384 protein-coding genes, 12 tRNA genes, 1 other RNA gene, 7 pseudogenes and 1 riboswitch (2 of these 405 cut by a window edge) are annotated in these 460,182 nt (G+C 73.4%); of the genes and pseudogenes, 189 read left to right on the top strand and 215 right to left on the bottom strand.

Features of this window, described 5'->3' with window-relative positions:
- A protein-coding gene (locus A6F73_RS16395; RefSeq protein WP_079135734.1) for an acyltransferase crosses the window boundary here: on the top strand, positions 1-1,303 show its 3' portion. 164 nt of this gene lie to the left of the window's left edge; 1,303 of the gene's 1,467 nt are visible here — the last part of the coding sequence; its start codon lies off the left edge, out of view; the stop codon is at positions 1,301-1,303.
- A gap of 74 nt (positions 1,304-1,377) precedes the next feature.
- On the opposite strand, the gene manA is transcribed toward A6F73_RS16395, so the two are convergent.
- A complete protein-coding gene (gene manA, locus A6F73_RS16400; RefSeq protein WP_063348491.1) occupies positions 1,378-2,568 on the bottom strand; it encodes a mannose-6-phosphate isomerase, class I in 1,191 nt (396 codons plus the stop codon).
- 329 nt (positions 2,569-2,897) lie between these two features.
- Here manA and A6F73_RS16405 point away from each other — a divergent pair, with 329 nt between their 5' ends.
- The 10 genes and pseudogenes from A6F73_RS16405 to A6F73_RS16455 all read left to right on the top strand — a co-directional run bounded on the left by A6F73_RS16405 (position 2,898) and on the right by A6F73_RS16455 (position 14,502).
- Complete coding sequence (locus A6F73_RS16405; protein ID WP_063351258.1) at positions 2,898-3,662, top strand: polyprenol monophosphomannose synthase; 765 nt, start codon at positions 2,898-2,900, stop codon at positions 3,660-3,662.
- Positions 3,663-3,908: 246 nt separating this feature from the next.
- A complete protein-coding gene (locus A6F73_RS16410) occupies positions 3,909-4,910 on the top strand; it encodes an MBL fold metallo-hydrolase (RefSeq protein ID WP_063348492.1) in 1,002 nt (333 codons plus the stop codon).
- A gap of 16 nt (positions 4,911-4,926) precedes the next feature.
- Positions 4,927-5,859: pseudogene (locus tag A6F73_RS43150) on the top strand (NTP transferase domain-containing protein); the annotation flags it as partial.
- Positions 5,860-5,882: 23 nt separating this feature from the next.
- Positions 5,883-7,136 carry a molybdopterin molybdotransferase MoeA gene (locus A6F73_RS16425; protein ID WP_244293411.1) on the top strand — a complete coding sequence of 418 codons (1,254 nt, stop codon included), beginning with the start codon at positions 5,883-5,885 and terminating at the stop codon, positions 7,134-7,136.
- A 49-nt stretch (positions 7,137-7,185) separates the two neighbouring features.
- Positions 7,186-8,232: a potassium channel family protein gene (locus tag A6F73_RS16430; RefSeq protein ID WP_079135735.1), complete on the top strand. Its 1,047-nt coding sequence runs from the start codon at positions 7,186-7,188 to the stop codon at positions 8,230-8,232.
- A 47-nt stretch (positions 8,233-8,279) separates the two neighbouring features.
- A complete protein-coding gene (locus A6F73_RS16435; RefSeq protein ID WP_063348495.1) occupies positions 8,280-9,257 on the top strand; it encodes an NAD(P)H-quinone oxidoreductase in 978 nt (325 codons plus the stop codon).
- A gap of 134 nt (positions 9,258-9,391) precedes the next feature.
- Positions 9,392-10,060: a hypothetical protein gene (locus A6F73_RS16440; RefSeq protein ID WP_063348496.1), complete on the top strand. Its 669-nt coding sequence runs from the start codon at positions 9,392-9,394 to the stop codon at positions 10,058-10,060.
- 198 nt (positions 10,061-10,258) lie between these two features.
- On the top strand, positions 10,259-10,870 hold the full coding sequence (locus A6F73_RS16445; RefSeq protein ID WP_208869088.1) for a bacterial proteasome activator family protein: 612 nt from the start codon (positions 10,259-10,261) through the stop codon (positions 10,868-10,870).
- Between the two features lie 257 nt (positions 10,871-11,127).
- On the top strand, positions 11,128-12,591 hold the full coding sequence (locus tag A6F73_RS16450) for a protein kinase (protein ID WP_063348498.1): 1,464 nt from the start codon (positions 11,128-11,130) through the stop codon (positions 12,589-12,591).
- 264 nt (positions 12,592-12,855) lie between these two features.
- The gene (locus tag A6F73_RS16455; protein ID WP_107453050.1) at positions 12,856-14,502 is read left to right on the top strand and encodes a protein kinase; all 1,647 of its coding nucleotides are present in this window, start codon (positions 12,856-12,858) and stop codon (positions 14,500-14,502) included.
- 20 nt (positions 14,503-14,522) lie between these two features.
- Here A6F73_RS16455 and A6F73_RS16460 read toward each other — a convergent pair whose 3' ends face one another.
- A complete protein-coding gene (locus A6F73_RS16460; protein WP_079135737.1) occupies positions 14,523-15,623 on the bottom strand; it encodes a phosphotransferase in 1,101 nt (366 codons plus the stop codon).
- A 67-nt stretch (positions 15,624-15,690) separates the two neighbouring features.
- The gene (locus tag A6F73_RS16465) at positions 15,691-16,350 is read right to left on the bottom strand and encodes a response regulator transcription factor (protein ID WP_063348500.1); all 660 of its coding nucleotides are present in this window, start codon (positions 16,348-16,350) and stop codon (positions 15,691-15,693) included.
- 420 nt (positions 16,351-16,770) lie between these two features.
- On the opposite strand from A6F73_RS16465, the gene pdhA reads away from it, so the two are divergent.
- The 6 genes from pdhA (at position 16,771) to A6F73_RS16495 (ending at position 24,746) form a co-directional block, all read left to right on the top strand.
- Entirely contained in the window at positions 16,771-17,931 is a 1,161-nt protein-coding gene (gene pdhA / locus A6F73_RS16470; RefSeq protein WP_244293412.1) for a pyruvate dehydrogenase (acetyl-transferring) E1 component subunit alpha, read from the top strand.
- Entirely contained in the window at positions 17,928-18,905 is a 978-nt protein-coding gene (locus A6F73_RS16475) for an alpha-ketoacid dehydrogenase subunit beta (RefSeq protein ID WP_107452899.1), read from the top strand. Before pdhA ends, A6F73_RS16475 begins: the two co-directional genes overlap by 4 nt.
- A gap of 15 nt (positions 18,906-18,920) precedes the next feature.
- The gene (locus A6F73_RS16480) at positions 18,921-20,384 is read left to right on the top strand and encodes a dihydrolipoamide acetyltransferase family protein (protein ID WP_063348503.1); all 1,464 of its coding nucleotides are present in this window, start codon (positions 18,921-18,923) and stop codon (positions 20,382-20,384) included.
- A 256-nt stretch (positions 20,385-20,640) separates the two neighbouring features.
- On the top strand, positions 20,641-21,864 hold the full coding sequence (locus A6F73_RS16485; RefSeq protein WP_063348504.1) for a benzoate/H(+) symporter BenE family transporter: 1,224 nt from the start codon (positions 20,641-20,643) through the stop codon (positions 21,862-21,864).
- Between the two features lie 230 nt (positions 21,865-22,094).
- On the top strand, positions 22,095-23,273 hold the full coding sequence (locus A6F73_RS16490) for a M64 family metallopeptidase (protein WP_159398470.1): 1,179 nt from the start codon (positions 22,095-22,097) through the stop codon (positions 23,271-23,273).
- A gap of 111 nt (positions 23,274-23,384) precedes the next feature.
- Positions 23,385-24,746, top strand: coding sequence for an MFS transporter (locus A6F73_RS16495; protein WP_079135739.1), 1,362 nt, complete (start codon positions 23,385-23,387; stop codon positions 24,744-24,746).
- 57 nt (positions 24,747-24,803) lie between these two features.
- Here the strand turns inward: A6F73_RS16495 and A6F73_RS16500 are convergent, their stop codons facing one another.
- Both A6F73_RS16500 and A6F73_RS16505 read right to left on the bottom strand, forming a co-directional pair.
- A complete protein-coding gene (locus tag A6F73_RS16500) occupies positions 24,804-25,652 on the bottom strand; it encodes a Bro-N domain-containing protein (RefSeq protein ID WP_079135740.1) in 849 nt (282 codons plus the stop codon).
- A 165-nt stretch (positions 25,653-25,817) separates the two neighbouring features.
- Positions 25,818-26,639 carry a maleylpyruvate isomerase family mycothiol-dependent enzyme gene (locus A6F73_RS16505; RefSeq protein WP_063348507.1) on the bottom strand — a complete coding sequence of 274 codons (822 nt, stop codon included), beginning with the start codon at positions 26,637-26,639 and terminating at the stop codon, positions 25,818-25,820.
- A gap of 173 nt (positions 26,640-26,812) precedes the next feature.
- Between A6F73_RS16505 and A6F73_RS16510 the strand changes: the two genes are divergently transcribed.
- The 3 genes from A6F73_RS16510 (at position 26,813) to A6F73_RS16520 (ending at position 29,704) form a co-directional block, all read left to right on the top strand.
- A complete protein-coding gene (locus A6F73_RS16510; RefSeq protein WP_063348508.1) occupies positions 26,813-27,610 on the top strand; it encodes a carbon-nitrogen family hydrolase in 798 nt (265 codons plus the stop codon).
- A gap of 197 nt (positions 27,611-27,807) precedes the next feature.
- Positions 27,808-28,941: a GntR family transcriptional regulator gene (locus A6F73_RS44375; RefSeq protein ID WP_063348509.1), complete on the top strand. Its 1,134-nt coding sequence runs from the start codon at positions 27,808-27,810 to the stop codon at positions 28,939-28,941.
- A gap of 115 nt (positions 28,942-29,056) precedes the next feature.
- Complete coding sequence (locus A6F73_RS16520; RefSeq protein ID WP_063348510.1) at positions 29,057-29,704, top strand: hypothetical protein; 648 nt, start codon at positions 29,057-29,059, stop codon at positions 29,702-29,704.
- A 77-nt stretch (positions 29,705-29,781) separates the two neighbouring features.
- On the opposite strand, the gene A6F73_RS16525 is transcribed toward A6F73_RS16520, so the two are convergent.
- The gene (locus A6F73_RS16525) at positions 29,782-30,567 is read right to left on the bottom strand and encodes an SLATT domain-containing protein (RefSeq protein WP_079135741.1); all 786 of its coding nucleotides are present in this window, start codon (positions 30,565-30,567) and stop codon (positions 29,782-29,784) included.
- A gap of 375 nt (positions 30,568-30,942) precedes the next feature.
- On the opposite strand from A6F73_RS16525, the gene purD reads away from it, so the two are divergent.
- The 4 genes from purD to A6F73_RS16545 all read left to right on the top strand — a co-directional run bounded on the left by purD (position 30,943) and on the right by A6F73_RS16545 (position 37,115).
- On the top strand, positions 30,943-32,190 hold the full coding sequence (purD, locus tag A6F73_RS16530) for a phosphoribosylamine--glycine ligase (protein WP_063348512.1): 1,248 nt from the start codon (positions 30,943-30,945) through the stop codon (positions 32,188-32,190).
- Positions 32,191-32,722: 532 nt separating this feature from the next.
- Positions 32,723-34,303: a hypothetical protein gene (locus A6F73_RS16535; protein ID WP_063348513.1), complete on the top strand. Its 1,581-nt coding sequence runs from the start codon at positions 32,723-32,725 to the stop codon at positions 34,301-34,303.
- 219 nt (positions 34,304-34,522) lie between these two features.
- Entirely contained in the window at positions 34,523-36,142 is a 1,620-nt protein-coding gene (locus A6F73_RS16540; RefSeq protein ID WP_244293413.1) for a N,N-dimethylformamidase beta subunit family domain-containing protein, read from the top strand.
- Positions 36,143-36,215: 73 nt separating this feature from the next.
- Positions 36,216-37,115 carry a phosphoribosylaminoimidazolesuccinocarboxamide synthase gene (locus A6F73_RS16545; protein WP_063348514.1) on the top strand — a complete coding sequence of 300 codons (900 nt, stop codon included), beginning with the start codon at positions 36,216-36,218 and terminating at the stop codon, positions 37,113-37,115.
- Between the two features lie 31 nt (positions 37,116-37,146).
- On the opposite strand, the gene A6F73_RS16550 is transcribed toward A6F73_RS16545, so the two are convergent.
- From A6F73_RS16550 to A6F73_RS16580, 7 genes are all read right to left on the bottom strand, one after another.
- Positions 37,147-37,767, bottom strand: coding sequence for a response regulator transcription factor (locus A6F73_RS16550; protein WP_063348515.1), 621 nt, complete (start codon positions 37,765-37,767; stop codon positions 37,147-37,149).
- A gap of 28 nt (positions 37,768-37,795) precedes the next feature.
- Complete coding sequence (locus A6F73_RS16555; protein ID WP_063348516.1) at positions 37,796-39,028, bottom strand: histidine kinase; 1,233 nt, start codon at positions 39,026-39,028, stop codon at positions 37,796-37,798.
- 103 nt (positions 39,029-39,131) lie between these two features.
- Entirely contained in the window at positions 39,132-39,965 is an 834-nt protein-coding gene (locus A6F73_RS16560; RefSeq protein ID WP_063348517.1) for an ABC transporter permease, read from the bottom strand.
- Positions 39,962-40,972 (bottom strand): ABC transporter ATP-binding protein, encoded by a 1,011-nt coding sequence (locus A6F73_RS16565; protein WP_063348518.1) that lies wholly within the window; start codon positions 40,970-40,972, stop codon positions 39,962-39,964. Before A6F73_RS16565 ends, A6F73_RS16560 begins: the two co-directional genes overlap by 4 nt.
- Positions 40,973-41,130: 158 nt before the next feature.
- Positions 41,131-41,206 (bottom strand) — tRNA-Gly (locus A6F73_RS16570).
- A 39-nt stretch (positions 41,207-41,245) separates the two neighbouring features.
- Positions 41,246-41,318, bottom strand: a tRNA-Gly gene (locus tag A6F73_RS16575).
- Between the two features lie 137 nt (positions 41,319-41,455).
- The gene (locus A6F73_RS16580; protein WP_063348519.1) at positions 41,456-41,773 is read right to left on the bottom strand and encodes an Lsr2 family protein; all 318 of its coding nucleotides are present in this window, start codon (positions 41,771-41,773) and stop codon (positions 41,456-41,458) included.
- Between the two features lie 467 nt (positions 41,774-42,240).
- On the opposite strand from A6F73_RS16580, the gene purS reads away from it, so the two are divergent.
- From purS to A6F73_RS16600, 4 genes are all read left to right on the top strand, one after another.
- Positions 42,241-42,495 (top strand): phosphoribosylformylglycinamidine synthase subunit PurS, encoded by a 255-nt coding sequence (purS, locus tag A6F73_RS16585; protein WP_045692676.1) that lies wholly within the window; start codon positions 42,241-42,243, stop codon positions 42,493-42,495.
- Positions 42,492-43,169 carry a phosphoribosylformylglycinamidine synthase subunit PurQ gene (gene purQ / locus A6F73_RS16590; protein ID WP_063348520.1) on the top strand — a complete coding sequence of 226 codons (678 nt, stop codon included), beginning with the start codon at positions 42,492-42,494 and terminating at the stop codon, positions 43,167-43,169. Before purS ends, purQ begins: the two co-directional genes overlap by 4 nt.
- Entirely contained in the window at positions 43,169-45,424 is a 2,256-nt protein-coding gene (gene purL / locus A6F73_RS16595; protein ID WP_063348521.1) for a phosphoribosylformylglycinamidine synthase subunit PurL, read from the top strand. The genes purQ and purL overlap by 1 nt, the downstream gene beginning before the upstream one ends.
- A gap of 65 nt (positions 45,425-45,489) precedes the next feature.
- A complete protein-coding gene (locus A6F73_RS16600) occupies positions 45,490-46,317 on the top strand; it encodes a maleylpyruvate isomerase family mycothiol-dependent enzyme (protein ID WP_063348522.1) in 828 nt (275 codons plus the stop codon).
- Between the two features lie 19 nt (positions 46,318-46,336).
- On the opposite strand, the gene A6F73_RS16605 is transcribed toward A6F73_RS16600, so the two are convergent.
- Complete coding sequence (locus A6F73_RS16605; RefSeq protein WP_063348523.1) at positions 46,337-47,215, bottom strand: DUF3152 domain-containing protein; 879 nt, start codon at positions 47,213-47,215, stop codon at positions 46,337-46,339.
- 122 nt (positions 47,216-47,337) lie between these two features.
- On the opposite strand from A6F73_RS16605, the gene A6F73_RS16610 reads away from it, so the two are divergent.
- On the top strand, positions 47,338-47,757 hold the full coding sequence (locus A6F73_RS16610) for a DUF3151 domain-containing protein (protein ID WP_063348524.1): 420 nt from the start codon (positions 47,338-47,340) through the stop codon (positions 47,755-47,757).
- A gap of 114 nt (positions 47,758-47,871) precedes the next feature.
- Here A6F73_RS16610 and fbaA read toward each other — a convergent pair whose 3' ends face one another.
- Positions 47,872-48,894: a class II fructose-bisphosphate aldolase gene (gene fbaA, locus A6F73_RS16615; protein ID WP_063348525.1), complete on the bottom strand. Its 1,023-nt coding sequence runs from the start codon at positions 48,892-48,894 to the stop codon at positions 47,872-47,874.
- A gap of 342 nt (positions 48,895-49,236) precedes the next feature.
- On the opposite strand from fbaA, the gene A6F73_RS16620 reads away from it, so the two are divergent.
- Positions 49,237-49,956 carry a VTT domain-containing protein gene (locus tag A6F73_RS16620; RefSeq protein WP_079135742.1) on the top strand — a complete coding sequence of 240 codons (720 nt, stop codon included), beginning with the start codon at positions 49,237-49,239 and terminating at the stop codon, positions 49,954-49,956.
- 101 nt (positions 49,957-50,057) lie between these two features.
- Here A6F73_RS16620 and pyrE read toward each other — a convergent pair whose 3' ends face one another.
- The 5 genes from pyrE to A6F73_RS16645 all read right to left on the bottom strand — a co-directional run bounded on the left by pyrE (position 50,058) and on the right by A6F73_RS16645 (position 55,943).
- Positions 50,058-50,594 carry an orotate phosphoribosyltransferase gene (gene pyrE / locus A6F73_RS16625; RefSeq protein ID WP_063348526.1) on the bottom strand — a complete coding sequence of 179 codons (537 nt, stop codon included), beginning with the start codon at positions 50,592-50,594 and terminating at the stop codon, positions 50,058-50,060.
- Positions 50,595-50,624: 30 nt separating this feature from the next.
- Positions 50,625-51,620 (bottom strand): SRPBCC family protein, encoded by a 996-nt coding sequence (locus tag A6F73_RS16630; RefSeq protein WP_107452900.1) that lies wholly within the window; start codon positions 51,618-51,620, stop codon positions 50,625-50,627.
- A gap of 93 nt (positions 51,621-51,713) precedes the next feature.
- Positions 51,714-53,348, bottom strand: a complete 1,635-nt coding sequence (locus A6F73_RS16635; RefSeq protein ID WP_244293414.1) for a polyamine aminopropyltransferase — start codon at positions 53,346-53,348, stop codon at positions 51,714-51,716.
- Between the two features lie 139 nt (positions 53,349-53,487).
- A complete protein-coding gene (locus A6F73_RS16640; RefSeq protein ID WP_063348528.1) occupies positions 53,488-54,018 on the bottom strand; it encodes a DUF2617 family protein in 531 nt (176 codons plus the stop codon).
- Positions 54,019-54,527: 509 nt separating this feature from the next.
- On the bottom strand, positions 54,528-55,943 hold the full coding sequence (locus A6F73_RS16645) for an amidase (RefSeq protein WP_063348529.1): 1,416 nt from the start codon (positions 55,941-55,943) through the stop codon (positions 54,528-54,530).
- Positions 55,944-56,035: 92 nt separating this feature from the next.
- Here A6F73_RS16645 and A6F73_RS16650 point away from each other — a divergent pair, with 92 nt between their 5' ends.
- Positions 56,036-56,650, top strand: a complete 615-nt coding sequence (locus tag A6F73_RS16650; protein WP_063348530.1) for a TetR family transcriptional regulator C-terminal domain-containing protein — start codon at positions 56,036-56,038, stop codon at positions 56,648-56,650.
- On the opposite strand, the gene A6F73_RS16655 is transcribed toward A6F73_RS16650, so the two are convergent.
- From A6F73_RS16655 to A6F73_RS16670, 4 genes are all read right to left on the bottom strand, one after another.
- Entirely contained in the window at positions 56,630-57,790 is a 1,161-nt protein-coding gene (locus tag A6F73_RS16655) for a pyridoxal phosphate-dependent aminotransferase (protein WP_063348531.1), read from the bottom strand. The two genes, A6F73_RS16650 and A6F73_RS16655, sit on opposite strands and share 21 nt — an antisense overlap.
- Before the next feature lie 119 nt (positions 57,791-57,909).
- Positions 57,910-58,467 (bottom strand): YbjN domain-containing protein, encoded by a 558-nt coding sequence (locus A6F73_RS16660; RefSeq protein WP_063348532.1) that lies wholly within the window; start codon positions 58,465-58,467, stop codon positions 57,910-57,912.
- Between the two features lie 312 nt (positions 58,468-58,779).
- A complete protein-coding gene (clpB, locus tag A6F73_RS16665; protein ID WP_063348533.1) occupies positions 58,780-61,386 on the bottom strand; it encodes an ATP-dependent chaperone ClpB in 2,607 nt (868 codons plus the stop codon).
- A gap of 80 nt (positions 61,387-61,466) precedes the next feature.
- Positions 61,467-62,417, bottom strand: a complete 951-nt coding sequence (locus A6F73_RS16670; protein ID WP_063348534.1) for a LysR family transcriptional regulator — start codon at positions 62,415-62,417, stop codon at positions 61,467-61,469.
- 70 nt (positions 62,418-62,487) lie between these two features.
- Here A6F73_RS16670 and A6F73_RS16675 point away from each other — a divergent pair, with 70 nt between their 5' ends.
- The 5 genes from A6F73_RS16675 (at position 62,488) to A6F73_RS16690 (ending at position 67,291) form a co-directional block, all read left to right on the top strand.
- On the top strand, positions 62,488-63,609 hold the full coding sequence (locus A6F73_RS16675; RefSeq protein ID WP_063348535.1) for a TDT family transporter: 1,122 nt from the start codon (positions 62,488-62,490) through the stop codon (positions 63,607-63,609).
- A gap of 578 nt (positions 63,610-64,187) precedes the next feature.
- Positions 64,188-65,177, top strand: a complete 990-nt coding sequence (locus A6F73_RS16680) for a LuxR C-terminal-related transcriptional regulator (protein ID WP_063348536.1) — start codon at positions 64,188-64,190, stop codon at positions 65,175-65,177.
- Complete coding sequence (locus tag A6F73_RS41500) at positions 65,167-65,313, top strand: hypothetical protein (RefSeq protein WP_159398471.1); 147 nt, start codon at positions 65,167-65,169, stop codon at positions 65,311-65,313. Before A6F73_RS16680 ends, A6F73_RS41500 begins: the two co-directional genes overlap by 11 nt.
- On the top strand, positions 65,310-66,314 hold the full coding sequence (locus tag A6F73_RS16685; RefSeq protein ID WP_063348537.1) for a hypothetical protein: 1,005 nt from the start codon (positions 65,310-65,312) through the stop codon (positions 66,312-66,314). The genes A6F73_RS41500 and A6F73_RS16685 overlap by 4 nt, the downstream gene beginning before the upstream one ends.
- Positions 66,314-67,291, top strand: a complete 978-nt coding sequence (locus A6F73_RS16690; RefSeq protein ID WP_063348538.1) for a helix-turn-helix domain-containing protein — start codon at positions 66,314-66,316, stop codon at positions 67,289-67,291. The genes A6F73_RS16685 and A6F73_RS16690 overlap by 1 nt, the downstream gene beginning before the upstream one ends.
- 7 nt (positions 67,292-67,298) lie before the next feature.
- Here A6F73_RS16690 and A6F73_RS16695 read toward each other — a convergent pair whose 3' ends face one another.
- From A6F73_RS16695 to dnaK, 6 genes are all read right to left on the bottom strand, one after another.
- Positions 67,299-67,925, bottom strand: coding sequence for a hypothetical protein (locus tag A6F73_RS16695; RefSeq protein WP_063348539.1), 627 nt, complete (start codon positions 67,923-67,925; stop codon positions 67,299-67,301).
- A gap of 547 nt (positions 67,926-68,472) precedes the next feature.
- Positions 68,473-69,480, bottom strand: a complete 1,008-nt coding sequence (locus A6F73_RS16700) for a helix-turn-helix domain-containing protein (protein WP_063348540.1) — start codon at positions 69,478-69,480, stop codon at positions 68,473-68,475.
- A 194-nt stretch (positions 69,481-69,674) separates the two neighbouring features.
- Positions 69,675-70,199 carry a helix-turn-helix domain-containing protein gene (locus tag A6F73_RS16705; RefSeq protein WP_079135744.1) on the bottom strand — a complete coding sequence of 175 codons (525 nt, stop codon included), beginning with the start codon at positions 70,197-70,199 and terminating at the stop codon, positions 69,675-69,677.
- Between the two features lie 7 nt (positions 70,200-70,206).
- The gene (dnaJ, locus tag A6F73_RS16710; RefSeq protein WP_063348541.1) at positions 70,207-71,364 is read right to left on the bottom strand and encodes a molecular chaperone DnaJ; all 1,158 of its coding nucleotides are present in this window, start codon (positions 71,362-71,364) and stop codon (positions 70,207-70,209) included.
- Positions 71,365-71,587: 223 nt separating this feature from the next.
- Positions 71,588-72,223: a nucleotide exchange factor GrpE gene (grpE, locus tag A6F73_RS16715; protein WP_063348542.1), complete on the bottom strand. Its 636-nt coding sequence runs from the start codon at positions 72,221-72,223 to the stop codon at positions 71,588-71,590.
- Positions 72,220-74,052 (bottom strand): molecular chaperone DnaK, encoded by a 1,833-nt coding sequence (gene dnaK / locus A6F73_RS16720; protein WP_063348543.1) that lies wholly within the window; start codon positions 74,050-74,052, stop codon positions 72,220-72,222. Before dnaK ends, grpE begins: the two co-directional genes overlap by 4 nt.
- Before the next feature lie 339 nt (positions 74,053-74,391).
- Between dnaK and A6F73_RS16725 the strand changes: the two genes are divergently transcribed.
- From A6F73_RS16725 to A6F73_RS16740, 4 genes and pseudogenes are all read left to right on the top strand, one after another.
- On the top strand, positions 74,392-76,614 hold the full coding sequence (locus tag A6F73_RS16725; RefSeq protein WP_063348544.1) for a (Fe-S)-binding protein: 2,223 nt from the start codon (positions 74,392-74,394) through the stop codon (positions 76,612-76,614).
- 308 nt (positions 76,615-76,922) lie between these two features.
- Positions 76,923-77,996 (top strand): annotated as a pseudogene (locus A6F73_RS16730) (NDP-sugar synthase); the annotation flags it as partial.
- 208 nt (positions 77,997-78,204) lie between these two features.
- Positions 78,205-79,242: a Yip1 family protein gene (locus A6F73_RS44030; RefSeq protein ID WP_159398472.1), complete on the top strand. Its 1,038-nt coding sequence runs from the start codon at positions 78,205-78,207 to the stop codon at positions 79,240-79,242.
- A gap of 125 nt (positions 79,243-79,367) precedes the next feature.
- Positions 79,368-80,258, top strand: a complete 891-nt coding sequence (locus A6F73_RS16740) for a hypothetical protein (protein WP_063348547.1) — start codon at positions 79,368-79,370, stop codon at positions 80,256-80,258.
- Positions 80,259-80,342: 84 nt separating this feature from the next.
- On the opposite strand, the gene dcd is transcribed toward A6F73_RS16740, so the two are convergent.
- A complete protein-coding gene (gene dcd, locus A6F73_RS16745) occupies positions 80,343-80,918 on the bottom strand; it encodes a dCTP deaminase (RefSeq protein WP_063348548.1) in 576 nt (191 codons plus the stop codon).
- Positions 80,919-80,990: 72 nt separating this feature from the next.
- Complete coding sequence (locus tag A6F73_RS16750; RefSeq protein ID WP_079135746.1) at positions 80,991-81,212, bottom strand: hypothetical protein; 222 nt, start codon at positions 81,210-81,212, stop codon at positions 80,991-80,993.
- A gap of 274 nt (positions 81,213-81,486) precedes the next feature.
- Between A6F73_RS16750 and A6F73_RS16755 the strand changes: the two genes are divergently transcribed.
- The 4 genes from A6F73_RS16755 (at position 81,487) to A6F73_RS16770 (ending at position 86,121) form a co-directional block, all read left to right on the top strand.
- Positions 81,487-81,560 (top strand) — tRNA-Gly (locus A6F73_RS16755).
- A gap of 232 nt (positions 81,561-81,792) precedes the next feature.
- The gene (locus A6F73_RS16760; RefSeq protein ID WP_063348550.1) at positions 81,793-82,419 is read left to right on the top strand and encodes a response regulator transcription factor; all 627 of its coding nucleotides are present in this window, start codon (positions 81,793-81,795) and stop codon (positions 82,417-82,419) included.
- Positions 82,420-82,855: 436 nt separating this feature from the next.
- Positions 82,856-83,578: an ABC transporter ATP-binding protein gene (locus tag A6F73_RS16765; RefSeq protein WP_063351265.1), complete on the top strand. Its 723-nt coding sequence runs from the start codon at positions 82,856-82,858 to the stop codon at positions 83,576-83,578.
- A gap of 5 nt (positions 83,579-83,583) precedes the next feature.
- Positions 83,584-86,121, top strand: coding sequence for an ABC transporter permease (locus A6F73_RS16770; RefSeq protein WP_063348551.1), 2,538 nt, complete (start codon positions 83,584-83,586; stop codon positions 86,119-86,121).
- Between the two features lie 60 nt (positions 86,122-86,181).
- Here the strand turns inward: A6F73_RS16770 and A6F73_RS16775 are convergent, their stop codons facing one another.
- Positions 86,182-87,267 carry a histidine kinase gene (locus tag A6F73_RS16775; RefSeq protein WP_159398473.1) on the bottom strand — a complete coding sequence of 362 codons (1,086 nt, stop codon included), beginning with the start codon at positions 87,265-87,267 and terminating at the stop codon, positions 86,182-86,184.
- Positions 87,268-87,753: 486 nt separating this feature from the next.
- On the opposite strand from A6F73_RS16775, the gene A6F73_RS16780 reads away from it, so the two are divergent.
- Both A6F73_RS16780 and A6F73_RS16785 read left to right on the top strand, forming a co-directional pair.
- The gene (locus tag A6F73_RS16780) at positions 87,754-88,125 is read left to right on the top strand and encodes a tail fiber domain-containing protein (protein WP_063348553.1); all 372 of its coding nucleotides are present in this window, start codon (positions 87,754-87,756) and stop codon (positions 88,123-88,125) included.
- A 275-nt stretch (positions 88,126-88,400) separates the two neighbouring features.
- Positions 88,401-88,883, top strand: a complete 483-nt coding sequence (locus A6F73_RS16785) for a hypothetical protein (RefSeq protein WP_063348554.1) — start codon at positions 88,401-88,403, stop codon at positions 88,881-88,883.
- A gap of 592 nt (positions 88,884-89,475) precedes the next feature.
- Here A6F73_RS16785 and A6F73_RS16790 read toward each other — a convergent pair.
- A complete protein-coding gene (locus tag A6F73_RS16790; protein ID WP_063348555.1) occupies positions 89,476-90,126 on the bottom strand; it encodes a response regulator transcription factor in 651 nt (216 codons plus the stop codon).
- Between the two features lie 100 nt (positions 90,127-90,226).
- Positions 90,227-91,486 (bottom strand): sensor histidine kinase, encoded by a 1,260-nt coding sequence (locus A6F73_RS16795; protein WP_063348556.1) that lies wholly within the window; start codon positions 91,484-91,486, stop codon positions 90,227-90,229.
- A gap of 305 nt (positions 91,487-91,791) precedes the next feature.
- Here A6F73_RS16795 and A6F73_RS16800 point away from each other — a divergent pair, with 305 nt between their 5' ends.
- From A6F73_RS16800 to A6F73_RS16835, 8 genes are all read left to right on the top strand, one after another.
- Positions 91,792-92,349, top strand: coding sequence for a heme-binding protein (locus tag A6F73_RS16800; protein ID WP_063348557.1), 558 nt, complete (start codon positions 91,792-91,794; stop codon positions 92,347-92,349).
- A 72-nt stretch (positions 92,350-92,421) separates the two neighbouring features.
- Entirely contained in the window at positions 92,422-92,838 is a 417-nt protein-coding gene (locus A6F73_RS16805; RefSeq protein WP_107453052.1) for a PPOX class F420-dependent oxidoreductase, read from the top strand.
- Between the two features lie 43 nt (positions 92,839-92,881).
- Positions 92,882-93,295: a hypothetical protein gene (locus A6F73_RS16810; protein WP_063348559.1), complete on the top strand. Its 414-nt coding sequence runs from the start codon at positions 92,882-92,884 to the stop codon at positions 93,293-93,295.
- A gap of 83 nt (positions 93,296-93,378) precedes the next feature.
- A complete protein-coding gene (locus A6F73_RS16815; protein WP_063348560.1) occupies positions 93,379-94,263 on the top strand; it encodes an NAD(P)-dependent oxidoreductase in 885 nt (294 codons plus the stop codon).
- Positions 94,264-94,349: 86 nt separating this feature from the next.
- On the top strand, positions 94,350-94,928 hold the full coding sequence (locus tag A6F73_RS16820) for an NAD(P)H-dependent oxidoreductase (protein WP_063348561.1): 579 nt from the start codon (positions 94,350-94,352) through the stop codon (positions 94,926-94,928).
- Between the two features lie 348 nt (positions 94,929-95,276).
- Complete coding sequence (locus tag A6F73_RS16825; RefSeq protein ID WP_159398474.1) at positions 95,277-96,485, top strand: LPXTG cell wall anchor domain-containing protein; 1,209 nt, start codon at positions 95,277-95,279, stop codon at positions 96,483-96,485.
- Positions 96,486-96,721: 236 nt separating this feature from the next.
- Positions 96,722-97,882, top strand: a complete 1,161-nt coding sequence (locus A6F73_RS16830) for a hypothetical protein (RefSeq protein WP_244293641.1) — start codon at positions 96,722-96,724, stop codon at positions 97,880-97,882.
- A 143-nt stretch (positions 97,883-98,025) separates the two neighbouring features.
- A complete protein-coding gene (locus A6F73_RS16835) occupies positions 98,026-98,799 on the top strand; it encodes a MerR family transcriptional regulator (protein WP_063348563.1) in 774 nt (257 codons plus the stop codon).
- 61 nt (positions 98,800-98,860) lie between these two features.
- Here the strand turns inward: A6F73_RS16835 and A6F73_RS16840 are convergent, their stop codons facing one another.
- Entirely contained in the window at positions 98,861-99,919 is a 1,059-nt protein-coding gene (locus tag A6F73_RS16840; RefSeq protein ID WP_107452901.1) for a helix-turn-helix domain-containing protein, read from the bottom strand.
- 233 nt (positions 99,920-100,152) lie between these two features.
- Between A6F73_RS16840 and A6F73_RS16845 the strand changes: the two genes are divergently transcribed.
- Positions 100,153-100,827 carry a SigE family RNA polymerase sigma factor gene (locus tag A6F73_RS16845; RefSeq protein WP_244293415.1) on the top strand — a complete coding sequence of 225 codons (675 nt, stop codon included), beginning with the start codon at positions 100,153-100,155 and terminating at the stop codon, positions 100,825-100,827.
- Positions 100,824-102,278 (top strand): hypothetical protein, encoded by a 1,455-nt coding sequence (locus A6F73_RS16850; RefSeq protein WP_063348564.1) that lies wholly within the window; start codon positions 100,824-100,826, stop codon positions 102,276-102,278. Before A6F73_RS16845 ends, A6F73_RS16850 begins: the two co-directional genes overlap by 4 nt.
- A gap of 52 nt (positions 102,279-102,330) precedes the next feature.
- Here A6F73_RS16850 and A6F73_RS16855 read toward each other — a convergent pair whose 3' ends face one another.
- Both A6F73_RS16855 and A6F73_RS16860 read right to left on the bottom strand, forming a co-directional pair.
- The gene (locus tag A6F73_RS16855; protein WP_063348565.1) at positions 102,331-103,830 is read right to left on the bottom strand and encodes an aminopeptidase P family protein; all 1,500 of its coding nucleotides are present in this window, start codon (positions 103,828-103,830) and stop codon (positions 102,331-102,333) included.
- 136 nt (positions 103,831-103,966) lie between these two features.
- On the bottom strand, positions 103,967-105,403 hold the full coding sequence (locus A6F73_RS16860) for a PP2C family protein-serine/threonine phosphatase (protein ID WP_079135750.1): 1,437 nt from the start codon (positions 105,401-105,403) through the stop codon (positions 103,967-103,969).
- Between the two features lie 613 nt (positions 105,404-106,016).
- Between A6F73_RS16860 and A6F73_RS16865 the strand changes: the two genes are divergently transcribed.
- A complete protein-coding gene (locus A6F73_RS16865; RefSeq protein ID WP_063348566.1) occupies positions 106,017-106,694 on the top strand; it encodes a bifunctional DNA primase/polymerase in 678 nt (225 codons plus the stop codon).
- Positions 106,695-106,900: 206 nt separating this feature from the next.
- Here the strand turns inward: A6F73_RS16865 and A6F73_RS16870 are convergent, their stop codons facing one another.
- From A6F73_RS16870 to A6F73_RS16885, 4 genes are all read right to left on the bottom strand, one after another.
- Positions 106,901-107,884: a DUF5926 family protein gene (locus A6F73_RS16870; protein ID WP_063348567.1), complete on the bottom strand. Its 984-nt coding sequence runs from the start codon at positions 107,882-107,884 to the stop codon at positions 106,901-106,903.
- Between the two features lie 106 nt (positions 107,885-107,990).
- Positions 107,991-108,662: an ATP-binding protein gene (locus A6F73_RS16875; protein ID WP_347878539.1), complete on the bottom strand. Its 672-nt coding sequence runs from the start codon at positions 108,660-108,662 to the stop codon at positions 107,991-107,993.
- Between the two features lie 176 nt (positions 108,663-108,838).
- A complete protein-coding gene (locus A6F73_RS16880) occupies positions 108,839-109,663 on the bottom strand; it encodes a glycerophosphodiester phosphodiesterase family protein (RefSeq protein WP_063348569.1) in 825 nt (274 codons plus the stop codon).
- A gap of 79 nt (positions 109,664-109,742) precedes the next feature.
- Positions 109,743-111,077: a cytosine permease gene (locus tag A6F73_RS16885; RefSeq protein WP_063348570.1), complete on the bottom strand. Its 1,335-nt coding sequence runs from the start codon at positions 111,075-111,077 to the stop codon at positions 109,743-109,745.
- Between the two features lie 124 nt (positions 111,078-111,201).
- A riboswitch (TPP riboswitch) is annotated at positions 111,202-111,349 on the bottom strand.
- A gap of 314 nt (positions 111,350-111,663) precedes the next feature.
- Here A6F73_RS16885 and A6F73_RS16890 point away from each other — a divergent pair.
- The 6 genes from A6F73_RS16890 (at position 111,664) to A6F73_RS16915 (ending at position 118,099) form a co-directional block, all read left to right on the top strand.
- Positions 111,664-113,496: a trypsin-like peptidase domain-containing protein gene (locus A6F73_RS16890; RefSeq protein ID WP_063348571.1), complete on the top strand. Its 1,833-nt coding sequence runs from the start codon at positions 111,664-111,666 to the stop codon at positions 113,494-113,496.
- Between the two features lie 62 nt (positions 113,497-113,558).
- Positions 113,559-113,646, top strand: a tRNA-Ser gene (locus A6F73_RS16895).
- A 118-nt stretch (positions 113,647-113,764) separates the two neighbouring features.
- On the top strand, positions 113,765-114,592 hold the full coding sequence (locus A6F73_RS16900) for a MerR family transcriptional regulator (protein WP_063348572.1): 828 nt from the start codon (positions 113,765-113,767) through the stop codon (positions 114,590-114,592).
- Positions 114,593-114,704: 112 nt separating this feature from the next.
- Positions 114,705-116,069, top strand: a complete 1,365-nt coding sequence (locus tag A6F73_RS16905) for an FAD-linked oxidase C-terminal domain-containing protein (protein ID WP_063348573.1) — start codon at positions 114,705-114,707, stop codon at positions 116,067-116,069.
- 424 nt (positions 116,070-116,493) lie between these two features.
- Complete coding sequence (locus A6F73_RS16910) at positions 116,494-116,823, top strand: hypothetical protein (RefSeq protein ID WP_063348574.1); 330 nt, start codon at positions 116,494-116,496, stop codon at positions 116,821-116,823.
- Positions 116,824-117,313: 490 nt separating this feature from the next.
- On the top strand, positions 117,314-118,099 hold the full coding sequence (locus tag A6F73_RS16915) for a pyridoxal 5'-phosphate synthase (protein ID WP_244293416.1): 786 nt from the start codon (positions 117,314-117,316) through the stop codon (positions 118,097-118,099).
- Between the two features lie 57 nt (positions 118,100-118,156).
- On the opposite strand, the gene A6F73_RS16920 is transcribed toward A6F73_RS16915, so the two are convergent.
- Positions 118,157-119,221, bottom strand: a complete 1,065-nt coding sequence (locus tag A6F73_RS16920) for an EamA family transporter (protein ID WP_208869089.1) — start codon at positions 119,219-119,221, stop codon at positions 118,157-118,159.
- A gap of 152 nt (positions 119,222-119,373) precedes the next feature.
- Between A6F73_RS16920 and A6F73_RS16925 the strand changes: the two genes are divergently transcribed.
- Both A6F73_RS16925 and A6F73_RS16930 read left to right on the top strand, forming a co-directional pair.
- The gene (locus A6F73_RS16925; protein ID WP_063348575.1) at positions 119,374-120,231 is read left to right on the top strand and encodes a glycoside hydrolase domain-containing protein; all 858 of its coding nucleotides are present in this window, start codon (positions 119,374-119,376) and stop codon (positions 120,229-120,231) included.
- A 147-nt stretch (positions 120,232-120,378) separates the two neighbouring features.
- Positions 120,379-120,600 (top strand): annotated as a pseudogene (locus tag A6F73_RS16930) (AMP-binding protein); the annotation flags it as partial.
- 412 nt (positions 120,601-121,012) lie between these two features.
- Here A6F73_RS16930 and A6F73_RS16935 read toward each other — a convergent pair.
- Positions 121,013-121,489, bottom strand: a complete 477-nt coding sequence (locus tag A6F73_RS16935; protein ID WP_063348577.1) for a hypothetical protein — start codon at positions 121,487-121,489, stop codon at positions 121,013-121,015.
- Positions 121,490-121,621: 132 nt separating this feature from the next.
- On the opposite strand from A6F73_RS16935, the gene A6F73_RS39375 reads away from it, so the two are divergent.
- Positions 121,622-121,882 (top strand): GntR family transcriptional regulator, encoded by a 261-nt coding sequence (locus A6F73_RS39375; protein WP_079135753.1) that lies wholly within the window; start codon positions 121,622-121,624, stop codon positions 121,880-121,882.
- 587 nt (positions 121,883-122,469) lie between these two features.
- Here A6F73_RS39375 and A6F73_RS41505 read toward each other — a convergent pair.
- The 4 genes from A6F73_RS41505 to A6F73_RS16960 all read right to left on the bottom strand — a co-directional run bounded on the left by A6F73_RS41505 (position 122,470) and on the right by A6F73_RS16960 (position 125,116).
- A complete protein-coding gene (locus A6F73_RS41505; RefSeq protein WP_159398475.1) occupies positions 122,470-122,757 on the bottom strand; it encodes a hypothetical protein in 288 nt (95 codons plus the stop codon).
- 135 nt (positions 122,758-122,892) lie between these two features.
- A complete protein-coding gene (locus tag A6F73_RS16940; protein ID WP_063348578.1) occupies positions 122,893-123,402 on the bottom strand; it encodes an NUDIX hydrolase in 510 nt (169 codons plus the stop codon).
- 377 nt (positions 123,403-123,779) lie between these two features.
- The gene (locus A6F73_RS16950; RefSeq protein ID WP_063348580.1) at positions 123,780-124,052 is read right to left on the bottom strand and encodes a hypothetical protein; all 273 of its coding nucleotides are present in this window, start codon (positions 124,050-124,052) and stop codon (positions 123,780-123,782) included.
- A gap of 815 nt (positions 124,053-124,867) precedes the next feature.
- Positions 124,868-125,116 (bottom strand): hypothetical protein, encoded by a 249-nt coding sequence (locus A6F73_RS16960; RefSeq protein ID WP_063348582.1) that lies wholly within the window; start codon positions 125,114-125,116, stop codon positions 124,868-124,870.
- A gap of 109 nt (positions 125,117-125,225) precedes the next feature.
- On the opposite strand from A6F73_RS16960, the gene A6F73_RS16965 reads away from it, so the two are divergent.
- Both A6F73_RS16965 and A6F73_RS16970 read left to right on the top strand, forming a co-directional pair.
- The gene (locus A6F73_RS16965) at positions 125,226-126,056 is read left to right on the top strand and encodes a helix-turn-helix transcriptional regulator (RefSeq protein ID WP_063348583.1); all 831 of its coding nucleotides are present in this window, start codon (positions 125,226-125,228) and stop codon (positions 126,054-126,056) included.
- Entirely contained in the window at positions 126,053-126,247 is a 195-nt protein-coding gene (locus tag A6F73_RS16970; protein WP_063348584.1) for a DUF397 domain-containing protein, read from the top strand. The genes A6F73_RS16965 and A6F73_RS16970 overlap by 4 nt, the downstream gene beginning before the upstream one ends.
- A 64-nt stretch (positions 126,248-126,311) precedes the next feature.
- On the opposite strand, the gene A6F73_RS16975 is transcribed toward A6F73_RS16970, so the two are convergent.
- The 33 genes from A6F73_RS16975 to A6F73_RS17135 all read right to left on the bottom strand — a co-directional run bounded on the left by A6F73_RS16975 (position 126,312) and on the right by A6F73_RS17135 (position 152,434).
- The gene (locus tag A6F73_RS16975; RefSeq protein ID WP_063348585.1) at positions 126,312-126,644 is read right to left on the bottom strand and encodes a hypothetical protein; all 333 of its coding nucleotides are present in this window, start codon (positions 126,642-126,644) and stop codon (positions 126,312-126,314) included.
- Positions 126,641-126,868: a hypothetical protein gene (locus tag A6F73_RS16980; protein ID WP_063348586.1), complete on the bottom strand. Its 228-nt coding sequence runs from the start codon at positions 126,866-126,868 to the stop codon at positions 126,641-126,643. Before A6F73_RS16980 ends, A6F73_RS16975 begins: the two co-directional genes overlap by 4 nt.
- Before the next feature lie 56 nt (positions 126,869-126,924).
- Entirely contained in the window at positions 126,925-128,058 is a 1,134-nt protein-coding gene (locus A6F73_RS39380) for a peptidoglycan-binding protein (RefSeq protein WP_079135755.1), read from the bottom strand.
- 73 nt (positions 128,059-128,131) lie between these two features.
- On the bottom strand, positions 128,132-128,863 hold the full coding sequence (locus A6F73_RS16990; RefSeq protein ID WP_063348587.1) for a hypothetical protein: 732 nt from the start codon (positions 128,861-128,863) through the stop codon (positions 128,132-128,134).
- A complete protein-coding gene (locus A6F73_RS16995) occupies positions 128,864-129,829 on the bottom strand; it encodes a hypothetical protein (RefSeq protein WP_347878540.1) in 966 nt (321 codons plus the stop codon).
- A 174-nt stretch (positions 129,830-130,003) separates the two neighbouring features.
- Entirely contained in the window at positions 130,004-131,155 is a 1,152-nt protein-coding gene (locus A6F73_RS17000) for a hypothetical protein (protein ID WP_063348589.1), read from the bottom strand.
- 10 nt (positions 131,156-131,165) lie between these two features.
- Positions 131,166-132,119: a hypothetical protein gene (locus tag A6F73_RS17005; protein ID WP_063348590.1), complete on the bottom strand. Its 954-nt coding sequence runs from the start codon at positions 132,117-132,119 to the stop codon at positions 131,166-131,168.
- Between the two features lie 4 nt (positions 132,120-132,123).
- The gene (locus tag A6F73_RS17010; RefSeq protein WP_063348591.1) at positions 132,124-134,565 is read right to left on the bottom strand and encodes a phage tail tape measure protein; all 2,442 of its coding nucleotides are present in this window, start codon (positions 134,563-134,565) and stop codon (positions 132,124-132,126) included.
- A gap of 293 nt (positions 134,566-134,858) precedes the next feature.
- Positions 134,859-135,332, bottom strand: coding sequence for a hypothetical protein (locus A6F73_RS17015; protein ID WP_244293417.1), 474 nt, complete (start codon positions 135,330-135,332; stop codon positions 134,859-134,861).
- On the bottom strand, positions 135,329-135,823 hold the full coding sequence (locus tag A6F73_RS17020) for a hypothetical protein (protein WP_063348592.1): 495 nt from the start codon (positions 135,821-135,823) through the stop codon (positions 135,329-135,331). The genes A6F73_RS17015 and A6F73_RS17020 overlap by 4 nt, the downstream gene beginning before the upstream one ends.
- 9 nt (positions 135,824-135,832) lie before the next feature.
- Positions 135,833-136,252 (bottom strand): minor capsid protein, encoded by a 420-nt coding sequence (locus A6F73_RS17025; protein ID WP_063348593.1) that lies wholly within the window; start codon positions 136,250-136,252, stop codon positions 135,833-135,835.
- Complete coding sequence (locus tag A6F73_RS17030; RefSeq protein WP_208869090.1) at positions 136,245-136,601, bottom strand: minor capsid protein; 357 nt, start codon at positions 136,599-136,601, stop codon at positions 136,245-136,247. Before A6F73_RS17030 ends, A6F73_RS17025 begins: the two co-directional genes overlap by 8 nt.
- A complete protein-coding gene (locus A6F73_RS17035) occupies positions 136,598-136,921 on the bottom strand; it encodes a hypothetical protein (protein WP_079135756.1) in 324 nt (107 codons plus the stop codon). The genes A6F73_RS17030 and A6F73_RS17035 overlap by 4 nt, the downstream gene beginning before the upstream one ends.
- Positions 136,915-137,304, bottom strand: coding sequence for a hypothetical protein (locus A6F73_RS17040; RefSeq protein WP_063351273.1), 390 nt, complete (start codon positions 137,302-137,304; stop codon positions 136,915-136,917). Before A6F73_RS17040 ends, A6F73_RS17035 begins: the two co-directional genes overlap by 7 nt.
- A gap of 44 nt (positions 137,305-137,348) precedes the next feature.
- Positions 137,349-137,576: a hypothetical protein gene (locus A6F73_RS17045; protein WP_063348595.1), complete on the bottom strand. Its 228-nt coding sequence runs from the start codon at positions 137,574-137,576 to the stop codon at positions 137,349-137,351.
- Positions 137,576-138,586: a major capsid protein gene (locus tag A6F73_RS17050; protein ID WP_063348596.1), complete on the bottom strand. Its 1,011-nt coding sequence runs from the start codon at positions 138,584-138,586 to the stop codon at positions 137,576-137,578. Before A6F73_RS17050 ends, A6F73_RS17045 begins: the two co-directional genes overlap by 1 nt.
- A 15-nt stretch (positions 138,587-138,601) precedes the next feature.
- The gene (locus A6F73_RS17055) at positions 138,602-139,231 is read right to left on the bottom strand and encodes a hypothetical protein (RefSeq protein WP_063348597.1); all 630 of its coding nucleotides are present in this window, start codon (positions 139,229-139,231) and stop codon (positions 138,602-138,604) included.
- A 77-nt stretch (positions 139,232-139,308) separates the two neighbouring features.
- Positions 139,309-139,527: a hypothetical protein gene (locus tag A6F73_RS17060; protein WP_063348598.1), complete on the bottom strand. Its 219-nt coding sequence runs from the start codon at positions 139,525-139,527 to the stop codon at positions 139,309-139,311.
- A gap of 22 nt (positions 139,528-139,549) precedes the next feature.
- Positions 139,550-139,726: an Rmf/CrpP fold protein gene (locus tag A6F73_RS42210; protein ID WP_167745862.1), complete on the bottom strand. Its 177-nt coding sequence runs from the start codon at positions 139,724-139,726 to the stop codon at positions 139,550-139,552.
- A gap of 11 nt (positions 139,727-139,737) precedes the next feature.
- Positions 139,738-141,966, bottom strand: a complete 2,229-nt coding sequence (locus A6F73_RS17065) for a phage minor capsid protein (RefSeq protein WP_079135757.1) — start codon at positions 141,964-141,966, stop codon at positions 139,738-139,740.
- Between the two features lie 20 nt (positions 141,967-141,986).
- On the bottom strand, positions 141,987-143,387 hold the full coding sequence (locus tag A6F73_RS17070) for a phage capsid protein (RefSeq protein ID WP_244293419.1): 1,401 nt from the start codon (positions 143,385-143,387) through the stop codon (positions 141,987-141,989).
- 49 nt (positions 143,388-143,436) lie between these two features.
- Complete coding sequence (locus A6F73_RS17075; protein WP_063348600.1) at positions 143,437-144,708, bottom strand: terminase family protein; 1,272 nt, start codon at positions 144,706-144,708, stop codon at positions 143,437-143,439.
- Positions 144,709-144,711: 3 nt separating this feature from the next.
- Complete coding sequence (locus A6F73_RS17080; RefSeq protein WP_063348601.1) at positions 144,712-145,227, bottom strand: helix-turn-helix domain-containing protein; 516 nt, start codon at positions 145,225-145,227, stop codon at positions 144,712-144,714.
- A 132-nt stretch (positions 145,228-145,359) separates the two neighbouring features.
- Positions 145,360-145,926, bottom strand: coding sequence for a hypothetical protein (locus A6F73_RS17085; protein WP_063348602.1), 567 nt, complete (start codon positions 145,924-145,926; stop codon positions 145,360-145,362).
- A gap of 148 nt (positions 145,927-146,074) precedes the next feature.
- Positions 146,075-146,350 carry a hypothetical protein gene (locus tag A6F73_RS17090; RefSeq protein ID WP_159398476.1) on the bottom strand — a complete coding sequence of 92 codons (276 nt, stop codon included), beginning with the start codon at positions 146,348-146,350 and terminating at the stop codon, positions 146,075-146,077.
- 63 nt (positions 146,351-146,413) lie between these two features.
- Positions 146,414-147,703 carry a hypothetical protein gene (locus A6F73_RS17095; protein ID WP_063348604.1) on the bottom strand — a complete coding sequence of 430 codons (1,290 nt, stop codon included), beginning with the start codon at positions 147,701-147,703 and terminating at the stop codon, positions 146,414-146,416.
- Between the two features lie 164 nt (positions 147,704-147,867).
- Positions 147,868-148,704, bottom strand: a complete 837-nt coding sequence (locus A6F73_RS41510) for a hypothetical protein (RefSeq protein WP_063348605.1) — start codon at positions 148,702-148,704, stop codon at positions 147,868-147,870.
- Positions 148,705-148,790: 86 nt separating this feature from the next.
- Positions 148,791-149,270, bottom strand: coding sequence for a hypothetical protein (locus A6F73_RS17105; protein WP_063348606.1), 480 nt, complete (start codon positions 149,268-149,270; stop codon positions 148,791-148,793).
- Entirely contained in the window at positions 149,267-149,482 is a 216-nt protein-coding gene (locus A6F73_RS17110; protein ID WP_063348607.1) for a hypothetical protein, read from the bottom strand. The genes A6F73_RS17105 and A6F73_RS17110 overlap by 4 nt, the downstream gene beginning before the upstream one ends.
- Positions 149,483-149,559: 77 nt before the next feature.
- Positions 149,560-149,985, bottom strand: coding sequence for a hypothetical protein (locus A6F73_RS17115; RefSeq protein WP_063348608.1), 426 nt, complete (start codon positions 149,983-149,985; stop codon positions 149,560-149,562).
- Positions 149,982-150,641 carry a hypothetical protein gene (locus A6F73_RS17120; protein ID WP_347878541.1) on the bottom strand — a complete coding sequence of 220 codons (660 nt, stop codon included), beginning with the start codon at positions 150,639-150,641 and terminating at the stop codon, positions 149,982-149,984. The genes A6F73_RS17115 and A6F73_RS17120 overlap by 4 nt, the downstream gene beginning before the upstream one ends.
- A gap of 984 nt (positions 150,642-151,625) precedes the next feature.
- A complete protein-coding gene (locus A6F73_RS17130) occupies positions 151,626-151,811 on the bottom strand; it encodes a hypothetical protein (RefSeq protein ID WP_063348611.1) in 186 nt (61 codons plus the stop codon).
- Positions 151,812-152,224: 413 nt separating this feature from the next.
- Entirely contained in the window at positions 152,225-152,434 is a 210-nt protein-coding gene (locus A6F73_RS17135) for a helix-turn-helix transcriptional regulator (RefSeq protein ID WP_159398477.1), read from the bottom strand.
- A 244-nt stretch (positions 152,435-152,678) separates the two neighbouring features.
- Here A6F73_RS17135 and A6F73_RS17140 point away from each other — a divergent pair, with 244 nt between their 5' ends.
- The 4 genes from A6F73_RS17140 to A6F73_RS17155 all read left to right on the top strand — a co-directional run bounded on the left by A6F73_RS17140 (position 152,679) and on the right by A6F73_RS17155 (position 156,946).
- Complete coding sequence (locus A6F73_RS17140; protein WP_063348613.1) at positions 152,679-153,128, top strand: helix-turn-helix transcriptional regulator; 450 nt, start codon at positions 152,679-152,681, stop codon at positions 153,126-153,128.
- Between the two features lie 37 nt (positions 153,129-153,165).
- Positions 153,166-153,561: a hypothetical protein gene (locus A6F73_RS17145; RefSeq protein WP_063348614.1), complete on the top strand. Its 396-nt coding sequence runs from the start codon at positions 153,166-153,168 to the stop codon at positions 153,559-153,561.
- Complete coding sequence (locus A6F73_RS17150; RefSeq protein ID WP_063348615.1) at positions 153,558-155,153, top strand: recombinase family protein; 1,596 nt, start codon at positions 153,558-153,560, stop codon at positions 155,151-155,153. Before A6F73_RS17145 ends, A6F73_RS17150 begins: the two co-directional genes overlap by 4 nt.
- Before the next feature lie 131 nt (positions 155,154-155,284).
- Positions 155,285-156,946, top strand: coding sequence for a long-chain fatty acid--CoA ligase (locus A6F73_RS17155; protein WP_063348616.1), 1,662 nt, complete (start codon positions 155,285-155,287; stop codon positions 156,944-156,946).
- 136 nt (positions 156,947-157,082) lie between these two features.
- Here A6F73_RS17155 and A6F73_RS17160 read toward each other — a convergent pair whose 3' ends face one another.
- Positions 157,083-160,574, bottom strand: coding sequence for a PAS domain-containing protein (locus A6F73_RS17160; protein WP_107452904.1), 3,492 nt, complete (start codon positions 160,572-160,574; stop codon positions 157,083-157,085).
- Positions 160,575-160,752: 178 nt separating this feature from the next.
- Here A6F73_RS17160 and A6F73_RS17165 point away from each other — a divergent pair.
- The 6 genes from A6F73_RS17165 to A6F73_RS17190 all read left to right on the top strand — a co-directional run bounded on the left by A6F73_RS17165 (position 160,753) and on the right by A6F73_RS17190 (position 167,093).
- A tRNA-Ser gene (locus A6F73_RS17165) sits at positions 160,753-160,843 on the top strand.
- A 223-nt stretch (positions 160,844-161,066) separates the two neighbouring features.
- Positions 161,067-161,142, top strand: a tRNA-Arg gene (locus A6F73_RS17170).
- Positions 161,143-161,173: 31 nt separating this feature from the next.
- A tRNA-Arg gene (locus A6F73_RS17175) sits at positions 161,174-161,249 on the top strand.
- Between the two features lie 278 nt (positions 161,250-161,527).
- Positions 161,528-164,614: an Ig-like domain-containing protein gene (locus tag A6F73_RS17180; protein WP_063348617.1), complete on the top strand. Its 3,087-nt coding sequence runs from the start codon at positions 161,528-161,530 to the stop codon at positions 164,612-164,614.
- A gap of 194 nt (positions 164,615-164,808) precedes the next feature.
- Positions 164,809-166,083: an SPFH domain-containing protein gene (locus A6F73_RS17185; protein ID WP_063348618.1), complete on the top strand. Its 1,275-nt coding sequence runs from the start codon at positions 164,809-164,811 to the stop codon at positions 166,081-166,083.
- Positions 166,080-167,093: a C40 family peptidase gene (locus A6F73_RS17190; protein ID WP_063348619.1), complete on the top strand. Its 1,014-nt coding sequence runs from the start codon at positions 166,080-166,082 to the stop codon at positions 167,091-167,093. The genes A6F73_RS17185 and A6F73_RS17190 overlap by 4 nt, the downstream gene beginning before the upstream one ends.
- Before the next feature lie 522 nt (positions 167,094-167,615).
- Here the strand turns inward: A6F73_RS17190 and A6F73_RS17195 are convergent.
- A complete protein-coding gene (locus tag A6F73_RS17195; protein WP_063348620.1) occupies positions 167,616-168,581 on the bottom strand; it encodes an aldo/keto reductase in 966 nt (321 codons plus the stop codon).
- Between the two features lie 154 nt (positions 168,582-168,735).
- Between A6F73_RS17195 and A6F73_RS17200 the strand changes: the two genes are divergently transcribed.
- Positions 168,736-168,945 (top strand): hypothetical protein, encoded by a 210-nt coding sequence (locus tag A6F73_RS17200; RefSeq protein WP_063348621.1) that lies wholly within the window; start codon positions 168,736-168,738, stop codon positions 168,943-168,945.
- A gap of 75 nt (positions 168,946-169,020) precedes the next feature.
- Here A6F73_RS17200 and A6F73_RS17205 read toward each other — a convergent pair whose 3' ends face one another.
- From A6F73_RS17205 to A6F73_RS17240, 8 genes and pseudogenes are all read right to left on the bottom strand, one after another.
- On the bottom strand, positions 169,021-170,064 hold the full coding sequence (locus tag A6F73_RS17205) for an endo alpha-1,4 polygalactosaminidase (protein ID WP_244293420.1): 1,044 nt from the start codon (positions 170,062-170,064) through the stop codon (positions 169,021-169,023).
- 22 nt (positions 170,065-170,086) lie between these two features.
- On the bottom strand, positions 170,087-170,782 hold the full coding sequence (locus tag A6F73_RS17210; RefSeq protein WP_063348622.1) for a spherulation-specific family 4 protein: 696 nt from the start codon (positions 170,780-170,782) through the stop codon (positions 170,087-170,089).
- Entirely contained in the window at positions 170,779-171,696 is a 918-nt protein-coding gene (locus tag A6F73_RS17215; RefSeq protein WP_063348623.1) for an NAD(P)-dependent oxidoreductase, read from the bottom strand. The genes A6F73_RS17210 and A6F73_RS17215 overlap by 4 nt, the downstream gene beginning before the upstream one ends.
- Before the next feature lie 125 nt (positions 171,697-171,821).
- Positions 171,822-172,523 (bottom strand): annotated as a pseudogene (locus A6F73_RS17220) (sugar phosphate nucleotidyltransferase); the annotation flags it as partial.
- Between the two features lie 74 nt (positions 172,524-172,597).
- Positions 172,598-173,590, bottom strand: a complete 993-nt coding sequence (locus A6F73_RS17225) for a GDP-mannose 4,6-dehydratase (protein ID WP_063348624.1) — start codon at positions 173,588-173,590, stop codon at positions 172,598-172,600.
- Positions 173,591-173,794: 204 nt separating this feature from the next.
- Positions 173,795-175,312 (bottom strand): hypothetical protein, encoded by a 1,518-nt coding sequence (locus tag A6F73_RS17230; RefSeq protein ID WP_063348625.1) that lies wholly within the window; start codon positions 175,310-175,312, stop codon positions 173,795-173,797.
- A gap of 73 nt (positions 175,313-175,385) precedes the next feature.
- Positions 175,386-176,900, bottom strand: coding sequence for a GT4 family glycosyltransferase PelF (gene pelF / locus A6F73_RS17235; protein WP_079135759.1), 1,515 nt, complete (start codon positions 176,898-176,900; stop codon positions 175,386-175,388).
- A 114-nt stretch (positions 176,901-177,014) separates the two neighbouring features.
- Entirely contained in the window at positions 177,015-179,366 is a 2,352-nt protein-coding gene (locus tag A6F73_RS17240; RefSeq protein WP_063348626.1) for a hypothetical protein, read from the bottom strand.
- A 581-nt stretch (positions 179,367-179,947) separates the two neighbouring features.
- Between A6F73_RS17240 and A6F73_RS17245 the strand changes: the two genes are divergently transcribed.
- Positions 179,948-180,142, top strand: coding sequence for a hypothetical protein (locus tag A6F73_RS17245; protein WP_063348627.1), 195 nt, complete (start codon positions 179,948-179,950; stop codon positions 180,140-180,142).
- Between the two features lie 45 nt (positions 180,143-180,187).
- Here A6F73_RS17245 and A6F73_RS17250 read toward each other — a convergent pair whose 3' ends face one another.
- The 8 genes from A6F73_RS17250 to A6F73_RS17280 form a co-directional block, all read right to left on the bottom strand.
- Complete coding sequence (locus A6F73_RS17250) at positions 180,188-181,081, bottom strand: RNA polymerase sigma factor SigF (protein WP_063348628.1); 894 nt, start codon at positions 181,079-181,081, stop codon at positions 180,188-180,190.
- A 144-nt stretch (positions 181,082-181,225) separates the two neighbouring features.
- The gene (locus A6F73_RS17255) at positions 181,226-182,008 is read right to left on the bottom strand and encodes an RNA polymerase sigma factor SigF (RefSeq protein WP_244293642.1); all 783 of its coding nucleotides are present in this window, start codon (positions 182,006-182,008) and stop codon (positions 181,226-181,228) included.
- Positions 182,009-182,346: 338 nt separating this feature from the next.
- Positions 182,347-182,640 (bottom strand): Dabb family protein, encoded by a 294-nt coding sequence (locus A6F73_RS17260; protein ID WP_063348630.1) that lies wholly within the window; start codon positions 182,638-182,640, stop codon positions 182,347-182,349.
- 92 nt (positions 182,641-182,732) lie between these two features.
- On the bottom strand, positions 182,733-182,897 hold the full coding sequence (locus A6F73_RS42215) for a hypothetical protein (RefSeq protein ID WP_167745863.1): 165 nt from the start codon (positions 182,895-182,897) through the stop codon (positions 182,733-182,735).
- Positions 182,898-183,349: 452 nt separating this feature from the next.
- Positions 183,350-183,436 (bottom strand) — tRNA-Ser (locus A6F73_RS17265).
- 92 nt (positions 183,437-183,528) lie between these two features.
- A complete protein-coding gene (gene tadA, locus A6F73_RS17270) occupies positions 183,529-184,056 on the bottom strand; it encodes a tRNA adenosine(34) deaminase TadA (protein WP_063348631.1) in 528 nt (175 codons plus the stop codon).
- Positions 184,057-184,119: 63 nt separating this feature from the next.
- The gene (locus A6F73_RS17275; RefSeq protein WP_063351275.1) at positions 184,120-184,656 is read right to left on the bottom strand and encodes a tRNA adenosine deaminase-associated protein; all 537 of its coding nucleotides are present in this window, start codon (positions 184,654-184,656) and stop codon (positions 184,120-184,122) included.
- A 315-nt stretch (positions 184,657-184,971) separates the two neighbouring features.
- Positions 184,972-185,208: a hypothetical protein gene (locus A6F73_RS17280; protein WP_063348632.1), complete on the bottom strand. Its 237-nt coding sequence runs from the start codon at positions 185,206-185,208 to the stop codon at positions 184,972-184,974.
- 164 nt (positions 185,209-185,372) lie between these two features.
- Here A6F73_RS17280 and upp point away from each other — a divergent pair, with 164 nt between their 5' ends.
- A complete protein-coding gene (gene upp / locus A6F73_RS17285; RefSeq protein WP_063348633.1) occupies positions 185,373-186,008 on the top strand; it encodes a uracil phosphoribosyltransferase in 636 nt (211 codons plus the stop codon).
- 74 nt (positions 186,009-186,082) lie between these two features.
- Here upp and A6F73_RS17290 read toward each other — a convergent pair whose 3' ends face one another.
- Positions 186,083-186,763: a LytR C-terminal domain-containing protein gene (locus A6F73_RS17290; protein ID WP_208869181.1), complete on the bottom strand. Its 681-nt coding sequence runs from the start codon at positions 186,761-186,763 to the stop codon at positions 186,083-186,085.
- 253 nt (positions 186,764-187,016) lie between these two features.
- Complete coding sequence (locus A6F73_RS17295; RefSeq protein ID WP_063348635.1) at positions 187,017-187,313, bottom strand: type II toxin-antitoxin system VapB family antitoxin; 297 nt, start codon at positions 187,311-187,313, stop codon at positions 187,017-187,019.
- Positions 187,314-187,515: 202 nt separating this feature from the next.
- Here A6F73_RS17295 and A6F73_RS17300 point away from each other — a divergent pair, with 202 nt between their 5' ends.
- Positions 187,516-189,081 (top strand): helicase HerA-like domain-containing protein, encoded by a 1,566-nt coding sequence (locus A6F73_RS17300; RefSeq protein ID WP_063348636.1) that lies wholly within the window; start codon positions 187,516-187,518, stop codon positions 189,079-189,081.
- Positions 189,082-189,100: 19 nt separating this feature from the next.
- Here the strand turns inward: A6F73_RS17300 and A6F73_RS17305 are convergent, their stop codons facing one another.
- Positions 189,101-190,267, bottom strand: a complete 1,167-nt coding sequence (locus tag A6F73_RS17305) for a hypothetical protein (RefSeq protein ID WP_063348637.1) — start codon at positions 190,265-190,267, stop codon at positions 189,101-189,103.
- A 255-nt stretch (positions 190,268-190,522) separates the two neighbouring features.
- Between A6F73_RS17305 and A6F73_RS17310 the strand changes: the two genes are divergently transcribed.
- Both A6F73_RS17310 and A6F73_RS17315 read left to right on the top strand, forming a co-directional pair.
- The gene (locus A6F73_RS17310; protein ID WP_063348638.1) at positions 190,523-191,041 is read left to right on the top strand and encodes a YbhB/YbcL family Raf kinase inhibitor-like protein; all 519 of its coding nucleotides are present in this window, start codon (positions 190,523-190,525) and stop codon (positions 191,039-191,041) included.
- A gap of 5 nt (positions 191,042-191,046) precedes the next feature.
- The gene (locus tag A6F73_RS17315) at positions 191,047-191,928 is read left to right on the top strand and encodes a hypothetical protein (RefSeq protein WP_079135761.1); all 882 of its coding nucleotides are present in this window, start codon (positions 191,047-191,049) and stop codon (positions 191,926-191,928) included.
- Between the two features lie 31 nt (positions 191,929-191,959).
- Here the strand turns inward: A6F73_RS17315 and A6F73_RS17320 are convergent, their stop codons facing one another.
- On the bottom strand, positions 191,960-192,925 hold the full coding sequence (locus A6F73_RS17320; RefSeq protein ID WP_063351277.1) for a YafY family protein: 966 nt from the start codon (positions 192,923-192,925) through the stop codon (positions 191,960-191,962).
- Positions 192,926-193,057: 132 nt separating this feature from the next.
- Here A6F73_RS17320 and A6F73_RS17325 point away from each other — a divergent pair, with 132 nt between their 5' ends.
- A complete protein-coding gene (locus A6F73_RS17325) occupies positions 193,058-194,578 on the top strand; it encodes an MFS transporter (protein WP_079135762.1) in 1,521 nt (506 codons plus the stop codon).
- A gap of 137 nt (positions 194,579-194,715) precedes the next feature.
- Here the strand turns inward: A6F73_RS17325 and A6F73_RS17330 are convergent, their stop codons facing one another.
- Complete coding sequence (locus tag A6F73_RS17330; RefSeq protein ID WP_063348640.1) at positions 194,716-195,351, bottom strand: HhH-GPD-type base excision DNA repair protein; 636 nt, start codon at positions 195,349-195,351, stop codon at positions 194,716-194,718.
- A gap of 344 nt (positions 195,352-195,695) precedes the next feature.
- Between A6F73_RS17330 and A6F73_RS17335 the strand changes: the two genes are divergently transcribed.
- Positions 195,696-198,089, top strand: a complete 2,394-nt coding sequence (locus A6F73_RS17335; protein ID WP_079135763.1) for a terpene synthase family protein — start codon at positions 195,696-195,698, stop codon at positions 198,087-198,089.
- A 140-nt stretch (positions 198,090-198,229) separates the two neighbouring features.
- Here A6F73_RS17335 and A6F73_RS17340 read toward each other — a convergent pair whose 3' ends face one another.
- Positions 198,230-198,982, bottom strand: coding sequence for a TetR/AcrR family transcriptional regulator C-terminal domain-containing protein (locus A6F73_RS17340; protein WP_063348641.1), 753 nt, complete (start codon positions 198,980-198,982; stop codon positions 198,230-198,232).
- Positions 198,983-199,215: 233 nt separating this feature from the next.
- On the opposite strand from A6F73_RS17340, the gene A6F73_RS17345 reads away from it, so the two are divergent.
- Positions 199,216-200,748 carry an MFS transporter gene (locus A6F73_RS17345; protein ID WP_063348642.1) on the top strand — a complete coding sequence of 511 codons (1,533 nt, stop codon included), beginning with the start codon at positions 199,216-199,218 and terminating at the stop codon, positions 200,746-200,748.
- 149 nt (positions 200,749-200,897) lie between these two features.
- On the top strand, positions 200,898-201,605 hold the full coding sequence (locus A6F73_RS17350; RefSeq protein WP_063348643.1) for a helix-turn-helix domain-containing protein: 708 nt from the start codon (positions 200,898-200,900) through the stop codon (positions 201,603-201,605).
- Between the two features lies 1 nt (position 201,606).
- Here the strand turns inward: A6F73_RS17350 and A6F73_RS17355 are convergent, their stop codons facing one another.
- A complete protein-coding gene (locus A6F73_RS17355; protein ID WP_063348644.1) occupies positions 201,607-202,023 on the bottom strand; it encodes a VOC family protein in 417 nt (138 codons plus the stop codon).
- 182 nt (positions 202,024-202,205) lie between these two features.
- Between A6F73_RS17355 and A6F73_RS17360 the strand changes: the two genes are divergently transcribed.
- Positions 202,206-203,165 carry an aldo/keto reductase gene (locus tag A6F73_RS17360; protein WP_063348645.1) on the top strand — a complete coding sequence of 320 codons (960 nt, stop codon included), beginning with the start codon at positions 202,206-202,208 and terminating at the stop codon, positions 203,163-203,165.
- Between the two features lie 79 nt (positions 203,166-203,244).
- Here A6F73_RS17360 and A6F73_RS17365 read toward each other — a convergent pair whose 3' ends face one another.
- The 3 genes from A6F73_RS17365 to A6F73_RS17375 all read right to left on the bottom strand — a co-directional run bounded on the left by A6F73_RS17365 (position 203,245) and on the right by A6F73_RS17375 (position 205,315).
- On the bottom strand, positions 203,245-203,736 hold the full coding sequence (locus tag A6F73_RS17365; protein WP_063348646.1) for a hypothetical protein: 492 nt from the start codon (positions 203,734-203,736) through the stop codon (positions 203,245-203,247).
- A 247-nt stretch (positions 203,737-203,983) separates the two neighbouring features.
- Positions 203,984-205,114: a hypothetical protein gene (locus tag A6F73_RS17370; protein ID WP_063348647.1), complete on the bottom strand. Its 1,131-nt coding sequence runs from the start codon at positions 205,112-205,114 to the stop codon at positions 203,984-203,986.
- Positions 205,115-205,230: 116 nt separating this feature from the next.
- Positions 205,231-205,315, bottom strand: a tRNA-Ser gene (locus A6F73_RS17375).
- 110 nt (positions 205,316-205,425) lie between these two features.
- Here A6F73_RS17375 and ffs point away from each other — a divergent pair.
- The 10 genes from ffs to A6F73_RS17425 all read left to right on the top strand — a co-directional run bounded on the left by ffs (position 205,426) and on the right by A6F73_RS17425 (position 215,574).
- An RNA gene (ffs, locus tag A6F73_RS17380) (signal recognition particle sRNA small type) lies at positions 205,426-205,516 on the top strand.
- Positions 205,517-205,606: 90 nt separating this feature from the next.
- Positions 205,607-207,817 (top strand): DNA polymerase III subunit gamma and tau, encoded by a 2,211-nt coding sequence (locus A6F73_RS17385; protein ID WP_063348648.1) that lies wholly within the window; start codon positions 205,607-205,609, stop codon positions 207,815-207,817.
- A gap of 121 nt (positions 207,818-207,938) precedes the next feature.
- Positions 207,939-208,277 (top strand): YbaB/EbfC family nucleoid-associated protein, encoded by a 339-nt coding sequence (locus A6F73_RS17390; protein WP_063348649.1) that lies wholly within the window; start codon positions 207,939-207,941, stop codon positions 208,275-208,277.
- 181 nt (positions 208,278-208,458) lie between these two features.
- Positions 208,459-209,058 (top strand): recombination mediator RecR, encoded by a 600-nt coding sequence (gene recR, locus A6F73_RS17395; protein WP_063348650.1) that lies wholly within the window; start codon positions 208,459-208,461, stop codon positions 209,056-209,058.
- The gene (locus tag A6F73_RS17400; protein ID WP_244293422.1) at positions 209,051-209,800 is read left to right on the top strand and encodes a DUF5063 domain-containing protein; all 750 of its coding nucleotides are present in this window, start codon (positions 209,051-209,053) and stop codon (positions 209,798-209,800) included. The genes recR and A6F73_RS17400 overlap by 8 nt, the downstream gene beginning before the upstream one ends.
- A gap of 390 nt (positions 209,801-210,190) precedes the next feature.
- Positions 210,191-211,471 (top strand): aspartate kinase, encoded by a 1,281-nt coding sequence (locus A6F73_RS17405; RefSeq protein ID WP_063348651.1) that lies wholly within the window; start codon positions 210,191-210,193, stop codon positions 211,469-211,471.
- On the top strand, positions 211,468-212,547 hold the full coding sequence (locus A6F73_RS17410) for an aspartate-semialdehyde dehydrogenase (RefSeq protein WP_063348652.1): 1,080 nt from the start codon (positions 211,468-211,470) through the stop codon (positions 212,545-212,547). The genes A6F73_RS17405 and A6F73_RS17410 overlap by 4 nt, the downstream gene beginning before the upstream one ends.
- A gap of 344 nt (positions 212,548-212,891) precedes the next feature.
- Complete coding sequence (locus tag A6F73_RS17415; RefSeq protein ID WP_063348653.1) at positions 212,892-213,437, top strand: SigE family RNA polymerase sigma factor; 546 nt, start codon at positions 212,892-212,894, stop codon at positions 213,435-213,437.
- Positions 213,430-214,617, top strand: a complete 1,188-nt coding sequence (locus A6F73_RS17420; RefSeq protein WP_063348654.1) for a hypothetical protein — start codon at positions 213,430-213,432, stop codon at positions 214,615-214,617. Before A6F73_RS17415 ends, A6F73_RS17420 begins: the two co-directional genes overlap by 8 nt.
- A gap of 165 nt (positions 214,618-214,782) precedes the next feature.
- Positions 214,783-215,574 carry an SURF1 family protein gene (locus tag A6F73_RS17425; RefSeq protein ID WP_063348655.1) on the top strand — a complete coding sequence of 264 codons (792 nt, stop codon included), beginning with the start codon at positions 214,783-214,785 and terminating at the stop codon, positions 215,572-215,574.
- Positions 215,575-215,626: 52 nt separating this feature from the next.
- Here A6F73_RS17425 and A6F73_RS17430 read toward each other — a convergent pair whose 3' ends face one another.
- From A6F73_RS17430 to A6F73_RS17445, 4 genes are all read right to left on the bottom strand, one after another.
- Entirely contained in the window at positions 215,627-216,220 is a 594-nt protein-coding gene (locus A6F73_RS17430; RefSeq protein ID WP_159398478.1) for a hypothetical protein, read from the bottom strand.
- Positions 216,217-218,226: a prolyl oligopeptidase family serine peptidase gene (locus A6F73_RS17435; protein WP_079135764.1), complete on the bottom strand. Its 2,010-nt coding sequence runs from the start codon at positions 218,224-218,226 to the stop codon at positions 216,217-216,219. The genes A6F73_RS17430 and A6F73_RS17435 overlap by 4 nt, the downstream gene beginning before the upstream one ends.
- 173 nt (positions 218,227-218,399) lie before the next feature.
- Positions 218,400-219,950, bottom strand: coding sequence for an MFS transporter (locus A6F73_RS17440; RefSeq protein WP_079135765.1), 1,551 nt, complete (start codon positions 219,948-219,950; stop codon positions 218,400-218,402).
- Between the two features lie 77 nt (positions 219,951-220,027).
- A complete protein-coding gene (locus A6F73_RS17445) occupies positions 220,028-220,405 on the bottom strand; it encodes a nuclear transport factor 2 family protein (protein ID WP_063348657.1) in 378 nt (125 codons plus the stop codon).
- Positions 220,406-220,597: 192 nt separating this feature from the next.
- Here A6F73_RS17445 and A6F73_RS44035 point away from each other — a divergent pair, with 192 nt between their 5' ends.
- On the top strand, positions 220,598-223,336 hold the full coding sequence (locus A6F73_RS44035) for a helix-turn-helix transcriptional regulator (protein ID WP_063348658.1): 2,739 nt from the start codon (positions 220,598-220,600) through the stop codon (positions 223,334-223,336).
- 238 nt (positions 223,337-223,574) lie between these two features.
- Here A6F73_RS44035 and A6F73_RS17455 read toward each other — a convergent pair.
- A tRNA-Pro gene (locus A6F73_RS17455) sits at positions 223,575-223,648 on the bottom strand.
- Positions 223,649-223,748: 100 nt separating this feature from the next.
- Entirely contained in the window at positions 223,749-224,693 is a 945-nt protein-coding gene (locus A6F73_RS17460; RefSeq protein ID WP_063348659.1) for a metallophosphoesterase, read from the bottom strand.
- 180 nt (positions 224,694-224,873) lie between these two features.
- On the opposite strand from A6F73_RS17460, the gene A6F73_RS17465 reads away from it, so the two are divergent.
- On the top strand, positions 224,874-225,329 hold the full coding sequence (locus tag A6F73_RS17465; RefSeq protein ID WP_063348660.1) for a GatB/YqeY domain-containing protein: 456 nt from the start codon (positions 224,874-224,876) through the stop codon (positions 225,327-225,329).
- A 157-nt stretch (positions 225,330-225,486) separates the two neighbouring features.
- Here the strand turns inward: A6F73_RS17465 and A6F73_RS17470 are convergent, their stop codons facing one another.
- On the bottom strand, positions 225,487-227,913 hold the full coding sequence (locus A6F73_RS17470; RefSeq protein WP_079135766.1) for a transglycosylase domain-containing protein: 2,427 nt from the start codon (positions 227,911-227,913) through the stop codon (positions 225,487-225,489).
- A 423-nt stretch (positions 227,914-228,336) separates the two neighbouring features.
- Here A6F73_RS17470 and A6F73_RS17475 point away from each other — a divergent pair, with 423 nt between their 5' ends.
- Entirely contained in the window at positions 228,337-228,660 is a 324-nt protein-coding gene (locus tag A6F73_RS17475) for a WhiB family transcriptional regulator (RefSeq protein ID WP_030240986.1), read from the top strand.
- Positions 228,661-228,878: 218 nt separating this feature from the next.
- Here A6F73_RS17475 and A6F73_RS17480 read toward each other — a convergent pair whose 3' ends face one another.
- Positions 228,879-229,997, bottom strand: a complete 1,119-nt coding sequence (locus tag A6F73_RS17480) for an ArsA family ATPase (RefSeq protein WP_063351282.1) — start codon at positions 229,995-229,997, stop codon at positions 228,879-228,881.
- A gap of 137 nt (positions 229,998-230,134) precedes the next feature.
- Complete coding sequence (locus A6F73_RS17485) at positions 230,135-231,217, bottom strand: ArsA-related P-loop ATPase (protein ID WP_063348661.1); 1,083 nt, start codon at positions 231,215-231,217, stop codon at positions 230,135-230,137.
- Between the two features lie 208 nt (positions 231,218-231,425).
- Between A6F73_RS17485 and A6F73_RS42220 the strand changes: the two genes are divergently transcribed.
- From A6F73_RS42220 to A6F73_RS17500, 5 genes are all read left to right on the top strand, one after another.
- Positions 231,426-231,584: a hypothetical protein gene (locus A6F73_RS42220; RefSeq protein WP_167745864.1), complete on the top strand. Its 159-nt coding sequence runs from the start codon at positions 231,426-231,428 to the stop codon at positions 231,582-231,584.
- On the top strand, positions 231,581-232,048 hold the full coding sequence (locus tag A6F73_RS17490) for a RidA family protein (protein ID WP_063348662.1): 468 nt from the start codon (positions 231,581-231,583) through the stop codon (positions 232,046-232,048). The genes A6F73_RS42220 and A6F73_RS17490 overlap by 4 nt, the downstream gene beginning before the upstream one ends.
- Positions 232,049-232,112: 64 nt before the next feature.
- On the top strand, positions 232,113-232,979 hold the full coding sequence (locus A6F73_RS17495; protein WP_107452907.1) for an NUDIX hydrolase: 867 nt from the start codon (positions 232,113-232,115) through the stop codon (positions 232,977-232,979).
- Between the two features lie 86 nt (positions 232,980-233,065).
- Entirely contained in the window at positions 233,066-233,239 is a 174-nt protein-coding gene (locus A6F73_RS41515; protein WP_159398479.1) for a hypothetical protein, read from the top strand.
- Positions 233,236-234,069, top strand: coding sequence for an MBL fold metallo-hydrolase (locus A6F73_RS17500; RefSeq protein WP_063348664.1), 834 nt, complete (start codon positions 233,236-233,238; stop codon positions 234,067-234,069). The genes A6F73_RS41515 and A6F73_RS17500 overlap by 4 nt, the downstream gene beginning before the upstream one ends.
- A gap of 116 nt (positions 234,070-234,185) precedes the next feature.
- Here the strand turns inward: A6F73_RS17500 and A6F73_RS17505 are convergent, their stop codons facing one another.
- The 5 genes and pseudogenes from A6F73_RS17505 to A6F73_RS17520 form a co-directional block, all read right to left on the bottom strand.
- Positions 234,186-234,860, bottom strand: coding sequence for a Crp/Fnr family transcriptional regulator (locus tag A6F73_RS17505; RefSeq protein ID WP_030240972.1), 675 nt, complete (start codon positions 234,858-234,860; stop codon positions 234,186-234,188).
- A gap of 152 nt (positions 234,861-235,012) precedes the next feature.
- Positions 235,013-235,201 (bottom strand): annotated as a pseudogene (locus A6F73_RS43180) (transcriptional regulator); the annotation flags it as partial.
- A gap of 65 nt (positions 235,202-235,266) precedes the next feature.
- The gene (locus tag A6F73_RS17510) at positions 235,267-235,884 is read right to left on the bottom strand and encodes an RraA family protein (protein ID WP_063348665.1); all 618 of its coding nucleotides are present in this window, start codon (positions 235,882-235,884) and stop codon (positions 235,267-235,269) included.
- 129 nt (positions 235,885-236,013) lie between these two features.
- Complete coding sequence (locus tag A6F73_RS17515; RefSeq protein WP_063348666.1) at positions 236,014-237,417, bottom strand: glutamate-cysteine ligase family protein; 1,404 nt, start codon at positions 237,415-237,417, stop codon at positions 236,014-236,016.
- Entirely contained in the window at positions 237,414-238,952 is a 1,539-nt protein-coding gene (locus A6F73_RS17520) for an FAD-dependent oxidoreductase (protein WP_063348667.1), read from the bottom strand. The genes A6F73_RS17515 and A6F73_RS17520 overlap by 4 nt, the downstream gene beginning before the upstream one ends.
- Before the next feature lie 147 nt (positions 238,953-239,099).
- On the opposite strand from A6F73_RS17520, the gene nth reads away from it, so the two are divergent.
- From nth to A6F73_RS17540, 4 genes are all read left to right on the top strand, one after another.
- Entirely contained in the window at positions 239,100-239,972 is an 873-nt protein-coding gene (gene nth, locus A6F73_RS17525) for an endonuclease III (protein WP_063348668.1), read from the top strand.
- On the top strand, positions 239,969-240,736 hold the full coding sequence (locus tag A6F73_RS17530) for a CoA pyrophosphatase (RefSeq protein ID WP_063348669.1): 768 nt from the start codon (positions 239,969-239,971) through the stop codon (positions 240,734-240,736). Before nth ends, A6F73_RS17530 begins: the two co-directional genes overlap by 4 nt.
- Before the next feature lie 46 nt (positions 240,737-240,782).
- Positions 240,783-241,967 carry a MarP family serine protease gene (locus tag A6F73_RS17535; protein ID WP_063348670.1) on the top strand — a complete coding sequence of 395 codons (1,185 nt, stop codon included), beginning with the start codon at positions 240,783-240,785 and terminating at the stop codon, positions 241,965-241,967.
- Between the two features lie 150 nt (positions 241,968-242,117).
- Positions 242,118-242,819, top strand: a complete 702-nt coding sequence (locus A6F73_RS17540) for a metal-dependent hydrolase (RefSeq protein WP_063348671.1) — start codon at positions 242,118-242,120, stop codon at positions 242,817-242,819.
- Positions 242,820-242,928: 109 nt separating this feature from the next.
- Here the strand turns inward: A6F73_RS17540 and A6F73_RS17545 are convergent, their stop codons facing one another.
- The 7 genes from A6F73_RS17545 to A6F73_RS17575 all read right to left on the bottom strand — a co-directional run bounded on the left by A6F73_RS17545 (position 242,929) and on the right by A6F73_RS17575 (position 252,897).
- Complete coding sequence (locus tag A6F73_RS17545; protein WP_063348672.1) at positions 242,929-243,138, bottom strand: hypothetical protein; 210 nt, start codon at positions 243,136-243,138, stop codon at positions 242,929-242,931.
- Between the two features lie 144 nt (positions 243,139-243,282).
- A complete protein-coding gene (locus A6F73_RS17550; RefSeq protein WP_079135770.1) occupies positions 243,283-244,302 on the bottom strand; it encodes an alpha/beta hydrolase in 1,020 nt (339 codons plus the stop codon).
- A 94-nt stretch (positions 244,303-244,396) separates the two neighbouring features.
- Positions 244,397-244,873, bottom strand: coding sequence for a phage holin family protein (locus A6F73_RS17555; RefSeq protein WP_063348673.1), 477 nt, complete (start codon positions 244,871-244,873; stop codon positions 244,397-244,399).
- A gap of 187 nt (positions 244,874-245,060) precedes the next feature.
- Positions 245,061-246,437, bottom strand: a complete 1,377-nt coding sequence (gene nhaA / locus A6F73_RS17560; RefSeq protein WP_079135771.1) for a Na+/H+ antiporter NhaA — start codon at positions 246,435-246,437, stop codon at positions 245,061-245,063.
- A 403-nt stretch (positions 246,438-246,840) separates the two neighbouring features.
- Positions 246,841-248,796 (bottom strand): acetate--CoA ligase, encoded by a 1,956-nt coding sequence (gene acs / locus A6F73_RS17565; protein ID WP_063348674.1) that lies wholly within the window; start codon positions 248,794-248,796, stop codon positions 246,841-246,843.
- Positions 248,797-249,038: 242 nt separating this feature from the next.
- Positions 249,039-251,360, bottom strand: coding sequence for a SulP family inorganic anion transporter (locus A6F73_RS17570; RefSeq protein ID WP_244293644.1), 2,322 nt, complete (start codon positions 251,358-251,360; stop codon positions 249,039-249,041).
- Between the two features lie 529 nt (positions 251,361-251,889).
- Positions 251,890-252,897, bottom strand: coding sequence for an ATP-binding protein (locus A6F73_RS17575; RefSeq protein WP_063348675.1), 1,008 nt, complete (start codon positions 252,895-252,897; stop codon positions 251,890-251,892).
- Positions 252,898-253,115: 218 nt separating this feature from the next.
- On the opposite strand from A6F73_RS17575, the gene A6F73_RS17580 reads away from it, so the two are divergent.
- On the top strand, positions 253,116-254,006 hold the full coding sequence (locus A6F73_RS17580) for a hypothetical protein (RefSeq protein ID WP_063348676.1): 891 nt from the start codon (positions 253,116-253,118) through the stop codon (positions 254,004-254,006).
- 416 nt (positions 254,007-254,422) lie between these two features.
- Here A6F73_RS17580 and A6F73_RS17585 read toward each other — a convergent pair whose 3' ends face one another.
- Positions 254,423-255,322: an HAD-IB family hydrolase gene (locus tag A6F73_RS17585; protein ID WP_079135773.1), complete on the bottom strand. Its 900-nt coding sequence runs from the start codon at positions 255,320-255,322 to the stop codon at positions 254,423-254,425.
- A gap of 727 nt (positions 255,323-256,049) precedes the next feature.
- On the opposite strand from A6F73_RS17585, the gene ssd reads away from it, so the two are divergent.
- Both ssd and A6F73_RS17595 read left to right on the top strand, forming a co-directional pair.
- Complete coding sequence (gene ssd, locus A6F73_RS17590) at positions 256,050-257,174, top strand: septum site-determining protein Ssd (RefSeq protein ID WP_063348677.1); 1,125 nt, start codon at positions 256,050-256,052, stop codon at positions 257,172-257,174.
- Positions 257,175-257,353: 179 nt separating this feature from the next.
- Positions 257,354-258,193 (top strand): annotated as a pseudogene (locus tag A6F73_RS17595) (TadA family conjugal transfer-associated ATPase); the annotation flags it as partial.
- A gap of 306 nt (positions 258,194-258,499) precedes the next feature.
- Here A6F73_RS17595 and A6F73_RS17600 read toward each other — a convergent pair.
- The 12 genes from A6F73_RS17600 to A6F73_RS17660 all read right to left on the bottom strand — a co-directional run bounded on the left by A6F73_RS17600 (position 258,500) and on the right by A6F73_RS17660 (position 267,325).
- Positions 258,500-258,709, bottom strand: a complete 210-nt coding sequence (locus tag A6F73_RS17600) for a DUF397 domain-containing protein (RefSeq protein WP_063348678.1) — start codon at positions 258,707-258,709, stop codon at positions 258,500-258,502.
- 477 nt (positions 258,710-259,186) lie between these two features.
- Entirely contained in the window at positions 259,187-259,381 is a 195-nt protein-coding gene (locus A6F73_RS17610) for a hypothetical protein (protein WP_063348680.1), read from the bottom strand.
- Positions 259,378-259,644, bottom strand: a complete 267-nt coding sequence (locus tag A6F73_RS17615) for a hypothetical protein (protein ID WP_063348681.1) — start codon at positions 259,642-259,644, stop codon at positions 259,378-259,380. The genes A6F73_RS17610 and A6F73_RS17615 overlap by 4 nt, the downstream gene beginning before the upstream one ends.
- A 76-nt stretch (positions 259,645-259,720) precedes the next feature.
- The gene (locus A6F73_RS17620) at positions 259,721-259,918 is read right to left on the bottom strand and encodes a hypothetical protein (RefSeq protein WP_063348682.1); all 198 of its coding nucleotides are present in this window, start codon (positions 259,916-259,918) and stop codon (positions 259,721-259,723) included.
- Positions 259,905-260,141, bottom strand: a complete 237-nt coding sequence (locus A6F73_RS17625) for a hypothetical protein (protein WP_063348683.1) — start codon at positions 260,139-260,141, stop codon at positions 259,905-259,907. Before A6F73_RS17625 ends, A6F73_RS17620 begins: the two co-directional genes overlap by 14 nt.
- Before the next feature lie 101 nt (positions 260,142-260,242).
- Positions 260,243-261,469 (bottom strand): helix-turn-helix transcriptional regulator, encoded by a 1,227-nt coding sequence (locus tag A6F73_RS17630; RefSeq protein ID WP_063348684.1) that lies wholly within the window; start codon positions 261,467-261,469, stop codon positions 260,243-260,245.
- A gap of 340 nt (positions 261,470-261,809) precedes the next feature.
- Complete coding sequence (locus A6F73_RS17635) at positions 261,810-262,076, bottom strand: hypothetical protein (RefSeq protein ID WP_063348685.1); 267 nt, start codon at positions 262,074-262,076, stop codon at positions 261,810-261,812.
- A gap of 2 nt (positions 262,077-262,078) precedes the next feature.
- Positions 262,079-262,423, bottom strand: a complete 345-nt coding sequence (locus A6F73_RS17640) for a hypothetical protein (RefSeq protein ID WP_079135774.1) — start codon at positions 262,421-262,423, stop codon at positions 262,079-262,081.
- A gap of 231 nt (positions 262,424-262,654) precedes the next feature.
- Positions 262,655-264,064: a phage major capsid protein gene (locus tag A6F73_RS17645; RefSeq protein WP_063348687.1), complete on the bottom strand. Its 1,410-nt coding sequence runs from the start codon at positions 264,062-264,064 to the stop codon at positions 262,655-262,657.
- A 35-nt stretch (positions 264,065-264,099) separates the two neighbouring features.
- Entirely contained in the window at positions 264,100-264,363 is a 264-nt protein-coding gene (locus A6F73_RS17650) for a hypothetical protein (protein WP_063348688.1), read from the bottom strand.
- 689 nt (positions 264,364-265,052) lie between these two features.
- The gene (locus A6F73_RS17655; protein ID WP_159398480.1) at positions 265,053-265,310 is read right to left on the bottom strand and encodes a hypothetical protein; all 258 of its coding nucleotides are present in this window, start codon (positions 265,308-265,310) and stop codon (positions 265,053-265,055) included.
- A 344-nt stretch (positions 265,311-265,654) separates the two neighbouring features.
- Positions 265,655-267,325, bottom strand: coding sequence for a recombinase family protein (locus A6F73_RS17660; RefSeq protein ID WP_079135775.1), 1,671 nt, complete (start codon positions 267,323-267,325; stop codon positions 265,655-265,657).
- A gap of 83 nt (positions 267,326-267,408) precedes the next feature.
- Between A6F73_RS17660 and A6F73_RS17665 the strand changes: the two genes are divergently transcribed.
- From A6F73_RS17665 to A6F73_RS17690, 6 genes are all read left to right on the top strand, one after another.
- A complete protein-coding gene (locus A6F73_RS17665) occupies positions 267,409-267,726 on the top strand; it encodes a hypothetical protein (RefSeq protein WP_063348691.1) in 318 nt (105 codons plus the stop codon).
- Between the two features lie 201 nt (positions 267,727-267,927).
- Positions 267,928-268,950: a type II secretion system F family protein gene (locus tag A6F73_RS17670; RefSeq protein ID WP_079135776.1), complete on the top strand. Its 1,023-nt coding sequence runs from the start codon at positions 267,928-267,930 to the stop codon at positions 268,948-268,950.
- Between the two features lie 167 nt (positions 268,951-269,117).
- Positions 269,118-269,717 carry a type II secretion system F family protein gene (locus tag A6F73_RS17675; RefSeq protein ID WP_159398481.1) on the top strand — a complete coding sequence of 200 codons (600 nt, stop codon included), beginning with the start codon at positions 269,118-269,120 and terminating at the stop codon, positions 269,715-269,717.
- A gap of 133 nt (positions 269,718-269,850) precedes the next feature.
- Positions 269,851-270,123 carry a DUF4244 domain-containing protein gene (locus A6F73_RS44380; protein WP_063348693.1) on the top strand — a complete coding sequence of 91 codons (273 nt, stop codon included), beginning with the start codon at positions 269,851-269,853 and terminating at the stop codon, positions 270,121-270,123.
- A gap of 277 nt (positions 270,124-270,400) precedes the next feature.
- Positions 270,401-270,760, top strand: a complete 360-nt coding sequence (locus A6F73_RS17685; protein ID WP_347878542.1) for a TadE family type IV pilus minor pilin — start codon at positions 270,401-270,403, stop codon at positions 270,758-270,760.
- Complete coding sequence (locus A6F73_RS17690; RefSeq protein ID WP_079135778.1) at positions 270,748-271,248, top strand: Rv3654c family TadE-like protein; 501 nt, start codon at positions 270,748-270,750, stop codon at positions 271,246-271,248. The genes A6F73_RS17685 and A6F73_RS17690 overlap by 13 nt, the downstream gene beginning before the upstream one ends.
- Here A6F73_RS17690 and A6F73_RS17695 read toward each other — a convergent pair.
- Positions 271,243-273,762: a DEAD/DEAH box helicase gene (locus A6F73_RS17695; protein WP_079135779.1), complete on the bottom strand. Its 2,520-nt coding sequence runs from the start codon at positions 273,760-273,762 to the stop codon at positions 271,243-271,245. The two genes, A6F73_RS17690 and A6F73_RS17695, sit on opposite strands and share 6 nt — an antisense overlap.
- 221 nt (positions 273,763-273,983) lie before the next feature.
- On the opposite strand from A6F73_RS17695, the gene bldG reads away from it, so the two are divergent.
- The 13 genes from bldG (at position 273,984) to A6F73_RS17755 (ending at position 291,157) form a co-directional block, all read left to right on the top strand.
- Entirely contained in the window at positions 273,984-274,325 is a 342-nt protein-coding gene (bldG, locus tag A6F73_RS17700; protein ID WP_049659132.1) for an anti-sigma factor antagonist BldG, read from the top strand.
- Positions 274,326-274,490: 165 nt separating this feature from the next.
- Complete coding sequence (locus tag A6F73_RS17705; protein WP_063348694.1) at positions 274,491-274,910, top strand: ATP-binding protein; 420 nt, start codon at positions 274,491-274,493, stop codon at positions 274,908-274,910.
- A 204-nt stretch (positions 274,911-275,114) separates the two neighbouring features.
- Positions 275,115-275,399 (top strand): cyclophilin-like family protein, encoded by a 285-nt coding sequence (locus A6F73_RS39400; RefSeq protein WP_208869091.1) that lies wholly within the window; start codon positions 275,115-275,117, stop codon positions 275,397-275,399.
- Positions 275,396-276,121, top strand: coding sequence for a hypothetical protein (locus A6F73_RS17710; protein ID WP_063348695.1), 726 nt, complete (start codon positions 275,396-275,398; stop codon positions 276,119-276,121). Before A6F73_RS39400 ends, A6F73_RS17710 begins: the two co-directional genes overlap by 4 nt.
- Before the next feature lie 194 nt (positions 276,122-276,315).
- On the top strand, positions 276,316-277,848 hold the full coding sequence (locus A6F73_RS17715; RefSeq protein ID WP_063348696.1) for a methyltransferase: 1,533 nt from the start codon (positions 276,316-276,318) through the stop codon (positions 277,846-277,848).
- Positions 277,849-278,088: 240 nt separating this feature from the next.
- On the top strand, positions 278,089-278,547 hold the full coding sequence (locus A6F73_RS17720) for a DUF3592 domain-containing protein (protein ID WP_063348697.1): 459 nt from the start codon (positions 278,089-278,091) through the stop codon (positions 278,545-278,547).
- A 390-nt stretch (positions 278,548-278,937) separates the two neighbouring features.
- Positions 278,938-281,805 carry a type I DNA topoisomerase gene (topA, locus tag A6F73_RS17725; RefSeq protein WP_063348698.1) on the top strand — a complete coding sequence of 956 codons (2,868 nt, stop codon included), beginning with the start codon at positions 278,938-278,940 and terminating at the stop codon, positions 281,803-281,805.
- Positions 281,806-282,033: 228 nt separating this feature from the next.
- On the top strand, positions 282,034-285,558 hold the full coding sequence (gene tmk / locus A6F73_RS44040; protein ID WP_063348699.1) for a dTMP kinase: 3,525 nt from the start codon (positions 282,034-282,036) through the stop codon (positions 285,556-285,558).
- 227 nt (positions 285,559-285,785) lie between these two features.
- Positions 285,786-286,997, top strand: a complete 1,212-nt coding sequence (locus tag A6F73_RS17735; protein WP_063348700.1) for a DNA polymerase III subunit delta' — start codon at positions 285,786-285,788, stop codon at positions 286,995-286,997.
- A gap of 312 nt (positions 286,998-287,309) precedes the next feature.
- A complete protein-coding gene (locus tag A6F73_RS17740; protein ID WP_063348701.1) occupies positions 287,310-288,443 on the top strand; it encodes a hypothetical protein in 1,134 nt (377 codons plus the stop codon).
- 137 nt (positions 288,444-288,580) lie between these two features.
- Positions 288,581-290,251 (top strand): alpha/beta hydrolase, encoded by a 1,671-nt coding sequence (locus A6F73_RS17745; protein WP_079135780.1) that lies wholly within the window; start codon positions 288,581-288,583, stop codon positions 290,249-290,251.
- A gap of 84 nt (positions 290,252-290,335) precedes the next feature.
- Positions 290,336-291,001 (top strand): leucine efflux protein LeuE, encoded by a 666-nt coding sequence (leuE, locus tag A6F73_RS17750; protein WP_063348703.1) that lies wholly within the window; start codon positions 290,336-290,338, stop codon positions 290,999-291,001.
- A gap of 82 nt (positions 291,002-291,083) precedes the next feature.
- Positions 291,084-291,157: transfer RNA gene (locus A6F73_RS17755), tRNA-Thr, on the top strand.
- Positions 291,158-291,218: 61 nt separating this feature from the next.
- Here A6F73_RS17755 and A6F73_RS17760 read toward each other — a convergent pair.
- The 9 genes from A6F73_RS17760 to A6F73_RS17800 form a co-directional block, all read right to left on the bottom strand.
- Positions 291,219-292,175 carry a TauD/TfdA family dioxygenase gene (locus A6F73_RS17760; RefSeq protein WP_244293423.1) on the bottom strand — a complete coding sequence of 319 codons (957 nt, stop codon included), beginning with the start codon at positions 292,173-292,175 and terminating at the stop codon, positions 291,219-291,221.
- Positions 292,176-292,366: 191 nt separating this feature from the next.
- Positions 292,367-293,362, bottom strand: a complete 996-nt coding sequence (locus A6F73_RS17765; RefSeq protein WP_159398482.1) for a winged helix-turn-helix domain-containing protein — start codon at positions 293,360-293,362, stop codon at positions 292,367-292,369.
- Positions 293,363-293,604: 242 nt separating this feature from the next.
- Complete coding sequence (locus tag A6F73_RS17770; RefSeq protein ID WP_063348706.1) at positions 293,605-294,282, bottom strand: response regulator transcription factor; 678 nt, start codon at positions 294,280-294,282, stop codon at positions 293,605-293,607.
- Positions 294,279-295,532: a histidine kinase gene (locus A6F73_RS17775; RefSeq protein WP_063348707.1), complete on the bottom strand. Its 1,254-nt coding sequence runs from the start codon at positions 295,530-295,532 to the stop codon at positions 294,279-294,281. Before A6F73_RS17775 ends, A6F73_RS17770 begins: the two co-directional genes overlap by 4 nt.
- 208 nt (positions 295,533-295,740) lie before the next feature.
- Positions 295,741-297,345: a hypothetical protein gene (locus tag A6F73_RS17780; protein WP_063348708.1), complete on the bottom strand. Its 1,605-nt coding sequence runs from the start codon at positions 297,343-297,345 to the stop codon at positions 295,741-295,743.
- Complete coding sequence (locus A6F73_RS17785) at positions 297,345-298,241, bottom strand: ABC transporter ATP-binding protein (RefSeq protein WP_063348709.1); 897 nt, start codon at positions 298,239-298,241, stop codon at positions 297,345-297,347. Before A6F73_RS17785 ends, A6F73_RS17780 begins: the two co-directional genes overlap by 1 nt.
- Positions 298,242-298,244: 3 nt before the next feature.
- Positions 298,245-299,009, bottom strand: a complete 765-nt coding sequence (locus A6F73_RS17790; RefSeq protein WP_159398483.1) for a DUF4097 family beta strand repeat-containing protein — start codon at positions 299,007-299,009, stop codon at positions 298,245-298,247.
- A gap of 264 nt (positions 299,010-299,273) precedes the next feature.
- Positions 299,274-300,236 carry a TauD/TfdA family dioxygenase gene (locus A6F73_RS17795; RefSeq protein WP_244293424.1) on the bottom strand — a complete coding sequence of 321 codons (963 nt, stop codon included), beginning with the start codon at positions 300,234-300,236 and terminating at the stop codon, positions 299,274-299,276.
- Positions 300,237-300,279: 43 nt separating this feature from the next.
- On the bottom strand, positions 300,280-300,477 hold the full coding sequence (locus tag A6F73_RS17800) for an MbtH family protein (RefSeq protein ID WP_063348711.1): 198 nt from the start codon (positions 300,475-300,477) through the stop codon (positions 300,280-300,282).
- A gap of 254 nt (positions 300,478-300,731) precedes the next feature.
- On the opposite strand from A6F73_RS17800, the gene A6F73_RS17805 reads away from it, so the two are divergent.
- From A6F73_RS17805 to A6F73_RS17825, 5 genes are all read left to right on the top strand, one after another.
- Positions 300,732-301,739, top strand: a complete 1,008-nt coding sequence (locus A6F73_RS17805; protein ID WP_063348712.1) for a class I SAM-dependent methyltransferase — start codon at positions 300,732-300,734, stop codon at positions 301,737-301,739.
- A gap of 10 nt (positions 301,740-301,749) precedes the next feature.
- Positions 301,750-303,123, top strand: coding sequence for a serine hydrolase domain-containing protein (locus A6F73_RS17810; RefSeq protein WP_063348713.1), 1,374 nt, complete (start codon positions 301,750-301,752; stop codon positions 303,121-303,123).
- A gap of 124 nt (positions 303,124-303,247) precedes the next feature.
- Entirely contained in the window at positions 303,248-312,916 is a 9,669-nt protein-coding gene (locus A6F73_RS17815) for a non-ribosomal peptide synthetase (protein ID WP_063348714.1), read from the top strand.
- A gap of 11 nt (positions 312,917-312,927) precedes the next feature.
- Positions 312,928-325,329 carry a non-ribosomal peptide synthetase gene (locus A6F73_RS17820; protein WP_063348715.1) on the top strand — a complete coding sequence of 4,134 codons (12,402 nt, stop codon included), beginning with the start codon at positions 312,928-312,930 and terminating at the stop codon, positions 325,327-325,329.
- Entirely contained in the window at positions 325,326-326,609 is a 1,284-nt protein-coding gene (locus A6F73_RS17825) for an MFS transporter (RefSeq protein WP_063348716.1), read from the top strand. Before A6F73_RS17820 ends, A6F73_RS17825 begins: the two co-directional genes overlap by 4 nt.
- Here A6F73_RS17825 and A6F73_RS17830 read toward each other — a convergent pair.
- The gene (locus A6F73_RS17830; protein WP_079135783.1) at positions 326,591-327,934 is read right to left on the bottom strand and encodes a histidine kinase; all 1,344 of its coding nucleotides are present in this window, start codon (positions 327,932-327,934) and stop codon (positions 326,591-326,593) included. The genes A6F73_RS17825 and A6F73_RS17830 overlap by 19 nt on opposite strands.
- 34 nt (positions 327,935-327,968) lie before the next feature.
- Between A6F73_RS17830 and A6F73_RS17835 the strand changes: the two genes are divergently transcribed.
- Complete coding sequence (locus A6F73_RS17835) at positions 327,969-328,613, top strand: response regulator transcription factor (protein WP_063348718.1); 645 nt, start codon at positions 327,969-327,971, stop codon at positions 328,611-328,613.
- Between the two features lie 24 nt (positions 328,614-328,637).
- Here A6F73_RS17835 and A6F73_RS17840 read toward each other — a convergent pair whose 3' ends face one another.
- The 13 genes from A6F73_RS17840 to sbnA all read right to left on the bottom strand — a co-directional run bounded on the left by A6F73_RS17840 (position 328,638) and on the right by sbnA (position 354,574).
- Positions 328,638-329,282: a response regulator transcription factor gene (locus A6F73_RS17840; RefSeq protein ID WP_063348719.1), complete on the bottom strand. Its 645-nt coding sequence runs from the start codon at positions 329,280-329,282 to the stop codon at positions 328,638-328,640.
- Positions 329,246-330,565 carry a histidine kinase gene (locus tag A6F73_RS17845; protein ID WP_063348720.1) on the bottom strand — a complete coding sequence of 440 codons (1,320 nt, stop codon included), beginning with the start codon at positions 330,563-330,565 and terminating at the stop codon, positions 329,246-329,248. The genes A6F73_RS17840 and A6F73_RS17845 overlap by 37 nt, the downstream gene beginning before the upstream one ends.
- A 163-nt stretch (positions 330,566-330,728) precedes the next feature.
- The gene (locus A6F73_RS17850; RefSeq protein ID WP_063348721.1) at positions 330,729-331,217 is read right to left on the bottom strand and encodes a MaoC family dehydratase; all 489 of its coding nucleotides are present in this window, start codon (positions 331,215-331,217) and stop codon (positions 330,729-330,731) included.
- Between the two features lie 175 nt (positions 331,218-331,392).
- Positions 331,393-332,424: a 2,3-diaminopropionate biosynthesis protein SbnB gene (sbnB, locus tag A6F73_RS17855; protein ID WP_063348722.1), complete on the bottom strand. Its 1,032-nt coding sequence runs from the start codon at positions 332,422-332,424 to the stop codon at positions 331,393-331,395.
- A 65-nt stretch (positions 332,425-332,489) separates the two neighbouring features.
- On the bottom strand, positions 332,490-334,190 hold the full coding sequence (locus A6F73_RS17860; RefSeq protein ID WP_244293425.1) for an NAD(P)/FAD-dependent oxidoreductase: 1,701 nt from the start codon (positions 334,188-334,190) through the stop codon (positions 332,490-332,492).
- 11 nt (positions 334,191-334,201) lie between these two features.
- Positions 334,202-334,930, bottom strand: coding sequence for a 3-oxoacyl-ACP reductase FabG (gene fabG / locus A6F73_RS17865; RefSeq protein ID WP_063348724.1), 729 nt, complete (start codon positions 334,928-334,930; stop codon positions 334,202-334,204).
- The gene (locus A6F73_RS17870; RefSeq protein ID WP_107452908.1) at positions 334,927-336,048 is read right to left on the bottom strand and encodes a beta-ketoacyl synthase N-terminal-like domain-containing protein; all 1,122 of its coding nucleotides are present in this window, start codon (positions 336,046-336,048) and stop codon (positions 334,927-334,929) included. The genes fabG and A6F73_RS17870 overlap by 4 nt, the downstream gene beginning before the upstream one ends.
- A gap of 2 nt (positions 336,049-336,050) precedes the next feature.
- The gene (locus A6F73_RS17875) at positions 336,051-337,319 is read right to left on the bottom strand and encodes a beta-ketoacyl-[acyl-carrier-protein] synthase family protein (RefSeq protein WP_063348725.1); all 1,269 of its coding nucleotides are present in this window, start codon (positions 337,317-337,319) and stop codon (positions 336,051-336,053) included.
- A gap of 61 nt (positions 337,320-337,380) precedes the next feature.
- Positions 337,381-337,629, bottom strand: a complete 249-nt coding sequence (locus tag A6F73_RS17880; RefSeq protein WP_063348726.1) for an acyl carrier protein — start codon at positions 337,627-337,629, stop codon at positions 337,381-337,383.
- Positions 337,630-337,916: 287 nt separating this feature from the next.
- Entirely contained in the window at positions 337,917-338,120 is a 204-nt protein-coding gene (locus A6F73_RS17885) for an MbtH family protein (RefSeq protein ID WP_063348727.1), read from the bottom strand.
- 50 nt (positions 338,121-338,170) lie between these two features.
- The gene (locus A6F73_RS17890) at positions 338,171-345,460 is read right to left on the bottom strand and encodes a non-ribosomal peptide synthetase (protein WP_063348728.1); all 7,290 of its coding nucleotides are present in this window, start codon (positions 345,458-345,460) and stop codon (positions 338,171-338,173) included.
- Positions 345,457-353,418 carry a non-ribosomal peptide synthetase gene (locus tag A6F73_RS17895; RefSeq protein WP_063348729.1) on the bottom strand — a complete coding sequence of 2,654 codons (7,962 nt, stop codon included), beginning with the start codon at positions 353,416-353,418 and terminating at the stop codon, positions 345,457-345,459. The genes A6F73_RS17890 and A6F73_RS17895 overlap by 4 nt, the downstream gene beginning before the upstream one ends.
- 118 nt (positions 353,419-353,536) lie before the next feature.
- Complete coding sequence (gene sbnA / locus A6F73_RS17900) at positions 353,537-354,574, bottom strand: 2,3-diaminopropionate biosynthesis protein SbnA (protein WP_063348730.1); 1,038 nt, start codon at positions 354,572-354,574, stop codon at positions 353,537-353,539.
- 221 nt (positions 354,575-354,795) lie between these two features.
- Between sbnA and A6F73_RS17905 the strand changes: the two genes are divergently transcribed.
- The gene (locus tag A6F73_RS17905) at positions 354,796-361,953 is read left to right on the top strand and encodes a non-ribosomal peptide synthetase (RefSeq protein ID WP_063348731.1); all 7,158 of its coding nucleotides are present in this window, start codon (positions 354,796-354,798) and stop codon (positions 361,951-361,953) included.
- A 114-nt stretch (positions 361,954-362,067) separates the two neighbouring features.
- On the opposite strand, the gene A6F73_RS17910 is transcribed toward A6F73_RS17905, so the two are convergent.
- From A6F73_RS17910 to A6F73_RS17970, 13 genes are all read right to left on the bottom strand, one after another.
- The gene (locus A6F73_RS17910; protein WP_279634911.1) at positions 362,068-362,826 is read right to left on the bottom strand and encodes an AfsR/SARP family transcriptional regulator; all 759 of its coding nucleotides are present in this window, start codon (positions 362,824-362,826) and stop codon (positions 362,068-362,070) included.
- 136 nt (positions 362,827-362,962) lie between these two features.
- The gene (locus tag A6F73_RS17915; protein WP_107453059.1) at positions 362,963-363,253 is read right to left on the bottom strand and encodes a helix-turn-helix transcriptional regulator; all 291 of its coding nucleotides are present in this window, start codon (positions 363,251-363,253) and stop codon (positions 362,963-362,965) included.
- Between the two features lie 258 nt (positions 363,254-363,511).
- Complete coding sequence (locus tag A6F73_RS17920; protein ID WP_244293426.1) at positions 363,512-365,737, bottom strand: MMPL family transporter; 2,226 nt, start codon at positions 365,735-365,737, stop codon at positions 363,512-363,514.
- Between the two features lie 153 nt (positions 365,738-365,890).
- Positions 365,891-366,466 carry a 4'-phosphopantetheinyl transferase superfamily protein gene (locus A6F73_RS17925; protein WP_244293427.1) on the bottom strand — a complete coding sequence of 192 codons (576 nt, stop codon included), beginning with the start codon at positions 366,464-366,466 and terminating at the stop codon, positions 365,891-365,893.
- A 203-nt stretch (positions 366,467-366,669) separates the two neighbouring features.
- A complete protein-coding gene (locus tag A6F73_RS17930; RefSeq protein WP_063348733.1) occupies positions 366,670-367,830 on the bottom strand; it encodes an acyl-CoA dehydrogenase family protein in 1,161 nt (386 codons plus the stop codon).
- Positions 367,827-368,558 (bottom strand): acyl-CoA/acyl-ACP dehydrogenase, encoded by a 732-nt coding sequence (locus A6F73_RS17935; RefSeq protein ID WP_063348734.1) that lies wholly within the window; start codon positions 368,556-368,558, stop codon positions 367,827-367,829. The genes A6F73_RS17930 and A6F73_RS17935 overlap by 4 nt, the downstream gene beginning before the upstream one ends.
- Positions 368,555-369,445, bottom strand: a complete 891-nt coding sequence (locus A6F73_RS17940; RefSeq protein WP_063348735.1) for a hypothetical protein — start codon at positions 369,443-369,445, stop codon at positions 368,555-368,557. Before A6F73_RS17940 ends, A6F73_RS17935 begins: the two co-directional genes overlap by 4 nt.
- 2 nt (positions 369,446-369,447) lie before the next feature.
- Entirely contained in the window at positions 369,448-369,720 is a 273-nt protein-coding gene (locus A6F73_RS17945) for an acyl carrier protein (protein ID WP_063348736.1), read from the bottom strand.
- A 47-nt stretch (positions 369,721-369,767) separates the two neighbouring features.
- Positions 369,768-371,054 carry a type III PLP-dependent enzyme gene (locus A6F73_RS17950; protein WP_063348737.1) on the bottom strand — a complete coding sequence of 429 codons (1,287 nt, stop codon included), beginning with the start codon at positions 371,052-371,054 and terminating at the stop codon, positions 369,768-369,770.
- A 2-nt stretch (positions 371,055-371,056) separates the two neighbouring features.
- Positions 371,057-372,469, bottom strand: coding sequence for an ATP-grasp domain-containing protein (locus A6F73_RS17955; RefSeq protein ID WP_063348738.1), 1,413 nt, complete (start codon positions 372,467-372,469; stop codon positions 371,057-371,059).
- Between the two features lie 113 nt (positions 372,470-372,582).
- Positions 372,583-373,515 (bottom strand): 3-oxoacyl-[acyl-carrier-protein] synthase III C-terminal domain-containing protein, encoded by a 933-nt coding sequence (locus A6F73_RS17960; RefSeq protein WP_063348739.1) that lies wholly within the window; start codon positions 373,513-373,515, stop codon positions 372,583-372,585.
- A 194-nt stretch (positions 373,516-373,709) separates the two neighbouring features.
- Positions 373,710-374,297, bottom strand: coding sequence for a TrmH family RNA methyltransferase (locus A6F73_RS17965; protein ID WP_063348740.1), 588 nt, complete (start codon positions 374,295-374,297; stop codon positions 373,710-373,712).
- The gene (locus A6F73_RS17970) at positions 374,294-374,938 is read right to left on the bottom strand and encodes a methyltransferase (protein ID WP_063348741.1); all 645 of its coding nucleotides are present in this window, start codon (positions 374,936-374,938) and stop codon (positions 374,294-374,296) included. Before A6F73_RS17970 ends, A6F73_RS17965 begins: the two co-directional genes overlap by 4 nt.
- A gap of 240 nt (positions 374,939-375,178) precedes the next feature.
- Between A6F73_RS17970 and A6F73_RS17975 the strand changes: the two genes are divergently transcribed.
- Positions 375,179-375,376 carry a hypothetical protein gene (locus tag A6F73_RS17975; protein WP_063348742.1) on the top strand — a complete coding sequence of 66 codons (198 nt, stop codon included), beginning with the start codon at positions 375,179-375,181 and terminating at the stop codon, positions 375,374-375,376.
- A 49-nt stretch (positions 375,377-375,425) separates the two neighbouring features.
- Here the strand turns inward: A6F73_RS17975 and A6F73_RS17980 are convergent, their stop codons facing one another.
- Positions 375,426-377,990, bottom strand: coding sequence for a lysylphosphatidylglycerol synthase domain-containing protein (locus tag A6F73_RS17980; RefSeq protein WP_063348743.1), 2,565 nt, complete (start codon positions 377,988-377,990; stop codon positions 375,426-375,428).
- Between the two features lie 83 nt (positions 377,991-378,073).
- Positions 378,074-378,835: an SDR family oxidoreductase gene (locus A6F73_RS17985; RefSeq protein WP_063348744.1), complete on the bottom strand. Its 762-nt coding sequence runs from the start codon at positions 378,833-378,835 to the stop codon at positions 378,074-378,076.
- Between the two features lie 229 nt (positions 378,836-379,064).
- Between A6F73_RS17985 and A6F73_RS17990 the strand changes: the two genes are divergently transcribed.
- The 3 genes from A6F73_RS17990 to A6F73_RS18000 all read left to right on the top strand — a co-directional run bounded on the left by A6F73_RS17990 (position 379,065) and on the right by A6F73_RS18000 (position 380,923).
- The gene (locus A6F73_RS17990; RefSeq protein WP_063348745.1) at positions 379,065-379,331 is read left to right on the top strand and encodes a UBP-type zinc finger domain-containing protein; all 267 of its coding nucleotides are present in this window, start codon (positions 379,065-379,067) and stop codon (positions 379,329-379,331) included.
- Positions 379,332-379,500: 169 nt separating this feature from the next.
- The gene (locus tag A6F73_RS17995; RefSeq protein WP_063348746.1) at positions 379,501-379,773 is read left to right on the top strand and encodes a hypothetical protein; all 273 of its coding nucleotides are present in this window, start codon (positions 379,501-379,503) and stop codon (positions 379,771-379,773) included.
- Between the two features lie 172 nt (positions 379,774-379,945).
- On the top strand, positions 379,946-380,923 hold the full coding sequence (locus A6F73_RS18000) for a sigma-70 family RNA polymerase sigma factor (RefSeq protein ID WP_208869092.1): 978 nt from the start codon (positions 379,946-379,948) through the stop codon (positions 380,921-380,923).
- Here the strand turns inward: A6F73_RS18000 and A6F73_RS18005 are convergent.
- On the bottom strand, positions 380,831-381,193 hold the full coding sequence (locus A6F73_RS18005) for an STAS domain-containing protein (RefSeq protein ID WP_063348747.1): 363 nt from the start codon (positions 381,191-381,193) through the stop codon (positions 380,831-380,833). The two genes, A6F73_RS18000 and A6F73_RS18005, sit on opposite strands and share 93 nt — an antisense overlap.
- 204 nt (positions 381,194-381,397) lie before the next feature.
- Here A6F73_RS18005 and A6F73_RS18010 point away from each other — a divergent pair, with 204 nt between their 5' ends.
- Positions 381,398-381,889, top strand: a complete 492-nt coding sequence (locus A6F73_RS18010) for an NUDIX hydrolase (protein ID WP_063348748.1) — start codon at positions 381,398-381,400, stop codon at positions 381,887-381,889.
- Between the two features lie 61 nt (positions 381,890-381,950).
- Here A6F73_RS18010 and A6F73_RS18015 read toward each other — a convergent pair whose 3' ends face one another.
- The 3 genes from A6F73_RS18015 to A6F73_RS18025 form a co-directional block, all read right to left on the bottom strand.
- A complete protein-coding gene (locus A6F73_RS18015) occupies positions 381,951-382,700 on the bottom strand; it encodes a Clp protease N-terminal domain-containing protein (RefSeq protein ID WP_063348749.1) in 750 nt (249 codons plus the stop codon).
- 358 nt (positions 382,701-383,058) lie between these two features.
- Complete coding sequence (locus A6F73_RS18020) at positions 383,059-383,799, bottom strand: tyrosine-protein phosphatase (protein ID WP_063348750.1); 741 nt, start codon at positions 383,797-383,799, stop codon at positions 383,059-383,061.
- 194 nt (positions 383,800-383,993) lie between these two features.
- A complete protein-coding gene (locus A6F73_RS18025; protein ID WP_244293428.1) occupies positions 383,994-384,704 on the bottom strand; it encodes a VC0807 family protein in 711 nt (236 codons plus the stop codon).
- Positions 384,705-384,900: 196 nt separating this feature from the next.
- Between A6F73_RS18025 and A6F73_RS18030 the strand changes: the two genes are divergently transcribed.
- The 3 genes from A6F73_RS18030 to A6F73_RS44045 all read left to right on the top strand — a co-directional run bounded on the left by A6F73_RS18030 (position 384,901) and on the right by A6F73_RS44045 (position 388,963).
- Complete coding sequence (locus A6F73_RS18030; RefSeq protein WP_244293645.1) at positions 384,901-385,782, top strand: RNA polymerase sigma factor; 882 nt, start codon at positions 384,901-384,903, stop codon at positions 385,780-385,782.
- Entirely contained in the window at positions 385,779-386,921 is a 1,143-nt protein-coding gene (locus A6F73_RS18035; protein ID WP_063348751.1) for a hypothetical protein, read from the top strand. The genes A6F73_RS18030 and A6F73_RS18035 overlap by 4 nt, the downstream gene beginning before the upstream one ends.
- 437 nt (positions 386,922-387,358) lie before the next feature.
- Complete coding sequence (locus A6F73_RS44045) at positions 387,359-388,963, top strand: protein kinase (RefSeq protein ID WP_063348752.1); 1,605 nt, start codon at positions 387,359-387,361, stop codon at positions 388,961-388,963.
- 33 nt (positions 388,964-388,996) lie between these two features.
- On the opposite strand, the gene A6F73_RS18045 is transcribed toward A6F73_RS44045, so the two are convergent.
- The 7 genes from A6F73_RS18045 to A6F73_RS18075 all read right to left on the bottom strand — a co-directional run bounded on the left by A6F73_RS18045 (position 388,997) and on the right by A6F73_RS18075 (position 394,041).
- Positions 388,997-389,623 (bottom strand): hypothetical protein, encoded by a 627-nt coding sequence (locus A6F73_RS18045; RefSeq protein WP_063351294.1) that lies wholly within the window; start codon positions 389,621-389,623, stop codon positions 388,997-388,999.
- Positions 389,620-390,057, bottom strand: a complete 438-nt coding sequence (locus A6F73_RS18050) for an AraC family transcriptional regulator (RefSeq protein WP_063348753.1) — start codon at positions 390,055-390,057, stop codon at positions 389,620-389,622. Before A6F73_RS18050 ends, A6F73_RS18045 begins: the two co-directional genes overlap by 4 nt.
- 97 nt (positions 390,058-390,154) lie before the next feature.
- Positions 390,155-390,565 carry a VOC family protein gene (locus A6F73_RS18055; protein ID WP_063348754.1) on the bottom strand — a complete coding sequence of 137 codons (411 nt, stop codon included), beginning with the start codon at positions 390,563-390,565 and terminating at the stop codon, positions 390,155-390,157.
- A gap of 85 nt (positions 390,566-390,650) precedes the next feature.
- Positions 390,651-391,184 (bottom strand): potassium channel family protein, encoded by a 534-nt coding sequence (locus A6F73_RS18060; RefSeq protein ID WP_079135787.1) that lies wholly within the window; start codon positions 391,182-391,184, stop codon positions 390,651-390,653.
- A 116-nt stretch (positions 391,185-391,300) separates the two neighbouring features.
- A complete protein-coding gene (locus A6F73_RS18065; protein ID WP_079135788.1) occupies positions 391,301-392,731 on the bottom strand; it encodes a hypothetical protein in 1,431 nt (476 codons plus the stop codon).
- A 151-nt stretch (positions 392,732-392,882) separates the two neighbouring features.
- On the bottom strand, positions 392,883-393,179 hold the full coding sequence (gene tatA / locus A6F73_RS18070) for a Sec-independent protein translocase subunit TatA (RefSeq protein WP_063348755.1): 297 nt from the start codon (positions 393,177-393,179) through the stop codon (positions 392,883-392,885).
- A 292-nt stretch (positions 393,180-393,471) separates the two neighbouring features.
- Entirely contained in the window at positions 393,472-394,041 is a 570-nt protein-coding gene (locus A6F73_RS18075) for an isoprenylcysteine carboxylmethyltransferase family protein (RefSeq protein ID WP_063348756.1), read from the bottom strand.
- Between the two features lie 175 nt (positions 394,042-394,216).
- Between A6F73_RS18075 and A6F73_RS18080 the strand changes: the two genes are divergently transcribed.
- Together A6F73_RS18080 and A6F73_RS18085 are read left to right on the top strand one after the other, a co-directional pair.
- Positions 394,217-394,498 carry a type II toxin-antitoxin system prevent-host-death family antitoxin gene (locus tag A6F73_RS18080; RefSeq protein ID WP_244293429.1) on the top strand — a complete coding sequence of 94 codons (282 nt, stop codon included), beginning with the start codon at positions 394,217-394,219 and terminating at the stop codon, positions 394,496-394,498.
- 5 nt (positions 394,499-394,503) lie between these two features.
- Complete coding sequence (locus A6F73_RS18085) at positions 394,504-394,782, top strand: type II toxin-antitoxin system RelE/ParE family toxin (RefSeq protein ID WP_063348757.1); 279 nt, start codon at positions 394,504-394,506, stop codon at positions 394,780-394,782.
- Between the two features lie 79 nt (positions 394,783-394,861).
- On the opposite strand, the gene A6F73_RS18090 is transcribed toward A6F73_RS18085, so the two are convergent.
- On the bottom strand, positions 394,862-396,418 hold the full coding sequence (locus tag A6F73_RS18090) for an MFS transporter (protein WP_063348758.1): 1,557 nt from the start codon (positions 396,416-396,418) through the stop codon (positions 394,862-394,864).
- A 135-nt stretch (positions 396,419-396,553) separates the two neighbouring features.
- On the opposite strand from A6F73_RS18090, the gene A6F73_RS18095 reads away from it, so the two are divergent.
- On the top strand, positions 396,554-397,165 hold the full coding sequence (locus tag A6F73_RS18095) for a TetR/AcrR family transcriptional regulator (protein ID WP_063348759.1): 612 nt from the start codon (positions 396,554-396,556) through the stop codon (positions 397,163-397,165).
- Between the two features lie 74 nt (positions 397,166-397,239).
- On the opposite strand, the gene A6F73_RS18100 is transcribed toward A6F73_RS18095, so the two are convergent.
- Positions 397,240-397,557 (bottom strand): hypothetical protein, encoded by a 318-nt coding sequence (locus tag A6F73_RS18100; protein WP_063348760.1) that lies wholly within the window; start codon positions 397,555-397,557, stop codon positions 397,240-397,242.
- Positions 397,558-397,700: 143 nt separating this feature from the next.
- Between A6F73_RS18100 and A6F73_RS18105 the strand changes: the two genes are divergently transcribed.
- Complete coding sequence (locus A6F73_RS18105) at positions 397,701-397,967, top strand: hypothetical protein (protein ID WP_063348761.1); 267 nt, start codon at positions 397,701-397,703, stop codon at positions 397,965-397,967.
- 161 nt (positions 397,968-398,128) lie between these two features.
- Here A6F73_RS18105 and A6F73_RS18110 read toward each other — a convergent pair whose 3' ends face one another.
- The gene (locus A6F73_RS18110) at positions 398,129-399,286 is read right to left on the bottom strand and encodes an acyl-CoA dehydrogenase family protein (RefSeq protein ID WP_063348762.1); all 1,158 of its coding nucleotides are present in this window, start codon (positions 399,284-399,286) and stop codon (positions 398,129-398,131) included.
- A 209-nt stretch (positions 399,287-399,495) separates the two neighbouring features.
- Here A6F73_RS18110 and A6F73_RS18115 point away from each other — a divergent pair, with 209 nt between their 5' ends.
- On the top strand, positions 399,496-400,731 hold the full coding sequence (locus A6F73_RS18115) for a TetR/AcrR family transcriptional regulator (protein ID WP_063348763.1): 1,236 nt from the start codon (positions 399,496-399,498) through the stop codon (positions 400,729-400,731).
- A gap of 52 nt (positions 400,732-400,783) precedes the next feature.
- Here the strand turns inward: A6F73_RS18115 and A6F73_RS18120 are convergent, their stop codons facing one another.
- Positions 400,784-401,101 (bottom strand): hypothetical protein, encoded by a 318-nt coding sequence (locus A6F73_RS18120; protein ID WP_063348764.1) that lies wholly within the window; start codon positions 401,099-401,101, stop codon positions 400,784-400,786.
- A gap of 343 nt (positions 401,102-401,444) precedes the next feature.
- Here A6F73_RS18120 and A6F73_RS18125 point away from each other — a divergent pair, with 343 nt between their 5' ends.
- From A6F73_RS18125 to A6F73_RS18160, 8 genes are all read left to right on the top strand, one after another.
- Entirely contained in the window at positions 401,445-403,382 is a 1,938-nt protein-coding gene (locus A6F73_RS18125) for an ATP-binding protein (protein ID WP_063348765.1), read from the top strand.
- Positions 403,383-403,457: 75 nt separating this feature from the next.
- Entirely contained in the window at positions 403,458-405,815 is a 2,358-nt protein-coding gene (locus tag A6F73_RS18130) for a hypothetical protein (protein WP_063348766.1), read from the top strand.
- Between the two features lie 164 nt (positions 405,816-405,979).
- Complete coding sequence (locus A6F73_RS18135) at positions 405,980-406,633, top strand: VTT domain-containing protein (RefSeq protein ID WP_063348767.1); 654 nt, start codon at positions 405,980-405,982, stop codon at positions 406,631-406,633.
- 209 nt (positions 406,634-406,842) lie between these two features.
- Entirely contained in the window at positions 406,843-408,618 is a 1,776-nt protein-coding gene (locus tag A6F73_RS18140) for a threonine/serine exporter family protein (protein WP_063348768.1), read from the top strand.
- 78 nt (positions 408,619-408,696) lie between these two features.
- Positions 408,697-409,770, top strand: a complete 1,074-nt coding sequence (locus A6F73_RS18145) for a hypothetical protein (protein ID WP_063348769.1) — start codon at positions 408,697-408,699, stop codon at positions 409,768-409,770.
- Between the two features lie 238 nt (positions 409,771-410,008).
- Complete coding sequence (locus A6F73_RS44050; protein WP_063348770.1) at positions 410,009-411,280, top strand: C40 family peptidase; 1,272 nt, start codon at positions 410,009-410,011, stop codon at positions 411,278-411,280.
- A gap of 108 nt (positions 411,281-411,388) precedes the next feature.
- Positions 411,389-411,910, top strand: coding sequence for a GNAT family N-acetyltransferase (locus tag A6F73_RS18155; RefSeq protein ID WP_063348771.1), 522 nt, complete (start codon positions 411,389-411,391; stop codon positions 411,908-411,910).
- 40 nt (positions 411,911-411,950) lie between these two features.
- Positions 411,951-413,231, top strand: a complete 1,281-nt coding sequence (locus tag A6F73_RS18160; protein ID WP_063348772.1) for a GNAT family N-acetyltransferase — start codon at positions 411,951-411,953, stop codon at positions 413,229-413,231.
- A gap of 77 nt (positions 413,232-413,308) precedes the next feature.
- Here A6F73_RS18160 and A6F73_RS18165 read toward each other — a convergent pair whose 3' ends face one another.
- Entirely contained in the window at positions 413,309-414,175 is an 867-nt protein-coding gene (locus A6F73_RS18165) for a TetR family transcriptional regulator (RefSeq protein ID WP_244293430.1), read from the bottom strand.
- A gap of 194 nt (positions 414,176-414,369) precedes the next feature.
- On the opposite strand from A6F73_RS18165, the gene A6F73_RS18170 reads away from it, so the two are divergent.
- The gene (locus tag A6F73_RS18170) at positions 414,370-414,942 is read left to right on the top strand and encodes an N-acetyltransferase (RefSeq protein WP_244293431.1); all 573 of its coding nucleotides are present in this window, start codon (positions 414,370-414,372) and stop codon (positions 414,940-414,942) included.
- 17 nt (positions 414,943-414,959) lie between these two features.
- On the opposite strand, the pseudogene A6F73_RS18175 reads toward A6F73_RS18170, so the two are convergent.
- Both A6F73_RS18175 and A6F73_RS18180 read right to left on the bottom strand, forming a co-directional pair.
- Positions 414,960-415,127, bottom strand: a pseudogene (locus A6F73_RS18175) (Appr-1-p processing protein); the annotation flags it as partial.
- A 10-nt stretch (positions 415,128-415,137) separates the two neighbouring features.
- Positions 415,138-416,394: an MFS transporter gene (locus tag A6F73_RS18180; protein WP_079135789.1), complete on the bottom strand. Its 1,257-nt coding sequence runs from the start codon at positions 416,392-416,394 to the stop codon at positions 415,138-415,140.
- Positions 416,395-416,506: 112 nt separating this feature from the next.
- Here A6F73_RS18180 and A6F73_RS18185 point away from each other — a divergent pair, with 112 nt between their 5' ends.
- Positions 416,507-417,469, top strand: a complete 963-nt coding sequence (locus tag A6F73_RS18185) for a LysR family transcriptional regulator (protein ID WP_063348775.1) — start codon at positions 416,507-416,509, stop codon at positions 417,467-417,469.
- 155 nt (positions 417,470-417,624) lie between these two features.
- On the opposite strand, the gene A6F73_RS18190 is transcribed toward A6F73_RS18185, so the two are convergent.
- On the bottom strand, positions 417,625-418,239 hold the full coding sequence (locus tag A6F73_RS18190; protein ID WP_063348776.1) for a YceI family protein: 615 nt from the start codon (positions 418,237-418,239) through the stop codon (positions 417,625-417,627).
- A 182-nt stretch (positions 418,240-418,421) separates the two neighbouring features.
- On the opposite strand from A6F73_RS18190, the gene A6F73_RS44055 reads away from it, so the two are divergent.
- The 7 genes from A6F73_RS44055 (at position 418,422) to A6F73_RS18225 (ending at position 425,600) form a co-directional block, all read left to right on the top strand.
- The gene (locus A6F73_RS44055) at positions 418,422-421,619 is read left to right on the top strand and encodes a DEAD/DEAH box helicase (protein ID WP_063348777.1); all 3,198 of its coding nucleotides are present in this window, start codon (positions 418,422-418,424) and stop codon (positions 421,617-421,619) included.
- Positions 421,616-421,882 (top strand): hypothetical protein, encoded by a 267-nt coding sequence (locus A6F73_RS18200; protein WP_063348778.1) that lies wholly within the window; start codon positions 421,616-421,618, stop codon positions 421,880-421,882. Before A6F73_RS44055 ends, A6F73_RS18200 begins: the two co-directional genes overlap by 4 nt.
- Positions 421,883-421,925: 43 nt before the next feature.
- Positions 421,926-422,819: an RNA polymerase sigma-70 factor gene (locus tag A6F73_RS18205; RefSeq protein ID WP_063348779.1), complete on the top strand. Its 894-nt coding sequence runs from the start codon at positions 421,926-421,928 to the stop codon at positions 422,817-422,819.
- A gap of 34 nt (positions 422,820-422,853) precedes the next feature.
- Entirely contained in the window at positions 422,854-423,981 is a 1,128-nt protein-coding gene (locus tag A6F73_RS18210; RefSeq protein WP_063348780.1) for a MerR family transcriptional regulator, read from the top strand.
- A gap of 69 nt (positions 423,982-424,050) precedes the next feature.
- Complete coding sequence (locus A6F73_RS18215; RefSeq protein WP_079135790.1) at positions 424,051-424,515, top strand: helix-turn-helix transcriptional regulator; 465 nt, start codon at positions 424,051-424,053, stop codon at positions 424,513-424,515.
- 2 nt (positions 424,516-424,517) lie between these two features.
- The gene (locus A6F73_RS18220; RefSeq protein WP_063348782.1) at positions 424,518-425,126 is read left to right on the top strand and encodes a hypothetical protein; all 609 of its coding nucleotides are present in this window, start codon (positions 424,518-424,520) and stop codon (positions 425,124-425,126) included.
- Positions 425,127-425,249: 123 nt separating this feature from the next.
- Positions 425,250-425,600 carry a DUF2516 family protein gene (locus A6F73_RS18225; RefSeq protein ID WP_063348783.1) on the top strand — a complete coding sequence of 117 codons (351 nt, stop codon included), beginning with the start codon at positions 425,250-425,252 and terminating at the stop codon, positions 425,598-425,600.
- A 110-nt stretch (positions 425,601-425,710) separates the two neighbouring features.
- On the opposite strand, the gene A6F73_RS18230 is transcribed toward A6F73_RS18225, so the two are convergent.
- A complete protein-coding gene (locus tag A6F73_RS18230; protein WP_063348784.1) occupies positions 425,711-427,201 on the bottom strand; it encodes a SpoIIE family protein phosphatase in 1,491 nt (496 codons plus the stop codon).
- A gap of 454 nt (positions 427,202-427,655) precedes the next feature.
- Positions 427,656-428,486, bottom strand: coding sequence for a hypothetical protein (locus A6F73_RS18235; RefSeq protein ID WP_063348785.1), 831 nt, complete (start codon positions 428,484-428,486; stop codon positions 427,656-427,658).
- Between the two features lie 215 nt (positions 428,487-428,701).
- Here A6F73_RS18235 and mshA point away from each other — a divergent pair, with 215 nt between their 5' ends.
- Both mshA and A6F73_RS18245 read left to right on the top strand, forming a co-directional pair.
- Positions 428,702-430,075: a D-inositol-3-phosphate glycosyltransferase gene (gene mshA / locus A6F73_RS18240; RefSeq protein WP_063348786.1), complete on the top strand. Its 1,374-nt coding sequence runs from the start codon at positions 428,702-428,704 to the stop codon at positions 430,073-430,075.
- Positions 430,076-430,183: 108 nt separating this feature from the next.
- Complete coding sequence (locus A6F73_RS18245; RefSeq protein WP_063348787.1) at positions 430,184-430,696, top strand: YbjN domain-containing protein; 513 nt, start codon at positions 430,184-430,186, stop codon at positions 430,694-430,696.
- A 22-nt stretch (positions 430,697-430,718) separates the two neighbouring features.
- Here the strand turns inward: A6F73_RS18245 and A6F73_RS18250 are convergent, their stop codons facing one another.
- Positions 430,719-432,077, bottom strand: coding sequence for an MFS transporter (locus tag A6F73_RS18250; RefSeq protein ID WP_063348788.1), 1,359 nt, complete (start codon positions 432,075-432,077; stop codon positions 430,719-430,721).
- 149 nt (positions 432,078-432,226) lie between these two features.
- On the opposite strand from A6F73_RS18250, the gene A6F73_RS18255 reads away from it, so the two are divergent.
- Together A6F73_RS18255 and A6F73_RS18260 are read left to right on the top strand one after the other, a co-directional pair.
- Positions 432,227-432,985 (top strand): phosphoglyceromutase, encoded by a 759-nt coding sequence (locus tag A6F73_RS18255; RefSeq protein WP_063348789.1) that lies wholly within the window; start codon positions 432,227-432,229, stop codon positions 432,983-432,985.
- Between the two features lie 282 nt (positions 432,986-433,267).
- On the top strand, positions 433,268-433,858 hold the full coding sequence (locus A6F73_RS18260) for a lytic polysaccharide monooxygenase (RefSeq protein WP_063348790.1): 591 nt from the start codon (positions 433,268-433,270) through the stop codon (positions 433,856-433,858).
- A gap of 115 nt (positions 433,859-433,973) precedes the next feature.
- Here A6F73_RS18260 and A6F73_RS18265 read toward each other — a convergent pair whose 3' ends face one another.
- Positions 433,974-434,153 carry a hypothetical protein gene (locus A6F73_RS18265; protein ID WP_063348791.1) on the bottom strand — a complete coding sequence of 60 codons (180 nt, stop codon included), beginning with the start codon at positions 434,151-434,153 and terminating at the stop codon, positions 433,974-433,976.
- 251 nt (positions 434,154-434,404) lie between these two features.
- Entirely contained in the window at positions 434,405-435,085 is a 681-nt protein-coding gene (phoU, locus tag A6F73_RS18270; RefSeq protein WP_063348792.1) for a phosphate signaling complex protein PhoU, read from the bottom strand.
- Between the two features lie 307 nt (positions 435,086-435,392).
- On the opposite strand from phoU, the gene A6F73_RS18275 reads away from it, so the two are divergent.
- Entirely contained in the window at positions 435,393-436,814 is a 1,422-nt protein-coding gene (locus tag A6F73_RS18275; RefSeq protein ID WP_079135791.1) for an ATP-binding protein, read from the top strand.
- A 2-nt stretch (positions 436,815-436,816) separates the two neighbouring features.
- Positions 436,817-437,512 carry a response regulator transcription factor gene (locus A6F73_RS18280; RefSeq protein ID WP_030061050.1) on the top strand — a complete coding sequence of 232 codons (696 nt, stop codon included), beginning with the start codon at positions 436,817-436,819 and terminating at the stop codon, positions 437,510-437,512.
- 109 nt (positions 437,513-437,621) lie between these two features.
- Here the strand turns inward: A6F73_RS18280 and A6F73_RS18285 are convergent, their stop codons facing one another.
- Positions 437,622-438,287 (bottom strand): hypothetical protein, encoded by a 666-nt coding sequence (locus tag A6F73_RS18285; protein ID WP_063348793.1) that lies wholly within the window; start codon positions 438,285-438,287, stop codon positions 437,622-437,624.
- 428 nt (positions 438,288-438,715) lie between these two features.
- On the opposite strand from A6F73_RS18285, the gene A6F73_RS18290 reads away from it, so the two are divergent.
- From A6F73_RS18290 to A6F73_RS18320, 7 genes are all read left to right on the top strand, one after another.
- The gene (locus tag A6F73_RS18290; RefSeq protein WP_030244332.1) at positions 438,716-439,198 is read left to right on the top strand and encodes a CarD family transcriptional regulator; all 483 of its coding nucleotides are present in this window, start codon (positions 438,716-438,718) and stop codon (positions 439,196-439,198) included.
- Between the two features lie 281 nt (positions 439,199-439,479).
- A complete protein-coding gene (gene ispD, locus A6F73_RS18295) occupies positions 439,480-440,235 on the top strand; it encodes a 2-C-methyl-D-erythritol 4-phosphate cytidylyltransferase (protein ID WP_063348794.1) in 756 nt (251 codons plus the stop codon).
- On the top strand, positions 440,225-440,746 hold the full coding sequence (ispF, locus tag A6F73_RS18300; RefSeq protein ID WP_063348795.1) for a 2-C-methyl-D-erythritol 2,4-cyclodiphosphate synthase: 522 nt from the start codon (positions 440,225-440,227) through the stop codon (positions 440,744-440,746). Before ispD ends, ispF begins: the two co-directional genes overlap by 11 nt.
- Before the next feature lie 146 nt (positions 440,747-440,892).
- Positions 440,893-441,285 (top strand): PPOX class F420-dependent oxidoreductase, encoded by a 393-nt coding sequence (locus A6F73_RS18305; protein WP_063348796.1) that lies wholly within the window; start codon positions 440,893-440,895, stop codon positions 441,283-441,285.
- A gap of 94 nt (positions 441,286-441,379) precedes the next feature.
- Positions 441,380-442,789 (top strand): cysteine--tRNA ligase, encoded by a 1,410-nt coding sequence (gene cysS / locus A6F73_RS18310; protein WP_063348797.1) that lies wholly within the window; start codon positions 441,380-441,382, stop codon positions 442,787-442,789.
- A 135-nt stretch (positions 442,790-442,924) separates the two neighbouring features.
- Complete coding sequence (rlmB, locus tag A6F73_RS18315) at positions 442,925-443,917, top strand: 23S rRNA (guanosine(2251)-2'-O)-methyltransferase RlmB (protein ID WP_063348798.1); 993 nt, start codon at positions 442,925-442,927, stop codon at positions 443,915-443,917.
- A 252-nt stretch (positions 443,918-444,169) separates the two neighbouring features.
- Complete coding sequence (locus A6F73_RS18320) at positions 444,170-445,768, top strand: DoxX family membrane protein (protein WP_063348799.1); 1,599 nt, start codon at positions 444,170-444,172, stop codon at positions 445,766-445,768.
- Between the two features lie 112 nt (positions 445,769-445,880).
- On the opposite strand, the gene A6F73_RS18325 is transcribed toward A6F73_RS18320, so the two are convergent.
- The 3 genes from A6F73_RS18325 to ugpC form a co-directional block, all read right to left on the bottom strand.
- On the bottom strand, positions 445,881-446,672 hold the full coding sequence (locus A6F73_RS18325; protein WP_063348800.1) for a nucleotidyltransferase family protein: 792 nt from the start codon (positions 446,670-446,672) through the stop codon (positions 445,881-445,883).
- Between the two features lie 96 nt (positions 446,673-446,768).
- The gene (locus tag A6F73_RS18330) at positions 446,769-447,212 is read right to left on the bottom strand and encodes a hypothetical protein (protein WP_063348801.1); all 444 of its coding nucleotides are present in this window, start codon (positions 447,210-447,212) and stop codon (positions 446,769-446,771) included.
- 195 nt (positions 447,213-447,407) lie between these two features.
- The gene (ugpC, locus tag A6F73_RS18335; protein WP_063348802.1) at positions 447,408-448,499 is read right to left on the bottom strand and encodes a sn-glycerol-3-phosphate ABC transporter ATP-binding protein UgpC; all 1,092 of its coding nucleotides are present in this window, start codon (positions 448,497-448,499) and stop codon (positions 447,408-447,410) included.
- Positions 448,500-448,783: 284 nt separating this feature from the next.
- Here ugpC and A6F73_RS18340 point away from each other — a divergent pair.
- Positions 448,784-448,857 (top strand) — tRNA-Thr (locus tag A6F73_RS18340).
- A gap of 120 nt (positions 448,858-448,977) precedes the next feature.
- Here A6F73_RS18340 and A6F73_RS18345 read toward each other — a convergent pair.
- Positions 448,978-449,418 (bottom strand): CU044_2847 family protein, encoded by a 441-nt coding sequence (locus tag A6F73_RS18345; protein WP_159398484.1) that lies wholly within the window; start codon positions 449,416-449,418, stop codon positions 448,978-448,980.
- Positions 449,419-449,542: 124 nt separating this feature from the next.
- On the opposite strand from A6F73_RS18345, the gene A6F73_RS18350 reads away from it, so the two are divergent.
- A complete protein-coding gene (locus A6F73_RS18350; RefSeq protein ID WP_159398485.1) occupies positions 449,543-450,766 on the top strand; it encodes a hypothetical protein in 1,224 nt (407 codons plus the stop codon).
- Here A6F73_RS18350 and A6F73_RS18355 read toward each other — a convergent pair.
- The 3 genes from A6F73_RS18355 to A6F73_RS41520 are packed head-to-tail and all read right to left on the bottom strand — an operon-like array spanning position 450,756 to position 455,390.
- Positions 450,756-451,349 carry an NUDIX hydrolase gene (locus tag A6F73_RS18355; protein ID WP_063348805.1) on the bottom strand — a complete coding sequence of 198 codons (594 nt, stop codon included), beginning with the start codon at positions 451,347-451,349 and terminating at the stop codon, positions 450,756-450,758. The genes A6F73_RS18350 and A6F73_RS18355 overlap by 11 nt on opposite strands.
- A gap of 43 nt (positions 451,350-451,392) precedes the next feature.
- Entirely contained in the window at positions 451,393-454,521 is a 3,129-nt protein-coding gene (locus A6F73_RS18360; RefSeq protein ID WP_063348806.1) for a trypsin-like peptidase domain-containing protein, read from the bottom strand.
- On the bottom strand, positions 454,518-455,390 hold the full coding sequence (locus A6F73_RS41520) for a hypothetical protein (protein WP_063348807.1): 873 nt from the start codon (positions 455,388-455,390) through the stop codon (positions 454,518-454,520). The genes A6F73_RS18360 and A6F73_RS41520 overlap by 4 nt, the downstream gene beginning before the upstream one ends.
- Positions 455,391-455,592: 202 nt before the next feature.
- Here A6F73_RS41520 and A6F73_RS18370 point away from each other — a divergent pair, with 202 nt between their 5' ends.
- The 3 genes from A6F73_RS18370 to A6F73_RS18380 all read left to right on the top strand — a co-directional run bounded on the left by A6F73_RS18370 (position 455,593) and on the right by A6F73_RS18380 (position 458,063).
- Positions 455,593-456,903, top strand: a complete 1,311-nt coding sequence (locus A6F73_RS18370; protein ID WP_063348808.1) for an MFS transporter — start codon at positions 455,593-455,595, stop codon at positions 456,901-456,903.
- A 218-nt stretch (positions 456,904-457,121) separates the two neighbouring features.
- A complete protein-coding gene (locus tag A6F73_RS18375; protein WP_063348809.1) occupies positions 457,122-457,355 on the top strand; it encodes a hypothetical protein in 234 nt (77 codons plus the stop codon).
- Between the two features lie 162 nt (positions 457,356-457,517).
- Positions 457,518-458,063, top strand: coding sequence for a methylated-DNA--[protein]-cysteine S-methyltransferase (locus tag A6F73_RS18380; RefSeq protein ID WP_244293433.1), 546 nt, complete (start codon positions 457,518-457,520; stop codon positions 458,061-458,063).
- Between the two features lie 98 nt (positions 458,064-458,161).
- On the opposite strand, the gene A6F73_RS18385 is transcribed toward A6F73_RS18380, so the two are convergent.
- A complete protein-coding gene (locus A6F73_RS18385; RefSeq protein ID WP_063348811.1) occupies positions 458,162-459,241 on the bottom strand; it encodes an ATP-grasp domain-containing protein in 1,080 nt (359 codons plus the stop codon).
- 378 nt (positions 459,242-459,619) lie between these two features.
- On the opposite strand from A6F73_RS18385, the gene A6F73_RS18390 reads away from it, so the two are divergent.
- On the top strand, positions 459,620-460,182 hold the start of the coding sequence (locus tag A6F73_RS18390; RefSeq protein ID WP_063348812.1) for a family 2B encapsulin nanocompartment shell protein. 859 nt of this gene lie beyond the right edge of the window; only the first 563 of its 1,422 coding nucleotides appear in the window; it begins with the start codon at positions 459,620-459,622; its stop codon lies beyond the right edge, outside the window.

A 460,182-nucleotide genomic window follows, 5' to 3' on the forward strand; every position in this document is an offset into this window, starting at 1 on the left:
GGTGGCGTCCTTCATCTGGTGGCACGCCGACCTGGGCCTCTACGGCGTCATGCTGTTCTTCCTGGTCAGCGGCTACATCATCCCGGCCTCGCTGGAGCGTCGCGGGGACGTGCGGGCGTTCTGGATCGGACGGATCTTCCGGCTCTGGCCGCCGGTGATCATCGGTATCACGGTGGCGCTGGCCATCATCCCGAAGGGCGACGGCTCGGTCGCGCTCTTCGCCACCGATCACGACCTGATCTACGTGGCCGCCAACTCGACCATGCTGCAGGACTTCATGGGCGTCTGGAACGGCCTGGGCGTCATGTGGACCCTCAGCTACGAGATGGTCTTCTACTACATGGTCACCGCGCTCTTCACGGTCGGCCAGCACCGCCGCAGCGGCCCGATCGCGGTCGGCTTCGCCGGCGTGGCGCTGCTCTTCGGCACCTCCATCGCCTCCCACACGCTGACCAGCGACATCACCTCGACCCGCAACCTGGTCTGGGGCTCCGTCCTGATCGTGCTGTTCGGCTTCGCCTGCGTGCTGAGCGGCCGGCCGAACCTGACCCGGGTCGGGGCGATCACGCTCGGTCTGCTGGGCTTCGTGCTGATGTACAACAACAGCCGGGCCCCGATGTTCGAGACCCTGATGATCTTCGCGACGATGTTCGCGGGCACCGCGATCTACCGGGCCGAGAACCGCCAGATCGACCGCCTCCAGGCGATCCTGTGCTGCGGCTTCGTGGTCGTCGCGGGGGTGGCCGTCGCCTGGATGTACAACCGTGACGGCATGGAGCAGAACACCTGGACGGCCGGCTGGATGGCCTGGGCCGGCTCCTACCTCGGGGCCTGGATCACGTTCGGCATCGGCATGGCGCTGCGCAAGCGCCGCTTCCCGAAGCCGCTCACCTGGCTCGGCGGGATCAGCTTCTCGCTCTACCTGCTGCACGTCCCGCTGGTCCACACCATCCAGCCGCTGCTGCACGTGCCCAAGGTGCCGCCGACGACCGGCGGCAAGCTGATCTGGACGGCCGAGTACCTCGTCGTGATCATGCTGGCGAGCTGGGTGATGTACCGGCTGGTGGAGCTGCCCGTGCAGAAGCTGGGCCGCAAGGTGGCCAAGGCGGTCGAGCGCCGCTGGCCGGGCAGCGCCCTGCAGCCGGCGGCCGCCGTGTCGATCGGGGCGCCCGCGACCGGCGAGGCCGCCGGGGCTGTTCCGGCCCAGTCCGGGGAGAAGGGCCAGGGCGGGGGCCAGGATCAGGAGAAGGATCAGGTGCCGGTCGAAGTCGGCGCCGGCGGCCCGGGGCAACGGGTCGGCTGACCGCCGCACGGACACACCGAGGGCTCGCCTCCTACCCGGGAGGCGAGCCCTCGGCGCGTGGTTCCTGGGTGCCGTCAGACGGTGACGGTGGCGCGGAAGAGGGTCGTGGCGGTGCCGGACAGCCGGGTGGGGGCGCCGGTGGCGGGGAGGAAGGCCGACCGGCCGCGGGCGAGGTCCAGGGTGGTGCCGTCGGCGGCGGTGAGCCGGGCGGTGCCCTCGGTGCAGAGCAGGATCTGCGGGGCGCGGCCGTCGATCTCGCGGTCCCGGCCGTCCAGGACGAAGCGGGAGAGCCGGAACTCGTCGATCGGGACGGGGTAGAGCTCCTCGCCGGCGGTGCCGTCGACCGGGCGGGGGTGCAGCAGCTCGGGGGCGCCCGCCTCGAAGACCAGGACCTTCAGCAGCTCGGGCAGGTCGATGTGCTTGGGGGTGAGGCCGGCCCGCAGCACGTTGTCGGAGTTGGCCTGGAGCTCGACGCAGGCACCCGCCAGGTAGGCGTGCGGCACGCCGGCGTCCAGGTAGAGCGCCTCGCCGGCCCGGAGCCGGAAGTGGTTGAGCAGCAGGGCGGCGATCAGACCGCGGTCCTCCGGGAAGTCCTCGGCGATCCGGGCGTACGGCCCGTAGTCGCCGGCCGGGTCGGTGCGGGCCAGGGCCGCGGCCGTCTCCCGGACGGTCTCCTCGGCGGCCTTCCCGTCCATGGTGAGGATGGCGGCCAGCGTGCCGCGCAGCGCCTCGGCCTCGTCCTCGACGGCCAGCAGGTCGATCAGCGGGCCGAGCCCGGGCACCGCGAGCCCGGCCATCAGCCCGGCCGCCTCGGCGGGCCGCCGGAAGCCGCAGAGCCCCTCGAAGGCGCCCAGCGCGCAGACCATTTCGGGCTTGTGGTTGGCGTCGCGGTAGCTCCGCTCGGGGGCGTCCAGCGGGATGCCGAGGGCGTTCTCGGCGGCGAACCCGGCGCGGGCCTGGGCGATCGTGGGGTGGGCCTGGATGGACAGCGGGATGCCCGCGGTCAGGATCTTGAACAGGAACGGCAGGGCCGGACCGAACCGGGCGACGGTCGCGGCGCCGAGTTCGCCCTCGGGGTCGGCCGCGATCAGCTCGTCCAACCGGCGGGGCCCCTCGCCCCGGTCGGCCCGCGACGGGTCGCCGGGGTGGGCGCCCATCCACAGCTCGGCCTGCGGTTCGCCGGTCGGCTCCTGCCCGAGCAGTTCGGGCAGGGCGGTCAGCGACCCCCAGGCGTACGGGCGGACGGTGTTGATGAGCCTGTCCATGCGCGCGGTCCTACTCCTTCGCTGGGTGGCGGGTGTGCCGGATCGTCGGGGCAACGGGCCCGGCGGTGCGGGGGTCCGGGCACGGGCAAGGTCATCGACCCTAGCCGACCGGTGTCGCCCGCGAGGAAACGGCGGGTACCGGAGGGGAGTGCCCTGGCCGGACCGGTGGTTCCCGGGCGCGGTAGTAGGATGCCAGGACGCAGTAGTCTCCGCCCTGCACAGCAGTTTCCACCGTGGTCACTCCGTCGGCGGGCTGCCGGCGGAGCCGCGTTCCAGAGTGCGGGCGATGGTGTTCTGACACTCCCCGCCATCGGCCGAGAGGTTTGTACGTGACCGTGAACCAGCAGAGTTTTGCTGATCTCGGCAGGGTCCTGGTGATCATTCCGACCTACAACGAGGCGGAGAACGTCGAGCGGATCGTCGGCCGGGTGCGGGCGGCGGTCCCCGAGGCCCACGTGCTGGTCGCCGACGACAACAGCCCCGACGGCACCGGCGAACTGGCCGACAAGCTGTCCGCCGAGGACCCGAACGTGCACGTCATGCACCGCAAGGGCAAGGAGGGCCTGGGCGCCGCCTACCTCGCGGGCTTCCGCTGGGGCATCGACCACGGCTACGACGTCCTGGTCGAGATGGACGCGGACGGCTCGCACCAGCCCGAGGAACTGGACCGGCTGCTGGGCGCGCTGCGCGGCGCCGACCTGGTGCTGGGCTCGCGCTGGGTGCCGGGCGGCCGGGTGGTGAACTGGCCGAAGTCGCGCCTGCTGCTCTCCCGCGGCGGCTCGACCTACTCGCGGCTGGCGCTCGGCGTGCCGATCCGGGACGTCACCGGCGGCTACCGGGCGTTCCGCAAGGAGACCCTGCTGGGCCTGGGCATGGACGAGGTGGCCTCGGCCGGGTACTGCTTCCAGGTCGACCTGGCCTGGCGCACGGTGAAGGCCGGGTTCAAGGTGGCCGAGGTGCCGATCACCTTCGTCGAGCGCGAGCTGGGCGCGTCCAAGATGAGCCGCAGCATCGTCGTCGAGGCGCTGTGGCGGGTGACCGCCTGGGGCGTCTCCGACCGGCTGGCCCGCCTGCGCGGCGCGATCAAGCGCTGAGCTCCACGACGTAACCTCCACGACGTAACCGCCCGGGGCCCGTCCGCTGTCACAACGGACGGGCCCCGGGCGTTTTCGTGCCCTGGGGTAGGCCGCCCACAACGCCAAGGCGCCGGCCGTCCGAACCGCGATGTGACCTGAGCCGGAAGGCGCGCCCCGCCGGGCGCGCCTTCCGCGCAATCCGACACCGGTACTCCCATGCTGTAGGGCGCAGGAAGTCCGACCGCCGACCAGAGGGAGCAGCCAGTGACGTCGTCCCCGCCCGAGGAGGGCGCCGGCGCGGAGCGCACGGCCGCCGAGGCCGCCGCCCCGGACCACGAGCGGCCCGCCCGCCCGCTGGAGGTCGCCGTCTTCACCGGCCCCGAATCGGCCTTCTTCGCCACCTCCACCCTGATCCTCGGCGAGCGGACCGCGATCCTGGTCGACGCCCAGCTCACCCGCAGCGCCGGCCGCGAACTCGCCGAATGGGTCGCCGGCAAGGGCCGCCGACTGCTCGCCATCGTCGTCACCCACCACCACCCCGACCACTACTTCGGCGCCGAGGAGGTGCTGAAGCTCTTCCCCGACGCCCGGCTGCTGGCCGCGCCCGCCGTGGTCGACGGCATCCGGCGCACCGCCGCCGCCAAGGTCGCCCAGTGGAAGCCGGTCTACGGCGACGACATCCCGGACCACCCGCTGATCCCCGCCCCGCTGCTGCCGCAGCCCCTCATGCTCGACCGCCAGGTCATCCCCGTGCTGCTGCTCGGCCAGGGCGACTGCGGCGACTCGACGGTCGTCCACGTGCCAAGTATCCGGACGGTGATCGCCGGGGACTTCGCCTACAACGGCACCCACGTCTGGACCGCCGACACCACCCCGGCCCAGCGCACCACCTGGGGCCACAACCTCGGCCGGATCGCCGACCTCGGCGTGGACCGGGTCATCGCCGGCCACCGCGCCCCCGACCAGGGCGACGACGTCGCCCGGGTGCTCGCCTTCACCGGCGAGTACCTCCAGGACTTCGACCGGCTGCTGGCCGTGCACCCGGACGACCCGGAGGCACTGGTCACCGCGATGAACGAGCGGTACGGGGAGCTGACGCTGCCGGCCATCCTGGAACTGGGCGCCGCCGTCAACACCGCCCGGGCGGCGCGAGGGGGCGAGATCGTCGAGGCGGAGATCGTCGAGGACGACATCATCGAGGCGGAGATCGTCGAGGACGAGATCACCGAGGAGCGCACGGAGCCCGGGAAGGGCGAAGCCGAGTAGGGCGGATACTGGCCGCATGACGCCCTACGACGTGATCGTCCCGGCCGGCGGGGCCGCCCGTCGCCTCGGCGGGGCCGACAAACCCGGGCTGACCGTGGGCGAGACCACCCTGCTCGACCGGGTGCTCGCCGCCTGCGCGGGCGCCCGCACCACCGTCGTGGTCGGCCCCGGCCGGCCGACCGCGCGCACCGGCGTCCGCTGGACCAGGGAGCAGCCGCCGGGCGGCGGGCCGGTCGCCGCCGTCGCCGCCGGACTCGACCTGGTCACCGCGCCGACCGTGCTGCTGCTCGCCGCCGACCTGCCGTTCCTGGACCGGCGGACCGTCGACCGGCTGGTCACCGCCCTCGCCGAGGCCGGCCCGGCCGTCGACGCCGCCGTCCTGGTCGACGCCGGCGGGCGCGACCAGCCGCTCGCCGCCGCCTACCGCACCGCCCCGCTGCGCACCGCGCTGGCCGCCCTCGGCGATCCGGCCGGCCTCCCGCTGCGCCGCCTCACCGGTGCTCTCGCCCGGCAGTTGGTGGCCGACACCGACAACGTCGCCTACGACTGCGACACCTGGGAGGACCTCGAACAGGCCCGGGAACGCGACCGGTCGTAGGGGCTCCCTCGGGGTCCGTGTGCACGGCCCGCGCGGGCGTCCGTGCGGGAAACGACGCGCGCCGCACACGGGGCGAACACTCCGGGGAAACCGCCGATCAGGCAGCATGGGCGCATGGAGCGCACGCTGGAAGACTGGATCGCCGAGGTCAGGGCCGACCTGGGCATCGACCTGGACGTCGACGTCCGGGGACTGCTCGACCTCACCCGGGTGGTCGCGCACGGGGTGGCCCGCCCGGCCGCGCCGCTGACCGCCTTTCTGATCGGCTACGCGGCCGCCCAGCAGGGCGGCGGGCCGGAGGCCGTGGCCGAGGCCGCCCGGCGGACCGCCGCGCTCGCCGAGCGCTGGAGCGCCGCCGCCGGGCCGGGCGAGGCGTGAGCGCCGTCGGGCAGACCACCGTGGCCGCCCCGTCGACCGGTCCCGGCGTGCTGAGCTGGGCGCAGGCCCGCGAGGCCGCCCGCCGGGCCGGGCTGAGCCCGCTGCCGGCGGTCGGGCTGCCGCTCGCCGAGGCGCTCGGTCGCACCCTCGCCGAGCCGCTCACCGCGCTGACCGACCTGCCCGCCTTCGACACCTCCGCGATGGACGGCTGGGCGGTCGCCGGGCCGGGCCCCTGGCGGGTCGCCGGGCGGGTGCTGGCCGGCCGGGCGGCGTCCGCGCCGCTGGCCGACGGCGCCGCCGTCGAGATCGCCACCGGCGCCCAACTGCCGCCGGGCGCCACCGCCGTCCTGCGCCGTGAGCACGGCCGCACGGACGGAACGTTGCTGCACGACTGCGGCCGCCACCCGCTGACCACCGGTCAGGACGTCCGCCCGCGCGGCCAGGAGTGCCGCCGCGGCGAGGCGTTGCTGCCCGGTGGCGTCCCGGTCGGCCCGGCCGTGCTCGGCCTGGCCGCCGCCTGCGGTCACGACCGGCTCGCCGTGCGTCGTCGCCCGGTGGTCGAACTGCTCGTCCTCGGCGATGAGTTGCTCGCCTCGGGCGTCCCCGGTCCGGGCCTGGTCCGGGACGCGCTCGGGCCGCTGCTGCCGCCCTGGCTGCGGGCAGCTGGTGCCGAGGTGGCCGAAGTGCGGGCCGTCCGGGACGACTTCGGGCTGCTCCGGGACGCGCTGCGGCACTCCACCGCCGACATCGTGGTCACCACCGGCGGAACGGCGGCCGGCCCGGTCGACTTCCTGCACCGGGCCCTCGCCGAGGCCGGCGCCCGGCTGCTGGTGGACGGCGTGGCCGTCCGCCCCGGACACCCGATGCTGCTGGCCGAACTCCCGTCGGCCGCATCCCCGTCGGCCGGCCCCGCAGGGGGCGGACTTCCGGGCGGGCGGCACCTGGTGGGGCTGCCCGGCAACCCGCTGGCCGCCGTCGCCGGGACGGTCACCCTCGCCCTGCCGCTGCTGCACGCCCGCAGCGGGCGGTCCGCCGTCACCCCGGCCCTCGCACCCGCCGCCGTCGGCCTGCCCGGGCACCCGGTGGACACCCGGCTGCTGCCCGTCCGGCACACCGCCGACGGCGTCGTCCCACTCGCCTTCGACGGGCCCGCGATGCTGCGCGGCCTCGCCCGGGCCGAGGCGCTGGCCGTGGTCCCGCCCGGCGGCGCGGCGGCCGGCACACCCGTCGAACTGCTGGAGGCACCGTGAACGGGCCCACCGGGGCGTGCGCGTCCCACGACAGCCGGGAGGCGACCGCATGAGCAGGCTGCGGGGCGCGCCCGCCCCGGGGACCGAGCCGTGGTCGGACGCCGGGATCGTGCTGCCCGCCCGGCGGAGCGCGCCGGCCGTCCGGCAGGTCGGCTCCCGGCTGCTGGTGGCGCTCGCCGTCCTGGTCGCCACGACGCTGATCGTCTACGTCGACCGGGACGGCTACAACGACAACGCGGGCGGCGGGGTCAGTTTCCTGGACGCGGCGTACTACGCGACCGTGACGCTGTCCACCACCGGGTACGGCGACATCACCCCGTACAGCGACGGCGCCCGGCTCACCAACATCTTCGTGATCACCCCGTTGCGCGTGGTGTTCCTGATCATCCTGGTCGGGACCACGCTGGAGGTGCTCACCGAACGAACCCGCCAGCAGTGGCGGTTGAACCGCTGGAGGTCCACCGTGCGCGAGCACACCGTCGTCATCGGGTACGGCACCAAGGGCCGCAGCGCCGTCGACACCCTGCTCGGGCAGGGCGTGAAGAAGGACGAGATCGTCGTCGTCGACCCGCAGCGCAAGGTGATCGACCAGGCCGCCCGGCACGGGCTGGTCGGCGTGGTCGGCGACGCCACCCGCACCGACACGCTGCTGCGGGCCGAGGTGCCCACCGCCGCCCGGGTGGTGATCGCGCCGGAACGGGACGACACCGCCGTCCTGGTCACGCTGACGGCGCGCCAGCTGAACAAGGGCGCCACCGTGGTCGCGGCCGTCCGGGAGGACGAGAACGCCCCGCTGCTGCGGCAGAGCGGCGCCGACGTCGTCGTCACCAGCTCCAGTTCGGCCGGGCGGCTGCTCGGCCTGTCGATGCTCAGCCCGCACGCCGGCGCGGTGATGGAGGACCTGCTCACCTACGGCAACGGCCTGGACGTGGTCGAGCGCCCCGTCACCCGGGCCGAGGCCGGGCACAGCCCGCGCGCGTGCGAGGACCTGGTGGTCGCGGTGGTCCGCGGCCGGCGGGTGCTCAACTACAGCGAGCCCGAGGCCGCCGTGCTCCAGCTCACCGACCGGGTGATCGTGATCAAGTCGACCGGCTGACGCGGGCCTTGCCCCCTCCTCGCCGTGACGCGCAGTAGGTTCGGGGCATGTATGCGATGACGATTCCCGTACCCGGCGGTCCCGAGGCACTCGTGTGGGCGGAGGTGCCCGACCCGGTGCCCGGCGAGGGCGAGGTCCTGGTCGAGGTGGCGGCCACCGCCGTCAACCGCGCCGACCTGCTCCAGCGGCAGGGCCACTACAACCCGCCGCCCGGCGCCTCGCCCTACCCCGGGCTGGAGTGCGCCGGGCGGATCGCCGCCCTCGGCCCGGGTGTGTCCGGCTGGGCGGTCGGCGACGAGGTGTGCGCGCTGCTGTCCGGCGGCGGGTACGCGCAGCTCGTCGCGGTGCCGACCGGACAGCTGCTGCCGCTGCCCAAAGGCCTGGGCTTCGAGGAGGCCGCCGCGCTGCCCGAGGTCGCCTGCACGGTGTGGTCCAACGTGTTCCTCACCGCCCACCTGCGGCCCGGCGAGACGGTGCTGCTGCACGGCGGCGCGAGCGGCATCGGGACCATGGCGATCCAGCTGGCCAAGGCGGTCGGCGCGCGGGTCGCGGTGACCGCGGGCAGCGCCGGGAAGCTGGCCCGGTGCGTCGAACTCGGTGCCGACATCGCGATCGACTACCGCGAGCAGGACTTCGTCGAGGCGGTCAAGGAGGCCACCGGCGGGGCCGGGGTGGACGTGATCCTGGACATCATGGGCGCCAAGTACCTGCAGCGGAACGTGGACACGCTGGCCGTCAACGGGCGGCTGGTGATCATCGGACTGCAGGGCGGCGTGAAGGGCGAGCTCGACCTCAACGCGCTGCTGCGCAAGCGCGCCGCGGTGATCGCCACCAATCTGCGCGGGCGCCCGCTGGCGGAGAAGGCGGCGATCGTGGCGGCGGTGCGCGAGCACGTGTGGCCGCTGGTGGAGTCCGGGGTGGTGAAGCCGGTGATCGACCGGGTGCTGCCGCTGACCGACGCCGGCGACGGGCACCGGGCGCTGGAGGCGGGGGAGCAGGTCGGCAAGGTCGTGCTGCGGGCCTGATCCGGGTCCGCGGGGCGGCGGCCCGAGGCGGAACATCCGAAATGCCCTGATCGTCGGATTGTGTGAGGCTGGTTCGGAGCTGTCCCGCCGCCGACCCCGCCGCGCGCGGTCGGCCGTCGGAAGGACCTCCGACCGTGGCCGCACCAACGCACCTCCTCGGGCCGCTGCCCGCCGCGCCGCACCACCGTCGTACCCGCCGTACCGGCCCGGGCCGGCCCCAGCGACTGATCGCGGCGGCCGTGCTCGGGCTCACGCTCCCGCTGGCCGCCGCTTCGGCCGCCGCCGCCGTCGGGCCGGCGTCGTCGTCGCCGCCCCCGTTCACCGCCGAGCCCGCCGTCGTGGGCGGGCCGGAGCCCGAGGCCGTTCCGGCGGTCGGGCCGCCGCAGCACCCGCGCCCCGGCCGGGGTGACGCCCGGGTGTACCGGCGCTGGGCGGTGTGGGCGCCCGAGCACGCCGACACCGCCCCGGACCGGGCTCCCGGGCAGGCTCCCGGGCAGGCCCCTGCGCAGGTTCCCGAGCAGAACCCCGACCAGGTTCCTGACCGGAGCACCGGGCAGGTCGGTGCGGGGGACCAGCCCGAGGCCGACCAGGGCGCCCCGGACACGGCGGACGCCGCCGCACCGAACGCCGCCGCCGCATCGGACGCCGCCGCCGCGACCGCCCAGGCCATCGCCGCCGCCGTCCCCGCCGTCCTGCCCGCCCGCTGGCGGGACGCCTCGACAGTCCAGTTCCCGCTGGGCGCGGGGCTGGGGTTGATCGGTTGCGGCCTGGGGTTGATCGGGTTGCGGCTGCGCCGGGGCTGAGTCGCGGGGCGGGTGCGGCGGGGGAGGTTCCGTGAGGGGTGTGTGCACGCCCCAGGGGGGCCGGGGCGGGCCGGGAGCTGAGTATCCGTACGGATTCCGGGGCGGCGCCCGGGGGCGTACCGTCGTCAGCGGTGGCTCAGGACGGCGGTTGTACGGGGGCTTCCGCCCGACCAACCCCAGTGAGAGAGAATGTTGTTCATGACGAATCCGATGAACGAGCGCTCGTTTCAGCAGCCATTCCAGGCCGCGGGCGGGCAGTCGCAGGACGGCCAGAAGGTGCTGATCGTCGGACCGGACGGGCTGCCCGTGGGCCAGGGGTTCGCCGGCTCGGCGGGGGACGAGGACGAGGGCGACCTGCCGCGTGAGCTCCCGGTGACCGAGATGGTCGAGCAGCCCGCGAAGGTCATGCGCATCGGCAGCATGATCAAGCAACTGCTGGAGGAGGTCCGGGCGGCGCCCCTCGACGAGGCCAGCCGGGCCCGGCTGAAGGACATCCACGCCAGCTCGATCAAGGAGCTGGAGCTCGGCCTGGCCCCCGAGCTGGTCGCCGAGCTGGAGCGGCTGTCGCTGCCCTTCAACGAGGACATCATTCCGACCGAGGCGGAGCTGCGGATCGCCCAGGCCCAGCTGGTCGGCTGGCTGGAGGGCCTGTTCCACGGGATCCAGACCGCGCTGTTCGCCCAGCAGATGGCGGCGCGGGCCCAGCTGGAGCAGATGCGGCGGGCGCTGCCGCCCGGTCTGCACGGCGGTGAACTGGACGAGGACGAGCCGGGCCAGGGCCGCGGCATCCGTTCCGGCCCGTACCTGTAACGGGCCGCCGACACCGGACGTACCACGACGGTCCGCCCCGGGCCGGGGCGCCGCCGGACGGCGCCGGCGGTCCGGGGGCAGGACCGGCCCTGGACCGATCACCGTCGGCGTCAGCCGATACCCTGACCCCTGTCGCAGGCCGGTCGTACCGCCGCGGCAGGGGTCCGCCAGGCCCGCGGGCCCGGCCCACCACGCACGGACGAGACCGAACGTCACGGTCGCGGCGCCACGGCCGCGCCGAGGGGGAGCAGAGGACCATGAGCGAGCACGGCAACGCGGCGGTCGGAGGCTCCTCCCTGGGCAACGGCCGCTATGTGCTGCAGCGGCTGCTGGGCGAGGGCGGCATGGCCTCGGTGCACCTCGCGTACGACAGCGTGCTGGACCGGCAGGTCGCGCTGAAGAGCATGCACAACGAGCTGGGCCGGGACGCCTCGTTCAAGGAGCGGTTCCGCCGCGAGGCGCAGGCGGTGGCCCGGCTGGAGCACCCGAACATCGTCACGGTGTACGACAGCGGCGAGGACGTCGCGCCGGACGGCTCCAGCACCCCGTACATCGTCATGCAGCTGGTGGACGGCAAGGGCCTGCGCGAGGCGATCAACGAGGCGGTCGCCCAGTACGGCGCGATGCCGACCGAGGAGGCCCTGCGGGTCATCGTCGGCGTGCTGAACGCGCTGGAGGCCTCGCACGACATGTCCCTGGTGCACCGCGACATCAAGCCCGGCAACGTCATGTTCGACCGCAAGGGCAACGTCAAGGTCATGGACTTCGGCATCGCCCGGGCGCTGGAACCGGGCGCCACGTCGATGACGCAGACCGGCATGGTGGTCGGCACCCCGCAGTACCTGTCGCCCGAGCAGGCGCTCGGCAAGCCGGTGGACGCCCGCTCCGACCTCTACTCGGTCGGCGTGATGCTCTTCGAGATGCTCACCGGGCAGCTGGTCTTCGACGGCGACTCGGCGTTCTCGATCGCCTACAAGCACGTCCAGGAGGAGCCGCCGGCGCCGTCCACCCTCAACCGGTCGGTCACCCCGGCGGTGGACGCCTTCGTCGCCCAGGCGCTGCGCAAGGACCCGGCGCACCGGTTCCAGAGCGCGGTGGCGATGCGGGACGAGGCGGAGCGGCTGATCGCGGCCGCGAAGGGCGGCGGCAGCGGGCACCCGTTGCAGGCCAGCACGCCGCTGGTGATCAACGAGGGGCCGCGCTCGGTGCACGCGGCGCCGCAGACCCCGCACCCCCAGTACCCGCAGCAGGCTCCGCCGCAGCAGCCGCAGTACCGGACGCCGCCGCCGGCCTTCCAGCCGCCGCGTCCGCAGGGACCGCAGACCCCGCATCCCCAGTACCTCCAGCAGCCTCCGCCGCCGCAGCAGCCGCAGTACCGGACGCCGCCGCCGGCCTTCCAGCCGCCGCGTCCGCAGGGACCGCACACGCCGCACCCCCAGTACCTCCAGCAGGCCCCGCCGCAGCGGGCGCACACCCCGCCGCCGCAGCCGATGCCGCCGTACCAGCAGCCGAAGGCGCCCAGCGGCGGCGGCTGCTCGACGGCCGTGGTCGTCATCGCGATCATCGTCGGCGTGCTCGTGCTGGCCGGCATCATCATCGCGATCGTGGTCAACAAGGCGCAGGACAACAAGACGAAGACCAAGACCGGGCACACCACCGGTGAGCGGCCCGCAGTGGTGCTGGTGGTTGACCTCCCGGTCGACCGGAATGGCCTGCTCTGACGCTTTCCGGCCGGTTCGGGCGTGCCACGGGCCCGCGCCGGAGGCGGTAGCGTTCGGGGATACGAAGCGACAGGGCACCGCGATCCGAGCGAACGCCCGGGGCGAGGAGCGATGGCACAGACGCAGCAGCCGGATGACGGAACGGGTGCCGGAGCTGACGGCCGGACCGGCGGGACGCCGAGGATGCCCGGACCCGGCAACGACGCCGCGACCAGCGCGTTTCCCCCGGTCGGGCCCGGCGGCCCGCAGACCCCCGGCCGCGGCATGGCCGCGCCGCTGGGCACGGTCGGCGACGGCCGCTACCGGCTGACCTACCGGCTCGGCCGCGGCGGCATGGCCGAGGTGTTCGCGGCCGAGGACGTACGGCTGGGCCGGACGGTCGCGGTCAAGCTGCTCCGCGGCGAGCTGGCCCAGGACGACATCGCCCGGCTGCGGTTCACCCGCGAGGCACACGCCGTCGCGGGGCTCAACCACCACTCGATCGTCGCGGTCTACGACACCGGCGAGGAGTACGCCGGGGACGAGTCCACGCCGTACATCGTGATGGAGCTGGTCGAGGGCCGGACCGTCCGCGAGCTGCTGGTGGACGAGGACGCGCCGCCGGTCGACCAGGCGCTGATCATCATCGCCGGGGTGCTGGAGGCGCTGGCCTACAGCCACCGCAACGGCATCGTCCACCGGGACATCAAGCCCGCCAACGTGATCATCACGACCGCGGGCGCCGTCAAGGTGATGGACTTCGGCATCGCCCGGGCGCTGACCGGCACGGCCAGCACCATGACCCAGACCGGCATGGTCATGGGCACCCCGCAGTACCTCTCGCCCGAGCAGGCGCTCGGCAAGCCCGTCGACCACCGCTCCGACCTGTACGCGGCCGGCTGCATGCTGTACGAACTGCTGGCGCTGCGCCCGCCGTTCACCGGCGACACCCCGCTCTCGGTGGTCTACCAGCACGTCCAGGACATGCCGGTGCCGCCCTCGCAGGCCAACGGCCGGGTGCCGGTCGGGCTGGACCAGCTGGTGCTGCGCTCGCTGGCCAAGAACCCGGACGACCGCTTCCAGGACGCCGACGAGTTCCGCGCGCACCTCCAGCACGCGCTGCGCGAGATGCACGGCGCGGGCGGCGCGGGCTGGGCCGGCGCGACGGCCGGGCTGGCCGCCGCGGGGCAGGGGAACACCGACGCCACCCAGGTGATCCGGCCCGACCAGACCGCGGCCACCGCGGCCTTCGGCGCGATCGGCCCCGGCGACCAGACCTCGGTGCTGCCCTACCAGGGGATGGGGGGCCCGGGCGGCCCGCACACCCCGTCGACGCCCTACCCGGGGGCCGGCGGCCCCTACGGTGGCGACGACGACGGCGACTCCGGCCGTCGGCGCGGGCCGTGGGCCTGGGTGGCCGGCGCCGTGGCCGTGCTGCTCGCGGCCGGGGTCGGCATGGCGTTCGCGTTCAGCGGCAACGAACCCGGGAACTCGCACATCGTGCCGCCGACGCCGCTCCCGGCGGTCAGCACGACCGAGCCCAGCACGCCGCCCCAGAGCGGCTCGCAGAGCCCGCCCGCGTCCAACACCGGCAGCCGGCGCCCGACGCAGCCGACCGAGAACGGCAGCAACGGCGGCAGCTACAACAACGGCGGCAACAACAACGGCAACAACAACGGCGGCAACAACAACGGCAACAACAACATGTCGCCGTCGCCGGGTTCGGGCAAGCACTCGACGACCCCGTCGCCCAGCCAGACCCCCAGCCACACCCCGCCCCCCACCACGGCGCCCGGCACGCCCAGCACGGCGCCGACCACCCCGAGCACGGGAAGCGGCGGCAGCACGGGGGCGGCCACGCAGCCGCCGGTGACCAAGTCGAACCCGCCGGCCACCCAGCCGCCGGCGACCCAGCCGCCGGCGACGCCCTGATCGGGCCGGGCTGACACCGGTCAGTTGGCGAAGGCGTCCAGGACCTGTTCGTACTCCTGGCACCACCACGTCAACTGGCCGGCCGAGGCGGGGTAGAGCGGGTCGGCCCGGTGGTCGGCCCGCTGGTAGCGCCACTGGAGCATCCAGAAGTCGTTCAGCCGCTCCCACCAGACCCGGTGGACGGCGGCGGCCAGGTGTTCGGCGGTGGCGGCCCCGGTGGCCCGGTAGGACTGCGAGTAGTGGCGGACCCGCACCAGGTCGAGGGTGCCGGACGCCCGGTCGTTGAAGAGCAGCGTGGCGGCGCGGACGGCCTCCTCGGCGCGCGGCTGCGGGCCGAGCTTGTCCCAGTCCAGGACGGCCGCGACCGGGCCGCCGTCGGGGCCGTCGCCGTACAGCAGGTTGAGTCCGTGGAAGTCGCCGTGGGTCCAGCCGGTGGGCGGGGCGGTCTGCGGGGCGGGGCGGCGGTGGGCGTGTTCGGCGAGCAGTTCCAGCCGTTCGGTGAGCCGCCGTTCGACCAGCGCGTCCAGGTCGCCGTACGGGCGGTGGTCGCGGGCGTGGCGCCGCAGGTCGCGGGCGAGGTCGGCGCTGTCGAGGGGGTCGGCGGTGCGGTAGCCGGGGGGCTGTTCGAAGGGGGCGCACACGTCGTCGAGCGCGCCGTGCAGTCGGCCGAGCAGCGCGCCGAGCGCGTCGCACTGCGGCGGGGAGAGGTCGGTACCGTGCCGGTGTCGGCCATCCACCCAGGGGAACAGCGCGAACAGCCGGCCGCCGTAGCCGGCCACCGTGCCGGCTCGTTCGGCGCAGGTCAGCGGGGGTGCGACGGGCAGTCCGAGGGCCTGGAGCCCGGCCATCGCCCGGTGGTGGGCGACGATCTTCGGGCGGCTGGCGGTGGCGGCGTCGACGTAGCACTTCAGGAAGTACGCGCCGGTCTCGGTGGTGACCCGGTAACCGCGGTTCAGCAGGCCTTCGGCGACCGGTTCGGCGGTCAGCAGCCCCCCCACCCGGTAGCGGCCCAGGACCTCGGCGAGTGCGGCGCGCGGGACGGGCGGACTGAGGGTCCCTATCGGCGGCGCGGAGAGGTCGGGGCGGGCCGGGGAACAGGAGAGGGTCTGGCTGAAAGTCACAGCCAGAGGTTAGGGCCCCCGTGCGGGGGCCCTTGACAAGTCGTCAGTTCTGTGATCGCTGTTCTGATCAGTGCTGCTGGTCCGCCTGGTGCCGTGCCACGAAGGCCGCTGCCTGGGTGCGTCGCTCCATGCCCATCTTGGCGAGCAGACTGGAGACGTAGTTCTTCACCGTCTTCTCGGCCAGGTGCAACTCGTTGCCGATCTGACGGTTGGTCATCCCCTCGCCGATCAGATCGAGGATCCGGCGCTCCTGCTTGGTGAGTTGCGCCAGCCGCTCGTCCTCCTTCTCGCCGCCGTCGCGCAGCCGGGCCAGCACCCGGCTGGTGGCGACCTGGTCGAGCAGCGACTTGCCGGCCGCGACGTCCCGGACGGCGGTGATCAGATCGGTGCCGCGGATCGCCTTCAGGACGTAGCCGGACGCGCCCGCCATGATCGAGTCGAACAGCGCCTCGTCGTCCGAGAACGAGGTCAGCATCAGGCACTTGATCTCCGGCATCCGGGACCGGATCTCCCGGCAGACCTCGACCCCGTTGCCGTCCGGCAGCCGGACGTCGAGCACCGCGACATCGGGGTGGACCGCCGGGATCCGGGTGAGCGCCTCGGCGGCGGTGCCGGCCTCGCCGACCACCTCGATGTCGTCCTCGACCGAGAGCAGATCGTGCACGCCCCGCCGGACAACCTCGTGATCGTCGAGCAGGAACACCCTGATTTGTCCGTTATCAGTCACGTCCAAAGCCTCCCATATCACCGTACGGAAGACCTATCGTCCCTGGTGCCGCAGCCAGGTGGTCCGGCCGGGGCGGTCCAAAACCGATACCGAGAACCCCCTTACGTACGGGCCCGCGCCCGGATAACGTGCGCTGGTGTCCTGAAGGCGCCCGAATTGAGAGCTGCGTCACGCGGTCCGTCACCCCCACCCTTCCGACGGCGCGCTGCCCGCGGCACCCTCGGGGTTGTAAGCCCTGAACAAGTAGGACGTCCTAGCGCAAGCGCGCCAAGGGCGGACGCTGGGTAACGTTCTCGTGAGGGACGCCGTCGGAACAGGATCACCACCTGCCCCGCAGTAGGAGCGCACACCCACGCGCGCCCCGCGAGGCGGTGACCGGACCGGTCACCGGCGACCCCGGGCGGCCGGACAGACCGAGGAGTGAACGTGACCGTCAAAAGCACGGCGAGGGCCCGCAAGAAGGCGGCCCCCGGCGTCCCTGACACCCTCCGCGCCACGGGGAAGGACGCCCAGCCGGAGCTCGTACAGCTGCTCACCCCGGAAGGCGAGCGGGTCGAGCACCCGGACTACCCGCTCACCACCACCCCGGAGGAGCTGCGCGCCCTCTACCGCGACCTGGTGCTGGTCCGCCGGTTCGACGGCGAGGCCACCGCACTCCAGCGCCAGGGCGAGCTGGGCCTGTGGGCCTCGCTGCTCGGCCAGGAGGCCGCCCAGGTCGGCTCCGGCCGCGCCATGCGCACCGGCGACTACGCCTTCCCCACCTACCGCGAGCACGGTGTCGCCTGGTGCCGCGACGTCGACCCGCTCAACCTGCTCGGCATGTTCCGCGGCGTGAACCACGGCGGCTGGGACCCGAACGAGAAGAACTTCCACCTGTACACCATCGTGATCGGCGCGCAGGCCCTGCACGCCACCGGCTACGCGATGGGCATCAGCAAGGACGGCGCCGACGACGCGGTCATCGCCTACTTCGGCGACGGCGCCTCCAGCCAGGGCGACGTCAACGAGGCCTTCACCTTCGCCTCGGTCTACAACGCGCCCGTCGTGTTCTTCTGCCAGAACAACCAGTGGGCGATCTCCGAGCCCACCACCACCCAGACCAAGATCCCGCTGTACCGCCGCGCCTCCGGCTTCGGCTTCCCCGGCGTCCGGGTCGACGGCAACGACGTGCTGGCCTGCCTGGCCGTCACCCGCTGGGCGCTCGACCACGCCCGCAGCGGCAACGGCCCGGTGCTGATCGAGGCGTTCACCTACCGGATGGGCGCGCACACCACCTCCGACGACCCCACCCGCTACCGGCCCACCGAGGAGACCGAGGCCTGGAAGGCCAAGGACCCGATCGCCCGGCTCCGCGCCCTCCTGGAGAAGGAGGGCCTGGCCGACGAGGAGTTCTTCACCGCGATCGACGCCGAGAGCGAGCGGCTGGGGCTGCGGGTGCGCGAGGGCGTGCGCGGCATGCCCGACCCGGACCCGACCCTGATCTTCGACCACGTGTACAGCGAGCCGCACGCGCTGGTCGATGAGGAACGGGCCGAGTACGTCCAGTACGCGGCCTCCTTCGAGGCGGGGGAGAACCACTGATGGCCGGTCAGCTCAGCATTGCCAAGGCGCTCAACGGCGCGCTGCGCAAGTCGCTGGAGAGCGACCCGAAGACCGTCCTGATGGGCGAGGACATCGGCAAGCTCGGCGGTGTCTTCCGGATCACCGACGGCCTGCAGAAGGACTTCGGCGAGGGACGGGTGATCGACACCCCGCTCGCCGAGTCCGGCATCGTCGGCACCGCGATCGGCCTGGCGCTGCGCGGCTACCGCCCGGTGGTGGAGATCCAGTTCGACGGCTTCGTCTACCCGGCCTTCGACCAGATCGTCTCCCAGCTGGCCAAGATGCACGCCCGCGCGCTCGGGAACATCAAGCTCCCGGTCACCATCCGCATCCCCTTCGCGGGCGGCATCGGCGCGGTCGAGCACCACAGCGAGTCGCACGAGGCGTACTTCGCGCACACCGCGGGCCTGCGCGTGGTCAGCCCGTCCAACGCGCACGACGCGCACTGGATGCTGCGGCAGGCCATCGCCTCGGACGACCCGGTGGTCTTCCTGGAGCCCAAGCGCCGGTACTGGGACAAGGGCGAGGTCGGCGACGCGGCCGACCTCGGACTGCACGACGCCCGGATCGTGCGCTCCGGCACCGACGCCACGCTGCTCGCCTACGGCCCGATGGTCAAGGTCTGCCTGGAGGCCGCCGCGGCCGCCGAGGAGGACGGCCGCCGCCTGGAGGTCGTCGACCTGCGCTCGCTCTCCCCGGTGGACTTCACCACCCTGGAGGAGTCGGTCAAGCGCACCGGTCGGGCCGTCGTGGTGCACGAGGCGCCGGTCTTCCTGGGCATGGGCGCCGAACTGGCCGCCCGGCTCACCGAACGGTGCTTCTACCACCTGGAGGCGCCCGTTCTGCGGGTCGGCGGCTACCACGCGCCGTATCCGCCGTCCCGCGTCGAGGAGGCCTTCCTCCCCGACCTGGACCGCGTGCTCGACGCCGTCGACCGCGCACTCGCGTACTGATCCGGGGGAGCGAAGATGACCACCGAAGTTCGCTCGCTCCGCGAGTTCAAGATGCCCGATGTGGGCGAGGGCCTGACCGAGGCCGAAATCCTCAGCTGGTACGTCAAGCCCGGTGACACCGTCACCGACGGGCAGGTCGTGTGCGAGGTGGAGACCGCCAAGGCGGCGGTGGAGCTGCCGATCCCGTTCAACGGGGTCGTCGAGCAGCTCTTCTTCCCCGCGGGCGCGACGGTCGACGTCGGCACCGTGATCATCTCGGTCGCGGTCGCCGGGGAGGCCGGGGCCGCGGCTCCTGCCGCTCCTGCTGCTGCTGTCGCGTCCGTCGCCGCCGCCGCGCCGGCCGAACCGGCCGAACCCGAGCGGCGCGAGGTGCTGGTGGGCTACGGCCCGCGCACCGGCACCGCCCAGCGCCGGGCCCGGCGCACGACCACGACGACCGTCACCGCGACGCCGGCTCCGGCCGCGCCCGTCGTGCCAGCCGCTTCCGTCGTGCCGGCCGCTCCGGCACCGGTCGCACCGGTCGCGCCCGCCTCGCCCGTCCTGGCCGAACAGCCCGCCGGGGAGCGGCCGTTGGCCAAGCCGCCGGTGCGCAAGCTGGCCAAGGACCTCGGCATCGACCTGCGCGCGGTCGTCCCGACCGGCCGGGACGGTGTGATCACCCGCGAGGACGTGCACGCCCACGCGTCGGCCCTGGCCACCGCGCAGGCCGCCCCGGCGGCGGCGCCGGTCGAGGCCGGGCCGGTCGGTGCCGCGGTGCCGGTGCCGGTCACCGTGACGGGCGACGTCCGGGTGCCGATCAAGGGCGTCCGCAAGGCGACCGCGCAGGCGATGGTGGCCTCGGCCTTCACCGCCCCGCACGTCACCGAGTTCGTCCAGGTCGACGTGACCCGCACGATGAAGTTCGTCCGCCGGCTCAAGGAGAGCGGCGAGTTGGGCCGGGACGTCCGGATCAGCCCGCTGCTGCTGGTCGCCAAGGCGCTGCTCACCGCGGTCAAGCGGCACCCCGAGATCAACGCGCAGTGGGACGAGGCGGCCCAGGAGATCGTCATCAAGGGCCAGGTGAACCTCGGCATCGCCGCGGCCACCCCGCGCGGCCTGATCGTCCCCAACATCAAGGACGCCGGCGGCAAGACCCTCACGGGCCTCGCCGTCTCGCTGGGCGAGCTGATCGACACCGCCCGCCAGGGCAAGACCTCGCCGGGCGACATGCAGGGCGGGACCATCACCATCACCAACGTCGGCGTCTTCGGCGTCGACACCGGCACCCCGATCCTCAACCCCGGCGAGGCCGCGATCCTCGCCGTCGGCACGATCCGGGACATGCCGTGGGTGCACAAGGGCAAGGTCGTCCCGCGTCAGGTGACCACGCTGGCGCTCTCCTTCGACCACCGCCTGGTGGACGGGGAGCTGGGCTCCAAGGTGCTGGCCGACGTGGCCGCGCTGCTGGAGCGCCCGAAGCGCCTGATCACCTGGGGCTGACGGCCCGGGACGTCACGAACGGGAAGCCACGAAGGGGCCTTCCCCCACACCGCCGTGTGGGGGAAGGCCCCTCCGCTTCCGCCCGCCCGTCGGTCGGCGCTGGGAGCGAGGCCGGCGGACGGCGATCAGGACCAACCGATGACGGACGCGCACATGACGTGACTTCATCCCTACAGACGTGCATCCTCGCCGGGGGTTGCAGGTGGTTTCAAAGACTTTTCCGGGGCCCCGGCGCGGCGTTCGGGATACTTCCGGAATGACTGAAGAGCTGACGGTCCGACCGGAGACGGTACCGGACAGGGGCGGGGAGCGCCGGTCACTGCGACGGGACGTGTCGGGGCCGGCGCTGCTGGCGGGGCTGGTCTGCATCGCGGTGTCGTTCTCGGGGCCGCTGGTGGTGGTGCTCGCGGCGGCGGCCGCCGGACGGCTGGACGCGGCGCACACGGCGTCCTGGATCTGGGCGATGGCCATCGGCAGCGGGCTGAGCGGCTTCGCGCTGAGCTGGTGGACCAGGACCCCGGTGATCACCGCCTGGTCCACCCCGGGCGCCGCGCTGCTGGTGACCAGCCTGGGCGCGTACCCGTACCGGGAGGCGGTGGGGGCGTTCCTGGTGAGCGCGGTGGTGGTGACGCTCTTCGGGGTGACCGGCTGGTTCGGCCGGCTGATCGCGGCGGTGCCGGCCGGGATCGTCAACGCGATGCTGGCGGGCATCCTGTTCTCCTTCGGTGCCGGGATCTTCGGCGCCGTGCACGGCGCGCCGGTGCTGGTGGTCGGCAGCCTCGCGGCCTTCCTGCTGGCCAAGCGGCTGGCCCCGCGGTACGCCGTCCCGGTGGCGCTGCTGGTGGGCGGGGTGCTGGCGGCGCTGACCGTCGGACTCCCGCTGCACCTGGGCGCGGGCGGGCCGACCCGGCCGGTGTTCACCGTGCCGGGGTTCTCCTGGGCGGCCACGGTGGGGCTGGCGCTGCCGCTCACGATCGTGGTGCTGGCCTCGCAGAACGCACCGGGCCTCGGGGTGATGCGGGCCTTCGGCTACCGGCCGGACGACCGGCTGCTGATCGGGTCGACCGGTGTGGTGTCGCTGCTGCTGGCGCCGTTCGGCTCGCCGGGGGTGAACCTGGCGGCGATCACGGCGGCGATCTGCTCCGGCCCGGAGAGCCACCCCGACCCGCGCCGCCGCTACGTCGCGGGGATGTCCTCGGGCGTGCTGTACGTGCTGGTGGGCAGCTTCGGCGGGGTGCTGGTGAGCCTGTTCACCGGCCTGCCGAAGGAACTGATCGCGGTGATCGCCGGGGTCGCCCTGCTGGCCTCGCTGCAGGGCAGCCTGGCGGCGGCGGTGGCGGACGAGCGGGGGCGGGACGCGGCGGTGGTGACCTTCCTGGCCAGCGCCTCGGGGATGAGCCTGTTCGGGATCGGCTCGGCCTTCTGGGGCCTGCTGTTCGGGCTCGGCACCCACCTGGTGCTGAGCCTCCGCAGGCGCTGACGAGGGGCCTGTCATCGGCCAGATTCCAGTCATTGGGATGACTGGTGAGGTGAGGGTCATTCGGCCAGGTCGGTGACATTTTCGGCGCGCGGTAGGGGTGACACACCCGTCCGGGTACGTCTTCGCTCCACCACCCGGGCTACGCCGGGTGACCGGAACCCCGAGGACGCACCCGTATGCCACCTGGCAACCCTGGCCGTCTCGTTCGGAGTCTGGCCGCGCTCGTGCTGGTGTCCACCGCCGTACTCCCCGCCGCCCTGGAACTGGTCGGCCCCTCGCCGTTCGGCGTGATCGGGCCGGGCGCCCCCGCCGACCGAGCGGTCCCGCCGCACAGCGCACAGCGTGCCGACCGCCGGACCGTCACGGCCGCCCCCACCGTCGACATACGCCGCACCGGGGACCCGGCCAACCGGATCACCCTGGTCCTGCTCGGCGACGGCTACACGGCCACCGAACAGGACCTGTTCCGACAGCAGGTCGACCGGGCCTGGCACGCGCTGATGGCCATCGAGCCGTTCCGCACCTACCAGGGGTTCTTCAACATACGGCGGGTCGAAGTGGTCTCCCCGGTCTCCGGGATAGCCGAGACCGAGAGCCGCGGCCGCAACCCCGCCACCCCGCTCGGCATGCACTTCTGGTGCGACGGAACCGCACGGCTGCTCTGCGCCGACGAATCCGCCACCGCCCGGTACGCGGGCGACAGCTCCGGGCCGCAGTACCTGATAGCCCTGGCCAACTCCACCGAGTACGGCGGCGCCGGCGGCACCGGGGTGACCACCCTGGCCGGCGGCAGCCCGGACGCCGGGCGGATCATCCAGCACGAGATCGGACACACCGTGGGGGACCTCGGCGACGAGTACGACAGCGCCCCGGACGACGCCGAGTACCCGAACCTCGCCACCCTCGACGCCGACGACATGCGCAAGAAGCAGACCAAGTGGTGGCGCTGGCTGGGCGCGCAGTCCCCGGACGGCGCCGGGACGGTCGGCGCCTACCGCAGCGCCAACGGCCTCTACCGGCCCACCCCCGACTCGGTGATGCGCACCCTGGGCAGCGCCTACAACCTGCCGTCGCGCGAAGCGATCATGGAGGAGCTGTACCGCAGGATCCGGCCCACCGACGCCCCGTCGCCGCCGCCCGGCGAGGTGAGCGGGCGCCCGCGGCTGAACGTCCGGCCGGTGCCGCTGACCGGCCCGCGACAGCTGAAGGTCGAGTGGAAGGTGGACGGCGTCGCGGTGACGCCGCAGGCCGCCGACGGCACCTGGCTCGACACCGACCAGCTGAACCTGGCACCGGGCCGGACGGCCACCGTCACGGCGACCGTCCGGGACACCACCGACTGGGTGCGGGACGAGGCCTTCCGGGACCGCTACATGACCCGGTCGGTGTCCTGGACGGTGACCGGCTGACGCCCGGCTGGCGCCCGGCCCGCGCCCGGCCCGCGGAATCCGTGGTCCGTGGACGATCGACCGCACCCCGCACTGGGCATCCCATCATGGGATGACTAGTCTGGTCGCACTATGACCGTGGAGCCCGCCCGTTCAGCCGCACCCCTGTCCGTCCCCGCTCCCCGAACCGCCGACTCGCCGCCGTCGGCCGCCCCCGCACCGTCGGCAGCCCCCGCGCCGTCCCCGCCCGGCGGGCGCGCGGCCTGGCTCGCCTGGTCCATCGGCGTCAGCGTCTACATCCTCGCGGTGATCCACCGCACCAGCCTCGGCGTGGCCGGACTGGACGCCGCCGACCGCTTCGGCATCGGCGCCTCCGCGCTCTCCACCTTCTCGATCCTCCAGGTGCTGGTCTACGCGGCCATGCAGATACCGGTCGGCCTGCTCGTCGACCGGATCGGGCCGCGCCGGGTGCTGCTGATCGGCGTCGTCCTGCTGAGCTTCGGCCAACTGGCCTTCGCGTTCAGCTCCTCCTTCGCCCCCGCGCTGGCCTCCCGGGCGGTGCTCGGCTGCGGCGACGCGATGACCTTCATCAGCGTGCTGCGGCTCGCCGCCCGATGGTTCCCCGCCGCCCGGAACCCGTTCGTGGCCCAGCTCACCGGCCTCGCAGGAATGGGCGGCAACCTGATCACCACCGTGGTGCTCGCACAGGCCCTGCACCGCGAGGGCTGGACACCCACCTTCACCGCGATCGCCCTGCTCGGCGTCGCGGTCTTCGCGCTGGTCGCGCTCTTCCTCAAGGAGGCCCCGGCCGCCGCCGTACGGCCGGTCGAACACCCGCCCGCGCCGCGGCCGAACGTCGGCCGACAGGTCCGCGCGTGCTGGCGCGAACCGGGCACCCGGCTCGGGCTCTGGGTGCACTTCACCACCCAGTTCCCCGGCAACGCCTTCGGCCTGCTCTGGGGCCTGCCCTACCTGGTGGAGGCGCAAGGCCTCTCCCGGGCCGCGGCCGGCGGAATGCTGACCCTGCTGGTGCTCAGCAACATGGCCTTCGGCTTCCTGTTCGGCCGGGTGCTCTCCGTCTCGGCGCGAGCCCGGATGCCGATCGTCCTCACCGTCATCACGGCCACCGCCCTCGGCTGGGCGCTCGTCCTGGCCTGGCCCGGCGGACACCCCCCGATCTGGCTGCTGTCCGCCATCATCGTGGTGATGGGCAGCAACGGCCCCGCCTCACTGGTCGGCCTCGACTACGCCCGCGCCCGCAACCCGGTGGAGCGCCTCGGCACCGCCTCCGGGATCGTCAACATGGGCGGCTTCATCGGCACGATGATCACCCTCTTCGGCATCGGCGTCCTCCTCGACGGCCTCTCCCCGGCCGGCACCGACTCCTACTCGGCCGACGCCTTCCGCTGGGCGTTCTGCTGGCAGTACGTCCCGCTGGCGGTCGGCACGGCGATGATCCTGCGCCTGCGCCGCAAGGTCGCGGCGGGGGCTTAGGGTCTCTGGCCTGCGAAGATGCGGGAGACCCTTGTTCAGAACAAGGGTCTCCCGCGATTACAGCCCGATACCCCGGAGCACCTCGGTGACCTCCGGCGGCCGTCCGTAGAGCTGGACCCGGTCGATCACACAGAGCACCGTGCCCTCCGGCGGCATCATCGGTGTGCGAGCCGGATGCGCCCCCGGTCGCACCGGCTGCTCGGCGGCTTCGCGCCGCATGCGGATCAGGTCCACCAGCTTCAGTTTGGGGCAGCCGGGGACGATCCGGCTGGCCCGGATTCCGACTCGTTCTTCGCCGGTGCAGGCGAAGTAGGCGCCGAACGGCGGCCCGCTGTCCTCTTCGCGGTTCGGTAGGTGGAGGACCATCTCGCCGTGGTGGCAGTGGACCGTCCCATCCGAGTGGACGGTCAGGCCGGGCCAGTCCTCGTGGTCGATCTCGGCGACGATCTCTACCTGCTGCCCGATCGCCTCGGTCAGGCTCTCCGCCATCCGTCGCTGCTGAGTGGGGATGTCGGTGTCCCCGCGGCGGACGGAGGGAAGGAGGTCGCGGGTGACCCATTCCTGGAACGGTCGGGCGTTGGGCTTCGTGGAGCGCATGATCAGCGCGTACAGGCCGCTCTCATTGACCACTCCGAGGACCGGATTCCCGCGCGTGTAGGGTTTTTGACCTGCGAAAACGTGATTACTCTCAGAATTTCTGAGAGTAATCGAGCGCAGGTTGACGGTACGTGCGTCCGCCGGATTCACGATCTTGAGGGCCTCGCTCGGATTGCCTCGGCCCAGGATTCGGCACACGTCCGCCGTGACGAACCACGGTTGTCCGTCGATCATCACGACTCTGATCGGTTGCCCCGTGATCGGGAAGCTGGACCGGACCAAGACCATCTGCTGCTGTTCGTCGTCCATGGGGACGCCCCTCCTTCTTCCGGGTGATGGCTGGGATGCCCGGAACAACGAGGTCGAACGGGTGAGGTGATGGTGCTGGATTGACGGATGGATGCACGAGTGGTGCCGACCCGGCGCGCACTTGTGCGTGTACGCCGGGTGGCGTGCGCTGTGGGGTGGCTGGGGTCAGATGGTGACCGCGAAGGCGGACAGGACGCGGTCGGCGAGTTCCTTGTCGCCGTCGATGGTGACCGGGCCGGGGCGGCCGCGGCCGCAGGCGAGCCGGAGGTAGGTCTCCCAGTCCATGGTGAGCTGGACGTCGGGGGCCAGGCTGATCGACTCGTCGACGGTGCCGCGGCCGGTCGAGTCGACCCGGATGGTGCGCAGGAACTCCACGCGGCCGGTGACGTCCAGGACCATGGCCGTTCCGGCCGGGGCGCCGGCCTGGTGGGCGACGGCCTTGGGCAGCAGTCCCAGCAGGACGTCCCGGGTGATCAGGGCGGCCGGGGAGTCGAGGTTGCCGGGGGTGCCCAGGGCGCGGCGCAGGTCCTGCTCGTGCACCCAGACGTCGAAGGCCCGCAGGCGCAGCAGCTCGTGGTACGGCACGTCGCGGCTGTTCGGGCCGCCCGGCCAGCGCACCGGCTCCAGGGGCATCTGCTTGGCGTTCCGCAGCGCCCGGGAGCGGCGGATGATCGTGTACTCCAGCTCGCTGGTCATCTCCAGCGCGGTGTGGCAGCGGCGCTTGTCGACCGGCAGTTCGATGTAGCGGGCGAAGTCGGTGGTGACGTGGCGAAGGTCACGTGGCAGGGAGTGGATCGGGCGGGGGTCGCCGAGGAGTTCGGACTCGACCGCGATGATGTGCGAGACGACGTCCCGGACCGACCAGCCGGGGCATTCGGTGGCCCGGTTCCAGGAGCCCTCGGGGAGGGGGGCGACCAGCTCCGATATGGACTCGATGCTCTGGGCCCACGCCTCCGTGTAAGCCTGCACGGTCTGGTTGTCCGTCACGGGAATCTCCGGCCCTCCGTCAGCTTCCTTGCCCTCTGCGCCCGGCCTCCCCGGTCGGCCGGGATGGTCCGGCTTCCGGGCGCACAAGCTAACCGCACGTTACGCTGCCGGGAGACAGCTGGGCAGCGCTTTCGGGTGACGATCGTAGGTCTCTTGCCGTGGACGGTGGTACTGTGCGCGCTTCATTGATCCAACTCGGGGTCTCCGACGCCGAGCCGCCCGCCGAACGGCGGGCCCGGGCCGCCGCGCTGGTCCGGGCGCAGCAGGGCGCGGACCTGGTGGTCCTGCCGGAGCTGTGGCCGCTCGGCGGCTTCGCCTACGACCTGTGGTCGGACGGCGCCGAGACGCTGGACGGGCCCACGTCGGACGCGATGGCGGCGGCCGCGCGGGCGGCCGGGGTCTGGCTGCACGCCGGTTCGATCGTCGAGCGCGATCCGGACGGGCCGATCTACAACACCTCGCTGCTGTTCGCCCCGGACGGCGAGCTGGTGCACACCTACCGCAAGATCCACCGCTTCGGTTTCGACAGCGGCGAGGCGGTGGTGATGGGCGCCGGGCAGGAGATCGTCACCGCGGCCACCGACTTCGCCACCCTGGGCCTGGCCACCTGCTACGACCTGCGCTTCCCGGAGCTGTTCCGGGCGCTGTTGGACGCCGGCGCGCAGCTGCTGGTGGTTCCGGCGGCCTGGCCGGCCCGGCGGCGCGAGCACTGGACGCTGCTGGCGCGGGCGCGCGCGGTGGAGGAGCAGGCGTTCGTGCTGGCCTGCAACACCGCCGGGACGCACGCCGGGGTCGAGCAGGCCGGGCACAGCATCGTGGTGGACCCGTGGGGCCGGGTGCTGGCCGAGGCCGGTACGGAGGAGCAGGTGCTGACCGTCGAGTTCGATCCGGCCGAGGTGGGCAAGGCTCGCGAGGAGTTCCCGGTGCTGCGGGACCGCCTGCTGGGGATCCCGGCGCCGGTCCAGCGCTGACCCGGGCCCGGCCCCGCTCGGCCCCGCCCGGCACGGCCCGGGCGGGGGGAGTCCGGGGGTGTCGGAGGCCTCCGGGGGGTTGGTTTGTACCTTCTCGGGGCGGGTTTGAGAAGATGAGCACTCGTCGTGTTCCCCGCCGCTCGTTGGCCGGTCCGCCGAGGGGCGGCCTGATCAGCCCGCCCCAGGAGGTTGCGCGCATGCCCGGCAACGGCGCAGGCGACACCCGTCCCGTCATCCAGCGCAACAGCCTGCGCGAGCAGATCGCCGGTGCGCTGCGCGAGGAGATGATGGCCGGCCGGCTGGCGGCCGGCCGCAACTTCACCGTCAAGGAGATCGCCGAGCTGTACGGAGTCTCGGCGACCCCGGCCCGCGAGGCGCTGGTCGACCTCGGTGCGCAGGGCCTGCTGCGGGCCGAGCACCACCGCGGGTTCACCGTGCCCGAGCTGGGCTGGGACGACTTCCTGGAGATCTTCGAGTCCCGGGTGCTGGTCACCGACAGCTACTACCGCCAGTTCTCCGCCCGCCGGGCGCTGCCGGACCTCGCCAGGCTGCCCTCGCTGCGCCGCCGCGCCGACGCGGCGGTCCGGGCCGCCCGGGCCGGGAACCTGGACGTGATGGTGGGCTGCGACCGCCGGTTCTGGCAGGAGGTCGCCGCGCTGATCGGCAACCGCCGGATCGGCGACTACCTGGACTGGCTGCGGGTGCAGTCGTGGATGTTCGCCGCGCCCTACCTGCGGGAGCTGCCCGTCCTGGCCGAGATCTGCTGGGACCGCCACCTCGACCTGGTCGACGCCATCGGCGCGCGGGACCTGGTCGGCGCGCACCGGATCATCTGCGAGTACAACCTGTACACCGCCCGGCTGCTGGCCGGGCTGGCCGGGCGGCCGCTGGAGTCGGTGACGGTGCTGGGGCTGCTCACCGAACCCCTCGACGGCGAACCCCTGGACGGCGAACCCCTGGACGGCGAGCCTCTGGACAGCGAACTCCTGAATAGCGAACCCCTGGACGGCGAGCCCGATGGCGGCGGGCCCGGCGGCGGGCTCCTGGGCGGCGAGCCCGTGCCGCCGGCCCCGTCCGCCGAAGTCCCGTCGGTGGCGGCGGAACCGGTTCCCGGCCAGGCGTTCGACCAGGTCGGGAGGGGCCGACGCCGGCCGGGCGAGGAGGTCGGCCGGGAGGTCGGCCGGGAGCTCGGCCGCGAACTCGGGCTGGGCCTCGGCCTGGTGCCGCAGCCGCGCTCGGTGCCGTACGGCCGGTTCGGCCGGCGGCTGCCCGAACCGCCCCCGGACGTACCGCAGGGACGGCCCGACCCGCGCCCCGCCCCGGGCCGGTAGGGTGGGCGGTCGTCGAACCGGGCGTCCCGCACAACGGCCGTCCGGGTACCGACCCCGCCCCCGTCGTCGTCCCGTCCTGCGGGCGACCCCGCCGCCCGGAGAGGAACTGCCGGCCATGGCCTGCGACCTCTGGCTCGTCCCGCTCGTGGACGTGCTGAGCCACAGCCCCGACAATCCCTTCAGGGACGATCTCGCCCTCTACAACTCGGTGTTGGCCTCCCGCGGGCTGCCCGAGGTGCCGGTCTACCAGTACGTGCCGGGGCTGAGCGGGGCGGTCGAGCCGATAGCCGCCTTCGACTACGACTCGCTGCACTTCCTGCGCCGCGCCTACCTGCTGGGCCTCACCGGGCTGGACATCACGCCGGTGGACTCGCTTGGCGGCGACTACGAGCAGCTGCTGGAGATGTTCGAGAGCAGCGCCGAACAGTCGCACCTGGTCTGGCACTTCGACCACGCGGGTGCCTACGTGCCGATAGAGTTCCCGGCGCCGCTGGTGGACGACGCACTGCTCGCCTCCGGTGGTCCGCTCGGCTCCAGCCACGGGCTGCTGCGCGAACTGCAGGCCGTCGCCCCGGCGCTGGGCCTCGACCCGCTCAACCCGCCGGGCCCGACCCGGCCGCTCGGCCCGACCGGCCTGGAGCAGCCGTTCGGGCCGCCGCTGGACGACCTGCACCCCTTCGCTCGCGAGCGGCACGCGTGGGCGGGCCTGTACGCGGCGGCGACCCGCAGCCTCGCCCAGGGCTCGATGGTGGTCTTCGCCTGAGGCGCCCGGCCGCCTTCCGCCCGAGGCGCCGCCCGCTGCATCCTCCCGCCCACCACGGCAGGCGGCCCTCCCGCCCGCTACCGCAGCGGCCCCTCCGGCGGCCGCTGGCGCGGCATGGTGGGTCGGGTGCCCGGCGGCGGCAGCACCCGCACCTGGGCGCCCACCCCGTTCTCGCTGCGCCCGCCCCAGGTGCCCGGGGCCTGGGTGGGCAGCTGGGTCATGGACGCGCGGAACTCCAGCATCCACTCCGAGGTCTCGGTGCGGACCATGTCCGAGACGTCCTCGCAGAACCGGCGCAGCACGCCGAGGCAGCGCTCGGCGGCTTCGCCCGCGGTGCCCTCGGTCGGGCCGAGCACCTCGCGCACGCACTCCGACGCCCAGTCGAACTGGAAGGCCTCCAGCCGGCGTTGCAGCGCCTGCGCGGTGCTGACGTCACGCATCCAGCCGGAGGTGAGGCCGAACACCCGGTCGGTGCCGTAGCAGGCGGCGGCGAGGGCCAGGCCGACGTAGCCCCAGCTGGTGCCGTGCGAGACCGCGCCGGTCAGGTCGACCAGCGGCGCGGTCACCCCGCCCACCGCGAAGCCGGCCGTGCCGAACCGCAGCAGGCGCGCCCAGCGGCGCTTCCAGATCCGGTCCTTGCGGTACCACTCGATCGCCTCGACCGCCCGCTCCTCGGACCAGCGGTACAGCTCCTCCAGGCGCTCGGCCGGCTCGCCCCAGTCCCCGAGGGGGAACTGTCGAGTGCTCAGATCGGTCCGTCGGCGGGTGGACGCCTGGCGGGCGATGGTCGCGGCGGGCGGGTCCTCCTCGCCGATCTCCTTGCCCCAGGCACTCTCCTCGGGCTGCATTTCCGGCTGGCTCACCTGTGGGGCTCCCTGTGGCGGGCGGACTGCTGGGTCTGGCGGTCTGGCGGTCCATCGGCTGACGCGGCGTCTGCCGTTGGTTGTCCAACAGCACTTCTTACCGCCAAATGGCTGACCATGGGGTCGCTTCCCCGGTGATCGTTACCGGATTCGGCCACCGGAGCCCGAGGTGGAAGGGATGCGGGGGGCGGCGAGATTTCACCCGTCCGAGGGAGGGTCCGGTGACCCGCCGTCCTGACTCGGGCACCCGGTGCGCACCGAGCCGGTCCGAGTTGGAGGTTTCTCCGACATCCTCGGCGTACGGACCTCCCCGACTGGAGGATCGGACGGGACCGGAGAGCGGCCGGAACTGGCCACCGACTACCCTTGCCAAGCGTGAAGGTCCTCGTCATCGGCGGCGGCGCCCGCGAACATGCCCTGTGCCGCTCTCTGTCCCAAGATCCCGCTGTCTCCGAGCTGCACTGTGCCCCGGGCAACGCCGGGATCGCGCAGGTGGCGACGGTCCACCCGGTCGACCAGCTGAACGGCGCGCAGGTCGCCGACCTGGCCGTGCGGCTCGGCGCCGCCCTGGTCGTCGTCGGCCCGGAGGCCCCGCTGGTCGCGGGCGTCTCCGACGCCGTGCGCGCGGTCGGCATCCCGGTGTTCGGCCCGTCCGCCGAAGCCGCCCAACTGGAAGGCTCCAAGGCCTTCGCGAAGGACGTGATGGCCGGGGCCGGCGTGCCCACCGCCCGCTCCTACGTCTGCACCACCCCTGCCGAGGCCGCCGAGGCGCTGGACGCCTTCGGCGCGCCGTACGTGGTCAAGGACGACGGCCTGGCCGCCGGCAAGGGCGTGGTGGTCACCTCCGACCGCGCGGCCGCGCTGGAGCACGCCGCCTCCTGCGAGCGCGTGGTCATCGAGGAGTACCTGGACGGCCCCGAGGTGTCGCTGTTCGCGATCACCGACGGCACCACCGTCGTCCCGCTCCAGCCCGCGCAGGACTTCAAGCGCGCGCTGGACGGCGACGAGGGCCCCAACACCGGCGGCATGGGGGCCTACTCGCCGCTGCCGTGGGCGCCCGCCGGGCTGGTCGAGGAGGTCCAGCAGAGCGTCCTGCAGCCGACCGTCGACGAGCTGCGCCGCCGGGGCACCGAGTTCTCCGGCCTGCTGTACGCGGGCCTCGCGCTCACCTCGCGCGGCACCCGGGTGATCGAGTTCAACGCCCGCTTCGGCGACCCGGAGACCCAGGTCGTGCTGGCCCGGCTGCGTACCCCGCTGGCCGCCGTGCTGCTGGCCGCCGCCACCGGCACCCTGGACCAGCTGGAGCCGCTGCGCTGGGACGAGGGCGCGGCCGTCACCGTGGTCGTCGCCTCCGAGGGCTACCCGGCCGCGCCGCGCACCGGTGACCCGATCGAGGGCCTGGCCGAGGCCGAGGCCGACGGCACCGCGTTCGTCCTGCACGCCGGTACCAGGGCCGACGAGGACGGCCGGGTGCTGAGCGCCGGCGGCCGCGTCCTGTCGGTCACCGCGACCGGCGCCGACCTGGTGGAGGCGCGCGACCGCGCGTACGCCGCCGTGGACCGGATCACCCTCAAGGGCGGCCAGCACCGCACCGACATCGCCCTGAAGGCAGCCACCGAGTAGGCCCTGCCCCGCCTCCGCCCGCAGGGCGCCGCGCACCGTGGGATTTCCCCCCATGGACGCAGCGCCCTGCGGCGTTTCCGGGGCGGGAGTGACTCCGGGGGCCGGCGCACCGTTCGGCGGTCGGATTCCAGCCCATCGGGTGACAGCACCCGCATCCGGCTGACGTAGCCGGGCGCCCGGCCTTATGGTGCGCTGGATCGCAGTGCGACGTGGCCGTGCGCCGGGGTCGCCGCCGGGTAGCGGTGTTCCCACGGGGGGATGCTGGACGGCGTCCGGCCGGGCGGGTGCCCGGGTGCTTCGCACCGGACCGGTCGTGACCGTCCGGAATCCGGGCGGTGTCACCGGGACGAGTGGAAACCGGGGCGATCCGGAACACCCACCCGGGCCGGTGCGTCGAACATGGCAGAAGCGCCACACAGCATGCACTACCGGGGATCGGACGCCTCCGCTTCCCGGTCGGAACTGATCGTTTCGAGTCGGCTCAGGGCCCGTCGCCGGGCGCCCGAGGGCTCCGAAGGGGGTGCCGCACCGTATGGCCGCAGTCGACACCGCGCGCGCTCACGCCCAGGCGGTCCTGCGGGTCCGAGGTCTCGCCCTGGCCGCCGCCGTCATGCCCGCCGCCGTCGCGGTGGTCCTGCTCGCGGGCCGGTTCACCGGGCGGATCGGCGCACCCGGCTCCTCCGACGCCGCCTGGTGGGACGCCGCCCGCTGGGCGGTCTGCGCAGTGGCCGCGCTGACCCTCCTGGTGGCCGGGCTGACCGCCCGCGCCTACCACCGGGCCGTCCCGCCCCGGACCCCGGCCGTCCCGCTGAAACGCGTCGAGGCGCCCGAGCTGTACCGGCTGATCGACGAACTCGCCGACCGGCTGGACGTGCCCGCGCCCTCCGCGGTGGCCCTCACCCCGGACTGCGACAGCTGGCTGGAGGACGTGCCGCAGGCTCGGCGGGCCCGCCCGCTGCGGCCGCACCCTGAGCCGCCCGGCCCGGTCCTGGTGATCGGCTCGCCCTTCCTGTGGTGGATGCGGGCCGGCGAACTGCGCGCCCTGCTCGCCCCCGTGGTGGCCGGCACCGCAGCCTCCGCCGACCCGGAGATCGCCGCCGCCCGCCGCTTCCTGCGCAGCCTGGACGCCAGCTTGGACTCCGGCCATGCCGCCCCCGGCCTCGGCGGCGGCACCCTGGCGGGCCCGCCCCGGCCGGAGCGCCGCGGTCCGGCCGCGCTCGCCGAGCGGATCACCCGCGGGATCACCTGTCGGCTGCTCGGTGCCTGCCGCGGCCACGCCGCCGAGCTGGAGCGCTCCGTCGCGAGCTGGGCCTCCGAGCAGGCCAGGACGGTCGACTACGGCCTGCGGATCGCCGCCCAGGAGCAGGTCGGCCTGGCCTACGCGGGCTGGGACCGGCTGCTCACCCGGGTCGCGCTGCCCGCCTGGCGGCTCGGCCGCCACCCCGCCCACCTCAACGCCGGCGTCGTCTCCGCCCTCACCGAGCTGTCCCGGCGCGACCGCCTGGCCGACGGCTACGGCACCCGGCTCGGCGACCGCCCCGCCTGCGACCTGCTGGAGGAGCCCGGCACCGTCGACCGGGCGGTCTCCCGGCTCGCCGCCGAGCTGTTCTTCGGCAGCCCGGCCGCTGGCGCCTGGCACGAGCTGGAGTGGACCGACTACCCGGCCGACGTGGTGGACGCCGGCTGGCGGGCCCGTGCTGCCGCCCTCCAGACCGCCCTGGACCGGCTCGCCCCGCAGGCCCGCCCCGGCTCCCCGACGCTCACCCGGCTGCTGGTCCGGCTCGCCGAGGGCGAGGGGGAGCAGCTGGCCGCCGCGCTGGCCGCCCAGCTGGCCCGCACCACCGCCCCGGCCCCGCTGCTCGAAACCGCCCGCAGCGGCCGTGACCTGCTGGTCGACCACGTCACCGCGATGGTCTGCTGCGCCGCCGTGGACACCGCGGGCGGCGCGCCCGGCCTGGACTGGCTGGACGGTCCGGTGCTGCTGCTGGGCGGGATCCGCCGTACCGACCTGGCCGGGCCGGTCGCCCAGGCCGTCGAGCAGGGCCAGGACGGCCCGCTGCGGGCCTGGCTGGACGCCGCCGACGTCCGTCTGGAGAAACCCGTCCGGTTGTGAGCCGGACAGGCGGCGCTCGGCGCTCCGGCGCGCGCCCCCAAACCGACCGGCGGGCGGCCGTCTTCGCAGGCCGGAGGCCCGGCCGGGGGAGGGCGTGAGATTCCCGGCACCAATTGCGACCACAGGGTGACGGAGCGCCAGCACTCTGTGGTGTATTAGACCGCACGCACATCCGGGGGGCACGTGCCAACCGGGCGGAAGTGCACCTGGGAGGGGCGCGTGGGCACGGAACTCAACCGCCGCTGGGAGTCCGGAACGCACGCTTACAGCGTCTCCGACCCCTTCGGCCAGGGCCCGCTGCCCTGGCTGCGCAGCCCGGACCAGTACCTGGCCGGCGCCGAGGGCGCCGTCCCCTGGTACGTCTCGGTGAACGCGCCCGGCCAGCGGCCGCTGGCGGTCGGTGCCCGGCCCAAGCCGCCGGTCGGCACCCCGCAGAGCGCCAACGACGTGGACCAGCAGATCAAGGGCTTCGCCTCGGCCGGGGTGATCCGCCCCGGTGGTTCGGTGGACTTCCGGGTCACCGTCAACCCGCCCCGCGAGTTCACCGTGGACGTCTGGCGGATCGGCCACTACGGCGGCGACGGCGCCCGCCACATGACGTCCAGCCCGCTGATCGCCGGGCTGGCCCAGCCCGCCCCGCTGGTGGTCGAGCGGACGGTCTCCTGCCACCACTGGTGGCACTCCTGGCGGTTGCAGATCCCGGTGCACTGGAAGCCCGGCGCGTACGTCGCCGTGCTGACCACCGCGGACATGCTGCACCGCAGCCATATCCCGTTCACCGTCCGGGACTTCGAGGACCGGGAGCACGCCGCCGAACTGCTCCTGGTGGTCCCGGACGTGACCTGGCAGGCCTACAACCTGTTCCCCGAGGACGGCCGCAGCGGCGCCAGCCTCTACCACGCCTGGGATGGTCTGGGCGGCCTGGTCGGCGAGCCGGAGGCGGCCGTCACGGTCTCCTTCGACCGCCCGCACGCCACCGCCGGGCTGCCGCTGCACGTCGGCCACGCGTACGACTTCATCCGCTGGGCCGAGCGCTACGGCTACGACCTCTCCTACGCCACCGCCACCGACCTGCACGCGGGCCTGGTCGACCCGGGGCGGCACCGGGCGCTGATCTTCCCGGGCCACGACGAGTACTGGTCCGAGCCGATGCGCCGGGCCGTCGAGCAGGCCAGGGACGACGGCACCTCGCTGGTGTTCCTGTCCGCCAACACCATGTACTGGCGGGTCGAGCTGACCGCCGCCGCCTCCGGCGAACCCAACCGGCTGCTCAACTGCCGCAAGCGGCAGAAGGTCCAGCCGGGCAGCCCGGCCGTCGGGGTGCCCGGTTCGGCCAGCGCGCTGTGGCGGGACGCCGGCGAGCCCGAGCAGCAGGTGCTCGGCCTGCAGTACTCGGGCCGGGTCGCCGCGCCCGTCCCGCTGATCGCCCGGCACACCGCGCACTGGCTCTGGGACGGTACGGGCCTGCAGGAGGGCGACGAACTGCCCGGCCTGGTCGCCGGCGAGGCCGACCGCTACTACCCCAAGGTGGCGCTGCCCGAGCACACCGAGCGGGTGCTGCTCGCGCACTCGCCGTACCAGGACCTCGGCGGCCGCACCCGCTACCAGGAGACCTCGCTGTACCGGGCGCCCAGCGGCGCGTACGTGTTCGCGGCCGGCACCTTCGCCTGGTCGCCCGCGCTGGGCCGCCCCGGCCTCACCGACGAGCGGATCCAGCGGGCCACCGCGAACCTGCTCGACCGCCTCGGCAAGAACGAGCCCGCCCCCGGCAAGAACGGTGCCGCCCTCGGCCGGAGCGGGGCCGCCCTCGGCCAGAAACGGGGCCTCGGGGGTTCGTGAAAGACTGCGGGGGCAGTGACCTCCCCTTTCGCGCGCCCCACGCCCGCGAACGACCCCTGAGGACTGAGACACCTTGAGCGGATTTGTCACCAAGCCCGAGCCGGTCCAGGTGCCCGGCCTGGTCCACCTGCACACCGGCAAGGTGCGCGACCTCTACCGGACCGAGTCGGGCGAGCTGGTCATGGTCGCCAGCGACCGGATGTCCGCCCACGACTGGGTGCTGCCGAACGAGATCCCCGACAAGGGTCGCGTCCTCACCCAGCTGTCCCTGTGGTGGTTCGAGCGGATCGCCGACATCGTCCCCAACCACGTGATCTCCACCGAGGTCCCGTCCGGCGCCCCCGCCGACTGGAAGGGCCGCACGCTGATCTGCCGCAGCCTGGACATGGTCCCGGTCGAGGCGGTCGCCCGCGGCTACCTGGCGGGCTCCGGCCTGGCCGAGTACCAGGAGAACCGCACGGTCTGCGGCATCGCCCTGCCGGAGGGCCTGGAGAACAGCTCCGAGCTGCCCGCCCCGATCTACACCCCGGCGCTCAAGGCCGAGGTCGGCGAGCACGACGAGAACGTCTCCTACGAGGAGACCGCCCGCCGGATCGGCGCCGACCTGGCCGCCCAGCTGCGCCGCACCACCCTGGACGTCTACGGCCGGGCCCGGGACATCGCCCGCGACCGCGGCATCATCCTGGCCGACACCAAGTTCGAGTTCGGCCTGCTGGACGGCGAGCTGCTGATCGGCGACGAGGTGCTCACCCCGGACTCCTCCCGGTACTGGCCGGCCGACGAGTGGCAGCCCGGCCGCTCGCAGCCGTCCTTCGACAAGCAGCTGATCCGAGACTGGCTGGTCTCCCCGGCCTCCGGCTGGGACCGCTACAGCGAGCAGCCGCCGCCGGAGCTGCCGGCAGAGCTGGTCGAGCAGACCCGCGCCAAGTACATCGAGGTGTACGAGCGGCTGACCGGCACCGCCTGGGCCTGACGCCCGGCCGCCCGCGAGCCCGTGCCCGGACCTAGATCCAGCCGTGCTCGCGGGCGATCCGCACCGCCGCGTGCCGGTTCTCGGCGCCCAGCTTCCCGGCCGCCGAGGACAGGTAGTTGCGGACGGTGCCGGGGGACAGTGCCGCCCGTTCGGCGATCTCGGTGATCGAGGTGCCGTCGGCGGCCAGTTCCAGGACGTCCGTCTCGCGCGGGGTGAGCGGGGTCTCGCCCGCGCTGATCGCGTCCGCGGCCAGCTCCGGGTCCACGTACCGGCCGCCGGCCCGGACGGTCCGGATGATGCCGACCAGGTCGGCCGCCGAGACGGTCTTCGGCAGGAAGCCGCGCACCCCGACCTCCAGCGCCCGCTTGAGGTAGCCGGGGCGGCCGTGGCCGGTGACGATCATGCAGCGGCAGTCCGGCAGCAGCCGGCGCAGTTCGGTGGCCACCTCGATGCCGTCCTTGCCGGGCATCTGGAGGTCCAGCACCGCGACGTCCGGGCGGTGGGCCTGCGCCATCGCCAGCGCCTCCGGCCCGGAGCCGGCCTCGGCGACCACGGTGATGTCCTCCTCCAGGGAGAGCAGCGCGGCCAGCGCGCCCCGGATCAGGTGCTCGTCGTCGGCGAGCAGGACGCGCACGGGTGCGGGGTCGGTCATCGGGCGGTCCTCCGTCGGTGGGTGCGGGTCAGAGCGGTACGGCGGCGAGCATCCGGAAGGTGCCCTGGGCGGTCTCGGGGATGGTCAGTTCGCCGTCGTGGGCGGCCAGCCGTTCGCGCAGGCCGCGCAGTCCGGTGCCGCCGCCCAGCGAGGGGAGCGGGACGGCGGGCACCCCGTCATTCTCCAGCTCCAGGACGGCGCGGCCGTCCTGGAGGTCCAGCCGGATCAGGCAGTGGGCGGCCTCGCTGTGCCGCAGCACGTTGGTGGTGGCCTCGCGGATCACCCAGCCGAGCACCGACTGGATCGGCGGCGGCAGTTGGTCGGCGTTCTCGCCGAGGTCGATCTCGCAGGCGACGTCGGCGCTGCGGAGCACCGCGCGGGCGCCGATCGCCTCGGCGTGCAGGTCGGCGGTGCGGTAGCCGCGGATGACGTCCCGGACCTCGCGCTGTGACTCCTGGGCGATCCGCTGCACCTCGGCCATCTGGTCGGCGGCCTCCGGGCGCCCGCGGCGGGCGAACTGGACGGCGAGTTCGCTCTTGAGCGCGATGGTGGTGAGGTTGCGGCCCATCACGTCGTGCAGGTCGCGGGAGAACCGCAGCCGCTCCTCGGCGACGGCCAGCCGGGACTGGGCCTCGCGGGCGGTCTCCAGTTCCCAGATGATCGCGGTCACCCAGGCGAAGCTGCGGCAGGTGCCGACGAGGGCGGTCAGGCTGATCGCCGCCCCGACCGCCAGTCCGGCCGTGGTGGCGGGGCTCACCCCGGTCAGCAGCATCGCCGGGGCGGTCAGCAGGATCAGGCCGAGTCCGGCGGGGAAGACCTGGCGCAGGGGCAGGCCCACGCTGATCGGACCGATGGCGGCGCACAGCATGGCGATGGCGATCGCCGCGGTGAACGGCGTTCCTCCGGGCTGCCCGGATTCGGCGGCGGACGGGCCCAGCAGCAGGACGGCCCAGGAACCGGCGACCGAGAGCGCGCTGTTGACGATCAGCCAGCGCAGGTGCTCGGCGGGGCGGTGCAGGTAGTGGTCGAGCGAGGTGCGGAACGCCCGGAGGCAGAGCAGGGTGGACGCGAGCGAGACGACCAGGGTGACCCGGACGGCGCCGACCGACCGGTCGAGGTTCGCGACGGAGGAGGCGCTGAGCACCAGGTTCACCGGAACGATGCACCAGGCCACCATGTAGAGCGACCAGCGGAAGTACAGCTCGGCGCGTTGGGGCTTGCCGAAGCCCTTCCATCTGCGAACCGGCCCCTGGACGGCCATCGAATCGCTCCCCGTATCGATCAAGATCGTGTCGCTACCTTCATATCAGAGGCGGAACGGGGGTCTGACCTTCGCACTTCCAGAGAGGGTGCCCGCCGGGGCGTCAGCGGCGCGACTCCCAGCGGAAGTAGCGCACCGCGCCCCAGACCGCCAGGCCGAGCCAGACGGCGCCGGTCACCAGGTGCGGGGCGGCGGTGGACCAGGTGCCGGCGAAACCGGTGGCGGCGGCCGAGCCGTCGCTGCCGGTCCAGCCGATCCGGATCAGCTGGAAGGCCGGGGTGGTGGGCAGCAGGCGGCAGAAGTCGGCCAGCCCGGGGGGCATGATCTCCAGCGGGATGAGCAGGCCGGAGCCGAACTGGGAGACCAGCAGCACCGGGAGGGTGGTGATGCCGGCGGTCTCGACGGTCTTGGTGAAGGCGCTGGAGATGGCGGCCAGTGCGATGAAGACGGCGATGCTCAGGACCAGCCCGACGGCCAGCAGCAGCGGGTTCACCGGCGTGCTGAGCTTGAGGAGGGCGGCTGCGCCGACGCCGACCACGGCGCACATCATCAGGGCGAGGCTCACCGAGGGCACCGCGGTGCCGGCCAGGATCTCGATGTCCCGGGCCTCGCCGGTGCGCAGCCGCTTGAGCACCAGCTCGTTGCGGCGGGCGACGTACGCGGCGGTCAGGTTGTAGTAGACGACGAAGGCGAGGATGCCGCCGATGGTGCCGGTGATCAGCAGCGTGTCGACGTCCAGCCCGGGGTGGGACTCGGCCTGCTGCTTGAGCATGTTGCGCCGGCCGGCGATCAGCAGCAGCGGCAGCAGCAGCGCGGTGAACAGGGCGGCCCGGTTGCGCAGCAGCAGGGTGGCCTCGGCGCGGCCGAGGGAGAGCAGCCGGCGGGCGGTGGTGCTCTGCGGGCCGGCGGCGGTCTTGGCGGCGGTGGCGGTGGTCATCGGGCGGATCCGATCAGGCGGCGGCGGGCGGTGCGGGCGGTGGGGGCGGGCGACTGGGGCGGGGCCTGGTGGGCGGCCTCGGAGGCGATGGCGAGGAAGGCCTCCTCCAGCGAGGCGCTGCGGGCGTCCAGGGAGCCGAGCGCGATCCCGTGCTGCTGGGCCCAGCCGAGTAGTTCGAAGAGGGTGCGCTGGAGGCCGCCGGTCTGCACGGTGACCTTGCGGCCGTCGACGGCGATCTCGGCCCCGGCGAGGACCGGCAGCGCGGTCCCGGTGAACTCGGGGAGGTCGAAGCTGATCCGGGAGGGCCGGCCAGCGATCACCTCGGCGACGGTGCCGGTGGTGACGACCCGGCCGCCGTGCATGATGGCCAGCCGGTCGGCGAGCTCCTCGGCCTCCTCCAGGTAGTGCGTGGTGAGCAGCACGGTGGTGCCCTGGGCGCGCAGTTCGCGGACCAGCCGCCAGACGGCGGCGCGCGCCTCGGGGTCGAGGCCGGTGCTGGGCTCGTCCAGGAAGAGCACCTCGGGGCGGCCGAGCAGGGCCATCGCGAGGTCGAGCCGGCGCCGCTCGCCGCCGGACAGCTGCTTGACGCGGACGTCACGGCGGTGGCCGAGGCCGACCAGCTCCAGGGCCTCGTCGACCGGGCGGGCGCCGCTGGTCATGCCGGCCCAGCTGCGGCCGGTCTCGGCGATGGTGAGGTCGCCGGGGAAGCCGCCCTCCTGGAGCATGATGCCGATCCGCGGGCGGACGGCGGCGCGCTCCCGGTGGGGGTCGTGGCCGAGCACCCGGACGGTGCCGCCGGACGGGGCGGCCAGGCCCTCGATGAGCTCCATGGCGGAGGTCTTGCCCGCCCCGTTGGTGCCGAGCAGGGCGAACAGCTCACCGCGGCCGACGGTCAGGTCGATGCCTCGGACGGCGTGGTAGCCGGTGGTGCCGGTGCCGTAGTGGCGGTGCAGGTCGGTGACCTCGATCACGCTGTCGCCGGGGCGCAGGGGCTGGCTCGTTTCCATGGCTCAAGCCTTCCGCCTCCCCGGCCGGGCGGGCAGTGCGCGCCGTCATGAGCCGGCGGTGGAGATCCACGGGTCGGCGATGACAAATGTCATGGGCCCGGGATCAAGGTGGCGCGGGAATGCCGAAAGGCCCCCTCGATCGAGGGGGCCTTTCGTTCTGGAGCGGACGACGAGATTCGAACTCGCGACCCTCACCTTGGCAAGGTGATGCTCTACCAACTGAGCCACGTCCGCAGGTCTAACTATGGAGTTGTGCTGTGCTCGCACACTGCGAGCGGACGACGAGATTCGAACTCGCGACCCTCACCTTGGCAAGGTGATGCTCTACCAACTGAGCCACGTCCGCACGGTGCCTGGTGGGGCACCCGCCGCCTCTTCGGATCTCTCCGTTGCGGCGACGAGGATTACTCTACAGCATCGTTCGGGGTGGTCGCCCCACCCTTTCGGTCCAGGCGGGCGGGGCGACCGGGGTGCCCGGGGCGGTCAGTTCGCCTCGGCGAACTGCTCGTACACGTGCTTGGGGATGCGTCCGCGGGCCGGCAGCTCCATGCCGCGCGACAGGGCCCAGGCGCGCACCGCGGCCGGGTCCGGGGTGAGCGCGGTGCGGCGGAAGGACTTTCCGGTGCGGCTCTGGCGGCGGCCGGCCGCGACGAACGGAGCGAGGGCCTCCCGCAGCTTTTCCGCGTTGTCCACGGACAGGTCGATCTCGTACGACTTCCCGTCGACGCCGAAGTGGACGGTTTCCGCCGCGGCGCCGCCGTCCAGGTCGTCGGAGAGCGTGACAACTACACGCTGAGCCATGGGTGTCAATCCTCTCGGGCAATTCGGCCGCCGGTCCGCGGGGTGCGTCCGGGGGCCTGATGTGCACCACTCGCGCAAGCGCATACGGGCAGGCCTGGTGGCCCGCCGGATACGCAGCACTTGCCGCGACAGGTGGCCCTATTCTGCACCCGAAGGGGGTCGAAATCGAAGAGTCCGGCATTCTTTTCCGGATATTCACGTGTCTTCGCCGGAGTGCTGGATACCGGAGTGCGGGACGGGTCGATCTGTCCCGGAGTGCCGTATTCGGGTGTTCTTCGGGTGTTCTCGTTCCGGGGGCCGAATCCGTGGAAACCGCGCGGCCCGGCCGGGGGTTCACGGGCGTGGATCCCTTGCCGCGTAAGGGTCTCGGGTCTACGCGCGTCGCCTGCCCCGGCCAGCAATCCCGCCCGAAACCCCCGGTAGTCTGGAGTTCCCCCGCCTCACCGAAGACACCACCGGGAGTGCCAGTGGCACGCGTCGTAGTCGACGTCATGCTCAAGCCGGAGATCCTCGACCCCCAGGGCCAGGCGGTGCAGCGTGCACTGCCCCGTCTCGGATTCACCGGGATCGCCGACGTCCGCCAGGGCAAGCGTTTCGAGCTGGAAGTGGAGGGCCCGGTCGACGACGCCGCGCTCGCCCGTATCCGCGAAGCCGCCGAGACCTTTCTCGCCAACACCGTGATCGAGGACTTCACCGTCCGCGTCGAGGAGGCGGCGAAGTGACCACCCGCGTTGGCGTCGTCACTTTCCCCGGCTCCCTCGACGACCGTGACGCCCAGCGCGCGGTCCGCCTGGCCGGCGCCGAGCCGGTCGCGCTCTGGCACCGTGACAAGGATCTCCACCAGGTCGACGCCGTCGTCCTGCCGGGCGGATTCAGTTACGGCGACTATCTGCGCTGCGGCGCGATCTCCCGCTTCTCGCCCGTGATGGACACCGTCATCGAGCAGGCGAAGCTGGGAATGCCGGTCCTCGGTATCTGCAACGGCTTCCAGGTGCTCTGCGAATCGCACCTGCTGCCCGGCGCGCTCACCCGCAACGACTCGCTGCACTTCGTCTGCCGCGACCAGAAGCTGCGCATCGAGAACACCGGTACCGCCTGGACCCGGGATTACTCGGCGGGCCAGGAAATCGTCGTTCCGCTGAAGAACGGCGAGGGCCGGTTCGTCGCCGAGGAGCGCGTCCTGGACCAACTGGAGGCGGAGGGCCGGGTGGTGGCCCGTTACGTGGACGTCAACCCGAACGGTTCGTACCGCGACATCGCCGGCATCACCAACGCCGCCGGCAATGTCGTCGGCCTGATGCCGCACCCGGAGCACGCCGTGGAGCCGCTCACCGGTCCGACCGTCGAGGGCCTGGGCTTCTTCACTTCCGTCCTGAAGCAGCTGGTGAACGCCTGATGAGCCTCGACACCGTCAAGAACGCCGAGCAGACCCCGGACGTCGCCCAGCCCTGGGCCGAACTCGGCCTCAAGGAGGACGAGTACACGCGCATCCGCGAGATTCTCGGCCGCCGCCCGACCGGCGCCGAACTCGCGATGTACTCGGTCATGTGGTCGGAGCACTGTTCGTACAAGAGCAGCAAGGTCCACCTGAAGCAGTTCGGCGACAAGAAGCCCGACTCGGACGCGATGCTCGTCGGCATCGGCGAGAACGCCGGTGTGGTCGACGTCGGCCAGGGCTACGCCGTGACCTTCAAGGTCGAGTCGCACAACCACCCGTCGTACATCGAGCCCTACCAGGGCGCGGCCACCGGCATCGGCGGCATCGTGCGCGACATCCTGGCGATGGGCGCCCGCCCGGTCGCCGTGATGGACCCGCTGCGGTTCGGTGCGGCCGACCACCCGGACACCCGGCGCGTGCTGCCCGGGATCGTCGCGGGCATCGGCGGCTACGGCAACTGCCTGGGCCTGCCGAACATCGGCGGCGAGGTCGTCTTCGACTCCTGCTACCAGGGCAACCCGCTGGTCAACGCGCTGTGCGTGGGCGTCATGAAGCACGAGGACATCCACCTCGCGCAGGCCTCCGGCGCCGGCAACAAGGTCATCCTGTACGGAGCCCGCACCGGCGGCGACGGCATCGGCGGCGTCTCCGTGCTCGCCTCCGAGACCTTCGACGACAGCAAGCCGACCAAGCGCCCGGCCGTCCAGGTCGGCGACCCGTTCCAGGAGAAGCTCCTGATCGAGTGCACCCTGGAGATCTTCCGGGAGAAGCTCGTCAAGGGCATCCAGGACCTGGGCGGCGCCGGCCTGTCCTGCGCGACCTCGGAGCTGGCGAGCGCCGGCTCCGGCGGCATGCGGGTCGAGCTGGACACCGTGCCGCTGCGCGACAACACGCTCTCGCCCGAGGAGATCCTCATGAGCGAGTCGCAGGAGCGCATGTGCGCCATCGTCGAGCCCGGCAAGGTCGACCGCTTCCTGGAGATCTGCGAGAAGTGGGACGTCATCGCCACCGTCATCGGTGAGGTGACCGACGGCGAGCGCCTGGAGATCTTCTGGCACGGCGAACTCGTCGTCGACGTGCCGCCGCGCACCGTCGCCCACGAGGGCCCGACCTACCAGCGCCCGTACGCCCGCCCGAGCTGGCAGGACGCGCTGCAGGCCGACGCCCCCACCGGCGAGCGGCTGGCCCGCCCGACCACCGGCGAGGGCCTCAAGGCCGACCTGCTGAAGGTCGCCGGCTCCCCGAACCAGGCCTCCAAGTCCTGGATCACCGACCAGTACGACCGCTACGTGCTCGGCAACACCGTGCTCTCGGTCGGCGAGGACTCGGGCATGATCCGGATCGACGAGGAGACCAACCTCGGCGTCTCGGTCGCCACCGACGGCAACGGCCGCTACACCAAGCTGGACCCGTACACCGGCGCCCAGCTGGCCCTCGCCGAGGCCTACCGCAACGTCGCGGCCGGCGGCGCCAAGCCGCTCGCGATCTCCGACTGCCTCAACTTCGGCTCCCCCGAGGACCCGGACGTGATGTGGCAGTTCGCCGAGGCCACCCGCGGCCTGGCCGACGCCTGCCTGGTGCTCGGCACCCCGGTCACCGGCGGCAACGTCTCGCTGTACAACCAGACCGGTGAGGTCGCCATCCACCCGACCCCGGTGGTCGCGGTGCTCGGCGTCATCGACGACGTCACCCGGCGCACCCCGGCGGCCTTCGCCGAGGAGGGGCAGCTGCTCTACCTGCTCGGCGACACCGCGGACGAGCTCGGCGGCTCGGCCTGGTCGCAGGTGGTCCACGACCACCTGGGCGGTCTGCCGCCCAAGGTCGACCTGGAGCGCGAGCGGCTGCTCGGCGACATCCTGATCGCCGCCTCGCGCGACGGCATGATCGACGCCGCGCACGACCTCTCCGACGGCGGCCTCGGCCAGGCGCTCGTGGAGAGCTGCCTCAAGGGCGGCCACGGCGCGCGGATCATCGTGCCCGAGGGCGCGGACCCGTTCGTGTTCCTGTTCTCCGAGTCGGCCGGCCGCGCCGTCGTGGCGGTGCCGCGCAGCGAGGAGCTCCGGTTCAACGACATGTGCACCGCGCGCGGCCTGCCGGCCACCCGCATCGGTGTCGTGGACGGCGAATCCCTGGACGTCCAGGGCCAGTTCACCGTCTCGCTGGCCGAGCTGAAGGACGCCCACACCGGCGTCATCGAGGCTCTGCTCGCCTGACCCGCGTGGTTCGAGGGGCGGACGGTCCGACGGGGCCGTCCGCCCTTCGGCGTATGTTGGGGGCCATGCCCCCCAAGCCCCGTACCTACCAGCCGCAGAAGGTGCGCACCGCGCTCGCGGCGCAGACCGGCGCGCTGCGCGACGCCGTCCGGCAGCTCTGTGAACGCCCGGACGCCGAGCAGTGGTTGGCCCGGCCGACCAGGCTGGGGGAGTGGACGGTCCGCGAGCTGATCGCGCACCTCGCCGTCCAGCTCGACTTCGTCCCCGAGCACCTCGACGATCCGCTGGAGGGGCGGGCGCCGTTGGACCTGCCGGGGTGGGTGGCCGCGGTCGGCACGGTCGCGCCGCTGCTCGACGAGCAGGCCCGGGCGAGGGCCGCCGGCGACTTCGGCGGGGACGCGGCCTCGGTGGCGCAGGCCTTCACCCGGGCGGCGGACGCGCTGACCGGCCTGCTGGACCGGTCCGAAGCCGCCGACCCGGTACGGCGGTTCGAGATCCGGCTCGGCTCGATGACCCTCGCCGACATGCTGGTGACCAGGCTGGTGGAGGCCGTCGTGCACGCCGACGACCTGGCCGCCGCGCTCGGCCTCGACGGCTTCCCGCACGACCGCCAGGCCGTCGCCGCCGTCACCCGGCTGCTGGCCGACGCCTTCGCCGACCGCACGCCGGGCGGCGCGGTCGAGCTGCGGATCCCGCCGTACGCCGTCGTGCAGGCCGTCGAGGGCCCCCGGCACACCCGGGGCACCCCGCCGAACGTGGTCGAGACCGACCCGCTGACCTGGATCCGGCTGGCCACCGGCCGGGCCGGCTGGGCGGCCGCGGTGGACGCGGCGGCGGTCTCCGCCTCCGGCGAGCGCAGCGACCTGCGGGAGTACCTGCCGGTGCTCGGGTAGCCGCGCTTCAGGGGGCGTCCTACGGCACCGACGGCCCGCTGAGGTAGGTGCCGTTCTCCGAGTACGGCCAGGCGTTCGGCTCGCAGCCCTTGAGCCCGTAGATCTGCTGCATCATCGCGGGCGCCGGCTTGCCCGGGCCGGGGCAGGTCTCGTGCCCGTGGCCTATCCGGTGGCCGACCTCGTGGTTGATGATCAGCGCCCGGTACTCGTCGAGCGGGCCGCTGAACTGCGGTGAACCGGTGTTCCAGCGCTTGGAGTTGACGAGTACCTGGTTGCCGACGTTGCAGTTCACCTCGCCGTGGGTGTCCAGGCCTGAGGCGCCGCAGATCCGGTCCACCGTGGCCGGCGAGGCGATCTTCACGGTGAAGTCGTACCCGCCGCCGGCGACCAGCTGGAAGCCGTTCTTGCGGTCGTTGGTCCAGCCGCGCTTGTCGCCGAGGAAGCCGTGGATCTGGGCGGCGGCGGAGGCGGCGTCGATGCCTATGCCGTCCTCGACCTCCACCCGGTAGCGGCGCACGGTGCCGCGTCCGACCGGCTGGGCGGTGGCGGCGGCGATGCTGAAGGTGCCCGCGCCCTTGGCCGGGCCGGGGTCGGGCGTGGTGGGGGCGGGCGGCGAGGGCGGGGCGGGGGGCTCGCTCGGGGTGTCGGTCGGCGTCGGGGTCGGTGTCGGGCCGGCGGGTGAGGGGGCCTGTTCGGTCGGCGGGGCGATCCGCGCCTGGGCGGTCGGCCCGCCGTCGGGCGCGTCCAAGGAGCGGGTCAGCACGGCCGCTGTACCGCCCAGCACCGCCACCGCCGTGACCAGCGCCGCGAGCATGCCGGGCCCGAGCCGGCGCGGCGGCCGGCGGCGTCGGCGGCCGCGGGCACTGCTGCTCCTGGCGGCGGATCTGGCTGCGGGCATGATCGACACCCTGACATGGCGAACGGGTGAATGTCCACATACCGGGTATGCAGACGCCCGGCGGCCGCCGCCGATCCCGGGACGGCGGTTGACCCTGGCGTCTCGGGTGGCAGACTGCCTGCATGGCGATTCACCGGAATCTTCTCGACGGCCCCGACCCGACCCTTCTCCCGGAGGACGAGCAGCCCTACCGCATGCTGGCGGAGGAATCGGCCTCACCCACCCAGGTGGCCGCCGACTTCCCGACCTTCTGCCTCGCCTGGGCGATGCTCGCCGACGACGCCTACGCGGCCGGCCGCTACGTCGAGTCCTACGCCTACGCCCGCACCGGCTACCACCGCGGCCTGGACGCACTGCGCCGCAACGGCTGGAAGGGCCACGGCCCCGTGCCGTGGGAGCACCGCGGCAACCGCGGCTTCCTGCGCTGCCTGGCCGGGCTCGCACGGGCGGCCGGCGCGATCAAGGACACCGAGGAGGAGGCCCGCTGCTGGCAGTTCCTGAAGGACAGCAGCGCGGAGGCGTACGCGGAGCTGAAGCAGTAGACCCGCACGGCTGCTGAGGCAGCGGACCCACAACACAGGTGCGCCCCCCGGTGAAGTCCACCGGGGGGCGCATCCGCGTTCACACGGTGGCCGGGCTCAGCCCGGCCACCGGGCTCACTTCAGGCGGTTGCCGGCCGAGCGCAGCTGCTGCGCGGCCTCCAGCACGCGGGCGGCCATGCCCGCCTCGGCGAGCTTGCCCCAGGTGCGCGGGTCGTAGGTGTTCTTCTTGCCGACCTCGCCGTCGACCTTCAGCACGCCGTCGTAGTTGCGGAACATGTGGTCCACGACCGGGCGGGTGAAGGCGTACTGGGTGTCGGTGTCCAGGTTCATCTTCACGACGCCGTTCTCCAGCGCGGTGGCGATCTCCGCCGCGGTCGAGCCCGAACCGCCGTGGAAGACGAAGTCGAACGGGTCGGTCTTGCCGTACTGCTTGCCGATCGCGTCCTGCAGCTCGCGCAGCAGCTCCGGCTTCAGCACGACGTTGCCCGGCTTGTAGACGCCGTGCACGTTGCCGAACGAGGCGGCCAGCAGGTAGCGGCCCTTCTCGCCCAGGCCCAGCGCCTCGGCGGTGCGCACGGCGTCGTTGACGGTGGTGTACAGCTCGTCGTTGATCTCGTGCGTGACGCCGTCCTCCTCGCCGCCGGTCGGGGTGATCTCGACCTCAAGGATGATCTTGGCGGCGGCGGCCTGGGCCAGCAGCTCCTGGGCGATCGCCAGGTTGTCGGCGAGGGTCTCGGCCGAGCCGTCCCACATGTGCGACTGGAACAGCGGGTTCTGGCCCTTGGCCACGCGCTCGGCGGAGACCGCCAGCAGCGGGCGGACGTAGCCGTCCAGCTTGTCCTTCGGGCAGTGGTCGGTGTGCAGCGCGACGGTGATGTCGTACTTGGCGGCGACGATGTGCGCGAACTCGGCCAGCGCCACGGCGCCGGTCACCATGTCCTTGTTGTGCTGGCCGCCCAGGAACTCCGCGCCACCGGTCGAGATCTGGATGATGCCGTCGCTCTCGGCCTCGGCGAAACCACGCAGTGCGGCGTGCAGGGTCTGCGACGAGGTGACGTTGATGGCCGGGTAGGCGAACTTGCCCGCCTTGGCCCGGTCCAGCATCTCGTTGTAGACCTCGGGAGTTGCGATGGGCATGCGATCCGCTCCTGTCGGGTTGCGGCGTACGGACGGTGCTGTCCGACGCTGTGTACGCCTTCGGTACGACTCCGTGCCGGCCGCCGACGCGCGGCGCTGCGGTGTGGCTCTCCGGCACCAAGGTTCGAGCGACCTCCGCGGTACGGCAATGAGGGTGGTGTGCCGCTGCGGACCGGACGCCCGTGCCATCCTCCCAGACTCGTGCCCGCAGGTCAGCAGGAGCCCGCCAGTCGGACCGTCGCCGGCGACGACGCGGACGGCCCGCTCCTACGACGTTCGGCGGACACCGGATACACCTGCCGGGCGAAGCCTCCGGACAGAACGGCCAGCTATCCTGCGGCCGTGGACTACAACCAGCTGGCCGTCAACCTTCTCGACGCCAAATCACTGATCTCGTCCGTCGGCGCCATCGGGCTGATCGCGATCATCTTCGCGGAGACCGGCCTGCTGGTCGGCTTCTTCTTCCCGGGTGACTCACTGCTGATCATCGCCGGCGTCGCGGCGTCGAACGCCGCCTCGTCGGTGCTCGGCGACGGCGCCAAGCTGCCGATCGCCGTCCTGCTCGTCGGCGCCCCGGTGGCCGCGGTCGCGGGGGCCCAGCTCGGGCACCTGATCGGGGTCAAGGTCGGGCCGAAGATGTTCGACAAGCCCGAGTCGAAGATCTTCCGCCGCGAGTACGTGATGAAGGCGGAGGAGTACTTCAACAAGTTCGGGCCCGGCAAGGCCGTGGTGCTGGCCCGCTTCATGCCGATCGTCCGGACCTTCCTCAACCCGGTCGCGGGCACCCTGGAGATGCCCGCCCGGACGTTCTTCCTGTGGAACGTCGTCGGCGGCGTGCTCTGGACCGAGTCCATGCTGCTGATCGGCTACTTCTTCGGCGACGCGCTCGCCCCGGTGATCGACAAGTACCTGATCCCGGCGGTGCTGCTGATCGTCCTGCTCTCGATCTCGCCGATCCTGATCGAGGTCCTGCGCGAGCGCAAGAAGCGGAAGGCCGGCGGCGCCGTGGAGAGCACCGAGGCCGACGCCGTGCAGAGCGGCGGCCGCCACCGGCGCGGCTGAGCACCGGGGCTTCGCGCAGTGCACGCGAAGGGGCCGGGTCCCGTCTCACGTTTCACGTGAAACAGGACCCGGCCCCTTCGTACTGTCAGGTCCGGCCGGGCTCAGAGGCCCAGGTCGTCCAGGTCGTAGGCGGTCACGTACGGCAGGCCCTGCGCCTCGACCGCGGCCGCGCCGCCGCGCTCCACGATCACCGCGACGCCGACCACCTCGGCACCCGCCTCGCGCAGCGCCTCGACGGCGGTCAGCACCGAGCCACCGGTGGTGGAGGTGTCCTCGACCGCCAGCACCCGGCGGCCCTTGACCTCCGGGCCCTCGATCCGGCGCTGCAGGCCGTGCGCCTTGCCCGCCTTGCGGACCACGAAGGCGTCCAGCTCACGCCCGCGCGCGGCGGCGGCGTGCAGCATCGCGGCGGCCACCGGGTCGGCGCCCAGGGTCAGACCGCCGACGGCGTCGTACTCCAGGTGCGAGGTCGCGTCCAGCATCACCCGACCGACCAGCGGGGCGGCCTGGCCGTCCAGCGTGATCCGGCGCAGGTCGACGTAGTAGTCGGCCTCCTTGCCGGAGGAAAGGGTGACCTTGCCGTGTACGACGGCCTTGTCCTTGATCTGTGCCAGCAGGGCGTCGCGGTCGTTGCTCATGAGCGTCCAGTCTAGGCCCTCTCCCGCCGGTCAGCGCCGACGCAAGGCCCTGACCAGCACCACGGCGCCACCCAGCAGCGCGACCCCGCCGCCGATCACCCACGGCACCGCGCTGCGGCCGCCCGAACCCGGCACCACGATCCCGCCGGCCTCGCCGCCCCACCGGGACGCCGCCCGGGCCCGGGCACTGCGGGCCGGCAGCGCCGGGGCGTACCGCCCGCGCGGCGGCGCGTGGTCCACCTCCTCGGCCGAGCGGCCGACGATGCTGCGGCGCACCGGGCCGCCGCCCGCCGGCTCCTCCTCGTACTCGAAGAGCGGCTCGGCGGGGAGCTCCTCGGCGACGCCCTCCTCGGGCCCGTCCTCGTCGCCGCCGCCGGTGGGCAGGCCGAAGCGCTCGGCGTCGGCGTCGGAGAAGGCGATCAGGTCGGACAGGTCGTCGTCGAGGTCGTCGCCGGGCTGGTCCTGGTGCTCCTCGATGAACACCACGCTGGCGTCGGTCCCGGCCTCGGCTTCGCTGCCGGTCTCGCTGCCGGTCTCCGGGTCGCCCTCGCCGTCGTTCTCGCTCTCCGGCTCGGGCCCGGCGTCCGGGGAGGCGAGCGCGGTGGCGAACCGGTCCAGCAGGCGGCGCCCGGCGGCGTCGAGGGTCTCCTCGTCGAACTCGGTGAGCCGGCCGGTGGCGCTCAGGTCGCCGGTGAAGCGGACCACCGCGGTGCCGTCCTCGGCGCCGTCCGCGACGCTGACCCGGACGGTGGCGGTCGCCTCGCCGCTGCCGCGGGCCTCCTGGCCCTCGGCGAACACGGTCAGCACGCCCTCGCGTCCCTCGATCAGGGACAGCACGCCCTTGTACGTGATGGTGGAGCCGCCGATGCGCAGCTTCAGCCGGCCGCCGATCTCCTCCGCCGGCCCTGTGCCGACCGCGGCCGGTTCGGTGCTCAGCCCCGGCACGCTACGGGCCAGCAGAGCCGGATCCTGCAAGGCCTGCCGCACCAACTCGGCGGGCATCGGGACGACAACCTCATGCTCCATGTCAGGGAGCCTACCGACCCGACCCCGCCCGGTCCCTACCCACCGCCACCCGACTTCCCCGGGACCACCGGCGTCCCGCCCCGCGCCCCCGGCTCAGCGGGGGCCGAGCAGGGTGAGGGCGGCCGGGGGGTGGGCGGGGCGGAGGGCGGCGAGGCGGGTGGCGGAGCCGCGGAGGGCGTCGGGGGTGAGGGCGCGGGGCGGTGGGGCGTCGGGGGCGAGGGTGAGCGGGGGCCGGGCGGCGGCCGCGAGGAGGAAGGTCTGGGCGGCGCCCGGCGGGTCGGGGCGGCAACTCGCGGTGGCGCTGCCCTGGACGGCGTACGGGACGGTCTGCAGCCCAGCCGTGCGCAGGCCGGACTCGATCGGCCAGAGGCCGCCCGGGTCGCCGCCGGCCCGGACGGCGACGCGGCCGCCGGGGGAGAGCAGCCGGGTGGCGAGGCCGTAGAACTCCTGGGAGTGGAAGGTGACCGGTCCGCCGTCGGCGGGCGCGGGCAGGTCGGCGAGCACCACGTCGTACGGTCCGCCGGTCGTGGCGCCGCGCAGCCAGGCCATCGGGTCGGCGGCGGTGGCGTGGACGCGGGGGTCGTCGAGGGAGTGGTCGGTGAGGGCGGCGAGCCCGGGGTCGGTGCGGGCGAGTCGGGGGAGTGCGGGGTCGGCGTCGACGAGCCGGACGGAGCGGACGCCGCGGTGCCGGAGCACCTCGCGCAGGGCGAGGCCGTCGCCGCCGCCGAGGAGCAGGACGCGGGCGTCCGGGCCGGCGGCCATCGCCGGGTGGACCAGGGCTTCGTTGCCGCGGTACTCGTCGGGTCCGCAGACGGTGAGACGGCCGTTCAGGTAGAGCCGGAGCGGGCCTTCGGCGGGGCCGGTGAGCACGATCTCCTGGGAGTGGCTGCGGGCGGCGAAGCGGACCTGGGCGCCGTAGAGGGCGTGCCGGGCGGCGCGTTCGATGGCGCCGGAGCCGGCGGCGGCCGCGGCGAGCAGGGCGAGGACGAGCGCGCAGCCGCCCCAGAGCAGGAGCCGTATCCGGGGGGCGGGTTCCTCGCGGAAGAGCCAGAGCACGACGGCGGCTCCGGCGACGGCGTTGACGGCGCCGGTGACGAGGGCGCCGTCGCCGGGCCCGAGGCCGGGGAGGATGAGGAAGGGGAAGGCGAGGCCGCCGATCAGCGCGCCCACGTAGTCGGCGGCGAAGAGGTCGGCGGCGGCGCGGCTGGCGTCCTCGCGCCGGATCCGCTGGATGAGGGTCATCAGGAGCGGGATCTCGGCGCCGATGAGGATGCCGATGAGGCAGGTGAGGCCGACCATGGCGGCCTGGTAGCGGCCGATCCAGGCCCAGCAGGAGTAGAGCGCGAGGACGGAGAGGCCGCCGGTGAGCGCGAGGGCGCATTCGACCAGGGCGAAGGCGGTGGCGGGCTGCCGGGTGAGGCGTTTGGCGAGGAGCGAGCCGAGGCCCATCGCGAACACCATGACGGAGAGCACGACGGAGGTTTGGGTGACCGCGTCCCCGAGCAGGTAGTCGCCGAGCGCCACGAGTTCGAGTTCGTAGACGAGTCCGCAGGCCGCACAGACGAACGCGGCGAGCAGGACGGTGAGGCGGGCCAGCCGGGGGTGGGAGCGCAGCCGGGACCGACGGCGGGCGGGCAGGGGGGCGAGGCTCCGCCCGGGCCGGGGTGGGGCGCCGTCGTCGAGGTCCACTCGCGAGCGGGCGGGTGGACCGGCCGGATGGTTGATCACGAACAAACGCTAGGGGACGTTCGGGACGGATAGCTGCGCCCATTCGACGGACAGTGCGGGACGCCGGATTGACGAATCGTTCCTGCGTGCGATTCATAGGCCATGGAGGGATCCGTGACCCTGGTCGGGCGGCCGGCGGTCATGCCCCGGACACCACCAGCGAGGAGCGGGTGCAGACCAGCCGGCCCTCCTGCGGGTAGGCGTGCCAGGTCCGCCAGAGCAGCCGGTCGGCGCCGCCCTGGGTGACCAGCGCGGTGAAGGCGCTCGGGTCGCCCGGGAACACCCCGGCCAGGCCGCGCGGGTGGCCCTCGACCAGGGCCAGCAGTTCCTGGGCGCGGGCCGCGAAGTCGTGCGGGGGCAGCGCCTCGATCCGGGCCGCGAACTCGTACTCCCAGCCGCCGACCTGCTTGGCCACCCGGGCCGGCAGCGGGGTGCGGCGGCCGGGCAGGCAGGCGACGGTCTCCAGGCACTCGCCGGGGCCGGCGGCGATCACCACCTGGTGCGAAGCGCCCAGCAGTCGCAGCTGGAGGGTGCCGGCCGTGGCGGGGTGGCCGCCTCCGTCGAGTCTCAGGTCGCGGACCGCGAGAGCGGGCAGCGGGTCGCCGCCCAGGCACCAGGCCAGGTCACCGGCGCGGGTGTCCGTGTAGGAGGTCTGCAGTGTGGTGAGCATGCTCGGCTCCGCGTTTCAGCTCCGTGCGCGCCCGCCGAGCAGCACCGAGTAGGCCTAGGCGATGGCGAGGCTGTTCGTGGCTGTGCGGCCCTGGGCGCGGCCGACCGTGGAAGGAGGGATTCCGGCTGGAGATTCAGCAGCAGAGAAGCATGAATACGCCGGGTCCGCCGGTGATTTACCCAACTTTGTCAAGCATTCACCGTTTCGAGCACACCTGCTTCCCGGCTCTGATCGACCCGGTGTGCGACTCTGCACAGCGCGCGCCCCTATGGCCGGGTCGTGCGCCGTGCACGCTGGTAGTGCGCCGGGCACGCGCCTCGTGCGCCACCGCCCTGCACGCACCGGGCGGGCAGGGCGGTCGGAGCGTTCCGCCGAGGTTGAGGGAATTGCCTCACAGGCATCATTCAATCGTCAACCAGACGTCAACCAACCATGACTGTCAGGTGAGTTGAGAAGAACTGGGCCCACTCGCCGGGCCATCATTGCTCCCCTCGCGGCCGGGGGTCGATTCACGGCCGGGGGTCGATCGGCGCGAGGACCCCGAGCCGGTCCTCGACCGCCTGCGCCGCCTCCAGGCAGAGGTCCTCCCGGAACGCCCGCCCGACGAGCTGCACCCCGGTCGGCAGTCCGTCGGCCAGGCCGGTGGGCACCGCCACCGCGGGCAGCCCCGCGAAGCTGGTCACCTTGCACAGCCGCATCGCCGTGCGGACCAGCTCCCACCCGGCCGCGTCCCGGGACTCGATGCCCGGCTCGACCGGCGGTTCGGTGAACACCGGTCCGAGCAGCAGCGGGTACTCGTCCAGGAATTCGGCCCAGGAGCGGCGGATGCCCAGCCAGCTCCCCATCAGCTCCATGAGTTCGGCGGCCGTCGCGGGCGGGGTGCGGGCCATCGTCAGCTCGATGTAGCGGTCGCCGCCCGGGCCGAGCAGGGAGCGTACGGCGGGCCACTTGGGCGCGAACTCGGTCATGGTGATCCGGTCGCACACCTCCAGGGCCTCGTCGAGCCGCGGGACGTCCGCCACCTCGCGCACGTCGTACCCGGCGTCCCGCAGCGCCGCCGCCGCGCGCTCGACCGCGGCCCGGACGGTCGGGTGGACGCCGTGGCCGCCCGGATCGGCCACCACCGCGACCTTCACCGGCCCGGGCAGCGGCTCGCCGTAGCGCGGCACGGGCAGGGCGCGCGGGTCGCGCGGATCGGGGCCGGCCAGCACCTCGTAGGCCAGCCGCAGGTCGGCGACGCTCCGGGCGAGCGGGCCGTCGGAGACCAGCCACTGGGAGGCCGGCCCCGGGTCCTGCGGCCCGAACGCGCGGTGGTCGGCGGGGAACCGGCCGCTGGACGGGTTCAGCCCGGCGACCCCGCAGAACGAGGCCGGGACGCGGATGGACGCGCCGGAGTCGTTGCCGAGCCCGAGCGCGGCCAGGCCGGTCGCGACGGCCGCGCCGTCGCCGCCGCTGCTCCCGCCCGGGGTGCGGCCGCGGTCCCACGGGTTGGCGGTGTCGCCGTAGAGCTCGCTGCGGGTGTGCATCCCGGCCAGGATCATGGTGGGCATGTTGCTGTGCCCGATCGGTACGGCCCCGGCCGCGCGCAGCCGGGCGACCGGGGGAGCGTCGGCCCGCGCCACCAGGTCGCGGAAGCGCGGCACCCCGAAGGTGGTGGCCACGCCCTCGATGGCGGTGGTCTCCTTCACGGTGAACGGCACGCCCGCCAGCGGGCCGGGGTCCTCGCCCGCGGCCAGGCGCCGGTCGAGCTCCTGGGCCTGTGCCCGGGCGCGCTCCGCCAGGACCTGGGTGACGGCGTTCACCTGCGGGTTCACCGCGCTGATCCGCTCCAGGTGGCTGTCGAGCAGTTCGACGGCCGAGACCTCCTTGCCGCGTACCGCCGCCGCCTGCGCGGTGGCCGTCAGTCGCCACAGGGCGTCCTGCATGACGTACTCCCCTCCTCGTTCCGATGCGCTCGTATCGGTACCGTAGCCTGGGAACCGATACGAGTGCATCGAATAAATCGGAGGGGGAGCCCGTGCCCAGACAGGTGGACCACGACGGCCGACGCCGACGGATCGCCGAGGCCGTCTGCCGGCTCGCCGACGAACGCGGCCTGGAAGGGGTGACCCTGCGCGACGTGGCCGACCGCGCGCAGGTGTCGACCGGCGCCGTCCAGCGCTGCTTCCGCACCAAGGACGAGATGCTCCGCTTCGCCCTCGGCCACGTCGGCGAGCAGATCACCGCCCGGGTCCAGGCGTACCCCGCCGACGACCCGGCGCCCTCGCCCGCCGCCGCCCTGGCACACGCGGCCGCCGAGGTGGCGCTGCTCGGCGACGGACAGCGCTCCCAGGCGCGGGTCTGGCTGGCCTTCGTCGCACAGGCCGCCGTCGACGAGCGGCTGGCGGGCCCGCTGAACGCCGACTACGCCGCCCTGGAGGGCCTGTTCGCCCGGCTGATCGCCGAGGCCTCGCCGGCGGCCGGGCCGGACGCCGCCCGGGAGGCGAAGACGCTGCTGGCCCTTGCCGACGGGCTCACCACGCACGTCCTCGTCGGCCGCCTCACCGCACCCGAGGCCCGGGCGATCCTGAACGCCCACCTGTCCGGCCTCGGGCGGCGGCCGGGCGATGGCTCAGAGGCGCTGGAGCCGTGACACCGCTTCCTCCAGCACGGAGTCCTGCTTGCAGAAGGTGAAGCGGACCAGGCTTCGGCCGGCCTCGGTGTTGTCGTAGAAGACGGCGTTCGGGATGGCGACGACGCCGCAGCGCTCCGGCAGGGCGCGGCAGAACTCGATGCCGTCCTTCTCGCCGAGCGGGGTGATGTCGGTGGTGATGAAGTACGTGCCCTCGGGGGTGAACACCCGGAAGCCGGCCGCGGTGAGCCCGTCGACCAGCAGGTCGCGCTTGCGGAGCAGGTCGGCGCGGAAGCCGTCGAAGTAGCTGTCGGGCAGCCGCAGCGCCTCGGCGACGGCGTACTGGAAGGGGCCGGCGCTGACGTAGGTGAGGTACTGCTTGGCCGTGCGGACGGCCGTGACCAGGGCCGGGTTCGCGGTGACCCAGCCGACCTTCCAGCCGGTGAAGGAGAAGGTCTTGCCGGCGGAGGAGATGGAGACGGTGCGCTCGCGCATGCCGGGCAGGGCGGCGATCGGGTGGTGGGTGGCGCCGAAGACGAGGTGCTCGTAGACCTCGTCGGTGACGACCAGCAGGTCGTGTTCGACGGCGAGGGCGGCGATGGCGGCCAGCTCGTCGGCGGTGAGCACGGTGCCGGTCGGGTTGTGCGGGGTGTTGATCAGCAGCAGGCGGGTGCGCGGGGTGATCAGGGTGCGCAGTTCGTCCAGGTCGGGGCGGAAGTCCGGGGCGCGCAGGGTGAGCGGGCGGCGGGTGGCGCCGGCCATGGCGATGCAGGCGGCGTAGGAGTCGTAGAAGGGTTCGAGGGCGATCACCTCGTCACCGGGCTCCAGCAGGGCGAGCAGGGTGGCGGCGATGGCCTCGGTGGCGCCGGCGGTGACCAGCACCTCGGTGTCCGGGTCGTAGGAGAGGCCGTGGAAGCGCTGCTGGTGCTCGGCGATCGCGGCGCGCAGCTCGGGGATGCCGGGGCCGGGCGGGTACTGGTTGCCGCGGCCGTTCAGCACGGCGTCGGCAGCGGCCCGGGCCACCGAAGCCGGGCCGTCGGTGTCGGGGAAGCCCTGGCCGAGGTTGATCGAGCCGGTGGCCGTGGCCAGGGCCGACATCTCGGCGAAGATGGTCGTCCCCATACCGGCCAGTCGGCGGTTCAGCAGCGGCCTGTTGCCCATCGGTGGCTCCTCACGCGTCGTCGTCGGCCCCATCCTGGGTCAGCCGGGGGCCGGGGACAAGGACGGCCCGACCACCTGGGGCCAAGTGGTCGGGCCGTGCGCTCGCGGGGCGGGCAGGGTCACGCCTCGTTGGTGCCCTCGGGGGTCTCGCCGTCCTCGCCCTCGATCTCGTTCTGCAGGCCGAGGCGCTCGACGATCCACTGCTCGAAGCCGACGGCGGCCTGGGTCCAGTTGGCGGTGGTGGTGACGAAGTAGTCCAGGTTGACGCCGGTGCCGACGATCATCTGGGCCTCGCCGATCAGGCGGACCACGCCGTCCTCGTGGGTGTGGGTGTAGACCTTGGGCCAGAGGGTCTCGCGGTTCCACTCGTCGATGAGGTCGAGGATCTCGCCCTTCTTCTCCAGCGGGTACGCGCGGTCGTAGAAGGCGCGCACCGCGAAGAGCTCCTTCTGCTCGCCGCGGAACATGTAGTAGACGCGGAAGCCCTCCCAGGGGGCGGTGAGGTCGCCCTCCTCGTCCACGACGTGCTTGAGCTGCATCTGGTCCAGCAGCTGGGTCACCAGGCCCTGGTCCGGGACGATGATCGGCGGCGGGCCGGCCGGCCGCCCCTGGTCGCCGGGCTGGCCGCCGCCCTGGGGCGCGCCGAACGACGGGATGGACGACGGGTCGATGCTCATGGGGTCCTCTTCCTCAGTGCACGTGGTGGCCGGCAATGAGAGGCCGCCCTTTCCACTTCCCATCCTGCCTCATCCGGGGCCTGCCTCACAGGGGCACCCGGCCACGCGTCGATCTTCGTCCGGGGCGCTCCGACGCCCGCCGCAAGCGGTGATGGTGACGGAGCGTGTCCGGCTGGAAGGGTGCCGTGGCCGGGGCGCCGGCGGGGCGCGGCGGGGTGCGACCGCGGCCGAGTGGGTCGTCAACTGTGCTGTGCCGCAAGGGTGTTGACCGGGCCGCCCGCATGACAGTGCGGGCGGCCCGGTCTGGTGGTGCTACTTCTCCAGCAGTCCGCGGCTGCGGACGGTGAGGCGGTCGCCCTCCTCGTCCCGCTCGACCAGGACGGTGTCCCCGTCGTGCACCTGGCCGGACAGGATGGCCCGGGCCAACTGGTCGCCGATCGCGGACTGGACCAGCCGGCGCAGCGGGCGGGCGCCGTACGCCGGGTCGTAGCCGGTGAGGGCCAGCCAGTCGCGGGCGGCCTCGGAGACGTCCAGGGTGAGCCGCCGCTCGCGCAGCCGGTCGCCGAGGCGGGCCACCTGGAGGTCGACGATCCGGCTCAGCTCGGCGGTGCCCAGCGGGTCGAAGACCACGATGTCGTCCAGCCGGTTGAGGAACTCGGGCTTGAACGCGGCCCGGACGGAGTCCAGCACCAGGGCCTTCTTCCGGTCCTCCGGGGTGGCCGGGTCGACCAGGTACTGACTGCCCAGGTTGGAGGTGAGGATCAGGATCGCGTTGCGGAAGTCCACCGTGCGGCCCTGGCCGTCGGTGAGCCGGCCGTCGTCCAGCACCTGGAGCAGGACGTCGAAGACCTCCGGGTGGGCCTTCTCCACCTCGTCCAGCAGCACCACGCTGTACGGGCGGCGGCGCACCGCCTCGGTGAGCTGGCCGCCCTCCTCGTAGCCGATGTACCCGGGCGGGGCGCCGACCAGGCGGGAGACGGAGTGCTTCTCGCCGTACTCGCTCATGTCGATCCGGACCATGGCCCGCTCGTCGTCGAAGAGGAAGTCGGCCAGGGCCTTGGCGAGTTCGGTCTTGCCGACGCCGGTCGGGCCGAGGAAGAGGAACGAGCCGGTCGGGCGGTCCGGGTCGGCGATGCCGGAACGGGTGCGGCGCACCGCGTCCGAGACCGCTCGCACGGCCTCCGCCTGGCCGATCAGGCGCTCGCCCAACTCCTCCTCCATGCGCAGGAGTTTGGCGCTCTCGCCCTCCAGCAGGCGGCCGGCCGGGATGCCCGTCCAGGAGGCGACCACGTCGGCCACGTCGTCCGGGCCGACCTCCTCCTTCACCATCGAGGCGGAGGCGTCCTGGTCCGCCGCCCGCTCCTGGGCTTCGGTGAGCTCCGTCTCGGCGGCCGGGATCTCCGCGTACATCAGCTTCGACGCCCGCTCGAAGTCCCCGTCGCGCTGGGCCCGTTCGAGCGCGCCGTGCAGGTCGTCCAGCCGCTCCTTGAGCTCGCCGACCCGGTTGAGGCTCTTCTTCTCCTGCTCCCAGCGCGCGGTCAGGGCGCTCAACTGCTCGTTCTTGTCGGCGAGATCGCGCCGCAGCCGGGCCAGCCGGTCGATCGAGGCGGCGTCCGACTCCTTCTCCAGGGCCAGCTCCTCCATCCTCAACCGGTCGACGGAGCGCTGGAGTTCGTCGATCTCGACCGGGGAGGAGTCGATCTCCATCCGCAGCCGGGAGGCCGCCTCGTCGACCAGGTCGATCGCCTTGTCGGGCAGGAAGCGGGAGGTGATGTAGCGGTTGGACAGGGTGGCCGCGGCGACCAGCGCGGCGTCCGCGATCTGCACCTTGTGGTGTGCCTCGTAGCGGCCCTTGAGACCGCGCAGGATGGCGATCGAGTCCTCCACGCTGGGCTCGCCGACCAGCACCTGCTGGAAGCGGCGCTCCAGGGCCGGGTCCTTCTCGATCCGCTCGCGGTACTCGTCCAGCGTGGTGGCGCCGACCATCCGCAGCTCGCCGCGGGCCAGCATCGGCTTGAGCATGTTGCCGGCGTCCATCGCGGAGTCGCCGCCGGCGCCCGCGCCGACCATGGTGTGCAGCTCGTCGATGAAGGTGACGACCTGGCCGTCGCTCTGCTTGATGTCGTTCAGGACGGCCTTCAGCCGCTCCTCGAACTCGCCGCGGTACTTGGCGCCCGCGACCATCGCGCTGAGGTCCAGCGAGACCAGCCGCTTGCCGCGCAGCGACTCCGGCACGTCGCCGGCGACGATGCGCTGGGCCAGGCCCTCGACCACCGCGGTCTTGCCGACGCCCGGCTCGCCGATCAGCACCGGGTTGTTCTTGGTCCGGCGGGAGAGCACCTGGACGACCCGGCGGATCTCCTGGTCCCGGCCGATCACCGGGTCGAGCTTGCCGTCCCGGGCGGCCTGGGTCAGGTCGGTGCCGTACTTCTCCAGTGCCTTGTAGGTGCCCTCAGGGTCCGGAGAGGTGACCCGGCCGCTGCCGCGCACGTCCTTGAACGCGGCGAGCAGGCCCTTCGCCGTCGCGCCCTGCTGCGCCAGCAGTTCGGCGACCGGCCCGCCCTCGGCGGCCAGGCCGACCATCAGGTGCTCGGTGGAGACGTACTGGTCGTCCAGGTCGTCGGCGCGCTTGCCGGCCTCGGTGAGCACCGCGAGGGTGTCCCGGGCGAGCTGCGGCGCGGCGACCGTCGAGCCCATCGCGCTGGGCAGGGCGGTCAGCTGGCGGCGGGCCTCGGCGTCGATCCGGGTGACGTCCGCCCCGACGGCCTCCAGCAGCGGCCGGGCGATGCCCTCGGGCTGCTCCAGCAGGGCGATCAGGATGTGCACCGGCTTGACGTCCGGGTTCCCGGCCGCGCCCGCCTGCCGGATCGCGGCGGACAGGGCGTCCTGCGTCTTGGTGGTGAACTTGCTGGCGTCCACTGCTGGGGGGTCCTCCCTCGTCGTCCTTCAATGCTGCTACTTACAGCATGCACTAAGTTGAGTCTATTCCGCTCAAGTTTTTACGCCCGTTCCGCGCGTTCCGTGCGTTCCACCCGCTGCGCGCGGGGCACCTGGCGGGTCAGCCCCAGCAGCTCCCGGGCCGGCCCGCTCGGCCGCTGCCCGGCCGGCCACACCGCGCGCAGCGGCCGCCGCAGGTCCAGCCCCTCGGCCAGCGGGACGGCCACCAGCCGCCGGACGGCCAACTCCTCCATCACCGCCAGCTCGCTCAGGCAGACCGGCCCGGCCCCGGTCATCGCCGCCGCCTTCAGCGCGGTGGACGAGGCCAGCTCCAGCCGGGGCCGCACCGCGCCCCCGTACGGCGCCAGCGCCATCTCCAGCACCTCCCGGGTGCCCGAGCCCGATTCGCGCAGCACCAGCGGGGTGGCGGCCAGCTCCGGCCCGGTCAGCGGCGTCCGGCGGCACGCCCACGGGTGGCCGGGCGCCACCACGACCACCAGCCGGTCCGCCGCCACCACGGCGCCGGCCAGCCCGGGCGGGGTGGACGGGCCCTCGACGAAGCCGAGGTCGGCGTCCCCGGCCAGCACGTGCCCGGCGACCTCCGCCGAGTTCGCCGTCCGCAGCGTCACCGCCGTGCCCGGACTGGCCTCGGCCAGGGCCAGCAGCCAGCCCGGCATCAGGTACTCGGCGACGGTCAGGCTGGCCACCACCCGCAGCTTGGCGTCCCGCCGCTCGCGCAGCGCGTCGATCCCGGCGTCCAGCGCCTGCGCCGCCTCCACCACGTGCCCGGCCCACTCGACCACCAGCCGCCCCGCCGCGGTCGGCCGACTGCCCCGGGGGGAGCGCTCCAGCAGCGGGACGCCGATCTGCCGCTCCATGCCCTTGATCCGGGCGCTGGCGGTCGGCTGGCTCACGCCCAGTTCGGCCGCGGCCCGCCCGACGCTGCCCAGCCGGGCCACCGCGAGCAGCAGTTCCAGGGCGCCGAGCTCGGGGACGCGGGGGGAGAGGGCCATAGGTCCAGGCTATGTCCTCATAGAGCCCGCGGCGCTACCGGAGCCCGGCCCGGGGCGGCACGGTGGAACCATGTCCACCTTGGCCGATGCCCGCCCGCTCACCCGCCCCTCCCGTTCCTCGCTGCGTGCCCGCCTCGACCTCGCCCAGCTCGGCCCCAACTGGTACGCCGCCGTCATGGGCACCGCGATCCTGGGCAACGGCGCGGCCGTCCTGCCGCTGCGGCTGCCCGGGCTGATCGGCTTCGGCGAGGTGATGTGGGCGCTCGGACTCGCCGCCCTGCTGGTGCTGGGCGCGGCCCGGCTGGTCCACCTCACCCGGCACCGCGAGGCCGCCCGCACCCAGCTGCTGGACAACCCGGCCACCGCCGTCTTCTACGGCTGCCCGCCGATGGCCCTGCTCTCGGTCGGCCTCGGCACCCTGCTGCTCGGCTCCCGGGTGATCGGCACCGGCCCCGCGGTCGCCGTCGACGCCGTGCTGTGGGGCGTCGGCACCCTGTACGCGCTGGCCGTCGCCGGCGGCATCCCGTACCTGATGATCACCCGGCACCCGGTCTCCGCCCTGGAGGCCAACCCGACCTGGCTGCTGCCGGTGGTCGCCCCGCTGGTCGCCTCCGCCACCGGCCCGGCCCTCATCCCGCACCTGCCGGCCGGGCTGGCGCAGCAGACCATGCTGTACGCCTGCTGGGCCCTCTTCGGGATCGGCCTGCTGGCCACCCTGGTGCTGCTGCCCGTGGTCTTCACCGGGCTGTTCCACAGCAAGCTGCCCACCCTGGTGCTCACCCCCTCGCTGTTCCTGGTGCTCGGCCCGCTCGGCCAGTCCGTCACCGCCGTCCACCAACTCGCCGACGCCGCCCGCCCGGTGCTGCCCGCGCTGGCCCCCGCCATGCTCCCCTTCGCCGAGCTGTACGGCGTCGCGGTGCTCGGCGTCGCGATGCTCTGGCTGGCCGTCGCGCTCACCGCCAACCTGCGCGCCCGCCGGGCCGGCATGCCGTTCGCGATGACCTGGTGGGCGTACACCTTCCCGATCGGCACCTGCGTCACCGGCGCCTCCGCGCTCGCCCGGCACACCGGGTTCGGCGGCTTCACCGCGATCGCCACCGGGCTCTACCTGCTGCTGGCCACCGCCTGGGTGCTCGCCGCCGGCGGGACCGCCGCCGGGCTCGCCCGCGGACGGCTGCTGGCGCGTGCCTGACGATTCCCGCCGCACGCCGCCGTTGCAGGAACCCGCACCCGCTGCCCGACCGCGCGCGGCCGACCGACCGTACGGGCGGGTGCCCCCCGCGAGCCCCGCTGGCCTCGGCCTTTACCGGAACCCGTCCCGCCGCTCGACCCCGCCCGCCCCACCCGCCGTGCAGATAGCTGCAATTGCGCGAACCTGCACTCGGGCGACACTTGTTCACCGGCCGTCACACTGTGAGGGTGGAGTCACGCCAGGCCGACCGGGCACCGCAGCCCGATGGTGGCGACTTGCTCTTCGAAACTGACCACGGGTGCAACGTCCCGCACGCGTGAAACGGGGGGGAAGAGCGCCGGTCGGGGCGCCATGTGTGGTGATGGCCCCCGGAACCGGAGCCGTCGAGGCGTTGCTGCTCCGCCTCGACGGAAGCGCCTGGGCATGGGCGTAGCGACGGTGGCCCCCGGGCCCCCCGGAGTGCGACGGCACCCGGACCCCGGAGGCCGCCGTCAGCCCGGTACCGTGACCGCCGAGCCCCGCGCCGGACGGCGCGACGGCGGCAACGAGGGAGAAGCGTCCGGCAGGGAGTGTGCGACGTGACGGTGGAACCGGCGGTCGCGCCGCAGCACGGACAGCCCCCGGGCGAGGAGCCCGACGAGGCCGCCCGGCAGTTCTACCTGGCGATCCTCGCCCGGGGCGGACGCATCCCGTTCGCCGACACCCCGGACGCCGACCAGGCCGCGCTCCAGCAGCTCGTCGACCTCGGCCTGCTCATCGCCAACCCGATGGACCACTGCTACACCGCCATCAGCCCACGCTCCGTCACCGACCGCCTGGGCGCCGAACTCCGCAGCGAGGCGACCAGGCTGCTGGTCCGCGCCGAGAACCTCCCCGGCGCCCTCGACGGCCTCACCCGCGCCTACGACGCGATGCCCCGGCCCTCCGGCCGGGCCGGCGGCGCCGTCCACGTCGAGGGCCACGTCCACATCCGCCAGCGGATCTCCCAGCTCGCCTCCGACTGCCGCTCCGAAGTCCTCGCCGCCCAACCCGGCCACCGCCCCGCCGGCACCCTGCAGGTCGCCCTCCTCCAGGACGTCCACCTGCTCCAGCGCGGCTGCTCCCTGCGCACCATCTACCAGCCCGTCGCCCTCGCCGACCCGCCCGCCCTCGCCTACGTCGAGGAGGTCACCCGGCACGGCTCCCTCATCCGCGTGCTCGACGAGCCGTTCCAGCGGCTGCTCGTCTTCGACCGCGCCGTCGCCGTGATCTCCGCCAACGACGACAACAGCACCGCCGCCTTCATCACCGATCCGGCCGCCATCACCTTCCTGGTCGGCGCCTTCGAACGCGACTGGGCCCGCGCCGAAACCGCCGACACCGCCGCCACCCTCGGCCCCACCCGCACCGTCCCCGACCGGATCGGCCGCCTCCTCGCCCGCGGCCTCACCCAGCGCGCCGTCGCCACCCGCCTCGGCCTCAGCGAACGCACCGTCGCCGCCCACATCTCCCGCCTCCGCGACCGCCACGGAGCCCAGACCCTCTTCCAACTCGGCTGGCTGATGAGAGGCGCCCGCGATGACCGATGAACCCGGCCCCGCCGAGCGGCCCGCCGTCCACCTCACCGCCGTCCACCTCACCGCCCTCCACCTCACCGCCGTCCGCAACGGCGGCCGCCCCGACCCTCTTCCACCTCGGCCGGCAGCTCCGGGGGGAGCCCCATGACCGACCCGTCGACCTGCCCCCTGCCCGACTCTCCGCTGCCCGACGACGCCGCTCGGGCGCTGTACCTCGCCGTCGTCGGCAACGGCGGCATCCTCCGGGCGGCCGACCTGCCTCCGGGTGACGAACCGGTCCTGGAGCGGTTGCTCGACCTCGGACTGGTCGTCCCGAGGGTCGAGGACGCGGCCTACGCCGCGGTGAACCCGCGTGTCGTCATCGGCCGAATCGGGTCCGAACTGCGGTCCACGGGTGGCGAATTGCTGGCCAGGGCGGACGAAACGCCCGAGCAGTTCGCCGAGTTGGCGCAGGCCTTCGACGTCACGCCGCGCCACCCCGAGTGCTCCGTCGAGGTCACGTACGTGCACGGCTTCGAACAGATCCGCCTGCGCCTGGCCCAACTCGACGCCGAGTGCTCGCAGGAGATGCTGGCCGCCCAGCCCGGCGGGGCCCGGCCCGTCGAGGGGCTCCCGGACGCCCTCGACCGGATGCGGCGACTCGCCGAGCGCGGCGGCACCGTCCGGGGCATCTACGAGCCGGCGGCGGCCGCCGACCCGGCGACCGCCGCCTTCGCCGCCGCGGCCGCCGAGGTCGGCTGCCGGTACCGGGTGCTGGGCGAGCCGTTCCGGCGGGTCCTGATCTACGACCGGAAGGTGGCCGTCATCCCCGCCGCGTCCGACAACAGCCGCGCGGCCTTCGTCGAGGACCCGGTGGTGGTCGACTTCATGGCCGACGCCTTCGAACGCGACTGGCAGCGCGCCGCCCGGGTCCGCTGGGCCCGTGGCCCGGAAGCCCCCGAGCCGGCCGACTCCCTGCCCGACCAGGTCGGCCGTTTCCTCGCCCAGGGCCTCACCCAGCGTGCCATCGCCACCCGCCTCGGCCTGAGCGAACGCACGGTGGCCGGCCACATCGCCCGGCTGCGCGAACTGTACGACGCCGAGACGCTCTTCCAACTCGGCTGGCAGCTCCGGTCGGCGGCCGACGCCGCCCGTCGGCGGGTGCCGTGATGCACGGGCGCGGCACCGGGCGGCCCGACCAGGCCGCACACGACCTGTACCTGCGCATCCTCCGGCACGGCGGCTGGATCGACCGGGCCGAGGTGGCCGACGCCGACCGGCCGGCCCTGGAACACCTGCTCGCGCTCGGGCTGCTGCTCGCCCGGCCCGAATCCGACGTCTGCACCGCCGTCAACCCGCGTACGGTCGGCGACCGGATCAGTGCCGAGCTCCGGGCCGAAGGCACCCGGCTACTGGTCCAGGCCGCGCAACTCCCGCAGGCCCTCGACGACCTGACCAAGGCCTACGACACGGCCCCGCGCCCGACCGACCGCGCCGGTACGGTGCATCACGTCCAGGGCCTCGGCGCGGTCATCCGGCGATTCGCCGAGGTGGAGGCGGACTGCCGCCAGGAGATCCTCGTCGCCCAGCCCGGCCGGCCCCGCCACGCCCACCAGTTGGAGGACGCCCTGGAACGGATCGGCCGGTTCTGCGGCCGGGGCGGCCGGATCCGGGTGATCTACGCACCCGGCGCCGTCCGGGACCAGGCGACCGCCGACCACACCGCCCGCGGCACCGAACTGGGCGCCCGCTTCCGGGTCCTGGCCGAGCCGTTCCGCCACCTGCACATCTTCGACCGCCGGATCGCCGTGCTCCAGTCCGCCGACGACCTCCGGAGCGCGACCTTCATCGAGGATCCGGCGACCGTCGACCATTTCCTGGCCGTGTTCGAACGGGACTGGGCCCGCTCCGGCCGCCTCCTCTGGAACCCCGACCAGGCGTCCGCTCCCGAGTCGACGGCCCACGAGCAGGTCGGCCGGCTCCTCGCCCAAGGCCTCACCCAGCGCGCCATCGCCGGCCGCCTCGGTCTCAGCGAGCGGACGGTGGCCGGCCACATCGCCCGGCTGCGCGAACTGCACGACGCGGAGACGCTGTTCCAGCTGGGCTGGCAGCTGCGGGGAGCCCGGACGGGGGAGCCCGATGGGTGAGCGCTGGTCAGCCGGTGGCGGCGCTGGTCGGCCAGTAGCCGGCCCGGCCGACGACGGGGGGCTGCTGCCGGGGGACGTTGAACTGCTCACCGGGGGCGGTCCAGAAGCCCTCGCGCAGGGACAGCGCCATGCCGGCCCAGTCGAGCGCGGTCTCCACGGTGTGGTTGAGGGCCTCCTGCGACCAGGTGTCGTCGAAGACCAGCGGCAGAACGGGGGCGACCTGCTCGATGGTGGCGATCAGCGGGTTGTGCGTGATGGCCTCGTCGACGAGGAGGACGATCGGCTTCCGCAGCGCCGACGCCCACCCCAGCTCCAGGCTCACCCCGGCCGACAGCGGCGCCCCGACGTAGGCGAACACGAGGTCCGCGGACTGCAGGGCCCGGAAGTCGGACGGCACCCGGGGCTCCGGCGCCTGCCCGGCGACGGTCCAGGCATCACTGTGGTGCGCGCTGTACACGGCGGCACCGCTGCGGAGCAGGGTGGTGCGGAGCGTCGTCAGCCGCGTCCGGCTGGCGAGCGTCACCACACTGTCCGCGGGCCCGGTCAGCCGCATCAGCGGCGCGGCCAGGAACACACGCGCACGCCGGCCCTCGGGGGTCTGTCCGGCGTGCTCTCGCAGGTAGGGCTCACTCATTGTCGACTCCGGGGATAGGTGCCAACCAGGCCGATCGCCCCGTTGGGTGGTGACTATCGGAATGCTGCTGTGCATTCGTTGTGGTCGAAACGAACTAGTCATGGACATGTTGTTTGTGGTGTCCCCGTCTTCCCCCTCCCGCGAGAGGGGTTGGGGAGTGCACTGATCGTCTCTGTCGACCGTCGCCACCGTCCACAGAGCCGTGGTGTCATCTCGATGCCTGGCAGAGAGATGACGCACTGGGGTAGCAGGCCCCCTGGCTTCCGGCATGGGCTTGCGGCATTATGTGGCAGGTTGTTCGAAACAATGGCTGGGTACCCGCGCCAAGTCTTAAACAAAGAGAGGGGGCACCATGTCTCGGATACGCCGGGTGGTGCGATTTGTCCTGGTTCCAGTCGTTGTGGGTCTGGCGCTTTTCATCGGGAGCGGTTCGAGCCCGGCTGACGACACGATCTGGAACATCGGGGTTTCCCACGATGCGGCAGCGCCTCAGACCATGGCGCTGGCCAATGACACGATCTGGAACTGAGACCGCCGCGACGCTTGGTCAGTGATAGCTGTCGGAGTCGGTCGGAATGCTGTTCCGGGCCAATGCGTACCCGAGTTGGAACAGCGACTCGACATTGTGCTCGTCGCGCATCTCGGCCAGGTGCCGCGCGAGCGTCCGTTCGCTGATGCCGAGTCTGCGGGCGATCACCCGGTGGTTCACGCCTTCGAGCATGAGGTCGATGATCGTCTGCCGCATCCCGGAGACCACCTGCTGCGGAACGGCGCGTGCGCCGTCGAAGTCCAGCGCCCGGCTCCAGTTCCGCTCGAAGATCTCGCTGATCAGGTAGCTGATGACGGCCCGATCGTGCACGAAGGCGGCCAGATTGAGGTCCTCGGCGATGGGGATGACCGCGATTCGGCGATCGATGACGATCAATCGCGTGTAGGGCTCCTCCAGCGTCCGGAACCGTCCGCCGGCCTTGGTTATCGTGGCCACGTACTCCCTGGTGGGAGCGTGGTACCGGGTGCTCGGGTGGTAGATCGTCCTGAGCGTGATGCCCAGGCGGAGGGCTTCGAGGTCGCGGGCGAGGATGCCGGTGAGCGCCTCGGACGGGCGCGGCCCGCCGGGTTGGGCGGCGAGGATCTCCTCCGAGGCGCTGGCGACGATCTGCTGCACCCGCTGGTTGATCAGCACCTTTCCCCGCACGTACTCGATCGCGCCGCCGGCCTGCTCCGGTGAGTGGTAGGCGGCCGTCAGGTCGTGGAGATCGGTGGCGAGGGCCGACGCGCGGGTGAGCAGGTCGAGTGCCTGGCGCTGCCAGGTCACGGAGAGGCTCTCGGACAGCTGCTGAGGGTCGACCGCGACGAGGACACCGGGTTCGTCGGTGTCGGCGACCAGAAGGCCTATCGCCACCAACTCCTCCTGGGCCCCGCCCGCCTTGGCGAGGTCGGAGTCCTTCGGAAACCGCCCGTTCTCGCGGATGACCGCCAGATACAGCTCCCGCGCTTCTTTCGAGAGGACGGAGGGCCCAATCGCGGCGGTACCGGGCTGTTCTCGTCCACTCATCTGCGGGCTCCTTGCCGTGGCCGTGTCTGCACTACCTGCCGGGCACCAATACCGGAATCGCAGTGCAGCATGCCAGATCGGGTGGCATCGGTGAGGGCGGCCAGATTTGTTCGACAGCACTCTCTCACCACGATCAAGCCGCCGGCACCCCCCGGGCGGAGGGGAGCCGACGGCCGGAGGTGTTCAGCCAAGTCTCAGCGCTTGGGGCGCCAGACGACCAGGGCGCTGGACTGGGTGGGCGGCTGGTAGGGGACGAGGTCGCGGCGGTAGGAGGCGTGGACGGCGGCCTCGCGCTGCTGGAGGGCGCTGGTGGCGCCGTCGAGGGAGTCGACCAGTTCGCCGATGCGGGACTGGAGCGCGGTGACCTGGTTCTCCAGCTCGATGATCCGCTTGATGCCGGCCAGGTTGATGCCCTCGTCCTGGGAGAGCCGCTGGACCTCGCGCAACTGCTGGATGTCGCGCGCGGAGTAGCGGCGGCCCCGGCCGGCGGTGCGGTCGGGGCTGACCAGACCGAGGCGGTCGTACTGGCGGAGGGTCTGCGGGTGCAGGCCGGAGAGCTCGGCGGCGACGGAGATGACGTACACCGGGGTGTCCTCGGTGAGGACGTACTGCGGCGGGGCGGTGGGCCGCCGGGTGCGGCGGCCGTCGCCCGGCAGGCCGTCGCCGATGCCGGGCAGGCCTTCACCGATGCCGGGGCCGATGGGACTGTTGGGGATCATCTGGTCGTCACGCTCCCTTCGCCGCCCGGAACAGGGCGGCTCGCGGGTCGTCGGAGGCGGTGGCCTCGCGGTACTGCTCCAGGGCGTTCAGCGCGTCCCCGGTGATGTGCCGCGGCACCACGACCTCGACGGTGACGAGGAGGTCGCCGCGGGTGCCGTCCTTGCGGGTGGCGCCCTTGCCGCGGGCGCGCATGGTGAGGCCGTTGGCGCTGCCGGGGGGCAGCTTCAGCTTCACGGCCGGCCCGTTCAGCGTGGGCACCTCGATGGTGGCGCCGAGGGTGGCTTCGGGGAAGGTGACGGGGACGGTGACGGTGAGGTTGTCCCCCTTGCGCCCGAAGACGGGGTGCGGGTCGACGTGCACGGTGACGTAGAGGTCGCCGGGCTGTCCGCCGCGTTCGCCCTGGGCGCCCTTGCCCTTGAGCCGGATGCGCTGGGCGTCCTGAACGCCGGCCGGGATGCGGACCTGCATGGTGTGGGCGGAGCTGGCCCGGCCGCTGCCGTGGCAGTCGATGCACGGGTCGTCGACGATCATGCCGCGCCCGCGGCAGTCCTTGCACGGCTCGGAGAGCGCGAACGCGCCCTGGCCGCGGCTGACGGTGCCGGCGCCGACGCAGGTCGGGCAGACCCGCGGGGTGGTGCCGGACTTGGCGCCGGTGCCGTTGCAGGTGCGGCAGGGGGCCTGGCTGGTCATCCGCAGCGGGACGGTCGCACCGTCGACGGCCTCGTCGAAGGCGAGGGTCACCTCGGTCTCGACGTCGGCGCCGCGCCGGGGCTGGGCCTGCCGGCCGCCGCTGCGGTTGAAGAGTCCGCCGAAGACGTCGCCGAGCCCGCCGCTGCCGGTGTTCTGGCTGCCGCTGAAGAGGTCGCCGAAGTCGAAGCTGTAGCTGCCGTTGCCCTGGCCGGGGCCGCCGGCCCGGAAGCCGCCGTTGGCGAAGAGGCTGCGGGCCTCGTCGTACTCCTTGCGGCGCTTCTCGTCGGACAGGACGTCGTAGGCCTCGGAGATGTCTTTGAAGCGGTCCTCGGCCTTGGCGTCGCCCTTGTTGGCGTCCGGGTGGAACTCGCGCGCGAGCTTGCGGTAGGTCTTCTTGATCTCGGCGGCGGTGGCGTCCTTGGGCACGCCGAGGACCTTGTAGTAGTCCTTCTCCACGTAGTCCTTGCCACTCATGCGTCCACCTCGCTCCGCTCGGCAGCCGCTCCGCGCAACACGCGCCTTTCAACGATTCGCTCGCTGCGCTTGCTCATAGCTGCCGCCACCTCCCGATGTCCATCCTCGCTGCGCTGTCAACAGCCGCTCCACCGGGCGCTGTTGACAGCACGCTGCGGAGTCGGCCGCCGTTCTGGCCGGCGTACGACTCCGCAGCGCACTGGTTGTCAGCTGTCACAGGTTGTCAGCTGTCCGAACCACCGTCGGACTTGTCCGCGTCCCCGGACTTCGCCTCGCCGTCGGGCGCGGCCGTGGTCTGGGTGCCCGGCTGGGGCTCCGCGACGGCGACCATGGCGGGGCGGATGATCCGCTCGCCGATGCGGTAGCCGGGCTGGAGGATCTGCACGCAGGTGTCCTCGGTGACGTCCGAGGAGTAGCTGTGCATCAGCGCCTCGTGCATGGTCGGGTCGAAGGGCTCGCCCTCCTTGCCGAACTGCTGGAGGCCCAGCTTGGCGACGACCGTCTCCAGGGACTCGGCGACGGACTTGAAGCCGCCGGTGACCTCGCCGTGCTCGCGGGCGCGGCCGATGTCGTCGAGCACCGGGATCAGGGACTCCAGGATGTTGGAGACCGCGATCTCGCGGACCGTCAGCCGGTCGCGCTCGACCCGCTTGCGGTAGTTCTGGTACTCGGCCTGCAGACGCTGCAGGTCGGCGGTGCGCTCGGCCGACTCCCGCTTGGCAGTGGCGAGTTCGTCGGAGCCAGCACCGGAGCCGGAGTCGGCGGCGCCGGCTGCGGCGGCCTCCTCGGCGGCCTTGATCACAGCCTCGTCGGCGGCGGAGTCGTCGCCGGGCTTGCCGCCCTGCGGCTTGTCCGTCATGCCGCACCGCCCTTGGGCTTCTCGTCGTCCACGATCTCGGCGTCGACGACGTCGTCATCCTTGGCCTGGGCGGACTCGCCGGCCGGGGCGGCGGCGTCGGCGTTGGCGTACAGCGCCTGGCCGAGCTTCTGCGCGGTGGTGGAGACCTTCTCCGAGGCTTCGCGGATCTTCGCGATGTCCTCGCCCTTCAGGGCCTCCTTGAGCTCGCCGATGGCGGTCTCGACCTCGGCCTTGACGTCGGCGGGGAGCTTGTCGGTGTTGTCCGCGATGAACTTCTCGGTCGAGTAGACGAGCTGCTCGGCGGAGTTGCGGGTCTCGACGGACTCGCGGCGCTTGTGGTCCTCCTCCGCGTACTGCTCGGCCTCGCGCATCATGCGCTCGATGTCGTCCTTCGGCAGCGCGGAGCCACCGGTGACGGTCATCTTCTGCTCCTTGCCGGTGCCGAGGTCCTTCGCGCCGACGTGCATGATGCCGTTGGCGTCGATGTCGAAGGTGACCTCGATCTGCGGCAGGCCGCGCGGCGCCGGCGGCAGGCCGGTCAGCTCGAACATGCCCAGCTTCTTGTTGTACGCCGCGATCTCGCGCTCGCCCTGGTAGACCTGGATCTGCACGGACGGCTGGTTGTCCTCGGCCGTGGTGAAGATCTCGGAGCGCTTGGTCGGGATCGTGGTGTTGCGCTCGATCAGCTTGGTCATGATGCCGCCCTTGGTCTCGATGCCGAGGGACAGCGGGGTGACGTCGAGCAGCAGGACGTCCTTGACCTCGCCCTTGAGGACACCGGCCTGGAGCGCGGCGCCGATGGCGACGACCTCGTCCGGGTTGACGCCCTTGTTGGCGTCCTTGCCACCGGTCAGCTCGCGGACGAGCTCGGCGACGGCGGGCATGCGGGTCGAGCCGCCGACCAGGACGACGTGGTCGATCTCGGAGAGCGAGATGCCGGCGTCCTTGATCACGTTGTGGAACGGGACCTTGCAGCGCTCCAGCAGGTCGGAGGTGAGCTGCTGGAACTGGGCGCGGGTGAGCTTCTCGTCCAGGTGCAGCGGGCCCTCGGCGGAGGCCGTGATGTAGGGCAGGTTGATCGAGGTCTCGGAGGACGAGGACAGCTCGATCTTGGCCTTCTCGGCGGCCTCGCGCAGACGCTGCAGGGCCATCTTGTCCTTGGACAGGTCGACGCCGTGGCCGGCCTGGAAGACCTTGACCAGGTGGTCGACGACCTTCTGGTCCCAGTCGTCACCACCGAGGTGGTTGTCACCGTTGGTGGCCTTCACCTCGACGACCCCGTCGCCGATCTCCAGCAGGGAGACGTCGAAGGTGCCGCCGCCGAGGTCGAAGACCAGAATGGTCTGGTCGTCCTTGTCGAGGCCGTAGGCCAGGGCGGCCGCGGTCGGCTCGTTGACGATGCGCAGGACGTTGAGGCCCGCGATCTCACCGGCCTCCTTGGTGGCCTGGCGCTCGGAGTCGGAGAAGTACGCCGGGACGGTGATGACGGCGTCGGTGACGGTCTCACCCAGGTAGGCCTCGGCGTCCCGCTTCAGCTTCTGCAGCACGAAGGCGCTGATCTGCTGCGGGTTGAAGTCCTTGCCGTCCAGGTTGATCTTCCACCCGGTGCCCATGTGGCGCTTGACCGAGCGGATGGTGCGGTCGACGTTGGTGACCGCCTGACGCTTGGCCACCTCGCCGACCAGGACCTCGCCGTTCTTCGCGAAAGCGACGACGGACGGCGTGGTCCGCGCGCCCTCGGCGTTCGTGATGACGGTGGGCTCGCCACCCTCCAGAACGCTGACGACCGAGTTCGTCGTACCGAGGTCGATGCCGACCGCGCGTGCCATCGTAAATACCTCCACGGAAGAGTTGAGCTTTACAGGCTCAAGGATGCACGACCGGGTGGGTGCCGTCAACAGGGATGAGTCGCTGCCACTCAACTTTGCTGAGCGGTCCACCCCCCGCGGCCGCGGCGACTGCCCGTGGCCTCGATCGTGGCCGTGGTCCTGGCCGTGGCGCGTGTGGTGCCACGTGACTGCCGCCATAGCTTGGGAACCTTCTGGAGGACTGGTGGCGGGCGGTAATGTCCGGGCCGTCGGCCCGGCAAGTTACCGACGAGTACAATTCGTTCCACGCAAGACCGTTCAAAGACCGCTCAACAGCAAGCCGCAGGAGACGGAGAGCCGATGCAGCTAGCAGCGATCGTCATCTCGCTGGTCACGTTCGTGATCGGCACCGCGCTCGCCGCCCGTGCGGCGCTGTACATCTACAAAGTGGTGCGGACCGGCCAGCCGGACCCCACCCGCTTCGGCCGGCCCGCCCAGCGGGTGAAGACCGTCGCGGTCGAGTTCATCGGCCACACCCGGATGAACCGCTGGGGGATCGTGGGCATCGCCCACTGGTTCGTCGCCGTCGGCTTCTTCAGCCTGGTGCTGACCATCGTCAACGCCTTCGGCCAGCTCTTCGACGCCGAGTTCGCGCTGCCCATCATCGGCCACTGGATGCTCTGGCAGCTCTTCGTCGAGCTCGTCGGCACCCTCACCACGCTGGGCATCGCGACGCTGATCGTGATCCGGCTGCTCAGCCTGCCGTCCCGGTCCGGCCGCAAGTCCCGCTTCGCCGGCTCGATCGCCTGGCAGGCCTTCTACGTCGAGTACACGATCCTCGGCATCGGCCTGTGCATCCTGATGCTGCGCGCCCTGGAGGGCGCCCTCAACGGCGTCGACTCGTACGGGCCCGAGCACCTGGTGTCGTACCCGCTGGTCTCCGCCCTCAGCGGCCTGTCGCACGGCACGCTGGAGAACCTGATCTACCTCTTCGCGATGCTGAAGATCTGCATCTCGTTCGCGTGGGCGACCACCATCGGCATCAACCCCTCGATGGGCGTGGCCTGGCACCGCTTCCTCGGCTTCTTCAACATCTACTTCAAGCGCGAGGAGGACGGCGGCACCGCGCTCGGCGCCCTGCGCCCGATGACCAGCGGCGGCCGGCCGATCGACTTCGAGGACCCGGCCGAGGACGCCGTCTTCGGCGTCTCCCAGGTCGAGCACTTCTCCTGGAAGGGCATCCTCGACTTCTCCACCTGCACCGAGTGCGGCCGCTGCCAGTCGCAGTGCCCGGCCTGGAACACCGGCAAGCCGCTCTCGCCGAAGCTGCTGATCATGAGCCTGCGCGAGCACGCCTTCGGCAAGGCGCCCTACCTGCTGGCCGGTGGCGGCAAGGACATGGAGGGCGAGGAGAAGGCCACCGCCGAGCAGCTCAAGGACGTCCCGGCGGCCGCCCTGGCCGAGGCCGAGCGCCCGCTGATCGGCACCGCGGAGGAGAACGGCGTCATCGACCCGGACGTCCTGTGGTCCTGCACCACCTGCGGCGCCTGCGTCGAGCAGTGCCCGGTGGACATCGAGCACATCGACCACATCGTCGACATGCGCCGCTACCAGGTGATGATCGAGTCCTCGTTCCCGACCGAGGCCGGGACGATGCTCAAGAACCTGGAGAACAAGGGCAACCCGTGGGGCATGGCCACCAAGGCCCGCCTGGACTGGGTCAAGGAGCTCAAGAAGGAGACCGGCATCGAGGTGCCGGTGATCGGCGAGGACATCGACCCCGCCGAGGTCGAGTACCTCTACTGGGTCGGCTGCGCCGGCGCCCTGGAGGACCGCGCCAAGAAGACCACCAAGGCCTTCGCCGAACTGCTGCACACCGCGGGCGTGAAGTTCGCCATCCTCGGCAAGGAGGAGTCCTGCACCGGTGACTCCGCCCGCCGGCTGGGCAACGAGTTCCTCTTCCAGATGCTCGGCGCGCAGAACGTCGAGACGCTGAACGCGGCCCTGGAGGACGCGCCGGTCAAGCGGATCGTCGCCACCTGCCCGCACTGCTTCAACACCATCGCCAACGAGTACCCGCAGCTGGGCGGCCACTTCGAGGTCATCCACCACACCCAGCTGCTGCAGCACCTGATCGACGAGGGCAAGCTCGTCCCGGTCAACCCGGTCGAGGGCCTGATCACCTACCACGACCCCTGCTACCTGGGCCGCCACAACAAGGTCTACAGCCCGCCGCGCGAGATCATGGACAAGGTCCCCGGTCTGCGCCAGCAGGAGATGCACCGGCACAAGGAGCGCGGCTTCTGCTGCGGCGCCGGCGGTGCCCGGATGTGGATGGAGGAGCGCATCGGCAAGCGGATCAACACCGAGCGCGTGGACGAGGCGCTGTCCCTCAACCCGGACATCGTCTCCACCGCCTGCCCGTTCTGCCTGGTGATGCTCTCCGACTCGGTCAACGGCAAGAAGAACGAGGGCGCCGCCAAGGAGCACCTGAAGGTGGTCGACGTCGCCCAGCTGCTGCTCGACTCGGTGAAGGCGACCCCGCCGGCCGGCGCCGAGGAGCCTGCGACGGTGGACGCGTAGCGTCCTCTGTTCGACAGTTCTGCTACAACTGCCCGGCCCGGTGGTCACCGCGAGAGCGCCCGCCGGGCCGGGCTTTTGGGGGGCCGGGACGGGCCGGACCGGGGGTGGATCCGGGGCGGGACCCGTAGGGGAGTGGTGCCAATCGCACGGCCGCCTGAGTGTCCGCCCGTTGGGAGGAAATACAGTAGGCGGCAGACCGGCCTCGCGCCGGTCGACCCGTTCCGGACGGCCGGACGGGTCCAGACCACCGACGGAGGTATCGGCCCGCCGGGCCGGGGCCGCAGAGCACAAGGGGAACAGCGCAGACCATGACCGAGGCGATCATGCTGGTCGGTGGTAAGGGCACGCGACTGCGTCCGCTGACCACCCACACCCCCAAGCCCATGCTGCCGGTGGCGGGCGTCCCCTTCATCGCCCACCAGCTGGCCCGCGCGGCCGCCGCCGGCGTCACCCGCGTCGTGCTGGCCACCTCGTACCTGGCCGAGGTCTTCGAGGACCACTTCCAGGACGGCACCCCGTACGGCATCGAGCTGGTCTACCTGACCGAACGCGAGCCGCTGGGCACCGGCGGCGCGATCCGCAACGCGGCGTCCGGGCTGACCTGCGGCCCCGACGAGCCCGTGCTGGTCTTCAACGGCGACATCCTCTCCGGCGTCGACATCGCCGCCCTGCGCGACGGCCACGTGGCCGCCGGGGCCGACGTCACCCTGCACCTCACCCGGGTCGAGGACCCGCGCGCCTTCGGCCTCGTCCCGACCGACGCGAACGGGCGGGTGCTGGAGTTCCTGGAGAAGCCGGAGACGCCCGAGCAGATCGTCACCGACCAGATCAACGCCGGCTGCTACGTCTTCACCCGGTCCGTCATCGACCGCATCCCGGCCGGCCGCGAGGTGTCCGTCGAACGCGAGACCTTCCCCGAGCTGCTGGCCACCGGCGCGCTGCTGCGCGGCGTCGTCGACACCTCGTACTGGCTCGACCTCGGCACCCCGGCCGCGTTCGTCCGCGGCTCGGCCGACCTGGTGCTCGGCAAGGTCGACTCCCCCGCCGTCCCCGGCCCGACCGGCGACGCCCTGCTGCTGCCCGGCGCCACCGTCCACCCCGGCGCGGTGCTCAGCGGCGGCACCGTGGTCTCCGCGAACGCGGTGGTCGAGGCCGGCGCGATCGTCGAGGGCAGCGTGATCCTGCCGGGCGCGGTGGTCGGCCCGGAGACCCTGGTCAAGGACTCCATCGTGGGCGCCTTCGCCACCGTCGGCGCCCGCTCGGCGCTGGACGGCGCGGTGATCGGCGACGGCGCGATCGTCGAATCCGACAACGAGCTGCCGAACGGCATCCGGATCGCCTGCGGCACCCTGCTGCCGGTCGGCGCGGTCCGCACCTCGGCCGGCCCTGGCGGCTGCCCGGCCGGCACCGCCGCGGCCGCCGCGGTGCACGGGCCCTCGGTCAGCGCGCAGCGGTAGGACCCGGGCCGGGCCGGGCCGCTGGCGCCGTCGGCGGCAGGATTTCGGCCGCGTTCGTCTCAGGCTCGCTGCAAACCGGCCCCGGCTCCGTCCAGGCCCCACGCGGATTGGGCCGGACGGGTACCGTCAGAGCGTGGCTGGTAATCGATACGACAGCGGGCAGGGCGCCGACCCCCACGGCGGGTGGGCGCCCCCTCCGCCGCCGGCGGGGCCCGGGGGGCACGGGCAGACGGACGGGCCGGAGTACTTCACGGCCCCGCACCGGGGCGTGGCCGACGGCCCCGACGGCACGCCCGGAGGCCCCGGCGCCCCGGGCCCGCAGGGCGGCTACGACCCGTACGCCGCCGACCGGCCCGGCGGCACCCGGGCCTTCCCGACCGGCGACCCGTACGCGCAGGAGCCGCCCCACCACGGGTACTACGACCAGGGCCAGTACGGCGGACACCCCGGGTACCCGCAGGCGGGGTACGGCGCCGAGGGCTACGACCAGGGCTACGACCAGGGCGGACACCCGCAGGGCGACGGCTACGGCCAGGACGGTTACGGGCCGCAGCAGCAGCCGCCGTACGGCCAGGACAACGTCACCGTCTACCGGGCCGGCGGCCAGTCCGCCCCGCACGTCGCCGGGCCCCGCCCGCACTGGCGCGAACTGCTCATCGGCATCTTCCGCGCCCCCACCGCGACCTTCGACCGCGCCCGCGACCACCAGGTCTGGCTGCCCGCCCTCACCGTCTCGATGCTGTACGGCGCGCTCGCGGTGCTCGGCATCGGCCTGACCCACGACGACATCGTCGACTCGACCTTCACCGTCGCGCTGACCGGCATCGCCGCCGCCGCGATCGGCTTCGCCGTGGCCGGAGCGCTGTTCGGCGGTGTCACCTACGCGCTGGCCCGCCAGCTCGGCGGGGACGGCCCGTGGAAGTCGACGGTCGGCCTGGCCGCGCTGATCGGCTGGCTGACGGACGCGCCCCGGCTGCTGCTCGACCTGGTGCTGCCCTCGGGCAGCGCGGTCGTCCAGGTCGCCGGCTGGGCCACCTGGGCGTTCTGCGCGTACCTGCTGACCAGCATGGTCCGGCGGGTGCACGACCTGCCCTGGGGCAAGGCGGCCGCCGCCTCGGCGGTGCAACTGCTCGCGCTGCTGGTGCTGATCAAGCTGCCGACCCTGGGCTGACGGCCGGAGGGCACAATGGTGGACGGATCCCGGTCAGGCCGGGGCCCGTCCACCCTCTTCACCCCCTCAGCCTTCACCCCCTCGCCCCTCACTCCCTCACCCGTTCCACGTCACCGGAGCCAGGAATGACCCTCCCCACCACGCACGTCAGCTTCCCGGCCGGGGCGGTGACCGGCGAGTCGACGGTGATCGCGGTGCACCCGCTGGGGGACGGCCGGCACGCCGTCGTGACCGGGGCCACCCCGTTCCACCCGCTCGACCACACCTGGCCCGACCAGCCCGCCGACCTCGGCACCCTCACCGTCGACGGCACCGAGCTGGCCGTCGTCGACTGCCTCACCGGCGCCGTCGGCCCGGACGGCGGAACGCCGCTGGCCGGCGCCGACATCCCGGTCCGGCGCGGTGACGAGGAGTGGTCCTGGCTGGTCCTGCACGTCGTCGACGCCGACCCCGGCGACCTCGTCGGGCGCACCGCCGTCCTCGCCGTCGACGCCGACCGCCGGGCCGCCCTCAGCGCCTCGCACAGCGGCTGCCACCTGCTCGCCCTCGCCCTCAACGAGGCCCTCGCGCCGCGCTGGCGCAAGGACCCGGGCCGCTCCGACGCCCTCGGCCACCCCGACTTCGACAGCCTCGCGATGGCCACCTCGGTGATGGACACCGAGGCCAGCACCGACACCTACCGGCTCGGCAAGTCGCTGAAGAAGAAGGGCTTCACGGCGGACGCCACCGACGAGCTCCCCGCCCTCGCCGACGCCCTGCCCGCCCTCACCGAGGCCGTCAACACCCGGCTCGCCGCCTGGGTCGCCGCCGACGCCCCGGTCCGCATCGAGGTCCCCGGCCCCGAGCTCACCGCCCGCCGCCAGTGGCACTGCGAGCTGCCCGAGGGCGGCGCGCAGATCTTCTGCGGCGGCACCCACCTGCACCACCTCGGCGAACTCGCCGAACTCCGCACCGAACTGCGGCTCTCCGAGGACGGCACCGAACTGGTCGCCGTCACCCGCCCCAAGCGGGCCTGAGCACGCGGGAAACGCGACGGGCGGCGGCCCCTCGTCCGTCATCGGCGAGGGGCGGCCGCCCGTGCTGCGTGCGCTCCGCCCGGATCAGACGTCGGTGCGGTGGAAGTTCATGAACGAACGGGACGGCGTCGGGCCGCGCTGGCCCTGGTAGCGCGAGCCGTACCGCTCCGAGCCGTACGGGTGCTCCGACGGCGAGGAGAGCCGGAACAGGCAGAGCTGCCCGATCTTCATCCCCGGGTACAGCTTGATCGGCAGCGTCGCGACGTTCGACAGCTCCAGCGTCACGTGACCGTTGAAACCGGGGTCGATGAAGCCGGCCGTCGAGTGCGTCAGCAGGCCCAGCCGGCCCAGGCTCGACTTGCCCTCCAGCCGGGACGCCACGTCGTCGGGCAGCGAGATGACCTCGTACGTCGAGGCCAGCACGAACTCGCCCGGGTGCAGGATGAACGCGTCGTCGCCCTCGGGCTCCACCAGCCGGGTCAGGTCCGGCTGCTCCTCGGAGGGGTCGATGTGCGGGTAGCGGTGGTTCTCGAACACGCGGAAGAAGCGGTCGAGGCGCACGTCGATGCTCGACGGCTGGATCATCGCCGGGTCGAACGGGTCGACGACGACCCGGCCCAGGTCGATTTCGGTCCGGATGTCCTTGTCAGAGAGCAGCACGCTTCGAGGTTACGTGCACGACAGGGCCCCGGACGAATCCGCCCGGGGCCCGTTCCGTCCTCGCGTCGACCGTCAGGCCAGGAACTCCGCGGCCTCCAGCCGCAGCGCCCGGTCCAGTTGCGGCGCCGACAGCTCCCGCACGTCGGCCAGCACCGAACTCCTCAGCCGCCCGCACTGCGGACAGCGGATCAGCCGCCCGGGCCCGAGCCGGCCCGGACCGAGGTTCTGCATCGGGAACGTGGTGGTGCTGAACAGGTGCCCCTCGGCACAACGAACGACGGCGCGCTGCTCCATCGATCCCCTTCCCATCCCTAACCCAGTACTCACCCGTACTCATCGCGCCCCGCGGGACCTCGCCCCGGGACAGCGTCACATTAGGGGATGCTCCGGACATTCCACACCGTGGCTCGCCGCCCCGAACCCACCCGCCGGAGCACTCGTACGCGGCCCACACAGTACGCCCCCACCCACCCCCACCCGCCCCACCACTCCCCGGGCGGGCCGTGCAACCACAGTCGCGAATGGGGTACAGTGACACTGGATTGAGCGGTCTCTGACGGCTCATCAGGCGGGCGTAGTTTAATGGTAGAACATGAGCTTCCCAAGCTTAGAGCGCGAGTTCGATTCTCGTCGCCCGCTCCATACCGAGAGCCGCAGGTCATCTGACCTGCGGCTCTCGTGTTGTCCGGACCACTTCGGGTCCGTTGTGCCGGATCCGTGTGCGTGGAGGGCCGGCCGTAGTTCGATCGGGTTCGCACCGTTGTTTCCGTCGCGCGCGGTAACGCATGGTGGATCAATCGGATACGGGCTGCCCGCGGCCCTGTTGTCTCATGGGGCTGCGCGGGCGGCGGTTGCCTGACAGGGGAGGACGCGGATGATCAGGGTTCTGTTAGCCGAGGACATGGCCATGGTGCGCAGCGCGCTGATGGCACTCCTCGCGTACGAGGACGACCTGGAGGTCGTCGCGGACGTCGAACGCGGTGACCTGGTGGTGCCGACGGCGCTGCGGGTCCGGCCGGACGTGGCGGTGCTCGACATCGACATGCCCGGTCTGGACGGGCTCCGGGCCGCGGCCGAGTTGCACGACAAGCTTCCGACGTGCGGGACGCTCATCCTGACCGGGCTGGCGAGACCCGCGCATCTGCGCAGTGCGATGTCCGTTCACGTGCTCGGGTTCCTCGGGAAGGACGCCCCGGCCGAGGAACTGGCCGCGGCGATCAGGAAGGTGGCCGCTGGCGAGCGCGCCATCGACCCGGAGCTGGCCCTCGCCGCCCTGGGGGCGCGCGAGAACCCGCTGACGCCGAGGGAGTTGGACACCCTGCGGCTGGCCGCGGAAGGTGCCTCCGTCGCGGAGATCGCCGCCCGGCTGTTCATTTCGGCGGGAACCGCCCGCAACCATCTGGCCGCCGCGGTGACCAAGGCCGGGGGGCGCAGCCGGGTGGACGCCATTCGGATCGCCGAGGAGATGGGCTGGCTCTCCGCCGGCCCTCGCCCCTCATAGGGCCCCGGACGCAGGGGTCGAACCATCGGAAGTTCGGAAAGCCGGACCGGAAGTTTTCTTCGTCAAATTCCGGAGGCCGACGTTCGGTTATTCCGCACAAGTGTGGTCCCGGTATTCGGGCGGCCTTTTGGCTGCGATGAATTCCATGGAACGCCCCATGCGATTCGCATGGATGTGTCCATGGGTTGTCCACGTCCAGACCCTCCCGGCCGGGCCGCCCAGCAGACTCGGTGGCCCGTTGACCTGGGGTGGAGCCTCCGGAGCCGCCGCCGGAGCGCTGTCCGGACGCCGCCGGAGGTCCGGGCGGGCAATGTGGATCTGGCTAGGCTCGCGGTAAATGAGGGCAGGGCGCCACATCGAGGAGGGGATTCCCGTTTTCTCTCGGACTGCGGATTCCAGCGATCCGGAACAGGCCCATTCCACTTCGGAGCCGGACCTGGCGGTGCGGCTCGACGGGGTGAGCAAGGTGTACGGGCGCGGAGCGGGGGCCGTGCATGCCCTGCGCGAGGTGTCGATGGAATTCCGCCGAGGCGGGTTCACCGCGGTGATGGGGCCCTCGGGGTCCGGGAAGAGCACGTTCCTGCACTGCGCCGCCGGGCTCGACCGCCCGACCTCCGGGCAGGTCCGGCTGGCCGGCCTGGAGCTGGGGGCGCTCGGCGACACCGAGCTGACCGTCCTGCGCCGGCAGCGGATCGGCTTCGTCTTCCAGTCCTTCAACCTCCTGCCCTCCCTGACGGTCGAGCAGAACGTCACGCTGCCGTTGCGACTGGCCCGGCGCCGGGCGGACCGGGCCTGGCTGGGGGAGATCCTCGACCGGACCGGCCTCGCCGACCGGGTGCGGCACCTGCCCACCCAGCTGTCGGGCGGTCAGCAGCAGCGGGTGGCGATCGCCCGGGCCCTGGTCACGCGACCCGAGGTCGTCTTCGCGGACGAGCCCACGGGCGCCCTGGACAGCACCACCGGTACGGAGGTCCTGCGGCTGCTGCGGCACGTCGTCGACGGACTGGGGCAGACCGTGATCATGGTGACGCACGACCCGGTCGCCGCCTCCTACGCGGACCAGGTGTTCTTCCTGGCGGACGGCTCCTTCGCCGAGGCACTCGCCAACCCCTCGCCCGAACAGGTCGCGGACCGGATGACCCACCTGGGAAGGCGCTGAACGGCATGCTCCTACTGGCCTGGCAGACGGTGCGCGCCCGCAAGGCGGGCTTCGCGGGTGCTTTCGCCGCACTGTCGTTCGCCCTCGTCCTGACCGCCGCGTGCGGCGTCCTGCTGGAGTCCGCCCTGCGTGCGGGCACCTCCACCGAACGCTACGCGGCGGCCCCGGTCGTGATCGGCGGCTCGACCCGGATGGCCGACGTCGATCCGCTGATCGGAAAGTTGGCCGCACTGCCCGGCGCCGGGACCGTCACCCCGGAGGTCTCCTTCCCCGCCGCCGTGATCACCGGATCGGGGCAGGTCCTCTCCGGCCCGCAGGGCGGGGCGTCCCTCGGGCACTCCTGGACCAGCGCCGTCCTCGCCCCCTTCCACCTGACCTCCGGTCACCCGCCGACCGGCCCCGACGAGGTGGTCCTCGACGAGGCGACGGCCGCACGCGGCGGGCTCCGGCCCGGCGACCCCGTGCGGCTGGCCACCACCACCGCCCCCCGTGCCTACACGGTGTCCGGACTGGCCTCATCCCCACGGGAGTTGGCCCGCCAGAGCGTCCTCTTCTTCAGCCCCGACCAGGCGGCCCGGCTCGCGGGCACCACCAAGGGCGCGGACGCGATCGGCATCACGGCACGGGACGGGGCCGACCCGCAGGCGCTGGCCGCGCAGGCCGATCAGGTCCTCGCCACGGCCTTCCCGGCCACCGGGGCGGAGCTCTGGTCCGGGCCCGAGGTGAGCACCGGCGACCAGCGGGGCGAGCGGGAGTTCTCGGGCGCACCCGGGCCCGGGGACGGCCTGGCCTCGCTCGCCGGGACCGTCGGCATCCTGTCCCTGTTCATCTCGGCGTTCGTGGTGGCGGGAGCGCTCGCGCTCACCGTCCGGCAACGCCTGCGGGAGATGGCCCTGTTGCGGGCGGTGGGCGCCACTTCGGGACAGGTGCGGCGGATGATCGCGATGGAGACGCTGGTCCTGAGCCTCGGCGCCGCGCTGGTCGGATGCCCGGTCGGGGTCGGCGTCGCCTCGCTGCTCCGCGGCGTACTCGTCGACCACGGTGTGGTCCGCTCCGACGTCCCGCTCCACGTCGGGCCCACCGCACTGCTGACCGTCGTCGGCGTGGTCGTCGGCACCGCGCAACTCGCCGTGTGGGCCTCCGCGCGCCGGGCGTCCCGGGTCGAACCGACCCAGGCTCTGCGCGAGTCCGCTGCGCCCGCGCCGCGGATCGGCTGGGTGCGTACGGTGCTCGGGGCCGGGACGCTCGCCGTGTGCGCCGTGGTGCTGTCGTCCTCCACGGGCAGCCGGAGCGGGGCGGGCACGGCCGAGAGCATGGTCCTGCTGCTCCTCCTGGGGGTGGCGCTGCTCGGACCGGTGATCGGGCGGGTCGCCAGTGTGGTGATCGGTGGACCGGTGGGCAGGCTCTTCCCCGTGGCGGGGTTCCTCGCGTCCGCGGCCCTGCGCGCCCAGCCCCGCCGCTTCGCCGCCGCCGTCACCCCGCTGGTGCTGGCGGTGGCCTTCACCAGCACGGTGCTGTTCGTCCCCGGCGTCAAGGCCCAGGCCGCCGCGGCCGAGGACGGTCGAAGGCTGCGGGCCGACCACGTGGTCCAGGCCGACGGTGTCGGGCTCCCCCCGGACTTCGTCGCCGCGGCCCGCCAACTGCCCGGCGTCACAGCGGTCAGCGGGGTCGTACCCGCCACGACCATGGTGTCCAACGCAACGCCCGGCACCGTCGGCTCACGGGGCGTCAGCGCCAAGGTGGTCGATTCCGCCGCGCTGTCCGAGCTGCTCGATCCCGGGGTCACCGCGGGCTCGCTGGCCCAACTGCGCGGGGACGGCGTCGCGCTGGGGCAGCGCTCGGCCTCCGGACTCGGCGCCGGCGTCGGCACCAAGCTCCGGATCGGCTGGATGGACGGCAGCGAGAGCACCGCCACGGTGGTCGCCGTCTACGACCGCGACCTGGGGTTCGCCGACGCCCTCCTCCCCACCGAGTTCGCCGCCGCGCACACACCGGACCCCCTCGCGCCGACGGTCCTGGTCCGCTCCGCCCCCGACGCCGACCCCCAGCAGGTCGGCCGGGAGCTCCAAAGCCTCACTGCCGCCTACCCCATGGCCCGTACGAGCGACCGGGCCGCGTACGACGAAGCCCGCAGGCACCGGCAGGAGTCGGCCACGGCCGTCGGCCGGCTGCTCCTCGGCATGATCAGCCTGTTCACCGCCATCGCCGTCGTCAACACCCTGGTGATGGCCACGACCGAGCGGTTGCGCGAGTTCGCCCTGCTGCGGCTGGTGGGCACCACCCGCCGTCAGATCCTGCGCATGATGGCCTGGGAGGGGGGCATCACGGTCGGCGTGGCCCTCGCCCTCGGCGCCGCGGTCACCGCCGCCGTCCTGGTGCCCGTCAGCCTCGCGCTCACCGGCTCGGCCTGGCCGTCCGTACCCGCGGCCTGGGCGGCCGCGGTGCTGGGCGGGGCGGCTCTGCTGGGTCTGGGCACCGTGCTGCTGACCACCCGGCTGGCGCTGCGCAGGGAGCCGGTCGAGGCCATGGGACTCCGGGAGTAGCGGGCGCCGTGCGGTCGTGGCCGTCGCCGCCGGGCTGACCGCGCGGCCACGACCGCACGGTCAGCCGGCCCTGGACGTCGTCTTGGTCGGCGGGGCCGCGATGACCGCCGAGAGGTGGAACCAGCCGGTCTCGCCCTCCTCCGCGGTCAGCCGTCCCCCGACGGCGAGCAACCGCTCCGTGAGGTTGCCGATGCCCCGGCCGCCGCCCGGCTCCGCCGGGACGCCCTCCGCCAGGACGCCGTCGTTGGACACCACCAGGCTCACGTCGCCGAGTTCGCCCCTGACGGCCCGGATCTCGCAGCGCCGTGCCGCGCTGTGCCGCAGCATGTTGGTGACGGCCTCGCGCGCCACCGTCGCCAGTACGGCGTCGTGCTCGGGCGGCAGGGTGCCGTAGGCCAGGTCGACCTCCACGCTGATGCCGGCCGCCCGCAACGCCGAGGCGGCGAAGCGGGTTTCCCGCGCCAACGACATCTGGAGGTCGCCGCTGGAGATCCACCGGGTGTCGGACATCGCCTGTCTCACCATCGCCAGCACCTCGGAGATCTCCGCCCGGGCGCGCCGCGGGTCCTCCAGGACGGTCCGCTCGGCGATCTGGCACTTCAGTGCTGCCACGGAGAGGCTGTAGCCGAGCAGGTCGTGCAGGTCCCGGGAGAAGCGCAGCCTCTCCTGGTCCACGGCGCGCTCCGCCAGCTCGGTGCGGGCCGCCCGCAACTCCGCGGTCATGTCGGCCAGTCGGGCCACGCCGTAGACGACGATTCCGCCCGCGGCCGTGGAGACGCTCGCGTTGAGGCACTGCCCGACGTCGTCGCCCAGCGCCGCGTAGATCGGGTACTGGCCCGCCACCAGCAGGGTGAAGAGGATCCAGGACCTGGGTGCGGCGACGGTCAGGAGCATCGATCCGGCGAACGACCCGGGGATGCCGACCCACGCCCCGTCGAAGACCAGGAACGGCAGGTAGGTGATCACTCCGTGAGCGAGAAGGCTCCACGGCCACCACGGCCGCCTGTGGCGCCACGGGCCGGCGTGCAGGAGCTGAAAGCCGAGCAGGACCAAAAGGACTGTGATGGCGGCCAGTTGGTACGAGAAGCCGTCGCGGTTGCGGATGGTGGCCACGACCGAGGCGGCGAAGAACCCGAGGGCCGCCATGACCACGATGCCCTTGGCGAGGCGGGACAGGGGATCTCTCGGGGTTGGCCGTTCGCCTGACGACTCCGAGTGGCGATCGTCGCCCAGTCGGTACGCACCGTGACCCAATGAGAGCTCCCGAAAAGCGACTTGACCCGCCATGGGCGCACAGAAGGCCCGTCGTTTACCTCAAGGACCCCCCGTGCTTCCGACCGTGAGCATAGTTCCCGTCGGAAACCCGCCGTTGACATTCGACCCCGGCCTTGAAATCTGAGGCTCAACGCCGGTTGCCCCTGCCAACTCCCCCTGGGCTTCGTGCCGATCGGCCCTCGACGGGTCGGCCGACGGCTCGGACAGGTGGTGCGGCGGTCGAATGCGGGTCCGGGCCGGGGCTTCACTCGATGGGGGGAAGCGTGGCGGCGGGATCCCCTATGTCCTGATTGTCGGACGCGGGCGGGTGGGGCGTTCGGGTGGGATGGGCGTCCCGATCGACTGGAGCCGCTGAGCATGGGCCTGTTCCGACGCTCCGGGAGGGCGGCCCGGACCGCCCCGGAGCACACCGAGACCGCCGACACGGCCGCCGTCGCCCCGGCCGGGGCGGTCAACGGCCATCAGGTACTGGAGACGGTCGCCGCCCTGCCCATCAGCACTTGGCGCTACCTGTGGGAGCCCGAACGGGTGCGGCACATCGGACCGATGGCCCAGGACTGGCACGCTTCCTTCGACTTCCACCACGAGAACACCCGCGTGATCCCCGTCGTCGACGCCAACGGCATCGCCCTGGTCTGCATCCAGGCCCTGAACCGGCGCATCGACGAACTCGCCACCGAGGTCCAGCGCCTGCGCGAACTCACCCAGGGCGCCGAGTCGAGCCGGTGAGCGGGGCGCGACCCCTGGCGGCTGCGGGTGGGATGCGGGGGGCGCGGGAGGGGCGTGCGGGAGGGGTGCGGAAGAGGGTGTGGGAACGGTAAGAGGCGGAACTGTCCGTCCACGCCCACCGTCCAAGCAGTGGACGGAATCCCGGCCCGGCCTGAACACCGGGAGGAGCGCGGAGGGGACCAGTGCAGCCAGGTGGTGCCGAACTGAACGTCGGATTCCCGGGTGGAAGCCGAGGCGGTGCGCCGGTCGTGCCACCCGCCCGGTGGCCCGGCCCAGTGCCGGCGGTCGATCAGCTCGAAGCCGCCGAGCGCTGCGAGACCCTGCTTCAGGACACCCTGGACGCCGTCCGGCCGGCGCCGGTCTGGCAGGGGGCGGCGCCCAGAGCGGGCGCGCGGCTGTCGCTGCCGGGGCGGGACCCGGACCTGCGCTGGTACGTCACCCGGGGGCGGGACATCCTCACCATCGTCTCGGCGGTCCGGCGGGCGGCACTGGTGGACGCGGTCGAGCGGCACTGGCGGCAGCGCGGCTGGACGATCACTTCGCTGAATGCCGGCCGGAGCCGCCCCGGGGTTGCCGCCGCCACCCTGGACGGTTATCAACTGGCGCTGGCATTCGGCGAGTTGGGTGAGGCCGGGCTGACCGCGAGCTCGCCCGGGGTGGCCCGCTCGGAGCGGCTGCCGTCACTGCAGGGCGCTGGCGGTCGCGGCCCGGCGCCGCTGCCGAACGTGTGCTGCCCGTACTGGAGCGCGATGGTCTAGCCGGCTGCGGAAGAGCCGGAAGAGCCGGAAGAGCCGGAAGAAATGGAAGGCGCTGGACGCGGCTGAGGGCCGCGCACGCAGGGGAGGCGCGGAGCGAGTCCCCCCGGACTCGCTCCGCACCGCCTCGTCGCGCGGCTTCGCGCTGCCGCTCCCCCCGACTCCCCGGCAGCCCCGCCGTTCCCCCCTGGCAGCACCCTCCGGCGAGAGCGGTCCGCACAGGCCCCGGCGAGCCCCCACCCCCGGGGACGTCGTTGGTATCACGTTAACAAACCGCGTGGTTGGTTTGTCAATAGCGGGATCCACGAAAAATCCACAAACGTGATGGTCGGTCCGGAAGGTCCCGCCAGGCGCCGGACCAGCGGATTGAGGCCCGACAGGGCGCCCGGCGGCCCTTCGGCGGGCGCGCGGCGGGCGCCGGTACGGGCGGCGGGCCCGGCGCGGGCCGTGCTGGAATCCGACATTCCGAGCATCATGGCAGCACGCAGTGACACCACGCGAGCGCTGAGCGCAGCGGATGCGTCCGGCGGTGCCCCGGCGGGCTGATGTGGAGTGAGTTCGCCGACGGGCCGGGCCCGGCGTACGTGAGCGCCCGTCAGCGCAGCAGTCGACGCTCCTTGGCCACGGCCACCGCGCCGGCCCGGGTGTCCACCCCCAACTTGTCGTAGATCCGGCCGAGATGGGTCTTCACGGTGGCCTCGCTGATGAACAGCGCCCGGGCGATCTCCCGGTTGCCCAGCCCCTGCCCCAGCTGCGCGAGGATGTCCTGCTCGCGCTCGGTGAGCTGCGGTGCGGGCGCCCGCATCTGTGCCATCACCCGGGAGGCGACCGGCGGCGAGAGCACCGTGCGGCCCCGGGCGGCGGCGTGCACGGCGGCGAACAACTCCTCCGGCCGCTCGGCCTTCAGCAGGTAGCCGGTGGCGCCCGCGGCGATCGCCCGGGTGATGTCGGCGTCGGTGTCGTAGGTGGTGAGCACGAGCACGTGCGGGCCGCCCGGGGTGGCGGTGATCCGGCGGGTGGCCTCCACCCCGTCGATGCCGTCGCCGAGTTGGAGGTCCATCAGCACCACCTGCGGCGCCAGCCTGGCGGCCAGCGCGACCGCCTCCTCCCCGGTGCTCGCCTCGCCGACCACTGCGATGTCGCCCGCGCTGGCGAGCAGTGCCAGCAGGCCGGCCCGGACCACCGCGTGGTCGTCGCAGACCAGCAGCCGGACGGGGGCGTCGGTGGGGGAGCCGGTGGTGCTCATGCGGCCACCCCGCCGAGCCCATCGCGGCAGGAGCACCAGGAGCACCAGGAGCGCCCGTCGCACCCCGCGCGCCGGTCGGGGGCGGGTCCGGTTCGTTCGCTCATCGGTGCTCCAGGGGGATCGCGGCGGAGACGACGGTGCCCTCGCCGGGGGTGCTCTCCACGGCCAGGGTGCCACCGAACTGCCGTAGCCGGGCGCGCATCGCGGGCAGCCCGTACCCGCGGCCGCCGGCCGCCCCGACCGCGCCAGGGTCGAAGCCCTGCCCGTCGTCGGCGACGTCCAGGACGGCCTGGTCGCCCAGGTAGGACAGGGTGATCGCCGCGGCCGACGCTCCGGCGTGCTCCCGGACGTTGGCCAGCGCGCCCTGGGCGATCCGCAGCAGCGCGGACTGCGCGGCGGCGGGCAGCGGGACGGGCGTGCCGTCCAGGTGGAAGCGGACCGGCAGACCGCTCTCGGCGGCCTCCCGCCCGGCGAGCGCGCGCAGCGCCTGGTCGAGCGGACGGCCGTCGGCGAGTTCGGCCGGCGCGAGGTCGTGGACGAAGCGGCGGGCCTCGGCCAGGTTGCGGGCCGCCACCTCGGCGGCGGTCCGGACGTGGGCGCGGGCGGTCGTCGGCTCGGTGTCCCAGGTGCGCTCGGCGGCCTGCAACAGCATCTGCTGGCTGGACAGCCCCTGGGCCAGGGTGTCGTGGATCTCCATGGCCAGCCGCTCGCGCTCCGCGTGGGTGCCCTGCCGCCGTTCGGTGGCGGCGAGTTCGCGCCGGGTGCGGACCAGGTCGGTGATCAGGGCGCGCTGCCGGGCGTCCTGCCGGTCCATGAACAGGAACACGCCGGTGGCGAGCGCGGCCACCGCGAACGGCAGCAGGACGAGGGTGGCGTCCGCCCCGCCGGCCAGCCGGAGTTCGGCGATCACCACCAGCAGCGTCAGGGCCGCCACCAGCGGGATCGCCGCCCGGGCGGGGAGCGTGCGCAGCGCGGTGTAGATCAGCGGGACGGCGCACCAGGCGAAGCTCGGCGCGAGCAGCACCAGCACCACCCAGAGCGCGACCACCAGCGCCAGCGGCCACCGGCGCCGACGCGGAACCCGTCTGTCGGGCGAAGCGTCAGCCCCGGGCGCGGGCACTGGTGACAGTGGAGGTGGCGGGTGGCGGTGCGCGAGCCAGGAGCCGGCCGGCTGGGCGAGGGCGAGGGCGATGCTCAGCCCGATCACCCAGGGGATCCGGGGGTTGCCGGGGTGGTGGGTGAGGTAGCGGCTGAGCGAGGCGGCGAGCAGCAGCAGGAAGGCGGAGTCGAGCAGTACCGCCAGGCGGCCCGCGTCCGGGTCGCCGGCGTCGTGGCCGGCGGCGGGGCGGGGCTGCTGCACGGGTGGCTCCTGGCTGGACGGGCGGTCGGCACCTGGCAAGCGATCGGCACCGGGGCGGGCACCGGCCGCCTCGACGGTGCGTCCGGCGCACCGACCTGCACCGATCCCTCGATGGTGGCCCGGCCGGCCCGGTCCCGCATCAGCCGATCGGTTGACGGGGTTGTCCTCCATCATGCCCGCGCGGTCGCGCCGGAGCGTCGATGTGGCGGGCCCCGCCCCGGCCGGAGGATCGAGGTGGAGCCGGGCGGACCCCCTGCCGCCCGGCGGCCCCGATCCCGTTCGCCGATCCGCTGAGGAGCTGGACCATGAAGAAGATCTCCGTGCGCACCCGGGTGCTGACCGGCACCCTCGCCGCTGCCGCGCTCGCCGCCACCGTGGGCGCGGTGTCGGCCAGCGCCGAGACCTCCGAGACCCCGGCCGCGCCGGCCGCGGTGAAGGTCGACACCCAGAACAAGAACCTCGCCCAGAGCACCGGTCTGACCCTCGACGCCGCGACCCGCGCCGCCCAGGCGACCCTGGACGCGGCGGCCAAGGCCGGCCAGCACGTCTCGGTCGCGGTCGTGGACCGGGACGGCGTCACCCGGGTGCTGCTCAAGGGCGACGGCGCCGGCCCGCAGTCCCCGGAGTCGGCGCAGCGCAAGGCGTTCACGGCGGTCTCCTGGAACGCGCCGACCTCGGAGCTGACCAAGCGGCTGACCCAGGCCCCGACCCTCAAGGACATCCCGGGCACGCTGTTCCTGGCCGGCGGCGCCCCGGTGCAGTCCAAGGGCGCCCCGGTCGCGGCGATCGGTGTCGCGGGCGCGCCGAGCGGCGACCTGGACGAGCAGTTCGCGCAGGCGGGTGTCGCCGCACTGGCGAAGTGACCCCCTGGCCGGTCGGCCCGTCCCCTGATGCGCGGGGCGGGCCGACCGGCCAGGATGGGCGGTATGCCGACGATGACCGATGACCAGTGGCGGGCTTTCCTCTCCGAGGGCACCCGCACCGCCAAGCTCGCCACCACCCGGGCCGACGGCCGCCCGCACGTCGCGCCGGTCTGGTTCCTGCTGGACGGCGACGAGCTCGTCTTCAACACCGGTGCGGGCACCGTCAAGGGCCGCACCCTGGCCCGCGACGGCCGGGTGATGATCTGCGTGGACGACGACCGGCCGCCCTTCGCGTACGTTCTCGTGCAGGGCACCGCCCGGCTGAGCGAGGACCTGGCCGAGGTGCGCGCCTGGGCCACCCGGATCGCTGCCCGGTACATGGGGGAGGACGTCGCGGAGCAGTACGGGGCCCGGAACGGCGTGCCGGGGGAACTGCTCGTTCGGGTGAAGATCGAGAAGGTCTCCGCAGAACACGGGGTGGCCCTCTGAAAAGCCGGTGCCACTGTCAGTGGTGCATGGCAGGCTTCCCGGTATGACGGCGTGGACCCTCAACGACATCGAACGTGCGATCCGCTCCTCCTGGGGTGTCGACACCTGTGCGCCCGAGGATCTGGCCCACTGGCGTCCCGACAATCCCGCCCGCGGCCAGTGCGGGGTGACGGCGATGGTGGTGCACGACCTGCTGGGCGGCGAGCTGATGATGGGCGAGGTGCACGTCGGCGGGATCCGGACGGATCTGCACTGGTGGAACCGCTTCGCCACCGGCATCGAGATCGACCTCACCCGCGAGCAGTTCGGGCCGGACGAACTGGTCAGCCCCGGCCGTCCGGTCGCCCGCCCGGCCCGCCCCGGCCGGCTCCAGGCCCAGTACGAGCTGCTGAGCCACCGGGTGGTCACCGAGCTGGAGCGCGGCCGCGTCCGGCTGCCGGAGCGCGCCTGCGCGTGAGTCCGTCCAGTACGCAGGGGCCACCGTCTCCTGACGTACAGTCATCCGCAATGCGGTGACGGTGACGGCGACGGGAGTGTGCGATGGCCGGGGCGACGATCGGCTTCGTGGGGCTGGGCGCGATGGGGCGGGGCATGGCCGGCAGCCTGCTGCGGGCCGGCCACGCCGTCCGGGTCTGGAACCGCTCGCCCGAGCCGGTGGCCGCCCTGGTGGCCGAGGGCGCCGAGGCGGCCGGCACGCTCGCCGAGGTGTACGCCGCCGACACCGTGGTCTCCATGCTCGCCAACGACGAGGCGGTCGAACGGCTGCTGCTCGATCCCGCCCTGCTCGCGGGAGCCGCGACGACCCTGCACGTCAACATGGCCAGCGTCTCCGTCGGGCTCGCCGAGTGTGCCGAGGTGCTGCACACCGAGCACGGCATCGGCTACCTGGCCGCCCCGGTCCTCGGCCGTCCGCCGGTCGCGGCGGCCGGCCGGTTGAACATCCTGACCGCTGGCGCGCCGGAGCTGCTGGCCCGCGCGGAACCGCTGTTCGCCGCGATGGGGGAGCGCACCTGGCACTTCGGTGCGAGCCCGCGACAGGCCAACACCGCCAAGATCAGCACCAACTTCCTGCTGGCCTGCGCGATCGAGTCGATGGCCGAGGCGTGCAGCCTGGCCGAGGCCCACGGCGTCCGGCCGACCGACCTGGTCGAGATGCTCACCGGCACGCTGTTCCCGGGGCCGGTCTACTCCGGCTACGGGGCGATGGTGGCCGAACGCCGCTACGAGCCGGCCGGGTTCAGACTGCCGCTGGGACTCAAGGACGTCGGCCTGGCCCTGGAGGCCGGGGCCGCGCGGAACGTCCCGCTCCCGTTCGGCGGCATCCTGCGGGACGCCTTCCTGGACGCGCTGGCCCACGGCGACGCGGACAAGGACTGGGCGGCCGTCGCGGCCGTCGCCCGGCGCCGGGCCGGCCTGCCCGCCTGAGTGAACTCCCGGGCCCCGGACGTGGAATAACCGGGGTGCGGGGGGTGCTCGCACCTCCATCCGCACCACCGACCGGGGGAGTTCCGATGGCCGACCAGCCGGCCGGCGCCGAGGCGCCGCGCACCTTTCTGTTCCTCGACGCCAGTTCGCGTGCCGGCGGCAACTCCGAGCAACTCGCCCGGCTGGCCGCCGAGGCGAGCCTGCCGGCCGGGTCGGAGCAGCGCTGGCTGCGGCTGAGCGAGCACCCGCTGCCGCCCTTCGAGGACCTGCGGCACGTCGGGGACGGCCGCTACCCCGAGCCGGTCGGTCATGAACGGACCTTGCTGGACGCCACGTCGGCGGCCACCGACCTGGTCTTCGTCGCACCGCTGTACTGGTACTCGCTGCCGACCAGCGCGAAGCTCTACCTCGACCACTGGTCGTCCTGGCTCCGGCAGCCCGGGGCGGACTTCCGTGCCCGGATGCGCGGCGGCACCATCTGGGGCGTCACCGCCCTCGCCACCGAGGACGACAAGGCCGAACCGCTGATCGGCACGCTCCGGCTGACGGCCGAGTACATGGGGATGCGCTGGGGCGGCGCGCTGCTCGGCAACGGCACCCGCCCCGGGGACGTGCTGCGCGACGAGCGGGCGCTGATCGCGGCCAAGTCCTTCTTCACGGGCTGAGCCCGCGCACGCGTTCCGGCGGGCGGTCACGCGGGCGCTCACCAGACGTTCACACAACCGATCGCTTCACGCCACGTGAGGCCGTGCGATACGGTCCTCCGGGCGTGTACCCGTCACTCTCCGGTCATCTTTCGGCAAAGAGCAAAAGCCTTACTGCAGGACGGAATTGGGCGATTCGGGCACTCCCGTCCCGTGAGCGGTCCCCAGCGTGACACCCGCCTTCCGGAGTGGCCGGATCCTTCGGTAATCTCCGTCGGACTTTCAAGCTTCGCGAGGGGTTCGAGGCGTCCACGGCCGCCCGCCCCGCCGCGCCCCGGGCCTCGCCCGGACTCTTCCGTGAGGTCTCCCTTGTCCATACGTCGCAGTCTTGCCCTTGCCGGCGTCGCCGCGCTCGCGTCCTCGCTCGTGCTGTCCGGCGCCCAGGGCGCCATGGCCGTCGGCACCACCGGTTCCCCGTCCGCCGCCGCCCAGGCGGCCGGCAAGGCCTCCCACCAGAGCCTCGACCTCTCGGTGAACGGCGTGCCCGGCACCTTCATCGCCGGCGGCGACGCCCGCGACTTCACCTTCAAGATCGACAACTCGACGAAGCACGACTTCCTCTTCCTCCCGCTGCTCAAGTTCAAGAACAAGGCGGGCTCGCTCAAGGCGAAGGACCTCAAGGTCCAGTACCAGCTGCCCGGCGGCCAGTGGCAGACCGGTTCGGTCGCCGCCGACGGCGGCGAGGACAAGGACAAGTCCGTCCTCACCCTGCTCGGCGCCCTCGGCCAGGACGGCAACCCCACCGACGACGACCTGCTCGTCGTGAACCGCGGCAAGAGCTTCTCGATCAAGGTCCGGGTCTCCTTCACCTCGGAGGCGCCGCTCGGCCGGGCCGGCGTCGTCCCGGTGGTGTTCTCCGCCGAGCTCGACGACGAGACCCACGCGCCGGTCGACGGGGGCCACCTCAGCTGCGACGGCGTCCGCGGCGCGGGCTTCGTGATCAAGGCGGGCGGCGGCGGAAAGCCGAGCCCGACCATCACCCCGACCCACACCGGCAAGCCCAGCCCGACCGCGAGCACCTCGCCGACGGCCTCCCACTCGCCGACCACCTCCACCTCGCCGACGCCCTCCCACTCGGCGACCGCGAGCACGTCGCCGACCGCCACGGCCACGGCCACGGCCACCACCTCCACTTCGGCCACCCCGAGCGCCGAACCGACCACGCCGTCGCCCTCGGTCCCGCCGACCACCCCGACCACCCCGACCACCCCGACCACGGGCGAGCCGTCCGGCTCCGCCTCCGCGTCGACCTCCGCCCCGGCCCCGGCCGACGGCAACGGCGACACCGCCGGCCCGATCGACTTCCCGGTGGCCGTCCCGACCCTCACCCCGCCGCCGCTCACCCCGGCCGCCGTCACCAAGGCCAAGGCCGCCGCCGACAACGGCGACAAGGCCCTGGCCCAGACCGGTGGCGGTGACGACACCACCGCCATCGCCGTGGCCGGCGGCGCCGTGCTGCTCGCCGGTGTCGGCACCCTCGTGGCGCTGCGCCGCCGCAAGTCGGCCCAGCAGGGCTGACCGCGGCCGCAAGGCGCGCTCCAGCCGTTACACCGAGGCGGTACCCGCCTGACAACCGCCCGCGCCGCCCGGCCGTCCGTTCGACGGACCTCCGGGCGGCGCGGGCGGGACGCCTCCGTCACATAGGATGTCCGGCCGGAGGGGGGCGGAACCGGCGGGGAGAGGGACAGGTGCGGGAATCACGCACGGCACGGACGGCCACCGACTACGAGTCGGCGACCGGGCGGATCGCGGGGCTGCCGCTGCGCAGGCACCACGTTCTGCTGGTGGCCTGGACGGTGCTCTGGTTCTTCCTGGTCGAGCCCAGCGGAGGCTTCTCCTGGCACTACCTGCGCCAGGGTGAGCAGCTGCTCTTCAGCGACCACCCGGACGGCGGGCTGGCGCTCTACGCCCACCACCCGGAGCTGCAGATCGGCCCGGTCAGCCTGGCCGTGGCCCGGCTCACGGCCCCGTTCTCGGCCCACACCGGCCAGCTGATCGCCGAGGCGGCGATGTCCGGGCTCGGCCTGGTGATGCTCGTCCTGATCGGTCGCACCGCCGCCCTGTACTACCTGGGCACCGGCACCAACCACCGCCGGCTCCAGCAGCGCCTGCTGATCGCCGGGCTGGCGTTCATCCCGATGTGGGTCGAGGTCTCGGTCCGCTTCGCGCACCTGGACGACGTCCTGGCGCTGTTCTTCACCACCCTCGCCGTGCACGCCCTGGCCCGCGGCAAACCCACCATGGTCGGCGTCTACCTGGCGCTGGCGGTGGACTCCAAGCCCTGGGCGATCGCCTTCGCCCCGCTGATCCTGGCGCTGCCCAGGCCCGCCTGGCTGCGCAGCGCGCTCTGGTTCGTCGGACTGGTGGCGATCGCCTGGCTGCCCTTCTACCTGGGCAATCTGGACACCCTGGCCGCCGCCAAGTTCACCATCCCCAACCAGCCGGCCTCCGCACTGCGCTGGTTCGGGGTGACCGACCCGGCCACCCCCTGGTGGGACCGCCCGACCCAGTTCGCCCTCGGCCTCGGCCTCGGCACCATCGCGGTCTGGCGCGGCCGCTGGCCGGCCGTGGTGCTGCTCGGTGCGGACGCCCGGATCCTGCTCGACCCGAGCGTCTACACCTACTACACGGCCTCGATCCTGCTCGGCACCCTGCTCTGGGACGCGGTCGGGCAGAAGCGGCTCGTCCCGTGGTGGAGCTGGATAGCGCTGGCCGCGCTGTACGGCGGGACGCTGTTCATCCCGTCCGACGCCGGCCGCGGCTTCGTCCGGCTGGCCTTCGTGGTGGTCTCCGCCGCGTACGTGCTGTTCTGGCCCACCCAGCAGACGCGCCGCCCGCGGACCCCGGCGGACGGCGAGGGGCGGCGCCGTTCCTCCCGGCGGCGCGAGCGCGTCCTGACCGGCACCGGAGCCTGACCGGCACAGGCACAGGCACAGGCACAGGCACCGGCCCCGGCACGGGCGCAGTCACGGCGCCGGTGCCCTCCCTCCCGAGGACGGCTTGACCCTCACGCGGCGTGAGAGCGGAGGCTGGTGGTCAGCACGAAGGGAGAACCCGGATGAGCAGCGAGGGCTACTCGGTCGGCGCCGTGGCCAAGATCGCCAAGGTGACCGTCCGCACCCTGCACCACTACGACGAGATCGGCCTGTTGTCCCCCGCGGGCCGCACCCGGACCGGCTACCGCCGCTACCAGGACGCCGACCTCGACCGGTTGCAGCAGATCCTCTTCTACCGCGAACTCGGGTTCCCCCTGGAAGAGATCGCGGCGATCCTGGACGACGACTCGGTCAGCCCGAGCGAGCACCTCCGGCGGCAGCACCGACTGCTGACCGACCGGATCAGGCACCTCCAGGACCTCGCCACAGCCGTCGAACACGCCATGGAGGCACGAAGAATGGGCATTCAGCTGAGCCCGGAGGAGAAGTTCGAGATCTTCGGCGAGGGCTACCAGGAGGAGTGGGAGCAGGAGGCCGAACAGCGCTGGGGCGACACCGCGGCCTGGGCCGAGTCACAGCGCCGGACCGGCGGCTACGACAAGGCCGACTGGCAGCGGATCCAGACGGAGATGGCTGACCTCAACACCCGCCTGGTCGAGGCGCTCGCCGCCGGCGAACCCGCCGACGGCGCCGCCGCCACGGACCTCGCCGAGGCGCACCGGCAGCACATCTACCAGAACTTCTACGACTGCACGTTCACCATCCACCGCGGCCTGGCCGGGCTGTACGTCTCCGACCCGCGGTGGACCACCACCTACGAGAACCTCGCCCCGGGCCTGGCGCAGTGGCTGCACGACGCCATCCTCGCCAACGCGGACCGGCACGAGAAGGCATAGTCGCCGCCGGACGCCGGACGCCGGACGCCGGACGCCGGACGCCGGATGCCGGGCCGCGTGGCTACGCGACCCCGCGCCCGAAGGAGCGCCGGTAGGCGGTCGGGGAGGTGCGCATCACCCGGCCGAAGTGGTGGCGGAAGGTCGCGGCGCTCTCGAAGCCGACCGCCGCCGCGATCTCCTCCACCGTCCCCTCCGGTGACTCCAGCAACGGCAGGCTGGCCGCGATGCGCTGGGTGACGACCCAGCGCATCGGGCTGGTGCCGTTGCGGGCCGTGAAGTGCCGCAGGTACGAGCGGTCCGACATCCGGGCGGCGCGGGCCAGCAGCGGGACGGTCAGCGGGGACGCCAGGTGGCCCATCGCCCACTGCATACTGCGGGCGACCCCGTCGTCGTCCTCCTCGACCGGGCGGACGGCGGCCTCGATGAACTGGGCCTGCCCGCCGTCCCGGTGCGGCGCCACCACGAAGCGGCGGGCCACGCTGTTGGCGACCTTGGCGCCGTGGTCGCGGCGGACCAGGTGCAGGCAGAGGTCGATCCCGGCGGCGCTGCCCGCGCTGGTGAGCACGTTCCCGTTGTCGACGTACAGCACGTCCGGGTTGACCCGCACGTCCGGGTGGCGCTGCTGGAGCAGGTCGGCGTACCGCCAGTGGGTGGTCGCCTCCTGCCCGTCGAGCAGTCCGGCGGCGGCCAGCGCGAAGGCGCCCGAGCAGATCGAGACGATCCGGGCGCCGCGCTCGTGCGCCGTCCGCAGCGCGGTGACCAGCCCGGGGGAGACCGCGCCGCTGAACGCGTTCGGCACCCCGGGGACCACCACGGTGTCGGCCGAGGCCAGTTCGTCCAGTCCGTGCCGGGCGGTCAGCGCGAACCCGCCCACCGCGTCCAGCGCCGTCCCGGGCCGGTCGGCGCACACCTTCAGCCCGTACCAGGGCGCTGCCAGCAGGCCGCCCAGTTCGGGCCGGGCCAGCCCGAACACCTCCACCACCACGCCGAGTTCGAAGGGCGCCATGCCCGCGAAGGCGTACACCGCGACGTGATGCACCGGCTCCGGGCGGGTGCCGATGGCGACGGGCACCGGGCCCGGCCCGGTGCCGACCGGGCCCTCGACGTGCTGCTCGGTCATGCGGACCCCCTGCTGACGGGTGGCGGGATGGCGGTGAGTGTAGCCGTTCCGGCTGGCCGGGAATCTGCTCGAATCCACCTGCAACCTCCACCCCGGTCACACGTCCATTGGTACGGGGGCGGAGAGGGGCGGGCCGAGGGCGGCTGTCAGGATCTCCCCGATCACGATCTTGATCAGGAGTCCTGACGGTCCGGCGAGAGCCGCCACCGTCCCGGGGGAAAGCGGAAACGCGCATGTCCATGGCCATCGGGCCGATCGCCGGGCCGACGAGGGGGCGCGGTTTCTCCGTTCGCGGAGTGGTCGCCGTGCTGTTCGGCGCGCAGGAGGCCGACGAGGTGCCCGCCGGTCCGGGTGACGAGCAGGCGGCGCAGCGCCGTTCCGGCTTCCGGCTGCTGCGCGGCGGGCGCAAGCCCGCGGAGGACCGGCCCACCCTGACCGACCTGTACCACGCCCACCGGCTGGGCCTGGTGCGGATGGCCGTCCTCCTGGTCGACCACCAGGACCTGGCCGAGGACGTCGTCCAGGAGGCCTTCACCCAGCTCTACCAGCGGTACGGCGAGCACCTGGACGACCTGGACAACGCGCTCGGGTACCTGCGCACCGCGGTGGTCAACGGCGCCCGGTCGGTGCTGCGCCGCCGGAAGACCGCCCGCGAGTACGTCCCGCCGCACGAGCCCGACGCCGCCTCCGCGGAGGACCACGCGGTGCTCAACGACGAGCACCGGCGGGTGCTCGCGGCCATGCAGGAGCTGACCCCCCGCCAGCGCGAGGTGCTGGTGCTGCGCTACTGGTCCGACCTGTCGGAGGCGCAGATCGCCGAGACCCTGGGGCTGTCCCGGGGCGCCGTGAAGTCCACCGCCAGCCGGGCCCTGGACGCCTTGGAAAAGCATCTGGAGAAGGTTCGATGACCGACAAGCTCCCCGGCCGCGAGAGCGGAGGCCGAGACGGTGACGGGCCGGCCGAGACGGCGACCGAACGGCTGCTGCGCGAGGCGATGAACGCCCGCACCTCGCTGATCACCGCGCACGACCTGCGCCCGGCGCAACCGCCGCGCGGCCGGGTGCGGCGCTTGCGCCCGGTGTACCTGACCGCCGTGCCGGTCTTCGCGCTGGCCGCCTCCCTGGCAATCGGCCTGCTCACCTTCCACGGCGACCCGCTGGCCAGGAAGGACGTCCCCCCGCCGGCCGCCACCACGACGACCTCGCCGAGCCCGGCCCCAGAACCGACGGCCGCCCCGACCCCCACGGCCCCCTCGCCGGACACCGGCAGTCCCGCCGCCGACCCGGAGACCGGGGCCCCGCTCTCCGACCCGACGTCGGCCGGCACCCGGACGACGGCGCCGCCCACCACCCCCGCCACCACCCCGGCCACCACCGCGCCGGCCGGGACGACGTACCCCTTCCGGGGCGTCAAGTTCAAGATCCCGCCGGGCTGGCGGGCCGTCAATCCGGATCCCGCCGCCAACAGCCTCTGCATCCTGAGCCCGAGTGCTCCGCAGGACGCGTCGGCCGGGGACTGCCTGCCGCACGGCGTGCTTCTGACGGTCCTGGACCAGGAGTCGGAGGCCTGGCCGAGGCTGCCCGACCTGGATTCCGGCAGCGGTTGGTCCACGCAGCCCTGGTGCCCGGCGTGGTCCTACTCCCCCACGCTCGCCAGGAGCGGACAGATCGACAGTGTCGGCCCGACCAGGAGCACACCCACCGTGGCAGGCCGTGCCGCACGCAAGTCGCAGTGGCAGATCAACTGCGGTGGCGACGCCTTCACGGCCCAGATGTGGGCCCTGCCGAAGGACTTCGTGTCCGTCGCGGCGATCGGCCTCAAGGCCGACTACCAGCCCGGACTGATGACGATCGTCAACACCCTCGACCTGAGCGGCCGCCAGGCGCCGCCCACGGAGGCCAACCGGAACGACATCGCGGTGAGCTTCGACGGCCTGGCGGCCGGTCAGCAGCTGACGGCGGGGAGTTCGGCCGTCACCTTCTCGGTGACCTTCCGGAACACCAGCCAGAACACCTACGGCCGGTTGCAGCCGCTGGTCGTCACGGAGCCCTACCCGGGTTCGCCGCCGGTGCAGGTCGTACAGGGGCCCAACGACGGCAAGCTGGAGCGTCAGGACGGTGACACCTGGCGGCCGGCGCCGATGGGGCCGGGCAGCGACATGGGCTACGCGGTGGCGGACCAGGCGTCGCTGTTCTCCCTGGCCCCGGGGCAGACCAGGAAGGTCATCTACCGGCTGACCTTGGGCGCCGGGAACGGCCCGGGGGACATGCCGGTCTCGGCGCAGGTGACGCTTCCGTACAACGGAAGCAAGCTGACCGTGCTCGGCGAGAAGAAGATCTCCGTCAAGGTCGCCAAGTGACACGAGGGCCCGGCCTCCCCACCGCGGGGAGGCCGGGCCCTCGGAGGGTGGATCAGGCCGGCGAGGCCATCCAGGCCTCGACCTCGTCGGCGCGGCGCGGCAGGCCGGCCGAGAGGTTCTCGTTGCCGTCGGCGGTGACCAGGATGTCGTCCTCGATCCGGACGCCGATGCCGCGGTACTCCTGCGGCACGGTCAGGTCGTCCTGCTGGAAGTACAGGCCGGGCTCGACGGTGAGGACCATGCCGGGCACCAGCAGCGCGTCGGCGTGCTCCTCGCGGCGGGAGTGGGCGCAGTCGTGGACGTCGAGGCCGAGCATGTGGCCGGTGCCGTGCAGGGTCCAGCGGCGCTGGAGGCCCAGCTCCAGGACCTTCTCGACGTCGTAGGCCGAGGCGTCCAGCAGGCCCCAGGCGAGCAGGCGCTCGGCGAGCACGCGCTGCGAGGCGTCGTGGAAGTCGCGGAAGCGGGCGCCGGGCTTCACCGCGGCGATGCCGGCCTCCTGGGCGTCGTACACGGCGTCGTAGATCTTGCGCTGGAGGTCGTTGAAGCGGCCGTCGATCGGCAGGGTGCGGGTGACGTCGGCGGTGTAGAGGGTGTGGGTCTCCACGCCGGCGTCCAGCAGCAGCAGCTCGCCGGGGCGGACGTCGCCGTCGTTGCGGACCCAGTGCAGCGTGGTGGCGTGCGGGCCGGCGGCGGCGATGGTGCCGTAGCCGACGTCGTTGCCATCGACCCGGGCGCGGCGCCAGAAGGTGCCCTCGATCCAGCGCTCGGAGGTGGCGACGGCCTGGCCGAGCTCGCGGACCACGTCGGTGAAGCCCTTGACGGTGGCGTCGCAGGCGGCGCGCAGCTCGCCGACCTCCCACTCGTCCTTGACCAGCCGTAGGCCGCTCAGGAACTCCTTGAATTCGGCGTCCCGGTCGGCGTCCAGCACGTCGGCCAGGGTGTCCTCCAGGCCGGCGTCGTAGCCGCGGACGATCCGGGTGGGCACCGCGGAGTCCTTGGTGCGCCCGGCCAGTTCCTCGGCGGCCTTGCGCACGTCGCGCGCCGGCAGGCCGAGCAGCTGCTCCTGCTCGCCCAGGCTGTTGCGGCGGCCGACCCACAGCTCGCCGTAGCCGTCCAGCCAGAACTCGCCGTTCTCGCGGTCGGAGCGGGGCAGCAGGTAGAGGGCGAACTCGTGGCCGGCGTCGCCGGTGGGCTCGGCGACGAGCACGGCGTCCTCGGTCTGGTCGCCGGTGAGGTGCACGTACTCGCTGGAGGCGCGGAAGCTGTAGTCGGTGTCGTTGGAGCGCACCCGCAGGTTGCCGGCCGGGACGACCAGCCGCTCGCCGGGGTAGGCGGCGGAGAGCCGGGCGCGACGCTCGGCCGCGTACGGGGCCTGGGCGACCGGGACGAGGCCGTGCAGGTCGGTGTCGGCCCAGCCGGTCTTCATCGAGGCGGCCAGCTCGTCGGAGACCTCGCCGTACAGGCCGTTCTTGCGGCCCTTGAACTGCTGCGGCTCGTCGCCGCCGTCGGCTTCGGGGTTCTCGGCCACTGCGGGCGTGCGGTCCTCGGTCACGTGTAACGCCTCCTTGGGGTGGTACCGCCGCCCCTCGGGGGAGTGTCGGATCGCGACACGCGCGGGCGGCCGTGCGTCCATGGTACGGACGCCCGGCCGCTCGCCCGTTCGGGGTCGGGACGACTGTTCGGGGCGGCTATTCGAAGCGGGCCGCGAGCAGCAGCAGGTCGTCGGTGGCCGGTCCGGGCTCGGGGTCGGGGCAGACGGCCAGCAGGTGGGCGCAGAGCCGGTCCGGGTCGATCCGCACGTCGCGCGGGGCGTCGGCGGCGGCCCGGCGCAGGTTGGCCTGGCCGGCGTGCAGGGTCGGGCCGCAGCGGCGGGCCAGCCCCTCGGTGTAGAGCAGCAGGGTGTCGCCGCGGTCGGCGGTGAGCTCGACGCCGGGGGCCTCCCAGCAGGCCAGCATGCCGAGCGGGGCGGAGAGCGAGGTCTCCACGAACTCGGCGCCGTGCCGGCCGACCAGGACGGGCGGGCAGTGGCCGGCGCCGGCCAGAGTGATCCGGCGCTCCTCGGGTTCCACCCAGGCGTAGACGGCGGTGGCGGTGCGGGCCGGCTCGGTGGTCTTGAGCAGCAGTTCCAGGTCGCCGAGGACGGACACCGGGTCCTCGCCCTCCAGGACGGCGTAGGCGCGCAGCGCGGCCCGGATCCTGCCCATCGCGGCGGCCGCGCCGGGGGCGGAGCCGGGGCCCGCGCCGGGGCCGTCGCCGGAGACGGAGCCGACGGTGAGGCCGACGGTGCCGTCCGGCAGCGGGATGGCGTCGTACCAGTCGCTGCCGCAGGAGCGGTCCAGGCCGGCCGGGAGGATCCGGGCGGCCAGCCGCAGGCCGGCGGGCTGGGGGAGCCGGTCGGGCAGCAGGCCGCGGCGCAGCGCCTCGGTGGTGCGCCGGACCTTGTCCGCCTCCAGCTGCTTGGCGAGCAGCGGGGCGGCGATCCCGGCGTAGCGGTGGGCGAGCTCGCGCTGGCGCTCGGTGGGTTCGGCGGGTTCGTCGTAGAACCAGAGGGCGGCGGCGAGCGGGCCGTCCTCCTCGGTGGCGAGCGGCAGGCCGTAGCAGCCGCCGAGGCCGAGCTGGGCGGCGAGTTCGCGCAGCCGGGCGCCGGTGGCCGGGTCCTCGGCGAGGTCGGGGGAGTGCAGCCGTTCGGGCCGGTCCTGTTCGCGCAGCAGCCTGGCGAGCAGGCTCTGCTCGGGCGGGACGGTCTCCAGCGCGCCGAGGCTGGCGCGGTCGAGGCCGAGGCCGACGGGCTGGCCGGGCCTGCCGCCGGGCATCCGGGTGACCAGGACGCCGCGGCGGGCGCCGAGCAGGGCGGCGCCGGAGGCGAGGACGGTGTCCAGGGTGGCGGCGAGGCCGCGGGCGCGGGCGAGCTGTTCGGTGTGCCGGTGCAGGCTGGTGAAATCGGACAGTCGTCCGGCCAAACGGTCCTGCACCCCGGCGGCCGGTGCCGTGCGGACGTCCGCCGCGCCGTCCTGCGCGTCGGCGGGGCCGGGGAAGCCCGGTGGGTCGAGGACGGTCAGCCCGCCGGCGCTGCCGGGCTCGCCCGGCTCGGAGGGTGTCGACGACGACGGGTGGGACTCGGTCATGCCGCCACTCCTGACGTGCTACGTGCCATGCGGAACCCCCAGGTACGGCCGGTGTGGAGCGATGACGGCCAAAGGGCGCGTTTCGCCTCGATTCGCTACTACTCGTCATTGATCGACAGCAATGCCACCACTTCTACACAGGCCATTTGGGGCATGTCCAGATCCAGGACGACGCGGTGGCCTGTTCCACATCCGCGAGACCCGGTCGGGGGGCGCGTACGGCCTGGCCGCGCGCCGGTCCGGTCGGGAGGCATGGAGGGGACCGGGAGCGGGCAGAACGGAGGGGACGGACCCGGCGGCCGTCCGGATCGTATGCCCGCGCCGCCCGGGACCCGGGCTGGCCGGAAGTCTCTCACTCGTACGGTGGAACCAAGCGCGCCCGGGCGGCGTCCATCCGGTCGCATACGGGATTCTCGTTCCAGGGGCTGTTTCAGTGCGCGGCCCTTCTCATGTCGTGCTCCACACCGTGATCCACGTCGTCGCCGCGCCGCCCGCCATGCCGCCCGCCCCCCTTCGCGCCGCCGGGGCCGTGCCACCGCGGGTCCGCGTGACGAGTCCCGGCGGTGCCGACGGGCCGGAGCGAACCGAGCGGTCAGGGAAAGGAACGAGCGCCATGCGTGAGAACCCGAAAGATCCGTGTCCGCCCGCCACTCCCCACCACCCCGTCCAGGACGACGTCGCACGTCAGCGCCCTGCCCGGCTCGCCGCGGCCCTGACGGCCGCCGTCGACCACCGCTGGCCCGTGGTGCCGGGGGCCGTTCTGCGCGGCGGCCAGTGCTCCTGCGGCGACCAGGACTGCACCGTGCCGGGCGCGCACCCGCACGACCCGTCGCTGCTGGCCGCCACCACGGACGCCCGGATGGTGCGCTGGTGGTGGGAGCGGCAGAGCCCGGACGCTCCGGTGCTGGCCGCCACCGGTTCGGTGGTCTCGGCGGTCAGCCTGCCGGCGGCGGCCGGCGCCCGGGCGCTGGTCTACCTGGGCGCGCTGCGGCTGCCGCTCGGTCCGGTGCTGGCGATGCCGGGCCGGTACGCGCTGCTGGTGGCCCCGTACTCGCTGGACGCGATCGGCGAGATGCTCGCTCAACTCCCTTGGGTGCCAGGCTCGTTGCGCTACCACGGGGTGGACGGCTTCCTGCCGCTGCCGCCCGGCGGGGCGGCCGGCCGGGTGCGCTGGGTGCTGGCCCCGCACCCGGACGCCGACGGCGGGGTGTGGCTGCCGCAGGTCGGGCCGCTGCTGGGCGAGTTGGTGGAGGCGACGGTCCGGTTGGACAGCGGTCGCTCGGCGTACTGATCCGCCGGTCCGTTCCCGGGCCGCTCGTCGGGGCCCTGCGGAAAACAAAAGATCCGGCCGCTGGCGACGGGGGATGCACCAGCGGCCGGACTCTTTAGACAGTAACAAGGATCCGCGCCCGCGCCAATTTCCAAGACCCCCTGCCCGCCCGGAAATTGCGGCTTCATGGCGACAATGTGACGCGTATCACCCGGATCCCGGGCGCTTTAGTTCAAGGTGACCTGACGGTTCACCAGGTTCGCGCGGGCGCGCCGCTCCTCGGCGGTCAACGGGGTCTCGTCGGCGAGCACCGAGGCCAGCCGCTCGGCGAACTCGGCGGCCGGCTTCTCGCAGTCGGCGGCGGTCATGGCGAGCGGGAGGTCCCAGACCGGGACGGTCAGGCCGTGCGCGCGGAACGAGCCGACCAGGCGGGTGTCCGGGCCGAGCGAGGACTGGTCGGCGGCGCTCAGCCGGGCCAGCGCGTCCAGCAGCCGCTCCTCGGGCACGGTCATCACCCAGCGCAGGTGGTTCTTGTCGGGGGTGCCGCACCAGTAGGCGGCGTCGGCGCTCGCCAGCTTCTCGGTCGGGATGGCCGAGGCGTTGGCGCGCTCCAGGGAGGCGGCGACCTCGCCGGTCGCGGTCTCGGCGTCCTCCAGCCAGAACTCGAAGCCGGTGTGCACGGCGGGCGTGAACGCGGCGTTGACGTCCAGCAGGTCCTGGAGCCGGCGTCCGCCCGCCTCGGTCCGGCGGGACGGCACCGGGTTGCCCGGCTCGGTGGCCAGCGCCAGCTCCAGGGCGTCCGCGAGGTCGCGGCTGAGGTCGCCGGAGGAGGACTGGGTCTGCAGGCCGAGCAGGATGGAGCCGTCCTGGCGGCGCAGGGCCGGCCAGGCCAGCGGCAGCACGGTGGCCAGGGTCACCGACGGGACGTCGCCGGTGGCGCCCTCGGCCACCCCGGCGGCCAGCGTCAGCGGCACCGTGGCGGCGGGCACCAGCTCGCGCAGCGCGACCCAGTCGGCCTCGCCCGCCAGGCCCTCGAACGGGCGGTGCACCAGCTCCTGCACCGCGTGCGAGGCCTCCCGGCCGTGACAGGCCTTGTACCGGCGGCCCGAACCGCAGGGGCAGTTCTCGCGGGCCCCCACCACGGGGACCTCGCCCGTGACGGCGGTGGTGGACTGACGCTGCGGCGCCTTCTTGGCGGCCTTCTTGCCCATGGTGCGGCTCTCCCGGGAACGGTGGTCCTTTGCTCCGGGCAGCCTACTGACGTTCCCCCGGCGCGCGGGCACGCGCCGGGCGGACGGGTGGGGGGCGCGCGTCGGTTCAGGCGCTGCGGGCGTCACCACCGGTGCGCCGGGCGTGCCGGGCCCGGGCGGGCAGCGCCGCCCAGACCGTCACCTCGCCGGGCGCGTCGCGCACGCCCCAGTCGCTGGCCAGCTGGCCGACGATGTTCAGGCCGCGACCGCCGCGCGAGGTCAGCGAGGGGCCGGCGGGCAGCGGCCGGGTGGTCGCGCCGCCGTCGGTGACCTCCAGGGTGAGCACGCCGTCGGCGTGCAGCTGCCAGCGGACCAGCACGCCGCCGTCCGTTCCGCTCCCGTGCTCCTCGCGCTCCCGGCCGCCCGGTGCGGGGTGCGTTCCGGAGGGGACACCGACCAGCAGCTGGTCCACCACCTCGGCCCGCGCGCCGCGCCCCAGGGCCCGCAGCGGGCCGAGCGGACGGGCGTACCGACAGGCGTTGCTCAGCAGTTCGGAAAGGATCAATACGGCATCATCAATGACCGGCTCCGGTATCTGCCGGTCGCCGAGATCTCGACGCAGTCGGCGCCGTGCGACCCCGACACTCGCCGGGCCGTGCGGCACTGCCATGGTCGATGAAGTCGGCACTTCACGCGCCACCATCAACGCCACCCCCGGACCTCCTTCAGCGTATGCCGAGGGAGAGATGCCCCTTGGTAATGCGTCGGAAACGACCGCCGGACGATCCCGCGAGGACATTTCAAGCGATTGCGACCGAGGGTGGACCTGAGGTCATTCCGTGCTCACCCTGCGTCGCCCCGGTGCATGAATTCCGGCAATAACGGGCCCGGAAGGTTTGACTGCCGACCAGAACGATCAGGTTGTGTCCGGGCTTTGCGGGTGGATTTGCGGGCGGCCCGCCGCCCGACGGCGGATCACCGCCCGAGCTGCGCCAGGACCTCGGCGGGCCGGTTGGTGATGATCGCGGACACCCCGAGCTCCAGGCACAGTTCCACGTCGGCCGGTTCGTCCACGGTCCACACGTGCACCTCGTGCCCCAGCTCGCGCAGCCGCGTCACCAGCTGCGGGCGGGCCCGCACCAGGTCGATGCCCGGCCCGGCGATCCGCGCCCCGCCCGGCAGCGGGGAGCCCGGGCGCAGCCGGCCGACCAGCGGCAGGGTCCGTTCGAACAGGAACACCCGCCGGTACTCCGGCGCCGAGGCCGCCACCCGGTCCAGCCCCACCGAGGAGAAGCTCATGATCCGGGCCGAGGGGCGCTCGCCCTCCCGGCTCGCGCCGATCTTGAAGCGTTCGAGCGTCCGCAGCAGCTCGGCCTCCACCCGGCCGCGGTAGCGCACCGGGTGCTTGGTCTCGATCGCCAGGTCCACCGGGCGGCCGCAGTCCACCACCAGCTCCAGCAGCCGCTCCAGCCGCAGCACGCCGCGCAGCTCGGGGTCGGTGCTGGGGCGGCCGGTCTTCCAGGCACCGAAGTCGTACGCCTCCAGTTCGGCCAGCGTCATCGCCGAGACGGTGCCCTGGCCGTTGGAGACCCGGCCGATCCGGCGGTCGTGCACGCAGACCAGCTCGCCGTCGGCGGTCAGCCGGACGTCGCACTCGACCGCGTCCGCGCCCTCGTCGAGCGCGCGCCGGTACGCCGCCAGGGTGTGCTCGGGCAGGGCGTGCGAGGAACCGCGGTGGGCGATCACCTGGACGGGCGGCGTGGTGCGCGCCGCCGTCGAGGACGGGTCTGTGCTGGTCACGGGCCCCACGATAGGCGGCGGAAGTGACGCGCAGGCGAAGACGGCCCCAATCCGCGGGGCCGTCTTCGGTGCCGGTCGGTCAGCTCCGCGCCGCCCTGCGGGTCAGCGGGGTGAGCGCCCAGGTGACCAGGGCCGGCACCAGGAAGGCGAACAGCGAGGCCGACGTCCACTCCTGCGGGGTGAAGTGCAGGGCGTCCTGGGCGGAGGTCCAGAAGTCCGTCCACCAGCCGGCCACCGCGGTCGGCGCGATGAACTGGTAGACCGCGAAGCCCAGCACCCATGGCAGCAGCATCAGACGGCGCGAGGGCGCGTCGGCGGAGAGGTTCCAGCCGTACCGGCCGGCGCCGAAGAAGTAGTCCACCGCCAGCACCGCCAGCAGCGGCACGAAGACCGAGCCGATCAGGCCCAGGAAGTTGGTGTAGGTGTCGGTGAACTTGTCGATCTGCAGCGCCAGCACGGTGATCAGCAGGCCGATCCCGCCGGTCAGCACCCGGCGGTCCACCTTCGGCAGCAGGTTCTGCACCGACATCGCGGTCGAGTACACGTTGGCGAAGGACTGGTCCGTCTCGCGCAGCACCAGCACCAGCAGGAACAGCCAGCCGGCCCAGACGCCGAGGAAGGAGTCGAAGATCCTGTTCGGGTCGCCGTCGGACTGCAGCAGGGCCATCAGGCCGAGCACGTAGCACCAGACCTGGGCGATCGTGTAGCCGGAGAAGCTGCCCCAGAACGCCGAGCGCGCGGTGCGCGAGTGCCGGGTGTAGTCGGCGGCCAACGGGACGAAGGAGATCGACACCGCGATCATCGCGTCGGTGGCGCCCAGGAAGCCGTGCCAGTTGCCGGCGCCCGGGTCGGGCACCCCCTGGCGGCCCAACTGGACGGTGAAGTACACCATCGCGACGGCGACCGCACCGGCCACGAAGCGGCGCAGCACCGCGATCGAGCCCAGCGGCCAGATGGTCAGCGCGGTGGTCAGCGCGCCCGCCAGGAGCACGAACAGCCAGCGGTAGCCGTCGGTGTGGGCGACGGTCTGCGCGCCCGCCGCGATCGTCAGCAGCTCGAACACGCCCCAGCCGACGCACTGGACGATGTTCAGCACCGTCGGGACGTACGACAGCCGGGTGCCGAACAGCCCGCGCAGGTTCGCCATCGCGGGCGCACCGGTACGGGCCCCGATCAGCGCGGCCACGCCGAGCATCGCGGTGCCGACCACGGTGCCGGCCACGATCGCGGTCACCGCGGCGGCCAGCGACAGCTCGCTGCCCTTGGCGCCGAGCACGGTCGCGGCGGTGGAGAAGCCGATCAGGCTGACGCCCAGGTTCATCCAGAGCGCGAAGTGGTCCCGGAAGCGCAGCGTGCGCGGCGGCTCGGTGTCCAGTACGAGCGGTGCCTCGGCACGCTCCGGGCGGTCCAGCACGGCGGTCGCCGTGTCGGTGGGGCCCGTGCGACCGCTGTCATCGCTGTCACCGTCGTGAGCGGTCGGGGACGGTTCGGGGAAACCCTTGGACGCGGGCGCGCCCGAAGAAGAGGATGGCGAAGCAGGCGACATGGCCGATACTCCCTACGCCGGCATTACCCGGACAGGTTCCGGCGGTCTGCGCCCCCTCGACGGTCCGCCCACGATCCCGTGGCGTACGGTCGACCAGCGCACTCTCAGCCTGGTCGGTCCAAGCTCCCGCGTGTCAGTTGTGAGCGACAGGCTAACCGGCCCGGGGGTGAACGCCAAGGCCACGGGTGTGCGGCCCGCATCGCGGGACGTCCGGCGGAGGTGGGGGAGCCTCCGGTCGTCGGCCTGGTTGTCGGCCTGGTCGTCGGTTCGGCCGTCGAGTTGCTCGTCGACTTGCTCGCCGGCTCGGTCGTCGGCGCATGACAGCCTGGTCGGCGGCCCGGCTGTCGGCGGCGGCTAAGGATTCTTATGAGTTATTCAGAGGGGTCCTTACGGCAATCGAATCGGCAGTACGAAAAACTATGGTCCTTGGTTCTGTCAGCTATGGAGGTCGTTCGTGAGCACCGAGCGCGAGGTTGGGCCCACCGGGCCGCAGGGGGAGCAGCCCTCGGGCGGCCAGTCGGCGGCTGTTCCCGCTTCCGACGGCCACGCCTCGGGCGGGCACCAGCCGACACTGGCCTTCGGCCGGGTCCCCGAGCCAGCGGCCGCGCCGGCCGCCGAGGCCGCACCGGCTGAGGCCGCGCCGACCGAAGGCGCGCCGACCGATGGTGTTCCGGCCGAGGGCGGGTACCAGTCCACCGTGGCCTTCACCAAGGTCCCCGCGCCGGAGACGGCCCCGCAGGCCCCGGCCGCGCCGGCCGCCGACGTGCCGGTCTCCCCGGTCGACGCCGCCACCGGCTACATCGACGCGCCGCCGCCGGTCCTGCCGCCCGCCCCGCCGGTCCCGGCCGCGCCGGCGGCACCCGTCGCACCTGTCGCACCTGTCGCACCCGTCGCCGAGAGCCCGGCCCTGCCGCCGGGTGCCAACCCGTACGCGACCCCGGCCCACGGCGTCCCCGCCGCCGGCCCGCACGACCCGTACGGCACCCCGGCCGCCCCCGGCGCGCCCGCCGCGCACCCCACGCCCGGCCACCACCCGTTCGGCGCCGGCCAGCCGCTCGGCGGCTGGGGCGTCGCCCACGACGCCGGCGGCGGCGCGGGCTACCCGGGCGGCCCGGCCGGACCGCTCGGCTACCCGGCCGACTACCCCGGCGGCCCCGGCGGCCCGCGCAAGAAGCGCGGCGGCCTGGTCGCCCTGATCGCCGCCGTCGCGCTGGTCGCCGGCGTGGCCGGCGGGGCGCTCGGCGTGACCGTCGCGGACCGCAACGACCGCACCAACAGCGCCGACGACCACCGCAGCACCACCGTCCAGGCCAGCAACACCCAGAAGAACGAGCCCGCCCCCGGCTCGATCGCCGGCATCGCGCAGAAGGCGCTGCCCAGCGTCGTCACCATCAAGGCGCAGGGCAACGGTGAGTCGGGCACCGGTACCGGCTTCGTCTTCGACACCGAGGGCCACATCCTCACCAACAACCACGTGGTCGCGCCGACCCTCAACGGCGGCAAACTGACCGTCAAGTTCGCCGACGGCACGTCCTACAACGCGTCCGTGCTGGGCCACGCCGAGGGCTACGACGTCGCCGTGATCAAGATCGACAACCCGCCGAAGAGCAAGCTGGCCCCGCTTCCGCTGGCCGACTCCGACAAGGTCAACGTCGGCGACGCCACCGTCGCGATCGGTGCGCCGTACGGCCTGGAGTCCACCGTCACCAGCGGCATCGTCAGCGCCAAGGACCGCCCGGTCGCCTCCGGCGACGAGACCGGCGGCCAGTCCTCCTACATGAACGCCCTGCAGACCGACGCCTCGATCAACCCCGGCAACTCCGGCGGCCCGCTGCTCGACTCCAGCGGCTCGGTGATCGGCATCAACTCGGCGATCCAGTCCAACGCCTCCGCCAACGGCCGGGCCGGCAGCATCGGCCTCGGCTTCGCCATCCCGATCAACCAGGCCAAGTGGGTCGCCGACACCCTGATCAAGACCGGCAAGCCGGTCTACGCCAAGCTCGACGTGCTGCGCAACGACGACTACAAGGGCGACGGCGCGCAGATCCAGACCCGCGACATCCAGGGCCAGCCGGCCGTCACCCCCGGCGGCGCCGCCGACAAGGCCGGTCTCAAGCCGGGCGACGTCATCACCAAGCTCGGCGGAGTCCCGATCGACAACGGCCCCGCCCTGGTCAGCCGGATCTGGACGCACAAGCCCGGCGAGACCGTCGACGTCGAGTACACCCGCAACGGCCAGCAGTTCAACACCAAGGTCACCCTCGGCCAGCGGGACGGCGACAGCTGACCCCACCCGCACGAAACGGTGTGCACCGAACCCCGCCGGACCCGTTAGGCTGACCTCCGCCTGGAGAGCTGCCCGAGCGGCCTAAGGGAACAGTCTTGAAAACTGTCGTGCGGTGACCCCGTACCGTGGGTTCGAATCCCACGCTCTCCGCTGGTTGGAGAACCACCTGCTCAGGGCGGGTGCCGAGATCACTCGGCACCCGCCTTTCGCGTTTGCGGCCGGCGGGGGTTGACCCTGACACGGTGGCAGGGGGTGGAGTGGGGGCACCATGTTGAACATCGGAGACTTCGCCAGCCACGGCCGGGTGTCGGTGCGGATGCTGCGCCACTACGACGCGATCGGGCTGCTGCGGCCCGCCAGGGTGGACCCGGTCAGCGGGTACCGGTCCTACGAGGCGTCCCAACTCGCCCGGCTCAACCGGGTGATCGCGCTCAAGGAGCTCGGCTTCACGCTGCAGCAGGTGCGGGCCGTCCTGGACGAGCAGGTGGACGCGGCCGAACTGCGCGGGATGCTGCGGCTGCGCCGGGCCCAACTCGCCGAGGCGATCGCCGCGGACGAGCAGCGGCTGACCAGGGTGGAGGCGAGGTTCCGGACGATCGAGAGCGAGGGGACCATGTCCGCACACGACGTCGTGCTGAAGCGGGTGCCGTCCGTCCGGGTGGCCGAACTGACCGCGGTGGCCGCGAGTTACGAGCCGGAGGACATCGGACCGGTGATCGGCCCGCTGTTCGCGGAGCTGTGCCGGCGGCTGGCCGAGGCCGGGATCGCCGAGGCGGGCCCGTCCGTCGCCCGGTACGAGGACGTGCCGGAGGGCGAGGGCACGGTGCTGATCCGGGTGGCCGTCCCGGTCGGGCCGGCGGTGGAGCCGGGCCGGTACGGCTTCGCGGTGCTCGACCTGCCGCCGATCGAGGAGGCGGCGACGGTCGTGCACCGCGGCTCGATGGACGAGGCGATGGGGAGCTTCCAGGAGCTGGCCCGCTTCATCGACGCGAACGGCTACCGCTCGGCCGGCTACGCCCGGGAGCTCTACCTGGAGTGCCCGGACGACCCGGCGCGGTGGGTCACGGAGTTCCAGGAGCCGGTGGTCCGCCGGTAGGCCCTGCCCGGCCGAGGTCCACGCCCCGCAGATCCCGCCGGGGCCCACTTGCCGGGCCTCCGGCGGGCGGGCAGAGTGCGGTGGAGGCGGCGGGCGGCGAGTGGAGGCGGCGATGGGTGACCTGACGGACCGACTGGCGCAGGGCCTTCCGGCCGGGGCGGTGGTGGTGGATCCGGACGTGACCGCCGCCTACCGCCATGACATGGCCGGCTTCTGCGCCGCCGGTGCGCCCGCCGTGGTGGTGTTCCCGGAGACGGTCGAGCAGGTGCAGCACGTGCTGCGCACCGCCACCGCGCTGCGGGTGCCGGTGGTGCCGCAGGGGGCGCGGACCGGGCTGTCGGGGGCGGCGAACGCCGTGGACGGCTGCATCGTGCTGTCGATGGTGAAGTTGAACCGGATCCTGGAGCTCGACCCGGTGAACCGGATCGCGGTGGTCGAGCCCGGCGTCGTGAACGCCGAACTGTCGCGAGCAGCCGGGGAGTTCGGCCTGTCGTACCCGCCGGACCCGTCCAGCTGGGAGTCCTGCACGATCGGCGGCAACATCGGCACCGGCGCGGGCGGGCTCTGCTGCGTGAAGTACGGCGTCACCAGCGAGTACGTGCTCGGCCTGGACGTGGTGCTGGCGGACGGGCGGCTGCTGTCCACCGGGCGCCGGACGGCCAAGGGTGTGGCCGGGTACGACCTGACCCGGCTGCTGGTCGGCTCGGAGGGCACGCTGGGCGTGGTGGTCCGGGCGGTGCTCGCGCTGCGGCCCGCGCCGGCGCCGCAGCTGGCGCTGGCGGCGGAGTTCCCGAGCGCGGACGCGGCGGGCGCGGCCGTCTGCGAGGTGATGGCGCGCGGCCTGACCCCGTCGCTGATGGAGCTGATGGACGCGGTCAGCGTGCGGGCGGTCAACGACCTGGGGCGGATGGGGCTGCCGGAGACGACCCGGGCGCTGCTGCTGGTGGCCTTCGACGGGCCGGACCGGGAGGCCGGGCTGGCGCGGGTGGCGGAGCTCTGCCGGGAGGCCGGGGCGACCGAGGTGGTGCCGGCCGAGGACGAGGCGGAGTCGCAGCTGCTGCTGGAGGCCCGGCGACTGGCGCTGCCCGCGCTGGACCGGTTGGGCACCACGATGATCGACGACGTGGCGGTGCCGCGCTCCCGGCTGGCCGAGATGCTGAACGGTGTGGCGGCGATCGCCGAGCGGCACGCGCTGACCATCGGGGTGGTCAGCCACGCCGGGGACGGCAACACCCACCCGATCGTGATCTTCGACGGCTCGGACGAGGAGCAGGCTGCGCGGGCGCAGCGCTCCTTCGACGAGATCATGGCGCTGGGGCTGGAGCTGGGCGGCACGATCACCGGGGAGCACGGGGTGGGGCTGCTCAAGCGGGACTGGCTGGCACGCGAGCTGGGGCCGGTCGCGCTGGACCTCCAGCGACAGCTGAAGGCGGTCTTCGATCCGTTGGGAATCATGAACCCGGGCAAGATGGTCTGATGGTATTTCCCCCTATTCCAGTACGACTTTCCGATGGCCTGAGAATGGCCGGAAAAGTCGACATGGGAGGGTAGTCGAACTTTTTGGGGGCGCGTTTCCTGATTTTCCTGCGCCGGGGTGGTGCGCCTGGTGGTTCGCGTGATGGCGAAGCGCCCTACCTGGAGGGTCCTCCGAGAGGTCGCCGTTCGGGCAAAGTGCCAGCTCAGAGAGGTGTGTCGGCGCACTGTCCGATTTTCGGTCCGTTATGCGCAGCCCGGGTGGATATCACGCTAACGGGCGAAAACTGCCCCGCCGACTAGTGCTTTGTCGATTTGTTGCGGAAGTCTGTCTCTCGGCGTCGCAGCCAGCAGGTGTTCGTCTGGCCGGCGAACTCCCGCACCCCTTGCTCGACAATTGCACGATTTACAGCTTCTTGGAGGCTCTCATGGCTCGCATCCACACCCGCCGGGTGGCCGGATTCCTGCTCGCCGCCCCGCTCGCGGCCGGCCTGCTGCTGGCCGGGGCCGGCGCTGCGGCCGCCGACAACGGTGCGGGCGCCGCCGCCGGTTCCAACGCCGGCGTGGTGTCCAACGTCGGCACGGGCAACGTCTTCGGCGGGGTCGACGGCAACTACATCTCCACCCAGCAGACCGCCACCGGCGCCGGCGCCTCGAACCAGAACAACACCCTCGCGGTGAAGGACAACGCGGGCACCATCCTGGCCGGGCAGTCCAACAAGAACATCAACGTCGTGTTCGCCCCGATCTTCCACTGATCCGATCGGGCACCACCGACGGCGGGGGCGCCGGAGGTGGGCGGCCGCGGGTGAGCTGAGCGCTCGCGGAGGGGCTCGAACCAGTCTCCGGGCGGAATTCCCGCCCGGGCGCGGATCAGAACAGCGCATGACCGGCCAGCGGAAAGGGTCGCCGTGAAGCCGGCCTCGTGGGCGGTGCCGCCATCGGCACCGCCCACGAGTGCGTCCGGAGCCGGGCGCGAACCGCACGGGCCCGCTCGTCGCCGGCTGCCCGGCACCGCCAGCTGTCCGGCACCGCCGACATCGCCGGCTGCCCGACACCGCCGACACCGCTCGGGACCGCCCGCCGAGGCCCGCCCGGACGCCCCGAACGCGTCCAGCGAGGGCCCGCGCCCGGAGCCGTCGGTGCTCGGCGGTACGGTTGCGCTCCGACAGCGCACCACGTGCCCGGGCCCGGGAACCACGGCCCGGCCGGGGCGGCGACCGCGGCAACCGGAAGAGAGGGCGCGCGATGGCGGCGGAGGAGGAGGGCCTGACCGGCCCGGGCGAGGCCTGGCCTGCACCGGAGCCGGATCCGCGACCCGGGCCGGACGCCCGCCGGGAGCCGGCCGAGCACCGGCCCGAGCCGAAGTCCGTGCCCGAGCTGCTGCTCGGCCGCCCGCCGATGGCCCGCCCGCTGCCGACCTTCGACGCCGAGGCCGCGCCCGCCGAGCCCGGCCCGCTGTTCGTGGACTGGCTCGCCACCGCGCTGGCCGCCGGCGTGCCGGACCCGCAGGTGGTCACCCTCTCCACGGTCGACGCGGACGGCCTGCCGGACGCCCGGGTGCTGGTGCTGCGCGACGTCGACGCGTCCGGCACCGGCTGGGTCTTCTCCGCCGCCGCCGACAGCCCCAAGGGCCGCCAGCTGGCCGACCACCCGGCCGCCGCGCTGACCGTCTACTGGCCCCAGCTGGGCCGCCAGGTGCGGGTTCGCGGCACCGTCGAGCGGGCCGCCGACCTGGTCGCCGCCGCCGAGTTCGCCACCCGCTCCCCGGATGCCCGGGTCGGCGCGCTGGTCGGGCGGCAGAGCGAGCCGATGGCCTCGCTCGCCGAGTACGACGAGGCCGTCGCCGTAGCCCGCCGCCGGCTGGAGGCCACTCCGGACGCGGTCGCGGCCGGGCACGCGGTCTACACCCTGTGGGCGCACGAGGTGGAGTACTGGCAGGGCGACGCGCAGCGCCGGCACGTCCGGCTGCGCTACACCCGCACCGGCCCGGTCCGGACCCCGGAGTGGTCGCGCACCCTGCTGTGGCCGTAACGGTCTGACGGCCCAAGGGCCCGGCCTGGCCTGGCCGGGCCCCGCCGTCGTGCGGTCCTACCGCCGCCCGGTCAGCGTGGCTCCCACGCTGGCCGCCACCACACAGCCGATCCCGGCCAGCTGCGGCACGCCCAGCAGCTGGCCGAGCACCACCAGGCCGACCAGCGCGCTGACCGCCGGCTCCAGACTGACCAGCACGCTGAACACCCGCTGCGGCATCCGCCGCAGCGCGGTCATCTCCAGCGCGTACGGGATCACCGGCAGCAGCAGCGACACCCCGGCCACCGCGGCCAGCAGCCCCAGCGGCGAGGCGCCGGGCGCGGTCAGCCCGTCCCAGGCCTGGCCGAGCCCGAACGGCGCCAGGGCGAGCGCGCCGACCGTCATCGACACCGCCAGGCCCTGGAAGCCCTGGAAGGCGGCGCCGACCTTGTCGGTGAACAGGATGTACGCGGCGTAGCAGGCGGCGGCCCCGAAGGCGTAGAGCAGGCCGACCGGGTCGAGCCCGCCCCCGTCGCCGCCCTCGCCGAGCAGGGTCAGCAGGACGACGCCGCCGGCGGCGAGCAGCGCCCAGAGCAGGTGGCTGGCGCGCCGGGCGAAGACCAGGGCGACCGCGAGCGGGCCGAGGAACTCGATGGTCGCGGCGGTGCCCATCGGCAGCCGGTCGATCGCCCCGGCGAACAGGAAGGTCATCCCGGCCGAGGCCACGCCCAGCAGGGCCGCCGCGGCGAGGTCGCGCGGGCGCTTGTCGCGCAGCCGGGGCCGGGTGACGGCGAGCAGGATGACCGCCGCGAAGCCCAGTCGCAGGAAGGTGGTACCGCTGACCCCGAGCGGGCCGAACAGCGGCTTGGACAGGGCGATCCCGGTCTGCACCAGGAACATCGCGGTCAGACAGAGAAGCGGCGCCGGGATCCTCTCCGGGCGCCGCAGGACCTTCGGGAGTCGGCCGGTGGGCCGGCCGGGGGGCGCGTCGGGCGGTGCCGTGGAGCCGGGTGTCCCGCCTCGTCGCCAGCTGCCCCGCTCGCCGGCGGGCTCGCCCTGGGGGGCGGGCGGCATGGCAAGCGCCTCGGCGACGGCGGCAGCCGGCATCGGGGCGGTGGTTTCGCTGGGATGGGAGCTGGGCATATGGGCGAGTTTGCCGTAAGGAGTGATGAACGGGCAAGCTCGTTACAACTATCGGGACGGATGTGGACGGGTGCGGCCGAAAGGGTGGGCTCGCCCGGTGCGCCCGGCGTGGTTGCCGCATTCGTCCGATGGTCCGTCAGTAGCAAGGGCGGGTGCGCTATCTCCGCCCCGCGGCCCTGCTCGCCGCCTCCCTCGTGCTCCTGCTGGCCACCGACGGGACGGGCGTGAGCGCCGGGGCCGCCGCCCTTCCCCGCATCCGGGCCCTCACCCTGCCCGACCGGTTCGGCCCGCCCAGGATCCACGACGACTTCACCGGCCCCGCCTTCGACGCCTGCACCGCGCCGCCCCTCGACACCCTGCGGGCCTGGCACGGGGTCTCCCCGTACGGCGCGCTCGGCATCTACGTCAGCGGCGCCCAGCGCGGCTGCGGCCAGCCCCGGCTCACCGCCGAGTGGGTGCGCCAGGCCCGCGCACTGGGCTGGCGCTTCCTGCCGGCCCACGTCGGGCTCCAGGCGCCGTGCAGCGAACTCGCCCGCAAGCCGCGCCGGATCGACCCCGCCCACGCGGTCGAGCAGGGCCGGGACGAGGCCACCGAAGCCGTCCACGCGATGGGCTCGCTCGGATTCGGCAAGGGCGGCCCGGTCTACCTCGACATCGAGGCCTACCCGATGCACGACCCCGCCTGCGGCCAGGCCGTGGTCGACTTCGCCGTCGGCTGGACCCAGGCCCTGCACGCCGCCGGCTACCGCTCCGGCTTCTACTCCAGCCTCGACTCCGGCATCGCCGACCTGGCCGCCGCAGCCCGGGCCGGCAGCTTCCCGCTGCCCGACGCCCTCTGGTACGCCCGCTGGGACGACCGGGCCGACACCGCCGATTCCGGCGCCCTCGGCTCCGGCCTCTGGGGCGACCACCAGCGCGTCCACCAGTACCGCGGCAACGTCGAGGAGACCTACGGCGGCGCCGCCCTCACGATCGACCGCAACCACGTCGACGGCCCGACCGCCGGCTGACGCGTCGCCGATCCGTGATCCGGGCAACGGGGCCGGGATACTGACAGCGGGTGGGGCGGGGCGGCACAATCGGGCACGTCCGCGCGCATTACCGCCCGGTAGGTGCCGCAGGCGCAGCCGCCAGTGCCGCCAGGTCAAGGAGGACCCGTGTTCAGCACGATGCAGGACGTCCCGCTCACCGTCGCCCGGATTCTGGAGCACGGGTCCACCATCCACGGCCGGTCCACCGTCACCACCTGGGACGGCACCGGGCCGGTCGTGCGGACGTACGCCGAGGTGGGGGCGCGGGCCGCGCAGCTCGCCCACGCGCTCCGCGACGAACTGGGGGTGACCGGGGACGACCGGGTCGCGACCCTGATGTGGAACAACGTCTCTAAAGCACTCGTGGCCTGACCTGGGGAAACGCGGCTGAGCGGTATCGGCCGCGGTGGCGGAACAGCAAGAAGCCCCCCTCCGGCCGGAGGGGGGCTTCTCGTGCGCAGAGGCTGGTTAACCGATCAGCGCAGAAGTGGTGTGCATGTCGGGCATCCCCAGACTGTGAAGCCGGGGCCGCTGATGGCCTCGATGTGGGTTGCGGTCACGGTGTCGCTGGTGTCGCCACAGTGGCGGCAAGGTCGAACGGGGGTGCCATTGATTCGGGGCCAGCACTCGCCGACGGCGTCCGCGTGGTCGTCTGCATGGAGCGGGTTGGCCACGCACGGGAGGCGGTGTCGTCCGATGGCCGGTCCGTGTTCCCAGCCGGGGCGTCGGGCGCCGCAGGTCTCAGTGATCGTCGTTGCCATCACGCACCGGCCCCGATGAGCGCCTGGGCGCCCAGGTAGGTGTAACCGGGGTCGGGCAGTCCTGCCGAAGCCGCTTCGAGTGCACGCCGCCGAACAGTTTGCCGCTGGTCTTCGAGCAGCACCGCCACCCACAGCGGGACCACCCGGACTGTGGCCGGTCGGGGGAGTTCAGGCGCGGGGTCTTCTGGGGCTGGCTCGGGGGCTTCCTGAGCCTCTGGGGTGTACGGGCGGACGGGCGCGTGATCTTCCGCGTTCAGCGGCTTCGAGCGCTCGATTACGTGCGGCGGGATGTCCCAGAGTGCGGGCATCTCCGGTTCCGGCGCGATGGGCGGCGCTGGGGGCTTGGGCTGGAACGGCTGTCCGGTGTTTACGGGTAGGTACAGCGCTATCAGGCCAGCCAGCAGGATGCCGGCCCAGGTGAAGAACACCCAGGCGATAAAGTTGCTCATGTCGCAGCCCTCCGAGGCTTCGGCCATGCCCCGGGACGGTTGCAGCCGTCGCCGGGGGTCTTTGTTGTTGTGGTGCGACCATATCGACACTCCTCTAGGTCGTCTACTCCTCTACTCATCTAAGTGGAGCGGAACGCGACGGCTCCGTACCCTTCTGGCATGTCTGACCAGCGCCCGCGCCGCATTCCGCCGTATCTGGTTCTCGCCGATGAACTCACGGCAGAGATTCACGCGGGCGTCTACGACGAGGGAACGACTTTCCCCTCTGAGTCGGCGCTCGTCCAGCGATCCGGGCGAGCGCTCATGACCGTCCGACGGTCGCTCGAAGTACTTCGCGACCGGGGGCTGATCACGACCGAATGGGGGCGCGGATCTTGGGTGGTTCCGTCCGACCAGCGTCCGGCCCCAAGCACGGAGTAGCCCCGTCCAGGCGAACCCGGACGGGGCCTGATCGCGCTGTTCCTTACCGCCGCATGCCCCGATCCTCAGCGGCCCGGCGTTGACGGTGTGCCCGCTCCTTCGCGGCTTCCTTGCGGACGGCCGACGCGCTCGGGGGCTCCACGACGTAGTTACAGTTGCCGCAGACGTATCCGCCCTCGGGACCGTAGTGAATCTCGGTGCCGCACTCGGCGCAGTGCATCCCGCTCACGCCCGCGTCCCGCGTGGTAACCACCCGCGATTTGGCGGATTCCGGCGGGGGCACCACGTGCCAGCAAGAGCCGCAGACGTACCCGCCCTCTGGCCCCAGTTCGACGAGCTTCCTGCACTTGCCGCAGCGCGGGGAGTTCATGCCTACCTCACGAGGATCGGAACGACGGGGATGGGCAGCACCGACGGTACCGTCACGCCCATGACGGTGCCGCACTGTCCGCAGACGTACGGGCGTCGGCTGGTGTCCATCGCGCTTCCACAGACGGGACAGGCCATGGCTGTTCTCCCTTGACTGGGTTGCTTCGGCCGCACGGGCGTACGGCCGCCGTGCACTTTCAGTGACCCGCTCGCACTACTTACCCACCGGGGTAGCCGGCTCGAACGGGAGTATCGGGGGACGACGGGCCCGCGCACGCGAGGTGCCAGAATTTCTCACGGCCGTTCTGGTCGAAAACCCGGAACTGGACGGCCGTCCGGGTGACGGCATCGGTGGTCGGGTGGTGTTTCGTCGCGCGCCGAGCGACTTCGCCTGCACGTCCGTCGTGGTGGATGTACCACTTGCCGAGGGGCGGGATGTCCAGGGCGGTGACGCACAGACCGGCCGCCCGATGGGGGCACCGGCAGGCGCCCTTGTTCAGTTTCACCTTCGTCTCCTAGCAGGCCTAGTGGTCCCGCCCGTCCGCGAGGGGGATACGCGTACGGACGGGACCGTTCCCGCGCCAGGAAGCCCACTTCACGGGTGCAGTCCCCCGGAGTGGCGGCGCGGGAGTCTTCGGGGCCTACGCGGCGTGGCGCTCGTCGGCCGGCGAGCCGATGTAGAGCAGCGGCAGCCTGATGCCGACCAGCGCGGCGGCGACGGCCTGGCGGATCCTGCGTTCCATGAACGGCAGGGTGTGCCGGTGCAGCTCATCGACCGGCACCCACCGAAATTCCGCGATCTCCTCGGCGGCCCTGACAGGCAGCGAGAGGGCGCCGGCCTGCGCGGTGGTCATCACCCCGCCGTCGAGCACGATGTTGAGCTCTTCGGCTGCGCCAGAGTCCGGATTGGCCGGGATCTGATCAATCGCCAGCGCGTGCGTGATCATCCGCTTCAGCCCGACCTCCTCGGCGATTTCGCGGGCGGCAGCGTCGACGAGCTGCTCGCCGGGGTGGACGCCCCCGCCGGGCAGGGTGTGGTCCTCCCGGTAGCGCGGCCTGACGAGCAGGGCGTGCCCGTCCTGGTTGCGGATCAAGACCAGGACGCCGATGCGGCGACGCGGCGGGCGCGGGGGGATGGTGCTGTCTGCCACGGGTGGTAACCCCTCGATAGCGGTAGTTAGATGGGCCCGCCCCGAGCGAAATGGACCTCAACCAAGGCCCGGGGCGGGGGTTGAGCCCGGTCCTGGCGGAAGGGTGATTCCCGACCGTCCGCCAGGACGGGAGTACATGGGGCGCGACTACGCGCGAGCGGTGCGGATCGGGACCGGCTGGCCGGGGCGCGTCCACCCGAGGGGGAAGAACTCGGCGTCACCGGGGAACAACTCGGCCCACTCGGGGGTGAGGACTCCGCCCCACCGGCCGCACGTCAGACACCTCCAGACCGGCCCACCGGGACCGCTCTGTACCGCCCCGGGCCCCACGTCCCGCTCGACCGTGTGTCCGGGGCCCTCGGGGCACTGTGCGTCGGTCACGCGACGGTCGGTCCCTCCTGCACCTGCGCCGCATGCGTCCGCGTCCAGCGGAGCCGGCCCGCCTCGCTGCGGTCGCGGATGTGGACTTCCCAGAGCCTGAACCTGGTCTTCAGCCAGGTGTCCGTGTGTCCGAGTTCAGCGGCGAGACTGCGCATCGACGCTCCGGCGTTGTATCGCTCGATCAGGTCGGCGCGGACTTCCGGCGCCAGTTCGGGCGTATTGGGGCGGCGGCGGGGCTTGTGCTTGCTCGGCACGGGAAGCAGGACCATGGGTTCCTCGTAGTCAAGGTGGGTGACGGAAGGGCCCGCCCCGGCTCGGCGAACTTGGACGGCCGGGGCGGGGGCTTGGGATGCCCGACGGTTCACAGGTTCCGCCGGGGGTTGAGAGGGGGTCGCCCTGGTCTGGTCCCGACAACCAGACCAGGGCGACCGGTGCGCCCCTGCGCACCCTTCCGCCGGGTGGGACCGGCGGGGGTCCCGGAGCGTCGGGGGGAGTAGAACGCTCCGGGAGATTAGGGGGTCGAGTGGGTTCGCTGACGGGACAGCGCCCTGTACCACGGGGCGAGTTGAAGCGTGCGGCGAAACCGGGCCGACCCAGTTGCGCGCCGTGGCGCCGAGCGGCCCGGACACGGGCGCGGGCGCGGGCCCGTCTTCGGCGCCACCACATTTCCCAGTCCGCGCCGTACACGATGCCGAGCATGGCGACCACCAGGGCGAGGACGACCCACACGCCACGACGGTCGCCGTACGGGTCGAGCCTGCCGAGGGCGAACACCATAATGGCCGGTCCGACACCGACCAGGACGGACAGAGCACCGGTCACGAGTCGCCGCCACACAGCGGTCCCCCCTTCGGCGCCATCACCATCTGAACGTCCGCCACCAGTCGGTACGTCTGGTGTCCGGGGTGGGTCAACAGGTGGCACCGGGCCCACTCGGCGAACGCGCTCGTGTCACCGACAGGCCCGGAGTCGAGCCCGCAGGCCGTGCCCTTCGACTCCGAGACGCAGACCAACACGTACTCGTCGTGCTGATCCGGGCTCGGCCGAATCGTCCACTCGCCGTGGCGCTCCGAGGTCTCGGAGTTCACGCGGCGTCCGCCGAACTGCGCGGCTTGCTGGGGACGATGTGGACCACGATCGCGCCGTCCAACGGGGCGACGTTGGCGGGGGTCGTCGTCCACTCGGTGCCGCCCTCGGGCGGTCGCAGGTAGGCCTCCCCGCCGCGCGTCTCCATGTAGGCGCCGAGCCGGCCGGTCCTCTGGTCCTGTACCAGCTCGCCCGACCTCGGGCGGTACGGCGTCGCGGGGGGCGTGGGGGTGCGTTTGCGCGTCACAGCAGCAGCTCCGTTCCGTAGTGCGGTGACTACCGGGGGCGCCAACTGTCCTCTAGGCTCCAAGGCAGTTCAACCTATCCGCATCGCTCGATTGGTAGGACGAATCGCCTTGAACAAACGGGAACTTGACCCTCAGAGCAGCGCCGCCGCCGAGTTCGGGGCGTTCCTTCGCACTTCACGTGAGCAACGGGGCTGGACCCAGGAACACCTTGCCGGGCTGGTTGGCTGCACGCCATCGCACATCTCGGCCCTGGAAAATGCTCGCAGGAAACCAACTCCACAGATCTCAGCAGCACTTGACAGAGCATTTGGAACATCCGATGAGGGGCTGTTCCGCCGCAAGGCCAGCGACGTCACGCACAGTGCCCTACTGGCGGGGTTCGCCGAGTTCCGCGCCCATGAGCGTCGCGCCATCGAACTGCGGCTGTTCGAACTCGGCATCGTGCCTGGTCTGCTCCAGACAACGGACTACGCAGCAGCCATCGCAGCGGGTGCGGTCCAGCGGGGCAGTATCACCCAGGAACAGGCGGACGCACGGGTCCGAGTTCTCATAGACCGTCAAGCCATCATGCACCGGGTGCCACCGCCGCTGGTCCACGTCGTCATGGATGAGAGTTGCATCCGTCGGCCCGTGGGTGGGGATGCTGTAATGGCGGCCCAGCTCGATCGTCTCGTTGCCTTCGCCAGCCAACCCACGGCGCGGCTCCAGCTCGCCCCGTACACGCTCGGGGAGGGCAGGGCGTTCGATCTTCCGGTGTCCATCTTGACCTTGCCGAACCGATCGCTTATGTCCTACGCGGAAAGTTCACACCAGGGGCACCTGGAACGAGATACCAACGCGGTGTATGCCGAGCTGACGTCGTACCATCAGCTCCAAACCCATGCCCATTCACAGGCGGACTCGGTGGCGATGATCCGCGAGCTACGGAGGCAACTATGACCCCCCTCGAATGGTTCAAGTCCAGCTACAGCAGCAACGGCGGACAGTGCATCGAGGTGTCGGACAGCGTGCCCGGTGCCGTTCCCGTCCGTGACTCCAAGGACCCCGAGGGCCCTGTGCTGGCCTTCCCGGCCGACGCCTGGTCATCCTTCGTTGCCGCCGTCCGTACTGGCGAGTTCGGCGCCGTTTAGTTCCTCTCAACGACAAGAACGCCCCCTGTACCGGCCGTGGCCGGTACAGGGGGCGCTGTGTTGTCTATGGGGGGTCGAGGTGGCGGGCGGTGCGCTGGTCGACGCGGTCGATGGCGTCGCGGAGTGAACTGCCGCTGTTGGGGTGGAGTTCGTGTTGCACGGTGGCGAGTTGCTGCTCGATGGTGCCGAGTCGGGTCATGACGCCGGGGCGGCCGGGGACGCCGGGGCGGTCGTCGGTGCCGGTCCAGTCGTCGACGAAGTCCTCGACGCGCTGCGCGAGGTGGCGGGCGCCGCGGGTGGCTCGCCAGAGTAGGCCGAGTGCGGCGGAGAGGGTGATTACCGCGCCGGCCCAGAGCAGGACGTCGTCGAGGTGGCCGGCGCCGGTGGGGGCGCTCACTCGGTGGGGTCCTCCTCCGTGGTCCGGAGCCAGGCGGGCAGGACCTGCTCGACGGCGGGCAGGGCCATCACGCGCGTGATCGCTCCGGCTACGGCGAGGGCCACGGCGATACCGGGCAGGGTCTCGGGGAGGCCGGCGGTGGAGACGAGTAGGGGGAGTGCGGCGAGCAGGCCGAGCACGGTCTGCAGGCCGGTGCGGATGGTGCGCCGGGTGGCGTCGGTCAAGGGAGTCTCCTGTTGGTGGTGCCCGGGGCCGGCCGGCCCCGGGCAGGACGAGTGGGTTAGCGGACGGTGAAGCCGTGCCGGCCGCCGAGCTGGTCGAGGGAGGCGCGGCCGGGGATGCCGTCGGCGGCGGTGCCGCGGTACCCGAGGGAGCGCTGCCACGCGGCGTAGGCCGCTACGGTGCGGGTGCCGAACGAGCCGTCGCCGGCCCACTGGCCGTCGAGCAGGCCTTCGGCGGCGAGCGCGGCCTCGACGGGGCGCACGGCGTCGGGGTAGGTGGTGGCGCCCTGGTCGAGGCCGGGATCGCGGCGGGCGGCGGCGATCACCTGGTCGAGGTCGACGAGGGTCTGCTCGCCGGGCAGGGCGCCGCCGAGCAGGCGCCGCAGCGACTGCTCGCCCGGGATGCCGTCGGCGTCGCCACCGCCGTATCCGAGGCTCTGCTGCCACGCGGCGTAGTTCTCGGTGTCGGCGTCCGTCCAGTCCTCGTTGGGGCCGACGGTGTAGTGCTGGCCGTAGCCGCTGGCGACGAGTGCCTCGCCCACCTGTCGCACCTGGGGGCCGTGGGCGCCGTAACCGTACTCCTGACCGCCGATGGTGACTCGGTAGCGGGCGGGGCCGGCCGGTTCCGGCGGCGGGGGCGGTGTGGGGGTGGTGGGGTCCGGGGCGCCGTTGGCGCGGGCGACGATCGACGGAATGACGACCGTACGGAACTGTTCGATCCGGGCGTCGCCGGGGCAGGCCGTGCCGGACGTCGACCACGACCGGAACAGCCCGTGATACCCGTACCCGGGGTCATCGGCGCTGCGGCAGATTCGGAGCGGGATGCCGTGCTCGCGGTGGAGCCAGACGCCCAGGGCGACGAGCTGCTCGATCTGCTGGTCGGTCCACGGGTCCGTGTGCTGGCTGTTCGACTCGGTCTCGATCGACACGGCACCGGTGCCGTCGCTGCGGCGGTTCGCCGCCGCGTTCGCGTCCGCCCTCGTCTGCGTGCCGATGAACTGCGCGATCGCTCCGTCGTACCCGAGCCCGAAATGGCTCTCCAAGTTCGTGCTGTCGCGCCAGAACTCGTAAATGCGGCGCGGCGACCACTCAGCCGCGATGCTGTGCAGGATGAACTGCGTGGGCACGATGGCGGGTTGGGCGTCGGATTCGGGCTGCAGCTCCATGCGTTCGGCGCCGGGGTACCAGGACATAGGGGGTGTCTCCAGACATGGGAAAGCCCCGGGGCCGGACGGCCACGGGGCGGGCGAAGTACGGGAGTTGGGGTCAGCGGGTCTGTGTGCCCAGGCATCCGGCCGCGAAGGCGTAGACGTTGCCGGTGCCGCCGGTGCGCCAGGCCTTGATTTCGATCTTGGTTAGGGCGGCGTACTCGCCGGGGCAGAGCTTCGGGCCGTCCGCGAAGTAGTACCAGTCACCGGAGTTGATGGTGTGCTGCTCGCCCCAGGGCTGGCCGTCGACGTAGACCTGCACGACGCCGGTGGTGCCGAAGTCCGCAGCGCCGTAGGCGGCCACGGTGAGCATGGGGTGGTAGCGGATGTGCGCCGCCGTCCACAGGGTTTCAGGGCTGCCTGACTGCGTCTTCGGGTACCTGTCGAGGTCCCCGTCGGCGTAGAACGGCGTGTGCAGGTAGGGCACGCCGAGACCGCCGTTGATCCGGTCTTCGGTGAAGATCGTTGATCCGCGGCTGTCGTAGATATCAATGCCCTGCGGCATCTTGCCCGATGACCACATGGCGAGGGCGAGTGAGCCGTCCTCGCGGCTGATCAGGACGCCGTACTGATCGCTGCCGTCCGGGTGGTCCGGGCTAATGCCTCCGATGTACACCATTTCTTGGCCGGTCTTGGCCTTCACTTGGAGGGTGCCGCCTTCGGCGATGACGACGGGACGGTGCTGGATCTGGTCGAGGGCGGGGCGGGTCTGCGCGCGGCCGGACAGCTCGCGCACCTGCCGCTCCAGGGTCCGGATGCGGTCGAGCAGATCCTGCGGGATCGCGGCCAACTAGTCTTCCTCCAAGGTGAGTTTGGCGGTCTCGGGACGCCCGCGCTCCGGGGGCGTGACCGCGATGCCGATGATCCGGAATCGGGCGGTGAGTCCTTCGGGCCACCACAGGTCGACGATCCGCACGCGGACCGTAGCGCCGAGCAGGGCGGGGGTGATCTGGCCGTCGAGTCGCACGATGAGCTCGGGCACGGTGTGCGGGTCGAGGTGGGCGTCGGCGTCGGCCCGGGCGTGCGCGTCGAGGGTGGGCTGCTGCTCAACCGTCGAGTAGTCGCTGCTGCCGTCGAGGCGCGGCCAACCGGCCTCGACGTCCGCGGCCGACGTGATCAGCGAGGAGAACAGCGGCACCGACTCGGCAGTCTGGTTACGGTTGATGCTTGCGCCGCGGCTCTGCCAGGCGTTGGCCTTGCGCGTGGCGTCGACCGGCCACGTGTACGAGATGATCGGTCCGGGGCGGGTGAGCACGATGTCGCTGCGGCCGGCCCGGATGATCGGGTGGCCGAGCTGCAGCCGCTTGATGCGCCGGCCGGTGTCGGGGTCACGAAGGGACGCGATCCGCCACTCGAAACCCCCCTCGACTCGCGAGAGTTGCTCGATCAGGTCCCGGACGAACGGCAAGTCGAACCGGCTGTAGGACCGATCTCGCGGGACGCCGGAGATCTCGGTGCCGGCCTCGATGCCGATGTCACCTCCGGGCTGTTCGGCGGTGTAGTTGATCAATTGCCGAACGATGTCGAACTGATCGACACCGCGGGAGACTTGGGAGTCATAGAGCATGCGGTGAGACAGGTAGCTGTCCCAGGTGGCGGCCTGCAGATCGAGCTGCAGGCGCCCGCGGTCGTCGCTCTGCAGGCTGGTAGTCCAGAGGATGCCGCCCCACCAGATCGCGCCGTCGCGCTCGACCCACAGCCCGGTGCGACCGGGGACTAGGGCGGCGCGGGCGCGGGCGGCGAGCTCGGCGGTCACGAGGTGCACCGTCGCCCGCAGTGAGCCCGACTTCCCGAGGTACTCGTCGAAGCTGACACCCCACAGAGGTAGGACGTCGAGGAGCTGATCGGAGCGGAGATCGCAGATCAGGACGCGGTACGGGGTGGGGGGCAGCGACGCGACCACCCCCCGGGGTGCCCGGGGCCGGTGGCCCTAGGCGGTGGTCTCGTAGGTGATCTGGATACGCATGGTGCTCAGCGAGTTGATCCAGGCGTACCCGGCGCTGCCGGGGGTGACCAAGCCGAGATCGCTCACCCGGTAGGCGAAGACGTAGGCGACGCTCGCGCCGCGCTCCACGAAGGGGATCAGGGATTTCCAGGCGTTGCCGGCGCCGTCGACGTAGCGGCCGGTGCCCTGCCAGCCGAGCGGGGCCGCACCGTCAACGGCGGGGAACGGCAGGCTCACGGTGACGTTGTTCGAGCCGAGCACACTGTCAGGGCCCCAGGCGAGCGACGCGACAACCTCGACGCGGCGCCCGATGCGGCAGTAGCGGCCGGAGGGTACCGAGGAACCGAGCGACTCCAGGCCGCCCCACGTGGGCGTGTACGACGTCCATCCGCCCATCGGCACCCACCCGGTACCGCTCCAGCGCTCCAGGCCGTTGGCGCTGTCGCGCCACTGGCCGACGTAAGTGCCGAACGTCAAGCCGGAGTTGGGCATGATGCCGCCGATGGCCTGTGGGTAGGCCACCCACGCGGCCCCGGACCAGCGTTCCACGCGGGTGCCGGTGTCACGCAGTTGCCCGGTGTAGGAGCCCGGGTCGGTAGAGCCGTCCGGTCGGACGCCGCCGGCCGCCACGGTGTAGGTGCGCAGGTCGGTCAGGGCTGTTGCCCAGGGGATTCCGCCGGTGCCCGCGGACGCACCGACCGGTACCCGCACTGACCACAGCGGCAGTGAGCAGGCCGGCGCCGCCGGCGCCACGGGCTTGGAAGCGGGCGCGCCCTGCACGATCTCGACCGACACCAGAGCTTTGCCGCTGGCGTCGAACAACCCGTCGTACACCCTGATGACGATCAGGTCGACGCGGTCGTACTGTGTGTGCCCGGCCGCGAAGACCAGAGCCTCGGGCACGGTCACCGTGACCGGGTAGCCGCCCTGCAAGCTGCTGCCCTGCACGACGGCGCGGCCGACGCCGAGCTGCGCCTGCATCGGCGCGGTGGACGTGAGTAGGAGCGGGGTGCCGCCGGGGATGACCCCGGGGGCGGTGGTGGTCGGCCCGGTGGGGGTCATGGTGCCGATGGGGGACAGACGGGTGTCGGTGCGGCTCTGCCCGGTGGGCGGGAGCCACGCGGCGCGCACGGTCATGCGGGGCCTCCTACCAGTAGGCGTGGCGCCAGCGCAGCAGCGCGCGGGCATCCGGGTGCGGGGGGACGTCGGGGGCGCCGCGGAACGCGAAGTCGTGCGTGCCGGGCGGGACGGCGAGTAGCTGCTCGGGCGCCGAGAGATCGGTCACGGTGTAGATCCGGGAGGCGCCGCCCAGGGTGACTGTGGCGGCCGCGGCGTCGACGACGAGCTGCTCGCCCGGGCCGAGCGTGATGTCGTACTCCCACCGCCGGCCGGTTCGGACGCAACGAAGGGAGGGGCTCGTTACGGGCCCAATGAAGGTCAGCACGGCCGGCGCGTCGGCGTTGCCGGCGTTGGTGGCGGTGAGGCTGCCGGACGCGCCGCCGGCCCCGAAGGCGAGCCCGGCCTCGACGGCCGGGCCACCGGCGGGCGGGGGCGAGGTGGTGAGGTGCCAGTCGAGGCCCTGCTCGACCGCACCGGCGACCTGCCAGTCGAGGCCGGCCTCGTCGACCGGCAGTCCAGCCTCGGCCTGCTGCTCCGCCAGCGAGTAGCGGCGCGGGTCGGTGGCCTCGAACTGCAACGCGCACCCGGTGATGGTGCCGACCCGGTAGCCGCGGCCGGTCGGCACCGACCACCGCAGGCACCGCGCCCACACCATCAGCGGCCCGCGCTCGTCGACCTGCACCACGAGCGGCACCTCGTCGACCAGCGACACCGCCCCCGCCTCGAAGGCGGCGACGGCCGCGCCGATCCGGGCGGCCGGCGCCCGGATCGTGATCTCATCCACCGTGATCGTGCGCGGCTGCGCCCAGAGGTCGCCGGGGTAGGCGCCGTGTCCGGCCGGCCTGTTGGTCGTGCCGGAGTCGAACGACGGGCTGTCGGACCAGCCGGTGATCTTGCGCCACCGGTAGGGGGTGCCGGGGCCGAGCAGTAGCTCGCCGAACTGGATGTGCCCGGGGGCGAGCACGCGGTCGCCCGCGGCCACGGCATCACCCCCTGCCCTTGAGTTGCCAGCCGAGCGCGGCCGCGATCTGGTCGGGGCTCTGCCCGCCGGCGTTGAACTGCTCGATGTGCAGCAGCGGCCCGCCGCCGAACTGCCCGGCCGGGGCGCCGGCGTAGGCCATGACCGGCGCCGGCCCGGTGGGCACAGGACCCCGCACCGCCGCAGTGAGCGCCGGAGTGTCCGGCACCTCGACCAACTCCCGCATGGTCGCGGCGAGTTGCGGCTGCGCCGCCTCGATGCCGGACACGATGCCGGCAGGAATCCACCGGCCAACTTCGCTCGCCATCACGCGACTTGGCGAGTGGATCCCGAGCGCCCTAGCGATCGGTCCCGGGATCAAATTTATCGCCCAGCCGGTCAGGGTGTCGCGCAACCAGCCGCCCATGGACTGAATGCCCGACCACAAGCCGCGGACTACATCCTTGCCCTTGTCGATCAGTAGCAGGCCCATATTCCCGAGGGAATCCGCGATGCGCCCGGGCAGGCCACGGACGTAGTCGACCAGGGCGCCGGCGCGATCGGCCACACCGGACCGGATCGAATCCCAATGACGGATGATCAACCCGACAAGAGTCCAATTGAGAAAAAAATCGACGATCCTGCCGGGCACTCCCCGGATGAAATCCGTGGTCGCATTCCACCCGGCGACCGCACCGCTCTTAATCGAATCCCAGTGACGGATCAGAATTCCGACGAGTGAGAACGTCATGAAAACATCAGTCATGAATTGCGCGGCGCCGCGAACTACGCCCACAATCCAATCCCAGGCCGCCGCCGTCGCGGACCTGATGGTGTCCCAGTTGGACACGATCAGCGCGACCAGCCCGACGACGGCAGCGATCACCAGCGCGACGGGGCCGATCGCGATCAGCCAGGCAGCGGCCACCCGGGCGGCCTGCAGCGAGCTCTGCGTGCCCATCAGGACCCACGTGCCGACCACCCGCGCACCGGCCGCCACCGCCGCGCCGCCCTGCGCCGCCCAACCCGCGACGAGCTGCGCGTTGGTGACCAAGTACGTCGCTCCGGTGGCGACCGCGGCGGCGCCCTGCGCCACCCACCCAGCCACCACGGTTGCGGTGGTGACCGTGCCCTGCACACCAAGGGCGATGAGGGTCGGCAGCATGATGGCGGTGATCACGCCAGCAGCGATCGAGAACGCGAGGCTGTGCTCGCTGACGAACCGCTTGCCCGTGTCGAACTTGCTGCCCAGGGTGCCGACCCAGTCCGCGGCCGACATGAGCGCCGGCACCACCTTGGAGCCGAGGACTTCGACGGCCCCCTGCTGCAGGCCCCGTGTGAACTGCGTCCACCGGGTCGATGCGTTGTCGCGCATCGTGTCGCCGGCCTTTTGGGCGGCGCCGTCGACCGCGCCGAGCCCAGCCACCGCGGCCGACGGATCGAGGGAGAAAAGCGCCTTGGAAAGGTCCTCGGCCTGCGTTCCTAGAAGCGCGACAGAAAGGCGTGAACGCTCCGCAGGATCCTTTACCTGTCGTAGCCGGTCCATGAGCTGATCGAGCGCGGAATTAGCCTGTGGCCCGCCCTTGGCGAAAGCGGTGGCCATTTTATCCGCGTTCAGGCCAAGGCTTTTCAGTCCGTCGGCCGCAGTGCCGTCCTTGACCCTGATATTTAGTTCTTTGAAAGCATCCGCGACCACATCGGCATCACGCGCACCGGCCTCCAAGCCCTGATGGATAAGGCCTAGTGCCTGCTTTCCGTCAATTCCCAGATCGCGAAATTGAGTCGGATATTCGTTGAAAGTGTCGAGCAGGTCCTCGCTCTTATTCGCGCCGAGCTGTGCGCCGCGCACGAGAACATCAAATGCCTCGTCAGCACTTTGTGCCATTCCCGTTTTGAGCATCTGCCCAACGGAGCGTGAGACGGGGCCGACTTCCTCGCCGAGGATGTCGGCGACCTGCTGCGCGCGGCCGCCAACCTGCTGTAGGTGCTCGGCAGTCGAGTCCGCCGGTACGAGGCCCTGCTGCCAGAGGTTCCGGAGTGCCTCGTTCGCGGTCTCGACACTGTCGGTGTACCCACCGGAGTACAACGCACCGGCGGCTTTGCCCAGTTGGGTGGCCTGCTCCGGCGTCGCGCCGAGCTGGGCCGACAGCAGGCTTGTGCCCTTCTGCTGGTCGACGGCCTCGGTCAGGCCGGCCATGACGGCGGCGCCGATCGCGCCACCGATCAAGACGCCCTTGATGGCGCTAAGCGACTTCGTGATGCCGGAGCTGGCACGCTCGGCGCCGCGCTCGGATTGGTCGGCGAGCCCGTCGCCCAGTTCCTTCCCAGCGGCTTGGCCGGCGCGGCCGGCCTCGTCCTCGATGACCTGCCCGGTACGCCGGATGCCCTGCTCGGTGCGGCGCAGGCCCTGCTCGGCGCCGGAGTCGTCGACGGTGATGGTGGCGAGCAACTCGCCGACGGTGAGCGCCACGTCGGCTCACCCCCTCGCCGAGCGAAACCATCACCAGATGATCCGCTGGTAGTTCGTGGTCTTCGGCCTGATGCAACCGGTGACCTACGCGTCGGCGGGCAGCCCGGTGATAGCCGCGATCTCTGAAGGCGATGAGATGGCGCGCGGGGTACGGGCCCACAGCTCACGGAACCGGCTGTGCTCGTCGAGGCCTCCGAGCAGGACGACGAACCGCCGCTCAGACAACGCGGCGACGTCGGCCGCGCTCAGACCGTAGGTGCGGGCGAGGTCGGCCTCGACCGCCGCCCAGTTGGCTAGGACCGCCGACCAGAGCCCGCCCGCCGCGCCCGCGGCGTCGCCTTCGCCCGGCGCTGCGCCCGGTTCGGGGCCGGCGCCCCCGGGGCTTTTCCCCCGGCCTGCTCGTCGTGCAGCTCGGCTGCCCGCGTCATCGACACCGATCCGGGGCTGCGGACGTTGGCCGCGGCGTAGATGAGCAGGATGCCGAGCTGGCGGTCGGTCATGCCTTGCTCTGCCCAGTGGTCGAGGGCGTCGACGCCGACCAGGGCCCGGAGCATGGTCCGGACGTCGGCGGGGTCGTTCGAGTGCTGCAGGCGGTCGAGCTGCAGGGAGAAGACCAGCGGCAGGGACTCGGGCAGGGTGTAGGTGCGGCCGTAGAGGCGAAACGTTTCTGCGCGACCGCGGGACTGCTCGGCGAAGAACGCATCGAAGTCCGCGAACCCGTCGCCGTGGTCCTGGTGGTCGAGGTCGAACTGCTCGTCGTCGATCACGAGCCACCCCCGGCCGGCGGGGTCACGACCGAGCTGGTCGGCTTCCCACACCGGGTGATCGTGGCGCTCCACGACGTCTTCTCGGTGGTTCCGCCGCCCTGCTCGCCGGGCGTCACCGTGGCGTCCCACACCACCCACGATGTCTGGCTGCGGTGTCGCCAGCGCACCGCGTTGCGGGAGTCGACGCCGAGCCGGTAGGTCCACACATCGTCGATGTAGGCCTGCCCCGGGTCGCGCTTGCCGGTCTTGTCGGCGGCGTACTTGGACTCGATCGAGAGGGACGCGCCGCGCTGCATGACGTCCTGCTCGAAGTAGCCGTCAGAGTCGAACGAGGTGGTGTCCTCCACTTCCTCGCTTTCCCCGGGGTTGTGGCTGAATGACGTCAACAGGCCGATGCGCAGCCAAGTTTCGGTGTTGGCGCTCACATCCTGGACTTCGAAGATCCAGCCGCGGGCATCAATCGGGCGTACGGGGGTGGTGGGGGCGGGCATGGTCACCTCCTAGGTGGGGCGGGGGTTGATGGCCTCGATGTCGAGGCGGTAGTTCGTGGTGTGTCCGTGCCGGCCGGCGGCGTCGACGCCGAGCGGGTAGGGGGTCTGCTGCGCGATGCACAGCACGAGCCATAGGCCGCCGGGGAGTTCGATACCGGCGAGCCCGTGAAGCGCCGCGTAGATCACTTCGGCACGGGCGCGGGAGACGCGAGGGTCGGCGGTGCCGCGCACGCGCACCTGCAGCGACCGCTCGTCCCACGGGTTGAGCGGGTCGGGGACACCGGCACCGTAGAGGGAGAGCTGCACCGCGCGATCGGGGGCCGGGGGCATCAGCTCGATGAAGGTGTCGCCCCGGGTACCGGTGGGGTCGTAGGTGAGCAGGCCGGCGGCCTGCAGATAGCGGGCGAGGGAGTCGAGGAGATCAGCCACCGAGCGCCCGCCGGACCGCGGCCGCGATGATCCGCTCGACCGCCGGCGCTTCCTGCGCGGCCGGGCGTTCGAGGTACTTGGCGCTGCGGCCTGCGTCGTGTCGGGCGTTGAGGTCCTCGTGAACCCTGGTCGCATATGGGGTGTCGTAGGACACTCCGGCGACGAGCTGCTGCTCGTCGACGGAGGCGACGCCGGAGCGGGCGAGTGTGCCCTCTTCGATCGGCACGACTTCGCGGGAGGCCTGCAGCACGTGCTCGGCGGCGGCGAGCAGGCCGCGCGCGGCCGCGGCCCGCTCGGCGCGCAGGACGGCCGTGCCGGTCCATTCAACGCGGCTGCGGGGTCGGCTCACTCGCACATCACCTCCTGATGGGCGGGCACGGGCAGGCCCGGGGCGTCGATGGTCGAGACCGTGATCGGGACGGTGGTGCGGCCGGTGGGCAGGGTGATCCGGGAACCGGCCGGCACGGTCGTGTCGAGGTCGAGCAGGACCTGCGCCGAGCTGACGACCTGTCGGCCGTCCGGCGCCCGGACGAGCCGCACGGACTCGGACACCAGGGCCGGCACGTCGACGACTGGCGGCCCGAACACCGGTCCGTATGCCGACTCCCCGAGGTACGGCTCGATGATGATCCGGTGGCGCAGCAGCCACCCGGGAACGCGGGTCACCATGGGTGCACCCCGTGCCCGGTCAGTCCTGCGCGCTGCAGGATGCGGCGGGCCCGGGGTGCGAGGTCGAGCGCGCCGGCCGGGGCCGGGCTGCTCGCTGAGAGGCTGATCGAGCCGGCGCTCACGGACGACCAGCGGGCCGCGGCGCCGGTGCCGTCCTCGCCCGCGGCGAGCTGGTACTCGACCTGGGCGCACGCGGCATCGGCGAGCGCGGCCGCGTGCACGGGGGCGGTGGGGGAACCGGTGGAGTCGACGGGGTAGCAGGCGGTGAGCAGCGCGGCGTCGACGTCGTCGGACGCCCGGGCGAGGAGTCGCTCGGCATCCGTCGGTGCGGGCCGGCCGAGCCAGGCGGCGAGCTGCTCGGGGGAGGCGTAGGTGAGAGCCACGACGCCCACCCCCGATCCGGGGCGGCGCAGGTGGTGCGCGGCCCCTACTCTTTGGCGCGGGCGCGCCCCTTGGCGGTGACGGGCGGGGCCGGTCCGTCCCCGGTCGCCTCGGCGGCCGGGTCCTGGTCGAGCTGCTCGACCTCGTAGCCGTGGCGGCGGAAGTACAGCAGTGCCCCATAGGACAGCTCGTCGGCAGCCGCCCGGCCGGCGGTGAAGTGGACTCCGGCGATCGTCTCGTCGTGGTCCCCGTCGGGGGACGTGATCGCGTACATCACTGCACCTTGAGGTTTCGCAGCACTGCCGCGGACCGGGTGGCCTTGAGCGCGACCGCGACCGGTCCGAGTTCGACCTCACCCGTCTTGACGGCGCCGCTCGTGTTGAAATCCGGCAGCCACTGCCGCACGATCTGCCCACCGGCGGTCGACACTCCATGGAACCCGTCGAGGCCGAGCCTCACCGCGTACAGATCGGACAGGCCGGTGATCTGCCCGCCGGGCCCGGCGCCGTCGACGTCGCGGGACTCCACCGGGATCACGGGGGAGGTGCTGCCGGCCTTGTCGCCCAGGTCGACCAGGGCGATGCCGTTGTACGTCTCGACCTTCTGCCCGAACGCGTTCGGGGACCGGTCGTAGTAGCCGGCGCGACGGGCGAGCGAGCGAATCCGGGCGATGGTCTTGCGGTTGCCTAGCAGTGCGGACGGAGTGCCGTCGAGCAGGGACAGGAACTCGTCGAGCATGTCGAGCGCATCGTTTGCCTTTCCGGTGTCGCTGCCGAGCGTGGTACCGGTCCAGTCGAGGGAGGTGCCGGCGCCCATCTCGGTCGTCGATCCGGCGAGGGCCTTGTCGAGGCCGTCGAAACCCTGTTCGCTGCCCGGCGTGGTGATGCGTTTGCCGTTGATTACCTGGTCGGCGAAGTAGGCCCGGGCGCTCTTGATGGTCTGGCCCATCTGGAAAGCCACCTCGTTCGACGCCGCGGCGCCGACGTTGGCGAGCACGCGGTCGATCTCGAACGCGCCGCCAAGCGGCGCCAGGTCGACCGTGAACCGCGCGCGCTTGGCCTGCGCCTTCGGGTACTCGGTGCCCAGGGCGCGGAACTGCGCGGGCCGCTCGACGACGAGCCGGGTGTAGCCGTAGGTCAGGGTCGCGCCGCCGCCGGCCGGGCTGACGGCGTCGTCGAAGGTGAGGTTGTCGAGCAGCCAACTGGACTTCCGGAACTCGTCGATCACCATCGTGTCGACGTCGTCCTGCGCGTTGATCCGCGCATCGGCGAGAGTGATAGCCATGGGGCAGAGCCCTCCTTACTTGGCGAGTCGCGCCGAGATCGCGTCGAGCAGCGAGGCCGGCGTCTGACGGGTGGTGGGGGCGCCGCGGAACTCTCCGCCGGACCGGGCCGGCGGGGCGCCGGCAGCGCGGTAGAGGTCGGGGTCGGCCTCGACCGCCGCGGTGATCGCGGCCGTGAGATGCTCGGCGAACTTCGGTTCGGTGGGGTCGAGTTCGGCAAGCGCGGTTGCGAACGCGCGGGAGTTGAGCAGGCGGTCGGGGCGCGCGCCGGCCGCCTCGGCGGCCTGGTGGGCGGCGAGCTCGACCCGCGCGGTACGGAGCTGCGCGCCGAGGTCAGCGAGCTGCCGATCGCGATCCGCGACGGCGGCGGCAAGCTGCGCCGGATCGGACTCTGCGCCGCCGGAGTCGGGGTTGATCGCCTTGTTGATCGCGTCGAGGGCGGCCTGCAGCGTGTCGCGCTGCTCGGCCGCCTCGGTCGCCTGGCGCTGCGCTTCGGCGAACTGCTCGACGGTCGGGCCGGCCGGGGCCGGCGGCGCGGACGGGGTCGGTGTGGCGGGCGGGTCGGTGGGGCCCGGGGCAGTGGGCGGGGCGGTCGGGTCGCCGGTCGGCGTGCCGGTGTCGGGGGCGCCGGCGGGTGCGGTGGTCATGGAGTGGTCCCTCCGGACAGGGAAAAGGGCCCGCCCCCCGGGGCGGGGGCGGGCCCTGCTGGATGTGGGGTGGTGGCCTACGCGGCGTCGACCGCGGCCCGGACAAACGAGTCCTTGGCCTGCAGCAGCAGGCGCAGACCGGCGGTCAGCTCGGGCCCGTCGGACAGCGCGGCAATCATGTGGGCGGCGAGTTCGTGACACGGTCGGCTGACGGCCTGCAGGTGCTCGGGCAGATGGTCGAACCGGAACTGCCGGCCCAGGTGGACAGTGTCGGAGTGACGGTTGGCGAGGTTCACGTCGGTTCCCTTCGGGATGAGGTCATGCGGACTGGACGGGAGACGGGGCGGTGATCGGGCGGGCGGCGGCGTAGCCGCGCACCCACGCCACGCGCAGGATGGACTCGCGTGGGTGGGGACAGGCGGTGACCGGCTGTCCGTCGCGGGCCGCGGCGCGGCCGGCTTCGACGGTGCGCACGACGTCGGCGCGGAATCCCAACTCGCCACCCCCTAGAACTTGTTGGAGACGTCGGCGCCGGTCTTGCGGGCGGTGTCGGCGGCGGCCGAACGAACCCCGGTGAGTTGCTCGGTGTACTCGGCGAGCGTGGTCCGTGGGCTCACCTCAGCCCAGTACCGTTTGAGCTCTTCGGACGCCCGGGCGTACGCGACGTGCGACGGCCCCGAGAACAGACTCATGGGGTCGATGCCGTCGAGCTCGGCCCGCTTGGTCAGCAGGTACCCGCGGCACCATTCCTCTGCGTCCAGCCACTGGGCATAGACGTACTCGTCGTACATCTGCCGGACTTGCCGGGCGCTGAACGCGGACCGGCGCCCGGACTCGGCCCACTCCCGTTCAGCGAGCCACCGCTCGGCCGCCGGAAGGCGGTCCCAGGGGTGTTCGTCGGGTGCCTGGTCGACCCACGACCAGTCGTCCATCCGGGAGCCCGGCCGCAGCGCGCCGTCGAGGGCGGCCCGGTCGGCGAGCTGCGCCTCGACACCGCGGCCGGCGGCGGCCGGCGGCGGGTCGACGGGGTATCGGCGGTCGAGCTCGGCGGCGATGCGCGCGGCCCCGTCGGGGTCGGTGTAGCGCAGCGCCCACCCGAGACGGTCGTCGGCGACCTGCGAGAGGTCCGCCAGCAGCCGGCCGCCGGGCAGCAACTCGGCGAGCAACTGCCGGCGGTCCGCCTCGGCGGCGAGCGCGGCGAGCTCGTCGCCGCTGGCGTGCCGGGACCGTTCCGCGAGCTGCCGCTCGGACATGGCGATCAGGTCGCGGCGGGCACCGGGCAGAGCGGCGTCGATGTCGCGCCGGTCCAGCTCGGCCGCCACCCGTAGCACGTCGGAGTCGCCGAGCATGGGCAGGGCGCGGGCGAGCTCGTCGTCGCTGAACTCGACCAGGTCGGCCATCCGGCCGCCGGGCCGCACGCGGTCGAGCAGCGCCTGCTCGTCCCGCCGGTTCGTCTCGGCCTCGATCTTGGCGCGGTCGCGCTTGTCGAGGGAGCCGTGCCGCAGGGCGGCGCCGAGCTGCTCGTCGCTCATCTCGGCCGGCGTCCGGTGGTCGCCCGCCCGGATCTTCGCGGCCTCGACCGCATCCGGTGGTACCGGCCGGCGCGGCTCGGGGAGGTTCCCCGCCCCGGGCTGCTCCCGGTAGCGGAGCCGCTTCAAGTCGGGGTTGGCCGCGAGGTGGTCGCGCATCCGGCCCTGCCAGTCGCGCACCCGCTGCTCGGCAACCTGCCGCGCCTCGGGCGTCGCGGCGGCGGCCGCGCGCTTCTTGTACTTGCGGATCTGGCGCTCGATCGCGCGCTGCTTCTGGCCGGCTTCGTACCCGGTGCCGTCGGACGGCTCGGGCGCCTCGACCGCGGTGACACCTGGGGTGAACGCGCTCAACGAGTGCCGGCAGTTGGGGTGTTGCAGGCCGGCGCGGCGGGCCTGCTCGACGCTTCCGGCCACCCGGACACGTACGGTGCGGGCGTCATCGAGGGCGTGCTCGGTCTCGATCTCGCGGGCCCCGTCCGGGCCGTCGAGGGACAAGATCCGGCCTTCCCACTTGCGGCAGAGCGGGCACTCGCGCGGTGCGGTGGAGACGCGGACGAGGTCGACGCCGGCGGCGCGCAACCGGTCGGACTGGCCCTCGACGGCAGCCCGGCCGACCGCGGTGCGCACGGCCATCTCGGCGTAGCTGGTCATCTGCCACGACCGGCCGGCCTTGTCGACGAAGCTGCGCAGGCCACGATCGGCGAACCTCTCCATGGCCCTCTGTGTCGCCTGGCGGCGGGTGTCGATGCCGAGCAGTGGCGTAGCGGCCACCTCGGAGACGACCTGTCGGTATCCGTCCTCGACGCCGCGCAGGATGCCGCGGTGCGTGGCGGTGACGAGCTCAATCGTCTCCATGGCGAGCCGGTCGACGGCGCGGCCGGCCGGCGTCGACTCCGCGATGCGCGCGGCGTCGACGTCGCCCAGGGCACCGAGCTCGGCCAACCCCGTCCGGGCGCCCCGGTTGAACGCCTCGGCGACGACGTCGTGCACCTCGGTCGACATGGCGGTGCCGAGCGCGTCGACGACGCCCTGCGCCGCCCGCCGTAGCGGCTGTACGTCGGCGAGTTTGGCGATGGCCCACCCGGGGGCTTCGAGGCCGTCGGCGATCTGCCGGGCCACGATGCCGAGCAGTCGCTGCTCGGCATCGGCGTACAGGTCCCGCACACGGTCGGCGAGATCCTCGGCCATCCACGGGGAGACCGGCACACGATCACCCCCTCGGGCCCCTACGCGGTGAAGCTCGCCACCGGGTCGGGCACGGCCTGCCCGGTCTCTGTGTGGATGCGGGCGACTTCGGCGGCGACCGCCTCGGCGTCCCACTCCGGGCGCAGTACCCGCACTTTGGTCTCGGTGCTGATGGCCTGGGCCTGCGCGAGCAGGGAGAGCGTCTGTGCCTGGGCCTGTGCATCCTGGGCAACGGCCGGCCCGAACTCGATGCTCGGCCGCTCGGGGGTGAGGCGGGAGAAGCCGAGCGCGCGGTCGAGGTGCAGCATGGCCTCGACGATGTCCCCGAGCGCCGGTGACGCATACCGGGCCTTGGTCTTGCGGGTCACCATGGAGTCGCGGGTCCGGGCCATGATTTCTGTGGCGGTGGCGGCCGGCCCGTCGTCGAGCCCGAACGTGCTCGGGCTGTAGCCGGTGCTCTGGACGATTTGCCGCACCACCGCGTCGGAAGAGGACCGGTGTTCCTCGACGCGGATAGCGAACTGGGCCAGCGTGATGCCGGCGGCGTCGGTCGGGGGGATGTCCAGCGCCTGCCAAATTTCGCGGTCCACGTCGAAGCTGGCGCCGTGGCCGGGGCCGCGGTCGCGCAGGTACGCGCCGGGGACAATCAGGCGGGCGCGGGCGAGTCGGATGTCGCGCATCCAGCTCGACCACACCTCGTCGAGCGCATCGCACATGTCGCGCGCCGGGCCCTGTAGGTCCGAGCGACCGAGCGGTGAACCGCGGTGGCTGCGGTTGGGGCCGATGTTGGGCCAGTAGGCCGCGGTGAGCTGCGGGATGCCGGTCTCGATCGCGCCGGACGGGCCGAGCGAGTCAACGACTGCGGCGGTCCTCGGGTGCTCGGTGAGCGGCACCGGGCGGCCGATGTTGTCGGTGGTGCCCTCGTAGAGGGCGTGTTCGATCAGGCCGCGTGAGTGCCGCTCCAACCGGCGAAGCACGGTCGTGCCGTGCCGGTCCAGCTCCTGCCAGAACGTCACGGCGATCATGTAGCCGTAGCGGAACTCTGGTACGGCGCTGTCGGCGTGCACGGTGGTGAGGAGCGGCCGGGGGCCGATCTCGGCATCCCACGCGGCGACCAGGTAGACCCCGCCGAGCGCGGCGGACACCTCCGCCGCTTCGAGCAGCACGCGCTCGGCGTGCTCGCCGAGCAACTGGTCGAGGCGGGCCTGCAGCGCGGTGTCGGACACGGTCAGCCGTGGGGGCTCGCTGAACAGCAGGCCGGCGGAGCGGCGGGCGACGTCGGCCGGCATGGGGATGTGCAGCCGGGTTTCGCGGCGGTCCGGTGCCGGTGCGCGGTCGCGCCCCCACAGCCGGCGCTGCCCGCCCCGCCGGTGGCTCTGCCCCTGGTAGACGGCGGCGAGCCGCTTCGGGTCGCCCGCGTACCACGCATCGTCGATGGCCATCTCGGCGAGCTCCGGCGCCCACTTCCGGGGCGGCCATGGCGAGTTAGCGTCAGGCAGGGGCATCCGTGCTCACCTCCTGTAGTAGATCGGGGATGAGGTGGCGCCACTCGGCGAGGGTGGAGTGCGCGACGTACCGCAGCGCGTCACAGCTGTGGTCGTCGCGCTTGATCGGGCGGTCTTCGCCGACGGCGGCCGCGGCCGGGTCCCAGGCGTACGCGGGGAGCTCGCCGAGCAGGCCCTCGCACGAGCGGTGCACCCGTAGCAGGCCGGGGGCGAGGGCGGTCGACACGGTCCGGATGCCGTCGAGCACGTCGTTCTTCGCGCGGGCGACGCCCGGGTGCCCGTCCTCCCAGAGCTGGGCAAGGAAGGACGCGGCCGACGGGTCGACGAACGTCCACTCGGGGTCGACACCGAGGCCGGACAGCCAGCCGCGTAGGGCCGCGCTGTACTGGGCATCGGTCATCTGCCGGCGCCGGGCCCGGGAGTCGTAACGCCACTCCGCGCACGCGTACAAACGGCCGTCCTCGCCGAGCCCCAACAAGATGGCGACGAACGGGTTCGTGGTGCCGTAGTCGATCCCCAGCCACGACCGGGTGATCGTGGGCAGCTCGTCGACGACGTGCTGCTGCTCGTCCCAGCAGTCGTAGATCGACCCCTCGGCGATCACCCACGCACCGTCGATCATCCGTCGGCGCCACAGGCCGCGGTACTCGGCGTGCAGGGACCGGACATAGGCCGGCGGCAACGAGGGGTTATCGCGAAGCCCGAAGTGCCAAGCGCGCAAGTCGAGTTCGGCGGCCCGGTCGAGGTAGTTGGCCTTGAGCCAGTGTCGCGGACCGTCGGGGTTGGTGGTGGCCAGCACCCGCGCGCCGTCGACGGACAGGCGGGCGAGCAACTGAACCCAAAAGGGCTCGGGGAGCAGCGTCGCCTCGTCGACGTACGCCAAGTAGGCCGTCAGGCCGCGCAGCCGGCCCTCGGCCCGGGAGTCCGCGGCGCCGATCAGGTGGACGGTGCGTCCGAGGATGACGGCGGTGGTGGCGCCGCGGGTGTGCCGGACCTGCCCGGCGGCGACCGGCCCGAACAGCGCCGGATCGCCGAGCGGCTCCAGCACGTTGCGCTCGATCGTCAGCAGGCTGCGGCCGCAGATGAGGATCAGCCCGGATGGCGGCGCCTCCGCGATGGCCAGCAGGAACGCCAGCAACGAGGCCACGGTCTTGCCGCTCCGGACGGCGCCGTGCCAGATGTTGATGCGGGCGGTGGCCCGGGCGACCGACCGAAGCTGTTTGCGGGAGAGGGGGAGTTCGGTGGCGGGGGCGAGCACGGCTCACCCCCCGTCGGCGGCCGCCTCGTCCTCGTCGGCGAAGGCGGCCCGCAGGCCCCGGGCAAGATCGGTGAGCATGCTGCGCACCTCGTGCCCGGAGCTACCGGCGTCGATCTCCGCCAGCCGTGCCGCACTGGTCAGATATCCGCCGATGGCCTGTGAGTGGTGGCGCTCGTCCTGCGCCGGCGGGTCCTCGGTGACCACGTCGACCGTGTCGCCGGTCGGCAGCAGTTCAACGCGGGTGTAGGTGTCGGCCTCGACCCGGTCCAAGTTCGCCGCGGCCCGCCGGTACAGCCGGCCCACCAGATCCCGCCGCACCGCGGCGAGGTCTTCCTGCCGGGCCGCGGTCGCCGCGGCCGTGCGGGCGCCGCCGGTGAAGGCGAGCCCCTCCTCGCCGGCGATCTTCGACACGGTCGAGCTGCTGCGCCCGATCGCGGCCGCGATGCCGTTTCGGGACAGGCCGTCGGCGTGCAGGCGACGCACCTGGTCGCGGTCCTGGTCGGTGATGGGCTCGCGCACGGGGCATCACCTCCCGGGCACGCAGAACGGCCCGCCACGGGGGGATGTGGCGGGCCGTTGGTCTGGAGTGCGTTCCGGGCACGCCGGAAGCGCCTCCAACTCTAGGTCACAGATCGATAACGGTGCAAGGGGTTAGCCGCGGGCTCGTTCGACGACCGCGGCGGCATCCTCGTCACGCCCGGGGCGGCCGGGCCAGACCAGCACCCGCGCGGCCGTCACCTCCTCGTCCGCGGCGTGGTCGGCGAGCACCTCCTCGACGGTTTCCTGCGCGAACCGCTCCGCGTTGCGCTTCGGGTCTGCGTCGACGATCTCGACGGGCGCCAGCTCGGCGTAGTCCTCGACTTCCCACCCGTCCCCGGTCTGCAGGTCGACCCGGTACGCGAACAGCATGTGCCCGTCGATCACCGCGCGCACCCGGTCCTCGGCCACGTCCAGCTCGGCCGCGATCACCGGGGCGGGCAGGCGGCCGTCGACGGCCGCCTCGATCACCAGGGCGGCGAGATGCCCCTCGATCGGGTGGCCTGCCGCGGCATGCTCCCGTGCCGTGCGCAGCCGGGCGAGCGCGGTCTCGGCGTCGAAGTCGTTGAGCAGCGCGCCGAGCTGCTCGGCGAAGGTGCGGGCGCCGGCCCGCTGCTCCTGCTCGGTCATCGGTTCCCCGGCCGGCCGCTTGACGTGGGTGGTGGTGGGCTTCTCGGTCATGGTGGGCGCCTCCCTAGCGCTCGGTGTGGGCGCCGGGCCCTACCGCCGTAGGGTAGGTGGCGCCCCTGACAGGTGCTCTCTGCCGGGTGCGTGGCCCCTTGGGGCCGCGGGGTCGGTCGGCGTTGTAGCGGCGCCGGCCGACCCGCGTTCACGCCTGCTCGGTCGCGGTGCGGAGATTGCGGAGAATCTGGTAGATCCGGCCCTCGGTGTAGTGGAGATCGCGCGCGATCTGCGCCGCAGACCGGCCCGCGTCCCGGGCCTCACCGATGATCCGGGCGAGCTGCTCGTCGAGCTGCTCCGACTCGCGCCGGATGCGCTTGGCGTCCTCGTAGCTGAACTGGGGCGCGGGCTGCTCGGGCATCGGCTCCGGCTTCCTTCCGTGGGGCCGGCCGAGCTGCTGCTCGACCGGCCGGTGTGCTGTCACTGCCTACTCTCGCCGATCCGCCGGCGCACTGTGGCGCCGGCGGTCGACCCTCGGCCCTCGGCCCTAGCTGAGCTGGTTCTCGCCGGTCCAGTAGCACCAGTGGCACCCGCGGCCGGAGCAGTCGCGGCACCGCGGTGCCTGCTCGATCTCGTCCGGCGCCTCGACAGCGGGCTGTTCGTCCGGCTGCCATGCCATGACGGCGTAGACGGTGCCCGCCTCGACGAGCCACCCGCCGGCCGCCATGCGGTCGCGGAGAATCTCCAGCGACACCCGCCACGGTTCGCCCTGGTCGTCCCGGTGCTGGCCGTCGATGTACCAGTAGAGCGCGACCCGGCCGCCCCCGCGCGGCTCGACCACGACACCGGCGGCGTGCGGGTTGTCCTCGACGTCGTCGCCCCGGAGCGTCGCCAGGCGCAGGGTCTGCCGCTTGCCGTGGCCGGTGAGGACGTCGAGCGCGGCCCGAACGTCCGGATGGTCGGCGTACTTGGGCAGGCTCCCACGGGCCTCTCCGTGGGCTTCCCCGCGGTGCACCACGACCGTGCCCTCGACGGGCGCCTGCTGTGCCGGCTTGGGGCCGTACTTCGCGCGCTCGGCGGCGCGTCGCGCGGTGGACTCGGCCTCGAACGTGGCGCGGTCGGCGTCCGCCTTGGCCTTGATCCTGTCGAGGTCTTCGCGCGAGATTCCCATCCGCATCCGGACGCGCATCGGGCCGTCGGGCAGATTCTCGACGGGCGCCTGCTCGGCCGCCGCGGGTACGGGCTGCTCGGTCAGCGGGATGCGCTCGCCGGACGGGCTGACGGCCCACGCGTGCCGGTACAGGGCGCTGGCGGCGCGCACCTCGTCGAGGGTGCCGGCGGCGCGGGTCGAGTGCAGGGTGCAGGCGCCGCGGTCGCAGACGTCGAGCGTCTCGTCGCAGACCTGCAAGGCGTACCGGCCCGGGCGCGGCTCGTGCACGCCGAGCACGGCCTGCTCGAACGCGTTGGTGGCCACCGACAGGGCGGCCGGCCGTGCAAGACGGCGGCGCGGCTTGGCGGGCGCCTGCGCGACAGCGGCCGGGGTCGGCGCGGTCGGGGTGTCGAAGAGGGTCGGCTCGACGGCGGCCGGGCGCTTGCGGGCGGGGGCGGCCGGGGGGGTGAGCAGCGGCTGATCGGCGAGGGACAGCTCGGCGCGGCGGCGGTCGCCGTGCGTGCGGTCGCAGTTCTTGCAGACGCGCAGGGCGCCGGTGGACAGGCCCTTGGCCGCGGTCTCGGGGTCGACGACGTGCAGCGCGAGCCGCTTGCAGTAGCCAACGGTGATGCCGTTGTCCTGCTTGTGCAGAACTGCGCTGCGGGCGCTGGTGGTTGCGTAACGCATGGGGTGCTCTCCCTGGGTCGATGGGGTGCCGGGTAGCGGCCGGCCCTGCAATTGCTGCAGTAATGATTACTGTAATGATTACAGTCCATGCGTGCAAGGGGGGAACCGGAAACGGGCCCGGGCAGCAGCAGCCCGGGCCCGCTGGCGGGGGTGTGCCCCTGGGGTCACGCGGCCCGGCCGGCGGCCGGCCGGTCGAGGGCGACGAGCAGCTCGACGAGCTCGGCGCCGACCCAGGTGCGCCGGCCGCGGCGGTCCGGCGCGGCGGGGGCGGTGCAAGCCGGCCCGGTGGAGCAGGTGACGCTCGGGGCGGTCTGCGGGTCGGTGTGCAGGGTGAGCTCGCCGGAGCACCACGGGCACGGCCGACCCTCGATCACGCTCTCGCGGCGGTCGAGTTCCAGCGCGCCGAGCACGAGCCGCTCGGCCTGCCCAGCGACGCGCACCGCCTCGTGCACGAGGTGTTCGGGCAGCAGCGCGAACAGGGCCGGACCGCGGGTGAGCGCGCCGGCGCGCTGCTCCGCCTCGGTGTCCTCGTCGAGCAGGCGGCCCTCGATGAACATTGCGGCCCAGTGCAGGCCGTGCCGGCGGCTTCCGGGGTCCGTCGCGCTGGCGTACAGCCAGCGGCGGGGGTCGGCGGCGTCCGCCTGGTCGACGGCCCACACGACCGGCCGGCCCGGGTGGGAGATCGGCCGGCGCTCGACCGGCCGCTGTACCGCGGCGGCGAGGATGTCGGCGGCCTCGAAGAGGAGCCGCTCGACGCGCACCGCGGCGTCGAGGGCGGACAGGTTGGCGGGGGCCGGATGTTCCCGGAGGGTGAGCGGGACACGGTCGGCGACGAGCAGCTCGACGTCGTCCGCGGCCTGCCGCGCAAGGTGAGTAGAGAGCTGGGCGGGCGGCCACGTGGGGGCCGGCGGGGTTTCGATGGCGACGAGCAGCGCACCCCACTGTGCGCGCACGGTGCGCAACTGCTCGACCGCTCGACGGACACGGGTGGACGGGTACACGGTTGCTCTCCCAATCAGGCTGTACAGGTGGCGAGTTGGTGGGTCCGGGCGCCCCTCTGTGGTGGAACGGGGGCGCCCGGACCGGTCTAGGGGGCCGGTCGATCGGCCGGCGCGGTCGGGGCGTTGGCCGCGCCCACGGTGGGGGCCGTCGGCTGTAGGCCGGCGGCGGCGAGCTCGACCCGCGCCCGGCCGCGGGCCAGCGCCCACCCGTCGAGCAACTCGGCGGCGAGCAGGCGCTCGTACTCGACCGCCTCGACGACGCCCTGCTGCGCCCCGGCGTCGAGTCGGGCCCGCACGTGGGCGAGCTCGACCTCGACGAGCCGGCCGCGCTGCACCCGGGGCAGTGCCCGCTGCAGGGCCCGCAGCCGCTGGTGTGCGGTCCGTCGCAGCCGCGCATGCCGGGTACTCCACTGCGCGCACCACTGCCGGTAGCGGGCGAGCTCGACGATCCCCTCGCGCAGCAGCAGGACCTCGTCGGGCAGCAGGACGCCGCGCTCGGCCCGGTCGACCAGGTGCAGCAGCAGCTCGACGTCGTCCGGCCGCCGGTCGGCCGCGGCCGCGCTCACGGGATGTCCCGCGGGTCGACGAGGTAGGCGACGACGAGCTGCTGCCCGACGGGGTCGAGGGTGAGCTCGGCGTCGACCGCGGGCCGACCGGCGGCACGCAGCTCGGCGCGCACGGTGTCGAGCAACTCGGCGACGACGGGCAGGGACACAGGGACGGACACCGCGCGTACGGCGCGGGTCTCGTGCACGAGGAAGCGGGAGGGCAGGGACACGGGCTGTGACCTTTCGGAAGGGACGGCGCGGACACCCGCGCGCATGGGAGGCGCATCGACCGGTCGCGACGGCGGAATCATCGAATTCCCCTACGCCGAGCGACAGTTCGGGCCCGCGGACTACCTCCGTCGCGCGGGATCGGAGGCTGAACCATCACGGCCTCGACGACCGCAAGCTCGACGGCCCGCCGCTCGTCTCGACGCTGCCGGGCGCGCTGCTCGACCGCGGCCCGGCGGGCGGCATGCTCGACGGCCCGCTGCTCCCGCAGCAGGGCCGGCCCGTCGAGCCGGTCGACCACGCGCCACCGGCCATACCCGAGGCTCTCCTCACAGAGCACGACAGCGCCGACCGCGGCGAGCTCGCGCGCCACCCGCCGGACCTGACGGCGGTCAGACGACTCGAACAGAGCCGGCCGATCGCAGCCCGGCCACGTGGCAGTGAGCCGGTAGGCAGACCCGGGGATCGGGTTGCGCGGGGCGTTGCGGCGGTGACGGGACTTCACGCGGCACTCTCCTGTCGACGAACGGCGGCCTTGTCGGTGCGGGTCGGGTGGACGGTCCGGCGCCGGGCCCAGGTACCGGCCTGCGCGCCGGGCGCGAGGGTGCGCCGTCGACACGGCTCACCAACCGGCGCGTGGCACCAGTCGCACGACACCGCGAGCGCATCCGGCCTGCCGGCCGCGGCGGCGGCCTCCCGCGCCGCCCGCACCGGCCGGAACTCGGCGAGCTGCTCCGCAACCGCCGCCGGAAGCGCCCGCCCGATCCGGACGGCCACCGAGGCGGCCGGCCCGCCGGAAAGCTCCCGCGAGCTACGCGGCTCGACCCGCCCGGCGGCGACGGCCTGGCGCTGCGCACGGATCGCGGCCCGGTACGCCTGGTCGTCGTCCGGATCGACCAGGGGACGGGGATCGGTGTGACGGGCAAGCAGGGCCCGACGGTGCGCGGCCCACGGCCGGGCCACGTCCGCGGCGATGATCGGCCACGGCGACGACGCGACGTGCCGCCGCACCGCGGCCGCGGCGTCCCACCCGTCGACCGCAACCGCCGGCACGTCCTGCAGCAGCTCACACCACCGCCGAAGCTGCGCCCCGGCTTCGTCCTGGTCGGTGTTGGCGGTGCGGGGATCGAGCTCGCCCGCGTACGCGAGCAGCGCCGCCACCTCGTCCGGGCTCATCGGGCACCCCCGCGGGCCTGCAGATCGGCGAGCGCGGCCTGCAACAGCGCGGCGTTCCGGTCAGCCGCTTGTGGGGCGCGGGAGGCGTCCCCGGCGACGGTCCGCAACGGCGGCCGGCCGGCAGGACGTTCCCGGCTGATCCACTGCTGCCAGTCAGCGCGCCACTGGCCCGCGGTCCGGGCCGGCGCAGTCGCCCGGTGGGTGTGCCACTTCTCGGTGGCGTGGTCGAGGCCGTCGGGCCCGAGGCGCTGCAGGTGGCCGGAGACAGCGGCCCACCCGATCAGCTCGTCGTCCGGGGTCCAGTCGGAAGGCAGAGAGACCGCAGCAGCGCCACCCACGGCGGCAGAGCCCACGCGCCCGCGCGCGCCCCTCTGCTTCCCTCCCGTTTCTTCTCGTTCCCTCTGGTTCTGGGGTGCAGAATCTGCCACCCCACCCCCGCAGGAACTGCAACCCTCCCCGGAAGAACCTGCACCCCCGAGGGTGCAGTTTTCGCACCCCCCGCCCGCCGGGGCTGCAGAATCTTCGCCCCCCTCGACGGCGGCGCCGGGCACCCACCCGACCGCGCCCGGGAGACGGTAGACACGGGCACCGTAGGGGCCGCGCCGGCCCTCGACGAGCTCAAGCTCGCCCAGCCGGATGGCGGCCTTGATCGCATCGCTCACGGCCCGCTCCGACGCGTTGACGCGCAGAGCCAGAGCCCTGGTCGACCCCCACGCGACGCAGGCGTCGCCGGCGCGCTCGGCCAGAGCGAGCAGGACCAGGCGGGCCGTGCCGCGGGTGGCGGAACTTTCCCACACCCATTCACGGGCTGCGTGGCTCAACGGTGTTCCCTCCCTTGGGTGTTGGGTGTAGACGGTGGTTCGGGATGGCCAGAGGCGGCGGAGGGGGAGTGGGCGGCGCATCGCGGGCCGCACGGGTAGGGGCGGGCCGGCCTGCCGCACGGGCCCGGGCCAGCGCCGCAGAACGGGCTCACGAGCCGAGCGCGTCGAGTTGCCCGGGCATCGGGTCGACGACGTCCTCGGCGGGCGGTCTCGGCGGGCGCCGGCGGCGCACCGGCGGCGGGGAAGTGGTCGGATACGGGTGCACCGTGCCGTCGAGGGCGAGCTGCACCGGCTGCTCGGCCCGGTCTTCGACGACCAGCCGCCGGCCGCTCACGAGCCGGCCCTCGACAGCGCGGCGCCGGCCTTGCGCCGGCCGATGCCCGCGATCAGGTCGAGGTACCACCGCGGCTCACCCGCGGCCCGCGCTGCCCGCCAGATCCCCCGTACCTGCTCGGCATCCGGCGCGCCACCGGCAGCGGCCAACCACCACCGACCAGATAGCCCGATCCTTTGCTCAGAGTGGATCATCGGGCCCTCACGCAGCGAGTCGCGTTGACTGTGCCGAACTACGGGGGCTGCTTGCGTGCAAGCGGCGCAGGATCAGCTCGACCTCGTCGGCGGAACGGTCGGACGTGGCTGCAGCCTGCGCGGCGTCGCGGATCGGCATCGAATCGCGACGAGCTCGGGCGGCGTCGAGAACGAGTCGTGCGGCGGCGTACGCCTGGGCTTGGGTGATCGAGGTCCCGGTCACGCCGCTTCACCGCCGAGCAGGTCGGCGGCGGTGAGCCCGTACGCAAGCTCGATCCGCGCGAGGGTCGAGGCGCTCGGCGCGGTCTTGCCGGTGCGCAGACGCCACGCAGTGACCCGGGCAACCTTCAGCCGGTCAGCGATGTCTGAGTCGGTGTGATCGCCTGCAGCTTGTGCCGCCGCGACGAGCTGCTCGTGCTGGTACACCATGACGAACCCCCTCATCTTTCACCCACGGCAGATCATCTGCCGTGGGTGAAAGTTAACAAGGATCTTGCTGCCATGGAAGGAAGTTTCAGCCGTGTCGTGACGCGCCGCACATAATCAGATGCATGTTCGATCACAGGGTCTAAGCTGCAGAGATGGATCGCATGCCCGTCCACCTGCAAGTTTTCATGAGTGAAAACACGCCATGGACTCGCCACATACCTGCCGAGCGCGGTAGATTTCACGCATGCAGCAACGCACCCCCGCCACCCCCGGGGCGGAAGACCCGTTCCCCCGGTGGCTAGATAGCCGCCTGCGCGAGCTCGGATACGACCTAGGCGCCCGGGGCGGCGGCCGCACCAGATTCGCGGCTGACGCAGGCATCTCCGCCTCATCCGTCACCCGACTACTGGCCGGCCGCGGAACACCCGACGCGCCGCTGCTCGCCAAGATCGCGCCCGTACTCGGCGTGGAGCTAAGCACCCTGCTGATCAAGGCCGGCGTCGTCACGGCCGACGAAGTCAGCAGGGCGGCTACCCCTCAACCCGAGGGCCGACCGATCACACCGCAAGAGGCAGCCGCACAACTGGGCATCGAGAGCGAGACCGCAGTCGCGCTGTTCGTCTCGATGGTCGAGACCATGCAGGACCAAGAGGCCATGCGCCGCGATCAGGAGGTGCGCCGCATGGAGCCGTAGGGGAGGAAGCAGCACGTTGAACGAGGGGGGAAGGCGCGTGTTCGAGCGCCAGCAGTGGACGATCGGCACCGTGGCGGTTCTCGCAGCCGAGACTGTCGGAGTGCTTACCGTGGCGGTGGCAATGTGCCTGTCGGGCGACGACCGCGATATCGCATGGGTCGGGCTCGCCATGATGCTGGCAGCCCTGCCCGCCGCAATCGCCATGCAGCAGAAGCGCGCCGCCGAACTGCGCCAGGACGAGCGCGCAGAGATCCACAGCGCCGGCTACCGCCTGGCGCTTCGACACGTGGCCGAAGGTCTCCTGACACCCCCTCAGCCATCTGATCCCCGGCCGGGCTCGCAAGAGCCCGCCGACAACGTCGTGTACCTGCCGCGGGTCACCGACGCACCACCGGCCCGCGGCACCCAACAGGGAGGGAGGGCGGCACAGTGACGCCGCTCGTCGCCGCAGAAACCTTTATCGAGAGCGACCTCGAACCGTACATCGGGTACATCCGGGTTTCGACCTGGAAAGAAGAGAAGATCAGCCCCGAGATCCAGCAGGCCGCGATCCTGGAGTGGGCCAGCCGGAACCGCAAGCGCATCGTCCGGTGGATCACTGACCTCGACATGACCGGCCGAAACTTCAAGCGCAAGATCATGCAAGGCATCGAGGCCATCGAACGTGCAGAGGCCAAGGGCATTGCAGTCTGGAAGTTCAGCCGCTTCGGGCGCTCCCGCGATGGTGTCGCCGTCAATCTCAAGCGAGTTGAGAACACGGGTGGAGAACTCGTCTCCGCCACCGAACCCATTGACGCCCGTACCGCGATCGGACGTCTCTACCGAGGAATCATCTTCGAGTTCTCGGCATACGAGAGCGACCGCGCCGGCGAGCAGTGGGCCGAAACCCATGACCTCCGACGTTCCATGGGGCTCCCGGCCACCGGGCGGGAACGATTCGGGTACACATGGCACCGGCGCTATGACCCGAAGACTGAGAAGGTTCAACAGGAGTTCTACGAGCCGAAGTTGGACATTGGCCCTATCGTCGTCGACCTGTACCTCATGTACGTTGCCGGCTCGAAGGGCTTCGCGAAGCTGTGCGGGTGGCTCAACGCGCAGGGCTTCCGCACAACCCGAGGAAGCCTATGGTCGACCCCAACTCTCACCCGGTACATGGATTCGGGGTTCGCCGCCGGCCTGCTGCGCGTACACAACCGTGACTGCAAATGCAACGGGAGTTGCCCCAACTATCAGTTCGTCGAAGGGGCACACGAGGAGCTCATAGGGCCCGATATCTGGCAGCAGTACGTCGAGCGGCGCAAGCTCATCAAGGACACGGCACCACGCTCCCGACAGGGCAGCTACATGCTCACCGGCACGATGAACTGTGGTGGATGCCGCCGCAGTGCGGGTGTCAACGCCGCCCAGCGGAAGGGGAAGAACATCCGCGGATATGCCTACCGATGTGGAACCCGAGCCCAGCGGGGACAGCTCGCATGTGCGGGTTGCTACATCCTCCGTTCAGAAGTAGAAGGAGAGGTGACCGCATTCCTTCGCCAGCACGCAGATGGAATTGACGAGTCGCCATCTGTCCAGGTGCGGCAAACAAGGGATTTTGAAGCGGCCCAGAAGCGAACATCCCTTGCCCGGAAGGAACTTGAGAAGCAGCACAAACGGCTTACGACTGCTCTCACCAACCTTGCCGTAGACAAGAGTCTGAACCCCGAGAACTACGAGGATGACGTCTACGAGAAGGCAAAGGCCAAGCTGACCGACGAACGCGCGAGGATCACCAAGCAGCTTGAAGCGGCGACCGTTGAAGCAGCCCAACCCACCTTCACAGAGCTCCGCCCCATAGTCGTAGGCCTCATGGCCGAGTGGGAAACCCTGCTCGTCTCGGAGCGTAACGCGATCATCCGGAAGTTGATCAGGCGTGTTGCGCTGACCAAGAATGAATCCGGAGAAGTTGTTGTCGAGATCCACCCGTTGTGGATGCCGGACCCGTGGGCGTCGAAGGCAGCGGGACACGAGCTCGCGGCCTAGGGCGAAGAGAAACAGGTCTCACCTCGGCCGGGCCTGCTGACAGCGCCACCGTGGCGCGCCAGAATGCAGGCGACGAGCCCGCTACTAGTCAGTAGTGATCTCGACGCTCGCCGGACGGTCAAGGAGGACCCGTGTACAGCACCATGCAGGACGTACCGCTCACCGTCGCCCGGATCTTGGAGCACGGGTCTACGATCCACGGCCGTTCGACGGTCACCACCTGGGACGGCACTGGCCCGGTCGTCCGGACGTACGCAGAGGTGGGTGCCCGCGCCGCACAGCTCGCCCACGCACTGCGCGACGAACTCGGCTGCACCGAGGAAAGTGTTATAGGCACGTTGATGTGGAACAACTCGGTCCACCTGGAGGCGTACCTCGCCGTCCCCGCCATGGGGTCCGTGCTGCACACGCTCAACCTGCGGCTGCCCGCCCACCAGCTGTCGTTCATCGTCAACCACGCCGCCGACCACGCGGTGATCGTGGACGGCAGCGTGCTCCCGCTGCTCGCCGCCGTCCTGCCGGACCTCGCCCCGACGCTCCGGCACATCGTGGTGAACGGCCCCGCCGACCGCTCGCTGCTGGCCGGCTTCCCGGGCACCGTGCACGACTACGAGGAGCTGATCGCCGACCGGCCCACCGCCTACCCGTGGCGCAGCGACCTCGACGAGCGCGAGGCCGCCGTGCTCTGCTACACCTCCGGCACCACCGGGGACCCGAAGGGCGTGCTCTACAGCCACCGCTCGGTGTACCTGCACTGCCTCCAGGTCAACACCGGCGACAACTTCGCCTTCACCCCGCGCGACACCGCGCTGCCGGTGGTCCCGATGTTCCACGTGAACGCCTGGGGCATCCCGCACGCCGCCTTCATGTCCGGCGCCAACCTGCTCATGCCGGATCGTTTCCTCCAGCCCAAGCCGATGGCCGAGATGATCGCCGCCGTCCGGCCCACCGTCGGCGCCGCCGTCCCGACCATCTGGAGCGGCCTGCTGGACGAGCTCGACGCGGGCGACTACGACACCTCCAGCCTGCGCATGGTGGTCATCGGCGGCAGCGCCTGCCCGCCCTCGCTGATGAAGGGCTTCGAGGAGCGCCACGGCATCCGCGTGCTGCACGCCTGGGGCATGACCGAGACCTCGCCGCTCGGCTCCTTCGCCCAGCCGCCCGGCGGCCTCACCCCGGAGGAGGAGTGGCCCTACCGGGTCACCCAGGGCATCTTCCCGGCCTCCGTCGAGGCCCGGCTGGTCGGCCCGTCCGGTGAGCGGATGCCGCACGACGGCGTCGCGGCGGGCGAGCTGGAGGTGCGCGGCCCGTGGATCGCCGGGGCCTACTACGGCGGTGCCGGGCAGGACCCGGTCCGGCCGGACGACAAGTTCTCCGAGGACGGCTGGCTGCGCACCGGCGACGTCGGCACCATCACCGCCGACGGCTATCTGACCCTCACCGACCGGGCCAAGGACGTGATCAAGTCCGGCGGCGAGTGGATCTCCTCGGTCGAACTGGAGAACCAGTTGATGGCCCACCCCGAGGTGGCCGAGGCCGCCGTGGTCGCCGTCCCGGACGAGAAGTGGGGCGAGCGCCCGCTGGCCACGGTCGTGCTGCGCCCGGGTGCCACGGCCGGGCTGAGCGAGCTGCGGGCCTTCCTGGCCGGGCGGATCGCCTCCTGGCAGCTGCCGGAGCGCTGGTCGATCGTCGAGTCGGTGCCGAAGACCTCGGTCGGCAAGTTCGACAAGAAGGTGATCCGCGCCAGCTACGCGGCGGACGAACTGGACGTGACGGTGCTCGGCAAGGAGTAGCCGCCCGCCCGACCGCCGAGGGCCGGCCACCCCCGTTCCAGCGGGGTGGCCGGCCCTCGGCGCGTGCCTGGTGGATCTCGCCGGCCCTCGGCGCGTGCCGGGTGGATCTCGCCGGACCTTCGGCGTCAGGGCGCGGTCAGCCCGCCGCGGCGACGCCCGCCTCGCCCATCGCGCCGATCCGCCCGAGCAGGTCGACGATCCGGGACTGGACGTCGGCGCTGGTCGAGCGCTCGGCGAGGAACAGCACCGTCTCGCCGGTGCGCAGCCGGGGCAGTTCGCGCGGGTCGAGGTCCACCGAGGTGTAGACCACCAGCGGGGTGCGGTGCAGCCGGTCGTTGGCGCGCAGCCAGTCCAGCAGGCCGACCCGGCGGCGGCGGATCTGGAGCAGGTCCATCACCACCAGGTTGGGCTGCACGCTGCTGGCCCGGGCGACGGCGTCGTTCTCGTCCACCGCGTGCTCGACGTGCATGCCGCGCCGCTCCAGGCTGCTGATCATGGCGGCGGCGATGTCCGGGTCGCCCTCGACCAGCAGGACGCGCGGGGCGTGGTGCTCGCCGTCGCGCGGCGCGAGGGCGCGCAGCAGCACGGCCGGGTCGGCGCCGTACGCGGCGTCCCGGGTGGCCTGGCCGAGACCGGCGGTGACCAGCACGGGGACGCGGCTGTTGAGCGCGGCGGTGCGCAGCGACTGCAGCGCGGTGCGGGTGATCGGGCTGGTCAGCGGGTCGACGAAGAGCGCCGCGGGGAAGCCGGCGACCTGGGCGTCCACCTCCTCGCGGGAGCGGACGATCACCGGGCGGTAGCCGCGTTCCTGGAGCGCCTGCCGGGTGGCCGGATCGGGCTCGGGCCAGACCAGCAGCCGACGGGCGCTGCCGCCCTCCCCGTTCGAGCCGTTCGAGCCGTTCGGGCTGGCCATGGTCGGCGGCTGCTCGTCGGTCCGGTCGCCGGCGGCGGCGGGCAGTTCGGCCATCGGGCGCGGGGCGGTCCTGGTCTCGGCCGGGACGGGCGGCTGCGGTCCGGCGGCGGGCGTCGGCGAACCGCCGAGCGGGCGCGGCGGCGCGAGTTCGGCGAGGCCGGTGCCGACCGGGCGCGGGCCGGACGGGTCCTCGGCGGCGGGCAGCGCCGGGCGGGCGGGCGGCAGCGCGGCGGGGCCGCCGGGCGCGGGCCGGTCCTCCTGCGGGGTCTGGTCGGACGGCGCGGCCGGGGCCTCCTGGCCGGGGCCGGGCGGCACGGCCAGCCGGCGACGGCGGCCGGTCGGTGCGGCGGCGGGCTCGGGCTGCGCGGGTGCCGGGCCGGCCGGCAGGGCGTGCTCCAGGCCGGGGTACACCGGGGTGTCGGGGGCGCCGGGGAGGGCGAAGCCGCCGGAGGAGTCCTCGGTGGGGGGCAGGGCGCGGCGCCGACGGGGCTTGGTCTCGGCGCCGTCGGCGGCCGGGGCGCCTTCTGCGGTGGGCGTGCCGCCCGCCGGGGTGCCGTCGGCGGGGGCGGCACCGGTGCCGGGGCCGAGCGCGAGCGGTTCACGCCCGCCGGTCCGGTGCTGCTGCGGGCGCTCGCCCTCGACGGGGACGGCGTAGGCCGGGCCGGAGCGGCCGTCGTCCTTGCCCCAGGGGTCGCGCTGCGCGCCGTCCGGACCGGCCAGTCCCTGGCGGCCGTACGCGGGGTCGTTGCCGGTGCCGTTCCACTGTTCGGGGACGGCCCGCTCGATCCGGGCGGGGGCGTTCGGCCACTGGTCGGCGGGGGCGTCGGGGGCGGTCCGGACCGGGGGCGCGGGTTCCTCGGCGGCGGGGCGGCCACGGCGGCCGCGCCGCTCGGCGGCGGGTTCCTCGGCGGGCTGCTCCGCCGCCGCGGCCGGGGTCTCGCGCTCGGGCTGCTCGCCGCCGTCGGCGACCGGCTCGGCGTCCTCGCCGGTGCTGGGCAGCTGCGGGATGCCCGGCAGGTCGGGCAGGACGGCGCTGTCGCCCTCCTTGGGCCGGTCGGAGCGGCGGCCCTCGGCGGCCGCGCGCTCGGCGGCGGCCTTCGCGGCGGCCGGGTCCAACGGCAGCTCGACGACGTACGTGGTGCCGGCCTTGCCGGGCAGCTCGTGCGGCTGGAGCACGCCACCGTGGCGCTCGACCACCGCGCGGGCTATCGGCAGGTGGACGGGGCTGCCGCCGAGGCCGGGCCCGCGGATCTCGACCCGGGCGACCTCGCCGCGCTGGGCGGCGGCCAGGACGACGGTCGGCGGCTCGCCGCCGGAGGGCAGCGCGGTGGGTGCGCCGGGGGCGGCCAGGCCGGGGGAGGGGGCGGTCGGGGCGTCCAGGGCGAGGCCGATGCCGCTGACGTCGGCGACCAGGTGGGCCAGCGCCTGGGCGAGCCGGCGTTCGTCGGCGATCACCTCGACGGCGGCGGCGTGCACCGAGAACCGCACCCGGCCCGGGCCGACCAGCTCGCCGGCCGCCTCGACGGCCCGGCGGACCACCTTGTCCAGGGCGACGGGCACCCGCCGCTCGGTCGGCTTGCGGCGGTCCTTGCCGTCCTTGTTGTCCTTGCCGTCCTTCGCGTCCGGGCCGTCCGCCGGGGCGGTCTCGCCGGTCTCGCCGGCCTCGGAGCGCTGGTGCGCGAGCACGCCGTCGATCAGCCGGCTGAACCGGCGGCACTCGTCGGCGAGCCGGCGCAGCGTCCAGTTGGCCTCCGGCCACAGCTGCCCGGCCGGGTCGGCGGCGAGCGCGTCCAGCCGCTCGTTCAGCGCGGACAGCGCGCCGCCGAGTTCGCTCTCCAGGACGGCGGTGAGGTGTTCGTTGCGGGCGACCAGGGCGAGTTCGCGGCTGCGGTCGGTGAAGGTCATCACCGCGCCGACCAGCTGGTCGCCGTCCCGCACCGGCGCGGTGGTGAGGTCGACGGTGACCGGGCGGCCGTCCTTGCGCCACAGCACGGTGCCGCGCACCCGGTGCTTGCGCCCGGAGGTCAGGGTGTCCAGCAGCGCGGACTCCTCCAGCGCCAGCGGGGTGCCGTCGGCCCGGGAGTGCTGGATCAGCGGGTGCAGTTCGCGCCCGCCCAGCTCGCTCGCCCGGTACTCCAGGATGTGCGCGGCGGCCGGGTTGACCAGCACGCAGCGGCCTTCGAGGTCGACGCCGAGCACGCCCTCGGCGGCAGCGCGCAGGATCATCTCGGTCTGCTTGTGCTGGCGGCGCAGCTCGGCCTCGACGCCGAGCCGGCTGGAGAGGTCGCGGACCAGCAGCAGGAGCAGGTCGCTCGCGGAGGACGGGCGGGACCGCTCGCGGTACGGGTCGTACGAGGTGAGCCCGTAGCCGCGGCCCTCGCCGGTGCCGTCGTCGGGGAAGTCGTTGCCGGAGACCTCGACCGGGAAGCTGGTGCCGTCGGTGCGCCGGGCGGTCATCCGGACCGGGCGGTCGGGCTCGTCGCCGTCGCGGGCGGCCGGGCGCATCGAGCCGGGGATCCGGCTGGGGTCGAACTCGGGCAGGAGGTCCAGCACGCCCATGCCGACCAGCGAGGTGCCGGGCGTCTGGAGCGCGTGGACTGCCGCGCTGTTGGCGTCCACGACGGTGCCGTTGCTGTTCACCAGCAACAACGCGTCGGGCAGGGCGTCGAGTATGGCGGCGAGGCGAGCAGCGCCTCGGATCGGCCTGCTGCTCACGTCGACAGGTCTCCTCGGCTCAGGGCAGCTCCTCCGGAGACGGCAGTATCTCATTCTTCTTTGCGGCGGGGTCGACCCGCCTAGTAACGTGGGCGGTGGTTGGTGCCGAACCCCACGGTTGTGGCATCATCTCAGGCACACGGAACGGGTCCGCTCACGCGGACGTGGTCCCTGTGGAGGAGGCTTCGCCTAGTCCGGTCTATGGCGCCGCACTGCTAATGCGGTTTCGGGGTTATTCCTGATCGAGGGTTCAAATCCCTCAGCCTCCGCAGCCGGAAAGCCCCGTCGACGATCTTGTCGGCGGGGCTTTCGGCATCTCCGGGGCGGTTCCGGACCCGCCCCGCCGACCTGTTCCGCAGGCCGGGGCCGCCGGGGGTCCGAGCGGCCTCCAGGGGGTCGGCCCGGGGGCAGGGAGCAATCGATTTCGTCCCGCGTCGCAGGTCATGTAATGTTGTCCCCGCAACGCCCCGCTGGCACTGTTCATCAGGGCGAGCGCTCATAGCTCAACGGATAGAGCACTTGACTACGGATCAAGAGGTTGCAGGTTCGAATCCTGCTGAGCGCACCAATCTCCGCAAGATCGGGTTCGCCCGTTCCTTGCGCTCATAGCTCAACGGATAGAGCACTTGACTACGGATCAAGAGGTTGCAGGTTCGAATCCTGCTGAGCGCACCAGCGAGAAGCCCCCGGCCACCGGCCGGGGGCTTCTCCCGTTTCCGGGCCCGGACGAGGGCGCCGGGTGCCGCGTCCGTTCTGGATTGCGGGCCTAATGGATGAAATGCATCTGTTTCGGGTATATCCCGTCCTGCCGCTCGGATGGCCGCCAAACGGGTGGGACCCGGCCATAAGCGCAGGTGTCGCAGTATGACCGGCTCAGGATCGTGATTCCTTTTTGTCAGATCTTGTGCCCAGACTGCCCGGCACCCCGGCAGCCGACCGTGAAGGAGAGCCGGATGGGCCGACAGTTTCCCCGCACGGCCGCCGCCCTGACCGTCCTCGTGGCCGGGCTGCTGACCGGCTGGAACGCCCCACTCTCGGTGGCCCAGCAGTCCCCTGACGCCTGGTCGGGGGAACGCCGGGCGGTCCTGCCCTCCGGCCTCTCCGTCCAACTCGAATTCGCCGCCACCCCGGGCACCGAGGTGGCCGCCGCGGCCGGCGAACTGGCCGACCGCCCCGGCGGGGGGCGTGCGGCCGGGCCGTACACGGACGGAATGCACCCCGGAAACCCCGCGCAGACCTTCAGCGTCACCGAGAACCGCCCGCAGGCGGACGGATCCTGGCGCACCGTCGGAACGCTCCGGCTCGCCTTCTCCCGACCGGTCCGCAATCCCCGGCTGCACCTCAGCGGACTGGTCGCGCTCGCCACCGGGAAGTCCGGCACCACCAGCACCGCGGCCCGGCTGACCCTCACCGGCGGCTCACCCTCCGCCCCCACCCTGGTCAACCGCACCGACTGGCCCGGCTGGACGGTCGACGCCAACGCCCTCGCACCCGTCGGCGCCGACGGCAGCTCCGACGGCGCGGCCGGCTCCGTCTCCGAGGGCACCCTGGAACTCGCCGGCACCCTGCGCACCGCGGTCTTCCGGGTCGAGCAGCGCTCCACCGCCCGGGCCGGCAGTACCACCACCCCGCCCGTCCTGCGCCAGGCGTACACCGTCACCGTCGACGAGGACCTCGGCACCGCCCCGCAGAACTACGGCAACGCCTCGCACGTGCTCTCCGACCTGTTCCTCGGCGCGGACGCCGCCAACCCGGCGCACCGCACCCGACCCCGGTCCGCCGACGACCCGGGCACGGCCGACCGGTCGACCGGCGAGCCGCTGGTCCAGCTCGACCACGGGGCCGGCCGGCGCAGCGTCTTCACCAGCCCGCCGCCGCCCAAGCTCCAGCCCGGCCGCGCCGAGTACCAGGGCGCCGACCCGTCGATCAGCTTCCCCACCGAGGCCGCGATCGGCCGCTACTACCGGCTCACCGTCCCGGTGGCGGTCGGCGACCAGCCCGCGACCCTGGCCGGCTGGATCGACTTCGACCACAGCGGGCGCTTCGACCCCGCCGAGCGGGTGCAGGCCGAGATCCCGGCCGGCGCCGACACTGCGACCCTGGAATGGACCGTCCCGACCGGCGCCGCCTCCGGCGACACCTGGGCCCGGCTGCGGATCGCCCGCGACGCCAGCCAACTCGTCCCCTCCGGCGGCTTCGCCGACTCCGGGCAGGTCGTCGACCAGCGGATCAAACTGACCGTCGGCGCCGCCCGGCCCGAGATCGCCGAACCCGTCGACGGCGCCGTCCTCGCCGAGGCCCGCCCACGGATCCACGGCGACGGAGCGGTCGCCGGCGCCTCGGTGGAGATCCGGGACGGCGACGCCACGGCCTGCCGGGCCCGGGTCGAGCGCGGCGGCGGCTGGTCCTGCCGGCCCGATGGAGCGCTCACCGCGGGCCCGCACGCCCTCACCCCGGTCGAGATCACCAGCGGTGGCGTGGTGCTGCGCGGCGACGCCGTCCGGGTCACCGTGAAGACGGCGCCGCCCGCACCGCCCGTCCTCACCCTCCCGGAGTACACCAACGACCCGGGGATCCAGCTCACCGGCACCGGCGAGGCGGGCAGCACCGTCGCGGTCACCGACCAGGCCGCCGAACTCTGCCGCAGCGCCGTCCGGGCGGACGGCCAGTGGTCCTGCCTGCCGGTCGAGAACCTGGTGGACGGGCGCCACCTGCTCACCCCCGTCGCGGTCGACGCGGCCGGGAACCGGACGGCCGGGCAGGCGGTCGCGCTGGTCGTCGACACCGTCCCGCCGGACAAGCCGGTGCTCGGCTCGCCGGCCGCCGGGGAGACCCTGCGGGTCAGCCGGCCGACGTTCACCGGGCGGGCCGAGCCGGGCTCGAAGGTGCTGGTCACGGCGCGGGCGGGCGGCTCGGCGGCCTCGGGGCCGGCTTCGGCTCCGGCTTCGGGTGCGGGTGCGGGCGAGCGGACGGTGCTGTGCGGGGTGACGGCGGCGCTCGACGGCAGCTGGACCTGCACCGCCAACCGGGACCTGACGGACGGGCAGCAGTGGCTGGTCGTCACGGCGACCGACCTGGCGGGGAACGGGGCGGCGGCGGACGCGGTGCCGGTGCGCGTCGCGGCGGCGCCGAGCCCGTCGGCTTCGGCATCGGCTTCGACTTCGGCATCGGCGTCGACTCCTGCGGTGCCGAGTGCGGTGGCGTCGACTCCTGCGGTGCCGAGCTCGGGGGCGTCGGTTCCCGTGCGGCCCAGCCCCGCAGTCTCGGTGCCGACCGTGCCGACCGTGCCGAGCCCGTCGGCGTCGGCATCGGTGCCGGTGCCGGTCGGGCCGAGCCCGAGCGTGGCGGTGCCGGTGTTGCCCTCGGCCGGTGCTTCCGCGCCGGTGGCCTCCTCTGTACCGTCCCGTCCCGCGACGTCGCCCACGTCCATGTCCACGTCCAAACCCACGTCCACGCCTTCGAGCCCGGTCACCTCGTCGCCGAGCCCGGTTGTGGGGGCGACGCCCGTTGCATCCGTGCTCGCGCCGGCGCCGGCGGGGCTGCTGCCGATCGCCGTTCCGGCGGTCGCCCGGCCGCCGGCGGCGGTGGCCGGGCCGTCCGTTGCTTCAGTCACCCCCACCGTCCCGACCGTCCGGATCGCCCCCACCACCACCTCCGCCGATTCCGTCCCTCCGACGCTCCGTACCGTTCCGTCCCTGGGCGCCAGCCCGTCCCGGGCGGCCGTCGGCGTCATGGCGTCGTCACCGTCACCGTCACTGACACCACCTCTGACACCGCCTCCGCCTCCGTCACCGCCACCGTCATCGACGCCGGTGGCGGCCGAACCGCTCGGGTCCGCCGGGGAGGATGCCGGGCCGCTGCCGGCGCCGCCGAGCGCGTCGCCCGTGGGGGCGGCCGCGGAGGCCTCGCAGGCGGCGGCCGCGCGGTCCACCGCGAGCGGCTGGCGCGGTGGGGTCGCCGGTGGCCTGCTGGTGCTCGCCGGGATCGGGCTGATCACCCGCCGGGTGTTCGCCCGTGGTGACGGTGTCCGGCGGCGCTGACCTGCGCTGAACCATCCCGACTACCCGTTCATGTGCCTGCGCGTCAGGTCGGCTTCGGACGATTCGTCAGCAAATGTCGACACACCTCATCATAAATGTCGCATTTGATGACGTATGAACTTAGCCTGATCTTGGCACTGCCCGTCAGATCCGGGCCGCCCGTTGCGCGACACACCGACCCCGAGGATCCGTGCATGGACGTCACCCGCGATTCTTCGCAGCGACCCGACCACCTGCCCCAGGTACTCCCACCGGCCTTGCCGGAACGTTCCGCCTCCGGCGCGAGCCCGCTGGCCAAGGCCACGGCCGTCAAGACGGCCAAGCCGCTCGGCCCGGTCGACGGCGGCCCCGCGACCACTCCGCTGGTCGTCGTCCCCGGCCCGGCCACCGGCGCCTCCGCCGACCTGCGCGATCCGCTGGAGGCGGCCGCCCCGGCGACCGTCGAGATCCCGGAAACCACCCAGGTCGGCGCCCCCACGGCCGCCACCTCCCGCCGCCCCCCGCGCGCCGACCAGGCGGTCCGCGAGCACGGCGCCACCGCCCTGCCCGGCTGGATCGCCCTGCTGGTGGTGCTGGTCGGCGTGGCAGGCGTGCTGCTGATGCTGCTGCGCGACGGCGTCATCCCGTACTGGGACGCGCTGCCCGACCTGCGCAGCGCCGCCGCGCAGGCGAGCGGCCAGGCCGAGGTGGACGCCAAGTCGGTCGCCGCGGTCAGCGCGGTCGGCCTGCTCGTGGTGTTCGCGCTGGCCGGGCTGCTGGCCAACGCGGGCGGCGAGACCCGGGTGCTGACCCGCTGGGGCCGCTACCGGGGCACCGTCCGCCGCACCGGCCTGGTCTGGGTCAACCCGCTGCTGCGCCGACGCCGGGTGGACGTGCGGCTGCGGCACTGGCGCAGCGAGCCGGTCAAGGCGGTCGACCGGACCGGCACGCCGATCGTCGTCCGGCTGCTGATCGTCTGGCGGGTCAAGGACACCGCGCGGGCGCTGCTGGCGATCGAGGACCACGAGAGCTACCTGCGCGAGCAGGTCCAGGCGGTGCTCACCCGCACCGCGTCCATCCTGCCGTGCGACAGCAACGCGGCGCCCGGGCCCGCGCTGCGGGACGGGCAGTGGTTCGCCGACGAGCTGACCAGAGCACTGGCCGCCGAGGTCGCCCCGGCGGGCCTGGAGGTCTACTCGGCGCAGCCGCTGGCGCTGGACTACGCGCCCGAGGTCGCCGAGTCGATGCGCCGCCGCCGGCTGGCCGACCTGGACGCGGGCCTGCGGACGGTGCTGGTGGACGACGCGGTCGAGGCGGCGGCGCTCGCCGTCCGGCGACTGGAGCGCGCCACCGCCCACGAACTGGACGAGGCCGCCCGCAGCGCGCTGATGGAGCAGCTGCTGGTCGCCTTCGTCGCCCCGGCCGGAGTGGCCGCCTCGGTACCGCCCCCGGCCGCACGGGCCGGGCGGAAGGAAGGACGACCCGCATGAGGATAGCCACCGGCGCGTACGCCGATCCCGGCCTCGACCTCGACGCCGATTTCGACGCCGCCCTCGACCGGGGCCTGATCGGTTTCGAGGAGAGCACCGGCAGCATCCCCGCGATCGCGGGCTGCGGCTGCCCGAACTGCGCGGCCCGGCCGCACACCGCCCGCCCCGCGACGGCGACCGGCGGCAGCCGAATACACCGCGCCGTGCGGAGTACCTGCCTGGCCACCACCGTGCTGGCGGGCGCCGGCGTGGTCGGTCTGACGGCCGGTGCCGGGTCCGCGCACGCGGCGGCCGGGAAGCAGGGCTGGGACGGGTCGAAGTACTGGTTCAAGAACGGCGCCGGAGAGTGGCGGTGGACCAGCCACTACGACGTCTACGCGAACCGCGCCGGCCAGTCCGGCGGCTCCGGCGGTGCCAGCGGCAAGGTGGCCGCCGTGTCCAACGGTTCGGCCTCCTCCGCTTCCTCCTCCGGACTGCGCCAGGGCTGGGACGGGTCGAAGTACTGGTTCAAGAACAGCGCCGGAGAGTGGCGGTGGACCAGCCACTACGACGTCTACGCGAACCGCACCGGCCAGTCCGGCGGCGGTGCGGATCCCGCTCCCGCCCGGCCCGCGGCCACGCCGTCGGCGGACCAGGCGCCGGCTTCCGGCAGCGTGGAGTCGGCCATCGACTACGCGCTCGCCCAGCTGGGCAAGCCGTACGTCTGGGGCGGCAACGGCCCGTCCGGCTACGACTGCTCGGGGCTCGTCCAGCAGGCCTACCGGCGCAGCGGGATCAGCCTGCCGCGGGTGGCCGACGACCAGTACGCGGCCACCACGCCGATCAGCGCGGGGCAACTGCGCCGCGGTGACCTGGTGTTCTGGTCGGACAGCGGCCGGGCCTCCGGGATCCACCACGTGGGGATCTACCTGGGCGGCGGCAAGTTCGTCGAGGCGCCCAGGCCCGGCAAGACGGTCCGGGTGTCCACCCTCAACTCGGGCTACTACCCGACCCACTTCGGGCGGCCGTAGCGCCGGGGCGCACCGGGCCCCCGACAGCGGCGTGCTGTCGGGGGCCCGAAGCGCGACCTGGTCGTCCCCGCGGAGGGAACGGGTGCGCAGTTCGGGCCCGATCTGCCAATCGGCCGGTGCGCCGTGCGCGTTGGCCGTCTTTTCCGGGGCGGATTCGCCGACCGCCCGGAAAGTCTCCTGGATTTCGTCGAGGGTGCCGGCGCGGGCCCTCGGATCGGCGGGGCCGACGGTCACTCTGCCGGTGTTACCGCCCGGGCCCGGATTGTTTGCGGAATCGAGGGCCGGGCGCGCGTACTTCTTCCGGTCCTCGTCGTCGAAGAGCCCGTCCCGGGCGGGATTTCCGGCGAGGCTGCCCCCGTGGCGGCTTCGGCGTTGAAGTCCTGTTCCGTGCCCGGTCGTTCGTGGGCCAAGGCTGATCACTGCGGCCGGTGTTCTCAGCCGGGTGGGGTTCGCCGGGCACGGGTGCAGGCTGCGAACGGGCCCGGGTGGGGGCGGGTTCGCAGCCTGCGGGGTGGGGCGGGGTCAGGCGGAGGCGGTGTCGAGGAGGGCGGTCTGTTCGGGGGTGAGGCGGAGCGTGGTGGCTGCCAGCAGGGGCGGGAGCTGCTCGACGGTGCGGGCGCTGGCGATGGGGGCGGCGACCGTCGGCCGCCCGGCCAGCCAGGCGAGGGCGACCGTGGCGAGTGCGACGCCGTGCTCCCCGGCGACGGTGTCCAGGGCCGCCAGCACCTTCGGGCCGCGCGGGTCGTCCAGGTAGCGGGCGGCGCCCTCGGAGCGGGCGCTGTCGACGCCGGGGCCGCCGGGGCGGTACTTGCCGGTGAGGAAGCCGGAGGCGAGCGCGTAGTACGGGACGGCGGCGAGGCCGTGCTCGGCGACCACGTCGGCCAGCGGGCCCTCGAAGGTGCCGCGCGAGACCAGGTTGTAGTGCGGCTGGACGGCGACGTACTTGGCCAGGCCCTCGCGGTCGGCGAAGGCCAGCGCCTCGGACAGCCGCTCGGCGCCGATGTTGGAGGCGCCGACCGCGGCGACCTTGCCCTCGCGGACCAGCTCGTCCAGCGCGGTGACGAACTCCTCGACCGGGGTGTCGTCGTCCCGGTGGGTGTAGTACAGGTCGATCCGCTCGACGCCCAGGCGGCGCAGCGAACCCTCGGCCGCGGCCTTGATGTTGGCCGCGCCCAGACCGCCGGCCTCGGGGTGCATGCCGACCTTGGTGGCGATCACGACGTCGTCGCGGTTGCCGCGGCTGCGCAGCCAGTTGCCGAGGACGGTCTCGGACTCGCCGCCGGTGTTGCCCGGGGCCCAGGCCGAGTAGACGTCGGCGGTGTCGACGAAGTTGCCGCCGGCCGCCGCGTAGGCGTCCAGGACGGCGAAGGACTGCTGCTCGTCGGCCGTCCAGCCGAAGACGTTGCCGCCGAGGGAGAGCGGGAAGACGGACAGGTCGGAGGCGCCGAGGCGGACCCGGCCCGGGGCGTCGCTGTGGTTTCCGGTCATGGTCGGATTCAACCGGATCGCACCGGGCGGCATTCCGCGTGTCGGGCGGACTTCACGAGGATGTCGTACCACCGTTGCACGACCGGGTGGTGGGGGTCGCGCAGGAGGGGTCCGGGGTGTCCGTGAGGTGGGCGGATTCGTTAGAGTCCGTGCCATGGCTGACAACGACTACGACCCCGCCGGCAGCACCCAGATGTTCCGGGCGTTCGTCGACGAGACCCCGGCGGCCCCGCAGGCGCCGGGCACCGTCTCCACCTACGGCCGCAGCAGCAGCGGTGGTGGTGGCCGTACCGGCGTGATCGCGCTGGTCGCCGTCATCGTGCTGGCCGTGTTGGGCGGCGTCATCTGGCTGGCGGTCAAGTGATCCTCGCGCGGGTGACCCGGACGAGGGTCACCCGCGCGACGGAAACCGGTGCACCGAGGACCGGTGCGCCAGCGCTCAGCAGGGCTTGCGCCAGGCGTCCAGGTCGAGCTTCTTCTGCATCGAACTGAAGCCGAGCGACTTGGCCTTGGCACAGAACTGGTCCGTGCCGAGCTTGTACTCGACGTGGAACACCGCCTTGCCCGCCTTGACGAACGGCGCGACCCGGTCGCACTCGTCGAACTGCGAGCACTCCTCGTTGACCGCGAAGTCGAAGTCCGGCAGCAGCGCCGGGATCTGGTCGAGGTCGTTCTTCAGACCGATGGCCAGGCCGCGTTCGTGGGCGAGCTGGGCCAGCATGCGGTTGTACTTGACCTGGTCGTCAGGGGTGAGCGGGAAACCGCTGTTCTGGTTGTAGGCCTCGATGGTGTCCGGCTCGATGGCGTCGAAGCCCTTGCTCTTGCACATGTCGAAGCGGGCCGCCATCAGCGGCTTGAGCTGGTCGAGCTTGCGGATGTCGAACCACTTCTCGCCCTTCCAGCCGGTGTCGGAGCCCTGCAAGGACTTGGCGAAGGCGGCGGAGTCGGGGCGGAAGTTCTCCCAGGAGCCGGCGTTGATGTAGCAGATCACCTTGCGGCCCTTGGCGTGCAGCGCGGCCACCACCGAGGCGTCGTTCTCGAAGCCGTCGATGTCGTAGACCGGGACGTCCACGGACTGGTCGACGGTGCCGCCGAGCTGCCACTGCCAGGCGAGGCCCGGGGTGGGCTGCCAGCGGGCGCCGGCCGGCGGCGGCGGGGGGGTGGTGCCGCCGGGAGTTCCGCCGGGGGCGCTGGGGGTGCCCGGGGTGGTGGTGGCGCCCGGGGGCGTGGTGGCGCCGGGCGCGGTGGGCGAGCCGGGGGTGCTGGGCGTGCCGGGGGCCGGGGGCGTGCTGGCGGCGTCCGACGGGGTGCCCGGGGCGGTGCTGCCGTCCGGGGTGGTCGGGGCGGTGGCCGCGGGCGGGCTGCTCGGGGAGCCGTCGGCCGAGGAGTTGTCGTCGTCCGAGCCTGAGCTGCTGCACGAGGTCGCCAGCAGGGCGGCGGCGATGGTGATGGCGACCGGCAGGAGCCGGGTACGGCGGTTCACGGTAGTCGAACTCCGGATCAGGTCAGGTCAGTTCAGCAGCGGTCAGGCCGTAGGGCAGGGTGCGCCAGGGGTTCTCCCCGGCGCCCGGTACGGCGCAGCCGACGCCGGCCCGGCGGGCGGCGATCAGCGCGGTGGCGTCCTCGGCGTGTTCGGCCGGGACGTCGTACACCAGGTGGCAGAAGCGGGAGGCCGCGTGGCGGCCGGTCCACAGCGGGAGCGTCATCGCGCGGTACGTGTCCCAGTCGCCCTCGAAGGTGACCAGCAGGTCGGCCAGGCCGACTTCGGCGTACCCCGGGTCGGGGTGCTCGCCGTGGCCGAAGACCACGGTGCCGCAGCCGGCCGCGCGCGCGGCCGTGGCCAGCCGCCGGTAGTGCGCGAGGGCGCCCGGGTGGGTGGCCACCTGGTCGAGGTATACGCCGGTGATGTCGTGGCGTTGACGGTAGGTCAGGATGTCGGCGACCACCGCCGCGTGCGGTCGGCGGCCGTAGTCGGTGTCGGTGTAGCCGACCAACGGCACTCCGGCCGCGCGGAGTTGGTCGGCGGCCTCGGCGAAGACGTTGTCCGGGTTCTCGCCCGGCCCGTCGGCGAGGTTGAGCACGACGGCGGCGATCCGGCCCGGGTCGGCGGCGGCGACCGCCTGCCAGGCCGCCGGGTCCACCGCGGGGTGGACGTACAGCGGCACCAGCAGGCGGCCGTCGGGGATGATCCCGCCGGTCATGCGACGACCGGTGGGTAGGCGGGCTCGGCGGTGCTGAGCCACAGGTCGCGCAGGGTGTCGGCGAGGTCCGTCTCCGGGTGCCAGCCGAGCTCCCGGGCGGCGGCCGACACGTCGGCCTGCTGCCAGGAGACCGCGGCCGAGCGCTCGGAGCCCGCCCCGCTCTCGTCGATCCGGCCGGCGAAGCCGGCCGCGGCGACCAGCCCGTCCGCGATCGCCCGGACCTGCCGGGCCTGCCCGGAGGCGAGGTTGAGCACCCGGGGGAGCGGACGGTCCGCGGCGGCGGCCAGGCCGACCGCGCGGGCGATGTCCCGGGCGTCGACGAAGTCGCGGTAGGCGGAGAGGTCGCCGACCGTGATCACGCCGTCGGCGCCCTCGGGCGCCACCCGGAGCAGCTCGGCGGCCAGCCGGCCGGGCAGCGAGCCCGCCGGTGCCCCCGGGCCGACCGGGTTGAACACCCGCAGGACCACGGCGTCCAGCGCCGAGCCGGCCACCGCGAGGGAGCCGGCCAGCTTGGTCGCGCCGTACACGCCGACCGGGCGGGCGTCGGAGTCCTCGGACAGCGAGCTGCCCGCCGGACAGACGCCGTACTCGCCGGCCGAACCGATGTGCACCAGCCGGGTCTTCGGGGCGCCGAGCTGCAGCGCCTCGCAGAGCACGGCCGGGCCGCGCGCGTTCACCTCGGCGAGCTTGACCGCGCTGCCGGCCACCGCGCCGGCGAAGTTGACCACCACGTCGGGTGCCAGCGCGGCCAGTTCCTCGCCGAGCGGGCCGGCCTGGGCGGTGGCCAGGTCCAGCCGGAGGTCGTGGGCGGGCCGCCGGCCCGCGGTCAGCACGGTGGCACCGGGCAGTGACCGCAGGACGGCGGTGGCGTGACGGCCGAGGAAGCCGTCGCCGCCGAGGAGCAGGATTCTCACGCGGCCCGTCCGTCACTCTGGGCGCCCGCGGTGGTGGGAGCCTCGGCCGTGTCGTCCGGGGCGGTGCGGGCGGCCGGGATCGGCAGCTCCGCCACGCCCTGGCCGGCGCCGGCCGACTCGAAGGGCATCAGCACCGGTCGGATGGACGAGAACTCGGCGTTCGCCCGGTCGTAGTCGTCCGGGCGGCCGATGTCCAGCCAGTAGCCGCCGAAGTCGTAGGCGGCGGGCGGGGTCTTGGCGGCGAGCAGGTCCAGCACCAGCTCGTCGAAGCCCAGCGGCAGGCCGGGGGTGTACTTGGCGAGTGCCGAACGGGACACGCCGTACACGCCCATCGAGACGCGGTAGTCGATGCTCGGCTTCTCCTGGAAGCCGGTGATGCTGCCGGACTCGGCGGTCAGCACGCCGAAGTCGATCTTCACCTGACGGGCGTAGGTGGCGATGGTGAGCGGCGCCCCGGACGCCTCGTGGTGCTTGAGCACCCCGGCGAAGTCCAGGTCGGTGAGGATGTCGCCGTTCATCACCAGGAAGTGCTCCGGCAGGCGGTCCTGCATGGTGAGCAGCGGGCCCATGGTGCCGAGCGGGCTGTCCTCGACGGCGTAGCCGACCCGCAGCCCCCACTGGGAGCCGTTGCCGACGTACGCGCGGATGATGTGGCCGAGATGGCCGATGGCCAGGGTGACGGTCTTGAAGCCCGCGGCGGCGAGCTGGCGCATCACGATCTCCAGGATCGCGTGCTGGTCGCCGATCGGGACGAGCGGCTTGGGAAGGGCGGTGGTGTACGGGCGGAGGCGGACGCCCTTACCGCCGGCCAGGATCACTGCATGCATGGTGTTTCCCCCACGGAAAGGATGTGCAGGACACGAACCTTGGTTACCAGGACGGGCATTGATCGGTACGGCGGTCAGACGTTGTAGATGTCGGTCTTGTAGCGGGCCAGGTTGGCCGGGTCGCGGAAGAACTCGATGGTCTGCTCCAGGCCCTGCTCCAGGGTGAACTGGGGGGCCCAGCCGGTGGCCTCGCGCAGCCGGGTGGCGTCCGCGACCAGGCGCATGACCTCGGAGTTGGCCGGGCGGATGCGCTGCTCGTCCTCCTTCACCAGGAGGTCGACGCCCATCAGCTTGCCGACCAGGGAGACCAGGTCGCCGACCGAGATCTCGCCACCGGTGCCGGCGTTGAAGGTCCTGCCGACCACGGTCTCGGCGGGAGCGGTGCCGACCGTGCGGAACGCGTGCGCGGTGTCCTTGACGAACATGAAGTCGCGGGTCGGGCGCAGGTCGCCGAGGGTGATCTCGGTCTCGCCGGCGGCGACCTGGGCGATCACGGTCGGGATGACGGCACGCATCGACTGGCGCGGGCCGAAGGTGTTGAACGGGCGCAGGGTGACGACCGGGGTCTCGAAGCTGGCGTGGTAGCTGTCGGCCAGCCGGTCCCCGCCGGCCTTGGAGGCGGCGTACGGGGACTGGGTGTTGATCGGGTGGTCCTCGGTGATCGGCACGGTCTGCGCGGTGCCGTACGTCTCGCTGGTGGAGGTGTGCACCAGGCGCGGGATCTCCTGGTGGCGCACCGCCTCCAGCACGTTCAGGGTGCCGGTGACGTTGGTGTCGACGTACGAGTGCGGGGCCAGGTAGGAGTACGGGATCGCTATCAGGGCGGCCAGGTGGTAGACCGCCTCGGTGCCCTTGACCAGGCCGTTGACCGAGCCCGGGTCCCGGACGTCGCCGAGGACGATCTCGACCGAGTCCAGCACCTCCTTGGACAGGGTCTCCAGCCAGCCGAAGGACGAGAAGGAGTTGTACTGGACCATCGCCCGGACCTGGTGCCCGTCGGCGACCAGGGACTCGACGAGGTGGGAGCCGATGAAGCCCTCGGCTCCGGTGACCGCGACGCTGCTCATGCGTGATTCGCTCTCTCGATTTTGGGAACGGCCGGACTCCCGGTGGCGACCGGCCGGTGGTGGTTCAGCTGTGCCGTGAAGCGTGTTGAGGTGAAGCGCGTTCGGGTGAAGCGTGTTCGGGTGAAGCGCGTTGTGGAGCGTGTTCGGTGAAGCGGGTCCAGCGGTGCACGCGAATTGGGCGTGCGTGATTTCGGTGTTCGGTGTTCAGCGGTGCTGGGTGGTGCGGCCGAGCGCAGGCCCGGCGATGGCGGTGAGGAGCAAGGCGGCCGCCCCGCAGCCGATCAGCTGCAGGACGATCGGATCCGCACCGGTCAGCAGCCCGGCGCTCTCGGCACCCGCGGCGGCCAGACAGATGAGGGCGGTGCTCCAGCTGAACCCGAAGGCGTTCAGCAGCAGCGCCAGCCAGAGCGAGCCGCCGAGGAGCAGCATCGCGCCGAGCTGCGGCACGCCGAGCGCGGGGGCGCCGGGCCACAGCACGGTCGTGGCGGCGTCCAGCGCGGCCACGGTGGTGAGGTAGATGAACAGGCAGCCGAGCAGGATCCCGCCGGTGCGGCGGGTGAACTGCCCGCTGGTGTGGCTGGTGCGCAGTGCGGCCACGGCCATCGCCCGGTAGCGGAAGAGCAGCCACTCGGCGAGGCCGAGACTGAGCGTCAGCGCGATCATGGCCGGTCCGGTCGGGGTGGCCTTCGCACCGTGCGCGGCACCGGTCTGCACCGCCTGGTGGATGGTCTCGCCGAGACCGGCGATCAGCGTGAGGGTGCCGCAGGCCAGGCCGAACAGCAGGTGCGGGACCTCCTGGCGGATCGGCAGTTTCAGCTCGACGGACTCCTTCTCGCCGCCCCGGATGCAGAACAGCAGCTCCCGGGCGGCCAGGCCGACCGCCAGCACCAGCGAGACGAGCAGCACGACCGTCCGCACGACCTGCGGGACGTCCGCGGCCAGCACCACGCCCGCGCCCACCGAGGCCGGAACCAGCGCCAGCAGCAGGAACTTCTCCCGCCCCAGCACCAGCAGGACGGTGGCCGCGCCCAGGTACAGCGACTGCCCGGCGGCGAAGAAGAGCGCGCCCAGCGGCCCGCCGACCACGTACGCCGCGGCGGACGCCACCAGCGCGCCCAGCGGCGCCCCGAGGGCCAGGCAGATCGCGGCCTCGCGGCGCCGCAGCCGGCCGAGCCAGCGGTACGAGCGGTGTGCCAGCGCCTGGTTGAAGCCCCAGCTGACCAGCGTCGCGACGGACAGCGCGAGCATGCCGGAGGGCAGACCGAACCGCATCCGGGTGGCCGCGAACAGGTTGGCGCCGAGCAGGTAGCCGAGCCCGGGCAGGGCGAACACCAGGCCGCGCACGACGCAGCGCCAGGGGTCGGCCCGCCACGGGTTGGCGAACTCGGAGCTCGGGCCGGGGTAGCGGCGCTCGACCTTCTCGAACAGCTCCTCGGCGAGGGTGAACGAGTCGGGGCGGCCGTACAGCAGGGCGGCCTGCTCGTCGGAGAGGCCGTCGGACTCCAGGAACGCGGCGATCTCGTACGGGTGGACGGCATCGGCGCAGATGTCGTGCAGCCGCTCGGCGAGCTCGTCCAGTGGGTCCGCGGAGAGGTCGAGCTGCTCCTCGGGCTCGGGCTGGGCCGACGGGGTGGGGCGGCGGCGCTTGAGCGGCAGGGTGCGCAGCTGCATCGTCCGCTCGGAGCCGCCCTCGTCCTCCACGAGCCGCAGGGGGCCACTCATGCTCCCACCTCGCTGCGCTCGGTGGCCGCTTCGCGGTACATGCACCCGTCGATGGTTCTCTCGCTCCGCTCGTTCACGCGCCCACCTCGCTGTGCTGGGGCTGGGCGGCGGCGAGCTGCTGGTCCCAGTCGGTGGTGGGGGTCTGGTCGGTGACGGCCACCACGCCGTCCGGCATCCAGCGGGCGGTGCCGAGGAGTTCGGTGTAGATGCCCCGGAAGCCGTCGATGTTCTGGCGGAGCGTGAACTGTTCGATGACCCGCAGCCGGGCCTGTTCGCCCAGGCGGGCGCGCCGCTCGGCGTCGCGCAGCAGCTCGATCGAGGCGGCCGCCATGGGTTCGGGTTCGCGGGGCGGGACGACGAGTCCGGTGTCGCCGACGGCTTCGCGGACGCCGCCGACGTCGGTCGAGACGGTCGCGCGGCCGCAGGACATCGCCTCGATCAGGGTGAACGGGAAGCCCTCGCTGATGCTGGAGAGCATGACCACGTTGCCCGCCGCGTACGCGTCGGTGATGTCGGCGACGCGGCCCTCGAAGGCCACCGAGTCGGCGATGCCGAGTTCGGCGGCCAGGGCTATGCAGCCGTCCCGGTAGGCCTCGCCGCCCTTGGGAGTTCCGCCGAAGAGCCGCAGCCGCGCCTCGGGGATCTCACGGTGGACGATGGCGAAGGCCCGGATCAGCGTCTCCAGGTCCTTGATCGGGTCGACCCGGCCGGCCCAGCTGAGGGTCGGCGTCTCGGGTTCGGGCCCGGCGGGCGGGAAGGCCGCCGGGTCCACGCCGTTGTAGACGGTGCGGATGTGGGCGGACGGCGTGCCGCCGCGCTCCTCCCAGCGCCGGTTGTACCGGTTGCCGGGGGTGACCAGCGCGGCCTGCCGGTAGCTCTCCTCGGCGAGCATCCGGTAGAAGCCGAGCAGCAGCGCCTTGACCGGCCAGCGGTACGGGCCGGTGCGGTAGCCGAGGTAGCGCTCGCGCAGGTAGATGCCGTGCTCGGTGAGCAGAAACGGTACGCCGTACTGCTGGGCGGCGATCAGCCCGGGCAGGGTGGCCAGCCCGCCGCTGGCGGCGTGCGCGACGCCGCCGGTGGGCGGTTCGACCGAGAGCGGCCGCAGGGCGTGCTCCAGCAGGTCGGTGGCGTTCAGGGCGTCGTGCATGGTGGGCCGGGAGACGGCCGTGGGCAGGTAGTCCCGGGTCCAGACGTGCTGGAGGGTGCGCAGGGCGCGCTCGCTGCGCAGCGCCGGGCTGAGCAGCCCACGCCGGGCGAGGTCGGCGAAGCCGTACAGCTCGGTGCCGAAGTGGGTGGTGTAGACCGGATCGAGGATGGAGTGGAGGAAGCGCTCGTACGCGTTGAGGAAGCGCCGCATCTCCTTGCCGCGGGGCGGTCCGGCCTCGGAGGCCGGGCCCCACAGCGGTGCGGTCGTGACCGACCGCACGTTGGCGGGCAGCTCCCAGGCCAGCGGCTCCTGGCCGGTACCAGTGACGGCGATGACGTCGAAGTCGACGTCCGGCATGCCTTGAACGAGCTGGTCGCACCAGACACTCACACCGCCGTGCTGGTGCGGATACGTCCCCTCGGTGAGCAGGGTGACGCGCATCTCCTGTCCCCCCTCCTGTTCCTTGCTTCGGTGTCCGGTCTGGGTGGCCGGAACGGGACCCGAGGCAGGGCCGGACCGGGCGACCGGCCCGGCCCTGCCATCGGGTGCTGCGGGCTACCGGTTGCCGGAGCGTCCGGTGGTACTGGTGCCGAGCGAGGCCGCCCCCCCGGTGGCCTTACCGCTCTTGGCGGCCGCGGCGGTGCCGCCGTTGCCGTTGGTGGCGACGTCCTTGCCGGGCACCGGGGTTCCGCTACCGGGGACCAGGGTCGGGGCGCTGGTACGACCGGTGTCGCTCGGGCCCACCGGGACGGGAGTGGCGACGCCCTGCGGGACGACCTTCTTGTCCGCCGGGGCCGGGGCCGGGACGGACTTGGCCGCGACGCCGGGGGCGACGGCGGCCGGGGCGGCCGGGGTGCCGGCCGAGGGGAGCTGCAGGGAGACGCTGCTCTGCAGGGTGCCCGGGGACACCCAACCGGAGATCGTACTGGCGTAGGACGAACCGAAGGCGGTCGATCCGATGACCAGCTTCTGAGAAGTTCCGGTCGGCATGGTGGCCTGGACCTGAACACCGGCCGGAGCGTTGACCGTGACGGTGTTGCCGACCCGGTAGCCGGTGACCTGGCCGGCCGAGACGGCCGAGTTCCAGGCTGCGCGGCGCTGGAACTCCTGGCCGATCTCGCGCTCGCCGAGGTTCACGATCGGGGTGTTGTCGGCGTGCAGCGACCGGTAGGTGCCGAGGATCTTCTCCAGCACCGGGTAGAGGATCCGGTCCTCGGACAGGTTCGACTGGTGGATGAAGTGCGGCCGCGGGTCGTTGCTCAGTACGTGCCCGAGGTCGATCCGGGCCTCCAGCGGCACGATGTACGACTGGAAGCCGGTGTTCGCGTCCAGCGGCTGCGTCAGGCAGGTGGAGTTGGCGTTGTTCTCACAGACGCCGCTGCCGCCGTTGGCCTTGCTGGTGTAGATCCAGTTGTACTCGTCGGCCTCCTCCTTCGCCGTGCCGGCGTTGTAGAAGACGTTCATCGGGTAGCGCGGCACGGTCAGCGTGGACGAGCCGACGGCCCGCTGGGCGGGCTCGCGGGAGGCGTCGCTGCCGGTGAACTTGATGCCGTTGGCGGCCAGCGCCGGCGCCAGGTTCGGGTTGTCGCTGGTCTCCTGCGGGGCGGTCAGCAGACCGGAGTGCTCGCCGGTGACCAGGGCCTGCGGGTCGACCTTCAGGCCGTTCTTGGCGGCCCAGTCGAAGTTGTCCTTGATCTGGCCCGAGATGGTGTTCTGGTCGGTCCAGACGGTCTTGCCCGCGGAGTCCTTGGTGCAGCGCCACGGCACCACGGTGACGTCCTGGACGCAGCCCAGGTACGGGTGGCTGTAGGTGTGGTTGACCCAGCGGTAGCTGTTCTGGTCGGCGATCATCTGGTTGACCGTGGGGTCCACCGTGGTCTGGTGGTCGGCCTTCCAGTCCTCGCTGCCGCCACCGTTGAACACCATGTCCAGGGTGAAGTTGTTGGCGGTCTGCCACTGCTTGAGGTGCTGGGCGTCGTCCGGCGTCATCCGGATCGGGTTGGCCGTGTCCGGGGTGCCGGGCGGGCAGGTGACGTCGCCGGGGGTGCACTTGAGCACGGTGTCCCAGCGGTCGTCGGCCAGGAAGACGTCGTCCACGTGGGCCGCGAAGTAGTTGCGGTCGTAGCCGAGGTGGACGCCCTGGGTGATCCAGTCGACCATGCCGCGGGCCAGCAGGCGGTACTGCTGCTGGTACTGGTTGTAGACGAACGTGACGACCAGTTCCTTGCGGCCGTCGTGCGTGTACTCGCCGACCAGCGAACCGCGCGAGGTGGTGCTCGGGATCGCGGCGTCGACCAGCGGGACGAACGAGGCACCGGCCGGCAGGTTGGCCAGTGGCGTGGCCAGGTAGCCGTAACTCTCGCTGACGGTCGGATCGTTGTCCTCGAACGGCACGCTGCCCTTGAGGTACCCGAACGGGCCCGAAGTGCCGGCCGTGGTGGTGGCGCCCTGGAATCCGTCCAGCGTGCCGTAGTAACCGGGATTCACCGCGTAGTTCAGCCCCACCGCAGGACTGGCGAACGTGTACGCGTCGATCTGCCGGATTCCGAATGCAGCTTCGTAGCCCGCGATGGCCGTCATCTCGGCCGCACTGTTGGGGAAGGGGTTTTCGTTGGGAAGGACGATGCCCTGGTACTTCCCGCGGGGCTGGCCGTTCACCGTGTCGCTGAGGAAAGCGGAGTTGATGATGGGACGGTTGGTGTCGTTGAGGTTGACGACCTTGTACGGGGTGCCCTGGTTCTTGAGTTCGGCGGTGATCGCCGCGACCGACGGGCCTCCGTCGTCGATGACCAGGATGGTGAGGTCGATCCTGGGCGGCGTGTCGCCGTGGGCCAGGGTGGTCTGCAGGCCGCTGGCCAGCAGAACTGCCGCCGCGCACGCGGCAACTCTTCGGGTCGCTCGACCCATGGTGATCCTCCCCTTGGGTAGGCGCCTCGCTGCTCAGCGCTCGCCTGCCCTGTAGCTGTTCGCGGGCAGCAGGCTGCCCGGCGCCCATCCTGGTCGAGGGGGGCCTCTGCGAGGGACCAATTGGGCGAGAGTGCAGCGAACCTGTTACCAACGTTCATGGCGAAGCCATGAAGGCGCCGATTGTGACCGGAACCGGACCGGCCATGCAAATAATGAATTGAGAATGAAAAAGCGGAAGCTGAGAGCTACACCTGGTTACCGCCCGTGCGGCTTGGGCGGACCACCGGACACCTACACTGTCGTCGTCGCGCATGACACTCTTGCACATCTTGCCGACGCCTTGGGCAGGTTCATGCAATATCGGGCACCGCTGTGCCATGTGACAGTCCGAATATGCAATGGAGGTGCACGCGCGGCCGATCGGCGGACCGAGTCCGGTGCAATCGGGGCCGGGCGGAAAGCGGCGCCGGAGCCGGTCGAACGGCGCTGGTCGGGCGCAGTCCCGGGCTGCCTCGGTAAGGCCAACGCCCGTGATCTCGGCGGCTATTGGACGGCCGGGCGGACGGACGCCGCGGTACGCTGTGGCCCTGTGCGGTGATGGCCTGAACCATGTCGTTGCCGACGACTTCGGCCCCCGCGCGCACGCCGTCGGCGCCGACCGCGGACCCGTCCTCGCCGACTACCTGCGCGCCGCCGAACGCGCCGCCGAACTCGCCGTCGAACTCGCCGCCGCAGTGGTCGGCCGGGCGATGGACGACGCCGTCCCGGCAGGCTGACGCGCAGCCTGCCGGGACGGCGACGGGTGGCCTCCCGGGGCAGGATCAGCCCTCGCTGATCAGGCCCTCACGAAGCTGGGTCAGCGTCCTGGTGAGCAGCCGGGAGACGTGCATCTGGGAGATGCCGATCTCGTCGCCGATCTGCGACTGGGTGAGGTTGCCGAAGAACCGCAGCATGATGATCCGGCGCTCGCGCGGCGGCAGCTTGGCCAGCAGCGGCTTCAGCGACTCCCGGTACTCGACGCCTTCCAACGCGAGGTCCTCGTAGCCGAGCCGCTCGGCCAGCGGTCCGTCGCCGTCCTCCTCGCTGGGGCTGGAGTCGAGCGAGCTGGCGGTGTAGGCGTTGCCCACCGCGAGGCCCTCGACCACGTCCTCCTCGCTGACCCCCAGGCAGGTGGCCAGTTCGGCGACGGTGGGGGAGCGGTCCAGCCGCTGGGACAGGTCGTCACCGGCCTTGGTGAGCGCCAGCCGCAGCTCCTGGAGCCGCCGGGGCACCCGGACCGACCAGCTGGTGTCCCGGAAGAAGCGTTTGATCTCGCCCACCACGGTGGGCATCGCGAAGGTGGGGAACTCCACCCCGCGCTCGGGGTCGAACCGGTCGATCGCCTTGATCAGGCCGATGGTGCCGACCTGGACGATGTCCTCCATCGGCTCGTTGCGGCTGCGGAAGCGCGCCGAGGCGTACCGGACCAGCGGCAGGTTGAGCTCGATCAGGGTGTCGCGGACGTACGTGTGCTCCGCGCTGCCCGGTTCCAGGGCGGCCAGCCGCAGGAACAGCGAGCGCGACAGCGTCCGGGTGTCCAGCCCGGAGCCGGGCGGCGCCTCGGGCCCGGGCGGCGCGGCGGCCGGGACCCGCTGGAGCGGGATCCGGTCCTCGGCGACAGCCGTACCGTTGGCCTGACCAGCGTGGATCTCCGCAGTGCCCAGCTCTCCGGACATGCGCCCACCCCCTTGTGACTGACAGTTGAACGGGGGCCGTCGCACGGAGGTTCCCGGCGGGGGCCCTCCCCCTCCATACCGGAACACGGTGCACGGCAAACCCGAACGTCGCAAGATGTCACGCGAGGGTAACGCGCTGCAATCTCAGTCTTCCCAGGAGTTGCCGGTCCGAAGCCTCGTCAGGATGCGGGAGAGCAGCCGCGAGACGTGCATCTGGGACATCCCCAGCTCGGTGCTGATCTGCGACTGGGTCAGGTTGGCGAAGAACCGCAGCATCACGATCCGCCGCTCCCGCTCGGGCAGCTGGACCAGCAGGTGGCGGACCATGTCCCGGTGCTCGACCTCGGCCAGCGCGGAGTCCTCGTAGCCGAGCCGGTCCAGCAGGGCGAGTCCGCCCTCGTGCTCCTGCGCCGCCTCCAGCGAGGCCGCGTTGTAGGCCCGCCCGGCGTCCAGGCAGGCCCGGACGTCCTCCTCGGGGATCCGCAGGCTGGCGGCGATCTCCGGCACCTTGGGGGCCCGGCCGTGCAGCACCGTCAGCTCCTCCATCGCGCCGCTGACCTGGACCCACAGCTCCTGGAGCCGGCGCGGGACGTGCATGGTGCGGACGTTGTCCCGGAAGTAGCGCTTGATCTCGCCGAGGATGGTGGGCAGTGCGTAGGTGGGGAACTGGACGCCGCGGGTGGGGTCGAACCGGTCGATCGCGTTGATCAGGCCGATGGTGCCGACCTGGACGACGTCCTCCATCGGTTCGCTGCGGCTGCGGAAGCGGGTGGCCGCGTAGCGGACCAGGGGGATGTTCACCTCGATCAGGGCGGCCCGGACCCGCTCCCGCTCGGGGGTGCCCGGGGGCAGCTCCGCGAGCCGTTCGAACAGCACCCGGGTCAGCGTCCGGACGTCCACCGCGGGGCGGCCGCCGGGGCCGCGCAGACCGTCCGGGCGGAGCTCGCCGGCCGGGCTGATGATCGACGCCAGTACCTCGTCGGACACGTCACCCCTCCCTCAGTCGATAACGAAGGGCCCTGCGGATCGGGTGTCGCGGCTGCTTCACCACCTCGCCATGTCCGGCAAAACCGGTCATAGCATCACAAGGCGGGCGCAGGTCGGGCAAGCACCCGGCGGAGGTGTGTTGGTGCGGCATCGGGGCTTCACCGGGCTTCCCGCCCAGGCGCCGCACGGATCGTTCCGGGGCGGAGCAAGGCGCCCCGTCCGGTGGCCGGACGGGGCGCGGCGGGCCGTCCGAGGGACGGACCCGGGTGCCTCGGGTGTCAGACCTCGATGTCGGCGATCACCCAGGTGGCGAATTCGCGCCACTGACCGGCCGCGGCCTGATGGGCCGGGTGGGTCAGGTACGCGTGCAGGGCGTCGCGGTCCTCGACCAGGCTGTTGATCGCGTAGTCGTGGGCGATGTCCCGCTCGGTGGTGTTCCAGCCGCACTCCCACTCGCGCAGCTCGGGGATCAGCGAACCCAGCTCGGCGAACGCCTTGGCGCCGGCGAGCGCGCGCTCGTCGTCCTTGCGGACGCCTTCGTTGAGCTTGAACAGGACCAGATGCCGGATCACGATTGCCGCTCCTCGCGGACGGGGACAGAGGGTCCCGCACACCGTAGCCGGTGCGCCGGGGCGGGACGACGGGCCCTATGCGAGCGGAGCGCTCACTTGATCAGTCCGGTCATGAAGGTGCCGACCGCCTTGGCCGCGTTCGAGATGCCCTCGAAGCCCAGTTGGACGAGCTGGGCGGAGCGGGCCGGCGAGCTGATGATCGAGTAGAGGACGAAGATGAGCAGGAGGGCCATGCCGATCTTCTTCGCCTGCGCCATCGGGTGTCGTCCTCTCCTGCTGTGGGCCGCCGCCATCCGGATCCCCGAGCGGCCCTGCGGAAGCAGCTTATCCATCGGACGGGCTATCAAGTGTGCGACGCGTTCGCCCGGCGGGACGAAGGTCCCCGTGAGTGGGGCCTTTCTCCGGATGCCCGGAAGCGGCCCGGGCGGCAGGATGGAAGACGTGCCGAGGATCTGGCAGGAATCCCCGGTGCGTGGATCCGGAGCTCCCCGCTGTGGGACCGGGCGCCGCGGCTTCCCCCCGACGCGGCGCCGGTTGTGGGACTCCGCCGGGGGAGCGGTCGTCCCCCCGAGCCGCTCCCCCTTTCCAGGCTCCGTACTCTCCGGGCGTTGGTGGTCATCAGCCCGGAGTACGGAGCCCTTTTCGCGTTCGAGGGTGCGCGGAAACGCCGAAGGCCCGTCCGGATCGGACGGGCCTTCGGGCTTTCCAGCGGTAGCGGTGGGATTCGAACCCACGGTGAAGTTGCCCCCACACACGCTTTCGAGGCGTGCTCCTTTGGCCGCTCGGACACGCTACCGAGGGGAACTCTACCGGACGGGTGCGCGGTGACGAAATCCATAGGGCCGGGCGGCCGGCGGGGGACCCGGCGGCGGAAGTCGGCGCCGGACGTCAGCGGTGGGACTCGAAGAACTCGCGCAGCTGCTCGCCGCACTCGTCGGCGAGGACGCCCCAGACCACCTCGGGGCGGTGGTTGAGCCGGCGGTCGCGCATCACGTCGAAGAGCGAGCCGGCCGCGCCGGCCTTCTCGTCGAGGGCGCCGTAGACCACCCGGTCGATCCGGGACAGCACGATGGCGCCGGCGCACATCGTGCAGGGCTCCAGGGTGACGACCAGGGTGCAGCCGCTGAGCCGCCACTCCCCGATCCGTTCGGCCGCCTGCCGGATCGCGACCACCTCGGCGTGCGCGGTCGGGTCGCCGACCGCCTCGCGCTCGTTGTGGCCGCGCCCGATCACCTCGCCGTCCGGGCCCAGGACGAGCGCCCCGACCGGGACGTCGCCGGTGGCCGGCGCCAGGGCGGCCTCGGCGATGGCGAGGCGCATCGGCGCCGCCCAGCGGTCGCGGACCGGGTCGGGGCGGACGGGGGCGGGCAGGGGGGCGATGCGGGGGACGGCCTGCGGGGCGGATGCGGACTGCATGGCATCCAGTGTCGGGTATCCGGCGGTGGGCACTGGCCTGGTCACCGGCCTGGTCACTGCCCGCTACCGGACCGCCTCCAGGACCTCGCCGCAGCCGAGGGCCTCGGCGATCTCCTCCAGGGCGTCGCCCGGGACGGCGCCCTCGCCGCTGAGGGCGAGCAGCTCCTCGGCGGCCAGGCCGAACTCGGTGAGCAGGTGGGCGTCGCCGAGCGGGCCGACCGGGACACCGCTGCGGGCGTCCTCGTCCTGTTCCTGCGCCTCCTCGTCCTCCTCCAGCTCGACGACCAGGTGGTCCAGGTCGCCGAACTCGCTCTCACCGGCCTGGTCGACCAGCTCGTCGGTGAGGACGGAGCCGTAGGAGCTGCGGGCGGCGGCGGCGCCGTCGGACACGAAGATCCGCGGGTCCTCCTCGCCGTCCACCCGGACGATGGCGAACCAGGCGTCCTCCTGTTCGATGAAGATCAGGACGCTGTCGTCGTCCTGCGTGGAGTCGCGGGCCAGTTCGGTCAGGTCGGCGAGGGTTTCGACGTCGTCGAGCTCCGTCTCGCTCACATCCCACCCGTCCTCGGTGCGAGCAAGCACTGCAGCGAAGTACGCCACCAGGGACACTCCCAAGATCTCGGTCTCGGCTGTCGGCGCGCTCGGGCAACGCGAAAATCTGGCCGCCCCCGCGCCAGAGGCGGTCCGCTCGTTCGGACCGTCCCATCGGAATCGTGACAGAAAGCCCGCCCTTGCGGGGGGTGTTCGGCAGCGCGTCTTTGCAGGTCGTGTCGGAAGGGCCGGCCGGCGGCCGGTGTGGCGCCGGCGCCACCGCCCGGGGCCCGCCGGATCCGGACCGGCCGGTCGGCGGAGCTGCGGGGGGAGCCGCGGGGGGAGCCGCGGGGGGAGCCGCGCCGGAACCGCTGCGGATCCTCGTCAGATCCGGAAGGTTCGCATCCGCATGGCTTCGCGCATCCGCCGTTCCTTGGTCCGCCGGGGCTGGACCCGCTCCCGGAGTTCGCGGGCCTCGGTGAGCTCGCGCAGGAAGACGGCCCGCCGCCTGCGGCGGTCCGCCTCGGTCTCCGGGGGGTCCTGTGGCGGGCCGGGGCGATTGCCCGACCGGCCTGCGGGCTCGTCCGCCGAGCCGTCCCCGGCGTTCGGGTTGCTCGTCATAAGACGTGACATTCCCAGATCAGCCCGGTTGATACCACAGGAGGCGCTTCCGTCCGGACATTCGCGGGGCGTCACGGCTCGATACGGCCGGGTGCACCCCGGCGACGGGGCGGTCGGCACGCGGCGAGTCGTACAGGCGTGCAGACCCGGGCTAACCTCGATACATGCGTCTCCACGTCGTCGACCACCCCCTGGTGGCCCACAAGCTCTCCACCCTGCGCGACGAGCGCACCGACTCGCCGACTTTCCGTCGCCTGACCGACGAGCTGGTGACCCTCCTCGCCTACGAGGCCACCCGGGACGTCCGCACCGACGAGGTGGAGATCACCACCCCCGTGGCGGTCACGCTCGGCACCCGCCTCAGCTACCCCCGCCCGCTGGTCGTGCCGATCCTGCGCGCCGGTCTCGGCATGCTGGACGGGATGACCCGACTGCTGCCGACCGCCGAGGTCGGCTTCCTCGGCATGGTGCGCAACGAGGAGACCCTGGAGGCCTCCACCTACGCCACCCGGATGCCGGACGACCTCTCCGGCCGCCAGGTCTACGTGCTCGACCCGATGCTGGCCACCGGCGGCACCCTCGTCGTGGCGATCAAGATGCTGATCGAGCGCGGCGCCACCGACGTCACCGCCGTGGTGCTGCTGGCCGCGCCCGAGGGCGTCGAGGTGATGAAGCGCGAGCTGGCCGGCCTGCCGGTCACCGTGGTCACCGCCGCCCTGGACGAGCGGCTCAACGAGAACGGCTACATCGTGCCCGGCCTCGGCGACGCGGGCGACCGCCTGTACGGCACCGCCGGCTGAGCGGATCCCCCGAACGGACGAGAGCCCCCCGGCGCGGTGCCGGGGGGCTCTCCTGTTGCGCGGGACGACCGGCCTCAGCAGCTGCCGGTGGCGGTCGGGGTGGGGGACGGCTTGGTCGCGAGGGCGAGGGCGGCGGCCGCCTGGGTCTCGTCCAGCAGGGCGTTGTAGCTGTCGCCGACCACGAAGTCCACGGTGCCGTCGGTGCGGGCGTCGGCGGTGGTGGTGGCCCCGGCGATCTGCGAGCCGAGCAGGGTGGCGGCGCCGGCGCCGGCCGGGCCGGCGATCACCTGGGCGGTGCCGGGCACCTTCTTGTCCAGTTCGGCCGGGGCGTTGCCGACCTTGCCGATGGTGAAGCCGCGCTTCTTGAGCTCCTCGGCGGTCCGGCCGGCCAGGCCGCCCTTGGTGGTGGCGTTGTAGACGTTCACCGTGACGCCGGCCGGCTGCGGGATCGCGTGCGGGTCGCCCGGGGCGGCGGGCGCGCCGGAGCCGGTGGGCGCACCGGGCGTGGCGCCCGGGGAGGGGGCGGCCAGCGGCTTGCCCGACGGGGTCACGCAGGCCTGGGCGGAGGAGTTCTTGTTCTTCCCGCTGAAGATGTCGTAGAGCTGGACGCCACCGAGGCCGATCAGGGCCAGGGCGAGCAGGCTCGCGAGCCCGGAGATCACCTTGCGGCTCTTCCTCGGGGGCCGGCCGAGTCGTGGATAGGCGTTGCCGGTGACGCGGTACTGCTTCCCCTTGAGGCCTTGGGGAGTCAACATGCTCACGGTTTGTCTCCCCCTCGTGCCAGGGCGGGGTCGGGATGACGGATCGGCTGGTGCGAGTGGATCCCGTGGTGCGGGCGGATCCCCTGGTCGCGGCCGTAGTCAGCAGCGTAGTGCCGTCCGGCTGCGAAGGTACTAAATGATCATCATCTGGAGTACGCCGGTACCCGAAAGGAGGTACCCGGGTACGCGCGGACCGCCCTCCGCCGGGTGGCGAGGGGGCGGTCCAGGAGCCCGTGCAGAGGGTCCGTCATTCCATTTCGAGGACCCGGGCGTGCAGCACCTGGCGCTGCTGCAGTGCGGCCCGCACCGCCCGGTGCAGTCCGTCCTCCAGGTACAGGTCGCCGCGCCACTTCACCACGTGCGCGAAGAGGTCCCCGTAGAAGGTCGAGTCCTCGGCGAGCAGGGTTTCGAGGTCGAGTTGCCCCTTGGTGGTCACCAGCTGGTCGAGCCGCACCGGGCGTGGGGCGACGTCAGCCCACTGTCGGGTGCTCGTCCGGCCGTGATCCGGGTACGGCCGCCCATTGCCGATGCGCTTGAAGATCACACGGAAAGCCTACCGTTTGGGCGGCGGATGGCGCAGCCGCCGCGACGCCGCCACGCGCTCGGGTGTGAGCTGCGGGAGGGCGATTGCGGCTGTTTGATGGGAAATGTCGCGAACATCGCCGGGTTCCGATCGGGACACGGCCCGCCCGGGACCGGGTTCCGGGCCCGCCCCGCCTCCCCGCACCGCCCAGGAGAGTGCCCCGATGTCCTCCGCCCTCACCCCGTCGGCCGTCCGGGAGATCGCCGACGGGTACGCCTTCACCGGGCCCGCCCTCGACCTCGGCGCGGTGCTGCTGGACGGCACCGCCTACCCGGACGCCCAGGTGCGCATCCCGCTCGGGGTGCTCAACCGGCACGGGCTGGTCGCCGGCGCCACCGGCACCGGCAAGACCAAGACCCTTCAGCTGATCGCCGAACAGCTCTCCGCCCAGGGCGTGCCGGTGTTCCTCGCCGACGTCAAGGGGGACGTCTCCGGCGTCGCCGCGCCCGGCGCGCCGAGCGAGCGCACCGCCGCCCGCGCGGCCGAGGTCGGACAGCAGTGGAGCCCGCAGGGCTGCCCGGTCGAGTTCTACTCGCTCGGCGGCCAGGGCGCCGGGATCCCGATCCGCGCCACCGTCACCAGCTTCGGGCCGCTGCTGCTCGCCAAGGTGCTCGACCTGAACGAGACCCAGGAGTCCTCGCTCAGCCTGGTGTTCCACTACGCCGACACCAAGGGCCTGGAGCTGTACGACCTCAAGGACCTCACCGCCGTCATCGCCTTCCTCGCCTCGCCCGAGGGCAAGGAGGAGCTGAGGACCATCGGCGGTCTCTCGTCGGCCACCGCCGGGGTGATCCTGCGCGCGCTCACCCTGCTGGAGAACGAGGGCGCCGGGGCGTTCTTCGGCGAGCCCGAGTTCGACACCGCCGAACTGCTGCGGACCGCCCCGGACGGCCGGGGCGTCGTCTCGGTGCTGGAACTGCCCGCCGTCCAGGACCGACCGCGGCTGTTCTCCACCTTCCTGATGTGGCTGCTCGCCGACCTCTACCAGGAACTGCCCGAGGTCGGCGACCTGGACAAGCCCAAGCTGGTGTTCTTCTTCGACGAGGCGCACCTGCTGTTCAAGGGCGCCTCCAAGGCCTTCCTGGAGGCCATCACCCAGACCGTCCGGCTGATCCGCTCGAAGGCCGTGGGCATCTTCTTCGTCACCCAATCCCCGCGCGACGTCCCCTCCGACGTGCTCGCGCAGCTGGGCAACCGGGTGCAGCACGCGCTGCGCGCCTTCACCCCGGACGACGCCAAGGCGCTCAAGGCCACCGTCTCGACCTTCCCGCGCTCCTCCTACGACCTCGGCGCGGTGCTCACCTCGCTCGGCACCGGCGAGGCCGTGGTGACGGTGCTCTCCGAGAAGGGCGCGCCGACGCCGGTCGCGGCCACCCGGCTGCGGGCGCCGCAGTCCCTGATGGGGCCGATCGAGGCGGGCGCGCTGCGGGCCGTCGTCGACGCCTCGCCGCTGACGGCGCGCTACCGGGACGCGATCGACCGGGAGTCGGCGTACGAGAAGCTGGCGGCGCGGGCAGCGCGGGCGCCCAGGCCGGAGGCCGCCGCACCGGCCAGGGTGCCGAAGGAGCGGGAGCCCGCCCCGCGGCGGGAGGAGCCGAAGGGGGCGGGCGGGCTGCTCGATTCGCTGCTCAGCAACCCGACGGTGAAGTCCCTGGCGCGTTCGGCCGGGAAGCAGCTCGGGCAGGAGATCTCGCGCAGCCTGTTCGGGACGTCCAAGCGGCGGCGGTAGCGGCCGGGCCCCGCGGTGCCTACCCGGCCAGGGCGGCGCCGATCCGGTCGAGCGAGGACAGCCGCATCAGGCCGTAGTTGTAGAACTCGACCTCGGGGACGCCCAGTTCGCGCAGGGTGGCGATCTTGGCGGCGAGGTTCGCCGGACCGTCGCAGTCCGAGGCCATCGGCCGCAGGATCACCGCCATGTCCTGCGGGCGGACGCCGTGCAGGGCGAACGCGGCGATCTTCTCCCGGACGGCCTCCGGGGTCTTCGCGTAGCCGAGCGTCTCGATCTGGTCGGTCGCCTTGGCGAGCGCGGGCAGGTCGATGCCGGACAGCCAGCCCTTGCCCGGGCCGGCGCCGTCCATGAAGCTCAGCCGCATGCCGTGGCGCCGGGCCTCCTCGGTCAGTTCGGCGGCCAGCGTGGTGACGGTGGTGGTGGCGGCGTCCAGGTAGGCGGCCAGGGCGCCGTCCGCGAGCGCGCTCAGGTCGGCGGGCTCGGCGGCGGCCGCCTCGTCGGCCAGCCGGCGGCGCAGCTCGGTGCGGACGGCCTCCGCGACCTCCTCCGCCGGGACGCCCGCGCGGGTGGCGGCGGCGCGGCAGTGCGGGCAGAAGCAGATGCCGAGCAGCGCCTCGGCGCCCGCGCCCAGTTCCTCGAAGTAGCGCTCGTGGTGGTAGCCGTGGCGCAGCCCGTGGAAGTGCAGGGACTCGGCCCGGACCGCGTCCACGCCGTACCGGGCCAGCTCGGCGACCAGGGTCCGCGCGTACTCCCGGACCTCCGGGGCGGCCGGGCAGAGCTCGGTGAGGTGGCGGTCGCCGAAGGCGTTGGCCGGGGCGCAGTCCGGGTGGGCGAAGCCGAGCCGGTCGTTGTGGCAGAACACCGTCCAGGCGTGCAGCTTCAGCCCCCGGCGGCGGGTCTCGGCGGCGGCCTCGGCGAAGGGGTCGCGGTCGCCGATCGCGGTGGACGGGGCGGGCGCGAGCCGGCGGCCCCGCCAGCGGGCCGGATCGGGGCGGAAGTAGGCCGCGCCGGGCTCCAGGTAGCGGATCACCCGGCGGGGGTTGTGCGGGAAGACGTCCCGGGCCTCGTGGTAGACCGAGGCGAGGGTGACGCCGCCGACCCCGGCGCGGTCGGTGAGGTTGCCGAAGAAGGTGTCGGCGCCCTCGTCGAGCAGGTCGGTGGCGAAGGCGAGGACGGACGACTCCACGGTGCGGCTCCGGAGCTGGGGGCGGGTGCGCTGTCCACGCTAGCCGCAGGGGCCGGATTGGTCTATACCTGGCGATTTGAGCGGACCGGGCCCGCATGAGGGGCGACCGGATTGGGGCGGCCGGACCGGACGGGCACCCCACTACAGTGAGCCGTGTCCGACAGACCGTGTCCGACAGGCCGTGCCCGTCGGACCGTGTTCTTCAGCGTCCTTCAGCCCGAGGCCGTCCACGGCCCGTTGAGAGGTGACCACCCCATGAGCGTTCGCCCGCCGCTGCCGTACGACTTCCTGCCGCAGGTGCCGTCCTTCCCCCTGACCAGCCAGGACATCGCCGACGGCGGCACACTGGACGGGGAGTTCAGCCACGCCGGAGGCAACCGGTCGCCGCAGCTGGCCTGGTCGGGGCTGCCCGAGGGCACCCGGAGCATCGCCGTCACCTGCTACGACCCGGACGCGCCCACCGGCTCCGGCTGGTGGCACTGGCTCGCCCTCAACCTGCCCGCCGACACGGTCGAACTGCCGCGCGGCGCCGGCTCCTCGGACGACGACCTGCCCGGCGCGGCCTCCTTCCACGGCCGCAACGACTTCCCCGGCCACCAGTACGACGGCGCCGCCCCGCCGCCCGGCGCCCCGCACCGGTACGTCTTCGCGGTGCACGCCCTGGACGTCGAGAAGCTGGACGTCTCCGCCGACACCCCGGCGGCCCAGATCGGCTTCCACCTGACCTTCCACACGCTGGGGCGGGCGCTGCTCACCGCCGAGTACGGGGTCTGAGCACGGTGGGCCACGATCCGGTCGAGGTCTGGCGGCTGCCCGAGGAGGACCGGTCGGCCGGTCGCAGGGCCGTGGCCTGGACGGTCGGGCCGGCCGGGGAACTGGCCCTCCTGGTGGTGCCGGAGCGGTACCTGGCGCCGGCCGGATCCTGGCCGCCGGTCCGGCTGCCGTTCGACGGCGAGGTGGTCGTGGTTTCCCCGCAAGGGGAGTGGCGGGTGCCGCTGTCCGGTGTCTCCTGCTCGCCCGACCACCTCGGGCTGCTGCCGGGCGGCCGGGTGCTGCTGGCCGGGTACCGGGCCGAGCAGGACGGGGAGGAGTGGCTGCCCAACGCGGCCGTTTACGGCGCGGACGGGGCGCTCGAACGGGAGCTCGCCCTCGGTGACGACGTCCGGGTGCTGGTGACCGACCGGGACGGCCGGATCTGGATGGCCTACGGGGACGAGGGCATCTACGGCGACCACCCGATGGCGGCCGCCGGGCTGCGGGCCGCCGACACCCGGGGCCGGGTGGTGTGGAGCCCGGACAAGCTGCCGTCCTACCCGCTGGAGGGCCTGGCCGGCGCGACCGACGGCCGGAGCGCCTGGCTGGCCTGGTACCCGAGCCCGTCGGTCAGCCACCTCACCCGGATCGACGCGGTCGACCGGCCGTCGACCACCGTGCCGTGCCCGGTCCGGCTGCCGGTCGGCTTCGCGGTCCACGGCGGGCAGGGCGTCTTCCTGTCCAGCGGCGGAGAGTTGACCTGGTACCAGTTGATCGGCAAGGAGTGGAAGCGGACCCGGCGCCGGCAGCTGAGCGTGCCCGGCGCGCTCGACCGGGTGCGGGCGCACGGCCGGGACGGCGCGCTGTGGTTCCGCGCGGGGGACTGCTGGTACCGGATCGAGGCTTAGGGCCTGCCGGGCGGATCCTGCCGGGCGGGCCCTAGCCGCCCGCGCGGGTGGCCCGGTCGGCGCGGGCGGCCAGGGTGCGCAGGTGGGTGATCAGCTCCGGCGGCTCGTGCACCTCGAACTCGCAGTCCAGCGTCAGCAGCCGTACCGCCGTCCACTCCAGGGAGTCCGTGCGGGAGCGCAGCCGGCAGCGGTGCTCGTCGATCGGCTCGATCTCGGAGTCGCCCCGGTCGAAGTGCCGCCGGACGTTCGCGGCCGGGGCGTGCATGGTGGCGACCACGGCGCGGGCCGGTGACTGGCGGCGCAGCTTGCCCGCCACGTACGCGGCGGCGTCCTCGGCCGGGAGCGGGCGCGGGGTGAAGTGGGCGCCGGTGGCGCGGGGTTCGCTGAGGCGGTCGACGCGGAAGAGCCGCCAGTCGTCCCGGTCCAGGTCGTAGCCGACCAGGTACCAGCGGCGGCCGGCCGAGACCAGCCGCTCGGGTTCGACGTTGCGTCTGGTCTCGGCGCCGTCGCCGGCCCGGTAGGCGAAGCGCAGCCGCTCCCGGTTGGTGACGGCACCGGCGAGCACGGTGAGGTCGTCCGGGTCGACGGTCGGGCCGTCGCCGGTGAGCAGTGGCATGGTGGCGGTGTTGAGCGCGCCCACCCGGTGCCGCAGGCGGCCCGGCAGCACCTGGAGCAGCTTGGCGAGGGCGCGGACCGAGGCCTCCTCTATGCCGACCACCGCGTGCCCGGCGGCCGCCCGCAGTCCGACCGCGATGGCGACGGCCTCCTCGTCGTCCAGCAGCAGTGGCGGCATCGCCGTCCCCGCGACCAGCCGGTAGCCGCCGACCGCGCCCATGGTGGCCTGCACCGGGTAGCCGAGGTCGCGCAGCCGGTCGATGTCGCGCCGGATCGTCCGGGGGCTGACGCCGAGCCGTTCGGCGAGTTCGCTGCCGGGCCACTCGCGCGGGGTCTGCAGCAGGGACAGCAGGTTCAGCAGCCGTGCGGGGGTGTCCGTCATGCCGTCCAGGATGCCGGACAACTGGGACAGGATCTGACCTACATGCCCCGTACCCTCGTGGACGTGCCGACGAGCAGTGCGAGCAGCGCGAGCAGGACGAGCAGGACGAGCAGGACGAATGAGGAGTACCGAATGAAGACCGCGGACGCGGACCGACGGAGGTGGATCGCGCTGGCGATCGTGATGGTCGCCTCCTTCATGGACCTGGTGGACGTCACCATCGTCAACATCGCCATCCCCAGCATCCAGGAGGACACCGGCGCCTCCTTCAGCGCCATCCAGTGGGTCACCGGCGGCTACGCGCTGGCCTTCGCGATCGGGCTGATCACCGGTGGCCGGCTGGGCGACATCTACGGCCGCAAGCGGCTGTTCCTGATCGGCATCGGCGGGTTCACCGTGGCGTCCGCGCTGTGCGGCCTGGCCTCCGGCCCCGAGATGCTGGTCGGGATGCGGGTGCTCCAGGGCGGCACGGCGGCCATGATGGTGCCGCAGGTGCTGTCGATCATCCACGCGACCTTCCCGGCGGAGGAGCGTGGCAAGGTGTTCGGCATGTTCGGCGCGGTGGTCGGGCTGGGCGCCGTCTCCGGGCCGCTGATCGGCGCGCTGCTCACCGAGTGGGACCTGTTCGGCCTGGCCTGGCGCCCGATCTTCCTGATCAACCTGCCGGTCGGCATCGCCGGGCTGCTGCTCGGGCGCCGCTTCATTGACGAGTCGAAGGCCGAGCGGACGCTCAAGCTGGACCTGGTCGGGGTGGCGCTGGCGAGCGTCGGCCTGCTGATGCTGATCTACCCGCTGACGCACGGGCGGGAGGCCGGCTGGCCGCTCTGGGGCTACCTGTCGATGGCCGGCAGCCTGGTGGTGTTCGCGCTGTTCGTGGCGTACGAGAAGGCCAAGACGCGGCGGGACGGCTCGCCGCTGGTCGAGCTGTCGCTGTTCCGGGTGAAGAGCTTCGCGGCCGGCATCGGCGTGCAGCTGGCCTTCGGCGTGGTCTGCGGGATCTTCTTCCTGGTCTGGACGCTGTACATGCAGCTGGGCCTCGGCTGGAGCCCGCTCAAGGCCGGCTCCACCGGCATCCCGTTCTCGCTCGCCGTCTCGGCCGCGGCCGGGCTGTCCGTGCAGAAGCTGGTGCCCCGGTTCGGACGCCGGGTGCTCCAGACCGGCGCGCTGGTGATGGCGGCGGGCGTGCTGACGTACATCTGGGAGGCGGACCGGTACGGGACGGCGATCGCGCCCTGGCAGATGGCGCTGCCGCTGGTGGTGATGGGCCTGGGGATGGGCCTGATCGTCGCGCCGATCACCGACGCGATCCTGGCGGAGGTGCCGCGCGCGCACGCCGGTTCGGCGTCGGGGCTGATCAACACCGTCCAGCAGATGGGGAACGCGCTGGGGCTCGCGCTGGTGTCGGTGGCCTTCTTCGGGGCGATGGACGACGTGGTCGCGCCGGAGGCGATGGGCACCGCGTTCGGCGGGGCGTTCGTCCACGCGATGTGGTGGGTCGCGGGGGCGCTGCTGGTGGTGTTCCTGCTGATGTTCGCGCTGCCGCGGCGCAAGGCGGTCGCGCCGGCCGGCGCGGATGCGGTGGGTGCGGTGGACGCGCCGGCGACGGCGGGTGCGGCGGATCCGACGGACGAGCGGGAGCCCGTCCTGGCCTGACGGGCACTGCTGAGGGCCCCGGTCGCGCGGCGCGACCGGGGCCCTCGACGCATCCTGGGAGGCCATGGACCGTACGGCGGTGGACTCCTCGGCGGCTCGGCAACGGCCCCCGGCGGGGCCGGCCGGGCGACCGGCTTTCAGCGCGCCCCGGCCGTGCTCACCGCCGTCGTCCGGGTCGTGGTCTTCGCCGCGGACTTGGCCTCCTTCGCGGCGCGCTTCATCTCCTGCTTGAACTCCCGTACCAGGTCGAGGGATTCGGGCCCGGTGATGTCGGCGACCGAGCGGTGCGCGCCCTCCTCGCCGTACGCTCCGGCCGCCTCGCGCCAGCCCTCCGGCCGCACGCCGTACTGCTTGCCGAGCAGGGCCAGGAAGATCTGCGACTTCTGTTTGCCGAAACCGGGCAGGGCGTTGAGGCGGCTGAGCAGTTCCTTGCCGGTGCGGGTGTCCTTCCAGAGCGCGGCGGCGTCGGCGTCGTACTGCGCCACCAGGAACTGGCAGAGCTGCTGGACCCGTTTGGCCATCGCGGCCGGGTAGCGGTGCACGGCGGGCTTCGCGGACAGGAGGGCGACGAACTCCTCCGGGTTGTACACGGCGATCTCCCGGGCGTCCAGGTCGTTGCGTCCGAGCCGCTGGGCGATGGTCAGCGGACCGGTGAACGCCCATTCCATCGGCACCTGTTGGTCAAGCAACATGCCGACGAGCGCGGCCAGCGCACTCCGTCCGAGCAGTTCGTCGGCCTCGGGCTGTTGTGCGAGCCGGACGGTGACGTTCATGGGCTTGCCCTCCTCGGAGTTGACGTCGGGTCGGCGCCCAGTCTGGTGGACGGGGCGGGGGCGGAGGCGGTCAACACGCCCGTAGCAGGGGAAGTCTTGGTGTTCCAGGGCCTTGGCGTAGCTGGCTTGTTCGTTGGCGGAGCGACCGCCTGAGACACCCGATCCGGCGGTCGGGAGAGCCGGCGGAGTACTTTTTGCCCGCGTCGGGCGGCGAAGAGGAGGGCGGCGCGGGCAGGTTGGAGGCGGCTGGTCATCTTGTATGACTGTTTCCGTTGCGCCGGTGCGGCGCCCTGCCGGCGGGCCATTCTTGGTGCAATCGACGCGTCCAGAAAGGCTCGCCCGCCGTGACCCAGCCGTTCGAACTGCCGTCCTTCTACCTGCCGCACCCGGCACGCCTCAACCCCCATCTGGACGAGGCCCGGGCCCATTCCTCCGTCTGGGCACGGGAGATGGGCATGCTGGAGGGCTCCGGCATCTGGGACCAGGCCGACCTGGACGCCCACGACTACGGCCTGCTCTGCGCCTACACCCACCCCGACGCCTCCGCCGAGGCGCTCTCGCTGGTCACCGACTGGTACGTGTGGGTCTTCTTCTTCGACGACCACTTCCTCGACATGTTCAAGCGCAGCAACGACCGCGAGGCCGGCAAGGCGCACCTCGACCGGCTGCCGCTGTTCATGCCGGCCGACCCGGCCACCCCGATGCCGGAGCCGGAGAACCCGGTCGAGGCGGGCCTGGCCGACCTGTGGCGGCGCACCGTGCCGGTGATGGGCGAGGACTGGCGGATCCGCTTCGCCGAGAGCACCCGCAACCTGCTCAACGAGTCGCTCTGGGAGCTCGCCAACATCAACGCCGGCCGGATCTCCAACCCGGTCGAGTACATCGAGATGCGCCGCAAGGTGGGCGGCGCGCCCTGGTCCGCCCAACTGGTCGAGTACGCGGCCGGCGCCGAGGTCCCGAAGGAGGTCTCCGGCTCGCGCGCGCTGCGGGTGCTGATGGACGCCTTCTCGGACGGCGTGCACCTGCGCAACGACATCTTCTCCTACCAGCGGGAGGTGGAGGACGAGGGCGAGCTGAGCAACGGCATCCTGGTGCTGGAGAAGTTCCTGGAGTGCTCCACCCAGGAGGCCGCCGAGGCGGTCAACGACCTGCTCACCTCGCGGCTCCAGCAGTTCGAGAACACCGTGTTCACCGAACTGCCCGTGCTGTTCGCCGAGACCGGGCTCGCCCCCGAGGGCCGCGCCCGGGTGCTGGCGTACGTCAAGGGCCTCCAGGACTGGCAGTCCGGCGGCCACGAGTGGCACATGCGCTCCAGCCGGTACATGAACGGCGGTGGTGCGGCGGCCGGTTCGGGCGGCCGCGTCGCGGCGGGAACGGGCGGCGCGCTGCCCGGCGCCGGCAACTGGTGGGACCCGTTCGCGATCGGCGGGGTGGGCACCTCGGCGCTGGACATCCTGCGCAGCGGGGCGATGGGCGGCGGTGGACCTGCGGCCAGTCCGGTCGGCCCGGGCGGCGTCGGACCGGCCGTCCGGCGGGCCCGGTCGCACGGCCACCTGCCGTACCAGCCCGTCGGACCGTCCCGACTGCCCGAGTTCAAGCTGCCGTTCGAGGCCACCCTGAACCCGCACCTGGGCGGCGCGCGGGAGCGGGTGATCGAGTGGGCCGAGCGGATGGGCCTGCTGGCGGAGCAGCCCGGCATCCCCGGATCCGGCATTTGGGACGCCGCGTCCATGCGGGACTACGACCTCCCGCTCTGCGCGGCCGGCATCCACCCGAACGCCACCGCAGACCAACTCGACGTCTCCTCAGCCTGGTTGGCCTGGGGGACCTGGGCCGACGACTACTACCCGGTGGTCTTCGGACGCACCCGCGACCTGGTCGGCGCCAAGCTCGCCAACGAGCGGCTCCCGCTGTTCATGCCGGTGGACGGCAGCCCCGCGCCCGAGCCCGCCAACGCCCTGGAACGCGGCCTCGCCGACATCTGGGAGCGTACCGCCGGCCCGATGACGGCGGACGCCCGGCGGAAGTTCCGCCAGACCGTCGAGGACATGACCGCGAGCTGGATCTGGGAGCTCAACAACCAGGTGCAGAACCGGATTCCGGACCCGGTGGACTACCTGGAGATGCGCCGCGCCACCTTCGGCTCCGACCTCACCATGAGCCTGAGCCGGCTCGCCCACGGGAAGGCCGTGCCGCCCGGGGTGCACGAGCACGGCTCGATGCGCTCGCTGGAGAACTCGGCCGCGGACTACGCGTGCATGATGAACGACCTGTTCTCGTACCAGAAGGAGGTCGAGTACGAGGGCGAGGTGCACAACGCCGTCCTGGTGGTGCAGAACTTCTTCAACTGCGACTACCCGTCGGCGGTCCGGATCGTCGACGACCTGATGCACTCCCGGTTGGACCAGTTCCAGCACGTCGCGGCGAAGGAACTCCCCGTCCTGTACGACGACTTCGCGCTGGAGCCGGAAGCGCGGGAGCTGCTGGACGGGTACGTGAAGGAGCTGGAGAACTGGCTCGCGGGCATCCTGGTCTGGCACCGGGACTGCCGCCGGTACCGCGAGGAGGACCTGCTGCGGCACTTCGGCGCGGAGCGGCAGCTCAGGGCGGGGGCGGCGGTCGAGGAACTGCCCGCGCCCGCCACGGTGCCGCTCGGCCCGACCGGCCTGGGCACGGCCTCGCTGCGCCCGCCGCTGGCCGGCGCGGCTCCGGCCGCCGGGGTGGCGGCCCTGGGCTGACCGGAGGGTGCTGTGGACCACCGCGCCGCCCGCACCACCGGCCAGCCGCCCCGGCGGCCCGGTCGGTGGTGCGGGCGGCGCGGTCGGTCCGGGGCCGGGCTACGTCGGGGCCCGGGCGCCGAGTCGGAAGTGACGCCCCATCAACTGGCAGGCCGGGCCTGCCGAGTGGCCTCGATGCCGTCCAGGATCAGCCGGATGCCGTTGGTGAAGCCGCTGTCGCGGGAGCCGTCGGTCACCCCGTTGGCGTCGGTGGTGTAGAGGCGGTGCAGGCGCGGGAAGTCCCGGGTGGCCTCGATGATGGCGGGCAGGAGTTCGTCCATCCAGCCCTGCTCCTCCCGGCCGTGCCGGGCCAGTGCGCTCAGCCAGGAGGCCTCCACGCTGGCCGTCCCGATGACGTAGCCGAGTAGGGCCCTCATCGCGTCGCTGGCCTCCATCGGGGTGAAGCCGGCTGCCTCCAGGAAGGTGAGCAGGGCCTCGGAGAGGCGCATCCAGTTCGGCCCGAAGTAGACGAGCCCCAGGTCGCCGATCACCGACACCATCCACGGGTGGCGCAGGATGACCTGGCGCACGCTGCCCGCGCACTCGGCGACGGTGGCGCGCCAGTCCGCCGGGTTCGTGTCGGTGACCGCCGGGATCCAGATCTTGCCGAACACCTCGTCGACGGCCAGGGCGAGCAGTTCGTCCTTGTTGGCGACGTGGGTGTACATCGAGGTGGCGCCGGCGTTGAGGCGGGCGCCGAGCTTGCGCATGCTCAGGGCTTCGATGCCGTCGCTGTCCAGGATGGCGAGTGCCTCCGCGACGATCTGGGCCCGGCTGAGCGCCGGTTGCTCGCGCCGGGGGCGCTCGGGGCGGCTCCACGGTGTCCCGGGCGCGTCCTTCGACCTGGCCGGCATCCGGCCCTCCTCTCGGTCTTCGCCCGCCTGTGCTCGGCTCGGCTGCTCCGTTCAGCATAAGCCGCGCCGCACACCGTACGGCTTTGCGAACACTGTGCGGTCTACGTACAGTGTGTGGCGTCCGCACAGTGTGCGGAGCGAGGTGCACCGCGGCCGTGGGGACGGACCGCGGTGCACCCGCGACGACTTCCGTCCGGCTACGGCCGGCGCGCTCACTTCGAAGGGGGACCGCGGTGGACCGACATCCGCGCCGCTGGCTCATCCTGGTCGTGCTCTGTCTCAGCAGCCTGGTGCTGGTGGTCGACAACATGGTGCTCACGGTGTCCATCCCGCAGATCGCGGCGGACCTCGGGGCCGGGGCCGAGGACATCCAGTGGATCATCGACTCGTACATCCTGGTCTTCGCCGGGCTGCTGCTCACCTCGGGCAGCCTCTCCGACCGGTTCGGCCGGCGGAAGATGATGATCATCGGGCTGGTGGTGTTCGGCGCCGCCTCCCTGGTCGCGGCCGTCGCCGACAGCCCCGGCCAGCTCATCGCCGGACGCGTGCTGATGGGCGTGGGCGGAGCCCTGGTCATGCCGAGCACGCTCTCCATCCTGATCACCGTCTTCGACGACGAGGAACGGCCCAAGGCGATCGCCGCGTGGAGCGCGGTGGCCATGATCGGCATGATCGGCGGGCCGGTGCTCGGCGGTGCGCTGATCGCGCACTTCTGGTGGGGCGCGGTCTTCCTGCTCAACGTGCCGGTCGCAGTGGTCGCCGTCATCGCGGCGGTCGTGCTGATGCCGGAGTCCAGAGGGCCGTGGCGCCGGCCCGACCTGCCCGGCATGGTGCTCTCGATGACCGGGATGACCGCGCTGGTCTGGTCGATCACCGTGCTGCCCCGGGACGGCATCACCAGCCCCGGCACGCTCGGCACGCTCCTCGTCGGGGTGCTCGCGCTGACCGGGTTCGCCGTCCGCCAGGTCCGGACCGACTCGCCGATGGTCCCGCTCAAGCTGTTCCGCAACCGGGTGTTCACCGGGGCCAGCTTCTCGCTCGTCCTGCTGACCTTCGCCACCGGCGGCCTGATGCTGGTCCTCACCCAGTACCTGCAGTTCGTGCTGAAGTTCTCGGCCACCGACACCGGCCTGGCGTTCCTCCCGCTGGCCGTCGCCTCGCTGGTGTTCAACGCCATCGGCGCCGTGCTCAGCAAGAAGGTCGCCCCGCGGGTGACGACCTCGGCCGGCATGCTGATCATCGCGGCCGGGTTCGGGCTGCTGGCCACGCTCTCGGTCGGCGACGGCTTCGCCAAGGTCGCCCTGGCCATGCTGGTGCTGGGCGCCGGCTCCGGCCTCGCGATGCCGGCCGCGTCCAACGCGCTGATGGGCGCGATCCCCGGCGAGCACGCCGGCGTCGGCTCCGCGCTCAACGACACCATCCAGCAGTCCGGTTCCGCGCTGGGCGTGGCCATCCTCGGCGCCGTCCTGTCCAGCACCTTCACCGGCTCGATGCCCACCGACACGCCCGCCGCCGGGAAGCACGCGATCACGGACGCGCTCGCCCTCGCCGCGAGCACCGGGGACGGCGGACTGGCCGCCGCCGCGCGCGACGCGTTCAACACCGCGGCCTCCGTCACCTTCACGGCGGGCGGGATCTCCGTCCTGGCGGCCGCGGGGCTGACCCTGGTGCTGATGCGGGACGGCCGGAAGACCGCTCCGGCGGCGGGCCCGGTCGAGGACGCGGCGGAGGTGGCGGAGGCGGAGGTCGTCCAGCGGGTGGGCTGAGCCTGTCCTGTCCTGCCTGGCCCTGTCCTGTTCGGCCCTTTCCTGTCCGTCTCGGCCCCGTCCGCCTCGCGCGGCCGGGGCCGTGGGCGTGCCGCCGGCGTGTCGCCGACCCCCGGCGGCGCCCGGTGGCGGCGCGTAGCCTGGGCCCCATGTCCCCCGAGTACGCGGAGCGGGCGTCGAGGCTGCCGGGAGCGGTCGTGTGGAGGCGCCGGGCCGTCGGGAGCACGGGCGACGGCGCGGCCGGGCTCGTCCTGCCCGACGGCTGCATGGACCTGCTCTGGACCGAGGGCCGGCTCCTCGTCGCCGGGCCGGACACCCGCGCCTTCCAGCTCGGACCGGGGCTGCGCGGCCCGTGGGCGGGCGTCCGCCTCCCGCCCGGCGCCGCCCCCGCCCTGCTGGGCGTGCCCGCACACGAACTGCGCGACCGGCGGGTCGACCTGGCCGACCTCCGGCCCGGAGCCGAGGTGCGCCGCCGCACCGGGCGCATCGACGCGGCGCCCGACCCGGCCGTGGCCCTGGAGGAGTTGGCGCTGCGCCTGGCGGCCGACGCGCGGCCGGTGGACCCGCTCGTCCGGGCGGTCGCCGATGCCCTGGCGGCCGGCCGTTCGGTCGCGGCGACCGCCGAGGCGGTCGGCCTCGGCGCGCGGCAACTGCACCGCCGCTCGCTGACCGCCTTCGGCTACGGTCCCAAGACCCTGGCCCGGATCCTCCGCTTGCAGCGCGCCCTCGCGCTGGCCCGCTCCGGCGTGCCCCTCGCCGAGACGGCGGCCCGGACGGGCTACGCCGACCAGGCCCATCTGGCGCGCGACGTACGGGAGTTGGCGGGAATGCCGGCGACCGCCCTGCTGCCCCGTTGACTCAGTCCGCGGCGCCCGGCAGCGGCGCGAACAGGTCGACGCCGTTGCCGTCCGGGTCGTGCACCACGGCGTACCGCTGGCCCCAGAAGGCGTCCCACGGCTTCAACTCGCCGTGGTACCCGGCGCCGACCAGGTCCTCGTAGACCGCGTCCACCTGGGCGGGGTCGGCGCACCGGAACGCCAGTGCCGTCCGGCCGCCGCCCGTCGGCGGACGCCAGTCCGGATGGAACGAGCGGATGGTGGACTCGGGGTCGAGGGCCAGGCGCAGCCCGCCCGGCAGCACGGCCTCGACGTGCGGCTCCTGCTCGGCCCCGTCGGGGAACGCGAGTCCGAGCCGCCGGTAGAAGGCGATCGAGGCGGCCAGGTCCGAGACTGCGAGGCCCACGACGGCGAACTGCGGTGCTGGTGTGCTGTTCATGCCCGTCACGGTAGGCGGCGCCCGGACACCCCGTCTTGAACGAATCGGACGGTCTCCCGGCTGGTCTGCGCATTGGCCGAGTCGGGCGCGGCCGGGGTGATGATTCTGGTGACCGGATCGCGGCGCGCCACGCCCCGATCGCGGCCCGCACCACCATTACCGACCCCTGGGAGGGATAACTGATGCTGTACCGCAGCCTCGGAGTTGACGGGCCGAAGGCCAGCGCGCTGTGCCTCGGCGCCATGACCTTCGGCACCACCGTGGACGAGCAGACCGCGACGGCGATCTTGGACCGGTTCACCGAGGCCGGCGGGACCTTCGTCGACACCTCGAACAACTACGCCTTCTGGGCCCCCGGCGGGACGGGGTACGAGAGCGAGGAACTGCTCGGCCGCTGGATCGCCCGCCGGCGCAACCGTGACGAACTGGTCCTCGCCACCAAGGCGGGAGCCCGCCCGGTGCCCGAACTCCCCTTCCCCGAACACATGGAGGGGCTGTCCGCCGCTGCGCTGCGCAACGCGGCCGAGGGCAGCCTGCGCCGGCTCGGCACCGACCGCGTGGACGTCTACTACGCCCACGTGACGGACCCGTCCACCCCGGTCGAGGAGACCCTCGGGGCCTTCGCCGAGCTGGTGGCCGACGGAAAGGTCGGCCGGCTCGGCTGCAGCAACCACAGCGCCGCGGACCTGGCTGCCGCCAACGAGCTTGCCGAGCAGCGGGGTTGGCCCGGCTACCGGTGCGTCCAGCAGCGCCACAGCTACCTCCGGCCACGGCCGGACGCGGACTTCGGCATCCAGAACCACGCCGACGAGGAACTGCTGTCGTACGTCATGCAGCGGCCGGAGCTGCTGCTGCTGGCCTACTCCCCGCTGCTCGGCGGCGCGTACTGCCGGCCCGACCGGCCGCTGTCCGAGAAGTACCAGTGGCCGGTGGTGCAGGCCCAGTTGGCCGCCCTGGCCGAGGTGGCGAAGGAGACCGGGGCCACCGTCAACCAGGTGGTGCTCGCCTGGCTGCTGGGCCACCCGGTGCCGACGATCCCGGTCGTGGGCGCCAGCTCCGTCGCCCAGCTGGACGAGAGCCTGGCCGCCCTGGACCTGGTGCTCGACGAGGACCAGCGCCGGCGGCTGGACACCGCGGCCTGACCGCGGCGTCCAGCCCCGTCGGGCGGCCAGGCCGCAACCAACCCCCCTTGGCCGCCCGCCTCGAACCGGCTGCGCGCCGTCAGCCCTGGGCGCGGACCGCCCGCCACCGGTTGGCGGTGGTCTCGCTCACCGTGTAGAAGAACTCCGACTTGAACTCGGCCCCGTCACTGAGCGCCTCCACCCAGCTCATCGGCCAGTTCCGCCGGCCGTAGTGCTTGTGCACGACCCGGGTGAACGCGGACAGCACGCCGCGCAGCCGCTTCCGGTCCACGTCGAGCAGCTCGACCAGGGACGTGTAGCTCACCCGCTCGCCGGGCTGCTTCGCCAGGATGTCGAGCACCCCGGTCACCGCCTGCACCGAGTCCAGCGGATCGGCCGTCAGCCGGCGCAGATCCTGCACGGTCCACTCGACGAACGGCCACTCGCCGTCCTCCTGCGGCCCCCCCTCGGCCGCCGCCGCCACCGCGGCCCCCGCAGCGGCCCCCGAGAGCTCCGCGAGGAACGCGTACACCTGCGTGACGTACTGAGCCGGCACCGGCACCGAGATGAACTGCTGGCTGTCCTGCGTCATGTTTCTTCCCCTCCGACGTGTCGCCCGTCTGGCGGCAGGACAGATACTTGCACGCCATGTGTCCGGGTGTCCAGGTACTAACCTGGACTAATTCCGAGACTAAGGGTCGATTAGTCCCTCTCGCGGCGCAGCTCGGGAGGGCGGAAGTCACTTCCGGTACCGGCCGGCCAGTCGGGGCCGTGGAGCCGACGAAGGCCCGGACCGCGTGAGGCGGTCCGGGTCTTCCGGCTGTCGCCGCCCGTTGCGGTCAGTGGAGGACGTTCAGGAAGTTGGCGGCGTCGTCGACGAAGTACACGGCGTCGTGGTCGAGGTCGACCGCGAGCCCGAACAGGGCGCCGGCGCCGGGCGGGGTGCCACTGCTGTCGAGCGTGCGGACGGCGACCTGGTCGCCGGCGGGGGTGGTCTCGACGAGGTTGCCGTCGCCGGAGTTCACCGTGAGGACGTCGCCGCCCGGGGCGACGGCCAGGCCGAGCGGCCCGTTGAGGTGGCCGCCGGTGCTGACGGTGGTGCCGGTGCCCGCGTCGGTGGTGCGGTGGACGGCGTCGGGGATCGCGGTGATCCGGTTGGCGAGGGTGTCCGCCACGTAGAGCGTGTCGTCGTGGCCCAGCCCGACGCCGGTCGGGCCGATCACCAGGGCGGCCTGGTCGGTCCGCTGGCCGAAGCCCGAGCCGATCCGGGTGGTCGCGAGCCGCTGCGGCGGCGCGTCGCCCTGCCGGCACAGGGTGATCCGCAGGACGGTGCCCTGGTCGACCTCGGCCCCGCCGCCCGCGACCGTGCCGTTCAGCACATTGGTCACGAACAGTTCGTCGCGGTCGTCGAAGCTGGCGGCCGTCATGTCCCACGGGCCGTTGATGCCGTCGCCGACGATCGTCTCGCGGACCGTCCCGTTGCTGTCCAGGACCAGCAGGCAGCCGGCCTGGACGGTGGCGGAGGTGCCGTCGGTGGTGGGCGTGCTGCCGACCACGACCCAGCCGCCCGGCAGAACGGTCAGCGCGGTCGAGAGCCCGACCCCGCCGGGGCAGGGCCCGGGCAGCTTCGCCGGGTCGATCCGGGCGAACTCGCCGACGGTGCCGTCCGGGCTGACCTGGACCAGGGTGGTCCCGGTGCCCTGCAGGTTCTGCCCGTTGTTGAAGTTGCTGATGAGGACGTTGCCGCGGCGCAGCTTGCCCACGCTGTGCTGGACCACGAACGTGCCGTACGGGTTCTGGTCCCCGTTCGCGGGCACGGTCGAGGCGACCGGTGACACGGTGTTCAGCGGCCCGAGGAACGGCGCCCGGCCGACGGCGCCACCCACCGCCGTGGCGCCGAACACCACCACGGCGGCGGCGACCACGCCGACCCGCCCCCAGAACCTCGTGCGCGAAGAGTGAAGTCTCATAACTCAAAGTTATGCCGCAGCCGAACCGCCCAGCACGCGGAGTTCACCCAGCGGTGTCCCCACACCGCGAAACGACGAAGGCCCGGACCGTCGGAACGGTCCGGGCCTTCTGCCGGCGGAGGATACGAGATTCGAACTCGTGAGGGGTTGCCCCCAACACGCTTTCCAAGCGTGCGCCCTAGGCCTCTAGGCGAATCCTCCGTGGGAGAGCTTAGTACATGTTCGGGGGTGGTCGCGACCAGCAATCCCGTAGGCGGGAGGGTGGGGTTGCCTGTGGATCGTGGGGGCTCGGATCCGGTAGTGTGGGGGTCAGCCCCTCGTGTGGCGTTATCTCTCTGAACCCCCCCAGGGCCGGAAGGCAGCAAGGGTAAGAGGGCTCTGGCGGGTGCACGGGGGGTCTTTGCGTTCCCGGGCGGTTGCTGGGGGCGCCGGGGGACGGTGGTGAGGCGAGGGGCGACGCGTTTGTCGGTGCGTCCCGATATCGTCGGGGGTGTGTCCCTAGCCCTGTACCGCCGCTACCGTCCCGAGACCTTCGCGGAGGTCATCGGGCAGGAGCACGTGACCGCTCCGCTCCAGCAGGCCCTGCGTAACAACAGGGTCAACCACGCGTACCTGTTCAGCGGGCCGCGCGGCTGCGGGAAGACGACGAGTGCGCGCATCCTGGCCCGCTGTCTGAACTGTGAGCAGGGGCCGACGCCGACGCCCTGCGGAGAGTGCCAGTCCTGTCGCGACCTCGCGACTGGCGGGCCCGGCTCGATCGACGTGATCGAGATCGACGCGGCCTCGCACGGTGGTGTGGACGACGCGCGCGAGCTGCGGGAGCGGGCGTTCTTCGCGCCGGTCCACAGCCGCTACAAGATCTTCATCCTGGACGAGGCGCACATGGTGACCTCGGCCGGGTTCAACGCGCTGCTCAAGGTGGTCGAGGAGCCTCCGGAGCACCTCAAGTTCATCTTCGCGACCACGGAGCCGGAGAAGGTGATCGGGACGATCCGGTCCCGGACGCACCACTACCCGTTCCGGCTGGTCCCGCCGGGCACGCTGCGCGACTACCTGGTGGAGGTCTGCGGCCGGGAGGGCATCCAGGTCGAGGACTCGGTGTTCCCGCTGGTGGTCCGGGCCGGGGCCGGGTCGGTGCGTGACTCGATGTCGGTCATGGACCAGCTGCTGGCCGGTGCCGCCGAGGGCGGCGTGACGTACCAGATGGCGACCTCGCTGCTCGGGTACACCGACTCGGCGCTGCTCGACGAGGTGGTGGACGCCTTCGGCGCGCACGACGGGGCGACGGTGTTCCAGGTGATTGACCGGGTGGTCGAGGGCGGGCACGATCCGCGCCGCTTCGTCGCCGACCTGCTGGAGCGGCTGCGTGACCTGGTGATCCTGGCCACCGTGCCGGAGGCGGGGGAGAAGGGGCTGATCGACGCCCCGGCGGACCGGGTCGCGATCATGCAGGCGCAGGCGGACGCGTTCGGTTCGGCGGAGCTGAGCCGGGCGGCGGACATCGTCAACACCGGGCTGACCGAGATGCGCGGCAACGCGGCGCCGAGGCTGCAGCTGGAGCTGATCTGCGCCCGGGTGATGCTGCCGGGTGCCTACAGCGACGAGCTGTCGTTGCAGGCGCGGCTGGACAAGCTGGAGCGCCGGGCGGCGGCGGGCGGGTTCGCCGCGCCGATGGCGGTGGGGGTGCCGGTGGCGGCGACCACGGCCGCGCCCGTTCCGGCGACGGCGACGGCGACGGCGCCGGTGGCGGTGCCGGTAGCGGAGACCGCCCCGGTGCAGGCCGCGCCGGTCGCGGCGGCCCCTGCGGCAGCCCCTGCACCGGCAGCACCGATCGCACCGGCAGCCCCCGCGGCGCCCGCCGGGCCCGCGCCGGGTGCCTGGCCGATCCCGCGCAGCTTCCCGCCGGCGGGCGGCGCCCCGGCCGCGGCCCCCGCGCCGCAGCCGCCGGCCCAGGCCGCCGAGGCCGTAGAGGCCACCCCGGCCCCGGTGTCCGCCCCCGCTCCCGCTCCTGCCCCCGCGGCGCCCGCGCCCGCCCCGGCCGGGCAGCCCGCCGGGCCGGCTTCGGCCGCCGCGCAGCAGGGCGCGGCGCAGGTCCGGCAGCTGTGGCCGCAGATTCTGGAGGCGGTGAAGAACCGCCGCCGCTTCACCTGGATCCTGCTCAGCCAGAACGGCCAGGTGGCCGGGTTCGACGGCAGCGTGCTCCAGGTGTCCTTCATCAACGCGGGCGCCCGGGACAGCTTCGTCGGCAGCAACAGCGACGACGTGCTGCGCCAGGCGCTGACGGACGCGCTGGGTGTGGACTGGCGGGTCGAGTGCATCGTCGACCCGTCCGGGGGCGGTTCCCTCGGTGGCGGTACGGCCGTCGGCGGCGGTGGTCTGGGCGGTGCCGCCCCGAGCGGTGGCGGCTGGGGGGCCCCGGCCCGTCCGGCGGCCGCCGCGCCGTCGGCTCCGGCTCCGGTGCCCGCGCCGGTCCGGTCGCAGCCGTCCCCGCAGGTGCAGGCCGCCCCGGCGCCCGCGCCGGTCCAGGCCCCGCCGCCGGTGGCCGCGCCGCCGGCCCGTCCGGTGCGCGCGGTGGCGCCGGAGGACGACGTCCCGGAGGAGGACGACCCGGACCTCAACGAGGAGGCGTTCTCCGGTCAGGAGCTGATCATCCGGGAGCTGGGCGCGACGGTTCTGGAGGAGATCCACCACCGCGGCAACTGAGCGACGGCCCGCCCCGGCAGCACGTAGGCTCGGCCGTGACGACGCGAGCGGGACTGCAAGCGGACGTGACCGCAGGCAGGACGGCGACGCAGGACAGCAAGCACGAAGCGAGGAGTGAGCCGTGTTCCCCGGTGGTGGCCAGCCCAACATGCAGCAGCTGCTGAAGCAGGCGCAGAAGATGCAGCAGGATCTCGCGCAGGCGCAGCAGGAGCTGGCGGAGACGAAGGTGAGCGGTTCGGCGGGCGGTGGCCTGGTCGAGGCCACGGTGACCGGTGCCGGTGAGCTGGTGGCGCTGACCATCGCCCCGGCGGCCGTCGACCCGGAGGACACCGAGACCCTGGCCGACCTGGTCCTGGCGGCCGTGCGGGACGCCAACCAGTCGGCGCAGAAGATGCAGGCCGAGCGCATGGGCCCGCTGACCCAGGGCCTGGGCGGGGGCATCCCCGGTCTGCCGTTCTGACCTGGGGGAGCCTCTGGACAGGGGTTTCGACCAGGCAGGTCTGAGGTCCTGAAGTTCTGAAGTTCAGACAACGGACCCATGTGATTTATGTGGGAGTCGGGCGTCGGGCGGTGTGTCCGACGCCCGATTCGTTGGATGATGGCACCGGAGCACCACCGACCATCCGAGGGAAGGCGCGACGTTGTACGAGGGCGTGGTTCAGGACCTGATCGACGAACTGGGCAGGCTGCCCGGCGTCGGGCCCAAGAGCGCCCAGCGGATCGCCTTCCACATCCTGCAGTCCGACCCGACCGACGTGCGCCGTCTCGCGCACGCGTTGCTGGAGGTCAAGGACAAGGTCCGCTTCTGCGCGGTCTGCGGCAACGTCGCAGAGGCCGAGCAGTGCCGGGTCTGCCTGGACCCGCGCCGCGACCTCGGCGTCATCTGCGTGGTCGAGGAGTCCAAGGACGTCGTCGCCATCGAGCGCACCCGCGAGTTCCGCGGCCGCTACCACGTGCTGGGCGGCGCGATCAGCCCCATCGAGGGCGTCGGCCCGGACGACCTGCGGATCCGCGAGCTGCTGGCGCGCCTCGCGGACGGCACGGTCACCGAGCTGATCCTGGCCACCGACCCCAACCTGGAGGGGGAGGCGACCGCCACCTATCTGGCCCGGCTCTGCAAGCCGATGGGCCTGAGGGTGACCCGGCTGGCGAGCGGCCTGCCCGTCGGCGGGGATCTGGAGTACGCGGACGAGGTCACCCTCGGTCGTGCCTTCGAAGGGAGACGACTGCTCGATGTCTGACCGGACGCTCAACCAGCAGCCCCACACGCCCCACCAGCCGTCCCACGGGCAGGCCCACCAGCCGGCCCCCGGACAGCCGCACGGGGAGCCGCAGAGCCACCCCCCGCACATCCATGCGCACGGTTCGGAGCCGGACGACTTCGCCGTGCAGATCGCCGACTCGGTGGAGAGCTTCGTGCTCGCCGTCACCGAGGTCGCCAAGGGCGACGAGCCGGGCAGCGCGGTCTCGCTGCTGCTCCTGGAGGTCTCGCAGCTGCTGCTGGCCGGTGGCCGACTGGGCGCCATCGAGGACGTCGTCCCGGAGGACCGCTTCGAGCCCGACGCCGGGCCGGAGCCGGACGGCGAGCAGCTGCGCGAGCGGCTGGCCGAGCTGCTCGCGCCGATCGACGTCTACCACGAGGTCTTCGACCCGTACGGTCCGCCGGAGAAGCCGAACGCCTTCCGGATCTCGGACGACCTGGCCGGCGTGGTCGGCGAGCTGCAGCACGGGCTGACCCACTACCGCGAGGGCCGGGTCAGCGAGGCGCTGTGGTGGTGGCAGTTCTCGTACCTCTCCAACTGGGGCACGACCTGCACGGCGGTGCTGCGGGCGCTGCAGTCGCTGATCGCGCACGTCCGGCTGGACAGTCCGATCGGCGCGGTGCCGGACGGCGCCGACACCGACGACGACGGGCTCACCGACGAGCAGCTGGAGCAGCAGGCCGGCGACCTGATGGCGGCCGAGCTGGGCCTCGGGCGGTAGCACCGCTCTCCGGTGCCCGTGCCCTTCCGGCACGTCCGTGCGATTCCGGCACGCCTGAACGTCGCCCCGGCGCGCGCCGGTTTTCGGTGCGCCCCCGGCGGTCATCGGCTGATTGTGACGAATGCCTCAGCATTCCGCGCGGAAAAGAAATCCCGACGGATCGCCGTCCGTTGATCCGCCGATTCTTCGGGGCGGTGGCGAATTGCCCGCAGACCTGCCGGTGGTGCCGCCCGTTTCGCCGACCACCTGCTGAAACGGGCGTCTCATCATATGGAAAGCGCCGGTTGTGGCACCCCTGCTCGGTAGACTGGCGCCGACCGCACAGCCCCTTTTCCCCGGGGGTGCGGGGGCCTGGTGCCCCCGGAAGACGACACAAGTCGAGGAGCGCACGTGGGCCTTGTCGTGCAGAAGTACGGCGGCTCATCCGTTGCGGATGCCGAAGGCATCAAGCGCGTTGCCCGCCGAATCGTTGACGCCAAGAAGGCCGGCCATGAGGTCGTCGTCGTGGTGTCCGCAATGGGCGACACGACGGACGAGCTCATCGAACTCGCGGAGCAGGTGTCACCGCTTCCTGCCGGCCGTGAGTTCGACATGCTGCTGACCGCTGGAGAGCGCATCTCCATGGCGCTGCTGGCCATGGCGATCAAATCGCTGGGGCACGAGGCGCAGTCCTTCACGGGCAGCCAGGCCGGCGTCATCACCGACTCCGTCCACAACAAGGCGCGCATCATCGACGTGACGCCTGGTCGCATCCGCACCGCCCTGGACGAGGGCAACATCGCGATCGTGGCCGGCTTCCAGGGCGTGTCGCAGACCAGCAAGGACATCACCACGCTGGGCCGCGGCGGCTCGGACACCACCGCCGTCGCCCTCGCCGCCGCGCTCAAGGCCGAGGTCTGCGAGATCTACACCGACGTGGACGGCGTGTTCACCGCCGACCCGCGCGTGGTGGCGAAGGCCCGCAAGATCGACTGGATCGCGTACGAGGACATGCTGGAGCTGGCGTCGTCCGGCTCCAAGGTGCTGCTCGACCGCTGCGTGGAGTACGCCCGGCGCTACAACATCCCGATTCACGTACGCTCGTCCTTCTCGGGTCTTCCCGGGACGATCGTCAGCAACGAGAACCCGCACAAGCCCGAAGGGGGCGAGATGGAGCAGGCCATCATCTCCGGAGTCGCCCACGACACGTCCGAGGCCAAGGTCACGGTCGTCGGCGTGCCCGACAAGCCGGGCGAGGCGGCCCGGATCTTCCGCGCCATCGCGGATGCCGAGGTCAACATCGACATGGTGGTGCAGAACGTCTCCGCCGCGTCGACCGGGCTGACCGACATCTCCTTCACCCTGCCCAAGGCGGAGGGCCAGAAGGCCATCGACGCGCTCGGCCGGGTCAAGGAGGGCATCGGCTACGAGTCGCTGCGCTACGACGACGCGATCGGCAAGATCTCCCTGGTCGGCGCGGGCATGCGCTCCAACCCGGGCGTCACCGCCGCCTTCTTCGAGGCGCTGTCCGCCGCGGGCGTCAACATCGAGCTGATCTCCACCTCGGAGATCCGCATCTCGGTCGTCACCCGCGCCGAGGACGTGCCGGAGGCCGTCCGCGCCGTGCACAGCGCCTTCGGACTGGACAGCGAGACGGACGAGGCCGTCGTCTACGGAGGCACCGGGCGATGACCCGGCGGCCGAACCTCGCCGTCGTCGGCGCCACCGGCGCGGTCGGCGAGGTGCTGCTCGGCCTGCTCTCCCTGCGCCAGGACGTCTGGGGCGAGATCCGACTCGTCGCCTCCCCGCGTTCGGCCGGCCGCAAGCCGGTCGTGCGCGGGGTGCCGGTCGAGGTCGTCCCGCTGGCCGAGGAGGCCTTCGAGGGGATCGACGTCGCCGTGTTCGCCGTCCCCGACGAGGTCTCCGCCCAGTGGGCGCCGATCGCGGCCGCCAAGGGCGTCGTGGTGGTCGACGACTCCGCCGCCTTCCGTACCGCCGAGGACGTGCCGCTGGTCGTCCCCGAGGTCAACGCGGCCGCGCTGCGGCTGCGCGCCCGCGGCATCGTCGCCAGCCCCGCCAGCACCACCCTCGCGATGATCGCGGCCCTCGGCGCCCTGCACGCCGAGTACGGGCTCGCCCAACTCGTCGTCGCCTCCTACCAGGCCGCCTCCGGCGAAGGCCGGATCGGCGAGGCGGCGCTGCGCGAGCAGACCGCCCTGGTGGCCGGCACCGAGGTCGGCCGACAGGCCGGCGACCTGCGCGCGGTGATCGCCGACCACGGGCCGTTCGCCGCCCCGCTCGCGCTCAACGCGGTGCCCTGGACCGGCTCCCTGGTGGACGGCGGCTGGTCCTCCGAGGAGGTCGGCATCCGCGCCGAGGCCCGCAAGATCCTCGGCCTGCCCGCCCTCAAGGTCTCCGCGACCTGCGTCCGCATCCCGGTCGTCCGCACCCACGCGCTGGCCGTGCACGCGCTCTTCGAACGCGAGGTCACCCAGGAGCACGCGCAGCAGATCCTCCGCGACGCCCCCGGGGTCGTGCTGTACGACGACCCGGCGGCCGGCGAGTTCCCCACGCCGAACGATGTGGTCGGGACGGACCCGGTCTGGGTCGGGCGGGTGCGCCGGGCCCTCGACGAGCCGGCCGCGCTCGACCTCTTCCTCTGCGGCGACAACCTGCGCAAGGGCGCGGCGCTCAACCTGCTGCAGATCGCGGAACTGGTGGCCGGTGAGCTGACGGTGACACAGGAAGGCGCGCCGGAAGAGGCGTAGGAGGAAGCGCAGGGGGAGGCCCGGGAAGAGGCCTGGCAGGAGGCCCGGGAGAGACCCTGGAAGGCCTGGAGCCGCCCGCTCCCGGGCCCGTCCGGCCCCCGATCCGGGGAGGGCGTGTCCGCTCCTCGACACAATCTGTCCGGAATCCCGATGGAATCCCCTGGAGGCCTCTTCCGCCGATGCGGAAGAATGGCCCCCGGGCTGGGCAACCATGACAGGGGATCGAGTGTCCAACGGGCGTGGCGAACGTGATGGTGGGAGCAGGGGCGGGCATCCCGGCGAGATCCGTGGTGGCCTTCCCCTCGCGCGCCCCGTGGCCGGCGAGTAGGCCGGAAGACGACCAGATGACCGCGGTCGCACCCGGTGCGGCGGGCTCCGGTGCCGGTACCGACGCGGGTACCAGCGAGGACCTGCTCACCGAGACCTACCAGGCCCACTACGGCTCCCTGCTGCGGCTCGCCGCGCTGCTCCTGGACGACCTCTCGACCTGCGAGGACGTCGTCCAGGAGGCGTTCATCCGGGTGCACGCCGCCCGGCGCCGGGTCCGCGAGCCCGAGAAGACCCTGGCCTACCTGCGGCAGACCGTCGTCAACCTGTCCCGCTCGACCCTGCGCCGACGGATCCTCGGCCTGCGCCTGCTACCCAAGCCCATGCCTGACATGGCCAGTGCAGAAGAAGGCGCTTACGATGCGCTGGAGCGCGACCAGTTGAAGGCCGCGCTGCGTGGTCTGCAACGCCGTCAGCGGGAGGTTCTGGTGCTGCGTTACTTCGTGGACATGACGGAGGCGCAAGTCGCCGAGACCCTCGGCATCTCGCTCGGATCGGTGAAGGCCTACGGCTCGCGCGGACTCGCCGCCCTGCGCACCCAGATGGAGGCCGGACATGGCTGACGGCGCCGGGCGGCGACCCTCGGGCGGTGAGGGCGACGGGCTCTCCGCCGAGGAACGCAGCGTCCGCGACCTGATGCGCGGCGCCGTCGCCGGCATCCAGCCCGAACCCGGCGGCCTGCCGCGGATCCGGTACGCCGTACCCCGCCGCCGGGCCGCCCGGCGCGGAGCCTGGACCGGCGCCGCCGCCCTCGCCGTCGCCGTCGCCGTCGCCCTGCCCGCCCTGCACGACGGGGAGCACCTCGGACTGTCCGGCGGCCCCGGCTCGGCCGCCGCCAGCAGCCCGGCCGCCGCCGCCCCGACCGGCACCAGGACCGGCAGCGCCCCCGGCACCGGCACACCTTCGCGGCCCGGCCCCAGCGGCACCGGCGACACCGCGTCGCCCTCCGGCACCCCCACCGCCTCACCCAGCCCCGGCGCCAGCACCACCCGCGCCGACGGCACCACCGCCCCGCCCGCCCCCGCCGCCAGCACCGGCGACAGCCCGATCACCCCGCTCTGCGCCCGGGCCGACCTCGGCCAGGGCGGCGCACAGGTCGGCCCGGCCGCCGCCGACGGCCGGATCCACGGCTCGTTCACCGTGTACAACGTCTCCGGCCGCAGCTGCCGGCTCGGCGGCCCCGGCGCCGTCGCCGTCACGGCGGTGAGCGGCACCGACCGCAGCCGCGTGCGCACCGCCGACCACGCCGCCGGCGACCCGGCCGGCGACCTGCCCGCGATGGACGCGGAGCCCCCCGTCCTCGCCCCGCAGGCCGGCTACCGGGTGCCGTTCGCCTGGGTCCCCGACCGGACCTGCCCCACCCCCGGCGCCAGCACCGCCAGCACCGGGCCCACCAGCCAGGGAGGCGCCAACCCGGCCGTCGGCGCCTCCCAGGCCCCCGCCGCCGCCACCGGTGCGGCCCCGGCGGCCTCGGACGCCTCGGCGGCCCCCAGCACCAACCCCCAGGCCAGCTCGTCCCCCAGCGCCGGGCCCACCAACGCCCCCAGCTCCACCCCCACCCCGACCGGCAGCCCCACCACCGCGCCGGCCACCGCGACCATCGCCCACACCCCCGCCCCCGGCAGCCCTGCCGTTGCCACCGCCACCTTCGCCGTGGCCTGCGGCGGCACCCTCTACCGCGGTGGCGTCCAGGCGGTGGGCGCACCGGCGCCGCAGCCGTCGGACACGCCCCCGGCGGGCTGACGGGCTTCGCGCTCCGGCGGTGGTCGGGGCGGGCTGTCGGCGGGCGGTCGGGGTCGGGCGGTCGGGGTCGGACGGGCGACCAGCCGGGCCGTCGGGGCCGATGGCGGACCCCTATGGCGGACCCCTGCGGCCGGGACGGGTGTGAGGAGTGGTTACCGTGGGGGTGTGTACCGGTTCCTCCTGACTCCGCGCTGGCTCGGCGGCACCGCGCTGGCCGTCGCGGCCGTGGCGGTGTGCGTCTGGCTGGGCTCCTGGCAGCTCGGCCGGTTCGAGGACCGGTTCTCGTCGCACCAGGAGACCAAGCAGACCGTCACCGCTTCGAGTGATGTGCGGCCGATCGACGACCTGCTCAACCAGGCCACCCCGCAGGTGACCACCGAGACCGTCGGCAAGCCCGTCACCGTGACCGGCAGCTACGACGCGGAGCACCAGCTCCTCGTCCCGAACCGGGTGGTCGACGGCAAGCAGGGCTACTACGTGCTCACCCCGCTGCGCACCGCCGACGGCCGGTTCGCCGCCGTGGTCCGCGGCTGGGCGCCCGGCGCGCCCGCCGAGGGCGCGTCCGTGGCCGCGCCGCCGCCTCCCGGCCAGGTGACCGTCACCGGGCGGTTGCAGGCCGGTGAGTCCAGTGGCAGCAACGGCGCCGTGGCGGGCGGTCTGCCGGCCGGTCAGCTCGGCACGGTCAACCGGGCGGCGCTGCTCAACGCGCTCGCGTACGACGGCTGGTACGACGGCTGGGTGGCCGCCGACGCGGTGTCGGCCGGGCTGACCCCGGTGCCGACGGTCCAGCCGCAGGGCGGCGACGGGCTCACCCTGCGGGCGTTCCAGAACCTCGGCTACACCCTGGAGTGGTTCGTCTTCGGGGGCTTCGTCATCTTCATGTGGTTCCGCCTGGTGCGCCGCGAGGGGGAGGCGGAGCAGGACCGGGCCCTCGGACTGGACCCGGTCCTCGACTGACCTCCGCGGTTCGGCGCCCCTGCTCGGCCCGCCCTTGCTCGGCCGGCCCGCCTCAGCGGGTTGGCTTGCCGGGAGCGGGTGGAGCGGGTGGAGCGGATGGGGCGGACGGCAGGGTCGGGACGACCGGTGCGGTCGTCGGCTTCCCGGGCGCCGTCGGGGAGGACGGCACCGGCGTCGGTGACCCGGTGAACGCCGGCTCGTCGTGGCACCGGCCGTGGCCGCCGCTCACGTCGTCGTTCGAGTCGTAATGGTCGATGTGGTGGTGCACGGTGCGCCCGGTCTTCGTCCCCTTGGAGCCGGAGCCCTTGGAGCCGGAACCCTTCGACCCGGACGAGCCCTTCGACCCGCTGGATCCCTTGGCGAGCTGGACCGCGTCCTCGCCCGCCGCAGGCGCGTACGCCGCTCGGGCGACGGCGGCCCCCGGCCCAGCCGCGTTCGGCCCCGCCGCGCTCGCGCGGGTCGCGGTGGCGGCCGGTGCGGTTGGTGCGGCTGCTGGGGTCGGTGCGGCCGTGGTCGGCGTGGGGCTGGGCACCGCGGGGCCGGCCGGGGGCGGGCAGGCGGCCTCGGCGCCGTGCCCGCCCGAGCAGCCGGTGAGCACCAGGGCCCCGGCCACCGCCACTCCCGCGAGCGTCAGCAGACGCCTCACACCGTCTCCCCGTCGCCAGCCCTGTCGTCAGCCCCGGTCCCGGTTCCGGCCTCGGTTCCGGTCCCGGCCTCCGACGCCGCGGCGAGGTGCCGTCGGACGAAGTCGATCTCCAGCCGCAGCTGCTTGATCCGCTCCTCCACCACCAGCGACCCGTGCCCGGCGTCGTACCGGTAGACCTCGTGCGGCTTGCCCGACTGCTCCAGCCGCTCGACGTAGTTCTCGATCTGCCGGATCGGGCAGCGCGGGTCGTTGACCCCGGCGCTGATGTAGACCGGCACCCGCACCTGCTCGACGTAGCTGAGCGGCGAGGAGGCGGTGAAGCGCTCCGGGACCTCCTCCGGGGTGCCGCCGAAGAGGGTGCGGTCCAGCGACTTGAGCGCCTCCATCTCGTCGGCGTACGCGGTGTGATAGTCCGCGACGGGTACGGCGGCGACGCCCAGCGTCCAGCTGTCCGGCTGGACGCCGATGCCCAGCAGGGTCAGGTAGCCGCCCCAGCTGCCGCCGGTGAGCACCAGCCGGCGCGGGTCGGCGAGGCCGCCGGCGACCGCCCACTCCCGGACGGCCGCGATGTCCTCCAGCTCGATCAGGCCGACCCGCTCGTGCAGGGCGTCGGTCCAGGCCTGGCCGTAGCCGGTGGAGCCGCGGTAGTTGACCCGGACCACCGCGAAGCCGTGGTCCAGCCAGGCGGCCGGGCCGGCGGCGAAGGAGTCGCTGTCGTGGTGGGTGGGGCCGCCGTGGATCTCGAACACGGTCGGGAAGGGGCCCTCGCCCGCCCCGGTCGGACGCTGCACCAGGGCGTGCACCCGCCCGCCGGGCCCGTCCACCCAGACGTCCTCGACCGGGACGGAGCCGGGCGGCACCGCGCCGGGCGCCCGCAGCACGACCGTCCCGGCGGTGGAGCGGACGGCGGAGGGCTCGGCGGCGGAGGACCACAGGTACTCGACGGTGCCGTCCGGACGGGCGGTGGCGCCGCCGACGGTGCCGCGCGGGGTGTCCAGCCGGGTCAGTCGACCGTCGGCGAGCGTGTACGAGAACAGTTCGCTGCGCGCCTCGTACTCGTGCTCGACGAGCAGCGCCTCGGCGCCGGGGCACCACTGCGCGGAGACGTCGCCGGGCAGCTCGCGCCCCTGCTCGTCGCGCAGCGGCAGTGCGGTCTCGGCGCCGGTGACGACGTCCCAGATCATCGGCTCCCAGCGGCCGGTGCGCTGGTGGGCCACCAGCAGCCGGGTGTCGCCGTCGACCGGGGCGAAGCCGAGGCAGGCGACGCCGCGCGGCTCGTCCCGGCCGGTCACCTCGTCGAGTTCGGCGACGGTTTCGACGGTTTCGGCGGGCTCTACGGGCTCTACGGGCTCTACGGGCGCTACGGGCTTGCTCGTCGTGCCGCTCGTGCCGCTCGTGCCGCTCGCGCCGTCGGAGAGGCGGACGATCCGGATCGCGGAGTGCATCGCGTCGCCGTGCTCGGTGTGGTCGATGGCGAGCAGTGTGCCGTCGTAGCTGAGGTCGCCGACGCCGCCGTACTCCGCGTGCCGGTAGATCTCGACGGCCTCGGCCGCGCCGGGGCGGCGCAGGTGCAGGGTGGTGCCGTCCTCGTCGGTGGAACGTCCGACGACCACCGTGCCGTCGCGGCCGAGCGCCAGGCCGGCCGAGTAGGAGGGGGCGAGGCCGGGCACGGCCTCCTCGTCGGTGGTGCCGGCGCTGCGGTCCGCGGGCCCGCCGGCGAAGGGCTGGCGGCGCCAGACGCCGAACTCGTCGCCGTCGTGGTCGTCGAACCACCACACCCAGGAGCCGTCGGGGGACAGCTCGGCGTCGGTGGTGCCGTTCGGCCGGTCGGTGACCTGCCGGTGGGTGCCGGTGACCCGGTCCCAGGCGTAGACCTCGTAGGTGCCGGTCGCGTTGGACACGTACAGCGCCCGGTCGGGGGCGTCCTCGGCCCAGTCGGGGAGTGACACCCGTGCTGCCCTGAACCGCTGCTCCCACGCCGGTACGGCGCTCTTCTCCTCGCTCATCCGACCATCCAACCCGATCGGGGGGACAGAACGGAACGGGCGGGGGACGGAACGGGGCGGGCGGGTGGCCGCAGCTCACCCGCCCGCCCCACTCGCCCCGTCCCTCCCGCCTGTTCCCGGGAGCCCGTCCGCTTCTGTGAGCCCGCCTGCTCCTGCGCGCCCGCTCGGTCCCGCTAGCCCTTCCGCGGCAGCAGTCGGACCAGGCCCACCAGCACCAGCTCCAGCACCGCCAGCGCCGTCACGCTGCGGCCGAACGCGGCCGCCGGGTCGCCTCCGCCGTAGTAGAGCAGGCCGATCAGCGCGATGCCCAGCGCCCCGCCGACCTGCTGCACGGTGGCCAGCACCCCGGCGGCCGAGCCGACCAGCTGGGGCTCGACCCCGGCCAGCACCACGGAGGTCACCGGGGCGATCACCAGGCCCATCCCCAGGCCGTCCACGAACAGCCCCGGCGTCAGCCACCACACGCTCCCGCCCGGCGCGCCGTACACCGCGAGGGCGAGCAGGCCCAGCCCGACGGCCATCAGCAGCCCGCCGACGCCGATCGTCCGGGCCCCGCCGAGCCGGGCGGCGACGCGGTGGGTGGCGTTGGAGGTGAGCAGGTAGCCGAGGCCGATCGCCGTGAACACCAGCCCGGCGCCGAGCGCGTCCAGGCCGCGGCCCAGCTGGAGGTACAGGGCGAGCACCAGGAAGAAGGACGCCTGGCCGAGCCAGAAGGCGAGCTGGGCGAGCAGACCGGCGCCGAAGGCCCTGGTCCGGAACAGCCGGGTGTCGACCAGCGGGGCGGCGGAGCCGGGGCCGGAGTCGCTGCCGGAACCGGTGGCGGTGGCGGTGGCGCGGGTCCGGGTGCGGTGCTGATGCACCACGAAGCCGGCCAGCAGGGCGACCGCGCCGCCCAGGCAGAGCCAGGTCCACAGCGGCCAGCCCTGTGCGGGGCCCTGGATCAGCGGCAGCACCAGGGCGGTCAGCGCGGTGGTGACCAGCAGCACGCCCACCGGGTCCAGGCCCGGCCGTTGCGGGGCGCGCGACTCCGGCAGGCAGCGGCGGACCAGGGCCAGGGCGGCCAGACCGATCGGGAGGTTGATCAGGAAGCAGCTGCGCCAGCCGAGTCCGAAGAGGTCCGCCCGGATCAGCAGCCCGCCGATCAACTGGCCGAACACCGCGCCGACGCCCATGGTCAGCCCGTACCGGGCGAAGGCCCGCGCCTGCGCCGCGCCGCTGAACGCCGTCCGCAGGATCGCCAGCACCTGCGGGCCCATCAGCGCCGCCGCCAGGCCCTGTACCACCCGGGCGCCGACCAGTGCGGCGGCGGTGGGGGCGAGGCCGCAGCCCGCGGAGGCGAGGGTGAACAGGGCCAGGCCGAGCCCGAACACCCGGCGCCGGCCGTACCGGTCGCCGAGCCGGCCGGCGGTGACCAGGCCGGCGGCGAGGGCCAGGCTGAATCCGGCGATCACCCACTGGACGGCGGCCGGTCCGGCGCCCAGGTCGGCCTGGACGGACGGGACGGCGACGTTGACGACGAAGAAGTCGAGGGCGGTCATGAAGGTGGCGGTCAGGACGACCGCCAGCAGGCCGCGCGGGGCGCCGGCCGCCGCCTCGACCTCCGGCGCGGTGGTGCTCGCGGTGGTGCTCGCAGTGTTGCTCGCGGCGCCGGGCGCACTGTCGGTTGCATTGCCGGTCGCGGTCGCGGTCGCGGTCGATGGGCGGGCGGTCAGGGCGGAGCTCATCTCGGCTTCTCCTCAGTGGGGTTGGGGGGAGTGGGTCGGGGGCGGTGGGGGTCGCCCCCGACCCGTCCGGCCTGCCGTCAGGCGCCCGGGACGCGGTCCAGGAAGCCGTACACCGAGCCGATCCGCCCGTCCGGCGAGGCCACCAGGACGTCGAAGCCGATCACCACCGGCTCGGCGCCGGCCGGCCCGAGGTTCCAGGTGAACCGGGCGATGTCGTGGTGCGCGTCCACCGGTCCGAGGGTGAACTCCAGTCCGGGGAACTGGGCCTGGGCCGCGCCGATCAGCGCGTCGATCGCGTCCCGGCCGGCGACGGCGGCCAGCGGGTCGGTGTACCGGCCGTCCGCGGCCCACACCTCGTCGATCAGCTTGCGGCGGGCGGCCGGGTCGGTCTCGTTCCAGACCGCGAGGTAGCGCTCGGCGAGCTGCTGGAGGGCGGTGGCGGTGATCTCGGTCATGGTCTTCTCCCGTGTCCCGGTGGGTGGTTGAGCGGCTCGTTCCCGCTGCTCACCAAGGTAGGGACGGGCCGGCGCGGGCGAATCGGTCACGTATCGGCATGGGGGTACGTAGCGTCCGGCGGGGGGTACGTAGGTGTGCTCGGCGGGCCCGCCCGTACCTGCGGCCGGGAGGGCCTCGGTAGGGTCGGGGGCATGCTGTACGGGAGGGAACACGAACAGTCCGTCGTGGCGGGACTGTTGGACGCGGCAAGCGAAGGCCGCAGCGGGGTGCTGCTGCTCCGGGGCGAGCCCGGGATCGGCAAGACCGCGCTGCTGGACCACGCCGTCGGGCGGGCGGGCGAGGCGTTCCGGGTGATCAGGGCGGCGGGCGTCGAGTACGAGGCGGAACTGCCCTTCGCCGGGCTGAGCCTGCTGCTCGCACCCGGCCTCGACCGGCTGCACGCCCTGCCCGGGCCGCAACGGCGGGCCCTGGAGGCGGCGTTCGGGCTCGCCGAGGAACGCGCCCCGGCCGACCGGCTGCTGGTCGGGCTCGCCACCCTCGGACTGCTCGCCGAACTCGCCACCGAACAGCCCCTGTTGTGCATCGTCGACGACGCACAGTGGCTGGACGACGCCTCCCTCGACGCCCTGCTGCTGGCCGCCCGCCGACTCCAGGCCGAAGGAGTCGCCCTGCTGCTCGCCGCCCGCACCGGCGGCGCCGCACCGGAACTCCCGACCACGGGCTTCCCCGAGCTCCGACTGACCGGCCTGCCCGAGCCCGACGCCGCCCGGCTCCTGGACCACCGGGCCGGCCCCGACCTGCCCGCCGCCGTCCGCGAGCGGCTGCTCGTCGAGGCGGCCGGCAACCCGCTCGCCCTCACCGAACTCCCCATCGCCACCGGGGCGCAGGCGAACACCCCCGGCTCGCCGGCACCCGCGACCGGCGGCCTGCCGCTCACCAGCCGGCTGCTGATCGCCTTCCACGGCCAGGTCACCGGCCTGCCCCCGGCCACCCAGACCCTCCTGCTGGTCGCCGCCGCCGAGGAGACCGGCGAACTCGACGTCGTCCTGCCCGCCGCGGCCGCCCTCGGCGTCCCCGCCGAACACCTCGGCCCCGCCGAGGAATCGGGCCTGGCGAGCGTCACCCCCGACCGCCGGATCGCCTTCCGCCACCCGCTCCTGCGCACCGCCATCCTGCAACGCGCCCCGCACCACCAGCGACTGACGATCCACCAGGCCATCGCCGGAGTGCTGCCGGACGGCGACCGCCGCACCTGGCACCAGGCCCACGCCGCCACCGCCCCCGACGCCGCCCTCGCCGACGCGCTGGAACGCACCGCCGTCCGCGCCGAGGCCCGCGGCGCCCACGGCGGCGCCGCCGCCGCGTACGAGCGGGCCGCCCGGCTCACCCCGGACCGCGACGCCGCCACCCGCCGCCTCGTCCTGGCCGCCGAAGCCGCCACCGAAGAAGGGAAGTTGGCGCAGGCCGAGACACTCGCCGACGAGGCCGGGGCCCGCACCGACAACCCCCTGGCACACGCCCTGCTCGACCAGGTCAGGGCCACCGCGCACTTCTGGCGCGGCTCCTACCCGACCGCCTACCGGCTGCTGCTCGACGCCGCCGGCACCGCCATCGAGGCGCCGCACGCCGCCCGGATGCTGTTCCAGGCCTTCCACACCGCCTGGTACGCGGGCGAGGAACCGGTGATCGCCGTCCTCGACCGGCTGGCCGCGCTACCGCTCGCCGACGACAACCCGCTCACCCCGCTCGCCCGCCACCTGCCCGCCGCCGTACTGCCCGCCCTCGGCCGGCCCGCACCGCAGCCCCCCGCCGCCCGCGACACCGCCGCGGCAGCCCGCAAGGCCGGCGCCGAAACCCCCGTCGACCTCGTCCAACTCTGCGGCGCCACCCTCATCCTCGGCCGCGACGACGAGACCGCCGAACTCGGCGGCGAACTCGTCGCCGAAGCCCGCGCCAAGGGCACCATCGGCGTGATGCCCACCCTCCAGTTCTTCCTCGCCGAGGCCGAACTCTTCCACGGCCGCCACCGCGACGCCGAAGTCACCGCCACCGAAGCCCTCGCCCTCGCCCGCGACACCGGCCAGCACCAGTGGACCAGCCAACTCACCGCGCTCCTCGCCTACCTGGCCGCCCTCGACGGTGACACCGACCGCTGCACCCGGCTCACCGCCGAATCCCTCGCCACCACCGGCCCGCAGACCGCCGCCCCCGCCGCCGGCCGACCCTGGGCCCACTGGGCACTGGCCCTGCTCGACCTCGGCCACGGCCGCGCCGGCGACGCCGCCGACCGGCTGCACACCCTCACCACCGGCCCCCACCGGCACCACGTCAGCGCCACCCGGGCCGTCCCCGACCTGGTCGAAGCCACCGTCCGGTTCGGCACCCCCGAACGCTCCGCCGAACCCTACGAACGCTTCGCCCGCTGGAGCGCCGCCGCCGACCGCCCCTGGACCGAAGCGCTCCGGCTCCGCTGCCAGGCCCTGCTCGGCCCCGACGAACTCGCCGAACCGGCCTACCGCGCCGCCCTCGACCTCCACGAAGGCACCCACCGCCCCTTCGAGCAGGCCCGCACCGCCCTCCTCTACGGCGAATGGCTGCGCCGCTCCCGCCGCCGCACCGACGCCCGCCCCCACCTGCGTGCCGCCCTCGAAACCTTCGAACGCCTCGCCGCCCACCCCTGGGCCGCCCGCGCCCGCACCGAACTCACCGCCACCGGCACCCCGGCCCCCACCAGCAGCCCCACCGGCACCCCCGACTCCCCCCTCACCCCCCAGGAACTCCAGATCACCCGCCTGGCCGCCCAAGGCCTCACCAACCGCGAGATCGCCGCCCAACTCTTCCTCAGCCCCCGCACCATCGCCCACCACCTCTACAAGGCGTACCCCAAACTCCACATCACCTCCCGCACCGACCTCCCCACCACCCTCTGACACCCCCACCCACACCAAAGGGCCCTCCCGAAACACCTCCGGCAGGGCCCTGATCTCCACTCGCGGGGGCTGCCCCCACCTTCGCCGTCGGCCCAGATCCCGGGAAACTCCGCACGGGCTGCGGCACAGGCGGGCGCTCCACACTGAGGCACGGTCACTCAGTCGGTCACGTACAACGTCGGTCACGCACAACGCCAGAGGGCCCACCGGATTTCTCCGATGGGCCCTCTGTGCTGGGTCGGGGTGGCGGGATTTGAACCCACGGCCTCTTCGTCCCGAACGAAGCGCGCTACCAAGCTGCGCCACACCCCGGTCCTGCGGTTTGTTGCTCCGTCTCCTTCGCAACGAGTAGAACTCTACCGGACGCTCGCCGAGACACGAAATCCGGTTCTTGGCGGGCGTCCGGTGCAGGTCAGCGGGGGGCCGGGGTGAGGGTGAGGAGGGTGGCCTCGGGGGGGCAGGCGAAGCGGACGGGGGTGTAGCGGTTGGTGCCGCAGCCGGCGGAGACGTGGAGGTAGGAGCGGCGGCCGCCGGCCTGGTGGGTGGAGAGGCCCTTGACCCGTCGGGCGTCGAGGTCGCAGTTGGTGACCAGGGCGCCGTAGAAGGGGATGCAGAGCTGGCCGCCGTGGGTGTGGCCGGCCAGGATCAGCGGGTAGCGGTCGGCGGTGAAGGCGTCGAGGACGCGCAGGTAGGGGGCGTGGACGACGGCGAGGGAGAGGTCGGCGTCGGGGGAGGGGCCGCCGGCGACCTCGCTGTAGCGGTCGCGGCGGATGTGCGGGTCGTCGAGGCCGGTGAATTCGAGGTCGAGGCCGTCGATGGTGAGCCGGCCGCGGGTGTTGGTGAGGTCGAGCCAGCCGGCCGCGTCGAAGCCGTCGCGGAGCTTCTCCCACGGGTTGTGGACGGCGTCGGTGATGCCGCGGCGGCCGGTGCCGTCGGCGTTGTTGAGGCCGTGGGCGCCGCTGCGCATCGCCTGGAGGTAGCGGGCCGGGTTCTTGCGGGCCGGGCCGTAGTAGTCGTTGGAGCCGAAGACGTAGACGCCGGGGAAGTCCATGAGGGGCCCGAGCGCGTCCAGGGCGGCGGGGACGCCGAGGGGGTCGGAGAGGTTGTCGCCGGTGTTGACGACGAGGTCGGGGCGCAGGCCGGCGAGGCTCTGCAGCCAGCGCTGCTTCTTGCCCTGCCCGCTCACCATGTGGATGTCGGAGACCTGCAGTACCCGGATGGGCCGGGCGCCGTGGGGCAGGACGGGGACCTCGACCCGGCGGAGCCGGAAGGAACGGACCTCGTACCCGACGGAGTAGGCGAGGCAGGCGGCGCCGGCGGCGGCGAAGCCGAGGGGAACGGAGTACAGCGGTCGCATCGCTCCATGCTCTCAGACGGTGGATCAGCCGGTGAACGTCCGGTGGCCGTGCGCGGATGCGGGGCCACCGGCGGGTCGGCCACGTGCCGGCGGGTCCGCTGCGTGCCGGTGGCCCCGGTGTCTGCCGACGGGCCGGTTAATGGCAAGCGACCGAACGCCGCAGGTGGGAGACTCGGGGCCATGACGACGCTCAAGGCGAAGCTGCACGAGGACCTCACGGCCGCGATCAGGGACCGGGACGAGCTGCGCTCGTCCACCATCCGGCTCACGCTGGCCGCCGTCACCAGCGAGGAGGTGGCGGGTAAGGCGAAGCGCGAGCTGTCCGATGACGAGGTGCTGAAGGTGATCGGCCGCGAGGCGAAGAAGCGCCGGGAGGCGGCGGAGGCGTTCGACACCGCGGGCCGGGTGGAGCAGGCGGCCCGGGAGCGTTTGGAGGGCGAGGTGCTGGCGGGGTACCTGCCCAAGCAGCTCTCCGACGAGGAGCTGACCGCGATCGTGGCGGCCGCCGTCGCCGAGAGCGGGGCGGCCGGTCCGCAGGCGATGGGCGCCGTGATGAAGCTGGTGAAGCCGAAGGTGGACGGCCTGGCGGAGGGCGGCCGGGTGGCCGCCGCGGTGAGGGCGGCGCTGACGGGCTGAGCCCCGCCGCCAGACCCGAAGGCCAGAAGGGTGCCGGTGGCCAGGGCCCGAAGGTCCAGGGCCCGGATGGCACCGTCGGCCAAGCCCGAAGGGGCGCCCTCCGAGAGTGATCTCGGAGGGCGCCCCTTCGTCGTGTCGTGCCTGGGCCGGGGGCCGGTCAGCCGTTGTTGCCGCCGTGCTTGCCGCCGTTGCCGTTGCCACCGTTGCCGCCGTTGTTCCCGCCGATGACGCCCGGCGGGAAGGTGAACCCGCCGCCGATCATCCCGCCGGCGTTGTTGCTGCCGCCGCCCGGGTTGCCGCCGCCGGGGTTCCCACCCGGGTTCCCGCCCGGGTTGCCACCGGGGCTCCCCGCGGGGTTCCCGCCCTGGGGCGGCGGGTTGCCGCCGGGCTGCTGCTGGGCGTTGGGGTCGGCCGGCGGCGTGGCCCCGCCGCTCTGGTTGGCGTTGGGGTCGGTCTTGGGCGCCGGGTCCGGGATGTTGATGGTCTGGATCTGCTCCGGCGACGAGCCCTTGAGGGCCTGGTTCATCGCCAGCTGCCAGATCGGACCGGGGCCGTCGGCGCCGAACACCTCGTCGAAGTGCTTGCCGCCGATGTTGATGTTCTTCATCTTGACGCCGCCGGCCGGGCCGCCGAGCCAGACGGAGGTGGCCAGCGACGGGGTGTAGCCGCTGAACCAGGCGGCCTTCTTCTCGTCGGTGGTACCGGTCTTACCGGCGATCTGCCGGCCGTCGTCGAGCTTGAGCGCGGCCGCGGTGCCCTTCTCGGTCACGTTGAGCAGGACGGTGTTGAGGGCGTCCGCGGTCTGCTCGGAGAAGGCCTGGCTGCAGGTGGTCTGCGGGACCTTGACCTCCTTGCCGTCGACCGTGCTGATCTTGTTGATCGCGACCGGGGTGCAGTACTTGCCGCGGGCCGCGAAGGTCGCGTAGACGTTCGACATGGTCAGCGGGCTGAGCTCCAGGGTGCCGAGGACCATCGAGGGGACCTCCTGGAAGGCGTCGCCCTTGGCGGACTGGGTGATGCCCAGCTTGTTGGCCATCTGCTTCATCGCGCAGAGGCCGACCTGCTGCTCCATCTGCACGAAGTAGGTGTTGACCGAGAGGGCCATGGCCTGCTTGAGCTCGTACGGGCCGACCTCGCCGGTCGACTCGTTCTTCACCGTGGCCTTGGGCTTGTCGGTGTTCCTCCAGGTACCCGTGCAGGTGGTCATCTGCGGGTAGTCGATCTTGTTCTCGGAGGGGAACGGCTGGGTGGGCGACAGGCCCGACTCCAGGGCCGCCGCGGCGAGGATCGGCTTGAACGTCGAGCCGGTCTGGAAGCCGTTGCCGCCGCCCATCGCGGAGTCGACGTTGAGGTTGACGACGGTCTGGTTCTTGTTCGGGTCCAGGCCGTACGGGCGGGTCTGGGCCATGGCCAGGATCTTGCCGGTGCCGGGCTCCATCATGGTCGCGGCGGCCGAGACCGTGTCCGTCACGTTGACCTTCTTGGTGACGGCGTTCTGGGCGGCGGCCTGCTTGTCCGGGTCCAGCGTGGTGTAGATGTTCAGGCCGCCGGTGTCCCACAGCTTCTTGCGGTCGGCGACGCTCTTGCCGAACGCCGGGTCCTGCTTGACCACGTGGCGCACGTAGTCGCAGAAGAAGCCCATGCCGGCCTGGGCGGTGATGCAGCCGTTCTGCGGGTCCTTGAACTTCAGGCCCAGCGGGGCGGCCTTGGCCTCCTTGGCCTGGTCCGCGGTGATGTGCTTGTTCTCGAGCATCTTGTCGATCACGACGTTGCGGCGCTTGACCGTGTTGTCGGGGTAGCGCACCGGGTCGTAGGACGACGGGTTCTGCACCATGCCGGCCAGGGTGGCGGCCTCGGCGACGGTCAGGTCCTTGTTGCTCTTGCTGAAGTAGCGCTGGGAGGCGGCTTCGATGCCGTAGGCCTGGTGGCCGTAGAAGGTGATGTTGAGGTAGTTGGTGAGGATCTGGTCCTTCGACAGGTCCTCTTCCAGCTTGATCGCGACCTTGAGCTCCTGGATCTTGCGACCCAGGGTCTTGCGCTGCGCCTCCAGCACCGCGGCCTGGTCGTCGCCGGCCTTCTCGACGTTGACGTTCTTCACGTACTGCTGGGTCAGCGTCGAGGCGCCCTGCGAGGTGGTGCCGCTCTCGGCGTTCTTGCCGATGGCGCGGAGCACGCCCTTGAGGTCGACGGCGCCGTGCTCGTAGAAGCGGGCGTCCTCGATGTCGACCTGGGCGTGCCGCATGAACGGTGACATCTGGTCGGCGGTGAGGACGGTGCGGTCGCGCTCGTACACCTTGGCGATCAGGCCGCCCTTGGCGTCGAAGATCTGCGTCGCCTGGGTGAGCGGCGGGGTCTTGAAGTCATCGGAGATGTTGGAGAAGCTCTCCGCCGTGTCCTTGGCGGTCAGCCCGATGGCGCCGACGGCGGGCAGGGCGAGGCCTGCCAGCAGGACTCCGGAGAGCACGCTGACGCCCAGGAACTTCACTCCGTGTCCCGCGATGTCGAGCGGCGACTCGCGGCGCTTATCGCGCGGAGCTCCGGTGTTGCCTGGGGGCTGGGATGCCTGGGGGCGCTTCGGTGCCATGAGGAGAACCCTACGTCCCGGAATCCCGCCCATAGGGGCAGGTGTTCCCCTACGCTTGTCACAAGCTTGCGACAGCTTCGGTGCGTCAACACCATTCACTCTTGTGAGTGCAGAGACTTGCCCGAATTGCCCGATATTAGAGGGTTTTTGAGGCGGCTGCGGCCTGCTGCACTCGTGTGAATGGTAGCGCTCTGTGATGACGCGCGTGGCGAGAGTTGCTGCGCCGCGATTGACAAGGCTTGCGACCTGCGATCACTCCAACGAGTGAGCTGACCGGTACCCATAGTCCAATCGGGTCATGCGAGATTGAGCCCGGAGGGGCTGTTGCTCGCTGTCGTTCTTCCGTAACGTCCTCAACTGGCAACGGTGAATATGCCGTTGCCGCCGTGGGGGAGCCTCGATACGGGAGAGGACGGCGCCGGGATGGGCTGGGTTGACGACTGGAGTGCGCAGGCCGCCTGCCGCACGAGTGATCCGGACGAGTTGTTCGTCCAGGGGGCGGCGCAGAATCGCGCCAAGGCGGTGTGCAGCGGTTGCCCCGTCCGCACGGAGTGCCTGGCGGACGCACTGGACAACCGGGTCGAGTTCGGAGTCTGGGGCGGGATGACGGAACGCGAGCGCCGGGCGCTGCTGCGCCGCCGCCCGACGGTCATCTCGTGGCGGAGGCTGCTGGAGACGGCCCGCACCGAGTACGAGGAGTCCCTCGCGACCGGCGTGATACTGACGGACTACGCCCAGGCGGGCTGAGCACGCCGGCGCGGTGCGGACCCGCGCCGTGGCAGACCGGTGCCGGGGGGCCATCGGGCTGAGGACATCGATGCCCAGCGCACTCGTGTCCGGCGCACCCGCGCCGAGGACGTTCACGCTGAGGACATCCGTGCTGAGGACATCCGCATCGAGGACATCCACATCGAGGGCGTTCGCGCCGGGCGCTCCGGTGCCGGGCGCCCGGGCCGGGCCGGTGCCTACGCGGTGCCGCTGAGCCGGTCCCCGATGGCGCGCAGCCCGTCCAGGTCGTGCACGTCGCCGGGCAGCGCGGCGACCTCCACGATCGGCACGTCCGGGTACACGGAGACGAAGCGGTCGCGGGTGCGGCGCTCCCGCCCCATGATCTGCATCCGTTCGGCGTGCAGCCTCAGCAGCCCGGCCGCGAGCAGTTCGGCCTCGGGCGAGGCGTGCTCCGAGCCGTTCTCCTCCAGTGCCTCTGCGGCCGCCAGCGCCCGTTCCGCGGTGAGCTGCGGCGCGCCCGAGCCGTGCACCCGGTTGAGCACCAGCCCGGCCAGCGGCATCCGGTCCGCGGCGAGCCGGTCGACGAAGTACGCCGCCTCGCGCAGCGCGTCCCGCTCCGGCGCGGCCACCACCAGGAACGCCGTGCCCGGCGCCTTGAGCAGCTGGTACGTGCGGTCGGCGCGCTCGCGGAAGCCGCCGAACATCGAGTCCATCGCGCTGACGAAGGTCTGCACGTCGGTGAGCAGCTGGGCGCCGAAGATCTTGCCCAGGGTGCCGGTGATCAGGCCCATGCCGGCGTTGAGGAACCTCATCGCGCTGCGGCCGCCGACCTTGGCCGGGGCGGTCAGGATCCGGATCACCCGGCCGTCGAGGAAGGAGCCGAGCCGGTTGGGCGCGTCCAGGAAGTCCAGCGCGGAGCGGGACGGCGGGGTGTCGACGACGATCAGGTCCCATTCCTCGGCGTCGCGCAGCTGCCCGAGCTTCTCCATCGCCATGTACTCCTGCGTGCCCGCGAAGCCGGCCGACAGGGACTGGTAGAACGGGTTCTCCATGATCGCCTTGGCCCGTTCGGGTTCGGCGTGGGCGAGCACGACCTCGTCGAAGGTCCGCTTCATGTCGAGCATCATGGCTTGCAGCTCGCCGTCGCCGGTGACCCCCTTGACGACCCGGGGGGTGTTGTCCAGCTCGGTGAGGCCCATCGACTGGGCGAGCCGGCGGGCCGGGTCGATGGTCAGAACGACGACCTTGCGGCCGCGTTCGGCGGCCCGCAGGCCGATCGCCGCGGCGGTGGTGGTCTTGCCGACGCCGCCGGAGCCGCAGCAGACGATGATCCTGGTCCTCGGGTCGTCGATCAGCCTGTCGACGGCGAGCCGGCTGCCGGCGGCCCGGACACCGTTGCCGCCGTTGCCGACCCCGCCGCTGCCGCTGCTACCGCCGCCGTGGGCCCGGCCGCCCCCGCCGTTCCCGCCGGCTCCGCTGGTTCCGTTGGTGGTCACGCCGCCCCCTGCCGCTTCAGTTCGCCCGCCAGCCGGTACAGCCCGCCGAGGTCCACGCCCTCGCCCAGCAGTGGCAGTTCGTACGTGGGGAGCCGCAGTTGCTGGAGGTCGGCGCGCTGCTCGCGCTCCAGCTCGACCCGCTCGGCGTGCTCCCTGGCCTGCTCCAGCAGCGGGTCGAGCAGCGGCTCCACCGCCGCCCGGACCGTCTCCGGCTTGCGCGAGCGCCCGCCGAGCCCGGCCTCGCCGAGGGCCAGGGCGACCTCCTCGCGGTGGTTCCCGTCCACCGCGGCCACCGCCGCGGCGTCCAGCACCGGCGGCCGGACCATGTTGACCATCACCCCGCCCACCGGGAGCCTGGCCTCGCGCAGCTCGGCGAAGCCGTCGACCGTCTCCTGCACCGGCATCTCCTCCAGCAGGGTGACCAGGTGCACCGCGGTCTCCGGCGATTTCAGCACCCGCATCACGGCCTGCGCCTGGGTGTGTATCGGCCCGATCCGGGCCAGCCCGGCGACCTCGGCGTTCACGTTCAGGAACCGGGTGAGCCGCCCGGTCGGCGGCGCGTCCATCACGACCGCGTCGTAGCGGCGGCGGCCGTCGGGGCCCTTGCGCCGGGCCGCCTCGCAGGCCTTGCCGGTGAGCAGGACGTCCCGGACGCCGGGCGCGATGGTGGTCGCGAAGTCGACGAAGCCGACCTTCTGCAGCGCCTTGCCGGCCCGGCCGAGCTTGTAGAACATCTCCAGGTACTCGAGCAGCGCCTGCTCGGGGTCGATGGCCAGCGCGAACACCTCGCCGCCGCCCCCGCCGCCCCCGTCGTCGGGGGGCAGGCCCAGTTGGGCGCGGGAGACCGCGGCGATCCGGCGCTCCTCGTACGGGAGGGCGGCGATGCCGAACAGTTCGGCGATGCCCTGGCGCCCCTCGACCTCGATCAGCAGCACCCGGCCGCCGTCGGCGGCGAGCGCCAGCGCCAGCGCGGCGGCCAGCGTGGTCTTCCCGGTGCCGCCCTTGCCGCTGACCACGTGCAGCCGGACGCCCTCCCAGTCGGGGTCGCGCCGGGCTGCCTGGCCGGGGGTGCGTGCCACGCTCCGTCTCCGTCCGTCTCGTGGGCCGGGGCCGCTCCGTCGGCCGGCCCGAACTACCGGTGCCCTCTCGCGAGGGTAACCAGGGAGCGCGCCGGATGCCCGGAGCACCAGGGGGGCCGGGCCTGAATCATGCCCCCTTTGTGGGCCACCTCACACGCCGGTCCGTGGGCGGCGCCGATCGCGGTGGCCGCTCGTCTAGAGTCTGGCCATGACCAAGTGGGAATACATGACGGCGCCTCTGCTCGTGCACGCCACCAAGCAGATCCTGGACAACTTCGGCTCGGACGGCTGGGAGCTCGTCCAGGTCGTGCCGGGCCCGAACCCGGAGCAGCTGGTGGCCTACTTCAAGCGGGAGAAGAACGCATGAGCAAGGTCGAGGCCAAGCTCGCCGACCTGGGGCTGACCCTGCCGCCGGTGGCCGCTCCGGTCGCCGCGTACGTGCCGGCCCTGCGCTCGGGCGAGTTCGTGTTCACCTCCGGCCAGCTGCCGGTCGTCGGCGGCAAGCTGCCGAGCACCGGCAAGGTCGGCGCCGAGGTCTCCCCGGAGGAGGCCAAGGAGCTCGCGCAGACCTGCGCGCTGAACGCGCTGGCCGCGATCAAGTCGGTGATCGGTGACCTGGACCAGATCGAGCGGGTCGTGAAGGTGGTCGGCTTCGTCGCCTCCGCCCCCGACTTCACCGGTCAGCCGGGCGTGATCAACGGTGCCAGCGAGCTGCTCGGCAAGGTGCTGGGCGAGGCCGGGGTGCACGCCCGCAGTGCGGTCGGCGTCGCGGTGCTGCCGCTGGACGCCCCGGTCGAGGTCGAGCTCCAGGTGCGCGTCAAGAACAGCTGAGTGTGATCGCGAAAGGCGGGGTTGGGCCTGTCCAACCCCGCCTTCGTACGCTTAGCATCCGGGCATGGACCATCGAGCGACGACGCTCCCGATGCCGCCCGGTTGGCCCGCCCGGATCCGGGCGGTCGACTCCGGCGTGCTGACCCCGCCGGTGCCCAGGCTCGCCGCGACGGTCGTGCTGCTGCGCGACGCGGCCGCCGGGCCGCAGGCGTACCTGCTGCGCCGGCGCACCTCGATGGCCTTCGCGGCCGGCATGTACGCCTACCCGGGCGGCGGGGTGGATCCGCGCGACGCCGAGGTGGAGACGGGCTGGGCCGGACCGGCGCCCGAGGAGTGGGCGCGGCGGCTCGGGGTGGACGCCCGGACGGCGCGGGCGGTGGTCTGCGCGGCCGTCCGCGAGACCTTCGAGGAGGCCGGCGTCCTGCTGGCCGGCCCGGACGCGGACAGCGTCGCCGCGCCGCGCGACTGGAGCGCCGAGCGGGCTGCGCTGGAGGCGCACGAGCTGTCCTTCGCCGAGTTCCTCCGCGACCACGCCCTGGTGCTGCGCAGCGACCTGCTGGGCGGCTGGGCCCGCTGGGTCACCCCGGAGTTCGAGGAGCGCCGCTACGACACCTGGTTCTTCGTCGCGGCGCTGCCGGCCGGGCAGAGCGCGGCCCTGGAGGTCGGCGAGGCCGACCGGGTGGCCTGGCTGACGCCCGCCGAGGCCGTTCTCGGCTACCAGGAGGGCCGGTTCGGGATGCTGCCGCCGACCGTGACGGTGCTGCGCGAGCTGGCGCCGGTGCGCACCGCCGCGGAGGCGCTGGACGCGGCCGCCGGGCGGTCGCTGGAGCCGGTGCTGGGCCGGGCCGAGGTCTGGGGCGACCGGATGACGGTCCGCTGGCCCGGGTACGACGAACTGACTATCGACGGGGACTTCCCCGAGGACGCCTGACCGCACCGGCCCCGCCCTCGTCGGCGCTGTCGCCGACGACGCCGCCGAACAGACTCGAAACAGAGAACAGAGAGGACCGACGCCCGATGACCCACAACGCCGTGGCTCGCCGGACGGCACCCGAGCTGCCCGCCCGCCGCCTGATCCCCCGTACCCCGGCCTGCGAGAGTCAGGTCCCGTTCGTCGAGACGGCCCAGCGGCCACTCGTCCGGGTCCTGCCGCTCAGGGCCCTGCACCGGCCCCGCGGGGACAACCGGTGAGCGGGCTCCTGCCGGGCGACCCGGCCGCCACCATCGACGGCGAGGCCACGCCCCGGGCGCTGTGCGTGCTGGCGCCGAACCCGTCGCCGATGACGCTGGACGGCACCAACACCTGGCTGCTCTCCGAGCCCGGCTCGGACCTCGCCGTGGTGGTCGACCCCGGCCCGCTGCACGAGGGCCACCTGCGCCGGGTGGTCGACCTCGCGGAACAGCGGGGCAAACGCATCGCGCTGACCCTGCTCACCCACGGCCACGCCGACCACTCCGAGGGCGCGGCCCGCTTCGCCGAACTCACCGGCACCGAGGTGCGCGCCCTGGACCCGGCGCACCGGCTGGGTTCCGAGGGCCTGGTCAACGGCCAGCGGCTGGACGTCGGCGGCCTCGACCTGCGGGTGGTCGCCACCCCCGGCCACACCTCGGACTCGCTGACCTTCCACCTGCCCGCCGACGGCGCGATCCTCACCGGCGACACCGTCCTCGGCCGCGGCACCACGATGGTCGCCCACCCCGACGGCCGGCTCGGCGACTACCTGGACTCGCTGCGCCACCTGCACACGATGGCCTCCGCGCACGGCGTGCGGACGGTGCTGCCCGGCCACGGTCCGGCGCTCGCGGACGCGCTCGGCGCCGTCGACTACTACCTCGCCCACCGGGCCAACCGGCTCGCCCAGGTGGAGACCGCGGTCGAGGCCGGCTGCCGGACCGCGGACGAGGTGGTGGCCCTGGTCTACGCCGACGTCGACCGGGCGCTCTGGCCGGCCGCCGAGCTCTCGGTCCGGGCGCAGCTGGAGTACCTGGAGGAGCACGGGCTGATCCCGGGCCTCGACTGATCCCGTCGCGCGCGGGGCGGGCAACGGAACGCCGAAGGGCCCGTCCGAGCGGACGGGCCCTTCGGCGTTTACGGCAGCTACGGCGCTTACGGCGTGAAGACGTGAGCGCGCCGAGGTCAGCGCGAGCGGCGGGACAGCCGCTCGACGTCCATCAGCACCACCGCGCGCGCCTCCAGCTTCAGCCAGCCGCGGCCGGCGAAGTCGGCGAGCGCCTTGTTGACCGTCTCGCGGGAGGCGCCGACCAGCTGGGCCAGCTCCTCCTGGGTGAGGTCGTGGGCGACGTGGATGCCCTCCTCGGACTGCACGCCGAAGCGGCGGGAGAGGTCCAGCAGGGCCTTGGCGACGCGGCCGGGCACGTCGGAGAAGACCAGGTCGGACATCACGTCGTTGGTCCGGCGCAGGCGGCGGGCGATGGCCCGCAGCAGCGCGATGGAGACCTCGGGGCGGGCGTGCAGCCAGGGCTGCAGGTCGCCGTGGCCCAGGCCGAGCAGCTTGACCTCGGTCAGCGCGCTGGCGGTCGCGGTGCGCGGGCCCGGGTCGAACAGCGACAGCTCGCCGATCATCTCGCTGGGGCCGAGGACGGCGAGCATGTTCTCGCGTCCGTCCGGCGAGGCGCGGTGCAGCTTGACCTTGCCCTCGGCGACGACGTACAGCCGGTCGCCCGGGTCGCCCTCGTGGAACAGCGACTCACCACGGGCGAGGGTCACCTCGGTCATGGAAGCGCGCAGCTCGCCGGCCTGTTCGTCGTCGAGTGCCGCGAAGAGTGCGGCGCGCCGCAGAACGTCGTCCACGTGCTTCCTCCTTCTCGGCCGTTCGGCGGGTGGGCCGTCCGGCGCAAGTTCCGTACCGTGCTCTGCATCACCAAGCATGGCGCATGTCGCTCCGATCATATGAGGAGGGGGTGTGCCGAGGTGTGCCGTGCGGGGCCATTCGTACCGGCGGGTCACCGGGTGGGGCGTCGCGGGGGCGGCGCCTGGTCGAACGCCTGCTCGTGCGGTTCGAACAACGAATCGCCCACCGCCGTACGGGCGTAGAGGACGCTGTGGCCGGCCCGGTGGGCGCTGGTCGGACCCGCCGCGCGCAGGGCGGTCAGGTGCTGCGATACGCCGGCGGCGGACAAACCGGTGCGGCGGGTCGGCCAGGGCCGAGGCCTCGCCGGGGCGGGCGCTCGGCCCGTTCAGCCGGACCGGGCCGGGTTCAGCCGGTGAAGCCCAGTTCGCCGAGGGTCTTCTCGATCCGGGTGCGGTGCGCCGCCTCCCAGTCGTCCAGCGTCTCGGCGGCCTCCTTGGCTAGCTTGGCGCGGGCCGCCTCCAAGGCCTCGGCGCGCCGGGCGGCGGGCACCACCACGACCCCCTCCTCGTCGGCCACCACGACGTCACCGGCCGCCACCGGCGCGCCGCCGCAGCGCACCTGCGCGCCGTGCGTGCCGAGCTCCCGCTTGGCCCCCGGGATCGGGATCACGCCGCGGGCGAAGACCGGGAAGCCCAGCTCCCGTACCTCGCCCAGATCCCGGATCAGGCCGTCGGCGACGAACGCCGCGACGCCCCGGCGCTGCGCGACGGCGCACACGTTGCCGCCGGCCAGCGCGTAGTCCAGGTCGCCGGACTCGACGACGATCACGGCGCCCGGCTCGGCCCGGTAGATCGCCGCGTGCAGCATCAGGTTGTCGCCGGGCGGGCACTGCACGGTGAACGCCGGGCCGGCCACCCGCGGCGCCCCCGCCCACAGCGGACGGATGCCGATGTCCATGACCTGGGCGCGCCCGAGCACGTCGGCCAGGGTGGTGGTGGGGATGTCCTTGAAGTCCTGGTCCATGCTTCCTCGTTCTCCGGTGGGCGGGCGGCGGCCGGCCGCCGCCGGTCACGCTAACCCGCGACGGTTCGGGCGAGGAAGGTCCTTCGGCCGGAGAACTCCACGGCTCGGGCGGGAGGGTCGGGCGGGGGTTCAGACGCGGAAGGCCGCGACGTAGCGGCGGGGGTCGCGGCGGAGGTCGGTGTCCCAGCGGGCCGTGGTCTGTTCGGCGAAGGTCTGCCCGGTGCGCAGCACTTCGTCGAGCGGGTCGAGGTAGTCGAGCACCTTCGGCTGTTCCAGGCCGGCGCGGACCCGGGCCCGCAGGCCTGCCCGGGCGAGCCGGACGAGTTCCGCCGCGAGTTCGCGGACCCGGTCGCCGCCGAGCATGGTGTCCAGGCCGTCGGCGGGGAGCCTGGCCTTCGCCGCGCGGTGCTCCGCCACGCCGTGGTGGCGCAGCAGTTCCCAGGCCGCCGTCCGCGAGGGCGGGTGGTAGGCGAGCCCCGCCCACAGCGCCGGTACGGCCGGGATGTGCCGGTACGGCGGGCCGTCCCCGGCCCGCAGTTCCAGGGTCCGGCGGACCCTGACGTCCGTCCAGATCTGCGACATGTGGGAGACCCAGTGGTCGAAGGTCGGCATGGTGCCGTCGTCGAAGCCCTGCCGCAGGATCTCGGCGAACGGCCGGTCGGGGGCGGGCCGGTACCGTCCGTCCGGGCCGCGGTAGTAGATCATCGGGATCCCCAGCGCCCAGTCGATGACGTCGTCGGCGTTCACGTCGGGCCGTAGCGCGGGCGGCAGGACGCCGCAGCGGCGCGGGTCCATCCGCAGCCAGTTCTGCGACCTGTGCGAGAGCAGCCCGTTCGACCGGCCGCCCTGCAGCGGCGAGTTGACGAGCAGTGCGGCGACCACCGGGGACGCGGCGGTCAGCATCCGCAGCTTCTGGGTGAAGTCCTCGTCGGACAGGTAGTCCAGGTGCACCTGGGTGGACAGCGACATCGACATGATCTTCGGGGCCCCGCTGCCGGCCTCGCCGATCCGGTCGAAGAAGTCGCGCATGACGGCACCGCGGAGCATCGGCACCCAGGAGACGGTGTCGAGCCGGTCGAAGGGGAGGTTGCCGCCGGGCAGGAGGGCCAGGCCGAAGCGCCCGACGAGTTCCGCGAGGCGTTCCATCGTGGCCCGCATGTCGTCCACGGCCGTGGCCAGGTCGGCGGCCGGGACGGAGGAGTACTCGACCTGGCCGCCGTGTTCGAGCGTGATCTGGGCGGTGTCCGCCAGGTCCACGCCGGTCAGCCGGCCGTTGTCGCGCCGGTCCGTGCCGCCCCATTCGGCGAGGACGGCCTCCAGGACGGCCCGGACGCCGTTCTTCCCCTCGTAGGGGGCGGCCCGCCCGGTCTCCGGGTCGACGATGCCGTTCTCGATCTCCAGCCCGATCCGCTCGGTCGCGGCCGCGGCCGGGGCGAGCAGCGGTCCGAGGTCGTCGCGGTGCAGCGCCGCTCCCGCCGCCGGGCCGCCGCTCTGCTCGCCGGTTCGGCGCCGGGGCGCCGGTGCCGCGCTCACCCGGCCCGCAGCCGCGCGGTGTCGTCGGCGTGCTGCCCCCGGTCGATCACCTGGCCCACTACGGCCAGGGCCGACTGGGCGGCGCCCTGCATCCAGGCGTGCGCTCCGGACAGGTGCTCTCCGGCGAAGAAGATCCTCGGGTCGTCGGTCGGGTGCGGGGCGCCGAGCCCGGTCAGGTACCGGGTGTGCTCGCCGGGCGCGAGGTGGGCGAAGGCGCCGCCGCCCATGCCGACCTGGTCGTCCCAGTTCCAGTGCACGATGTCGTCCGCGTCGCGGAGGATGCCGGGGTGCAGCCGTTCCAGGCACTTCAGGACCAGCAGGTCGCGGTCGGCCGGCGGCAGGGTGGTGAAGCGGCGGGCGTTGGCCCCCCACAGGTAGGCGCCGACGAGCACCGCGGGCTCGTGGGAGCGCTGCGGGTCCCGGGCGGCCCAGCGCCGCCTGCCGACGGTGCTTCCGTTGGTCCGGCCGTCGACGGGCCGGGCGTTGTCCGACGGGTACCAGCACTGCTGGATCGGCATGTCGGTGAAGCTGCCGCCGCCGAAGATCCGGTCGTCCAGTTCCCAGCCGCGCCGCTTGGTGTGCACGAGCGTCTTCGTGCTGCTGGCGTAGCTGATGCCGCGGATCGCGTGGCGCTGGTGGTGGGGCAGGCCGGGCCGGAAGCTGATCTGGTCGAGGGCGGGGACGGGGACGCAGCAGACGACGAAGTCGACGTCCTCGGTGATCGTGCCGCCGAGGCGCCGCCCGTGCACCCGGACGCCCTGGCGGGTCAGCGAGAGTTCGTCGATCTGGGTGGACAGCTGGAGGGTCCTCGGCCGCAGCCGGCGTACGAACGCGTGCACCAGGCGGTCGGTGCCGTCGACCAGTTCGACCTGGCCCGCGTGGAACAGGCCGAAGTAGTCGACGAGGACCTCCAGCAGGGAGGACTGCTCGTAGTGGACCAGGCCGCTGGCGTGGCCGAGGAGGTCCCAGGCGTCCTGCGACAGGTGCTCGTGGACGTACTGCCACAGCGACACCGAGACGAGCCGGTCGAGCGCCGGGTCGTCCCAGTGGCCGTCCAGCACCCGTCGGCGCTGGTCGGGGGTGAGCGTCTCCCAGGCGGCCGTCAGCAGTCGGTCCAGGATCCGCCGCGGGTCCTGCTTCTCGGCGGCGCGCAGCGCGAACGCCGGGTGCAGCGCGTGCACCTCCTGGACGCGGGCGCGGTGGCCGCGCAGGTGGTAGTAGGCGTCCGGGTTGAAGTTGACGAACGGCCTGGTCCGCAGGCCGAACTGGGACACGTAGTGGAGGACGCAGTGGTGGTTCCCGGGGATGCGCATGGCGCCCAGGTCGGCGTGCGTGCCGTCCCAGAAGCGGTGCGTGCGCACCCGTCCGCCGGGTTGGTTCGACCGCTCGTACAGGACGATGCCGAAACCCCGGCGCTGGAGCTCGTAGGCGGCGACGAGGCCCGCCACCCCGGCCCCGATCACCGCGACCCGCCCGGTGGCGCCGGTCACCGGGCGCAGCAGGCTGCTGGGAAAGGCGAAGCTCTCGTCGAACATGGGCACCTCGCGTCGTCGTAGCCCTCAGACTGGGGCAGCCCGTCGTCGCGAGCCACCAGACGGCGCCCATCCGAACGTCGGTCCGCGGCTGCCGCGGGCTCCGGTGATCCGCTGCCCGCCGTGGGCCGTTCGGCGTAGCCTTCGTGCATGGCAGAGAGCAAGGTCCGGGCGGCGGCACCGAAGGCGAAGGCCGTGCCGGGGGTGAAGCCGGGGAAGCCGGAGTCGCACCTGGCGATGGTGCGGCGGGCGCGGCGGATCAACCGCGAGTTGACGGAGCTGTACCCGTACGCGCATCCGGAGCTGGACTTCGAGAACCCGTTCCAGCTGCTGGTGGCGACCGTGCTGTCGGCGCAGACGACGGACCTGCGGGTGAACCAGACGACGCCGGCGCTGTTCGCGAAGTACCCGACGCCGGAGGACATGGCGGCGGCGAACCCGGAGGAGCTGGAGGAGGTCATCCGCCCGACCGGGTTCTTCCGGAACAAGGCGAAGTCGCTGATCGGCCTCTCGATCGCCCTGCGCGACGACTTCGGCGGCGAGGTCCCGGGCCGCCTGGACGACCTGGTGAAGCTGCCGGGCGTGGGCCGCAAGACCGCCAACGTGGTCCTCGGCAACGCCTTCGGGGTGCCCGGGATCACCGTGGACACGCATTTCGGGCGGCTGGCCCGGCGGTTCGGCTGGACCGCCGAGGAGGACCCGGTGAAGGTCGAGGCGGCCGTCGCCGAGATCTTCCCGAAGTCGGAGTGGACGATGCTGTCGCACCGGGTGGTCTTCCACGGCCGCCGGATCTGCCACTCCCGCAAGCCCGCCTGCGGCGCCTGCCCGGTCGCGCCGCTCTGCCCGTCGTACGGGGAGGGCGAGACCGACCCGGAGAAGGCGCGCAAGCTGCTCAAGTACGAGCTGGGCGGGCAGCCCGGGCAGCGGCTGAGGCCGCCGGGGGACTTCCCCGGGGAGGCCGCCGCCCGGGCCGACGCCGCCGGGCACCAGGGGCGGATCGCGGACCTGGCGGTGGGCGAGTGACCCGCGAGGCACGGCGGGCGCCGGAGCCGTCGGCGGTGCGGGTGGTCGAGGGGGACGGCCTGCCGGCCTGGCTGGAGCCGGTGCGGGAGGCGGCCGAGCGGGTGCTGCCGGAGCAGCTGAGCCGCTTCCTGCCGCCGGTGGAGGGCGGCCGGGCGGCGGCGGTGCTGATGCTGTTCGGCGAGGGCCCGGACGGGCCGGACCTGCTGCTGATCGAGCGGGCCCGCTCGCTGCGCTCGCACGCCGGGCAGCCGTCCTTCCCGGGCGGCGCGCTGGATCCGGAGGACGGTGACCCGGACGGCCCGGGCCCGGTCGCGGCGGCGCTGCGCGAGGCCTGGGAGGAGACCGGGCTGGACCCGGCCGGGGTGCAGGTGTTCGCGGTGCTGCCGGCGCTGTACATCCCGGTCAGCCGGTTCGTGGTGACCCCGGTGCTGGGTTGGTGGCGCGAGGAGTCGCCGGTGCGGCCGGTGGACCAGGGGGAGACCGGCGCGGTGTTCCGGGTGCCGGTCGCCGATCTGGCCGACCCGGCGAACCGGGTGCGGCTGCGCCACCCGTCCGGGCACGTGGGGCCGGCCTTCGCGGTGGCCGGGCGGCTGGTCTGGGGGTTCACGGCCGGGGTGATCGACCGGGTGCTGCACCACGGCGGGCTGGAGCTGCCCTGGGACCCGTCCCGGATCGTCGACCTCTCGGACGAGGCGCTGGCCCTGGTGCAGGGCGATCTCGACCACTCCCGGGCGCTGCCGGGCGGCGACGCCGGTCCCACGTGAGGGGCCGTCTGCGCGGCCGGGCCGCGGGCCGTGGGAGGGTGTCCGGGTGAACGTCCTGGATGTGCTGCTGATCGCCGCTGCCGTGGCATTCGCCGTGTCGGGCTACCGGCAGGGCTTCGTGGTGGGTGTCCTGTCCCTGGTCGGCTTCCTGGGCGGCGGCCTGCTGGCCGTCCAGCTGCTGCCGCTGCTGCTCGACCACCTCAGCCCGGGCACCACGGCCTCGGTGGTGGCCGTGGTGGTGGTGATCGTGTGCGCCGCGATCGGCCAGGCGGTGACCGCGCACTTCGGCTGGAAGCTCCGGGGCCACATCGGCCGCCGTCCGGCGCGGGTGCTGGACGCGACCGGCGGCGCGGCCGTGAACGTGGTCTCGATGCTGCTGGTGGCCTGGCTGATCGGCTCGGCGCTGGCCGGGGCGTCGCTGCCGACGGTGTCCAAGCAGGTCCGCTCCTCGGCGATCCTCGGCGGCGTGCAGAACGCGCTGCCCGACGACGCGCCGAACTGGTTCTCGGACTTCTCCAAGGTGCTGGCCCGCAACGGCTTCCCGCAGGTCTTCAACCCCTTCGAGCACGAGCCGATCACCCAGGTCGACACCCCCGACCCGGCGCTGGCCGGCAGCCCGGCGGTGGCGCGGGCCAAGCAGAGCCTGGTCAAGGTGGTCGGCACCGCCACCTCCTGCAGCAAGACCCTGGAGGGCAGCGGTTTCGTCTTCGCCCCGCACCGGGTGATGACCAACGCCCACGTGGTCGGCGGGGTCGACGAGCCGACCGTGCAGATCGGCGGGGTCGGCCAGCTGTACGACGCGACGGTGGTCCGCTACGACTGGCAGCGCGACATCGCCGTCCTGGACGTCCCCAAGCTGAACGCGCCCCCGCTGGCGTTCGCGGGCGAGGCGAAGACCAACGACAGCGCGATCGTGGCGGGTTTCCCGGAGAACGGCGCCTTCAACGTCCAGCCGGCCCGTATCCGCGGCCGGATCCAGGCCAACGGCCCGGACATCTACCACCGCGGCCAGGTGGTCCGCGACGTCTACTCGGTCCGCTCGCTGGTCCGCCAGGGCAACAGCGGCGGCCCGCTGCTCACCCCGGACGGCCAGGTCTACGGCGTGGTGTTCGCCAAGTCGCTGGACAGCGCCGACACCGGGTACGTGTTGACCGCGGCCGAGGTGCGGGAGGACGCGGAGAGGGGCAGCACCGCGAGCACCCCGGTGGACACCCAGGGCTGCGCGCTCTGACCGGGCCGCGGGGCGGTCCGACGCGCCGGGTCCGACGATCCGATATCCGTCACACCGTCAGTCCGCCCTGGTAGCCTCTGCCGCGCTCACCCGTTCGGCTCAACCGGGCGCCGTCCCGGAGTGAGTCTTACGGGAGGTCGTGGTAGTCCGATGATGGGTCACTCGCACGCGGTCAGTGGGGCGATGCTGTACGCCGCCTCCGCGCCGTTCCTGCCCCCGCTGCTGCTGCACACCACGCTGCAGCCGGCGGACATACTGATGGGCACGGTGCTGTGCGCGGGGGCGGCCCTGCTGCCGGACCTCGACCACCACGACGGCTCGATCGCCAACTTCCTGGGGCCGATCTCCAAGGCGCTCTGCCGCTTCGTGGCCTGGGCCTCCGGCGGGCACCGGCACGCCACCCACTCGCTGCTGTTCGTCGCGCTGATGGGCGCCGGCACCTGGGCGGGCGTCACCTACCTGGGCCGCAACTTCACCCTGGTGCTGACGTTCTTCCTGATCGCGCTCGCGATCCGGGCGCTGCGGCTCTGCCCGCCGGGGGACGGCCCGGAGAGCTGGATCACCGTCATCGGGCTGTCCGCGCTCGGCACCTTCGGGATGAACACCTGGATGCCGAACTCGCCGGGCTGGCTGCCGTACGCGGTGGCGCTGGGCACCCTGGCGCACCTGCTGGGCGACTGCCTGACCAAGAAGGGCGCGCCGCTGCTCTGGCCGCACAAGGAGCGCTACGAGGTGGTGCTGATCAAGCGCAGCGGCAACAACGTCGAGACCAAGGTGCTGGTGCCGATCATGTCGGTGGCGACCTTCGTCCTGCTCTGGTTCACCGCGGTGTCGCCGACGCTCGTGAACTGACCGGCGGGACTGGCCGGCCAGCCGACCCGACCGGCGGGACTGACCGGCCGAACCGATTGGTCGGCCGGAACCGGTCCGCCGGACCGGCCGGACGACGCGGCGCGAGGCCTCAGGTCTCGCGCCGCAGTCGTGCGCCGACCCAGCGGGCGCGCCGGCCGAGGATGCGGGGGATGCCGAGCTGCCGCTGCGCCGGGCGTGGACGGCGGTCGGGGCCGTCGTAGCCGAGGTCGTCCGCCCAGTCGGGGCGGTGGGCGGAGCGCTGGGAGCTGTTGTGGCGTCGGGCGCGCGGGGCGCCGCCGCGATCGGGCATCCAGGTCATACCGGAATGGATGCCCCTGGGCCGGTGGGGGTAACCGCCGGGCGCGCGTCGAAATTGGCCTATGCGGTTGTCATATGTGCGTCAGATCAAGGGAGTTGGGACCAAGGGCCCTTCCCTCCCGGCCCCTTCGCCGCTCCTGCACCATCACTCCTTGTGACGGCCGACCCAGTCCAGCAGCTCCGCGGTGAACTGCTCCGGGGCCTCCTCGTGCGGGAAGTGCCCGACCCCCGGCATCAGCCGCCAGCGGTACGGCGCCGCCACGTACTCGCCGCCGCCCAGCGCGGTGTGCGACAGCAGCACCGGGTCCGCCGCGCCCTGGACGTGCAGGGTCGGCGCCGTGATCGGCTTCTTCATCCGCCGGGCGAACTGGATGCCGTCCGGGCGCGCCATCGAGCGCAGCAGCCAGCGGTACGGCTCGATCGAGCAGTGCGCCGTGCTGGGGATCTGGATGGCCTGCCGGTACGCGTGCACCGCCTCCTCGTCCAGCCGGTTCGGACCGGCCCAGGCGTCCAGGTAGCGGCCGACCAGCGCGGCGTCGTCGGCCACCAGACGGCGTTCCGGTATCCACGGCCGCTGGAAGCCCAGCACGTGCTCGAAGGCGGCCGCCTGGCGGCGGTCGGTCAGCAGGGCCCGGCGCAGGTCCCGGGGGTGCGCGGCGGAGACCACGGTGAGGCTCTGGATCACCGACGGGCGCATCACCGCCGCCACCCAGGCCAGCGTGCCGCCGGCGGCGTGCCCGACCAGGTGCGCCCGGCGCTCGCCGAGCGAGCGGATCACCCCGGTGATGTCCAGGGCGAGGTTGCCCGGGTCGTACCCGCGCGGGGTGCGGTCGCTGCCGCCGACACCCCGCAGGTCGAGCGCCACCGCCCGGTAGCCGGCCTCGGCGAGCGCGGTCAGCTGGTGGCGCCAGGCCCACCAGTACTCGGGCCAGCCGTGCACCAGCAGCACCAGCGGGCCCGAGCCCAGCTCGGCGATGTGGAACCGGGCGCCGTTGGCCGCGAGGTCGCGGTGCGTCCACGGGCCGCTCTGCCGGACGCTCCAGGTCTCGGCGCCGCCGTCGGGGGTGGTGCCGGGGGCCTCCTCGGCGGGCTCCCCCCCGGGTGCCAGGTCGGGTCCGGAGTCGGCGGACGGCTGCGCGGATACGGGCTTCTGGTCAAGCGGCATACCGAGAGCGTGTCACATCCGTGCGCCGGACGGCGCCCGGCACTCGCTCCCGGCGGGTCCGGGCGGGCGGCGTGCACCGCCACCGGACGGACGGTTACGGGATGCGGCCCAGGGCCCGGTCGATCTCCTCCTTGGTGGCCGGACGCGGCCGGGCGTTCTTCAGCACGTCGGCGGTCTTCTGGGCGCCCTCGATGGTGCGGTGCGGCTTCTCGATCCGCTTGAACGAGCGCCAGGCCATCAGCCCGAGCAGCACCGCGAGCAGCAGGTAGGCGCCGGCCACGATGAGGAACGACCAGCCGAGCGACAGGCCCAGCGCGTGGATGCCGAAGGCCGCCGCGGCGCTCAGCATCGGGACGGCGGCCAGCGCCACCACGGCGGCGACGCCCAGCGAGACGCCCCCGGAGACGCCGCGCTTGACGTCCGCCCGGATCTCGGCCTTGGCGAGCGCGATCTCGTCGTGGACGAGTGCGGACAGGTCGGCGGTGGCCGCCGCGAACAGCTGCCCCACCGAACGCTCGCCCTCGTAGGGCGCCCGGCCGTTGCTGGACGGGTCTGCGGCTCCTGCGGGCATCAGCGGTTCTCCTCTGCGGCTGTGCGGCGTGACGCCGCCGCGTGGTGCGGTTCGGGGGGCCGGAGGGGCCCGGAGGCGTCAGTGGACTGTCGACAGCTCAGAATCATGCCCCTACCGGTCAGTCGCACACCACTCCGGGGCCCCGCCGGGGGGACGTGTCCGGGCTCTGCCGGGCCGCCGGCGGGCCTCAGCGGGGCTTCTCCGGCCCCTCGCCGTCGGGTCGCGGGGCGAGCCCGGCGGCCCGGGCCCGCCAGGCCGGGTCGTCCTCCTGGTAGACGTCCGGGACGCCGTCGCCGTCCACGTCCCGGTCCTCCTCCTCGCACAGCTCGCGGTAGTGCCGGTTGCGGAGCTTGAGCAGCACGGTGGCCACCGTCGCGCAGAGCAGCGAGCCGACCAGGACGGCCGTCTTGGAGAGGTCGGCGAGGGCCAGGTCGTCGCGGAACGCCAGTTCGCTGATCAGCAGCGAGACGGTGAAGCCGATGCCCGCGAGCACCGAGACCGCGAACATGTCGGCCCACCTGAGCTTCGGGTTCAGCTCGGCCCGGGTGAACCGGGCGGCCAGCCAGGTGCCGCCGAATATGCCCACCGTCTTGCCGACCAGCAGGCCGATGACGATGCCGAGCGGCGTGGCCTGGGTGAACACCTCGCGCAGCGACGGGCCGGAGATCGTCACCCCGGCGGCGAACAGTGCGAACACCGGGACGGCCAGGCCGGCCGAGAGCGGGCGGACCAGGTGCTCGATGTGCTCGCCGGGGGAGTGCTGCTCGTCGCCCTCCCGGTGGCAGCGCAGCATCAGGCCCATCGCGACGCCCGCGACCGTGGCGTGGATGCCGCTCTCGTGCATCAGCGCCCAGTTCACGACGGCCAGCGGCACGAACAGGTACCAGCCGTGCACCCCGCGCCGGTGCAGGAACCAGAACAGCACCAGGCCGGCGAAGGCCAGGCCGAGCGCCCAGAACCTGATGCCGGAGCTGTAGAAGACCGCGATGATCAGGATCGCGATCAGGTCGTCCACCACGGCGAGGGTGAGCAGGAAGGCGCGCAGGGCGGACGGCAGGTGGCTGCCGACCACGGCCAGCACGCCGAGCGCGAAGGCGATGTCGGTGGCGGTCGGGATGGCCCAACCGCTGGGGTGACCGCCGCTGCCCGAGTTGACGAGCGCGAAGAGGATCGCCGGCAGCGCGACGCCGCAGACGGCGGCCACCACCGGGAGCAGCGCGGCGCTCGGGGTGCGCAGCTCGCCCGCGACGAACTCGCGCTTGAGCTCGATCCCGGCCACGAAGAAGAAGATCGTCAGTAGGCCGTCCTTGGCCCAGTTGCCGAGGGTGAGGTCGAGGTGCAGCGGGGCGGAGGGCCCGACGGTGTAGTCGAGGACGCTCTCGTACGCGTGCGGCCAGACGTTGGCCCAGACCAGCGCGGCCACGGCGGCGAGCAGCAGCAGCACGCCGCCGACCGTCTCGGTGCGCAGGGCGTCGGTGATGAACGTCCGCTCGGGCAGGGACAGTCGGCCGAGCAGCTGCCGGCGGCGGGTCGTCGGCTCGTGGACGGGCGGCTGGTCGGTCACGAGGACCTCCTGAGGGGCTGGGAGCGGCAACGGATGCACGTGTGGTGCAGTTGCCGACCAGACTTCCCGGCGCGCCCTGTGACGCTCGGACTCCCGTTCAGGGATCTTGATGCGTCGTTAACAGTCTAGGGGATCGTTCGGGTGACATCCGGATTGTCCTATTCAAGGACTTAAGCCCTGCGGGTGGGTTCCGCACTCCGGAGGAGCAGTGGCACGGCACCCGAATGGCCCAGGCCGGGCGCAGACGGGTGAACGCGGCACCGTCGGTCGCGGGGTACCGCCCGCTCCCGGCCGCCCCGCTGTACACCCCGGCGGCCGACCGGAAGGGGGCTTCAGCCCTGCGGCATGGCTGTGCCCCGGGCGGTGACCACCGCCCGGGGCACGCTTCACCGTGTCGGCCGGCTCAGCCGTTGCCACCCGCCGGCGGCAGCTGGGCCTGGATCTGGCTCATCACCGTGCTGTCGGCGAGGGTGGTGGTGTCACCGACCTCGCGGCCCTCGGCGATGTCGCGCAGCAGACGGCGCATGATCTTGCCGGAGCGGGTCTTCGGCAGCTCGCCGACCACCTTGACCTGCTTCGGCTTGGCGATCGGGCCGAGCGTGCGGCCGACGTGCGCGCGCAGCTCCTCGACCAGCTCCGGGCTCTCGGTGGCGCCGCCGCGCAGGATCACGAAGGCGACGATGGCCTGGCCGGTGGTGGCGTCCGTGGCGCCGACCACGGCGGACTCGGCCACCGACGGGTGGCCGACCAGGGCCGACTCGACCTCGGTGGTGGAGATGTTGTGGCCCGAGACGAGCATGACGTCGTCGACCCGGCCGAGCAGCCAGATGTCGCCGTCCTCGTCCTTCTTGGCGCCGTCACCGGCGAAGTAACGGCCCGCGAAGCGCGACCAGTAGGTGTCGATGTAGCGCTGGTCGTCGCCCCAGATGGTGCGCAGCATGGACGGCCACGGCTCGGTGAGCACCAGGTAGCCGCCGGAGCCGTTCGGGACCTCGTTGGCCTCGTCGTCGACCACGGTGGCCGCGATGCCCGGCAGGGCGCGCTGGGCCGAGCCCGGCTTGGTCTCGGTGACGCCCGGCAGCGGGCTGATCATCATGGCGCCGGTCTCGGTCTGCCACCAGGTGTCCACGATCGGGGTCTTGCCGGCGCCGATGTGCTCGCGGTACCAGATCCAGGCCTCGGGGTTGATCGGCTCGCCGACGCTGCCCAGCACCCGCAGCGAGGACAGGTCGAACTTCGCGGGGATGTCGTCGCCCCACTTCATGAAGGTGCGGATCGCGGTCGGCGCGGTGTAGAGGATCGTCACGCCGTACTTCTGGACGATCTCCCAGAACCGGCCCTGGTGCGGGGTGTCCGGGGTGCCCTCGTAGATGACCTGGGTGGCGCCGTTGGAGAGCGGGCCGTAGACGATGTACGAGTGGCCGGTGACCCAGCCGATGTCGGCGGTGCACCAGTAGACGTCGGTCTCCGGCTTGAGGTCGAAGACCGCGTGGTGGGTGTAGCTGGCCTGGGTGAGGTAGCCGCCCGAGGTGTGCAGGATGCCCTTGGGCTTACCGGTGGTGCCCGAGGTGTAGAGGATGAACAGCGGGTGCTCGGCGTCGTGCGCCTCGGGGGCGTGCTCGGTGGACTGGCGCGCGGTGATCTCGTGCCACCAGACGTCGCGGCCCTCGGTCCAGGAGATCTCCTGCCCGGTGCGGCGGATCACCAGGACGTGCTCGACGCCGTCGACCTTGGTGAGCGCCTCGTCGATGGCCGGCTTGAGCGCGGACGGCTTGCCGCGACGGTAGCCGCCGTCGGCGGTGATGACGAGCTTGGCCTGGGCGTCCTCGATGCGGGAGGCGACGGCGTCGGCGGAGAAGCCGCCGAAGACCACCGAGTGGGTGGCGCCGATCCGGGCGCAGGCGAGCATCGCGACGACCGCCTCGGCGATCATCGGCAGGTAGACCGCGACCCGGTCGCCCTTGCGGACGCCGAGCTCCAGCAGCGCGTTGGCGGCCTGCGAGACCTCGTCCTTGAGCTGGGCGTAGGTGATCGAGCGGCTGTCGCCGGGCTCGCCCTCGAAGTGGATCGCGACCCGGTCGCCGAGACCGGCCTCGACGTGGCGGTCGACGCAGTTGTAGGCCACGTTGAGCTTGCCGTCGGCGAACCACTTGGCGAAGGGCGGGTTGGACCAGTCCAGTGTCTCGGTCGGCTCGACGGCCCAGCTGAGGCGGCGGGCCTGCTCGGCCCAGAAGCCCAGGCGGTCCTCGGAGGCCTGCGCGTACGCGGCCGCGGTGACGTTGGCGGCGGCGGCGAGCTCTGCCGGCGGGGCGAATCGCCGCTCCTCCTTGAGCAGGTTGGCCAGGCTCTCGTTGCTCAACGCGCACTCCTCATCGAGTCATGATCGGAGACGATCCCGTGCGTGGGGATTGTCCCGTGTGTCCCAGCGCACAGCTCACCAGGCGAATGGGGCACTTGACAAGAGCCTCCGGGTAATTGGTGTAGACCTTTGACCGACAGTCGAACGGACCATCATACGGCGCACCGCCTCGGGGCGGTGCGCCGTACGACGGCCGGAGGGCCCGTGCCCCGGCCCGCCCGGCGGGGACACGGGCCCGGCTCTCAGGCGGCCAGCCAGGGGCCGTCCTCGGTGCCGTCGGTGGGAACCCGGCCGTCCTCATTCACCCGTTCGGGCGTGTCGCCCGCCACCGGCCCGGCCGGCGGTGTCCTCGGCGCTGCCGGGCCGGCCGCGGTTGCGGCCGCTGCCGTCCCGATGCGCGCCTCGATCGGACTGAACGTCCCCTCGGCCCGGTCGAGCACGTAGGCCTGGGCGGTCGCGAAGTCGAAGTACATCCCGACCAGCCGCAGGGTGCCCTCCTCCACCCGGCGCTCCACGGCCGGGTTGGCCAGCAGCTGGTCCAGCTGCTGGACCACGTTGGTGATGCAGAGCTGCTCCACCAGGTCCACCACCGGCCGCGCGTCGAATCCGGCGGGGACCCGGCGGAGCCGGTCCAGCGAGCCGCGGCCGTTGCGCAGCCAGCGGGCCAGCGGGGTGGGCGGCCCGGGGCGCTCGTGCACGCCGTCCAGCAGGGCCTTCATCGCGCCGCAGCCGGAGTGGCCGCAGACCGTGATCGAGCCGACCTCCAGGACCTCGACCGCGTACTGCACCGCGGCCGCCACCGAGTCGTCGGCCGCGCCGGGCTCGTACGGGGCCGGCACCAGATTGCCGACGTTGCGGACGGTGAACAGGTCCCCCGGGCCGCTGTTGGTGATCATGCTGGTGACCATCCGGGAGTCCGCGCAGGTCAGGAACAGCTGGGAGGGTGTCTGCCCCTCCCGGGCCAGCCGGGCGAGTTCGGGCCGGATCAGCGGGGCGGTGTGCTGCTGGAACACCCGGACGCCGTCCAGCAGCCGGCCGTGCGGATCCTCCTGCTGCTCGATGCAGTGGTGGCCGACCCAGGGCGTCCAGGCCCGGCAGCGGTGCGGGCCGGGTGAACTGCCCGCCCGGACGGTGCCGTCGGGGTCGAGCACCTCGTCGTCCCTGCGGCGCGTCACCATCGAGACCCGTCCGCCCGCGGCCTGGTGGCCCGTCCGCCAGCTGTGCAGCGTCTCGTACGCGGCGTGGTCCAGGAAGGAGCCGTCGTGGACCACGGTGACCTCGGCGCCGGAGGGGATCCCGGCCAGCGCCCGGCTCAGCCGGGGCACGGCGGTGAAGGTGAGCGGCCCGTGCGTCTGGACGGTGACCGCGCCGGCCGGGCCGGCCAGCACGTCCACGTGGGCGCGGGTCAGCCGGTAGAGCGCGAGCAGCACGGCGGTGCCGGCGCCGAGCGCGACGCCCCACAGCACGCCGAGCGCCACCACGCCGAGCACGGTGGTCAGGTAGACCGGGAACTCGCGGTGCCGGTGCACGTTGCGGATGTGCGCGAAGCTCACCATCTGCAGCCCGACCACCAGCACCAGCGCGGCCAGCGCGGCCAGCGGGATCCGGCGCAGCCCGCCGGTCAGCGCCAGTGCGGCGGCGAGCACCCAGACGCCGTGCAGCACCGAGGACCACCTGGTCTGGCCGCCGGCCCGCACGTTGGCGGTGCTGCGGACGGCGCCGCCGGCGACGGGCAGCCCGCCGACCAGCCCGCTGACGATGTTGGCCAGGCCCTGGCCGCGCAGTTCGCGGTCGAGGTCGCCGGTACGGCGGGACATCCGGTCGACCGCGACGGCGGACAGCAGCGACTCCACGCCGGCGACGGCGGTGACGGTCAGGACGGCGGCCAGCACCCCGGCCAGCGGGCCGTGCGGCAGTGCGGGCACGAGGGTGTGCGGCTGCCAGGCGGGCAGCCCGATGTGGGCGAGCCGCAGGTCCAGGGCCAGGGCGAGCGCGGTCGCGGTGGCGACGGCGGCCAGCGGGCCCGGCACCTTGGCCAGCCTGGCGCCGAACTCGCCCGCGCGGCCGGGGAGCCGGCCGAGGCGGGGCCAGCCCAGCAGGACGGCCACGGTCACCGAGCCGGCCAGCAGCGCGGGCGGGTGCGGCCCGGCCAACTGGCCTGGCAGCGCGAGGAGGTTGGCGATCGCGGAGCTCTGCGGGGAGCCGCCGAGGACGACGTGCAGCTGCGCGATGGCGATGGTGAGCCCGGCCCCGGCCAGCATGCCGTGCACGATGGCGGGCGAGACGGCGAGCGCGGTCCGGGCCACCCGGCGCAGGCCGAGCAGGAGTTGGAGCAGCCCGGCGGCCAGGGTGATGGCGCAGGTGGCCCGCCACCCGTACTGGACGATCAGTCCGGCGGTGATCACGGTCAGCGCGGCCGAGGGGCCGCTGACCTGGAGCGGGGTGCCGCCGAACAGTCCGACGACGATGCCGCCGACGGCCGCGGCGGCGAGGCCGGCGGTGAGCGGGGCACCGGTGGCGAGCGCGATGCCGAGGGAGAACGGCACGGCGATCAGGAAGACCACCAGGGAGGCGGAGAGGTCCTGGGCCCAGCGGGCCTTGGTGCCGGGGCCCGGTGGTGCGTGGTCGGTGGTGTCGGAGGCGATGGGGGCGCTGGAGATGTCGAGGGTCACTGTCTTCCCGTCTGTCCGGGGGAACGAACGCAGTCAGGTCCGGCGGTGGGTGGGGCTCCGGGGCGGATCGGCTGTCGTGGGTCGCGACGGTGTGGCGGGATGGCGTGGGCGCGGCGGGGAGTGCGGGTGTCACCGGCCGGACCTTGACCATCAGGGCCCGCCAGGGGCCTGGGCGAGGTGCGGGACGTCTCGCCGAGGGCCGTCGGGACGGACCATCAAGACTCGGTAAACCGAGGGTAATGAAAGCTTTGCACAGCGTCATTCCGGGAGGGAAGGGGAAAACCCCCTTATTCACCCCATTGGGTGGTGTTCGAACCGCTGGGAATCTGCTGGCGGCGCCGGGCGGTCCGGACATGCGGAACGGGCCGTGGCCCTCCCCGGGGAAGGGGGGAGGGCCACGGCCCGTTCGGGCGGAGCGGCGTCAGACGTGCGCACCCGCCGGGGCGGGCCGCTCGCCGCCGACCCCGAGCCCGCCCAGCACGAAGGTCTCGTCCACCTGGGTCACGAGGTCGACGCCGACCTTGGCGTTGGCCCAACTCTCCGCGTTGCGCACGTGGAAGAGCACGGCCTGCTCGGTGTAGCGCCGCACGTCCCGCTGCCCGTACGCGGCCTCGGCCTCGGCCCGCAGTTCCTCCAGGACGGCCCGGTTGGCCGGCTCCAGCGACTTCAGCGGCGGCTCGGCGCCCTGCTCCAGACGGCGCACCCAGTCCGAGTGCCCGAAGGTGGTGAGCAGGTCGTCGCCGACCTCCCTGCGCAGGAACGCCAGGTCGTCCGGGCCCTGCACCTTGTTGCCGATCACCCGCAGCCGGACGCCGAAGTCGCGGGCGTAGTCCTTGTACTGGCGGTAGACGGAGACGCCCTTGCGGGTCGGCTCGGCCACCAGGAAGGTCAGGTCGAAGCGGGTGAACAGGCCGGAGGCGAAGGAGTCCGAGCCCGCCGTCATGTCGGTGACCAGGTACTCGTCGGGGCCGTCCAGCAGGTGGTTGAGCAGCAGTTCCACCGCGCCGACCTTGGAGTGGTAGCAGGCCACCCCCAGGTCCTCCTCGGTGAAGGCGCCGGTCGCCAGCAGCCGGACCGAGCCCTCGTCCAGGGCGATCGGGCGGGCGCAGGCGGCGTAGACCGGGTTCTCCTCGACGATCCGCAGCAGGCGCGAACCCCGGCCGGGCGGCGTGGTCTTGATCATCTCGTCGGCTGAGCGGATCAGCGGATTGCTGCCGCGCAGGTATTCCTTGATCTCCGGCAGGTGCGCGCCGAGCGAGGGCAGCTCCGCGGCCTGGGCATCCGTCAGACCCAGGGCCGGGCCCAGGTGCTGGTTGATGTCGGCGTCGACGGCGATGACCGGCCGGCCCACGGCGGCCAGATGGCGGATGAACAGTGCGGACAGCGTGGTCTTCCCGCTGCCGCCCTTGCCGACGAAGGCGATCTTCATCTGGGACTCCGGCTCTCGCTCTGGGCCCGCGCTCGGGGGCCACCTGCTCAGGGGTCGCACATGCCGAGGCCCCTAAGTGGAAATAGTTATCGTCTCCGATAGTGGCCATGCTAGCCGGGGTTTGGGCCTCCTCGGCGGAGGGAAGTGAGGATTGCCTCTAACGGGTGATCCGGGGTTGCTGTTCCGGGAGGGGCCGGCTGTTCATTACTCTCGGGTAGGTGAGCACTGGAACAGATCCCCTCGCCCCGCTGGCCCAGCTCCCCGGGGTGCCCGACGCCGTGGCCGAGGTGCGCAAGGCCGTCGACCGGCTCTACGGTCACCGGGTGATGCGCCGCCGCGCGGCCGAGGTCACCTCCGAGTCCGCGCTGCGCGGCGCCCGCGCGTCGGCGGCGCTGGCCGGGGCCGACTGGCCGCTGGAGGAGGTCCGGCGCCGCAGCGACTTCAGCGCGGACCCCGAGGCCCGGACGGTCGGCGCGGCCCTGCGGATCGCCGCCGAGGCCGGCCAGCTGCTCAGCATCTGGCGGCACTCGCCGCTCCAGGTGCTGGCCCGGCTGCACCTGCTCGCCGTCGGCGACGGCGAGCCGTCCGCCGGGCGGCCCCGCCGCGCGGGCGAGGGCGTCGAGGAGCTGTTCCCGCTGGGGCTCAAGCCGGTGGAGAGCGTCGAGGTCGCCCAGGTGGACGAGCCGCTGCCGGTGCTGCCGCCCGCCCCGGGTGCCGAGGAGGTCGCGGCCCGGCTCGACCAGCTCTCCCGGCTGCTGGTGGCGCGCGCCGAGGGCCAGGGCGTGGGGACGCCGGCCCTGGTGGTCGCCTCCGTGGTGCACGGCGAACTGCTCGCGCTGCGGCCGTTCGGCGCGTACAACGGCGTGATCGCGCGGGCCGCCCAGCGGATCGTGCTGCTCGCCGAGGGGCTCGACCCGAAGTCGATCTGCCCGGCCGAGGTCGGGCTGGCGGAACTCGGCACCGACGCCTACCGGCGGGCCCTGGCCGGCTACCTGGCGGGCACGCCCGAGGGGATGGCGGCCTGGATCGCGCACTGCGGGCGGGCGCTGCGGCTCGGGGTGCGGGAGAGCACGGCGGTCTGTGAGGCGATGCAGCGCGGGATGGTCTGAGCGGGCGCGGGAGGGGCGCGGGGCTCTTCCGGCGCTTCTGACACGAAGATGCGGCGGCACCTGATCCTGTCTGGTGCCGCCGCTGGTGCAGATACCGGGTGACCATGCATGCACCGGAAGTGCTGATCAGACGGGGATCCTGCCCGTTCGTCTGGTCCAGCGGCCCGACAGCGGGTCGGCTGCATGTGGGTGCTCGGTTATCTGTACACGCGGTCCGTGGGGCCTTAACTGCGTTGTCGGTTTGACCTCTTCGGGTCCTGACCGGGTCTCGCGGGCCGTGCTTCATTTGTATCGCGTTTCGGGCGAAAGGGGAACCCGAAAAGTGAACTCTGTGCTGATTGTCTGATTTGCCTGCGTTGCGAGGCCTGCGGTGGGTGGCCCGCGTTTGCCTGTGTTGCGGGCCCGCGGCGGGCGGCTCAGGCCTCCGGACGGCGCCGGTGGGCCAGGTACCAGATGACCCCGGCGGTCACGGCCGCCGTCCCGATCGCCACGGCCGTCAGCACCGAGCCGCTCGGCGCGGAGAACTCCGGGAGCCGCCGCCGCAGTTCCACCGGTCGGTCGAAGACCAGCACCGGCCACTCCCGGGCCTGGGCCTCCTTCCGCAGCGCGCGGTCGGGATTGACCGCCGACGGGTGGCCGACGGCCTCCAGCAGCGGCAGGTCGGTGGAGGAGTCGCTGTAGGCGTAGGAAGCGGCCAGGTCGTAGCCCTCGGACTCGGCCAACTCCCGGATGGCGGCGGCCTTGTTCTCGGCGTAGGCGTAGTACTCGATCTCGCCGGTGTAGCAGCCGTCCTCGACCTTGAGCCGGGTGGCGATCACGTGGTCCGCGCCGAGCAGCGCGCCGATCGGCTCGACCACCTCGGAGCCCGAACTGCTGACGATCACCACGTCCCGACCGGCCGCGTGGTGCTGCTCGATCAGTGAGGCGGCCTCGTCGTAGATGATCGGGTCGATCAGGTTGTGCAGCGTCTCCGCGACGATCTCGCGGACCTGCTGGACGTTCCAGCCCCGGGTGAGCGAGGAGAGGTACTCGCGCATCTTCTCCATCTGGTCGTGGTCCGCGCCACCGACCAGGAAGACGAACTGGGCGTACGCGCTGCGCAGTACGGCCCGACGGTTGATCAGACCGCCCTGGTAGAACGGGCGGCTGAAGGCCAGCGCGCTCGACTTGGCGATGATGGTCTTGTCCAGGTCGAAGAAGGCCGCCGTGCGCGGCCCGCCCGGCCTGGGGCGAACGGGTGAGCGGGTCTGCGCGGGCCCGGTGGCCTCGCCCGGGGACTCGTCGGCGTGGTCGTCGGCGTTCTCGGTGGTGTCCACGGGAACCGAGGATAGAGGGAGCCGCAAAACAGGCCGCCATTCGGTGTACTCGTGGGCGTGCGGGTTTGTGTTTCTGGCCGCTCGGGTACACCATGGAAGTCACGGATCGTTCGCGACCGTGCTAACCCGGTCCGGCTCCTCCCCCCCGAGTCGGGCTGTGGATAGACGACCCCCGCTCTCCCCCCCGGCGGGGGTCGTCGCACGTCCGGGGCCATTTTCAGGGCCTGAAGGCCCTTCGCGGCGAGCGCCGCGGCCGCCCCGCCGACGGTGTACAGGGGGTGTCGACACCCTGGTCCACTGACCACCTTTCGTCACTCTGTGTCGCCATTTGCTCATGGCTGCCCATGGCTCTTCGGCTGGTTCCGATCGGTGGGCCGGGCTGCTGCGGCGGGGTGTCCGAGCGGCCTTCGGGAGGGTCCGCCGGGTGGCCGGCGGGGGGCGCGACGGGCTTCCGGTTCGTCTCCGTGATCCCCGATCGTCAATTCTTTGACGATTAATCCCCCGCCCGGGTGAACGTTTTCCTCCACAGCCCACGAGTTATCCACAGGGATTCGCATCGTGGATGACGGAATCCCGATCTCCCCCCACCGTGATGGTCGGCGGCGGTCGCCGGGCGGATCTCACCTCCCTCTCTCCCACGAGGTCTGCCGGGCGGCCGTTCGCCGGAACCGTCCGACGTGCGCCCCGGACCGCCCCTGGCGGCCGTCGGCGCAGAGGGGAGCCCGCCATGTCGACGCCGATCGCCGACCACGCCACCACCGAAGGGCCCGGGGCCACCGGTCCGCTCGTCGTCACCGAGGACGAGGGCCTGGCCGAGCACCTGCTGCGGCTCTGCGCGGCCGCCGGCACCGAACCGAGGCTGATCCGGGGCGCACCACCGCCGCGCGAGCTCTGGGAGGGCGCCTCACTGGTGCTCATCGGGGACGACCAGGCCGCCCGGTGCGCCGGGCTCGGCCGGCGCGGCGGGGTGCTGCTGCTCGGGCTGGACCTCGACGACGCCGGGGTGTGGGTCAGAGCCGTCCAACTCGGCGCCGAGCACGTGCTGTTCCTCCCCGACGCCGAAGCCTGGCTGCTCGACCGGATCGCCGACGCGGCCGAGGGCGCCGGCTCCCCGGCGCTCACCGTCGCCGTGCTCGGCGGCCGGGGCGGGGCCGGGGCCTCGACCCTGGCCTGCGCCCTCGCGGTCACGGCCGCGCGGGCGGGGCGGCGGACGATGCTCATCGACGGAGATCCACTGGGCGGCGGCCTCGACATCCTGCTCGGCGGCGAGGCGGCCCGCGGGCTGCGCTGGCCCGATCTGGCCGGTTCGCGCGGGCGGGTCAGCGGGGTCGAACTGGCCAGGGCGCTACCGGTGCTCAAACGGATCTCCGCGCTCTCCTGCCTGTCCTGGGACCGCGGCGACACCCTGACCGTGCCGCCGGAGGCCATGCGCAGCGTGCTGGCCGCCTCCCGGCGGCGCGGCGGGCTGGTCGTCGTCGACGTGCCGCGCCATCTCGACGCGGCCGCCGGGCAGGCGCTGGAGCAGTCCGACCTGGCGCTGCTGGTGGTGCCGGCCGAACTGCGCGCGGTGGCCGCCGCCGACCGGGTCGCGGCGGCCGCCCGGATGCGGCTCGGGGACGTCCGGGCGGTGGTGCGGTCACCGCGCACCTTCGGACTCCCGGCCCACCGGATCGCCCGCGGGCTGCGGCTGGAACTCGCGGGGGAGTTGGAGCCGGAGCCCGGCCTGGCGGAGGACGTCGAGAAGGGCGTCCCGCCCGGCATCCGGGACGGCGGCCCGCTCGCGCGCTTCTGCGAGACCTTCCTGGACGAGGTGTTGCCGCCGGTGCCGGCGGTCGGAGGAGGTGTGTACTGATGGTCCGTCTGCGCAGAACAGGCCCCACCGTGCGGGCGGGGGGCGGTCCGAAGAGCCGGGGCGACGGTGCGCGGGAGCACCGGCCGCTCAGGAGCGTGCCGCCGCCCGGCGGGCCACCCGAGGCGCCGCGCCACCCCTGCCCGTACGGGCGCACCGCCCGGGAGGAGCGGACGGCGGAGCTGGTGGACGCGGTCCGGTTGCGGCTGGCCGAGTCGGGTGCCGCCCCGACGGCGGGGTCGGTCGCGGCCGTGCTGCGGGCCACCCGGCCGCCGCTCGGCGGGGACGAAGTCCTGGACACCGTGCGCTCGCTGCGCGCCGAACTGGTGGGTGCGGGCCCGCTGGAGCGGCTGCTGGCGGCGCCCGACGTCACGGACGTCCTGGTGAACGGTCCGGACGAGGTGTGGGTCGACCGTGGCGGCGGCCTGCACCGGGCCACCGGAATCCGGTTCGCCGACGCCGAGGCGGTACGGCGGCTGGCCCACCGGCTGGCCACCGCGGCCGGGCGGCGGCTGGACGACGCGCGGCCCTGGGTGGACGCCCGGCTGCCGGACGGCACCCGCCTGCACGCCGTGCTGCCGCCGATCGCGGCCGGCTGCACGCACATCTCGCTGCGGGTCTGCCGGCCCCAGCCGTTCACGCTCGACGAACTGGTGGCGGGCGGGGCGCTGCCGCCGGAGGGCGCCGGCCTGCTGGCCGGCATCCTGCGGGCCAGGCTGTCGCTACTGGTGTCCGGCGGGACGGGCACGGGCAAGACCACGCTGCTCGCGGCCTTGCTCGGCCTGGTCGGGCCGGAGGAGCGGATCGTCATCGCGGAGGACTCCGCCGAACTGCGGCCGGCCCATCCGCACGTCGTCCGGTTGCAGAGCAGACCGCCCAACCAGGAGGGGCTGGGTGAGCTCACGCTGCGGGACCTCGTCCGGCAGGCACTGCGGATGCGTCCGGACCGGCTGGTGATCGGAGAGGTCCGCGGGGCCGAGGTGTCGGACCTGCTGGCCGCGCTGAACACCGGGCACGAAGGCGCGTGACTACGTAAACCGTACACGTGCGCCCAACCACGGAGAAGCCCCGTCCGGGCGCCACGGGGCGACTCATGGACGGGGCCGTTTCGAGGTCATGCGGGTGTGGACTGCCCGCCGCTGCTACCCGGGTGGTCGTTCGGACCGTGCCTCCTCGGCCGGTAGGGCCGATTCTTGGACGTGTACCGGTACGGGTCCGGTTGATCCGGGTAGACGGTCGCCCACTGGTCGCACCGGAAGCAGAAGCCTTGGCCTGTCTCCGGGTCGAACGCGATGGGCTGATCACACAGCGGGCAGTCCACGGCTCTCCTACGCGCTTAGGTCGAACTCCCCGGCCTTGATGGCGCTGGTGAACTCGGCCCACGCCTCCGGGGTCATGGTGACCACCTCACCGGGCCGCTCGCTGTCGCGCAAGGCGACGATGCCGGGGATGTTGGTGGCCACCTGCGGGCACGCCTTGCGCACCGTGTTCTGGCACGCCGCGATGGTGACGAACTCGAATTCGGGACGCTTGCTCATTGCCGATCCCTTCTCTGAGTCGGCGCGAGGATCTTCCGCACGCCGCCTTGCACTTGCGACCCGTTCCAACCGGCTAGCTATCGGTTCGGCGGAACGGGAGTCTTGCGGCCACGGGGGGCCGACCATCGCGGGTGCGCTCGTAGTGGTTCTCCGTGCTGGGCGCCCCGGCGCAGTGAATCGTCTTGGTGAACTGGTGGCCGTCTTCGATCAGGCGGAGAAGCACCGTCGTACGCCAGATCTGGCCCGACACCGGGTCCCCGCTCTGCTCGCGCCCCAGGACGGTCCACATGCGGCCCAGGCGGTCCCTGTAGCGGCCTTGCAGCGGAGGCAGGCCCAGATCCTCCACGCACCCGCCCTCACGCCGCTGGGGGCACGCACAGGCCGTTCCGCGGATTGCCACGTCGTACACGGCGGCGGCTTCCACGCTCTCGTATGACGCTGCCGCGACCGCTGTCCCGTGCCGCCTTGTCTGGTGCATCACACGCCCCAGCGGGAGCGCCAGTTGGCTTTTGCCAGGGACTCGCGCAGCCGGGTGACGGTCGGCGAGTCGGGGACGGGTTCCAGGGGCGGCGGGGTGTCGACCTGGTCGTCGTCCTCCGGGTCCTCGGGGTATCGCACCGGGCCGCCCAGGAAGTTGGTCCAGTCGGGCAGCAGGAATTCGGGCCCGCTCACTGTCCGGGCTCCTTGTACGTGCCGTCCGTGGTCAGCTGGGGACGGCGGTACTCCCCTAGCACCTGGGCTGCCAGCACCGCTGCTGCGTCGTCCTTCACGAACCCCATGAGCCGGGCGTACATCGTGAGCGCCGCCACCAGCTGCCGCGTCTCGTCCATGCTCACGGTGCCCAGGTACAGACGGGCGCCGTACCCCTCCTGGATCACCTTGTAGGACGGGCTCAGGCCACCCGGGACCGGCAGCCGAGCGGCGCTCAGTGCCACTTCAAGGGCGTCTGCTGCCCGCTCTGCTTGCCGCTGGTGGTGGTGGACTTCCTCAGGCCACGTCGACGGTTCGCGATCACTCGGCGTCATCGGCCACCGCCAAGCACTCGCCGTCGTTCACGTGCTGCTCCCACCACGTGGCCAGCCTGCGCCGTATGGTCGGGTGCTCGGTGTGCTGCGCGGCCATGAGGTCGAACCACGCGCACGACGGGCACACGTCGGCGTCCGGGGCGGGCGTGTCCGGTACCCGAAGGGCGATCTCACGAAGCGACACGGGCCACCGCCTTGCACTTGAGTTCGTGGTCCAGGCGGCGAAACGCGATCGCACGCAACACCGACTCGTCCGGCAGCTGGGGCGACTTCGCGAACTCCTCGGCGATCTTGTCGAACGCCCGGCAGACCTGGCACTCAGGCGACGCCGAGGCGCGCTTGCTGGGGGGCCGGATGCATCGATCGGCTTCGTACTCGGCGGCCGTGCCCTGCCTGTCCGTCGTCATTGCCGCTGGCCCTCCAAACGCCGAATGCCCGTCACGTCCGTTGGACGGTACGGGCACCCAAGTGTTGCGATGGGGACAAACTGTCCCCCTACCTAAACGATCTACGCAGCAACTCCGATTGACTCAGCCAGCGCGACCGCCGACGCCTTGAGCGGACCTACTGCCGTGCGTTCGATCGCTGCTGCCAGGCTGCGCGCTCCGGGCACGTACCTGACTGCTTCCGGTGTGACCGCTACAGCCTCCCCGAGGTAGTGGACGGCAGCAGCCATTTCCTTCCGTTGGTGGTAGCCGTATGCGATGTCCAGCAGCAGACGTGAGCGCCGTTCAAGCGAAGGAATGGACGCCGGATCGATGCTTTCAGCGCGCATCAGCGCCTCGCCCGGTCGTTGCAGCCCTACTCCGATTGAGACGGCGTGCACATCCACGTTCGACATGGCGAACGCGCTCTGTGCGTGCCAATAGCCGGATGGAAGCTTCCGGGCGGTCCGTTCGGCCTCAGCGAGGAAGCGCTCAGCGGGGCCCGCCACGCCGTCGAGCCCATGAGTGCAGGCGGCTTGTAGGTTCAACTGCCCGTACGCTGCCAGGACTTCGGGTGCTCCGGACTCCAGCATGGGGCGCACTACATCCATCCCCATCTCGGTGGTCCGTACAGCCTCGTCCACGAACCCGGCAGCGCGTTGGCCGATGCTCACCGTCCACGCGCCGAGGGCCAGAGACACCGGGTCATCGGCGTTCTCCGACGCGTCCCGCGCTCGATCCAGCGCCATCCAGTACAGCTCTGGCTCACAGATGTGCGCGAGCAGCCGTTGCACCAGTCGGTAGAGGTCTGCCAACGCGGCATACGCCTGCCGCTTCTCGGTGCCCTCGTGGAGCCGGACCGATGCGTGAGCGTCCCGTAGGAGGTCGGGCAGGAGCGCGCCCACTTCGGTGCGCTGGTGAGCGGACGTGTGCCACAGCCGCCAGGCTTGCTCCACAAGGCCCTTGAGGACGTCCGGGGGTGTCACCACACCCGGAACCGGCTGGAAGCTCACGGAGTGCATGACGGACCGGATCTTGGGCACAGAGATGTGACTCACCTTGCCCGTGCCGGTGGCCGGGATGCTGATCTCGGTGCCGGTGAGAATCGACACGTCATCGACGTGCAGGACTTGAGCCAGCTTGATCAGCATTCCGACGCCACGGATGGGGCGCTCGTTGCTCTCGATCTTCTTGAGCCAGTCGGAGGAACGCCCAACCAGCCCAGCGACCACAGGGCGGGTCATTCCTCGGCGTTCCCGCACGATGCGGATTCGTTCGCCGGTCGTCAGTTCTGCGGGTAGCTCTGTCATGTGGTCTCCCGAGACACGCGCCTAGTTGAGTCAGCGTACGCTCGGCGGCGCACCCTTGACAGAAGGGGGATGCCCCGCCAGTTACCGGCCTCAACATCGCTGACGGCTTCCAAAGCAACGAAAAGCCCCCGCACCGACCACCCCAGCGCGGGGAGGAGGGTACGGGGGCTCTGTGTTGCGGGTATGGAAGGCTCGTCACGAGCTCAGCGGCTAATCCGAGTTGAGCAGCCGGGCCGATCGTCCTGCCTCGCAACTCGTGATGTTCTAGGGGCACTTGGTTCCCGCCGGCCTCGGGTGTCAGGTACCCAACTCGACTTAGCGCAACGGGCGCTGACGTTGGTCAGTCGGCGGGCATGTCCGCGAGGATGCGCGCGGCATGCTCGGCGGTCAGATGCTCATGGTCAGTCTGACCAGCGGCTACCGCGCGGATCATGTCGAGCTCTGCGGGTGTCGCCGCGCCCCGCTCAATCAGCGCCCCGATTCCCGCTGTGGGCAGGGCGGCAAAAAAGGCGGCGCCCCGGTCGTGACCTAGGATTTGTTCCCATTGGCTTTCTGTCCGCCGGAACAGAGCGGCGGTATTCTCGGCCTTTCGCTTGGCCTTAGCCATGCTTAGCCACCTTTCACGAGCTTGTATGGGCCCCGGGTGCCGAGGCGCTGGTACTTGGGCGGGGCGTCGTCGTCCTCGTCAAGGTCCGGCAGCGCAAGAGCGGCATTCAGACGGGCGAAAGCGATGCGAGTTTGCCGCAATTCGACCACAGCGGGATTGACCTTATTAGCCCGCATCACGCCGTCTCGCTGAACGTCGGCATCAAGCGCGTCGAGTGTGTCCGAGGTGCGACAGATCTCCAGCAAAAGGCGCTGTTCCTGCGGAGTCAGCTCGTAGTCAGAATTTACCGACTTCCACAGGTTGAGAGCAGTAACACTGAGCGACGAAAGCTGCTCTGAGAAGTCCACAGAAATCCTACTTTCCTCGTTTCGTGCGTTTCACGGAGTTAGTTTGGCGTCCTGAACAGGGGGGCCGGGTCCCCAAGGCGCATGCGGCTAGAGATTGACCCGCCCCCCGTACCCCCTACTGTCCGCGTTGGAAGTCACACTGAGTAAGCGTCGCGCCCAGAAAGAAGGCAATGAGAAAGCGCCCGCCACAGCGACCATGGGCAGCTGTGATGGGCGCTATCTACCGGCTTCCTAGAGCACCTGGTTAAGCCCAGTGCCGGAGATCACCGAAATGGAGCCGGGGTAACGGCCAGCCTGGAAAGACGCGTAATTGTAGAGCCTCACAAACACCGACATCTGGTTAGCGTAGGTCTGCTGGAAAGCCTCGGCCCGAATGTGCGACTCCCACAAGCGAATGTCATCCGACTTGAGGACTAGGATTCGGTCCTCATTCGTGCCGACGCCCAGGTTGGTGGGAATGTTCGCATCGAGGTACACGTCCAGGCCAGCAATTCGGCCCGCCGGACCCTGAGCGTTCAGCTTCGGGCCGAGAATACCAAGAGCATTATTCGGGCCGCTCTCAGCGGGAACAATTACGGGGCGGCCTAGCGTGTCCTGCTGAGCCAGCATCCACATAAACCGGCGCGGGTGCATAACCATGGCGTCCGGCGCCTCATAGCGGGAGGTATAAACCTTGCTAATCGCTGACGCAATCGCGTTGTACAGAGAATTGGCACCAGTCAGCGCGGTGCCGGACCACGTGACGGAGTTGGTGCCCGCAAGGGTCAGAATTCCGGTCGGCTGGCCACCGGTACCCGGCCCGGTAAGGCACAGCGTGTCGAGGCGCATCGCGTAATCTGCGGCCAAATCACCCAGGATCACGTCATCAATATTCAGCGGACTCTGCTCTATGAGCTGCAAAGAAACGGTTTGCCCACCCGCCACTGTGGTCACGCTGCTCGAGATGCTGGTGGTCGTCAGGTCCGTCTGCTGAATCTGGCTATTCTGCGTACCCTGGACAGCCGTAGCCGTACCAGTATTGACCTTCGGCAGGTTGAGCTGATCAGTGCCCGGAGGCAGCGGATCATTCGTCACGAGATCGACAAACACGCGCCTAGGTCGGGCAAGCTTGACAAACTCGACTTCGAGCCACATAGGCGGGACAAACTCGCCACCGCTGCCGTTCGTGGTGCTGATAGCGCGAAGTTCACCGTTCGCGCGGGCCCGTTCGGCAGCCATCCGGTTATTGCGATCCAGCCGCTCCAGGGCGTTACGGTCACCATGCTTGCGAACGTTGAGCATGTCCATAAAGAACGAGGTCTTCGCATCCTCGCGCTTATAGACCTCCGGCTCACGCGTAATGATTGCAGCGCCCGGCATGGACGGCTTGCGACTCTCAGTGGCCGTGGGGCTCGATCCTGTACCGAAGGCGTACTTCTGGTATCCGAGCGCGGCGGCGTTGGCTGCCCTTTCGTGCTCGTCCAGTTCCTCAATGCGATCATTTAGGGCGCGTATTCGTGTTTCGGTCGAATCGAAATCCCGAGCCTCGGACGGCGTGAGGCTTCTATTTCCTGCCTTCGCTCGCTCAAGGATCCTGTCCAGCGCATCCCGCTGGGTTTCGCGCTTGGATCGTAGATCGTCAATTATGGCACAGTTGTTCATTTGGTCCCCATCGCTTTCCAGGCTGTTCTAGATGATTACTGTCCGCGCCGTTCCAGAACCGCATTTGCAATACGGCGATCGACCGCCAGGCGGCGCATATCGGTGCCAACCTCAATCAGGGAGGTCAGAGCGAAAAGCATCGGATGGGGCCTTCCATCTACCGCCACCCCGTCCCACTCAACAGACTCAAGGGCAGCGAGGGAGAGCGCGTTTATGCGTACGCGCAGATCCTGAATGAAGGCGTCCGGCGCTACCTCGGGGGCAGGCCTCAGCTCTAGAGCCATCTCGTTCGGACTCATGGCGATTCCTTGGAATAAAAAAGGCCCCCGTGGGCTTGGAATGCCTATGGGCGGCATGCATTCCAAGCCCACGAGGGCCAAGATCAGTGGGCGCGCCGCCAAGCGCAGAGAGAGCGAAGCGCCGCAGTTAAGGGCGGGGGCTCTCAACCACACTAGGGAGCAAGGAATTCCCGCCGATCGACTCAGCGAAGCGGGCGCGGGACTTGAGGGTGACGAGGTGACGATCGGGACGCCGATCTGGGTTTCCCTATAGAGTTTCTTAAGGGGTATTGGATCTGGCCTTCAAATCGTCACCTCGTCACCCCTGGGGCTTGTTTGCTGCACTTCTCCGTGCTGAGGTGCGCGCTAGACGGCGCTCTGGACCCTCTCGGCTGTCGCCCCTGAGGAGCAGCGGGGAGACGCCCCTGCAAGCTGCCGGGCGCCCTCTGTGGATCTCTGGTGACCGCTTGCGCCCTTGTGCCAGCGGGCGCCGATGTAGGTATGCAAGTTTGACGCTGCTTCCCGGCTTCCCTATAGGTTTCTGTAGGGATACCTGGGATCACCGTCAAACCTACATACCTACATAGCCATGGAGATTTTCCAGGTCTCTGCGCTGGCCCGCCCGAAGTCCTGTACGGCCGTCTGCGGGCATGAAAGAGCCCCGGCAGGCTCGGAGCCGTACCGGGGCGTCTCAGGGGCTTACCGGGCCGCTACGCGGCTTCTTGCGCGTAGTCGAGGCCGTCAATCTCGTCGGCGTGGCCCTCGGCCTGCTCGGCATAGTGCAGCAGCATGGCGAGTCGATGCCGCTGGTAGTCGCTGTCGCCCTCGTCCATGCTGGCACGCAACACGCGGGTGAGTCGGCTACGGTGGCTGTCCTCGTTCTGCCACGCGTCTAGGTACGCGTCGAAGGTTTCTACGCTCAGGTGCTCGGTGAGCATCATGTCCTTTCCAGGTTCAGTCTGCTTCATCGATGAGCGGTGACGTGCTTCCCGAGGCATCGCCCTGACACGGCCGGGCAGGTGCATCCTGACCGGCTCTCACCTTCAAGAGGGAGCAAGACATTCCCCGATTTCAGCGGTCCGGATGACGAATGACGGTTCTGAGCGAGAGTCGTGTATCCCCTATAGAACCTCTTAGGGATTACCAGATCGGTGTTAGAACCGTCATTCGTCATCGCAGTAGGCCGTTTGGCCGCCTTCCTCGCTGACCCCACGAAGCCCCGTGGGGCTGCCTGAGGGCACGAAAAGGCCCCCGCCGGGCCGGTGGGCCAGACAGGGGCTGAAAGGGCGCCAGAGGGGCGCTCAGGGCCGTTCTAGATACGGTGGTGGCACTTGCCATGTTCGGCGGAACCGCAGTCAGCGCACGGGGCAACGTGGTTCACGGCGTCTCCCGGTCGCAACCCGATGAGGTGCGAGCACTCCGGACAGTAGGTCATGTGCACCGGACCACTGCTCTCCTCAATCGCGATGGCTCGCAAGTGGGCTTCTGCCGGGTCGACTTCGCGCCACCATGCCGGGCCGTCGAAGCTGATCGAAACCCGCGACGGGTCGAATCGCTTGGGCGCCTTCGGGGCCAGGGGCGAGATCTCCACTCGCGTGCCGAAGTCAGCGAGCAAGGCCCGCCGCCCTTCGTCATTTCGCCGCTTCCACTCGTCCGCCACGGTGCCTCCAGCGTCGACCCAGCGCCCTTCGGCTTGTTCGGCCTCTGCCCGAAGTTCTGCCTCCCGGCTCTCAAGAGCGCTTAGTTGCTTGATGACGATCCGGGCGGCGGCTCCGTCGGGGTCAAGCCGCACCAGGTTCCCAGCCAGGCGCTCAATCTGCGTCATCACCTCAGCGAGCTGGAGTACCGCGCTGCCGTCGGGCTCCGCCCAGCGCATCAGGTTGAACCGCCCGAAGCGCTTGAGGAAGTCAGCGGTCACCATGGCTTCGACCGGAGCAGCCACGATTACGTTCGGCCGGTGAGTGCCGCGCTTGCCGACACCGGCGCGGCACACAGACGTGCTGTAGTCCTTTCCCCGTACTTCGCGCCGTTGCCGGTACATAGGACCGTCACACTCGGAGCAGCGCGCCGCGTGCAACAGCAGCGCCTTCCCGTTCCGCTCCACGCCACGTCCCTTGGCCTTCTCATCAATGATCGCGCGGACCGCAGACCAGGTCTCGGCGTTCAGGATCTCCGGTCCAGCGGACAGCTGGCGGCCCTCAGCGTCGAGAACCGGCTGGTTCGTCAGTGCGCCTCGCTTGGAGCCCGGCGTAGCCTGCACGGCCCAGCCACGCATGGCAGGGGTGTACAGCACATCCCGCAGCGTCGTGGAGTGCCAGCGACTTCCCCGCACCTTGCGGCCGTCCCGGTGTCGTGCATGGTCCGCCGGGGACAGTACTCCTCGTTCGTTCAGCTCGTGGGCAAGGCCAGTCATCGAAGCCCCGTGGTTGATGAGCCGGTCGGCGCAGTCACGGACGATGGCAGCGGCGGTTTCATCGATGGCCCAACGCTTGTTGTTCACCGGCCCATCGACCGCGTACCCGTACGGTGCAAGGCCGCCCAAGTGGTTGCCACGGGAACGGAAATGATCCTTCGAGGCCTGGATGCGGGCCGTGATCATGTCCCTCTCGTACTCGGCAAACGCCGCAAGCACGTTGATGATGATCGAAGCGTTCTCCGGCGACACCACGCCGTCAGCTGTGATGACGGTGGTGTGGGTGGACTCAGCGGCCTTCAACAAGCGCTGAAACTCCAGGACGCTGCGGGCGTACCGGTCCAGCTTCGCGGCGATCACGTAGTCAGCACGCGGGAGCCAGGCCAACACCTCGCGCATGCCGGGGCGATCCTCCAGCTTGGTGGCGCCGGACACGTTGGTGTCGCTGGCGACAAGGATCACCTCCCATCCACGCTGCTCGGCGTACGCCTTGCACGAGGTGATGCGGTGGTCAGGGGCCTCGTCGGCAAAGAGCCGGGACAGGCGGTCATAGATGATCACAGTTGGCATGGGTGGCCTCTCTCTCGCCAACCCCCTAGGGCGCAAGGAATTCCGTGCACCGTTAGGGCGGCCACGCGGGCGGATGCGGCACGGTGCACGCCAACACGGCGGCGGACGTGCCGGTCCGGCTGGAGGCGCTGGGCTCGCTCGCCGGGCTCGACCGGCCCGCGCTGCACAGCCAACTCCGGGCCGCGCTCGACCTGGTGGTGCACCTGGTCAGGGAGCCGGGCTCGGGGCGCCGCCGGGTGGCGGAGATCCACACGTTGGCCGCCGGCCGTGACGGCCTGGCCGTCACCACCCCGGCGGTGGAGTTCCCGGTGGCGGGCGGTCTGGTCCCCGGGGCGGGTTGGGAGCGACTGGTCGGGCTGCTGGCGGTGCGCGGGGTGTCGCTCGCTGCGGGGCCGACGTGACGACGGCGGTGGCCGGGTTGGCAGGTGCAGCCGGGTTGGTGGGTGAGGCCGGGTTGGTGGGTGCGGCCGGGTTGGCGAGTGCGGCCGTGCGGGCTGCGGAACTCGCGTTCGTCCTGCTGCTGGGCGGGTGCGTGGCGGGCGCCCTGACGCTGCTCGGGGCGTGGAACAGGAAAGACCGACGACCGGGAGGGTCCTGACGTGATGAGTGATCAGAGTTCTTTCTGTTGGGCATTGGTGCTGTGCCTGCTGGCCGTCGCCGCATGGCGTGCGGTGCAGGAGCAGATGCCGGGCGGTCGGCGGTACAGGCTGGTGCTGGCCGGCAGCGGGCCCCCGTCCGTTCCGGTGCCGGGCCCGCCGGCGGTGACCGCGGGGCGCGCCCGGCCGCGGACGTCCGACTGGCTGGCGCCCGAACTGTTGCTCCTGCCGGTGGGGTTGGCGGCCGGGCAGGCGACCTCCTCGCCGTTGCCGGTGCTCGCCGCCGGGCTGGCCGTACTGCCGCTGCGGCGGTGGCGGCTGCGACGGCGCGTGACGGTGGAGGCCGGGCGGCGGGCGGCCGCCGTGGTGGAGCTCTGCGCAGGGCTGGCAGGGGAGTTGCGCGGCGGGGCGACGCCGGAGCAGGCGTTGCACCTGGTCACGGCCCGCCTCGCGGACGACCCGGACGGGCTGCGCCGGCTCGGCGAGGAGCCGGTGGCGCGGCTCGCGGCGGGCCGGTACGGCGGGGACGTGCCCGCCGCGCTGCACCTGCTCGCCGAACTGCCGGGCGGGAGCGGGGCGTCGGCGATCGCGGCCTGCTGGCGGGTCGCCTCCGACGGCGGGTCGGGGCTGGCCGTCGCGCTGGACCGGGTGGCGGAGGCGCTGCGCGGCGAGCGGGCCCTGGCGGAGGAGATCGCCGGGGAACTGGCGGGGCCGCGGACCACGATCGCCGTCCTGGCCGCCCTGCCGGCCGCCGGGCTGCTGCTGGGGGCGGCGCTCGGGGCCCGGCCGGTGGGCATCCTGCTGCACACGCCGGCCGGGCTGGGGTGCCTCGCGGCGGGGGCGGCACTGGAGGGCCTGGGCGTGCTCTGGACGGCGCGCATCGTCCGGGCGGCGGCTCAGGGCGCTCAGGGTGCCCTGGAGGCTCCCCGGCGGGTCGCCGGGGCGTGGGGCTCTGGTGGTGGCGGGAGCTGCGGGCTCTCACGGGTACGGGCTCGGGTACGGGCGCGGGCGGAGGTGGTGTCGGGGTGATCCGGGGAGTCGGGTGGGTGATCGCCGGGGGGCCGGTGATGGTGGCCGGTGTGGTGCTGGTGCGCGGGTGGGCGCGACAACGGCGTTTGTTCGGGCGGGTGTTGGTGCGGGTGCCGCCGGCATCTGGCGGTCGTGGTCGTGGTCGTGGTGGCGGGCGTTGGCGGCCTGTGGCCCTGGCCGTGGGTGCCGGGGCCGGCGCGACGGTGTTGCTCGGTGGCGCCGTCGGGGTGGTCGTCGGGGCGCTGCTGGCGGCGGGCGTGCACCGGTGGTCGGCCCGGGTACGGTCCCCGACGGAGCGGCGGGCGGTCCTGGAGGAGGAGCTGCTGACCAGGCAACTCCCGCTGAGTGCCGAGCTGTTGGCGGCCTGCCTCGGTTCGGCGGCCTCACCCTCGGCCGCGGTGTCGGCGGTCGGCCGGAGCGTGGGGGTACCGATGGGGCCCCGGCTGGTCGCGATCGGTGCCGAACTGGCCCTGGGCGCACCGCCGGAACTGTGCTGGAGCCGTCTGGGCGAGCAGCACCCGTCGCTGGCCCCGCTGGCCCGCTGCCTGGTCCGGACGAGCCTCGGCGGGGCTCCGGCGGCCGGGCCCTTGATCGGGCTCGCGCAGGGGCGGCGGACGGCGGCGGCCCGGGCGGCCCAAGCCCGGGTCCGCCGGGCGGGGGTGCTCGCCACCGCTCCGCTCGGGCTCTGCTTCCTCCCGGCCTTCGTCCTGATCGGCGTGGTGCCGGTCGTCATCGGCCTCACCACCCGCTTCGCCCAGGGCGGGTGAACGCGGGGCCGCGCCAAGCGGATCGGCGGCGGAGCCGTGGGCAGCGGCGTCGGCGGCAGCCGCGTAGGAGGCATCGGGGACATCGGTATGGCGGGACATCGGTATTTCGGAATTTCGGAGACAGGAGAGATTCATGACCGCAGTGATCGCAACGAGGCCCGGCAGCGGGCGCGCGCTCCGTCAGGCGCCCGGGGTGTGGCGGCGCAGGAGCCGCTGGGCGGCCCGCCGGATGCGCGGGATGGCCCGGAGCCGGGGCCGGTCGGACGCCGGGATGACCACGGCGGAATACGCCGTCGGCACCTTGGCCGCGTGTGCCCTCGCGGCCGGGCTGTACAAGGTGGTGACCAGCGCGACCATCATGGGGGCGTTGACCGATTCACTGGAACGGGCGCTTCATGCGACCTAGCGACCGTCCACGAACTCCCGCCTGCGCGGCGGCGTTGGGGAACGCGTCTCGTCGCGTTGCCGTCGGCCGGCAGGCGTCCCCCGGCCTTCGGCCGGGAGGTGCCCCCTCCGCTGCCGTTCGGTGCGCGCACCCCGACACCGCCGCGCACCGCCTCCGGGCGGATGGCAGGAGGCCGAAGGCTTGCCCTGGCCTGGCGGCGGCACGTGGTGGCGGGCGGGCGCGGTCGCTGCGGCCGGGCCGTCGCGGCGATGCGGGCTTCGTCACGGCGGAGACCGCGGTGGCCCTGCCGGCGCTCGTCCTGCTCGCGGCGATGCTGATCTGGGGCGTACTGGCGGCGGCCGCGCAGATCCGCTGTGTGGACGCGGCCCGGGTCGGGGCCAGGGCGGCTGCACGCGGGGAGACGGACGCCGCCGAACTCGCCCGCGCGGCCGCGCCGCCGGGAGCTCAGGTGCGGGTGGCGATGGCGGCGGAGGTGGTGCGGGTGGAGGTGGACGCGCCGTGCGGGGCGCCGGGCAGGCTCGGCGGGCTGCTCGCGGTACGGCTGGGCGCGACCGCGGTGGCGGCGCGGGAGGACACCCTCGTGGGGGTCACGGGAGGAGCGGGAATCGCGGGAGGTGGTGGTTCATGGCCGACCTGACCGGGGTGCGGTCGGGGGCGCGGCGGTGGGCGAGGACTCGTACCGCCCGGGCGGCCGCCGTCGGCGGGCGCGGGCCGGACGCCGGTTCGGCGACGGTCTGGCTGCTCGCCCTGGCGATGCTCGGCACGGCGGTCTTCGCCGGGACGATCGCGGTCGGAGCGGTGGTCGCCGCGCGGCACCGGGCCGAGTCGGCCGCCGACCTGGCGGCGCTCGCGGCCGCGGACCGGCTGCTGCTGGACCCGGACGGCGGGTGCGGGCGGGCCGAGGGGATCGCCGCCGCGCAGGGCGCCGGTCTGGTGTCCTGCACGGTGGACCGGACGGGGGACGCCGTCGAGGTGGTGGCCGAGGTGACGGTCGGTGGGCTGCCGGCGCGTCTGCCGGTCGGCCCGGCGCGGGCGAGGGCGCGGGCCGGGCCGGTGCGGGCCGCGGTCACCGCCGCCGAGGACGGCCTCGGCGGGCCGACCGGCGGATCGGCGGCGGGCTCATGAGCCGGTCGGCGGCCCACCGTCCGCGCTCGGCTCGGGCTTCGCCCCGGAGTCCTTCTCGGGGTCCGTCTCGTGGTCCGTTTCGGAGCTCGCTGAGGGGTCCGCTGAAGGGCCTGTTGAGGAGTCTGCTGAGGGAGCCGCCGCTCCAGGGTCCACTGAGGGGTCCGCCGTCGTGGAGCCTGCCGTCCTGGCGCCTGCCGTCGTGGGGGCGCCGGCCAGCAGGACGTCCAGCAGTTGGACGGCTGCGGCCTTGTCCAGCGGCTCGTTCCCGTTGCCGCACTTGGGTGACTGGACGCAGGACGGGCAGCCGCGCTCGCACTCGCAGGAGGCGATCGCCTCGCGCGTGGCCGTCAGCCACTCGACGGCCCGCTGGAAGCCGCGTTCGGCGAAGCCGGCCCCGCCCGGGTGGCCGTCGTAGACGAACACGGTGGGCAGTTCGGTGTCGGGGTGCAGCGGGACGGAGACGCCGCCGATGTCCCAGCGGTCGCAGGTGGCGAACAGCGGCAGCAGGCCGATCGAGGCGTGTTCGGCGGCGTGGGCGGCGCCGGGCAGCTGGTCGAGCGGAAGGTCCGCGTCCAGCAGCTGGTCCTCGGTGACGGACCACCAGACCGCGCGGGTGCGCAGCGTGCGGGGCGGCAGGTCGAGCTTGCTCTCGCCCATGATCTCCCCGGTGGAGATCCGCTTCCGGAGGTAGCCGACCACCTGGTTGACCACCTCCACCGAACCGAAGCTGAGCCGGCCCTCGCCCCAGGGAACGGTGGTGTCGGTGTCGAGCACGGAGATGGAGGTGATGTCGCGGGCGGCCGTGGTGTACGGCGGGTCGGCCGGCTCGACCAGGGCGACCGAGTTCTCCAGGTCGAGTTCCCGGACCAGGAAGGTGCGGCCCTGGTGCAGGTGGACGGCCCCGGTGTGGACGGTGGTGTGGGCGGCCGCGGCGTCCACCGTGCCGAGCAGGCGACCGGTGTCGGCCTCGACGATCTGTACCGGGCTGCCGCCGCTGCCCCGCAGGTCGACGGCGTCGGCCGCGCGTTCGCGGCGGGTCCAGTACCAGGAGCCGTCGCTGCGCCGGCGCAGCAGGCCGCGCCGTTCCAGGACGGGCAGCAGCGGTGCGGTGGAGGGGCCGAACAGCTCCAGGTCGGCGTCGGTGAGCGGGAGTTCGGCGGCTGCCGCGCACAGGTGCGGCGCGAGCACGTGGGGGTTGTCCGGATCGAGCACGGTGGCTTCGACGGGCGCCGCGAACAGCGCCTCCGGGTGGTGCACCAGGTAGGTGTCCAGCGGGTCGTCCCGGGCGATCAGGACGGCCAGTGCGCCCTGGGCCTCGCGGCCCGCCCGCCCGGCCTGCTGCCAGAGCGAGGCCCGGGTGCCGGGGTAGCCGGCCATCAGGACGGCGTCGAGGCCGGAGACGTCGACGCCGAGTTCGAGAGCGGAGGTGGAGGCGAGTCCGAGCAGCCGGCCGGTGTGCAGCGCGCGTTCCAGGGCCCGGCGTTCGTCGGCGAGGTAGCCGCCGCGGTAGGCGGCCACCCGGTCGGCGAGCGGTCGGCCGAGCTGGTCCTGGGTCTGGAGGGCGACGAGTTCGGCGGCCCGGCGGGAGCGGACGAAGACGACGGTGCGGGTCTGGCGCTCGACCAGGTCGGTCAGCAGGTGCGCGGCCTCGGCGGTGGCCGTGCGGCGGACGGGCGCGCCGTGTTCGCCGACGTTCTCGGTCAGCGGCGGCTCCCAGAGGCCGAAGACCATCGGTCCGCGCGGCGAGGCGTCCTCGGTGACCGCCTGGGCGGGCAGGCCGGTCAGGCGCTCGGCGGTGGCGGCCGGGTCGGCGGTGGTGGCGGAGGCGAGCAGGAAGGTGGGTGACGAACCGTATCGGGCGCAGATGCGGCGCAGCCGCCGGAGCACCTGGGCGACGTGCGAGCCGAACACGCCCCGGTAGCTGTGGCACTCGTCGACGACCACGTAGCGCAGCACCTTGAGGAAGGAGGCCCAGCGGGCGTGGGCGGGCAGGATGCCGCGGTGCAGCATGTCCGGGTTGGTGAGCACGTACGAGGCGTACTGGCGGACCCACTCGCGTTCCTCGGGCGGGGTGTCGCCGTCGTAGAGGGCGGGTCGGACCCGGGGCGGGGCGAGTTCGGCGGCCCGGCGGCGCTGGTCGGCGGCGAGCGCCTTGGTCGGGGCGAGGTAGAGCGCGGTGGCGCCGCGGCCGTTGCGGGCCTCGGTGCCGTCCAGCAGGTCGCTGAGGACCGGGGCCAGGTAGCCGAGCGACTTGCCCGAGGCGGTGCCTGTGGCGATCACCACAGTCTGACCGCTTTTGGCCAGATTCATCGCTTCTGCCTGGTGCGCCCAGGGCTGCTCCACGCCGACGGCGAGGGCGGCGGCCACGATCTCGGGCCGGATCGACTCGGGCCACGGCGCATAACGCGCAGGTCGGGCGGGAAGGTGCTCCGTATGGGTGAGCCGGTCGGACCGCCCCCGGCTGGTGGACAGGGTCGTGAGCAGTGCCTCGGGCAGGCTGTGTCGGGGCGGCATGAGGACCCAGTGTGTCACCGGCGTGACGGAGAATCGTCGTAAGCCATCGTGCGGGCATGGTCGCAGGTGGTTGAATGTGGCCGTGACGGCCGGATGGCCGTGGGTCGCAGCGCCGAGGCTTGCCACGTGTGGCTGGGCGCGCCCGGGCTCGCGACCATGCGGTGGCGGCCGGCCGGCCGAGGATCGCACATGACGTAGCAAGGCAAGGTGCTGGAGGTTCCGTGGACCTGTCCCTGTCGACCCGTTCAGTCGGCGATCGTACGGTCGTCGAGGTTGGCGGCGAGATCGATGTGTACACCGCCCCGAAGCTGCGGGAGCAGCTGGTCGAGCTCGTCAACGACGGCAAGTACCACCTCGTCGTCGACATGGAAGGCGTTGACTTCCTCGACTCGACCGGCCTCGGTGTGCTGGTGGGCGGTCTGAAGCGGGTGCGTGCCCACGAGGGCTCGCTGCGCCTGGTCTGCAACCAGGAGCGCATCCTGAAGATTTTCCGCATCACCGGCCTGACCAAGGTCTTCCCGATCCACACCTCGGTGGACGACGCGGTCAACGCGACCGACTGACGCGGCCGGGCCGGCCCGTGCCCGTGGAGGCCGGCCCGTTCGTTCCAAGCGTCCGGGATGCCGGGGCCTGCGGGCCCCGGTGCTTCCCGGCCGCCCCGGGGCCGGTTCCGCCGGCCCGCAGGGGCCGCATCGTCGGCCCTGGTCGGAGCACCCCGAAGGGGAGAGATGGCAACCGTCGAACTTCGATTCAGTGCGCTTCCGGAGCACGTGCGAACGGCCCGGCTGGTCGCCGCGGCTGTCGCGAGACGGGCCGGGGTCGACGAGTCGGTGCTCGACGAGGTACGGCTCGCGGTCGGTGAGGCCTGCTCCCGTGCGGTCGGCCTGCACCAGCGCGGCGGCATCGGTGGCACGGTCCGGGTCGCGTTGACCGACCAGGAGAAGCGTTTCCTCATCGAGGTCGAGGACGAGGCCGGCCCCGCCGCCGTCCCGGCCCCCGGCGCCGCCGAGGGGGCGGACCCGGACGAGGACACCCTCGGCCTCGCCGTGATCACCGGTCTGGTCGAGGACCTTGAGGTCACCAACGGCACGGACGGCGGCCTGATCCGGATGAGCTGGCCGGTCTCGGTCGAGTCCGTGGTGGTCTGAGGGCCCGGCCTTCGGCGTGCCTCGTGTGCCCGGGGTGGTCCGGGCGTCGGCCCGGTCCTCTGGGACGCGTTGAAACGTTGTTGAATCTGGCGGTTCGCTGCTTCCGGCACGATCGGGTCCGATCGGTGATCGGACCCGTCGCGACAAGGAAGCCCCTGCGGATTCGCATTCTGTGGCTGGGCGCAGGCAGGACAGGCCGCCGCCATGCTGGAGGCCGCACCCACCACCGAGGCGCTCCGGGTCGAGCTGCCGATCAGCTCCTCGGTGAGCACCTGGGGCGAAGAGGTCTACTTCGGCACGCCGGTCGGCGTGCCGCGTGCCGTCCGGCCCGGCGATCCGATCCGCCCGATCCGTGTCGAGCGCGCCCGAGCGGGGCCGGGCACTCGGTGGGGGCACCGGAGGTCCGGGAACCGGTCGGCAGGCGGCGGACATCGGCCGTGTAGGTTCGACGACCGAAGACGACCGAAACCGAAAGGCTCCTCCCGGTGAACAAGCGACTGCTGGCCGTACCCGTCCTCGGCGCGCTGCTCGCGTTCGGCGCCGTCGGCTGCGGCGGCGACGACAACGGCAAGCAGCTGGAGTCCTGGGCGTCGAACGTCTGTGGCTCGGCCAAGGACCCGATCGTCCAGGCGCAGGCCGCGCTCGCCGACACCGCCCAGGTGAAGACCGGCGAGACCCCGACCGAGCTGCAGAAGCGGCTCTCGACGGACATCGGGCGGCTGGCCAAGACCAACCAGGACATCGCGGCGGCCATCACCGCGGCCGGGGTGCCCAAGGTGAAGGACGGCGAGAACCTGCAGAAGGACGCCGTCGCCGAGTTGACCAAGGCGGCCGACGGCTATCAGGACATCCAGAAGAAGCTGGACGCCGTGACCAACACCGACCAGTCGAAGTTCGCGGACGGCCTGCGCAGCATCTCGGACCAGATCCAGCAGTTGGCCTCGCTGTCCACGCAGGCGCAGGGCAAGCTGCAGCGCGGCGACCTCGGCGCGGCCATGGCCAAGCAGGACGGCTGCAAGCCCGCCGCCGCGGCCCCGGGCGGCGCGTCCGCCACCCCGAGCGCCGGGGCGCCCGGCGGGACGCCCGCGCCCGGCGCGACGGACGGCGCGAGCCCGTCGACCACCCCCTCCGCGGGCACCGACACCACCCCGGCGAGCCCGCCCGCCGCCCCGCCGACCACCCCGACCACCCCCGTGCCCAGCGCGAGCTGAGCCCGCCCGCCGCCCCGCCGACCACCCCGACCACCCCCGTGCCCAGCGCGAGCTGAGCCCGGGGCCGTCGGGCCGGCCGCCCCGGCGCCGGTCCGGAGGGTGCCCGACCCTGCCCCCGACCCGCCCCCGAAGACGGCCCCCGACCCGCCCCGGACCCGGCGGCCGCCCGGTCCGGGGCGGGGGACAATGGCGGGGTGATCAGTAGCCCCGTTCTCGACCAGACCCGCCTCGCCAAGTTGCGTGAGGCGCTGCTCGCCGCCTCGTTCACCGCCGATGGCTGCCTCGACCTGCTCGGGCCCACCGGCTATGCGGCGTTGGCCCGTAGCGAGGCCGTGCCGGCGCTCCGGGCGACCAGGGGCGGCAGCCCGCTGGAGACGCTGGTCCGGCTGTTCCTGCTCCAGCAGCCGGTGCCGTACCGGGTGGCCGCGGCCGCGCTGCCGGTCGAGGACTGCCTGGCCGACGGCTGGCTGCGCTCCGACGGTGAGCTGGTGCGGGCGACGGTGGACGTCCGGCCGTACGCCAACGAGGTGGCCGGGATGGACAGTTCGGACGCCTGGGTGGTGTCCGACCTGGGCTGCGCGGTGGGTGGCGCGGGCGGTATCGGATCCGGCGAGACCGCGCACGGGGTGGCCCGCAAGGACCTGGTGCTCGGGGTCGGCGGCGCGTCGACGACGCTGGCCAACATCACCGTGCGCCGTCCGGTCCGGTCCGCGCTGGACCTCGGTTCGGGTTCCGGTGTGCAGGCGCTGCACGCGGCCCGGCACGCCGGGCAGGTGACCACCACCGACCTGAACCCCCGCGCGCTGCGCTTCTCCGAGCTGACCCTGGCGCTGTCCGGTTTCGAGCGGCGGGAGGCACTCACCGGCAGCCTCTTCGAGCCGGTCGGGGAGCGCCGGTTCGACCTGATCGTCTCCAACCCGCCGTTCGTGATCTCGCCGACCGGCCGGTTCACCTACCGCGACGGCGGCATGGCCGGCGACGACCTGTGCCGCAGCCTGGTCCGCTCGGCCGCCGACCACCTGGAGCCGGGCGGCTACTGCCAGTTGCTCGCCAACTGGCAGCACGTCAAGGGCGAGGACTGGCACGAGCGGCTGGCCGGCTGGGTGGCGGGCACCGGACTGGACGCCTGGATCGTCCAGCGGGAGGTCCAGGACGTCGCCCAGTACGCCGAGTTGTGGCTGCGGGACGGCGGCGATCACCGCGGTCCGGGCGGCGACTACCAGGCCCGGTACGGCGAGTGGCTGGACGCCTTCGAGGCGGGCCGGGTCGAGGGCATCGGCATGGGCTGGATCACCCTGCGGGCGAGCGGCGCGGAGCGCCCGACCGTCCGGGTGGAGGAGTGGCCGCACCCGGTGGAGCAGCCGCTGGGCCCGCACATCGAGGAGTGGTTCGACCGGCAGGACTTCCTGCGTTCGCACGACGACGCGGGCCTGCTCGCGACCCGTTACGTGCTGGCCGACGAGGTGGTCCAGGAGCAGGTCGGCGAGCCGGGCGCGGAGGACCCGGAGCACGTGATCCTGCGTCACAACCGGGGCATGCGGCGGGCCACCAAGGTGGACACGGTGGGTGCCGGTTTCGTCGGGGTCTGTGACGGTTCGCTGTCGGCGGGCGAGATCGTGGACGCCATCGCGCAGTTGCTCGGCGAGGACCGGGTGGTCCTGCGGGACCGGGTGCCCGAGTCGCTGCGGCTGCTGACCGAGCAGGGGTTCATCCGCCCGGCAGGCTGACCCGGTTCACCTGGCGCGGCGCGCCTGACCCGCGGGGCACCCGGCGCGGCGTCCTCGGGGTGATGCACCCGGGCGCGGCGCCCTCGGTGCGGCGCCCCTGGCGGGGGCGGTCGGCGCCGGTTCACCTTCCCGTACTCCCCGGTTCGTCCGGCGGTCTCCGGTCGGCCGCCGCGCGTTGGCCCCCTGCTGTGAGGCTCTGTCCACAGGCTGTGGACAGAGCTGGGGAGCCGGGGGCCAGGGGTGGACACGACGACGGCGACGGTGGGCGGGCTGGTGCTCGCCCTCTTCGGTGGCGTGCTGCTGCTCTGGTGCGCCGCCGAGGTGCGCCTGCGCCACCGGATGCGCCGCTCGGGGGCGTCGGCGGTGGCCACGGTCGTGGCCGAGGACGAGGCGCACGGCCAGCTCGACAGCGCCCCGCTGCTCTCCTTCTCCGTCCTGCCCCCGGCCGAAGGTGCCGGAGCTGGCCGGATCGCCGAGCTGGTGCTCACCCGTCCGCGCGGACACACCCCGCTGCGCCGTCCGGACCGCTTCACTCCGGGTGCCCCGGTGCGGATCTGCTACGACCCGCGCCGCCCGAGCCGGGTGGTGCTGGCGGCCGGGGAGGTCCGCCGGGCCGCCGTCGCCGACCTGCTGTGGAGCGTGCTCGGCATGGGTTGTCTGGCGGCGGGTGCCGGGCTGCTCGTGGCGGTCAACGGCTGAATCCTGGGCGTACGCCCGACCCCGGTCGGGCTCGCCGGGAACCGGTGGCCGGCGCTCTGCGGAGGCCCCGCTGCGGCCCTCCGTGGGGCCGTCGATATTCCGTTGACAGATTTTGAAATCCGTCATTCCATCCTCCGGAACCCGCCGAACCCCCCCTCCACGGGGCGCGAACCTCTGTCATCGGGTTACCGTTCGAGTGGCGTCGGTGAGCCCGGCAAAGTGAAAACGCGGGATCCTTCCGTTTGACAAGAGTGGCCGGGGTACGGTCACACTCCGCTGGTGGGGTCGTCGTACAGCGGCAGCCCCGGGGCGGTGGAGGGGTCGGGCGGAGCGCAGCCCGTGCTGCCGGCGCCGACCAGCCCAGATAAGGACCGGGAGAGAAGAGCGAAGGTGTCCCCGAGCAGCGAGACCGCGCACGGACAGCGACTCGTCATTGTCGAGTCGCCGGCCAAGGCGAAGACGATCAAGGGCTACCTGGGCCCCGGCTACATCGTCGAGGCGAGCGTCGGGCACATCCGCGACCTCCCCAGTACCGCGGCGGAGGTCCCGGACAAGTACACCGGCGAGGTGCGCCGCCTCGGGGTGGACGTCGACCACGACTTCGCCCCCATCTACGTGGTCAACGCGGACAAGAAGTCCCAGGTCAGCAAGTTGAAGTCGCTGCTCGCGGAGTCCGACGAGCTCTTCCTCGCCACCGATGAGGACCGCGAGGGCGAGGCCATCGCGTGGCACCTCCAGCAGGTGCTCAAGCCCAAGGTGCCGGTGCACCGGATGGTCTTCCACGAGATCACCAAGACGGCGATCCAGGAGGCGGTGGCCAACCCGCGCGAGCTCAACCAGCGCCTGGTCGACGCCCAGGAGACCCGCCGAATCCTCGACCGCCTCTACGGCTTCGAGGTCTCGCCGGTGCTGTGGAAGAAGGTCATGCCGAAGCTCTCGGCGGGCCGGGTGCAGTCCGTCGCGACCCGGCTGGTGGTCGAGCGCGAGCGCGAGCGGATCGCCTTCCGCACCGCCTCGTACTGGGACCTGGTCGGCACCTTCGGTACCGGCCGCACCCCGGCCGACGCGGCCAACCCGGAGACCCTCGGCGCCCGCCTGTCCTCGGTGGACGGCAAGCGGATCGCCACCGGCCGCGACTTCGGCTCGGACGGTCGGCTGAAGGCCGGCAGCGCCAACACGCTGCACCTGGACGAGCAGGCCGCCCGGCAGCTGGCCGCCGCCCTGGAGCAGACCGCGTTCAGCGTCCGCAGCGTCGAGTCCAAGCCCTACCGCCGCTCGCCGTACGCGCCGTTCCGCACCACCACGCTCCAGCAGGAGGCCAGCCGCAAGCTGGGCTTCGGCGCCAAGCGGACCATGCAGGTGGCCCAGAAGCTGTACGAGAACGGCTTCATCACCTATATGCGCACCGACTCCACCACGCTGTCGGAGACCGCGATCTCCGCCGCCCGCGCGCAGGTCACCCAGCTGTACGGGGCCGACTACCTGCCGGACGCCCCGCGCACCTACGCCAGCAAGGTCAAGAACGCGCAGGAGGCGCACGAGGCCGTCCGCCCCTCCGGCGACCGCTTCCGCACCCCCGCCGAGACCGGCCTGACCGGTGACGACTTCCGGCTCTACGAGCTGATCTGGATGCGCACCGTCGCCTCCCAGATGAAGGACGCGGTCGGCCAGTCGGTGACCGTCAAGGTCGGCGGCGCGTCCGCGGACGGCCGTGACGTCGAGTTCTCCGCCTCCGGCAAGATCATCACCTTCCACGGCTTCCTCAAGGCCTACGTCGAGGGCGCGGACGACCCGAACGCCGAGCTGGACGACCGTGAGCGCCGGCTGCCGCAGGTCGTCGAGGGCGACCCGCTGGCCGCCGAGCAGCTCACCCCCGAGGGCCACGCCACCAAGCCGCCGGCCCGCTACACCGAGGCCTCGCTGGTCAAGGAGCTGGAGGACCGGGAGATCGGTCGCCCCTCCACCTACGCGTCGATCATCGACACGATCATCCAGCGCCGGTACGTGTTCAAGAAGGGGACGGCGCTCGTCCCGTCCTTCCTCTCCTTCGCCGTGGTCAACCTCCTGGAGAAGCACTTCGGCCGGCTGGTCGACTACGACTTCACCGCCAAGATGGAGGACGACCTCGACCGGATCGCGGCCGGCGAGGCCAAGTCCGTGCCGTGGCTGAAGCGCTTCTACTTCGGCGAGGGCGACGGCCACGCGACCGGCGGCGCCGCCGAGGCCGGCAACGGCGACGGCGACCACCTGGGCGGCCTGAAGGAACTGGTCACCGACCTCGGCGCGATCGACGCCCGGGAGATCAGCTCGTTCCGGATCAGCGACGACATCACCCTGCGGGTCGGCCGCTACGGCCCGTACGTCGAGCGCGCCTCCGACGTCGAGGGCGAGCCCGGCCAGCGCGCCGACATCCCCGACGAGCTGCCGCCGGACGAGCTCACCGTCGAGCTGGCCGAGGAACTGCTGGCCAAGCCCAGCGGCGACTTCGAGCTCGGCCCGGACCCGGTCAGCGGCAACATGCTGGTCGCCAAGGACGGCCGCTACGGCCCCTACGTGACCGAGATCCTGCCCGAGGGCACGCCCAAGACCGGCAAGAACGCGGTCAAGCCGCGCACCGCCTCGCTGCTGAAGACGATGTCGTTGGACGCCGTCACCCTGGAGGACGCGCTGCGGCTGCTCTCGCTGCCGCGCGTGGTCGGCGCCGACGCCGAGGGCGTGGAGATCACCGCGCAGAACGGCCGCTACGGCCCGTACCTCAAGCGCGGCACCGACTCCCGCTCGCTCACCGACGAGGAGCAGATGTTCACGGTCACCCTGGAGGAGGCCCTGGCCATCTACGCCCAGCCCAAGCAGCGCGGCCGGGCCGCCGCCGCCCCGCCGCTCAAGGAGCTGGGCACCGACCCGGTCAGCGAGCGTCCCGTCGTGGTCAAGGACGGCCGCTTCGGACCGTACGTGACCGATGGTGAGACCAACGCCACGCTCCGCAAGGACGACGAGGTCGAGACCATCACGCCGGAGCGCGGCTACGAGCTGCTCGCCGAGAAGCGGGCGCGCGGGCCGGTGAAGAAGACGGCGAAGAAGGCCCCGGCGAAGAAGGCCCCGGCCAAGAAGGCGACGGCGACCAAGACCGCGGCCACCAAGACCGCGGCCGCGAAGAAGACCGCCGCCAAGAAGACCGCGACGAAGGCGACCGCGGCGAAGAAGACGGCGGCCAAGAAGACCGCCGTCGGGAAGGCCGCGGCCACCGACGAGGGCTGATCTCCTCCGGATCCTCCGGCAGGGGGCTCCGTCGGTGCCGCTGCCGGCGCCTTCGCCGGCGCCTCCGCCAGTGCCCCGCCAGTGCTTACGGGCCCGCGACCCCACCCCGGGGACGCGGGCCCGAGGCCGGTCGGACGGTGTGCGCGGAACGTCACAACCCGGTGATGAGCGGGATCCGGAACCCCGTTCATCTCATTCCGGTCAACCCCAGCCCGCTACGCTGACCGTATGACGAGCGAGGAGCAGCCCACCCCCAGCGCCGCCCCGGCCGCCCGCGACGCCACGTCCGGGCTGCCCGAGGTCGCGCCAGCCGGGACCCCGGTCGACCGGGCTCGCGCGCTGCTGCGGACGCGCCCCTACCGGCGCCTGTGGACCACCCAGCTGATCGGCGGCACCGCCGACCGGCTCGGCCTGCTGGTGCTGCTCGCGCTCACCGTGATCGCCGTCGCCCTCGGCGGCCAGTTCGGCGCCTTGCCGCGCAGCCTCGCCTTCGCCGTCACGGCGGTCCTCGCCGTCCGGCTGGCGGCCACCGGGCTGGTCGGCGTCGCGCTGCTCGGACCGGTGCACCGGCTGGTCGCCGGCCGGCTGGACCGGCGCTGGACGCTGTTCGGCGCCGACGCGCTGTGCGCCCTGTTGATCGGCCTCGCCCCCTGGTGGACCGTCTGGCTGGGCTCCGGCCCGAAGCCCTCCGGCGCCGCCGCCTACGTCCTGCTCGCCACCGTGTTCGTCACCGGTGCCGCCGAGCGGGTCCGGGGGATCGCCAAGGACGCCGCCGTCCCCGGCCTGCTGCCGCCCGCCGATCCGTACGCCCCCGCCGCCGAGCAGCGGCCCGCCGCCGCCCACCTGGACACCGTCCGGAGCATCGACCGCTTCACCGGCTGGGCCACCCTGCCGCTCGCGGCCGCCGGCCTGGTCGCCCTCACCCTGCTGAACAACATCGGCGCCGCTCTCGGCTCGGACTGGCTCCGGGCCCACCAGGTCACCTTCGCCGCGCTCGGCGCGGCCGGCCTGTTCGCCGCCTCGGCCGCCCGCGACTACCTCCAGCAGCTGCCCGTCGGCCCGGTGGCCGTCGCCCCGCACTCGCCGCTGCAGGGCCTGCGCGCCCCCACCGACGCCACGCCCGGCCCCGCGCTGAGCAAGGGCCGCACCGGCAGCGCCCCGTACTTCACCTTCGCCGTCGCCGCCGGGTACGCCTCGATGGCCGGCGTCGCCGCGCTCGCGCTGCTCACCGCCGCCGAGCACCGGGCCGGGCCGATCGGCTACGGCCTGCTGGTCCTCGCCGCCACCGCGGCGCCCGCCCTCGGCTCCCGGCTCACCCGGGCCACGCTGCCCGCGCTCTCCCGCCGCCGCCTGCTCGCGCTGGCGCTGCTCACCGAGGGTGTGGCGCTGATCCTGGCCGGGCTGGTGCTGGACTTCGTCCTCGTCCTGGCCCTCATCGTGCTGGCCGGCCTCACCGCCGGGATCGTCGTCTCCGCCGGGCGCACCCTGCTCGGCCAGGAGGTCGAGGAGGCCCGGCTGCCGAAGGTCACCGAGCACCTGTACGCGGTGCTGCGGGTCGTGGTCGGCGCCGCGCTGGTCGTCGTCCCGCTGATCGCCGCGGCGTACGGGGACGTCGAGTACGGCACGGTCGAGCCGGGCTCGTTCACCTTCATCCACGGCGGTGCGGCCCTGGCCGTCGCCACCTCGGGGCTGCTCACGCTGGTCCTCGCCGCCGTCGTCCTGCTGCGGACCGACGACCGGCGCGGCACCGCGCCCTTCGGCCGGGACCTGGTCGACGCGGTGCGCGGCGCCGTCGGCCCGGCCCCGCGCCAGGGCGCCGGTACCGGCTTCTTCATCGCCCTGGAGGGCGGCGACGGCGCCGGCAAGTCCACCCAGGCCCAGGCGCTCGCCGAGTGGATCCGCGGCAAGGGGCACGAGGTCGTGCTCACCCGCGAGCCCGGCGGCAGCCCGGTCGGCCAGCGGCTGCGCGGCCTCGTCCTGGACGTCGGCAACACCGGCCTGTCGCACCGCGCCGAGGCGCTGATCTACGCCGCCGACCGGGCCGAGCACGTCGAGAACGTCATCCGGCCGGCCCTCGCCCGCGGCGCCGTGGTGATCACCGACCGGTACATGGACTCCTCCATCGCCTACCAGGGCGCCGGACGCGACCTGGCCGCCACCGAGGTCGCCCGGATCTCCCGCTGGGCGACCGGCGGGCTGCTGCCCGACCTGACCGTCGTCCTGGACGTCGACCCGACCAGGGCCCGGGAGCGCTTCACCGAGGCGCTCGACCGGCTGGAGTCCGAGCCCACCGAGTTCCACCAGCGGGTCCGGGCCGGCTTCCTCGCCCTCGCGGCCGCCGACCCGGCGCGCTACCTGGTCGTCGACGGCAGCCAGGCCCCCGGCTTCGTCACCACCGCCATCCGGCACCGGCTCGACCGCGAGCTGCCGCTCTCCGAGCAGGAGAAGGACGCCCGCGCCGAGCAGGAGCGGCTCGCCCGCGAAGAGGCCGAGCGCCGCGCCGCCGAGGAGGCCCGCAAGAAGGCCGAGGCCGAGGCCGCCGAGCGCAAGCGGCAGGAAGTGCTGGCGCAGCTGCGCGCCGAACAGGCCGAGCAGGAGCGGCTGGCCAAGGAGGAGGCCGAACGGGCCGCCGCCGAGGCCCGGCGCAAGGCCGAGGAGGAGGCCCGCCGCCGGGCGGAGGAGGAAGCCCGCCGCCGCGCCGAGGAGGAGGCCAAGCGGAAGGCCGAGGAGGACGCCCGGCTGGCCGCAGAGGCCGCCGAGCGCAAGCGCCTCGCCGACGAGGCGGCCGCCCAGGCGGAGCTGCAGCGGCAGCGGGAGCTCCAGCGCGAGGAGCAGCGCCGCCGGGCGGAGGAGGCGCTGCAGCGGGCCGAGGAGGCCCGGCTGGCGCAGGCCGCCGCGCTCGCGGCCGCGGCTGCGGCGGCGCAGACGGCGGCGGATCGGGCGGCGGCGGGTACGGCCGGTCTGGCGGGCTCGGCTGGTTCGGCCTCGGGCTCGGCTGCTGGTCAGGCTGCCGGTCCGGCCGCTGGTTCGGTTCCCGGGGATGCCGTGACCACCGAGCTGCGGGCCGTCCGGGACGTCCCGGGGGCGGGGCCCGTGGGCACTCCCGGGCCCGGCGGCACCGACGAGGCGACGCGGGAGCTGTCGCTGCGGGACAGCCAGGCGGCCGTCCGGGCGGCGGAGGCCGCCGACGCGACCGCCCAGCTGCCGGTCGTCCCGCCGACCGCCGTGGACGAGACGGCCGTGCTGCCGAAGGTCACGGAGGAGGCGGACCGGACCGCGGTGCTGCCGCGGATCGAGCCGGGGCGTCCGGCGCCGGGGCGTTCTGTCCCAGAGCGTTCTGTGTCGGAGCGTCCGGCACCGGGCCGGGTGGAGCCGGGCCGTACCGAGGCGGGCCGTACCGAGGACCGGGTGCCGCCGGGGCTGTGGCGCGAGGAGCCGGTGGACAGCACCCGCGAACTGCCGGTGGTCGGCGACGAGCCGCAGCCCGCCGACGAGTCGCAGGCCACCGCCGAGCGACCCCGGCCGGAGTGGGCCGAGGAGACGCCGATGGACGACCTGCCGAGCCTCACCGACACCCTGCTCGGCTCGCGTGACGAGTGGGCGCGCTGGAATCACGGCGGCCCGGCCCCGCAGGACCCGCGTGGCGGCCAGGACCGGCCCGCCCCCGGGGGCGACCAGGGCGGGGTCGGCGAGGGCGGGGTCGGCGAGGGCGGCGGCAAGGGCAAGGGCCGTCGCTGGGGCCGTCGGGGCTGACCTCGGGCGTGCGGCGGTACGGACGACGGTAGGACAGCGGTACGGACGACGGGCGGCGTCGTCGGGGTGGAGAGCCCCGGCGGCGCCGCCCGTCGCCTTCGGCGGTGGGGCGCCTCCTTTCGGTGGTGGGCACTCCGGAGGGCGCCGTGGCTGTCGGAGCGGACACGTATGCTCGACGGCGGGGAAGAGGCGCCGGGAGCGCTGCCGTACTGAGCTTGGGAGCAGCAGTGGCCGTCTGGGACGACCTGGTGGGCCAGGAGCGGGTGGTCGAGCAGCTGACCGCCGCCGCCCGGTCGGCCGGGGCGACGATCGCGGCCGGCCGCGGAGCCGGCCCGCAGCCGGGCGGGAACGCCTCCCTGATGACGCACGCCTGGCTGTTCACCGGCCCGCCCGGGGCCGGGCAGGTCACCGCCGCGCGCGCGTTCGCCGCGGCCCTCCAGTGCACCAGCCCGGACCTCGCGCTCGGCGGTACGCCCGGCTGCGGGTTCTGCGACGGCTGCCACACCGTGCTGGCCGGCAGCCACGCCGACGTCAAGTACGTCCGGACCGACGGCCTGTCCATCGGCGTCGGCGACATGCGCGAGCTCGTGCTGCGCGCCTCCAGCTACCCGACCGGCGGCCGCTGGTCGGTCATCCTGGTCGACGCCGCCCACCGGCTCACCGAGGCCGCCGCGAACGCGCTGCTCAAGGGCGTGGAGGAGCCCTCCCCGCGCACCGTCTGGCTGCTCTGCGCCCCCTCCGTCCAGGACGTGCTGCCGACCATCCGCTCGCGCTGCCGCCTGCTCGTCCTGCGCACGCCCGCCGCCGAGGCCGTCGCCGACATGCTGGTCCGCCGCGACGGCGTCGACCCGGAGACGGCCCGGCTGGCCGCACTCGCCGGGCAGGGCGACGTCGAGCGCGCGCGCCGCCTCGCCGTCGACGACCAGGCCCGCACCCGCCGCGCCGAGGTGCTGCGGATCCCGCTGGAGGTCGGCGACATCGGCGGCTGCCTGGCCGCCGCCCAGCGTCTCGTCGACACCGCCAAGGCCGACGCCGAGGCGCTCGCCGAGACCCAGGACGCCAAGGAGACCGACGACCTGAAGGCCGCCTACGGCGCCGCCGAGGGCAGCAAGGCGCCGCGCGGCATGGCCGGGGCGGTCAAGGAGCTGGAGAAGCGGCAGAAGAGCCGGGCCACCCGCACCCGCCGGGAGACCCTCGGCGTCGCGCTGCTCGACCTGCTCGGCTTCTACCGGGACGTGCTCGCGCTCCAGCTCGGCTCCAGAGGCACCCTCGCCAACGAGGACCAGCGGCAGGCCCTGAACCGGGTCGCGCAGGACGGCCCGCCGGAGGGCACGCTGCGCCGGATCGAGGCGGTGCTCGCCTGCCGGCAGGCGCTGGACCGCAACGTGGACCCGCTGCTCGCCGTCGAGGCGATGACGGTGGCGCTGCGCGCGGGCTGAGCTGCGTTGCCGGGCCGTGGGCCGTCGGGCCGCTGGTCCGTCGGTCTGTCGGTCCGCCGGGCCCTTGGGCCGCTGGGCCGCTGGGCCGTTCGGGGTGGGACCGTCGGGCCGGGTGCCCGGCGTAGGCCTCCCGGAGCCGTCCCGTTGTCCCACCTTCGAGTGAACGATCGATACGCGCCGGGCACACCCGCGTGCGACCGTCCGCCCGTTGTGCACGCTGGGGGCCGACTGTGCCCCGGTGCCGGGGCCGTCGCCCCCGTACGGCACCGGGTCCCGTCCGGCGCCGGCCCTCCTCCCGAGGCGGTGCGTCCCATGGTTCGTTCGCTCCTCGTCATCCCCCTGCTGATGGCCGCGCTGGGCGGGATCTGGCTGGCCCGCGGCGCGCTCCAGCGCTGGCGCGACCTGCGCGCCGCCGCGACCTACGAACTGGCCGGTGAACGCTGGCCGATGCTGGTGCGGGCGGCCGGAGCGATGATCTGCGGGGTCTGCGTCACCGCGCTGACGCTGCTCACGGCGCTCGGGGCGTTCGGCGGCCTGACCCCCCGCGGCCAGGAATCGGACCGGGCCGAGTCGATGGTCGGCGCGGCGGGTGCGGGCCCGGGCGGGGGACCGGCGGTCCGGCAGCAGCCGGCGCCGCCCGTCGTGGCGGAGCCGGCCGCGGCCTCCGGCGCCCCGTCGGCCGCCGTGAGCCACTTCGACGGCGTCGGCCAGCCGGGCGGCGGCGAACTGCTGCAGTCCGCCGTGCCCGGCCCGGACGGGCAGCCGCGCACCGTCCGGGTCTGGCTGCCGCCGCAGTACGCCAAGGAGCCGAACGCGCGTTTCCCGGTGGTCGTGATGCAGGCGGCCACCCCGCGCAAGACCGCCGACGCCGAGGTCCCGGACGTCTTCGAGGGCCTCACCGCGGCCCTGCAGACCGGCCGTGCCCGCCCCTTCATCCTGGTCGCCCCCGAGGCGCCGAACGGCACCGCGCACCCCTGCGACCTGGTCGCCGCCGCGCCGGCCGCCGTCGCCGACGACGAGACGCTGCGCGCCGCCATCGCCGCCTCGTTCCGCATCCTGGCGCCCGGCCCGGCCTCCTGGGGCACCCTCGGTGTCGAGGGCGGTGCGCCGTGCGCGGCCGCCGCCGGGCTGTCCCGCCCCGATCTGTACGGCGCGGCCGCCGCGGTGTCCGGCCGCTACGACGCCGCCGCGCTCACCCAGGCCGGCGCCGAGGCCCCGGCCGGCAGCGCGGCGAAGCTCCTGCTGGCCGCCGCCAAGGCCGACACGGCCGGGCTGGACACGGCCCGCAAGCTCCAGGCCGCGCTCCAGGCCGGGGCCGGACCGGCGGCCAAGGCCGAGGTGAAGATCTCCGACAACGTGCAGGACTACACCCCCGACCGGGAGCGGATGCGGCTCGTCCGGCAGGCGGCGCAGTACCTGGCCGACGCGCTGGCCAAGGCGTCCTGACCCGGTGTGGACGGGGCGTCGCCGCCCGGTGCCCGTGGCGGGTGCCGGGCGGCGCGCTGTGGTGCAATGCGAGGCGGGTCGCCGGGCGACGACCCTGGGTGACGATCGAGAGGGCTCGGATGATCGCGAGGGGTCGGATGAGGGCCACCGGGCGGGTACTGGCCGCGGCGCTCGCCGTCGGGCTGCTGGCGGGCGGGTGCGGTGCGGGTTCGTCGGGTTCGTCGGGTTCGTCGAGCTCGTTGGGTTCAGAGGGTTCAGACGGCTCAGCGGGCTCAGCGGGTTCGTCCGGGGCGGGGGGCGCCGGGTCGTCCACCCCGGCCCCGCCCGGGGTCACGCCGCTGGAGCCGCTGCCCGCCGCCGTCCCGGCCGGGCTGGCCCCGTACTACGCGCAGCGGCTCGGCTGGCAGTCGTGCGACGGCGGGTTCGAGTGCACCGCCTTCCGGGTGCCGCTGGACTACGACCGCCCCGGCGACGGCGACCTCACCCTGGTGGCGGCCCGCGCCACCGCCGTCCCAGCGGGCTCGGGTTCGGGTTCGGGTTCCGCGGAGGGGGCCGGGGGCGGCCGGCTCGGCTCGCTGCTGCTCAACCCCGGCGGGCCCGGCGGCTCGGCGGTCGAGTACCTGGAGGCCGCCGCCCGGACGTACGACAGCGGCGTGCGCGCCCGGTACGACCTGGTCGGCCTCGACCCGCGCGGAGTCGGCCGCAGCAACCCGGTCACCTGCCTGAGCGGCGACCGGATGGACGCCTACACCGCCGTCGACCTCACCCCCGGCGACCAGCACGGAATCGACGCGCTGATCGCCGCCGACAAGGAGTTCGCCGAGGGCTGCCGGCAGCGCGCCGGGGCGGCGCTCGGCCACCTCGGCACCGTCGAGGCCGCCCGCGACATGGACGTGCTGCGCGCCCTGCTCGGCGACGAGCGGCTGAACTACGTCGGCAAGTCCTACGGCACCTTCCTCGGCGCCACCTACGCCGGGCTCTTCCCCGGCCGGGTCGGGCGGCTGGTGCTGGACGGCGCGGTGGACCCGTCGCTCGACTCGGTCACCGGCAACCGCACCCAGGCCGGCGGCTTCGAGACCGCCTGGGCCGCCTTCGCCAAGGACTGCGCCAAGCACGAGGACTGCCCGCTCGGCCGCACCGAACAGCAGATCGGCGATCAGCTCACCGCCCTGCTCGCCACCGTCCAGGCCCACCCGCTGACCAGCACCGACCGCGGCCGCCGACTCACCGCGGCCCAGGCGACCACCGGCGTCATCCAGGCCATGTACGCCGACTTCCTCTGGCCCAAGCTGCGCACCGCGCTCACCGACGCCAAGGCCGGCGACGGCACCAGCCTGCTGAGGCTCTCCGACTCCTACTACGGGCGCGAGGCGGACGGCTCGTACCCCAACCTGATGTTCGCCAACACGGCGGTGAACTGCCTCGACCTGCCCGCCCCGTTCGCCGGGCCGGAGGACGTCCAGCGGGCCGTGCCGGACTTCGAACAGGCCTCGCCGCACTTCGGCCGCGACATGGCGTGGATGGCGCTGGCCTGCACCTACTGGCCGGTCCGGGCCACCGGCACGGCGCACACCATCCGGGCCGCCGGCGCCGCCCCCATCGTCGTCGTCGGCACCACCCGCGACCCGGCCACCCCGTACGCGTGGGCCCAGGCGCTGGCCGGGCAACTGGAGTCCGGACGCCTGCTCACCTACGACGGGGACGGCCACACCGCGTACGGGCACCACGACGCCTGCGTGGACGGCGTGGTCAACCGCTACCTGCTGGCGGGCGAGGCACCGGAGCCGGGCAAGCGCTGCGCCCGGTAGGCGGGATGGTTTCCGCTTCAACCGACCGCCGGTGCGACGTTACGATGAGCGCCCCCCGCCCTCATCCCCTCCCCGGAGCGCACCGTGCTCGGAGTCAACGACCTGGCGACGTACGTCCTCGGCGCCCTCGTCATCGTCCTACTGCCCGGCCCCAACTCCCTGTACGTGCTGTCCGTCGCCGCCCGCAAGGGCATCCGGACCGGCTACCAGGCCGCCGCCGGCGTCTTCGTCGGCGACCTCACCCTGATCAGCCTCACCTCGCTGGGCGCCGCCTCCCTCCTCAAGGCCAACCCGGCCGTCTTCGCCGTGGTCAAGCTCGGCGGCGCCGCCTACCTGCTCTGGATCGGCTACGGCATGCTCCGCGCCGCCCGCCAGCTCTGGCGCGAACGCCGGACCGCCGACAACCCCGACAACCCCGCCGCCACCGCCGAACCGGCCGCCGAACCCGTCGAGCGCCCGTTCCGCCGCGCCCTGGTGATCAGCCTGCTGAACCCGAAGGCGATCCTCTTCCTGCTCTCCTTCTTCACCCAGTTCGTCGACCCGGCCTACGGTCAGCCGGCCCTCTCCTTCGGCCTGCTCGGCGGCATCCTCCAGACCTTCAGCGTGCTCTACCTCTCCCTGCTGATCTTCGCCGGCACCACCCTCGCCGCCACCTTCCGCCGCCGCAGGCGCCTCTCCGCCACCCTCACCAGCGGCGTCGCCGTCCTCTTCGCCGGCTTCGCCGCCAAACTCGCCGTCTCCTCCGCCTGACCCCCACCCCCGCCAACCGGGTGTGGATCACCCGCGAAACCTGTGTAGACTGGCCCGCGTTGCCACCACGCGTGACAACGGCGCCGCCTTAGCTCAGCTGGCCAGAGCAACGCACTCGTAATGCGTAGGTCGCGGGTTCGAATCCCGCAGGCGGCTCTGTAGAAGCCCCAGGACTCACTCGCCGTGACCTGGGGCTTTTGCGTGCGTGGGGTGGGGGTCAGGGGGTGGGCCAGTCGGCCCAGGCGGCGGAGGTCATGGTGACCAGGACGGTGCGGTCGCCCGTGTAGGGGGCTCGGCCGTGGCTGGCGAGGATGTTGTCGACGACCATGACGTCGCCCTGTGCCCAGTCGGGGGCGAGGGTGGTGCGGTCGAAGGCGGCGTGGATCTCGGCCAGGGTGTCGGCGTCGATGGGGCTGCCGTCGCCGAAGTAGGCGTTGCGCGGCAGGTTCTGTTCGGGGAAGACGGCGAGGAGCGCCTCGGTGGTCCTCGCGGGCAGCGAGCCGATGTGGAAGAGGTGGGCCTGGTTGAACCAGACGGTCTCGCCGGTCACCGGGTGCCGGGTGAGCGCCGGGCGGACCTGGCTGGTGCGCAGCAGGTCACCCTCCCACTCCCAGGCGATGCCGTTGTCGCGGCAGTAGGCCTCGATGTGCCTGCGGTCCTCGGTCTGGAAGGCTTCCTGCCAGGAGAGGCCGATGCCGTCGTGGTAGGCACGGGTGTAGCGCACGCCGAGGGCGGAGAACTTCTCGACCAGCTCGGCCGGGAGTCCGGTGAGGACGGTGCGGCTGTCCGCGACCGGGGTCTGGCCGCCGGTGCTCGGGGTGCGGGTGGCGAGGAAGAAGAGGTGGTCCGGCCAGCGCGAGGAGTAGGAGCTCTCGTTGTGCTGGGGGATGCGCTGGTCGGCCGGGTACTCGGTGGAGGTGTAGACGCTGCCGGCGACCCGCGAGCGCGGAGTGGAGCGCTCGGTGTACTCCAGGGCGCCGCCGCCGAGGACGGCGGCCACCCCGGCCAGCTCGTCGGTGGAGGCGACTGCGGCGCCGACGAGTCTCAGCGAGCCGTGGCGCAGGGTCAGTCGGCGTAGTTCGGGGCGGTGGGCGAGCAGCCACTCGCCGCGCTCCGCCCGGTCGGGAACGGTGGCGACGGGCTGCACCGTCCCGCTCTCTTCGAGGAAGGACACTTCAAGGTCCGTACGCGATCTCGTCACGGCGGCTTCACCTCGTCTGTGCGGTGGTGGCGGGGATCGGGAACGCCATCATCTTCGCGGCGTGGCCGCCGCCGGGGACAGGCGATTAAGAGAGGCCCGAAAACGTCTGGCGAACGCGGGGCCGGGGCCGCGCCGGGGCCGGGGCCCCGGCGGTGGGCCGAGGGCTACCGGCCGGCCAGGACGGACCTGCCGTGGGGCGCGTTCCGGTGCGGCGCCGTGCCCGGGGGGTGGGCCAGGAGGCGGGTGCCGCCGTTCAGCAGGGAACGGCCCAGGGGCGTCACGGTGTGCAGGACGAGGTTGCGGGTGCGACGGGTGGCGATCAGGCCAGCCGCCCGCAGGACCGAGGTGTGCTGGCTGACGGCGGCGTTGGACACGCCGACGCGGTCGGCGAGTTCGCCGTTGGTGCTGCCGTTGAGCAGGGCCTCCAGCAGAGCGGCCCGGGTCTTGCCGACGAGGCTGGCGAGGGCCTCGCCCTGGGCGGAGTCGAGCGGCCGCTCGGCCTCGCGGGCGCCGAGCACGGCGTCCCCGCGGGAGTCCGGGCGGATCGGGAAGACCAGGGCCGGGGCCGGTTCGGCCTTGACCACGGTGGCGTGCGGCGGGACCACGGCGGGCGCGGTCAGGAACAGCGACGGCGTGATGAGCAGGCCGCGGCCGCTGAGCTCGATGGTCTGGTCCCGGTCGTCCTCGACCTCCAGAACCGGTGCCCGCCAGTGGACGCGCGGGTGCAGGGCCTGGAGCAGCGTCTCCACCCCGGAGGCGCTCATGATCTGCCGGTAGGCGTCGGTGTCGCGGACCAGCCGGGCGTGGATGGCCTGCCAGTACGGGAGGACGGCGATCGTGCCGAACTCCTGGACCAGGCCGTCCGGTCCGGAGGAGAGGTCCTCACCGGCGGTTCGTGTCGGAAGTCGCGGTAACGGGTCGGACGGATCGTCCACCTGCGGCGGCGGAGCGCCGAGCAGATCCCAGATGGTCCGTCCGGAAAGGTCGAAGCGGTGTATCAGGCGTTGGAGCTCTTCTCGGCTCCGTACGCTGTTGGTGACTGTCTGATGCCATCTTCGGAAGTAACCACCCGAGTTCTTCGACCAGTTGTCCAAGGCGAACGCCGCCTCGGCCTCGGCTGTCGGTGGTCCGGCGACCCGGACGCGGACGAGATCCTCCATGGAAAAGACGATGCGGCTCACGAACGTGTTTTCCCTTCCCCCGAAGAGAACTTGGCCACGCGGACGTTCGGCCGAAGCTCCCCCTATTCGACTGGGGGCAATCATCGCCGTTCGCCGGCGCGCCGGGGTATCCCCCGTTCGGGAGATCCGCAGGGGCGGGCCGAGGAGTCGCACACGGTGACAGGAAGGGTGGGGGCGGTGGAGGTGCGGCGAACAGGGGGTGTTCCACCCGGGTTTCGTCCCTATTCCCCACCCCGCTGCATGGTGCCGCCCTCCCAGGCCCAGGCGGCGATCTCGACCCGGTTGCGCACCTTCAACTTCGTCTGGACACTGGCCAGATGGGATTTGACGGTGGAGAGGGAGATGGCCAGCGTCTCGCCGATCTCCTGGTTGGTGCGGCCGCGGGCGACCAGCCGTGCCACGTCGAGTTCCCGGTCGGTCAGGACGGTCGGGGAGAGCGTCGTCGCGGCGGCCTGGGCCGCTCCGGGCCCGGCGGCGGAGAGCCGCTTGAGCAGCCGCACGGTGACGGCGGGGGAGACCATCGCGTCGCCGGCGGCGACCGCGCGGACCGCCTCGATCAGCAGGGTCGATCCGCTGTCCTTGAGCAGGAAGCCCTGGGCGCCGCCGCGCAGCGCGCCGTAGACGTACTCGTCCAGGTCGAAGGTGGTGACCACGACCACCCGCAGCGGGTCGCTCACCCCGGGGCCGGCCAGCAGCCGGGTGACCTGCAGGCCGTTCAACCGGGGCATGCTGATGTCGACCAGGCAGACGTCGGGCCTCAGCCGGCGGGCGAGTTCGACGCAGGTGGCGCCGTCGGCGGCCTCGCCGAGCACCTCGATGTCGGGCTGGCTGTCGAGGATCAGCCGGAAGCCGGTGCGGACCATGTCCTGGTCGTCCGCGATGAGCACCTTGATGGTCATGCCGGCATCCTCCGAGTGCTGGGGTCCGTGTTCCTCACGGGGAGCAGGGCCGTCAGTTCCCATCCTCCCGTATCGTCCGGGCGCTCGGTGAGCGTTCCTCCGACCGCCCGGACGCGCTCCTGGAGCCCGAGGAGGCCGAGGTCCTGCTGTCCGAGGTGGGGGACACGCAGACCCTTGCGGGGCGTTCCCCCGCGTGGCGGTCCGTTGCGCACGGTGGCCTCCAGGGTGGACGGGCCGAGGCCTATCCGTACGGTGACCCCGGTGGCGTCCGGGGCGTGCCGGCGCACGTTGCTCAGGCCCTCGGTGATCACCCGGTGCGCGGTGGTGACGATCTCGGGCGCGAGCCGGGCGGTGAGCGCGGCCTCGTCCAGCTGCAGGTCCACCGGAGTGCCGCCCCGGCGGAAGGACTCCACCATGACGGGTATGTGCGCGATGCCCTGCCCCGAGAGCGGCGAGGCGGCGGCCAGGTCGGTTCCCTCGCGCAGCATGGCGACCAACTGCCGCATCGATTCCAGGGATTCGCTGCCGGCCTGCTCGATGTCGTCGAAGATCGGGACGACTTCCTGCGGCGCGGTCTGCCAGATCGCCCGGCCGGCTTGAGCCAGCACGATGATGCCGGTGACGTGGTGGGCGACGAAGTCGTTGAGGTCGTTGGCGAGGTCGATCAGTTCGTCGCGGCGAACCTGTTCCACGGCCTGGAGCCGGCGGGTGTCGGCCGCGCGCAGGTAGCAGCCGAGGGCGATCGCGGCGCCGGCGACGATGGCCAGCAGCATGACGGTCAGCACTGTCCCGGAGGCGCTGCGGGAGACCCGTGCGGCCAGCCCCAGTAGGGCGGTCACCAGGGCGGTGCAGGTGCCGAGGACGGCGGCGCGGGCGCGGATGTGCCGGGCGGTGGTGATCAGCAGGAGGCTCAGCGCGAGCAGCTCCATCAGCCCGGGGGAGTCCTGCTCGGTGCCGCGGACGAAGCCCACGGCGGACCAGATCAGCGACCAGAGCGCGGCCGCCCCGGCGCGCAGCTCGGGCCGGCCGCGTGGGCCGAACAGCACCAGGGCGGCCGGGACCAGCCCGGCGAGCGGCAGCAGCGGTCCGGCGGTGTCCAGACTCATGGCAAGGTCCAGCAGCCACAGCACGCCGAACCCGACCGCCAGGGCGGCCCGGGCGGCGCGCGGCAGGGTGGACACCGGCGTCGCCGGGGACGCCTCGTCCGGGGCCGGGTGGGCGAGGAGGTCTCGGAGGCTGGGGAGCCGCACGGGCCGGCCTTTCGGGTCGGTGGAGTCGGACGGTCGATCAGGGAACGGGAGGTCGGAAGGTCGCGGGGGAGCGGGGCGGGTGAGGCGGGTCGGGCGGTCGGCGCCGTCGGCTGGACGGGGATGGCCGGAGCGGCGCCCGGACGGGGGTGCCGGGCGCCGCTCGGGGCCTGGCGCCGGGGGGCCGGGGCCTGTCTCGGAGGGCGGTGGTTCAGCGGTTGGCGCGCCGTACGGAGTCCACGCCGAGGGCCAGGGCGGCCAGTAGCACCGCGGCGGCGGCCACCGCGGCCGTGCCCGGGCCCTTGCCCTCCGCCACGCCGAGGAAGTCGACCTCGGGGATGCGGTTGAACATCGCGTACCAGAGCAGCGGGTAGAGCGCCTGGAACAGCCGGGGACCGCGGCTGACGATCCCGCAGAGCATCGCCAGGGCGGGCACCACCAGAGCGCCGACCAGGGCGGCGACCGCCGCGCCGGTGTCGCCGGAGGCGATCAGCCGGACGATCGGCACCGCGGTGACGGCCAGCGCCACGGCGATCCCGGCGAGCAGTCCTGCCAGCAGCCGGCGGCCCGCGGCCGGGCAGGCGGCGAGCAGGTCGTCGATGCTCCCGGCGCCGGCGTGGTTGCCCATCCGGGACCAGATGAGCACCGGCCAGAGCACGGTGAGCGGCAGCACCGGGTGGAGGACGTTCCCGCTCGGGACGAACGCGGCGAGCACGGCCAGGGCCAGCGTGCCCAGCCACCACCAGCGCATGCCCTGGAGCAGGATGCGCACCTCGCCGACCAGTGTGGGCAGGAAGGACGAGCCCGTCCGGGGCGGCGTCAACAGGGACGGGTCGAGGCCGAAGGAGGTGCCCGCGCCGGCGGCCGGCTCCTCGGCGTGGTCCGCGTGCTCGGCACCGGTCCGGTCGGCCGCGCCCTTGGCGCCCGGGACCAGCGCGCCGACCGCGCCGATGGCGGCGGACGGGTCGAAGCGGCGGAACCAGAGCACCGACAGCAGCGCGGCCACCAGCGAACCGGCCACCAGCAGCGCGGCGTTGGCCAGCAGACCGCCGCCCAGGTTGCCGAGACCGAGGCCCTGCCAGTCGAAGGTGACCGGGGTCTTGTCGTCGGAGGTGAGGCCGACGCCGAAGCGCACCGCCTCGGCCGGGTGCCCGGCCGCCGAGATCGCCTGGCGCATCGACTCGCTGATCCGTTCCATGCTCAGCAGGTCGTACGCACCGGAGGCCTGGGAGGCCATGATGCCGACCAGCCAGACCACGAACCAGATCAGCGCGCCGATGCCGCCGCGCAGGCCCGGCAGGGTGTCGAAGAGCACCGCGCAGGCGGCGACGAGGGCCAGCAGCGGGAGCGTGATCAGGACGAAGGGCAGCAGCAGGCGCACGACGTCGACGTGGTACGACTCGCCCTTGACCAGCTGCACGCCGAACGCGGTCACCGCGAGGGCGAGCAGCATCGAGCCGAGCACCAGCAGGTTGCTGCAGAACTTGCCGAACAGGTACGAGGGCCGGGTCATCGGCGTGGCCGCGAGGATCTGGCCGACGCCGTTGCGCTCGTCCTTGGGGACGGTGCCGCGGGTGATGTTGAAGCCGGCCAGCGCCAGCCAGACGGCGCCGCCGAGCGCGGTGACGGTGCCGACGTAGCCACTGGTGTACAGGCCCCGGTAGCCGCTGATCTGGAAGACCTGCCAGGTCGAGGAGCCGACCGGGGCGGCCAGCAGGCCCAGGGCGAGCGTGCCGAGCAGGACCACCAGGTAGGCGGGGCGGCGTCGGCGCTCCCGGAAGTCGGCGAGGGCGAGCGCGGTGACGGTGCCCGCCATCAGCGCACCACCGCCTGCGGGGCGGCCGGAGCCGGGGCGGAGGTCAGCAGCAGGTAGGCGTCGTCGAGCCGCGGCGGGACCGGCTCGGCGTGCTGGGCGGGCGCGTGCGGGGAGATCACCCGGGCGCGGACGCCCTGCGGGGTGCGCGTGGTGCCGCCGAGGACGAACCGCGAGCGCAGGGCCGGGATCTGGTCGGAGGCCACGGTGAGCTCCCAGATCGAGCCCTCGGCGAGCCGCAGGAGCTCCTCCGGGGTGCCGTGGTGGATCAGCCGGCCCTTGCCCATGATGGCGATCCGGTCGGCGGTGGCCGCCACGTCGGAGACGATGTGGGTGGAGAGGATCACGATCCGCTCGGAGCCGAGGCCGGTGAGCAGGTTGCTGAACCGCATCCGCTCCTCCGGGTCGAGGCCGACGGTCGGCTCGTCGACGATCAGCAGCTGGGGGTCGTTGAGCAGCGCCTGGGCGATGCCGACCCGCTGGCGCATGCCGCCGGACATCGAGCCGAGCCGCTGCTTGGCGGCTCCGGAGAGGTTGACCAGGTCGAGCAGCTCGGTGATCCGGGCGTTCGCGGAACGGCCCTGCAGCCCCTTGGCCGAGGCCAGGTAGGAGAGGAACTCGCGGGCGGTCAGCTGCGGGTAGACGCCGAAGTCCTGTGGCAGGTAGCCGATGGTGCGGCGCAGCGGGCCGGGGTTCTCGGCGATGTCGGTGCCGTTCCAGAACACCTGGCCGGAGGTCGGCTTGGTGACGGTGGCCAGGATCCGCATCAGGCTGGACTTGCCGGCGCCGTTGGAGCCGAGCAGGCCGAGCACGCCGGGGCGCAGGGTCAACGAGAAGGAGTCCACCGCGCGCTTGCCGCCGCGGTACTCCTTGGTCAGGTCGGTGATCTGGAGTTCCATCGCTCAGTCTTTCGTGTTGACGCGGACGACGCCGACCTTGGAGGCGACGGTGATGGCGTGGGCGGAGTTCGGGTCCTCGCCGACCTCCACGTGGGGGTTGGACGAGCCGGCCTTGGCCTCGACGTGGTAGCGGGTGCCGTCCTCGGGGACCCGCACGGTGATGCTGCCGGTGTCGGACTCGGCCTTGACCCTGTCGGGCGCCTTGACGAAGGTCAGCTTCACGCTGCCGTTCTCGTTGGCGACGTCCACGTCGGTGGAGGAGAGGCCGCTCGCGTCGACCTTGCCCTTGTCGGTGCGGACGGTGAGCGGCGCGGCGAGGCCGTCGAGGTCCACCGAGCCCTGCTCGGTCTTCACGTCGAGCTTGCCGTCGACGCCCTTGGCGGTGACGCCGGCCGATCCGCTGCCCTGGACGGTCACGGCCACGCCCTTGGGGACGTGCACGGTGTACTGGGCCTTGCAGTTGAGGACGATGCCGCTGCACTTGCCGGACAGCTTGAGGGTCTCGCCCTCCAGCGTCCAGGCGGCGTTGCCGTCCTTCGCGGCCTGGCCGGCGAGCCTGCGGTCGGCCCTGAGGGTGGTGCCGTCGGCGGGCACCAGGGTCACATCCTTGTCGGTGTCCACGGTGAGGTGCGTGCCCTGGAAGCCGAAGTCCTTGGAATCGTTGCGGGGTTGGGCGTCCAGGTCGTCGCTCACACCGCAGCCCGTGAGTGCGATGGCCAGCGCGGAGATCGGGGCCACCCAGGCCAGCTTGGCGGTCGACATTTTCATACCCGTCATGCTCCCGGCGGGGCCGGGGCGGCAACATCCGCCTTTCGGGAGAGATCGGCGGGGCGCCTCGTCCCTTTGGCCGAGGACGTGCTCTCGTTCTTTCGGCCGGGGCGGCACGGGTGAACGGACTCGGGTGGACCGGGGGTTCACTATACGAATTCCTCGGGGAAAGAGCGCCCGCCCGGCACGGGCCGATGAAGGCCGTGCCGGGCGGGCGGGGAAGGGGTGTTCGGAAGCGGTTGTCGCGGGCCGCCGGCTCCGGCCTCAGATCAGCACGGTCCGCTTTCCGGTGACGGCGCTGATTCGCCGGGCGTCGCGGGTGAGATTGACCCGCTTGAGCCAGCGGTCGGTGCCGTCGAAGCGGCAGCGGAAGGACTCCCGGCCGTGCACCACCCGGAAGTTGTCGACGAAGACCAGGTCGCCGGGGGCGAGCGAGATCCGCTCCACGTGCTCGCCGAGGACGGCCTGGACGGTCTCCACGGCTTCGGCGGCCGCGTCGTCGCCGGGCAGCGGGCGCATGAAGTCGATGTCGAAGCGCAGGTAGGGGGTGTTCGGGGGGCCGAACAGCACGGCGCCGAGCTGCGAGCCGTCGCCGGCGCTGTCGGGCAGCGAGCCGAGGTTGTGGGAGTCGTCCGGGAGGAACAGGAAGCGCTCCTGGAACAGCACCTCGCGGACGTCCTGAGGCAGGTCGAGCGCCTCGGCGCGGACGTAGGTGGTGCCCACCTGGGTGGGGTTGCGCAGGCACAGCAGGGCCACGTAGTCGCTGCGGCAGGGGTGGAAGACGTCCTCGGTGTGGAAGTTGAGCTCCCTGGTGCTGCTGGCGCTGGTCAGCGAGTTGTCGTCCTCGGGGGTGGGGCAGACGTCGTGGACCAGCCGGCCGGCCTGTTGGCTGGTCCAGCCGAACGGCTCGGCGAGTCCGGCGCCGACCAGGGCCAGCACGCCCTCCTCGTGCCAGCCCGCGCCGAGCTTGGCGGCCGGCTCCCAGCCGAGCGGGGTGGGCTCCAGATCGGCCCGGACCGGCAGGTTGGAGACCACGGTGATGGCCTCCCCGCCGGTCCGCGTCGCGGCGAGGAAGGTCCGCAGCCGCTCGGGCAGCCGCTGGGCGGCGCCGGTGGCGGCCGCGGACATCCGCGAGGGGTCCTGGTCGCCGTTCAGCGACTCCAGGAATTCATCGGCGAGAACCGCGATCTCGTCGCGCTCTTCATCGTGCAACCGCAGCGTGGACACCGCTTTCCTTTCTTTCGCGTCGGTGCGCCCTGGGGATTTCCGGTCAGGACGCGATGGAGCGTGGGCGGAGGTCGTTCCAGTTGCTCTCGACGTAATTCAGACATTCCTCCCTGGAGTCGGGTCCGTACGTCGACGACCAACCGTCTGGAACGTCGAGGAAATCCGGCCAGAGGCTGTGCTGGTTCGCCTGGTTGACCAAAACCCGGAAGGTGCCGTCGGCGTTCTCGAACGGGTTGCCCATTCGTCTCTCCCTGAACTGGTGGGGCTGGCACTGGCACCGCTCATGCTGGGAATCGGTTCGGCGTGCTGACAAGCTCGTTAAGCCAGGCCTTAAATCAGAAAACGGACCCTTCGGCTTCGCTTCGCCGAATGCCTGTGGCGGGCCGGTATATCGCGCTGACCTGCGGTTATCGTGCCCTGCTTAAGGAGCTGGAGCCTGCTGTTGGTTCCGGTCGAAACTGATGGCACCTGCCGGAAACCGAACAGGAGGCATCCATGTCGATCACTGAAGTGGCGATACCCGGGGCAAAACTGACATCGGCCGACATCTACAACTCGGCGGTGGCATCCTGGGCAATTGCCGCAGCCTGGGAGGTGGGAGCGCTCGACGAACTGGACGGCGCCGCCTCTCTGGATGCGGAGGAACTGGCGGAAAAGCTCGGGCTGGACCCGGTCGCGTCCCGCGGGATGTTCCAGGCGCTCGCCTCGGTCGGGGTCGTCACCCGCGATGGCGGCACCGTCAGCCCCGGCCCGATCTTCGACGAGGTGAACACCTACCGGTCGTACTTCCACTGGCTCAGCCGGGGCTGCTCCGGTCTTTATACCGAAATGCCCTCGGTGCTCCGAAAAGAGAACCGGGTCGGTTCCTTCCACCACCGTGACGGCGCGGCCATCGGCTACGCCTGCCGCGAGCTGTCCTCGTTCTCGTTCGACCCGGCGTTCTGGGCCGCGATGGATCGGCTGCCGTTCGACTTCAAGGTCGCCGCCGACCTCGGCTGCGGCAGCGGCGAGCGGCTCATCCAGCTCGCCAACCGCTACCCCGGCACCCGCGGGCTCGGCCTCGACATCGGCCTCCCGGCCGTCGAGATGACCACCCGTGAGGTGGCCAGGGCCGGCCTGTCCGACCGCATCACCGCTCTCCAGGCGGACGCCCGCGACCTGGCCCCGCACCCCGTCTTCGCGGAGGTCGAGCTGCTCACCTGCTTCATGATGGGCCACGACTTCTGGCCCCGCGAGAACGCCGTCAAGTCGATGCGCACCCTGCGCGAGCGGTTCCCCAACGTGCGCCGCTTCCTGCTGGGCGACACCACCCGCACGGTCGGCTACCCGGACCGCGGGATCCCGCTGTTCAACCTCGGCTTCGAGTCCGCCCACGACCTGATGGGGGTGTACGTGCCCACCCTGGACGAGTGGTACGGGGTCTTCGAGGAGACCGGCTGGAAGCTGGCCGGCGAGCAGCGGATCGAGTCGCCCGCCGCCTCCGTCGTCTTCGAGTTGGAGTGACCCCGACACCATGACGACCACCTCGGCAACCCCCACCAGGAGCGTCGACCCGGCCAGCGCCGGCGGGCTCGGCCGGCTGCTGCATCGACTGATCCGCCGGCACACCGTCCCCGGAGCCCAACTCGCCATCCTGCACCGGGGCGTGACCTCGGTGGTGGTGGCCGGGGAGGAGCGCCACGACAGCGGCCGGCCGGTCGTCGCGGAGTCCCGGTTCCCGGTCGGCTCGCTCACCAAGCCGTTCACCGCCGCGCTGCTGACGACCCTGGCGGGTGAGGGCGAGGTGGACCCGGACGCCCCGCTCGGCGAGCAGTTCCGCGAGTTCGCGGCGCTGCCCGGGGCGCTCGGAAGCGAACTGACGCTGCGGCACCTGCTCACCCACACCGGCGGACTGCCCGGGAGTCACCCCGCCGAGCAACCGCCGGCCGACCGCGACCAGTACCTCAGGGAGGCCGCGGCGACCGTGGTCTGCCCGCCGGGCACGGCCTTCTCCTACTCCAACGTCGGGCTGGTGGCGGCCGGCCGAGTCGCCGAACTGGCCCTCGGCATGCCGTGGGAGGAGGCCGTCACCTCGGTCCTGCTGCGTCCGCTCGGCATCCGAGCGGCCTTCGTCACCGGTTCGGGCGCCGCCGCCGGGCACGTCCCCGGGCACGCCGCGCAGCCGGCGTACGGTACCGCCCGCCCGGTGGCCCAGCTGCTGCCGCCGGTGGAGGCGCCGGCCGGCGCGCTCGCGCTCGCCGCCGCGGACCTGCTGCGGTTCGGCACCCTGCTCGCGGACGAACCGGTGCGCCCGCGCGGGCCGCTGCTGCCGCCGCCCCGGGTCACCGAGGCGATGCGCCGGATCGAGCCGAACACCGACGCGTTCGGCCTGGCCGACGCCTGGGGCCTCGGCCTCGCGCACCACCTGGCCCCGGACGGCCGGACCTGGGTCGGTCACGACGGCACCGGCGACGGCACCTCCTGCCACCTGCGGGTCGACCCGCAGGAGGGCACGGTCGTCGCGCTGACCACCAACGCGGGCACCGGACTCGCGCTCTGGGACGACCTGCTGGCCGAACTGGGCGAGGCCGGGATCGAGGTCGGCAGTCACCCGTTCACCCGGCTGCGCGGCGACGCGCCGCCGGCCCCCGAGCACCTCCTCGCCGACTGCGCGGGGACCTACCGCAACGGCGCCACCGAGTACCGCCTGGTCCGTGACCCGGACGGCCTGCGGCTCGACCAGGGAGGCCGACCGTTCGCCCGGCTCGCCGTCCGGTCGGACCTGGCGTTCTCGGTCGTCGAGCTGACCACCGAGCGGACCGGCTACACCGGCCGCTTCCACCGGGACCCGGACACCGGGCGGATCGACCGCATGCAGGTCGGCGGGCGCCTGGCGGCCCGGTGGTGAGCGGCGGTACACGGCAGTAACCAGCGTGTTCCGGACTCCCGCGACCCGCGGGAGTCCGAAGCCGTCGTCGGACCGGACGGCCGGCTGAACGGGCAGAGCAGACCGAAGGGCAGGAGACACAACCATGTCGCACGAGGCGGCTTCCCCGGACGCACGGCTCATCACTGGCACCGACCCGGCGTCGGCGGAGGCGGCAGGGTGGCACGCGGGACCGCCGGCGCCCGCCGCCGGCACCCTGCCCGAGCTGCTGCGCCGGCAGGTCGAGCGGGCCCCGAGGGCGCCCGCCCTGGTGTCCGGGGCCGGCACCCTCTCGTACGCCGAGCTGGACAGCCGGACCAACCGGCTGGCGCACCTGCTGATCGACCGGGGCGTCGGCCCCGGCAGCATCGTGGCGCTCGGCATGGCCCGCGGCGCGGATCTCGTGCTGGCGGCCATCGCCACCACCAAGGCCGGTGCCGCCTACCTGCCGGTCGATCCGGCCTACCCGGCCGAACGGGTCGCCTACGTCCTCGCCGACGCCTCGCCGCGGCTGCTGCTCACCAACGGCGCCGGTTCGGTCCGGGCCGCCGACGGCCCGCCGACCGTGCTGGACCTCGCCGACCCGGCCGTTGCCGAGGCGCTGGCGGGCTGCCCGGACACCGACCCGGCCGCGGCCGGGAAGGTCGGGCCGGGACACCCACTGGACGCCGCGTACGTCATCTACACCTCCGGGTCCACCGGGCGCCCCAAGGGCGTGGCCGTGCCCCACCACGGCCTCGCCGCCCTCACCGCCCAGCACGTCGCCCAGCTGGCGGCCGGCCCCGGTTCCCGGGTGCTGCAGTTCGCCAGCCCCAGTTTCGACGCCTCGGTGTTCGAACTCTCCATGGCGCTGCTCACCGGCGGCACGCTGGTCCTGGCCGACGCCGCGCGGCTGGTACCCGGTCCGGCCTTCGGCGACCTGCTGGCCGAACTGCGGATCACCCACGTCACCCTGCCGCCGGCGGTGCTCGCCACCCTGCCGGACGGGGCGGTCCCGGCCGGCGTCACCGTCGTCACGGCCGGCGAGGCCTGCTCCGCCGCGGTCGCGGCCCGCTGGGCGCCCGGCCGGCTGATGGTCAACGGGTACGGGCCGACCGAGTCCACCGTCTGCGCCACCATGAGCGACCCGATCCCCGGGGACGGCACCGCCCCCGACATCGGACGCCCGGTGACCGGCACCCGGGTGCACGTTCTCGACGAGCGGCTGCGGCCGGTCGCCCCCGGCGCCGTCGGCGAGCTGTACGTGGCCGGAGACGGGCTGGCGCTCGGCTACCTGGGCCGCCCCGGTCTGACCGCCGAGCGCTTCGTCGCCGACCCGTACGGACCGGCCGGCGGCCGCCTCTACCGCACCGGCGACCTCGCCGAGTGGACCGCGGACGGCGTGCTGCGCTACCGCGGCCGGACCGACGACCAGGTCAAGATCCGGGGCTTCCGGGTCGAGCTGGGCGAGGTCGAGGCCGCCGTGCTGACCCACCCGGCCGTCGCCGAGGCCGCCGCCGGAGCACCCGAGGACGAGCGCGGCCACCGCCGACTGGTCGTCCACGTTCGCGCGGAGGCGGGCCTGGCCGCGCCCACCCGGGCCGAGCTCGCCGCACACCTGCGCCGCACCCTGCCCGAGCACCTGCTGCCCTCCGCGGTGGTCCCGGTCGGGCACTTCCCGCTCAACCCCTCCGGAAAGGTGGACCGCGCCAAGCTGCCCGCGCCGGACCGGACCGGCCGCGGGGTCGCCCACGTGCCGGCGGACGGCCCGGTCGAGGAGGCTGTGGTCCGGATCTGGGAGGAGGCCCTCGGCACCACCGGTGTCGGGACCACCGACGACTTCTTCGACCTCGGCGGCGACTCGCTGCTGGGCGCCCGCGTCCTGGCCCGGCTGAAGGCGGAGTTCGGCACCGCGCCGAGTCTGCGCGAGCTGTTCGCCGCGCCGACCGCGGGCGCGGTCGCCGCCCTGGTCGGACCGGCCGGGCACACCCCCGCCCCGGTCCGGGCCGTCGCGCGCGACGGCGCGCCGGGTGGTCACGGCGGCACCGTGCCGATGTCCTTCGCCCAGGAGAGCCTCTGGTTCCTCCACGATGCCGCCCCGGCCCTGGCCGGGTACGGCGCCGCGGCCGGCATCGAGCTGACCGGCGAACTGGACGACGAGGCGCTGCGCGCCGCCTTGGGCGCGGTGCTCGCCCGGCACGAGGTGCTCCGCACCACCTTCCGGGCCGGCGAGCACGGCGGCGTGCAGGTGGTGCACGAGCCCGGCGAGCCCGCGCTCGACGTGGTCGACCTCACCGCGCTGTCGGCCGGGAAGGCGGCGGACGAGCACGAGCGACTGCTCGCCGAGGCCACGGCCCGTCCGTTCGACCTGGTGGCCGGGCCGCTGCTGCGCACCCTGCTGATCCATCTGCCCGGGCAGCGGCACGTGCTGGTGCTGGACCAGCACCACATCGTCACCGACGGCTGGTCCACCCGCGCCCTGCTCCGGGAGCTCTTCGAGCTCTACGGCCGGGCCGTGCGCGGGCCGCTCGGCCCGGTGGCGCCGGCGCCCGACCAGTTCGCCCGCCACGCCGCCGACCAGCGCGACCGGGCCCGGGCCGGCGCCTGGGACGCCGACATCGCGTACTGGCGCGAGCGGCTCGCCGACCTGCCGCCGCTCGACCTGCCCGCTGACCGGCCGCGCTCGGCGGCCCGCACCGGCGCCGGCGCCCTGCACCGGTTCCGCGTCCCGGCCGAGCTGGCCGCCAGGCTGCGCGCCCTGTCCCGGGCCCGTCGGGCCACCGTCTTCATGACGCTGACCGCCGCCGTGCACGTCCTGCTGGCCCGGCACAGCGGCCAGCGCGACTTCGCCCTCGGCATCGCCACCGCCGGCCGCCGCGACGGCGTGGACGACGACACCCAGGGCTTCTTCGCCAACCTGGTGCCGCTGCGCACCGCGCTCGACCCCGCCCGGCCGTTCGGTGAACTCGTCGACGCCGTGAGGGAGTCCACCCTGGTTGCGGTCGAGCACGGCGAGGTGCCGTTCGACCGGCTGGTCGAGGCGCTGCGTCCGGTCCGCGAACCGGGCCGGATGCCGCTGGTGCAGACCGCCGTCACCTACCAGGAACCGCTGCTGCGCCCCGGGGCGGCGGCCGCCGGGCTCCACCTGGCCGAGGCCGAACTCCCGCGATCCTCCTCGCGGTTCGACCTGCTCTTCGAGTTCTGGAACCACGGCGACACGCTCGGCGCCGGCATCGAGTACAGCACCGACCTGTTCACCGCTGCCACGGTCGCCCGGCTGGCGGACCACCTGCTCGGCCTGCTCCGGTCGGCCGTCGCCGGCGCCGACACGCCCGCCGGGGAGCTCGCCCTGGTCGGCGCGCAGGACGCCGGGGCCCGGCGGGCCCGGGCCGACTGGCACGACACCGAGGTCACCTACCCGCGCGAGGCCCGGGTCCACGAGCTGTTCGAGCGCGTCGCCCGGCTCCGCCCGGAGGCCGTCGCCCTGGTGCACGAGGAGACCGTCGTCCGCTACGGCGAGCTCAACACCCAGGCCAACCGGCTGGCCCGCCGACTGGCAGCCGCCGGGGTCGGGCGCGGCACGCTCGTCCCGGTCTGCGCCCGGCGCTCGCCCGGGATGGTCGTCGGGCTGCTGGCGGTGCTCAAGGCCGGCGGCGCCTACGCGCTGCTCGACACCGGCCTGCCGGTCGAGCGGCTGCGGCTGATGATCGAGGACCTGGCCGCGCCGGTCGCGCTCGTCGGGGCCGACGCCGAGGCGACCGTCCGGGCGGCCTGGCCCGCCGCGGGCGACCCGGTCCTGCTGTCGCTCACCGACCCGGCCACCGACGCCGAGGACGGCTTTGACCCGGCCGTCCCGGGCAGCGCCGAGGACCCGGCGACGGTGATGTTCACCTCCGGCTCCACCGGTCGGCCCAAGGGCGTGCTGGCGGCCCACCGCGCCACCGTGCGCACCTTCGTCGGCACCGACTACGCCCGGTTCGGGCCGGACGAGGTGGTCCTGCAGACGGCGCCGATCTCCTGGGACGCGTTCTCCCTGGAGCTGTTCGGCGCGCTGCTGCACGGCGCCCGCTGCGTCCTCCAGCCGGCCCCCACGCCCGAGCCGGAGGCGATCGCCGAGCTCGTCGAGCGGCACGGCGTCACCACCCTGTGGCTGTCCTCCAGCCTGTTCAACGTGATGGTCGAGGAGTACCCGGGCATCTTCGGGACGCTCCGCCAGGTGCTGACCGGCGGCGAGGCGGTCTCGGTCGAGCACGTCGGCCGGGTGCTGCGCCGCCACCCCGGGCTGCGCCTGGTCAACGGCTACGGACCGGTGGAGTCCATGGTGTTCGCCACCACCCACCGGATCACCGAGCGGGACCTGGAGCGGGCCTCGGTGCCGATCGGCCGCCCGCTGGCCAACACCCGGGTCCACCTGCTGGACCAGGACGGACGGCCGGTGGCGGACGGCGTGCCCGGCGAGCTGTACCTGGCCGGCGACGGCCTGGCGATCGGCTACCTCGGCCGGCCCGAGCTGACCGCCGAGCGGTTCGGCCCCGCGGTCTTCGACCCGGCCGAGCGGCTCTACCGCACCGGCGACCTGGCCCGGATGCTGCCCGAGGGCGTGCTGGAGTTCCTCGGCCGGGCCGACGACCAGGTCAAGGTGCGCGGCTTCCGGATCGAGCCCGGCGAGATCGTCGCCGCCCTGCTGCGGCTGCCGGAGCTGGCCGACGCCGCCGTCCTGGCACTGCCGGACGGCGCGGGCTCCAAGCGCCTGGTCGGCTACCTGGTGCCCCGGGACGCCGAGCAGCGCCCGGACACCGCCGGGGTGCGCGCCGCACTGGCGGAGCACCTGCCCTCGTACATGGTGCCGTCCGCCTTCGTCACGCTGCCGGCGCTGCCGCTGAACGCCGCCGGGAAGCTCGACCGGGCCGCCCTGCCGGTGCCCGAGGCCGACGCCGGGCGGGCCTACCTGGCGCCGCGCGACGAGAAGGAGCGGCTGCTCGCGCAGACCTGGGCCCGGCTGCTCGGCGTGGAACAGGTCGGCGTCGAGGACAACTTCTTCGAGCTGGGCGGGGACTCCATCCTCACCATGCGGGTCGCCGCCCGGGCCCGCGCCGAGGGGCTCTCCCTGCGCTCCGGCGACGTGATGCGGCATCAGAGCGTCGCCGCGCTGGCCGCCGTGGCGGTCTGGGCCCGGGACGAGGCGCCCGCCGCCGAACAGGGCCCGGTCGAGGGCGAGCTGCCGCTCACCCCGATCCAGCGCTGGTTCCACGGCACCGACCCGGCCCGGCCCGGGCACTTCGACCAGACCGTCCGGGTCGAACTGGCCCCCGGAGTCGACCAGTCGGCCCTGGAGCGGGCGCTGCGCGCCCTGTTCGCGCAGCACGACGCGCTGCGGCTGCGCTTCACCGGGACCGTCGGCCACCACGCGCCCGGCCAGGTCGGCCCCCTGCTGCACGTCGTCGACCTGGCCGGCCTGCCGGTCGACGAGCAGGACCGCCGGATCGACGACGTGGCCGAGCGGGCCGAGGAGTTCGACCTCGCCGAGGGCCCGCTGTTCGGCGCCACCCTGCTGCGCGGCGACACCGAGCGGCCGGACGTGCTGGTGCTGGCGGCCCACCACCTGGTGGTCGACGGCGTCTCCTGGCGCATCCTGCTGGAGGACCTCGCCGACGCCTACCGGCAGGCCGCGGTCGGCCGGGAGGTGCGGCTCGGCGCCAAGACCACCTCGTTCCGGGCCTGGGCGCTCGACCTCGAAGCCCGCACCGCCGCCGGCGAGTTCGAGCCCGAGCGGGCGTACTGGGACGGCGTGCCGGACCGGGCGACGCCCCGGCTGCCGCGCGACCGGGCAGGTGCCAACACCGCGGCTTCGACCCGCACGCTGACCGTCCGGCTGACCGCCGCCGAGACGGACGCGGTGCTCCGGGAGCTCCCGGCCCGCTACCGGGGCGGCCCGGACGACGTCCTGCTGAGCGCGCTCGGCACCGCACTGGCCGCCTGGACCGGCCTGCCGAAGGTGCTGGTGGACCTGGAGGGCCACGGCCGGGCCGAGCGGGACGGCACCGACCTGTCCCGCACCGTCGGCTGGTTCACCGCCGTGTACCCCGTCGCCCTCGACCTGCCCGATCCGGCCGCCGGCTGGCCGGCCGTCCTCAAGTCCGTCAAGCAGCGGCTGCGGGATGTCCCCGGCGGCGGCCTCGGCCACGGCGCTCTGCGCGACGCGGCCGCCCACCGCACCGAGCGCGACCGCGCGCCCGAGGTGAGCTTCAACTACCTCGGCCGCTTCGAGGAACTGCCCGAGGGCGGCCCGTTCGAGGCGGGCACCCGGCCGCGGATGTGGCTGCGGCAGTCCCCGGAGTCGGTCCGTCCCCACCTGCTCGACGTCATCGCCGTCCTCGGCGACGGCGGCGCCCTGGAACTGCTCTGGCAGTACTCCGACCAGGTGCACGAGGAGGCCACCGTACGGCGCCTCGCCGAGGCCACCGCCGATGCGCTCCGCGCGCTGGCCGCGCACGCGGGCGAGCCCGGAGCCGGCGGCCGGACCCCCTCGGACTTCCCGCTGCTGCGGCTGGACCAGGCCGCGGTGGACCGGCTGGCCGGTGACGGCCGGGCGGTGGCGGACCTCTACCCGCTCACCGCGATGCAGGCCGGCATGCTCTTCCACTCGTTGGAGGCCGCCGCCGAGACCGGCGGTCAGGACGCCTACTTCGCCCAGTTCGCCTTCGTGCTGGACGGCGTGGACCGCGTCGACCTGCTGGAACGCGCCTGGCGCAGCACCGTCGACCGAACCCCGGTGCTGCGTACCACGGTCGCCGACGCCGGGGCCGGCGGGTTCGTCCAGCGGGTGCTGCGGACCGTCCCCACCCCGCTGACCGTGCTGGACTGGAGCGGACTGGACGAGGCCGGGCGGGCCGAGGCGTTGGAGCGGCTCTTCGCCGCCGACCGCGCGCTCGGCGTGGACCTGGCCGGCGGCCCGCTCACCCGGCTCACCGCGGCCCGGCTGGACAGCGGCTCGCTCCACCTGCTGTGGACCTTCCACCACGCGCTGCTGGACGGCTGGAGCCTCTACCAGGTGCTCTCCGACCTGTTCGCCGAGTACGCGGCGCTGCGCGCCGGCCGGCCGTCCGCCGCCGTCGAGCGGCCGCCGTTCCGCGACTACGTGGCCTGGCAGCTCGCTCGGGACACCGACGAGGCGCAGCGGTACTTCACCGAGCGGCTGGCGAGCCTGACCACCGCCACCCCGCTGCCCTTCGACCGCAGGCCGACCGGCGAGCACCGGGTCAGGTCCTCCGCGCGGCTGCGGGTGGAACTGCCGGCCGAGCTGTCCGCCCGGGTCTACCGGGCCGCGCGGGACCGGCAGGTCACCGTGAACACGGTGGTCCAGGGCGCCTGGGCGCTGCTGCTGTCCCGGCTGTCCGGGCAGGGCGACGTCTGCTTCGGCGCGACCGTCTCCGGCCGCCCCCACGACCTCGACGGCGCGCCGGACATGGTCGGGCTGTTCATCGGCACCCTGCCGGTCCGCGCCCTCGCGGACCCGCAGGCCGAGCTCGGGCCCTGGCTGCGCGAGCTCCAGCAGGAGCAGGTGCGGGCCCGCGTGCACGAGCACCTGCCGCTCACCGCGATCCAGGCCCGCAGCGGGATCGCCGCCCCGGCCAGGCTCTTCGACAGCGTGCTGGTCTTCGAGAACTACCCGGTGGACGACGCCGCGCTCACCGTCGGCGGCCTCGCCCTGCGCGACGTGAGCGCCGACGCCGAGACCACCAACTACCCGGTGACGGTGGGCGTCTACCCGACCGAGCGGCTGACCTTCTCGTTCGCCTACGACCCCGCCCTGTTCGACGAGCGGACGGTGCGGACCTTCGCCGACCGGCTCGGTCTGCTGCTGGGCGGCATGGCCGAGCCGGAGCGGGACGCGCCGACCCGGCTGGTGGACCTGCCCTGGCTGACCGAGGACGAGCTGCGGCGGCACCTGACCGGCCACGACGACACCGCGGTCGCCGTGGACCGCACCACCGTGCCGGAGCGGATCGCCGCCCAGGCCCGGCGCACTCCCGCGGCGCTCGCGCTGACCGGCCCCGACGGCCGCCTCGACTACGCCGACCTGGCCGCGCGCTCCGACGCGCTGGCCGCCCGGCTGCGCGCCGCCGGGGTCGGCACCGAGGACGTGGTGGCCGTCGCCATGCGGCCCTCCGCGCTGCTGGTGGTGACCCTGCTCGCGGTGTGGAAGGCCGGCGCCGGGTACGTGCCGCTGGACCTCCAGCACCCGGCCCGGCGGCTCGGCGCCCTGCTCGCCGAGTGCGGTCCGGTGCGGCTGCTGGCGGACGCCGAGGGCGCAGCGGCCTTGGACGGCGAGGCGCCGGCCGGCTGCCCGGTCGACCTGGTGGACCTGGCGGGCCTGGCCGGCCCGTACGACCACACCGGGGTCGTCCGACCCGCCCCGGCGGACACCGCGTACGTGCTCTACACCTCCGGTTCGACCGGCACCCCCAAGGGCGTGGTCGTCGAGCACGCCTCGCTGGCGCACTACCTGGCCCACGCCGCCGACGCGTACCCGGGCCTGCGCACCTCGGCGCTGCTGCACTCCTCGATCGCCTTCGACCTCACCGTCACCGCGCTGTGGACCCCGCTCACCCTGGGCGGCACGGTCGTGGTGTCCCCGCTGGAGCCGGACGCGCTCGCCGAACTGGCCGCCGCCGGCACCGCGGTGGGCTTCGTCAAGGCGACGCCCAGCCACCTCCCGCTGCTGGAGCGCCTGCCCGACGTGGCGGCCGGCTCGGCCGACCTGGTGGTCGGCGGCGAGCAATTGCTCGGCGAGACCCTCGTCGGCTGGCGGGCCCGGCACCCCGGCAGCGCGGTGATCAACGAGTACGGGCCGACCGAGGCGACCGTGGGCTGCATCGTGTACCGGGCCGAGCCCGGGCAGCCGCTCGCCCCGGGCGCCGTCCCGATCGGCCGGCCGATCCGCAACACCCAGGCCTACCTGCTCGACGGCACGCTGCGCCCGGTGCCCGACGGCGTCACCGGCGAGCTGTACCTCGGCGGTGACGGCCTGGCCCGCGGTTACCGGGGCCGTCCGGCGCTGACCGCCGAGCGGTTCGTCGCCGCCCCGTTCGGTGCGCCCGGCGGACGGCTCTACCGCACCGGCGACCTGGCCCGGCGCCGCGCCGACGGCGTGATCGAGTACCTGGGCAGGGTCGACGACCAGGTGAAGGTGCGTGGCTTCCGGATCGAACTCGGTGAGGTGGAGAGTGCGTTGACTCGCCACCTGGGCGTCGCCGCGGCCGCTGCCACGGTCGCCGACGGGGTGCTCGGCGGGCACGTGGTGACCACCGGCGGCCCGGACGCGCCGGACGCGGCCGAGCTGCGCCGCTTCCTGGCCGGGCTGTTGCCCGAGCACATGGTTCCGGCGGGCTTCGCCTTCGTCCCGGCGCTGCCCCTCACCCCCAACGGCAAGGTCGACCGGGCGGCGCTCGGCCGACCCGCGGAACGGTCCACCGAGCCCGCCGAGCCCGCAGCACCGGAGCCGCAGGAGCCGCTGACGCCCACCGAGCAGGCCCTGGCAGGCATCTGGTCGGACGTCCTGGGGGTGGCGCAGGTCGGCCCGCACGACGACTTCATCGGCCTGGGCGGGGACTCCATCCGGAGCCTGGGCGTGATGGCAAGCGTCCGCAGGGCGTTCGGGATCTCCCTGTCGCCGCGGGAGGTCATGACCGCCCGGACCGTCTCCGAGCTGGCGGCGCTCATCGAGGACAAGGTCCTGGCGGACATCCTGGCCGCCGAGGGACTGGCGGACACCGGCACGAGCAGCGAGGCATGAGGAGCATGAGCATGAACGGTCCCACGTCCCGGCCCGACCGACTGTCGGCGCTGCCGCCCGAGCTGCGCGAGAAGCTGCTGCGGCGGCTGGCCGGCCAGGGAGCGGCCCCGGACGCGCCCGGAGCGCCCGCCGCCGCGGCGGACGCCGCGATCGGCGCCGGCCCGCGCCCGGAGGAGGTCCCGCTCTCCTCCGGCCAGCAGCGGCTCTGGTTCCTCAGCAGCCTCGCCCCCGAGGGCAGCGAGTACACCAGCGCCTTCGGCCTGCGGCTGACCGGTCCGCTCGACCGGGACGCGCTGGCCCGGGCGGTGGACCTGGTGGTGGAGCGACACGAGGTGTTGCGCACCAGCTACCGGGTCGAGGGCGACCGGGTGCGCCAGGTCGTCCACCCGGCGGCGTCCGGGGTGCTGCGCCTCGCCGAGCCCGCCGCCGATGCCGGGGAGCCTGATGCCGGGGAGCCCGGTGTTGCGGCCGTCGTACGGGCCGAGCTCGCGACGCCCTTCGACCTCGCGCGGGGTCCGCTGCTGCGTGCCCTGCTGCTGAGGTCCGCGCCGGAGCGGCACGTGCTGCTGATCACCGCCCACCACAGCGTCATCGACGGCTGGTCCTCGGGTGTGCTCTTCGACGAACTCGGCTCGGCGTACGCGGAGTTCGCCGCCGGTCGCACGCCGCGCCCGGAGCCGGTCGCGGTCCAGTACGCGGACTACGCGCTCTGGCAACGCGAGTGGCTGACCGGGCCCGGGGTGAAGGCCGGGCTCGACTACTGGGAGAGCAGGCTGCGCGGCGCCGAGCCGCTCGGCCTGCCCACCGACCGCCCCCGTCCGCCGGTCCGCGGCACGGCCGGCGCCGTGCTGCGGCTGGCTGTGCCCGCCGCGTCGACCGCTCGGCTCAAGGACCTCGCCCGGCGTGAGGGCACCACGCTGTTCCCGGTGCTGCTGGCCGGCTACCAGCTGCTGCTCGCCCGGCTCTCCGGGCAGCCGGACGTCACCGTCGGCACCGTCACCACCGGCCGCGGCCGGCCCGAACTGGAGCGTGCCGTCGGCTTCTACGCCAACACCGTCGCGCTGCGCACCGCGGTGGACGAGGAGGAGCCGTTCGCGGCGCTGCTCGCCCGGGTGCGGGACGGCGTGCTGGACGGCTTCGAGCACGACCAGGTGCCGTTCGAGCGGCTGGTCGAACGGCTGGAGCCGGTCCGGGACCCGAGCCGCACCCCGGTGTTCCAGACCATGATGGTGCTGCAGAACGCGTTCGGAGCCCCGCTCGCTCTGCCCGGGGTGGCCGTCGAGCAGCTGGAGCTGCCGCGCTGGGAGGCCACCGTCGACCTCGGGCTGGAGTTCGAGGAGCGCGACGGCGAGCTGGACTTCGGCCTGTCGTACAGCACCGCGCTGTTCGACGAGCGGACCGTCCGGGCGCTCGGCGAGCGGCTGGTCGCCCTGTTCGAGGCGGTCGGCGAGCAGCCGGACACCCCGCTGCGCGCGTTGCCGCTGGTCTCCGCCGAGGAGGCGGCCGAGCTGCGCCGCGACTGGGATGCGGCGGCCGCCACCGCCGACGACGGCCCCGCCACCCTGGTCCAGGCCTTCGAGCGGCAGGCCGCCGCCACCCCCGGCGCGCCCGCCCTGGTGTTCCGGGACGAGCGGCTCGGCTTCGGCGAACTCAACGGCCGGGCCAACCGGTTGGCGCGCCACCTGCGGGCCCTGGGGATCGGCGCGGAGAGCCTGGTGGCACTGGTGCTGCCGCGCTCGACCGACTTCGTGGTCGCGCTCTGGGCGGTGCTCAAGGCCGGCGCGGTGTACGTGCCGATGAACTCCGAGGAGCCCGCCGAGCGGATCGCCGACCTGCTGCGCGGTATCCGGCCCGCGCTGGTGCTCGGCACCGGGGAGCTGGCCGGCGCGGTGCCCGCCGAACTGCCCCGGCTGCTGCTGGACGAGCCCGCCGTGGTCGCCGCCGTCGCCGCCCGGGACGGGCACGACGAACCCGTGGCCGCCCCGGCCCCCGGGGACGCCGCGTACGTCATCCACACCTCGGGCTCCACCGGCCGGCCCAAGGGCGTGGTGGTCGAACACCGCTCGCTGGCCAACCTGTTCGCCCGCCAGCGGGACGAGCTGTTCCGGCCCGCGGCGGCCCTGCTCGGCCGCCCGCTGCGGGTCGCGCTGACCACGGTGCCGACCTTCGACGCGTCCTGGAACCCACTGATGGCGGTGGCCGACGGCCACACCCTGCACCTGGTGGACAGCGAGACCCGGCTGAACGCCGACGACCTGGTGGCCTACGCGCGGCGCGAGCAGGTGGACCTGTTCCAGCTCACGCCGTCCTTCGCCCGCCCGGTGCTCGACGCCGGCCTGCTCGCCCCCGCCGCGCCGCACCGGCCCGCAGTGCTGGTGCTCGGCGGCGAGGCGGTCGGCGAGGAGCTGTGGCGCGAGCTGGCCGCGACCCCGGGGCTGACCGCCCACAACTTCTACGGGCCGGCCGAGTGCACCGTCGACACCCTCGCCGCCCGGGTGGACACCGCCCGCGCGCCGGAGCTCGGCCTGCCGGTGCGCGGCACCCGGGCCTATGTGCTGGACGCGCACCTGCGCCCCGTCCCGGCCGGCGTGCGCGGCGAGCTCTACCTGGCCGGTCCGCCGGTCGGGCGCGGCTACCTGCACCGGGCCGCACTGACCGCCGAGCGCTTCGTCGCCGACCCGTTCGGCCCCGCGGGCACCCGGATGTACCGCACCGGCGACCTGGTCCGCCGCACGCCGGACGGGCGGCTGGAGTTCGCCGGCCGCGGCGACGACCAGGTCAAGATCAACGGCGTCCGGGTGGAGCCGGGCGAGATCGAGGCGGCGCTGCGCTCCCACCCCGCGGTGGACGACTGCGCGGTGGTGCCCCGGGCCGGCCGGGCCGGCGTTCAGCGGCTGGTGGCCTTCGTGGTGCCGAGCGCCGCGGTGCCGGGCGCGGCCGCGCTCCGCGCCCACCTGCACGGCCTGCTGCCGGACTACCTCGTCCCCGCCGCCTTCGCCTTCCTGACGGCGCTGCCGCGCACCGCCGGCGGCAAGACCGACCGCCGGGCCCTGCCGGAGAGCGCCGTCGAGCCGGAGCCGGCCACCGGCTACGTGCCGCCGCGCACCGAGGTCGAACGGGCTCTGGCCGGGATCTGGGCCGAGCTGCTCGGTGCCGACCTGGTCGGCACCGAGGACAACTTCTTCTCCCTCGGCGGCGACTCCATCCTCAGCATCCAGGCCGTCTCCCGGGCCCGGGCCGCCGGGTTCCTGCTCCAGTCCAGGGACATCCTGGTCAAGCAGACCATCGCCCGGATCGCCCCCGGCGTCACCACCGTGGCCGACACCGCCCAGCAGTACGAGCACCAGGGGCCGGCGCCGCTGGCCCCGATGCAGCACCGGCTGCTGGCCGGTGCGGTCGACATCCCCCGGTTCACCATGTCGCTGCTGCTGGAGCTGGTTCCCGGCACCGACCCGGCCGCACTGGCGCGGGCGCTGGAGGGCCTGGTCGCCCACCACCCGGCGCTGCGCACCCGGTTGCGCCGCGCGGACGGCGGCTGGCTGCAGGAGGTCGCGGCGCACCAGGACGGCCCGCTGCTGAGCCGCCGGGACACCGCCGGCCTGGGCGGGCCGGAGCGCGCGGCGGCGCTGCGCGAGGAGGCGGAGTCGGCCCGTCGCGCCCTCGACCCGGAGCGCGGCCCGGTGCTGCGCGCCGTGCTGTTCGACGAGGGTGCCGGGGCGGGCCCCCGGCTGCTGCTGACGGCGCACCACCTGGTGGTCGACGGCGTCTCCTGGCGCATCCTGCTGGACGACCTCGCGACCGGCTACGAGCAGGCCCGGGCCGGCCGACCGGTCGACCTCGGCACCCCGACCACCCCGTTCGCGGCCTGGTCCGCCAGGCTCGCCGAGTACGTCCGCGACGGTGGCCTGGACGACGAACTCCCGTACTGGCGGCGGATCGCCGAGGAGTCCTTCGAGCTGCCCGCCGACGGTGCGGGGTCCAACACGGCGGCCTCGCTGGAGCGTGCGGACTTCGCCCTCACCGCCGAGGAGACCGAGGCGCTGCTGCGCGACGTCCCGCCGGTCTACCGGACCAGGGTGGACGACGTGCTGCTCACCGCCCTGGCCGGCGCGCTCGCCGAGTGGACCGGCCGCGAGCGGGTGCTGGTCGGCCTGGAGGGGCACGGGCGTGAGGACGTCCTGCCCGGTGCCGACCTCTCCCGCACGGTCGGCTGGTTCACCGCCGTCCACCCGGTCGCGCTGACGGTGGCGGCCGGCGACGGGGTCGCCGCGCGACTGAAGTCGGTGAAGGAGCAACTGCGTGCCGTCCCCGCCAAGGGTTTCGGCCACGGTGCGCTGGCCGCCCACCGGGCGGGCTTCACCCCGGCTGCCGCGCCGGCCGTGACCTTCAACTACCACGGGCAGCTGGACGGCGCGTTCGCCGCCCGCTCCCTCTACCGCGCCCACCTGGGCGACGGCGGGCCGCAGTGGGACGGCGACCACGAGCGGAGCGCGCAGATCGAGGTGGTCGGCGCCGTCTCCGACGGGGTGCTCACGCTGTCCTGGTTCACCTCCCGGGCGCTGCACCGGCCGCAGACCGTCCGGCGGCTCGGCGAGTCGCTGCTGGCGCACCTGCGGGCCGTCATCGCGCACTGCACCGAGCCCGGCGCCGGCGGCCGCACGCCGTCCGACCACCCGTTGGCCCGGCTCGACCAGGCGGCCCTCGACCGGCTGGTCGGCGACGGCCGGGGCGTGGACGACGTCCTGTCGCTCACCCCGTTGCAGGGCGGCATGCTCTTCCACACCCTGACCGACCCGGACGGCGGCGCCTACGTCGACCAGCTGGCCCTGCGGCTGGAGGGAGTGGTCGCCGCCGAGGCGCTGGCCGCGGCCTGGCGCGAGGTGTTCCGGCGCACCGACGTGCTGCGCGCCACCGTCCGCTGGGAGGGCGTGCCCGAGCCGGTCCAGCTGATCCGCTCGGACCTGGAACTGCCGGTCGAGCTGCTCGACTGGCGTGGGGACCCCGACCCCGGCCGGCGGCTGGACGAGCTGGTCCGGGCCGAGCGCGAGCGCGGCATCGACCTGACCGCCGGGCCGCTGATGCGGATCGTCCTGGCCCGGGTCGACGACCGGACCGTCCACCAGCTGTGGACGTTCAGCCACCTGCTGCTGGACGGCTGGAGCACCGCCCAGCTGTTCGAGGAGGTGCTGGAGCACTACGTCGCCGCCGTCGAGGGGCGGGCCGCCCTCCCGGTCAGCCGGCCGCCGTTCCGCGAGTACCTGGAGTGGCTGGCCGGGCAGGACCGCGAGGCCGCCCTGGCGCACTGGCGGCAGGTGCTGGCCGGCTTCGCCGAGCCCACCGCGCTGCCGGTGGACCGCCAGCCCGCCGCCGACCACCGCGCCCGGGCCGCCGGCTCGCACAAGCTCGCCCTGGATCCGGCGGTCACCGGGGTGCTGGCCGACTGGTGCCGGGAGAACCGGATCACCCTCAACACCCTGATGCAGGGCGCCTGGGCGATCCTGCTGTCGCGGCACGCCGGCGAGCCGGACGTGGTTTTCGGTGCCGTCGTCTCCGGGCGCACCCCCGAGGTGCCGGGGATCGAGAGCGGCATCGGCATGTTCGTCAACACCGTCCCGGTCCGGGCCCGGGTGGCCGGACCGGAGGCGGACGGTGACCTCGGGGCCTGGCTGCGCGCCCTGCAGGCGGCGCAGGCGGAGAGCACCGCGCACGACTACCTGGCCCTCTCCGACGTCCGGCGCTGCGCCGAACTGGCCTCCGGGGAGCGGCTGTTCGACAGCGTGGTGGTCTTCGAGAACTACCCGGTCGCCGAGGGCGCCACCGGCCGCGACGGGGTGGGCGTCCAGGTGCTGCGCTCCTCGGACAGCAGCACCGTGCCGCTCACCGTCAGCAGTCACGCCGACACCGCGCTGCGGATCGAACTCACCTACGATCCCGAGCTGTTCGACGCCGCCACCGTGGAGCGGATCGGCGGCCGGCTGCGCACCCTGCTGGAGGGCGTGGCCGCGGACCCGCACCGCGGGCCGACCGCGCTGCCCTGGCTCACGGAGGGGGAGCGGTACACCCTGCTCGCCGAGTGGAACGACACCGCGCGCCCGCGCCGCACCGAGGCGCTGGTCCAGGAGCTGTTCGACGCCCAGGTCGTCGCCCGCCCGGACGAGGTGGCCGTCCTGGAGGCGGACGGCGGCGCTCCGCTGACCTTCCGGGAGCTGGACCGCCGGGCCAACCGGCTCGCCCATCGCTTGGTCGCCGCCGGCGCCCGGCCGGGCGAGCGGGTGGCTCTGCACCTGGAGCGCTCCACCGACATGGTGCTCGCCGTGCTCGCCGTGCTGAAGTCCGGTGCCGCCTACGTGCCGCTGGATCCGGCGTACCCGCGCGAGCGGCTGGAGTTCATGTTGGAGGACGCCGAGCCGGCGGTGGTGCTGAGCCACGCCGCGATCGCCGACCGGCTGCCCGGCCACGGCGGTGCCCTGGTCACCGTCGAGTCCGTCGCCGACACCGGCCCGGACACTCCGCCGGAGGTCGCCGCCGGGCCGGACGACCCGGCGTACGTGGTGTACACCTCCGGCTCCACCGGCCGGCCCAAGGGCGTGGTGGTGACCCACCGGAACCTGCTCCACATCGCCGGCGCCTGGGACGAGCTGTACGACCTGACGGAACGCAGGTTGCGCTTCGTCTCCATCACCAGCCTCTCGGTGGACCTCTTCCTGGCCGACCTGCTCCGCTCGGTCTTCTTCGGCGGCTCGATGCTCGTCGTGCCGACCGACCTGGTCACCGACCCTGCCCGGCTGCTCGCGCTGGTCGAGCGGGTCGGCGGTACCGCGATCGAACTGGTCCCCTCACTTGCCAGGGCACTGGTCGAGGAGGTCGGGGGGCGCGGCGAGCGACTGCCGGCCTTCCAGGTGATGTCGGTCGGCTCGGAGGGCTGGCGCGTCGACGACTGCCGCGAGCTGCTGGAGCACGCCCACCCGGACACCATGGTGGTCAACGCCTACGGGGCGACCGAGGCCACCGTCGACTCCACGGTGTTCGTACCCACCCCCGAGCGGCTGGCCCGCCTCGCCGCCTACGTGCCGGTCGGCAGCCCGATCGGCAACACCCGGGTGTACGTCCTCGACGAGCGGGGCGAGCCGGCGCCGGTCGGCGTGCCCGGCCACATCCACATCGGCGGGGACGGCGTGAGTGCCGGCTACTGGCGGCGTCCCGAGCTGACCGCCGAGCACTTCCTGTCCGACCCGTTCACCCCGGGCGGCCGGCTGTACCGGCCGGGCGACCTGGGCCGCTGGACGGCCGACGGCGTCCTGGAGTTCCTCGGCCGGGCCGACCACCAGGTCAAGATCCGCGGCTTCCGGATCGAGCTCGCCGAGGTCGAGGCGGCGCTCACCGCGCTGGACGACGTGGCCGAGGCGGTCGTGGTGGCCCGCCGAGACCGCGGCCGGGACCGGCTGGTGGCGTACGTGGTGCCCGCCGTGCCCGGCGCCGGGATCGACCCGGCCGGGCTGCGGGCCCGACTGGCCGTCGGCCTCACCGAGGCGATGGTGCCCTCGGCCTTCGTCGGACTGGACCGCGTCCCCCTGCTGCCCAACGGCAAGACCGACCGCCGGGCGCTGCCCGAGCCGCCCGAGGACCTCGCCCTCGGCGGCGAGTACCTGGCCCCCGAGGGCGCGTCGGAAATCCTGCTGGCCGGGATCTGGGCGGAGGTGCTGGGCGTCGAGCGGATCGGGGCCGAGGACAACTTCTTCGAGCTGGGCGGCGATTCGCTGCTGAGCATCCGGGTGGTGTCCCGGCTGCGGCAGCACGTGGCCTCCGGGATCTCCCCGCGCGCCCTGTTCAGCGCGCCGACCGTCCGGTCGCTGGCCGCGCTGCTCGCCGCCGAGCGGGAGGCGCCCGCCGACGCGCTGGCGCCGGTCGGCCGGGAAAGTGCCCCGCCGCTCTCCTTCGGCCAGCAACGGCTCTGGTTCCTCGGGCAGTTCGGCGGGACCGGTGCCGAGTACAACTCACCGTTGGGCCTGCGGGTGCACGGCCCGTTGGACGCCGACGCACTGGAACTGGCGCTGGCCGACCTGGTGGACCGGCACGAGTCGTTGCGCACGCTCTTCGGCCAGGTCGACGGCGAGGGGCGGCAGTTGATCGCTCCGGCCGGGCGGCCCTTCGCGCTGGCCCGCACCGACCTGGCCGGCCACCCCGCGCACGAGCGCGAGGACCGGCTGCGGGAGGCCGTCGGCGCCGACGGCGCCACCCCCTTCGACCTGCGCACCGGTCCGCTGTTCCGGGCCCACCTGGTCCGGCTGGCCGAGGACGAGCACGTGCTGACCCTGGTCCTGCACCACATCGTCACCGATGGCCGCTCGGCCGGCGTGCTGGTCCGCGACCTCGCCGAGCTGTACCGCGTCCGGCGGCACGGCGGTACCGCCGACCTGCCGGAACTCCCCATCCAGTACGCCGACTTCGCGGCCTGGCAGCGTGCCCGTTGGGAGCGCGCGGGGAGCGGCCGGCTCGACTGGTGGCGGGAGCGGCTGGCCGGCCTGGAGCCGCTGGAGCTGCCCACCGACCGGCCCCGGCCGCCGGTGCGCGGCCGCGAGGGGGCGCAGCTGGAGTTCGCCGTGGACGCGGAGACCGCCAAGCGGCTCAAGCGGATCGCCCAGGACCGCGGCGCGACGCTGTTCACCGTGCTGGTCGCGGCGACCCAGCTGCTGCTCGCGCACTGGTCGGGCCAGGACGACATCGCGGTGGGCACCGTCTCGGCCGGTCGCGACCGGCCCGAACTGGAGCAGGTGGTCGGCTTCTTCGTGGACACCCTGGTGCTGCGTTCCGAGGTGGACTGGGAGGAGGGCTTCGACGGCTTCCTCGGCCGGGTGCGGGAGTCCGTCAACGGCGCCTTCGCCCACGCCGACGTGCCCTTCGACCGGCTGGTCGAGGCGCTGCGGCCGGAGCGCGACCCGAGCCGCACCCCGCTGTTCCAGGCCATGGTGGTCCTGCAGGACGCCCCGGGCGGCCCGGTGCGCCTCGACGGCGCCCACACCGAGGAGTTCGGCCTGCCCACCGGCGGCGCCGCGTTCGACCTCACCTTCCAGTTCCAGGAGACCGACCGCGGCCTGGACGCCGCCCTGCAGTACAGCGTCGGCCTGTTCGACCGGAGCACCGCCCGCCGGATGGCCGACGCCCTGGTCCTGCTGCTCGGCGGCATCTCCGAGCGCCCGGGCGACCCGCTGCGCGAACTCCCCTACGTCCCGGCCGAGGAGCTCGTGCCGGAGCCCCGGCGCTGGCACCGGGATCCGGACGGGGAAGCCGGCGTGCTCGCCCACGAGCTGGTGGGCCGGCGGGCCGAGGAGCGCCCGCACGCGGTGGCCGTGGTCGCCGACGACGGCACCGAGGTTTCGTACGGCGAACTCGACGCCCGGGCCGGGGGCCTGGCCCGCCGCCTGGTCGCCGGGGGCGTCACCCCGGACACCCTGGTCGGCGTGTTCGCCGACCGCGGGGTGGAGATGGTGGTGGCGGCGCTCGCGGTGCTCAAGGCCGGCGGCGGCTACGTGCCGTTGGACCCGCAGTACCCGGCCGACCGGATCGGCGCGATGATCAGCGGCACCGCGGTCCCGCTGCTGCTCACCCAGGCGCACCTGGCAGAGCGGCTCCCCGAGGGGCCGTTCACCGTCCTGCGGATGGACGGGTCGGACGGGTCGGACGGGTCGGACGGGTCGGACGGCGAGGTGGCCCCGGCCGGCCCCGCGCTGCCCGGCGAGCCGGGCTCCCCGTACCGGGTGGAGGCCGACCACGTCGCCTACGTGGTGCACACCTCCGGTTCCACCGGCCGCCCCAAGGCCGTGGTGATCAGCCACGGCGCGATCGCCCGGACCGCCCGGGTGCTGCGCGAGGCCTGGGACATCACCGCCGACAGCCGGGTGCTGCAGTACGCGCCGGCCAGCTTCGACGGCGGGGTGTGCGACCTGTTCTGCACCCTCACCGCAGGCGGCGCGCTCTGCCTCACCAGCCCGCGCCCCGCGCCCGACCCGGCCGGGGAGATCATCCGGACCGGCGCCACCGTGGCGGTGCTGCCCCCGGCGCTGCTGGCGGTGATGGACGCCGAGCGGCTGCGCGGCCGGCTGCCCACCGTCGCCGCCGCCGGCGACGTCTGCCCGCCCGACCTGGTGCGCACCTGGTCACAGGGCCGGGAGTTCTTCAACGTGTACGGGCCGAGCGAGGCCACGCTGGTCTCCACCCTGTGGAGTCCGGGCGAGCTGCCCGCGGGCGCCCCCGTGCCGGTCGGCACCGAGCTCAACGGCGTCGGCCTGCACATCCTCGACCGCCACCTGCGGCCGGTGCCGGACGGCGTGCCCGGCGAGCTCTACATCGACGGCCCCGGGCTCGGCCGCGGCTACGCCGGACAGCCCGGCCTGACCGCCGGGCGGTTCGTCGCCAACCCGTTCGGCGGGCCCGGGAGCCGGATGTACCGCACCGGCGACCTGGTCCGCCGGGTGGCCGGCGGCGAGCTGGAGTTCGTCAGCCGCACCGACACGCAGTTCAAGGTTCGTGGCCACCGGGTCGAGCCCTCCGAGATCGAGGCCGTGCTGCTGCGCGAGCCCGGCGTCGGGGACGCCGCCGTGGTGGTCTTCAAGCCGGAGGGCGGCCGCGAGCTGCTGGCCGCGTACGTGGCCCCGGGCGCCCGGTCGGGCGCCTCCGAGCTCTCGCCCGCGGTGCTCAGGGACGCGGTGGCCCGCGCCCTGCCCGGCTACATGGTGCCGGCCGCCGTCCAGGTGCTCGACCAGCTCCCGGTCGGCACCAACGGGAAGGTGGACCGGCGCAGGCTCCCGGCGCCGACCGGACCGGACACCGCCGTGGCGGCCCGGGTGGCGCCGCGCGACCGGAAGGAGGAACTGCTCGCCCGGATCTGGGCACAGACGCTCGGCATCGAGCGGGTCGGCGTCGAAGACAGCTTCTTCGACCTCGGCGGCGACTCCATCCTCAGCATCCAGGTGGTCGCCCGGGCCCGCCGGGCCGGGCTGCGGCTGGACGCCCAGGACGTCTTCCTGCACCAGACCGTGGCCGGACTCGCCGCCGTCGCCACCGAGATCGGCGAGGGCGCGGCCGAGGGCCGGCCGCCGGCCGTCGGGCCCGTCCCGCTGACCCCGGTGCAGCGCTGGTTCTTCGACACCCACGACCACCCGCACCACTTCAACCAGTCGGTGCTGCTGGAGCTCGGCGCGCCGGCCGACCGCGCGGCGCTCACCGCCGCGCTGGAGAGCCTGGTCGAGCACCACGACGCGCTGCGGATGCGTTACACCCGCACCGTCGACGGCTGGGCCCAGGAGAACCCGCCCTACCGGGCCGGCGAGCCGCTGCTGCGGGTGGTGGACACCTCCGCCACCCCCGACGGCGAACTGGGCGCGCTGCTGGACCGGGAGGCCCGCGCCACCCAGGCCGGATTCGACCTGGACCGCGGCCCGCTGCTCGCCGCCGTCCTCTTCGAGTCCGGTGGACGCCGCCGCGACCGACTGTTCCTGACGGTCCACCACCTGGTGGTCGACACCGTGTCCTGGAACATCCTGCTGGACGACCTGGACGCGGCCCACACCCAGGCGGCGGCCGGGCGGCCGGTCGACCTCGGCCCGCGGAGCACCACCTTCCAGGAGTGGTCCGCCCGCCTGGTCGAGCACGTGCGCTCCGGCGCGCTGGACCACGAGCTCGACCACTGGAACGGGGTCGGCGCCGCCCGGCCGGTGCCCCGCGACCTCGACGGCGTCGCCACCGTGGGCGGCGGCCGGGAGGTGCGGGTGCGGCTCGGCGCAGAAGACTCGGCCCAGCTGGCCGAGCACGCGCCGACCGTCTACCGCACCAGGGTCGAGGAGATCGCGCTCGCCGCGCTCGCCCGGGTGCTGGCCCGCTGGACCGGCGAGGACGAGGTCACCGTCGACCTGGAGGGCCACGGCCGCGAGCGGCTGCTCGACGACGTCGACCTGTCCCGGACGGTCGGCTGGTTCACCGCGGTGCACCCCGTCCGCCTCACCGTCCCCGAGGGCGACGACTGGCGGGCCCTCACCCGCATCGTGCGGCGGCAGCTGTGTGCTGTCCCCGGCAAGGGCCTGGGCCACGGCCCGCTGCGCCACCTGCACCCGGACACCGTGCTCACCGGGCCGGACCCGGACGTGGTGTTCAACTTCCTCGGCCGGCACCGCAGCGACGGCGGGCCCGGCAGCGGGCTCGTGCACACCGTGCACGGCGCGATCGGCCAGGACCTCGGCCCGGACGACCGGATGGAGCACGTGTTGGAGATCGTCGGCGGGATCCACGACGGACGGTTGGAGTTCACCTGGTACTACTCCCCGGCGGTCCACCACCACGGGACGGTGGAGCGGCTGGCCGCGGAGTTCGCCGACGTGCTGCGCGCGATCGCCGACGAGTGCCGGGAGGTGCGGGGATGAGTGAGCTCGCACCCGCCGCCGACCGCCCGGTGGCCGTCACGGAACCGGAGCTCCCGCTCCGCCGCAACCGGGTCTACCACCTGCTGTGGATCGGCACCACGGCCTCCGAGACCGGTCTCAACGTCTCCACCATCGCCTTCCCGCTGCTCGCCCTCGCCACGACCGGCTCCCCCGGGGTGGCCGGCGCGGTGAGCGCGGTCAACGCGGTGGCCCAGGTGGCCGTCGGGCTGCCGGCCGGTGCGCTGGTGGACCGCTGGGACCGCAAGAAGATCATGGTGGTCTGCGTGCTGGCCCGGGCGGTGATGCTCGGCCTGCTCGCGCTCGCCGCCGCCACCGGGCACGTCACCACCTGGCTGCTGCTGCTCACCGCGGCCGTCGCCGGGGCGGCCACCAGCCTGTTCGACCCGGCCGAGCGGGCCTCGCTGCCACTGGTGGTGACCCGCGAGCAACTGCCCACGGCGCTCTCGGTGAACACCGCGCGGATGCACCTCGGGCAGCTGGTCGGCACCTCGGGCGGCGGGTTCCTGTTCGGCCTGGGGCGGGCCGTTCCGTTCCTCGCCGACGCCGTCGCCCACCTGGTGGCCTTCGTGACGCTGCTGTTCGTCCGGCTGCCGAAGCAGGAGCGCAAGCCCTCCCCGATCTCGACCATCCCGCGTGACATCGTGGCCGGCTTCGCCTTCCTGGTGCGCCAGCCGTTCATGCGCTCGACCACCCTGCTGCTGCTCGGCCTCAACCTGCTGTTCCAGGCGCTCTACCTGGTCGTCATCGTGGCCGCCGAGCAGAACGGGGCCTCGCCGGGGAAGGTCGGCACGATGGCCGCGATGTTCGGTGTCGGCGGCCTGATCGGCGCGCTCGCGGCGCCGCGGATCTCCCGCTCGATCACGCCCTACCAGGCCGTGGTCGGGATCATCTGGCTGCTCGCGGTGCTCGTCCCGCTGATGTCCGTCACCAGCGGCGCGCTGGTCTGGGGCGGCTTCCTGGCCGCCATGGCCTTCCTCGCGCCGACCGCGTACACCGTCGTCGGTACGCAGCAGATCCTGCTCACCCCGGACGGCATGCGCGGCCGGCTGAGTTCGGCGACCAACCTGTTCAACGGCGGCGCGCAGGCCGGCGGCGCGGCCCTGGGAGGGCTGCTCTCGCAGTGGCTGAGCGGCACCCAGGCGATGCTCGGCTGCGCCGTCGGCCTGGCGATGCTCGGGCTGGCCGGCGCGGCGGCGGGTTCGCTGCGGCTGCCGTCCTCCGATCAGGTGAGGGACGTCGATCAATCCGGAGAGGACTGATCGCCCGGACGGGTGAGAGCGCCCCGAGCGTGCCCGGCCGGGGCGCCCGCCCCGTCGCCGATGTCGCGGGCGGCCGGGATGCCGTCCAGCGGCAGGACGACGGCGACCTGCCAGCCGCCGTTCGCGCAGGCCCCGGCGGTCAGCTCGCCGCCCAGCCCCGCGACCCGCCGACGCAGCTCCCGGATGCCGGTGCCGCCGCCCTCGCGGTCGACCGCCGCCGCGGCGTCCGCCCGGGCGCCGGCCGGAACCGGCTCGTTGTGGATCAGGACCCGCAGGGCGCCGCCGTCGGCCACCCGCTCGGCGGTGACCGTCACCCTGGGCGAGGCGGGGGCGTGTCGGCGGACGTTGGTGAGCGCCTCCATCACCACCCGGTAGCCGACGGCGTCGACCAGCTCCGGCAGGCCGTCCACGGCGCCGGGGGAGAGTTCGAGCCGGGCCGGGATCAGCCCGGTGTGCTCGAACCGGTTCATCAGGTCCGGCAGTTCGTCCAGCGAGTGGGGCCGGGCCGCCGTGCTTTCCTCGGGATCGTCCGCCGCCGTCCCGTCCCCGTCCCGGCCCGGCCGGCGGTCCTCTTCCAGCTCGCTGAGGATCCGGATCGTCCGGTCCATCGACTTCAGCGCCTGGATGCCGGCGTTCTCGATCTGCGGGAGCAGCGCCAGCGCCTTCTCCGGCGACACCTTGGCCAGCATCTGGGCCGCCTGCGCCAGCACCATCACCCCGGTCACGTCGTGCGCGGCGAAGTCGTGCAGATCCCGGGCGACGTGCAGCCGTTGGGCGCGCCGCTCCTCCGTGACCGCCAGCCTGCGCCGGCTGTCCAGTGAGCGCAGGTAGCAGGACGCCCCCACCGCGGCCACCGCGGCCAGGCCCCAGACCACGCAGAGCCCGATGGTCTCGCGCGGCCCGGCCGGCGGGTCGAGGGTCAGCGCGATCCGCAGCGGCAGCAGGGTCGCGGTCACCAGCAGGAGCAGCCCCAGCAGGGCGGCGACCGCCGGAGCGGACCCGCGCACCGCGGGCATGACGGTGACCAGCAGAGCGACCGACTCGACCAGGATCCAGAGCCCCGAGGTGTTGTCGGCGGGGCCCTCGTAGCGGAACGTCGCGTACAGCGAGATCGCGCAGGCCGCCGGGACGGTCACCAGGTTCCGGGTCCGTGGTCGCCCCGGCAGCCACACGATCAGGACCGCGGCGGCCAGCACCGCCACCGTCGTCGAGCCCCGGATCAGTACCGAAACCGGTGAACCCGCCCACACCGCAACCGAGATGGCGACCGCCGCGAGTAACGCCGTGCCAACTGGGCGTCCGATCCTGGCCAGTTGATTTGTCATGTGCTCGGATGCTACCCCGTGCGAGGATCAGCCTATGACGACACGCATCGTGATCGCTGACGACCAGGCAACCGTGCGGGAAGGCTTTCGACACATCCTCGACCTGCAACCGGACATGGAGGTGCTCGCGGTCGCGGGCGACGGTGACGAGGCGCTCGAGATCGCGCGGACGCTGCGGCCGGACGTCCTGCTCGCCGACATCCGGATGCCGCGGATGGACGGGCTGGAGCTGACCCGCCGGCTGGCCGAGGAGAGCCCGGGCGTACGGGTCGTCATCGTCACCACCTTCGACCTCGACGAGTACGTCCACTCGGCACTGAAGGCGGGCGCGTACGGCTTCCTGCTGAAGCGTTCCGGTGCGCCGCTGCTGATCGAGGCGGTGCGCGCCGCCGTCGAGGGCGACTCGCTGATCAGCCCGCAGATCACCACCCGGCTGCTGCGGAGCCTGGCCGGCCCGAAGCAGAAGAAGGCGCCCAAGGTCGAGCAGTTGACGCCGCGTGAGCTTGAGGTCGCGCGGCTGGTCGCGGACGGCCTGACCAACGCCGACATCGCGGAGGCGCTGTTCATCTCGGCCGGCACGGTGAAGACCCACATGGCCCACGTGCAGCGGAAGTTGAAGGTGAACAACCGGGTCGGCATCGCGGCCTGGGTCTGGGACTCGGGCGCCCGCCACGGCTGACGGCCTGCTCGCCGTGGACGGACGTCACTGGTCGAGGTAGGCGAGGACGGCGAGGACGCGGCGGTTGTCGCCGTCGGTGGGGAGGAGGCCGAGCTTGGTGAAGATGTTGCTGATGTGCTTGGCGACGGCCTTCTCGGTGATGAAGAGGCCCTGGGCGATGCCGGCGTTGGAGCGGCCCTGGGCGAGCCATTCGAGGACTTCGCGTTCGCGGTCGGTGAGGCTGCCGACGTTCTCGTCGCGTTCCTTGCGGACGAGGAGCTGGGAGATGACGTCGGGGTCCATCGCGGTGCCGCCGTCGGCGACGCGGCGGATCGAGTCGAGGAACTGGGAGCCGTTGGTGACGCGGTCCTTGAGCATGTAGCCGACGCCGCGGCCGCCGCTGGCGAGGAGTTCGCGGGCGTAGAGCGGTTCGACGTACTGGGAGAGGAGCAGGACCGGGAGGTCGGGCATGGTGCGGCGGGCGGTGAGGACGGCGCGCAGGCCCTCGTCGGTGAAGTTCGGCGGAAGCCGGACGTCGACGACCGCGACGTCCGGCTGCTGCTCGGTGAGGGCTGCGAGGAGGTCGGCACCGTTGTCGACGGCGGCCACCACCTCGTGTCCGTAGGCCTGGAGGAGGCGGATCAGGCCGTCCCTCAGGAGGAAGTGGTCTTCGGCGAGGACAATACGCACGGAAGCTCCATCGTCACCATGGTCGGGCCGTTGACGGGGCTGTTCACGGCCAGGACCCCGTCGAACGTGCTGAGTCGTCGCTCGATGCCGCGCAGGCCGGTGCCCCGGGTGGCGTCGGCGCCGCCGCGGCCGCTGTCGGTCACGGTGATGCGCAGCATGCCGTGATCGTAACGGATGTCGATCCAGGCCCGGTCGGCGCCGGAGTGCTTGGCGACGTTGGTGAGGATCTCCGAGATCGCGAAGTAGGCGGCGGACTCGACGGGCATCTCGGGGCGGCCGGGGAGGTCCACGACGACCTCGGTGGGGACCGGGCAGACCATGGCCAGCGCCCGCACCGCGTCGGCGAGTCCGCGGTCGGCGAGGACCGGCGGGTGGATGCCGCGGACCAGGTTGCGGATCTCCTCCAGGGCCTTGGAGGAGGACTGGCGGGCCTCGATGAGCAGCGCCCGGACGGCCTCGGGGTTGGTCTCCAGCAGGTGTTCGGCGGCGTCCAGGGTCATGCCCATCGCGACCAGGCGGGCCTGGGCGCCGTCGTGCAGGTCGCGTTCGATCCGTCGGATCTCGGCCATCTGGGTGTCGACGGCGGTGCTGCGGGTGGTGGTGAGGTGCTGGATCCGGCTGGCCATCAGTTCCTGCTCGCTGGGGGCGAGCATGGAGTGGGTGTACAGGGCGTGCTTGCGGACGGCGCGGGGGGCCATCCACAGGGCCAGCGGCAGTTGCAGGACGCCGAGGACGCCGGCCAGCACCGCGGTGGCCTGGCCGTCGATCGGGATGAACTGGTACCAGAGGCCGTCCCACTGGGTCGACAGCGGGACGCCGAAGAAGGCCAGGAAGATGCCCCAGAAGCCGCTGAGCAGGACGGCGATCGGCATGAAGGCGAGGAAGCCGCCGGCGATCGGGTCGGTGAGCACCCAGGTGAACTCCCGCTTGGTCTGCGGGTCGCTCATGATCCAGCGGTAGCGGGCGACGGCTCCCGAGGCGCCCTCGGGGGCGGCCGGCAGGCCGCTGGGCGGGCCGGGGATCTGCACGCCGGACCAGCGCTCGGACAGGCCGCGCTGGCGGGCGGCCAGCGCCCGGACGCGCTCCATGGCCCGCGGCACCAGGCCGAGGCCGGGGCCGACGAGGGAGATCGCGCCGGTGACCCCGAGCGAGCGCCCGAAGGCCGCGACGGACATCCAGCAGAGGGCCAGTGCCCGCCGCAGCCCGGTGAATCCGGCGGGGACGGAGAATCCCCTGATCTCGACCGCCGAGGGGCTTCCCCCGAGCTTCATCGTGCGGTCCATGACCCGCTCCTCTCTGTGCCGTTCGCTGTGCCGCGGCCGTGGTGGCCGTGTGACCATTCTGGCGGGGACGGCGTGCCGGAATCGGTAGTAATAACCCCCCTCTTGCACGACCGGAGGGGGAGGTTCTTCTACCTGGCGGCGGCGGTGACGTCGGCGGGTGGGCTCAGAAGCCGTCCGAGCCGCCCTCGGCGGTGTCGGGGGCGGCGACGAAGAGGGACAGGGTGTCCGCCACGCAGGCCGCGTGCTGCTGGCCCTCGACCTCCACCGTCATCCGGACCGCGGCCAGGTGGCCCATCGGGGTCTCGCGGACGCTGGTGACCTTGGCGCCGCCGCGGACCCGGGCGCCGACCGGGATCGGGCGGGGGAAGCGGACCTTGTCCAGGCCGAAGTTGACGCCCAGTTTGACGTTGTGGATCTCGAAGATCGCGCGCATCATCGCGGGCAGCAGGCCGAGCGTCATGTAGCCGTGGACGATGGTCCCGCCGAACGGGCCGGTGGCGGCGCGCTCCGGGTCCACGTGGATCCACTGGAGGTCGCCGGTGGCGTCGGCGAACTGGTCGACGCTGTGCTGGGTGACGTCGAGCCATTCGCTGTAGCCGAGGTGCTCCCCGGTCGCCCCGGTGAATTCGGCCAGGTTGGCAAAGGATCTCATGCGGGTGATTCTGGGCGGCCGTCCATGGCGCGGACAAGGCGTCGGGGGGCCGTGGGGCCGTTCGGTCAGCGTGCCGTCAGTTGGCCGTCAGCGGAGGGGGCGGGGCGGCGGGAAAGGCCGGAGGCCCGCCGGCGCCGGGAGCGCGGGCGGGCCTCTGGGGTAGGGCGGGGAGGGCTCAGCCGTAGCGCTTGAGCTCGTGGAAGAAGTCCGGGACGGTGTGCAGCTGCCCGGCCGCGAGGACGCGGTCGTAGACGTGCTTGGCGACGGCCATGTCGAGCACGCCGAGGCCGAACGGGGAGAAGACCACCGGCCGGTCGGACGGCGGGGTGATCGTGCCGGTGAGCACGTCGTAGAGCGTGCCGGCGACGAACTCGCGGTGGCCGACGCGCTGTTCGGCCAGGTGCGGCGAGGTGCCGGCCTTCATGCAGTGCTCGATGTCGTCGACGACGTTCCACGAGTCGAGGACGATCTCGGGGGAGAGGTCGCGCAGCGAGACGTGCAGCACCAGCGGGTTGTGCGAGAACCACTGCGGGTCCGTCACGTGCGGCTCGCCGGCGATGGTGGCGAAGACCACCAGGTCGCTGGAGCGGATCAGGTCCTCGGCCTTGTCGTGGACGGTGACCTCCACGCCCTCGCCCTCGGCCCGGCGCAGGTAGTCGGAGAAGCCCTCGGCGTGCTCGGCGGACAGGTCGTGGACGCCGGCCGCGGTGAAGTCGAAGCCGTTGGCGGCGAGGTAGGTGTGCACGTAGCGGGCGATCAGGCCGACGCCGAAGAAGCCGACCCGGGTCGGGCGCTCGCCGCGGGCGTCGGCGAGCCGGGCCGCCGCGAGGGCCGCGGAGGCGGCGGTGCGCGCCGCGCTGATGATCGAGCTCTCCAGGCAGGCGAACGGGTAGCCGGTCTCGGCGTCGTTGAGGATCAGGACGGCCGAGGCGCGCGGGAGGCCAGCCGCCACGTTGTCCGGGAAGCTGGAGATCCACTTGATGCCGTGCACGCCGACCTCGCCCTTGACCGAGGCCGGCAGCGCGATGATCCGGGAGGACGGGCGGTCGGGGAAGCGCAGGAAGTACGAGTCCGGGTTGACCGTCTGCCCCTCGCCGTGCAGCCGGTACGCGGCCTCGACCGTGGCGACGACCTCGTCCTCGTGCCCGTTGAGGGCCTCGTGCACCTGGGCGCCGGAGACCACGGCGAAGGGAGGTACCTGATTCATGGGAACAGTGCTCCTGGTCGGAGGGGTGCGGATCGGAGGGGTGAGGAAACGGAGGGGAGGAGGGGTCAGCCGATGCGGGCCAGGCCCTTGGCGCGCTGCCGCGCCCGCCCGCGCGAGACCACCAGCGGGTCCCAGTCCGGGCCGCGGTCGGGCAGCCGGGAGGGATCGCCGAGCACTGCGCCGCCGAACACCTCGCGCAGCAGCCCGCGGCCGATGATGTCGGAGGCGGCGGCCATGCCGCTGTTCGCGACCGCGGCGATGCCGCTGCCGTAGCGGACGCTCTGGCCGACCACGTACAGGCCCTCGACCTCGGTGCGCACGTCCGGCCGCTGGTTGGAGCCGCCCCAGCTGGCCATGCCGTACGGGGTGCCGCCGGTGGCCCGGATGTAGCGCTCGTGGGTGAGCGGGGTGGCCGTCTCCAGGTGGGTGATGCGCTCCCGGAACGGGCCGATGACCTTCTCGGCGGTGGCCAGCATGACCTCGGTGAGCTGCTGCTTGCGGGCGAGGTAGGCGGCGTTGCGGCGGTAGGGCTCGCCGTCGGCCGGGCCGCCCTCCAGGCCCCAGAACCCGTAGCCGGGCGGCAGGCCCGTCATGAGCTGGAAGTTGCTGTGGCCGGGCGGGCAGACGGCGGTGGCGCCCGGGTCCTTGAGGGAGGCGAAGGAGAAGGTGAGCGCCGGCACCGAGTCCATCGAGCCGTCCCGCGCGTACCGCTCCAGCATGGCGGCGTGCGCGCCCTCCATGTCGTCGCTGTCGTGCCACCAGAGGTTGGCGTTGGGCAGGCCCGGCAGTTCGGTGTCGAGCCCGATGTACACCGAGACGAAGGAGCCGCGCATGGTCGCCGCGCGGGTGCGGGCCACCACCTCGGCGGGGAAGGCGTCCTCGCCGCCGCACAGGTCGAGGACGGTGCGCCGGTAGTCCGCGTTGGAGATGACCAGCGGGGCCGAGACCCGCTGCCCGTCGGTGAGTTCGACGCCGGTGGCGCGCCCGTTCTCGACCAGGATGCGGCGGACGTCGCAGCGGGTGCGCAGTTCGCCGCCGTGCGCCTCCAGCGCCTCGACGAACGCGGCGACCATCGCCTGGCCGCCGCCCTCGGGGTAGTACGCGCCGCGCAGGTAGTGGTCCATCATCGAGGCGTGGTGGGCCAGGCTGATGCCGTCGGGCATGGTGCCGTAGTTGCCGGCCTGCGCCGCGAGCAGCGTGCGCGCCTTGGCGGAGAGGCCGAAGTGGCCCAGGGCGTCGGCGAAGGTGCGGCGGGACCAGCGCATGGTCTGCGGGGACTTGCGGAACAGGTCGACCAGGGACTCGCCGTTCAGGCCGGCGCGGGTCGAGCCGGCCACGTTCTCGGCGAGTTCGAGGAAGCCGGCGATCCGGTCGGCCTCCTCGGGCAGGGCCTGCCGCAGCCGGTCGCGGTAGGCGTCCCAGCCGGCCGGCACGTCGACGGTCGCGGTGGGCGTGATGATCCGGTCGAAGCCCTGCTCGTTGTCCATCGGCCGGAACCGCACCCGGTCCAGGACGCCGAGGCCGGCCAGGATCGCCGGGAAGTGCCCGTCGGGGCCGCAGTCGCCGAGGTAGTGCGTGCCGACGTCGAACTCGTACTTGCGCCGGCGGCGGAACACGTGCGCGTTGCCGCCGGCGATGTCGTGCTGTTCGAGGACGAGGACGCTGCGCCCGTCGGCCGCCAGGTAGCCGGCGGTGGTCAGGCCGCCGATGCCGCTGCCGACGACGATCGCGTCGTAGTGGTCGCGCAGTCCCTGGGCCCCCTGCATTCGTGCTCCCATCAGAACGTGCCGCCGCCGTGGATCTCGAAGACCGACCCGCTGATGTAGGCGGCGCGGTCGGAGACCAGGAAGGAGACCAGGTCGGCCACCTCCTCGGGCTTGCCGGCCCGGCCGAGGGCGACGTTCTTCAGCATCCGCTCCACCGCGGCATCGGACATGTCGCCGACCATGTCGGTGGCGATCAGGCCCGGCGCGACCACGTTGGCGCGCACGCCGCGCGGGCCGGTCTCCTTGGCGAGGGACTTGGTGAAGCCGATGATGCCGGCCTTGGACGCGGCGTAGTTGGCCTGGCCGAGGTTGCCGTAGATGCCGGACACCGAGGACAGGTTGACGATCGATCCGCTGCGGCGCTTGCTCATCGCGAAGGCGGCGGCGCGGCACACGTGGTACACGCCGTCCAGGTTGGTGCGCAGGACCTGGTTCCAGTCGTCCTCCGGCATCAGGATGACCGGGCGGTCCCGGGTGATGCCGGCCGAGGTGACGGCGGCGTCCACCGGGCCGACCTCGCGCTCGGTGCGGTTGTACCAGTCGCGGACCTGCTCCGGGTCGGCCACGTCGCACTGGGTGGCCGTGATCCGGGTGCCGAACTCGCCTGCCTGCTTGGCGAGTTGCTCGGCGGCCTCGGCGTTGGAGCGGTAGCAGAAGGCGACGTCGTAGCCGTCCTGGGCGAGGCGCAGCACGATGGCCTTGCCGATGCCCCGGGACCCGCCGCTGACCAGGGCGATCACGCGTGCTCCCCGAAGAGTCTCAGGACGGCGCAGCCCACCGCGCCGTCACGGTCGACGGCGGACACCAGGGCGATCCGGCCCCGGGCCGCCGGGTCGGCCTCGGCCACGCCGAGCACCGCCTGGATCTGGAAGGACGCGGAGGCCGCGCTGGTGTCGCCGAGCAGTTCCATGGACGGGACCCGGCCCAGTGCCTCGGCCGGCAGCAGCGCGGCGAGCGCGTCGTACTCGGCCCGGCCGGCCGCGGTCGGCGCGGCGCACGGGACGGCGGCCCAGACCTCGTCGGCGGTGACGCCGGCGCGGGCCAGGGCGCGCTGCACGCACGCGGTGACGGCGGCCTTCGGGTCGTCGTCGATGTCGACGCGGGTCTCCACCGCGAGCACCGCGGCGAGCGCCGGGCGCTGGGCGGTGCCGGCGTGCTCGACGACGAACAGGCCGCAGCCCTCGCCGAGCAGCGGCGTGGAGTCGCCGGCCGCGACGGCGGTGTGCTCGATCCAGGCGTGCGCGGCGGAGAACTCCTCGGCCGAGCCGACCAGGTACTTGGTCGCCCGGCCCTGGCCCATCAGGCGTCGCGCGTAGTTGAGGGCGAGCAGGCCGCTGACCCGGCCGCCGGCGACGGTGGTGTTGGGGCCCTTGAGGTCGTGCCGGATGGCGGTGGCGCCGGCGGCGTGGTTGAGGCTGCCGAAGGGGATGCGGCCGGCGTCGACGTGGAAGGGCAGCGCGTTGGTGTAGGACTGCTTGAGGAAGTTGGTGACGTTCTCCAGGCTGCCCATCGAGATGCCGAGGACCACACCGGTGCGGTCGTCGGTCTCCACCACCCGGTTGCCGTCAGCGTCCTTGAGCAGGCCGTCGGAGGCGACCAGGGCCAGCGCGGTGAGCCGGTCCATCTTGGCGGTGCCGGTGGGGCCGAGCAGGCCCTTGATGTCGAAGCCGGGCACCAGGCAGACGTCGGGCGACGGCAGCGTGCCGAGCGCGGCGTCCGCCTTGACGGCGGTCTTGGCGCCGGCGCGCACGCCGGACGCGAAGTCCTGGCGGGTCAGGCCGTACGGCGACACGGCCGACCAACCGGTGATGACGAGTGTCTCCGGCGGCAGGGCCGCCGGGGTGGCTGCGGTGGTCATCGTCAGACTCGCTCTCCGTACGTGCCCAGAATCAGGATGGCGTTGTTGCCGGCGAAGGCGCTGGAGTTGTTCTCCACGATCCGGACCTCCGCGTCGACGGCCTGGTTGGGCACGACGTCCAGCGGGCAGTCGGGGTCGGTCTCCACGTGGTTGATGGTCGGCGGGATGAACTGGTGCTCGATGGCGAGGCTGCAGGCGATCGCGCCGAGCGCGCTGGCCGCGCCCATCGAGTGGCCGAGCATCGACTTCACCGCGACGGTGCGCGGCGGTGCGTCGCCGTACACGTCGACGATGGCGGCCGACTCGGTCTTGTCGTTGGCCTTGGTGCCGGTGCCGTGCGCGGAGATGAAGTCGATCTCGTCCCGCTCGACCCCGGCGTCGTCCAGGGCGAGCCGGATGCCGCGCGCGATGCCGTCGCGGTTCGGCGCGGTCGGGTGGGCGGCGTCGCAGCTGAGGCCGTACCCGAGCACCTCGGCGTAGATGTGCGCGCCGCGGGCGAGGGCGGACTCCAGGCTCTCCAGGACGAGGATGCCCGCGCCCTCGCCGGTCAGGATGCCCTGGCGGTTCTTGTCGAACGGGCGGACCACGTCCGGGGTGAGCGCGCCGAAGCGCTTGAACAGCGCGAAGGCCTTGCGGCAGACGGCGTCGGCGCCGCCGCACAGGGCGATGTCGACCTCGCCGGAGCGGATCGCGTCCAGCCCGTAGCCGATCGAGTAGTTGCCCGCCGCGCAGGCGGTGGTGATGGTGGTCGGCTCCACGTTCGGCATCCGCAGCTCGCGGGCGATGACGGTGGTGAGCCGGCCGGCGTTGATCCGGCGGGACAGCACCGGGTCCATGCCCTCCGGGTCCCCGGCCGCGATCTCCTGCTCGACCAGCACGCCGATGTCGTGCCCCTCGCCGTCGGTGGTGCCGACGCTGATGACGGCCTGGCGCTCGCCGAGGTCGGCCTCGGTGAGCCCGGCGTCCTCCACGGCCATCCGGGCGGCGGCGACGGCGAACTGCCCGGCGCGGCCCATGTCGTCGAGGGGGACGTTGCGGATCCAGCGCTCCGGCTCGAAGTCGGGGACCTCGCAGGCGATGTTCTGGCCGAACCCCTCGGTGTCGAACCGGGTGATCGGCCGCGCACCGGAGCGGCCGGCCCGCAGCCCCGCGGTGTACTCCTCGACACCCGTGCCGATGCTGGAGATCGCCCCGAGGCCGGTGAGGACGACCCGGCGGCGGTCGGCGGGCACGCCGGCGCGGGGTGCCGCTGGTGACTGTGCGGTGGACATGGGACTCCTTAAGCAGTGGGATGCCTGCGGGCGGGGGTTCCGGTCCCGGAACCCGCCCCGATCACCAGCCGGCGGCCGTCGCGGTCACCTGGTACGTGGCCTCCACGTTCACCATCTTCGGCAGCTCGTTCATGTCGATGACGATGGAGTACTCCATCTCCAGGGCGCTGAGCACGTCGATGAGCTTCAGCGAGTCGGCGCCCAGCTCGTCGACGAACAGCGCGGTGTCGGCGAACTCGGTGTGCACGTCGATGTTCTCGGCGATGATTTCGCGGATCCGGGTGAGACGCTCCGGGGCTACCGTCGTCATGCTCGTTTTCCTCCGTTTTTGCGGGTGCCCTGTGCGGGCGCCCTGGGGTGCCCGGAAATCGGGCCTCTGAGCAGCAAATTAGTCAGGCCCGATGACGGGTCGATGACGTCCAACTGACCGCTCACTGACGGGTCCTGGCGGGGTGTCGCGTGCCTGGTGGGGAGGGGTGCGGGGGACAAAACGGCCGCCCGCCGCACCGGCGGGCGAAGGCCCTGGGGGTGCGGCGGGCGGCGGGGTCGGAGCCGTCCGGCGGCGTTCTTCCGGATTCCGGGCGCGGGCCCGGCCGGTCAGCCCTGCTGCTGGAGGCTGAGCGGGCGCATGTCCGTCCAGTTGCCCTCGATGTGGGCGACGGCGGTGGCCCGGTCGGTGGCCTCCAGGGTCACCGACCAGCCCTCCGGGACGGCGGCGAAGGACGGCCACAGGGAGTGCTGCCCCTCCGCGTTGACGAGGACGAGGAAGGTGCCGTCTTCGCGGTCAAAGGGGTTCGCCATGACTGTTCTCCAGATCTCGGGATCGCGGGACGTGCCGGGTTGACCGGGCGTCAGGTGGTCGGGGTGCCGGTCGGGCTCGCGGCCAGGGCGGCGAGGGCGTGTTCGACGACCGCGCCGATCGCCGCCGCCGGTGCGGGTTGCAGCAGCTGCTGGTGCCCGCTGTCCACGTCGTGTGCGAGGACGGCGGAACCGACGTGCGGCTCCCAGCTCTTGACCTTGAGGGCGCGCTCCTCCGGGGTGGGGCGGGTGTCGCCGCCGACCGCCACGAAGAGCGTCATCGGGCAGCCGTCGAAGCGGCCCGGGGTGAACCGCTGGAACAGCTCCAGGTTGTTCCGCATGACCCCCAGCAGCCGTTCCAGCGTACCCGGTTCGAGCGCGGCGAGGGGGCCTTCGGTGCGGGCCAGGTGTGCGGCGACGCCTTGCGGGGTGAGCCGTTCCGGCTCCGCCGCGTCGACCCCGGCCTCGGCCAGGAAGTCGGCGAGGAACTCGGCGTCGCTGGGCCGGGCCCCGAGGGCGTCGTCGGGGTAGGCGTCCAGGTTGGCCAGGAACGCCACCTGTTCGCCGGCTGCGTGCAGCCGGACGGCCATCTCGTGCGCCACGACGCCGCCGTAGGACCAGCCGAGCAGGTGGTACGGGCCGTGCGGCTGTACGGCGCGCACCCGGGCCAGGTACTCCTCGGCGACGTCGCCCAGGTCGGTCGGCAGCGGGCCGTCGTCGGATAGGCCGCGGGCCTGGAGGCCGTAGACCGGCTGCTCCGGGTCGAGGTGCTCGGCGAGCGCCGCGAACGGGATCGCGAAGCCGAGGCCGCCGTGCACGCAGAACAGCGGGGGCCGCCCGCCGGTGGGCCGGATCGGCAGGACGGGCCCGAGCAGGTCGACCGCGCCGCCCCCGGTGGCGGCGGCCGCGGCCAGCGCCTCCAGGGTGCGGTGCTCGAAGACCGCGCCGAGGCTGATCGGCAGCCCGGCCCGGCCGGCCGCGTTGACCAGCCGGATCGCCTTCAGGCTGTCCCCGCCGAGGGCGAAGAAGGAGTCGTCGGGGCCGACCGGGCCGGTGCCCAGGACCTCCTCGACGGCGGCGCAGAGCAGCCGTTCCGGCTCGGTGCGGGGCGCTCGCGGGGCGCGGGCCGAGGGGGTGGCCGCGGGGGCGGGCAGGGCCTTGACGTCCAGCTTGCCGTTGGCGTTCAGCGGCAGTTCCGGCAGCGCGGTGTAGCTCTCCGGCACCATGTGGCCGGGCAGCGAGCGGGCCAGGTGGCCCTGCAACTCGGCCGGTCCGGGGGCCGGCCGGCCGTCGGCGGGCACCAGGTAGGCGACCAGGCGGCGCTGGCCGGCGGCGTCGGCGGGGGCCAGGACGACGGCCCGGGCGACGGCCGGGTGCTCGGCCAGCAGCCGTTCGATCTCGCCGAGTTCGACCCGGTAGCCGCGGATCTTGACCTGCTGGTCGGCGCGGGCGACGTACTCGATCCGGCCGTGCCGGTCCCAGCGGACCAGGTCGCCGGTGCGGTACATGCGCTCCCCGGGCGCGCCGAACGGGCAGGCGGTGAAGCGGGCGGCGGTCAGCGCGGGTTGGCCGAGGTAGCCGCGGGCCAGGCCCTCGCCGGCCAGGTACAGCTCGCCGACCACGCCGCGCGGCACCGGCCGCAGCGCCTCGTCCAGGACGTACGCGCGGGTGTCGCCGATCGGCAGGCCGATCGGGACGGTGCCCTCGGCGCGGCCGAGGTCCTGGCCGGTGGCGAAGGTGGTGGTCTCGGTGGGGCCGTACACGTTGAACACCGTGGTGTCCGGCAGGGCGGCCCGCAGCCGGTCCAGGTGGTCGCGGGAGTGCGCCTCGCCGCCGGTGAGCAGCGCCCGCAGCGGGGCCAGGGCACGCGGCCGGGTGTCGGCGATGGTGTTGGACAACTGGGTGGTGAGGAAGGCGACGCTCACCCGGGCGCGGGCCAGGAAGGACTCCAGGGCCTGCGGGTCGGCCGGGCCGGGCGGGTGGACCGCCACCCGGGCGCCGTGGGCGAGCGCGCCCCAGATCTCGAAGGTGGAGGCGTCGAAGGCGACCGGCGCGAAGTAGAGGAAGGTGTCCGCGGCGGTCGGCGCCAGCTCCGGCAGGCCCAGGACCAGGCGGACGGCGGCGCGGTGCGGGACCGCGACGCCCTTGGGCTTGCCGGTGGAGCCGGAGGTGTAGATGACGTACAGCAGGTCGTCGGGGTCGATCGGGGCGGCGGGCACCGGGGCGGTGACGGGCCGGTCGGCCAGGTCGGCCAGGGTTTCGGGGGCGTCCAGGAGCAGCTTGACGACCCCGGCGGGAAGCTCCCGTTCGGCCAGGGAGCGTTCGGTGACGAGCAGCCGGGCGCCGCTGTCGGCCAGCATGTCGCGGACCCGCTCGTCGGGGTAGGACGGGTCGATCGGCAGGTAGGCCGCGCCGGTGCGGGCGATCGCCAGCAGGGTGCTCACCACGGCCGGGCCGCGCTCCAGGCGCAGCGCCACCAGGTCGCCCCGGCGGGCGCCGCGCGCGGTCAGCAGGTGGGCCAGGCGGTTGGCCTCGGCGTCCAGTTCGGCGTAGCTGGTGTGCCGCAGCCGCTCGGGGTGGCCGGGCTCGGTGTGGACCAGCGCGACCGCGTCCGGGGTGGCCGCGATCCGGCGGTCCACCAGGGCGGTGAGGGTGCTGCGCGGGGTGCCGGCCCGGTGGGTGCCGAGGGCGAGCAGTTCGGCCTCCTCCTCGGGCCCGAGCAGGTCCAGCCGGGACAGCGGCCGGGCGGGTTCGGCGAGGGCGGCGGCGAGCAGCCGCAGGTAGGCGTCGGTGATCCGGTGGGCCGTGGCGGGTTCGAACAGGTCGGTGCGGTACTCGACGGCGAGCGCGAGCGCGCCGCCGGCCTGCTCGGTGAGCTGGAAGAACAGGTCCCACTTGGCGGTCCGGACCGGCACCGGCTGCTCGGTCACGGCGAGCTCCGGGTCGTCCTCGGGCGCCGGGGCCGGGCCGGCCTGCTGGAAGCCGAGCATCACCTGGAACAGCGGGTGCCGGGCCATCGAGCGCTCGGGGTTGAGCACCTCGACGAGCTTCTCGAAGGGCACGTCCTGGTGCTGGTGGGCGGCCAGGTCGTAGGCCCGGACCCGTTCGGCGAGCTCGCGCAGGCCAGGGTCGCCGGAGGTGTCGGTGCGCAGCACCAGGGTGTTGACGAACATGCCGACCAGCTCGTCGAGCCGCTCGTCGGTGCGGCCGGCGATCGGGCTGCCGAGCGGGATGTCGGTGCCCGCGCCGAGCCGGGTGAGCAGGGCGGCGAGCCCGGCCCGCAGCAGCATGAAGACGCTGACGCCCCAGGCGGCGGCGAGCCGGTGCAGCTCGGCGCTGAGCGGCTGCGGCACGGTGGTGCGCACGACGTCGCCGCGGTGCTCGGCCCGGGTGCCGCGCGGGTGGTCGAAGGGCAGCGCCAGTTCCTCCGGCAGGCCCTTCAGGGTCTCGCTCCAGTAGCCGAGTTGGCGGGTGAGCTCGCTCTGCGGGTCGTCCTCCGCGCCGAGCAGTCCGCGCTGCCACAGGGCGTAGTCGGCGTACTGGACGGGCAGCGGCGGCAGTTGGGCCGGGCGGCCGGCCACCCGGGCCCGGTAGTACGCGGTGAGGTCGCGGGTGAGCGGGGCGAGCGACCAGCCGTCGCCGGCGATGTGGTGCAGGACGATCGTCAGCACGTGCTCGTCCGGGCCGAGCCGGAACAGGCGGGCGCGGAGCGGAAGGCTGCGTTCCAGGTCGAAGCCGCGCGCGGCCTCGGCGGCGAGGGCGGCGGGCAGGCCCGCCTCGGTGGTCTCGCTCACCGGGAGCGGGACGGCGGCCTCGGCCGGGGTGAGCACCCGCTGTTCGGCCGGTCCGCTGCCGGTGGTCTCGGGGGCCTCAGCGGGGGCGTGTTGCGGGAAGACGGTGCGCAGCGCCTCGTGCCGGGTGACCACGTCGTGCAGGGCGCCCGTCAGGGCGGCGGTGTCGAGCCGCCCGGAGAGGCGGATCGCCAGCGGGATGGCGTACAGCCCGCCGGGTGCGCCCAGGTGCTCGACGAACCAGAGCCGCTGCTGCGCGTACGACAGCGGCAGCACGGCCGGGCGCGGCCCGGCGGCGAGCGGGGCGCGGCCGGGTGCGGCGGCGGCCAGCCGTTCGGCGAGGCGGGCGGGGGAGGGGGCCTCGAAGAGGTCCCGCACCTGGAGTTCGGCGCCGAGTTCGGCGCGGACCCGGTTGACGATCCGGGTGGCGAGCAGCGAGTGGCCGCCGAGGGCGAAGAAGTCGTCGTCGACGCCGACCCGGTCGAGTCCGAGCACCTCGGCGAAGACGCCGCAGAGCTGCTCCTCCTCGGCGGTGCGCGGGCTGCGGGCCGAGGTGGTGTACGCGGGGGCGGGCAGGGCGCGGCGGTCGAGCTTGCCGTTGGCGGTCAGCGGCAGCGCGGCGAGCGGGACCACGGCCGCCGGGACCATGTACTCGGGCAGCCGCTCGGCGGCGAACTCCCGCAGCCCGGCCGGGTCGGCGCCGTCGCGGGGCACCACGTAGGCGACCAGGCGCTGGTCGCCGGGCCGGTCCTCGCGGGCGATCACGGCCGCCTCGGCGACCGCGGGGTGCTGGCCGAGGACGGTCGCGATCTCGCCCAACTCGATCCGGAAGCCGCGCAGTTGGACTTGCTCGTCGGCGCGGCCCAGGTACTCCAGGGTGCCGTCGGCCCGCCAGCGGCCGAGGTCGCCGGTGCGGTACATCCGGGTGCCGCCGGGCTCGAACGGGCAGGCGACGAAGCGGGCCGCGGTGAGGTCGGGGCGGCGCAGGTAGCCGCGGGCCAGGCCGGGGCCGGTGATGTACAGCTCGCCGGGCACGCCGGCCGGGACGGGCTGCAGGGCGCCGTCGAGCAGGTAGACCCGCAGGTCCGGGATGCCGCGCCCGATCACACTGCCGCCGCCGGCGGCGGCCGTCGGGGCGTCCAGCTCCTGGTAGGAGACGTGCACCGTGGTCTCGGTGATGCCGTACATGTTGACCAGGCGCGGAGCGTCGTCGGCGTGCCGGGTGTACCAGTCGGTGAGCTTGCCGATGTCCAGCGCCTCGCCGCCGAACACCACGGTCCGCAGGGCGAGCGGGCGCGGGCGGTCGGCGTCGGCGCGCATCAGCTGGTAGAAGGCGGACGGCGTCTGGTTGAGGACGGTCACCCGCTCCTCGGCGAGCAGGTCCAGGAAGGCGTCGGGGGAGCGCGACACGTCGTACGGCACCACGACCAGCCGGCCGCCGCGCAGCAGCGCGCCCCACAGCTCCCAGACGGTGAAGTCGAAGGCGATGGAGTGGAACAGCGTCCACACGTCGCCGGGGCCGAAGTCGAACCAGTCGTCGGTGGCCTCCAGCAGCCGCGCCACGTTCTGGTGCGGCACCACGACGCCCTTGGGGCGGCCGGTGGAGCCGGAGGTGTAGATGACGTAGGCCGGGTGCTCGGGGGAGGCCGCGGTGTCCGGGGCGGTGGCCGGGTGGGCGGCCAGCGCGGCGGCCGTCTCCGGGGCGTCCAGGTCCAGGCGCGGCAGGTCCAGGCGTGGCAGGTCCGGGGCGTCGGGCGGCTCGGGCAGCACGCCGCCGGCGGTCAGCAGCAGTGCCGGACGGGCGTCGCGCAGGGTGTAGCCGATCCGGTCGGCCGGGTGGCCGGGCTCCAGCGGCAGGTAGGCCGCGCCCGCCTTGAGGACGGCCAGGACGGCGACGATCAGCTGGACGCCGCGCGGCAGCGCGACGGCCACCAGGCTCTCCGGGTCGGCGCCGCGGGCGGCGAGCAGGTGGGCGAGCCGGTTGGCCCGCTCGTCCAGCTCGCGGTAGCTGAGGGCGGCCTCGCCGGGGGCGGTGACCGCGACGGCGTCCGGGGTGCGGGCGGCCTGCTCGGCGAACAGCTCCGCGACGGTGGCGCGCCGCGCGGGCTCCCGGGGGGCGGCCGAGGCGCCGCTCCACTCGCCGAGGATGCGGGCCAGTTCGGCGGGCTCGGGCGCGCCGAGCCGGGCGAGCGGGGCCTGCGGGTCGTCGGCGACCTGCTCCAGGACGCGGACCAGCCGGTCCAGGACGCGCTGTGCGGACGACTGCGGGTCCTCGGCGGCGTCAGTGTGCTCGGCGGCCTCGGCGAAGGCCGAGGGCCGGTAGGCGAGGTGCAGGTCCAGCCGCTCGCCGGGGAAGACGGTGAGGCTCAGCGGGTAGTGGGTGGCCGAGAGCACCTGGGCGGAGCTGACGGTGCCGCCCGACTCGCGGAACAGCGCGGCCTCGTCCAGCGGGTAGCTCTGGAAGGCGAGGACGGTGTCGAACAGCTCGCCCTGGACGCCGGAGGCGGCCTGCGCCTCGGCGAGCGGCAGGTGTTCGTGCGGCATCATCGCGAGCTGCTGGCGGGCCAGCGCCTCGAACAGCTCGCTCGCCCGCTGGTCCGGGCGCAGATCGGCGCGGACCGGCAGGGTGTTGGCGAACAGGCCGATCATCGACTCGACGTCCGGGACCTCGGCCGGGCGGCCGGAGGTGACCGACCCGAACACCACGTCCTCGCGGCCGGTGAGCCGGCCGAGCAGCAGCGCCCAGCAGCCCTGCACCACGGTGTTGAGGGTCAGGCCCCGGCCGCGCGCCCAGCCGGCGAGCGCCGCGGTGCGCTCCGGTGACAGGAACCCCCGGACGAGCGACGGCAGTTCGTGGGAGTCGCCGTCGCCGGCCCCGGGCAGCGCCCGGACCGGCCCGTCCAGGCCGTCCAGCAGCTGCGCCCAGGCCGCCCGCGCGGCGGCCCGGTCGCGGCCGTTCAGCCAGGTCAGGAACGAGCGGTACGGCGCGGGCGCGGGCAGCGCCGCCGCCCCCGCCTCGTCGCCGAGCAGCACCAGCTCGCGGACGGCCAGCGGGAACGACCAGCCGTCCATGACGATGTGGTGCACCGACCAGAGGAACCGGTGGTGCCCCGCGCCGAGCCGGATCAGGGTGAACCGCATCAGCGGCGGCCGCGCCAGGTCGAACCGGCGCAGCCGGTCCTCACGCGTCAGCCGCTGCGCCTCCGCCTCCCGGTCGGCCTCGGGCAGGTGGGTGAGGTCGTGCAGCTGCCACTGCGGCTCGACCTCGGTCTCCTTGAGGACGACCTGGACGGGCTCGCCGGTCTTGCGGTTGCGGAAGCAGGCCCGCAGGTTGGGGTGCCGGCGCAGCAGCGCGGCCGAGGCCGCGCGCAGCCGGGCGGCGAGCTGCTCGCCGTCACCCGCGCCCGGCCCGTCGATCTCCGCGACGAACTGGAGGGTGTACAGGTCGGGCGAGGCCTGGTCGTACGAGGACAGGAACAGCAGCCCCTGCTGGAGGGGGGAGAGCGGAAGTACTTCGCTGATCTTCGACCCGGTTCTGGGGACGGTCGTCACGAAAGTTCCTCATTCAACTCGAATTCCAGATCGGCCAGTTCCTCGTCGGACAGGGCGATCAGACTGCTTTCGGGCTCCGTCGGGGCGGGCTCGGCGGGGTTCTGCTCCTGCTCCTCGGCGACCTGGGCCAGGGCGGCGGCGGTCTTGTGGGTGAAGATGTCGCGGGTGGTGAGGGTGAGTCCGGCCTTGCGGGCGCGGCTGACGACCTGGATGGAGCGGATGCTGTCGCCGCCGAGGGCGAAGAAGTCCTCGTCGATGCCGACCCGGCCGGTGCCGAGGACCTCGGCCAGGATCTCGGTCAGCACCTGCTCGCGCTCGGTGCGCGGCGCGCGGGCCTCCTCCTGGTCCCCCAGGTCGGGCCTGGGCAGGGCCTTGCGGTCGAGCTTGCCGTTGGCCGTGAGCGGCATGGCGGGCAGCACCAGCCAGGATGCCGGGATCATGTACCCGGGCAGCAGCTCGGCCAGTTGACGGCGGATCCGGTCCGGGTCGACGCCGGGGCCGGTGAGGTAGCCGATGAGGCGGGGGTTGCCGGAGGCGTCGGGGAGGACGGCGACGGCGGCGTCGGCGACGGTGTCGAGGGAGCGGATGACGGCTTCGATTTCGCCGGTTTCGACGCGGCGGCCGCGGATCTTGACCTGGTGGTCGCGGCGTTCGATGAATTCGAGCTGGCCGTCGGGTCGTTGGATGACGCGGTCGCCGGTGCGGTACATCCGGGTGCCGGGTCCGGCGTAGGGGTCGGCCATGAACGTACCCGCGGTGCGGGCGGGGTCGTGGAGGTAGCCGCGGCCGACTCCGGCGCCGCCGATGTAGAGCTCGCCGGGCACGCCGACGGGGACGGGCTGGAGTTCGTCGCTGAGCACGTACAGCCGGGTGTTGCGCACGGCGGTGCCGATGGGGACGCGGGCGGTGAGGGTGTCGCCGGCGCGGATGACGGCGTGGGTGACGTCGTCGGAGCACTCGGTGGGGCCGTAGGCGTTCATCATCGGGATGTGCGGGTGGCGGGCGTGCCAGCGGTGGCACAGGTCGGCGGGGAGGGCCTCGCCGGTGACCATCAGCCAGCGCAGGTCCGGGAGTTCGGGTGCGTCGCCCTCGGTGTCCCAGGCGTCCAGGGCGGCGCGCAGCAGGGAGGGCACGACCTCCAGGACGGCGATCTTCTCGTCCCGCGCCATGCCGAACAGGGCGGCCGGGTCGGCGGCCATCTCCGTCCCCGAGACCCGGACGGTGCCGCCGACGACCAGCGGGGCGAGCATCTGCCACACCGACACGTCGAAGGTGAGGGGCGCGTTCTGGACGACGCCCTCCCCGGCTACCAGGTCGAGATCGCCGACCTTGGCCCAGAGGTGGTTCATCATCCCGGAGCGCTGGACCATCGCGCCCTTGGGCTTGCCGGTGGAGCCGGAGGTGAACATCACGTACGCCAGGTCCAGCCCGGTGCCCACGCAGTCGGGCAGGGCCCGCGCGCCGGCGGCCTGCTCCAGGCCGATGACGGTGACCGGCCCGCCCTGGACAGCGGCGGTGAGCTCGGCGGCCTGCGCCTCGTACCCGGCGCCGACCAGCAGGTGGCGGGCGCCGCCGTCCTCCAGCAGCCCGGTGTTGCGGGCGGCGGGGGCGGCCGGGTCGAGCGGCAGGTAGGCGCCGCCGGCGCCGATCACGCCCAGCACGCCGGTGATGAACGGGACGCCGGGCTCGGCGAGCATCGCGACCACCGAGCCGGTGGTGACCCCGGCCTCGGCGAGGCCCGCGGACAGGCCGCCGGCCGCCTCGACCAGCTCCTGGTAGGTCAGCGAGCCGGCGCCGTCGGTGACGGCGGTGGCCTCGGGGGTGCGGGCGGCGACGGCGCGCACCCGCTCGACGACGCCGAGGCTCTCCTCGGGGATCGACGGGTCCCAGGCGCCGAGCAGTCCGCCCAGCTCGCCGGGGGTGCCGGTGCCGGTGAGGTCCGCCGGGCCGGTCACGTCGACCTGGGCGAGCGGCAGTCCGGGCCGCTCGGCGACGGTCCGCAGCAGGTGCTGGAAGATCGCCGCGACCCGCTCGACCTCGGCCCGGCCGAACAGGCCGGGGTTGTAGTCCAGCCGCAGGTGCAGGCTGTCGCCGGGGTGGACCACCAGGCTCAGCGGGTGGTGCCGGGCGTCCAGGGCCTCGGTGCGGACGATGCGCGGGCCGTCGGCGACGCCGGTGTCGAGGCCGTTCTCGTCCAGCGGGAAGTTCTCGAACAGCACCACGGTGTCGAAGACCTCGCCGGACAGGCCGGCGGCCTGGTGGATCGCGGCGAGCCCGAGGTGCTCGTGCGGGAGCAGCGCGGTCTGCTGGTCCTGGAGGGCGTGCAGCAGTTCGGCGAGGGTGTCGCCGGGGTGCAGCCGGGCCCGGACCGGCACGGTGGTGAGGAACATGCCGATCATCGACTCGACGTCCGGGACCTCGGCCGGGCGGCCGGAGGTGACGGCGCCGAACACCACGTCCTGGCGGCCGGTGAGCCGGCCGAGCAGCAGCGCCCAGCAGCCCTGCACCACGGTGTTGACGGTCAGGCCCTGGGTGCGGGCCCAGCCGGCGAGCGCGGCGGTCAGCTCGCGCGGCACCTCGGCGAGCACCGCGTCGGGCAGCGCCGGGAGGCGGCTCGGGTCGGCGGGGACGAGCAGGGTGGGCTCGTCGATGTCGGCCAGCACCCCGTGCCAGGCGGCCCGGGCGGCCGTGCGGTCCTGCGCGGTCAGCCAGGCCAGGTACGAGCGGTACGGGGCCGGGTCGGGCAGCAGCGCGACGTCCGCGCCGGGCGCGCAGAGCGCGAACAGCTCGCGGACGAGCAGCGGCATCGACCAGCCGTCGACCAGGATGTGGTGGCTGGTCCAGATGAACCGGTGCCGGCCCTCGCCGTGGGTGACGAGCGCGAAGCGCAGCAGCGGCGGCGCGGCGAGGTTGAAGCGGCGGGTGCGCTCGGCCTCGGTGATGCGGTTCAGCTCGGCGGCCCGGGCGGGCTCCGGCAGGTCGGTCAGGTCGGCGTCCAGCCAGGGCAGTTCGGCGTGCTGGGCGATGACCTGGACGGGCTCGCCGGTGGCCCGGGCGCGGAAGGCGGCGCGCAGGTTGGGGTGCCGGTCGAGCAGGGTCTGCCCGGCGGCGCGCAGGGCGTCGGCGTCGAGGTCGCCCTCGATGTCGGCGACGATCTGCAGGGTGTAGACGTCGACCGCGTCCGCGGCGCTGCCGGCGGCGGTGTCGTAGTCGGCGTGGAAGAGCATGCCCTGCTGGAGCGGGGTGAGCGGCAGGACGTCGGCGAGGGCGGTGCCGGCCTCGGCGAGTTCGGCCTCGTACTCCTCGATCTCGTCCTGGGCCAGGGCGACCAGCGGCAGGTCGGAGGGGGTGCGGCCGCCCGCGCCGGGGGCGGTGGCGTGCCGGGCGAGCAGTTCGAGGGCGCGGAACCAGGTGGCTGCGACGTCCTGGGCGTCCTCCTCGGCGACGGTCCGGCCGGCCCAGGACCAGTTGGCGATCAGGTGCGGGCCGTCGTGCCGGTCCTCGGTGGCCGGGGTGACGTCGAGCAGGTGCGGCAGCGGCATGCCGGGGTGGGCGCCGGTGCCGACCACGCCGTCGCCGCCGGCCGGCTCCCAGAGGCGGGCCTCGCGGGCGTCGAAGCGGCCCATGTAGTTGAAGCCGATCTGCGGCTTGTGGTGGCCGGCCAGGGCGCGGGCGGCGTGCGGGTTGAGGTAGCGCAGCAGGCCGTATCCGACGCCGCGGTCGGGCAGCGCGCGCAGCTGCTCCTTGATCCGCTTGAGGGCGGCGGCGAGGGCGGGGCCGCCGGCCCAGAGCTCGTCCCAGTCGAGCGTGCCGGGGTCGAGGCGCATCGGGAAGGCGCTGGTGAACCAGCCGACGGTGCGGGACAGGTCGAGGCCGTCGCTGAGCTGCTCGCGGCCGTGGCCCTCCAGCTCGATCAGGGTCTGGGCGTAGTCGGCGCGGCCGTGCCGGCGGCGCCAGTCGGCGACGGCGAGGGCGAGGCCGGTCAGCAGGACGTCGTTGACCTCGGCGTGGAAGGCCGCCGGGACGTCGGTGAGCAGCGGGCCGGTGACCTCGGGGCCGAGCTCCAGGCGCAGGGTGCGCTGGGTGCCGTAGACGTCCGTCTCGGGGTCGAGCCGGTGGGTGCCGACCAGCGGGTCGGGGCCGGTCAGGATCGACTGCCAGAGGGCGAGTTCGGGGCCGCGGACCTGGGTGCGGGCCTGCGCGGCGAGCAGCTGGGACCAGGCGCGGTAGGAGGTGCCGACCGGGTCGAGGGCGGGGGTGCGGCCGGCCGCCAGCGCCTCGCAGGCGGCGGCGAGGTCGGGCAGCAGGATCCGCCAGGACACGCCGTCGATGACCAGGTGGTGGGCGGAGAGCACCAGCAGGGCGGTGTCGGCGCCGGGGGCCGCGCCGATCAGCACGGCCTGGATCATCACGGCGGCGGCGGGGTCGAGCCGGGCGCGGGCGGCGGAGGCCTGCCGCTCGGCGAAGCCGAGGGCGTCCTGGTCGTCGGCGCCGCTGCCGGCGCCGTTCTCGGCCGTGGCGACCAGGCGGACGCCGGCGAGCGCGCCGGGGGCCAGTGCCTCCAGGTGCCACAGGCCGGGGGCGGGTTCGGTGGCCCGGGTGCGCAGCGCGTCGTGGTGGTCGACCAGGGTGTGCAGGGCCGCGTCGAGCAGTTCGGCGTCCAGGGCGGCGGGGACCCGGACGACCACGTGCTGGCTGTACTTGACGACCGGGCCGGTGAGGCTGGTGGTGTCGTCGTGCAACTGGCCCATGATCGGGGTGAGTTCGTACGGGCCGGTGCCGCCCGCGTCCTCGGCGGGCGCGGTCGCCGCCGTGGGGTCGGCGCCGCCCGCGACCCGGGCGAGGGCGGCGGCGGTCTTGTGGGTGAAGATGTCGCGGGTGGTGAGGGTGAGCCCGGCCTTGTGGGCCCGGCTGACGACCTGGATGGAGCGGATGCTGTCGCCGCCGAGGGCGAAGAAGTCCTCGTCGATGCCGACCCGGCCGGTGCCGAGGACCTCGGCGAGGATGTCGCAGAGGACCCGCTCGCGCTCGGTGCGGGGGCTGCGGAGGGTGTCCTGCTCGCCGAGGGCGGGCTTGGGCAGGGCCTTGCGGTCGAGCTTGCCGTTGGGGGTGAGCGGCATGGTGTCGAGGACGAGCCAGGACGCCGGGATCATGTAGCCGGGCAGCAGTTGGGAGAGTTCGGCCCGGACCTGTGCGGGGTCGACGCCGGGGCCGGTGAGGTAGCCGATGAGGCGGGGGTTGCCGGAGGCGTCGGGGAGGACGGCGACGGCGGCGTCGGCGACGGTGTCGAGGGAGCGGATGACGGCTTCGATTTCGCCGGTTTCGACGCGGCGGCCGCGGATCTTGACCTGGTGGTCGCGGCGTTCGATGAATTCGAGCTGGCCGTCGGGTCGTTGGATGACGCGGTCGCCGGTGCGGTACATCCGGGTGCCGGGTCCGGCGTAGGGGTCGGCCATGAACGTACCCGCGGTGCGGGCGGGGTCGTGGAGGTAGCCGCGGCCGACTCCGGCGCCGCCGATGTAGAGCTCGCCGGGGACGCCGACGGGGACGGGCTGGAGTTCGTCGCTGAGGACGTAGAGGCGGGTGTTGCGGACGGCGGTGCCGATGGGGACGCGGGCGGTGAGGGTGTCGCCGGCGCGGATGACGGCGTGGGTGACGTCGTCGGAGCACTCGGTGGGGCCGTAGGCGTTCATCATCGGGATGTGCGGGTGGCGGGCGTGCCAGCGGTGGCACAGGTCCGCCGGGAGGGCCTCGCCGGTGACCATCAGCCAGCGCAGGTCCGGGAGTTCGGGGGCGGTGCCGTCGAGGTCCCAGGCGTCCAGGGCGGCGCGCAGCAGGGAGGGCACGACCTCCAGGACGGCGATCTTCTCGTCCCGGGCCATGCCGAACAGGGCGGCCGGGTCGGCGGCCATGTCGGTGCCGGAGACCCGGACGGTGCCGCCGACGATGAGCGGGGCGAGCATCTGCCAGACGGAGACGTCGAAGGTGAGCGGCGCGTTCTGGACGACGCCCTCCCCGGCTGCCAGGTCGAGGTCCCCGACCTTGGCCCAGAGGTGGTTCATCATGCCGGAGCGCTGGACCATCGCGCCCTTGGGCTTGCCGGTGGAGCCCGAGGTGAACATCACGTACGCCAGGTCCAACTCGCCTCCGACAGAGGCGAGTTCGGCGCCGCTGGTGGAGTCGGACGGGTCGGTCAGCGGCAGGGCGGTGGTCGCCCCGGCGGTGAGCTCGGCGGCCTGCGCCTCGTACCCGGCGCCGACCAGCAGGTGGCGGGCGCCGCCGTCCTCCAGCAGCCCGGTGTTGCGGGCGGCCGGGGCGGTCGGGTCGAGCGGCAGGTAGGCGCCGCCGGCGGCCTGGACGGCCAGCACGCCGGTGACGAAGGGGACGCCGGGCTCGGCGAACATCGCGACCACCGAACCGGTGGTGACCCCGGCGGCGGTCAGCCGGGCGGCCAGGCCCGCCGCGCGGGCGACCAGTTCGCGGTAGTCGATCCGCTCGGCGCCGTCGGCCACGGCCACCGCGTCGGGCGTACCGGCCGCGACGGCGCGGACCCGCTCGACCAGGCCCTGGTCGGCGGCGGTGGCCGGATCCCAGGCGCCGAGCAGCCCGAGCGGTTCGCCGGTCGCGCCCAGGCCCACCTGGCCGAGCGGACGGTCCGCGGGCATGGTGGCGAGGGTGCCGAGGAAGGTCTCGAACCGGGCGAGGTGGGTGGCGAGTTCGGCCGGCTCGTACAGCTCGGGGTTGCCGTCGAGGTGGATCTCGACGGTGCCGTCGTCCGCGTTCAGGACCGTCATGATGAGGTCCTTGACGATGCCGGTGGACAGGTTGACCACGACCCCGCGGCAGTCGCCGAAGGCCAGCTCCGGGTCCTGGTTGAGCACGTTGATGAACGGGCCGAAGGCGCGCTGGTCGTCGATCCGCAGGCCGATGTCGCGGCGGACCTTGTCCCCGCGGTAGCGCTGGTGCTTCAGCGTGCCGGCGACCTCGACCCAGGCCGCGCGCAGCAGTTCGGTGCGGGTCATCTCCGGGCGCACCCGGACGGCCAGCGGCAGGTAGTTGGCGAGCATGCCGGGGATCTCGCGGCTGACCGCGCCGACCCGGCCGGTGACCGGCAGGGTGAGCAGCGGCGCCGCGACCCCGGTGACGCGCTGGGTGTAGGCGGCCATCGCGGCGACCATCAGGACCGGCATGGTGACCTTGCCGTCCTGGGCGAGGGCGTGCAGCGCGGCCGTGGTCGCGGGGGAGAGCCGGGCGGTCTCGCGCAGCGCGACCCGGCCGGGGGCCGGCTCCTGCTCGGAGAGCGAGACCAGCTCGGGCACCGCGCCGTGCCGGTCGGAGGTGAGGCGGTCCGTCCAGTACGCGCGGTCCTTCTCGACCATCGACGAGTCGAGGTACTTGCGCTCGGCGTCCAGCAGCCGGTGGAAGGCCGGCATGGCGTCGGCGTCCAGCTCGGCCGGGCCCTCGCCGGCGGCCAGCCGGGTGTAGGCGCTGGACAGCTTGGGGTAGAGCAGCGAGCGGCTGAAGCCGTCCGCGAGGATGTGGTGCATGCACAGGTAGAGCAGGTGGTGCTCCGGGGCGAGCCTGATTAGCGCGCCGCGGAACAGCGGGAAGTCGGTGACCTTCATCGGGTCGGCGTGGTCGGCCCGCATCCACCGCTCGGCCGCCGCCGAGGGCTCCGCCTCGCCGCTGAAGTCCAGCGTCTTGAGCGGGAGCTGGGCGAGCGGGCGGATGATCTGGCCGGGGGCGCCGTCCTCCTCGACGAACTGCACCCGCAGCCCCTCGGCCTCGTGGCCGAGGCGTTGCAGCGCCCGTCCGAGCAGCTCGGCGTCGAGCGGTCCGCGCAGATCGATGTAGTCCGCCATGTTGTAGGCCAGCGGCCCGGCGGCGAACTGCTCGTCGAACCAGATCTCGGCCTGTGCCGCGGTGAGCGGAAGGACAGCGTTCCGGTTTGTCGTCACTGCTTTGCTCTCCGTCATTCTCAGCCTCAGCCCCGCCTTGAAAACTCTCGACCCTCTGACCCCGCCGGCCCCGACCCCGCCGGCTCCGACCCCGCAGGCCCCGCCCCCGGCGGACCGGTCAGCCGGACACGGTCTGGAGCCCGGCGGCGACGCCCGCCCCGAGGCCCCGGTGCTCGACCCCGGGCAGCAGGCCCTCCGGGCCGACCGAACCGCGCACCCACTCGTCGTGGTAGACGGTGTCCATGTAGCGCTCGCCCAGGTCCGGCGAGATGGTCACGGCGGTCACCCGCTCGCGCACGCCGCCCGCGCCGTCGCCGTAGTGCTCGTTCAGCCAGCGCAGCGCGCCGCTGACGGCCGTCCCGGTGGAGCCGCCGAACAGGAAGCCGCCGCGCATCAGTTCGCGGCAGGTGCGGACGGTGTCGGTCTCCTCGACGTGGACCGCCCGCTCCACCAGCGACTCGTCCAGCAGCGCGGGCCGCACGCTGGTGCCCAGGCCCGGGATGTGCCGGGTGGCCGGCGGGGCGCCGAAGGTGACCGAGCCGACGCTGTCGACCGGGACGACCCGCACCGAGGGGCGCCGCTCGCGGAAGTACCGGGCGCAGCCCATCAGCGTCCCGGTCGTGCCCGCGCCGATGAACAGCACGTTCAGGTCCGGGAACTGGCGGGCGATGGCCGGCGCGGTGGTCCGGTAGTGCGCCATCCAGTTGCCCGGACTCAGGTACTGGTTGAGCCAGACCCGCTTCTCGTCGGCGGCGAGCAGCGCCTTGACGTGGCGGATCCGCGCACCGAGGAAGCCCTCGGTCTCGTGCGGCTCGGTGATCAGGTGCACCTCGGCGCCGTACGACTCCATGGTGCGGCGGGTGACCTCGTTGCAGCGAGAGTCGGTGACACAGATGAACTTGTAGCCGCGGCTGGCGGCGAGCACGCTCAGGGCGACGCCCATGTTCCCGGACGAGGATTCCACCAGGGTCGAGCCGGGGCCGAGGACGCCCGCCGCCTCGGCCTGCGCGACCATTTCCCGGGCCGCTTTCAGCTTGATGGACCCGGCGAAGTTGAACCCTTCGACTTTCAGGAAGAGACGGTGCCCGAAGAACGGCTGCAGATTCACGAAGAGGTCGCTGACCTCGAATTCGTGCGACGCGGAAATGACCGGCACTGGAGACTCCTGGCCTTCGGTAACGAATTAGCCTCGGCGGCAAGCCTCCCGCCGGGCGCTGACGAGGGGCTGACGGACTGCTGACGGGGTCCGCGACCAGGGTTTCGGACCCGTCCGGAGGCACGCGTCAGCCGTCCGTCAGTTGCCGGTCAGTTGCTCGTCAGCGCCATCGGAAAGCGTTTGTTATTCCGCACTTGCAGGCCTTCCACGAGGAGCCCGGTTTGAATCGGCCGTCCGCCATCAGTGAAGTCCTTCCGCTCTCGCCGCTGCAACAGGGACTGCTCTTTCTCTCGGAGTACGACCGTGAGGGGACGGACGTCTACACCATTCAGCTGGTCCTCGACCTGGACGAGCTGACCGACGCCGATGCCGCCGCGCTGCGCACCGCGGCGGGCCTGCTCCTGGAGCGGCACCCCAACCTGAAGGCCTGCTTCCGGCACCGCAAGAACGGCGAGGCGATCCAGGTGATCCCCACGTCGGTCGAACTGCCGTGGCGCGAGGTCGCGGTGGCGGCCTCCGCCGAGGGGCCGGAGGCGGAGTTCGACCGGCTCGCCGAGGAGGACCGGCTGCGCCGCTTCGACCTCGCCCGCCCGCCGCTCCAGCGGCTCACCCTGGCCCGCGCCGAGGGCGGGCGCTGCCGGCTGGTCTGGACCGTCCACCACATCCTGGTGGACGGCTGGTCGATGGTCTCGCTGATCGGCGAACTCGCCGCGCTCGCCGAGGAGCTGAAGGCCGGCGGCACCCCCGCCAAGCAGCCGCGGGCCGGCGCGGCCCGCTACCAGGCGCACCTGGCCTGGCTCGGCACGCAGGACAAGGAGGCCGCCCGGCAGGCCTGGACCGCCGCCCTGGCCGGGGTCGTCGACCCGACCCGGCTGGTGCCGGCCGGCCGCGACCGGGCCGCCGGCGCGGCCGCGCTGCCGCAGGCCGTCCCGCTGGAGCTGACCCCCGAGGTCTCCACCGCGCTGACCGGCTTCGCCCGCTCGCGCGGCCTGACCGTCAACGCGGTGGTGCAGGGCTGCTGGGCGCTGCTGCTGTCCCGGCTGACCGGCCAGGACACCGTGCTGTTCGGCGCGGTCACCTCCGGCCGGCCGGCCGAGGTCCCGGACGTCGAGCGGATGGTAGGCCTGTTCGCCAACACGCTCCCGGTCCGGGTGGACGTCGACCCGGCCCGCACCCCGGCCGAGCTCTTCGCCGACGTGCAGCGGTCGCAGACCGCGCTGCTGGCGCACGAGCACCTGACCCTGGCGGAGGTCCAGCAGCTCACCGCCGTGCGCGGCGAACTCTTCGACACCGCGCTGATGTTCCAGAACTACCCGATGGGCGGCCTGCCGCTGGCCACCGGCACCGGCCCCCGGGTGACCGGCGCCGACGTCCGCTCCGCCACCCACTTCCCGGTCACCCTCACGGTCTTCCCCGGCACCCCGTTCGGCCTGGCCGTCAACCACGTGCCCGCGCTGGTCACCCGGGCGGAGGCCGAACTGGTCGGGCGGCGCTTCGCCCGGCTGCTGGCCGCCGCCGTCGCCCGGCCCGACGAGCCGTGCGGCCGGCTGGACGTCCTGGACGAGGCCGAGCGCGCCGGGATCACCGAGACCCGCAACGCCACCGGGACGCCGCTGCCCGGCGACTGGCTGGCCCCGCTGCTGGCCGCCCGGGCCGCCCGCACCCCGGACGCGCCCGCCGTGCGCTGCGGCGGGGAGCGCCTGACCTACCGCGAACTGCACGCCCGCGCCGACGCGCTGGCGCACGCCCTGCACGCCGCCGGGGCCGGCCCGGAGCAGGTGGTGGCGATCGCGCTGGACCGCTCCTGCGACCTGGTGGTGGCCGCCCTGGCCGTCCTCAAGTCCGGCGCGGCCTACCTGCCGCTGGACCCGGACTACCCGGCCGACCGGCTGCGCTACATGCTCGCCGACGCCGCCCCGGTGGTCACCCTCACCCACCGCCGGGTGCGCGAACTCCTCGCCGCCGAAGCCTCCGAAGGCGAGATGAGCACCGGCGAGCTGTGGGTCCTGGACGGCCCGGACGCCGTGACCGGTGCGCCCGGGCATCGCGTACCGGGCACGGCCCCGCGCGCCGACCACCCCGCGTACGTGATCTACACCTCGGGCTCCACCGGCCGCCCCAAGGGCGTCGTGGTGCCGCACCGGGCGCTGGTCAACCTGGTCGAGGACATGGTCGCCCGCTTCGAAGTGACCACCGAGGACCGCTTCCTCGCCGTCACCACCTTCGGCTTCGACATCGCCAACCTGGAGCTGTTCGTCCCGCTCGCCGCCGGCGCCGAACTGCTGGTCGCCGACCGCGAGACGGTCCGCGACCCGGCCGCCCTGGCGGACGCCGTCACCGGCCAGGGCACCACCCTGCTGCAGGCCACCCCCAGCCTCTGGCAGTCGCTCGCCGCCGACCACGCCCCCCGGCTGGCCGGCCTGCGTGCCCTGGTCGGCGGCGAGGCGCTGCCCGAGCCGCTGGCCCGCACCCTCACCGCGCACTGCGCGTCCGTGACCAACGTGTACGGCCCGACCGAGACCACCATCTGGTCCACCGCCGCGCCGCTGACCACCACCGCGGCCGGGCCGCCGCCGATCGGCGGCCCGATCGCCAACACCCGGGTGTACGTCCTGGACGGCGCGCTGCGCCCCGTCCCCGACGGCACCTTCGGCGACCTCTACCTCGCCGGCACCGGCCTGGCCCGCGGCTACCTGGGCCGCCCCGGCCTGAGCGCCGAGCGCTTCGTCGCCGACCCGTACGGCCCGAGCGGCGCGCGGATGTACCGCACCGGCGACATCGTCCGCTGGGACGCCGCCGGCACCGCCCTGGAGTACGCGGGGCGCAGCGACCACCAGGTGAAGATCCGTGGCTACCGCATCGAACTCGGCGAGATCGAGTCCGTGCTCGCGGCGCAGCCCGGAGTGACGCGGGCCGTCGTCACGGCCCGCACCGACCAGGCGGGGGACGCCCGCCTGGTCGCCTATGTCGTACCGGCAGGGATCGACCGCGACCGCTTGCGGGAGCGGGCGTCATCGGTGCTGCCCACGCACATGATCCCTGCCGTGTACGTTCCCTTGGACGACCTGCCGCTGACCCCCAACGGCAAGGTCGACCGCAAGGCCCTGCCCGCCCCGCCGGACGAGCGGGCGGGCACCGGACGCGAGCCCGTGGGGGAGCGCGAGGAACTGCTCTGCGCGGTCTTCGCGGAGGCCCTCGGGCTCGACCGGGTCGGCGCCGACGACGACTTCTTCGAACTCGGCGGCCACTCGCTGTCCGCGACCAGGGTCGCCAACCGGCTGCGTGCCGCGCTCGGCGCGGACGTCCCGGTGCGGGCCCTGTTCGATGCCCGGACGGCCGAGGCGCTGGCCCGCGTCCTCGACCCGGAGTCGGCGGCCGCCGACGCGGCGGAGCCGGCCCCCCGGCGCCCCGCGCTGCGCGCCGTCCCGAACCGGCCGTCCTCGGTGCCGCTCTCGCACGCCCAGGAGCGGCTCTGGTTCCTGGACAAGATGGACGGCCCCACCGGCAGCTACAACATCCCGCTGGCGGTCCGCCTCACCGGCCCGCTGGACGCCGCCGCGCTGGCCGCCGCCGTCCGGGACGTGGTGGCCCGGCACGAGAGCCTGCGCACCGTCTTCGCCGAGGCCGACGGGCTGCCCTCGCAGCTGGTGCTCTCCGCCGAGGAGGCCGAGCAGGCCGGCGCCCCGCTGGTCGTGGTGGACCTCTCCGGGGCGGCGCCGGGCGCGCTGGAGGCGGCGCTGGCCGCCGAGGCCGCCCACCCCTTCGAGCTGTCCGCCCAGGTGCCGCTGCGGGCCCGGCTGTTCGCCCTCGGCCGGGACAGCCACGCGCTGGCCCTGACGGTGCACCACATCGCCGCCGACGGCTGGTCGCTCGGCCCGCTCGCCCGCGACCTCTCCGACGCCTACCGGGCCCGGCTGGACGGCGCCGGGCCGCGCTGGGAGCCGCTGCCGGTGCAGTACGCCGACCACGCGCTCTGGCAGCGCGAACTGCTCGGCTCCAAGGGCGACCCGGACAGCCTGGCCAGCGCCGAACTCGCGCACTGGCGCGAGGCGCTGGCGGGCATCCCGGAGGAGCTGGACCTGCCCACCGACTTCCCCCGCCCGGCCCGGGCCGGGCACCGCGGCGCCGAGGTCGAGTGCACGGTGCCCGCCGAGACCCACGCCCGGCTCGCCGAACTGGCCCGGCGCGGCGGCGCCAGCCTGTTCATGGCCGTCCAGGCGGGCCTGGCCGCGCTCCTCACCCGGCTGGGCGCGGGCACCGACATCCCGCTCGGCAGCCCGGTGGCCGGGCGCACCGACGACGCCGTCCGGGACCTGGTCGGCTTCTTCGTCAACACCGTGGTGCTGCGCACCGACACCTCGGGCGACCCGGCGTTCACCGCCCTGCTCGGGCGGGTCCGGGAGACCGACCTGACCGCCTACGGGCACGCCGAACTGCCCTTCGAGCACCTGGTGGAGGAGCTCAACCCGGTCCGCTCGATGGGCCGGCAGCCGCTCTTCCAGGTGATCCTGGCCTTCGAGAACAGTGCCGACCCGCTGCCCGCGATGCCCGGCCTGAGCGCCGAGGTGCTGCCGATCGGCAGCACGACGGCCAAGTTCGACCTGTCCTTCCAGGTACTGGAGCGGACCGGCCCGGACGGCGCCCCGGCCGGACTGGACATCCGCCTGGAGTACCGCGAGGACCTGTTCACCGGGGCGACGGCGGCCCGCCTCGCCCGGGCCCTGGCCACCCTGCTCGACTCCGCCGCCCGCACCCCCGACGCACCGCTCAGCGCCCTCGACCTGCTCACCGCCGAGGAGCGCCGCGTCCTGCTGGAGGAGTGGGCCGGCCCGACCGCCCCGTTCACCCCGGTCACCCTGACCGCCCTGTTCGAGGGCCTGGCGGCCGCCGACCCGGACCACCCCGCGCTGATCGGCCCGGACGGCGTACCGGCCGGCCCGGCGACGATGCGGCTGTCCTACGCGGCGCTCAACGAGCGGGCCAACCGGCTCGCCCACCTGCTGCTGGAGCGCGGGGTCGGCCCCGGCGACGTGGTCGCGCTGGCGATGCCGCGCTCCGCGCCGCTGGTGATCGCGCTGCTGGCGGTGCTCAAGACCGGCGCCGCCTACCTGCCGGTCGACCCGCAGTACCCGGCCGAGCGGATCGCCTACATGCTCGACGACGCGGCGCCCGCCCAGGTGCTGACCGTCGAGGCGGTCGCCGACCGGATCCCGGGGCTGCCCGAGGGCGTCGTCCCGCTGGTCCTGGACTCCCTGCGCACCCGGTCCGACCTGACCGGCCGGCCCGACCGCAACCCCGTCGACGCCGACCGCACCCGGCCGCTCGTCCCGCAGGACGTCGCCTACGTGATCTACACCTCGGGCTCCACCGGCCGCCCCAAGGGCGTCGCGGTGCCGCACCTGGGGGCGGCCAACCTGGCCGCCAACCACCAGGCGCGGATGGGCGCGGGGCCGGACACCCGGGTGCTGCAGTTCGCCTCGTTCAGCTTCGACGCCACCGTCTGGGAGCTCGGCGTCTCGCTGTACTCGGGCGGCACCCTGGTGGTCGCCACCGACGAGAGCCGGGTCTCCGGCGAGGTGCTGGGCGCGCTGCTCGCCGAGCACCAGGTCAACCACGTGGTGCTGCCGCCCACCGTGGTGGCCGGCCTGCCCGAGGACGTGGTGCTGCCCGAGGGCCTGCACCTGCTGGTCGGCGGCGAGGCCTGCCCGGCCGCGCTGGTCGACCGGTTCGCCCCGCTGACCGAGTTCCGCAACGCCTACGGCCCGACCGAGGCCTCGGTCTGCGCCACCTGGAGCGACCCGCTGCGCCCCGGCAGCGGCCGCCCGCCGATCGGCCGCCCGCTGGACAACCACCGGCTGTACGTCCTGGACGACGCCCTCGCGCCCGCGCCGGTCGGCGTCACCGGCGAGCTGTACATCGCCGGCACCGGCCTGGCACACGGCTACCTGCGCCGCCCCGTCACCACCGCCGAGCGCTTCGTCGCCGACCCGTACGGGCCGGCCGGCACCCGGATGTACCGCACCGGCGACCTGGTCCGCTGGCGGGCCGACGGCACGCTCGACTACGTCGGCCGGGTGGACCACCAGGTGAAGCTGCGCGGCTTCCGGATCGAGCTCGGCGAGATCGAGGCCGCGCTGGTGCGCCACCCGGTGGTCGTGCAGGCCGCGGTGCAGGTCGCGCCCTCGCCCACCGGCGTGCCCCAGCTGACCGGGTACGTGGTGCCGCTGCCCGGCGTCGCCGCCGTCGACGTGCCGGTGCTGCGCGCGTTCGTCGCCGAGTCGCTCCCCGCGCACATGGTGCCCGCGACGCTGGTGACGCTGCCCGCGCTGCCGCTGACCGCGAACGGCAAGCTCGACACCCGCGCCCTGCCGGCGCCCGGTGCCGCGCCCGCCGCCGCGCAGGCCCCGGTGCGGCGCCCGGGCACGCCGGCCGAGGAGGTCATCGCCGGGGTCTTCGGCGAGATCCTCGGCCTCGACCAGGTCGGCGCCGACGGGGACTTCTTCGACCTCGGCGGCGACAGCCTGCGCTCGGTGCAGATCGTCAGCCGGGCCGCGAAGGCCGGGCTCACGCTCTCGCTGGCCGACGTCTTCACCCACAAGACGGTGGCGGCCCTCGCCGCCGCCGCCCGGCCCGCCACCGAGCAGCGGCTCCCCGCGACGGTGCTGGAGCCGGTGCTGCCGATCCGGCCGGGCGGCACCGCCGAGCCGCTGTTCTGCGTGCACGGCGGGGTCGGCTTCGGCCTGCCGTACGCGGAGCTGGCCCCGCACCTCGACCCGGCCCGGCCGGTGTACGCGCTGCAGTCCGACGGCGTCGCCGCGCCCGAGGGGGAGTGGGAACGGCCGCACGGCGTACGGGAACTGGCGGCCACGTACCTGGCGAGGATCCGCCGGGTGCAGCCGCACGGCCCGTACCACCTGCTGGGCTGGTCCTTCGGCGGGCTGGTCGCGCACGAGATGGCGGTGCAGCTCCAGGCGGCGGGCGAGCGGGTGGCCTTCCTGGCGGCGCTGGACGTCTTCCCGGTGCTGCCGGGCGACCACAACCCGACCGACGAGGAGATTCGCGGGGCCTTCCTCGCCCACCACGCGGCCGGGGCGGGCATCGACGACGGGGAGCTGCGCCGGCTGATGGCGGTGATGCGCCACCACACGGACATCGCCCGGGAGTTCACCCCCGGCCGGTTCGACGGCTCGCTGCTGCTGTTCACCGCCGCCGACGAGGTGCAGGGCGCCCCCGCCGCCGAGCTCGCCGACCGCTGGCGCGCGCACCTGACCGGCGCGCTGACGGTGCACGACGTCGCCTGCGGCCACGAGGAGATGCTCGGCCGGGAGGCGGCCGGCCGGATCGGCGCGGTGGCCGACGCCGCGCTGCGCCGGTCCTGAACGACCGGACGGCCGGGCCCGGAATCCGGGCCCGGCCGTCACGGGGCCGTCGGCGGCTCCCCAGCCGGGGAGCCGCCGACGTGCCGGGGCGAACTGCCCTCGCCCCGACGGGACTTACAGCGAGGGATCCTGCATCAGGATCGCCTGGTAGAGGTGGTGGAGACGACGACTCGGCTTGAGCCCCAACTCGTCGTCGAGCCACTTCCGGGTGCGGTGGAAGATGTCGACGGCCTCCGACTGCCGGCCGCACCGGTAGAGGGCGATCATCAACTGCTCGCTGAACCGCTCGCGTTCCGGGTACTGGGCGAGCAACTGCTTCAGCTCGGCCACCACCGTCCCCGCCTCGCCCGCTTGCAGCTGGGCCGAGATCAGGTCCTCCCGCGCGGTCTTGCGCTGCTCGTCCAGACGCAGCGCTACGGCACGGCACCAGGGCCCGTCGCTCGTGTCGAGCAGGGCCGGTCCGCGCCACATCCCGAGCGACTTGCGGAGCGTGTCCATCGCTTCGTACGGCCGGTCGCTGACCAGCCCCGCGCCTTTCTCCGCCGTCCGCAGGAACCGGTACGCGTCGACCGCGTCCTCCGAGACGTTGAGCATGTAACCGTTGTCAACCGTGCGGATGAGTTCCTGGTCCGGCCCCTCCAGACCAAGTTCCGCCAACGATTTGCGCATGCGTTTGACATTGGCCTGCAAGGCGTTGCGCGCGTTCTTGAGCGGCGCTTCCCCCCACAGCTCGTCGATCAGTTCGTCGAACGCGACCACCTGGCCGGCGTTGAGCGCCAGCATGGTGAGCATCACGCGATTCTTCTTCGCCCGTAGACCTACGGTGCGCTGACCGTCGCCGATCAATAGTGGGCCTAATATGGAGATGTACACCAAATTCCCCGTCCCTAGCGGTGAACTCCAGCCACAAGCTTTTCTCCTGTGACCTCGGCCCGGCCACCGTCAACAGTGGTCGACGTGTTTGGGGTGGCCTGACAAAGGGGAAAAGCCTGGGTATCATTCGCGCTGGTCAAGTATCGGACACGCCTGGGTCGTCCGGCCATGTACCTTCGTACATGAGTTGATGAACCTGCGCCACCAACCCCACCTGAAGCCGCGACTCCACTCCCAGTTTCGCCAGGATGTTGGCGACATGCGCCTTCACCGTGCGCTCTGTGACGTGCAGTCGGGCGGCGATGCCGCGGTTGGAGTGTCCGGCACCGATCAGGTCGAAGACCTGCCGTTCCCGTCCGGACAACGTCCCGACCCGGGTGAGTTCGTTGCGCCAGCGCGCCGAGGCGAGGCTGCCGTCACTGTGCATGGCCACCCCCCTGACCGCCCCCTGCTTCCCCGTGGCGCGTCCACCGGCAGTTGCGCCCCCCCGTCACCGGGAAGGTCGTTCACGTGCCGACGAACGCGCATGCGATTCTACAACTCCCGTAACAAACCACCACGGGACAGTCGGCGTCAAACCCCTTGTCACGACTGGTTGTGGCCAGGTGCCTGCACGAAACGCACACGAAAAGGACCGGGGAGGGGCTAAGCCCTTCCCCGGCCGTCGAGTTGGACGGGTCCCGTGTTACGGGAGGGTCGTGCGTGCCGCCGAGGCCGCCGCCGCGGCGGCCACGATGGCCGGCATCCGCGGGGTCCGGGTCGTGGTCTGGCGCGCGAGCCGCGAGGGCCAGAAGGTCTTCCAGCCGAGCAGGGTGACCACGGCCGGCAGGACGACGATCCGGATCACCGTCGCGTCGAGCAGCACCGCGCAGGCCATGCCCACCCCCATCTGCTTCATCTCGATGAAGTTCAGCGAGGCCAGCAGGGCGAACACACAGACCATCACCACCGCGGCGCTGGTCACCACGCCGGCCGTGCGGGTGATGCCCTGCTCGACCGCCTCCTTGACGGAGAGCCCGCCGCGCGCCGCCTCCCGGATCCGGCTGACCACGAAGACGTGGTAGTCCATCGACAGTCCGAGCAGGATCACGAAGAGCATCAGCGGCAGCCAGGCCACCACCCGGCCGGTGGACTCGAAGTGCAGCAGGTCCTCCGCCCAGGTGTGCTGGAAGATCAGCGCGAGCAGGCCGAAGGAGGCTGCTGCGGACAGCACGTTGAGCAGCACGGTGATCAGTGCGAGCACCACCGAGCGGAACGCGGCGGTCATCACCAGGAAGGTCAGCACCAGGGCCACGCCGAGCACCCAGGGCATCTTGTGCATGACGTTCGCCCGGTAGTCGACGTCGAACGCGACGTCGCTGCCGCCGACCGCGAACTCGGCGCCCGCGACCGTGCCGAGGGTCTGCGGGGCGAGGTCCTGGCGCAGCCGGGCCAGCGAGGCGCGGGCCTGCGGGGAGCCGCTGTCGAAGTGGGTGCCGATCGCGACGGTGGCGACCGTGCCGTCGGGAGAGGTGCGGACGACCGGCGCCGGGTTGTGCACGAAGAGGTCGTCCTGCGAGGCGCGTTCGACCAGCGACTCCACCGCGGTGCCCAACTGCGCCGTCCGGTCGGCCGGGACCTTCACCGCGACGGTGTGGGTGTCGGCCTGGCTCGGGAAGGAGTGGGTCAGCCGCTCGTTGGCCTGCATCGCCGGGATCGACCGGGGCAGGTCGTCGATCCCGGTGGCCTTGAGCTTCAGGCCGAGGGCGGGCAGCGCGAGGACGAGCAGCGCGCCGACCGAGACCACCAGCGCGATCACCGGGTGGCGCAGCGCGGGCTTGAGCATGGTCGACCACAGCTGCGGCTTGACCCCGCCCTTCTGGGTGAGCCGCCACACCAGCGGGACCCGCGGCGCGTCCAGGTAGCGGCCGAACCGGGACAGCATGGCCGGCAGCACGGTCAGCGAGGAGGTGATCGCGATGGCGACCACCAGCACCGCGCCGGTGGCCATCGACTCGAAGGCGATGTGCCCGGCGAGGTAGAGCGCCCCCATCGAGATCATGACGACCACGCCGGACACCAGCACCGAGTGCCCGGAGGTGGCGGCCGCGATCTCGATGGCGTCGATGTTGTTGGCGCCCAACGCCCGCTCCTCGCGCTGGCGCTTGAGGTAGAACAGCGAGTAGTCGACCCCGATGGCCATGCCCATCAGCACGATGACGTGCGTCACCGGCCCCGGATCGGGCACCAGTTGGGAGGCCACCCCCCACAGGCCGAGCCCGGCGAGCACCGAGGACAGGCCGAGGACGACCGGGACGCTCGCGGCGACGATCGCGCCGAACACGAAGACCATCACGAGCAGCGTCACCGGCAGGCTCAGCACGGTCGCCTTGCCGAGGTCCTTGCTCAGCATCTCGTTGAGCCCGGCCTTGATCGAGCCGGCGCCGACGAGTTCCATCCGCAGCTCGGTGTGCGACGCGTGGGTCCTCGCCACGGTGTCGATGAGCGGCTGCACCCGGTCGGCGGAGGTCTCCGGATCGCCGTCGAGGGTCACCGGGACGAGCAGGGCCGAGCCGTCCGGCGCGGGCACCGGGGCGTCGATCGAGTTGATGCCGGGGAGGGCCTTCAGGTCGCGGGTGGCGTCCGAGGCCGCGGACTGCGCCTGGACGGGGTCGAGCCGGCCGCCGCCCCACGGGGTGATGAGGACGTTCTCCACCGCGCGTTCCTGGAGGCCGCCGCTGCGGGCGATCGCGGCCGCCCGGCCGGACTGGCCGATGGCGAGGTCGGAGGTGGTGGCCTGCCGGGTGCCCGTGACGCCGCCGACCACGAGGGCCGCCACGACGAATGCCACCCAGAGCGCGATCGCCCACCAGGGGTGGACGGCGCTCCACCGAGCGGCCCTGGTGATCACGTTCCTGCCTTCCACGATCACGTTCCCCTCCTCAAAAGAAATGCCCGGATCAAGACACGGGCCTGACTTATGAGTCCGGCCGTGCGGTGCGGCGTTCGCCTGCATCACTGAATCTAGTGACGCTTCGACGCATGATCACGGGTACAACTTCGACGATTGGAGGGGGAGTTTCTTCTACTTGACAGCCGACCCGAGAGGGCTGCCGCCGGATTCCCCGGGCGGAATTTGATACCACATCCGCCGGGACACGTTAAAGGGCCCGTCGCCGATCAGTGCGACGGACCCCGCGTATTCCTCGGGCAGCGGCAGGTCGGTGACTCTCCACGGACCGGGCAACGGACCGGAGCGTGCGTACACGGTGGCTTCCGGTCCTTCGTGGGCGACCGGGATCCCCATGCCCTGGGTGAGTCTGGCGCCCGAGGCCTTCACGCACGCCTCCTTCCTGGTCCACAGCCGGGTGAAGGCGCCGGGCCCGCCCCGGGCGACCAGCTCCCGTTCGTCCGGGGGGAAGAAGCGACCGGCCAGCCGGGTGGTGTCCAGCTCGGCGCGGGCCAGCTCGACATCCACGCCGACCGGCCGTGATGCCAGGGCGAGCAGGGCGATCTCGCCCGAGTGGGACAGGTTGAAGTGCAGGCCCGGCGCGTCCTCGACGGCCGGCTTCCCCCACGGGCCGCGGCTGAAGCGCAGCCCGGCCGGGGGGCGGCCGAGGCGCTCGCCGAGGACGATCCGGGTGGCGGCGTGCGCGAGCACGAAGCGGCGCCGCAGCCCGGGCAGCTGTCCGCTCCGGGCGCGCGCCCGCTCCTGCTCGTCGAGCAGTTCCTCCAGGTGCGGCGGGTACCCGTCCGGGGCGTCCTGGGCGGCTTCGCCGTCCGGGCGGTCCGGGTGCTCGCCACCGGTCAGCGGAATCTGCCAGATCTCGACCGTATCCCGACCGACCGGTTGTTCTGTCCCGTTCAGAACCGGCCCACCTTTCCGGTGTGCAGCCCCTGGAACAGATTCAGCTTCTGGATGTTCCGTGTCCCCTCCATGAACTCCACGCCCCGGGCGTCCCGGGCGAGTTTGTCGAGGAGCGGGTGGTCCAGCCGGGCGCCGGGCCCGAAGAAACCCAGCGCGCGCATCGTGACGTCCTCGGCGAGTTCGCAGGCGCGGGCCTTCGCCGCCGAGGAGAGGTGCCCGGCGGCCGGCTTGCGGTCCACCGCGAGGGCCGCCCGGTAGGTCAACTGGCGGGCCGCGTCGATCCGCTGGCCGAGCGACTCGAACAGCTCGCGCTCCGCGCCGCGCAGTTCCCGGCGGTTCTCGGCGACGTAGTCGTGGGCGGCCCGGGCGATGCCGAGGGCGATCGCGGCCACACTCGGGCGGAGCTGGTTGAAGACCGAGACGATGCTCCACATGCCCCGCCGGGTCGGCGGCAGGTGGGCGCCGAGCACCCGTTCGGCCGGCACGTGCACCCCGTCGAGGGTGATCCGGGTCAGCTGGACGCCGCGCAGGCCGAGGGTGGGCAGCGGCTCCGCCCGGAAGCCGGGGTCGGAGGTGTCCACCAGGACGGCCAGCACGCCGAGCCGCTCGGTGCCCGCGACCCGCGCGAACACGGCGCCCAGGTCGGCCCGGGCGGCGTTGCCGACGTAGCGCTTCTCGCCGTCCAGGACGTACGAGCCGTCGCCCACCGGGGTCAGCGTGGTGGTCATCTCGCCGATGGCCGAGCCGCGGTCGGGCTCGGTGAGGCCGAAGCAGGTCCAGCGGGGGCGTTCGGCGAGCCGGCCGTACACCCAGTCCTTCTGGGCCTGGCTGCCGAGCACGCTCAGCAGCACCCCGCACATCGAGGCGCCGGGCGCGCCCAGCATCATCCCGGCGTCGCCGCGCGCCAGTTCCTCGCTCACCAGGACCCGTTCCAGGGTGGCCAGGCCGTGCGCGGGGCCGGCACCGGCCTCGGCGGACGCCCGGTCCCACTCCGGCGGCACCTGGTGGCCGGCCAGGAAGCGCACGGCGGGCAGGTCCAGGAAGCGGTGGACGGCCTCCGGGTCCCGGTCGAGGTCGAGCGCGCCCGCCCGCAGGTCTTCGGCCCACCGCCGCACGTACCGGTGCGTGGTTTCCAGCGGGCCGGGCAGGCTGATCACACGTTCCCCTTCCGGGAGTCGACGTTCTGTGCCGTGTCCCCGGCCGGCCCCGGCCAGCCGCAGTACACGTCGGCGAGGAGCTCGGAGGCGTACGCCGCCCGGCCCGGCCCCTCGGCGGTGAAACCGTACGCCCCGAGCAGCCGCAGCAGTGCGCGGTCGGCCTGGGTGATCTGGGCCTGGAGGCGGGCGAGGGCCTGGCCGTCCAGGGGGCGGGCGGGGGCCAGGGGGGAGTCGTCCGGACCCTCGGCGAGGTCGTCGAGGACGCCCTCGATCTCCAGGTGGTCGATCAGCACGTCGGCGAGCGCGCCCTTGACCAGCTGTTGCAGCAGCAGCGAGGAACCCTCGACCTGGCGGCCCGCGAGGTAGGCCAGACAGGCCTCCCGCAGCCGCTCGGACGCGCCGAGCCGCAGCCAGGCGAGGCCGGTGCCCCAGTCGTGGGCGTCGGGGCCGGCGGGCGCCCGGGTGGCGTCGGCGGGGCTCAGGACGGCCAGACCGGGAACCGGGTCCAGGCCCCCATTCCCGTCCTCGTCCCCGTCCTCGTCGTCGCCGAACTCGGCGTACTCGCCGAGGAGTTCGCGCGGGACCACGGCGTGCCCGCGCGGGCCGCGCGGTGCCACCCCGGGGGACAGCGCGCGGGAGAGCAGGGTCAGTGCGGGGACGAGGCCGTCGTTGCGCGCGCTCGTCCGGGCCTCCTGCCAGTGCTCGCGCACCTCGACCGGAACCGTCATCGGACCCCCAACTCCCCCGTGTCGAGTGTGCAGTAGGCCAGGAAGCCGCGCTCCCGGTCGTAGTCGGCCACCACCACCGGGCGGTCCCGGTCGGCGGCGGCGAGCAGGGCGGCCCAGCCGCCGGTGGCAGGCTGTCCGGCCGCCACCTTGGTCCACGGACCGCCGTGTGTCGGAAGTTCAGCACAGCCGTCGGACAGGCCGGAGCCGGTGACCAGCGCGGCCGAGGCGTCCCAGTCGGCGAACAGCCCCGGCTCCGGGAGGCCCTGGGCCGCGCCGCCCAGCGGCGCGTCGCCGCCGTCCCAGTGGATCAGCAGCGCGACCGCGGCGTCCGTGTGGACGGCGCTCTGCCCCGTCGCGGGCAGCGGGAACGGCTGGGTGCCCTGGTCCACGACCAGCAGCAGCAGCCGCGACCAGCCGCACCGCCGGGCGTACTCCACGGCGACCCGCAGCGCGCTGAACGGCGCCAGGACGCCCTGGTCGGACAGGGCGAAGGAGAGCGGCTCGCCCGGCAGCCGCCCCTTCACGCAGGAGGCGACCAGCTCGGCGTGGTCGAAGTCCGGCGCGGAGTAGGCGACCACCACCACCTCGGGGCACTCCTCGGCGGTCAGCGGGCCCAGCGCGTCGAGCGCGCCGTGGGCCAGCTCCACCGAGGTGCGCCGCCCCGAGGCGGCGAACTGCTCGCGGTCGAAGTCCGCGCCGTAGAGCGCCCCGAGCTCGCGGTAGAAGTCCTCCCGCGCGGCCTCCGGCCGGTACGGCGCGCCAGGCCCCGGTGGGGTGTGGGCGCCGGCCCGGATCAGCCGCGGCAGGACCGCCGCCGGGGCCGGGCCGGGCGTGCCGTCCGCGCCGGCCGGGGCCGGACGCCGTACGGGCGCAGTCGCGCGGAACATGCTTAGGCGCTCGCTTCCGCGGCGACGAAGCCGGCCAGCGAGCCCACGGTCTCGAAGTGGGTCATGTCCAGCTCGTCGGCGTCGAACTGCACGTCGAGGATCTCCTCGATGGTGATGAGCAGTTCGAGCGCGCTGCTGGAGTCCAGGCCCAGCTCGTCGAAGAGGCGGACGCCCGGGTCGGCGCCGGAGACGTCCTTGTTGAGGACCTCCGACAGGCCCTTGCGGACGGCGTCGACGTACTTCACGTCGGCCACGGTGTTGGCAGTGTCGCTCATGGTGTTCTCCTCGGACTGGTCCCGGCCGTGGGTCGGCCGGTCGGTGGTCAGTTCTGGTCGTCGCCGGGGGCCGCGTACAGCCGCTGGCGGCCGAGCATGGCCTCGACGTCGTCGCGCTCCCGGATCAGGTGCGCCCGCCCGTCCAGGACGAGCACCTCCGCCGGGTAGCCGTGGCTGAGGAAGTGCACCGGCGAGGCCGTCGGCCCGTACGCGCCGGAGCGCTGCACCCCGATCAGCTCGCCGGCCCGCAGCGCAGGCATCGGCACCTTCTTGCCGATGACGTCGTTGGGCGTGCAGAGCGGGCCGGTGATGTGCCAGGGCTCGGTGGCCGGCTCGTCCAGCCGCTCCAGCGCGGCCATCGGGAAGTTGCGCTTCACGTACGAGCCGATGCCGACGGCCGCCATGTGGTGGTTGGTGCCGCCGTCGGTGACCGCGAAGTTCTCGCCCATCGAGGTCTTGGTGTAGCGCACCCGGGTCACGTAGGTGCCGGACGCGGCGACCAGGAAGCGTCCCAGCTCCATGATCATCCGGGTCTCCGGGTGCCGGGCGCGGAAGTCCGCGATCAGCGGGTTGAGCCCGGCGGTCAGCTCGGCGACGTCGAGGTCCTTCTCGTTGTCGAAGTAGGCGATGCCGAGGCCGCCGCCGACGTCGACCGTCTCCAGCGGGAAGCCCAGCTCGGTGGAGAGGCGCTCGGCCAGCTCCAGGATCCGCCGGGTGTTCTCGACGACGGACTCCTCGATCAGGATGCGGGTGCCCAGGTACACCTGGACGCCCATCAGCCGGATGTTGGGGTAGCGGCCGGCGAGGTCCTTGCCCTCGGCCAGCAGCAGCTCCTCGTCGGTGCCGAACTGGCGCGGCTTGCCGCCCATGGTCAGGCCCGAACCCTTCACCGAGAAGCGCGGGTTGACCCGCAGCGCGACCCGGGCGGTGATCCCGCGCTCGCGGGCCACCTCGTCGATCAGGTCCAGCTCGCCGATCGACTCGCAGACGATCGCGTGGATGTCCTCGTCCAGGCAGGCCGCCACCTCGCCGCGGCTCTTGCCCGGGCCGAGGAAGATGATGTCGCGCGGCTCGACCCCGGCCCGGCGGGCGGTGACCAGCTCCGTCAGCGAGGACACCTCGGCGCGCGAGCCCAGGCTGTGCAGCAGCGCGCAGACGGAGATGTTGGGGTTCGCCTTGAGCGAGTAGAAGACCTCCAGCGCCGGGTGCAGCGCCTCGCGCAGCCCCTGGAAGCGGGTGGTGATCTCCTCGCCGTCGTACAGGTAGAGCGGGGTGCCGAACTCCTCGGCGAGCTCGGTGATCCCGAGGCCCTGCACCTCGAATGCGACGCTCACGGTCAGCTCCGTTCCGGGTAGGCCGCGAGGCGGCGGGTGATGTCGGTGTCGAGCGCCTCGATCTCCTCGTCGGAGGCACCGACGAGCACGCCGTACAGCCGGCCCTCGAAGCCGTCCGCTTCGGTGTCGGCGGCGGTGCCCGCGGCGGCGTTCACCGTGGCGTAGTTGTTCACGAACAGGCCGCGCGGGCGCGGGCCCCGCTCGGTCAGCAGCAGCCCGTCCAGCACCTCGGCCAGTTCGGCGAAGGGCAGCGGGCGGGTCAGCCGCAGCGGGAAGTGCCGGGCGACGGCGACGTCGTCGGCCCCGGCCAGGCCGCCCTCGTGCACCACGTTCTGGTACGTGGACATGTTGTTGCGGGCGTTGATCTCGATGACCGGGTACAGGCCCTCGTCCGGGTCGACCATCGCGTCGACGCCGACCACGCCGTAGTAGCCGTCGGCGGCGAGCCGCTCGCCGAGCCGCAGCGCCGTCGCCTCGATCTCGGCGACCTGCCCGTCGGTCAGCCGGGCCGGGATCCGGTGGCCCTTGTGGACGCCGCCCTCGGTCAGCAGCTCCTTGACGAAGTCGAAGTGCGTGGAGCCGTCCCGGCCCACCGTGAACTGGTAGTTGAGGTCGCAGCGCTTGGCGACCCACTCCTCGATCACCAGCGCGGTGCGCGGGGCCCCGCCCGCGGCCTTGGCGGCGCGCTCGGCCTGCTGGACCGCCATCCGGTGCAGCCGGCCCAGCCGGGCCTCGGAGTCCAGCACGACGATGCCCTTGCCGGACACGCCGAACGCGTCCTTCAGCACCACCTTGCGGCCCGCCGCCAGCAGTTCACCGGCCGCGGCCACCGCCTCGGCCAGCTCCTCCAGCGTCTCGCAGGCCCAGCCGCGGGCCTGGCGGATGCCCAGCTCGTCGGAGAGCCGGCGGCTGTACACCTTGCTGTTGACCCGCTTGCAGACCGCGGCGGTCGGCGCGCCCAGCTGCAGCCCGGTGCGCTCGGCCAGCTCCTCCTCGACGGTGGAGATGCCGTGCGCGGTCAGCCGGGCGCCCTCGGCGGCGACGGCGGACAGCGCGCGCAGCAGCTCGGGGTCGGCGAGGGCGTCCTCGCTGACGGTGCGCTGCGGGTCCTGGCCGGCCACCACGTGCACGGTGGGCAGCTCCAGGCCGAGGCCCTCCAGGTAGCCGCGGTAGCCCTCGTCCAGGGCGGTCTTCAGCACGACGTGGTCGTCCTTGCCGCCGAGCAGCAGCGCGAACTCGTCCATGCGGTTCACCACCGCACTGCCCGCGTGCGAGGCGACCCGGGGCAGCGCGGGCTCGCCGAGCGCCCAGTGGTTCTCCACCTCGAAGTTGCCCAGGAACACCAGCGGGGTGTCCGCGGACCCGGTCACGGCGCGCTTGAGGCGCGCGCTGAAGCCGGAGGACGGTAGATGCATGTCGACCTCGTCATTTCTCGTGTGCGCTCGGGCGCGGTGCGGCGGGTGCGCAGGTGCTGCGGTGGTGCGGGTGCGCCGGTACTGCGGGGGACGGCCGGTCCCGTGGACGGCCGTCAGTGCTCCAGGACCATCGCGGCGAAGGTCGCCCCGAGCCCCACGCTGGTCATCAGGTAGCGGTCGCCGGGGCGCAGCCGCCCCAGCTCGGTGGCCTTCTGCAGGTTGATGAAGGGGTCGGCGCAGAAGCAGTGCCCGGTCTCGCCGACCAGGTCGAGGAAGACCTTGTCGAGCGGCAGCCCGAGCGTCTTGCAGACGCCGATCCACGACAGCCGGTTGACGTTGTGCGGCAGCACGAGCGCCAGCTCGTCGAGGCCGCAGCCGGCCTCCTCCAGGGCGGCGCCGATCACTTCGCACAGGCCGGGCCCGTACAGGTCCTGGAACTCCTTGGCGGCGGCGTCGCCCATGATGAACTCGTCGCCGAACTGGGTGTGGGTGCGCGTTGCGTACCCGAGCATCCGGTCGGAGCCGGTGCGGTCCGCGCTCACCAGGAAGGCGACGGTGCCCTCGCCCATGACGGTGACGTCCGGGATGGACTGCGTCTGGGTGGTGCACGCCTTCTCCCCGGCCAGGACCAGGGCGAGCGCGTTCGGGTCCGGGTCGGCGGCCAGCAGGGTGCCCGCCAGGTCCAGCGCGAGCAGCCCGGAGGCGCAGGCGTGGTGCGAGACGACGAAGCCGGCGGCGTGCTCCAGGCCGAGCTCGACCTGGAGCGGTCGGAGCGAGGTCATCGGGTACGGCAGCGGCGACGGCATCGTGCGGGCCTGGAGGACGTATTTGACGCGCTGTTCCTGCCCGCGCAGTTCCACCAGCTTGGTCGCGGCGCGCAGCAGCAGCTCGGTCTCGGTGGCCGCGGGGTCGCGGCACACCTCGGAGAGCCCGTAGAAGCGCTGGTAGCGCCGGAGCTGCACATCCGTCAGCTGGAGTTCCTGTTGGAAGCGCGCGATCGGGATGGTGTCGGGAAGACAGCTGGAGACTGCCGTGATCGACGTCATGCCAACTACAGTCGCCTGGAGCGCTGACGCTTAGCTGACGCTGCGCTGACCGCCGCCGCGCGGTGGCGGGGTGCGCTCCCCGCAGACGCCGGGGAGGTCCGGTCCGGAGGCGTGGTCGACCGTCCCGTACCGCCGGACGGAAACGACCGGAGGGGTGGGCCTTTCGGCACACCCCTCCGGAATCCGATCAGGTCCTACTCGTCGTCGGCCCCGCCGAGGTCACCGAGGTCGCCGAGATCGGTGCCGTCCGGGGTGCCGCTGATCGCGTACCCCTGGCGGCGCGCCTCGTAGCAGGCCACCGTCGCGGCCGCCGACACGTTCAGCGAGCCGACCCGGCCCAGCTGCGGCACGAACACCACCTGGTCGCAGAGCGCCAGCGCGTCGGAGGTGATCCCGCGGTCCTCGTGCCCCAGCACGAAGGCCACCGCCGGGGTCAGCTCGGCGGCGAACATCGGCACCGCCTCGTCCGCCAGCTCCAGGCCGACCACCTTGAAGCCGTCCGCCTTCGCCGCCGCGACCGCCTCCGCGATCGTCGGGAAGTGCTCCACCTTCAGGTACTTGTCGGTGCCCATCGCGGCCTTCTGCGCGCCCGAGGAGCGCACCGACGGGGTCTCCCCGGCCAGGTACAGCTTCTCGGCGCCCATCGCGGCCCCGGTCCGGACCACCGAGCCGACGTTGAACGGCGACTGCAGGTTCTCCAGGATCATCGCGAGCCGGAACTCGTTGCTGCGCCGCCACGAGCGGTGCAGTCGCTTCAGTTCGGTCCCGCGCAACTGCTTCACGACGACGTTCCCCGTCCACTCTCCGTACCCTCGCCCGGCTCCGGGCGGGGTCGTGCTTCCAGAATCCGGAACCCGTTGACCGACGCGACCCGGGTGGTCGGGTAGCCCTGCTCGTTCAGCCACTTCTGCAGCGAGTCCGAGCCCAGGTGCTTCTGCACCACCAGGAACGCCGAGCCGTCCGGGGTCAGCCGGCCGAGCCAGTGCGTGAGCAGCCGGCGCAGCGCGGCCTTGCCGATCCGGATCGGCGGGTTGGAGTAGATGGTGGCGAACCGCACGTCCTGCGGGACGTCCTCGGGCAGCGCGGCCTGGACGTTGCCCAGCCGCAGTGCCTCGGCGTTCAGCCGCACCAGTTCCAGCGCGCGCTCGTTCACGTCCACCGCCCAGACCGGCAGCCGCCTGCGCCGGCTCGCCCAGGTCAGCGCGATCGGGCCGTAGCCGCAGCCGACGTCCAGGATCGGGCCGCGCACCCGCGGCTGCGGGGCGTGCTCCAGCAGGATCCGGGTGCCCGGGTCGAGCCGGCCGCGCGAGAACACTCCGGTGTCGGTGGTCAGTTCGAGGGTGAGGTCCGGCAGGGAGACCGTGATCGGCCGGCGCTCGCTGGCGACCTCGGGTGCACCGGTGAAGTAGTGCGAGCCGGACATGATTTCCCCGTCGTTCGTAAGGGCCTCGGGGCCACCGGGTGGGTGTGGGTAAGCCCTTGGTACGGCACCGATCGTACCCCCGGTGGCCTGCGGCGCGTTCCGTGCCGGCCGGCGGCCCGGGTGCCGCGGGGCCGCCCCGGCGCGATCGCGCCCGGCCGCCCGGCGACGGATACTGCCAGTACCGCCCCCGCGCCCGTGGGAGCCTCCGGACAGCGCCTCCGAACAGTGAGGACGGATGCCATGCCGCAGAATCACGAGGACTACCTGATCGACGAGGCCGTCGAGACCGTCGAATCCGACGACGAGGCACCCGAGGGCGACGAGTACGACGAGGTGGCCGAACGCCGGGCCGTCGGAGCCGACCCGGCCACCGATGTCGCCGACGCCGCCGAGCAGAGCCGCGTCGTCCAGCTCGACGAGGACGAGTACCGCGAGTAGCCGCCGCCGGGCCCGGTCCGGGGCGCCGTCCGGTGCGCTGTCCGGTGCGCTACAGCGCCCGGCGGCGCTGCAGCCAGGTCATCGCCGCCCAGCCCGGCAGCACCGGCAGGATCAGCGTCAGCAGGCGGTACATCGCCACCGCCGCCAGCGCGCCGCCCTTCTCCATCGACGCGGTCTGCTGCAGCAGCGCGATCAGCGCCCCGTCCACCGCGCCGGCCCCGCCCGGGGTCGGCGCCACGTTGCCCGCCGCGTTGCCCACCAGGAACACCACCGCCACCGAGGCGAAGGACGGCTCCCGGCCGATCGCCCGGGTGCAGCAGTACAGGCAGCCGATCAGGCAGATCGACACCAGCAGCTGCCCGGTCAGCCCCACCGCCAGGCGGGCCGGGCTGCGCAGCAGGTCCAGCAGCCGCGGCAGCACCTCGGTGGTCAGCGGCCGCAGCCGCGCCGCCAGCCAGCGCCGGGCCGGCGGCACCGCCGAGACCACCGCCAGCAGCGCCGCCGCCCCCGCCAGCCCGCCCACCACGGCGGGCAGCGCGTCCAGCTCCGAACCGCCCGGTTGCAGGTCCAGCAGGTAGACGAAGGCGCCCAGCTGGAGCAGGTGCAGCACCAGGCCGATCAACTGCCCCACCCCGACGCTGGACAGCGCCTGCGCGGTCGGGATCCCGGCCCGCTGCAACAGCCGGGTGTTCAACGCGATCCCGCCGACGCCCCCGGGCGACACCAGCTTCACGAACGCCCCGGCCAGCTGCGCCAGCACCGCGTTGCGGAAGTCCAGCCGCTCCGGCACGAACCCGACGAACCCCATCGCCGCCGTCACGTGGCTCAGCGCCGCCGCCAGCAGTGCCAGCGCCAGCCACGCCGGATCGGCGTCGGCCACCGCCGAGATCGGGTTGTCCTCGGCCGCGAACAGTTGCGGGATCAGCAGCCACCCGGCCACCACCCCGCCCACCACCGCGAGCAGGGTCCGCGGCCGCAGCCGCTCCAACCGCACCGGCCGCACCTCCGCCTGCGGCCTGGTCCGCAGCACCTCCGCCCGGATCTCCTCCAGCAGCCCGCCCCCGCCGCCGGTGGCCTCGTCGGGCCCGGGGCCTGCCGGGCCGCCCGTGCGGGCGGCGGCGGTCGGGTGGGCGGCGGTCGGGCGGGCGGTGTGCTTGAGGGCGTGGCGGGTGGTGCGGGCGAGGGCGATGGGCTGGAGGAGGGGGAGGGCGGCCTCGACGGTGTCGGCGCCGAGGACGGTGACGGCGGTGTGGACGGAGCGGGCGGCGCCGGCCCGCAGGGCGAGGGTGGTGAGCAGCTGGGCGATGTCGCAGCGCAGCACGAGTTCGCTGGCCGCGATGTCGCCGTCGGCGAAGTCGACCAGGTGCACCGCACCGGTCGCGTCCACCAGCAGGGAGGACGGGACGAGCGCCCGGTGGGCGATCTCCCGGCGCTGGAGGCGGGCGAGCTGCCGCCAGGCGTCGGCCAGCAGGTCGTCGGTGACCTCCTCGTCGGGGAGCCGGTCGAGGGCGCGTCCGGGGAGGTGCTCGTAGGCGATGAGGGCGGTGTCCTGGCCGAGGCCGGCGGTGGCGGCGATGCGGCGGGTGCGGACCCCGGCGGCGAGGGCCGCGTAGGTGACGAGCGCCTCGTGTTCGAGGCCGGCGCGGGGGGAGCGCAGGGCCCGGGGGTGGGGGGCGGTGCGCAGCCGCAGGCGACGCCAGGCGCGCTGGACGGCGGCGGCGGTGACGGCTTGCCGGTCGAGGAGCTGGACGTCGAGGTCGGGCCGGTCGTCGGCTTGCCGGACCAGGTAGCGGTCGGGCCCGGCGGGGTGGGCCTCGGCCGGGCGCAGGCCGCTCTCGCGCAAGGCCCGGAGGATCTCGCCGGGCCTGGGCAGCGGGTCGGGGGTGCCGACGGCGTAGAGGGTGCCGTGGGCGCCGGTCCAGCCGATGAGCAGGCCGAGCAGCAGGGCGGTGGGGGTGGCGTACCCGCCGGCGAGTCCGGCGAGGCCGGAGAGGGCGAGGACGGCCCAGGGGGCCCGGTGTTCGCGGTTGCCGGAGGCGGTCATGAAGGCGAGGACGGGCGCGAGGTAGCCGTAGACGGGCTCGGTGTGGCCGAGGGCGCCGCCCGGCAGCGCCTGGGTGAGGGCGGCGAGCAGGGAGGCGGGGGCGACGCCGTCGGCCCACAGGTCGAGGAGCAGGGTGGCGCCGTAGGCGAGGACGGCGGCGAGCAGGCCGTCGGAGACCTGCTGGAGGGCGCGTCGCCGGTCGGGGCCGAGGAGGCGGCGGGCGGCGAGGACGACGGGAACCAGCAGCACGGCGGCGGTGGTGAGGCCGCCGGCGAGGCCGGCGAGCGGCCGGGGCACCAGTTCGGCGGCTTCGGCGACGTCGGCGGCGATGCCGCCGGTGGTGGCCCGGGCGTAGTCGGCGAGCAGCAGGGTGAGGGCGATGGCGATGAGCCCGGTGAGCAGCCGGATCAGGGCGACGGGCTGCCGGATCCGGCCGGGTTCGGACACCGCCCGGGCCGGGCCCCGGCGGGCTCCGGCGCTCGCCGGTATGCCGGTGTCCGCCGGTGCGGGCGTGCCGGCGGTGTCGCCACCGCCGGTGTCGCCGTTCGTTCTCCCCGTCACGATCGCCACGGGTGGCATGCTCCCATGCCTCCCCTGATGGTGGAGCCGGAGCCCGGAAGCCGGCCCGGATCGGGGGAGTTCGGGGACCGGCCCTACGCCTGCCGGGTCGGCACGACGACCGTGTGGCTCAGGTTGACGTGCCGGGGGCGGCTGACGGTGTAGGCGATCAGGTCGGCGAGGTCGTCCGCGGTGAGTGCGGGGATGGCCGCGAACATGCCGCCGAGCTGTTCGCGCAGGGCGGGGTTGTCGATGTGGCCGCCGAGTTCGGTGTCGGTCAGGCCGGGCTCGATGGAGCTGACCCGGACGTCGCGGGGGCTGAGTTCGGAGCGCAGGGCGGCGGACAGCTGGGTGAGCGCGGCCTTGGTGGCGCTGTACACGGCGTAGTTGGGGAAGACGACGCGCGAGGCGATGGAGGAGACGTTGACCAGGTCGGCGGCCCGGCCGTCGGCGGCGGCCGCGGTGAGGTCGTCGGCGAAGGCGCGGATGATCCGCAGGGCGCCGGTGAGGTTGGTGTCGACCATGCGGGTCCACTCGTCGGTCCGGCCGTCGGCGAGGGGGTTGGGCAGCATCACGCCGGCGCTGTTGACCACCAGGTCGACCCGGCCGTAGGCGTCGTGGACGGCCTTGGCGGCGGCGTCGACGGAGGCCTGGTCGGTGATGTCGGCGGTGACGGCGAGGGCCTGGCCGCCGGCGGCGGTGAGCTCGGCCGCGAGGGTGTCGAGCCGGTCGGTGCGGCGGGCGAGCAGGGCGACCCGGGCGCCGTGGGCGGCGAGCAGGCGGGCGGTGGCCGCGCCCATGCCGCTGGCGGCTCCGGTGACGACGGCGGTGCGGGCGGCGAGGGCGGGGTAGCTCATCGGTGGCTCCTGGGCCTGGGAGGGTGGTGGGGCTGACGACGACAACTGTGCGCGGGCGGCGGAGGTTCGCCCAGGGCCGTGTGCGTCCCGGGTGCGGCCTTCCTGGGATGCGCTTTCCCGGGATCCGCGGTCCTGGGTGCGGCAGGACCACCCTGGCGCCGGGAAGGCCGACCGGGCGCGCGGCGTGTCTTGAGGCCGGGGCCGGCCGGGCCGTCACTACCCTGCGGGCATGAGTGCCTGCGAAGACCTCGCCGCGGCCCCCCAGGGCATCGAGCCCCTCCCGCCGGTCGACGGCTGCGCCGACTGCCTGGCCCAGGGGCGCCGGGACTGGGTGCACCTGCGGATCTGCCTGGACTGCGGCCACATCGGCTGCTGCGACTTCTCGCCGCAGCGGCACGCCACCGCGCACTTCCACAACACCTCGCATCCGGTGATCCGCTCGTACGAGCGGGGCGAGGACTGGCGCTGGTGCTTCGTCCACGAGGTCATGGGCTGAGGCCCGGGCCAGCCCGGCCCGGCCCGGGGAAGCCGGGGCCCGTTCCCGGTGGCATCTCCCGGTGGCATCCGGGCGCAACCCCGATAAAATCCGGACATAACGACCGTGCGGCCCCCGGCCCCTCCGGTCGACATCCGTCCGGCCGGTGACCGCCGAAGGGAGGCCGACGATGACCAAGCGAACACCGGGCAGCACCGCCCAGCTCCGCCGGGGCACCCAGGAACTGCTGGAGCGCCGCGGCATGGCGACCGCGCCCACCCGGCTGGTGCCGATGCTGCGCGCCGACGCCATGTCCTCCGCCACCGCCGGGTACGCCGTGCCCGACGCCTTCCGGCACGGTGGCCGCGACCGGGCGGCCTCGGCGGGGCACGCCGCCCCGTCGATGCACGCCGAGCTGAAGGGCCACCGGCACCGCGGCGCGGAGAAGCACTCCGCCCACTGAGCGGATCCGGGTCCGGGGGCGGGCGCCGCGTTCCGGCGCCCGCCCCCGACGCGTGCTCGGAGGGTGTCCGGGGTGGTTCGCGGCCGGTGCTGGGGGGCGCCGGGCGGTTGTCAGTGGGCTGGAGTACCTTCGTGCCGTTCACCAGCACGGGGCGGGACGACGGGGGCGCACCATGGCCGACCTGATCACGGAGGAGCCGGTCGAGCTCCAGTTGGAGCGGTACCGGACGGAGCTGACGGGCTACTGCTACCGGATGCTCGGCTCGGTCTTCGAGGCCGAGGACGCGGTGCAGGAGACGATGGTCCGCGCCTGGCGGGGCCACCGCGGCTTCGAGGGCCGCGCCGCGCTGCGCTCCTGGCTGTACCGGATCGCCACCAACGTGTGCCTGGACGCGCTGAACGGCCGCAACAACCGGGCCCGCCCGATGGACCTGGCCGGCCCGGTGACGGTGGCCACCGCGAGCGACACCCAGCTGCCCGAGGTGACGTGGATCGGCCCCGCGCCGGACGGCCGGGTGCTGCCCGAGACGGGCGACCCGGCCGAGGTGGCGGCCCAGCGCGAGTCGGTGAAGCTGGCCTTCGTCGCCGTGCTGCAGCGCCTCGCGCCCCGGCAGCGGGCCGTGCTGATCCTGCGCGAGGTGCTCGGCTGGAAGGCCGCCGAGGTGGCCGAACTGCTCGGCGTCACGGTGGCCTCGGTGAACAGCGCGCTGCAGCGGGCGCGCGCGGTGCTCGCCGGGGACGGCGCCGCCGCCCGCCCGGCCCCCGCCCTGGACGACGACCACCGCGCGCTGCTCGACCGCTACGTCCGCGCCTTCGAGGCGTACGACATGGACGGCCTCGCCGCGCTGCTGCACGAGGACGTCACGCTCAACATGCCGCCGTACGCGATGTGGCTGCGGGGGCAGGGCGAGATCCGGGCCTGGATGCTCGGCCCGGGCCACGGCTGCCGCGGCTCCCGGCTGGTCCCGGTGACGGCCAACGGCGCTCCGGCCTTCGCCCAGTACCGGCCGAGCCCGGCGGGCGGGCACGAGCCGTGGGCGCTGATCGTGCTGGAGGTGTCAGCGGGCCGGATCACCGGGTTCACCAACTTCCTGGACACCGACGTGCTCTTCCCGCTGTTCGGCCTCCCGCCCCGGCTGGCCGCCGAGTAGGTCCTGTTCGGGCCGCCGGAGGTCGAGGGGGTCCACGCCCCCCGGCAGCAGGGCCGCGAGCCCGCTGAACGCGAGCAGTTCCCGCAGCGGGCCGCTCGCGTTCAGCAGCACCACGCCCACCCCGTGCCGAGCGGCGGCGAGCCGCAGCCGGGCGAGGGCGTCGACGACGGCCAGGTCGGGCGCGGTCAGCGCGCCCAGGTCGCAGGTCAGGTTGCAGGTCAGGGCGGGGGTCAGGGCGGGGGCGGTCGGGGGCTTCGGCGTGGTGTCCATGCTGCTTGGACCGGCCCGGTGGCCCGGGCTCATCGGCTCCGGCGGAACTTCTCGCAGCCTCCCGGAGCTCTACCCTGGCCGAGGAGAGCGTGGGCCTGCGCTCCGCCCAGCGTTGAACCGACGGCCCCGCGCTGAACCGACGGCCCCGGGCGGGTCGGTGGCAGAGTGGGCGGTGCAGAACCACCGTGCCCCAGGAGGATCGCAGTGACGGCTGAGCCCTTGAAGTCCCGTGAGGAATGGTTGGCGTCCCTGCCCAGGATCTACGCGGCGGCGGGCTGCCTGCTGCGGGACGAGTCCGGCCGGATCCTGATCGTGAAGGCCGGGTACCGCGAGTACTGGCAGTTCCCGGGCGGCACGATCGACCTCGGCGAGGGCCCGGTGGAGTGCGCCTCGCGGGAGTTGCTGGAGGAGACCGGCATCGTCAAGGCGACCGGGGACCTACTGGCCATCTCCTGGACCCACCCCTCGTCCGAACTCGACCACCCGGCGCAGCACTTGATGTTCGACTTCGGCACCGTCCCGGACGGCACCCCCGTGACCGTCCCGGCCGGTGAACTGGACCGGCACCAGTGGGCCACCGTCGAGGAGGCGCTGGAACTCCTCGGCCCGGCCCGCTCGGTCCGGTTGCGGGCGGCGCTGGAGGCGGCCGCCGACGGCCGGGTGCGGATCGTCAGCACGCCCATCTCCGGCTTCTGAGTCCCGCCCCGGCCCAACCGACCGGCCCCGGGCGGGAGTTCCGCCCGGGGCCGGCCCCGTCTCAGGCCTGCTCGGCGTTCCGGGCGGCGATGATGGCCTTGATGGCCTCGGAGGTGAAGGTCTCCGCCTCGGACTTCTCGACGCCGAGGCCGGCGAGCACGCCCGAGCCGTTCTCCAGCTCCAGCAGGGCGAGCAGGATGTGCTCGGTGCCGACGTAGTTGTGCCCGAGCTTCAGCGCCTCGCGGAAGGTCAGTTCCAGCACCTTCTTGCCCTGCGCGTCGTACGGGATCAGCGCGGGCACCTGCTCGGCGGCGGCCGGCAGGGCGGCGGCGGCCGCCTCCCGGACGGCCTGCGGGGTGATGCCCTGGGCGGCGAGCGCCTTGAGCCCGATGCCCTCCGGTTCGGCGAGCAGGCCGAGCAGGAGGTGTTCGGCGGTGATCTCGGCGTTGCCGGCCGCCCTGGCCTCCTCCTGCGAGGCCATCACGACGCTCCGGGCCCGGTCGGTGAACCGGGCGAAGCCCTGGCTGGGGTCGAGGTCGGTGGGGGTGCCCGGGTCCTTGGGGACGAACCGCTTCTGGGCGGCCTGCTTGCTGACGCCCATGCTGCGGCCGATGTCGGTCCAGGACGCGCCGGAGCGGCGGGCCTGGTCGACGAAGTGGCCGATCAGGTGGTCGGCGAGGTCGTCGAGGTGGTCGGCGGCGATGACCGCGTCGGACAACTGGTCGAGCGCGTCGGGGTGGACCTTCTTGATCGCGGCGATCAGGTCGTCGAGGCGCAGCGGAGTGGTGTTGGGAACGACGGGATTCTCCATGCGTCAACCGTAGGTTGTCGATCCCGGGTCGTCAACCATCGGTTGACGCTGCGCGTGAGTAGTCTTCGGCGACCCCTGCGGAACGAAGGCGTCCGGTGGGCGGGCCGCGGATTCCGGCCCTGCCCGAGGCCGAGCCGCCTCGCGAACCCAAGCTCCAGGTGGCCGAGTTGCGGGAGCTGGTCTGGCCTAGGGGCTCTCTTTCGGATCACGCCGGGCGCGCGACGCCGGAGCACGCACCTCGCCGCGTTGTCGTCGGTCGCCGATACTCCGCATGGACTCCCTCCTCCGCCTTGCGATGCACGCACTCCGACGCCGCGCGCTGATCCGACGTGATCCGAAAGAGAGCCCCTAGTGGCCGCTACGCGGCGGGCAGCAGCCGGGCCCGGACGGCGGCGACCTCGGCAGGGGTGGCCCCGGCGGCGAGCAGGTAGCCCGCCGGGTCGAGGCCCTCCAACGCGCCCGCCAGGGCGGCTTCGGCGGTGGTGCCGGCCTCGGCGAGCACCGCGTCGATCCGGTGGTACTGGTCCGGCAGGCCCAGCATCCCGTACAGCGGGCGGACGTTGGGGCCGCTGAGCTGGTAGTCCTCGACGATCGCGGCCCGTTCGACGCCGGCCAGGGCGAGCAGCAGCAGGGCCGCCAGGCCGGTGCGGTCGCGGCCGGCGCCGCAGTGCACGACCAGGCCGCCGGGGCGGGCGCCGGCGATGGCGGCGATCAGCGCGGCGGCGGCGTGCGGGCAGTGGTCCAGGTAGGGGCGGAGCGCGAGCGGGGTGCCGTCCAGTCGGCCGTAGGCCTCCCACCAGGCGGGGCCGGCGAGTTCGTCCAGCGGGACGCGGATCAGCTCGACGCCCTCGGGGAGCGGGAGGAGCGGCTTGTACTCCTCGGCGTTGCGCAGGTCGACCACGGTGCGGACACCGTGGTCGAGGAGGGCGTCCCAGCCCTCGGCGGTGAGGCGGTCCAGGTTGTCCGCCCGGACTATCGCCCCGCGGGTGGTCGGCCGGCCGGAGACGGTGGGCAGTCCGCCCAGGTCGCGGACGTTCAGGCAGCCGTCCCACACGAGGGTGCGGTCCTCGGTGGTGGTCAGCGCGTGCGTCCGGCTCATGGGGCCCCGTTTCCTCGACCGGGGGTCCCGTTACCCCCTCGTTATGAAGGACTCCCGGGAGATCCGGATGGTTCCGTGCTGTTCGGATCGCCGACACCCGGCGTTGGGGCCGGTTCGTGCGCCGTCCGGGGGCGGTGATGCTCCCCCGGGCGGCAGGTAGCTGGCAGGTAGATGGCAGACGAGCTCGGGCGGTGTCAGGCGGCGGTCGGGGCTTCGGTCTCGGCGGCGACCAGCTTCTCCATCGGATCGGCCGCGATCCGACCGAGCATCGCGCCGGCCGCGATCGCGCCGATCATGAACACGGTGGACAGCCAGGCCATGGTCGCCACCGGCAGGGTGAAGGCGCCGACCACCCGGGCGACGCAGTCGGCCAGCAGCGCGGTGCCCCAGACACCCGCGAACACCCGCTCGTGGCGCCGGAAGGCCCGGGAGCCGGCCGCCCGGCCCTCGACCAGCCGCTGCCAGGCGGCGGCTCGGTCGCGCTTGCCCTTGGTGAGGAAGGGCATCAGCACCGGGGTCATCACCGACCGGCCGATCAGCGCCGAGATCAGGACGGCCAGCGCCACGGTGCCGCTCAGCCCGCCGTCCTTGGCGATCATCAGCCGGGCGTCGCCGGTGACGAAGGTGAGGGCCAGGCCCGCCAGGTTCACGGCCAGCATCAGCGCGGCCCACAGGTTGAGCCTGCGCTCGCGCAGCAGGCCGAGCACGGTCCGGGCGGCCGGGATGGCGCTGCTCCACGCCAGCGCGGCGAACACGCTCAGGTCGCAGACCGAGTGCAGCAGGTAGTAGCCGGCCAGCGGGGCGACCACGTCGATGGCGAGTGGGCGGAGCCCGGAGGCCGACGGGTTCGGGGTCGCGCCGGCCTCGGCGGTGGTCGCGGCGGTGATGGTGACGGTCCGGTTCACGGCGGGTTCCTTCCCTGCTGGTGGCCGCGGGCCGCTGCCCGCGTCGTGCCTCCAGTGTTTCCGTCCGACCCTCCGTCAGAGCAGTGCCGTCCGTTGCGGGATCCGCGTGACAGCTGTCATGGTGCGGGCCGTGACAGCCGCTCCGACCTGCGACTTCTCCCGGCTCGCGGGGTCGCGTTCGCCCGGATGGCCCATGATGTGGCGGGTGCAGAGTGCAGAGCGCCCCGGAGCGGGCACCGGCAGCCCCGTCGGCCGGTCCGGACCAGTCCCTTCCGTCGGCCCGCCAGCGGGCCGGGCCCCCGCTCCCGCCGATCTGACCGAGGCCGTCCGGGCCGCCCAGGCCGGCGACGAGGAGGCGTTCCGGCTGCTGTTCCGGACCGTCCAGCCGGGCCTGCTGCGCTACCTGCGGGTCCTGGTCGGCGGCCGCCCCGAGGACGCCCAGGACGCCGAGGACATCGCCTCCGAGACCTGGCTGCAGATCGCCCGCGACCTGGGCGGCTTCTCCGGTGACGGGGACGGCTTCCGCGGCTGGGCCGCCACCGTCGCGCGCCACCGCGCGCTCGACCACCTGCGCGCCCGGCGCCGCCGCCCGGTCGCCGACCTGCCCTTCGAGTACCTGGCCGGGCTGGCCGCCGGGGACGACACCGCGGGCGCCGCGCTGGCCACTGTCGGCACCGCCGACGCGCTGGCGCTGATCTCCCGGCTGCCGCGCGACCAGGCCGAGGCCGTCCTGCTGCGGGTGGTCATGGAGCTGGACGCCGAGAGCGCCGCCCGGGTGCTCGGCAAGCGAGCCGGCAGCGTCCGGATGGCCGCCCACCGGGGGCTGCGGAAACTGGCCACGCTGCTGGAGCAGTCCTTCGCGGCCGGGGTCGGGATCCCCGCCGCGCGCGAGGCCGAACCGGCCGTGCGGCGGCCCGGCCGGCGCCGTACCGAGGGACCTGTCGAGGAACCCGCCGAGGAAACCGCGGGGAAGGCCGCCGGGAAGCCCACGGGGAAACCCGCGGGAAAGCCTGCGGGAAAAAGTTCTCCGCAAGGTGTGACAGAACGCCGGGCCGCGACGCTGAAGGACATGAGATGAGCACCAACCGATCCCGTCGGATCGACCGTGACGCTGCCGAGCATCTGCTCGGCGGTGCCGTGGGCGGCCCGCCGGCCGGGCAGGACGCCTCGCTCACCGGACCGGACGGCGGTCCCGGGCCGCTCGCCCGGATCCTCGCCGCGGCCGCCGCCCCGGCGACGGCCGACGAACTGGCCGGGGAGCAGGCCGCCCTGACCGCGTTCCGGGAAGCGCGTCTCACGCCCGACCCCGTAGTGACCACACCCGTCCGGAGACGATCGATGGCAACCGCCGCGCTGGCCAGGGCCTTCAGCACGAAGGCCACTGCCGCCGTGCTCGGCGCCACCGCGCTGTGCGGGGTCGCGGTCGCCGCCGGCACCGGCAACCTGCCGTCCCCGCTGGGCGGCGGGTCCGGCGCACCCGAGCACGCGCTCGCCGCCGCGGGCGGGCCCTCCGGCAGTGCGCCCGGCACCGCGTCCGCCGATGGGTCGGCCGATGCGTCGGCCGGTTCGTCCGCCACCTCGCCCGGCAGTGCCGCGCCCGGCACCTCGTCCGTCCGCCCGTCCGGCGGCTCCGCCTCGGGCGGCCCGCAGCTGGTCGGACCGTCCACCGCCGCGAAGCCCGGCACCCCCTCCACCGATACCGACGGCGACGGCGACGCCGAGGGGCACGGCGCCCGGCCGCTCGCACCCGGACTGGTCGCCCTCTGCCACGGCTTCGCCGACTGGTCGGGCCGGGGCGAGCGGTCACCGGCCACCGAGCCGCGGTTCGGCCCGCTGGTCGCGGCGGCCGGCGGGGCGGAGAAGGTGGCGGACTACTGCGCGCAGGAGCTCGGCGACGAGGACGACGACCGTCCGGGCGCCACCGCACAGCCCCACGAACCCGGCCGGCCCACCCCCGGCCCTGGCGTGGGCAAGGGGAACACCGAGGACGGCCGGGGCAACGGGCAGGACAAGAACAAGGGCAACGGCCAGGACAACGGTCAGGACAAGGGCCAAGAGAAGGGCCAGGACAAGGGCAACGGCGGCAACGGGGCCAAGCCCGGCCGGTCCGGCGTGACCGTCCCGGCGCCGCCGAGCGCGCCGCCCCTGCCCGACGTCCGCCCGAGCAGGCCCGACCGGCCCGACCGGCCCGACGACAGCCAGTCGGGCCGGAGGTAACCCAGGAACTCCGGGTGGGCGGCGAGCGACTCCCCCCGGGCTCGCCGCCCACCCGGACCGCACCACCCGCAGGACCGAACCACCCGCAGGACCGCACCACCCGCAGTACCGCACCACCCGCAGTACCGCTCGTCAGTACCACCCGAAGACCCCGGGTGGCCGGTCGGCTCCCCGTGCCGCCCGGCCGCCCGGCCGGCCCCGGCCGGATCGGCAGGCGCCCACCCCGGACGCGCCGCCGGCCCGGTCGGCCTGGAACGTGCGGCCCGCCCTCCCGCAGTCAGGGCGGGCCGCACCCCCGCGCCGGCGGTCGGGGGACCGCTGCCCGGTCCCCCGACCGCCTCCCCGCCCCCGGCGGTGCGGTCCGGCGGTGCGGCTATCGTGCACAGGTGCACGAGGCGGCCCGGAACACCGGGCACGGCACGTGAGGGGAGTTCCAGGTGATCGGACGGGCGCTGAACGGGCGTTACGAACTCGTCGAGATACTCGGCGTCGGCGGCATGGCCACCGTCTGGCGCGGGCTGGACCACGTGCTGGGCCGTCAGGTGGCCGTCAAGGTCCTCAACGGGGGACTCGCCGACGACCCCCGCTTCGCCGAGCGGTTCAGCCGCGAGGCGCAGCACGCGGCCATGCTGGTGCACCCGAGGATCGTCATGGTCTTCGACTCGGGCGTCGACCAGGGCACGCCGTTCATCGTCATGGAGCTCGTCCACGGCCGTTCGCTCGCCGCCGTGCTGGCGCAGCAGCCGGGTCTGCCGGTGGAACGCGCCGTCGGCATCGCGGCGGCGGTCTGCGAGGCGCTGGCGGTCGCGCACGCGGCCGGGCTGGTCCACCGGGACATCAAACCCGGCAACATCATGATCACCGACGACGGCGGGGTGAAGGTCGTCGACTTCGGCATCGCCCGGGCCGGTTCGTCCAGCAACCTGACCCAGACGGCGAGCGTGCTCGGTACGGCCGCCTACCTGTCGCCCGAGCAGGCCACCGCCTCGCCCCTGGACGGCCGCACCGACCTCTACGCGGTCGGCTGCGTGCTCACCGAAATGCTCACCGGCGAGACGCCGTTCACCGCCGAGACGCCGGTGGCGATCGCCTTCAAGCACGTCAGCGAGCAGCCCCTGCCGCCGTCCTACCGCCGCCCCGGCCTGCCGCCCGCGCTGGACGCGGCCGTGCTGCGCCTGCTCGCCAAGAACCCCGCCGACCGGCCGGCGGACGCCGTCGCGGCGCGGGCCGAACTCCTCTCCACCATCCCCGGGTTGGCGGTCGGCGACCCGACGGCGGAACTCCTCGCCGCCGCCACCCAGCTGCTGCCGCCCGTACGGCCGGTGAACCCCAACCAGCAGCACACCACGCTGCTCCCGCCGCAGGCCCCGGCCGTCACCTCGCTGATGGCGCCCGTCCCGCAGGGCCCGCCGGCCACTTCGCTGATGGCGCCCGTCCGGCAGGCCCCGCCCGGGGCCGCCGGCCGCAACCGCAACCGCCGCCGCAGGCCCCTCGTCCTCGGCGCACTGGGCGTGGCCGGACTCGCCGGCGTCACCGCCCTGGCCGTCGCCGCCCTGGACGAGCCCGCCGGCAACGCCGCCGCTCCCGCCAAGCCGCCGGCGGCCACCGCCCCCAGCACCCCGGCTGCCGCGCCCAGCACCCCGGCCCGCGCGTCCACCCCCGCGGCGACCCCGACGCCCACCACCGCGGCCCCCACCACCCCGGCCGGTCTCCCCACGGCCCCCAACCCGGGCATTCCCCGCAACCAGGGGGCGGCCCTCCAGCTCAACGCCTTCCGCCAGGCCGTCGTCCAGACCCCGGTCGGGGGCAAGGAGCACGACCGCCAGGCGGAGCTGCTGCGGATCCTCGACGACGCCTCCGCCCGCCTCAACGAGGGCAATCCGGACGACGCGGCCCAGGAGCTCAAGGACGCCCAGAAGGTGATCCGCGACCTGGCCAAGAAGCACGCCATCGACGGCCCCACCAGCGCCAACTGGAACGCCCGCCTCGGCGCCCTGCTGATCACCCTGCACGCCACGGCCGCCGACAACCAGGACTGGTGACCGCAGGGCCCAAGTTCTGTCCGACGGGGCGCTTCAGCGCGCGGCCGCGGGCTGTTCGGCGGCCCAGACGAACCCGTCCGGGTCGGTGAAGGTTCCGGCGGTGCCGCCGATCACGAGCCGGTGCGATCCGCTGCCGTCGGGGGAGACTCCGGCGTCCTTGGCGAGGGCCCGGCGCTTGTACAGCGCGAGCTTGACCGGGCTGGACCCGGTGGCGAACTCGACGTACACCGGGCCGAAGCTCTTCGCCACGGCGAGGCCGCGGTCGACGTAGAACCGCTTGCTCGCGGAGACGTCCGCGACTCCCAGCAGGAGCACGAGCTGGTCGATCCGCCGGGTGGCCGGGCCGGTGTCCTTCTTCGCGGAGGTCGCGATCTTCCAGATCGTCCCGTCCGGGGCCTGGACGACGCCGCCGTAGCCCCAGAGCGACTTCGCGGCGGGCTTGAGGGCGGTGGCGCCGGCGTCGAGGGCGGCGTCGACGAAGCCGTCGACGGTGGCGGGCTGGGACACCGTGAGCGACAGTGTGAACCCGCGGAAGCCGGTGGTCGGCTCCTGCGAGGCCCGCAGGCGCAGCTGCGTGTCCAGGCCGAAGGCGGTGGTGTAGAAACTGCGGGCGGCCGTGGGGTCGGCGACGTCGAGGATGAGGGAGTCGATGGAAGTCATGTCCTCCACGCTAGGCGCGGCCCGGTGGCCGGGGCTTCTCGAATCCTGACCGGTCCGGGGGCCCGTCGTGCGCGGCGCCGGTAGTCGTCGGGCGGCATGCCGACCAGTTCGGCGAAGCGGGTGCGGAAGGCGTCCGGCGAGGTGCAGCCGACCGCGCGGCGGACCGCGGTGACGCCGAGGCCGCCGCCGCGCAGGAACGCGGCCGCGCGCTCGACGCGACGCGCCGTCAGGTAGCCGTACGGCGAGTCGCCGTAGGCCAGCCGGAACTCGCGGCTGAGCTGCCCGGCCGCCAGGCCGGCGTCGCGCGCGAGCGCCAGGACGTCGAGTGGCCGCGCGTACTCGCGGTCGATCCGGTCCCGGACGCGGCGCAGCCGTGCGAGGTCTTTCAGGCGCTGCGCCGCCGCGCGGGCGCGGGCCCACGAGGGGTGACACACGGGAGGACTCCTCTCACCGGGCCCGACTCCGGCCGTCGCGGCCGTCGCGGTCGTCAGGGACTGCACGGCCCGTACGGCCGGCGCGCGGCCGGACGGCTCAGCGCAGCTCCTGGATGCGGATCAGGTTGCCGGCGGGGTCGCGGAAGGCGCAGTCGCGGATGCCGTACGGCTGCTCGGTCGGTTCCTGGACGACCTCGGCGCCGCCGGCCTGCACCGCCCGGAAGGTGCCGTCGAGGTCCCGGGTGGCCAGCAGGATCCAGCCGTAGGTGCCCTTGGCCATCATCTCGGCGATGGTGCGGCGCTCGTCCTCGGTGACCCCGGGGTCGACGGCCGGCGGCGCCAGGAGGATGGAGGTGTCGGGCCGCCCGGCGGGGCCGACGGTGATCCAGCGCATCTTGCCCTGCCCGACGTCGCCGCGGACCTCGAAGCCGAGGACGTCGCGGTAGAAGACCAGGGACGCGTCCGGGTCGTCGTGCGGGAGGACGCTGGTGTGAATGGTGATGTCCATGGCGCCGATGCTAGGTGTGGCCGCGCGGGCGTGCTTCTCGAATCCTGACCGATCGGGCGCGGCCGTCCACAGCCTGTGGACAACGTCACGGCTTGCGGTGGCTCCGGGTCTCGACGTTCGCCCGGATCGCCCGCGACAGCGTCCCCGCCGCCGTGGCGAGGAAGACGAAGGTGTACCCGATCTGCAGGATCACCACGAGGCGGGGCGCCTGTGCGGCCGGGGTGATGTCGCCGTAGCCGACGGTGGCCAGGGTGACGACGGTGAAGTACAGGGCGTCGAGCCGGGTGACCAGCCCATCGAAATCGCCCGGACGGGCGGCCATGACGTAGTAGGTCGCGGCGAAGATGGTCATCGCGAGGAAGATCAGGAAGGACAGCCAGGCCACCGGGCGCTTCGCGTCGCCCCGCAGCACGGCGGTGGTCTTCGCCAGCAGCAGGCCGCTCAGGCCGACCAGCGCGGCGGTGAACACGAGCCAGCTGAGGACGGGGTGGTGGTAGCCGAGCCGGCGCAGGGGGAGAATCCAGTACGCGAGGATCAGCGCGGTGCAGGCGCCCAGCAGCCAGAGCGCGGACCTCGGGTCGACCCGGCCTTGCGGTGGTGGTGGCTGGCTTCCGGACATCGCGTCCAGCCTGCGGCTGCGCCGGGTCGGGCGCGTCCCGGGCTGGGCCGTTCGGGCCGGACCGTCCGGGGGCGGGTCGGCGGCGGCCGCGGTACCGGCCCCCGCCGACCCGCCCCTCAGGCGGAGGCCGGGGCTCCTCCGTCCGGTCGGCCGGGCTCGTCCAGCAGCTCCAGCACCGCCAGGACGGCGACCAGCGCGAGCGCCAGACAGAGCGTCACCAGCACCGTCGGATAGCTCCACAGCACGAACGCCAGCGCCGCGCCCGCGACCGCCGCCCAGCCCAGCCAGGCCTTCCAGCGGTGGACGAACCGCCCGACCGGGCCGAGCCGCAGCCCGGCCCGTTCGGCGGTGGTCCGCGCCGCGCCGAGCCCCGCGTGCCAGCCGCCGCGCGCGGTGCGGGCCCAGCGCCCGCCGCCGCTGATCCAGGCGCCGAGCGCGACGACCAGGCCGAGCGCGATCACCACCCGGACGGCGGAGCGCAGGTAGCGCACCAGCGCGTCGTACACCGCCTGGGCGGCCGACTGGTCCACCCCGGCGGGGAGCCCGTCCAGGTAGACGGCCCGGAACACGCTCAGCCCGATGCCCAGCAGCAGCGCCCCGCCGGCCATCCCCAGCGCCGCCGTGACCGCCGCCCGGCGCCGCCGGACCGCGAGCAGCACCCCGCCGACCGCGCAGGCCAGCGTGAGCACCGGCATCCAGAAGCCGGCCAGGTCCAGCAGCCGCAGGCCGGTGCGGACCTTGGGGATGGCGGAGGACTGCACCAGCGTGAACGAGGTGTGGATCTCCGGGATCCTCGCGGCCGGCGTGAGCCCGTTGTCGACCAGCGCGGTCTTCACCCGGGCGATCACCGGGGCGAGGTCGAGCACCACGGTGTCGTTCCTGACCTCGACGGCGCCGCCGCCCTGCCCGGTCAGCATCCGGTCGATCGCGGTGTGCGCCTGCCGGTTGACGTCCGTCCAGAGGGTGGCGAAGGCGTTGCTGTCCACCACCCGCTGGACCTGGTTGCGGACGAAGCCGGTGAGCCCGTCGGTGAGGGCCTGGCCGATGCCGTTCAGCAGCGCGCCGAGCTTGGGCCGGTCGTCGGGGGCGATGGTGTCGAGCAGCGAGTCGACCGGGATCCGCGTCACGATCTCGTCGGTGACCCGGTTGGTGACGGCCGCTCTGACCGCCGGGTCCCTGGCCAGCGGCGCCATCGTTGCGACGTACCGGTCGGTGTCGCCGATCTCCGACCTCGCCCACACCGCGACGGCGCTCAGCGGGGTCAGCACGCAGGCCAGCAGGATCAGCAGGACGGCGAAGAGGGAGCGCACCCGGTGGCGGTCCGGGCGGGTCTCCAACTGCCGGGTGAGCCGCGCCTGGTGGGCCTCGGCGGCGTTCAGGCGGGCCCGCAGGTCGGCCAGCTCGTCGGGCGACCCGGCGGGCGGTTCACCGGGGGGTTCACCGGGGGGTCCGCCCGGCGGTCCGGCAGACGGTCCGCCCGGGGGTCCACCCGGGGGTCCGACGGGCGGTCTGACGGGCGGCTCGTCGCCCGGTTCGTCGGTGGGCATGCCGCGACTCCGTTCCTCCGGTAGGTGCATACCAGGAGATAACGGATCAGATCGGACGGCCAGTCGGGAGCGCCGTGAGCAGCCCGGATGCAGCAGAAACCCCCGGCACCGTCATCGGACGGTACCGGGGGCTTCCGGAAAAGAGCGGGACTCAGACGGCCGTCTCGGGCCGCTTCGTCTCGGTGGCCTTGGTCACGTTGGTCGGCGTGACGGCCGGCGGGGTCGTGGCGGCCGGCTGCGGCGCGGCGGTGCTCTGCGCGGTGCCGGCGCTCTGCGCCGCGTCCGCCGGGGCTTCGTCCTCGCGCAGCGCCTTCGTCTCCGCCTTCAGGATGCGCATCGACTTGCCGAGGCCGCGGGCCATCTCCGGCAGCTTCTTCGACCCGAACAGCAGGATGACGATCGCCAGCACCACCAGGAGGTGCCAGGGCTCAAGACCGTTCCGCAGCATCCCTGGCCACCGGTCCCTTCTTGTCTAGAGTCAAGGGTGGGCGAGCGCCCGTGCTGGCCAGTATGCCTGGCGACGACGGCGAACGGATACACCGGCCGGGAAACGCTGGCCAAAAAGCAGGTGCCGTTCGAGCGGAACGCGAGCGCCCGCGGCAGCGGCCGGAACCGGCCCGGTCCGGCCCGCGCACCCGTGACCAGCCCGCACGGCACCGCGCCGCGCAACACCCGCCCCTCGGGCCCCTTCGCTCCCGTCGCCGGGGGCCGCAGCCGACAACCGCCCGATCGGTGGCGGTTCAGTACACGAAGGGCACGAGTCGCTTCGACATCCGCCGGTATTGCGCGTACTCCGGCCCGAAGGCGGCCAGCAGCAGCCGCTCCTCGGCGGCGATCCGCCAGCCGTACGCGCCGAGCAGCAGCGCCGGCACCAGCAGGGCCGCCGGCCAGCTGCCCAGGCCGAGCGCGTAGCCCGTCCAGACCAGCAGGCTGCCGGCGTAGCCGGGGTGGCGGATCTGCCGGTACGGGCCGCTGCGGACGACGCGCTGGGTGTCCACGGTGCGCAGGGTGCGGGTGTAGTAGCGGCCCAGGGTGCGCATGCCCCAGGCCCGCAGCGCCAGCCCGGCGGCGATCAGTGCGATCCCGAACCAGCGGGCCCAGGGCGGCAGTTCGCCGATCCCGGCGCGGCCGAACAGCACCACGACCAGCACCGCGGCGACGTAGCAGGCGAGCAGCAGCCGGGTCGAGCCGCGGTCGCGGCCGTCCGCGCGCCAGGTGCCGGCGGCGGAGTCCTCGCGGCGGCGCAGCAGCAGCTCGTAGCCGACCCAGCAGAGCATGCCGAGGAGGGAGAGCAGGGTCGTCAGGGACATACGGCGGCTCCCGGCGGAGAGGAGGGACGGGCCACGTACCCCTTCACGGTCCTCCCCGGGGCCCGCCGACACACGCCCCCGGGGGTGGACGCCCCGCCCTCCACCCCCAGGTGGACCGTCCGGCCCGCCCGTCGGGCTCGATAAGCAACAGATGTACAACTGCTACATTGACGTCATGAGCGAGCCAGTGATCGAGTCGATGGCCGAGGTCCGGAGTCATCTCGCGGATGTGATCGACCGGGCGCGACGTGACGAGACTCCGACGATCATCACGAGGCGCGGTCGGCAGGAGGCGGTGGTGATCGACATCGCCGAGTACCAGCGCCTGCGGGAAGTCGCCGAGCAGGCCGAAGACGAGTGGCTGAACCGCCTTGCGGACGAGGCAGAGGCCGAGGGCCTCGAAGGCTCCGTGTCGCTGGAGGAAATGGCCGCCATGCTCCGCGAACACCACGGCTGAGCGCGATGGGGTATGTCACGCGGTTCAGTCCTGGCGCGCAACGGGATCTTCTCAAGGTGCCCAGGCCGGACGCTGTCCGCATCCTGCACCGCCTCGCCGAGTTGCAGAAGGCGCTGGACGTCGGCGACACCTCGGGTTTCGACATCAAGTCGCTCCAGGGGCACCAAGCCCGGTGGCGGCTGAGGGTGGGGGACTACCGGGTGCTGTACACGGTCGAAGACGGAGTGCTGATCGTCTGGGTCATGGCGGTCGGCAACCGTCGTGAGGTCTACCGGCACCGGTAGGGGCCGGCGGGAACGGCGGAGAGCCCCCGCCCGAGGGGGCGGGGGCTCTCGATGACTCGCGTGGATCGGTCCTGGTGGGTCAGACGGTGACGGCCTCGGGTGCGGTCTCCGGGGCCGGGGCGGCGGCGGGGAGGTGGCGCATCAGGCGGTAGGCCAGCAGGGCGGCGCCGAGGGCGAAGACCAGGCCGACCACTGCGGCGACGTGCAGGCCGTCGGTGAAGGCGGCCCGGGCGGTCTCCAGCAGGTCCGTGCCGATCCGGCCGGGCAGGTGGCCGGCGACGGTGACCGCGCCGCCGAGGGTGTCCTGGGCGGTCCGGGCGGCCTCGCCGTCGACGCCCGCGGGGAGGGCGCCGTCCAGCTGGTGGCGGTAGACGGCGGCGCCGGCCGCGCCGAGCAGGGCGATGCCGAGTGAGCTGCCGAGTTCGACGGCGGTCTCGGAGGTGGCGGAGGCGGCGCCGGCCTGCTCGACGGGGGCGGCGGAGACGACCATTTCGGCGGTCATGGTCATGGTGCCGACGGTGCCGGCGGCGAGGACGCCCGCCGCGACGAGGATGAGCGCCAGCGGGGAGTGCGCGCCGACCTGGGTCATCAGCGCGAAGCCCGCCGCGCCGACCAGGAATCCGCCGCCCATCAGGGCCGCCGGGCGGACCTTGCCGGCCAGCGCCGAGCTGGTGCCGACGGCCGCGCCGACGCCGACGCTGGGCACCAGCGACCAGAGCGAGGCGGTGAGCGGGCTCATGCCCTTGACCAGTTGCAGGTACTGCGAGGTGAAGAGGGCGAAGCCCATCATCGCGAACATCGCGATGGTGTTGACGCTGATCGCGCCGCTGAAGGTGCGGATCCGGAACAGGCCGAGGTCGATCAGCGGGTCGGCGGCGGTGCGCTGGCGCCGGACGAATGCGGCGGCCAGCAGCAGGCCGGCCGGGACGGCGAGGGCGGGCAGCGGGCTCCAGCCGTCCACGGCGAGGGTCTTGACGCCGTAGACCAGCGGCAGGATCGCGGCCATCGAGAGCGCGGCGCCGGGCAGGTCGAAGCGGCCGGTGCGTGCGGTGGAGCGGTACTCGGGGAGCAGGGCGGGCGCGGTGAGCAGCACCAGGGCCATCACCGGGACGGCGACCAGGAACGTGGAGCCCCACCAGAAGTGGTCGAGCAGCAGGCCGCCGGCGACCGGGCCGAGGGTGGCGCCGGCGGTGAGGACGCCGCCCCAGGCGCCGAGGGCGATCTGCCGCTGCTTGGGGTCGTGGAACATGTTGCGGATCAGCGCGAGCGTCGAGGGCATCACGGTGGCCCCGGCGACGCCGAGCAGGGCGCGGGCGGCGATCAGCTGGCCGGCGGTGTCGGCCCGGGCGGCGAGCAGCGAGGCGCCGATGAAGCCGGCGGCGCCGATCATCAGCAGCCGGCGGCGGCCGATCCGGTCGCCGAGCGAGCCCATGGTGATGAGCAGCCCGGCGAGCAGGAACGAGTACATGTCCATGATCCACAGCTGCTGGGTGCCGCTGGGCGCAAGCGTGGTGGAGATGAAGGGGACGGCGAAGAAGAGCACGCCCATGTCCATGGCCAGGACGAGGGTCGGGAGCAGGAGGACGGCCAGGCCGATCCATTCGCGACGGCCTGCGCGGCCGGTGGTTGCGGTCATGGGGAAGACGGTACGGGCGTGTCAGACGTCTGTCTAGTACATATGTGTAAATCGATCGTGCGAGACGAATGTACGAGACGGTCGTGCGAGACATTCGTGCAAGACATTTGTGCAGTCCTTCCGTAGGATCGGGTCATGGGAAACCGCGAAGACCTGATGGCCGGCGCCAAGCGCTGCCTGTACGAGAAGGGGTACGGGCGCACCACCGCCCGTGACGTCGCGACCGCCTCGGGCGTCAGCCTGGCCGCGATCGGCTACCACTTCGGTTCGAAGGACGCGCTGCTCAACGCGGCGATGATCGAGGCGATCGGGGAGATGGGGGCGGCCCTGGGCGCGGTGGTGGACGCCGCCAACCGGGTGTCGGACGACCCGGAGGAGCGCTTCGCCGCGGTCTGGGACGGCCTCAGGACCGTCTTCACCGAGCACCGCGGGCTCTGGGCGGCCCAGTTCGAGGCGCTCGCCCAGGCCGCGCACGCGCCCGAGCTGGCGCACGCGTTCGCGGAGGCGCAGAAGGAGGGCCGGCTCGGTCTCGCCGCGCTGTTCCAGGGGCTGCCCGAAGTGCCGGACACCGAGGAGGAGATCGCCCGCGGCTCCTTCTATCAGACCCTGCTGGCCGGGTACGCCGCCCAGTGGCTGGCCGCCCCCGAACTGGCGCCGAGCGGGCGGGACTTCCTGCGCGGGCTGCGGCTGGTCAGCGCAAGCGTGCTCAGCCCCGCGGTGCCGTCACCGCCCGCTGTCGCCCGCTGACGGCTGCCGCCCGTCGCCCGCTGTCGCCCGTCGCCCGCTGACAGTTGCCGCCCGCTGTCGACGGCGCCGCCCCGCTAGGCGGTGACCACCGTCAGCAGCACCACCGAGTCGACGTGGGCCAGCAGCCCGTGCCGCTCCTGGGGCACCGGCTCCAGCCGTCCGACCGGCAGCTCCTGGTGCCGGCCGGCGATGGTCAGCGAGACCCGGCCGCGCAGCACCTGGACGCTGCCGGCGGTCGGCGGGGTGTGTTCGTCCAGCGAGGTGCCCGCGGTCAGCGCGATCACGGTCTGCCGCAGGACGCCGTCGTGGAGCACCAGGTGGGCGCTGCGCCCGTGTGGGCTCTCGGCCGCCCGGGTGAGGTGTTCCACGGCGAGCTGTTCGAGATCGGGCATCGCGCGTCCTCCTGACCCGGCGGGCCGGGCCGACCCCGGGCGCCCGGACCGGCGCCGTGTGCCCAGGTTCGCGGACGCGCCCGGCTCGCGCACCCGGAGCCGTTCGACGTGCAGCCCCCGGCGAGTGCCCGCATCGTGGAGGCATGGCGATCAACGAGACAGTCTCCGGCGGGTTCCAGGTCAATCGCTCGCTGCTGGCGGGCGGCGCGCTGCTCACCGGTATCGGCGCCGTGCTCGGCGTGGCCGGGGCGGCGATGGTGTGCGCGGCGCTGGCCACGGCGGGCCGCAGCTGGGTGCGCAGCCTGGAGACCGCGCCGGCCGCGTTCGCCCAGCGGGCGCTGCGCGAGGCGAAGGTGGCGTCCAGTGCGGGCTGGGAGGCCTGGCGCGCGGAGCACGGTTCGCCCAACTGAGCGCACCCGTCCGCCTGAGCCGCACCCGTCCGCCTGAGCCGCACCCGTCCGCCTGGGCCGCACCCGCCGGCCCCGGCCGAGTGCGCCCGTCCGGGTGCGGCGGGCCGCCATGGGGGTGCGGCCCGCCGCGGCTGTGGACCCGTCTGCCCCGCCTACCCCGTCTACAGGCCGAGCGACTTGGCGATGATGCTGCGCATGACCTCGCTGGTGCCGCCGTAGATCCGGAACACCCGGTTGTCGGTGTAGAGCCGGGCGATCGGGTACTCCAGGATGTAGCCGTAACCACCGTGCAGCTGAAGGCACTTGTCGATGACGGTGGACGCCGACTCGGTGCAGAACAGCTTCGTGGCGGCCGCGTCGGCGACGGTCAGCTCCCCCTGCTGGTACAGCTCCAGCGCGCGGTCCACCATCGACTGCTGTGCCACCACCTGGGCCTCGCAGTCGGCCAGGGTGAACTTGGTGTTCTGGAACTCGGCCACCGCCTTGCCGAACACCTTGCGGTCCTTGACGTACTGGAGCGCGAACCGCACCGCCGCGGCCGCCGACGCGTACGCGCTGACGGCGATCGCCAGCCGCTCCTGCACCAGGTTGTGGGTCAGGTAGGAGAAGGCCCGGCCCTCCTCGCCGAGCAGGTTCTCCACCGGCACCTTGACGTCGCTGAAGGCCAGTTCGGCGGTGTCCGAGGTGCGCAGGCCGATCTTCTGCAGCTTGCGGCCGACCGTGTAGCCGGGGGACGTGGTGTCCACGCAGAGGATGGCCAGGCCGGCCCGGCGGTTGTCCGGGTCGTACGGGGCGGTGCGGCAGACCACCAGGACGAGGTCGGCCAGCACGCCGCCGGTGATGAAGGTCTTGGCGCCGTTCAGGACGTAGTGGGTGCCGTCCTCGGAGAGCCGCGCGGTGGTGGTGATGCCCGCGAGGTCGGAGCCGGCGCCCGGCTCGGTCATCGCGATGGCGGTCATGATGTCGCCGGAGACGAAGCCGGGCAGCCAGCGCCGCTTCTGCTCCTCGGTGGCGTACTCCAGCAGGTAGGGCAGGACCAGCGCGGTGTGCACGCCCGAGGAGCCGAAGCTCACGCCCGCCCGGGCGGTCTCCTCGGTGATCACCGTCTGGTACTTGAAGCCGCTCTCGCCCGCGCCGCCGTACTCCTCCGGCACCTCGATGCCGTAGACGCCGAGCGCGCCGAGCTGTCGGTAGAAGTCGCGCGGCGGGTGGCCGTCGGCCTCCCAGTTCTCGTAGACCGGGACGACCTCGTTGGCGATGAAGTCCCGGATGGTCTCCCGGAAGGCCTCGTGGTCCTCGTTGAACACGGTGCGGCGCACGGCGGCGCTCCCTTCGGTGGTGACCGGCTGCGGGTGCCGGCGGGGGCTGAACGTGCCAGGTGATGGCCTCACAAGTTAATCCCGGGTAGCTTCGGCTGTCCAGGGTCGACGGCCCCGGAAAAGGCCGGTGGCCACCGGCGGTCGGCGCCCTCAAGTGAATCCTTGCTAGCCTTCGGTCGGCAGTCCGGAGCGCGGGAGGGAGGCTCGCCATGGTGGTCCGACGACCGCCCGGGCGGCGCGCCCAGATCCTCGCCGTGGCGGCCGACCGGTTCCACCGCAGCGGCTACCACCAGGTCTCCATGACCGAGGTCGCCGCCGGGGTCGGCATCACCGCGCCCGCCCTCTACCGGCACTTCCGCGGCAAGCCCGAACTGCTCGACCGCGCCGTCCGGCTGGGGCTGGACGCGCTGGCCTGCGGGCTGCGCGGGGCCCGCACCACCGGCGACCTCGGCGCCGCGCTGGCCGCCGTCGCGGTCGGACACCGCCCGCTCGGCACCCTGGTGCAGCGCGACGCCAGGCTGCTGCCGCCGGCCCGGCGGGCGGCGCTGCGCCGCGAACTGCGCGCCGACGTCGCGCTGATGACCGCCGTGCTGCGCGCCGGCCGGCCGGAACTTGCGTCGCCGGACGCCGAGTTGCTCTGCTGGTCGGCGCTCTCGGCCTGCACCGGGCTCTCCTACCAGTCGGCCGCGCCGCAGCCGCGCCGCGCCGAGGCGGTGCTGCGCGAGCTCGTGGCCGCCGTCCTCGCGGCCTCCCTGCGCGGCGCCGCCGCCCACCCGGATCCCGCTGTCCACCCAGGTCCCGCCCTCATCCCCGTCTCCGCCGCCGACCCCGTCGCCCCCGGGCCGCCGGAGCCCAGGCCGCAGGCGCGCCGCGAGGAGCTGCTCGCGGCGGCCGTCCGGCTCTTCCACCAGCGCGGCTTCGACAACGTCAGCACCGACCAACTCGGCGCCGCCGTCGGCATCTCCGGCCCCAGCGTCTACCGGCACTTCGACAGCAAGGCCCAGTTGCTCGCCGCCTCGCTGGTGCGCAGCCGCGAACGGCTCTGGCAGGAGGTGGACGGCGCGTTCGCGGCCGCCGCCGGGCCGGAGACGGCGCTGGCGGCCGGCCTGGGCGCGTACGTCGGCTTCGCGCTGCGCAACGGCGACTACCTGGGCGCGATGCTGAGCGAGACGGAGCGGCTGGCCCCGCCGGATCGCCGGGTCGCGGTGGACTTCCGGCGCGACTTCCTGCGCACCTGGGTCGGCCTGCTGCGGCAGGTCCGGCCCGAGTACGACGCGGTCGAGGCCCGGATCCGGGTCCACGCCCTGTTCGCGCTGGTCAACGACGGGGTGCGGAACCGCCCGCACAGCGCCCGCCCGGACCTCGGGGACTGCCTGCTGCACCTCGGCCGGGCGGTCCTCGGACTGCCCGGAACGGACGGCGGCCGGGTGCCCGCCCCGCGTTGAGGGGGCGGGCACCCGGCCCGTGGGGTGTGGCTGCGCCCGGGGCGGGGTGGCTCTAGCCGACCGGGAAGAAGGCCCGGGCGTCGAGGTTGCCGTTGCCCTGCAGGGCGCCGATGTTGCCGCCGTTGCCGGTCGCGGCGAGGCCGTTGTTCTGGTTGCTCGCGCCCGAGCCGGTGGCCGTCTGCTGGGTGACGACCACGTTGCCGTGGACGTTGCCGATGACGTTGGCGGAGCCGGTGTTGCTCACGACGCTGCTGTTGGAGTGGTCGAGGGCGCCGGCGCCGTTGTCGGCGTGGGCGCTGGCGGCGCCGAAGCCGACGAGGAGGAACGCCCCGAGGGCGGTGACGGCGGCGGCTGCGCGGATACGGGACACAGTGGTCTCCCTGAGCTGGGGGTGCGAAATGTGGCGCGATCCGGAGTGGCCGCTCCGTGGCGCCGTTGCCTGACGTCGCACGTTCAGCATTCACCAGCAGCGCGGACGAACTCCACCAAACGGGTGGCAATTCCCCCGATGGTGTCATGGTGACGCCGTATCCGGAGATTGCCCGATGGCCGCGACGAAGGCATCTCAACCCATCAAAACTGCTGGTGGATAGGGAAGTTGATGCACAAGCGGCGGAGTTGGACAACCCTGTGCAGTCAACACAGAGTTGACTGAGTTTTCTCAGAGAGAAAGAAATGGTGGCCAGATAGTCGCACTGGCACACTGGGGACCCATGTCTGAAGGTGCCCCGCCCGAGCCCGCTCCCGCCGAGGATCTGCGTACGACCGAGGTCGATCTCGGCGGACTGGTGAACGTCCTCGCCACCCACCTCTACTCCACCCCGCTGGTCGCTCTGCGCGAACTCGTCCAGAACGCCCACGACTCGCACACCCGCCGACTCCTGGAGGACCCGGACGGCGACCACCGCCCGCTGATCCGGGTGCGCGGCGACGCCACCCGGCGGACCGTCTCCATCGAGGACACCGGCGCCGGCCTCACCGAGCCGGAGATCCACTCCTACCTCGCCACCGTCGGCACCGGCTACACCCGGATGCTGCGCGACCTCACCGGCAACCAGGAGCTGATCGGCGCCTTCGGCCTCGGCTTCCTCTCCGCCTTCTCGGTGGCCGACGAGGTCGCCGTCACCACCACCTCGCACCGCGAACCGCACCTCGGCCACCGCTACCGCAGCCGGGGCGGCGAGCAGTACCAGGTCGACCCGGTGGCCGCCCGGCCCCGCCCCGGCACGGTCGTCGAGCTGACCCTCAAGGCCGAACACGCCCACCTCGCCGACGAGGACGCGCTGCGCGACGTGCTCGGCCGGTACTGCGTGCTGCTGCCGATCCCGGTCTACGTCGGCGACGACGAGCAGCCCGTCAACAACGTCGAGGTGCCCTGGCGCCACAGCGTGCCGGGTGACCAGCACACCGCCCGGATGCGCTTCGCCACCGCCTTCGGCCGCCGCTTCGAGCCGCTCACCGCCTTCCCCGTCCACCCGGCCGAGAGCGGCACCGGGGGAGGGGCCGAGGGAGGCACCGACGCGATCGGCCTGCTCTGGGTCCAGGACGGTGGCACCTACGGCAGCAGCGACAACCGCGACCTCGCCGTCTACCTGCGCGGCATGCTGCTCGCCGAGGACGCCCGCGACCTGCTGCCCAGCTGGGCCGGGTTCATCGGCGGCGTGGTCGAGTCCAGCCGGCTCACCCCCACCGCCAGCCGCGAGGACCTCCAGCGCGACGACCACTACCGCGCGCTCCAGCGCGCCCTCACCGACGCCATCGTCGACGGCCTGTACGAGACCGCCCGGCTGCGGCCCGCCGCCTGGCGCCGAATCCTCACCCGGCACGGCCAGGACCTGCTCGGCGCCGCGCTCTGCGACGAGCGGCTGTTCACCCTGCTCGCCGACGACGTCCCCGTCCCCACCTCCCAGGGCGACCTCACGGCCGGCGCGCTGCGGGCCGCGGGCGGGGGCGCGGTGCACGTCGCGCTCGGCAGCGGCGGCGGCTTCGAGGAGATGCTGTACCGGGCGATGCGGGTGCCGATCGCCCGCGGCGACCGCTACGCCGTCCTGCCCTTCCTGCGTCGCTACGCCCAGCTGCGCGGCTGCCGCCTGGTCGAGCTGGGCAGCGAGCACGGCGACCGCGAGCTGTTCCGCGACCCGGAGCGGCCGCTGCCGGCCGGCGAGGCGGCCTGGCTGGCCGGCGCCCTCGCCGACGAGGGCGAGCAACTCGTCCCGGCCCGGTTCGACCCGCCCGGCCTGCCGCTGGTCCTGGTGCCGGACCGCGAGGCCGAGCTGAAGGCCCGGATCGAGGACGACCAGGCCGACGCCCGGATCCCGTCCGCGGCGCTGCGGCTGGCCCGGGCGTTCACCGCCCGCACCGACGGCGAGGTCAGGGCCCGCCTCTACCTCAACCTGTCCTGCCCGGCCGTGCTGGACCTGCTCGCCGCCTACCGTGCCGGGCACACCGGCAGTGCCACGGCGGCCGGGCTGCTCCGCTCGCTCAAGGTGATCATGGCCGCCGCCTCGGCGGGCTCGACCGGCGCGTCCGGCGGCGACCTCACCGCCGCGCTGTCCGGCGTCGGCACCGCGGTCTCGGCGCTGACCGCCGCCGTCCCGGCCGGCCTGCCGGGCGTCCCGGACACCCTCGACGCCCTCCCGGACGAGGCGTGACGGACGAGGCGTGACGGACGGATTGTCAGTGGTCCGCGGTAGACATCACATCAGCACCACGCAGGGGGACACCACATGAGTACCGACATCTGGGCCTGGGTCCACGACGCCCACCGCCAGCTGGCCGAGGCCGGCCACCGGCGGCTGGCCGACGCCATCTACGAGCTGCCCGGCCACGCCAACGAGGGCCGCAACGACCAGGTGGACGCCGTCTACCCGGAGGCGCTGGCCGCCTCCAGGGCGCTCGGCCTGCCCTGGGTCGAGGTCTACCTGCGGCACTGGCGGATGCAGAACCTGCTGAACAAGCGCCACCAGGGCGAGCAGGCCCTGCCCGAGGCGGTCGACCTGCTGGAGTTCGCCCACCGCGAGGAGACGGCGGGCTGCCCGCAGTCCGTCTGCGTGGTGCAGGACTTCGCGATCTGCCACGCCCGGGTCGACGGCCCCGGCTACGTGCCGGAGCGGCTGGCGGTGCTTGGCGAGACGCTGGAGCGGATCGAGCCCGGCCGCGCCTGCTTCGACTGCCTCTCCCGCGAGTACTCCGACGCGCTGGAGGACGACGGCCGCCACACCGAGGCGCTCGCCCACCTGGACACCGCCGCCACCCGGATCCAGGCGGCCGGCGAGCGGCTCTCGCTGCACTTCCACCACGCCCGGGCCGGCACCCTGCACCGGCTCGGCCGGCACCCGGAGGTGCTCGCGCTGCTCGACACCGCCGAGCAGGCCGAGCGCTCCCGCGGCCACGAGATCGACGAGAGCGACCGGCTCTGGGGCGGCCTGCTGCGGGCCCGTGCGCTGGCCTCGCTCGGCCGGACGGAGGAGGCGCTGGCGCTGCTGCCCGACCGGGAGGCCGCCGAGCGCCACGCCGACCTGCGGGACGGCTGGACGCACACGGTCGAGCTGCTGGTCGCGGCCGGCGCCTGGGAGAACGACGCCGAACTGGGCGCCGCCGTGGCCGGCTGGGTCGGCTACCTGGACGGCACCGGCTCGCACCGCCCGTGCGTGGACCTGCTGCTGGCGGCGGGTCGGCTCGCCCTCGCCCGCGGCGCCCGGACGGTGGCGCTGACCCTCGCCGCGACCGGGGAGCGCAAGCTCGCCCAGCTGCGCCGCACCGACGGCGTGGCCGCGGAGGTCGCCGCGCTGCGGGCGGCCGCCGAGGCGCTGCCGGAGCCCGGGCTGCCCGTCCCGCCCGGCGAGCTGACGGCGCACCTGGCCGAGGTCGGAGTGCCCTACGAGACCGGCGCCGACCTGCTCTCCGTCGCCCTGGACCGGTACCGGGGTGAGCAGGCCGGCGCCACCGAACTGGCCGTCAACCTGGCCGCGGTGCTCGGCGGCCTCGGCCACGCCCGGGCCGCCGCCGACCTGCTCTGGCACTGGCTCGACACCGCCCCGGCCGACGAGGTGCTGATCGGCATGCTCGGCTCCGCCCTGATCGACGCGGGGGACGGGGAGGGTGTCCGCCGCCTCGCCGACCGGCTGGCCGACGACAGCCCGGAGGACGGGCACTGGATACGCGCCCGCTGGGCCGCCGCCGAGGGCCGCTGGGCCGAGGTGCTGGAGCAGTGCGAGGCGATCCTCGCCCTGGACGCCGGCCGGATCAACACCCGCCGGCTGGCCGCCGGCGCCGCCACCGAGCTGGGCGACCACGCCACCGCGCAGCGGCTGTACCAGGAGCTCCTGGAGCACGCGCTGCCCGCCGAGGCCGCCCCGGAGGAGGAGCGCCACCGCACCGTCCAGGAGCCCGACCTTTGGCACCTGATCACGGCGGCCACCGCCAACCGGGACTGGGCCGCGGTCCGTTCCGCGGGCGCGCTGCTCGGCATCGAGTTCGACGAGCCCGAGGGGCCGGTGGACGAGGAGTGGCAGCTGGTCACCGTCCGGGCCACCCGCACCAACGGCGCCACCGCCGACCTGCCCGCCGTCCGCACCGGTCCGGCCACCGCCCGGATCCTGCCGGTGCTCGGCGAAGACCTGACGCTCAACCACGGCGACGTGGTGGTCTTCGCCCCGGCGCTGCTGGAGCCGCCGCCGGCCGAGGACGCCCCCGAGGAGGAGCGGCGCGGCTGGCACCCGGTGTTCGAACTGCTCACCCTGCTCGACCCGGCGGGGTACACCACCTACTGGATCGACGGCGGCTGGCCCGGCGACGAGCCGTGGGCGGCGCTGCGCGAGAGCCTCCAGCAGGCCGGCTTCGCGGTCTGGGCGTACAGCGGGGAGCAGTACCGCATCACCGACCCGGCCGACGAGGACGGCACGCTGCCTGGCGTCTACGCCGCCCTCGGGGTGCCGCCGACGGCCTCCGCCGCCGAGGCCGACGCGCTGCTGCACCGGCTCACCGGCGACTGGCCGCACCCGCTCGCCTGGCTCGACCTGGCCAAGGCGGCGGGCGCGGACGCCGCCCGGCACGAGGAGATCGTCGAGCGCTACGGCCTCTGATCCGTTCCCGCTCCAGCCCGGTCCGGCTCTAACCCGCTCCGGGCACGCGCGCCGCGGGGGCGGGGCGCGCGTGCCCGGAGCGGGAACCATCCCGGGATCTGTCGAGTCTTGGTAAATGCTTTACCATTTCATTGCCAAGACTCGACCCCCAGGAGTGTCCGCCCGTGACCAGCCTCGCCCTCGGCCCGTCCTGGCTCGATCCGACCAACCTGATCTCCGCCTTCGGCCTGATCGGCATCCTGGCCATCGTCTTCGCCGAGTCCGGTCTGCTGATCGGCTTCTTCCTGCCGGGGGACTCGCTGCTGTTCACCACCGGCCTGCTGGTGGCCGACGGCACCTACCTGCACCAGCCGCTCTGGCTGGTCTGCGCGCTGATCGTGGCCGCCGCGGTGGCGGGGGACCAAGTCGGCTACCTGTTCGGCCGCAAGGTCGGGCCGAGCCTGTTCCGCCGCGCCGACTCCCGGCTCTTCAAGCAGGAGAACGTGGAGAAGGCCGCCGCCTTCTTCGACCGGCACGGGCCCAAGGCGATCGTGCTGGCCCGCTTCGTGCCGATCGTGCGCACCTTCACCCCGATCGTCGCCGGGGTGAGCAGGATGAACTACCGCACCTTCGTGGTCTTCAACCTCGTCGGCGGCGTGCTGTGGGGCGCCGGCGTCACCGTGCTCGGCTACTTCCTGGGCCAGATCCCGTTCGTCCGGGAGAACATCGAGGCGATCCTGGTCGGCATCGTGCTGGTCTCGGTGGTCCCGGTGGCGGTCGAACTGCTGCGGGCCCGCCGTTCCGGCGCGGCGTCCGCCGACCGCCACCGCGCCGGGTAGGAGTCCGCGGCCCCCGTCGGGGTACGCCGCGTACATGTGCGTCCGGCAGTTCGATCAGGCAAGGTGTAACCCGAGATCGAACGGTGGCCGACGGCCGCCAGGGGTGGCAAGGAGCGGAAGTGCCTAAGCGGGGCCGACCGGGCGCAGGCAAGCGGGCGAGGGGAGGCCGGGCGGTCCGTCAGACCCGGCGGACGCCGCCGGTACGGCCGGTGGACCCCGCCGAGGCGCCGCCCACCGAGGGCCTGCTGGGCCATCCGGCTCCGACCGTCGAGCCCGCCACCGTCGTCCCCTTCGTCCCGCCGATCACGGAGACCAGGGGCCTGCTGTCCCCGGAGCCGGAGCGGGAGCCGCCCGCCGAGTCCGGGGCGACCCCCGGGTCTGGGCCGCACCCTGCGCTCGGGCCGCACCCCGCGCCCGGACAGGCACCCGGCCCGGAGGACGCGCGCCCCGCCCGCCGCCGATCGGTCGCCGAGGACACCCTCACCCCCGAGGAGTGGCGGGCCGCCGGCTACACCCCGCCGATGGGCATCCCGGTCCCGGAGCTGACCGCCGGCGCCCCCGGCGAGGCGCCCTGGCCGGACCGGATGCGCACCCTGCTGCGCATGCCGATGTCCGAGCGCCCCGCCTTCGAGCGGACCGCCCGCGAGCTGCACCCCTCCGCGGGCGCGACCCGCAACGTCCCCCGCATCCTCGACCTGACGCTGCGCATCGGCGAGCTGCTGCTCGCCAGCGGCGAGGCCGCCGAGGACGTCGAGGCGGCGATGCTCGGCATCGCGCACGCCTACCGGCTGGACCGCTGCGAGCCGCAGGTGACCTTCACCCTGATCGGCATCTCGCACCAGCCCTCGCTGGTCGAGCCGCCGATCACCGCCGACCGGGTGGTGCGCCGCCGCACCTCCGACTACACCCGGCTGAACGCGGTCTACGAGCTGGTCGCGGACATCACCGCGGAGAAGGTCACGGTCAACGACGCCTACCGCCGGCTCGCCCTGATCCGCCGCAACCGGCACCCGTACCCGGGCTGGATGCTCGCGCTGACCACCGGTCTGCTGGCCGGCGCGGCCACCTTCCTGGTCGGCGGGCGGATCGACGACAAGGCCTGGCTGGTCTTCGCCAGCGCCTTCGTCGCGGCCGTCCTCGGCGACCGGCTGGCCTCCACGCTGGCCCGGCGCCGGCTGCCGGAGTTCTACCAGTTCGTGGCGGCCGCGATGCCGGCCGCCGCCTCCGGGATCATCCTGTCCTTCAACGACTGGGGCCTGCGCGGCTCGGTGGTGATCACCGGTGGCCTGTTCGCGCTGCTGCCCGGCCGGGCGCTGGTCGCCGCCGTCCAGGACGGCCTGACCGGCTTCTACATCACCGCCGCGGCCCGCCTGCTGGAAGTGATCTACCTGGTCGCGGGCATCGTGATCGGCGTGATGCTGATCCTCTACCTGGGGGTCGGCTTCGAGGCGAAGCTGCGGCCGGACGAGAGCCTGGCGGGCGTCACCTACCCGCCGGTCCAGATGATCGCCGCGATGCTGCTGACCCTGGCCTTCGCCACGCTGCTGCAGACCGACCGCCGCTCGCTCGCGCTGGTCACCCTGAACAGCGGCATCGGCTGGGCCAGCTACGGCGTGCTGGCGTACAACGCGGGCATCTCCCCGATCGTGGCGACGGGGGTGGCGGCCGGCCTGGTCGGCCTGTTCGGCCAGCTGATGGCGCGCTACCGCAACGGCTCCGCGCTGCCGTACGTGACGGCCGCGATCGGCCCGTTGATGCCCGGTTCGGCGCTCTACCTGGGGATGCTGTCCTTCGCCCAGGGCCACGCCAGTGCGGGCCTGGTGTCCGTCTCCCGGGCGGCGGCGATCGCGATGGCACTGGCGATCGGGGTGAACCTGGGCGGTGAGATCGCCCGGATGTTCATGAAGCTGCCGGTCGGCGGCGAGCGCCCGTCGCTGTACCCGGTCGTGCCGCGCCGGGCGGCCAAACGCACCCGCGGGTTCTGACCGCACGTTGGACCGGTGTTGGGCTCCGGGCCATGTCACGGCAGGCCGCACGCAGGACCAGGAACGAAGGTAAGACGCATGACCACACTGCTGGACGGCTACCGCGAGCACATCGTCGCCGCGCACAAGCAGCCGTTGTTCCTGCTGCTGGTCGGCTTCATCACCTCCTTCGTGTTCATCCGGTTCAGCGTCCGGATGATCCGTGCCGAGGTGCGGTGGTGGTTCGGCAACGTCACCCCCGGCGGCCTGCACATCCATCACATGGTGTTCGGCCTGGGCTTCCTGCTGGTCGGCGGCGTCGGGGTGTTCGCCACGTACGGCGGGCACCCGTGGATCGACTGGTTCGGGCTGGTCTTCGGCATCGGCTGCGGCCTGGTGCTGGACGAGTTCGCGCTGATCCTGCACCTGGACGACGTGTACTGGAGCGAGCAGGGCCGCAAGTCGGTGGACGCGGTGATCTTCGGGATCCTGTTCACCGCCCTGCTGCTGGTCGGGTACGTGCCGCTCGGCGTGGTGCCCAGCCAGGAGACCAGGTGGGGCCTGATCACGGTGATCTCGGTGAACGCCCTGGCCTCGGTGATCACCCTGATCAAGGGCAAGATGTGGACCGGCCTGCTCGGCATCATGGTCCCCGGCCTGTCCTGGATCGGGGCGATCCGGCTGGCCCGCCCGAGCAGCCCGTGGGCCCGCTGGCGGTACGCCACGCGCCCGCGCCGCCGGGCGCGTGCGCTCCGGCGCGAGCGCCTGCTGCACCGGCGTGCGGACCGGGCCCGCACCTGGCTTTTCGACCTGATCGCCGGCGCCCCCGACAAGGTGCCCGCGAACCATCCCGCCGCCCATCGGGTGGCCGAGCGGATGTCCGCCCGGGCCACCGCCCACCTCGACGCGCACGCCGCCCGGGCCCTGGCCCGGCGTCAGGCGCGGCTGGCGGACCGCCGCTCGGCGGCCGCCGCCGGGGCCGCCCCGGCGGCGGTGGGCGGGGCGTACGGCGCGGGCGACAGCGGTGGGGGCCCGTCCCTCGGGGCGCAGCAGCGCCGTCGTGCGATCCGGGCGGGGCGCAACCGGACGTACGCGGTTCGTCCGACCGGGGTGGAGCACCGGTCCGGGCGACACCCCCACCTGCGTCCGCACACCCGCCGGATCCACCGGTAGTTCGTATGCCCTGTGCGCCTGGCTGAAGGTGACTAGCGGTCAGATCATCTGATGGTCACCCGCCCGGCGGAGCGCGTTCGAGGTGTGAAAACCGCCGGAGTTGAGAACATGATCGACGAGTGACCGTTCTGTCATGTGATGGGATGATTCGTCGGACCTGCTCCGCCCGGCCGCCCCGCCCGAGCGCCGCGGACCGTCCGCCGCCGTCCCCTCCGGACCCGTGAGAAGGGGATGTCTCGTGGCGCGCAGGCTCCTGCCGACCCTCCTGTTGTCCCTCACCGCCCTGCTCGGGCTGCTCCCCGCAGCCCAGGCCGCCCCGGCGGACCCCGAACCGGCCGCCGGCCCCGCCCGGACGGAGGACCCGTACCCCACCACCGGGGAGATCGACCGGGCCCGCGCCGAGGCCGACCGCACCGCCGCCTCCGTCACCGCCATCGAAGCCGGCCTCGCCGCCGCCCGGACCGAACTCGACCAGGCCGGCCGCAGCGCCGAACAGGCCGTCGAGGCCTACAACGGCGCCCAGCTCGCCCTCGTCCGGGCCCGCGCCGACGAGACCGCCGCCGCCCGGCGCGCCACCGCCGCCGAGGCCGACCGCACCGCGGCCGCCGAGGACGCCGCCCAGCTCGCCGCCGAAACGTACCGCCAGGGCGCGGGCGCCGCCCTCTCCGCCCTCAACGCCCTGCTCGGCGCCCACGGCCCGCGCGAAGCCGGCGACCGCGCCGCCGTGATCGGCGTCGCCAGCGACCGCACCCGGCAGATCCTCGACGCCGCCACCTCCACCGCCGCCGCCGCGACCCGTGCCTCCGCCGCCGCCCGCGCCGCCACCGAGACCGCCGAGAAGGCCGCCACCGAGGTCGGTGCCGCCAAGGCCAGGGCCGAGGCCCGGCTCGCGGCCCAGCAGGAGGCGGTCGTCGCTGCCGACCGCCGCCGCGAACAACTCCTCACCGACCTGGCCGCCGCCCGGCACACCACCGTCGACCTGGAACGCCGGCGCAGCGAGGCCCTGGAGGCGATCGCCGCCCGTGAGGCCGAGGCCGCCGCCCGCGCCGCCGCCGAGAAGGCCGCCGCCGAAGCGGCCGCCGCGGCCGAGGCCGCCGCCAAGGCCACCCCGGCCGCACCCCCCGCCGCCGACCGCCTGTGGTCCGCCGAGGGCGCCGCCGCCGCCATCGCCTTCGCCCGCTCCAAGATCGGCCTGCCCTACATCTGGGGCGGGGAGGGCCCGGCCGGCTACGACTGCTCCGGGCTCACCATGATGGCCTGGCGCGAGGGCGGCAAACAGCTCAACCACTTCGCCGCCGACCAGTACGCCGAGAGCACCCCGGTCAGCTACCGCCAGCTGCGCCCCGGCGACCTCGTGTTCTGGACGGACACCGGCCGCGCCGTCGACATCCACCACGTCGGCCTCTACATCGGCGACGACCAGATGATCGAGGCCCCCCGCGTCGGCATGCCGGTCAAACAGGCCAGCCTCTGGATCATGGGCACCCCCGACTTCTACGCCCGCCCGTAGGTCCTGTCCGGCAAGATCGGCCGGACAGGGCCTAGCGCCCCGGCTCGCGCCGGGGCTGTCGGCGGCAGGCGCTAGCGTGGCCGCGTCGATCACTCGGGAGGAGACGCGATGAGGCTGCGGGACGTCGAGGCGGGGGACGTCGGGGCGTACGTCCGGATGCGGTGCGACGCGGTGATGATGGCCGAGCTGGGCGGGCCGCTGCCGGAGGAGCGGGTGCGGGAGCGGCTGCGCAAGGACGTCGTGGAGGTCGCCGAGGACCGTTCGTGGATCAAGGTGATCGTCCCGGACGGCGCCGGGCCGGAGGTGGTGGCCGGCTCCGTCACGCTCTGGTCGCACGAGGAGGACGGCGCCGCCGTGGCCGAGATCGGCTGGATGGTGCTGCCCGAGTTCCAGGGGCGCGGCCTCGCCAAGGCGGCCGTCCGGGAACTGCTGGACGCGGCCGCCCGGGACGGCCGGTGGGGCCCGGTGCACGCCTTCCCGGCGACGGCCAACGGCCCGTCCAACGGGATCTGCCGGTCGCTCGGCTTCCGGCTGCTCGGCGAGCTCGACGTCGACTTCGCCAACCGCGTCCTGCACTGCAACCACTGGGTGGTGGTGCCGGGGGAGCACCGCGCATCGGGCACGGAATAAATGGGATGCCGCCCGAAAGCGACGCCCGTACGGTGGCCCGATGGGCAACACAACCGATGACGGGGCCGTCGACATCGTGAACGGCCTCCAGACCCGCGCGATCGCCGAGAGCGAGGTGGCCGCGTGGGACCGGGCACTCGCTCTGGGCTTCCTGCGCTCGCACGCGGAGAGCACGGCCGACTTCCGCCGCCTGCAGTGGGAGCCGGGCCGGATGCTGGCCGGCTTCGACGGTGACCGCTGCATCGCCACCTTCCGCAGCTTCGACGTCGAGCTGACCGTCCCGGGCGGGGCCACCGTCCGGGCCGACGCCGTCACCGCCGTGGCGGTCAGCGCCACCCACCGCCGCCGCGGCCTGCTCGGCACGTTGATGCGCCGCGACCTCGCGGCCGCCGCCGAGCGGGGTTCGGCGGTCGCCATCCTGATCGCCGCCGAGTACAACATCTACGGCCGCTACGGCTTCGGCCCGGCCACCCGCGGCCACGGCTGGAACATCGACCTGCACCGCACCCGCGGCCTGCGCGACGGCCTGCCCACCGTGCCCGGCGGGCGGATCGACTTCGTGACCATGGAGCAGGCCCGCGAGCTGGGCCCCGACCTGCACGAGCGCTGGCGGCGCACCCAGCCGGGCGCGATCGCCCGCGACGAGCTGTGGTGGAAGCGGAACACCGGCGAACTCCAGTTGCCGGGCCACGAGTTCAAGGAGCCGTTCGTGGCCGTCCACCGGGACGCCGACGGCACGGTCACCGGCCTGGTGGCCTACCGGGTCGACGACGCCTGGGACGGCAGCTACCCGAACTGCACCCTGACCGTGGCCGACTTCCTCGCCCTCGACCGGGCGACCGCCGCCGAGCTGTGGCGCTTCGTCCTCTCCGTCGACTGGGTGCGCAAGGTCGTCGCGGAGAACATCGGCCCGGACGACCCGCTGCCGCTGCTGCTCCAGGAGCCGCGCGCCGCCACCCCGTACGTGGACAACGCCGACTTCACCTGGCTGCGGGTGCTGGACGTGGCGGCCGCGTTCGACGCCCGGACGTACGGCGCGCCCGGCCGGGTGGTCCTGGAGGTCGAGGACCGGCTCGGCTACGCCTCCGGCCGCTGGGCGATCGAGGTCGCCGCGGACGGCACCGGCCGCTGCGCCCGGACCACGGACGACGCCGACCTCGCCCTGGACGCCTCCGAGCTGGCTTCGCTCTACCTGGGCGGCGAGACGGCGCCCCGGCTGCTCGCGGCCGGCCTGCTCACCGAACTGCGCCCCGGCGCGGCGGTCGCCGCCGACCTGCTGCTGCGCACGCCGCTGCAACCCTGGAACCCGGACGGCTTCTGAGCGGCGCCGTCACGCCGAGGGCCGGACCGCATTACTGCGGTCCGGCCCTCGGCGCGTCCGAGCTGCCCGCGGGCGGGTTACTTGACGGCGGTTTTCCCAATGGTCGGCAGGATGAAGTCCTGAATGAGCCCCTTGGCATCGCGGACAATCGGGCGGAATACCCGATAACGCGAGAGGTTGATCACCCGGGCCGCCATGGGGGTGGACCGGCGGACGAATTCCCGTGTCCGCTCGGTGTCCTCGGTCCGGTCGAAAACCCAGTAGAGCACCACGACCATCAGGTGCAGCCAGAGCACGTCGGGCAGCAGCTCTCCCAGCTCGGCATCCAGCTTGGGCGCCAGCTCCGAGCCCTGCAACACGTCGCGGAACAGTTCCACGGCGGTTGCCCGGGCCGGGTGGGACTCGTTGGAGAACGGGCTCAGCGAGCTGGTCGGGTCGGCAGCGGTGCGGAAGAACTGGGCGGCGAACTCGTGGTACGGCGCGGCCGTGTCGAGCCAGGAGGTCAGCGCGATTTCCAGGCGCTCGGCAAAGTTCCGCGTATTGGCCATGCGATTCCTGGCCTCCGCCGCATGGTCGTACGTCATTCGGTCATAGAATCCCTGGATTAGGAATTCCTTCGCCGAAAAATAATAATAAGCATTGCCGACCGAGACGCCCGCCTCGGTGGCGATCGCGCGCATGGTGGTCTTCTCGTAGCCGCGCTCCTGGAAGAGCCGCATCGCGGTCTCCAGGATCAGCGCCCGGGTCTGCTCGCTCTTGTCGGTCTTCGGCTGCGCCCGACCGCCGGGCATGGGCCCGCTGTCGGTACCGGGCCCGCTGTCGGCACCGGGTGCGGCCGCAGGGTCGGTCGCGGTGTCGGCTGCAGGTTCGGTCGGGGTGTCGGCCGGGGTCGCGGCCGCACCGCTCGTGCCGTCCGTTCGGTTCGTCGCTGCCAGGTCGTCCACGGGCACGAGCCTAACCGGAGACGAAGCTCCAACCCGTGTCGGTGGACGCGGCACCGGGCGTCCCCTCCGTGCTCGGTGCCACATCCACCACCCCCACCATTTCGAACGCGTTCAAAATGATGTGAGCGCTGTAGAGGTTTCGCTTGAACATGTTCAACTCCAATCTGTGGGAGGCTCGTCACATGATCAGTCCCGTGCAGACCACCATCCGGCGCGGCGGAGCGCAGGACGCCGCGGCCGTCGCCGACCTGCACGCCCGCAGCTGGAGCACCGCCTACCGCGGGATCGTCCCCGCGGAGGCACTCGGCGACGGACTGCCCGTCCAGCGGCGCGAGCTGTGGGAGCTGCGGCTGACCGTCGACTACGGCGATCCGGCCGCCGAGCCGGAACTGCTGATCGCCGACCAGGCCGGGGAGACGGTCGGGTTCATCTACCTCGTCCCGCAGCCGGACGGCCGGGTACTGGTCGACAATCTGCACGTCCGCCCCGGCCGGACCGGCGGCGGCATCGGCCGCGCACTGTTCGCCGCGGCCCGCGCCCACGTCGTCGAGCGGCACCCCGGGGCCGAGCTGTACCTGGAGGTGCTGCGCGACAACATCCGCGCGATCGCCTTCTACGAGCGCGAGGGCGGTGTGCGGACGCGGGTACAGGAGGGCGTGTTCCCGGGCGGGTACGTGCTGCCCGAGTACGTGTACAGCTGGCCCGCCGAGAGCCTCGCGGCGCAGGCGGTGCCTACGCAGGCGGTGCAGGCTCAGCCGACGTCGTAGACCGTCACCGGCACCCCTCGGTGCCGGCGCCGGAACGCGGCCTCGGGCTCGGGCCAGCGTCTGGACAGCGCGAGCACGAAGCCCTTGCCCCAGCCGCCGAGGTCGTTGCAGACGTGCGCGATCACCTTCACGCCCTTGCCCTGCGGCGCGGTGGCATCGCCTCGGACATAGGTGATTTCCGCCATGCCCCGAACGCTAGACCGAGGTACTGACAGTCCGCTCGGCACTTTCCGCCGGGGCCCCGGCGGCGTGCAGGTGCCGTCGCCCGGTCAGGGCGATCAGCAGGGCGAGCGCGGCGGCGCAGGCCGGCAGGGCGTAGCCGGTGCCGGGGGCGGCGTGCTCGGCGACCGCGCCGGCGAGCGCCGCGCCGCCCGAGATGCCGACCACGATGCCGGACACCGCGATTGCCATCCCCTCGTTGAACTGCTGCCCCGGCAGCAGTTCCTGGACCAGCGTCATCCCGGTCACCATGGTCGGCGCGGTGGCCGTGCCGGCCGCGAACAGCGCGACCCCGAGCAGGCCGAGTCCGGCCCCGCCGAGTCCGGCGGCGAGCGGCAGCAGCAGCCCCCCGGTCATCGCCGCGGCCCCGGACAGGAAGCGCACTCCGGGTGACCGACGCGGCGTCAGCAGCCCGAACACCAGCCCGGCCAGGCAGGATCCGCCCGCGACCAGGGCCAGCAGCGCGCCCGCCGCCGCCTTGTGCCCGAGCGCGTCGGCGTACGCCACGGTGGTGATCTCGGTCGAGCCGAAGACGACGCCGGTGGCGAGGAAGGCGAGCAGCAGCACCCGCAGCCCGGGCACCCGCAGCGGCGAGCCGTGGCGGTCGCCCTCCGCGCGGGCGGGCAACGGTGGTTCGGTGCGCCGCTGGGCCGCGAACAGCAGGGCGCCGGTGGTGCCGAGCGCCCCGGCGGCGAGCAGCCCGGCCTCCGGGGCGACCGCCGTGCAGAGCGTCATCGCGAGGACGGGCCCGGCCATGAAGCAGAGCTCGTCCAGGGCCTGTTCGAGGGAGTTGGCCAGGTGCCGGGCGGCCGGGTCGGCCCGGTACAGGTGTGCCCAGCGGGCCCGGGCCATGCCGCCGAGGTTGGGCGCGGCCGCGCAGGCCGCCCAGCAGGCGTAGAGCGTCCAGTCGGGTGCGCCGAGCCGGAGGCAGAGCAGCAGGGCGGCGAGCGGGGCGGCGTTGTAGAGCGCGGCCGGTACGGTCACCCGCGCCTGCCCGTACCGGTCCACCAGCCGCCCGAGCAGCGGCATCCCGATCGCGCCGGTGATCAGCCCGACGGCCGAGACGGTGCCGGCCAGCGCGTACGAGCCGCGCCGTTCGGCGAGCAGCACGACCAGCGAGACGCCGTTCATCGACAGCGCGAGCCGGCCGAGCAGCCCGGCGAGGGTGAAGGCGGCGGCGCCGGGGGCCGCGAACAGCCGCCGGTAGGAGGTGAGGAGGGCGCGCGAGGGCATCAGGCTCCTGGGGAGAGTGAGGGGGGCGCCCATCAGCCTCCCGTCGGTGCCGGGCGGCGGTCCAACACCTGTTCCGCCGCATTCACAGCAGGCTGTTGTTAATCTGCCGCCCATGCCCCGTGACCTGCACCCCCGTCTGCTCCGCGGCTTCGTCGCGGCCGCCGAGAGCCTGCACTTCGGCCGGGCCGCCGGGCGGCTGCACGTCGCCCAGCAGGCGCTCAGCCGGGACATCCGGACCTTGGAAGGGCTGCTCGGCGACGCGCTGTTCACCCGCACCACCCGCAGCGTCGAACTCACCCCGGCCGGGCTGCGGTTGCTGCCCCGGGCGCGCCGGCTCCTCGCCCTGCACGACGAGATCCTGGCGGGCGCCGCGGCCCGGCCGCTGCTGGTGGACCTCAACAGCGACGTGACCGGCCCGGACCTCACCGCCGACCGGGTGCTCGAACGCGCCCGCGCCGCCTGGCCGGAGGGCGAACTGCTGGCCCGCTTCCACGGCGGCCTCGCCGCGGCCGCCGCCGAACTGCTGGCCCACCGGCTGGACGTGTCCTTCGGCCGGTTCGCCGGACTGCCCGCCCCGCTGCGCGGCCAACTCACCCAGCGGCCGGTCCGGTTGGATCAGATCTCGGTGATGATGGCGGACACCCACCCGCTGGCCGGCCGTCCGGTGCTGCGCGTCGCCGAGCTGACCGGGCACCCCGTCGACGTCTGCGCCGGCAACCCGGCCACCACCGAGTGGGCCGACCTCGGCGTCCGCCTGCTGCGCGAGCACGGCCTGACGCCGGCCGCGCCGTACGTGCCGCCGGTGGGTTTGGACGAGACGGCCCGTTACCTGGCCCGGCACGGCGATCCGATGCTGACCACCGTCGGCGGGCCGAGGATTCCGGGGGCGGTGACCGTGCCGCTGGTGGAGCCGGTGCCGCTGAGCCTGGTCAGCCTGGTGCACCGGCCCGGTGAGCGCCACCCGGGGCTGGCTGCACTGGGCGCCGCGGCCGCCGGGCTCGGTGCGGCCGAGGGCTGGCTGCGGCGGCCGGCGGGCAGCTGGCTGCCGGCGGCGGACGCGGCGCTGCTCGGGTGACCGGGCCAAGTGCCGCGGCCGGGTGAGGGCCGGGTGACGGGGGCCGCCGGGACGCGACACCGCCCCTGCCGTCGGGGGTCGGCAGGGGCGGCGGGTGGGCGGACCGGGCCGCGCGGCGGGTCCGGTGGCCCGGGTGGCAGTCGTGGACGGCCGGGTCAGGCCGCCTTGACGGCGGAGATGTCGAAGCTGAGCTTGACCTTCTCGCTGATCAGCACGCCGCCGGTCTCCAGGGCCGCGTTGTAGGTCAGGCCGAACTCGGTGCGGTCGAGGACGGTGCTGCCCTCGAAGCCGACCCGCTCGGCGCCGTAGGCGTCGGTGGCGCTGCCGGTGTACTCCAGGTCCAGGACCACCGGGCGGGTGGTGTCCTTGATGGTCAGCTCGCCGCTCATCCGGTACGTGTCGCCGCGCAGCCGCTCGGCCGAGGTGCTGCGGAAGCGGATCTCCGGGTAGGTGTCGGCGGCGAAGAAGTCGCCGGTGCGCAGGTGCTCGTCGCGCTGGGCCTGGTTGGTGTCGATGCTGGCGACCTTGATCACCAGGTCGGCGGAGGAGTTGCCCGGGGTGCTGCCGTCCAGGTGCAGCTTGCCGTCGTACTCGGTGAAGCGGCCCTTGACGTTCGTCACCATGGCGTGGCGCACCGAGAAGGCGACCTCGCTGTGCGTGGTGTCGATGGTCCAGTCGCCGGTCAGGTGGGCGAGGTCCGGGCCGGTCGGGGTCTCGGCGACGGCGACGGCGGTGGGGGTGGCGGTCTTGGTGCGGTTGAACAGGCCCATGGCTCCTCCTCGGGTCCGAAGCCATTTGTTTAGGCTTCAACTTGTTGGCTCCAGCGTAGGCCGCTTTCGTTCAAATTTCAACCACAGCCGTCGGCGTTTCGCGAAAGACTTGGCGGAGCGGCACTGTCGGACCGCCCGGTTAGGCTGCGAAGGACGGTTCCGCCGACCGGAAGGCCTCCCGCATGTTCGTCCTGCACGCGCTCTGGCGGGCGGGCGGACGGCTGGCCCTGTGGGCCGAGGACGCCCGCGCCCACCCGGGCACCGTGGAACCCCGCCCCGACCGGGCGGCCCCGCGCGCCCACCCCTACGCCTGCCCGGCCGGCGAACTCGCCGCCGTCCTCGGCGGCATCGGGCCCGGCCTCGGCTGGCTCGCCGGCCAGGCCCCCGAGCGCTGGGCCACCCTGCTGCTGCCCACCGCCGGCGCCCTGCCCGCGCCCTCGCCCGACCTGCCGGTCACCCCGGTCCGGGGCGCGGCCGTCCTGGCGCCCTGGCGCGTCCCCGCGCTGCTCTTCGACACCGGGGCGGCCGCCCAACTGCTCGGCGAGGTCTTCGACCCGCACTGGGCCGTCACCAGCACCGATCTGCCCGGCACCGGGCGCGTCGAGGTCGTCCAGGGCCCCTCGCTGCGCTGGCTGACCGGCGTGCACGACCTCGCCTGGCGAACGGTCGGCCGGGGCCGGGTGCTGCCGCTGCCCGTCCTGGCGGACGGCTGCCCGCAGGCCCGCTGGCGGCCCGACCCCACCCCGGCGGGCCGCCGGGAGGCCGCCGCACTGGCGGACGGCTGCCCGCCCGTCCTGCTGGGGGAGTGGCCGGCGGCCGGCGCCGGCACCGGCGAGGCCCTGCTGGACGCCGCGCTGGGCGCACTGGTGGACGCCGAGGCCCGGGCCGCCCTGGCCGGCACGCCCCCGCTGGGCCCGGGCGACACCCGGACCGGCGACGCCCGAACCGGTGGCGCTCCAGCCGACGCCACGACGGCCGCCGCGGTGGGGACCGCCGCCGAACGCTGGCTGCACGCCCTGACCACCCCGGACGGCGGCCTCACGGACGTCCGGTCCGAGGGCTTCGCCGAACTGCGCCGCCGACTCGCCGCCTGGTACGCCGCCGCCGAGCCCACCGCGCCCGCGCTCCGGCTCTGCTTCCGCCTGCTGGAGCCGCTCGGGCCCGACCCGGACGACCCCGAGGGCCGGCCCTCCGACGACGCCTGGCAGCTGGAGTTCCTGCTCCAGGCCGTCGACGAGCCCTCCCTGCTGGTCCGCGCCGCCGACCTGCACGAAGGCGGCGCCGCCCACGCCGCGCTGGCCCGCAAGGCGCCGGACCCGGCCGACGTCCTGGTCACCGAGCTGGCCCGCGCCGCCCACCGCTGGCCGGCCCTGGACGGCCTGCGGCACCGCTCCCGCCCGGCCGCCCTGCCGCTCGACCGGGCCGGCGCGCTGGACTTCCTGCGCACCGCCGCGCCCGCCCTCGCCGAGGGCGGCTTCGGCGTGCTGCTGCCCGCCTGGTGGCGCCGCCGGCCCAGGCTCGGGCTCGCCCTGCGGGCCACCACCCCGCCCGCGCCGGGCACGCTCGCCGTCGCCTCCCAGGTGGACCGGGACGCCGTGGTCGCCTTCCGCTGGCAGGCCGCGCTCGGCCCGGAGGGGGCGCCACTCACCGAGCAGGAACTGGCCGAACTCGCCGCCGCCAAGCAGGGGTTGGTCCGGGTGCGCGGCACCTGGCTGGAGGCCGACCCGGAGCAGATCGCCGCCGCGCTCGCCTTCCTCGCCGACCGGCGCGACGGCGTGCTGGCCACCGCCGACCTGCTGCGGCTGGCCCTCGACCCGGAGGCGACCGTCGCCGGGCTGCCCGTCACCGCCGTCCGCGCGGACGGCCCGCTCGGCGACCTGCTGGCCGGGCGCGCCGCTCCGGCCCCCGCCCCCGCGCTGCCGCCCGACTTCCGGGCCACCCTGCGCCCCTACCAGGAGCGCGGCCTGGCCTGGCTGCGGGCGATGGCCGGGCTCGGCCTCGGGGCCGTGCTGGCCGACGACATGGGCCTCGGCAAGACCGTCCAGACGCTCGCCCTGCTGGCCGCCGAGCAGGCCGAGGGCGCGGCCGGCCCCACCCTGCTGGTCTGCCCGATGTCCCTGGTCGGCAACTGGCAGCGCGAGGCCGAGCGCTTCGCCCCCGCCCTGCGGCGCCACGTCCACCACGGCTCCGGCCGCCTCGGCGCCGACCAACTCGCCGACGCCGTACGGGGCGTGGACCTCGTCATCACCACCTACGGGCTGGTCCAGCGCGACCTCGCCGCGCTGCGGGCGATCCGCTGGCGCCGGGTGGTCGCCGACGAGGCGCAGTACGTCAAGAACGCCGGTACCGCCCAGTCCCGGGCCGTCCGCGCGCTGCCCGTCACCCGCCACCGGATCGCCCTGACCGGCACCCCGGTGGAGAACCGGCTCGCCGAACTGCACGCCGTCCTGGACTTCGCCAACCCCGGGCTGCTCGGCCCGGCCGAGCGTTTCAAGGAGCGCTACGCGATCCCGGTCGAACTGCACCGCAGCCCCGAGCGCACCGCCGAACTCCAGCGCCGTACCGCCCCGTTCGTGCTGCGCCGGCTCAAGTCCGACCCGGCGGTGGCCGCCGAGCTGCCGGCCAAGCAGGAGATGACCGTCTGGTGCAGCCTCACCGCCGAGCAGGCGGGCCTCTACCAGGCCGTGGTGGCCGACCTGCTGCAGCGGGTCGAGGGGATCCGGGGTGTGGAGCGGCGCGGCACCGTGCTGGCCGCGATCGGCAAGCTCAAGCAGGTGTGCAACCATCCGGCCCAACTGCTGCACGACGGCTCGGCGTTGGGCGAGCGCTCGGGCAAGGTGGCCCGGCTGGCGGAGCTGCTGGAGGAGGCGCTGGCCGAGGGCGACCGGACGCTGGTCTTCACCCAGTACGCCGAGTTCGGCACGATGCTCCGCCCGTACCTGGCCCGCCGGCTCGGCGAGGAGGTGCTCTACCTGCACGGCGGCGTCCCCCGGGCCCGCCGTGAGGAGATGGTCGAGCGCTTCCAGTCCCCGGACGGGCCAAGGGTGTTCCTGCTCTCGCTGCGGGCCGGCGGCACCGGCCTCAACCTGACCGCCGCCAACCAGGTGATCCACCTGGACCGTTGGTGGAACCCGGCGGTCGAGGAGCAGGCCACGGACCGCGCGTTCCGGATCGGCCAGCGCCGGGACGTCCAGGTCCGCCGACTGGTCTGCGTCGGCACCGTCGAGGAGCGGATCGACGAACTCCTCGCCGCCAAGCGCTCGTTGGCCGCAGCGGTGGTGGGGGAGGGGGAGCGCTGGCTCACCGACCTGCCGGTCGAGGCGCTGCGTGAACTGGTCGCGCTCACCCGTGAGGACGCCGTCGCCGAGGAGGACGCATGACACCCGGCCACCCTGCCCCCGTCCCGCCGGGAAACGCCCCGGCCGGGGACGCCCAACCCGGTAACGCCCCCGCCGCGAACGCCCCCGCCGTGAACGTCGCCGCCTACTGGGGCGGCGGCTTCACCCTGCGCCCGGCCCCGCCCGGGCCCGAGGAGGAGCCCGACGAGCCCTCGCTGCGCCGCCTCGGCCGCTCCGGCGTCACCGTGCGCGGCCGCGACCTCGCCACCCTGCTCGCCCCCGCGTACGAGGCGTTCCGCGGCTGACGAGGCCTCGGCCCGCCGCCGCCCGTGCGGTAGCGTCGGAGCGGTGACCGACACCCTCGCCGACCCCGCCCTCGACGACTTCGAGCGGCACCGCCGGATGATCTTCGGTATCGCCTACCGGATGCTCGGCAGCGTCGCCGACGCCGAGGACCTGGTCCAGGACACCTGGCTGCGCTGGAGCGGGGTCACCGGCCCGGTCGCCAACCCGGGCGGCTACCTGGCCCGGACGGTCACCAACCTCGCGCTCAACCGGCTCGACTCGGCCGCCGTCCGCCGCGAGGCCTACGTCGGCCCCTGGCTGCCCGAGCCGCTGGTCGCCGAGCCGGACGCGACCGCCGACGTCGAGCGCGCCGAGACGGTCTCGTTCGCCCTGCTGGTGGTGCTGGAGAGCCTGTCCCCGCTGGAGCGGGCCGTCTTCGTCCTCAAGGAGGCCTTCGGCTTCTCCTACCGGGAGATCGCCGAGGCGCTGGAGCGCACCGAGGCCGCCTGCCGGCAGGTCGGCAGCCGGGCCAAGGCGCATGTCCGGGCCCGTCGGCTGCGCTACGACGCCCCGCCGGAGCTGCGCCGCCGCGCCACCGACGAGTTCCTCGCGGCCTGCGTCGGCGGCGACCTCAACCGGATGCTGGACCTGCTCGCCCCCGACGTCACCTCCTGGACCGACGGTGGCGGCGTGGTCCGCGCCGCGCTGCGCCCGGTCACCGGCGCCGACAACGTCGCCCGCTTCCTGCTCGGGGTGCTCGGCCAGCTGGGCGAGGGCGTCGAGCTCCGGCCGGTCCTGGTCAACGGCCAGCCCGGGCTGCTGGTCACCCAGGACGGCGCGATCGACGCCGTCTCGGTGTTCGACTTCGTCGAGGGGCCCGACGGACGGCCCCGGATCGCCGAGCTGCGCATCGTCCGCAACCCGTCGAAGCTCGCCCACCTCGCCGGCCGGGCTTGACCCTCGACCTGGTCGAGCCCGCAGAGTCACCGGCATGGAGAGCGAGCTGCACAGCATCGGCGAGCTGGCCCGCGCCAGCGGCCTGGGCGTCGGCACCCTGCGCTACTACGACGGCGCCGAGGTGCTCACCCCCGCCTGGGTCGACCCGCAGACGGGCTACCGCTGGTACCGGCCCGGGCAACTCGCCGACGCCCGGCTGCTGGCCCGGCTGCGCCGGGTCGGCCTGCCGCTGGCCGGCATCCGCGCCGTGCTCGGCGCGGCGCCCGGCTCCGGCACGGCCGCGCGGGTGCTCGACGCGCACCTGCGCCGGCTGGAGGAGGGCCTCGCCGACGCCCGCCGCGAGCTCTCCCTGATCCGCGTGATGACCGACCAGAGGGAGCAGCCGATGACCACCACCCCAGCCGAAGTCCGCTTCACCGTTTTGGCCGAGGAGCTGGCCGCCGCACTGGACGCGGTCCGCTTCGCCGTCGGCGGCGACCCCGGAACGCCGGCGCTCGCCGGGGTGCTGTTCGAACCGGACGGCCCGGTGCTGCGCCTGGTCGCCACCGACCGCTACCGGATGGCGCTCGCCGAGGTGCCCGCCACCACGGCGCCCGACCGGCCGGACGGCGGCACGATCGTCCCCACCGCCCTGGTCGACGCCCTGCGTGCGCTGCTCGGCGCGGGCGCGGGCGCGGCCGACGCCGAGGCCGAGGTCGCGCTGACCCTCGGCGGCGGCCTGGTCCGGGCCGAGACCGGCGGCCACCGGATCGAGGGCGCCGCCCTGGACTTCGACTACCCCGACCACCGGGTGCTGACCCGGCTCGAACCGGAGCACCGGATCGACCTGTCCGCCGCCGAACTGCGCGGCGCCGTCGAGACCGGGGCCACCCGCACCCTGCCCTCCGGCCCGAACGGCGCGGACTGCGCGGTCACCGTCCTCACCCTCACGGCGGACGGCCGCCTGGCGGTGGCCGGTGCCGAGCCTGGCCCCGGATCCACGTCCGGAGACCTGAGGGTGGCGGTCAACCGCGACTTCCTGCTGGACGCCCTGCGGGTCGGCCGCCCCGAGCAGCTGGTGCTCGAACTCGGCGGCCCGATCGCCCCCTTGGCGATTCGCACGCCGGGCCGGGAGGGTACCTTCTCGCTCCTGATGCCGGTCCGCGTCCCCGACCTCGGCTGAGCCCGCCCGCCGTTTGCTGTGGTTAGCATCCTGCTTGCATCTGCAAGCAGGATGTTGCAGTCTGCGGGTATGGCCTCACTGAACGTCGGCTCGCTGGGCGAGTACATCCGCGAGCAGCGCCGGAACGCGCAGTACTCACTGCGCCAGCTGGCGGAGGCCGCAGGCGTGTCGAACCCGTACCTCAGCCAGATCGAGCGCGGGTTGCGCAAGCCGAGCGCGGAGATCCTGCAGCAGATCGCGAAGGCGCTGCGGATCTCGGCGGAGACGCTGTACGTCCAGGCCGGGATCCTGGAGGAGCGGCGCGGTGAGGGCCTGGAGCTGCGGGCCTCGATCCTGGCCGATCCGCTGATCAACGAGCAGCAGAAGCAGGCGTTGCTCGCGGTCTACGACGCCTTCCTGAAGGAGAACGCCGTTCAGCGGGGCGCGGTGGCCGAGCGGCCGCCCGCGGCCGGTACCGACACCGGCGTTCCACCAGCCTCCGGCCCGACGACCGACGGCTCAGCCACCCAGAACACCCACCGGGAGGACCGGTAAGCATGCCGATCACCGACGAGATCAAGAAGACCCTCAGCGACCCGACCCCGCTGTACGCCATCGCCGGCGCCGGGGATCTCGCGTACGAGAAGCTGCGCGAGGTGCCGGGCCGGGTGGAGGCGCTCACCGCGGACCGCAAGGGCGCGCAGGAGAAGGCCACCGCCCGGTTCCAGGAGGCGCAGACGAAGCTGGCCGAGGCGCAGGCCAAGGTCACCGAGACCGTCACGACGCTCCCCGTCGACCTGCGGACCTTGCAGGAGCGGGCACAGGGCTTCGCCCTCCAGCAGGTCGGCCGCGCGGTCGAGCTGGCGGTGAAGGCCAAGGAGACGTACGACGAGCTGGCCGAGCGCGGCAAGGTCGTGGTGGACCGGGCCCGCCCGGGCGCGCCCGCCGGGCCGGGGCAGCCGGCCGAGGAATCGGAGCTCGCCAGGGCATCCGAGCCGGTCGAGGCCGAGCTGGTCGAGGACGACATCGACACCCTGGCCACCGACCCCCTGGCCGCCGACACCTCAGCCGCCGACACCCCGGCCACCGACACCTCGGCCGCCGACACCCGGCCCGCCCCGAAGAGGGCCGCCCGCGCCCGGAAGACCACCGACCGCGCGGAGTGAGGGAAGGGCCGCCGGACGGGGCACATCCGGTGACCGCAGGACGTTGACAGGAGAGCGGACGGTCGACCGTGCCAGGATGGGCGGTGGCCGGAGCGCCGGAGGCGAGAGACAGAGGAGAGCGTGATGGGCGGAGTGGCCCAGATTCTGGACTTGGCCTATCTGAACCCGATCTGGTGGCTGTCCGTCGCCATCCTGGGCTTCAAGCTGTTCGCCCTGGGCGACGCGGTCACCCGCCGTGAGGACGCCTACCGGGCGGCGGACAAGAAGACCAAGCCGTTCTGGCTGGCGATCCTGGCGATCGCCTTCGGCTGGGACCTGCTGTTCGGGGTGAACTTCTTCACCGGCATCGGGACGCTCGCCGGGCTGGTCGCGTCGATCGTCTACATGGTGGACGTGCGCCCGGCGATCCGGGAGCTGACCGGTGGTGGCGGCCGTGGCGGCCGCAGCAACACCGGTCCGTACGGCCCCTGGTAGGCCGCGCGATCGGACGGCGATCGGGCAACGATCAGGCAACGGCGAGGCCCGGGCGGGGAGTTCACCCGCCCGGGCCTCGCCGTACCCGGCTCCAGTCGGCTCCGGCCGGCTCAGCCGAGGATCAGCTGCATCGGGTTGCGTTCCAGCAGCAGCACCGCGACGTCGTCCGTCAGCGCGCCGCCGTTCAGCTCCTCGACCTCGGCGATGGCGCTGTCGACGAGCCGGCCCCGGGTGAGCCCGGCGGACTGGTGGTCGCCGATGAGGTCGGCCAGCCCGTCCTGGCCGAGGCGGCGGGAGCCGGCCCCGACCCGGCCCTCGATCAGCCCGTCGGTGTAGAGCAACAACCGCCAGCCGGGCTGGAGTTCGAGCTGCTGGGCGGGCCACGCGGCCTGCCCGTCGTGGCACGGCAGCAGGCCGAGCGCCGGACCGGCGAGGTCGGCGGGCAGGGTGACCGGCTGGTGGTCGCGGCCGAGCAGCAGCGGCGCCGGGTGCCCGGCGAGGTAGAGCCGGGCAGGCTCGCCGGCGCCGAGCGAGTCGAGGCCGCCGCTGGCGCCGCCCGGCTCGATGACGAGCATGCAGAGCGTCGCGAAGATCTCGTCGCTGCGCCGCTCGTGTTCCAGCACGTGCTGGAGGGTGGTCAGCAGGGCCTCGCCGGTGAGGCCCGCGAAGACGAGGGTGCGCCACGCTATCCGGAGGGCGACGCCGAGCGCGGCCTCGTCCGGGCCGTGGCCGCAGACGTCGCCGATCACGACGTGGACGGTGCCGTCGTCGGTGCGGACGGCGTCGTAGAAGTCGCCGCCGAGCAGGGCGCGGCGGCGGCCCGGGCGGTAGCGCCGGGTGAAGGAGAGGCCCGCGCCGTCGAGCAGCGGGGTGGGCAGCAGGTGGCGTTGGAGGCGGGCGTTCTCCTGGCCGCGCAGTTCGGCCTCGACGAGGCGGCGCTGCGACTCGTCGGCGCGCTTGCGCTCGACGGCGTAGCGCAGGGCGCGGCCCAGCAGCGGGCCGTCCGTCGCGTGCTTGATCAGGAAGTCCTGGGCGCCCGCGGCGACGGCGGCCGCGCCCAGTTCGGCGCCGGCCGCGTCGGTGAGCACCACGACCGCGGTGTGCGGGGCGCGGCGGAGCAGTTCGTGCAGGCCTTCGAGGCCGTCGGAGTCGTCGGACGGGTGCGGCAGGTCGGCGGGTGCGGCGAGGTCGAGCAGCACGCAGCTGAAATCGCTGCCGCGGGAGCGCCCGCGCCGACTGCCGGACGGGGACACGGCGAGCAGTTCGGTGGCCTGTTCCAGCCCGCGGGCCCAGTGGATCTCGATCGAGGTGCCGCTGTCGGCGACCGCCGCTTTGATCAGCTGGGCGTCGGAGGCGTCGTCCTCGATCACCAGCAGTTTGAGCGGCGCGGTGCTGCTGGCGGCTGCGGTCGCGGCGGCGGGGGCCGAGGTGCGTCCGCTCTGGGGTCGGGGGTGCGGTATCGGGGGAGCGGCCGTCACCGGGCCGGCCGGCGTCGGGCCGGTCAGGGACGGGCGGTTGCGGGCATGGTCAACGGGGGCGCCGGCCTGGGCGCCCGACAGGCTCGTGGCACCAGGTGCCCGCCCGTCTCCCGTTGCGGGCATCGGTGGTTCCTCCCTTTCCCCGAGTGCGTAACGGTCAGCGCCCGTCCGCAGTGCCCGCCTGGCACCGTGCGCCGGGGAACTTCTCGCGACCATAACGTGATCTCCGGGGATTTCTCTGGCCGACCGGCGTCGTTGTGGTTTTTGCCACGCCGGTGGCGGTGCGGTGATCTGACTCGGACGACGGCTGGGATCCCCGTGTGGCGGGGAAGGAAAGGGGACGGGCGATGGTGACGCGGATCACCCTGGTCGAGGGTGATGTCGGGGGCCGCAGGTGGACGCCGTGGCGCCGGGCGGCGACGGCGTACGGGCGGGTCGTCCGGCGGCGTCCATGGTGACGTGATGGGGCGTCAACACGCCAGTGGTATTCGATAACTCGTTCGAGTGAATGCGGCGAGTCGCTCACCCGCACCGGCCCCGGTCCGTGCCGGGCCGGCGACCCCGGCCGTGCGAACCGCTACGGCGCGAGCGCGCTCCACGGCACCGTGACCTCGCCCTGCCGCCACCGCCCGCGCGCGTCCACCAGCGGCCAGTCGCCCGCCAGCGCCGTGCAGGCCGCCACCCAGCGCTGCCGCGCCCCGAACGCCCCGTACGGCGCGGCCGCCGCCCAGGCCCGGTCGAAGTCGGCCAGGAAGGCGTGCACCGGCCGGCCCGGCACGTTGTGGTGGATCAGTGCCTTCGGCAGTCGTTCGGCGAGGTCGGAGGGCTGGCCGAGGCCGCCCAGCCGGGCCGCGAAGGTCACCGTCCGGGGCCCTTCCGGGCCGAGCGCGACCCAGACGTGCCGCCGCCCGATCTCGTCGCAGGTGCCCTCCACCAGCAGCCCGTCCGGGGCCAGTCGGGCGCAGAGCCGCTCCCAGACCCCGGCCACCGCCGACTCGTCGTACTGCCGCAGCACGTTGGCGGCCCGGATCAGCTGGGCCGGCGCGCCGCCGTCCAGCGGGACCTCGAAGCCGCCGCGCCGGAAGGTGAGCAACGGCGGTTCGGCGTACGGCAGCGCGGCCGCGACCCGCTCCGGCTCGATCTCGATCCCGACCACCCGGACGTCCGGGCGCACCGTGCGCAGCCGCCCGGCCAGTTCGACGGCCGTCCACGGCGCGGCGCCGTAGCCGAGGTCGACCGCCACCGGCGGGCGCCCGCCGGCGCGCAGCGTGCGGCCGAGGGTGTGGGCGATCCAGCGGTCCATCCGCCGCAGCCGATTGGTGTTGGTGGTGCCCCGGGTGACCGTCCCCACCGGCCGTCCGGTCCGCCCACGGGCGGGTGCGGTCGCGGAGTCGAAGGAGGCAGCCATGCCTGGAAGGGTAGTCGGGCCCGCGTCGGCACCGCTGTGACCTGGGACGTCACCCCGTCCGGCATCTCGTCCGCCGGAGCGGGAATGCCGGACGCGGGCCGGGTGGTTGGCTGTCTGGTGGTGATGTGTGCCCGGGACGGGGCAGCGCACACCGGACAGCGGGCGGCCCGTGCGCGGGCCGCCGAGACGGGCCGCACAGAGGAGGCTTCAGCCAGGTGATCCAGCACCCCGTCCGTTCGGTACGCCGTGCCCAGCCCGCCGCGCCCGCGCGGGGCCGGCTCCAGTCGCTCGTCCCGGGCCGCCGCCGCCCGCGCCGGATAGCGATGCTGAGTGTCCACACCTCGCCGCTGCACCAGCCCGGCACGGGGGACGCCGGCGGGATGAACGTCTACATCGTCGAGCTGGCCAAGCGCCTGGCCGCGCTCAACATCGAGGTCGAGGTGTTCACCCGGGCGATCTGCTCGGACGACGCCCCCACCGTCGAGCTGGCCCCCGGCGTGCTGGTCCGGCACGTCACCGCCGGCCCGTACGAGGGCCTGCTGAAGGAGGACCTGCCCGCCCAGCTGTGCGCCTTCACCCACGGGGTGCTGCGGACGGAGGCGGGCCACCGCCCCGGCCACTACGACCTGGTGCACTCGCACTACTGGCTCTCCGGGCAGGTCGGCTGGCTGGCCGCGCAGCGCTGGGGGGTGCCGCTGGTGCACACCATGCACACCATGGCGAAGGTCAAGAACGCCGCGCTGGCCGAGGGGGACACGCCCGAGCCCGCGGCCCGGGTGATCGGCGAGACCCAGGTGGTCGAGGCGGCCGACCGGCTGATCGCCAACACCACCGAGGAGGCCGCCGAGCTGGCGCTGCACTACGCCGCCCGGCCGGACCAGCTGGCCGTCGTCCACCCCGGCGTCAACCTGGACGTCTTCCGCCCCGGCGGGGCGTCGGAGCGGGCCGCCGCCCGGGCCCGGCTGGGCCTGCCGCAGGACGCGGCGGTGCTGCTCTTCGCGGGCCGGATCCAGCCGCTGAAGGCTCCGGACGTGCTGCTGCGGGCGGTCGCCGAGCTGCTGGCGCGCCGCCCGGGGCTGCGCGAGCACCTGCTGGTGCCGGTGGTCGGCGGTCCGTCCGGCACCGGACTGGCCCGGCCGGAGAGCCTGCATAAGCTCGCCGCCCAACTGGGCATCAGCGACGTGGTGCGGTTCCACCCGCCGGTCGGCCAGGCCGAGCTCGCGCAGTGGTACCGCGCGGCGACGGCGCTGGTGATGCCCTCGTACAGCGAGTCCTTCGGGCTGGTCGCGCTGGAGGCGCAGGCCTGCGGCACCCCGGTGGTGGCGGCCTCGGTCGGCGGCCTGCCGGTCGCGGTGCGGGACGGCGAGACGGGCACGCTGGTGCACGGCCACGACCCGGTGGCCTGGGCGCACGCGCTGGAGCCGTACGTCACCGACCGGGCTCTGGTCGCCCGGCGCGGCGCGGCGGCGGCCCGGCACGCGGCCGGCTTCGGCTGGGACACCGCCGCGGCCGGCACCGCCGAGGTGTACGCCGGCAGCCTGGCCCGCCCGGCCGGCCGCTTGGCCGCCGCCCGGCGGCGGCTGGCCTGACCGGGGCCTGATGCGGCCGGACCACGAGTCGGCTGCGGCCCGACCACGGCGGCCGGGGGCCCGCACCGCTGGTGCGCGCCCCCGGTACCGCCGAGTAACGTCACCCCCATGGCAACCCGCACCAAGGACGAGGCCCTGACCCTCCTGCGCACCGCCCTGGACGACGCCGGAGCGGCCTGGGAGCCCGCCGCCACCGACCCGTACACGCTGGTGGTGACGCTCCCGGGCACCCGCAAGCTGAGCATCGCCTGCGCGCTGCGGGTCGGCGACCACACCCTGTCGGTGAACGCCTTCGTGATCCGCCGACCGGACGAGAACCACGAGGCCGTCTACCGCTGGCTGCTGGAGCGCAACACCCGGCTGTACGGCGTCGCGTACGCGATCGACCCGCTCGGCGACGTCTACCTGGCCGGCCGCCTGCCCCTGGAGGCGCTCACCCCGGACGCCGTGGACCGGCTGCTCGGGACGGTGCTGGAGAACGCCGACGAGCCGTTCAACACCCTGCTGGAGCTGGGCTTCGCCTCGGCGATCCGGCGCGAGTGGGAGTGGCGGACCAAGCGCGGGGAGTCCACCCGCAACCTGGCCGCCTTCGCCCACCTGGCCGCCCCGGCGGCCGACTGACCCGGCAGCGGGGTGGGCGCCTTCAGATGCCCGCCGGAGCCTTCTCCTCGGGAGCGGGCACCGTCTCCTCCGTCACCGTCACCTCGGTCACCGCGACCTCGGTCACTGCGGCCTCCGGCACCGCGACCTCCGTCACCGCCCCGGCGCGGCCCGCCGTCGCGTCCGTGCGCCGCCCGAGCACCACGTGCCCGGCCGCCGCGACCGTGCCGCAGACCCCGCACACGACCCAGAGCACCGCGGAGCCGGCGTACTGCAGCAGCAGACCGCCGATCGCCGGGCCGAGGAACGAGGCGAGCGACCAGGAGAGCGAGTAGACGCCCTGGTAGCGGCCGCGCGCGTGGGTCGGCGCCAGTTCGGCGACCAGGCCCATGATGGTCGGCGCGTTCAGGACCTCGCCGACCGTCCAGACCGCCACCGAGAGGGCGAACAGCCACGCGGACGACCCGGCCAGCGCCGCCAGCCCGAAGCCCCAGCCCGTGATCAGGCAGCTGGCTATCAGCATGGCGGTCCGGGAGCGGGTCTCCATCCACCGGGTGAGCGGGATCTGGAGCACCACGATCAGCAGCCCGTTCAGGCCGATGACCAGCCCGTACTCGGTGGAGCTGATGCCCGCGGCGCCCATGTCGACGGCCAGGGTGGTGCTGCCCTGCTGGAGGATCAGGGCGAGCAGCAGGTTGAGCCCGACGACGGCCATGAACCGCCCGTCCCGGAACACCGCGCCGAGGCCGACCGCCGGCTCGTCCGCCCCCTTCCCGTGCTGGGGTGAGTCCTGCGGCTTGGTCTCGGGGATCCGGATGAAGATCACCACCGCGCACACCAGCGTGGAGAGCGCGTCGAGCAGGAAGAGCGTGAGGTAGCCGTGGGTGGCGATCAGGCCGGCCACGGCGGCGGAGAGGCCGAAGCCGATGTTGATCGCCCAGTAGTTCAGCGAGTACGCGCGGACCCGGTCCTCGGCCGGGACGAGGTCGGCGATGATCGCCGAGGTCGCGGGCCGGGTGGCGTTGTTGCAGAGGCCGACCAGGAAGGCCACCGTGGCGATCGCCACCTGGCCGTCCGTGAAGCCGAGGACGGCGGTGAACAGCGCGGTGCCGAGCTGGGCGGCGACCAGGGTCGGGCGTCGGCCGATCCGGTCGGTCAGCACGCCGGCGCCGATCGCGGCGACCGCCGAGCCGAGGCCGTAGAGGGAGGCCACCAGGCCCGCGTAGGAGGCCGAGTACCCCCGGTTGGTGGTCAGGTAGAGCGCGAGGAAGGTGAGCACGAAAGCGCCCAGCTTGTTCACCAGCGTGCTCACCCAGAGCCACCAGAATTCCCGTGGTAGCCCGCCCACCGTCTCCTGTATCAGCCTTCGGATCCGGGGGTTGGTGAACAGGGCGACGGGCATGTGGGGGGCTCCCGGGGCAGGCGTCCGCCGAGCGGCACGGGCAGGTCCGGTCAGCCGACGTATGTAAGTGTCAGATAGGCGGTGCACACATTACACATCTGCCGTAGGTCCGGACCAGCGCTTTTCCTGCCTCCACTAAGCTGGGGGCCATGGCTGACACGACGTACCGACTCATCCTGCTCCGCCACGGCGAGAGCCAGTGGAACCAGAAGAACCTGTTCACCGGTTGGGTCGACGTCGACCTCAACGAGAAGGGCGAGAAGGAGGCCGCGCGCGGTGGCGAGCTCCTGGCCGCCGAGGGCCTGTTCCCGGACGTGCTGCACACCTCGCTGCTCCGCCGTGCGATCCGCACCTCGCAGATCGCCCTGGACAAGGCCGACCGCCACTGGATCCCGGTCAGCCGCAGCTGGCGCCTGAACGAGCGACACTACGGTGCGCTCCAGGGCAAGGACAAGGCCCAGACCCTGGCCGAGTTCGGCGAGGAGCAGTTCCAGCTGTGGCGTCGCTCGTACGACACCCCGCCGCCGGTGCTGGCCGATGACGCCGAGTACTCGCAGGCCGGTGACGCCCGCTACGCGGACATCCCGAGCGAGCTGCGTCCGCGCACCGAGTGCCTGAAGGACGTCGTCGACCGGATGCTCCCGTACTGGTACGACGCCATCGTCCCGGACCTCGCCGCCGGCAAGACCGTCCTGGTCACCGCCCACGGAAACAGCCTGCGCGCGCTGGTCAAGCACCTCGACGGCATCTCCGACGAGGCCATTGCGGGCCTGAACATCCCGACCGGCATCCCGCTCGTGTACGAGCTCGACGCCGACTTCAAGCCCGTCACCAAGGGCGGCCGCTACCTCGACGCCGACGCCGCCGCCGCGGCCATCGAGGCGGTCAAGAACCAGGGCAAGAAGTAAGCCACTTGCCGACACGGCCCCGCCTCCCGGTTCGCCGGGGGCGGGGCCTTCGTCGTTCAACCGGCCTGTGCGGACGCCGAGTTGAGGTCGGATTCGGCGGTCGGATCCGGGCTCGTCCCAATAGTGGTTCAGACCATTGACGGGTGGCGGAGTCCGCTCCTACGGTGAGGGCGCCGGACTGCCGCAGGCATGCCAAGGATCTCCCCGTCCCGGCCGCCGCACCCCCACGCGCGCGCGTCTGCGTCCCGGCGCACTCTCCATCCACCCCCACGGAGGAGCATCATGCGCACACGTCACATCGTCGGGGCGGTGGTCGCCGCGCTCGCGGTGCCGCTCACCCTCGCCGTCCCGGCGCAGTCCCACGGGTACATCTCGACGCCGCCCAGCAGGGCCGCGCTCTGCGGAGCGGGCGGGGTGTCGTGGGACTGCGGCGACATCCAGTGGGAGCCGCAGAGCGTCGAGGGCCCCAAGGGCTTCCCGAACGCCGGGCCCGCCGACGGCACCATCTGCGCCGGCGGCAACTCCCGCTTCGCCGAGCTGGACGACCCGCACGGCGGCGCCTGGCCGACCACCGCGGTGACGGCGGGGCAGCAGCTCACCTTCACCTGGACGTTCACCGCCCGGCACGCGACCACCGACTTCCGGTACTACCTGACCAAGCCGGGCTATGACGCGAGCCAGCCCGTCACCCGGGACAGCCTGGACCTGACGCCCTTCCTGATCGCCCCGTACGGCGGGAAGCAGGTGCCCAGCACGCTCAGCCACACCGCGACCGTCCCGAGCGGGCGCACCGGCCACCAGGTCGTGGTCGCGGTCTGGACGATCGCCGACACCGGGAACGCCTTCTACTCCTGCACCGACGTCCAGTTCTGACGCCCGGGGCGGCACGGCGGACGCCGTGCCGCGGACGCGCGGCACCAGGACGCGCAACGAGGTGCACGGCCGACGGAAGGCCGTGCACCTCGGGAACTCCTCGGCGGCGGACCGCTCAGTGGCCGCCGCAGCAGCCGCCGTCCGCGCCGCCGCACTGGCAGGGCGCGCCGGACTGGCAGCCGCAGCCGCAGCCGGGGCCACAGCCGCAGCCGGCCGCGAGGACGGGCAGGAGCTTCGGGGTGGGCGGCTCGACGGTTTCGTGGGCGCGTGCCGGTCGGGTGGGGTTGGCCTTCATCGAGCTGTTCCCTCCTAGTGACGGGCACAGTCCTGTGCCCCCAACGTCGAGTGAAGCCGCCGATCGGAGGGAGCGTCAACGGGCGCGCAGTGGTGGGATGTACGGGTCGTCGTGCGCCCCCACCACCCCTGTCGCAGGTTTACTCACCCTGTGGGGGGAGCGGCCGCCCCTTGAAGCCCCGAGCCCCGAGCCCCGAGCCCCGAGATGCTGAGCCCCGAGCCCCGAGGCGGCCGCACCGCACCCGCACGAGGTCACTCCGCCGCCGCGGCCTCCGAGGAGGCCACGAACTCGGCCACGTGCTCGCCCGTCACCAGGTACACCACGCGCTTGGCGACCGACACCGCGTGGTCCGCGAAGCGCTCGTAGTAGCGGCCGACCAGGGTGATGTCGACGGCGGTCTCGATGCCGTGGTGCCAGCGGTCGTCGATCAGGTGCGACAGCAGCTCGCGGTGCAGGGAGTCGATCGCGTCGTCGTCCTGCTCCAGCTCCAGGGCCTTGTCGACGTCCTTGGTGGCGATCACCAGGCCGGTCTTGGCCACCAGGCGCTGGGCGAGCTGGCCCATCTCCAGGACGGTGGAGTGCAGGTCGCCGGGCACGGCGGAGTCGGGGTAGCGCATCCGCGCGACCTTGGCGACGTGCCGGGCGAGGTCGCCGCAGCGCTCCAGGTCGGAGCTCATCCGCAGCGAGGTGACGACGATGCGCAGGTCGGTGGCGACCGGCTGCTGGCGGGCGAGCAGGTCGATCGCGCGGTTCTCCAGCTCGTGGTGGAGGTCGTTGATCTTCTCGTCGGCGGCGATCACGCTCTCCGCCAGCGCCAGGTCCGCGTCGAGGAGTGCGGTGGTGGCCCGGCCCAGGGCCGAGCCGACCAGTCGGGCCATCTCGACCAGGCTGTCGCCGATCGCATCGAGTTCCTCGTGGTACGCGTCGCGCATGCTCTCTCCTCAGTAGCTGTGTCGGTGGCGGTGCCGACCGGCCGGCCCGTCCGACGATCGTCTTGTCGTCCGGGTGACCGCTGCTGGTGGCGCGAATCGTACGCGCACACCTGAGACGGCGGCCGGTGGTTCGGCCCGCCGCCCACTCCCACACGGGCTGCATGGCCAACTCTGGGCCGTCCGGGCGACGATGCACGGCCGGTGTGGTGAATCAGCGGCCACGTGAAGGTGAATTCTCGGCAACGCGTGGCCGATGCCTTGATCGGGCCCTTGGGGAGTGCCCTGGCCGTGCGCTTACGCTGGCCACATGGACGTGAACGTGGCCGCCGCCGCTGCCTGCGCCATAGCCGGGCTCGGCGTCGGCCTCACGGCCTCCATCGCCTTCCGTTGGAGCGAGCGCGAGCAGGCCAGGGGCAGGTACGGCGGCACCAGCAGCAGACACCACGGTCGGCACCAAGGGCTGGGCGCCGGCACCCCGGAGCCCCCGCTGCCGCCGGGGGTGGACACCGTCCTCTCCGTCCTCCGCTCCTGCGCGATCGTGCTGGGCGAGGGCGACGAGGTGGTCAAGGCCAGCTCCGCGGCGTACGCGATGGGACTGGTGCGCGGCGGCGCGGTCGCCGTGGACCAGATGCTCTCGCTGGCGCGCGCCACCCGCCGGGACGGCGAGATCCGCCAGGTCGAACTGGAGGTGCCCCGCCCCGGCGTGGCCCGTGCCGGCGAGCCGCTCGCGGTCTCCGTCCGGGTCGCCCCGCTGGGCTCCCGGCTGGTGCTGGTGCTGGTCGAGGACCAGACCGAGCGCCGCCGGGTGGAGGCGGTCCGCCGGGACTTCGTGGCCAACGTCAGCCACGAGCTGAAGACCCCGGTGGGCGCCCTGTCGCTGCTCTCCGAGGCGGTCGCCGACGCGTCCGACGACCCGGAGGCGGTGCAGCGCTTCGCCGGCCGGATGCAGATCGAGGCGACCAGGCTGGCCAGCCTGGTCCAGGAGATCATCGACCTCTCCCGGGTGCAGGACGACCGGCTGATGGTGGACCCGGAGCCCGTCGCGGTGGACGAGCTGATCGCCGAGGCGATCGACCGCTGCCGCCAGCAGGCCGCCGCCAAGCAGATCCTGATCACGGCCGGCGGCATCGCCGGGCTCTACCTGCACGGCAACCGCGGCCAGCTCGCCGCGGCACTCGGCAACCTGGTCGAGAACGCCGTCAACTACAGTCCGCCCCGTACCCGGGTCGCGATCGCCACCCGTCGGATCTCCAGCGCCGCGGCGCTCGGGGAGGCGGACGGCGAGCTGATCGAGATCTCGGTCACCGACCAGGGCATCGGCATCTCGGAGAAGGACCGCGAGCGCGTCTTCGAGCGCTTCTACCGGGTCGATCCGGCCCGCTCCCGGGCGACCGGCGGAACCGGCCTCGGCCTGTCCATCGTCAAGCACGTCGCCGCCTCGCACGGCGGCACGGTCTCGGTGTGGAGCGTCGAGGGCCAGGGTTCGACCTTCACCATCCGCCTGCCCGCCGGGCAGGCGCCCGAGGCCGACGACCTCGACGACACCGACGACCTCGACGACACCGGCGCCCGCGATGCCACCGGCGGCCGTGGTGCCGCCGCCGCGCCCACCAGAACCCTCACCACGGACCGGACGGCCACCACAGGCCGCACGGACCGTCCGCTCCCCACGGGGGAGCGGGAACACCCCCTGTCAGACACAACCCCCCAGCTTGCCCCGGAGGCCTGATCGTGACCCGAGTACTGGTGGTCGAGGACGAGGAGTCGTTCAGCGACGCCCTCTCGTACATGCTCCGCAAGGAAGGCTTCGAGGTGGCTGTCGCCGCCACCGGCCCCGACGCCCTGGAGCAGTTCGAGCGCAACGGCGCCGACCTCGTCCTGCTCGACCTGATGCTGCCGGGCCTGCCGGGCACCGAGGTCTGCCGTCAGCTGCGGGTGCGCTCCAACGTGCCGGTGATCATGGTCACCGCCAAGGACAGCGAGATCGACAAGGTGGTCGGTCTGGAAATAGGTGCGGACGACTACGTCACCAAGCCCTACTCCACCCGTGAGCTGGTCGCCCGGATCCGGGCGGTGCTGCGCCGCCGCGGTGAGGACGGCGGTGCCGGCGAGAACGGCGGCGGCCCGGGTGCCCTGGAGGCCGGCCCGGTCCGGATGGACGTCGACCGGCACGTGGTGACCGTGGACGGCGCCAAGGTCGACCTCCCGCTGAAGGAGTTCGACCTGCTGGAGATGCTGCTGCGCAACGCGGGCCGGGTGCTCACCCGCATGCAGCTGATCGACCGGGTCTGGGGCGCGGACTACGTCGGCGACACCAAGACCCTGGACGTCCACGTGAAGCGCCTGCGGGCCAAGATCGAGCCGGACCCGGGTGCCCCGCGCTACCTGGTCACGGTCCGCGGCCTGGGCTACAAGTTCGAGCCGTAAACCGCGGGCGCGGACAGACGCGGAAGGCCTCCGCCGGCAGTCGCCGGAGGGGGCCTTCGCGTTGGTGTCCGGCAGGCCCGGGAGGGCCCGCCGGACACCGGGTGGTGCGTCAGTGGGCGCCGGCGGACTGGGTGGCACCCGGGGTGGTGGAACCGGACGGTGCGGGCGCACCGGTGGTGGCCGGGGCGGCCGGGGTGGTGGTGCCGGCGGCCGGGGTGGTCGCGGCGGTGGCGCCCTTGGTGGGCGCGGCCGCCGGGGTCGGCGTCGGGCCGAAGCCCTTGTAGAGGCCCGCGTTCGGGCTCACGCCGGCCTGGGCGTCGACCTTCTGGCCGTCCTTGAAGGTGAACGAGGTGGGGGTGAAGCCGCCGACCTGGACGCCGACCGAGGCGACCTTGGCGGAAGGATTGCCGTTGCCACCGATCGCCACGGCGCCGCCGGCCGGGACGACGATGGTGGACAGCGGGGCGCCCGCGGCGTCGGAGAACGCGGCGGTGGCACCGTTGCCGACGGTGATGGACTGCAGCTCCGCCGGGGTGCTGCCCGTGTTGGCGATGTTGACGGTCACGTTGGCGGGACCGTTGTGCTCGCCCGAGGACTCGTCCCCGGTGACGACCACGATGTTGTTCAGCCGAAGGTTCGTTCCGAGGGTTGCCGCCGCGTTGTCGGGCTTGACCTGCAGCGTGTCCGGCGTGTTGCCGGCGGCGCAGGACGACAGCGAGGCGATGGCGATGGCGGCGATGGCGGCGATGCTGCCGCGTCGAAGGCTGCGGCTCACGGCGGCGGCTTCTCCTAAGTCAACGTGTCGATAGGTCAGGTCTCAGATTATCGACCTCGCTTATGCGCTCCTCACGGGGTGGTCCCCGTGTCGCACTCCCGGGGTTCGCGGGGCGGCCGTCCGGCCGCACTTGTGGCGTGTCCGGGTCACTCTCGGGACAAGCTTCGACCAAGATCGAATAACGATGTGGATACGGCCCGATAAACGGTGAAAACCCAAGATCCAATCATGGTTTCCAGGGTGTTGCGCAAGGTTTCGCCGAACGCTGGAACCGCCTCCGACCTGCGGGAAGCCCTCCTCGAACACCGGTCGCAGCACGTCATGGGGGTCCTTGTCAAGCCCCGAGACCGGCCCTGACCTGCGAAAACGCCCTTCGGGTGCGCTGAAAAGCGTGTTATTCTGGAAAGCCACGGAAGGGGTCCTGTCACATGACGTTCAAGGTTGGCGACACGGTGGTCTACCCCCATCACGGGGCCGCGCTGATCGAGGCCATCGAAATTCGCCAGATCAAAGGTGTGGACAAGACCTACCTGGTGCTCAAGGTGCAGCAGGGAGACCTGACGCTCCGCGTGCCCGCTGAGAACGCGGAGTTCGTCGGCGTGCGCGATGTAGTCGGCCAGGAGGGTCTGGACCGGGTCTTCGAGGTGCTGCGCGCACCGTACACCGAAGAGCCGACCAACTGGTCCCGTCGCTACAAGGCGAACCTGGAGAAGCTCGCCTCTGGCGACGTTATCAAGGTCGCCGAGGTTGTGCGCGACCTCTGGCGCCGTGAGCGCGAGCGCGGCCTCTCGGCCGGCGAGAAGCGGATGCTCGCGAAGGCGCGCCAGATCCTCGTCAGCGAGCTCGCGCTGGCGGAGAACACCAACGAGGACAAGGCGGAGACGCTGCTCGACGAGGTGCTGGCCTCGTAGCGCAGTCGGGCTGCCGCCCACCGCTCACAGCGCCCGGTGTCGGCGCGCCGCTCCCAGGACGAAGCGTCCCGGGGTGGTGCAGTGGCACTTCGGGCGCTGAGGCGTGTCCGGACGACGCCCCCGCCCCGAGCCGGTCCAGGCCTGGCAAGACCGTTTTCCGTCCTGCAAGACCGATTCTGCGGGATTGTGCGGCGGACGGTTGGACCGTAATTCTTCGGAAGGGGCCCGTAGCGCCCGCCGGGCACGCCAAGGCCATACCCACTTCTCCGAAGGAGTGAAACCTGAACGCCTCAGCAGCAGTCGCAGCAGCAGTGGTGCCCGCCGCCGGACGCGGTGAGCGGCTGGGGCCCGGTGCCCCGAAGGCCCTGCGGGAACTGGGCGGCGTGCCGCTCCTGGTGCACGCCGTGCGGGCGCTGGCCCGCAGCCGGGCGGTCGGCCTGGTCGTGGTCGCCGCGCCCGCCGACGGGGTGGCCGAGGTGGTCGCCCTGCTGGACAGCCACGGGCTGGACGGCAAGGACATTCGGGTGGTCGCCGGTGGTGCCACCCGCCAGGAGTCGGTCCGGCTCGGCCTGGCCGCGATCCCGGCCGAGGTGGAGATCGTCCTGGTGCACGACGCGGCCCGCCCGCTCGTCCCGGTCGAGGTGGTGGACGCGGTGGCGGCCGCCGTCCGGGCCGGGGCCGGGGCGGTGGTGCCCGCGGTGCCGCTGGCCGACACGGTGAAGCGGGTCGAGCCGAACCCGGGCCGCCCCGAGCCGGTGCTCGACACGCCCGACCGGGCCACCCTGCGCGCGGTGCAGACCCCGCAGGGCTTCGACCGGGCCACCCTGGTCGGGGTGCACGCCAAGGCGCTGGCCGAGGAGGCCGCGGGCGCCGCCGACGCGCCGCCGGTCACCGACGACGCGGGCCTGGTGGAGCGCTACGGCGGCCAGGTCGTCGTGGTGCCCGGCCACGAGGAGGCGTTCAAGGTCACCCGTCCACTGGACCTCGTGCTCGCCGAGGCCGTACTCGCCCGCCGGAGGGCCGCCGATGCCTACTGACCCGCAGACGCCCGCCGACCGGGCCCCGGCCCCCGTGCTGCCGCGCGTGGGCATCGGGACCGACGTGCACGCCTTCGAGGCCGGCCGCCCGCTCTGGGTGGCCGGACTGGAGTGGCCGGACGCCGGGGTCGGGCTCTCCGGGCACTCGGACGCCGACGTGGCCGCGCACGCGGCCTGCGACGCGCTGTTCTCGGCCGCCGGGATCGGCGACCTGGGCGCGCACTTCGGCACCGACCGGCCGGAGTGGGCCGGCGCGTCCGGGGTGAAGCTGCTCGGTGAGGCGGCCCGGCTGGTGCGTGCGGAGGGCTTCGAGATCGGCAACATCGCGGTCCAGGTGGTCGGCGTCCGGCCGAAGATCGGCAAGCGGCGGGCCGAGGCGCAGGCCGCGCTGTCGGCCGCGGCCGGTGCGCCGGTGTCGGTGTCCGGCACCACCACGGACGGCCTGGGCCTGACCGGTCGGGCCGAGGGGCTGGCCGCGATCGCCACGGCCCTGGTGTACGAACGGCGTTGAGCCGGGCGCGGTCGGCAGGGCCGGAATAGGCGGGCCCTGACGAGTGTTCACCCGGCGTGGCGGTGGATCCGTCGGTAGTGTGCGGTTTCGGGCCCGGGCGGGGCTTCCCCTCGGGCCGTACCGCCGACGATGAGAAGAGGTTCTCGATGGGCGTCGAACTCTCAGGCCCCGCCAAGGAATTGCTCGACCGCAAGAGCTTCGCCGTGGTGTCCACGATCCAGCCCGACGGCAGCCCCCAGTCCTCGGTCGTCTGGGTCACGCGGGACGGCGACGACATCCTGTTCTCCACCGTCCAGGGCCGCCGCAAGCACCTCAACCTGGTGCGGGACCCGCGCATCTCGCTCGTGGTCAACCCGCCGGAGAACCCGTACGAGTATGTCGAGGTGCGCGGTTCGGCGACGATGACCACCGAGGGCGGCCGGGAGCTGATCAACGAACTGTCCCGCAAGTACCGCGGCGAGGAGTACGGGTTCGACGGCCCGGACGACGTCCGGGTGGTCGTCCGGCTCAGCCCGCGCAAGGTGGTCGGCAACATCTGACCGGCCCGCGCGGCCCGTGGTTCCCCGGGAGTGCTGCATATCATTCCCGGGGAATGTCGCGGGGCACCCCCTCCTGCCCACTACGCTTGACGCTGTGAGCATTCGCCTGTACGACACCAGCACCCGCCAGGTACGCGACTTCGTCCCGCTTGTACCGGGTTGTGTCTCGATCTACCTGTGCGGCGCTACCGTCCAGTCGGCGCCTCATATCGGGCACATCCGGTCCGGTCTCAACTTCGACATCATGCAGCGGTGGTTCGCCTACCGCGGCTACCAGATCACCTTCGCCCGGAACGTCACCGACATCGACGACAAGGTGATCGCCAAGGAGCGCGAGTTCGGCATCCCGTGGTGGCAGATCGCCTACGAGAACGAGCGGGCGTTCAACGACGGCTACACCGCGCTCGGTTGCCTGCCGCCGACCGTCGAGCCGCGGGCCACCGGGCACATCCCCGAGATGGTCGAGATGATGCGGGGGCTCATCGAGAAGGGCCACGCCTACGCGGCCGACGGCAACGTCTACTTCGACGTGAAGTCGTACCCGGAGTACCTCGCGCTCTCCAACCAGAAGCTCGACGACCTGCGCCAGCCCGAGGGCGAGGGCGAGACCGGCAAGCGGGACCAGCGCGACTTCGCGATGTGGAAGGCCGCCAAGCCGGGCGAGCCGAGCTGGGAGACCCCGTGGGGCCGCGGCCGGCCGGGCTGGCACCTGGAGTGCTCGGCGATGGTCCACAAGTACCTCGGCCCGGCCTTCGACATCCACGGCGGCGGGCTGGACCTGATCTTCCCGCACCACGAGAACGAGATCGCCCAGTCCAAGGCCTACGGCGACGCCTTCGCCAGCTTCTGGGTGCACAACGCCTGGGTCACCATGGCCGGCGAGAAGATGAGCAAGTCGCTGGGCAACTCGGTGCTGGTCTCCGAGATGGTCCAGCGCTGGCGTCCGATCGTGCTCCGCTACTACCTGGGCACCCCGCACTACCGCTCGATGATCGAGTACAGCGAGGACGCCCTGCGCGAGGCCGAGGCCGGGTTCGGCCGGATCGAGGGCTTCATCCAGCGCACCGTCGAGCGCTGCGGGGCGGTCGACGCCGCCCCCGAGGTGCCGCCGGCCTTCGCCGAGGCGATGGACGACGACCTGGGCGTTCCGCAGGCGCTCGCCGTCGTGCACACCGCCGTCCGCCAGGGCAACAGCGCCCTGAACGCGGACGACAAGGAGAACGCGGTGGCGCGTCTGGCCGAGGTCCGTGCGATGCTCGGAGTGCTGGGTCTCGACCCGCTCGACCCGCAGTGGGTCGGGGCGGAGGGCGGCGAGCCTGGGACAATGAAGAGCATGCACGGTGTGGTCGACTCGCTGGTCCGCCTGGTCCTGGACCAGCGGCAGGCGGCGCGTCAGCGCAAGGACTTCGCCACCGCGGACGCCATCCGCGACCAGCTCGGCCTGGCCGGGCTGGTGATCGAGGACACCCCGTCCGGCCCGCGCTGGACGATCAACAGCCAGTAACCCCATCTGACGATCGGGGTGAGGGTGGGCCGTACCGGACCGGTGCGGCCCTCCCGCATGACGTAGCGCATGCAGTCGGCCGCCGCCGGACAGAACGGGGCGGCCGGGCATGCCGGACAGACAGGAAGTACAGCCATGGCCGGCAACAGCCAGCGCAGGAACCGCCGCAACCCCGGATCGAAGAAGGGCGCGTCTGTCGGTACCGGCGGCCACAGCCGGAAGGCGCTCCAGGGCAAGGGCCCGACCCCGCCCGGAGCGGAGCGCAAGGGCCACCCGAAGCAGCGCGCCGCCAACGCCGCGGTCAAGCGCGAGCGGGACGCCAAGGCCCGCGCCGGCATGCGCCGCGCCGGCGGCGCCGGTCGCGGCGGCCGGGGCGGTGCGGGCAGCGCCGAGCTCGTCTTCGGCCGCAACTCGGTCGTCGAGGCCCTTCAGGGCGGCGTCCCGGCCACCGCGCTGTACGTCCAGCAGTTCGTCGACACCGACGACCGCGTCCGCGACGCCTTCCAGGCCGCCAACGACCGCGGCATCCCGCTGATGGAGGCCCCGCGCCCGCAGCTGGACCAGATGACCGGCGGGCTCAACCACCAGGGCCTCGTGCTCCAGGTGCCGCCGTACGAGTACGCGCACCCCGACGACCTGCTGGTCGAGGCCTCCGACTCGGGCCAGGACGCGCTGATCATCGCGCTGGACGGCGTCACCGACTCGCGCAACCTCGGCGCCGTGGTCCGCTCCGCCGCCGCCTTCGGCGCGCACGGCGTGGTCATCCCCGAGCGCCGCGCGGCCGGCATGACCGCCGGTGCCTGGAAGACCTCCTCTGGCGCGGCCGCCCGCCTGCCCGTCGCCCGGGCCACCAACCTCACCCGCACCCTGGAGGCCTACCAGAAGGCCGGCCTCATGGTGGTCGGCCTGGCCGCCGACGGCGAGGCCGAGCTGGGCGACCTGGAGCTGCTGACCGGCCCGGTTGTGATCGTCGCGGGCAGCGAGGGCAAGGGCCTGTCCCGGCTGGTCTCGGAGACCTGCGACATGCGGGTGCGGATCCCGATGTCCGGGCTGACGGAGTCGCTGAACGCCGGTGTCGCGGCGGGCATCGTGCTCTACGAGGCCGCGCGACTGCGCGCCAAGCGCTGAGCACAGCCGGTGTGCGGGGCGCAGGGGAACTTCTGAATTCTCCGCAATCCGAGTGAAAAGCGATCGGGCCCGACCAGGCCCGATCGCTTTTCTCATGATCATTTCAAGTATGCGCCGGACATCCACTCGGGAGAGTGTCCTAAGCGGTGGTCACCCGGTTAGACGGGCGTGGACACCAGAACACCTCGGCGCCCCCTGTTCGGCGGCGGCAGCACCGGGATAGACGCGGGCCCCGGCCTTGACACGGTCAAGGTGCCGTCCGACCCCGCGCGCCTCAGCATCACCCAGGCGAGCTTCCGGCTCCGGCTCGGCGCCCCGGTGGCGCCGCTGATCGAGGCCCCGGCCGGACTGCTGTCCACCGGCGCCGCGTTCGGCGACCCGTACGCCAACCAGGGCCTGATCCGCCGTCCGCTGGTCACCCCGCAGGTCGTCGTGCCCGCCTCCGCCGTCCCGGCGCTCGCGGGGGCCGCCGGGGGCGGTGCGCCGCGCCGCAAGGGCCGGGTCACCGCCGTCACCTGGACCGGGCAGGCGCCCCCCGGGGACCTCGCGGCCACCCAGCTGCTGGACGCCGTCCGGCTCACCGGCTCCGGGCCCGACGGCGGCGGCCCGGGCATGTCGGACACCCGGGTGATCCCGTCCTACTCGGGCGCCCGGACCGTCCCGCGCCAGCCGCGGGAGGGCGCCGGCACCGCCACCGACGCGGGCATCGGCCCGGTCGGCGCACCGCAGGGCTGGACCCCGAGCGGCGAGCTGCCCGAGGTCTCCGCTACGGCCGCCGAGGGCAAGCCGCCCTGGTACCCCGGCCGCCGGGTCGACCTCGGCCTGGTCCTGCTGCCGCTGCGCGCCGTCCTCGGCTCGCTGTCCGTCTACGCCGGGTTCAGCAAGCTCTGCGACCCGGTCTACTTCGACGGCGGCGAGCGCGGCTCGATGATGCGCTGGCTCGCCTCGCTGCACCCCTGGAAGGTCGCCGAACCGCTGCTGGCCTTCGCCATGGCGCACCCGGTCGGTGCCGGCCTGGTGGTGTCGTTCACCCAGGTCGTGGTCGGCGTGCTGACCGTCCTCGGCCTCTGGCAGCGGCTCGCGGCCGGGGCGGCGATGCTCCTCTCCGCCGCGCTGCTGTTCACCGTCAGCTGGCGGGCCGTACCGGTCTACGACACCCCCGACCTGATCTTCCTGGCGGCCTGGAGCCCGCTGCTGATCGCCGGAGCGCCGTTCGCCTCCCTGGACGGGCGGCTCAATCTGGAGGCCTGGCGGCGCTACGGCGCCGACGCGCCCGCCGCGCTGCGCCGCCGGGTGCTGCGCCGTGGCACGGTGGTCACCACGGTCGTGGTCGGGGCGACCCTGCTGCTCGGCTCGATGCTCGGCGCGGCGGTGCGCACCGGGGCCCGGACGCACCAGGCGCCGGCCCGTCCGGCCACCGACTACGGCACGCCGGTCTGGCCCAGCGGCGCCCCGACCGGCACCCCGGGCGGCCAGGGCTCGTCCACCTCGCCCTCGCCCGCCCCGCGCCCGGCCACCCCCACGCCGAGCCCGACCACCCCGCCCTCCTCCGCCCCGGCCACCCGCCCGGGCAGCCCGACGCCGAGCGGCAAGGGGCACTCCGCCAAGGCGGAGACCGGGGCCGGCACGACCCCGTCCGCCGCCGCGCCGTCCGCTGCCGCGCCGTCGGCCGGTTCCTCGCCCGCCCAGCGCAGCACCCCGCCCCCCGCCGGAACGGGGGCGGCGTCCAAGCCCAGCCCGAGCTCCGGGGCGAGCCCCGGGCTGCTCGGCGGGGTGCTGGGCAGCGGCCCGCTCGCCGACCTGTCCGGCGGCGCCCGCTCCTCCCGTCCGGGGGCGCCCACGTCCACCTGACGGCCCGCGGACGCGATCGGCCGGGTGCTCCGAGGCGGGAGCACCCGGCCGATCGTCGTGCGCCGGGGGAGGCGGGGGTGCGGGGGAGGCGGGGGCGCCGGGGGTGCGGCGGTTACCGCGGTGAGCGGCCGGCCCCGGAGGCGAGCTCCTTGGCCGCCTCGGTGAGGTCCTTCGCGGTGTCGATGGCACGCCAGTACACGCCCTGCGGCAGCTGGTAGCCCGCCAGTCGCTTGCTGCGCGCCAGCTGCGGGAACGTGGTGCGCTCGTGGTCGCCCACGTCCGGCAGCAGCTCGGCGAACTCCGGGCTGAACACGTACAGCCCGGCGTTGATCAGGAACGGCGAGGGCGGCGCCTCGATGAAGTCCAGCACGTTGCCGAACTGGTCGGTCTCCACCGCCCCCCACGGGATCCGCGGCCGGGCCAGCGCGAGCGTCGCGACGGCGTCCCGCTCGTGGTGGAAGGCGGCCATGTCGCGCAGGCTGAACCGGGTCCAGATGTCGCCGTTGGTGGCGTACCAGGGCTCGTCCGGGCGGGGCAGCGCCTTGGCCGCGTACTTGAGGCCGCCGCCGCGCCCGAGCGGCTCCTCCTCGACCACCGTGCGCACGCGCAGCGGCAGGTCCGCCTTGTCGAGCCACTCCTCCAGCACGGCGGCCAGGTGCCCGCAGGAGACCACCGCGTCGGTGACGCCCTCGGAGGCCAGCCAGGCCAGCTGGTGGCCGAGGATCGGCGTGCCCGTCCCGGGGATCTCGACCAGCGGCTTCGGGCGGTCGTCCGTGTAGGGCCGCAGCCGCGAGCCCTGGCCGCCGGCCAGGATCACGGCCTGGGTGACGGGCGTCGTGGTCGGCCGGGACGGGTGGGTCGGCGGGGACGCGGGATCGGCGGCGGGGCCGGAGTCAGCGGTCATGCCTGAACAATAGGACGCCCACCGGGGCCGGGAGCCCGAGCCCGCGGGCGTCGTCGGCCCGCGGCCGTCGGGCCGGCCTGCGGGTCAGCTGCCGGGTCAGCCGGCGATGCCCGCCGCGAACGACCCGTCGCAGACCGGGCGGGCGAAGGACCGGGCCCGCTGGACGTCGCCCTGGTACTTGCGCACCGCCGCCTTGCCCAGCTCGCCGGCGAGCGAGGTGCAGTACGGCGTCAGCGACGGCTGCTCGCGCATCGAGCGCTCCAGCAGGTCCAGCGCGGCGGACGGGTTCTTCGCCCGCAGCTCGTCCAGCAGCGCCACCCGCAGCGATTCCTGCGGGGCGAGCCCGTCCGGGGACGTGCCCGCGGTGGCGGAACGCCCGATCCCGGCGCCGTCACCACTGGACGCCGCCACGACCTGCTGGTCGAGGTTGGTCGGCGGGGCCCATGGCACCCGGGTCACGGCGAGGGTGCCGGTGGTCACCAGGAGGACCGGCAGGGTCAGGGCGACGGTCTGGCCGATACGGCGTACAAGCTGCTTCACCCTCAGGAGAGTAGCGGTGGGTACGGGCCGGATCGCCCTCCGTGACACCATCGAGTGACACCGTGTCCGGGTTCGTCCCCACACCGTGTTGACGTGGGGGTGTACGGACGGAGCCCGCCGGACCAGGAATGGTCCGACGGGCTCCGTCGTGCCGGCTTTCCCCGCCGGTCGACCGACCGGCAGGGCGCGCCGTGCTCAGCTGCTCAGACGGGCACCCGAGCTGGTCGAGAACACGTGGGTCTCGTTGGCGATCGGCACGACGTGGATCGTCTCGCCGCGGGCCGGGATCTGCCGGCCGTGCACGCGGACGACCAGCTCCTTGTCCTCGCCGCCGATCTTGGTGGTGCCGTACACGAAGCCGTCGGAGCCGAGCTCCTCGACGACGTTCACCGTCACCGCGACACCCTCGATGCCGCCCGCCGGGACGATCTCGAAGTGCTCCGGGCGGATGCCGACCGTCACCGACTTGTCGGTGCCGGCGCCGGCCAGGTCGTCGCGCGAGACGTTGACCACCGAGCCGCCGAACTTCACACCGCCGTCCACCAGCGGCACCTCGACCAGGTTCATCGCGGGCGAGCCGATGAAGCCGGCCACGAACAGGTTGGAGGGCCGGTCGTACATGTTGCGCGGGGTGTCGACCTGCTGGAGCACGCCGCCCTTGAGCACCGCGACCCGGTCGCCCATGGTGAGCGCCTCGGTCTGGTCGTGGGTGACGTACACCGTCGTGATGCCCAGGCGGCGCTGGAGGCCGGCGATCTGGGTACGGGTCGAGACACGCAGCTTCGCGTCCAGGTTCGACAGCGGCTCGTCCATCAGGAAGACCTGCGGCTGGCGCACGATCGCGCGGCCCATCGCGACACGCTGCCGCTGACCACCCGACAGCGCCTTCGGCTTGCGGTCCAGGTACTCCGTCAGGTCGAGGATCTTCGCGGCCTCCTCGACCTTGGTGCGGATCTCCGTCTTGTTCACGCCGGCGATCTTGAGCGCGAAGCCCATGTTCTCGGCGACGGTCATGTGCGGGTACAGCGCGTAGTTCTGGAACACCATGGCGATGTCCCGGTCCTTCGGCGGCAGGTGCGTGACGTCCCGGTCACCGATCCGGATGGAGCCGCTGTTGACGTCCTCCAGACCGGCCAGCATGCGCAGGCTGGTCGACTTGCCGCAGCCCGAGGGGCCGACCAGCACGAGGAACTCGCCATCCGCGATCTCCAGGTCCAGCGCGTCCACCGAGGGCTTGTCCGCCCCGGGGTAGACGCGGGTCGCCTGCTCGTACGTGACAGAAGCCATGATTGTTCTCTCCTTCACCGGCAGGAACGTGCCGGACGATCCGAGTAAAGGGGCGTTCGTTCGTCTCCGTCAGCCCGCCCAGTGGTCTGAACCACCTCACGAACCGACTCCGGGCGACGCTACCTGCGCCTCCGCCGCTTGTCAGCCCCCAGCCCGCCCGATTTCGGCATCGGTTCCATCACGCCCACCCCACCCCGCCAACCCCCGGATATCCCCCCACCCCACCTACCGGGCCCGGTAGACTGCCCCCGGTGCCGCCGTGATCCCTCGCGGACGGTCACCGTGCCTCCTTAGCTCAGCTGGCCAGAGCACCGCTCTTGTAAAGCGGGGGTCGTCGGTTCGAACCCGACAGGGGGCTCGCGTAGGAAGCGATGCGACCGGCGCCCGAAGGGCCAGCTCACCGGAGTGATCCGGAGGAGCTGGCCCTTCGTCGTTGCCGGGGCGTGCCGCGGGCCGTCGGGTGGTGCGTGGCGGTTGGTCAGCCGCTTTCGGGTGCGGATTCGGCCGGTTCGCCGGATTCACCGGATTCGGTGGATTCGTTCGAGTCATCGGACTCCTCCGATTCCTCCGATTCCTCCGATTCCTCGGATTCGTTCGGCGGGCCGGAAAGGGCGGTCTCGCCGTTTTTCCGCCAGGTCGCCGTCACCTTCAGGCTGGCCTTTCCGTCGACTCCCGTCACCGCGCTCACGAGGACTCCCGTCTTGACGGAGAGCTCGATTCCGAATTCGAGCGTGAACTCGTCGGGGGCGGCCGCCCGCAGGCCGGACCGCACGTTGCCGACCACGGTCTGGAGCGTGCCCGCCAGGTCGTCCAGCTGGTAGCTGGGGCGGCGCAGCGCGACGTCCCTGGGGCCGCGCTGCTCCTCGATGCGGGCCCAGAATGTCCCCTCGGGCGTCACTACTTGGACAAGCTCCGACATTTCTCCTCCAAGGGGTGCCGTTGCCGGGGTCGAATTGCCGGAAAACCGGTGGCCGGCCCGGGTCGTGGGCCTATCCTTCTTCTTCGCGAGGGGAACTGTATCGGGCGCCGAAGGGTGGCAGGCCATGGATATGGGACAGCGGGCGGCGGGTACCGAACACATCTACCTCTCCGATGTGGAGCCGCACGCGGCGGCGCCGATCGACCGGGCCTCGGACCTGCGGTCGCGGGTCCTGCTGCACGTCCTCTTCGCCGACACCCTGCTGATCGGCGACTCGCAGGGCCTCAACAACAGGTACTTCCGGGCGCTCGTCGATGCCGAGGAGGCGCGGAAGGTCCGCTGGTCCCCGGGGACGGCGGCGCTCTCGGACTTCGGCGCTCTCCTGGAGGCCGGCCGGCTGCGGGTCGCGCTGCGGGCGGGCGGGACCCTGCACCGGATCAGCGACGGCCACCGGGCCGAGGGCGTGGAGAACGCGCCCGACGTCCCCTACGTGGAGCGGCTGACCGAGGTGTCGTCCGCGCACACGGAGCCGTACGACGGGTCGGCCGTCGCCGCCGCGTTCAAGTCCGGTGTCCTGGCGCGGATCGAGGCCGCCGAGCGGGACTTCGCCGGGAGCGCGCGGGAGGCCCTCGAAGCCGCGCGCGCCTGGGTCGCCGAGCAGGATCCGCTGCTCTACAAGCAACTCCGGGACTGGCTGGCCGCCTACCGGAGCGCGCGCCCCGGGGGCAGCGCCGAACTCGTCCTCGTGCTCCAGTCGGTGGACGACTGGGCCGGTGAGTCCTACCGGCGGGCGCTGCCGCAGGCCCTGGGCGTCGGCATGGCCGGCCCGCGCGACGGCGAGGGCACCATCCCGGTCTTCCGGAGCCGGCGACTCGTCGAGTACGCGGGGTTCCCGGCGGTGCTGCTCGACAACCTGCTGCTGTCCCAACTCCCGGTGGAGGTGGTGTTCGAGGCGATCGAGCAGCCCTCCCGGGTGGCCCTGGTGGCGGAGTTGGGGCGGCTGCGCCGGGGGATCCAGCCGGACACGGCGGTGCTGCGTTCCGCGGTCGACGAGTTCAGCTCGTGGACGCTGGAGGTGTTCGAGCGCACCTTCCGCCGCGTCGGGGGCCTGGCGTGGGAGCACCTGCGGGGCGAGGTCCGGCTGATGCGCTTCGGGCTGGACGAGGACCCGGTCGCCGGTCGGCTGGGGGCCGGCCTGGAAGTGGTCTCCCCGGCGGCCGACGGCGTTCGCGACCTGTCGCTCCACGTGGTGAACGGCCCGGGTGCGGCTGTCCCGGATCCGCAGCGCCGGGCACAGCCGCGGCCGTTGCGCGAGCTCGACCCCTTCGAGCGGGTGGTCACCCTCTGACGGCCGCCGTCTGCGGGTCGGGGTGGGCCTGGAGGAGGGCGAAGGCGGCCAGGGTGACGCCGCAGGTGATCCGGCCCTGCCGCAGCCAGCGTGCCATCAGGTCGGGGGAGACCCAGACCGGGTCGGTCACCGATTCCATGGCCTCCGGCCGGGCGGTGGCGGTGCCTCCGGGGAGCACGGTGGCGCGGCAGACGTGGATGCCGTTCTCGATCAGGCCGGTGTCCGCGTGGATCAGGCCGAGGCTCTCCACGGTGGAGGCGATGAGGCCGGTCTCCTCCCTGAGCTCGCGCGCGGCGGCCTCCTCCGGGGGTTCGCCGGGCTCGCAGCCGCCGCGCGGGAACTCCAGCGAGGCGGCGCCGACCGGGTAGCGGTAGGAGGGCACCAGCGCGATGCCGTCGGGGCCGGTCGCCACCACGACGACGCCGGTCTGCGACCACTGCCACCGGAGGTAGTTGCCGGCCGTGCCGCCCGGGGCGACGACCTCGTCGTTGTAGAGCCGGCCGAAGCGGTTCCCGAAGACCTCGACGGCCTGGCGGCGTCGGATCGGTGCGGGCGAGGCGAGGTCCTGAGAGTCCGTGGGCATCATGCTCCTACCTGCCGTCGTAGGGCCGCAGGTGGCGGCGGCCTCACTTGCCATGATTGCCCATGGTCGCCAGCTGCTCCACCCAGTGTGCGCGCTCGTCGGTGAACTCCGTTATCTCCGAGGAGAGTTGGACCAGCATTCGGAGCGAGGACCGTTGCGCGGCGAGCCGTTGCCGGTCGCCGGGCGGAAGGGCGGCCCGCAGCTGTGCGGCCTCCCGCAGCGCGCGGTACGCCTCGTCGTCCCGTCCGGCCCGGACGAGGCCGATCGCCTGCCGGTGCAACGCCTCCGGGAGCCTGGCCAGGTAGCGGCCGGGCTGCTGGTCGGCCAGCTCGCGCAGCAGCGCGAGCGCCCGGTAGCCGGCCGTCACCGCCTCGACGGGCCGGCCGGCCAGTTGCCCGCACCGGGCGAGGAGTTGGAGGCAGGTCAGCAGGGTGTCGTCCTGCCGGGACCCCGGTTCGGCCTCCTCGCACAGCTCGACGCCGTGCGCGGCTGCGTCGAGGGCCGCGCTCACCTGGCCGTCCTCCATCCGCACCAGGGCCAGGGTGCTCAGCGCCGTCGCGGTGTCCAGGAGGTACGTCTGGCGCAGGGTGTCGTCCCCGTCCGCCCCGGCGAGGAGTTCCTCGTAGCGGGCGACGGCCGACCTGGCGTGTTCGAGCGCCGGTTCGGTCCGGTGGGCGCGGTGCAGCAGGAGGCTCACGTTGTGGAGCGCCCTCGCGTACTCGGGGAGGTGGCGGCCGGTCTGCCGGACGAGGTCCCGGCTGAGGCGGACGGCCTGCTGGGCGGCGGTCAGCGCCGAGTCGCCGTCGCCGGGGCGGACGCCGTCCGCGGCGAATACGCGAGGGGTGGGTACGCGAGGGGTGAGTCCGTCCGCGGCGAGTAAGCCCGGGGCCAGTCCGTCCGCACCGGGTACGCCCGGGGCGGTCTCGTCGAGCCGGAGGCTGTAGCTGATGAGGCGGCGCAGCCTGCGCAGCTGGTCCTCCTCGCCGAATTCGGGGTCCGGCTGGTCCAACAGGCGCTTCAGGACCAGCGCCGCCACCGGCGACATGCTGGAGGGGTAGCCGGGCAGCCGGCTCTCGACGGCGGCGAGGACGTCCGGTTCGCACGCCTGTACGGCGGGCAGCATGAGGGCCGCCAGCGGTTCGGCGTGCGGCAGTACGGCGCCGTTGACGGCCAGGGCCGGCAGGAGCGCGTCGGGCCGCTCGGTGATGCTCCGGGCCAGTGCGGCGTCCAGGGCCGGGTGGGCGGGGTGGTCCACGACCCGCCCCACCCCGGTGCAGCCGCGGGCGCGGGCGAGGATCTCCACGGTCTCGGTGGCCGCCGCGATCCGCTCCTGCGGCGAGGCGGGGTGCGGCGGGTCCAGCAGGGCGAGCAGGTACTCCTCGGAGCGTCCCGAACTCTCCGGCGTACTCAGCACCCGGCGGACCAGGATCTCGCCGATCCGGCTCGGGCCGACGGGGGCGACCAGGCCGTCCTCGGCCGGGTAGAGCATGCGCAGGAGGGCGTTGACGACGTTCATGTTGAGGGGCGGCTGGTGGGGGAAGGCCTCGGCCCGGACCCGTTCCAGCAGGGCGATCAGCCGGTCCGAGCGCCGTCCGGGGGCGAGGACCGGGACGAGGAGGAGCCCTTCCGCCAGGAGCCGGCCGGCCTCGCCGGCCAGGGCCGGCTCCGCGGGCAGCCACGCCGTGAGCTGCGCGTGCCAGACCCGGACCTCGTGGTCGCAGAGCCGTTCCAGCGGATCGCCGTGCCCGGACCAGCTGCTTCCCCGGGCGAGGGTGAGGACGGCGTCCAGCGCGAGTGCGAGCACGCCGAGCAGCGAGTCCTCCCGCCCGGCGCGCGACGGAAGGCTCCTCGGTACGGGCAGGTGGTCGTGGCCGAGTCGTCGGGCGAAGACCTCGAAGGCCGAGACGACCAGCGCGGCGGGCGAGGCGTCCCCGGCGGAAGCAGTGGAAGGGACGGAGGGGATCGTCCTGGGGAGTTCCACGACGCTGGCGTCGGCCAGCGCCCAGTCGTCGACGCCGCTCTGCAGCGCCCGCCAGAAGGGCTCGGCCGTGCGGGCGAGCAGCAGGAGGCGCAGCCGGGGCTGCTCGGGTCCGAACCGCGAGACGTGGTCCACCAGGGTGCGGATGTCCTCCAGCCGGGCCTGGGCGTAGTCGAAGACGGCGAGGACCGCCAGACCGTCGTCGAGGGCGGTGGTCAGCTCGTCCAGCCACCCCGGTCCCGCGAGGCTGCTGCGCTGCACGAAGCCCGCGAGCCAGCCGTCCTCGGCCATCAGCCGGCACAGCTCGGCGGCGAGCCTGGTCTTGCCGGAGCCGCCGGGCGCGTGGAGCAGGCGCAGCAGCAGCGGGGTCTCGTCGGCGCACCAGGCCCGCAGTTCGGCGAGTTCCGGGCGGTCCACGAAGGGCATCGCGCCCTGCGTCAGCAGCTGGGCGGGGGTCGGCCGGGGCGTCTGGCGGGGGCGGTGGTGCCCGTACGCCCCGAAGAGCCGGACCTGGCGTCCGGCCCGGTCCATCGCCAGGTCGTACCAGGCCGTGCCGGGCCGGTGGCCGAGTCCGTTGCGCCGGGCCAGTTCGGGGAAGCAGGTCCGCACCGCGTCGACGGGGACCATCCAGCCGCCCAGGACGGCCGTCTCGTCGCGGGAGGTCTTGAGCACTCCGCACACCCGTCCGGTGGCGGGGTCGAGTACGAGGCTGCCGCTGAACCCCTGGACGACCTGGTCGCTCTTGAGCCGGACGAAGTGGCCCGCTTCGCCGGAGCGGCCGACGACGGAGAGGTACAGGGTGTCCCGGTGGGTGCCGGCGTCCAGGGTCGCGTCGCTGAATCCGTGGACGATCACGTCCGAGCCGCCGGGGGGCACCTGATCGGCGAGCCAGACGCCCGCGGTGTCCAGCGGTTCGGGGAGGCGGAGCACCGCGAGGTCCGGGTACGCGTAGATGCCGCCGTCCGGGTCCTGCCGCGGTTCCCGGGCCACCACCTCGGCCCGGAGCGTGCGCCCGTGCACCGTCACTGCCGGGTGCGGGTCGGAGCGGACGACGTGGGCGCAGGTCAGCACGGTGTCGGGGGCGACCAGGAAGCCGGTGCCGGAGCTCTCCGCGGTCTCGATCAGTACCGCCTGTTCCGTGGCGAGTCGGCTGACGGCCTCCCGGCGCCGCCGGGTCTCGTTGTCGGGGATCACGCGGGGTCCCTTCGATCGGGGGTGCCAGGGTGTCGTGCCCGGCCGTCGGAATCCAGTGCCGGAGGTGCACCGGGGCGTAGTTGACGCAGGGTCCAGCCGTGGGCGCCGGGGGTCAAGGGGGCGGTGTGGGCGGTGAGGAGTTCGGCGGCGCGGCGGTAGGAGAGGCGGGCGCGGCCGGTGTGGGGGCAGCGGTCGGGGGCGGGGGTGCCGGCGGGGGCGCGGCGGTCGGTGAGGAAGAGCGGGCCGGTGGTGCGGCCGGCGACGAGGAGGGGGAGCAGTCGGGCGGTGCCGCTCTGCCAGTGGACGGGGGTGCGGCCGGGCCGGTGGAGGGTGCGGTGCCGGGGCAGGTCGAGGTGGTCGGTGTCGAGGGCGAGGACGGTGTCGATGGCGGCGCCGGACTCGTGGAGCAGGTGCCAGAGCGACTGTTCGCGCAGGGGCGCGCGGAGGGCGAAGAGGGCGCGCAGGTCGTCGGGGGTCAGGGGAGCGACGGTCGGTCCGGGCCGCGGGCCGGGGTGCAGGTCGGTGGTGGGGTCGTCGTCGAGCCAGTGCTGGGCCCGCCACCAGGCCACGGCGGCGCGCAGGGTGGAGAGTTCGCGGTTGAGCGTGCGCGGGTCGGTGTCGGCGCGGCGGCGGTCGGCGGCGGTGCGCAGGCGGCGGGCGGCGTCCGGGTGGTCGAGCAGGGCGAGCGGGAGGACGGGCGGCCGGGCGCGCCGCCGGTCGGGGCCGGTGGGGGCGGGGCGGTCGGCGAGGGCCCAGGCCCAGGTGTTCAGGGCGATCCGGTAGATCCGCCGGGAGCCTTCGGCGAGCCCGGAGGCGGCCAGGTAGCGCTCGACGGCGACGGCGTACTCGACCGGGGGGAGCTCTGCCATGTCGGGGCCTCTTCCGCAGTAAATCAACTCGGGCCGGACTCCTGAAGGCTACCCATGAAGCGCAGTAAATCGCAGGTGAACAGCCGTTTCTGAGGCCGTTTACTGCGGCGGTCGGCGGGGCGCGAAATATTGAGGCCAAAAGACTCAACTTTTCCCCGGAAACCCTTGAACGCCGTTCCCGTCCGGGGGCAGACTGCCGCCCATGGCAGTGGATGCGGAACGGATCCCGGCCCGCCGCCGGCGGCTGGGAGACCGGCTCGCCGTGCTGGGCGAGCGCGATTTCGCGTGGTTCTTCGTCGGCTACTCGACCTCCCTCCTCGGCTCCTCGATGGCGCCGGTGGCGGTGGCCTTCGCGGTGCTCGACGGCGGCGGCGGCGGAACCGACCTGGGGTGGGTGATGGCGGCCCGGATCCTGCCGGTGGTGCTGGTGCTGCTGGCCGGCGGGGTGATCGCGGACCGGTTCGGCAGCCGCCGGGTGATGCTGGGTTCGGACGTCCTGCGCGGGCTCGTCCAGGCGGTGTTCGCCGCGCTGCTGACGGCCGGGCGGGCGCCGGTCTGGGCGATGGTCGCGCTGGTGGCGGTGTGGGGGATCGGGGAGGGGCTGTTCCTGCCGGCCCTCGGAGCGATCGTGCCCGGCCTGGTGCGCCGGAAGGAGCTCCTGGCCGACGCGAACACCCTGCTGGGGCTGGCCCGTTCGGTGGCCACGGTGGCCGGGCCCGCGACGGCCGGCCTGGTGACGGCGACGCAGGGACCGGCGGTGGTCCTGCTGGCCGACGCGGTGACGTACGGCGTCGGCGCGTTCGCCCTGGCCAGGCTCCGGCTGCCCGACCGCGCGGCGAACGCGGCCGGCGGCGAGCAACCGATGCTCGCCGAACTGCGGGCCGGCTGGTCGGAGTTCGCCTCCCGGCCGTGGTTCTGGATCACCACCGTCCAGATGGGCCTGTTCAACCTGCTGGTCTGGGCGCCGTTCCTGGTGCTCGGCCCGCTCGCCGCGCAGCGGGACCTCGGCGGCGCCCGGGCCTGGGGCCTGGTGATGGGGGTGTACGGCGTCGGTGCGGTGCTGGGCGGGCTGGTGATGCTCGGGCGCCGGCCCGAGCGGCCGCTCGCGGTGGCCACCGTGGCCACGCTGGCCTGGGCGCTGCCCTCCGCCGCGCTCGCGGCCGGTGCGCCGTTGCCGTGGGTGGTGGCGGGCGCGCTGGTGGCGGGGGTCGGCTCGGCGGTCAGCGGGACGCTGGTCAGCACGACGATGCAGAGCTGGGTGCCGCCGGAGGTGCTCGGCCGGGTCAACTCCTTCGGGGCGCTCGGCGCGTTCGTGCTGGGGCCGCTCGGGCTGGCGGCGGCCGGACCGGCGGCGGACCGGATCGGCGTGGACAAGGTGCTGCTGCTCGGTGCGGTCTGGCAACTCGTGGCCGGTACGGTGGTGTTGGCGGTGCCGGCGGTTCGGAACCGCCGCTGGGAAGGGAGCCGGCACGGCGAGGACGGGCGCCACGGCGACCGGGAAAGCGCGCCCTGACCCGTGCTGGTCCGATCTTTCCGGGATCCGCCGACCACCCGCCCCCGAACGGCTCCGGGGCGCACCCCCGGCCCCGGTGCGGCCCACCGCGTACCGTACCCGGCCGGCCCCGGAGCGCGACCAGGTCCGGCCGCCGCACCCCCGCCGCCCGCGGCGGGCGCCGCGGCCGGACCGGTCGTACCGTGGAGGGAGCGGGGGTGGACGGAGGAGGTTTGACCATGCCCGGTTCGCTCACCATCAGCCACCACGAGTCCGCGGCCACCCTGGACCGCACGGACGCCGAGCGGCTCGCCACCGTACTGGCGGAGCTGGCGTACCTGCTGGAGATCCCGGGGCCGAACCGGATCAACGACGCGCAGCTCACCCTGCTGTGCGAGGGCCGGGCGCCGGACCGCGCCGAGCTGTCGCACTGGTCCCGGGCGCTCGCGGCCGAGCTGAAGGGGCGGCGCTGACGGCCCCGCTGTCCGCCGCAGCCGACGGCCCCGGTGCCCGCCGACGCCGGAGGCGCGCCGCCCCGCCCGCCGTACGATGGCGTGCGGGGCGGGCGGAGGTCGCGCGCCCCGCGGGCGCCGGAGTGGCCGGCGGCCGGTCCGGCGGAGGGTGGGGGCCCGAGCGTGCCGCAGTCCTGGTCGATGTCCTGGCTGACGGTGGAGACGCCGCTGCCCAGCGGCCCGATGCACATCGCCGTGACGCCGCTGGGCGTGGCGGCGGCCGGGTACGGCGGGCGGGACGGCGAACTGCCGCCGTGCACCGACGCGTCGAAGACCGCCGCCGTCCGGGACCGGATCGGCGCCTATCTGGCGGGCCGCAGCCGTGAGTTGGGCCTGCCGATCGACTGGAGCCTGAGCTCCGGCCCGCACCGCACCGTGCTGCGCACGCTCTGGCAGGAGGTGCCGTACGGCCGGACCATCACCTACGGCGAACTGGCGGTCCTCAGCGGGGTGTTCGAGGACGTGGCCGAGCCCGGCCTGGCGGCGCGGACGGTCGGCCAGATGATGGCCGCCAATCCCGTCGCCCTGTTGGTGCCCTGCCACCGGGTGGTGGCGGCGGACGGGATCGGCGGCTTCGGCGGCGGCCGGGTGGGGATCGACGTGAAGCGCTGGCTGCTCACCCTGGAGGGCGTGCTGGAGCCGACGCTCGACTGGAACGGCCCGCTGTAGCACCGGGGTTGCCGTCGGCGCGGCCGCACCGAGCCCCACAAGAGCCACGTGTGAGTCTCGCATGAGCCACGTACGAGCCGCCCGCCGTCGGGTCCGGACTACCGCTGCCGGACGAGGGAGACGGCGCCCGGCGCCCGGCGCGGCCGCACCGGCTGGATGCCGGAGACCAGGGTGTACTCGACGCCGTGCACGTCCGGATCCACCCCGGTGGGTTCCGGCCGTTCGCCGAGCGCCAGCCGGACGGCGTCCCAGGGCAGGTTGAGGCCGCACAGCCGCAGCTGGTGGAGCCCGGCGGCGGGCCGGGTGTTGACGTCGATCACCACCGGTCGCCCGGCCAGTTCGCGGAACTGGATGTTGGACAGGTACGCCATCCGGCTCGCCCCGACCAGGCGCCGGACCGGCTCCAGGTACCGCGGGTCGGCGGTGAAGCCGCGGCGGCGGCCCTCCTTGGTGCGGCCGACCACGGTGAGCGGGTGGCCGGCCCGGTCGGCGAGGCAGTCCACCGAGACCTCCGGCCCGTCCAGGTAGGGCATCACCAGCAGGTCGACGGGCTCGTCCCCCTCGTCCCCCGCGCCCGGTCCGGCGGACAGGGCGGCGGCCACCTGCTCGACCTGGACCCGGTGGTCCCAGCCGTGAAGCCGCCGTGGCCCGTACGGCTCCCGGGTGAGCACCCGGAAGCCCGTGCCGCCCGCGCCGGTGGTGGGTTTGAGGCAGGCGGTGTGCCCGGCGGCCTCGATCCGGCCGACGGCGTCGAGCAGTTCGTCGGCGGTGCGCACCCGCCACCAGGGCGGGGTGGGCAGTCCGGCGGCGGCGATCGCCCGGTAGCCGTCGGCCTTGCTGGTGTAGGTGGCGATGGCGGTGGCCGGCGGGCAGAGCAGGGTGGTGCCGATCGCCTCGAACTCCGGCCGGGCGAGGGCGATGGCGAGCTGGTGCAGCTGCGGGAGGAAGACGGTTATGGAGTGCCGGGCGCAGTAGTCGAGCGCGTAGCCGACGTAGGCGTCGGCGGGCAGGTCGGCGGGTTCCAGGGTGCCGTGGTCGGCGGCGGCGAGCACCGGGGAGTCGGGGTCGGCGTGGGTCGCGTGGACCGCCACCGGGCGAGGAGCGGTGCGGAGTTGTTCGATGAAGAAGACGTTCTCGGCGTAGGTGCGGTTGAGCCAGACACGGACGGGGGCTGTCAAGACTGCCTCCCAGGGCATGGGGTGACGAAGGGTCAGGGCTCGTGGTCGGCCGTGCTCGTCAACTGGCCTGGGGGCCCTGTGAGGTGGCACCTTAGCGGCCGGCTCCCCGGGCCCGGACGGGAGGGGTGCCGGGCGTGCGGGTGTCAAGGGGTGGCGACGGAGGGGGTGTCGATGGGGGAGGATGGGAGGCGGTATTCCCGATAAGTTCGAATAATCAATCGAACAGATATCGATCGGGTGATCCAGTCGTACTATTTGTTCGGTTATCCCGAACCACTCGAATGAGTGATTGCGGCATGCACCCGAATGGGCCCACCATGAAGCTGCAACATGAATGTGCAAGGCGACACTTCATCGGGCATGCGAAGGGCTCCCCCTATGTCGACCGAAACCAATGCCGGTGTTCCCGCGCCCAGCGCGCAACCGGAGATCCGGCAGCAGCAGAGTCTGAGCACGGCGGGTGCGCGGAACCTCGCCACGACCACCAAGTCCGCGCCGCAGATGCAGGGCATCAGCCCGCGCTGGCTGCTCAAGACGCTGCCCTGGGTGCAGGTGTCCGGCGGTACCTACCGGGTCAACCGCCGCCTGCGCCACTCGGTCGGCCGCGGTCGGGTGAGCTTCGTCAAGACCGGCTCCGAGGTGCGGATCGTCCCGCCGACGCTGGCCGAGGTGCCGGTGCTGCACGGCTTCCAGGACGAGGCCGTCCTGACGGAGCTGGCCGGGCGCTTCGTGCAGCGGGAGTTCGCCGCCGGCGACGTACTGGTCTCTGCCGGCGCGGCGATCAACGAGGTCTTCCTCATCGCGCACGGCAAGCTCGAACGGCTCGGCACCGGCAAGTACGGCGAGGAGACGGTGGTCGGCACCCTCGCCGACGGCGACCACCTCGGCGACGAGGCCCTCCAGCAGGAGGAGGGCACCTGGCCGTACACCGTCCGGGCCGC

The sequence above is a fragment of the Streptomyces sp. MJM8645 genome (assembly GCF_001625365.1).
Taxonomy (GTDB): Bacteria; Actinomycetota; Actinomycetes; order Streptomycetales; family Streptomycetaceae; genus Kitasatospora.

Bases quoted from the DNA above. Each gene is read 5' to 3' on its own strand.
- A6F73_RS18215 (WP_079135790.1), top strand. From the start codon at position 424,051: ATGGCCTCACTGAACGTCGGCTCGCTGGGCGAGTACATCCGCGAGCAG.
- A6F73_RS16480 (WP_063348503.1), top strand. From the start codon at position 18,921: ATGACCACCGAAGTTCGCTCGCTCCGCGAGTTCAAGATGCCCGATGTG.
- A6F73_RS16655 (WP_063348531.1), bottom strand. From the start codon at position 57,790: ATGGGCAACAGGCCGCTGCTGAACCGCCGACTGGCCGGTATGGGGACG.
- A6F73_RS16950 (WP_063348580.1), bottom strand. From the start codon at position 124,052: ATGGTCCTGCTTCCCGTGCCGAGCAAGCACAAGCCCCGCCGCCGCCCC.
- A6F73_RS16920 (WP_208869089.1), bottom strand. From the start codon at position 119,221: ATGCCCAGCTCCCATCCCAGCGAAACCACCGCCCCGATGCCGGCTGCC.
- A6F73_RS18225 (WP_063348783.1), top strand. From the start codon at position 425,250: ATGGGCGGAGTGGCCCAGATTCTGGACTTGGCCTATCTGAACCCGATC.
- ispF (WP_063348795.1), top strand. From the start codon at position 440,225: ATGCCTACTGACCCGCAGACGCCCGCCGACCGGGCCCCGGCCCCCGTG.
- A6F73_RS17055 (WP_063348597.1), bottom strand. From the start codon at position 139,231: ATGACCACCGCACCCGCCGGCGCCCCCGACACCGGCACGCCGACCGGC.
- A6F73_RS44035 (WP_063348658.1), top strand. From the start codon at position 220,598: ATGCTGTACGGGAGGGAACACGAACAGTCCGTCGTGGCGGGACTGTTG.
- A6F73_RS16700 (WP_063348540.1), bottom strand. From the start codon at position 69,480: ATGAGTGGACGAGAACAGCCCGGTACCGCCGCGATTGGGCCCTCCGTC.
- A6F73_RS16705 (WP_079135744.1), bottom strand. From the start codon at position 70,199: ATGATCCCCAACAGTCCCATCGGCCCCGGCATCGGTGAAGGCCTGCCC.
- A6F73_RS18275 (WP_079135791.1), top strand. From the start codon at position 435,393: ATGGACGTGAACGTGGCCGCCGCCGCTGCCTGCGCCATAGCCGGGCTC.
- A6F73_RS17705 (WP_063348694.1), top strand. From the start codon at position 274,491: ATGGCAACCGTCGAACTTCGATTCAGTGCGCTTCCGGAGCACGTGCGA.
- A6F73_RS16840 (WP_107452901.1), bottom strand. From the start codon at position 99,919: ATGACCGAGCAGCACGTCGAGGGCCCGGTCGGCACCGGGCCGGGCCCG.
- A6F73_RS17630 (WP_063348684.1), bottom strand. From the start codon at position 261,469: ATGACAGAGCTACCCGCAGAACTGACGACCGGCGAACGAATCCGCATC.
- A6F73_RS18075 (WP_063348756.1), bottom strand. From the start codon at position 394,041: ATGTCCCTGACGACCCTGCTCTCCCTCCTCGGCATGCTCTGCTGGGTC.
- A6F73_RS17785 (WP_063348709.1), bottom strand. From the start codon at position 298,241: ATGGAACTCCAGATCACCGACCTGACCAAGGAGTACCGCGGCGGCAAG.
- A6F73_RS17550 (WP_079135770.1), bottom strand. From the start codon at position 244,302: ATGCCGCTTGACCAGAAGCCCGTATCCGCGCAGCCGTCCGCCGACTCC.
- A6F73_RS17200 (WP_063348621.1), top strand. From the start codon at position 168,736: ATGGCTGACAACGACTACGACCCCGCCGGCAGCACCCAGATGTTCCGG.
- A6F73_RS16860 (WP_079135750.1), bottom strand. From the start codon at position 105,403: ATGACCGAGTCCCACCCGTCGTCGTCGACACCCTCCGAGCCGGGCGAG.
- A6F73_RS16760 (WP_063348550.1), top strand. From the start codon at position 81,793: ATGATCAGGGTTCTGTTAGCCGAGGACATGGCCATGGTGCGCAGCGCG.
- A6F73_RS17510 (WP_063348665.1), bottom strand. From the start codon at position 235,884: ATGGACCAGGACTTCAAGGACATCCCCACCACCACCCTGGCCGACGTG.
- A6F73_RS16695 (WP_063348539.1), bottom strand. From the start codon at position 67,925: ATGAGTGAGCCCTACCTGCGAGAGCACGCCGGACAGACCCCCGAGGGC.
- A6F73_RS17050 (WP_063348596.1), bottom strand. From the start codon at position 138,586: ATGGCTATCACTCTCGCCGATGCGCGGATCAACGCGCAGGACGACGTC.
- A6F73_RS16845 (WP_244293415.1), top strand. From the start codon at position 100,153: ATGTCCATGGCCATCGGGCCGATCGCCGGGCCGACGAGGGGGCGCGGT.
- grpE (WP_063348542.1), bottom strand. From the start codon at position 72,223: ATGACGGACAAGCCGCAGGGCGGCAAGCCCGGCGACGACTCCGCCGCC.
- A6F73_RS16600 (WP_063348522.1), top strand. From the start codon at position 45,490: ATGCCCCCCAAGCCCCGTACCTACCAGCCGCAGAAGGTGCGCACCGCG.
- A6F73_RS17995 (WP_063348746.1), top strand. From the start codon at position 379,501: ATGACCAAGCGAACACCGGGCAGCACCGCCCAGCTCCGCCGGGGCACC.
- A6F73_RS17340 (WP_063348641.1), bottom strand. From the start codon at position 198,982: ATGCCGGCCAGGTCGAAGGACGCGCCCGGGACACCGTGGAGCCGCCCC.
- A6F73_RS17770 (WP_063348706.1), bottom strand. From the start codon at position 294,282: ATGACCATCAAGGTGCTCATCGCGGACGACCAGGACATGGTCCGCACC.
- A6F73_RS42215 (WP_167745863.1), bottom strand. From the start codon at position 182,897: ATGGCGCAGGCGAAGAAGATCGGCATGGCCCTCCTGCTCATCTTCGTC.
- A6F73_RS16775 (WP_159398473.1), bottom strand. From the start codon at position 87,267: ATGGCGGCCCTCGGGTTCTTCGCCGCCTCGGTCGTGGCCACCATCCGC.
- A6F73_RS18095 (WP_063348759.1), top strand. From the start codon at position 396,554: ATGGGAAACCGCGAAGACCTGATGGCCGGCGCCAAGCGCTGCCTGTAC.
- A6F73_RS17460 (WP_063348659.1), bottom strand. From the start codon at position 224,693: ATGCGACCGCTGTACTCCGTTCCCCTCGGCTTCGCCGCCGCCGGCGCC.
- A6F73_RS17465 (WP_063348660.1), top strand. From the start codon at position 224,874: ATGACGACGCTCAAGGCGAAGCTGCACGAGGACCTCACGGCCGCGATC.
- A6F73_RS17325 (WP_079135762.1), top strand. From the start codon at position 193,058: ATGAAGACCGCGGACGCGGACCGACGGAGGTGGATCGCGCTGGCGATC.
- A6F73_RS17135 (WP_159398477.1), bottom strand. From the start codon at position 152,434: ATGGTGTACCAGCACGAGCAGCTCGTCGCGGCGGCACAAGCTGCAGGC.
- A6F73_RS17415 (WP_063348653.1), top strand. From the start codon at position 212,892: ATGACCGCGGTCGCACCCGGTGCGGCGGGCTCCGGTGCCGGTACCGAC.
- A6F73_RS16815 (WP_063348560.1), top strand. From the start codon at position 93,379: ATGGCCGGGGCGACGATCGGCTTCGTGGGGCTGGGCGCGATGGGGCGG.
- A6F73_RS17660 (WP_079135775.1), bottom strand. From the start codon at position 267,325: ATGCCAACTGTGATCATCTATGACCGCCTGTCCCGGCTCTTTGCCGAC.
- A6F73_RS16805 (WP_107453052.1), top strand. From the start codon at position 92,422: ATGACCGATGACCAGTGGCGGGCTTTCCTCTCCGAGGGCACCCGCACC.
- A6F73_RS18115 (WP_063348763.1), top strand. From the start codon at position 399,496: ATGGTGGTCCGACGACCGCCCGGGCGGCGCGCCCAGATCCTCGCCGTG.
- A6F73_RS44375 (WP_063348509.1), top strand. From the start codon at position 27,808: ATGCCCGGCAACGGCGCAGGCGACACCCGTCCCGTCATCCAGCGCAAC.
- A6F73_RS17645 (WP_063348687.1), bottom strand. From the start codon at position 264,064: ATGAACAACTGTGCCATAATTGACGATCTACGATCCAAGCGCGAAACC.
- A6F73_RS16520 (WP_063348510.1), top strand. From the start codon at position 29,057: ATGGCCTGCGACCTCTGGCTCGTCCCGCTCGTGGACGTGCTGAGCCAC.
- A6F73_RS18350 (WP_159398485.1), top strand. From the start codon at position 449,543: ATGGATATGGGACAGCGGGCGGCGGGTACCGAACACATCTACCTCTCC.
- A6F73_RS18235 (WP_063348785.1), bottom strand. From the start codon at position 428,486: ATGGCTGCCTCCTTCGACTCCGCGACCGCACCCGCCCGTGGGCGGACC.
- A6F73_RS17540 (WP_063348671.1), top strand. From the start codon at position 242,118: ATGATGGGTCACTCGCACGCGGTCAGTGGGGCGATGCTGTACGCCGCC.
- ssd (WP_063348677.1), top strand. From the start codon at position 256,050: ATGTCGACGCCGATCGCCGACCACGCCACCACCGAAGGGCCCGGGGCC.
- A6F73_RS17320 (WP_063351277.1), bottom strand. From the start codon at position 192,925: ATGACGGACACCCCCGCACGGCTGCTGAACCTGCTGTCCCTGCTGCAG.
- A6F73_RS16725 (WP_063348544.1), top strand. From the start codon at position 74,392: ATGCAGCTAGCAGCGATCGTCATCTCGCTGGTCACGTTCGTGATCGGC.
- A6F73_RS16430 (WP_079135735.1), top strand. From the start codon at position 7,186: ATGAGCAGGCTGCGGGGCGCGCCCGCCCCGGGGACCGAGCCGTGGTCG.
- A6F73_RS16875 (WP_347878539.1), bottom strand. From the start codon at position 108,662: ATGTCCTCGCGGGATCGTCCGGCGGTCGTTTCCGACGCATTACCAAGG.
- A6F73_RS16800 (WP_063348557.1), top strand. From the start codon at position 91,792: ATGAAGAAGATCTCCGTGCGCACCCGGGTGCTGACCGGCACCCTCGCC.
- A6F73_RS17825 (WP_063348716.1), top strand. From the start codon at position 325,326: ATGAGTGAGCTCGCACCCGCCGCCGACCGCCCGGTGGCCGTCACGGAA.
- A6F73_RS17140 (WP_063348613.1), top strand. From the start codon at position 152,679: ATGCAGCAACGCACCCCCGCCACCCCCGGGGCGGAAGACCCGTTCCCC.
- dnaK (WP_063348543.1), bottom strand. From the start codon at position 74,052: ATGGCACGCGCGGTCGGCATCGACCTCGGTACGACGAACTCGGTCGTC.
- A6F73_RS18100 (WP_063348760.1), bottom strand. From the start codon at position 397,557: ATGCCCGATCTCGAACAGCTCGCCGTGGAACACCTCACCCGGGCGGCC.
- A6F73_RS16915 (WP_244293416.1), top strand. From the start codon at position 117,314: ATGGCGGCGGAGGAGGAGGGCCTGACCGGCCCGGGCGAGGCCTGGCCT.
- A6F73_RS17475 (WP_030240986.1), top strand. From the start codon at position 228,337: ATGGGCTGGGTTGACGACTGGAGTGCGCAGGCCGCCTGCCGCACGAGT.
- A6F73_RS17690 (WP_079135778.1), top strand. From the start codon at position 270,748: ATGGCCGACCTGACCGGGGTGCGGTCGGGGGCGCGGCGGTGGGCGAGG.
- A6F73_RS18000 (WP_208869092.1), top strand. From the start codon at position 379,946: ATGGCCGACCTGATCACGGAGGAGCCGGTCGAGCTCCAGTTGGAGCGG.
- A6F73_RS17180 (WP_063348617.1), top strand. From the start codon at position 161,528: ATGGGCCGACAGTTTCCCCGCACGGCCGCCGCCCTGACCGTCCTCGTG.
- A6F73_RS18155 (WP_063348771.1), top strand. From the start codon at position 411,389: ATGAGGCTGCGGGACGTCGAGGCGGGGGACGTCGGGGCGTACGTCCGG.
- A6F73_RS16495 (WP_079135739.1), top strand. From the start codon at position 23,385: ATGACCGTGGAGCCCGCCCGTTCAGCCGCACCCCTGTCCGTCCCCGCT.
- A6F73_RS17240 (WP_063348626.1), bottom strand. From the start codon at position 179,366: ATGGGTCGAGCGACCCGAAGAGTTGCCGCGTGCGCGGCGGCAGTTCTG.
- A6F73_RS18020 (WP_063348750.1), bottom strand. From the start codon at position 383,799: ATGAGCCGGACGCACGCGCTGACCACCACCGAGGACCGCACCCTCGTG.
- A6F73_RS18125 (WP_063348765.1), top strand. From the start codon at position 401,445: ATGTCTGAAGGTGCCCCGCCCGAGCCCGCTCCCGCCGAGGATCTGCGT.
- A6F73_RS17940 (WP_063348735.1), bottom strand. From the start codon at position 369,445: ATGTTCCGCGCGACTGCGCCCGTACGGCGTCCGGCCCCGGCCGGCGCG.
- A6F73_RS17195 (WP_063348620.1), bottom strand. From the start codon at position 168,581: ATGACCGGAAACCACAGCGACGCCCCGGGCCGGGTCCGCCTCGGCGCC.
- A6F73_RS17870 (WP_107452908.1), bottom strand. From the start codon at position 336,048: ATGACCACCGCAGCCACCCCGGCGGCCCTGCCGCCGGAGACACTCGTC.
- A6F73_RS16685 (WP_063348537.1), top strand. From the start codon at position 65,310: ATGACCGACCCGTCGACCTGCCCCCTGCCCGACTCTCCGCTGCCCGAC.
- A6F73_RS44380 (WP_063348693.1), top strand. From the start codon at position 269,851: ATGACCGCAGTGATCGCAACGAGGCCCGGCAGCGGGCGCGCGCTCCGT.
- A6F73_RS17790 (WP_159398483.1), bottom strand. From the start codon at position 299,009: ATGAAAATGTCGACCGCCAAGCTGGCCTGGGTGGCCCCGATCTCCGCG.
- A6F73_RS17820 (WP_063348715.1), top strand. From the start codon at position 312,928: ATGAACGGTCCCACGTCCCGGCCCGACCGACTGTCGGCGCTGCCGCCC.
- A6F73_RS17190 (WP_063348619.1), top strand. From the start codon at position 166,080: ATGAGGATAGCCACCGGCGCGTACGCCGATCCCGGCCTCGACCTCGAC.
- A6F73_RS17230 (WP_063348625.1), bottom strand. From the start codon at position 175,312: ATGAGTGGCCCCCTGCGGCTCGTGGAGGACGAGGGCGGCTCCGAGCGG.
- pelF (WP_079135759.1), bottom strand. From the start codon at position 176,900: ATGCGCGTCACCCTGCTCACCGAGGGGACGTATCCGCACCAGCACGGC.
- A6F73_RS17290 (WP_208869181.1), bottom strand. From the start codon at position 186,763: ATGTTGACTCCCCAAGGCCTCAAGGGGAAGCAGTACCGCGTCACCGGC.
- A6F73_RS17520 (WP_063348667.1), bottom strand. From the start codon at position 238,952: ATGTTCGACGAGAGCTTCGCCTTTCCCAGCAGCCTGCTGCGCCCGGTG.
- A6F73_RS17310 (WP_063348638.1), top strand. From the start codon at position 190,523: ATGAGCGTTCGCCCGCCGCTGCCGTACGACTTCCTGCCGCAGGTGCCG.
- A6F73_RS18185 (WP_063348775.1), top strand. From the start codon at position 416,507: ATGCCCCGTGACCTGCACCCCCGTCTGCTCCGCGGCTTCGTCGCGGCC.
- A6F73_RS18230 (WP_063348784.1), bottom strand. From the start codon at position 427,201: ATGCCCGCAACGGGAGACGGGCGGGCACCTGGTGCCACGAGCCTGTCG.
- A6F73_RS17885 (WP_063348727.1), bottom strand. From the start codon at position 338,120: ATGGCGAACCCCTTTGACCGCGAAGACGGCACCTTCCTCGTCCTCGTC.
- A6F73_RS18145 (WP_063348769.1), top strand. From the start codon at position 408,697: ATGACCACACTGCTGGACGGCTACCGCGAGCACATCGTCGCCGCGCAC.
- A6F73_RS17835 (WP_063348718.1), top strand. From the start codon at position 327,969: ATGACGACACGCATCGTGATCGCTGACGACCAGGCAACCGTGCGGGAA.
- A6F73_RS16485 (WP_063348504.1), top strand. From the start codon at position 20,641: ATGACTGAAGAGCTGACGGTCCGACCGGAGACGGTACCGGACAGGGGC.
- A6F73_RS17350 (WP_063348643.1), top strand. From the start codon at position 200,898: ATGTCCCCCGAGTACGCGGAGCGGGCGTCGAGGCTGCCGGGAGCGGTC.
- A6F73_RS17020 (WP_063348592.1), bottom strand. From the start codon at position 135,823: ATGCCCGCCCCCACCACCCCCGTACGCCCGATTGATGCCCGCGGCTGG.
- A6F73_RS16610 (WP_063348524.1), top strand. From the start codon at position 47,338: ATGGCGATTCACCGGAATCTTCTCGACGGCCCCGACCCGACCCTTCTC.
- A6F73_RS17975 (WP_063348742.1), top strand. From the start codon at position 375,179: ATGCCGCAGAATCACGAGGACTACCTGATCGACGAGGCCGTCGAGACC.
- A6F73_RS16790 (WP_063348555.1), bottom strand. From the start codon at position 90,126: ATGAGCACCACCGGCTCCCCCACCGACGCCCCCGTCCGGCTGCTGGTC.
- A6F73_RS16870 (WP_063348567.1), bottom strand. From the start codon at position 107,884: ATGGGCAAGAAGGCCGCCAAGAAGGCGCCGCAGCGTCAGTCCACCACC.
- A6F73_RS17740 (WP_063348701.1), top strand. From the start codon at position 287,310: ATGGTTCGTTCGCTCCTCGTCATCCCCCTGCTGATGGCCGCGCTGGGC.
- A6F73_RS17035 (WP_079135756.1), bottom strand. From the start codon at position 136,921: ATGGTGACCCGCGTTCCCGGGTGGCTGCTGCGCCACCGGATCATCATC.
- A6F73_RS16675 (WP_063348535.1), top strand. From the start codon at position 62,488: ATGTCCACCTTGGCCGATGCCCGCCCGCTCACCCGCCCCTCCCGTTCC.
- A6F73_RS17095 (WP_063348604.1), bottom strand. From the start codon at position 147,703: ATGCGTTACGCAACCACCAGCGCCCGCAGCGCAGTTCTGCACAAGCAG.
- A6F73_RS17635 (WP_063348685.1), bottom strand. From the start codon at position 262,076: ATGGCTAAGGCCAAGCGAAAGGCCGAGAATACCGCCGCTCTGTTCCGG.
- A6F73_RS41515 (WP_159398479.1), top strand. From the start codon at position 233,066: ATGACCCACAACGCCGTGGCTCGCCGGACGGCACCCGAGCTGCCCGCC.
- A6F73_RS17000 (WP_063348589.1), bottom strand. From the start codon at position 131,155: ATGACCGTGCGCGCCGCGTGGCTCCCGCCCACCGGGCAGAGCCGCACC.
- A6F73_RS17575 (WP_063348675.1), bottom strand. From the start codon at position 252,897: ATGAAGATCGCCTTCGTCGGCAAGGGCGGCAGCGGGAAGACCACGCTG.
- A6F73_RS16820 (WP_063348561.1), top strand. From the start codon at position 94,350: ATGGCCGACCAGCCGGCCGGCGCCGAGGCGCCGCGCACCTTTCTGTTC.
- A6F73_RS39380 (WP_079135755.1), bottom strand. From the start codon at position 128,058: ATGTCCTGGTACCCCGGCGCCGAACGCATGGAGCTGCAGCCCGAATCC.
- A6F73_RS16580 (WP_063348519.1), bottom strand. From the start codon at position 41,773: ATGGCTCAGCGTGTAGTTGTCACGCTCTCCGACGACCTGGACGGCGGC.
- A6F73_RS18290 (WP_030244332.1), top strand. From the start codon at position 438,716: ATGACGTTCAAGGTTGGCGACACGGTGGTCTACCCCCATCACGGGGCC.
- A6F73_RS17210 (WP_063348622.1), bottom strand. From the start codon at position 170,782: ATGACCGGCGGGATCATCCCCGACGGCCGCCTGCTGGTGCCGCTGTAC.
- A6F73_RS17250 (WP_063348628.1), bottom strand. From the start codon at position 181,081: ATGTCCGGAGAGCTGGGCACTGCGGAGATCCACGCTGGTCAGGCCAAC.
- A6F73_RS16750 (WP_079135746.1), bottom strand. From the start codon at position 81,212: ATGGAGCAGCGCGCCGTCGTTCGTTGTGCCGAGGGGCACCTGTTCAGC.
- A6F73_RS18345 (WP_159398484.1), bottom strand. From the start codon at position 449,418: ATGTCGGAGCTTGTCCAAGTAGTGACGCCCGAGGGGACATTCTGGGCC.
- A6F73_RS18045 (WP_063351294.1), bottom strand. From the start codon at position 389,623: ATGACTTCCATCGACTCCCTCATCCTCGACGTCGCCGACCCCACGGCC.
- A6F73_RS17955 (WP_063348738.1), bottom strand. From the start codon at position 372,469: ATGCATCTACCGTCCTCCGGCTTCAGCGCGCGCCTCAAGCGCGCCGTG.
- A6F73_RS17810 (WP_063348713.1), top strand. From the start codon at position 301,750: ATGACGACCACCTCGGCAACCCCCACCAGGAGCGTCGACCCGGCCAGC.
- A6F73_RS17815 (WP_063348714.1), top strand. From the start codon at position 303,248: ATGTCGCACGAGGCGGCTTCCCCGGACGCACGGCTCATCACTGGCACC.
- A6F73_RS17085 (WP_063348602.1), bottom strand. From the start codon at position 145,926: ATGACCGAGAAGCCCACCACCACCCACGTCAAGCGGCCGGCCGGGGAA.
- A6F73_RS16640 (WP_063348528.1), bottom strand. From the start codon at position 54,018: ATGCTCACCACACTGCAGACCTCCTACACGGACACCCGCGCCGGTGAC.
- A6F73_RS17780 (WP_063348708.1), bottom strand. From the start codon at position 297,345: ATGGCGGGCACCGTCACCGCGCTCGCCCTCGCCGACTTCCGGGAGCGC.
- A6F73_RS18260 (WP_063348790.1), top strand. From the start codon at position 433,268: ATGCGCACACGTCACATCGTCGGGGCGGTGGTCGCCGCGCTCGCGGTG.
- phoU (WP_063348792.1), bottom strand. From the start codon at position 435,085: ATGCGCGACGCGTACCACGAGGAACTCGATGCGATCGGCGACAGCCTG.
- A6F73_RS16770 (WP_063348551.1), top strand. From the start codon at position 83,584: ATGCTCCTACTGGCCTGGCAGACGGTGCGCGCCCGCAAGGCGGGCTTC.
- A6F73_RS16865 (WP_063348566.1), top strand. From the start codon at position 106,017: ATGCGTGAGAACCCGAAAGATCCGTGTCCGCCCGCCACTCCCCACCAC.
- A6F73_RS16500 (WP_079135740.1), bottom strand. From the start codon at position 25,652: ATGGACGACGAACAGCAGCAGATGGTCTTGGTCCGGTCCAGCTTCCCG.
- A6F73_RS17410 (WP_063348652.1), top strand. From the start codon at position 211,468: ATGACCCGGCGGCCGAACCTCGCCGTCGTCGGCGCCACCGGCGCGGTC.
- A6F73_RS17330 (WP_063348640.1), bottom strand. From the start codon at position 195,351: ATGAACGTCACCGTCCGGCTCGCACAACAGCCCGAGGCCGACGAACTG.
- A6F73_RS18250 (WP_063348788.1), bottom strand. From the start codon at position 432,077: ATGCCCGTCGCCCTGTTCACCAACCCCCGGATCCGAAGGCTGATACAG.
- A6F73_RS17470 (WP_079135766.1), bottom strand. From the start codon at position 227,913: ATGGCACCGAAGCGCCCCCAGGCATCCCAGCCCCCAGGCAACACCGGA.
- A6F73_RS17990 (WP_063348745.1), top strand. From the start codon at position 379,065: ATGAGTGCCTGCGAAGACCTCGCCGCGGCCCCCCAGGGCATCGAGCCC.
- A6F73_RS17800 (WP_063348711.1), bottom strand. From the start codon at position 300,477: ATGGGCAACCCGTTCGAGAACGCCGACGGCACCTTCCGGGTTTTGGTC.
- A6F73_RS17670 (WP_079135776.1), top strand. From the start codon at position 267,928: ATGAGTGATCAGAGTTCTTTCTGTTGGGCATTGGTGCTGTGCCTGCTG.
- A6F73_RS17880 (WP_063348726.1), bottom strand. From the start codon at position 337,629: ATGACGACGGTAGCCCCGGAGCGTCTCACCCGGATCCGCGAAATCATC.
- upp (WP_063348633.1), top strand. From the start codon at position 185,373: ATGCGTCTCCACGTCGTCGACCACCCCCTGGTGGCCCACAAGCTCTCC.
- A6F73_RS16450 (WP_063348498.1), top strand. From the start codon at position 11,128: ATGAGCGAGCACGGCAACGCGGCGGTCGGAGGCTCCTCCCTGGGCAAC.
- A6F73_RS18180 (WP_079135789.1), bottom strand. From the start codon at position 416,394: ATGCCCTCGCGCGCCCTCCTCACCTCCTACCGGCGGCTGTTCGCGGCC.
- A6F73_RS18305 (WP_063348796.1), top strand. From the start codon at position 440,893: ATGGGCGTCGAACTCTCAGGCCCCGCCAAGGAATTGCTCGACCGCAAG.
- A6F73_RS16690 (WP_063348538.1), top strand. From the start codon at position 66,314: ATGCACGGGCGCGGCACCGGGCGGCCCGACCAGGCCGCACACGACCTG.
- A6F73_RS18210 (WP_063348780.1), top strand. From the start codon at position 422,854: ATGGAGAGCGAGCTGCACAGCATCGGCGAGCTGGCCCGCGCCAGCGGC.
- A6F73_RS18190 (WP_063348776.1), bottom strand. From the start codon at position 418,239: ATGGGCCTGTTCAACCGCACCAAGACCGCCACCCCCACCGCCGTCGCC.
- purL (WP_063348521.1), top strand. From the start codon at position 43,169: ATGAGCCTCGACACCGTCAAGAACGCCGAGCAGACCCCGGACGTCGCC.
- A6F73_RS17745 (WP_079135780.1), top strand. From the start codon at position 288,581: ATGAGGGCCACCGGGCGGGTACTGGCCGCGGCGCTCGCCGTCGGGCTG.
- A6F73_RS16910 (WP_063348574.1), top strand. From the start codon at position 116,494: ATGGCTCGCATCCACACCCGCCGGGTGGCCGGATTCCTGCTCGCCGCC.
- tatA (WP_063348755.1), bottom strand. From the start codon at position 393,179: ATGCTGCGGAACGGTCTTGAGCCCTGGCACCTCCTGGTGGTGCTGGCG.
- A6F73_RS16660 (WP_063348532.1), bottom strand. From the start codon at position 58,467: ATGAGCATCGACCCGTCGTCCATCCCGTCGTTCGGCGCGCCCCAGGGC.
- A6F73_RS17370 (WP_063348647.1), bottom strand. From the start codon at position 205,114: ATGAGACTTCACTCTTCGCGCACGAGGTTCTGGGGGCGGGTCGGCGTG.
- A6F73_RS17070 (WP_244293419.1), bottom strand. From the start codon at position 143,387: ATGGCCATCGACGATGCGTGGTACGCGGGCGACCCGAAGCGGCTCGCC.
- tmk (WP_063348699.1), top strand. From the start codon at position 282,034: ATGACGAGCGAGGAGCAGCCCACCCCCAGCGCCGCCCCGGCCGCCCGC.
- A6F73_RS18220 (WP_063348782.1), top strand. From the start codon at position 424,518: ATGCCGATCACCGACGAGATCAAGAAGACCCTCAGCGACCCGACCCCG.
- A6F73_RS18200 (WP_063348778.1), top strand. From the start codon at position 421,616: ATGACACCCGGCCACCCTGCCCCCGTCCCGCCGGGAAACGCCCCGGCC.
- A6F73_RS18255 (WP_063348789.1), top strand. From the start codon at position 432,227: ATGGCTGACACGACGTACCGACTCATCCTGCTCCGCCACGGCGAGAGC.
- A6F73_RS16445 (WP_208869088.1), top strand. From the start codon at position 10,259: ATGACGAATCCGATGAACGAGCGCTCGTTTCAGCAGCCATTCCAGGCC.
- A6F73_RS17915 (WP_107453059.1), bottom strand. From the start codon at position 363,253: ATGCACAGTGACGGCAGCCTCGCCTCGGCGCGCTGGCGCAACGAACTC.
- A6F73_RS17960 (WP_063348739.1), bottom strand. From the start codon at position 373,515: ATGACGTCGATCACGGCAGTCTCCAGCTGTCTTCCCGACACCATCCCG.
- A6F73_RS18375 (WP_063348809.1), top strand. From the start codon at position 457,122: ATGCCCGGTTCGCTCACCATCAGCCACCACGAGTCCGCGGCCACCCTG.
- A6F73_RS17875 (WP_063348725.1), bottom strand. From the start codon at position 337,319: ATGTCCACCGCACAGTCACCAGCGGCACCCCGCGCCGGCGTGCCCGCC.
- A6F73_RS17830 (WP_079135783.1), bottom strand. From the start codon at position 327,934: ATGACAAATCAACTGGCCAGGATCGGACGCCCAGTTGGCACGGCGTTA.
- nth (WP_063348668.1), top strand. From the start codon at position 239,100: ATGGCAGAGAGCAAGGTCCGGGCGGCGGCACCGAAGGCGAAGGCCGTG.
- A6F73_RS17970 (WP_063348741.1), bottom strand. From the start codon at position 374,938: ATGTCCGGCTCGCACTACTTCACCGGTGCACCCGAGGTCGCCAGCGAG.
- A6F73_RS17850 (WP_063348721.1), bottom strand. From the start codon at position 331,217: ATGAGATCCTTTGCCAACCTGGCCGAATTCACCGGGGCGACCGGGGAG.
- A6F73_RS16740 (WP_063348547.1), top strand. From the start codon at position 79,368: ATGACCCTCCCCACCACGCACGTCAGCTTCCCGGCCGGGGCGGTGACC.
- A6F73_RS16850 (WP_063348564.1), top strand. From the start codon at position 100,824: ATGACCGACAAGCTCCCCGGCCGCGAGAGCGGAGGCCGAGACGGTGAC.
- A6F73_RS16455 (WP_107453050.1), top strand. From the start codon at position 12,856: ATGGCCGCGCCGCTGGGCACGGTCGGCGACGGCCGCTACCGGCTGACC.
- A6F73_RS16565 (WP_063348518.1), bottom strand. From the start codon at position 40,972: ATGGAAACGAGCCAGCCCCTGCGCCCCGGCGACAGCGTGATCGAGGTC.
- A6F73_RS16970 (WP_063348584.1), top strand. From the start codon at position 126,053: ATGACCCCCCTCGAATGGTTCAAGTCCAGCTACAGCAGCAACGGCGGA.
- A6F73_RS41500 (WP_159398471.1), top strand. From the start codon at position 65,167: ATGACCGATGAACCCGGCCCCGCCGAGCGGCCCGCCGTCCACCTCACC.
- A6F73_RS17185 (WP_063348618.1), top strand. From the start codon at position 164,809: ATGGACGTCACCCGCGATTCTTCGCAGCGACCCGACCACCTGCCCCAG.
- A6F73_RS16780 (WP_063348553.1), top strand. From the start codon at position 87,754: ATGGGCCTGTTCCGACGCTCCGGGAGGGCGGCCCGGACCGCCCCGGAG.
- A6F73_RS16835 (WP_063348563.1), top strand. From the start codon at position 98,026: ATGAGCAGCGAGGGCTACTCGGTCGGCGCCGTGGCCAAGATCGCCAAG.
- A6F73_RS18030 (WP_244293645.1), top strand. From the start codon at position 384,901: ATGTGGCGGGTGCAGAGTGCAGAGCGCCCCGGAGCGGGCACCGGCAGC.
- tadA (WP_063348631.1), bottom strand. From the start codon at position 184,056: ATGCAGTCCGCATCCGCCCCGCAGGCCGTCCCCCGCATCGCCCCCCTG.
- A6F73_RS18355 (WP_063348805.1), bottom strand. From the start codon at position 451,349: ATGCCCACGGACTCTCAGGACCTCGCCTCGCCCGCACCGATCCGACGC.
- A6F73_RS18005 (WP_063348747.1), bottom strand. From the start codon at position 381,193: ATGGACACCACGCCGAAGCCCCCGACCGCCCCCGCCCTGACCCCCGCC.
- A6F73_RS16560 (WP_063348517.1), bottom strand. From the start codon at position 39,965: ATGACCACCGCCACCGCCGCCAAGACCGCCGCCGGCCCGCAGAGCACC.
- A6F73_RS17935 (WP_063348734.1), bottom strand. From the start codon at position 368,558: ATGACGGTTCCGGTCGAGGTGCGCGAGCACTGGCAGGAGGCCCGGACG.
- A6F73_RS18105 (WP_063348761.1), top strand. From the start codon at position 397,701: ATGGCGATCAACGAGACAGTCTCCGGCGGGTTCCAGGTCAATCGCTCG.
- A6F73_RS18085 (WP_063348757.1), top strand. From the start codon at position 394,504: ATGGGGTATGTCACGCGGTTCAGTCCTGGCGCGCAACGGGATCTTCTC.
- A6F73_RS17650 (WP_063348688.1), bottom strand. From the start codon at position 264,363: ATGAGTCCGAACGAGATGGCTCTAGAGCTGAGGCCTGCCCCCGAGGTA.
- A6F73_RS17625 (WP_063348683.1), bottom strand. From the start codon at position 260,141: ATGACGACGGACAGGCAGGGCACGGCCGCCGAGTACGAAGCCGATCGA.
- A6F73_RS17300 (WP_063348636.1), top strand. From the start codon at position 187,516: ATGTCCTCCGCCCTCACCCCGTCGGCCGTCCGGGAGATCGCCGACGGG.
- A6F73_RS18055 (WP_063348754.1), bottom strand. From the start codon at position 390,565: ATGGACATCACCATTCACACCAGCGTCCTCCCGCACGACGACCCGGAC.
- A6F73_RS17360 (WP_063348645.1), top strand. From the start codon at position 202,206: ATGCTGTACCGCAGCCTCGGAGTTGACGGGCCGAAGGCCAGCGCGCTG.
- A6F73_RS18265 (WP_063348791.1), bottom strand. From the start codon at position 434,153: ATGAAGGCCAACCCCACCCGACCGGCACGCGCCCACGAAACCGTCGAG.
- A6F73_RS18060 (WP_079135787.1), bottom strand. From the start codon at position 391,184: ATGTCCGGAAGCCAGCCACCACCACCGCAAGGCCGGGTCGACCCGAGG.
- A6F73_RS17805 (WP_063348712.1), top strand. From the start codon at position 300,732: ATGTCGATCACTGAAGTGGCGATACCCGGGGCAAAACTGACATCGGCC.
- A6F73_RS42220 (WP_167745864.1), top strand. From the start codon at position 231,426: ATGACCAAGTGGGAATACATGACGGCGCCTCTGCTCGTGCACGCCACC.
- A6F73_RS18080 (WP_244293429.1), top strand. From the start codon at position 394,217: ATGAGCGAGCCAGTGATCGAGTCGATGGCCGAGGTCCGGAGTCATCTC.
- A6F73_RS16905 (WP_063348573.1), top strand. From the start codon at position 114,705: ATGGGTGACCTGACGGACCGACTGGCGCAGGGCCTTCCGGCCGGGGCG.
- A6F73_RS18160 (WP_063348772.1), top strand. From the start codon at position 411,951: ATGGGCAACACAACCGATGACGGGGCCGTCGACATCGTGAACGGCCTC.
- A6F73_RS17445 (WP_063348657.1), bottom strand. From the start codon at position 220,405: ATGACCGAGATCACCGCCACCGCCCTCCAGCAGCTCGCCGAGCGCTAC.
- A6F73_RS41520 (WP_063348807.1), bottom strand. From the start codon at position 455,390: ATGGCAGAGCTCCCCCCGGTCGAGTACGCCGTCGCCGTCGAGCGCTAC.
- A6F73_RS39400 (WP_208869091.1), top strand. From the start codon at position 275,115: ATGCTGGAGGCCGCACCCACCACCGAGGCGCTCCGGGTCGAGCTGCCG.
- A6F73_RS17555 (WP_063348673.1), bottom strand. From the start codon at position 244,873: ATGCCCGCAGGAGCCGCAGACCCGTCCAGCAACGGCCGGGCGCCCTAC.
- A6F73_RS17945 (WP_063348736.1), bottom strand. From the start codon at position 369,720: ATGAGCGACACTGCCAACACCGTGGCCGACGTGAAGTACGTCGACGCC.
- A6F73_RS17045 (WP_063348595.1), bottom strand. From the start codon at position 137,576: ATGTACGCGATCACGTCCCCCGACGGGGACCACGACGAGACGATCGCC.
- manA (WP_063348491.1), bottom strand. From the start codon at position 2,568: ATGGACAGGCTCATCAACACCGTCCGCCCGTACGCCTGGGGGTCGCTG.
- A6F73_RS16645 (WP_063348529.1), bottom strand. From the start codon at position 55,943: ATGCAGGACGCCCTGTGGCGACTGACGGCCACCGCGCAGGCGGCGGCG.
- A6F73_RS16630 (WP_107452900.1), bottom strand. From the start codon at position 51,620: ATGGAGCATGAGGTTGTCGTCCCGATGCCCGCCGAGTTGGTGCGGCAG.
- A6F73_RS17765 (WP_159398482.1), bottom strand. From the start codon at position 293,362: ATGGAGGATCTCGTCCGCGTCCGGGTCGCCGGACCACCGACAGCCGAG.
- A6F73_RS17655 (WP_159398480.1), bottom strand. From the start codon at position 265,310: ATGAAGCAGACTGAACCTGGAAAGGACATGATGCTCACCGAGCACCTG.
- A6F73_RS17985 (WP_063348744.1), bottom strand. From the start codon at position 378,835: ATGAGCTACCCCGCCCTCGCCGCCCGCACCGCCGTCGTCACCGGAGCC.
- A6F73_RS16435 (WP_063348495.1), top strand. From the start codon at position 8,280: ATGTATGCGATGACGATTCCCGTACCCGGCGGTCCCGAGGCACTCGTG.
- A6F73_RS18370 (WP_063348808.1), top strand. From the start codon at position 455,593: ATGGCAGTGGATGCGGAACGGATCCCGGCCCGCCGCCGGCGGCTGGGA.
- A6F73_RS44055 (WP_063348777.1), top strand. From the start codon at position 418,422: ATGTTCGTCCTGCACGCGCTCTGGCGGGCGGGCGGACGGCTGGCCCTG.
- A6F73_RS17545 (WP_063348672.1), bottom strand. From the start codon at position 243,138: ATGACCTGGATGCCCGATCGCGGCGGCGCCCCGCGCGCCCGACGCCAC.
- A6F73_RS16670 (WP_063348534.1), bottom strand. From the start codon at position 62,417: ATGGCCCTCTCCCCCCGCGTCCCCGAGCTCGGCGCCCTGGAACTGCTG.
- A6F73_RS16605 (WP_063348523.1), bottom strand. From the start codon at position 47,215: ATGCCCGCAGCCAGATCCGCCGCCAGGAGCAGCAGTGCCCGCGGCCGC.
- A6F73_RS18035 (WP_063348751.1), top strand. From the start codon at position 385,779: ATGAGCACCAACCGATCCCGTCGGATCGACCGTGACGCTGCCGAGCAT.
- A6F73_RS18065 (WP_079135788.1), bottom strand. From the start codon at position 392,731: ATGCCCACCGACGAACCGGGCGACGAGCCGCCCGTCAGACCGCCCGTC.
- rlmB (WP_063348798.1), top strand. From the start codon at position 442,925: ATGGCCGGCAACAGCCAGCGCAGGAACCGCCGCAACCCCGGATCGAAG.
- ugpC (WP_063348802.1), bottom strand. From the start codon at position 448,499: ATGGCTTCTGTCACGTACGAGCAGGCGACCCGCGTCTACCCCGGGGCG.
- A6F73_RS17420 (WP_063348654.1), top strand. From the start codon at position 213,430: ATGGCTGACGGCGCCGGGCGGCGACCCTCGGGCGGTGAGGGCGACGGG.
- A6F73_RS17280 (WP_063348632.1), bottom strand. From the start codon at position 185,208: ATGACGAGCAACCCGAACGCCGGGGACGGCTCGGCGGACGAGCCCGCA.
- A6F73_RS17845 (WP_063348720.1), bottom strand. From the start codon at position 330,565: ATGGACCGCACGATGAAGCTCGGGGGAAGCCCCTCGGCGGTCGAGATC.
- A6F73_RS17225 (WP_063348624.1), bottom strand. From the start codon at position 173,590: ATGAGCAGCGTCGCGGTCACCGGAGCCGAGGGCTTCATCGGCTCCCAC.
- A6F73_RS17365 (WP_063348646.1), bottom strand. From the start codon at position 203,736: ATGACGCAGGACAGCCAGCAGTTCATCTCGGTGCCGGTGCCGGCTCAG.
- A6F73_RS18325 (WP_063348800.1), bottom strand. From the start codon at position 446,672: ATGACCGCTGACTCCGGCCCCGCCGCCGATCCCGCGTCCCCGCCGACC.
- A6F73_RS17440 (WP_079135765.1), bottom strand. From the start codon at position 219,950: ATGAGCTCCGCCCTGACCGCCCGCCCATCGACCGCGACCGCGACCGCG.
- A6F73_RS18015 (WP_063348749.1), bottom strand. From the start codon at position 382,700: ATGGAGAATCCCGTCGTTCCCAACACCACTCCGCTGCGCCTCGACGAC.
- A6F73_RS17600 (WP_063348678.1), bottom strand. From the start codon at position 258,709: ATGAGCAAGCGTCCCGAATTCGAGTTCGTCACCATCGCGGCGTGCCAG.
- dnaJ (WP_063348541.1), bottom strand. From the start codon at position 71,364: ATGAGTGGCAAGGACTACGTGGAGAAGGACTACTACAAGGTCCTCGGC.
- A6F73_RS39375 (WP_079135753.1), top strand. From the start codon at position 121,622: ATGTCTGACCAGCGCCCGCGCCGCATTCCGCCGTATCTGGTTCTCGCC.
- A6F73_RS17355 (WP_063348644.1), bottom strand. From the start codon at position 202,023: ATGAACAGCACACCAGCACCGCAGTTCGCCGTCGTGGGCCTCGCAGTC.
- A6F73_RS18090 (WP_063348758.1), bottom strand. From the start codon at position 396,418: ATGACCGCAACCACCGGCCGCGCAGGCCGTCGCGAATGGATCGGCCTG.
- A6F73_RS16900 (WP_063348572.1), top strand. From the start codon at position 113,765: ATGTTGAACATCGGAGACTTCGCCAGCCACGGCCGGGTGTCGGTGCGG.
- sbnB (WP_063348722.1), bottom strand. From the start codon at position 332,424: ATGAATCAGGTACCTCCCTTCGCCGTGGTCTCCGGCGCCCAGGTGCAC.
- A6F73_RS17490 (WP_063348662.1), top strand. From the start codon at position 231,581: ATGAGCAAGGTCGAGGCCAAGCTCGCCGACCTGGGGCTGACCCTGCCG.
- A6F73_RS16810 (WP_063348559.1), top strand. From the start codon at position 92,882: ATGACGGCGTGGACCCTCAACGACATCGAACGTGCGATCCGCTCCTCC.
- A6F73_RS17400 (WP_244293422.1), top strand. From the start codon at position 209,051: ATGTCTGACCGGACGCTCAACCAGCAGCCCCACACGCCCCACCAGCCG.
- A6F73_RS18130 (WP_063348766.1), top strand. From the start codon at position 403,458: ATGAGTACCGACATCTGGGCCTGGGTCCACGACGCCCACCGCCAGCTG.
- A6F73_RS17860 (WP_244293425.1), bottom strand. From the start codon at position 334,190: ATGCAGGGGGCCCAGGGACTGCGCGACCACTACGACGCGATCGTCGTC.
- A6F73_RS17435 (WP_079135764.1), bottom strand. From the start codon at position 218,226: ATGAGCGAGGAGAAGAGCGCCGTACCGGCGTGGGAGCAGCGGTTCAGG.
- A6F73_RS18245 (WP_063348787.1), top strand. From the start codon at position 430,184: ATGGCAACCCGCACCAAGGACGAGGCCCTGACCCTCCTGCGCACCGCC.
- A6F73_RS16535 (WP_063348513.1), top strand. From the start codon at position 32,723: ATGGCCGCAGTCGACACCGCGCGCGCTCACGCCCAGGCGGTCCTGCGG.
- fbaA (WP_063348525.1), bottom strand. From the start codon at position 48,894: ATGCCCATCGCAACTCCCGAGGTCTACAACGAGATGCTGGACCGGGCC.
- A6F73_RS16935 (WP_063348577.1), bottom strand. From the start codon at position 121,489: ATGGCCGAAGCCTCGGAGGGCTGCGACATGAGCAACTTTATCGCCTGG.
- A6F73_RS16555 (WP_063348516.1), bottom strand. From the start codon at position 39,028: ATGGCCGTCCAGGGGCCGGTTCGCAGATGGAAGGGCTTCGGCAAGCCC.
- A6F73_RS17495 (WP_107452907.1), top strand. From the start codon at position 232,113: ATGGACCATCGAGCGACGACGCTCCCGATGCCGCCCGGTTGGCCCGCC.
- pyrE (WP_063348526.1), bottom strand. From the start codon at position 50,594: ATGAGCAACGACCGCGACGCCCTGCTGGCACAGATCAAGGACAAGGCC.
- A6F73_RS16550 (WP_063348515.1), bottom strand. From the start codon at position 37,767: ATGACCGACCCCGCACCCGTGCGCGTCCTGCTCGCCGACGACGAGCAC.
- A6F73_RS17695 (WP_079135779.1), bottom strand. From the start codon at position 273,762: ATGCCGCCCCGACACAGCCTGCCCGAGGCACTGCTCACGACCCTGTCC.